This window comes from Lysinibacillus sp. BSL11 (assembly GCF_052928325.1).
The window spans coordinates 1-461,373 of record NZ_JAVGCX010000001.1; the positions used below are offsets into that span (position 1 = coordinate 1).

Below are 461,373 nucleotides of genomic sequence, written 5' to 3' on the forward strand. Positions count from 1 at the left end.
ATTCATTTTTATAATTACGATCGTTATCAGAAAAGGTTAAGCGGCTTGAGTCCGTTAGAATTCAGGACTCAAGCCGCTTAATACATTTTTTATTATTTCCACTGTCTACTTGACGGGGTGCAGTTCAATGTTGACCTGGTTGTTTTATCTATTACTTAACGTATTGTGTCTTTTTATTAATCGAAATTAAGGCTACCCCTACTACACATATAAATCCAATAAATAACAATAAAAATCCTATTGGAATAAGAAAGAATGGTTCTTCTAATGTACCATCAGGTGCTACATTACTCCCTTTCACCATAAAGATTAAAAAACTAATTACGCCTAATAAGATTGGCATTGATGCAAAAATATATTTTTTCATAACCTATTTCCTCCATTCAATGTAAAAAGGTTTAATTCCTCCACTGCATCTTTCTTCAACTTGCTGTAACAATCATAAACCCTAAATATATTCTAAGTCAATTATTTTTTATTGATAAACAATAAATTTTTATTCTAATTCAACCGATTCCAATTTGACATTTTAAAATTCTAACTATAAAATGACCATAATCTCTAGTGATAATCTGGAAGGGTGATTTGTATGAACTATGAAGATTTAATGCAATGGAAAGGTTATTTGTTTTTAGATAATATAGTAGAGCCAGGGACAAACTCTTTGAGAGTTTCTATTTCTAGAGCTTCCGTTAGCTCCGAAAGCGAGGATATAAGGTTTGAGGAATATACAATAAATGATGTCTATCCTATTGAAATTGATAAGACATTACCGGTCATACATATAGAATTCGATTCATATGTAGCCTATACTGTTTTTGACGAATCATTTCATTTTGTAAATCAAGAGGATGATTTCTTAGGTAACTCAGTACGTCTTTTTACAAAATCAACATATTTAGATTTTATAAGTAAAGGTACTATAGCTCTCGATATCTATTCCTATAAAGAGCTATTCCATTATCAGATTGTTTGTTTAGACCATATTATTGATATTGTTTCATTTGATAAACCTACTATTTTAAACAACTAAAGTTTTTAAAACAGTCAACAAAAATTGTTGTCTGTTTTTTATTTCTATCAAAACAAATGAACAATTCTATTAAGTTCTTCTTCTCTTAAATAGACAAAGTATAATCTCTCTATCTTTTGCATATTCTATTAATTAGAAAACTAAAGGAGGACCTTGTAGTGAGCAATTCAGAAATAGATAATCTCATAAAAAGGAAAATAGTTAATTCTCTTTCTACATCTCTCCTGAAAAATATCAAAACTATTAAAAATTCACTAGGCAACAGCAATGATATTATTACTCGAGAATTTTTGATTGGTAAACCGATCGAGGTCTCAATAGCTATTATTTATACGGATGGTCTAGCTGATAACACCTCAATTACGGACTTTTTATTAGAGTCTATTATTTCTGATTTTGAGGTGACGTCTGAAACTACATTACAAGATATTGCGCTACGATTAAAAACATATTGCTTGACTGTCGGAAGTATAAAAGATGTCTCAGATTTTCCTTCTCTGTTTAACGCTATTTTGAGTGGAGAAACCATCCTATTAATAAATGGACTTGCATTAGGTATTTCTACAAGTACTAGAAGTCCCAAAGAGAGAGCAATAACAGAGCCAGCCACGGAAGCTGTTATTAGGGGGCCAAGGGAGTCATTTACAGAGACATTAAGAACCAATACAGCTTTAATTCGACGCAAAATCAAAAGTCCAAATCTTTGGATAAAGTCAAGAGTGATTGGTGAATTTACTCAAACAGAAATAGCTGTTATGTATATAAACGGTATAGCGAATGAGAAGATTGTTAACGAAGTACTTCATAGATTAGATCAAATAGATATTGATGGTATTTTAGAGAGTGGTTATATTGAACAATTAATTCAAGACTCAAAGTTTAATTTATTTCCTACCGTTTATAATTCCGAACGCCCAGATGTTATAGCCGGAGAGTTATTAGAAGGCAAAATTGCGATTATAGTTGATGGCACGCCATTTGTTTTAATTGTACCTGCATTATTCACTTCTTTCTTGCAATCTGCAGAAGATTATTATCAGAATGCAATTGTTAGTTCGTTTATTCGACTTATTCGTTTTTTAGGTATTAGTCTTGCATTAGTTGCTCCTTCTCTCTATATTTCTCTAACAACTTTTCATCATGAAATGATACCCACACCGCTACTTATCAGTATATATGCACAACGAGAAGGCGTTCCTTTCCCAGCATTTATAGAAGCTTTAATTATGGAAATTGCATTTGAAATTTTAAGGGAAGCAGGTTTAAGGATGCCTAGAATGATTGGATCCGCAATCTCTATAGTCGGAACACTTATCATTGGTCAAGCAGCCGTTGAGGCAGGTATTGTTTCAGCAGCAATGGTCATTATTGTAGCCTTAACAGCCATTTGTAGTTTTCTTTTTCCAGCTTATGGTCTATCCAATTCTATCCGAATTTTACGTTTCCCGTTAATGGTGTTAGCAGCGATGTTTGGACTGTTTGGCGTTTTTGTAGGGCTTATGCTGTTGCTCATCCATTTATGTAGTTTGCGTTCATTTGGTGTTCCTTATATGAGCCCATTTGCACCTTTAATACCACAAGATCAAAAAGATGCCTTAATTATTTTTCCACGTGGGTCCTTACTTACACGTCCACGATTGATCAACCAGATTAATAATGTAAGAGGGCGTAAAAATCGGTCATAACTAACTGTTAAATGGGGTTACCTTATGAAAATGAACTTTATTATTTTTTCATTAATCTTTCTAATTTTGATTCTAAGCGGGTGTTGGAGTAAACGTGAGTTAAATGAATTAGCGCTTGTAGCAGCATTAGGTATAGATCTTGTTGATGACGAATACGTTATTTCTGCACAAGTCATTGATCCTAGTCAAGTTTCGTCAAAGCAATCTACAAGTGGCCATGCACCAGTTGTTACCTATCATGCTAAAGGAAAAACAGTGTTTGAAGCTATAAGAAAGATATTGGCATTATCTCCAAGAAAATTATATTTTGCGCATTTACAACTGGTTGTTATGGGTGAAGAATTAGCTAAAAACGGTTTACGAGATACCGTAGATTTTTTAGGAAGAGATCAAGAGATACGAAATGACTTTACGGTTATAGTATCACAGCAAGCAACTGCGAAAGATGTTTTAAACGTCTTAACTCCTATAGAAAAAATACCTGCAAATAAAATGTTAAATTCTTTAAAAGTAATGCAAGATGCATGGGGCTCTACTTTAGAAGTGGATATTGAAGATTTAGTAACAAAATTAGGCGTAAACGACCAATTTTTTGTTCTATCAGCAATTGAAGTACTAGGAGAAAAAAGCTTAGGAATTGACCAAACTAATGTAGAAAGAATTGAAACGCCAGTAAAGCTGAAGTTTACAGGGCTAGCTATTTTTAAAGAAGATAAATTACTAGGTTATCTTGATGAGTATGATAGTAAAAGTTTAAATTACTTAAACAATCAAATCAAATCAACAATTGAAATTATTAGTTGTCCTTCGAAAGGAGAATTATCAATTGAGATTACTCAATCTAAAACAAAAACAAAAGGAGTAATTATTGATGGTAAGCCTACTATTCAGATTAACATGAATGTTGTTCAAAATGTTGCCGAGGTCAATTGTGATATTGATTTAACAACATTAAAAAAGATAGATTGGATTAATAATCAATCTGAAAAACTAATTGAGAAAAATATTGAGCAATTACTGAATATTCTTCAAGTGAATTATCAAGCCGATGTGCTTGGTTTTGGAGAAATGATTCATCGTGCAGACCCTACACTTTGGGGAAAAATCAAAGATGACTGGCAAACAATCTATCCTGAGGTAGAAGTAAATGTTAAGGTTAAAGTCAATACACAAGGGCTAGGGACTATGCAAAACTCAAAAGTAAAGGAGTAAAAATTGACTATGTTTATCACCTTAGGCATATTAATCATTTCAATTGCTATTGCATTAATTGAACTGCCTAAATTAAAAAAAGGTGGTGCAAAATTAGCTGGGTTATTCTTATTTTTATTAGTCATAGGAGCAGTCTTAAACATTACTATCAGTTTAAATGTTTCAATGATTAGCCCACTGGACCCCATCATTTATATTTTTCAACCAATCAGTGACTTTTTAATGGAGAATTTGTTAAATAAAAAATAATTAATAAGAGGCATCTATTATGAAAAAACAATTGATAAGCTCCCGCCAATTCACTATAATTGTTACTCTCTATACGGTAGGTACAGGAATATTAATAATACCAGCAAGCATAGCTTCAGAAGTAAAACAAGACGCTTGGATTGTAGCCACTATAGGTACCTTATTAAGTTTATTTTTAATAAAGCTTTATATCATTTTATCAAATAAAATGGAGAACCTTTCTATTGTAGAAGTAACTGAAAAGTTCTTAGGAAACATTGTCGGTAAATTTATTTCTCTCTGTTTTGTCCTGTTAACACTACTTTCATCAGGAGAATTATTATACTTCATTGGTAATTTTCTACAAACAGAGGTGATGCCTGAAACACCGCCAGTAGTATTTACCATACTTTTCAACTTTATTATTCTATTCGCTGTGTATCAAGGTATAGAAGTGTTTGCCCGCACTTTAGAGATACTTTTTCCAATTTTTTTGTTCATCTTTATTACTTTTTTGTTCTTTGTTTCACCGCAAATTGACATTAGAAATATACAACCTATTTTTGAAGTATCAGTTCCTCCGCTAATATATAGTGTGTTGCATTTCATGGGTTTATTTTCTTTTCCATTAATTGTCCTTTTAATGATTTTTCCTTCTGCTATTAATAACCTTCAAACTGGCAAGAAGGGCTTTTATATTGGCACATTAGTGGGTGGATTTATTATAACTGCTTTTATAGCATTAACAATTTTAGTATTGGGCGTAACCAATACATCCTTAAGAACATTTCCGAGTTATACGTTAGCTCAAAAAATTTCTATTGGGGATTTTTTGCAACGCATAGAAATTATTATGGCTTTCATGTGGATGGTTACAATATTTGTAAGATCTTTTATATATTTTTATGCTTCTTTAATAGGAATAGGCCAAATGCTTAAACTAAAAGATCATAGACCTCTCATTCTACCACTTGGAATGGTTTCCATAGGTCTTTCACAAGTTGTTCATGCGAACATCATTCATTCGGATATATACAACCAGCAAACTTGGCCATTAGCTATAGGTGTTTTCGCTACTTTACTACCATTAATTTTGCTACTTGTAGCTAGGTTCAGAAGATTAAAGATCAAAAACGTTGAGATGAATGATTCTATGGATAAGGCATAACATGAAGTAATTCTAACTAAACAATTTAAGTTAGACTTCTAAAATAAACTAGCTTACGCAATATGGAACATTTTGGAGTCAACTATCGTACTAAATCATTAACCGTACACCAATCTGCGACTGAAAACTCTTATCAAAACGCTGGGACATAAGTATATTATCAAAGCGAAATTAAAAAATATCACATCAGATAAGCGCGAGAAATCAACGTTTCTAAAATTGATTTCTCACGCTTTGTAACGTTTTGACCAGTAATGTCCCGGCTTAATAAATATATTTTATTTTATTAAATCCTTCATATCCAAATCCTCAAGAATATCTTCAAGCGTTTGGCCTCCATGTTTCTCTTTTGGCCTTGGTGCATTTTCTACTTTTTCATTTACCCTTAAGTAATTGTCTACTATAATTTTCATATCTTTAGCATCGATGGCTCCATCTTGATTAATATCTGCTTTTTCTGGGCCCTTACCAGGCTTATTGATATGATTTTTCAAGAAAAAAGCATCTTGAACATCTATGACATTGTCACCATTTACATCACCAATAAATTGGTTTGACTTTTCATCATCATAAACGTTTAAATTTATAGTAAATTGGTTGTCAGCACGGAATAGCTTATCCTTCTTAACTGAATACCAGTTCACGTCTACATCGTTGCTTCCCTCTTTGAAGGTCATGAGCATTACCATCCCTAAATCATAAGGCTTCATAAACTGTGCATCAACTAATATTTGTTTAATGGAATTACCTTGATCACCAATATCTTCTCTCACAACTAAATCCTCGCTACCAATATGTCCAGCTGTTACTAGAATAATATTTTTATGCTTCCTTACAAACTTGTCCCATACTTGATCTCCATTATTGGCATCAGAAATGTATCTTCCTGGGTTATCCATATGGTCTAGCGATTGATGTTCTCCATTGTGATATAAGTAAGAGTGGGTGTTGACAATAATTTTTTTATCTTCATTATTTTTTGCTATTTGGTTAGCCCATTCTAGCACTTCATCTCGTGGGCCATATTCTAAATTAATCACCATATATTCTAGTCCATGTATATCGAAGAAAGAATACGTATTTTCCATCTGTCCTATTTCAAAAGCACCACCAAATGTAGAACTTTTTGAAAATTTTTCATAAGAGAAGTATTGATTAAAATTAGTTGTAGTACGTTTAATTTGATCGTTATAATCATGATTTCCAGGCACAAAAACATACGGCACTATACCATCTAAATAGGACATACCTTCTTGAACTGTTTGCCATTCCTTTATACTTCCTGGATTATTAACTAAATCTCCTACTTGCATTACAAGTTCTATGTTTAAATCATCTTTAGTGTCTTTAAACCAAGTCATATATTCCTTAAATTCATTTGGGAAATGTTCAACAAAATACTGCGTGTCAGGAATTACAGCAATTGAGTAGTCCCCTTTTGCAAAGTCAGGATCAATCCAGTTGCTATTCTCATTATCATACTCATGAGCATGGTTCTTCTTCTTTGAATGATCTGGATACACTCCATCTTTTCCATCATCCAATTTCCAATTACCGATTAATCCTTCTTCGTTTCCTTCCAATGCTTTATTATAATTTGCTTTAATTTCTTCTGAAGTTCTAGCAGTAGACCATAACCGAACATCCGCTATTTCACCATTAAAATTATATTCAGGCTTACCATCAGCTGTGTAACCTCTATAATCCGAGCCGATTTTAAGTTCTTCTCTAGGAGGGATACTCGGAATAGGTGTATTAATAGATTGTTCGTTAATTTTTTCCCCGTTTATATATGTCGATCCAATACCTTGCTTGTCATCCAATACCATGGCAACATGTACCCAATCACCTAAATTGACATTCACATTTGTTGAATAATCAAGTGTATGAGCGGTATGAGCTTGCCAATAAATTCTTGGATTACCGTTGCTAGTAATTTCAAAATTGAATCTGGATTTGTCTTTATAGTATTCGTGATAATAATTTCCGATGATATTCCCTACACGTTTTTCTTTTGGTGTATCTGCTGGAATTTTCACCCATGCTTCAACTGTACGAGGAGCTTCAGTAATAGGTTCGTCTGCTGCAATCTCCAAGTCACCCTTTGAAAAATCAATACCTGTTCCTTTATAAGCACTCTCTTCTGGTATTTCTATCACAGACTCTTTTTGGAACCCAAATGCCACTCCATCAATTTTTCCCGCTTTATCATAGACATTAGGACTATCATATACGGAATCATCTAACATCCAAGTATGCATTAACCCTTCTTCATTACCTTTAATGTCTGCATAAACGTTATCTTTAATCTCATCCAACGTACGAACATCGTCCCATAAACGAACTTCTGTTATTTCAGCATTCGGGTGAAACTGATCCCTAGTATCTTTACCGATACTATGATAATTTTCAAAAGCAAGATCTTCCTCTAAATCTACGTTATCAAATGAAGCTATTTCTTTTCCGTCTTGAATAAAGACTATTTTTTTATTCGCAACGTCTCTTATTATAGCAAGATGTGTCCATTCACCTGTTGTAATATCTGTTTCTACTGTTTTTTTATCAATAGTGCCAAATTGATTTATTTCATAATATCTAAGTTGATTATCAGCTGTTATTTCAATATTATATGCAGTTTTGTTTCCTGATTTAAAATTCCCAAACAATATTTGACGCTGATTTAGATTTGGTTCAAATTTCACAATCATTTCATAAGTTGATGGAACATTTTCCAATTCTTTATTCAGCTGCACTGAGTTTTTCTTTTCAGGGTCAAAGAATAGCCCTTCTAATTTACTTGTTTCAACAAGTAGCTGAGTAAGTGTTTCCCTTTCAGCCATTTGAGATTCTGCTAATACTGAGCTTTGACCTAACATTAATAGTGCTAAAGTGGACGATAATACCGCTTTTGACTTTTTCACGAAAAACTTCCTTCCTTTTAAAAGAGTTTGTGTAGTCCAAAAATTAAATCCATAATTGGTTTGAAAAAAATATATAACTTAATTTTAATTACACCTTAATTCCCACCTCCTTTATTGTTATTTCTGCTGTATAATGCAAGAATAATCTGTTTTCTGCTGTTTTACAATCTAACTAGCACTTTCTTTACATAACATTAACTTTATTCACATAGAAAACATGGAATAATTACTTTGTCCACACTTTCACATTTGCTGTATTTTGCATTTTTTAATTAAATGATTGATAATATTTAGATTAGAGCAATTATTAATTGCAAGAATAAATGGAGGTTATACAATTGTTACAAGAACATAGACATCAAAAAATAGAAATATATTTAAAACAACAGAAAGCTGTGAAAGCTACTGAACTTGCGTCATTATTAAATGTATCCATAGACACCATTCGACGAGATTTAGAAACTCTTGAAAAAAAAGGCACCATTAAACGAGTACATGGAGGAGCCATTTTGAAGCAAAATAATAAAAATGTACTTAATAAATTATTTGTTGAAAGGGAAGTAGAAAATTTAGAAAAGAAACAAGAGTTAGCGTCTGTAGCAGCTGAACTAATAGAAGAGGGACAGGCAATAGCATTAAATGGTGGAACAACTACCATTGAAATCGCCAAGGTTTTAGTAGAAAAGTTCCACCGTTTAACCATCATTACAAATGATATTCGGATTCTAAGTATTTTAGGGGCGAATAAAAATTTTAAGGTCATTCTTTCTGGTGGTTTTTACAATCCTGATGAGTATACTTTATATGGAAAGCAATGCGAGGAAGTTCTCTCAAATTTTAATATTGATACTGCATTTATAACAGTGAATGGCTTATCACTAAAAAACGGCTTAACAGATTTTAGAATCCACGAAGTAGACGTGATTAAAGCTATCCTTTCTCGATCAAATCATAAAATTGTAGTGGCGGATTCTACAAAATTTGAGACTTCATCTTATATAAACATCTGTCCTTTAAATGAAATTGATCTCATCGTATCTGATAGTTCAATTTCAGCTAAAACAATAGAGGACTATAGTAGTCATGATATAAGAATTATTTCTCCAAATTAAGGCTCTAGCGTAACCAGAAAATAGTAAAGCATGACACTTCAGATCCATACACATAAACAAAAAACATTTAATGTGTTATTGAAAAGCTCCCTATACAAATGTTAACAGCACTCCGAATGTTAGACATACTCTAACATTTGGAGTGCTTTATTTTTATGTCGCTGAATGAAGAAAAATATATTTAAGCATTGCTATCTTGGTGAATTTCGTTACCTATTTATGCGCTCATTTATTTTATCAATTAACCCAGGTAACTCATTCATTGTACGAATTGTATAATGCGCGCCAAGATCTATAAATTTTTGGGCGGTTCTTTCAATGATTTGTTCCTTTTCCTCAGAAGTCAATGCTTCATACTCTTCTTTGCTTAAACCCATTTCAGAGCTTCCAATCACTACACCGACAGCCCAAACCCCTGCATTTAATGCTTCGTTAATATCTGAAACTGTATCACCAATCTTAACAACCTGTTGTACAGACTGTAATTGAAGCTGCTCCATATTACGATAAATCATGTATGGATATGGTCTTCCTAATGAGTTAGTTGCATCAGGTGTAATATAAAAATCTGGACTATAGCCTTTTGCCTTAGCATTCGGCACAACGACATCCATCATCATTTGTGTATAACCTGTTGTCGAACCAATTTTTAGCCCTTTACTCCGCAATTGTGTAACCGCTTCTACTACGTGGTCAATCGGATCCGTAAAGGTAGCCAATGTTTTCATTAAACTTTTTTCAAATTTTACATAAAGTGCCTCTACATCCTGTTCAGTAAAGGGGCTTCCGTGTACCTCCTGCCAGAGCTGTTCAATTCTTGGCATTTGAAGCATCGTACGGATATGATCGATTTTAAGCATACCCATCGGTTTTCTTGCTTCTTCAATCGTGACTTCAACACCTGCATCGTGAAAAATTTCTACAAAAACATTGACTGGGGCCATACAGCCAAAGTCTACTGTTGTCCCTGCCCAATCCAAAATAATTCCTTCAATCGCTTTCATAGTATGTCCTCCAAATATTCTTCCCTACTAAGCCTTCGCTGGGAAGAAACGTTTTTTTAATTGTGTTGATGTAATTTCTAATAGAATCGCGATGATTAAAATAAAGTATGTAATCATCCCTGCTTCACGCAAGTCAAAATAGAAGCTTGATGCCATAAATAATTCAAAGCCAATGCCACCTGCACCTGCCGCTGCACCCATTGCAACAGCTACACCAAAATTAATCTCAAAGCGTAAAAATACCCATGATAGTAAATAGGTAAATGTCGTAGGAAGGACTGCATGAATAATGATATGCCACCAATTTGCCCCACTAGCTCGTAAAGCCTCAATAATGCCTGAATCCATTTCCTCAAAAGCCTCAGAAAATGCCTTTACTAAATATGCTACCGAATGCAGTAGCATCCCTAATACCGCGGCTTCACTCCCTAAACCAGCAGAGATTGCAAAGATCAATACCCATAAAACTGTGGGTACCGCACGAATAAATGCCATCACCATTCGTACAATTTTGGACAACCATTCATTTGATAAATTTGTAGCTGCCATTAAAGCTAACCCTAATGCAATCACTGCCCCAATAATTGTTGATAAAAAAGCAAGACCAACTGTGATGCCAATTTGGTAAAACGCTTCTCCCCAGCTAAAATGCGATAGCCCTGGTTCTAAAATCATTATTTTAATATTGCTTAACGTATCAACAATCGCTGTTTTTAGCTCAAACCCTTTATAGTTAAATATAAAGAACGCAAAAATTGTTGATAGCGTAAAAATTAGTAGCATCACACGGATATAAATATCTGCTCGTGAATATTTCCTTAATGGAATATGCCTTTTGCGAGGCGGATTATTTTCCATAGCCTGTACCATTTATAAAATCACCTTTCGCACATGATTTGAACACACATCAATAACAATAACGGCTACTACGATACAGAGCGTAATGAGTGAAATTACATTATAGTTCAGCATTTTATAATAAATATCAAACACATAGCCGATGCCAGTACCAGTTAAAATGCCTATCAATGTTGCATTACGAATATTTGTTTCAACCATGAATAAGATCCAGCTAATAACCTGCGGTAAACACTGTGGCAATACGCCCTTAAAGACGATTTGAAAATATGTTGCTCCAGTTGCTTGTAAGCCTTCAATAGACTTATCACCTGCTTCATCGATCGATTCGATAAATGCGCGTGTTAGGAAACCTGTTGAGCCTACAAATAAAGCTATAAAACCTGTCACCGAATTCTGTCCAAACGATAACAATAATACAAGCGCCCAGACAACAACTGGAATATTTCGGGAAAGCGATGCTACAAATCGAGAAACTAGCATTAACGGTTTATTGATCATCGTTTTAGAAGAGCCAAATAACCCTAAAAATAGTGCTATGATTGCACCAAACACAGTAGCAGCAATAGACGTAAAAATCGTTTCAAATAATGCTGCAAGTATAATCGGTAATTTTTCTAATGATTCACCTGTTACAAATAAATTCGATAACATCCACAATAGAGCATCTGGCAAGGTAATCATACCTTCTACAACATTAAATTGAGTGATGGCAGCAGAGCCATAGGTAAATAGTATAATGGCGATTAGAAAAAACCATATATGCCAGTTACTACGTTTCAGTTTGTTGTCAATCATGTTAGATCTCCTTATATCATGATTAAATCTTGCATGTTCGAACTATAAATATTTTGGATTTCCACATTCGTCAGTGCAGCACTGCGATTATTGAAGACAATATTGCCTTTGTTTAAGCCAATGATACGATCCGAATAATGCTGCGCAACCTCCACCTGATGTAGATTAACGACTACCGCAATTCCTAGCTCAGAGGAAATCATCTTCAAATAATCCATAATAATTTTTGAGGAGTTCGGATCCAACGAGGCAATTGGTTCATCACATAATATTAGTGAAGGCTCCTGAATAAGCGCTCGACAAATCCCAACTCGCTGTTGCTGTCCCCCACTTAATTGGTCACAACGTTTATATGCATGTTCCTCAATACCAAGCTTTTCTAAGAGGAAAAAGGCACGCTCCTTTTCCTTTTGCGTATAGCGATTAAAAATTCCCTGCAAAGTCGTTTTATAACCAAAACGACCATGCAGTACATTTTCTAAAACCGAAAGACGTGGAACTAAATTATAATGCTGAAAAATCATGCCGATTTTCGTACGTACTTTTCGTAGCTCCTTCTTATTTAGTTGACCGATATTTTGTTCATCAAATAGGATTGTTCCTTGATTAAAATTCACCATTCGATTAATACAGCGTAGTAACGTGGATTTTCCTGCACCAGAAGGACCAATAATGGAAATAAACTCTCCTGGATAAACTTCAAAGCTAATATCCTTTAATACTTTTGTTTCTTCGTTATAAAACTTCTCTACTTTATTAACCTGCAATAATGGTATCATCTCGAATATCCTCGCTTTTTAATGTCGCTAATTATTTTGTTAATTCTCGAATCGGGTTAAACCATGCATCCTCAACTTTAAGGAAACGCTCATTCTCTTCCTTTGTGAATAATGTTGCAGTCTCACTACCCTCTAAACCAAAAATCATTTCGTTATTTGCAAACTCATCCGAAGTAAATAGAGCTTGAATTGTATCAAAATCTTCTTGACCCATAGTTTCTAAATTTGCAACGAATGGTTCATTTAATACAGGCGTTACGTTCATTAATGTAAAATCCTTACCTGCTACTTTGTTAAATGGCTCTGCTGCATTTTCTTTTACTGTATAAATAGCACCTTGTCTATTTGCTTCTCCGTCTTTGAGCTCTACATACTCTTCTACACATGTATCACAGAATGCGGCTACATCTACATCACCATTTAACAAGTTCACCGCCGATCCTTGGTGAGAGTTACCAAATAATACTTGCTCAAATAATTCAGCACCTGTCATGATGCTTTCCTCAGATAAGTCTGCGTATTTATCCGTTTCTGAGAAATGCTTAATGATTGTTGAGGATGGTACTTTAAAGCCAGAGGTTGAGCTATTTGATACAAATGAAATTGATTTCCCTTCAATTGTATCTAATGAAAATTCATCATCCTTTTTGAATGCATCCTGTTCATTTACATCTACAGCTAACCAACTATAATAAATTGCATCATCTAATGTTCCAGATGCGCCAGATTGTACTGCTAACGGAATAACTGCATCATTTTTTTTCTTCGCTTCAATATAGCTGTTTGAACCCATAAAACCCATATCTGCATTGCCATTTGCAATTGTTTCAATCGCGATAGCATAGTCTGTCGTTAAGTGATGCTTCACTTCCTTACCTGTGGCTTCCTCGATTAATTCTCCTATCTCATCACGTGATGCCTTTAAATCAGAGCCTGATTCATTTGGGTACCAAACAATGTCGATTTTGTCGTCTACTTTACTTTCTGTTGTTTGTCCAGAGCATGCTGCTAAAGCGATTGATAGTGCTAAAACTGATGACATTAAAATTGTTTTCTTCATTGTTCTATACCTTCCTATTCATAGATTGAGATTAAAATATTTTTTACATCCGCTTCTGTTAAGGGGACTGGATTGTTATCCATACGACCTTTTGTAAACGCATTTTCTGCAATACGATTAATACTTTCATGTGTTCCTTTGTATTGCACAAGTCTTGTAGCAAAACCCGCTCTTTCCTGTACGCTTTCTATCCATTGTTGTATTTCTTTAAACGAACGATGACCAAATGCTTCAAGAAGTTGTTGTTTTTCAGGGATACTCTCAAAATTAATAGCTAACACTTTTGCTAATGTTAGGCTTGCTGCCACACCATGTGAAATCCCAAGCTCCATCGTTAGTGGGTAAGAAATGGAATGGCAAGCTGTTGTACGCGTATTACTAAAGGCCAAGCCTGCATACATACTTGCTAAAGCAATCTCACGTCGATATTCTATATTACTTGGTACTTCAATTAGCGGTTCTAAATATTGCATAATTCGCTGAATGGCCTCTTTTGCATAAACTCTAGAAATTTCATTCGACTTATTTGACCAATAGGCCTCTGTTGCATGACATAATGCATCCAATGTTGTCGAAACAGTAATACTAATTGGTAATGAAGTTGTTAGTGTATGGTCAATAATTGCTGCATAGGCATATAATGATGGGTTATCAATAGATAGTTTGATTCCTTGCTTTTCATACCAAATTGTTGCCCAGCATGTTAGCTCTGAGCCAGTACCAGAAGTAGTAGGAATACCAATCCAAGGTATTGTCTGCTCGTTATTCTTGTAGTTTTTTTGTTCAATAATTGTCAACAGCTGCTTAGAGTTTTCAATTTGCATACCTTTAATCGCTACTAATGATTTAGATAAATCTAATACACTCCCCCCTCCGATACCTACGATACAATCAAAATCAAAATCTTTTGTCTCATTGAACAATGCGAATAAATCATCTACAGTGGGATTTGAAATTTCAATATCTACTTGCTGCATTTCATACTGCTGTAAACATTTCCTCATTTCAGTGCATTCTGGCGATTTATTAAAATTACCCCCACGAGTAAGTAAAAGCACTTTTGTTACCTTTTGGGGCATTTCTTCAATTACTCGCTTTAAAACCTTTAATTCCCCAATATTAATTTTTACTGGATTAAAAAAAATTCCCATTAAATCACTCTTCTTCCCTCTTAATCTACTGCTTTTTGCACTTAACTTATTTATTCCTTTGCAAATCCTTGCTTACATTTGCAATATTAATCATCTTTTTGCAGTTTTTCAATCCATTCTGAAATATCTTTACATCAATTTATAAAATTTACAATACATTAATATTCCATAATCAACCTAAGTTGTTTGTAAATATGTATAATTTGGTAGGATTGAGCATAAAAGACGAATGATGCATCTTTTTGCAAGAATATATATATTATCAGATTGAAGTTTCCTCAAAAAAGCAAAAAGCCGCAAAAACATCTAAGCTTGCAGCTATTTTTACTATCTAAACTGAATTTAGAATTCTAGAGAAAAAGAGCTTCTTGTCTGGTCAAATATTTTAAAAAAACCAGTCTCAAAGTTATTTGAGTACTGGATTCTATGTTTTGTATATAACAGATGCCTCTTCAATTTTTCACTAAGCTAAAGAAGGACACTTTAATGAATAAACTAGAACAACATTTTCGTAATAATCCTAATAAGGAAATACTATCAAAGAAGTTAAAGAAGCTTTACTAGAAGGGTACTGGGTAACATCAAAAGAAAAGAACCTTCTATAAAAAATCAATTTTACAATCTTAAATGAAGTAATGACATTGCTATGTTGCTCCTGCAGCAGCTTTTTATACCATGGGTTTGTATTTTACAAGATAGATTTCTTTAAAAAAGAGGGCAGTTGCTCTTTGAAGAGACAAAACATAGCTGCAGTAAATTGATATACTCTCACCCTCTTACTATTAAAAATACGCTACTCGATGTGAGTAGCGTTACTGACCAATATGAAATCATCTCGTAAAAGGTAGCTCCTGTAAGTTCAATTATTTTTTAACAAAAATTTTAAAATATTTTTTGTAAACTCTTCATATGAAGTATTCTTTCCACGCTGGTTATACCATTTTCGAATTGTTTCTACTAACCAAAACGGCACAGAGTTCCCATCTATTACATGATAATATTGCTCGTATCCTTTTTTTAAATGCTCCCATCGATAATCATTACCCTGAAGTGTGTACTCAGAGACATCAATTATTTTTGCCCTTCCATTTTGGAGCAAAATATTTTTTAAATGAATATCACGAGGGTTAAGGCCCTTCTTCCGAACATATTCTCTTGCATCCTCCACTTCATTTATAACCTGTTTTGGAATGTGAATACCTTGTAGAATGCAATCAAAGAGCGTTTTTCCTTCTTCGTAACTTAAAACAAGGTATTCGTCATATGAAGCAAAGCATGTTGAAAAGAAAGGTGAATCTCCTAATATTTCATAAACATTTGCTTCAATTTTTACTTTGTGTACTTTGTCTTTGGCATATACTTTAAATGCATACGCTGGAGCGGAAAGAGCTTGAAAAACAGCCGCATCTGTCCCAACACCTATACACTTCAAATCATCAGCTTCACCACTTATGGTTACCGGCTCGTTATTTGGATTTGAAAAAACGTTTATTTTTGAAAGAGAATCTATAGCTTTGTCCCATTCGTTTTCCATTCCCATCTCTCCCATCATTTACATTGAAGAAAACTACACTATAATTACTTTAGTAGCGATTCTATATCGCCCTTAACCATATTCAGTTTCTTTAACTAACACCCGTCTCCATACTTTTTTCACACACTTATATCTCAAGTTTCCTACACGTTCTCTTTCATTTTAAAACGTTGGGAACTAATAGAAGTTCCTATATACATTTCTCCTTGTGGAAGTATACGGCTTCGTTAGCTACAGAAGAACCAGTTCTATCCTCTATTTACCCTTAACCATCTGCATTAAAAACTTTCAAAGAGATTTGATGTGGCTCTATTGTTAGCTTTATTATTTAATATTGTCAATTCAAGTGGTTCATTAGTTTACACACTAGAACAAATTGTTCCTTGTAGAGCGATAGCCTCTGCCATATTAGTCCAATTTTCTTTTGTCGATTTCAAACACATAATATAATCGACTGCTTCAAAACCTATTCTATTAAGCTTTGAAGCAAATTTCTCATAATGAATTATAATATAGTCTGCACCTAGCTCCCGTTGCCAAAATACATGACTCTATTCTCGAAGCTTTACCTATAACCGTTAACCCAGCCCATTTAGCTAGTTAGATAGCAATAGAACCTACTCCACCTCTTATTTTCATTTGGAAAACGATTGACATTCATTCTATCAATATTGCTTCATACGCAGTGACTCAAAAGTAGTAGAGGATTACACTCAAAAAATGAGAGAACAGTATTTAAGTAATAAAAAAAGCCAACTCATTATATATATTAAAAATGCTCAGGCTCAAATTAATGAACATCTGGTCATTTGTTCATATGGCAAATAAGTAATTCCTCTAACTTGGTTTTTAGCCCTTGACTAGCGTACCTCAAAATCGGATACCTCCCTACACTTCAATTATTTACCAATACAATATTAGGTGTTATTAGGTATACACATTCTTAAGGAGTGATGAAATGACTAAAGAAGCAGCAGAAAGGGATCATACTCAAGAAGAAATTGAAAGAATATTAATCCAAAATAATCACGAAACAGTTGGTCGTATTGCAACTGACGAAGATACTAAAGCAGAAATAATTAATTTCATACAAAAAGATATGTATTCTAACACTACTGATCAACAATTTATCGTAAGCTTACAAAAACTACTCGATCCCATTTCCAGTTGTGATGTAACAATTAATGATAGTTTCTCTGACAGTATTATTTGTACTTTTAAACCAAAAGAAAAAACTCATTACTAATGATTCAAAAATCTTAAATTAACAATTTGTACTTAAACATTTGTTGACAAAGCAATAGTTATATTATATTAAAAAAACTCATTATCGATTAAGGTAACGCGCATATGTCTTATTTGGTGACAATTTAAGTATTTTTGTTCCTTGAAGCTATTTTGTTGTACATGGATTTAGATAGATAAACAGAAAACTAACACAGCTGTCTATTTTTTGTATATACAATTATAAGTATTTCCTATAAAATTACATTAATTCATAATATTAAATAGATGGACGCTACCCTATTAATTAATCATTAATTTTTTTGAAGGAAATAACTTGTTTAAAAATTTTCGTGAAGAACTAAAAGAAGAATGGAAAAACACAACCGAGGATTTAGAAAAAAAAGTATTTAAAGTATGGCAGTTAGAGTATAAAGGGCATATCATTCGAATTGTAAATGCAATGACAGAAGAAGTTCTTTATATTAATAATGAGGTAATAGATAAAAAAAGTAGGGACAATATGTTCAAACAAGTCTACCCCTTTGTAAAATTGAAAGGTGAAATTACAGAAGCTAATGGAACCATATCTAAAGTAAAAGTAAAAATTGGTGGATTACTATGTCTAAATATTGTTGTTAAAGTAAACGGTACAACACTACTTAATGAGAAACACCAAATTTCTATCAAATAATGTTTAACTTTTAAAGTATAGGAGAGGTAAATATGAATAAATTCCGCGTAAGAAGATGGTTAAAATTGCACCCAGAACAAGAAATCATTATTACAAGTGAGCATTATAAACGTCTGGGTGATATCGGATTACTGAAAATCATTATTTTAGGTTCATATAAAGATAAAATTATTTCATATGACCCACAATTATTTGAGGTTATACAATCTAGTCTTGACTCTACTTCACTTTCAAAATTGTTTAATGACTTCACACAACATTCTAGAGAGCGTTATTTAGATAACAAGAAAAAACCAACTCATTATACATAATTAAAAATAAAACCAAGCGTCCATATTCAATAGAGGAATTGGATGAAATTTGTGTTTGGTAAGTGAATTTTGTAGAAACAAAAAATGACCAGGTACTCACAATGAACTGAACCTCGAATCGGTCCACTTTTTTTAAGTGTCCACTATTCGGGGTTCAGTTCAAAGAAAAGATATGCACCCGATTGTTGAATTAGAAAAGAATAGTGTGCAGTCTCAATATTTTAAATGAAGCAATATTATTTACATTACATTTCATTTAGTTTAACAACTTCTCCATTATTCGCCTTTACTGCATATTGACAATCTAACTTTCCGCATAATATATAGTAACCCTGCTCAAAATCATATACATAATATGGTGTCAATTCAATGAAGTCTTTTAATTTCTCAAATGCATCCTCTTTTGAAATCTTTATTTCCTCTGCTTCATCTAGTTCCATATACATTTTTAAAAACGGCTTATTATCCATGTAATTTAATACTTGATAAGTCTCTGCGTCGATGAACAGCTTCACTTTTCTTTTAAATACACGCTCTTTCTGTTCCTTTGCTTTTAATATTGCATGGATGTATCCCTTATCTCGATATAGCGACTTTAATGCCCATTTCCCCGAATCATTCGTGTATTCTTGACTTAAAAATTTTTTAATGTTACTGACACACTTTTTAATTTCTTCCTCTGTGATTGGTCGCAAATCTGGATGTGGTTCCCTCTGAAACGCTTGATCAGGTGTGACATTTTCAATGAGTGATAGTATTTTACCTTGGAAAGTTTTTTGAATATTATCATCCCATTCTATCACTTTATCCATTTGCAAAGAAAATTTATCATCTACAAAGATTTCAAAAGGTAAGGTAGAAAAACAATTATTCTTAATATAAATCTCCTCGATTGCAAATGCAGGAACGAGCTTTTTTTGTTCAATGACTGGAAACTCAACTAACTTCAATTGTTCCTTAGCTAACTTTTCTACTTGTTCAAGGGAAAGTAAATATTTTTCTTGTTTTACAAATTTATCTGATTGAAACTGTCCATATACGGAAAATAAGGTGAGCCTACCTTCTTTATCCAGTTTTAATGTAATATGACCAGACGGAGAAACTGCAACCCCATCTATAAATTCCTTGAAATGAAGCTCTCTTTCTTCTTCCTTCCATAACTCAAACTGTCTTCCGTAATTCAACCCAGTTTCCTTTTCAATCCACATGATGATTTCATGCCTGTTATTCAAATCAAATGTCATACCATCAACAATTGATATACCCTCACTAAAAATCACATGTTTAGTCTTTCTTGAATGGATGTCTATCTCAATACAAGCTGTACCTTCTGGATTATAGGTTTCATCATCCCAATTTTTAATATGATTTGGAAACCATTCCATGCTTAGACTATAAACGGTATCTTTGAAAATTGTTGTACTTCGGTTGATATCAAATGTGTGTAAATAATAAGCGTGTAAGCAGTATTTTTCTTTTGTATAATCAATTAATTCTTTTATTCTCTTATCCATCTAGATCTCCTTATATTTAAGGTATTATGAATAACATCCCCCTACTTGTCGATATTATTTCACCTTGTATGTTGGGCTAATATCATTTTACCATATCCTTCCTCAATTAAATGGCCCTATCGTAATATAAGGTTAGCTAGATTTTTCTGGCTGGCTATTTTCTTATAGGTTTTATTATTACGGTAGTCGGGGTAAAACGTCTGGCCCGCGGGACTTGATCCCGTTTAACAAACGAACTTATGATATTACAAGCAGCTTTAGGGGTTACCGACTAATTTAGTATTTTCTTAGAGGAGGAGATTTCGATAAGAATCCAGTCGTTGGTCTAGATGTTTCTAAAGGTTCAAGCCTTTTGGATAAAAGTCAGCTCTATCGTAAGAGCTTTAGTGTTAAACATACTCTAGATGGTTTTGGAGGTTTATTAGAATTTCTAGAAGAGGTTGAGTCGCAAGCATTCTACAAGAGAAGTTGAAAATGAAGCCATTTTAAAGGATATTCATCTTCTTTACCACAAGTAGAGGATATTTACGGCCATCGACGTACAACGTTGGCAATCAAACGTCTGCGAAAAGAAAGTAATCCAGGGATAGTTAACAAGAAACGTATCTATCGTTTAATGCAACTGAGCGGATTGAAATCTGTTATTCGGCGTAATCGTAAGCCTTATCGTATCACCAGCTCATCATGTGGCAGAGTATTCATTGAATCGGGCATTTACATCAGAAAAGCAAAATGACAAATGGTGTACAGATGTCACAGAGTGTAAGTATGGAAACTGAAAGAAAGCTTATTTAAGCACAATTATCGATTTATAAGATGGTTTAATTGTAAGTTATGTATTGGGTCATTCGAATAATAATTCCCTCGTTTTCAACACAATAAAAAATGCAAATGAATCATTACAGCCAGGCGAGTTGTCAAAAATACATAGTGATCGAGGTTTTCAATATACCTCGAAGGAATTTAAACGAATCGTAAACAAAGCCAATATAACACAAAGAATGTCTTGTGTTGGTCGATGTATTGAAAACGGACTGATTGAAGGATTTTGGGGTACGTTGAAGTTGAAAAGTATTATTTACATAAGTATTATTACTATGAAGCTTTAAACAAGCAATTGATGTCATTTTTATAATCATCACCGTTATCAGAAATGATTAAACGACTTGAGTCCCCTAAAATTCAGGTCTGAAGCCGCTTAATACTATTTTTATTACTTCGAGCACTTCAATTTGAGTATCTGAGCTTTGTAATTATATTTATTCTCTTATGGTTGCAAGAAAATTTATCACTTTTAAAAATTATTTCTCTTGTATCCACTAACTTTATAAGTTTAGGTTTATTTTCTCCTGTGTCAATTTCAACATACTGATAATTATTAGACACATCTATAACTAGTGCCACATGATACTCTTTATAATTTACATCGTCTAGTTCCAATCCATTATCGGAATCGTAAAATGTATCAATTTCACATATACTAGTCTTTCCATTTTCCCATGTAATTTCTAATTTCGGTTTTGGCGCACTATACTTAAGCAACTTTAAAACCGTATTTTCAATAACCATTTTCCCTACTCCTCCTCCGTTAAGGTTTTGAAGGAACAATATTAGCGCTTGTTTTACTATAGTGTATTAAGTTCAATAATGATTTGTTCAATATCCAAGTAAACACCAATGTTTTTCATTCATTTAACATTGTACAATTACCAGTATGGTTTTGTAATAAATCATCTGCATTTGTTCTAAGTATACTTTTAAAAAGTTGATATTAGATTCCCCCTTCATTTTTGACCATCATCTGAATTATAAATAATTTCTTGTTTGTAATAAATCTAATAACCCATCTGGGACTTGTGTAGATTCCTTATAAAAGAAGTAAACTGGTACACTTGGTAATGGGAACTCTTCAAAAGGAACTATATTAAATCTCCCCTCCATGCGCTCTTTCCTTACAATCATACGAGGTAAAAACGACATCCCTAAACCATCCTTTATTAGCCTTTTCACCACATAGGACTGAGAAATGGATACTTGCTTCGTTAAAACATATTTTTCTCTTAATTTACGTACTAGCTCTCCCCAAATCGTTGGATGGTGGTTCGTAAATAAAGTATACGCTTGAAATAACTCCTCATAATCAATATAAGTGCCTGTTTCATCATCATAGGCATCTAAGGGAATTACTAACTCTAATGGACTATCAATCAGCAGCTCTTGATGCCAATGTCGATAACGTGTTGGTAATAATGAAATACCAATATGAGCTTGATCCTGATTGACTAAATCCTCTATTTTAGCTGAATCCTCTACTAAAATCGATATCTCAAGTGAAGGGTTGTCATTGATAAATTGATAGATAACATGAGGCAGAATCGTTTCAACCATTAACGGGGTCATAGCAATAATGACCTTTTCTTGAATACCTTTACTTGCTAATCGAATACGTTCAATGCTTTGTTCCCACTGTCTAACCATTTGCTGTGCCTCTATTTGAAAGAGCCTTCCAGTGTCTGTTAATTGCACACGATTTTTTTCGCGCTTAAATAATTGTACATGCAGAAATTCTTCTAACTGCTGAATATGAACCGTAATACTTGGTTGAGATAAATGAAGTTGTTCCGCTGCTGTACGAAAATTACTGGTTTGGGCAGCGACGATAAAAGATTGTAACCATTTATATTCCAAAAATCTCACCTCATTGATTAATATTCTTAATTAAATTCATTAAATATATATAATTTACTAAATTATACAATAAGAATAGACTGATGATGAACTAGATTATGTATTTAAAAGGAGAGAATCATATGCCGCACATTAGATTAAGTCGTCAATTTCTGATGTTTGCTCAACAGGAATGTCAAGGCTCAAGCCCGCTGTACGAACATTTAGCAAATAAAATTGCCAATGACGAAGATTTGTTAGACATTGCCTCCTTGATCCCACAGGGTCAGCCTGCGCCCAATTTATTGTTGGCAGCAGTTCATTATTTATTAACTACATCCAATGATCCTTTGATAAATTATTATGCATCTTTCACACCTTTTCCACATCCAATACAGGAGGTGTTCCCTATTTTTAAAGCATTTGTACTGTCACATACAAATGAATTAACGACATTGTTTCAAGAAAAGCTGGTACAAACAAATGAAATTCGACGCTGTGCGTATCTTTACCCAATGATGACTGAAATCTATGCCAAACATCAACAACCATTAGCTTTTATTGAAATTGGCGCAAGTGCTGGGCTTCAGCTTGGCATGGATCACTACAATTATTGCTACAATCAGCAATTAGTTATTACTAATACGAAAAACGATAGTATGTTATTCTCGGAAAATCGTGGTGAAACTTTGCCTACCTCACTTTCTGAACCTCCTGTTGTTTGTCAAAGAATAGGGATCGATCTAAACCCGATTGACCTTGGAAATAAAAAAGAAAGTCAATGGCTTCAAGCGTTAATTTGGCCTGAACATCATGAACGTAGAATGTTATTCAATCAGGCTCTTCCCATCATCAATCAATTAGATATTCAGTTGGTAAAAGGGGATGCGATTCAACTGATTAAAGAGCTCCGTCGAACAATAGAGCAAGAGGCAATGTTAGTGATATACCATACACATGTCGCAAATCAAATACCAATTGAATTACGTCATACATTAATAGAGCAATTAAAAGAAATTAGCATGGAGCGACCTCTCTATCATTGCTATAACAATTTATTTGATACAAAACTTCATCAAGATTTTATAGATCAAGGCACTATAAAATCCATTCGTACAATGGCGCGTCCAGATGGGCATGCTCGATGGTTTGAATGGTCAAATAGCTAGCCTTGACACAAAAAGAAACGCTGTGTCAGACTACTTCACAGCGTTTCTTCTATTAATCTTTAAAAATCATATTCAGCATCTTTTTTGGCTCGAATTTCTGCAAAAGCCTCTGTAACATCACGGTATCCTCTGCTAACCGTTCTAAACGAAAAAGGACATCATCATTGACAATTTCTTTACGTAAAAAATCCTTTTCTTCTATAAATACATAGGTCGGTACGATGTGCGCTTTCATATAAGCAAGGATCGGCTTTAGTTGCTGTTCCACCATTAAATAATGCTTGGATGTACCTGCTGTAACAATAACACTGACGACTTTATCGCGGAAGGCATTGACAGGTAAAAGGTCAAAGATGTTTTTTAATGTAGCTGGTATAGATGCTTGGAATGTTGGCGTCCCAATAACGATCGCATCTGCAGCCATAATGGTTTCCGTCACATATTTTGTATCGCCTTCATAGTCAAAGTAATTACGTCCATCACTAAAAACTAGCTGATAGTCAGCAAGATCTAGTAATATTACTTCATGCTGTGGGTATTTTTCTTGTAACATCTCGACCATTTTTTGCGTAGCTGTTCTTGTTTTTGAGCCGACAATAGAACCCGCAAGTGCGACAATTTTCATAATGAGCCACTCCTTATTTTGCTGTGTGTTTTTTTATCGCTGGAATTATATCATTACCAATGATTTCTATATTTTTCATCAATTTTTCGAATGGTACGCCACCAAAATCGATTTGTGCCATAAAGCGTTGCATGCCATATAGTTCGTACTGATAAAGTAGTTTTTCAATAATTTGCTCTTTACTGCCCACCATTAAAGCATCACGTGGATCGGGCGCTTGTGCAAATTGTTGCTTTGGATAGCCCCCACCACGAATAGCTTGGAAACCACCGTTTAAATGTGGATACATGCCCTGCAATGCCTCTTTTGTTGTGTCTGCTACATAAAACAAGCTTGTTGTGGCAATAGGTAATTCATTTGGGTCAAAGCCTTTGCGCTCTGCCGCTTCGCGATAGGCATCCACTGATGGTTTAAAGTTGATAGCAGGTCCACCTAATGTTGTAAGCATCATCGGAATGCCCATATATCCTGCTTTAATGGCGCTGGCAGGTGGTCCACCCACCGCACGCCATATTGGCAACGAGCCGTTTTTTGGCTGCGGTAAAATTTGTGCATGATGGAGAGGTGCTCTAAATTGCCCTTCCCAAGTCACAAGCTCCTCGTCATTGATTTTCATAAGAAGCTCTAATTTTTCCTCAAAGATTTCTTCATAATCTTGTAAATCAACACCTAGTAAGTGATAGGCCCCTACACGTGAACCACGTCCCGCTACAATTTCTGCACGACCATCTGATAATAAATCAATTGTGGCAAAATCCTCATATACTCGTACAGGGTCTGAAACACTTAATACGGTTGCGGAGCTAGACAATTTAATGGTCGAAGTTGCTTGTGCGATAGCACCTAACACGACTGTATGTGCCTGTGTTGTAAAATAAGACTGATGACTTTCACCTATGCCAAATACATCGATTCCAGCTTGCTCTGCTAATTGACTTGCCTCGACTAGCTCTTTTAGTCGTTGTTGAGCAGAAATACGCTCGCCCGTTAGTGGATTAGGGATATGATCACCTAAAGAGTACAGTCCGAATTCGAGTCCTTGTGCTTGATCAATACGATATTTTTCCATCATGTGTTATCTCTCCTTATTCTAGCGGTTCTAAAATAGCTTCAATTTCTGAACGTCTCTCTTCTAAAAATGGTGGGAGGTCTAATTCTTTGCCAAGTTCTTCGACTGCTGAATCTACCGTAAACCCTGGCCCATCTGTCGCCATTTCAAATAAAATACCGTTACGATCTCTAAAATAAAGACTTTGGAAATAATAACGATCAACCACACCAGTACTCTCCAATCCTAGCTCCTTAATCTTGGTATCCCATTGCTGTAATTCATCAACGGTTGCAACACGTAACGCAAGATGGTGAATACTGCCTTTACCAGGTTTTTCGCTTGGTCCTTCTACTTCTTTGACAACAATCTCGCCATGCACTTCCCCTTCTATTGATTGTAGGACCATTTCCTTGTCCTTTTCTGCCATAACTGTATAGTGAAATAAATCTTGTAATAAATTGACCGTTCTTTGTAAAGATCGCACAGTGATTTCAATCGTTCCCATGCCTAAAATACGATGTTCCTCCGGTATATCATTTCCATCCCATGGTTGCCATTGAGCAGGCGTTTCTTGTCCTTGATGGTTTAACAATACCATCCGTAAACCTTCATGATCTTCAAAAAACAAAGCCTCTTTGCCTGCATAAGTAGTGATATCGCTATGTTCTACTTCTAGCTGTTGAAAGCGTTCTTTCCAATATAGTAGGCTTTCGGAGCTAGGTACAAGTAAGCCTATACGAGTAATAGCATTCGTCCCTCGCACTGTACGCCCTGCAACAGGCATTTCAAAAAATGTTAATTCTGTACCTGCTGCTCCTGTTAAGTCTCCATAAAATAAGTGATACATGGAAGGGGAGTCTTGATTCACCGTTTTTTTCACACGTCGTAACCCTAAAATGGTAGTGTAGAAGTGATTATTCTGTTTACCATTTTTCGTTAACATAGATACATGATGGTGTCCGCTTAATTTGTTCATTAATTGTTCCTCCTCATTATTTTCACTTGACTAGGCAAGTGATTTTACAAAAAAAATTACACAGGCGGCAATTTTTTTTCTCGGCTATGTTTTTCAAGCTTTGTCATCGCAATATATAAAGATTTAATTTCCTCAGCTGTTAATACTTCTTCAAAAAATGAAGACTGGAAGTGAAGTTGACTAGGTGTTGCTGCATCAATCATTTGCTCCCCTTTTGATGTCAATGAGATGGTTTTCGTCTTCCAATTTTGTTTACGCTCGATTAGTCCCTCTTTTTCCAGTCGGGCAAGCATGCGGGACATGCCACCTTGTGTTACAGTTACTTTTTCTGCTAATTGAGACTGTGTAATCGGGGCATATGTTTTGATCTGGATTAACACATCAAATTGTGCTGTCGTTAAGTCGAAACGTTTTAAAAATTCATTCGATAACTGATTACTTTGCGCTGTAAAGCGCATCATCCGAATCCATGTTAAGGTGCCTAGTGTATGATTTCTCATGACTTCACCCTCCCTTCAGTTATCACTTTACCATGCAAGTGATACTTCCGCAAGAAAAATATCTTGAATTCGAGATATTTTTCTAACATAGGGGGACTCCCTATATGATGCCAGGTGTTGTAACAGGATATAAATTGCCCTTAAGAGCAAAAGAAATTCTACCCGTTTCTTCTGATACAACCATTACAAGTGCATCACTTAGCTCACTCAATCCCAGCGCTGCACGATGTCTTGTTCCTAATTTCTTTTCCCCTGTATACCGCTCTGACAATGGCAGTACATTGGCAGCTGACTCAATTTGATTTTGATAGACAAGTACCGCTCCATCATGAAGTGGATTACCAGGGAAGAAAATCGATTCTAATAAAGAATGGGTTAAATCCGCACCAATATGAATACCAGGCTGAATTAGATTCTCTAAAGAATCCTGTCTTTGAATAACAATTAAACCACCATGCCTTCTCAAAGACATATTTTGCACACTGTGTGATAGCTCTGGATACTTTTCAGTAAACGGAGAAAGATAACAATTTAAATAGAACGTTGCAGCTTTCATTTCAATTGTCATAAACTTCTCTTTAATTTTCTCAAAATTACCGAGGAGACAATTTGCATCTGTATCCATTTCCTGCACACTCTGTTGTAAGGACATGATCACTTCGAGAAGCTCATCTTTTAAAGTTTCTTTCATTGGTGAAAAATCACAATTTGTTGGATCCATATGATATACACACCTCTTCATTTCATCACTGTTTACGATAGTTTTTCTCTCTATATGTTTTTTATTCTCTTTTAAGTAAAACGACCTCCTACTATGTTGAATAGGAAGTCGTTACATGTTGTTGCAAAAAGATGATATCAACGGCAGAAAAAGCAACTTTGCAAGGTGAGAGGTTGATTTCCGTTCCGCCAGCGTCCTTTCCAGGGGACGTCCGATGAGCCGCTTCACTGTGACGCTAAATCCCCTAGGAGTGACGCTGGCTCCACTCCAATCAACCATTCTGCAAAAGTGTCTTTTCCTCATTTTTCATACTAGCGGTAGCAATCAAAATAGCCCATGATTTGTATGATTAGAAAAAGGATAGGTTTTTATTTTCAATGTAGAGAAGTGATGAATGACAACACCAATGAGTAGTGAAGACCTTCACTTTATTTGAAAACCTTTGCTAAAAAGATTACGTTTTCTGGGTTGGAGTGGAAGGCTACTTGACTCCCGTGGGATAGCGAGACAGGCAAAACTCTAAACGGAGCGGTAGCGGAGGAAGCGATTCGGCGCTCGCCCACAGGAAAGCAAGTAGCCTGTAACGGAAACCATTTTCACCTTTCACAAAAATTCTATTGATGGTTTTGTTTTTCAACAATATGAAACGACTTCCTACTATGTTGAATAGGAAGTCGTTAATATTCTTACATATGCCCTGCCCGAATTTTTTTCACGATGCTGAAAGTCGTGTAGGCAGCAGCGGGTGCTAACACGACAATAAAAATAATCCACACAGTTAAATTATTTGTTGCTTTTAATGTTTCATAATTTGTCATGACAAAAATAATTAGACCAAATAATAGTAAATAGCTCAGCACATTTGGAAAAATGACGATTAATCGCAATAATGCTGGCGGCATCTTTTGTTGATTCATTTAAACCACACCCCTTTTTTCAATTATACGGGAATCTAGTGATTTATCGTACTATATTTTTCCTTTTATACTTTATATTTGCCTGCTGATAGTTGGAGGTTTTCCGCTGTTGTATTCAATTGGTCGATAAATGCGGTCATGTTCTCCATATTTTCCGCTTGATGTTTAGCCTTTTGAGCAACGGCATCAACACTTTGCGATGTCTGCTTAGCCAAGAGCGAAACATCTTCCATGGTAGCTGTTACTTCCTCTGTACTAGCAGCAATTTCCTCAGTGGAGCTTGATACTAAATCCACTTGTGTTGCTAAGACCTGTACATCATTATGAATTCCTTCAAACGATTGCTGTGCTTCTTGTACGATTGCACGTCCTGCATGTAAGACATCTGCTGTCGCTTGGATGGTTGCTACAATATTGGCTGTTTCCTTTTGGACATTCATCACCACCTGGGTGATTCTATCCGCCGCACTCTTAGAATCTTCAGCTAATTTACGAACTTCTTCAGCTACAACGGCAAAGCCTTTACCCGCTTCACCAGCACGCGCCGCTTCAATAGATGCATTTAATGCCAGTAAATTCGTTTGATCAGAAATTCCTGTAATCACATTGGTAAATTCCCCAATCATTGTAGATAGTTTTTCAAGCTCCTGTGTTCCAATCACCGCAAAATTCGTTTTCTCATGAATAGTCACCAGTTGCTTTTGTAAGGACTGCATAATTTGTAATCCATTATCTGCGTTTTCCTCGGTATTACGCGAAATACTAGAAATTTCTGCTATGGATTCAGAAATATATTGAATGCTGCGTGCCAATTCCTCCATTGAATGCGCACTGTCTGCCGTATTATTCTGTTGTGCAAAGGAGGCCTGCGCTACCTGACTAGATTCGCCTTGGATAATTGCGGCTGATTCAAGTGTTTCATGAGCATTTTCTTGAATGGTATAGGTAGCTTCTTTTATTTGATTGGCCCCTTGCTTGATTTCACACATAATTTGTTGGAAATTATCCATCATCCCATTAAATGATGTCACTAATTGGCCAATCTCATCTTTTGCATGGATTGGAATACGCTTGGTTAAATCTGCTTCACCTTTACTAATTTCCTCTAAGGAATTGCGCACACTTAAAATACGCGATACTTGCTTCGAAATAGACAGGCCCGTAGTGAAGAAAATCACACAGACAACAATCAATGAAGCTACAATTGTGCCTACCAAAATTTGTGAGAGAATAGCATTGGATACAATAATAGCTAAGTATGTACCGTTTGATAATGGCTTTACATATTGCGTGACACGAGTACCATCGTAGCGCCCTGAAAATTCAGTTGACTTTTGTGCTGAAAATTGGGCTGGCTCAAAACCAATATCCGCTAAATTTTGTTTTGCTGTAGCGGCAATGGTTTGACCTTTTTCATCTACAATAGCGGCGAATAATACGGTTGAGGATAAATAGTTGTCCAGTTGATCGATATAGGATTCACTGCCGATACTTGCTTCTAAATCTAGTAGCTGCTGTCCATGGCGAGCCACCTGTACAATTTGTGGAGTTGCTGGATTCCAGCTACCTACCCCGACAAATTTGAAAAATTGATCATCGACATCGCGAATTTGTGCTTTTTGGACAATTTCTTTCGCTCTTCCATCTAAGAGTTGCATATATTCGGCAGCTTGTCCGTTTGGATCAGCGCCAAAGTTAAAATCAACAGTTGGAGCTACTGATGTCACCGTTGTATTCCCTTTATCATCTGTACTCCAAATCTCATCGATGCCACCACGCTCAGCAATGGCCTTTAAATCCTCATATGTAGCACCTTTGTCAATGATGTAAGAAGCCATTACAGATTCGGCAATCATTTCTTTTTCCATAATTTCTTCTGCTTTTTCTCTAGATTGAATCGCTCCTTCCAATCCCATGACTATGGAGTTGGCGATTGCTTCTCCATTGCTTTTTTCACTTTTATATGTAGCTTGATAAACATAAATAGAAAATGCCGCTATAATGAACACCACAATGCCCATAATCTCCAGAAGCATTTTCCATTTCATTGACTTTCTCATGATGAGATCCCCCTAAAAATTACGATTATTTCCACTTCATCATACAATATCACTTCCATATATTTCATTAACAATTTATTAAATATAAAATAATAAGTTTTGAAGAAGTTCAAATTGTCATTAATTTGTAAAAATTTCGAAATAGATAAGCATGGAGGATAAAACTAACTATTTTGTACTAGTAGAAGCATGCAAAAAAGCATAATTCTCATGATTAAACAGTAATATTTAAACAAAATTATCTCCACATCTTTAGGACTATAAACTAAAAACATCTATTAAAGGAATCTCCCCTAATAGATGTTTTCCATTTAATAATTATATCAGAATAATTTATTGTGTTGCCATGTATAAACGGCTTGATCAGCTGTTAGGAATGTATTCGGAAAAATCCCCTGTGCTTCAGCTAAAAATTGAGGTAAGTCGTATGGAAGAAAACGTGCGCTTAAATGATTTAATAATAAATAGTGTGCACCAGCTTGCTGTGCGACTTTTGCAGCCTCCACATTTGTTGCATGACCGTAGCTTGCTGCTAAATCTGTTGTTGTACCATCAAAAGTTGCTTCATGCACAATGATATCAGCACCCATTGATAATTGGATTGCTTCTTCACAATATTTTGTATCGCCTAAGACCGACAATGTAAAGCCCTTTTTGGCTGGTGCCACCACGTCTTTCGCATGTACCACATCACCATTTTCAAGTACAATATCGTGGCCATCTTTTAATTGCCCTAATAAAGGTCCCTTTGGAACACCAAGTGCCTGTGCTTTGTCAATTAATAATTCACCTGGTAAATCCTTTTGTTCAATACGATACCCATAGCAAGGTACAACATGGCGTAATTCCTTAGCATGAATTGTAAAATGAGCATCCTCAAAAATAATGCCTTCTTGTACCTCTACAAAGCGTAAAGGATATGTTAAATGGGTTTTTGATAGGGCCAATGTTTGTTCAATCCACTGCTGTAAGCCAGATGGCCCGAAGATCGTTAGCGGCTCATCCCCACCTTGAAAGGAACGCGAGCTTAAAAAGCCTGGAAGTCCAAAAATATGATCTCCATGTAAATGTGTAATAAAAATTTTCTTTACTTTCCGTGGCTTTAACGACGTATGAAGGATTTGATGCTGTGTCGCCTCCCCACAGTCAAATAGCCACATTTCACTCACTTCATCTAATAGCTTTACCATCAGAGCACTTGTATTTCGTTCTTTTGAAGGCATGCCTGCGCCTGTCCCTAGAAAATGTAGCTGCAACATATGCCACCTCACTTCTTCTTTATATCGTTTTATTGTACCTTATCCATTCCCATAAGAAAAACCTTTGGTGTACAGTTTCTCCAAAGGTTTCTTGATTATTTTGGTTGCCATGAAACAAGCGCCGCATGGAAATCATGACGATAATAATAACGTCCATCCTTTTCTTCGATAAAAGGTAATAGTGATTCCTCTACATGGGCTCGCTGGAAATTCGTCGTTAATATTTTTTTACTCTGCGTTGTCACAAGCTGCTCATAGCTTTCATATTCGTAGACACGTTCGAGCGGGATAATCTGACAATCCGCGTAGATATCCATTTCATAGAGGAGATTCAAAAACTCGATATAATCTCTGCGGGGAAATTTAATGTCATAACCATACTTTTCATATAACTGTTCATAGTGTGGCTGAATGGGCCCTGTCGTCATCCCAATGATGGCACGTTTCCTCGCCAGCCGATTCATGTGATATAAAGCTGCTTTAATTTCATACATTCGGTAAAAACAATTCACGCCCAAGACGATATCATGTGGTTCAATCTCATCTTGCTCTAAACTTTCCCACTTTGCATGAATATAGGAAACGTGCTTCTCCTGCGGCATACATTGTTGTAAGTAATGCAAAATGCTTTCAGAGCTATCCACACATGTGAGCTTGCTTACTTTATCAGCTAATGGAAATGTATAATTGCCCCACCCCGGACCAATTTCTAATACAGAATGCTGAGGTTCAATTTTTTTTTGAAGCTCCTGAAAAATCAATGCAGCATAAGGATCTGTTTGTCCCACTTTTTTACGTGCCACGGATTGCGCCCAAAATTGCTCCTCTAGCTGATCATTCACCATTCGTTCAGGCATATTGCCATGCCAGTCCTTCATGCCTTCCTGCCATAATGCCTCATAGTTAATGGCTAACGGTCCTTTTCTCGTCATATAGATACCTCTAAAGATAATATTTCATATATTTTTTTCATATCAAGATTTGCTCGAACGTGGTCGGCTAACATATTATAGGCATCTTCTCTTCGTTCTGCGTCACTTTTCACATCACTTGGTAAAGCTGTTAGCCCTTTTTTCACTCGTATTTCATTGACAAGTTGACGGGTAAAGGTACGATTATGGAACAAGCCGTGGAAATACGTGCCAATCACTTGCTCATCTTGACTAACCGCACCATCTTCTCTTCCATCCTCTAACAGTAAAAACGGTGATACCGCATCACGTAAAATTTTCGTACGCCCTAGATGGATTTCATAGCCTGTCAATGTGTCCTGCCCTCTTACACCTGTCATTTGCACCGTTTTTTTATTGCCTACAAAAGTGGTTTCCATCGGTAATAGCCCAAGACCATCTGCAGATTCACCATTCCCCTCCACTGCTTCTGGATCAAGTAATGTTTCACCAAGCATTTGGAAACCGCCACAAATGCCAATAATTTTAGTACCGCACGCACGTAAATGTGTGATGGCTTGATCGAAACCCTGTGCTTTTAGCCAAGCTAAATCATCCATTGTACTTTTCGTTCCTGGCAGAATGAGTAAATCTGGTGTACCTAGTTCATTGACATGACCAATTAAACGGACACCCACCTCTGGCTCATCGAAAAATGGATCAATATCGGTGAAGTTTGAAATACGTGGTAAACGAATCATGGCTACATCTACAGCAAATTCGCCTAGCTTTGGTTTTTTAAAACGTAGTGACGATAATGCAAGTGAATCCTCTGCTTCAATATTGACATCGACATAAGGAATCACACCAAGTACCGGAATACCCGTTTCGCGCTCCACCCATGCCAAACCATCATCCAGTAATTCACGCATGCCTCTAAACTTATTGATAATTAATCCCTTAACACGTGCTCGTTCTTCCTCATCTAACAATGCCAGTGTACCAACAATCGAGGCAAAGACCCCGCCACGATCAATATCAGCAACGAGGACTACCGCTGCATCTGCTAAGTGAGCCATTCGCATATTAGCAATATCGCGATCCTTTAAGTTAATTTCTGCTGGGCTACCAGCGCCCTCTAGGACAATGACATCATATGTATGTTGTAGCGTGCGTACTGATTTTTCTACAATTGGCATCGCTTCTTGCACAAAATTATTGCGGTAGCTTTTGGCATCCATATTTAAAAAATGCTTACCATGAACGATAACCTCTGACATCATATCTTGCTTCGGTTTCAGCAAGATAGGGTTCATATCCGTCGTTGCAACAACACGAGCTGCCTCTGCCTGTACCCCTTGTGCGCGGCCGATTTCACCGCCATCCTTTGTAACAAATGAATTAAGAGCCATATTTTGTGATTTAAATGGGACTACCTTCAGTCCATCATCTGAAAATATACGACATAGTGCAGTACAAATCATACTTTTCCCAACATCGGAAGCTGTTCCTTGAATCATGATTGATTTTGCTGGCATAGTCACTCTCCTCTGTAAGTATTCTAAGGCGAAGCGCAAGTAATTCCCTGCGTTCCGCGGGTATTCTATGGCGAAGCGCGGGTATTTGCCTTCGCTCCGCGGGTATTTTTCATCCAGCAATTGTAAAGGGTTTTAAAATTCGAGCCCTTTCACCGCTGGAATCCCTTCATCATAATAATGCTTTGTCGCCTCAATGGTTGACACTAAATCAGCCATTGCTAGTAAGGCCGGATTCGCACTTCGTCCTGTGACAACCAAATGCATTGTAGAAGGGCGGTTTTGGATTGCCTCGATAACTTCTGCTAGGGGAAGGACATCATCGATTGGAAACTTGGTGATCGCTAGGGCATTGTTGAGTTCATCGAGGACCAATAAATCAATGCTGTCATCCTGTAGAGCTGCCTTCGTTTTTTTCCAAGCCTTGGCTAATGCAGCACGATGCTCCTCAGGTGTTTTTGTCCATGTAAAACCTATGCCCATTTGTTCCATTTCTACGCCTAGCTTACGAAGGGCAATTTGCTCTCCATAAGTACGTTCCGGGGATTTGATAAACTGCAGATAACGCACATTTAAGCCTCGACCAACTGCACGCAATGTAACGCCAAGAGATGCTGTCGTTTTGCCCTTACCCTCACCTGTATATACTAAAAATAAGCCTTTTCTTGCCATGCTGATAGCCTCCTTACAGCCATGTTGTCTTTTCTGCAAACGGCGTTCGTTTCTTGTCGGTTTGTTCTTGCTCCTGTGGGTAGCCAATAAATATTGTACCGACTACTTTTTGAGCGTCGCTTGCACCAATAAACGTATGCATACGAGGATCATGTACGAGGCCAACACCACGTGTACGCCAAACAAAGCCAAGACCTAGCTCCTCTGCTGTCAACCACATAGACATAATGGCACTACATACAGCAAAGACATTATCTTCTGTCGCATCTGTGTCCCCCTCTACTATGTCAGCTGTCACCACAATGGCTACAGGGGTTGTTTGTACAACCTTTAATGAACTTTCCACTAAATTTGGCTTCGTGGGGAAGCGTTCTTGTAAATAAGCACTAGCCATTTCTTCATAACGCTTCATGGCTTCATCTTGAATGACATAAAAATGCCAGGGCTCACGCATCCGGTCATTCGGTGCATAGGTTGCTGCCTGTAAAATTTGCTCAATTTTTTCTTTCTCTACTGGTTGTGTCGTGTAATTACGAATTGCTCGACGTTTTTTTAATGCTTCAATGACTGTCATAGTGCTTCCTCCTTGTGACCTTATAAGAAATGATTATGAAAAGGTAAGTCCTTGCTCTTCAAACCATTGAATTTTTTCACGTACCTTGACAACCTCGCCAACAACAATCATAGAAGGGTTATGGTACCCTTCACGCTCAATGATGCTGGCTATCTCATCTAGCGGCCCTGTAATCGTGCGTTGCTGAGCAGTTGTTCCCCACTCAATGACCGCTACTGGGGTTGTTGCCTTCCGTCCATTTTCGATTAATTTTCGAGCAATGTAGGCAATATTACCAACGCTCATATAAAAGGCAACGGTATCTATACCAGTAGCCAATGCGGGCCAATTCAAAAAATCTTGTCCTTTTTCTTCACGACCATGTCCAGTCACAAGGGCAAAGCTTGTCGCGAAGTCTCTATGTGTAACTGGAATTCCTGCGTATGCAGGAGCTGCAATTCCTGCTGTAATCCCCGGAACGATTTCATAGGCAATGCCATGATTTTTTACTATTTCAGCTTCCTCCGCGCCACGTCCAAAAACAAAGGGATCGCCACCTTTTAGGCGTGTAACAATTTTACCTTCTTGTGCTTTTTCAACGAGTAATGCATTTATTTCCTCTTGAATGAGATGATGCTTCCCAGGTAATTTGCCACAATAAACGAGCTCAGCATCCTTTTTTGCAAAATCAAGCAATTTAGGATTTACAAGACGGTCATAAGCAATTACATCAGCCTTTTGAATACATTCCAGTCCATACACAGTAATGAGCTTCGGATCGCCAGGACCTGCTCCCACGATATATACGATTCCATCCTTCATTGCGTTGCTCCCATCAATAGTTGTTGTAAATATGCTTCTCGTCGATCGATCTCACCCTGACGTGTCCATTCAAGGATGTTTGGCTCTAGCAATGCTTGTAATGCCGCACGTCTTTGTGGACCTTTATCATACTTAGCAGCAATCATTAATCGAGCTTGCTGTAAAAAGCATACATAGTCATCATAAGCATCATCAAATTGCTCTTCTAAATCTGCTTTAATCTTGCGGGCTAGACTTGGGCTTGCTCCCGATGTCGAAACAGTGACCACCAATGGACCACGGCGAACAGTAGCAGGCGTAATAAAATCACTTTCACTTTGTTTATCTGTTCGGTTGATTAATTGCCAATGCTGTGCTGCTTCTTGAACGGCTTCGTTAACTGCTGTCACATTCGTTGCAGCGATAATGAGAATGGCGTCATCTAAATCACGAGGTTCAAATTCCTTTTGCTTCCAAGTAATTTGCCCTGACTCAGCAAGTGACTGTAATGTGTCATGTAAGGTTGGACTAACAATGACGATGTTTGCCTTTGCTGGTAACAGGGTTGCTACCTTCTGCGTTGCCACGTGACCGCCGCCTACAATCACTACTGTTTTATATTCTAGATTGATATGAATAGGAAAATAATTAGTCATTACTTTTCACCTTCTTACAAGCTGTTAACCAATTGTCAACTAGCTTTGGGTTTGATACAAAATGGAAATGAGTATAGCCAGCCACTAAATTTCCTTCTTGATAGCCTTCTTTCTTTTTGCCAAAACGACCAATCGTTTCATAGGCTGCTGTATTGTGAGAACCACTATATTTGGAATAATGGAACTCATGGCCCTTCGCTTGTTCCTCAGCACCAATTAAGAAATTATCGGCTGTGCCAAAAATTTCACGATAACCAAGTGCTGCTAGTTTTGTTTGCATCGCCACTTCTCCAGGAATTACCCCTACCATGTCATAGCGGTCGCCATGGCTATTTGTAATGGCCTCTGTTAAATACATAAAGCCCCCACACTCAGCTAATGTTGGAAGACCTTTCGCAATGACTTGACGAATAGAGTCTTTAACGACTGTATTGGTAGCAAGTGACTTTGCAAATTCCTCAGGAAAGCCACCGCCAATATACAAGCCATCTGCTTCAGCTGGTACAGGCTCATTCGCAAGCGGTGAGAAAAACAGTAGTGTCGCACCTTTCGCACGTAACAAAGCCAAGTTTTCTTCATAATAAAAATTAAAAGCTGCATCTCTTGCAACCGCTATACAAATATTTCGTGAAGGCTCCTCCCTAAATAAATGACCTGATTCTTGCAAGATAGGAGCCTTTGTTAAATGTATTAATTGATCCAAATCAATCGTTTCTGCCATAAGGTTCCCTAGTTTATCAAAAAATGAATCTAGCTCTCCTCTTTCAATAGCAGGTACTAACCCTAAATGACGACTCGGGATATCGATTCCTTCCTCACGCTTTAGGTAGCCAATAACAGGAATGCCGCATTCTTGTTCAATAGCTGCCTTCGCAATTTCGTAATGACCGACACTACCAACCTGGTTCGCAATAACACCAACGATATTCGGCTTATCTGATAGTAATTGGAAGCCTTTCACAACTGCTGCTACGCTACGTGCCATGCTAGCACAATTGACAATTAAAATAACAGGACTCTCTGTCACTACGCTAATATCAGCAGCAGACCCAGCATCAGATAAAGGGCTTTTACCGTCATAAAAGCCCATCACACCTTCAATAATGGACACATCTGCATCTATACTTGCACGTGCCACAATATCACGTACTGCTTCGTGTGAAAACATCCAGCTATCAATATTACGTGATACTCTGCCCGTTACAGCTGTATGATAGGTTGGATCGATATAATCAGGACCGCATTTAAAGCCCTGCACCACGTTTCCTTTGTTTTGTAGTGCCTTCATCAGTCCAATGGTAAAAGTAGTTTTGCCTACACCACTACCCGTACCAGCTAGTACAAAGCGATTTGTTTGCATGGACTTCCTCCTTAAAATAGGTATCTAGCAACTGAAATCGTAGCATTACCCGATTTTTTCTTCTCTAATAGAAGTGATGGAACCTGTGCATAGCGCATAGCTGCTGGTTCGCTCACGCCGTATGCGCCTGTATATTGAAAGACTGTTTCAGAGGGTGATGGAAATTCAATTTCATTTAATTCATCCGGTGTATACGTAACGAACTCCCAATCATATTTCTTCGTAATTTCTAAGAAACATTGCTCATCTTTCTTCAAATCAATCGTGCATAAGGCTTTCACACTTTTTTTCGAAAGCTTTAGCTCTGCCAAGGTTTCATCGATTACTTGTTCAATTTCCTCTAAAGATGTACCACGGTTACAGCCCATTCCTAATACAATGGATTTTGGTCGATAAATAACACCGTTTTCTAGAAGAACCTCTTCTTCAGGTTCAATGATTCGATCTGTTATTAATAATGTGGCATGGGGAGTAGCTTGAATGGCTGCCTGTGTGGATGGATAGATTTTAATTTGCTCTGGCATCGGTGTATCACGCATCCACCAATCACGTTCGCCTGTTTCCTGTACAATGGCTACATGTTCCTCATTTACAACAGATGCACTAACAGGTGTCAATTTATCCGCACTATCCCATACCCAGCCAAAGCGGGCTCCAAATAAATCAACTGGAATCGTCTTTTGCACATCAGAAGCCGTTGTAATAATTGGATTTGCACCAAGTGCAGCTGCCACCTCGTGTGTGAGCTCATTGGCACCACCTAAATGCCCTGATAATACGCTAATAACATTTTCCCCTCGATCATCAATCACCACAACGCCAGGGTCTGTCTTTTTATCCTTTAAAATTGGCGCAATCATTCGTACGACTGCCCCTAGTGAAATAATTAAAATCAACCCTTTATATTGCTTAAATAGTGTTGGCAATAGCAGGCGCACTGTTCCTGTAAATAGTTGAATATGCTTTTCTTCTTCATCGCCTTGTTCAAATTTACTCATATAATATAAATCACTTGCTGCAAAGGTTTGCTGCAGACGACGTCCTATTTGGACACCATGCTTCGTAATGGCTACAACGGCATAAGGATTACGTTGATCAACCTCTGGTAACACACCCTCTTGTAACTCAATCACTTGTCTTCACACCTTTTCTAAAGCCATGTGTAAAGCTTGCATCATATAACTTCGAACGATATTGATCTTTATCATGAATGTTCGGGTCTAATGCCCAGCCCGCTAAAATCATCGCATGCTTACGAATACCATTCACACGCATCGCTTCATCTAATTCGATTAAAGTCGTTCGTACGATTTTTTGATCGGGCCATGAAGCACGTTGAATAACTGCTACAGGCGTGTCATCAGCCCAACCAGCACTTTGTAGCTCTTTAACAATTTTCTTCGTCAGCGTTGCACTAAGGAATAAGGCAATTGTACAATGGTGGCTCGCTAAATCACGCAGCTTTTCAAATTCTGGTACAGGTGTGCGCCCCTCTGCACGTGTTAGAATAAGGGTTTGGGTTAGATCAGGAATTGTTAGCTCAGCTCCGATAGCAGCGGCCGATGCAAATACAGAGCTAACTCCTGGAATGACTTCATACCCAATGCCTTCCTTTTTTAATAATGCAACTTGCTCCATAATGGCACCATACATCGCTGGGTCCCCTGTATGCATACGTGCCACTGTTTTACCAGTATTGACCCGGTCCACCATCACAGCAACCATTTCCTCCAAATGCATACCAGCTGTACGAATGACCTCCGCATCTGGCCTAGCTTTCGCAATAAGGTCCTCATTCACTAAAGAATCTGTATACATGACAACGTCCGCTGTTTGTAACATATGTAAACCTTTGACTGTAATTAAATCTGGATCACCAGGACCAGCGCCGACAATATAGATTTTCTTCATTATTTACGCACCACCATTAATGTTAAATATTCTAAATCGACACCATCCAACTCACGCACATCCCAAATGATTTCTTCATCTGATGTTACCTTTGTCACCACGGATGCTTTATCTAATAAATCTAAATCACGTAGCACTTCAAGCATTAAATCAATAACTTTCGCCACTTTAATAAAGACAACAGCATCATGCGTTTCAATCGCTTCACGCATCGCTTCGTAATTGTCATACGCAGGTATAATCGCAACACGATCATCACCATCCGCTAACGCAATACCTAAGCGCGATGCAGATCCATTAAATGAAGAAATCCCTGGTACCGTGCGAATTTCGACATCTGGATGCTTATCTTGCATTAGCTTCATCATATGAATAAACGTACTATACAATAATGGATCGCCCTCTGTAACAAAGGCTACATCTTTGCCTGCTTGTAATTTTTCGTAGACAAGTTCTACTGACTTTGTCCATTCACGTTCTAGAACAGCCTCATCTTTCGTCATTGGGAATACAAGACCAAGCATGTCTTTTTCGTCTGGATTAATATATACATCTACAATACGATGGGCATAGCTTTTACTGCCTTTTAGCTTTTTTGGGTAAGCAATAACAGGTGATTCCTGAATCACTCGAAATGCCTTTACTGTAATTAATTCTGGATCGCCAGGACCAACGCCCAAGCCATATAAAATTCCTAGATTACTCATGATTTTCTTCCTTTCGATAAGCGGAAATAATGTATATTGGATTTAATGGCACAAAGCGTGTCATATCTAAAATTGGTTTACTGCGTGCAAGCTGAGCCTGTAAAATGTCAACAGCAAAACCACAAGCTTTAAATGCCTCAACGGCTTTATATAAATTTTCAATAGTCGCCGCATTTAAGACAATGCGCCCATTTTGCTTTAAACGCTGACAGCATAATTGCAGTAACTCAACCATTTCACCACCAGTGCCACCGATGAAAATGGCATCAGGGTCTGGAAAGTTGTCTAAACCCTCTGGTGCTTTACTATGGATAGCCGTTATATCAACTCGAAACTTTTGTTGATTTTGAAGACAATTGTCTAAATCAGGGGCATTTTTTTCTACGGCAAAAACCTGTCCCTCCGGAGCAAGCTTACCTGCCTCAATGGCCATGGATCCCGTACATGTGCCAATATCCCAAATAACGCTATCCTGTTGAAGCTGCATGGCTTGCAAACTTAAAACTCGAATTTCTTTCTTCGTAATAAGTCCTTTATCTGGCTTTCGTTGTGAAAATTCTTCATCATCAATCCCAAGTGTGTAGCGTTTCGGTGCTATTGTTTGTTTTAAAATCACGACATTTAAAGGAGAAAAATGAGTAACTTCCATTTCATCGAGCGAGTACCAGCCACTTTTTTCGTTGTCGCCCTGTAAATTTTCGGCTACAAACGCACGATATTCCGTCATACCAAAATGCTTTAAATATTGAGCGAGAGCATTCGGACTATTCTCTGCATCTGTTAAAAGTGCTACTTTCTTTTTGCCATCAATTCGCTGTGCCAAGCCCTTCATTGGTCGTCCATGAATACTCGTTACGTAAGCATCCTGCCAGCTCTCTCCCATTTTCGCAAAGGCCAGCTGGACAGAACTCATATATGGATAAACCTCTATTTGTAGCTTTTTTGCTAAATAGCCTCCGATGCCATAAAATAATGGATCTCCAGATGCAAGAATCACGGTATTTCTTGTTTCTTCAGCCAATCTTTCAACAAGTGTTGAAAGACCTCCTTTTATCAGGATTTTTTCACCTCTAAAGTCTGGGAAAAAATCAAGTACTCGCTCACCACCAACAAGTACCTCACAGTCTTCAATCCACTGAAGGTATTGCGGTAATAAGCTTGCTAATCCGTTATCCCCGATCCCAATCAACTTCATCGATCGATGCAATGTCATCAGCCCTTCCTAATAATTGTCCCTGCATCGAATAGATCGATGTGGAAAGCGTTAAACCGCCCTTAATATGATGGATAGAGGAATAGCAGCAAGCCTCACATAAATGATGGAAGAACGCATCATAGCCCTTTTCCATCATCATCTCACCTACTTGTGAAGCTGTATTTGCCTCTAGAACTTGTGCTATCGTTTCTCTATCTGCCCCTATCTCCTCTGCCAGTTGTGCTAAAAAATTAAAATCGATTGCTGCACTTTTGGAATGCACCATCATGACACCTTGTGCGACTTTAGAAAATTTCCCCATCATCCCAACGAGAGAAACTTGTTTGATGCCTAAACGCTTACAATGCTTTAATGTAAAACCTACAAAGTCACCCATTTCAATAAATGCTTCTTCTGCTAGATGTGGATATTGTTTCATCGCAAACTTCTCACTTCGTCCACCTGTTGTCACTACTAAATGCTCACAGCCAGCCTCTTTCGCTACACTGATGGCTTGGACAATACTGGCCATATAAGCAGAACTCGAAAAAGGCACGACGGTTCCCCTTGTGCCTAAGATTGAGATGCCCCCAAGTATACCGAGTCGTCCATTTAACGTTTTTTTAGCAATCTCCTCTCCCTTAGGTACAGAAATCACCACATTCACGCCTCGAGTAATGTGAAATTCGTCCAACACACCTTGGATCGTGCTATAAATCATTTTACGGGGTACAGGATTAATGGCTGCCTCTCCGACAGGCACTGGCAGGCCAGGCTTTGTGACACGCCCGACGCCAATACCTCCATCTAAATGAATCCCAGGTGTATCTGCCCAGCTCACTGTGCCAACGATGAGTGCCTGATGGGTCGCATCAGGATCATCACCAGCATCTTTAATCGTTTCACAGCTGACAGCATTTTCTTCAAATATGCATTTTTCAATTGTAAAGGTTACATCTCGACCAATAGGTAAATGAATCGTGCTTGTCTCTTGCTCCTCCTTAGTAATAAGGGCAAGCAGTGCAGCCTTTGATACAGCAGTTGCACAGGCTCCCGTCGTATAACCGTGACGCATGTCCTTGGGGTCCTTTTTTGGCTTCCGCTCCATTATTTTTTCGCCTGTTCGTCCGCTAAAAGTGAGATGGCATTTAAAGCAGCAACCGTCACTGTACTACCGCCTTTACGACCAACATTTGTAATGTACGGAATCCCTTCTAGTTTAAGCAGCTCTTCTTTTGACTCAGCTGCTGACACAAAACCAACAGGCATACCGATAATTAAATCTGGTTTTGCTAGCCCTTCTTTAATTAATCGAATCAATTCCAGCAATGCAGTTGGTGCATTACCAATGGCATAAATACCACCTTCATGTAATTTTGATGCCTTTTGCATCGAAATAATGGCACGTGTTGTATTTTGTTTTTTCGCTTCTATTGACACATCTTCATCCGCAATATAGCAATGCAAATCGCCACCATGTTTTTGGAAACGCTTTTTACCAGAGCCACTTTCAATCATTTGCACATCTGCTATGACATGACGTCCTGCAAGAATAGACTTGATACCCGCTTCAATCGCACCTGGTGTAATGATGACACTACGGCCTAGCTCGAAATCAGCTGACGCATGGATAATGCGACGTACAACTTTCCATTCATCTTCTGAGAAGTCATGCTCGCCCATTTCCTCTGCAATAATAGAGAAACTGTAATCGTAAATTTTATCTGGGTCTACCGTTAATGGTTTAAAATCTGTTTTAAAATCCATGGAAAATGCCTCCTAAATTGTATGTTCAACAGCCTGTAATACTTCTTCAAATGTTGAATATTGTTGGCCGTATTGTATATTTGGTCGTGCAATAAGAATCGTTTCAATCTGGCATGCGAGAGCTGCCTCTAGCTTCTCATCAACTGAGCCCACTTTACCGCTTTCTTTGGTAATCATCAACGTCACTCCGTATTGACGAAATAGAGCTTCATTTAATTCCTTTGAAAACGGACCTTGAATAGCCACAATATCTCGCTGCGCCACGCCAAGTGCCTCACACTTTTCCATATTATCCAGTCGTGGAAGCATACGAGCGATTACTCTTGTGTTTTCTAAGCCCTGTAAAACCTTCGTAAATGTAGCGAGTGTTTTACTTCCTGTCGTTAGCATAATGACACCGCGTTTTTCTGCAGCTAGCTGAGCTGCCTCCTCATAATCCTTTACAACAGTAATCAAAGGATGGGCATAATGTTCATGAGCTCTTTCATAGCGAATATAAGGAATCTTTGCCTGCTCTGCCGCTGCCATCGCATTTTTAGAGGCTTCCTCCGCAAATGGATGAGAAGCATCTACCACCAATCGATAGCCCTGCTCGGTCATGATGGTCGCCATTTCCTCAGCGGTCAGTCTACCGATTAAATGTGGCAGGCCAACGTCAGCAAGACTAGAGGCTGCCGATTCAGTGACGACCGTAGCGGTTACTGCATAACCTGCACGTTGTAATGCTAGGGCTAGATCCCTTGCATCACTTGTCCCTGCTAACATGAAAATCATTTTACCGGCTCCTCTTCATGATGATGGTCATGGTCATGATCGTGATGGTCATGATGGTGATCGTGATGATGCGCATGTCCATGATCGTGATCGTGATGGTGATGGTGATGCGCATGTCCATGATCGTGATCATGATGGTGATGATGATGTGCATGTCCATGTACTGCCGCATAGGCACGATAATCTTCTAGATCTTGCATACCTGTTGATGTACCGTTGATTGCCTGTTCAATACGCTCTAATAAAACATTTTGTAAACGCTCATGGTAGCCAAAATAGTTAGCAATTTGTATATCACAATCTGGATAAAGTTCAGTAAACTTCTCACACATACCATGCATGCGTTCCATCAAAATGCCTGTGAATAAAAAGTATGGTAACATGATGATTTTTTTTGCACCTAGTTTGACACAACGTTCAATTCCTTCTTCAACTCGTGGATCTGTGACACCCATAAAAGCACTTTCTACGTATTTTACAGGTAGTTTTTCCCATAGAAGTCGCGTGATCTTATAAAAATCACCATTAGCAGATGGATCACTGCCACCTCGTGCAATCAATAAAATCGCTGTTTCTTCCTGCTCTTGTTCTGAATTAAAGCCAATTTCAGCTAGGCGATCTTGTAAAATGGCAAAGATTTCATCATGAATACCAATTGTTTGACCATATGTGAAGGTAATTGTTGGATAATGCTCACGCGCATGCTCGATTTCCGCTGGAATATGCAGTTTTGAATGGCCTGCATGCAGTAAAATGATTGGAATTACATGTACCTCTGTAGCTCCCTTTTTCACACAGTTTGTAATACCTTCTTCGATGTTCGGTGAAGCAAATTCAAGGAAACAAGTTTCCACTAAAAATTGTTCATCAATACGCGGTGTCATTTGTTCGATAAATGTACGAACCTCATCATTTCCTGCTGCTAAACGGCTCCCATGGCCGACAAATAAAATAGCTTTCATCTCTCTACTCCTTACTAGTCGCCGCACGGAGCTGGCTCTACTTTTATTTTGGAAGACATATCTTGATACGTAAAATGCAGTATCTTTTTCACACGTTTAAAATATTTAAATAAGCGTTCATTTGGATGAGCATTTGCTTTATATTCTTCAATAATATCTGTAATGAGTGGAATCAGCTGCTCAGGCTCCAGCCCTTCTACAACAGGCTGTGCTGCGTGAGCCGTACGACCGACTGGTTTTGCTCCAATAAAGACATCAAATTTACTTTTGCGGTAGACGATGCCAATATCATCAAATACAGCCCGATAACAGGCCATACCACAGCCATTAAAGCCGATATTTAATGTCTTCGGTAAGGACATACCGCCTAGTTTTTCTTGTAATTCCTCTGCATATGGTATCGAATCAGCCTTTTCACCGTAGCAAAAATCACAAGCCTTCAATGATAACACATCACCAATCGGGGTTAATAAAAATCCTACTTCCTGTAATTTCTCTGTGATCTGTTCAGGGGCAGTCGTTGGTATTTTCAAATGAATTTGATGATCTGGTGTGTATTCCATCGTCCCCTCCTCCCCAACAACCTCTGCTAAAGTCATCATTTGCTGGGGAGTAAAAAATTTATTGGCTACTCCAGGGCTTACTGCTAGTTCAAATATAGATTCTATTTTTTGCTGTACAAGCTTCGGTGTTACTTTGACTGCGCTTGTCCCTTTTACCATTGCGAGTGCCACTGTAGCCATTTCAAGAGCTGTTTTTTTCGGCTTTGACGTAGCGGCTATACTGGGCTTGTTAAATCGTCCCGCATTAGGGTCAGCCGTAAAGTCATTTCGCGCTGTTCCTGTCTCTTGGTTCATTGCCCAAGGTTCATTTTCTTCGCGTAAACGTTGATGAGGACGTAATGGCTGTTTTTCTTCACCTAGGGTATATTTACGTTGGTAACCGCGTGGCGTGATCATCTTATTGTCATAGAAAAATGTTGATGAATTCCCGATAATAACTGTTGTCAGCATACCAATATCATGTTCTAGCATTTCTACTAGTGTTGTCATGGTCACTTCTTGACGTTCTCGATAGGCACTTTTCACAAGCCCTACTGGTGTGTCTGGCGAACGATATTCTAAGAGAATTCGCTGAGCCTCGACAATTTGTCTTGTTCGACGACCACTTTTAGGATTGTATAAAGCAATGACAAAGTCTGCCATTGCAGCTGCCTCGACACGCTTTGCAATTAAATTCCAAGGTGTTAGATGATCACTCAAGCTGATTGTACAAGCATCGTGCATAATGGGTGCACCAAGTATGCTAGCGCATGAATTAATCGCAGAAATCCCAGGAACAATTTCTACTTCAATTCCTGTTGCTTCTGTCCAGCCTAGCTCAATTAACACCTCATATACTAATCCCGCCATACCATAGACGCCTGCATCACCACTCGAAATCACCGAGACGATGCTCCCTGCTTCTGCTTGACGAACGGCTTCCTGTGCACGCGACACTTCTTCTGTCATGCCTGTACTAACAATCGATTTTGCACTTACTAAATCTTGAATCAGCTCTACATAGGTTTTGTAGCCTATAATCATATCACTTTGTTGTAATGCCTCTACTGCACGTGTCGTAATATGCTTAAAATCTCCAGGTCCAAAGCCTACTACGAAAATTTTTCCTTTTTGCGCCATGTTGTTACCCCTCTTTCACCTTTTCGATCCCTTTAATGGCAGTTGTTTGAGCAGTACGCTGTAATGTACCTTCATGAAGTGTAAAGACATGTTCGTTGTATAAGGATTCATGATATAAATCTTGTACTAGTGTTCTAGCATGCTCTGTTGATGGCACACGATACCAGTTTCCTTGGGGGTAGGCAATTACCACACAAGCATCCTTGCATCGTCCATTACAGCGCGTTCTTGTCGTATGTATTTCTTGATCGAGTGCTTGCCGCTGTATCTCATCTCGAATGGCTAAGGTAATTTCCTCCCCATCCTTTTTCATGCAGCTACTGCCATTGCAAATAAAGAGATGTGTTTTCATCCCCTCTAAATTCCAAGTTGTCATCTTCTGTCTCCCCTCATTTGCTTTTTGGAAAAAGAAAAACCTTTACTCTATAACGAAGAGTAAAGGTTTTGTAGAAGCCAAATAAAAACGAATAGCATGAAATACAGGTACTCGCTTTCGCTTCAACTTCTCCCTCCGAAAAGTTTGCATGCACAATCAAATAAGCAGGTTTCCTGACTTAAGCTTCATTTTACTATCGCACCTTCCCAAGTTTGCACCAGTGGCTTTGCGATTTCATCAGCTATTACAGTAGCGGGGGCTGTATTGGATTTTCACCAATTTCCCTATTATCTCGAGCTATTCGAGCACTTATTGACGTTTTATATGAAATTTTTATTAGAATTTTAAATAGAAAACTGTCTTTATCATATCTTATTTTTTTAAAATTTCAATATTTCTTTAAAAATTTATGACAAATTTATCAATTTTGAATGGAACTAGGTATGAAATTTATACAATCTATATAATTTGCCCATAAATCGTTATCAGAATATTCGCCATTGACCTTTAATTATAAAAATTTATAAAAGGTATAGCATATTTATGGAAATTCATGTTACACTTTGTCGTGAAATCTCACAATTTGAATGTTTTTCGGTGCAAAGTGCTTGTCATTTTGCTTAAAAGGGAAGCCGGTTTGAGTCCGGCGCGGTCCCGCCACTGTAATAGGGAGCTTTATAGAATATGTCACTGTCCAACGGATGGGAAGACCTATAAAGCATTGAACTAGAGCCAGGAGACCTGCCGAAAAATAAGTGATCGTTTCAGCCTACGAGGATAGGTGTGCGGCTTAGCAGATGAGAATGTTATTTGCTTTTTTAGCTATGCACTTTTCCACCAGTGGAGAAGTGCTTTTTTTAATTACGCACGCAATCTTCTAAAAATCTACTAATTAGTTAGGAGGAAAGCTTTTTGAAATTTTCATGGTGGAAACTTAGTTATTTTTTACTGGCCTTTTTAATCGTGCCAAAACGTGCCTTTGCCATGCATATCATGGAAGGTTTTTTACCAATCGAATGGGCTATTTTTTGGTGGGTCATCTCTATTCCATTTATCATTCTAGGATTGCGTTCTATTCGAAAAACCGTTGATGAAAATCCTGAAACAAAAATGCTTTTGGGGCTTTCAGGAGCCTTTGCCTTTGTGCTATCCGCCTTAAAAATCCCTTCTGTTACAGGTAGCTGCTCTCACCCAACTGGTGTAGGACTTGGGACAGTACTCTTTGGCCCTCTAGCAATGAGTGTAATTGGAACAATCGTTTTATTATTTCAATCTTTATTATTAGCTCATGGAGGAATTACAACTTTAGGGGCTAATGCCTTTTCTATGGCTATTGTTGGTCCTTTTATTGCTTACTTTGTCTTTAAAGGTGCTCAAAAAGTAGGCTTGTCATTTTCACTAGCCGTATTCTTTGCAGCTATGCTTGGTGATTTAGGTACATACATTGTGACTTCTGTACAACTAGCACTAGCCTTTCCTTCAGAGGTTGGAGGCTTTATGGCATCCTTTACAAAGTTTGCAGGTATTTTTGCCTTAACTCAAATTCCTTTAGCAGTGAGTGAAGGAATTTTAACGGTCATAGTGATGAATTTCTTGAAAAAATACAATATTAGCGAACTAAAAACTTTACGTGTTTTCTCAACAAAGGAGGCACATTAACAGATGAAAAAAAATTTATTGTTATTAGCAATTGTTGTGTTATTAGCCATCATTCCCTTGTTCATACAAAAAGGTGCTGAATTTGGTGGTGCTGATGGAGAAGCAGAAGCAGCTATTGGTGAAATCAATGCGGAATATGAGCCATGGTTTGAAAGTCTATGGGAGCCACCAAGTGGTGAAATCGAAAGCTTATTATTCGTGCTACAGGCAGCTATAGGAGCTGGCTTTATTGGCTACTTCATCGGCTATATGCGTGGCAAACACAAAGAAGGTTAACCATTATGTTACTCATTGATAAGTATGCCTATCTGAATAAGCTAGCGTCCGTTCATCCGCTAGAAAAAATGATATTTTCACTTGGATTACTTCTCATAACGCTCATCATGAGAGATGAACGACTTTCACTCATTACATTTTTTGTAATGAGTGCTTTTATCATTTTAGGTGCCAAAATTCCGCTTACATACTATGGCAAACTATTATTGCTACCTGGCTTTTTCTTATTAACAAGTCTTGTATCTATTTTACTTTCTTTTACATCATCAACGAATACACTCCCTGCCCATATTTGGTCGTTTACATGGAGGAATTGGACTGTTTTTATTGGGAACGCAAGTGTGTTATCAGCGCAACAGCTGTTCTTTATTGTCCTTGGCAGCATTAGTTGTTTATACTTTTTAATTCTAACTACTTCCGTACAAGGAATATGTTATGTGCTACGACAATGGCGACTCCCCTCTTTATTAGTGGAGCTCGTCGAACTAACCTATCGTTTTATTTTTATGTTTTTAGAAAGTATGCAAAATATACATCTCGCCCAGCAAGCACGTCTCGGCTATCATTCACCGATGCAATGGCTACGCTCTGTCTCCATGCTTATTGTGGCATTATTTGTGGAAATGTTTCAACGTAGCCGGGAGCTCAACAACGCCATGCAATCACGTGGAGGCGAGGCTGTCTACTGGCAAGAGATGGGCTCTTATAGCAAGAAAAATTGGCTAGGCATGGCAGCAATTTTACTAGTCCTCATCGTATACGGAGGGTATTTCACATGACAACGTTTTATTTTAAACTCAACCAATTATCTTATGCCTATGCGGATGGTACGAAGGCGTTATCAGATATTACATTAAACATTCCAAAAGGTAAAAAAATCGCCATACTCGGGCATAATGGCGCGGGAAAATCAACCTTATTTCAGCATCTTAATGGTATTTTAAAACCTACAGCTGGGTCGATTTTATTCGAAGGCCACGGTCTGGAATATAATCGAAAAGCTTTAAAGACCCTACGCCAAAAAGTCGGCATTGTTTTTCAGAATGCAGATCATCAGCTTTTTTCAGGGACCGTCAAGCAAGATATAGCATTTGGCCCATTAAATCTCGGCTGGTCTACTGAAAAAACGGAAGAAAAAATAGCTTGGGCCGTTGCGCAAACCGAAGTGGAAGATTTGCTTGATAAACCCATTCATTTTTTAAGCGTAGGTCAGAAAAAACGTGTAGCAATGGCAGGTGTTTTAGCAATGGAGCCCTCTGTCCTTTTGTTAGACGAACCAACAGCAGGTCTTGATAATTATTATGCTACACAAGTATTACAATACTTAGCCAAATTAGAGGATGGTGAGAGAACCATTTTACTAGCAACCCATGACATACCTCTCGCTTATGAATGGGCCGATCTAATCATTGTTATGGAGGCTGGAAAAATCATTTACAACGGTGATCCAATCACCTTGTTTTATGAAGACGAATTGTTACATCGCGCGCATCTTGAACGTCCATGGATTTTTGAAATGGTCATAGCTTTGCAAAAAAAGAAGCTATTGCAGGAAAATATCAAAATCCCTCGTTCCAAGCAGGAGTTACAACAATTAATAGAACAGATTTAAAGCTTTTAACAATGCTAGGTATACGAAAAACAAGCCGTGTTTAGCTGTCCGTTTTTTCGTTATACCTACCAAAAATTAAAATAGCAAAGAAAAATTTTCCTCCATTACGAAACTTTTCTAATCTTTGTCCGTATTAATATAGTCGAGACTTAATTTATAACACCAAGGAGAGATAACAATTGAAAAGTTGGTATAAAAAATCAGTCGCTGTTGTAGCATCCGCTGCACTCATGGTTCCTGCTGCTTCTGCCTTTGCTGAGGCACCACAGCATAAAGCGAAAAACATGCTGGCAAACAGTGCAAAACAAACAGAGAAGAATGAAGAAAAATGGATGAGTAAGGATACAATTGTTATCAAGCATTCAGGTCTTGATAAAAACGTACATAAAAAAATTGGCTCCAAGGTCATCCGCTCCATTCCTTCATTAGGTTATGATGTTGTACAACTAAATAAAGGCGTATCAATCGAAAAAGCCGTCTCTTACTATTTAAAGCAAAACGGGATATCTAGTGTGTCTCCTAGCTACGTCTATCATTCTTTCAATAATGAAGCTGATCCTAAGAAACAAGAGATGTATCATTTAAACCTACTGCAAATGGATAAGGCACTAGAATTAGCAGGCAACCATGATGTCACAGTTGCTGTCATTGATTCTGGTGTAGATTTTAAACACCCCGATCTAAAGTCACAAGTACTCCCACCCTATAATGCAGCAGCACCTGCCAATACTACTTATTCAGGCGATCACGGAACACATGTGGCAGGTATTATCGCCGCAGCAAAAGATAATGGCGTAGGTGGGCACGGGGTTAATCCGAATGCAAAGTTACTGCCAATTGATGTATTTAACGGCAAAGAAGGTGCTAATGATTTCATTATTGCACAGGGTATTCTTTATGCAATTGAGCAGGGCGTTGACGTTATTAATATGAGTTTAGGAGGCTATGGTGAATCTCCCCTGATGAAGGAAGCCGTTCAGAAAGCGATTGATAGTGGTATTACAATTGTGGCAGCCGCAGGAAATGAATCGACAGATGAATATTCCTTCCCCGCTTCTTTCGAAGGTGTCATTAGTGTTGGTTCAACAAATGAACGCAACAAACTATCAAGCTACTCCAATTACGGCCCGTCTGTTGATATTGTTGCACCAGGTGAAGACATTTATAGTACCGTTCATGATGCGAAGAAAGGATCTTCTTTTGTCAAGTTTAGTGGAACATCCATGGCCTCTCCTGTCGTGGCAGGTATCGCCTCTCTTCTTAAATCAAAAAACCCATCTTTAAAACCGCATCAAATAGAAGCGATTTTAGAAATGACAGCACAAGATTTGGGCGAGAAAGGTTATGATCTTACTTATGGTCACGGATTAGTTGACCCTGTAGAAGCATTACAATTTGATTTAAATAAATTACCAAAGCATTATTCAGAGACAAAGGAAGATCGCATTCAAAACGCCAAGGTCCTTACTAAAAATAAGCTAAATACAGAACAAGGTACTTTTGAACAGCAAGACGAAAAGAAATGGTATAAAGTCGATCTTGAAGAAAATGAATATGCTCAATTGACATTAAAAGGCGCTGACAAATACGACTATGCCTTTGATTTATATTTCTACCCAAATAGCGGGATTGGTGATGTAGAGCCTATCCATGTCAACGATGTTCGCGTAGGAAAAAAAGAAGGTTATCTATTTAAAGCAGATCAAAAGGGAACGCTTGTCATTGGTGTCAAAGATCATAATGGAAGCTATAGTTTAAAAGGCAAATCTACTTACATTTTCACAGCACAAACGACGAAGGACTTACCAATTGATACAGTAGACAAGTCTACGATGGAGCCTATTAAAAAGTTCCCATATAGTACAGCAGGTAAAAACTATACATTACTGTCAAAAGATCAACAACAAGATCAAGATTACTTCACGTTCTCTGTCAAAAAACCGACGACGTTACAATTTGATCTATCGGGAATTCCAGGTGTCACTGCCTCTATGGAGCTTTATCTGAAAGATGACTTTAATCCTGTGCCACCAGAAGAAATCGATCAAGCTGAAAATGATGAAGGTGAAGAAGAAGAAGCCTATCCAATGCAGACCGCTTATGGTACTGCAAAAGGTGAACCGGTTCGTATGATTATCGATGCTGTTCCAGATCAAGAGTACGTTTTAAGTGTATCTAATGAAAGTAATAGCGAGTTTTCTATGGAGATGTTCTTTAGTGGCGGCATCGAAAAAGAAGAAACGATCAGTGAATCAATGATCCCTTACACATTAAAAGGTGAAGTAGTTTCCCTCCCACCTGATGAGGATGGTCTACCTGTAGATGAAGCCATGATCGAAGAAAATATCCCTGAGGGCCAATTACCACTTACAGAAAACAACATAAAAAAACGTAATGAAATTGACAGCTTGATGAGCATGTTAATGAATCCTACAGCTTCAGGCAATCTAGAAAATGTTGACCCTATCATTAAACAGGCAATCCGCTTTGAAATAGGCGAGGATCAAAAAGCTTATTTCCAAACAGATTATGACGAGGATTATTTCTTATTCAAAGCGAAGGAAGACGCTCTTTATAGCTTCAGCTTTATGAAAGGCATGAATCAAATGCCTGCAGGTACAGTATTTGAATATGATGAAAAAACAAAGGAATTAATTCCCGTTTCTTCCTTAACAAACGATCTTGGCATACTGGCGCTACTACTTGGTTCAGTTGGCAACGAGGACGATGCAAAGGTTATACCATTGAAAAAGGACAAAACCTACGTGGTAGCAGTTGTCAATGCTGGAGAACGATCTGCCGAGCCTTATACATTGAAAACAAAGAAAATAGGCGATATTCCAGCAGAGTACAATCCAAACAATCATGAGGAAGCAAAAGCGCTAAAAATTCAACCAGGTACTACTTATAAAGACCACCTGATTTATCAAGATGATGTAGATTATTATTACTATAAGCAACAAGGCAATGACGAGGTCATGAGTCTGCTTCTTTCTTCGGTTCCCTTTACAAATGAACAATTAGCTCAGCTACCTAAGGAACTACAAAAAGACTTAAAATTTGCAGGAGCTATCATCGAAGATACGAACGGCAATATGAAGATTGATGCCAAAGAAATGGAAACAGAAATTCCATTTGGACTAGGTGATAATATTCTTGAAATGTTACTTGGAATGATGGGTACAAACGATGTAAATACATCGTTTAAGGCGAAGAAGGATCGAGGTTATTTTATTCTAGTCAACAGCATGGGACTTGGCCAAGTATCGATTCAACCCTATTCATTAACATTGTTTGATCATAAGCTTGTGGATGAAGATGTGGATTCAAAATTAGTAAATGGAGTACCTAGCAAGCCATCTGTTCTTGTGAAAAAGGATGAGAAATGGGTTGCAACGCAATATTTAAATGCAGGTATACCATTTGGCGATAAAGACTATTTTGAATGGAATAACGACCAGAAACGCGAAGTCTTCTTCTCGCTTCAAACAGAAAAAGCGTTGGATGGTGTTATTCGAGTATTAGATGCAAATGGAAAAACCGTCAAAACATTCGATCTTTACGGAGTTGGAGACGCCGAGGTTGGTACTGTGGAGCTGGATGCGGGTAAATATTATATTGAAGTAAGTGAGTTTGATGGCAAAGCTAGCACACAACCCTATACACTTGAAATAAAATAGAAGAAATCAAACAAAATCCCTTAGATCATAACGATCTAAGGGATTTTTAGGGTATGAAAGAAGCATTCTCATCCAACGGTGAAACGCTCGCCAGTTCAGCTTACATAAAATATTTAACATAATTACAATATTCATCTTGTTTCATTTGTAGCTTTTCATAAAGCTTGCGGGCATTTACATTATCAGCCGCCGTTTGTAACGTGACATAGCGAGCAGTTTGTTGCTCACAATAATGAAATACCTTTTCCATCAATGCCTTGCCCACCCCTAGGCCTCTAGCATCTTCTGTTACATAAATATCATTTAAAATATAGGCACGCTGTAAAGCAATGGACGAAAATGTTGGATATAATTGTGTAAATCCAATCATCTTGTCATCCACCAGCGCGATAAAAATGACAGATTCTTTCAAGGCCAATCGTAATTGTAAAAATGCCTTGGCACTGCTTATATCTGACTCAATTCCATAAAATTGACGATATTCATCAAACAGTTTTGATAAGTCCTCTAGTTCATTCATTGTTGCTTGTAGTATTTCCATTCTAGTCTCCCCTTGTGTCTACCCATGATTGTCTAGCTTTATAAAACTAGTTTTTATTATATAGGAAATACTGGTATAAAGAAAAGAATACTCCTCTCAATCCAGAAAAGATTCACTTTTATTCACCTAAATAATTGGCAACCTTCTTGACGATCTGCCTCCAATTTAATTCCTTGCGGGCAAATGCTTGAAGCTGGACACAAGTATCTACCAACAATGGTTCCTGTGCTGCAACTTGTTGCAATGTCTGACTTATTGCCTCCCAATCATGTGTAGGATGGATTGTACCAAAACGCTGTTGTTGTGTAATATCAGCAGCACCATCCACATCTGTTGTCACGATATAGCAACCATTTTTAGCTGCCTCCGCAAACACATGGGCATAGCATTCGACTAAAGACGTTAAGCAAAAAATTTTAGCCTTGCGATACTCCTCCTCTAGCTTTACCTTATCAAAAATAGGTCCTACTATCGTCACTTGAGCGGCAAGTGGATGATTATCTAGCAATAGTCTCAGCTCTTCTTGAAATGAGACTGACATCGGCCCTACTAAACGAAGCTCCCAATCTGGCAGTTGTGCTGCTAAAAATGCCTTGACTGTCAAAATTGTTTGCTTCTCTGGTGCATCCAATCGCCCAACTGTTAGAATTCTATTTTCTTTCTCGTGAAACGGCACTGGCTCTGTGGGAAAATGTTCATAAAAACCATTGGGTATATGTTTAACATCTAATTGTGAAAAGTCTTTGATTACTGTTTGAATAGATATACATTCAGAGGTAAGGAGATCACAAAGCTGTAACAACTCTAAAAAATAGGGATAGGTTTTTAATCGATTTAGCCAAAATCGATTAACATCTAATTTCATATAAATTTTGCCATGTGGATTAAAGTGCTTATAGGTTTTCAAAATAGCTAAATAGGATGGATAGGGTCCAATAGCAAAGGCAATGTCGATGTCCCTTGCATGCTGGGCTAAATAGGCATTCATATTCGCCACATAATCATCTTCAAATGCTACAGACTCAAATTTCACAGTGGGAAAGACTTGTTGAAGAAGAGCTTCATTCATTTCTGTCGTGACAATAGTGACCTCATAGCCTAAATGTTCCCCCAGTAAAATAGGCACTAGACACAAATCTTTGAAAATATGGGCATCCGAAAGTTTGTAAGATTCCACGCTACAAATAAATGCTATCCTTTTTGTCATCGTATCCCTCTTTCTAAAAAAAGCGCTCTTGCTAGTTTATGAACTCTCTTGCTAAACGTGCTTATGTTAGTAAATTTTCGCCTTTCTTATGCCATATCTCTAGTAAACATAAAAATTCTATCTAAAAACGACTCTCTTAAAAACACCCTAAAATAAGCAATTGCCTACAGTAGCACTACGTCTACGCATATTGTATTAAAGGATCTACTCAGTCACATAGAACAACTCTACTAATGAACATAGAAATGGAGGGATCAGATGAAGATTAGTTTTTTATCACCTGCATTTAATAGCGAAGAATGGATCGTAACGATGCTTGATAGTATTCCTAAAGAATATGCCTATGAAATTATCGTGGTGGATGATGGCTCTACAGACAATACGCTAGCTATTTTACAGGATTATCAGAAAAACTGTGCGGCTTTAAAAATCATCGTGCACCCAACGAATTTAGGTGCAAGTGTTGCCTACAATCGATGCATTGCAGAAGCGACAGGAGATTATATAGCCATCATCGATAGTGATGACCACTATTTACCTGCTATTCGCAATGTACTTGCACAAGTGGATGGCACATTTGATATTTACTATTACAACATGATTATTAAGAATGGCTTTGCTTTTATTAAAGATGAATCCAACCGCTATTCCTTACCTGGGCAATTTAAGATCATCAGGAGAAGTTTAATTGGAGATGCGAAATTTACGATACGCAAAGATATTGCAGGAGATTGGGATTTTAATTGCGCCCTGATGGATAAAAATCCGACAAGTAAATATACTAACGAATTTGCTTATTGGTACAACTACCCTAGAGAGAACTCTGAATGTGACCTACATCAAAGAGGATTAAAATAATAGCATGCAGGAGGTGTAACGAACTATACAATGTTTACAGATAAAATATTATTGATTACTGGAGGCACGGGCTCTTTCGGGAACGCTGTATTGAAGCGATTCTTAAATACGGATATCAAGGAAATTCGGATTTTTTCAAGGGATGAAAAAAAGCAAGATGATATGCGGAAACACTATCAGCATACTAAAATCAAATTTTATATCGGAGATGTCCGCGATATCCAAAGCATTCACAATGCGATGTATAATGTTGACTATGTATTTCATGCCGCCGCTCTCAAGCAAGTTCCCTCCTGCGAATTTTTTCCCTTAGAAGCTGTGAAAACCAATATTTTAGGAACGGATCACGTACTAACAGCTGCCATTCAAGCTGGTGTTAAGAAAGTCATTTGCCTTTCAACAGATAAGGCCGCGTACCCCATCAATGCGATGGGTATATCCAAGGCAATGATGGAAAAAACGTTTATTGCGAAGTCACGAATGGTTGATCCTCACCATACCCTAATTTGTGGCACTAGATACGGCAATGTCATGGCTTCACGAGGCTCTGTTATCCCATTATTTATTGAACAAATAAAGGCTGGGAAACCTTTAACGATTACGGACCCTCATATGACACGTTTTATGATGAGCCTTGAGGAGGCGGTAGAATTGGTATTGTACGCATTCAAACATGCTCAAAACGGGGATATTATGGTGCAAAAATCACCTGCTGCCACAATAGAAAATTTAGCACAGGCTTTACTTGAGATCTTTCAAGCGAACAACGCCATGCAAATTATCGGAACACGGCACGGAGAAAAAATGTATGAAGTATTATGTACGAAGGAAGAAGCGGCAAAAGCTATTGATATGGGCCATTTCTATCGAATCCCAGCGGATAATCGGGATTTAAATTATGGAAAATATCTCGATGAGGGCTCTCCAAAAATTACATTAACGGATGAATATAACTCGAACAATACCCCACAATTAAGTGTGGCTGACATTAAAGTAAAGCTATTAACATTGCCTCTTATACAAGAAGAGCTCCTTCATTGGACAGGAGGAAAACCATGAAATTTTTAGTGCTCGGTGCTACAGGCATGGCTGGTCATACCATTGCGATCTATTTATGCGAACAAGGGCATGATGTAACAACATACTCTCGCACCCCTTTTCCCTATGGCAATAATCGAACAGGTGATGTGACAGACTCCCATTTCTTAAGGTCGCTACTACTAGACAATGAGGTAGATGTCGTCATTAATTGTATTGGTGTTTTAAACAATGCTTGTGAGGCTCATCCTGCCCAAAGTGTTTTACTGAATAGCTATTTACCGCATGCCATTGTATCTCTCCTTGAAAATCGTCACACAAAGCTTATTCATCTAAGTACCGACTGCGTATTTTCAGGCAAAAGTGCTCCCTACAATGAAAATAGTGTACTAGACGGGGAAACCTTTTATGACCGCACCAAAGGTATAGGGGAAGTGAATAACGACAAGCACCTAACATTTCGTAATTCTATAATTGGTCCTGATTTGAAAAAGGATGGCATCGGACTCTTCAATTGGTTTATGCAACAAAAAAGTCCCGTCTATGGCTATTCGGGTGCTATTTGGACGGGAGTGACAACACTTACTTTGGCTAAAGCCATTGAACGTGCTGCACAACAAGATTTAACAGGACTCTATCATCTCGTCAATACGACAAATATTTCTAAACACGATCTACTGCATCTATTTAATAAGCACTTTCTTAACAACAGTATAAAAATTCTTCCTCATCACCTTGTCCATGTCAATAAAACATTAATAAATACAAGAAATGACTTTTCATTTATTGTCCCTAGCTACGAGGAAATGATGATAGAGATGAAGGAATGGATATTGCAGCATAAAGATTTATATCCTCACTATTTTCAATGATCCATACATCAACTCCATTATGGATGACGATTCGTAATGGGGTTTCCCTACCGAATAACTGTCCCCTCAGGTAATTGACCATCCTTAATCCAATTCTCTACAAAGCGATTAAAAAATGCAGGCTGGGCTAATGAGACGCCGTGACCGATGTTCTTCAATAACACACCCTTGCTATTTGGATGACTTCGCACAAGTGCTTTAGCGGATTTTCTCATGTTGCTTTTCTCTTTTTCTCCCACAGTTATTAGGATCTTTCCCTGAGCTTTGTTAAAGTCAGCTGGGATGGAAAACGACATATTTTCTCGCAAAATTTGAATCAATGTATCTACTTTCATCGTGGCACTCTCTTGATAGTAACGCTCAAAATAATCTTCTTGAATGTACAGGGCTTTTGCTTGAAGTTTCGCAAATGTTTTATTTTTTATAAGCGGAAATGACAGCCGAATAAACGGTTGAAGCATCCTTTCTACTGTAGGAGAGGGTATCACGAGCGCACTATTGATGATCGTAAAATCGATTAAACTAGGCTGTAGACTTAGCATTTGAATAGCGATTTGCGCTCCTAAAGAGAAACCAATTACTATAACAGGCTTCCCATTGGCTTTTTTCTCAATAAGGAGAAGAAGCTCTTTCGCACTTTGTTCAATGGAAAATGGATTGTGTGTCATTAGCTCAGGTATAACACAGTGATAATGGGAAAAATGGTGAACTTGCTGATCCCACATCCACCCTCCAACGCCCCCTCCATGAATAAACATCATGAAAGGATTGTTAGCATCCCCATACTCCTTGTATTGCATAGATACACCTACTTTCATTCTATCTCATTCATGGTCATCTAAAAAATCTTTACTAAAGCTCGTTTGTGATTGATAGGAGGAACGTTTTCCTAAATCTACACCACGTTTTATAATCCCCTTGCCAAACCGTCCCTCAATTTCATCGACAAGCTTGAGAATCGGTTCATCTTTCGCATGCTCTTGAAAATCAAATATCGATAATTGCTGTGAATAATCTTTACGATCCACCACATTGGAAACCGTTACACCAAGTAATCTTACAGGAGATTCATCCCAATGCTTATCAAATAAAGTACAAGCAATGTCGTAAATTTCTTCATAACGATACAGGACATTGGACATTGTTTTCGAACGCGTATGATTATGCCAATCAGCGTCACGAATTTGAATGCTTACAGTGGAACCTGCTAAGCGCTTGGCATCAAGACGCTCCACCACTTTTTTACATAGACCTTCGATTGTTTTATGAAGTGTACGAACATCTGTTACATCTTCTGGTAATGTTGTTGAATTCCCAACGCTTTTCGTATCAAAGATTGCCTCAGGATCGACCATGCGCTGATCCACCCCATTGGCCCTTGCTCGAAGCCGTACCCCATTCTTCCCTAAAATTTGCTTCATTTTAAATTCTTCTGTCTTAGCTAAATCACCTATTGTAAAGATGCCTTGTGCATTTAATTTTTTAGCAGTACTTGCTCCAATCCCATGCATGTTGACAACCTCACGATGCCATAATTGCTGTTCAATATCCCGTATTCGTAGTACGGTAATCCCCATTGGTTTCTTCATATCAGAGGCTGTTTTCGCTAAAAATTTATTCGGTGCAATACCGATGGAACAAGGTAAATCCAGCTCAGCTAAAATGCGCGCTTGTATTTCCTGGGCAATACTTAAGGCATGCCGTTCCTTGCTTAGCTCAGTCACATCCAAGTAGCCCTCATCAATCGAAACAGGCTCTACTAATGGTGTATAGCTTCGAAGAATGGTGAACATTTCTTTAGATGCATGACGATACTTTTGAAAATCTGGAGGTAATAACAATAGCTCAGGACATTTACGCTTTGCTTCATGAACAGTCATAGTTGTATAAATGCCTAGCGCTCTTGCTTCATATGAACAAGTTACTAAAATGCCACGCCGTTCCTTTGGGTTCCCTGCAATTGCGATAGGCTTCCCCTTTAAACTTGGGTCATGTGCTTGCTCCACAGAAGCATAGAAACTGTTCATATCCACATGCAAAATAACACGCCCTTTATGTGCCATGTTCATCACCTCGTTTCTTTCTTAGCCTTATTATACGCCCCATAACCTCTAATCAACAAATGCATAATCACCATTACTTTCGAGGAGGTCCTTTAAAATAATTAACGCTTGCTCAAGTTGAGATTCTGGCGCTGCAATGGCTAAACGAACGGCATTGACAGGCTTTGTATTCCCTACGGCAAAGCGTTCCGCTGCATAGACTTGTACACCAGCTTTCGAAGCTAACAATTCAAATTGAACACCCGTAAATTTGTCAGGCAATTGGAGCCACCTAAAAATACATTCCTCATCCCCTAATATGTGATAATCCCCTAAATACTGATCGACAAGCGCATTTTGCTGCTTGGCATATGCTCGGTGTTTTTCTAATATCGTTTGGGCAACACCTTCATGGATTAATCGTGCTGCAAGCTCCAGCATGATAGGAGAAACAGAAATGTTGATATTATAGAGTGTTTCCATTATTTTTTTACGTAGCGCAGGCGGTGTCACAAGGAAGGATAATCGTAAACCAGGTGATAGTGTTTTAGATAGGCTAGCAATGTAAATAACCTTATCAGGTGCATAAGAAGCAATCGGAGCAAGCGGTTGCTCCTTGAGAAAGCTATAGATAGCATCCTCGATCACAAGCAAATCCTTCTGTCTTGCCACGTCTGCAATCATTTTTCTTGTTTCTACTGACATCGTATGAGTCGTTGGGTTATGAAAATCAGGGATCACATAGATTCCTTTGATATGCTCATTTTTACAAGCATATAGTAATCCTTCTTTTGTCATTTCACCCTGACATTGTTGGATAGCCACAAGCTGGATACCAAGCATATTTGCAGCTGTTTTAATGCCTGCATAGGTAATTGGATCTGTACCAATGCGGTCGCCTGGCTGAAATAAAGCTGCAAGGGTTCCCACAATGGCATTTTGTCCGCCTGCTCCTAGAAGAATAGGCTGGTCTGTTTGAAAATTTACTAGTTCGAGTAGCTTCATCACGGCTTCGTTTTGCCATGCATTGCCCTCAGGTCGTCCATATTGAAATAGCATGCTAAAACTAGGTTCGTTTATCATTTTCTTCATAAAGCGTGTAATATCATCATTAACAAAATTATCTGGTAAAACAGAGCCCATTTCAATGATAGGTGTGGCATGGTTGGTTGGCAGTAACATTTTATTGCTAGCCGCATCTGTTGAAACGAATGTACCGCTGCCAATCGAGGCATAAATTAATCCTTTTTGGCCACAAAGCTTAAAGGCTCTTGTAATCGTACTCAAATTCACATCTAAAAAATCAGCTAATTCACGCTGGGGTGGCAATTTTGTGCCTGGTACTAGCTTTCCATCCTTAATATCTTGTTCTAGCTGATGTGCGATGGCTATATATAACGGAGCAGAAATATTGCTAATATCCGGCTTCCAACTCATTGGATACTCGTCAAATGAATTAATAGGCATTCACTAGGCCCTTCTTTCTCTTAATTTGCATACAATAGTTTAATTGTCTTGCATACAATGATAATATTGTATGCACACGATGACAATGATATAATTTTTAAAAAATCAGAAAAAAAGGACCGATAATTATGCAATATTCTGAAAGAATCTTAAAAACACCATCCTCATTTATTCGAAATATTTTAAAAGTGACAGATGCAGAGGACGTTATTTCCTTTGCAGGCGGGCTTCCAAACCCGATTTCTTTCCCGATTGATGCATTGAGAGCATCCGTAGACCATGCTATTACAGTAAATGGCAGCCGATTATTCCAATATTCATCCACACAGGGTTATGCACCATTGCGTGAATATATTGCCGCGAAATATCAACGTCTCCATGGACTTGATGTACATGCTGACGATGTCTTTATTACTACAGGTTCACAGCAAGCGCTTGAACTAATTGGTAAAGTACTTATCAATAAAGGCGATGGCATTATCATCGAAGAGCCAGGTTACCTAGGGGCTATTCAAGCCTTTACTTTAACAGAGCCAACTTTCCATGGTGTTACGCTAGAAAATGATGGTCTTAACTTAGAAGAGTTAGAGCGTGCTCTACAACAACCAAATGTAAAATTCATTTATACGGTGCCGAACTTCCAAAACCCAACAGGACTCACATATTCGAAAGAAAAGCGTGAGCAAATTTGCGAAATAGTGGCAAAATATGATGTTGCTTTAATTGAGGATGATCCATACGGGGAGCTACGTTTCCAAGGGGAGCCACTTCCATATATCGGTGCTGGTAAATTAGAAAATAGTATTTTACTAGGTTCTTTCTCTAAAACGGTCACACCAGGCATGCGTCTTGGCTTTATTATCACAAAAAACAAAGAGCTTTTGCAGCATATTGAAACAGCGAAGCAAGCGTCTGATCTTCATACTAATATTTTTTCACAATATGTTATCTACGATTATTTAGCAAGTAATGATTATACAGAACATGTAAAGAAAATTATTGCTTTATATAAAAATCAGTCGGATGCGATGCTTGATGCGATGCAGGAGTTTTTCCCTGCCCATGTTGAATATACACGACCTGAGGGTGGCATGTTCATTTGGGCAACAATGAAGGACGGTACACCGGCCCTTGATGTATTCAATAGAGCGATGGAACAAAAGGTAGCCTTCGTGCCTGGCGATCCATTCTACACATCAAAAACGAATGTGAATACAATGCGCCTTAACTATACAAATGCAACACCTGAAGTCATCCGTGAGGGAATTAAACGTTTAGCTAGTATTTTATAAAACGAAAACGTATAAACGCTGTGAAAAGCGTTTATACGTTTTTTAATGTGGATAGTAAATAGTCATACTAAGTCGTGTTACTGTACTACCTGGATTGCTATATGTGTGTGGACGGTCAGCCTTAAATCGTATGGCATCACCACTTGTTAATCGATAATCCTGACCCTGTATATGGATGATTAATTCCCCATCAAAAACGGTTATATATTCCTCCGTTCCTTCTCGATGAGCCTCAGCATCTAACGTTCCATTTTCTTTGATTTCAATTGTATATATTTCAAAACGACTATCCTTTTGATAGGGGAAATGAGGATACACCATATATCGGCCATGATCTTCCTTCAATACTTGAATTTCTTTACCGCGAATAACCTCCGTCTCAGGTTGGGGAGGATGAATAAGCTCTGTAAACGAAACCTTTAATCCATTTGCAATTTTCCAAATCGTTGTCAAAGTTGGACTGGATTCTCCCCTCTCAATTTGACCAATCATCGTTTTACTCACGCCACTAAGCTGAGAAACCTTCTCTAAGCTTAATTTCTCCCTTTCTCGAATTGCCTTTAAATTTCTCGCAAAGACGAGATGAATTTCTTCCATCCAAAAGCCCTCCTTATATGTACAATATAACGTACGTTTTGTATAATAAAAAGATCGACGTTATACAGTCTATTTCGTGCATTATATCATACAACTTGAAAGAAGGGATTGTTTTGCCTGTATTTTCCTTTTTATTATTTATCATCATTACAAGCTTTACACCTGGCCCTAATAATTTTATGGCGATGGTTTTTGCTAAACAATATGGCTTAGCGAAAACGATTCCATTCTGTTTAGGTGTAGGGATTGGTTTTTTCATCATTATTGGTCTTAGTAGCTTTTTTAACACGATCATGTTAAACATTTTACCTGCCATTGAATTACCCCTAACCATATTTGGTGTAGGCTATATGTTGTACCTGGCTTATAAAATTTTAACAAGCAAAGAATTAGAGGATCACGACAACGAAGAAGAAAAACGAAACCTATTTTTTTTAGGAGCGTTCGTTCAATTTATTAACCCAAAAGGTATTTTATTTGGTCTTACTGTTGTCGCAACTTACATCCTACCCTACTACTCATCCTACATAAGCTATCTACTCTTCTCGTTCTTTTTAGCGCTAGTAGGGGTAATCAGTACATTTAGTTGGGCATTATGTGGCTCCGTTTTTCAAAAAGCACTACAGCAATACCGAAAACCATTTAACATGATCATGGCACTATTATTAATGTATAGTGCTGTTTCCATTGTTGTACATTAAAAAACAGCCCTCTGTCGGTAGAGGGCTGCTTTATCAGTAACTTATTTTGTATACGTTAAAACGGCATTTTTCTTGAATTTTGCTAAAGCTTCTGTTGCCTCATTTTTGCTCGCGTACTCAAAAATTCGAACGTCCTTTTTATCAAAAACTGTAATAACCCACATGTGAAAAGCTCCCTTCACTCATTATTTTTGTAATATAACAACCACCAAAATTTGTGATACGACTTATCAACTGTTTTATAACAATTCCTTACTTGATTCTTATTTTACGCTGATTTTTTCAAAAAGAAAGCTTTATGTGAAGGTCTTCACAAACTGTTCAATTTCAAAACGCTTTCATTGAACAATTTGTGAAAACCTTGATTTTATAGGTATATCCACAGCCAGTGATGTCAGGTCTATCCGTCTCTTTTCAATTTTTATCCACTACATTTCACAGCCTATCCGTCCCTTTTCACTACAGCAAAAAAACCGTACAAAAGTACGGTTTTTGCTGTAGTAGTAGATTTACATGTCATAAGTTTAACAAAATACTTCTTCTTGCTTATGTGTTAATTCAATTTCGAAGCCCAAATCCTCCAGCATGCGATAATCGCTATTCGCTTCCTGTCCAGCTGTTGTTAAATAATCCCCAACAAAAATACTATTAGCTGCATAGAGACCGAGTGGCTGAAGTGAGCCTAAATTGATTTCACGACCACCCGAAATACGGATTTCCTTTGTCGGATTGATATAGCGGAATAAAGCTAAAACCTTTAAACAATAGCGGGGATTTAAATCCTTTGTCCCTTCTAGCTTTGTGCCATCGATTGCATTTAAAAAGTTTACAGGAATAGAATCAGCGTCCAATTGATGGAGGGCGCGTGCAATATTGACGACATCCTCTTTTGTTTCCTTCATCCCAATAATGGCACCCGAGCAAGGTGAAATTCCATGCTTTTTCACGATCTCTACCGTATTGACACGATCCTCATATGTATGTGAGGTCGTGATGAAGGAATGATGACGTTCCGATGTATTTAAATTATGATTGTAACGATCCACCCCCGCTTCCTTTAGTTGCTGTGCCTGTTCTTCTTTTAGTAAGCCAAGACAGGCACAAACCTTCAAGCCATACTTTTCTTTTATTTCAGCAACCGCCTCACTCACAACATTGACATCCTTACGTGTTGGCCCACGACCACTGGCTACAATACAATACGTCCCAATCTTATTGTCAAACGCTCGTTTTGCACCTGCTAAAATTTCCTCTTTTGTAATAAATGGATATTTCTCAATAGGAGCCGTTGATTTAGAGGACTGGGAGCAATAGCCACAATCCTCCGGGCAATAACCGCTTTTGGCGTTCATAATCATATTCAATTTAACTTTTTTACCATAATAATGACGGCGAATCGTAAAAGCACCATCCATAAGCTGTAATAGCTCATCATCCTCACTATTTAATATGGCAAGTGCCTCTTCATTGCTAATGATCTTCCCAGCAATTACTTCTTGTGCTAATTGGTAATAATTCATATTACATTCTCCCCCTCTACGTGTGAAAATTTCACATTTCTTGCAGACTGAAATACTTTATACAAGCGCTCAGCTAATAGCGCTGATGTAATAGCTAAGCAAAAATCAGCGACAATACTACTTAAAAAGCCGACAACAAACACATGTGACCAGCTTGATTTCATGTCTAACCAAAAATTCAATGCTACATACAAATACGGAACAGCCACAGCATAAATGATAACTAGCCCAATAATTGTTGCTGCAATAAAATGCTTTTTCGTCGGCGTCTCAATCCTTTCGATAATGAGCCCAATCACATAGGCGGCTAGGGCAAAGCCAATCAGATAACCAAAAGTTGGCTGTAAAACATATGTGATACCACCACCCTGTGTAAAAACAGGTAAGCCTACTAAGCCCACGCCGATATAGACAAGTTGACTATAAAAACCATTCCGACTACCCAATAAACAGCCTGCTAAAAATACAAAAACAATTTGTAATGTAAACGGTACGACAGGCAATGGAATTTTAACAAAAGTTCCGATTGCTGTTAGAGCAGCGAACATGGCAATCATGACAAGCGCTAATGTCTGATGTCTCTTACCCAATCTTAGCCCCCCTTTCCTTGAAAAATTGTTCGATTGTCTCTTTCGTTGTATGAATCATAAAGGACATTTCCTCTTCAGAAATAATATAAGGTGGCATAAAATACAGAACATTGCCGAGCGGTCTGATGAGTAAGCCTTTCGTTAAAGCCCGTTGATATATTTGATAGCCGATTCGCTCCTCATTGGTGAACGCTTCTTTTGTCCACCGGTTCTTCACTAGTTCAATCGCTCCCACTAAACCAACTTGTCGGTATTCACCCACATAGGGCATATCACGAAAAGCTTCCATGGCTAACGCTCGCATGTATTGTCCCTTGTGCTGAATCAACTCCATCACTTGTTCCTCTTGAAACATCGTTAACACTTCCAATGCCACACGACAGGCCAATGTATTGCCTGAATAGCTATGCGAATGTAAAAAAGCCTTCATTGTTCCGTAATCATCATAAAAAGCGTCATAGATTTGCTCCGTCGTTAAGACAACAGATAATGGTAAATAACCACCTGTTAGCCCCTTTGATAAACACATAAAATCTGGCATGATGTCTGCCTGTTCACAGGCAAACAATGTACCGGTCCGACCAAAACCAACTGCAATTTCATCTGCAATGAGGTGCACATCATAGTGTGAGCACAATGCCCGTAAGCGCTGTAAATAGACAGGCGGGTACATTTTCATACCTGCTGCAGCCTGAATTAATGGTTCAATAATAACTGCCGTAATTTCCTCATGATGAGCTTGAAGTTGTTCCTCGACAAATTGACTACATGGTGCATTACAACTTGCTGGATCTTCCTGAAATGGGCAGCGGAAGCAATCTGGTCCTTTGGCACGAACAGTATCTAATAACAGAGGCTGGTAAACTTCATTGTAAAGCCCTACCCCTCCCACGGATAAAGCACCAATGGTTTCTCCATGATAGGCATCCGTCAAGGCGAGAAAGCGCTTTTTAGCTGGTTTCCCTGTCTGCATATGGTATTGAAAGCTCATTTTCAATGCAACTTCAATAGCAGATGAGCCATTATCGGCAAAAAAGACTTTATGTAATCCCTGTGGTGCGAGTGTTGTTAATTTTTCAGCCAACTGTATGGCTGGTTCATGTGTAAAATTAGCAAAGATCGTATGCTCTAATGTAAATGCTTGCTCACTTAAAGCTTGGCTAATACGCGGATTGGCATGTCCAAATAAATTAACCCACCAAGAAGATACAGCATCCAAATAACGCTGATCATGTTCGTCATAAAGCCACACGCCTTGTCCCTTTTTTATGACGATGGGTGGAAATGCTTCATAGTCCTTCATTTGTGAGCATGGATGCCAAACATGACGTAAATCTCTTAGCTGTAAATCAGTTAATGCTTGTTTCATAGTTAAAAAGCCTTTCAAACAGTGTGGTGTGCGTCATAGCAAAATCCATTAACTGTGACAAATTTTGTAGCTTTGGAATAATCGCATAGGGTAAGGAATGGTACTGTAAAATCGTTTGTATATTATCTTGCTCCATACTGCTGCCCGTGTCCCCGTTAAACACTATGCCAAGAACATCAACTTGACGAGCGCGCAATGCCTCTATTGTTAATAATGTGTGATTGATCGTCCCTAGGGATGTCCTTGTAACAAGCACTACTGGCAGCTTGCTACTGACGATGACATCAAGCAGCGTCTTCCCATGGGGAGCAGTAAAAGGAACAAAAAGTCCACCCGCTCCCTCACATATCAAAACATCATAGGACGCTTGTAATAATTGAATCCGCAATATTAGCTCATTGACATCAATTTGCTGCCCCTCCAGTTGCGCAGCAAAATGTGGCGATGCAGCTTCTCTAAATGAATAGCTATTGAGGTGCTCTTGTTGAAGCTTTTGTAAGGAATACTTTTCATACATGGCTGTATCATGATAATAGCCACGACCGTTTTCGTAGACCTCTCCTGTTTGCACAGGCTTGTATGGTGAAACTTTCAAGCCTTGTTTTTGTAAATGATACATCAACATGGTAGTGACAATCGTTTTTCCAACATCCGTATCTGTACCGACAACCCAAAAATGTTGCATTGTTAACCTCCCCCTCTTTTAAGTTAACCATTAACACTATTTAAGTTAACACATATATTTTTGTTTTGTAAATGCTATTTCTATATTTTTCTGAATACACTATTTTTGTTAATAAAAACAGCAAATTTTGTATTAAAATAAGAAAACGCTAAACTCCCACCCTTTATGGCAAGAATCTAGCGTTCATTGATCGTCATGATAGTAATCTCTCAAAAATGATTTCATAGTCTGTTGGTTTCCCATGTCCATTATAAGCAATCGGCAATACTTGCACTAAACGCCAACCTTGCTTCGCGTATTCTTCGATTGTTTTCCGATAGGTAGCTTCCTGAAAAAAGCTACCTAAATGTGTTTGTACAAATTTATACTCATACATTGACTCACCCCCTGTAAATCTTTACGTAACTACGGAGTCAAGGTTTCAATAATTAGTAGGTTCTCGCTTTTGAATATTATGATTATTTTAAAGGATTTTAATCTTCACTCGTAGTATTAAACTACATGGGGGTGGTAGTATGTTTGGCATTTTTAAAGAACCAGCGAAGATCATCGATACATATGAACAAGTGCATTCAATTTTAAAATCATTACTTACCTATGAACTAAAAGAATTACCAAATCGTTATGAATTTTGGTATCGTGTGGCCATCCGTCAAGAGGAGTATCGGACATTACAAGCAGAGCATCGGGCAAAAATTTCCATGACTTCTGCCGTAGGGCGTTTTCATCAAACACAATATGAAGTGATGACACAGAAATTAGCAAAGTTTGAACGCTTATCCGATATTTATAAACTATTTTGTATTGAAGAAGAACGAGAGCTATTAAACCATCGTCTCTCTTTTCATCAAGAAACGATTGCTGCCATCTATGACCATGTTCAACATAAAGAGCTTTATACGTACAGTGATAGTGTTCAACAGCAATTTTGGGAGGCCATCCGTGATGATCTACTCAATGCTATCGCACACCTAGATTAATTTTTTAGAGACTTCATTTTCTAATGGGAAATTGAAGTCTTTATTTATTTTTAGTAAACTCTCTTGATTATTTTGACCTAAAGGTTATGAGGGATTCTAAAATTATGCGAGTCCTAAATCTTCTAATTCCCAACTTAAACAAAAGTTGGTATATTTGAAATAGGAAGGTGATGGATATGCGAACGAGAAAATTTTAATAGTGGAAGATGATCTAGATATTATGGAGGTAAAGACTTTTTATACAGAGAGTGTTGCTTCAAGTCAATCAATAAAAAAATAGCCAATGTTTCTATCACAAAACATTAGCTATTTATATATAGGACACTATTCAATAATTTCAATGATGTTGGCTCATTGCCATCCCTTGCGCAAGCATTTGTCTAAATTCTTGAACCTGGTCTGCTTTAATGGCTATGTGACTATAGTGCTTCTTGATCCCTAGCATAAACGTTACTTCCACAGGCTCTTTCATTTTCAAAATAAAGTGCGGATAGGCCTCACCAAAATCACGTGCTATGAAGTCTATCGTATCTTTTGATAATTTCCCCTCTAATCGCTCCTTGTCTTCGATGATTTCAGCAATATGATCAAAACGAATTTCAGTACGTTTCATTAATCCCAGAGATAAGTACAATGTATCATTTGTGACATAAACAGGATTTAGGCGAATAGCCTGCATATCCGCAAGAAAGAAGATTACTGAATAAATATTAAAAACAAGCAACACAATGGAAAGTATCATTGACTTTTCATGTAGCCACCAGTGAATACCAATCGTTTCAATAGCAATCCCATGAATAATCATGAGCTGAAAAGCGATATAGCTAGAATTTTTATGCAAAGATAAACCTTGTCGTTCTTGTCTTTTCCAACTCGCGAAACCATAATAAAGCACTAATAAATCAGCACAGATCATCTGAATAACTGGATGCTTGGGTGCATGTTTTTCTACAGCTTTTGAAAATGAAAAGAGATCTGGTAAAGAGCTTCTCCGCACTTCCCCTAGGATTTTTGGCAGGTATCGTACAAGTGTTGCCACTAGGATAATTTCTACTAGAATAATAGACCCTTCAATCGCAAAGCCAGCCCATGTCACTGCCACATAAGGCTGAAGGTGTTCCATAGGAATGATAAAACGTGCAGCAATACAGCCAGCTGCAGCTAATAGGATGGCTTGCTTTAATGAAAATTTACCTTTATAAAGCATAAATAGCACAGGCACCACCACAATACAGTCAATTAATGAGCCCATGACAACACCATTTGTTTCGATAGGTAAAAGGGATGTGCCAAATCCTGTATTATAGAGTGTATAGTTACTCGCTAATACCACTAATAATAAGGCTAGCCAAATATTTTGCTTACTTTTTAAGACCATCATTCACAATGCCCCCTCTCTACTAATAATTTTACTTTATGCCAAATGGTTAATCTTGTATAGAATTTGAGAATAAAAGATGTTCCTAATTCCATTCACGTTCAATTATTTTTCACACTTAAAAACTTCTTACGATAAACATGTGGCGGATAGCCAGTGTATTCTTTAAACTTTTCAATATAATAACTGACAGTACTAAAGCCTGTATCAACAGCTATTTCTGTTATAGATCGCTCATTACCTTTCAATAATTCTATACTTTTGCGCAATCGATATTGGCATAAATAGGTAAACGGTGTCATGCCCACTATTTTCTTAAAAAAACGACTACATTCAGCGCGACTTATATACACATGACTAGCTAAATCTTCTAATGCTATTTTCTCCTGATAATGTGCGTGTAAAAAATCTAGCATAGCTTTTGCTCGTTCATGCTGCACAATAGTGGCAGAATCCATTATTTGTTCTGTCAATAAGGATTGGGTTAGCATGGATTCCCAAATAAATAGAAGCTCTCTCAGTACTTTTAACTCAAAAAAAGCGGTTTGCTCTCGCATTAATTCCGCAATCGTTGCTATTTTCTGTGCTAACTCTCCTGCTAGTTTGACATAAGGTATTCGATTACTTGTAATATACGGTTCTACATATTTTGAGAAAAAAATACTGCCCTCATGCCCTCCCAATAACTTTGGATCTACATTCACACAATAAACGATCGCTTGTTCAATTTGATAAGGTTTCGCTTCATGTAAGCCGGAGGCATTAATAAAGAGCCCCTCGCCTTGCTTCAATACAAAAACGTCCGTCCCCACTCGATACTGTGCACATCCATTTTTTATAAAAACAAATTGTATTTCTTTATGCCAATGGAGAGGTAGAAAATCCATACTTTCTAATCGCATAATTGTTTCATACAAGGCAACTGGAAATTCCTTCGTTCCGTGCAAGGTTAATTCTTGTAAATCCTTGGCAATTTTGATATGTGTTAACGGCATCTACAACACCTCAATATATTGATATTTTATTGGATTAAATCGATATTTATTTCCATTTCATCACTTTATAATCATCATATATTGATAGTTTAGGAGATGTAAACAGATGAATCAAATTATTCAAAATAAACGTACACTGGGCTTTCTACTAGTTATTCTTGGAGCAAGTTTCTGGGGAATCGGAGGGACCGTTGCCCAACGACTATTTCAGCAGGACAATTTAGAGGTCAGCTGGCTTGTTTCTAGTCGTTTACTTTTAGCAGGTCTGTTACTAATTGCTATTTATAAAATGACCCATCGGCATGAATCCATTTTCGTCATATGGCGCACAAAGCAAAATGCTTTTAGACAAATTTTATTTAGCTTACTCGGTATGCTTGCTGTCCAATATACCTATATGATGTCAATCGCTATTGGTAATTCAGCTGTAGCCACATTATTGCAATATTTAGCACCACTGTTTATCATGGCTTATTATTTTCTAACGAGGCAAAGTCCATTAACAAAGCAGGACGGTATAGCTGTGTCACTTACACTTGTGGGGACCTTTTTATTATTAACAAACGGTTCTTTTTCAACATTGTCCGTTCCTTTTATGGCTGTGTTGTGGGGTATCTTATCGGGTCTTTCTGTTGCATTTTATACCATTTATGCCGTCCCACTTTTACAGCAATTCCATTCATTACTAGTTGTCGGCTGGTCGATGATCATCGGTGGTATAGTAATGAGTATAGCTCACCCACCATGGGCTATCGATCTATCAGATTGGACGTTTTCAACCATTGCCTATTTTTTATTTATTGTTATTTTTGGGACAATGCTCGCTTTTTGGTTTTATATTGCTAGCTTGCACTATCTTTCACCAAAGGAGTCAAGCCTACTAGGTAGTCTTGAACCATTAATGGCTGTCATCACAAGTGTTTGGTGGTTAAAAATTGCTTTTGGCGGCTATCAGTTTATTGGTACATTGCTAATTCTTCTTATGATTTTATATCTCACAGTATTTCAGAAAAAGCAGCCTTAAGAACAGAAAATTAAGAGAGTTGTGAACTTTAATAGTTAATACCTCCTATTATCGAGATAGCAATATATGAATTTATACATAAAATTTACATATTTCATCTATCTTTTCTCCTTATTTGTCTACTATACTGAACATAATAACAGATAGAAGGAGGTATTTTATGGATAAAAAAGTTATTTTTTTCGAGGTGGAAGGCGGCACAGATAAAGGACCAGATGGCTATCGCCCAGATACAATGCCAATGGTAGAAGCACTACAGCAACGTGGACAGGATGCAGAGGTACTCTTCTTTGATATCACAAAAAAGCAGGAAATCTTTCACTACGTGAAGGAATATGGTGTTGCTTATGTATCTCGCATTAACCCAGGTAACTTGCAGCATGAGGAAGAGTACTTTGCTATGCTACGAGAGCTATGCCAAGCTGGCGTTATAGGGATGCCACATCCAGACGCCATGATTAGCTATGGTTCAAAAGACGTATTATCAAAACTGACGACAACAAATTTAGTACCTGATGATACATTTGCCTACTACACAATCGAAGCATTCAAAAAACAATTCCCTACTTCCTTAGCCTTAACAGAGCGTGTTTTGAAGCAAAATCGTGGTTCAACTGGAGAAGGTATTTGGCGTGTAAAATTAGTGGAACCGCTAGCAGAGGGTATCACTGAAGTACCACTTGATGCCCAAATCAAATGTACTGAAGCAAAAGATAATCATGTAGAATATTGGCAGCTTGGCGACTTTATGACATTTTGTGAGCAGTATATTACAGGGACGAATGGTATGTTAATCGATATGCGCTTTCTTCCAAGGATTACAGAAGGCGAAATTCGCTTATTCATGTTGCGCGATCATCCCGTACATGTCGTACATAAAAAACCAGCTGCTACCGAGGATGCCTTTAGCGCAACTCTATTCTCTGGCGCTCAATACCGCTATGACAAGCCTGAAGACTGGCAAGAGCTGGTACAAAACTTTTTAAAGCAGCTCCCTCAAATAACAAACCTACTAGGTAATTATGATTTACCGCTTATCTGGACAGCTGACTTTATGCTAGATACCAATGAAGACGGAGAGGATTGCTATATTTTAGGTGAGATGAATTGTTCTTGTGTTGGCTTTACTTCAGAACTAGCATTAGCGCATGAAGTAGCAAAAGAAATTTTAGCTTGTATAAAAGAGCATACCGAGGCTATTGCGCAATAAAAAAAGTGCGATCTTTAGGGATCGCACTTTTCATATATAAATCTTAATTCCTTGTATAAATTCATATATAAAATAACAAGCAAAACCAATCAATAAGAATCCTGCGACAATTGTAAATGTCCTAATCATCTTCCGATTCATAGCTTTACGAGTAACCGAGATAATGGTCAGCAAACCGATATCGTGGAGTAAAATTCCACTTAAAACACCAGCAGCAATAATTAAAAAGCTCGTTGACTCCCCTTGTCCATAAGATTTTGCTAGCACCACGCCAAATACGTTGACCCAAAAAACGAGATTACCAGGTGAAATGGCCACTAGTAAGCCGTTAAAATAAGAGGCAAAAAACGATTTGGTTACTTTTTCTCCTGCCAATGTAATATCATGGTCAGCGTTCTTGATAGAATCATAGCCTAACAAAAATAAAAAGCCCGCTCCAATAATCCACATAGGGAGTTGAATCATAGGCATAGCCAAGATGGAGGCTAGTCCCATATACAAAGCAAAAACCAATACAATATCAATGGTCATACCACCAAGCCCAACAGCCCAGCCGTGCATAAAACCATTTTTGAGTCCTTGCTTTGTCATTTCTACTGTAATAGCTCCTACAGGCATGGCAATGGCAAGTCCTACCAATACATACGCTACATATAAACTCAAAAAAACACTTCTTTCATGTCATCGATAAGCTTCATACGTCCGTTTATGGTTTCACTATAGCATAATTATACTTGAAAGGAAATAATTATTAAAAGTTACATGTCTTTTTACCTGTTAGAGCATTTGCTTTTTCCATTGCGCTAACAAATCTTTTGACTTCTCCAAATCCAATTTCAAGGTGACCTGCTTAGCTGTACAACGTTTTTTAGCTTTCTCCCATGCTTCTTCCAAGGCAGGTAAATAGCTTAAATTTTTTGTCGCTGCTACTAGCTGAAAAAATATATTACCTTGAATATAGTGCCAACGAGGATTCATTCCATCTAGGAGTATTGCTTCTTCAATCAGTCTTAATGCCAAATAAGGGCTACCTTCGTGACGATTTAAAAACTGTGCAAATGCTCCCCAATACAATGCCTTATTGGGCTGCAATTTGATTGCCTCCGCATATTGTACGGATGCCTTATCCTGTTCTTTTGCAAGGACATAATATTCCGCCATTGTATAATAGGCGTTAGCCTGCGCTTCTAAAGGTCCTGCTAATAATTCATCGACCACTTTACCAAATTGCTCATCATCCTGACTACCTATATAAGCTGCGAGAACATCTCGTTCTGGATACGAGCCATCTGTTCGTTCCCCATTTTGCTTTACTTTGTCGTCAGTAGGCTTAGGCATATTTGCATACCCATTTGCCTCTAGCATGGCCACATGCTGCTGAATGACTTGATAGGCCTCTTCTTCGACCGCTGTAACATTGCCCAATATTTCTTTAGCTAGTTGATAACTTTCCTTAACTTGACCACTCAAAAATAAGTCATTGACTTGTTGAACTTGCTCGTTCATTTGTTTTACCACCATTAAAATCCTCACCTTCGCAAAAGAAAAATCTTATTGCTAGTTTACCATTTAAGTAGTATAAGCAAAAGCCAACATGTCCTAATCTTTCTATTATTCTTTTAATTTAAACGCCTTTACATGCTGTTCGAGTGTGTGTGCCATGTGATTTGTTTCATTAGAGCCTTGTGCCACCTCATCAATGCTTGCAGTTGTTTGCTGCGCTGCGACAGTAATCATATTCATCGTTTCTTCTATATCACGAATAGATTCTGTTAATTGTTGAATCATTTGCACAATACGTGTAGATTTTTGGTTTTCAGCGGTCATAGCATTAGAAATGGTAATCATTTCTTCTACTGTTGCAGCCACTGCTGTCGAAATATTTCCTAAAGATTGTGCTGTTAGACGCACTGTCTCTGTTCCTTTTTCAATATATTGCGTATTATCATTCGTAGATGACATGACCTGCTGCACATGCTTCATTATATCCTGAATAAGCTGTTCAACTTGCAATACCTCTTGATTAGATTGCTCAGCAAGCTTCCGTACTTCCTCAGCAACAATAGCAAAGCCTTTACCATGCTCCCCTGCTCTAGCCGCTTCAATGGAAGCATTCAGTGCTAGCAAATTTGTTTGTGATGCGATGTTCGCAATAGACGTTGTAATGGTTTGAATTTTGGTTGCAGATGTAACCAGGTTTTCTACTGTTTGTCGTACCTCACCTGATCCGCTGTGAATTAATGCCATATCATTGCTTATATCTTTTGCTAGTCGCTCACCCTCTGTTGCTAATTCCATCGTTTGTCGAGCATTATCGGCACTGTTATTGGCATTGCTTTGAATCTTTTGAAGGTCCTGCGCTAAAGAAGTAAGAACATCTGTCGCATTTTCAGCATGGTGCATCCCTGCCGTCACGGCACTTGTTACCTCTTCGATATTATTGGCGACACCTTGAATGGTATTGCTCATATCGTTCAAGGTGGAAGCGGTTTCATCTGCGTAATTCGTTAAAGTATTAGAAGTGGATCGCATCGTCATAATCATATTTTGTAAATTAGCTGTCATTCGATTTAATGTATTGGCTAAATCCGCTACTTCATCTTTACTGTTAATTTTTGTTTCAGGTACAGCTAAATTACCATTGGCAATTTCTTTCGCCTGCTGAATCAGCACACTAATCGGTCTTACTTTACGACGGATTAAAAAGCCTGTGATGATAGAAGCAATTAGCATAGGGAAAATACTAATTAAAATCCCATTTCGTACAACATCCCATGTTCGCTCCTTCACGATATTGGCATCAAAGTCGATGACACTAATAGCAATAATCTCTTTACTGGAATCATGGTCTTTAAAAATAGGGGCATAGCCAGATAAACGGTCCATCCCTGCATAAGTATAAGGCTGTGAGTATGTTGGATGCTTATGTGTAAGCAACATATCAATAGCTTCTTTATCTAAATAAAATTGATCACCAGGGGCATAACCTTTTTCAGCCAAATGATCATCAAGCGCTAATAATGTGCCATCCAACGATAAAATATATTGTGTTTGGAAAATATCTTTATGACCTGTTGTCCAGTTCAAATCGTTCCCAATGCTTTCCTGTACAGCCTTGTCGCCTTGAATGGCCTTGTTCAATTGTTGCGGATTGATCAAACCTGTCGTAATATTGGCACAGCCATAGGCCTCAACACCAGCAGCATCATAAAGTTTATTGTAAGCAGTTATGTATGTAGCGAACGAAGTAATCCCTAGCATCACCACTAAAATACCAGCGATAATCGTCCCAAGTTGAAAAGTTAATGAATTACGTAATTTCACGATCCATCCTCTCCCCTTTCTTGTAATAATCTATGAATATTCCTTTTGTGTTTCATCATACTACAAAAAGATGTATTAAAAAAGCATCTTTAATTATTCTAGTAAGATAAAAACATTGGAAAAAGTTCTGAATTGTGCGATAATTGAAGTTAATTATCTTAAATCCTGAGCATTACCAATTCATCTAATAGGAGGGCTTGCTATGAATAAACGCTTTCATCTTATATCGATTGTTACAGGAAACTTGTTAACAATAGGGGCCATTTTTATTTATGCCATGCAAAGTCAAGTGGGAGTAGCCCTCAGTACGTATGCTCTTGTGATGGGTTTTTTTAGTACTTTGCTTGTGGTTTTCTTCTATATATGGGGGGAAGAAAAACAACAAGTATCCAATCGTTTTCTGAAATAATATGCATCATTCTCCATTACACAGATACCTGTAGCACGTTTAATGTGGTTCCTGTTCCTTCCTATAGGTAGAGGGATTTTTTTATGTAAGGTCAGTAGGAATGATTTAGTAGCAGGAATCAAATAGTCAATCGGGAGAGATAATATGTCATAACATTCATTTAGACAATTATTTACTTGATGTCGTAAAATCTAGGATGAATTGTGATGAAACTTCACCATATATTTGGGTATATACAACAGCTATTTCCCTCTATTTTTACTAAAATGACGTTGTAGATTTATTCATGATTCCCTTCTTTTCCGAGGTATTCCCCTCCATATACGTCTAATTGTTGTAGAAAAATAAAATTTTTTGTAGAAAATTTTAAAACAATGATTGAGTAGTATATCAATTTTCTGTATAATCAGCTTGTTTGACAATACTTTATATGAACTTGGGGGTAGACAATTGGGTAAAGCATTGATTATCGGAGCTGGCGGAGTTGCCAGTGTTGTGGTACACAAGTGTGTTCAAAATTCGGACGTATTTGAGGAAATTTGTATCGCAAGTAGAACTGTTTCAAAATGTGACGCTCTAAAAGAAAAACTAGACGGCGGAAAAACAAAAATTCATACTGCACAGGTAGACGCAGACAATACAGAAGAGGTTATTGAGCTTATTAAAGCTTTCGGACCAGATGTAGTGATTAACGTGGCTTTACCTTATCAGGACTTAACGATTATGGATGCTTGCTTAGCGACAGGTGTGCACTATGTGGATACTGCAAACTACGAGCCACCTGAAACGGCAAAATTTGAATATAAATGGCAATGGGCTTATAAAGAGAAGTTTGAAAAAGCTGGCTTAACTGCATTACTTGGAAGCGGTTTTGACCCAGGTGTAACAGGCGTTTTCACAGCTCATGCACAAAAACATGAATTTGATGAAATCCACTATATCGATATCGTGGATGCCAATGCGGGAGATCATGGATATCATTTCGCAACAAACTTCAACCCAGAAATTAACATTCGTGAAATTACAGCGAATGGTCGTTACTGGAAAGAAGGCGAGTGGATTGAAACTGCACCACTTGAGAAAAAAGAAGTGTATAACCTACCTGAAATCGGACCAAAAGATATTTACCTTCTATACCATGAAGAGCTTGAATCACTTGCAAAAAATATCAAAGGTTTAAAACAAATCCGCTTCTGGATGACGTTCTCTGAAAAATACTTAACACACTTAAAAGTATTAGAAAACGTAGGTATGACATCAATTGAACCAATCGAATTTGAAGGGCAAATGATTCAACCAATCCACTTCCTTAAAGCGGTATTACCAGATCCAGCTTCACTTGGACCACGTACAAAAGGTAAAACAAACATTGGTTGTATCATTCGCGGCCTAAAAGATGGCAAAGAAAAAACGTACTATGTGTACAACGTATGTGACCACGAAGAGTGCTACAACGAGGTTGGTTCACAAGCGATTTCTTACACAACTGGCGTACCAGCTATGATCGGTGCAATGCTTGTGATGAACGGTGAATGGCGTAAACCAGGTGTATGGAATGTGGAAGATTTCAATCCAGATCCATTCATGGATGCACTAAATAAATGGGGTCTACCATGGCAAGAAAGCCATAACCCAGAACTATTAGACCTTGATTTAGATGCAAAGGAATTAAGCCGATGAAACCAATTGATTTTTCAAAAGTTCCATCCCCTTCTTATGTAGTGGATGAGCGATTATTAACAAAGAATCTTGAGCTTTTAAAATCAATTCAAGATCGAACAGGCTGCCGCATTTTATTAGCCCTTAAAGGCTTCTCTATGCATTCAACATTCCCACTAGTAGGGGAATATTTAGCAGGCATTACAGCTAGCTCACTGCATGAGGGACGTCTTGGCTACGAAAAAATGGGCAAAGAAGTTCACGTTTATGCACCTGCTTATATTGAGCATGAAATGGACGAGCTTCTAGGCTATGTGGATCACATCGTATTTAACTCATTTAACCAATGGGCTCAGTTCAAGGATAAAGTGAAATCTACTGGTAAAACAATTGAATGTGGTATTCGCGTGAATCCTGAATACTCTGAAATTGAAACAGCGCTTTACGATCCTTGCTACACAAACTCTCGCCTTGGTACAACATTGGCTAACTTTGATAAATCACAGCTTGACGGTATCGATGGCTTACACTTCCATGCGATGTGTGAACAAAATTCGGATACATTAGAGCGTATTATTGAAGTAGTTGAGGAAAAATTTGGTGATGTTTTACACAAAATGAAATGGTTAAACTTCGGTGGCGGTCACCATATTACACGTGATGATTATGATGTAGAAAAACTTGTGAACATCATTAATTATATTCAAGAAAAGTATAACCTGCTTGTTTATCTTGAGCCAGGTGAAGCAGTAGCCCTTAATACAGGCTATTTAGTAGCAACGGTGCTTGATATTCAAGAAAACGGGATGGATCTTGCTATTTTAGATACATCTGCAACATGTCACATGCCTGATGTACTTGAAATGCCTTACCGTCCAATGATTATTGGTTCTGGACAAGCAGGTGAATTAGCACACACATATCGCTTAGGCGGACTAACATGTCTAGCTGGTGATGTGATTGGCGATTATTCGTTTGAACAGCCATTAAAACCAGGTGATCGTCTTGTATTCACAGATATGGCTCATTATTCTATGGTGAAAAACCATATGTTTAACGGTGTCAACTTACCATCTATCGTTTCTTATAATGATGAAGAAGGTATTAAAGTCATTCGCGAATTTAAATTCGAGGACTACAGCGGTCGACTGTCCTAATACCAATAGAAAAGCCCTTCCAGTTTAACACTGGAAGGACTTTTTTTATGGACGCATGGTCATCCAATTTTCCACATAATGAATGGCTACTCCATGAAAAGCATCGTTATTTGAAAAATGTTGCTGAACAAGTATAAGCTGTTCATTCATAAAGGCTTCTCCATTATCATAAAAAGTAATATTTTCCCCTTCCTCTGAAGCGCCTGTTTCTACACCAATTACAATTGATTTATTCACAGTGGAAGCATAAGCGATTTCATGTTCTACAATAGAGATAATATCTTTTGCAGCATCACGATAGGCCATGATCGTCACACTATCCACATGGTCAATGACCCAATCAGCTAATAACCCTTTTCCAAATTCGTTATTATACTGAACTTCATCAAACCAAAATGGCATATCTACTTCTAAAGTAAGTTGTAACTGACTTGCCTTCTCACTTGCTTTCATTATTAGTGTTTGATAGGTTTTTATCGTTTGTGCTTGATGTAAGCTCCATCCACTATTTAAATAAGGCTCTACATCAAGGTGAACCCCAGAAAATTGCTCAGATTCAGTTGAATTATCATTATATGTATGTAACCAATTAAACAATTCGTCTTGGCTTCGACTACCCTCAGCTGAAACCCAGCTTGCAGCACCATCCAATGCATAAATGCGAATACCTTTGTGAGAAGCGTTACTAATAAAACGCTTATAGTCATCGCTCCCTATGCCTTGATCGATTTGCAGATAAACTTTATTAACATCGTTATGTTCTAAAAATAATAATATTTTTTCTTGATCATCCATGATAAGGGATGTATCCCACAGCCACGTAGCCTTTTCCTGTATAGCCATTGCATCAACCTTTCCACTTGATAAAGCTAATGAACTAATCATGAGGACGATTAGTGCGGTCCATACTTTTAATTGTCTCTTCATACGAACTAACTCCATTCTACTCGCCACGGCTCCTAGAACAGAACCTGGCAACCTGACAATCATGCACTAAATTATAGTGTTTAGACTCATGGCTTGGCGCCCCTCCCTTTCGATGAAGTTTGCCTTTTTCAGTTTTTTCTTAATCATTATCATACGCGGTTAGCAATGGTTTGTCTGTAGGTAGAATGCATAATTGTCACATGTATGATCAGGTAAAAACGACAAAATACAGGTTAAATTTACTATTCAAACATAAAAAAAACGTAGAGTACTTAAGCCTCTACGTTTTCCTTTTCATTTTCAATCATTTTGTGTAAATAATTGATAATTTCCCTAATGCCCTCTAATGAATTAACCAGTATTTTAGGATCAACATATGTTATCATACGATTTTCAAGATTAGCTACCGCAGTAAAATAGCGTGTTTTACTATAATTGACTAGACCCAATTGCTGAAGTACTGATTCATCGAAATCAAGAATTTCTCGTGCTTCTGTAACAAGTAATCCATAATTAACCACATCAGTATTCAACACAATGATACGTGCGGTTGCTGTATTCGATGAACGATTGTACAGTATGCGTTCAAAATCAAGAACAGGTACAAGCTCACCGCGAATTCTTGTAAAGCCTAGAAGATAGTTAGGTAAATGAGGAATAGGTGTTACTTGCTCTAATTTTTCAATTGAAATCGCTTGCTCCACAGGCACAGCATACTCCTCTGTCCCACAAGCAAAAACGACTGCTTTGACACTTTCCATAGGGTCACATCCTTATTCGACTGTTAGTTTTTCGCCGATTCTTTGACGATTTCTACTAGTAAATCTGCTAATTTTTCAAGTTCTTCTACTGGTATTTTTTCATTTGTTGTATGGATATCCTCGTATCCAACAGATAAATTAACTGTAGGAATGCCAAAGCCTGCGATGACGTTTGCATCTGAGCCTCCACCAGAAATGCCTAGTGTCGGTGTACGATCAATATTGCGTGCAGCAGCCATAGCTACCTGAACTACTTTATCAGATTCCGTTACACGGAAGCCTGGATACATTAGCTTCACTTCTACCTCTGCACGTGCGCCTAACGAAGCAGCTACTTGTTCAAACGTATCTTGCATATGCTTTGTTTGCGCATCCAATTTAGTTTTGTCTATAGAGCGTGCTTCTGCAAGGATTGTCACTTCGTCACAAACAATATTTGTCGCTTGTCCACCTTCAAAACGCCCAATATTCGCTGTCGTTTCTTCATCTAAACGACCTAGTTTCATTTGAGCAATGCATTTTGATGCGACTGTTATGGCAGAAATACCCTTTTCAGGAGCAACCCCTGCATGTGCCGTTTTTCCAATAATCTTTGTGAAAATTTTCGCTTGGAATGGTGCTGCTGTCACGATACCACCCACTTTGCCATCGCTATCAACCGCAAATCCATATTTTGCTTTAATGTTCGCTGGATCTAACTCTTTAGCGCCAACAAGGCCACTTTCTTCACCAGCCGTAATAATAAATTCAATATCGCCATGTGCAATATTTTGCTCTTTCAAACGTTTGACCATCTCAAATAGAGCAGCTAGTCCTGCTTTATCATCGGCACCTAAAATCGTTGTACCATCTGATACGATATAGCCATCTTCACGTAAAGACGGTTTGATGCCTTTCCCTGGAACAACAGTATCCATATGAGAAGTGAAATAGATTGGCTCTACATCCAATGTGCCCTTTAATGTGGCAATAATATTACCTGCCCCATGTCCATTACGCGTATGTGCATCGTCTTGAATCACTGAAAATCCAAGTGCAGTTAACTTATCTACAAGAATTGGTGCTATTAGTTGTTCATGTTTTGTTTCTGAATCAATTTGTACGAGCTCAAAAAACTCTTCTACTAAACGACTTGTCATGTTGTAAAACTCCCTTAGTTTACGTGTATTTCCACGTTATAGTATATGTATTATTTTAGCACAACGTCAGAAGAGTTGAAATCATTGAACAATACTACCAAAATAAAAAGTCTGAGAAAAATCTCAGACTTTCCCATAGTGTTAAAGAACAAAACCATCAATAGAATTTTTTGAAAGGTGAAAATGGTTTCCGTTGCAGGCTACTTGCTTTCCTGTGGGCGAGCGCCGAGCCGCTTCCTCCGCTACCGCTCCGTGCAGGGGCTCGCCTGTCTCGCTATCCCACGGAAGTCAAGTAGCCTTCCACTCCAACCTACAAAATGTTAACTTTTTAGCAAAGGTTTTCAAATAAAGTGAAGGTTTTCACTACCCTTTTTATGGAGGGGGGTTGTAACTAATCACTTCTTCGCAATGAAATTAAGAGTCTATTCTTTCTCTAATTATACAAATAATGGGTTAATTTGATTGCTACGGCTAGCTAGTATGAAAGATAATGAAAAGACACTTTGCCACATCGTTGATTTCCGTTCCGCCAGTGTCACTTCTAGGGGATTTAGCGTCACAGATGAGACCATGGAGCAAACGTAAGTGAGTGAAGCGGCTCATCGGACGCCCCCTGAAAAGGACACTGGCGGAACGGAAATCACACCCTCACCTTGCCAAAAGGTCTTTTTCTGCTAGTGACACGATCTTTTTTCAACAACATGAAAAAGCTGAGAAAAATCTCAGACTTTCCTTAGTCATTGACAATACGCTCTTTTTCTTTTTCTAATGATTGTAGGTAGTTGACTGCTTTATTATGTTTATCCTGTAAGCGCCAAATCGTATTATGTACATCATCCTGAACACGTGAGACCTGTTCCCTTGCTGTTGAGATTTTAGAATGAACAGACCATGCTGAAAAAATATCATCAAAAAAGTAATCCGCAAACTTCACAAACCCATCTGTTTCAATATGCAACGATTTCGTAGACATTTCATGAACATCTAATAATTCATTATGAAACCGTTGTAAGGCAATTTGAGCACTGTGTAAATAGTTTTCAGACTGATCGAGCGCATCATGCTTTAAATGCGTAGCAATCAGCCCACCACCAAAAAATGTATCCCATGTGGAATACCCATTGGCCGAATGTAATGAAGCTGCTGCTTGCCCTTGCCTTGTAAGAGCTACTTCTCCCGCTTCCTCAGCCTCTTTAATTTCTCTAATGAGCTGCTTTGTTAGCATTTCCTCATGTGCTAAATGCTCTAGCCTTTCTGCTTGGGCAGCATCATGAATCTGTAAGTACTTCTTCTTTTTAAGATAGACCTGTTGAAGTGATTGCTGAAGCGCACTTTCATCAATCTGGGCTAGCTGATTCATCACTTGCACGTTGTCCTCTGCTAAATCTTTTTGCATTTTCTTTGCTTCATTTAGCTTTAATTCAAGTACTGCCGCCTTATCAATTTTTTCTGCCCTCAGTTCATCTTGTTGCCCTGTCCACGTACGAATCATATTCATGAACGAGAAACCATCCAATTTATCAAGTTTGGATCGAATTTGATGGAGTGCTGCCGTATGATTGTCTATTTCCTGTTGTGTATGTTTAATTTGCCCATCAATTAACTGATTTTGTTCGTTTAATCTAGATGCTTTTCTAAGTTGTGCATGAATCTTTTCTTGCTCTGTTTGTAATTGCTGCCATTCCATTCATCTCAACTCCTCCTATCTATCAGTACGGATGACAAACAAAAATGTTTCACTTTTTGGCAATGAAAAACCTAGCAACTTTTGAGCTGCTAGGCTTGTATTACTATTATAGAGGAATATTACCGTGCTTTTTCTCTGGACGTGTTTCATGTTTGTTTGACAGCATATCAAGTCCTTGAATCAGCTTGATACGTGTATCTCGTGGATCGATTACGTCGTCTACCATACCGCGAGATGCTGCAACATATGGGTTAGCAAATTTCTCTTTATATTCTTCGATTTTTGCTGCACGAGTTGCTTCTGGGTCATCTGATTTTGCAATTTCACGGGCAAAAATGATGTTTGCTGCGCCAGCAGCACCCATAACAGCAATTTCAGCATTTGGCCATGCAAATACAAGGTCAGCACCGATAGATTTAGAGTTTAAGGCAACGTAAGCGCCTCCATAAGCTTTACGTAAAATCACTGTAATTTTTGGAACTGTCGCTTCTGAATAAGCATACAGAATTTTCGCACCATGACGAATAATACCACCATGTTCTTGTTTAACGCCTGGGAAGAAGCCAGAAACGTCTTCAAATGTGATGATTGGGATATTGTATGCATCACAAGTACGAATGAAACGAGCTGCTTTATCAGAAGAATCGATATCTAAGCCACCAGCAAGAACTTTTGGTTGGTTACAAACAAGTCCAACTGATTCGCCAGCAATACGTGCAAAACCGACTACTACGTTTTTAGCAAACTCTGCATGTACTTCCATGAACGAACCTTCATCCACTACTTGCTCAACAACTTTACGAACATCATATGGACGTGTTGTTTCAATTGGCACTGTATCCACGATTTCTGGACGGTAGTCATCCCCTTCAGGTCTAGCTTGACGAGGTGCCTTTTCTTTATTGTTTTGTGGTAAGTAGCTTAATAGTTTTTTAATTTCATCAATCGCTGCCTCTTCAGAAGGAGCACGGAAATGAGCATTCCCACTGACCGCATTATTTACTTTTGAACCACCTAAATCTTCAGCAGAAATTTTCTCTCCTGTTACCGTTTCGATTACTTTAGGTCCCGTAATGAACATTTGAGATGTTTTATCCACCATTAGAATGAAGTCAGTAATAGCTGGAGAATAAACAGCTCCACCAGCACAAGGTCCCATAATCACAGAGATTTGTGGAATCACACCAGAATAAATGGCATTTCGGTAGAAGATATGACCATAGCCATCTAATGAAAGAACACCCTCTTGAATACGTGCACCGCCTGAGTCATTGATGCCGATAAATGGTGTACCATTTTTAGCAGCTAAATCCATCACTGTTGCCATTTTTTTCGCATGCATTTCACCAAGCGCCCCACCAAACACTGTGAAATCTTGAGAGAATAAGTATACTGGACGTCCGTTAATTTTACCGAAGCCAGTTACGACACCATCACCAGGTCCCTCCATTTTTTCCATGCCGAAGTCTACTGTACGGTGTGTAATAAATGGGTTAATTTCGAAAAATGTACCTTCGTCTAGCAACAAGTCTATACGCTCACGAGCAGTAAGTTTCCCCTTCTCATGCTGCTTATCGATGCGATCATAGCCCCCACCAAGTTCAATTACCGTTTTACGGTCATACAAGTCATTAATTTTGTCGAACATATCCATACTAATCACTTATCCCCTTTTCCACTTTTATCACATAATTCATATAACACCCCAAATGAGGATTTAGGATGCATAAACGCAACCTCTGCCCCTCCAGCACCTGGCCCTGGCTCTTCGGATAAGAGACGTACACCTTTTTCACGAAGCTCTGCCATTCGTTCACGAATTCCCGTCACACCAAACGCAACATGATGAATTCCTTCTCCACGTTTTTCAATAAAACCATGGATGGCACTTTTATCACTCATTGGTTCTAATAGCTCGATTTTCACGTTCCCTGCATCGATAAATGCCACACGAACCTGTTGAGATTCTACTTCTTCCACTTTCATCAACTTTAAGCCTAAAGTTTCTGTATAATATGTAATGCGTTCATCAAGATCGCGCACTGCAATCCCAATATGGTCTACTTTCTCCATGGTGACATCTCCTTCTGTTATGGTACATACTCTATTTTACAGATTTTTTTGTCAAAACTCTACTACTTGAGAAATTTTTCAGATTTGCTAAACTATTTATAAGAAAAGAAGGAGCGAACGAGCATATGAGTAATAAAAAATTTCAAAAAGTCGTTATTTATAGTATGATCGCAATTATGCTAATCTCATCTCTAGCATTCGGATTATCTATGATAATTTAAGGCAAAGCATGAGGCGTCCACACTACTGTGGGCGCTCTTTTTTAGCCTTTAACCCTTTAAATGACTGCTTTATTTCTAAATACCTGTCCATTTCCTCTATAAACTGATAGAGGGCTGCCTGAGCGATAAATTGCTCATGGCTTTGTGGTAAAGGAAGCTGAGAAAAATCGCGCTTAACATGTTCGAGCTTTTCACGGTAATGACTAGCCGTATTCCCCGAATGAACATGCTCACCTAGGTCTTGTAAAAAATCTGCCACAATTTCAGCCTCTTGTACTATAACAGGTAATGTCGTCACTTTGGGTAGCACTCTTTCGATAATTTCTAGCTGCTGCTCTCGCATATCGAAATATACATAGTAATCATTTTTACGTCTTGTAAAATGGTTTTGAACATCTTTAAACGCCAATGATTTAGCCTCTTCTAGTGCTTTGATTGCATCGATAATTTCTTGGCCGTTCCACAACGTATCTCCTTGCCGTAAATAGCTGGCAATTTCTAAAAAAATCTTACTGTATAGCTCCTCTATTTTGACTCTGTAGTAATTTAATTCCTTTTGAATGTCTGGCATATACATATTAATGGCAATCCCTGTTCCATAACCGATAGCCATCAACGCTAATTCATTATAAACAAGTGTCAATGAGTAACCTTCAGCAGCGTAAATATGCATAATAATTACGACACTGGAGATAAATCCATCCGCAACCTTTAAAGATACAATGGTAGGTATAAAGAATATAAGCATGCCTGCTAGTGTAAGTGGATGGTAAGCAAATAACTCAAAGCTTACAAAGGCAAAAAGCATTGCTACAATACTTGCAACCAATCGTGTATAGGCTGCATAAATGGATTTCTTTTTTGTTGGCTGCACACATAATATGGTTAGAATACCAGCAGATGCATATGAGGCTAAATCAAAATACTGTGCAATGGCAATAGCGATGGCCGCACCAATTGCTGTTTTTAAAGTTCGATAGCCGATTGAAAACTTCTTCAGGCCGACTGCCTCCCATCCTTTAGTACTCTTCACTCATTCAGCTAATTATTTAGCCAATATTACAAAAATTTTAACAATAATGAAACTATCTATACATGAGTATCAGTAGGAAGCCTACATAGATAGCATGATCTATGAGGCTTTTCTACTTGATTGAAAATTATTTTTCTTATGCAAGAATGGACTTAAAGCTCGTCACAATATTCTTCAAAGTTTGCTTGTAAATTTGTCACAACTGACATTGGGTCATGCCCTTCAATTTCATAGCGTCCTACTTCTGCGACAACTTGTCCGTCTTTTAATAGAACGAATGATGGTGATGAAGGTAAATGATCTTCTCCAAAATGGTAACGCGCTGCTGCAGTTGCTTCTTTATCTTGCCCTGCAAACACTGTTACTAAATGGTCTGGACGTTTATCATAATGAACGCATTGTGCTGCTGCTGGACGAGCGATACCACCCGCACAACCACATACTGAGTTCACCATTACTAATGTAGTACCTGGACGAGCAAACGCCTCTTCTACTGCTTCTGGTGTTGTTAATTGTTCATAACCAGCTGCCTCAATTTCAGCACGTGCTGTTTTTAAAATTTCCTGCATAAATAAATCGTAATCCATATTCATATAGCGATAGCTCCTTTCAAGTTCGCGCCAATTTAGTTATATTTCAGATAGTAGGTTTTTGACGCTTATCCATCTCTTATCATAGCAGTTTGCAAGCAATTTGTGCACCTACTTGCTCAACACATTTCAGTTGAAATTACTACGATTTCAATAAGACTCGTTTACTTGTCTTCCTGCTCCTCGCTAAATAAACGATCCACACCTTGTGTAACTGTCAACTGTCCACTTAAAATTTGACGTTCAAGCTGTTGTACTTGTGCTTTACGTTGCGGGTTTCCATAAAATAGATCAATTAAATGATCGGTAATCATCGATTGGAACCACTCTTTTGTTTGTTGTTGGCGTCGGGTAGCCCAATAGTGATTTGCTTCTACGATTTGCTTGAATTCCCCAATTGTTTCCCAAACCTTATCAAGTCCTCGTTTTTCTAATGAACTAACAGGCATGGCAGTAGACATCCAACCAGGTGTAGCTGGCTGTAAAAAGTGCAAAATTTGTTTGTACTCTGCAACCGTTTTTTTAGCTAGACGAACATTATCACCATCCGCCTTATGCACAACAATTGCATCTGCTAATTCCATGATGCCTTTTTTCATGCCCTGCAATTCATCCCCCGCTCCTGTTAAAACAAGAAGCAGGAAGAAGTCAACCATGCCACGGACATAGGTTTCACTTTGTCCAACACCAACTGTTTCAATTAAAATCACATCATAGCCTGCTGCCTCACAAACTAACATGGTTTCCCGTGTCTTTTTGTGAACACCCCCTAGGGTACCTGCTGATGGCGATGGACGCACAAATGCACTAGGCTTCTTCACGAGCTCCTCCATACGCGTTTTATCGCCAAGTATACTTCCTCCCGATAGAGAAGAACTTGGATCAATGGCAAGAACAGCAACTCGTTTCCCCATATCACAAAGCATAGTGCCGAAAGCCTCTATGAATGAGCTTTTTCCTGCCCCAGGCACACCTGTTATGCCAATTCGGATACTATTGCCTGTATGTGGAAGAAGCTCCTGCAATAGTTCCTGTGCCTGTACTTTATGGGTAGCGTTTGAACTTTCAATGAGGGTAATGGCTTTTGATAAATGTGTGCGAGAGCCCGCACGTACTTGTTGTGCAAGCTCTCCTACATTTAGAGTGTCTGCCTTTTTCTTTCGGAACTTTTTGGGTGTACCATATTGCATCCCGTCGTGAGTCGCCTCTACTCCGTCCATGACAAATAGCGCACTTTCTTCCATTCCTTTATTTTTGTCCATTATTCAGACACTTCCTCATAGCCTAAACGTTTGTAGATTTCTTCAATTATTTTTTGTGCGGATACAGGAATCACTGTACCTGGTCCGAAAATAGCTACTGCACCAGCATTATAAAGGAAATCATAATCTTGTGCTGGTATAACACCACCCACAATAATGATAATATCTTCACGACCTAGTTTTTCAAGCTCAGCTATCAATTCAGGCACCAATGTTTTATGTCCTGCTGCTAGTGAAGACACACCAATAACATGAACATCATTTTCAACAGCCATTTGAGCAGCCTCAGCAGGCGTCATAAATAATGGAGAAATATCTACGTCAAAGCCTAAATCTGCATAACCAGTTGCGACAACCTTTGCACCACGGTCATGTCCATCTTGTCCCATTTTAGCAACTAAAATACGCGGACGACGACCTTCATTTTCAAGGAATTCTTCTGTCATTTGTTTCACTTCCGCAATTTGCTCCTCATCAGAGAAGTTTGCAGAGTAAACACCAGAGATCGAACGAATGACCGCTTTATGACGACCAGAAACTGCTTCAATTGCATCAGATATTTCACCTAAAGAAGCACGAGCGCGCGCTGCATCCACTGCTACCGCTAGCAGGTTTTCTTCTCCATCTTGAGCCGCCTTTGTTAAGCGAGCTAAATGTTTTTGAACCTCCGCTTCATCACGAGCTGCCTTCATCGCTTCTAAACGTTCAATTTGTTTTTGACGAACAATTGTATTATCAATATCTAAAATATCGATTGGCTCTTCTTTTGCTAAGCGATACTTATTCACGCCAACAATCGTTTCTGTTTTAGAATCAATTTTCGCTTGACGTTTTGCTGCAGCTTCCTCAACCTTCATTTTTGGAAGTCCCGTTTCAATCGCTTTAGCCATACCACCAAGCGCTTCAATCTCTTCGATTAACGCCCAAGCAGATTTCGTAATTTCTTCTGTTAATTTCTCCACGTAGTACGAACCACCCCATGGATCAATAACTTTTGTCATCGCTGTTTCCTCTTGTAAAAATAACTGTGTATTACGCGCAATACGTGCAGAGAAATCAGTTGGAAGTGCAATCGCTTCATCCAGTGCATTCGTATGAAGGGATTGCGTATGTCCCATCGAAGAGGCATTTGCTTCGATTAATGTACGTGCAACATTGTTAAATGGATCTTGCTCAGTTAATGACCAGCCAGATGTTTGGGAATGCGTACGTAATGCTAATGTCTTTGGATTTTTCGGGTTAAATGTAGACATCATTTGTGCCCAAATACGACGTGCTGCACGCATTTTAGCAACTTCCATGTAATAGTTCATACCAATTGCCCAGAAGAACGATAGGCGAGGTGCAAAAGCATCAATATCAATACCTGCTTTTAATCCTGTTCGTACATACTCCAAGCCATCTGCTAATGTATAGGCAAGCTCAATGTCATTTGTTGCGCCTGCTTCTTGAATATGGTAACCAGAAATTGAAATAGAGTTAAATTTCGGCATATACTTCGCTGTATATTCAAAAATATCTGCGATGATTTTCATTGACATAGCTGGTGGGTAAATGTATGTATTACGCACCATGTATTCTTTTAAAATATCATTTTGAATGGTACCTGCTAATTGATCTGGCGTTACCCCTTGTTCTTCTGCTGCTACAATATAGAACGCAAGGACAGGTAATACCGCACCATTCATTGTCATTGAAACAGACATTTGGTCTAACGGGATTTGATCGAAAAGGATTTTCATATCCTCTACTGAGTCAATCGCAACCCCAGCTTTTCCTACATCCCCTGTTACACGTGGATGATCAGAGTCATAGCCTCGATGTGTTGCTAAATCAAACGCTACAGAAAGACCTTTTTGTCCCATAGCCAAATTTCGTTTGTAAAAGGCATTGGATTCTTCAGCAGTTGAGAAACCAGCGTATTGGCGAACCGTCCATGGACGTGCTACATACATAGTAGGGTATGGCCCACGTGTGTTGGGTGCAATCCCCGCCACATCATTTAGATGTTTAGCCTCTTTAATATCTTCTTTTGTGTAAATATCTTTAATTTCAATTCCCTCATTTGTCATGAACTTGTCTTCAGACGCTTGAGGTGCTTCAGCTGTTAAAACCTTTTCTATTTCTACTGCATTAAAATTTGGCTTGCTCATCGTTGGACCTCCTTCATGCTCGCAAACACGGACTGTAATTTTTCAATGATGTTTTGTCCTGCGAAAATAAAGCCGTTTAAGCCATTGGCTAACCATGCTTCTTCTTCGTCTTTAAATTTGCCTGCTACATCTACAAGCACATTCGCTGGTTTCTCAGCTAAAATGACCGATACCAATGCTTTTGTATCATCATCACTGCCTGCAATCACTATATACTTAGCCTCTGTTGCCTTCAGCCAAGCTACTGCCTCTTCTACAGTTGTCACTGGCTCACTTTTTTCTGGTACAAGCCCAACTGTGTTTAAGAAGCCCGCTACAAAATCTGCGCGTGGTTTAGAGCTTTTTAATGATCCTAATGCTAAAATACCTGTTTTCACATTTGCTGCTGTCATGTCTGCACGTAAATCCTCAAATGGAGCAGCAATACGCTTAATATCAGCAAATAATGGATTTGTATCCTGTTCAAGGATATCAGCTGGATTAGCATAAATATTCGTTCCAATTAATGATTGCTTACGTGTTTGGGCAGCTTTGATGCGCTTTTGATAGGATGCTTCCACTTCTTCTGCAAGCTTGCCAGAGGCTGTATATTCATCGATACCGCCAGCTGCTTGGATGTCTAAAAATAGTGCCCATGCTTCTTTCACAAAATCTGCTGTTAACGACTCGATAAAGTAAGAGCCCCCTGCTGGATCTTTTACTTTTAAGACATTTGTTTCTTCTCTTAAAATTAATGATACATTACGAGCGATACGAATGGATTGATCCGTAGGCTTTGTTAACACATCATGTGGATGAACCGTAAAGAGATCAGCCCCACCGATTAAACCAGAAAGCGCTTCATTTGAAGAGCGTAATAAATTTACATACACATCTAATTTAGAAAAGCTTCTTAATGATGTTTCAGCAACAGTAGGGATTTTGATATGATCTGTTACGCCATAAGCGGATGAGAACGCTTTCCAAAGTACTTTAAAAGCACGTAGCTTTGCAATCTCCGTAAAGAATTGTGTATCAATGGCAAATGATACAAAGAATTTCTTCGAGAACGCTTCAAAGCTTTCTTCTTGTTCTGCAAATTTGGCTGCTAATGCAAGTGCATAGGCTAATTCTTGTACAGCGTTAGCACCTTCATTATGATAAACTGTTGTGTCTGCACTGACTGAGCGCACGTTCGGAAATGCAGTCAAAGTGATAGGGTCTTTTGAAATAATGTAACCTTTAATGGCTTCTTGTTGATCTACTGGAATGTTGTCGAATACTGCTAATAATGGGTCTTTTGAATTTTCAATAGTAATTTTAAACGAATATTCTGAGAAATATGATGCTAATTTGACCAATACTTCTTCTGTCCAAGCAAAGCTCACTCGGCTATCAATCGTAATAACTTCATTGCCTCGAGCTAGACTATCCTCAAGCTGTGCAAAAAAAGCTTCGCTTGAATCAGCGTGAATTTGTTGTGCCACCTGAAATACTTGATCATTTTGTAGGGAACGGATTGTGGCAACTTGTAAATCAAGCTCTTCTCCAAGCTTAGCTACTAAACTTTCTTGCGTGTAAAGTGGCTGTAGTGTAACACCTTCATTTGTTTTTGTGAATAGTGACTCAAATGGTTTCCCTTTTAAAGCTTTGATTGCTGCATCTTGCCAGTCTGAATAGGCTGGTATTTCAAATTCAATATTTTTCATGTTGTTTGACATGCGGACGCTTAATCAGCTTCCCCCCTTAGTAGTTTCTATTTGTTATTCTACATGACAAATTGCGACTCGAAAAGCATAAAAAAAATCGGAAACCCTTATACAGCAGGTTTCCGACAAGTCATCAGTAGACTGACGTTGAAGATTTATTTGTATTTTCGAGTATTTCTTTTACTCTATTTAGGAATTTACCACAGACAAGTCCATCAAGCACACGATGATCTAATGATAAACATAAATTCACAATATCACGTGCAGCAAACATTCCACCTGGTAAAACAACAGGTTTTTTTACAATACTTTCCACTTGCAGGATCGCTGCTTGTGGGTAATTGATGATGCCCATTGATTGAACAGAGCCAAATGCACCTGTATTATTCACTGTAAATGTACCACCAGTAATGTCATCCATTGCTAATTTTCCTGTACGAACTTTGATAGCCAGTTCATTGATTTCTTTCGCAATTCCTTTAATGGATTTTTCATCTGCGTGTTTTATAACAGGTACAAATAAGGCATCATCCGTTGCTACTGCAATCGAAATATTGATGTCATGTTTTTGAATGATTTTATCTTCCGCCCACATCGAATTCAGCATTGGGAATTCCTTTAAAGCTTGAGCAACCGCTTTTACAAAGAAGGCGAAATATGTAAGATTAAAGCCTTCTTTTTGCTTAAATTCATTCTTTAAGCTATCACGATAAGTCACTAAATCTGTTACATCCACTTCCATCATCATCCAAGCATGCGGCGCTTCATGTACACTTTTCACCATATTATTCGCAATGGCACGACGGATCTTCGTCACTGGAATTTCGATATCTCCTGGATGAATAGGTTGTACAGGTGCAGCTGCTTTTTCCACTTGTTGCTGTGGTGCTGGAGCTGCTGATGTCGTTTGAACGGTTGGAGCTGCTTGTGCTACATCATTTGCCGTTGGGATATTACCTGTTTCAATTAGCTTTAACAGGTCTTTTCGTGTAATACGACCACCCTCGCCAGTACCTGTTACAAGGTCTAAAGCTATATCATGCTCCTGTGCAAGTCGAAGAACAGCTGGTGAATAACGTACTTTACCCGTACGTGCCTCTTTTGGTGCAGATACTGGAGCCGCTACCTGCTGTGGTGCCTCCTGTTTCTTTTGAACACCTGCATTTAAAATAGCCGTACTTACCGCTGATTTTTTTTCAGGTGGCGGTGCTGGTAATTCACCTTCTCCCGCTATTTCAATCGAGCAAACGACTGCTCCAACTGGTAATGTCTGACCTTCTTGCGCAAGAAGCTCCGTGATAACCCCTTCAAATGATGACGGGATTTCAGCATTTACTTTGTCTGTAACAACCTCTGCTAATGGATCATATTTTTTAACTGTATCTCCAGGCTTTACAAGCCATTTTTCAATTGTACCTTCTGTTACACTTTCGCCGAGCTGTGGCATTGTAATATTTTGAACCGACATCCTTTATTCCTCCCATCAATTAAGCCTAGGCGTCATTACCTGATGCAGCGCTAAAAACATTATACGTAGACAGGCATTTAGACAGATTTTGACTTTCATATGTGCAAAGTCAAAATCTGTTGTTCCGTCTGAGGCTTTTATATTTTCATTCAGCCTTGTTGTGATCTATTAGAACGCAGCAAGTTCTCGCATAGCACGTTCCACTTTATCAGGATTAATCATAAAATATTTTTCCATCGTTGGTGCATAAGGCATGGCTGGCACATCAGGTCCCGCTAGACGTTGAATTGGTGCATCAAGCTCAAATAAACAATGTTCCGCAATAATTGCAGCAACCTCACTCATGATACTACCTTCTTTATTATCCTCTGTGACAAGCAATACTTTACCTGTCTTACTTGCAGCCTCAATAATCGCTTCTTTATCCAGAGGGTAAACTGTACGCAAATCAAGGATATGAGCAGAAATACCATCCGCAGCTAGGCGTTCTGCCGCTTGTAGAGCAAAGTGGACTGCTAAACCATAGGTAATGACTGTCACGTCATCTCCTTCACGTTTTACATCTGCTTTACCAATTGGCAATGTGTAATCATCTAGTGGTACTTCCCCTTTAATTAAACGATAGGCACGTTTATGTTCGAAAAATAATACCGGATCTTCATCACGAATAGCAGCTTTCAGTAAACCTTTTGCATCATACGGTGTTGATGGAATGACAATTTTCAAACCAGGTGTACCAGCAAAAAGTGCTTCAACAGATTGTGAATGATAAAGTGCCCCGTGAATACCTCCGCCAAAAGGTGCGCGGATGACCATTGGACAAGTCCAGTCATTATTAGAACGGTAACGTATTTTGGCTGCCTCTGAGACGATTTGATTGACAGCTGGCATAATAAAATCAGCAAATTGCATTTCAGCAATCGGACGCATACCGTACATTGCAGCACCGATACCTACACCGGCTATTGCACTTTCTGCAAGAGGTGTATCAAGCACGCGGTATTCACCAAATTGATCGTATAGTCCCGTAGTGGCTTTGAATACACCGCCTTTACGACCAACGTCCTCACCTAAAATGAAAACTCGTTCGTCACGTTCCATCTCTTCTTTCATTGCTAATGTAATCGCATCAATATAAGACATTACTGCCATTACATGTCACCTCCGTCCACTGGTGCATAAACATATTTAAGTGCATGCTCTGGTTGTGCATATGGAGCCGCTTCAGCATAATCAGTTGCTTCATTTACTTCTGCCATAACACGCTCTTCGATTTCAGTACGTATCGCGTCAGTCATCACGCCAGCATCCATTAAATACTTTTCAAATAATACAATCGGATCCTTTGCTTTGCCTTCTGCAATATCTTCAGCCGTACGGTATTGACGGTCATCATCATCTGAAGAATGGGCTGTTAAACGATATGTTACCGTTTCGATTAAGCTTGGACCCTCCCCATTACGTGCACGATCTGCAGCCTCTTTTACCACTTTATATACTTGTAACGGATTTTTCCCATCCACGGTCACTCCTGGCATTCCGTAGCCAATCCCACGATCAGATACTTTTGCACAGCCAAGTTGACGCTCTACTGGCACAGAAATCGCATATTGATTGTTTTCTACCATAATAATGACTGGTAGCTTATGCACACCTGCAAAGTTCGCTCCTTCATGGAAGTCGCCTTGGTTGGATGAACCTTCACCAAGCGTAACGAAAGAAACAAAATCTTCTTTTTGTAGACGTCCTGCAAGTGCAACGCCCACTGCGTGTGGAACTTGAGTCGTAACAGGTGATGAACCTGTTAAAATACGATTTTTCTTTTGACCAAAGTGGCCTGGCATTTGACGACCCCCAGAGTTTGGATCTTCTGCTTTAGCAAACGCAGATAGCATCAGTTCTCTTGGTGTCATACCAAAATGTAAAACAACACCCATATCACGATAATAAGGTGCAATATAATCCTTACTTTTATCAAGTGCAAAGGCTGCTCCAACCTGTGCCGCCTCCTGACCTTGACAGGAAATTACAAACGGAATTTTACCAGAACGGTTTAATAACCACATACGCTCATCTAGTCTTCTAGCCATTAACATTGTTTCGAACATAGCAAGTACATCTTCATTTGACAAACCTAAATCTTCATGTTTGATTTGAACATCTTGCATACGAACACCCCTTTCGTATTATAGAGAAATAACTATCTTATCCTATATCCCCACATTTGGATATGTTAGTTATGAAATTCAGAAAATTAAAAATGGATAGCGCGATCATCCACTGCTAGAGCAGATTCCACTAACACCTCATTTAAGGATGGATGTGGATGAATTGCCTGACTAATTTCCCATGGTGTTGCATCTAACACTTTTGCTAAGGATGCTTCACCAATTAAATCGGTTACATGAGGCCCTACCATATGAATACCCAAAATATCATCTGTTTCTTCATCAGCAATAATTTTGACAAAGCCTTCTGTCTCTCCATTTACTAATGCTTTACCAATGGCCTTAAACGGGAATTTACCAATCTTTAATGAAAATCCTTGTTCTTTAGCAGCACTTTCTGTTAATCCAATGCTAGCAACCTCTGGATAGGAATAAACACATTTCGGTACTTTTAGTGCATCCAATGCCTCTGTTTTCCCTGTTGCTATATGCTCAATAGCTGAAAGCCCCTCATGAGAAGCAACATGCGCTAATTGTAAGCCACCAATCACATCTCCTATGGCATACATATGAGACTCTTTCGTTTGATAGGAACCATTCACCTTAATAAAGCCATTTTCCACTTCAATCTCTGTATTTTCTAGACCAATACCTTGCGTATTCGCCTCACGTCCTACACAAAGTAATAGTTTATCAGCCTCAAAAACTTCTTCTTTGTCATTGACTTGCGCAGAAATGAAAACGTTATCATTTTCAATTTTGAATGTATTTGTATCTAAGCGAGCATTCGTAACAATACGAACGCCTCGTTTCTCAAGTTGTTTCGTCACTTCTTTAACGATGTCCGCATCTTCAGCTGGTAAAATGGATGGACCATATTCTACCACTGTTACATATACACCAAAATCGCATAGCATAGATGCCCACTCAATTCCAATAACACCACCACCAACGATTAGCAGTGACTTTGGTAAACTTTCTAACTGTAATGCGTGGTCTGAATTCAGCACATATTGCCCATCTATCGTTAACCCTGCCATACCACGAGGCTTTGAGCCCGTTGCAATGACAACATTCGTAGGCACAAGCATTTCATTTTCATCGCCATTGGACATTTCTACAGATATTGTACCAGGCATAGGTGAGAAAATAGATGGACCCAAAATTCGCCCTGTACCATGATAAACATCTATTTTGCCTTTTTTCATCAGTGTATTCACACCCTGGCTTAATTGCTCAACGATTGCTTGTTTCCTAGCTTGAACTTTGTCAAATTGTAATGTCACACCTTCAATATCGACACCATATTCGCTAGCTGTTTTATTAGCCATACGATATACTTCGGCACTTCGGAGTAAGGCTTTACTTGGAATACAGCCTTTATGCAAGCATGTACCTCCTAAACGTTCACGCTCTACAATGGCTGTTTTTAAGCCTAGCTGAGCAGCTCGGATGGCTGCAACATATCCACCTGTACCTCCACCTAAAATGACAACATCATAATTTTGAGCCATGTTTATTCCCCCTATTGAGAAAAGTGCTAAAGGATTCTATTAAACAATAACCAAGTGATTTTTTTAACAGTCAGTGCTTGTTTTAGAAAAACTTTAGCTTCACTTCATTAAAACCCCAATTTCTTGTTGAAAATAGAAGAAGTCGACAATGCGACTTCTCTTCTTGTATCAACCGTGTAAATTAGCGACCGTGTAAAATATTTTTTTCATTTTTTAAAAATTGGCTGCGAGATTTTGCTACGCGAGCGATACGTTCCTCCGCTAAGCGGTTCGCTGCCACATATGTTGGAATGCCATCCCGTTTTGAAATAGCAAAGATTTTTTCAATACTATCATAAATGCCATCAACGCGTTTCATTGCACGTTCACGATTATAGCCATATAATTCATCCGCAACGTTAATAACACCACCAGCATTGATTACATAATCTGGTGCATAGACAATACCTAATTCATGTAGGTATTCACCATGACGTGAATCTTTTAATTGGTTATTTGCAGATCCAGCGATCACTTTCGCTTTTAATTGCGGAATTGTTTCATCATTTAAAATTGCCCCTAATGCACAAGGTGAGAAGATATCTACTTCTTGCGCATAGATTTCATCTGGTGCCACTGCAATCGCGTCGAAGTCATTAACAACACGATCAATAGCTGCCTGATTGATATCTGTTACAACAAGTTTTGCCCCTTCATTATGTAAATACTCGCAAAGCTTGTAAGCTACATTTCCTAGACCCTGTACAGAAACTTTTAATCCTTCTAGTGAGTCTGAACCGAATGCTTCTTTTGCAGCTGCCTTCATACCACGGTAAACACCATAAGCTGTTACTGGAGATGGGTTACCTGAAGAACCGAATGCAGGAGAAATTCCTGTTACATAATTTGTTTCTTCATGGATTAAATCCATATCCGATACTGTTGTACCTACATCTTCAGCTGTAATATAGCGGCCATTTAATCCTTGGATGAAACGACCTAACGCACGGAACATCTCTTCGTTTTTATCTTTAAATGGGTCACCAATAATGACCGTTTTTCCACCGCCAAGGTTTAAACCAGCTGCAGCATTTTTGTAAGTCATTCCTCGTGCTAAACGTAATGCATCTTCAATTGCATTTTCTTCCGACGCATATGTCCACATACGTGCTCCACCTAGTGCTGGTCCAAGTGTTGTATCATGGATAGCGATAACCGCTTTTAACCCTGATGCTTCATCTTGGCAAAATACCAATTGTTCGTAATCATACTTTTCCATATACTTGAAGATTTCCATGAAACTCGCCCCTTTGCTTTGGAAAGTGCATCCCCAAATGCCCATCCAATCAAGTTTTATCTAACAATCTAATCTTCATAGCGTCCTCACTCAGCAAATTCTGAGCTCCTATTCGGTAGTAGGTGTTTAGACCCTAATACTTAAAGAAGAAATTGTTTAGTAATGGATAATATTGCTCCACTTATTTTTACAATACTGACAAATTCACAATTTCGCAACTATTATTACATATTCTTATTTAAGTAAGAATTTTCTAAACATTCTGTTACAATTGCTACTTTCTGTCCTGCCACGTTATTAGCTAAAAATATTATATTGGTTTATACCCTTCCTTGACATTCCCCCATCCACAGGTAAAATTAATCATAGGAATAAGGAGGGGTATACATGGCCCGTTTAGCTGCATTTATTGTAATGCTTATTCCAGGTCTTATGGCTGCAGGTGGCATTAAATTTATGCGTGATACATTATTTGGTAAGCTCATTTCACCATTCCCATTTTTATGGCTGCAATTTGTAGTTGGTGTTATTTTCTTCGTCATAGGCTTTGGGTTTTTCGCTGGATTTTTACTGCATCGCGATCGAAAAAACGGAAAAGTAGCACCACGCTTCCAAAAAAAATAAAAAAAGCTATCCAAATAAGTCATGCAAGACTTACTGGATAGCTCTTTTTATACCCGTTGCTGAGATGTGATGACTTTATCAGGATAATCCGTAATCCAACCAATAACAGAAGGATGCGGATTGGTTAAAAATGGTTCTGTCCCATCAATAGCATAAAAACGACATGCTTTTTCACTTGTAATGCAGGCCTCCAAGTATCTTGGTTTGTAGTACCTTTTATGCATATGCACACTATCAGCCGCCTTATAATCAGTTAGAAGATCCCATTTTATTTTTTTCGTTGCAATAAGGGCCGTTTCAAATTCAGGTCTATGCTTTTTTACGATCTCTAAAAGCTCATAGTGAAAGGATGAAAAATGACTACCTTTTGGCAGAGCCAAGCCTCGAAGAAAATGAATTAGCCCACTCGTATTGTCCAAGATCGTTGATTTTAATTCAATATTTAACGGCATCTGCTGTATATTTGCCCATGCTAAAACTGCCTCAAACGCTGGCATTTTATAGGACGAAAATAGACGTCTCCAAGGCTTGCCAAGTTTAAAGCGCAGAAGCTCCTCCATCGTACAATCACTCACCAATTTATTGGTGCCTACTAACCTCGATAATTGTGGATCATGATACACTACAGGTAATCCATCTTTAGAGAAATGAATATCTAGTTCAATCCCATCAGCACCTAGTTCTAATGCCTTTTCAAAAGCTTGAAAGGTATTCTCTAATGCATAAGCAGAAGCACCTCGATGTGCAAAAACGGGGATAAAGGCTGCCTTAGACATTTAACTCACCAAATTCTAGCAGGAATTTACCATTCGTCATTTTGCTTAATAAAGATGATTTTCTGCCAATTTGAATATAAGTTCCAGGGTGGGCCTCTTTTGTCACAATAATCTCTTCTTTCCCTACATGACGCATTTCATCCATTAATAGTTTTATTTCACGATCTAACGTAATCGCTTCTGCCTTTAATTTTGTTAAGGCTTGCTTTGTTACTTCAAATGACGCTGATTGTTCTTTGGACATTTGATTGAGAAAAGGCAATAAATTTTTCATGCTATTCTCGTGTGCTGAAATCTCTGTTTGCAATTGTTTTAGCTGTGCTGCTTTTTCCTGCATCACGGTGTTATTTTCCTGCTTATTAATACTTTCTATTATTAAATCTGTTCGACGCTCTAATCGGTTTCCTGAAATGGCCGTCACAATCGTATTTTTAGCTACTGCACGTCCCCCAATAATTTTCCCTTTTCGTTCATCCACATATATCGAATGAGCAGAAAGCTGGGATCCTAGTGCATAAAAACCAATATGAATACTATTAGCTGCAAATAAATTTGCTTCATTCACATGTTTAACAAATATATTGCCACCTGCTTCTACCACTGTTGAACCAAGCCCAAAGATGCCACCACGAATATATACATCACCCTCAATGGATTTAATAAGCTTAGCACCGCTTACACCCTCAGCCCCTTCAATGGAAATATCGCCAGTCGCAATAACTGTATAGCCATTTGTTACTGTACCTTTAATACTAAGTGAACCATTAAATTCAAGGTTTCCTGTTTCTACTCCAACATCACCATTTATAGGAAGGTGCCTGTTTACACCAATCATGCCTTTGACATCATCTAAAACGCCAGCAATTTTCGAGCGAATGACGATTTTTCCGTCTTCTTCCACTTCATAGGCAGATTTTGTATCATATTTGATAGGATAATCTCGACCAGGTACAGCAGCAACTTCTTGACCTAGCACATTTTTCCCCGGTTTACCTAATGTAGCAGGGATCTTTTCACCTAGCCAAGAGCCTTCTGAAATTTCCGAAATAAAATTCATATCATAGTAATCCGCTTTACCGTCTTCACGAATGACTGGCTTTCTCTCGGGTTTAGGTAAATATGTAATTTGTGCATCTATTCCTGCTATAGGTTGCTCGCCTTGAGCAATTAAGAATGCTTTTCCTGGTTCAGCCTTCAATATATCAAAATCTAATATGCCGTGTATAATTCCATTTTCATTGAGTGTTTCTCGGATTTGTTGTGTTAATTTTTCTTTATTATTTTGAATATAATCATGCGTTTCATATATAAAAACAGAGGCTGACATCTTATCACGTGCCACTTCTGCTTCAATGTTCGGAAGCCAGCGTCCAATTTCAACAGGATTGGTATTCTGGGTTGATAACACATTTTTTAAAATTGAAAAATTAGATAATTTCAGTCGTGGATGACTACGTAGGATGCTATCAAATTCTTTTAATGGGAAACCTGCGCTAAAAGTAAGCATAAATACCTTGCCATTTTCCTCAGAAATTTCGAAGTTTTCATTTCGAACTAGAATCAAGCTACCTCCTCCTTCCCTCTATATGTAAGTATATACAATCCACTTACATTTGTTTAGAGACCATTGTCACTACCGAGAAAGAAAATAGTACCACTTAATCATTAAAATATAAGACAATATTTTATTTTTTCTAAAAAATTGTAGATATTTAATACTAATAAATTGTTTGTTTTTGAGCTTTTTTATTAAAATTACCGATAAATTCAAAGTAATTCCATCATGCTATTTTGAATAAATCATCTTCCAAGTACAGGTATCAAGGGGCGCTTCCCACTAAACTATAGGTCTTTATAGGTCTTTTTAACTAATTTCGTATTGATATTACTTTCAATTTGGAAAGTAGATCCTAGTTGTATCAATTGCTGTCGATTCATATATTGCATACTTATTTTACCATCGAATACTAAACGCACCTCAAATAGCTCTTCTGTTATCTGTGTGATTTCGAGTGAATTCATTCCCTCTAATTGGAAATTTATACTTTTTATTGTGATCACCTACTTATAAGTTTGTGAAAAGTCTCAAATTATTCAACTTTAGAATATGACTTTAAATTCACTATTCATGTATATATCGTGTATTTTTAGCTGATTTAGACGTTCTTTTAACGCTTTCAATATTAAAGATCAGCCACAGAAATTTCCACAGTATTTGTTCAAGTAACAAAAAAAGCGCCCCTTTAAACAATAAGATTTAAAAAGGCGCTATACTATGCGAAGTATAATTGCTGTATATGTTAATGATATATATCGGTACTAGCTAGCCATCATATCAATACGAATTTTGTCTGCGATCATAGCGATGAATTCGCTATTTGTTGGTTTGGATTTCAAGTGATGGACTGTATAGCCAAACATTGACGAAATGGATTCATAATTGCCACGATTCCAGGCTACCTCGATGGCGTGACGAATCGCACGTTCTACACGGGATGGTGTCGTATTAAATTTTTTGGCGATTTCTGGATATAAAATTTTTGTCACAGATCCTAATAATTCAATATCCTCAAAGACCATTTGAATGGCTTCACGCAAATAGGAGTAGCCTTTAATATGTGCAGGTACACCGATTTCTTTGATGATGGCTGTAATCGTGCTGTCTAATTGATGCTGATTTAATTTTTGAGGTACTGTCGGTTGTAATACGCTTGTCTTTTTCGGAAGTGTCGCCTTCTGTCCAGCACAATGTAAAATCTTTTGTACCAATTGGTCGAATTCAAAGGGCTTTAGCATGAAATAAGAAGCTCCTAGATCCACCGCTTGTTTCATGACATCCTCTTGGCCAAAAGCCGTTAGCATAATGACTTGAATTGATGACATTTTTTCATTTTGATACATGGACTCTAATACAGCTAAACCGTCAAGATGAGGCATTATTATATCTAGAAGTAAAATATCTGGTGTAAATTCCTCAAGCATTTGTAGACATACTTTTCCATTTGAAGCAGTTGCAATAATTTCTATTTCGGCATGTCCTTGAAAATACTGCTCCATTGTTTTTAATAACTCACGATTATCATCTGCAATCGCTACTTTTACCTTTGTCATTTTCAATTCCTCCTTCTGGACTTGCTTTGAACACCTCAAAGCGATAACCTAAACCCCTAAATGCCGTTTTTGGCACACTGTGGAATTTTCGACATTTTTGTTTTAAAAACCTTTTCTATTTCCAAAAATGAGTATGTAGTCCGATACTTTCTTTTAATATCGACAAGTTACGCTAAATGACGCGACTTGTCGAATGCTCTTATAACTTATTTTAGATAAATTTAGTAGATAAAACTACAGTTTTTTTAAATATCATGCCTTCTTCAGGAAATTATCGGAAATACATGTTGGTTTCGATGAAATAAGGGTAAAAAATCCGTGTAGTTTCCCGCGGCTTTTGTCCTGCCTGGGGAAATTTAAACGGATTTTTACCTTTCATACCTTTTTATGAAGACCTTCTTAACATTTCCGCTACTGTTAGCGCTGCACCTTTTTTCGGCTCCTCCACAAACATATGTGTCACAGCTCCGACAAAACGACCGTCTTGGATAATAGGACTGCCACTCATTCCCTGCAAAATGCCACCTGTTTTTTCAATGAGCTTCTCGTCAGATACTATAAATTCAAGGCGTTCATTTTCCACTTTGGTAATTTCTATTGAAAAGGTTTCCACCTTACTGCCTTCAATGGCTGTATAGATTTCAGCTTTCCCCGTTTTTATATCTTTTTCATGCATAATTTCTATCGCTTTGGGTAATCTTTGTTGATAACCGTCTTCCCAGCGGCCAAAAATACCATAAATAGTATTTTTATCTATACTACCTAGACGTTCTTGATGCTTTTCAATGGAGGAAATTTTATAGCCTGGTTGGCCTGGTGTGCTTTTTCGGATTTGCTGAATAGAAGCTAAAAAAATGGAGCCAGCTCTAAAAACAGGGGCTTCTTGTAGGGTTGAATCGACAATTTGATGACCTAGTGCACCGTAATTTTTTGTCTCTGGATCAATATAAGTCAGTGTTCCTACTCCATCTGTTTCATCTTTTAAAAAGGAAATGACATGCTCTGCTTCTTGGTTTTGTAATTCCAATGTAATTTGTTGGCCTTCACTATTGATCGTCCATTTCTGTTGGCCATCTTTTGCCACAGCCTGCTTGGCATCAGCAAGGGATTTTACTGGTATATCGTTTATTTTTTCAATAACTGCGCCTCCTTTCATCCACTGATTGGAAGCTAACAGTACATCGTGTGCGACAAATACATGTGACAATTGAAGTTGAATTCCAATTGCTTCGCCCATCGGTATAAGCTTTTTGGCGGCTAAAGCTTGTATAGGCATCACTAATAAAAAGATGAGCATAGGCAAAATGACTAATTGACGCCAATGACGATTCATACGACACCTCCTTTTCATTTTTGTCTTTTTACTATGTGTTGTTGTGACGTTCTTATAAGCGGTAAATATTTGCGCAAAATGAAAAAAGCCAGAAACAGCTGAAACTGTTTCTGGAATAATGGTTAACGCATTTGTTTTTTTCGTTCATCTGCCATTTTTAAAAGCTCCGTGGCATGCTGTAGTGTCAAAGCTGTAATTTCAGTTCCAGACATCATACGGCTAACTTCCTCTATACGAGCATCTTGATCAATTTCTGATAAGGAAGTAAACGTTCGATCATGTTCGACTTCTTTTTTGATGAAGTAATGATGATCAGCCATCGCTGCAACTTGAGGTAAATGTGAAATACATAAAACTTGAGAATTAACAGAAATTGCGGCAATTTTCTCTGCAATCGCTTGCGCAACACGACCACTGACACCTGTATCCACCTCATCAAATATAATGGAAGTAATTCCATTGGAAGAAGAGAAAATGGTTTTCAATGCTAGCATCATTCGTGATAATTCTCCGCCTGATGCAATTTTCGGTAAAGACTTTGGTGGCTCCCCAACGTTTGTGGAAATGTAGAAGATAATTTGATCTTTCCCATTTGCGTCGAAATAGGGTAATTCATCGAAATTGACAATAAATTTTGCTTTTTCCATATGTAATTCACGTAGCTCTGCCATAATTGCTTCACTCAATTGTTGGGCTGCAGCTTTACGTACAGTTGAAAGTTCACTAGCCAGCTCATTGAGTACAGCTTCCATCTCTAACACACGTCGTTCTTTCACCTGCAAAATCTCATCACGATTCAACAGCTCATTTAACTCGTTTTTAATTTTTTCATAATAAGCCAAGATCTCTTCCACTGTCGAACCATATTTGCGTTTTAAAGTTTGCAACAACGCTAATCGCTGCTCAACCTCGTTTAAACGCGCAGGGTCAAATTCTAATTCATCTAACACATTTTTGACCTGATAGGCTGCATCCTGTAATGCATAAAACGCAGTTGTAACTGCCTCAGATGATTCTTTGAATTGCTCATCAACCGTTGCAGCATCTTCTAAAGCACCCATTGCCGTTCCGATCCAATCAAGCCCTTTTGTTTCACCTTGAATGGCTTCATAGGCTGCACTAGAGCGTTCAAAAATTTTATTAAAATTCATCAGACGACGGCGTTCGTCTAGAAGCTCGTCTTCCTCACCTAACTTTAAATTAGCTTCGTCCAACTCTTTAATTTGAAATTGATACAAATCGATACGTTGTGCCATCAACTGCTCATCAATGGATATCGAAGCTAAGTCTTTTTTGAGCAAACGGTATTCATCGTATTGCGCTCGATAGGTTTTTTGAATCGGCGACAACTCTTCTTCTGCAAATTGATCAAGCAAATTGATGTGCTGCTTTTCATCCATTAGCTCTTGATTTTCATGTTGGCCATGAATATCAATGAGACTTGCCCCAATGTCTCTTAGTACCGATAAAGGCACAAGCTTACCATTCACTCGGCAAATACTTTTACCAGTATCATTCAAATCTCGACGTAAAATAATTGTATCTTCTTCTATTTCAATGCCTGCTTCTTCTAACTTTTTCAGAACAGGATGAACTGAACTCGAAATTTGAAATAAGCCACCCAATTCTGCTTTTCTTGCGCCATGACGAATAAATTCAGTGTTACCTCGTCCACCTGCAAGTAAATGCACCGCATCAATGATAATGGATTTTCCGGCACCTGTTTCCCCAGTGAGAACTGTTAAGCCTTCTAAAAAGCTGACAGTCAAATCCTCAATGATGGCAAAGTTTCGAATACTAAGCTCTCTTAACACAAATTGTCACCTCTAAATCAAATTAACCATTTTTTATAGCATGTCTAATAAACGATTTTTTGTATTTTCACGCTCATTTTCATTTCGACAAATAATTAAAATGGTATCATCTCCAGAAATTGTACCTAAAATTTCCGGCCAATCTAAATGGTCAAGTAAGGAAGCAATGGCATTCGCATTCCCTGGAAGAGCTTTCATGACTAAAAAATGTGATGCCCCATCAATACTTACAAAAGCATCTGCTAATGCACGATGTAATTTTTGGACTGGATTGAAACGTTGATCTGCGGGTAGGCTATATTTATAGCGCCCATCCTGTAATGGTACTTTTACTAAATGAAGCTCTTTTATATCTCGTGATACTGTAGCTTGTGTCACATTATAGCCTGCTTCTTTTAAAAAATCGACTAAATCATCTTGTGTTTCAATTTCATGATTGGCGATAATATCCCGAATCCGTATATGTCGTTGTCCTTTATTCAACGAAATCACCTCTTATAAATAATTGTATATGTGTATAATCACACTACCATTTTCCACAAAAAAGCACAAGAAAAAACACGGCTCTATAAGCGAGCACGTGTTATTTTAAAGTATTATGCGCTTCTTCAACGAGTGCATTAAAAGCTGTATATGCAGGTAGCACTTCTTGTCCAATAGGATTCACTAAATGGAATAAAAATTCAATATTCCCTTCTCCACCTGTGATTGGAGAGAACGAAGCATCTTTTACTACAAAACCAATATCAGTTGCCATTGCAGCTGTTTTTTCCAAAACTTCTAAATGTACTTTTTTATCACGCACAATTCCTTTTTTACCTACTTTATCTTTCCCAGCTTCAAACTGAGGCTTCACCAAAGCCATAACATCCCCGCCTGGCAGCAATAATGTTTTTAATACCGGTAAAATCAGTGATAACGAAATAAAGCTAACATCGATTGTTGCAAAATCAGGTAAACCTTCTGATAAATCGGCTGCCGTTGTATAGCGAAAATTCGTTTTCTCCATTACTGTCACTCGTTCATCGGAGCGAATTTTCCATGCTAATTGGTTTGAACCAACATCTAGTGCATAGCAATGTCTTGCTCCATGTTGTAAGGCACAATCTGTAAAGCCACCTGTAGAGGAGCCAATGTCAAGCATTAGCTTCCCTTCTACAGACATATCAAAAATTTGTAGCGCCTTTTCTAATTTAAGGCCTCCACGACTCACATATTTTAAATCTGAGCCCTTTACTTGTAGCGGTGCATCGACGGCAATTTTCTCGCCTGCCTTATCAATTCGTATTTCATTTGAAAAGACAAGGCCTGCCATAATGGACCGTTTTGCTTTTTCTCTTGTTTCACATAGTCCACGCTCTACAAGTAAAATATCTACTCGTTCTTTTGGTTGTTTTGTCATTATTTATTCAAACCCACTTGCTGTTTTTGTTGAAGTAATACGTGCATACGTGCAACCGTATCTTCTGCTGTCATATGAATTTCTGCGAGTAGCTGATCTACGTTGCCATGCTCAATATATTGATCTGGGATGCCCATTCGATCAACTAACGCATTTAAATAGCCGTGGTCATGAGCAAACTCTAATACACCACTACCAAACCCACCCTGTAGAACAGCTTCTTCAATTGTTAAAATCGGTTTTTGACTAGATAATATACGATGTAGCATATCCTCATCCATCGGTTTGATAAAGCGAGCATTGACCACTTCAATATCGATTCCTTGTTGCGCTAGCATTTCAGCAGCAGCCATTGCCATTGGAATCGTTGTTCCAAATGTCAAAATAGATGCGTCTTTGCCCTCACGTAAAACTTCCCAGCTACCAATTGGTAAAGCTATCAGCTCATCATCTAATGGCACACCCATTCCATTACCACGTGGATAACGAAGTGCAATTGGACCACCATCATAATCAATCGCTGTTTTTACCATATGTTGCCCTTCATTCTCATCCTTTGGCATCATGATTGTCATGTTTGGAATATGACGAAGGAAAGCAATATCAAATACACCTTGATGTGTTTCCCCATCTGCTCCCACTAAACCAGCCCGATCAATACCAATAAAGACATTTAAATTCGGGCGAGCAATATCATGCAAAACTTGGTCATATGCACGTTGCAGGAACGTAGAATAAATCGCTAAAAATGGTTTCATCTTTTGCGTAGCTAATCCTGCAGCCATCGTTGCCGCATGTTGCTCCGCAATCCCTACATCAAAGAAACGATTTGGGAAGTCCTGTTGAATACCTTGTAGCTTTGAACCTACAGGCATGGCAGGTGTAATCGTTACCACTCGCTCATTTTCATGAGCAATTTTACGAACCGTCTCAGCAATTAAACTACTCCAAGCGGGTCCAGTAGTCTCAGACTTCACAAAGGCACCATTTTCAATTTTATAAGGACCTGTTCCATGCCAATTCCCAATTGTATCATCCTCGGCTGGCTTATAGCCCTTTCCTTTTTTCGTAATCACATGAACAAGGACTGGCCCTTTTACTTTTTTCGCGTGTGATAATGTCATTTCAAGCGCTTCAAAATCATGTCCATCAATTGGACCAAGATATTTAAAACCTAGCTCCTCAAAAAACACACCGGATACTACTAAATATTTTAAGCTATCCTTTACGCGTTCAACAGTAGAGGCAAGCTTTCCACCTAATACTGGAATCTTATTAATAAGTGACTCCAGCTCTTCCTTGGCTTTTGAGTATTCCTTGGCTGTACGTAGACGACCTAAAACATTGTGTAATGCGCCAACATTTGGTGCAATCGACATTTCATTATCATTGAGGATGACAATCATATTTGTTTTTGCATGGCCAATATGATTTAATGCCTCAAGTGCCATACCCCCTGTTAAAGCCCCATCACCAATAATAGGGATAACAAAGTTGTTTTCTTTTTTTATATCACGTGCTGCTGCCATACCCATGGCTGCTGATAAAGATGTCGAGCTATGACCTGTTTCCCACTCATCATGTTCACTCTCCACGCGCTTTGGAAATCCACAAAGCCCTTTGAACTGACGTAGTGTGTCAAATTGACTCGCACGACCTGTTAAAATTTTATGCACGTAAGCTTGGTGGCCAACATCCCACAAAAACTTATCTTTAGGACTGTCAAACATTTTATGCAGCATCATCGTTAACTCAACTACGCCTAAATTCGGCCCGATATGCCCACCTGTGACAGAACATTTTTCGATTAAGAAGGTACGAATTTCTTGGGCAAGCTGCTCAAGCTCCTTCTTATTTAAGTTTTTTAAAAAGGATGGACTAGTTATTTTATTTAAATCCACCTTTCTCACACACCTTTTCAATAAAATATTCACCGCAATTGTGTTTCCACCATTATAGCAGTGTTATCAATATGCTAAAAGTACGAACACTTCATTGTTTACATATTGCAAACGTTCCCACCTATTCTAGCATATTCTTTTCCTTCAACGCCTTGATTTTCTCTTAGTTTTTACGATGAACGATATAAGCAGCAAAGTCACGTAATAGGCTGACATCTATTGGTAATTGATCGAGTGCGTTAATGGCATGTTGATAATGCTCAGCAAGCTTTTCTTTCGCTCCCTCTAGGGTTAAGAGGGCTGGATAAGTGCTTTTATCACTAGCGACATCTTTTCCAGCTGTTTTTCCTAGTTCTTCAGTCGTTCCCTCAATATCTAAAATATCGTCTTGAATTTGGAAAGCTAAACCAATATGATGCGCATATTCTTTCAATGTAGCACGGTCTTGTGCTGATACATCTGCAAGTACGGCTCCCGCTTCAATACTAAAACGCAATAAAGCACCTGTTTTATTGACATGGACTTGTTCCAATTCAGCTAAATTAAGCTGACGTTGCTCCCCTTCCATATCTAGTACTTGACCACCAACCATGCCTTCTGCACCTGCTGCAATGCTTAGCAATTGGACAAGTTCAATACGCTTTTCAGCAGAGATATCCATGCGAGCTAAAATGCCAAATGCCAGTGTGTTTAATGCATCACCAGCAAGCGTAGCCAGCGCTTCTCCATAAACTTTATGATTTGTTGGCTTGCCTCTTCTAAAATCATCATTATCCATGCTTGGTAGATCATCATGGATTAAAGAATACGTATGAATGATTTCAATGACCGAACCGACAATCAAACCGTCCTGAAGATTTTCACGGTAAAGCTCTAGTACCGCTAACACAAAAAGCGGACGAATTCGTTTACCCCCTGCCTTTAATGAATAAAGCATAGATTCCTTTAAATCTGCTGGTGCATCAATTTGTTCAACAAGCGAAAACATCGTCTCTTCAATTTGTGGTGTATTGCTTTCAATAAAGTACTTTAATGGCTCATTCATTTCCTAATTCTCTCCCTTTAGTGGATCAAATGCTGTTGTTTCACCAGTCTCTTGGACAATTGATACAAGCTGCTCCTCAGCATGTTGCAACTTACTATGGCAAAACTTTGATAGCTCCATTCCTTGCTTGTATAAATCAATCGCATTTTCCAATGGCACATCACCCTGTTCTAACTGGCGAACGATTTCTTCTAGTGCCGTCATGGCTTCTGCAAATGTTTGTTGCTTTTCAGTCACAACAATTCCCCCTCATTCTTTGGCAAGATATTCGTCACTTTAGCCACAACCTTTCCATCATGGAAGGTCAATGTCAGTTGATCTTGCTTTTGCACCTCAGTGGATGATTTGATCATTTGCTGATCTTTATATGCTACTGTAAATCCTCTTGTTAGAATAGACAGTGGATTTAAAGCTTCTAATGTTCTAACGGTTGACTCAAATTGTTGTTGCTGTTTTGCCACATAATACGTTGTAGCACGTGATAATTGTTGGATCCGCGCTTCAAGCTCTCTCTGATGAAAAGCAAGTGCCTTTTTGGGTGAATGTTGCTCCACCGTACTATGTAATTGTTGAAGTTGGGTAGCTTTTTTCATCAAGCTCATTTGCATTGCTGCCTGTAATCCTGACTCAAGCTGTGCCAATCTTTCTGTAAAAGGTCGATAAAGTCTTTCTGGCATTGACAATGGATAAGACTGTTGGAGCTTATTTAGACGTTGTCGCTCTGCCATAAGTTGCGACCTAACCATTTGATGAAGCTGTGATTTCTGCGTAAGCACTCGTTGGTAGAGATCCGCCTGATCTGGCACAGCCATCTCAGCAGCAGCTGTTGGAGTAGGTGCACGTAAATCGGCGACATAATCGGCGATCGTTGTATCTGTTTCATGGCCAACCGCACTTATAATAGGGATTCGGCTTTCAAAAATAGCTCTTGCCACAATTTCTTCATTAAAAGCCCATAAATCCTCGATGGAGCCTCCTCCTCGCCCGACAATCAACACATCACAGCTTGCCTCTTGATTAGCCCGTTGAATATTTTGCACAATATTCGGTGCAGCCTGAGCTCCTTGTACTAGGGTTGGATAAATCAAAATTTCAGCAAGTGGGTAACGCCTCTTTAAGGTTGTACAAATATCCCGTATAGCTGCACCAGTTGTTGATGTGAGCACACCAATTTTTTCAGGAAATTTTGGTATCGGTTGTTTCCACTCAGGTTTAAAAAGACCTTCTTTTTGTAATTGCTCTTTTAATTGATTGAAGGCAACAAATAAGCTACCAATGCCGTCCGGTTGCATTTCCTGTACATATAGCTGATAGGTTCCAAAGCCTTCGTAAACGTTTACATCCCCTCGGATAAATACTTGCATACCTTCCTTTGGTTCAAACGCTAATTTCGTAGCCGCTGTTTTAAACATCGTCGCAGCTATTCGGGCACCATCATCCTTTAATGTAAAGTAAATATGGCCGGATTGATGAATTTTCACATTCGATAATTCACCTTTTACATACACTTCACGCAAATGTGGATCTGCATCGAATTTTCGTTTAATATATTTTGTTAACGCCTTTACTGTTAAATAAGAAGCAGAGGACATGTTTTCGGCTCCTTTACTAAAATCAAGTTTTTCACAAAACTACACCTATCATAACATTTTTTGCAGTCGTTGACGTGCCAAAATGCAGTTTCGGTAGAAAAAATGACTGTCTTTCTTCTATCGAAAAACAACTATAACACATTCCTACACGTTCTCACTATTAGAAACCGTATATTATGACAAATAACAAACAAAGCCTCATAACTTCATACGTTATGAGACTTTATATTTTAATAGAATAGTAATAAAAGAGTTCCTACGATAAAACAATAATACGTAAAGTAGCTAAGTTTGCCACTTTTCATAATGCCCATAAACCAACGCATCGCAAAATAAGTCATAATGAGTGTTGCCAAGAAAGTGGCAGCATATGGAAGAGCTAAGGCATCTTTATTCGGCTCGTCTAAAAAATCTGTAATGCCAAGGATTACCCCACCCAAACTTACAGGAATATAAAGCATAAAGGAAAAACGTAAGGCTGTATCCTGCTTCATCCCTACTGCTATGGCGGAAATAATCGTAGCTCCTGAACGGCTAATGCCTGGTGTTAAAGCAACTGCTTGCCCCAACCCTACAATGATGGCATCTTTAGCACGTAAATCTGCATCGTTCTTCTTGCCACGCATATTACGAATTAGCCATAATGCAGTCCCTGTCACAAATAGCATGAGCGCAATCGTCGTCATACTTACGTTATCTGCAATCACATCACTTAATAACACCCCTAAAACGCCAGCAGGAATTGAACCAATGACAATGTAGAGAGCAAAGCGAAAATCCGCGTTATACCGCTTTTCTCTAGTTTTCAAGTAAAGGAAAAAATGACTGATCAGACGAACAATATCCTTACGATAAATATACATAATAGCGAGTAACGAAGCTGTATTTGTTAGGATGGCAAAAGTAAAACCCTGTTCACCTAGTCCCAGCATTTCGCTAGCAATCATTACATGTCCACTCGACGATACAGGAATTGGCTCTGTAAAGCCTTGGACAAGTCCAATAATGATATGCTTGACAATTAACATCATATCGATATTTTCCATAAAAACCTCCTCCTCAGTATGTATGTCCCAAACGTTACATTAGACGACCAAATCGAAGAAAAGTTCTGATTTACACAACAAAAAAGTCACCTCACACAATGTTGAGATGACTGTTTTCAAAAGGTTTTTTATTTTGCAAGCGTATTTTCAGCTGCTTGCACTGTGTTGAATAGTAACATCGTGATGGTCATTGGTCCTACACCACCTGGTACAGGCGTGATATGAGACGCAATTCCATCTACTTCTGCAAAGTTTACGTCACCGCATAATTTATTGTTGTCATCGCGATTAATGCCTACATCAATAACAACAGCCCCTTCTTTCACGTGCTCTTTCGTAATAAAGTTTGCACGTCCAACTGCAGCAATTAAAATATCTGCTTGTTTTGTAAATGAAGGTAAATCTGGCGTTTTAGAGTGTGTATAGGTTACCGTTGCATCCTTTTGTAGAAGTAGTTGTCCCATTGGTTTACCAACGATATGACTACGACCTACGATTACAGCATGCTTTCCTGCGATTTCAATTCCTGAATACTCAAGAAGCTTCATCACGCCAAACGGTGTACAAGGTAAAAATGTTTCTTGGCCAAGCATCATTTTTCCAACGCTTACAGGTGAGAATCCATCGACATCCTTCTCGACAGCAATCGTTGCAATGACTGTATCCTCATTAATATGTTTTGGGAGTGGTAATTGAACTAAGATACCATGAATATCCTCACGTTGATTTAAAAGCTCAATTTGTGCTAGTAATTCCTCTTGCGTTGTCTCTTCTGGTAATTTAATGAGTTCTGAAAACATACCAATCGCTTCACAAGATTTTTGTTTATTTCTCACATATGTAGCCGATGCCTGGTTGTCTCCAACTAACACAACCGCTAAACCAGGTGTCAATCCTCGTTCTTTCAAACGAATGACACGCTCTGCTACAGCATTACGAATTTCTTGACCAATCTCTTTACCATTAATAATTGCACTTGACATAAACCTTCGTTACTCCTTCCAATTCAACACATTATTCTTGTTCTGTAAATTTAGAAAGTACACCATTGACGAATTTAGATGAACTATCATCGCCAAATGTTTTACATAACTCGATTGCTTCGTTTAGTACTACTCTTTTTGGTGTTTCTGGCATGTATAACAATTCATATACAGCTAAACGTAAAACCGTTCTTTCAATTTTGGGTAGACGGGCAAGTGACCACTTTTCAAGATGCTGTTCTAATGTAGCATCGATTTCCTCCAAATGTTCAGCTGTTCCATTCACGATCTTTTCGTAGAAAGCATTGGTAGGTTGACCTTTAATATGGCCCATTGCTTCTTCAACTGTTAGATCCGTATTGTCTAGCTGAAACAAAACTTGCAACGCTTTTTCGCGTGCTTCATGTCGTTTCATGTAAAGCTCTCCTTCTTAAGTGGCATTAAGGTTTATAATAGCATAAAATCACATGAGAAACACGATTTCAAGCAAGTTTTCAATAATCTGAACCTTTTTCAAGGAACTTTTTGTTTAAGCCCACTTCTCAACGAATAGTAGTATTCAAAAATGAATGTTTCCTGTTCGTAATGGTATAATAAAGAAAAAACTTAAGAGGTGTCACAATGCAACATGAAGCTATATGTCCTAGCTGCAAAAAACATTTAAAATGGTTGACAGAGAAGAACAATATCAACAAATGAAGGAACGTAAATCTCTCCTATTTTACTAGGTGGATTGCAAGCATAAAATTCGTTTTGATGCCATTCGAAACTTTTTTAGCTTTTATTAGTGGAGGCCATTTATGAAGGAACATTATTATACGATAGGTGAGGTTGCCAAACTTTCAAACTTATCGGTTCAGACATTACGTTATTATGATCAAATTGATTTATTTAAGCCTGCTTATATCGATACCTTCACCAATTATCGATATTATAAAGGCAATCAGCTATTCTATTTAGACATTATAAAGTCCCTTAAATATATCGGCGTGACGCTCGATGATATAAAAAAAGCACTTAGATTAACCTCTGAGGAATTGCTTGATTTTTTAGCTCAGCAGGAGCTACGCATCAATGAAAAAATTTCACGTTTAAACGAAGCAAAAAATACTTTACTGAAAACAAAAAAGCAATTACAAGAGCAAATTGATATCCCAGTCTTCGGTGAGATTTATGTGCAGATAGAGGAAGCAATGCCCGTTCTTCAAGTAACCACTACTGAATTAACACCCACATCGAGCACCAGTACATACTATGCCACTTTAATTAAAATCATCGAAAAGGAAGGCAGTGTCTTAAACAGTCGTTATGGTTGTATTTATCCACTAGAGCCTTATAAAGATGTCAATGACATCATTTATGATGCTATTTTCACTCCCCTATTAACGGAGCGCACATTTTCGCAGCTTTCACCAAACATACAACAAACCATTATTCCTGGCGGTAAATATGTATGCATTGCCTTTATTTACGACCCTGATACTTATTTTTCATTTTATGAAAAATTGAGAAATCATGTATTGGCTCAGCAGGAACTATTTGAGTCGCAAGTGTATGAGCTATACATGCCCGCAACGCTCACGATGGAACAAGAAAAGAAATTTATAGTAGAATTAAAGATTAGGCAAAAACAAGAGACACAAAAATGCTCCGAAAAATTAGTGGCGCATTCGTATAACTCTCTACTAGAACTCCCAAACTGATAAAAATTTTAAAAAATAAAAACAAATCTTTTGACCCTATAGTTACTATAGGGTTTATCGTATTACATGGAAATATTCTATTCTAGTAGATTGAAAACATGTATCGCGAACAATTAGAAGGAGAAGTTTATGAGCAAGAAGCAAAATATAACCTTAGCTATTTTATTATCTAATCTTTTCATTGCCTTTTTAGGGATCGGTTTAGTCATCCCTGTTTTACCAACCATCATGAATGAACTGCATATTTCTGGTTCTGTTGTTGGTTATATGGTGGCAGCCTTTGCCATTACACAACTAATTGCATCACCAATTGCAGGTAAGCTTGTTGATACTATTGGCCGCAAAGTTATGATTGTTGCAGGTCTTTTTATTTTTGGACTTTCTGAGTTTTTATTTGGATTTGGTCGTTCTGTTGAAATTCTTTTTGTCTCTCGTATGTTAGGTGGCGTGAGTGCAGCTTTCATTATGCCAGCCGTAACCGCCTATATAGCTGATATTACGACATTGGCACAGCGCCCTAAGGCACTTGGCTATATGAGTGCAGCCATTAGCACAGGTTTTATTATCGGTCCTGGGATTGGTGGATTTTTGGCTGAAATTGGTACACGTGTCCCATTTTATGCAGCTGGGGTACTTGGTCTGTTCGCAGCTATCCTATCATTCCTGTTTTTAAAAGAGCCAGCACGTGCTACAGACAATGAAGAAGCAGCACCATCCATGTTAGGTAGTGTCAAGCGTGTGTTTAGTCCACTCTACTTCATACCATTCATTCTTATTTTCGTGTTATCATTTGGCCTCGCTGCATTCGAATCATTGTTTAGCTTGTTCGTTGATCACAAATTTGCGTTTACACCATCGGATATTGCCATAATTATTACAGGAAGTGGTATTGTAGGTGCACTAGCTCAATTAATACTATTTGATTGGCTGACAAAGAAAATGGGTGAGATTAATGTTATTCGTTACTCACTAATCCTTTCAGCAGTATTAACATTCGCCATGACGATCGTGAGTCATTATTTTGCCATCTTATTCGTTACATTCTTTATTTTCGTAGGCTTCGATTTAATTCGACCTGCTGTTACTTCGTATTTATCGAAAATTGCCGGAAATGAACAAGGATTTGTTGGTGGAATGAACTCTATGTTTACAAGTCTTGGTAATATTTTTGGCCCGATCCTAGGTGGTGTATTGTTCGATATCAATCTGAACTATCCATACTACTTTGCTACAATCGTACTGGTGCTTGGCGTCATACTTGCGTTATTCTGGAGAAAGCCAAAGCATATAGAATTATAATAATAGCGATACACATCCACACCCTAGAGAAATCCATATAAAAAGGACTGCCCTTTGATGAACGAATCATCATCGGGCAATCCTTTTCTTTTTTATTCATGCACTACTGTTTCTTCTTTTTCAAAATGAATACCTGTAATATGCACATTTACTTCTGCTGTTTCTAAAGCCGTCATATTAAAAATAGCCTGACGGATTTGCGTTTGAACTTCTTTTGCTACCTTAGGAATGGCATATCCATATTTCACAGAGCAAAATACATCAATTCCAATTTCACCAGTTTCCGTTACACCTGATTTAATGCCTTTATTGTGTACTTTTTTACCGAAACGTTCTACGACACCCGTCGCAATATTTCCACGAGTTGCAGCAATGCCTTCTACTTCATTAACAGCAATCCCAGCCACAACTTCGATCACCTCTGCCGCTACCTCAATTTTTCCAAGCTCTTCTTTACCAGAAGGTGTTGGTTGTACGAAAGATTGTCCTACTTTCTCTGCCATACAAATATCATCCTTTCCCTTACACATCTCAAACAAGTGCTGTACTTACATTTATTATACTATAAAAAGGAAGGTTTGGCTGTCGAAAGCCGTTTTAATTTAAAACCGACTTTACTGATCCGCTACATCGATTAAATAAATTCCCTTTTCAAATCCTCCACGAGCTTTTCTCTTGTGCTCACGGATCGCTTCTAGCTCCTCAATGCTTACTCCTATCACACCGATAGCCATATGAAGGAGCTCCAGTATATCTGCGAGCTCTTCAACACTTTCTTTTTTATCCTCGGCTTCGTAAAATTCTGTAGCTTCTTCTATCATTTTAGCTTTTATTGCCTTTATCAGCTCACAAGGTTCTAAAATGCGTGCATGATAGGATAAACCCTTCGCTTCCATTACTTCTAAAACTTTATCCCTCACTAGCTTATTATATATAGGCATCCATTGTTTAACTCCTTATCAGGGGGATTACTATCACTATCTTCTATTATATAGTATTCTTTCTATAATATAGAATTGATTTGAGATAAAGTAGGGGTAGAGTATGTTACAAAAATGGTTGTTTGGTATCGGTGGAGTTGTCCTCATGTTTACAATGCTTTTTTTATTTTTGGGGGATAGAGCTAGTGAAGATACAATGCTTGCGAAAAATATAATGGAAGAAGCAAATAGTGGTACAACAGTAGTTTCACTAAATAAATTAACGGATTTTGATTGGGAAAAAGCGCAAATTTTTGGACCTTATACAACGAAAGATACGATTGAAGAAACAATGGACATACAGTTTAGAGGTAGTACCAGTGGTTTAGATGTACGGGAAGATATATTCCTTCTTGTATTTGCAAAAGATGGCCATGTGATAAAAACAGCAGTGCTTTATAGAAACATAGGAGATTATACAACAAAGAATGGTATGCTAACACCCGATAACGATCTTCTATCTATAAATTAGTACTTTTCACCACTATTCTTTTACTATTGATTACTTCAATTGGTAACGGTTTAAGCTTCTATAACGATCAATTTTCTTCTATGATTGATCTTTCTACCTGCAAGTAAGTCCTCTATCTATTTATGCTTAGACATAAAAAAACCTCCTAACTAATAAAAGCTAGGAGGTTTAAACTTGCGAACGCTTACTTCACTTTTTCTGCTACGCCCAATACATCGTTCTCTTCTAGGAACTTCGTATTGAATTGCGCTGATTTGAAGACGTCATTGTTCATTAGTGCTTGGTGGAATGGAATGGTTGTATTAATTCCAGGACCAGATACTTCGAATTCACTTAAAGCGCGGTTCATTTTTGCAATCGCTTCTTCACGTGTATCCGCATGAACAATTAGTTTTGCTACCATTGAATCGTAATATGGTGGGATTGTATAGCCCGCATAGACAGCAGAATCAATACGTACACCATAGCCACCTGGTGTTATATACGTATCAACAGTTCCTGCTGAAGGCATGAAGTTTTTATAGGCATTTTCTGCATTAATACGGCATTCAATCGCCCAACCATTTAATTTTATATCATCTTGTGTGAAGGGAAGCTTCTCACCAGATGCAATTTTTAATTGTTGTTGTACAAGATCTACACCAGAAATCATTTCTGTTACTGGGTGCTCAACCTGAATACGAGTGTTCATTTCCATGAAGTAGAACTTGTCCTCTTGATAGTCATAGATAAACTCGATCGTGCCGGCACCTTCATAGTTACATGCCTGTGCCGCTTTTACTGCTGCCGCACCCATTTCAGCACGACGCTCAGAAGATAAGGCTGGAGATGGAGCTTCCTCTACTAACTTCTGCATACGACGTTGAACCGTACAGTCACGTTCGCCTAAATGTACCACGTTACCGTAGCCATCTGCTAAAACTTGGATTTCACAGTGACGGAAGTACTCGATAAATTTCTCTAAATATACGCCAGGGTTACCGAATGCTGCAGCAGCCTCTTTTTGCGTAATTTCAATACCTTTTACAAGATCTTCTTCTGTACGTGCTACACGGATCCCTTTACCGCCACCACCAGCAGTTGCTTTGATGATGACAGGGTAACCAATTTTAGCAGCCCATTCTTTACCCGTTTCGATATCTGGTACAATACCAGTACCTGGAACAAGTGGGACACCTGCTGCCTCCATTGTTGTACGTGCAACGTCCTTGATGCCCATAATTTTAATAGAATCAGAGGATGGACCGATAAATTTAATGCCAGCGTTTTCACAAGCTTCAGCAAAATCAGCGTTTTCTGATACGAAGCCATATCCTGGGTGGATGCCATCAGCACCTGTCTTTTCAGCTACACTAAGTAGCGCTGGGAAGCTAAGATAAGAATCTTTTGATAGCTTCGGTCCGATGCAATAAGCTTCGTCTGCTAACTTCACATGTAATGCGTCAGCATCTGCTTCAGAGTACACAGCAACCGATTGAATGCCTAACTCTTTACAAGCACGAATGATACGCACAGCGATTTCGCCGCGGTTTGCAATTAAAACTTTTTTCATTTGTTTTGCACTCCTTACTCAGCTTTTACAAGGAATAATGGTTGGCCGTACTCTACTAAGTCGCCATCTTTAACTAGAATTTCAACGATTTCCCCTTGCACTTCTGCTTCGATTTCGTTGAATAATTTCATTGCTTCTACGATACATACGATTGTTTCGTCCCCTACTTTGTCACCCACTTTTACGTATGCAGGAGAATCTGGGTTTGGTGCTTGATAGAAAGTACCGACCATTGGAGATACAATTTTATGTAACGATGGGTCGTTAACTGATGGTGCAGCTGGTGCTGGCGCTTCTTCTTTCGCTGGTGCAGGTGTTACTGCTGGAGCTTCTGCTGGTGCAGATTGTTGTACAACAGGGGCTACTACTTCTTTTTTAGGTGCTACAGTTTCTGTAACAACAACATTATTCTTTTTAAGTTTTACTTTTGCGCCATCTACTTCATACACAAACTCGTCAATTGAAGAAGAATCCACTAATTTGATAATTTCACGAATTTCTTGAATTTTGAACATTTCTAACTCTCCTTATGAATTAAAATCTACTACAATAACTATTCTATATTTTTTCGTATCAATTTGAAATAGTTAAATGAAAATTAAGTAAATATGAACAAAATAAAAGGCTTTCCTTTACTAAGCGAAAGCCTTTTCATGAAGCTGATATATAACAACCTTTTATAAATTAACTAAAAATTTATTTTTTTCTTTATTTTTTAATAATTATTTGCACTGAACTTGACTTGCACATCATTTGCGCCTTCCATCTCTGTTTTTACGAGATAAATAATTTCGTTTGCTTGTGCTTTTGACAATTCCTCTGCCATCACTGTCACCGACACTTTTTCTCCCTCAGCACGTACAAACGCATCAGAGTAGCCTAATGATTTTACAAGCATCTCAAGCATAGCTTCCGCTGATTCACGTTTAATCAGGCCATCCATTTCATTGTATGCCTCATTTTTTTCTTCGGCAGAATATTCTTCTGAGGCAATCTTTTGTGTTAACTGTTCACGAAGTTGGCTTCTCTCATCACTAACCTGCATACGCATTTCTTCAAATAAGTGACTTGGTGAAGATACTTCTTGTGTTATATCATTTGTTGCTTCCTGATCTGTAACACCTGTGACAGCTGTTTGTTGCAGTGTATCATCTGTAAAAATAGTAAGACCATTGAATTGCTTTGCTGGATCTACCAAATAATACACTGAAATGACTGCTACTAAACTTAATAATGTCATAAACCAAACTGTTCTTCTACGTACGCGCATTTACTTTTCCTCCTTATTTTCCATTGGAACGATAATAATTCGATGAATCGGTAATTGCATCACTTGACTGACGACAGCACGAATTTCATTTTTTACAAAGATATCGGAAGCACCCTCTGAAACAACGAGCATTCCTGTCACGTTTTTCGCGCCTTGTTCAGTCCCTCGAAAATATTGGCTGAATAGTTTATTGGCATCCTGATCATCTGTCATCTCTCCATAATAAAAGTAGACTTTAACCTCCCCAACACCTTCCATTGCCTTCAGGGTTTGCTCAAGTTTTTCTTCATTTGTGAGCGGTGAACCTTTGTCGCTTGTTGAATTCGTTTGATACATAGGTAAAATGATGAAAATTCCCACGGAGGCAGCTATCAAAATTAATACCATTAATGACGTTGTTTTTTTTCGTGTCTTTTCCACATCACTTGTACATTGCCTCCTTTCATCTTCTCTTTTTCAAGTGTATGTACGCTTGTTTCTTCCTATGAATTGATAAATGGAATCTTTAATAGCAATTGCAAAAATACTAACGTGATGACCAACTTTGTCAGTGAAATTATTTCCTTATCATCCGTTAGAAACACAAAAATCTGACAGACAAACAGCAATGCCAATAAAAGAATCAATCTATCTCCCCCCTGCCATGACTTGTACGAACACAATGAGGAAAAAACAAGAAAACATAAATGAAAAAGCAATTAAAAATGATACAGCACATAAAGTAAATAGCGATTTGCTAACTTGATCTAATAGTCTACAAATATCATCAAAGGCAATCGGTTCTAAAATAGCAGCAAGCATTTTCAAAGAATAGGCACTAACTACAAGCTGCACGGTTGGGATAAAAGACACCGTAATGACCGCAATAAAGGCGCTAATACTTGTAAGAGAAGATGTAAATTGAGTCATATGCTGAAACATCGAAAAACTATCCACAATAAAAGAACCTACAACTGGAATATTTTCTTCAATTAATTTTTTGACGGGCTCCGCTACAGCCGCATTGACACTAAATGCTGCTACACCGCTTGCGGTCATCAGTAAGACATAGCAAATAACTGAGGCCGACACGATGCTCATAATCGTAAATCGAATCAATTCAGCTATTCGAGTAAAGGATATTTCCTTAACAATCACACTGCATACATCAAAGACAATGGCCAAAAGCACGCCAGGAATAAGCCACTTACTACTGATAATGGTGAGGACTTGTACAAAAAACAGTAAAAAAGGCTGCCAGGAAGCAATTGCTGTAATACTACTGGATAATAAAAAGCTCGATGTAAGAATTGGATAAAATGCTGTAAATAGATGGGCTAGTCCTTGTGCAATTTCATCGATTAATGTAAAGGAGTTGACAACAACAGGACCGATTGTTGCTAAAACGATAAGAAAAAAAAGTATCCTTGTCCCTTTTTCAAACTCTGGTAATAGCATGTTCACAATCAAAATGATGATGACGTAGCTGCAAAGCATGAGCGTCATCTTGAGCAAGAGAAAGAATGGGTCGATTAAAAACGATAATATTTGCTCCTGCAATGGCTTCGCTCCTTAGTTTAGCCTTTTTAAAATGGCCGACACCTCCTGTAGAACAGCCAGAAATTCTTTGAACCAATACAGCAAAATCACAATTTTTACCGCAGCAAAAACGATGTTCCCGAGCACTTTATAATTATGTTCTGCCAAAAGCAATGCCACCCACTGCCCGACATAGAACATACTTGCACTGATTAAAATAGCCTTCGCATAAGGTAAAAACGCAAGTGTTTCTAACAATTGTTTGGTGAACGGCAATAAAAGTGTCGAGAACAACATGCCAAAAAGCAAAAAAGAAAACATCACACTGATTAGCGCATGGAGTGGCTGTATAACTTCTTTTATCAGCAATAATAAAAGCAGCATGACAACAGCAACGATGACAATTTCCATTCACATTACCCGGATGAGGTAAGCCATTGGAAGAAGGTTAAAATCTCATTAAAGAATAGACGTAAAAATCGAAGTAATTCTGCTGTCATATATAAGTAAGCAATGAAAAAGAGGAAAAATGAAAACTCCTTCTTCCCTGTTTGATCAAAGAAAACATGAAGAAGCGCAACGACTAGTCCCACTCCAGCAACTCTTAATACGTCTTGTAATTCCATTCCTACGCCCCCTCGTGTACAGCAATATATGTCGCTCTTCAAAAAAAAAGACCTCTATACAGATGTATAGAGATCTTCTACGATTAAAAATTATATTAGTTTGCTTACAATGTTTTTGACCGTATCCTTTTGCTGTATGAGATGACTATTTTCACCCATCCACATGGATAAGTATTCCGCATTACCTTGCTCAGCACTTTCCTTACGAATGGTAGTCGTTAGATAATTTTGTAGCGGATAGGGTGCTACTGTCGCATCCTCCATACGTTTCGTAAAATCATTTGCTAAACCTCTTGCTGGTTTACCAGTAAATGCAAGCGTAATCGTCGTTTGTTGTTCCTTTGATGCCAATACAGCATTTTTATAGAGTGGCGAAATTTCGCATTCATCTGCCACTAGTAAAGCCGTCCCAATTTGAACTACCTGTGCCCCACTTTCAAGTGCCTTTTGAATATCCTCTTTGGTCACAAGGCCTCCCGCAGCTATAATCGGAATCGCAACTTTTCCCACTACTTGTTGTAGTAAGTGATGTAATGGAATTAATTGCAAAGGGTCAGTAAAAGAGCCTCGATGACCACCAGCCTCTCCCCCTTGTAATACAACCGCATCCATTCCTGCTTGCTCCACTAGTATGGCTTCCTCTAATGTAGTTGCAGTACCAATCGTATAGACGCCATGATCTTTTAATTGTTTAAGAACTGCTGGAGATGGCAGCCCAAATGTAAATGAACAAATTGCTACCTTTTCTTCAATCACAGCTTGAACCTGTCCTGCAAAAACTTCCTTTGATGTTACGCTCTGTACAGGGGATAATCCTAATTCATCGTAAAAAGGTTGCAGTGCCATTCTGGCTTGTTGTAAAACCTCGACATCAATTTTGGGTTCTTCTTGCACAAATAAATTGACCGCAAAGGGCTTTGTCGTTAACTTCTTCACTTCTTGAATAAACTGCTTGGTTTGTTCGCCATCTAAGTAACCTGCACCAATTGAACCTAATAGCCCTGCCTCAGCACAAGCCGCCACAAATTTAGGCGATGTCACACCTGCCATTGGTGCTTGTATAATTGGATATCGCATATCAAATGTTGTTTGTAACATACCTTTCACTCCTTACTCTGATTGTAAACAATTCTACCAGTAATAACCATCTATCTGATGATAGAAATTTGATAGTACCTCAATAAAAATTAACTAGTGCTTCTATCTATTATCACATTAAATGAACGATTTGACAGTATATGTATAAGAAAAAAATAAAAACCTACTCTTTAATGAAAAGAGTAGGCTGATCATTATGCACGTGAAACGTAAGAACCTTCATCCGTGTTAATGATTAAAACGTCACCTTGGTTAACGAAGAATGGTACTTGTACGATTAGACCTGTTTCAAGAGTAGCAGGTTTTGTACCGCCAGAAGCTGTATCACCTTTGATTCCTGGTTCTGTTTCTGTTACTTCTAATTGAACAGTGTTTGGTAATTCAACACCTAACATTTCACCTTGGTAAGATTGAATATGCACTTCCATGTTTTCTTTTAGGAATTTTAATTCATACTCAATAGCAGATGAAGCTAGTTCAGTTTGCTCATATGATTCCAAGTCCATAAATACATGCTCGTCACCTTGTGCATATAAATATTGCATTTTACGATTATCGATTTGTGCCTTTTCAACTTTTTCACCAGCGCGGAATGTTTTTTCATTCACTGAGCCGTTACGTAGGTTACGTAATTTAGAACGTACGAATGCAGCACCTTTACCTGGTTTTACGTGTTGGAAATCTAACACGCGGTATAATTGGCCATCAACAATAATTGTTAGACCTGTACGGAAATCGTTTACTGAGATCATTTGTGTTCCTCCAAAGTTTATAAAATAATGAGTTCTTTTGACGAATGTGTTAGTAGTTCATTACCCGTTTCTGTGATTAAAATATCATCCTCGATACGGACACCACCGATTCCAGGTAAGTAAACACCTGGTTCAATCGTCACGGCCATACCTGGCTCTAGCACTGTATCAGAACGCATCGATAAGCCAGGGCCTTCATGTACTTCAAGACCAATACCGTGTCCTAAAGAATGACCAAATGCTTCGCCATATCCTTTTTCTTTTAAGTAGTCACGTGCAATCGCGTCCGCTTGAATGCCTGTTAATCCAGGACCCACTTTTTCAAGTGCTAACAGTTGAGAAGCAAGGACTGTATTGTACATATCTACCAATTTTTCAGATGGTTCTCCCACAGCCACAGTACGTGTGATATCCGAAATATAGCCATTATAAAGCGCACCAAAGTCTAATGTAACAAAGTCGCCTTTTTCAATCACTTTATTCGTTGCAACGCCGTGTGGTAATGCTGAACGAAGACCAGACGCAACAATCGTGTCAAACGAAGACTGAGTTGCTCCTTGTTTACGCATGAAAAATTCTAATTCATTCGAAACTTCAAGCTCGGTTTTACCAGGCTTGATGAAGCCTAAAATATGTGTAAATGCGTGATCTGCAATTTCACACGCAGCCTTAATAATATTAATCTCTTGTTCCGTCTTAATCAAGCGAATTTTTTCAATTAGCCCAGAAATCGGCACTAAATCTGCTTGAATCTTCGATTTATACAGTTCATAGGTGCCATAGCTTACAGTATCTTTCTCAAAGCCCAATAATTTGATACCCATATTATTTACTTGAGTAGCAATTTCTTCAATAATTGTGGCATCATGCTTGACAATACGGAAGTCCTGAATTTGTGCAGCAGCCTGCTCTGTATAACGGAAATCTGTAATAAATACAGCATCATTTTGAGACACAATTGCTACGCCTGCTGTCCCTGTAAAACCTGTCATATAGCGACGGTTGTACCCATTCGTAATTAAAATACCATCGATGCTTTGTTCTTGAAGTGCTTTACGTAGCTTTTGTAATTTCAACATAATCAATTCTCCCTCTCGATAAATGTACGTAGTGCCAGTTCATAGCCTTTCGTACCTAGTCCACAAATTTGACCAAGGCAGGCCGGAGCAAGATAGGAATGATGTCGGAAAGCCTCACGTTTGTGGATATTGGAAATATGTACTTCGATAACTGGCACGGAAATACCTGCTATCGCATCATGCAATGCGATGCTTGTATGGGTATATGCACCAGGATTAAAGATAATACCATCATATTTTTCGTCCTCTGCTTCATGCACCCAATCTACTAGTACCCCTTCATGATTGGATTGACGAAATTCAACTGTAGCACCTAAAGATGCCGCAAGATTTTGAACATTTTCTCGAACATCATCCAATGTTTCATGTCCATAAATATGTGGCTCTCGTTTACCAAGTCGATTTAAGTTAGGTCCATTCAAACATAATAACTTCACGCTTCTATTCGCCTCTTTCTATGTACTTGCCATTTATTTTATCATACACCATGCATTCAGCAACTAATTTCAACTAGTGGTGCCATAAATACCCCCTTAAACGAAGGGGATATTTTGTACCTTCAACTTTGTTTTTGTGCTGTATGTTCCTTTTGATGGAAATTGGCGGTTTCAAGCAAGAAACGTAATAAACAAATAACGGTCACCATAAAGGGAATTGACAGTTTTTTAAAAGACGTAAGCTGTAATGGTAAATCTAAAGCAATCCATTCCAATGTGATGGTCACCAACAGACCTAATAAAAGGGAAGAAAAGACAGCTGGAATGATATATACATAGCGCATAGTCATGTATAAAAATAAGCCGATAATAAATAGTAGAAAAATAAAAAAGGTCCATTGAAATAATTTAGAGCTTTCTTCAAACCAATTCCATTTTTTATAAAACCCTATCGGATGCCATTTAATGAGATGGAAATAATGTAAACCCTTTAAGCACAGCGCTAAAACAAGCGCATTGACAAGTGCTGTAATTGTCGCTACTTTCATCATATACCTCTCCTTTATGCACACTAATTATTTCCTAAAATGTACGTTTAGTGTAGCCATATAGAAAATTTACTATGCGTAACGGTAGAGGTTTTTCACTAAATTTAGTACAATGGTACAGTTGAAATATATAAAGAGAGTGGTGTTAGCCTTGAGCAATTCACCTGTATACGGGGGACAAGCACAATTAGAGGGTGTGATGTTCGGAGGAAAGGAACATACTGTTACAGCCATTCGTCGTAACGATGATTCCATTGATTATTATCATTTCAAAAAAGTACAAAAACCTTTTTTACAAAAGCTTAAAAAAATCCCATTTGTACGAGGCGTGGTCGCACTGATTGAATCTGCTGGCTTAGGCTCTCGTCACATGCAATTTGCTGGGGATCGTTATGATGTGGCACCTGGTGAAGAGGAAGATCATAAAGAAGAAGGCTCTAAACTTCAAATGATACTAGGCGTTGCTGTAGTAGGTATTCTTTCCTTTTTATTTGGAAAATTTGCCTTTACATTAATTCCTGTTTTTATAGCTGATTTTTTCTCAAAATGGATTGAAGGAAAAACGGGACAAATTTTACTAGAAAGCGGTATTAAACTATTATTACTGCTAGCCTATTTATATTTTATCTCGTTAACGCCCCTCATTAAACGAGTATTTCAGTACCATGGTGCAGAGCACAAGGTGATAAATTGCTATGAAGCTGGATTAGACATTACCGTAAAAAATGTTCAAGCTCAATCACGCCTACACTATCGTTGCGGTAGTAGCTTCATATTATTCACAGTGTTCGTCGGTATGTTTTTATATTTCTTTGTGCCTACAGATCCACTGTGGCTTCGTATTTTAGATCGTATCCTATTAATTCCTGTTGTTCTGGGGATCTCATTTGAAGTCTTACAAGCGACAAATGCCTGCCGTAATATTCCAGTGCTACGCTTCCTTGGCTACCCTGGCTTATGGCTCCAATTACTTACAACTCGTGAACCAAAGGACGATCAAGTAGAAGTAGCGATTGCTTCCTTTAATATGCTACGCCAAGTAGAGCAGCAACCTGAAATCGCTGCGACATTAAATCATGATTAATCAAAAAGGCAGCCCAACGTCGGAGCTGCCTTTTTTCATTTTGAACGGCCTTGCATTTTCCGTTTAAACATAAAGATGGCGAGAATTGTCATAATTACCGTATAACCAATGATGACAATAAGTGAATAAAACACATGAGCATACTCTGCATGTAGGATAGCCCTAGCTGCATCGACTGCGTGCATGAAAGGTAAAAGCTGCGCAATCTTTTGAAATGTTCCACCAATCATATCTAATTCGAACCATGTTCCACTTAACCAAGTTGTCACATTAACAAAGATGGCAAATATCCCTCCTACCTGCTTATCTGTAAATAATGTCCCAAATAATAAACCAAAACTAATATAGAGTGGTGAGATCATTAGAAGTACAAGGATTAAAAAGAGGATCGACTTACTAAATGGCAACCCTAATAACATGGCGGTAGCTAAACAAACAAAAATTTGTAGCAGGGCTATTGGTAGTAAAGGTATCATATACCCTAAAATGTAATCAGCAGCAGACAAAGGAGAAACAAAAATCCTCATTAAAAAGGATGAGCTTTTATCTTTTCCTAGTAACATTCCTGAAAACAGTGTGAGAAAAGAAAAACTAAATACAATGACGCCTGGTGCTAGATTATTCATTTCATATAAAGCAAGTGGCATATTTTTTTGCATAACAGAAAATAAGCCTAATAAAAGAATTGGTAAGCCTATACCAAATAATAAAGTGATTGGATCGCGGACAATCTCTTTATGATTCCTTGTTGCAAACGCAGCTATCCTCACAATAACACCTCCTCTGTTTTTTCCAAGAATACTTCTTCTAAAGAATGCTTGCCTGTTTCAGTGATCAATTGTTGTATCGTTCCTAGTGCACATATTTGTCCATGATGCATAATTCCTACACGATCAGCCAAAGCCTCTATCTCTTCTAAATAATGGGAGGTCAAAATAATCGTGACATGTCCTTTTAAGCGCTTCAATGTGTTCCATACATCATTCCTTGCCCGTATGTCCATCCCTAAAGTCGGTTCATCGAGGAACAATACCTTTGGGTTTGACATTAGGGCCATTGCTACACTTAAACGACGCTGGTAGCCGCCTGATAGTGTCTTAGCCTTGTCATGCTGATGTGGTGTCAGTCCGAATAAGGCCATTTTGTCATATACTTGTTGTTGTGCTTTTTCTTTTTCAAAGCCATAAATCTGACTGAATAATAATAAATTTTCATATACCGTTAAATTAGGTGCAACCGCCGTTTCCTGGGGCGAAATATTAATCACTTGTTTTACAGCCTGTGTATTTTGCACAATGCTTTTTCCATCTATTGTGGCATCCCCCTCTGTAGGTGAAAGGAGCCCACACAACATTTTGATTATGGTTGTTTTGCCAGCGCCATTTTGTCCTAAAAGAGCAAAAAGTTCACCTTGATGGATTTGTAAATTTAATTGATTAACGACTACACGCTCTTTATAAAGCTTTGTTAAATCTATTATGTTAATCATCATGCTCTTCACCTCGATTAATCAGAATCGCATTAATTTTTTCTATGTCACGCTGTGAAAATCGATATTGTAAAACCCATGTCACAATATAAGTTCCGAGAAAGCTGGCTACGAGAGAAAAAACATTCGCTATTGTTTTTGGCATCCATAGTAGCGTTACAATCGGTATCCAAATCATTGCCGTTATGAAAAAGTGGACGAAATATTGCTTCAACATTCCCCAGCTAGCCATTTCAAAAATAAGTGCTGCAAGAGCAAAGGTAATGCCTATGACACCCGTTAATAGAATTTGAGTAATAATTGCACTTATTTCATCTGTAAAGTAAGTACGAAATTCTGGCACCACCCAAACATAGTTTCCTTGCCCTATGCCCATCGAGACAAAGAATTGCACAATTTGTCCCATTACTATACCGATCAAAAATCCACCAATAATACGTGTTAAAATGTCTTTTCGCATATTTATCACCTCAGATTCCTAATTGCTTCTTTATTTTGCTTACATAACGCCTAGAAGCGTATGTTTTCGTGCCATTCTTTAATTCAACTCCGATTGTACCTGTTCTACTAATGTCCATATGCTTGATCATGTAGCGATTAACTATTTCAGCATTTGAAATACGGAGAAACATTTGAGGATTGAGCTTTTCCTCCAGCTCATAAAGACGCAAACGTACCGTATAAACACCGTGAATACTCTGGACACAAACCTTTTTTTGCTCTGTATAAATACGCACGATCTCCTTACTATCGATCAATTCAACACCTTTATGGGAGAAAGCTAATAAAGTGCTTTCCGCTGTCGTAGTAATAATTTGTATAAGATGCTCAATGTCATCAGTCATTTTATCTGTGAGAATGATTACTTTGGGTTCTTTATATGTAGGGTCAATCGATACTTCCACCTTCATATGATCACTGTCCTTTCTACGCCTCACTATAAATTTTTCCATACATGTTGTAAATGGATTATCGACAACTGGTCGTTATCAAGGAATAAGTGGTCAATTTAAAAGATTTTTTTGAACAATAAAAAAACTCCCCTCTAGATAGGCCTATCCAAGGGGTTAAACGTACAAGTTAGCTTACTTAGAATGTTTTTTTACTTACTAGCAAGGCAGTAAAAACACCCATCATATTCGGGAGCTTTTAAAATATTGGAGGTAAACTCTAATATTTTCCCAAATCAATTGCAATGATTGATTGTTTTGAGACACCAACTAATTTTGACAAATCCTTCTGCGATTTCTGCAAACATCTACAGATAAATAAACCTTGCTAAAAATGTACATAGAAAAAACGTATTTTGAATGGGTCAAAACACGTTTTTCTGTGAATTATTTACTTAGGATATTTATAATTTTCTGTTGAGCATCCACTGCCTCAGGGATCGGCATCACAACAAACACATGATTCATCTTAGGATAAACAAAGGTAGTGATCGCAACACCTTGGTCTGTTAGCTTTTCATCAAATTGTATTGCATCTGGATATAAGCTTTCGTGAGTCCCAATAAAATGAGTAATCTTGCTAATCCCTTGAAAATCACCGTAAATAGGACTAATCAATGGGTCCTTCAGAGCTTTATCAGCTGCCCATATCTTTGTTATGACTTCCATTCCTTCACTAGCTAACATGGGATCGTTTTCTTCATATTCCTGAATAAGTGGATTTTCTAAACTCATATCAACACATGCCGACAATAAAATAATATCTTGCGGCTGAGGAAGATTATCCCGCTTCAACTGTTGTATTAGACCGAGTGCTATATTTCCACCTGCTGAATCTCCTATAATGGTTAATTGATTGGAGCTTTCAATAGATACTAGAATCTCTTTATAGAAGCTGAGCATTTTTGGGTACGTATCTTGATAGTTAAAATGAGGTACTTTTGGATAGATAGGCGTAATAACTTTTGCATTTAAGGCTTGTGCCATTTTATCCATGAACAACCAGTGTAAATTTAAAGGTTGATTTGTCCAAGCTCCACCATGTATATAAAGAATCGCCATTTGTGATGAAGACTTTTGGTCATTTAAAATAAAAACCTGCATATCCTCAAATGTTTGCTCCTTCACCTCGCTTAAAAGATTGACATCCTCCCCAATCACATAGGGGTGAATATTTTCTGTTCCTCTTTGCTTAATAAATTGTTGAGCATTTTCAATACTAGAAAAGCTCTTTTTATTACTTTGTGAAAACAATAATTTTTCAAATTGCACACTCTCTACAGATCGTTCTCCATTAAAAATTTCTATACTCATGTTTTTCTCTCCTTTTATTGTTCATTCTGTTTCCAAACATGTAATGATTAATAAAGTGATGTGCCAAACCACTAAAACTGAGTATCGATGATGGTAAAATGCATTTTTTTATCGAACTTTATTTTAATTCCACATTTTGAAGAATACTCCTTCCAAAATCTATCATCAAATAAAAAGACCTTCCTGTTGTCAAAAAGCTGCCATTTTGAAACAAAATGACAGCTTTCGATTAGGTATCTATTCCATCCAACTACCGCTATATTATTGGATTTTAATTTGAGACGAGTAACTATACCTATACCCTTTTCTAACCTCTTCCACTCTGTGAATGAGGCTAATCAATTTTGTCTTGATAACATGTAGATAGTTAAGATTAATCATCCTGAAATAATTTATCTACTTCTTTTGATAAATTTCTACCTCATCTTCTGATAACGCTTGATTTTCCTCTGCATCTATTATGTGGAGTTCCATCATTCAGAGTTAGCTATACAAAAGCGACACGTATGTATTCCTCGTTCTTTAAGCTTTCAAGGTGATGCAATTCAAGGTCTTCCATCGTAATACGACGGCTTTTTAGTTTTTTATCATAATCCCCTGCCCAAAACCTAATTAATTCAGCTCCTTGCTCTGGTTGTATATGTTCCTTCAAATAACTTAAAAAATCTTCTAAAAATTGAGGACCCCAATTTCCCTCGATGCCGTATACAAAGGATTTTTCATTATAAAGCCCTAAGTCATAAGGTGGATTATTCCATTGGAATATATTTAAATTTCCAAAAGCCGATTCATCTGCTGCATGTAAAACTCGTGCATCATCATCCATCAGATGCCACGGCTGTGTTGGTGTACTCTCTGTAATTGGATATAATTTTTTTAATTCTCTTACTGTTATTTCAGCAATTCCTGTACAATCAACTGTTTGTAAAGAACTGTTCGCCACTAGGACAGAATATAACGTCATATGCTTGTCTCCTTAAGCTTTAATAAATGAAACTCAAAATATCTAAGCAAATCAATAAACTAACCTGCTCCACATACATTATAGTGAATTTAACATAAATATCCAAAAAAATCATCTCGTTCTACAAATCTAGCTAGATGATAGGCTCCCTCTATTCCCTCAAAAAAACAAGGAGTAGCAATCGAAATGATTTCTTTTTTTATTTTTCATGATTGTTTTAATAATTAAAAAATCTGATAAATTATTGAATAACACGAAAAGATTACATATTCAAATATAAGTATGGATTAAATGTATTTATTAAAGACTTGTAAAACTCTTCTATCTAAATAGGAAAATTCATTATTTTTTTGAGAGTTATTTGAGAGTTTGTTTATTTATAATAACTTTGTTAATGAATCCTCATTATAAAAAAATATAAAACGAGGCATTATCCTATTCGGAAAGGAGAAAAAGTTATGAAAAAAAGCAAAGAATTATTGATAATGACAATTTGTATGTTATTACTTAGCTTGTTTCCTGTAAATTCTGTAGGAGCAGAAGAATCACAAATTGAAGAGCCTATAGCGCCGGAAGAATCTCAACCTGAAGAGATGATAGTTCCGGAAAATGTTTCCTATGCGAGACATGAAAAAGTTGGTGATGATATCTTCCTTGGAGGAAAATATATTGAGATGGGGATTTCAAAAGGTGGTTCGTTTGGAACGGAAAGTGCAGCCCCAATAGGTTTCCATCCTACTGGACGTGAAAATTTAGGATTTACAGTAGATTCTGATGGGTTTGATAGTGGGGAAGCAATGAGTAGTGGCGATTATTTCTTACCTGGAAGTCCATACGAAGGATTTTATGTTGGTTATAAAGAAAATGATGATAGCACAAAATTATTTTTAAATGCAAATGCTTTAGGATCTATGGAGATTCTAATGAGCACTAATGAAGATTTATCGACAGAAGATAATTTAGTAGCAAAAACGAGTGGGGTAACATCTGATGGTGCATTAAAAATAGAACAAACTGTTTCATTTAAAGCAAATGATAAATTCTTTAAAGCTACAGTTAAAATGACGAATATAGCAGATAGAGAACTTTTAGATGTACGTTATATGCGTTCTGTAGATCCTGATATTGACGCGGATAAAAATGATAATTTTGATACTATCAATTCGGTTCCATTTAACTATCCGAATGATGCTAAATCTGTTGTATTATCGAAGGGTCCTATTACTGGGAATGCATTGATTTTGATGTCTACAGATTCTAAATCACGCGCATCCATTGATAGTTCCAACCCATTTGATCCAACTGCATTTAATGATGACGGTAAAGTAGCCGAAACAACAAATGATTCACAGATTAGTTTAACTTTTGCTGTTGGTAACATGAAACCTGGTGAAGCTAAAACAGTTGAGTATTTTTATAGTTTAGATAGCAATATTGAACAGACTTTAGAGGATGTTGAAAATAATTCAACGCCAACTGTAAGCAATAATGCAACATTAAGAGACTTAACAGTTAATGCTTCAACTGTAGCAGAGTTTGAATCTCAAAGGGAAATATACAACGTAGAATTACCAGCAGGTACTACTACGGTTCCAGGTGTAATGGCAACTGTCGCAGATAAGGATAAAGCGAATGCTGTTGTGACAAATGCAACAAGTTTACCAGGTACAACAACAATTGTTGTCACAGCAGAAGATGGGATTACAACAAAAACATACAAAATTAATTTTACGGTTAAAAATTTAACACCAACTTTAAGCAATAATGCAACATTAAGTAATCTAACTATTAACGCCTCATCTGTAGCAGAGTTCGAATCTCAAAAAGAAATATACAATGTTGAATTACCGTCATACACTACTATGGTTCCTAAGGTAATGGCGACTGTCGCAGATAAGGATAAAGCGAGTGCTGTTGTGACGAATGCAACAAGTTTACCAGGTACAACAACAATTGTTGTCACAGCAGAAGATGGATTTACAACAAAAACATATAAAATTAATTTTACGGTTCAAAAATCAAGTAGCAATGGTGATACATGGACGCCAAATTCTATCCCTGCAACAACTAATCCAAGCTCGACAACAACGAAAATCCAAGTAGCATTAGAAATTGATGGTAACCATCCACTTGAAAAAACAACAGTGGAAATTGAGCGCACTAAACATGCCAATGGTGAAATGACAGACTTCGTCAACTTCACACCATCGCAAGCATTAGAAACTGTAGAAAAAGCAAAACAAATTGGCAATAACATTGCACGTATCGTCATTCCTGATGTGAATGATGAGGTGGATAAAGTAACAGTAGAAATTCCAAAGCAATCTCTACAAACATTACGTGACAATGGTTTATCACTAGAAATTTCAACAGTAAATGGTCATATTGCAATTTCACATAGCTCAATGGAAGGCCTTGACGATAACTTCTACTTCCGTTTAGTACCAGTGAAGAAAGAAAGCGAGCGTCAAGCGATTGAAGAACGCGCTAAAGTAGAAAAAGTTGTCCGAGAGACACTACAAAGTAACGATTGGGGTGTGGTAGCTCGTCCAATGACAATAGAAACAAATATGCCAAGTCGTCCAGTACAAGTAACACTACCACTAAGAGATGTAAATGTACCAACAGAAGCAGCAGCACGTCAAAGATTCTTAGAGCAACTAGCCGTCTTTATTGAACACTCAGATGGTGAGAAAAAAATGGTCTTTCCTGAAGTCGTCACAATGGCAAAGGGTGAGCTTGGTCTACGCTTCACTGTAGATAAGTTCAGTACGTTTACCATTATTCAATTTGAAAAGCCAGAGGTAAGCGAGCATGATGCTTATATTAAAGGATTCCCAAACGGCACATTTGGTCCTGATAAGAATGTTACACGTGCACAAGTAGCGATCATGATGGCTCGTATTTTAGGCTATACAGAAGGACAAGCATTGAAGAAAGCACCGTTTAAGGATGTAGCCAAAAACCATAGTGCTGCAGGAGCAATTGCCTTTGTAAAAGAACAGGGCATTATGAATGGTGATAACAATGGTAACTTCCATACAAATGCCAACATCACACGTGCTGAAATGGCGGCAGTCGTAGCCAACTATAAACAGCTTTCTGTAGAAGAAGGGGCAGCGATTACATTCAAGGATACAAAAGACCACTGGGCACAATGGATTATTGAAGCAAACCGTACTGCAGGCATCATCAATGGTCTTGAGAATGGAAGCTTTGCACCAAATGCTGCTTTAACACGTGCACAAGTAGTCGTAATGATGAATCGCATGTTTGAACGTGGTCCATTAAACGGCGTCACAAAACCAAGCTTCCCAGATGTCAAAGCAACACATTGGGCATTCAAGGAAATTGAAGAAGCCGCAAACTCTCACTCTTATATAAAAGATACAGTTGGAAAAGAACAGCTTTCAGAATAGAAAAAGCCAAATACAAGAGGCTAAAAACAAAAAGAAAAAATGTTAGACCGCTTGTATTGGTAGTGACTCCTTAAAGTTAGAGTTTTATTTATGCAGCTAATTGGCTGGCATAAGTTCAGTAAAATACTGAACTCATGCCGGCCAATTTTTGTTTAATTCGATCATTATTATAGTAATCGATATACTTTTCTATTTTCTTCTTTAATGTTTTGTAGGATATTAATTCTTCTCCGTAATACATTTAGCCAAAGAATTCTCCATGGCCGCATTGTCTGCACACGTTGCTTTACGAGACATGCTTGGGAAAATCTTATTTTGCTTTAATGTTATCACCCATAAAATGATGTTGATAGTGCCACCCCTAACTTGAATGAATTGCTGCACAAGATCATTTTCATTTAGTTTATTTAATATATCTAACAACACTTCTTTTGGTTGGACTAAGCTTCCCCGTAGCTCAATAAAAGTTTCTTAATTGAAGTAATTTGCATCTAAAAAAATTCTTCTTGTTATATAGCCAATTTTAGATGTTCTGTTTGTGTTAGACATGAAAAATACCCCATTAGATAAAATATCTAAAGAGGTATTTCTTTGCAATTATCTAGATCGCAACTTTATTTCAAAGCCACAACAAATTAATTTAAAATATTATTACAGGCCACATTTCAACTGTGCGCCACAGTTTGTACATGTATTACAGCCGCCCATTTCTTCGACTGTACCTTTACGGCATACTGGGCATGTATTCCCAACGTCTGAGCCAATAACAGTTGTTGACTCTAGCGCTTGAATCGTATCTACTAATACGACTGGACGTTTTGTATGTTCTTCAACCAATTCCTCTTCAAATGAAAGTTGATCCATATCATTTTCTTCTGCTTTTAGTGTAAGTACTTGTGAATCACGGCTACCGTCAACATAGACCGTACCACCTTTAGCGCCACCTTTATATAGTCGCTCGTACACTTTCTCAACTTGCTGTACTGTATAGCCTTTTGGTGCGTTTACAGTTTTAGAAATAGAGGAATCGATCCATTTTTGAATAATACATTGCACATCAGCATGCGCTTCTGGTTTTAGCTCCATTGCTGTAACGAACCATTCTGGAAGCTCTTGCTCATTTACTTCTGGATGACGGTTCAAATATTCTTGGACAATTTCAGCTTTTACTTCAATGAATTTACCTAGACGACCAGAACGATAGTACGTGAAGGAGAAGTATGGCTCAAGACCTGTTGCTACCCCTACCATTGTTCCTGTGGACCCTGTTGGTGCAACAGTTAATAGATGTGAGTTTCGGATACCAGTCGCTAAAATTTGCTCTTTGATATGAGCAGGCATTTTTTGCATAAAGCCTGTCTCTGTGAAGGCTTTACGTAAACGAGCTGTTTCTTCGTCTGTAGCACCTACTAAGAACGGGAAGCTACCACGCTCTTTCGCAAGCTCTGTAGACGCCTCATACGCAGTTTCAGCGATTGTTTTAAAGATTTCATCGACTAACGCATTACCTGCTTCTGAACCATATTCTTTTTCACAGTAAATCAGTAAATCAGCTAAGCCCATAACGCCTAAACCAACACGACGTTCACCAAGAGCTTGTACACGATTTTCTTCTAAGAAGTAAGGTGTCGCATCAATCACATTATCCTGCATACGAACACCAACACGAACTGTTTCACGTAGTGCTTCGTAATCAACTGATTGATTTTCTTTATTCGCAAACTGTGCTAAATTCACAGCAGCTAAGTTACACACAGAATATGGTGCAAGTGGTTGCTCACCACATGGGTTCGTCGCTACAACACTTTGACCATAAGCCTTTGCATTTGTCATGTCATTGGCGTTGTCGATGAAGAAAATACCTGGCTCTGCCGAGTATGTTGCACATACATTAATTAAATTCCATAATTCTTTTGCTTTAATTGTACGGTATGTGCGGACTTTATAGCCCATTTTCTCCCATTCACGAACATCACCAACTTCATGCCATTTCGTGTTGTAAACGCTCATTTCTTCCTTTGTATATTCTTCAACGGCTGGGAAACGAAGCTCGAAGTCAGCGTCTTTTTCAACTGCTTCCATAAATTCTTTTGTTAATGTCACAGAAATGTTGGCACCTGTTAAAAACTCTGGGTTATGAACAGTGTACGTGCCACCATCACGTAATTTATTTTCAGCCTCACGAATGATAGCTGTATCAAATCCACCTAAGCCTTCAATGTTTTTATAATTCACGATGCCTTGATACATCGCTTCCTCTTGCATAGAAAGTGGCTTGAAGTTTAATTTTTCTTTGGCTAGACGGATGATTGTTTCATCCGTTGTGTTTTCGATCAGGTAACGCAGAATACGTGGATTTTGCATTTTGGAAATAATAAACTCCACAATATCTGGATGCCAATCTGCTAGCATAATCATTTGTGCCGATTTCTTACGCGGGCTCGCTACACCCACTCTCTATGTCACCATAGAAGTTGAGACCATATCTTACATCTCATTAGATGCCCTCGCACTTCGGAGTGGCTTCACTCCTACTCTACTCACTTCCGCTAACTTAGCGTGTTTTCGATGGTCGTTGAACCTTCCCCTTTAAAAGGAGCTTGGCTGCTGATTGTCTTTATCCCACTGCTATTTTCAAGCATTCACGTTTACCGTTTCCGATTACGTTGTAGCTAGCAGTGCATTTATAATGCATTTTTTAACATTTTCATGTGGTTGTATCGCATCATAAACATCCATATTTCCCACCTCGATTAAAGTGACAATATTTCCGTTAAAGAGTTCCCAGCAATTCACGAGGTTTGTTTACGCAGAAGCACCTAGATTATGCTTACCTCTGCGGCTACCACCTTGTTCGACAAGATGAGTCAGCTTCGCAATATCATCTAACCATGAGACAGAACCAGATGATTTACCGTTTACACCACGAGCTAGCGTGTTGCGTGGACGTAAAGTTGAACCATTTGTTCCTACACCGCCACCACGGCTCATAATTTCCATTACTTGCTTACGATGATCACTAATCCCTTCACGAGAGTCAGCGACAAATGGCATCACATAACAGTTAAAGAAAGTTACATCTGTTTCAGAACCAGCTCCATAAATCACTCGCCCTGCAGGGATGAATTTTAAAGAGACTAATTGCTTATAAAATTTCTCAAACCACTCTTGGCGTTTTTCTGGTGTTTTTTCAACAGCAGCAAGGCCTGTTGCATTTCGTTTTGCAATTTGTTCATAAAATATCTCAAGAGGCTTTTCTAACACGTCAATTGAACGCGTAATCACACCCGTTTCTTGCTCTTGCGGATCGTCTAATGCGCTACGATAATCTTCTTCAATCAAAATCTCTGCTGTTTTTGTAGACATATCCAATTTTTGAATTGTCCCTAAACCACGTGCAGGAAATTTCGGATCAGCTTTTACCGTTAATACAACAAAGTCGCCGGCTTTCAATGTTTTCTTTTCTGTGTCTTTAAACGAATAGCGATCGATCATGACAAGTCTCGATACACCTTTGTGTGTAATATGCATATCAGATGTTACGGGGTGTACCTGCGGGAATTGTTCAATATCTTTGTTTAACTGTTCAAATTGATTGTTTACTTCGGGTTGATGATTTGTGAGTACCATCGTTTAGCCTCCCTTGTTTTCTTCATTACAAAATAAATACACAATATCTCGTGTTGTTAAACACTACATATTGTGTATATGTCTTTAAAAAAGATACTATATATAGTTTTTTAATTCAACTCTTGCTTTTTTTAATAGATTCAGAACTACTTGTTATGACTAGGATTGAACGTTAAAAAATATTTTTTTCATACCATTTTTTACTTTTTAAAGTTCCACTCATCTGAAGCATATTTTTTTTCTTCTAAAGCTCGGACATATTCTAATTGCTCCTCAGAAAGTGTAAATGGTTTTAATTCAATTTGCAACGATTTTGCAAAGCCATCTCTAAATGCTGTCACACATTGCTCAACTGTCACTGGCTCTTTTACAAGACTGTTGATGGCAACAGCCTTTTCTGGTAGCTTTCTACGCATACGATTTTTCGCTTCTTCACTGGAGAAATTAAATACGGATAATAATTTCTCTTGATCTAAATCTAATAAAATGGCGCCATGCTGTAAAATGACACCCTTTTGACGTGTTTGAGCACTTCCAGCTATTTTTTTCCCTTCTACGACAAGTTCATACCAACTTGGTGCGTCAAAGCAAACAGCACTTTTGGGACTCTTCAGGTCCGCTCTTTTCTCCTCTGTATCAGGTACACTAAAATAGGCATCCATACCCAGGTTATGGAAACCTTGCAAGATTCCCTCACTTAACACACGATATGCCTCTGTTACAGATTCTGGCATATTCGGATAGCTTTCTGTCACAATGACACTATAAGTTAGCTCATGTTCATGTAGGACAGCTCGTCCACCGGTTGGACGACGTACAAAACCTAAGCCTTGTTCACGCACAGCATCTAAATTAATATCTCTCTTTGCTTGTTGAAAATACCCAATAGATAATGTCGCAGGCTCCCACTCGTAGAAACGAATTACTGGTGGAATTAACCCCTCACTATGCCAATCAAGTAATGCTTCATCTAGTGCCATATTAAAAGAAGGACTACATTTCCCTGAATTTAAAAAATACCAAGTTGTCATATGTTCATCTCCTACAAATATAATGATCCATCAGGCCCCACCTGTGGGTCAACTTGAACGAATATTATGCTACAATTCAAATTGCGAACAATTGCTTGTGTAACGAAAAAGGCGAATTCGCTACAACCTAGTTAATTTTATCAAACTCATTGGACTATCGCTAGCGCATCTTTTATAATAATAGAGAAGATAGAAAGGGGTAAGAAAATCTTGGACATACTTATCACAATCGGTGTCGTTTTAGTAGTCACAATTGCATATATCGGAATTAATGCACTACGACTCAAAAAAGCCGTAACCAACCTAACACAAGAGCAATTTATTGAAGGCTATCGTAAAGCGCAGCTGATCGATGTTCGTGAGCAAAAAGAATTTGATGCTGGTCACATTCTTGGTGCACGAAATGTTCCTTCGACAACACTTCGTCAACGTTATAAAGAAATCCGCCCAGATTTACCAGTATATCTATACTGTCAAAATACAGGCCGTAGCTCACGTGCTGCACTATTTCTTAAAAAACGTGGGTACAACCAAATTTACCAACTTCAAGGTGGTTTCAAAACTTGGACAGGTAAAATAAAAGCAAAAAAATATTAATGCTCTCATCAAAAAAAGTCGTCTCAAAGTACTATGAGACGACTTCTTTTTTAAAAAATTCAGAGTTTCTACTATATTATATCTATTTCGAATGATGCTGTACGAGCTTCTTGTATACGAAGTCCTTGATCATGCATTAAAATAAAAAAAGTAATGCTACAAAACGCAATATAGTCCCCTTTTTGATACCAAGTCTTCTTTAAACGAGTTTTCACTACTTGAGTCGGGTCCTCATAAAAATGAGCGCTTTCATACTCTTTTGGAGCGGCTTTCACTTCCGTCTGAGCGCTTTGACACCTTTTTGGAGCGAGTTTCTCATATGTTTGAATGCTTCGATAGCTATAACCGAGCAAGCTTCCAATAATCCACCTCATATTTAAAAACCCTTCACGAAACACTTTGTATAACCAAAAATACTATTTTTCGTTAGAGAAATGCCAGTTATGAACCCTATTCTTCTATTTTTCTGAAAATAGCTAAAATTTATTGTTGAATAATTTTAGAAGCACTGTTAGGATGTATAATATCTTACAATAATAATTGATTATAAAGTTAATAAGCTATGAATGCTATGGATCAAACTATAGCAGGAGCAGTTCTGGAGAGAGCGCACATTGCGTCGCCGAAGGGTTCACTATCTCAGGCAAAAGGACAGAGGAGTAATACAGCTTTTATAAGCGATGCTACATAAAATATTTAACCTATTTCATGTAGACATCTGCGAGTAAATGGTATTTGTTATTCTGACGTTTTTCCGAGACTAGTGTCACAACTAGTCTCTTTTTATTTTTCCAGCCATAGTTTTTTATGCATCTTTGAGGGGGATTAACGTGGAACAGCAACAATTAAAACGAGATTTAAAAAATCGCCATGTGCAGCTTATTGCCATTGGTGGAACAATTGGAACTGGTTTATTTTTAGGCTCTGGGAAAGCCATTGCCTTAGCAGGGCCTTCGATCATCCTAGCTTACTTAATTGTAGGGACAGCGCTATTTTTTGTGATGCGTGCCTTAGGTGAATTATTACTATCCAATGCAGGCTACACTTCATTTACGGATTTTGCATCCGAATACATAGGGCCTTGGGCAGGTTATGTAACAGGTTGGACATACTGGTTCTGTTGGATTATGACGGCGATGGCAGACATTATTGCGGTGGGGGTTTATACACAATATTGGTTTGATATCCCACAATGGGTGCCAGCCATTGGTTGCCTCGTATTGTTACTACTACTAAATCTATTAACTGTTAAGCTTTTTGGTGAGCTAGAATTTTGGTTCGCTATTATTAAAGTTATTACGATTGTAGCGCTTATTATTATTGGTCTTTTTATGTTAGTAACTGGCTTTCAAACTAGTTCAGGAACAGTATCAGTTGAAAATCTGTGGGCACATGGAGGCATGTTCCCAAATGGTATATACGGCTTTTTAATGGCCTTCCAAATGGTTGTCTTTGCATTTGTTGGGGTGGAATTAGTGGGGGTTTCAGCAGCTGAAACAGCAGATCCTCAAAAAAATATTCCTTCTGCCATTAATAAAATTCCATTTCGCATTTTACTTTTCTATGTAGGGGCATTATTTGTCATTTTATGCATTAACCCATGGTATGAGATGTCTGCTTCAAGCAGCCCCTTTGTCCAAGTCTTTACATTAGCAGGTATCCCGATTGCTGCTGGTATTATCAATTTTGTTGTGCTTACTTCAGCGGCTTCAGCAGGTAACAGTGGGTTATTCTCCACAAGTCGGATGCTCTATAATCTTGGTAACAATAAACAGGCATCTCCAGCATTCGCAAAACTCAACAGAAACAGTGTGCCAAGTAATGCACTCGTTATTTCCGCTATTGTTGTATCAATTGGTGCTCTGTTAAGTAAGTTGATGCCAGAGAACGCCTTTAGTGTTGTGACGACAATCAGTGCAATTTGTTTTATATGGGTGTGGAGCATTATCATCATTTCGCACATCATCTACAAACGAAAAAAACGTGATTTACATGAAGCTTCCATCTTCAAAGCACCACTGACACCTTTTATCAACTACGTTGTGCTTGCATTTTTTGCCTTTTTATTAATTGTGATGTTTATTTCTGAGGCTACGCGTACAGCACTGCTGTTAACACCAATTTGGTTTATCGCTTTATTTATTATTTATAAAATGAAAAAAAGATGACTTCAGACTAAGCGCTGAAATCATCTTTACTCATTAAAAAATCGTCATATCCCATTCTGTTGCTAGCTGTTTTAGCAACTTTACACCTGCCACACTGTTTCCTATTGGATCAATCGCTGGTCCGTAAATTCCAATACCACAGCCAGTAGGAAACGGCGAGTGCAGGCCTGCATGCCCTGGAACAGCCGCAAGAATCGCGCCTGATACACCACTTTTGGCAGGAAGGCCGATGAATGCCGCAAACTTCCCTGAGGCATTGTACATACCACATGTCACCATCAAAGCCTTTGCTAATTTTGCCACTTGTTTAGGGAATAGCTGTTTCTTTAACAGTGGGTGATAGCCATCATTCGCAATAACTAGGCCAATCATGGCTAAATCTGATACATTGACTTCAATTGCACATTGCTTCAAATAAACCTCAAGCGCCGCTTCTACTGGACAATCTAAGAACCCAGAATCCATTAAGTAGTAGGCTAATGCTCGATTACGATTAGCCGTTTGCCACTCTGACTGGAATACTTCTTCATTGATACTTAATTGCTTTCCAATGATTTGTTCTAAAAATTGTAGAATCTTAGTGACCTTCTCTTGTGGAGAATGACCAGCCAACATGGAAGATACCGTAATAGCTCCAGCATTAATCATCGGGTTAAAGGGTTTACCTGGCTGATGACTTTCTAAGCGAATAATTGAGTTAAAGGTATCTCCTGTTGGTTCAACATCTACTCTTTCTAAAACATATGGTAAGCCTCGATCCATACAGGCTAAAATAAAGGTAATGACCTTGGAAACGCTTTGAAGGGTAAATAGTTCTTCAGTATCTCCCGCTTTGATTTCATGGCCTTCAGTCCCAACAATCGCCACAGCTAATTGGTTGGGATCTTTTTGGGCTAAAGCAGGGATATAACTAGCGCATTGCCCTTCTTTGGCAGTAGCACGATACTGTGATACCCACTGTGCTAAAAGTTGATGCTGATGATTCGGTTGTGTTGACATGTTGCGTTCTCCTTTCAAAATGAGGCAAAAACAGAGCCTCCATAGTTCTCCTATGAAGACTCTATCCTGTTAGCGCTTAGGTGGCTGTGTTCCATCTGGAATTAAAGATTGATATGTTTCACCATCAAGACGTTCTTGCCATTCCTTTTTCGCTTTTTCAATATATAGAGGATTATCCAGCAACGCTAAGGCTGTACAAGCCATAATTTTAGCAGCCTGTAGCATTCCTTTATGCGCTATTGGGGTAACTCCTTGAGACACTACCTGCCATGTATGTAATGGTGTCCCTAATGCCATGCATACAGTTGTACACTGCACGGTTGGTACGTTCCAGCTAACATCTCCAACATCTGTAGAGCCACCCATAATAAATTCAGGTAGCATGCCTGGAACATGATTAGCAATCACTTTTTCTTGTAATAGCTTGGCATCTTCTTTACGCAAGCCCACTAATGAAGCTGCTTGTACTTCTGGTGTAAACGTATTGAAAATAGCCTGCGCATACTGTTCATCCTCTATTGTATAGTCTGGCATACCGATTTCAAGTATTTGTTGATACATCACATCATAAAGTGTTTTATTTGTAATAAGATTCGAAGCAGCACCTTCAAACTCAATGTCCACTGACGTCCCTGTCATCATTGTGGCACCCTTTGCAATGTTCTCAACGCGCTGATAAATTTCCTGCACTTGCTGCTTTTTAGGTGCCCTAACTAGATACGTTACCTCTGCATACGGTTGAACTACATTTGGCGAAGTCCCGCCTGAATTAGTAATGGCATAATGCACACGAGCTTCTGGAATGATGTGTTCTCGTAAGTAGTTTACCCCAACATTCATAAGCTCAACAGCATCTAAAGCACTTCGTCCAAGATGTGGTGCAGCTGCGGCATGAGCACTTTTGCCCGTAAACTTAAACGTTGCTGCATAGTTTGCTAGAGAACTACATGTCATCACAGTCGAAAACGTACCTGGATGCCAAGAGATCGCGATATCAACATCATCAAAAAGGCCAGCCTTTGCCATATAAGCTTTACCAGATCCATTCTCCTCTGCAGGACAACCGTAAAAGCGGATTGTTGCTGACTGATGATTTTGCTCTAAATAATCTTTTACAGCAACAGCAGCTGCGAGTGCGCCAGTACCTAATAAGTTATGACCACAGCCATGTCCGCTTCCACCATCCACAATAGGCTCATGTTGTGTTGCCCCACCTTTTTGACTCAAGCCTGGAAGCGCATCATATTCACCTAAAAAGGCAATAACTGGCTTGCCAGAACCATAAGTTCCAACAAGCGCTGTTTCAAGACCAGCAACACCGACTTTTGTTTTAAAACCCTCTTTTTCTAGTGCCTGTTTCATATATTCCATCGATTTCTTTTCTTGAAAATGAAGCTCGGGCACAGCCCAAATCGCATCGCTTAATGCTACTGTAGCTTGCTGTTTTGCTTCAATTAACGTTGAAATTTTTTCATGATAACTCATATTTGTCCCTCCAATTTCATTATGCTTTTAACAATGTTCCTTTTTGGTCGTTTAGTGTGACAAGCGACACAATACAGATAAGTGCAAAGCCAATTAACATCCAAAAGGCTGCATCAAAGGAGCCATTAAAGGCATCAACCATAAATCCAATTGCCATTGGTGTAACAAATCCTGCTAATTGTCCACCTGTATTGGCAATCCCCATTGCAGAACCTGTGATAGAAGAAGGTAATTTCTTGAGTACAATAACAGGTAGTAATGTAATGACAAACGCAATAAATATCGACACGACTGTTTGGTAACCAATAAATAACGTCACTGTTTTGGCAGTAAACATTAAATACAATAAAAGACCAATGACTGCGCAGGAGATGGAGCCTAACACTTTCTCCATACCTTTTGGTAACTTATCAATGATATAGCCACTACCATATACACCAATTATCGTTGTAATGGCAGGTATTGTTTGTGCCCAACCAATAGACATTAAATCCAAGCCTCGATTTTTTTGAAGATATGTTGGAATCCAAGAAACTAATCCCCAGTTCACTGCATAAATACAAAAATAAGCAATGATTAAATTCCACATTAGGGGTGTTTTCAATAATTCTTTAAAATTCACTTTGTTCGTAGTATTTTCTGTTCCAGCTATAGCTGCCTCATCTTGTGGGAGTTTAATGTATTTCCAATATAAAAAGGCAATTATTGCTCCAATTGCCCCAATAATGATAAACATCATGCGCCAGCCAATTGTTCCTAATAAATAAGCAGCTAGTAAAGGGACGATGAGTGAAACAATGCCACCAGAAGTAAGCATAATGGACATCGCTCTACCTCTTTCCTCTTTTGGAAAAATCGTAGCAATAATTTTAGAGCTTGATGGCTGAAAACCACCCTCACCAATGCCAAATAAAAAACGAATCACAATCATCGCTGTTAAGGACCACGCAATAGCTGTTAGACCCGTAAAAATAGACCACATAATAACAGCCATCAATAAAACTCGTTTTGCGCCAAATTTATCGGCCAGCCAGCCACCCGGTATTTGCATAATGGCATAGCCTAAAAAGAAAGCGCTTAAAATAATACCCGTAGAAGATGCATCCAGTTGCAAATCCCCTGTAATCGAAACCACTGCATAGTTCATAATATAGCGATCTAAATTCCCTAAAGACCAGCCTAAAAATAAAAGTGCAAGGATGACATTTCTAGATTTCTTCGTTATTTCATTTGTTGTCATTTATATCCCTCCCATATATAGAAATCCTCTCTTTATTGCCACGACTACTCTTGAATATGCTTGCCCCCTTGTCCGTAAATCCCCTTTTATATACCGACATTTTCGTTATATATTCGTATAATAATCAAAGTTCAATAAAAAGACAAGATTTTTTTGAAAATTTCTAATAGATAATCGTCTTCGTAAATCCATATTATTTACCTAAATAACCGCTGAATTTAGTGATTTATCAGTATTTAAGGCTGCAAAAAGCATAAAAAAATGTCCCACACCATTTATTGGTTTGGAACATTTCTGTAATTTTTCAGACAAGTTGATACATTTTAATAGGTCTGCCTCGAGTATGCTGCAATTCTTCCCCACAAATTCTCGCCAAATCTACATTACATAAATCTGCTACGATTCGTTGGGCATTTCTCTCGCTCATTTGCAGTTGTGTCGCTAAATCCTTTGTCGTAAAATGCTTCCAATGCATTTTTTGTACAAGTGCATGGATTTTCATATAGGTTTTAATACTAATATTCCCTTTTTTTAGTTTTTCTAAAATATAAGGGTCTTCTGCTCGGTAGGAATATGATAGCTCTTCTACATTCCCTACTGATTCAATAATGGTGCCATCATCCTGTATCATCACGATGTCAATAGCCTCATTTTTCTTCGTCTGTCTTAGTCCTCGGTGAGCATGTAACTCAGCATTGAACACTGTTTGAGCAAAGCCAATGCCTGCTGTCACCTTTGTCTCCATTTCAATCGACAACTGATACATTTTTTCCTGTAAGAATCGTATTTGCCCTTCAATCGCACCCCTTGTACTAAAGATCGTATATTTGCCATTCCCCTCTTCAATAAGAGAACCATCAATCTGTTCACAGAGCTGTAGTAGATTTTCCTTCGTACGCAATTCTAAATATTGAATACGATAGCCTTGCTTCATGCGCTCTTTTAATGAATCGAAGTCCTTAATTTCAAGCATGACTGCACCAATTTGTGTCTCTTTGTAATAGGACGTTTTGATCTTCTCTGTAAAAAGTTGAACTGTATGATAAATTTCTGTTTTTGTCGGGGAAACCCAATAAGATGGAACTCCTCGTTCCTTTAGCTCTTCATCTACAGAGGGATAACAAGTAATCGCAAAATCAATTTTGCCCGCCTGCCAAAGACTATAGTGGAAATCAAATAGCTCTTGTGGATCAATAGCGACATCAAATTCCTTTAGATACATATGATGGACATTATGCTGAATCTCTGCAAGACTTTCTGAAGCCATTTGAGAAGGCGAAGGAATAATATCGATACTAACATTTTCTATAAACTTTTTTTGCTGATAGGATTGCTCTAAAAAACCCCGATAAATAGCCGCTTCGGAAAAAATAATATGGGTCAATTTATCTTTGGATACATTCGTTTGACTGGCAAGCTTATAAGGGATGTAACCTGAAAACAACCAGAAATCGACAGCCTGATTGTGTGTCTCCACAAGATGCTTTGTTTCCGTCGCCACTTCATATATATACGGAATAAATTCCATATCCTGTTCGATTTCTCGTGCTAAGGCAATAATTCTTTCAACGGATTGAATGGGACCAACAACACCTATTTTATACATCTTTTGTTCCTACCTTCTTTGTGAAACTACAATCTTTATGTAAAAAATTTCTTCCCTTGTTGTACATAGTATAGCGGACAATCAAATTACTAGACAAATCTTATGTATAAAGAAAAGCCTCGAAAACTGTTCGAGGCCATCTGAAAGTAACAATTATTGCTCCGTTGGATACATGTTTGTATAGAGTAACTCTAATCTTTTAGAGAGCTTTCCATAGGCTGTTTGCCACGCTTTACGTGCAGCATCATTACTGCTCCCTGCTGGTTCGTATATAGCATGCACCTCTTCAACCTTCTTCAAATCACCCTCTGCTTGTGTGAGCTTCGAATAATTTTTAACAACCTTCTTATCAGCATCACTCAGAGCATCATAGGCTTTACGGATTTCACTTACTTTCTCCTGTAAACCATTGATATATTCACCTTTTACAAGAAGTGAATTGATGGATTCAATTAATGACAATGCATTTTCATTCGTTTGCTGTTGTCCTTTTTGCTTATCAATAATCAATTGTCTAGTTCCTGCATCAATCAGGCTCACTTGTTTAGATGTAAGCTTTTCATATGCCTTGATCACAGTGCTTGGATTTGAAGCAAAGGATTTCTCATAGGTCTTCATAAAGCTTTCCACTTTTTTCACGTCTGCAAGCGCAGTTTTTAAGATATCATAGTTCGTAATCAGTTTTTTCTCACTTGAACTAAGGCTACTATATTGTGTAGAAAGATTTTTAATACGTTCAATCGTTACGACATAGAGATTATTGGAAACAATTGTGGCAATATCATTATTTAGCTGTGTAATTTTCGATGCATTTTCATCTATATTTTGATTTTTTAATAAAGCTTCATATTGTTCTTTTGCTAAATGCTGCTGATTCGCAGGTAATTTCGCATAAGCTTTTTGCACTGTTTCAATTTTTTTAGCCTTTTTCGCAGCATCTGTTTCTTCTCTAGCAGTCTGTATTTTTTTATAGAAGGATTTTACACCTGTAATATCCTTATTTGCTGCTGTTAATAAATAATAATTTGTCACGTATTTTCTTGCAGCAGAAGACAATTTTTTATAGGATTCAGAAGCTGTATTAACAGCGGTTTCTAATTGATTGAATGAATATTTCGTAACATCCGCAAATTTGGCAATATCCGTCTTTAACGCCTCTGCTGCTGCTTTATCAGTAGGCACTTTACCATTGCCATCAACTGAAATCTTTGGCGTGTTTAGTAAAAATTCTTCAGCATTATATACAAGTGATTGCTGTAAATTTGTAAGATTATTATAAGCTTTTAAAGTACTTGTATAGCTTGAATTAAGTTTACTTTCCGTTACACCAGTTGTTGCAGATAACTTTTGATAGGCATCCATATCTTTAATTACTTTTTCAGCTGCTTTTAAATCTTTCTGTAAGCTAACAAGACTATCGTAGCCAATAATTTGTGCTGCCGAGGCTTTCGTTAAGCTCTTATACTCCTTGATCATTTGATTAACATTATTGACATGACTTTGCCATGAACCAGCAGACGGATTGAACGGATAAACATCATCGCTAATATAGCTATCTATAACATTATTTAAATTTATAATTTGGCTTTCTTCTGCACGTTCTGCTGTAGTCAAACGCTGGACATACACATCTGGCACTAATTTTAATTGTTTATATGTTAATTTTTCATAGGCTGTACGGATTGATTTAGCAGTCGTCACTTGTTTATTAGGCGTACTATTTGTAGCTAATTTATCAAATGATTTAATGAATTGCTCGACCTTTTTAATATCCGATTTAGCCTCAGACAAAATTGCTTGGTTTTGGACAGCAGCTCGGTAGCTTTGTGATAATTTCTCAATATCTGCTTCGATTGTCTTCACGCTTGCTTGTAAGGAATCAACATCAGAAGCTACATACTTCACAAGTGAATTCTCATAAGATAATAAATTAATAATAGCTTGATTGAGTTTTCTCACTTCTTTTATCTCTTCAAGATCATTTGGCTCGTTTAATAGATTTTTAATGCCCGTATATAGGGTCTCATCTACATCTAAGCTACGCTGTAACAGATCTAGCTTATTATAAGCATCTTCTAGTTCCTTTATTTCTTTTTCATTACTAGTCTCTATTTTGCTCCATTTTTCATTTAACTTAGTTATTAATTCAACATCAGTAAGTGCTCGCTTTAAGACATCATAATTAGACACATTACCTTTAGCTGCTGCTGATAAGGATTGATAGTTTTTTTCTAGTTCCGTAACTTTAGCACCAAATTCTGCTAAGCTTGATACATTGTATTTATTATCATTGACCAGTAAAGCTTTAATCTCTTTCGTTAAAGTATCAGTGGGTTGTTTAGAGACAGTGATGGTATCAGATAGTTTAGATTCCGCAAAGGAAAGACCCACGTTTGCTTTGACAGTGACAGCAATATTTTTAATATCCTTTTCAATGGCATCCTTCGGAATCGTATATGTACTACCTGAAGCACCCTCTATGATAGTAAAGGAGTTATCACCTAATTTATAAAACCATTGATAACTATATGTAATTTGATCACTTTGCAATTTTGCACCATTCTTATCAGTTACAGTAATACCAGCTACTTTCACTGTTTCTCCAGGTGCTACAAAACCAGCGGATTGACCTTCTAACGTCGGAATGGTGATATCGAGCTCTAATGGCTGAATAGTGCGCGGTGCACTTTTAAATTTTTTACCGTCTGTCGTAGTTGCTTCCACAAAAATGCTTTTTCCAGCTGCTTCAACAGGCACTTTTAAGGAAATAGATGTTGCTCCAGAAATGGGCTTATTTGTTGAACCCTCTTCCCCAGTAATTTCCTCTAGATAATACCATTGATAGGCATTGACGATACTATCATTTGGTAATTTTTCTACTTTTAATGTTGCGTTGACAATATTATCTCCAGTGACTGAAACTGTTTCAGCTGCACCTGCTACAGTTGGAACAATAAGTGCTACAGGAATTGCTGCTGCTGTTAAAAATAATTTTTTATTCAAATCTATTGACCTCCTCAATCCTTCTCCTGATTATATCGGTCATCTGGCCATAATTTCCTTGAAAATTAGGTAAATACTCCAAAAAGTGCATTTTTTCCTGATTTGCTATTCACCAAATGATATTTTTTTGATAACATTTTATCATTTTTGATTTATTAACTTAAATAAATAAATATATTTTCAAACAAAAGCCTTCTAACCCACATTCGTAGCCTCTACGAAGAGATTAAAAGGTGTTAAAAAAATATATGCACGTATGCTTCCGCTTCATCTGGTTATCCTCGTATCATATAAGTTGGTCGGGTCAGGGTCTTATAGGTATAGGGATTCGTATGTTGGGTTTCACTTACTTGAATACGAATCGTCATCCCTTCTCCTACTTTGCTATCTAATGCGAATTTCCCATTAAAAGCTTGAACTCGCTCCTGCATTCCTTGTATGCCCATAGAATCGGCAAGTAGAATATCATCTATATTACAACCAACACCATCATCACTATACAAAATTTGGAACCCTTCTTCGGTGCCCAATAAATGTATTTCAACTGTATTAGCATAGGAATGTTTTAACGCATTGTTTAATAGTTCTTGGAACAGTCGATAAATCATTAAATTTAAACGCTCATCCTCTAAATAGAGGCGGTCAATCGTATATATCAAAACAAAATTAGCCCGTTTATGAATTTTTTGTATTAATTTTTCAAGGGCTGCATTTAAGCCTAATGTATCTAATAGAGGTGGCTTTAAGTTTTCGCAGTAGCCCCTCAAATCATTCAGAGAGATAATCATATGTTCATGAAGCTTTGTAAGTTTAGATGGGATCTCCTCTTTTTCTTTTGTATGCATGAGGACATCCATTTCCCTTGCAATGTGCAATTGTTCTTGTAAAATCGTATCATGAAGTTCCTGTGCCAACTGATATTTTTCTTCCTCGAACCTTAGCCAGAGTAATTTATTGAGCCATGGTAGCTGTCGATTATCGGCTTCTTTCATATGCTTTAACTGATTTAAAAGCTCCTCAACCATTTTTGTGTTTTCGATAAAATTATTTAAATAGAGCAGCAATAATTCTAGCCATAGCAGTTCCTCGTCCTTGAGATAAATCGTTTTATTATGATCCACAACAAGGATTCGTTTATAGTTCACATCTTGATGAATAAAGGCAATATAGAAATGATCTGTCTTTTTAATATCTCCCAAGCCTAATCGTTCAACTAGTACCTCATCTATTTGATGCTGCGTGTATTCTTTGGATTTATTTGTTAAGGTAACTTGATGCGTTTGAAAATCATATGTGAGCACATACACACTTTCCATTTCAAGCTGAACCACAACCTCTTGTACAAATTTCTCTAATAAGTCCTCAATCTTCACCACTCTACCAATACTCTCAACGGTCGTATACAAGCGGTGGATGTAGTCGCCTTTTGTAGAAAATAAAATTTTCCGCTTACGATAATCAATCCGCTCTTTAATGTAGAACAACGCCATTAACGATAGAAAGGCAAAAAAGAAAATCTCCGTCATGTGCGAAACTGATAAATCTGCAAATAAATATAAACCGATTAACAGCCATATCGTAAAGCCAAATGAGAAATTAAAATAATAACGTAATCTAGAAATGAAATACTCCATATCAAAAATACGTTCAGTGAGTTGTGTAAAAATGAAGCTGAATGGAATTAGTAAAAGAAATATTGAACTTATATCTGCCGAAAGAATTTGATTGTGGAAAAAAATTTCTGGTAACGCATATAGAAAAAGGAATGGTATAAAAGGAATTATTATACTACTTAATAGGATTTTAAGTTCTGGAATACTATATTTAACGTAACTAAAAATCATTATACTAAGAATAGCTACTAGTAATAAAAAAAATAGACCTAAAATAATACTTGAAACTATAGAATGAATTCCGTCATAAACTATTCCGAAGATACTTAAAATAATTACAGCTATGGGAAGTATATATAACGAATTAATATTTTTTATAAACGGCCATCTTATATTTAGGAAGCCAAAATACTCTTTCAAAAACTTTAATAAAAGAACTAGACAGAGAAGCATGCTACCACGGTTTACTATAATTCCGAAAGGGTTTAATATACCTGAAGCACCTATGCTTAGATAAGCTAAAGAAACAGATAAAATAAACAAAATTAATAAGTTTATTAAGATTGTATTTTTAGGTTTCAGATACAAATAAATTGAAATTAATAGAGATAATAAATAGTAACTAGTTGGCACAAGGAGAACAGAATAGAATTGTTGAGTGATGTCAAACGGCTTTATTTTTATCTCTTTTAGTTCCCCGTTCGGTTTCATTATTGTTATTTCATTTGCCGATCTAATTACTAAATCATATTTAAGATTAGTTATTTTATCTATATTATTCCCATTTACGCTTAAAATATTATCTCCAATCTCTATTTGCTGCTTTAAAGCCCAATCTTTATAATAAGGATTCGTTATTTTCCAAACACCATTTTCCTCTTTAACCTCTATATTAATAAAAGGTTTACTATAAATGATAAATAATAAATAGAGACCTATTATTAAATATACACTTATAGTAAACCAAAACCTTTTATTGTTATTTGTTTTTAATTCCACAAACGATTTTCAAGGTTCAGTTCTTCATCAAACGAATCCAAAATTGCCTTTTGTTCTAATGCTGTTACACCAATGAGAGAAGCTTTTTTTTCTTTTAACAATGTCACTAACGTCGGATTTTGCTCTAAATATTGAATCATGTTAATCATTAAAATCGCCTCATTTCTTCATTTTTTAAGTTTATAGTCACTATTTTTTGCCAATAATTCCTCTTTATAAGGAATTATTAACCATTTATGTAACTATATTTTTATTATACTACCTCTCTCCAATAATTCAACATAATTTTCTAAAAAATTCAAAAAATAATAGATTACGTAATAATTTTGCTTTATTTTCAATTATTTTTCTCCAAAAATAGACATAGAAAACAAATGAAAAAGCTCCTTCCTTCTAGTAGGAAGAAGCTTTTCATTTGTCTCTCTTGCTAATACTGACACCCTGCTTGTAGCCATTTGCATAAATCATAAGTAATCAATGTTGCATGCTTTGGATTCATATCACCACTATCTACTGCTAAAACACGAGAATCCTCTGCCTTTATGTCCATTAAAAAGACAATTCCTCCGCTATCATCACCAATTGCAATATAGCCTTTTGCATATTCCTCCACTTCCCAAGTCTCGTTTCTTTCTAAAACTTCTTCTGTACCATAAATGAACACGCCGTTTGTAAACGATAAACCGTTACTTTCCTTTAATACAAGTGTATACGCACGAGGAAGTTGGCAATTCAGCCTATTTTCTATGTGTACAATTTGGTGATCTGTTGCTGGTGGATTTACAGTATATCTATTATGTATAGGTAACATGTCGTCACCGTCCTTTCCAACAAACTTTTTTTACGTCTGTGCTGCACAAAATTCATAAAACGCCAAGATTAAGTCATCTACCTTTTCTTTACTGACAATTTTACCTAACCATTCTTCTGGAATTTTGTCCAACTGTTTATACATACCCGCGATTGATCCTGTAATCGCCCCAACGGTGTCCGTATCTTCTCCTAAATTAACTGCTTTTAGAATCGCGTCTTTAAACGTTGTCGAATTACCTACACACCAAATGGCTGCTTCTAGTGAATGAACAATATAGCCGCTTGATTGAATCTCATCTTCAGGCGTATTTAAAAAGTTTTCATGAAAAATCCTTACGTAAGCATTTAGCTCTGCTTTCATTTCATTCTGTAAATTATTTTGCAGTAAGTCAAAGACCTCTTTTAAGGCCACTTCTAGTGAATTATTTCGGTATAAGCTTAATAATAGTTCAATGTAAATGATGGACCCTACTATGGAACGCGGGTGACCATGAGTAATCTCTGTATACTGATGAACTAATTCTTTTCTTTTAGTAAAATCTAACTCATGCATGACCATGAATACTAAAGGAGCTATCCTCATTAACGTACCATTGCCATTATCAAACTCGCCCGTTTTACCACATTGTGCTGGTGGAACACCTTTTTTATAGTTCGAAACGGCATCCGCTGTAGTAATTCCAATATCAAACATTTCGCCAAATGGTGTGAGATAGCCCTGCTCCATGTATTGTACAAATTTGTTCATTAATGTTTTGGTATCCCCATTTTCAATAATGTTCTCGACTAGGCAGAGTGTTAGAGAAGTATCGTCAGACCAAGTGCCAGGTGGCTGATTGTAAGTACCGTAGCCCATCACATCTTGCACATGGAAAGTCCCTCTTTGTTTAAACTCAACAGGTACGCCCATTAGATCACCAATAATCCCACCGTATAAAGTGTCAAACACCCGCTCCCTCAATTTTGTATCTACCATAGATACCACCCCTAACTTTTTTAAAATTTATCACAATTCAAAAACAGTACATTTAATTTTATAATAAATCAATTCCTCATTTATTATTTTTTCAATCTCTCTCCAATCTCCTCCAGCTAAACCTGAACCAATTTTAGGCATCTGTATCGATAATCTATTTTTTAATGCAAATCTCGCAACTTTTCTTAAACATAAACGAAGCACATCATAATCCATATAGGTTGTACGATCTTTGTCATTTTTCCTCACACAATGTTGTGCAAGCATATTGGCAACAAAAGTAGCTTTCAGCTGGTCTACACATACAAACTGAACTTCTCCTAACTCAAAAGTTTCTTTATCCTTAGACCATTTAACATATTCCCTTTTGGCTAAAGGGAATTGCTTTGATAAAGATAAAACAAAGCCTTCTCCCCAAATTCCTAAAATATTAACAACATGGATGATGAGTGTATGTTCTTCTAAAGGAAGAGAAGCATCGCCCTTTAAGTAGTTGATTTGAGATTTGTTAGCTACAATTCCTTCCTGCCATTTATTCTCAAAGTCTAATCGAGTAATAGGTATACTATCGCTTAAATCTAAATTATCGATATGTCCGTCATACAATAAAAATCCAATATCTTCGTTCCAATCATGCAATGATGAAGAACTATACATATCGTTGCTAATTATGTTGATCTGCCTAGTTGCAACGCCATCATCAAATTCTGTATATAATTGACCATAACCTTTTAAAAATTCAATATTATCACATTTATAGTATAATAGACTATCACCAAACTTGATATCTTCTTCCACCACTTTAACCCCCTTAATAGATCCATCCTAACCCTATCATATTTTTGTGCATAACAAGGTGAAAAGATTTTGATTAATTATACTATCGATTGTAGATAGTTAGACACTAACTCTAAGTCCATAAATCGGATCCTTTAAGATGGAAATAAATCAAGATCAGTGTCTTTTAACACCCATCTTATATACTTACCAACGAAACTTCCATCAACTTTTAATTTTGCATTACTTGGCACTTCTCTTGTAAGATACTCAGATTTATCATAATCAACTAATACATGTCTTTTCATTCATTATAATAAAGCAAAATGTTTTGGTTTACCTTTTGTACTCACAACACGCAAATTAGCTATCACATAATCCTGTAATACATTTCACTATTGAAGATTTATTTAGCTTGTAATTTAAGGTGCAAAAAAACCGCTCACATGAACGTGAACGGTTTTGTAGACTATGCTTTTTGATAACGAAGCACTGGTGTACGAGCAGCGCGTGTTTCGTCTAGACGAGATACGACTGTTGTATGAGGTGCTTCTTGAACGATTGATGGATTTTCTTCTGCTTCTTTCGCAATTTGAATCATTACATCACAGAATGCATCTAATGTTTCTTTAGATTCTGTTTCAGTTGGTTCAATCATCAACGCCTCTTCCACATTTAATGGGAAGTATGTTGTTGGTGGATGGTAGCCAAAGTCTAACAGACGTTTTGCGATATCTAATGTACGAACGCCTAGTTTCTTCTGACGACGACCTGATAAGACAAATTCATGTTTACAGTGACGGTTATATGGTAGATCGTAAAATGGCTCTAAGCGACGCATCATGTAGTTGGCGTTTAATACAGCATATTCTGTAACAGCTTTTAAGCCATCTGGACCCATTGTGCGAATGTACGTATAAGCACGAACATTGATACCAAAGTTACCATAGTAAGGTTTTACGCGACCGATTGATTGTGGACGATCGTAGTCAAAGTGGTATGTGCCTTCTTCAGTTCTTACTAATACTGGTTTTGGTAGGAATGGAATTAAATCTGCTTTTACACCTACTGGACCAGAACCAGGACCACCGCCACCATGTGGGCCTGTAAATGTTTTGTGTAGATTTAAATGCACACAGTCAAAGCCCATATCGCCAGGACGTGCTTTACTCATTACAGCATTGAGGTTCGCACCATCATAGTACACTTTACCGCCTACAGAGTGAATTAGCTCTGCCATTTCGATAATGTTTTCTTCAAATAACCCTAGTGTATTCGGGTTAGTTAACATTAGAGCTGCTGTATCAGAACCCACTACTTTACGAAGGTCTTCGATATCAACCAAGCCATTTTCATCTGATTTAACAGTGATTGTTTCAAAGCCCGCTACTGTCGCTGATGCTGGGTTTGTACCGTGAGCTGAATCAGGAACGATTACTTTGTTACGGTGACCTTCACCATTTGCTTCATGGAATGCACGAATCATCATTAACGCTGTCCATTCACCATGAGCACCTGCTGCTGGTTGTAATGTAACTTCATCCATCCCTGTAATTTCTACTAAAGAAGTTTGAAGATCATAAAGAAGCTCCATTGCCCCTTGTGCTGTTGATTCATCCTGTAATGGGTGAACATTTGCAAAGCCTGATAGACGTGCAACTGTTTCATTAATTTTCGGATTATATTTCATCGTACAAGAGCCAAGCGGATAGAAGCCAGAGTCTACTCCATGGTTTCTACGAGAAAGTGCTGTATAATGACGCATAATATCAAGCTCAGACACTTCAGGTAGTTCTGCTGCCTCTGAACGTACTAAGTTTGCAGGTAATAAATCTGCTAGGTCTACCTCAGGCACATCTAGTGCTTCTAAACTATAGCCAACGCGACCTTCTTTTGAAATTTCAAAAATGAGTGATTGATTTTCGTTATGCATTAAGAGCCCCCATTTCTGCAACAAGTGCATCAATTTCTTCTTTCGTGCGTAATTCAGTTACTGCGATTAGCACATGATTTTTAAGAGAGTCATAATTTTGACCTAAAGGATAGCCACCGATAATACCCTTTTCGATTAAACCTTTATTGATTTCCTTCACACATTTATTCGTTTTCACAACGATTTCATTGAAGTGTGCACCTTGGAATGCTACTGTAAAGCCTGCTGCTTCAAAGGCATTTTTTGCATAACGTGTTTTCGCGATGTTTTGAGTAGCCATTTCACGAATTCCTTGTTTTCCTAGAGCTGTCATCGCTACAGAAGCTGCAAGTGCAAGTAGTGCTTGGTTCGAGCAAATATTCGAAGTTGCTTTATCACGACGGATATGTTGTTCACGTGCTTGTAGTGTTAAAACATATCCCCGACGGCCTTCACCATCCACTGTTTCACCAACAAGACGTCCTGGTACCTTACGCATCAATTTTGTTGTCACTGCAAAGAAGCCACAGTGTGGGCCGCCGAAAGCTTCAGAAATACCAAATACTTGCGCATCACCTACACAAATATCAGCACCAAGCTTGCCAGGAGGCGTTAAAATTCCTAATGCCAATGGGTTAGAAGATACAACGAGTAAGCTTTTTGCAGCATGTGCAATATCCCCGATCACTTGGATATCTTCCACTTGGCCAAAGAAGTTTGGATATTGTGTAATAACAGCTGCTGTGTTGTCATCGATTAACTCTTTTAATGCATCCACATCTGTCACACCATCTTTTTGCGGAATAGTCACGATGTCAATGGATTGACCATAGGCATATGTAGCAACAACATCGCGATATTCTGGGTGCACTGCTTCTGACACTAAAATCTTCTTGCGACGCGTATGACCAGCTGCCAACATACCCGCTTCTGCCAATGCTGTACCACCGTCATACATAGAAGAGTTAGCAAGATCCATTCCCGTTAGCTCAGCAATCATCGTTTGGAATTCAAAGATGGCTTGTAGCTCACCTTGTGAAATCTCTGGCTGATATGGTGTATAAGCTGTATAGAATTCTGAACGAGAAATAACATGGTCTACAATCACTGGTTTATAGTGGTTATAAACACCTGCACCTAAAAATGATACGTTGGCATTTGTGTCTTTATTTTTAGCAGCAAGTGCCGTTAGCTCTTTTAATAAAGCAGATTCTGATTTTGCTTCTTTAATATCATAAAGGCCTTTAAAACGGACTTTCTCAGGAATATCCTCAAATAACTCATCGACTGAGGATACACCGATTACGTCTAACATTTCTTTTTGATCTTGCTCCGTCATAGGTAAATAACGATGTTTCATAAATGTAGGTCCCTCTTTTCAACTATTATTTTGAACGCTTGTAAAACGGTGTTTCTACTGTTATTACCTTTAAGTGTTTACCGCGAATTTCAATTTCTAGCTCAGTTCCGATTGTTGCGAATTGACTGTCAATTAATGCGTGACCAACATTACGTTTAGATGAAGGAAGCTGTGTACCCGTTGTCACTTCACCGATTTCTTGACCATCCTTAAACACTTTGTAGCCATGGCGTGGAATGCCTTTATCAATCATTTCAATGCCTACAAGTTTGCGTGGTAGACCATTTTCCTTTTGAGCTACTAATGCTTCATGACCAATGAAGCCTTCTTTATTTAATTTCACAGCGAAGCCAATACCAGCCTCTAGAGGAGAAATTGTTGCTGATAGCTCTTGACCATATAGTGGTAGCCCAGCTTCAAAACGAAGTGTATCACGACATCCTAGTCCAGCTGGAACAACCCCTTTTTCTTGACCTGCCTCTAAAATTTTACCCCAAAGCGCTTTGATGTCTTCTGGAGCGCCATATAATTCAAAGCCATCTTCACCTGTGTAGCCACTGCGAGAAACTAATACTTTATGTCCTGCAACCTCCACATTCTCTTGGAAGCGGAAAAATTTAATGGCACTTACATCCGCCGAAGTAAGGGATTGAAGAACCTCTTCTGCTAGTGGACCTTGAAGAGCTATTTGTGCATAGGCATCCGATTGGTTATCAATCGTCACATCATATTGATGTTGATTTTCCATCATCCAATCATAGTCTTTTTCAATGTTAGCTGCATTGACACATAATAAATAGTGATTGTCAGCTAATTTATATGTTAATAAATCATCAACAACGCCACCATCTTCGTAACACATTGCCGTGTACTGTGCTTGACCGTCAACAATTTTTGATACATCATTTGATAAAAGATTTTGTAAAAAACCTAATGCATCGGGACCAGTTACTAAAATCTCTCCCATATGTGATACATCAAATAAGCCTGCACGATTACGCACTGCATCATGTTCTTCTTTAATAGAAGAGAATTGAACAGGTAATTCCCATCCACCGAAGTCAACTGTTTTTGCACCATATTTCGCGTATTCTTCAAATAGAGGTGTACGTTTTAATTCATTCGCCATTCTTTTTTTGCCCCCTTATTGTTAGTTACATTTTTACTGGTAGTAGTTCGTCTGCTTTTTGTATTCCTACAGTCAATTACGTAAATCAGGCTATAGACATAAAAAAAGACAGACGAACCCCTTTTCGGGATTCTCTGTCCTTGCACCTGAAAGTTACACCAGACTGGCTCGCAAGCTCTACGTTGCCAATCAGTCGGCTTTCCCCTTTGGTGGCTGTTATTGTTATACTACAGCTCTCTCCAGAGTTGCGTCTTGTACGAGTCCTTTTACCTGAGAGATTCATAGCCCATTGCTACTTGCTCCTTCGGTGGCGTCTACACGCTCTCTCCCCGCACAATCATCCGCCCAAGATAAATCTTGGTACTATTTAGTATTCAATGAACATTTAGTTACTTATTTGTCTATATCCTAACATTAAATGCATTGGAAAGGCAATCATTTTTTAAAAGATAATAAAACACGAACATTAAATAAAAGAAAGTAATTCATCGTTCGTTTTTCAACCTTTTCACTTGAAATACTAAATACTCTAGAATTTGGCGAATCGTCCTACCTTCTGTCAGTACCTGAATATGACCTGCATCACGGTAAAACTTCCTTCTGTAGTGATACAGACTTTCTAGCTCCTCCTTTGTAGAACTCTGTACAATGGGTCTATTTGGATCATGCTGAACTCGTTTATAAATATCTTCAAACGACGCATCTAAAAAAAACACCAGTCCACTACGTCTCATAATTTTTCGATTTTCAGCATTGATGGCAACGCCACCACCAGTCGAAATAATACAAGCCTCGTCCCTGAAATTTTTCAAAAATTCTGTTTCTATTTCTCGAAAGTGGGCCTCACCGTATTTTTCAAAAATCTGTGGAATTGTCATCCCCTGCTGACGCACAATCTCATGATCCATATCATAATATGGCATCTTCAATAAATAGCTTAAACGTCTTCCTAATGCACTTTTTCCACTACCCATAAAACCAACTAAATATATTTTTCGCAATTCGATTCACCTTCTTATAACTACGATTCTACACTGTCTGACAAAATTTGTCCCAATAAATTTATCGTAGCTCGAACATTCAATTTTTCTAGCCCATCATATGTTCGATACTGCATTTCATAAGACATATAATACGCAAGAACAAAAGTAGTTACAAAAAATAATAATGCAATTGCGATCAAAAAAATAGCCCCTCTATCATTTTTCAATAATTGGCACATAAAAGGTTCGCTCCTTTAGAATACCACTAGCCATTTCAACAGCTATCGTCAGCTTATTTTCGGAATAGCTAAATTGACATTTATTGATTCCTATTAGTATAGGAACATGTCCACCCTTTACCTGCTCACGGATAATATTCGAGTAGCAATCAATATGATGGAGCGTATTAGCTGTTTGGAAAGTTATTCTTTTTTGATCTTCACGAATGGAAAAGGTGGAAATATCTTTTAGAGAGAGGTTCAAATCAGAAACAAATAGTTCCCACTTTGTTTGTTCATCTGTTAGCATAGTGGACTTCATTTCAGCAAACCAAAGTATTATAAGGACAAAAAAATGAGAAATAAGCACAAAAACGACTAATTGAAACATAGCTTCTATTAATGTATAGCCTTTCTCATTCATGAACTTCACCTGTCACTTGAATACATTTTTGGTGTGATCCCTGTAAATTTTGAAATTGGACACAAACTTGTTGTTCGTCAACTTTCCAATGATAAGCAACCTGTTCAATGATTCGAGAGCCCTCTGTTACTTGAATCGCATGGTACTGTTTTAAACCTTCGTATGCTGTTTCAGCTGCAATTAGCTCCATTTTTTTATTAGCAAGATTTGTTTTCATCGTATAAGTAATGGGGATTAACGAAGTACAAAGTAACATCAAAATACCCACACCTAAAATAGTTTCTACAAAAGAATAGCCTGACTCATTCAATCCTAGCTCTCCCTCGTCCTAATGTTATGATTACTTTTCTCTTGCCCTGTGGTGTTTTAAATGCCATGGTGCCTGCTGTCATCACATTGCCGCTATAGTTATAGACAAGTGTTTGAATTGAACTCTCAGCTGGCAAAAATTCAACCCCCTTTGGAAAAGAGCGTTCATATAAATGAGTATAAATATCTTTTTGAATAGTATAACGATTTGTTGAACCTTCCATTTTCAGGGCTATATATTGTCGTTGGCTCATACTCGAGGTTTGAATATATTGAATATCCAGTTGTAATTGCGTAAAAAATCGTTCTAATTCCTTGGTTTCTGCTATTTTCAATGAGAACTTACTAACAATCGCTGTTAAACTCATAACAAGAAATAAGACAACCAGCATTTCAAGAATTGTAAAACCACCGTTTTTATGAACATTCATTAGCTATCAGTACCTGTTTCCAAGTTGACATTGGCTGGGCGTACCTCTCCCTCATTAGTAATCACTATTTCTTCTTTATTTGGGCAGGTTGTTTCATTTTCCTTTAAATAGCCTTTTGCCACTAAATCATCTAAGGTAGGATAAGCCATATAATCTACACGATACGCCTCTACTTGGCCTTGTACCATGCTTATATAAGCTGTACAGCCTTTCTTATCTATTGTGGCGAAATGCTTTGTAACGTTTGGGATTGTAATTAAAATAAGGATGGATATAATTAACAGAACTATAAGCATCTCGATTAAAGTAAAACCAGCTTGTTGTTTGAGTCGTTTCATCATCTTCCTCCTAAACTAATTCAATCATGTGATAGATGGGTAATAATAAACTGATATAAGCCGCTATTATACAAGCAGCTATAAGGATAAAGAAACTAGGCTGCACAAAAGCTAATATTTTTTGTAAAAGCTGTTCCTGCTTTTCCATTAATAAATCGCTATACAATACTAATTCTTTTCCTAAATAGCCGCTGTGCTCGCCATGCTCTACGAACATTGGAAAATCTTTTTGAAAAACGGCCATCATCGTTACCGCCTGTGTCAGTGATTCTCCAAAGATGACTCTTTCTTTTATACGCTGTGAAAGAACTTGGAGAAATAGTTGTAGCTGCTGTTCCTCTAATAGCTGAAGGCTTGCTTGTAATGAAAATCCACTTTGTAGTAAGCTGCCTAAATAAGCAGCAAACTGCCTTGTCAATGCCAGCCTAAAATAGCGCTGTATAAAGGGGATTTTTAATAAAATTGTTAGTTGATGAGCAACAGCTTGTCGTTTGAGATAGAATCGAAAAATGATTAGGCTACCTATTACTATGAACATGGTCGAGATAACTACATCTGGTACATGTAATAACAGATTGGACAACGCAATACTTGTCTCTTCTGTTTCAGAGGTACGACTGACGACCATTCTTTCAATGTTCGGTAAAAAAAATGTACGAAACACAAAAAATAACAACAATAAAAAGATAATCAGTGTGACAGGGTAGATCAGCAGCTTGATTAGCTTTTTCTTAGTCTTTTCACTTACTGTTATCTGTTTAGCCACACCTTTAAATGCTTCTATCATGTGGCCATTGTTTTCCGCCACCTTAATTGCCATTAAATAATGATTCCCTAGCTGTAATGTTTCAAATATCCCTGCAACCCCTACTCCTTGTCTGAGCTTTTCATCAATTTGCTGCTGTATGTCCTCATGGGCTTCGATATGATGAGGTAGTAGCATGGAAATAGCTTGGGGAAATAAATATCCTTCCTGCATTAGTACACATAAACGATTGAAAAGCTGAGCTTGTTCCTTTACCCGCCATTTCGTAGCCCGATTATAAAAAAGAACAATTTTATCGATGTATGTTTGTAACTGCATATAGGCTCTCCACTAATTCCTTTTGCCCCATTAATGTTAAGTCATAAGGAAGTTTGTAATTTCCCTTATCCTTGATGGCGGTGATGGCTCTTGATAGATGATCGTCATGTAATATTTCATAGACAGCTCGACGTTCTCCATGTAGAGCTGAGGTCTGAACAAGCATTTGGGCAACTATACCGATAACCGTTTGACGAAGCTCCTCTATCGACACACCTAAATCCATTAAACGATAGAGACAATTAATGGAGTCTTTTGCATGAATAGTGGAGACAACTAAGTGCCCTGTTAGAGAGGCTTGGATGGCAATATTTGCTGTTTCTCTATCGCGAATTTCACCAATCATAATGACATCAGGTGAATGGCGCAAAATGGCTTTTAATCCTGCAGCATATGTAACACCTGCTCGCTCGTTGACTTGAATTTGAAGTAAATTGGCTTGGCTGTTTTCTACAGGATCTTCTAAAGAAATCACATGTCGATTCAATTCTGTGGAACAGTAATGGATTAGGGAATAAAGTGAAGTAGACTTGCCAGAACCTGTTGCTCCCGTAAAAAATAGAAGACCTTGTCGGTTTTGTACCAGCTCCATGAGTTGGTGAGCTGCGCTTTTGGAAAAGCTTAGGGAAGTTAGTGGAAATGCATGATTTTGGAGAAGTAAACGAATAATTAAGCTTTCTTTTAAAAATACAGAAGGCAGTGTGGATACTCGAAACGAATAAGAATTTTGCTCCATTGCTTTTTGAAAGGCACCGCTTTGAGGTTTACGACGCTCACTAATATCTAATTCGGCAAGAAATTTATAGTAAGAGATCATTCTTTCTGCAAGTTCATGAGGTAGCTCACCAGCGTGGAGAAGTTTATCATATTTCCGAAAATAGATCCGATACTTTATGTTTCCTGGAACTAACAATAAATCGGATGCTCCAAAATGATAGGCCTTTAGTAAAAGTTGCTCACATTTTTGTTCGACAACTGTTTCAAAACTCTGCATATATGCACCTCTCTTTTAGTTCATTCGAATATGACCGCTCTATTCGTTATTTCCTAGTATAAGGAGGAACTCGCCACGAGAAAAGCCCTTTTCAGAAAATAAAAATTTGCAAGTTAATTTTCTGCCAATAATGTTTTTTGCTATAAAAATGTGGATAAAGTGCAATTTTCCACTAAAAAAGAATATAAATGCATGAAAAAATTAATATTTATGCCGAAATGAACTGTATCTTTTTCAATAATACAATATAATAGTATCAACATGATTATTTTCCTAACACTTGGTAGACGAACAAAATTTTTATAAAAATTAAAGAGGTGAAGCTCATGATCCATCCATTAAAAATTACTAGTACACTAGCGGATGAAACAAGATACTCTATTTATGAGTACATATTGCAAGAGAAAAAAACAGTTACTGTACAACATATTGCTGATAAATTCGGTATCCATCCTAACGTTGCTCGACTTCATTTAACGAAGCTTTCAGAAATAAATATTATTACAGCTGACTATGTAAAAACAGGTAAAGGTGGCAGACCTGGACGTGTTTATAAAGCTTCAGAAAAAGGCGTATCTCTTACTTTTCCAAGACGTGAGGAAGATCGTTTATTAAAATGGACGATACAATTAATTGAAGACTTTGGTCCATCTGCATTAACAAAGTGTCAGGAAATTAGCTACCAAGACGGCTACCAGCAAATGAAAAATTATATGAATGCTGAATTGACATTAAGTAATTCTCTTTCCTTCGAAGAAAAACTTCAGCTATTAACGGACAATGCCGCATTAATTGGTTATATTCCACAAATTCAACAAACTGAGAATGGAAAAAAAGTTATCTTCTCCATCTTCAATTGTCCCTTCCAGGAGCAACTGACAGCCTATTCTGAAATTGTTTGTTTATTACATGAATCCTATTTAAAAGGGCAATTAGATGCATTGTTTACGAACAATGAATTTGTGCAAATGGAAAGTATGATACATAATTGCGATTTATGTAAATATGAAATAAACGTGACAGAAATCGATAGCTAGATTAAAAATCCATTTGTTTGTCACAAACATGGAGAAGTTCCAGTTTACAGACACCTTTCATATCATTTATAATGAGTAAGAGATTATTGTGTCGTGGGCAAAAGGAGGGGAAATTTCATGGATAATATGTATAAAGTTATGGCATTCTGGACAGGTATTTTTGCCGTTATGTTCTACCTTGGAGGTATGAACGAGGTATCGCTATTATTCTTAGGTAATACAGGTTTATTCTTATTATTAGGCTTCTTAAACCTTTCAGAACGTATGTACATGTACATTTTCGGAGCATATTTAACTGTATTCTTCGCTGGCTTCACGTACTATACAACATTCATTCACGTACCTGGTGGCGGTCATTAATACAAACAAAATCGCGTATCTCACTTTCGGTGAGATACGCTTTTTTATGTGCTAAAACAGTTTATTAGCCATATTTTAAAATCCATTTAAAAAAGGATTTGTCTCCATTTCTGCGCCTACCGTTGTATAATTACCGTGTCCAGGATAGATAATAGTATCCTCAGGTAATGTCAACAGTTTATGATGGATCGATTCCAATAAAATTTTGGTTGATCCACCTAATAGATCTGTACGTCCTACACCTTGTTCAAATAACGTATCTCCCACGATGGCAAAACCGTCATTTTCAAAGATATAGGAAATACTCCCCGGTGAATGCCCAGGTGTAAAAACTGCTTGAAACACAAAATTACTCATTTCAATTTGCTGTTCTTTTTTGATAATTGTATCTTGCGCTGGTGCAGCTACCCTATAATCTGGTAATGCAGGATATTTACTAGAGCCATTTTTCGTTGGATCTGCTAGCCAACTAACTTCCTTTTCATGAATCCATACAGGAACATCAAATACCTCACGCACTGCATCTACTGCCCCTATATGATCAAAATGGGCATGTGTTAAAAAGATAGCAAGAGGTTTTAAGCCGTTGCTACGGATTGTTTTAATTAGACGCTCCGCTTCTTCACCTGGATCAAATACGATACATTCTTTTTCTTTATTCGATACGATATAGCAATTCGTTTGGACGGGACCAAGAGAATAACTTCGTACGTTCATCATAGTTATCACCTCAATTTCCTATTATACAGGCTTTGCCACAATTTGACGATAAATGTTCATAGTTTACAGTATTTTAGTCCTCGACAAAAACAAGTAGAACGTTTACAATTAAGGAGGAATATTGTTTGCGACATTCATTTTCTGATGTCGAAAGGAGTGTCTATTTTTAATGAACTTATTAATGGTTATTTTTGGTCTAGTAGCGATTTTAGCTGTATTTGGTACATTCCAAGCAATTAAAGAAAAGAACCTTTTAAGCGTTGTTTTCAACTTATTAAGTGCTGCTGTATTCGGATGGTTCGTCATCATGACGATTGTTCACAGCGGTTACCCACCAAAATTACACTAAAATTTAGACAAAAAAAGAGCAGTCTCCTCGGAGATTGCTCTTTTTTTGTCTGTTATTACTTATTGAATTGAAGAAATCGCTTCTTGCCAATTTGTAGGACATCATTATTCATTAATACTTGTGATAAGTCATCCATCGCCATTTTTTCTCCATTCAAGGATACTCCTTTTTGCTTGATTAACCGCAAAAACTCACTCTTACTTTGAATAAAACCCATTACCACTAGTTGTGGAATGATATCCACGATTCTTTCCTTATCAATTTCCAAGAGCAGTATAGGAATGTTTTTTGGTATTTCCCTTTTTTGAAATGCTGCTTCAAAATAAGCTCTTGCTTCCTCCATTGCTGTAGATCCATGGTATAAAGCCGTTATAATTTCTGCTAATAGGAATTTCAAATCGCGGGGATTCTCTCCCTTTTGTAGTCTATCTTGAATAGCCTGCACATGTAGTGGATGCTCATCTGTTGCTAATTCGAAATATTTGATAATTAAAGTATCTGGGACTTCCATCACCTTTTTAAACATAATCTCAGGTGCTTCGTTGATGCCAATATAATTACCTAAGCTCTTACTCATTTTTTCTATGCCATCTAATCCCTCTAGCAAGGGCATAAAAATAGCAATTTGTTTTTCTAATCCCCGATGCTTTTGTAAGGTGCGTCCCATTAAAATATTGAAAGTCTGATCCGTTCCACCTAACTCTATATCTGCCACAAGCTCTACTGAATCATATGCTTGCATGAGTGGGTAGAAAAACTCATGTATACCAATTGGGATGTGCTGCTGGTAGCGTTTCTGAAAATCCTCACGCTCTAAAAGTCGAGCAACAGATGTTGTGGCTGCTAGCTTGATGACTTCTTCAAAGGACAGCTTCGCTAACCATTCACTATTAAAACGAACCGTTGTCTTGTTCGGATCTAGTACTTTAAAAATTTGCTCACAATATGTTTGGGCGTTTTTCTTCACTGTATCGTCATTTAAGGCTGTTCGCCCCTTGGCTTTACCTGTAGGATCGCCAATTCGTCCTGTAAAATCACCGATAACAATAACTGCATGATGGCCTAAATCTTGCATTTGCTTGATTTTTCGTAGAACAACCGCATGGCCTAAATGAATATCTGGTGCGGACGGATCTAGTCCTAGCTTAATCGTTAAAGGTCGCTGTTCTTTATATGATCGCTCTAATTTTTCAAGTAAATCCTGTTCGTCAACGATCTTGTTAGCACCTTTCTTGATAATCGCCATTTGCTCCTTTGGTGTTAAAAACATACGAAACATCTCCTTGTAATATTAAATATTAATATTGCAAGTTCTATAAGAGTAAATGTGGGGTACCGCTTTTGCTTAGAAGGCATAAAAAAACGCCTTTAGGAAATTCCTAAAGGACGTAGATAAACGTGTTACCACCTTTTTTCGAGAGCTATTCACATAGCCCTCCTTAACAAGTACAGCCATAGCGATACTTTTGCAATGATTACGGATGCAACCCCGTCGTAGCCTACTAAAGTTTCGGTACGCAGCTCCAAGATGTATTCACTTTAATATCCCCTTGCGCCTCTCAACAACCGGCTACTCTCTGTTAGTTCCATTAAAGTTACTCGTTCTTTTCGATGCCTTTCACTCTTATACTCCGAAATGCGAAAAACAAATCTTCGTTATGCAGATATTTACACTTATTATAATCGTATCTTTCTATTTGTCAATAAAAAGAAATGCCCAATAAAGTGTATTCACGTTGCATCATGTTGTAAAACATTGCGAAAGGTGTTTTCTTTAGCATAAGATTCACAAAAAAATATTATGAATGGTTGATTGTGACCAATTCCTTTATATCAGCAATATAAAAAGAGAGATCCCTATACGAGATCTCTCTTTGATTACTTAACTGAATCCTGCTTTAAATTACCTGTTTTTTCGTCATAGAAGCGAAGTAAGTCGCCATTAATGATGGCATCGGAATTTTCTAGCTCCATTGTGGCACGATCAGCATAAGACTGACATGGCTCACCATCTATTTCTTCGCCAGTTGCTTTGTCATAGCAAGCTTCACCAGCATAGACGTATTTATCTGTAATAAAGCGTCCATCACGGAAGACTACAAAGTCCTCATGCTCTGGAGAGAATAAATCCGCACCCATTTGCATATCTTTTGACGTTTCAACGCCAAGAAGGTGTAAGATCGTTGGACGTAAATCCATTTGTCCTGAAATCTCAGTCATTTCTTTTCCATCGCCCGCTCCTGGGATGTGAATGAATAAAGGTACTTCTTGAAGCATTGCATTATCCATTGGTGTAATTTGATCTTTTCCTAAATATTGTGCCATTGCTTTATTATGGTTCTCAGAAATACCATAGTGATCCCCATACATCACAATAATAGAATTATCATAGACACCTTGATCTTTTAACTGTTGGAAGAAGTCTTTTAATGCCTCATCCATGTAACGTACTGTTTGGAAGTAACGATTTAATGTACCTGAATTTGAATCATATTCAGGAATCATAATATCTTCTGGATCCAATGTAAATGGATAATGGTTCGTTAAAGTAATAAGTCTAGAGTAGAATGGCTGAGGCATATCTTTCATTAAAGCAGCTGATTGCTCTAAGAATGGAACATCTTTCATTCCCCAGTTTACAGCTTGCCCCTCTTCCACAGTATATGAATCTATATCGTAGAATTTATTAATTTTTAACGATTGATACATCATGTCACGATTCCAGAATGATTTATTATTAGGGTGCATGACATTTGTAAAGTATCCATTTTCTCCAAGGCGTTCAGCCATTGAATTATACGTATTTCCACCATGCGTGAAGAATACAGCACCTCGACCTAAACCAAACAATGAGTTTTCAACAATAAACTCGGAGTCAGATGTTTTTCCTAAACCTGTTTGGTGATAGAAGTTACTGAAATAATACGTATCTTTATCTTTTGTTAGAGAGTTTAAAAATGGCGTAATTTCATGACCATTCATGTCATTATTAATGACAAAGTTTTGTAATGACTCCATCGACACCACAATCAGGTTACGACCTTTATATTTCCCAAACATCTCTGGATTTACAGCAGCCTGATTAGAGCGTATATAGTTGTTCACTTCTACTAGTTCACTACCATCGGCTAACGCACGTTGTGCAGATGATTTAGATTGAATATAAATGTCATACAAGTGGTAATTGTACGTACCAATGTTTTTTACTAATAATTCGCGGTCAAAACTACGTGTTAGTAATTGTGGACGCTCCGTTTCTGCTAATCCTAAATTTAAGAATGTCATTGCTATTGCAAGCACAAAAAATGCACGACGGAATTCAATATTCACTTTAAATGCATCTTTCATTTTTGGTAAAAATTTATTCGCTAAGATTAAGATAACGACATCAACGAAATATAATACATCCCAAGGCTCAACAATGGCTGCTACTGATGTTCCTAAGTCACCAAAGTTACTTGTTTGGAATAATACTGGTAGCGTAATAAAATCATTGTAGAATCGATAGAACGCTACATTTCCGTATAAAACAATGGACAAAATAACGCTGACCGTAATCAAATAACGATTTCTAGCTTTTGCTGATTTAAAGAATAGTGATAAACCATACGTAAATAGCAAGAAGCTTAATGGATTAATAAATAAAATAAACTGTTGCATTGCATTTTCAATTTTCATTTCAAAGCTTGTGTGGTAAACAATGACCGTTTTGATCCAAGTTGCTATAATTGCTAGTATCATAAATGAATGTTTAGGCCACTTTATTGATTTCATTCCTAACATCCTCCCTACTTCCTTACAAAAAAATAATAATTTTTTACATTTTGTTACGGAAACAAAATATATCTTAATCCTTTTTTAACAGATAATCAACACATATCTCATGGAAAATTTTTTCTCTTTGCTCTTTCTATGCACCAGATATCTATATATACGTTTTGCATTGTAAAAAGTTTCGTAAAAACATAAAAACAGCGGAAACCCACTGTTTTTAAGAATATTACATACATGTTACATTAATTTTACAATACCCAATTACATTATATTTCAAACATTACTTTTTATGCTCTTCCATACGAAGTCTTGTTGTTTCTTGTCGAATAAGCAGTAGGGCCATTTGATAATCTTTTATATCTAGTACATTCGCTTTATAGAGCTCACGTATTTCATCCTCCATCAGCATCAAATCGCCAATAGGATCACGTGTATAAATATAGGTACCATATGTTTTCAAGAGTTCATAAATATCTAGCATTTTATCCATTTTCGTTCGCTCCTCGTTGTGCAACACAGTCAATACGTTTTGTAGGCGTCACAATGATATCTACTGGGCAATCATGTGCTTCAGTAGGAACACAATCAATGATTTGCTCATCAAAGAGCAACGACATCAGCTTACCCTTGTTATAGTTTAATACATAGCGGTCATAATAACCACCGCCATAGCCGATTCGATAACCGTATGGATCAAAAACAACGCCTGGTACAATAATGATATCCATCTCATTTGCGTCAACAAACTCACTTTTTGCTGGAATGGGCTCACGCAAATGCATATATACAGTTTCAAGCTGTGCAAATGAATCAATTGCATAAAATGACATTTCTCTTGTTTTCGGGTGACATTTAGGAACTGCGACCTTTTTCCCTAGTTTCCATAATTCCTCAATTAGAAGAATTGTGTCGACTTCTGGCTTATTTGAAATGGTCATACCAATTGTATTTGCTTCTATTATATATGGTTCCTGTAGCACCTTTTTTAACACAGCTAATGATTGACGATAATAATCTTCATCCGTCAAGGTTGCAAGGTCTTTGCGTACCGTGTTTCGTAAAGTTGTTTTATCCATCTAGGCTACCTCCTATATCGTAAAACGTCATATCCTCCTGGAAGTGTTACATTGAATGATTTGATAAAATGTAGAAAGCCAAAACCACTTGTGGTTTTGGCTTAATGAGCGATTACTTAGTTTCACGGTGAAGAGTGTATTTCTTCTCGCGAGAGCAATATTTTTTAAGTTCAAGACGCTCTGGATTGTTACGCTTGTTCTTTTTAGAAATGTAGTTACGTTCGCCGCAATCTGTGCAAGCTAAAGTAATATTTACGCGCATCATTAACCCTCCCACTCTATATCAAGAATTTAAATTTGAGCATGATTTATACGACTAACCTATTATAACATAAACTGAAAAAAAATCTACCTTCATTTCATATTAAGTTTGCATATGGTAAAATATCTTATAATTACATACTACATTGAGGTGAAACTATTGGATTTATCCATCGTATTAATGAGTATCGGAATTTTTCTGATCATTGTTTCGTTCTTTTTCAAAAATAGCACGAAAAAAATCGAACAAGATGTCGAAGAATTATCTATCTCCATCTTCCAAGAAACGAATAATTTAAAGCGTCGCCTTAAGATTGTGGAGGAAGAACTTTTACTAGAGCCTGAGTTCCAAGTGAAATCAAAATCAAGTATCCCTCCAAAAGGTCAAGATCCTAAAGTGCACCAAGTCATGCAGGCCGTTCAACAGGCTGCACAGGCTTCAAAAGTTGGACAAACAACAGCAGCAGCAAAACCGATTCATCAAATTATTATTAGTCAGGTACTTGAATTAAATAAACAGGGACTTTCTGTAGCAGATATTAGTATTCGCTCAAATTTAACAGAAGAGCAAGTTCGGCAAGTGATTGCAAACGGGGGGCGTTAATTAATGAATAAGTCTGCCATTCGTGCATTTGGTATAGCCATTTTTCTTGTTGGGGCATTGCTCGCACTCGCAAACCGCTTCGATGTAACTATCGGTCTTCCTACCAAGGAATTTTCCAATCAACAACAGGTTGAAGAACTACAAAACAAATTAAGTAAGGCCAATCAAGAAATTGCCTCGTTAAAGGATCAATTAAAGCAAGTACATACGACTGAAAAAACTTCTACAACAGATGCATCTGAACAAGCTGATGAAGAAACGGCTACGGATGTAACAACGATGTCTCTGCAAATCTATAGTGGCATCACACCGTATAGTGTGGCACAAAAACTTGAAGACGGTGGCATTATTACCAATAGTGTTGAAATGGAGTTACTACTCGCTAACCCTAAATATGCTAGAAGCTTACAAATCGGCTCCTATGAGGTCAATTCTTCCATGACCTTAGAAGAAATAGCTAATTTAATTACAGGCAAGAAACAATAACTTAAAAAGCTGTCGCCCATTCAGATGAGGCGACAGCTTTTTTATTAAGCTATACTTTCCAGAAAGGCTTGCATCATCATACTGCCTTCTTTTGTGCCGATTGATTCAGGATGAAACTGCAGCCCATAAAGAGGATATTCTTTATGTTGAATGGCCATAATCTCTCCGTCATCTCCCGCTGTGGCGAGTATCTTAAAATCCTTGTGTAAAGTTTGTTCTTCAATAATAAGTGAATGATATCGCATAACCTCGATATCTCCATCTAATTGGGCAAATAAACCTGTTTGCTCGTATTGTAATGGGGACAGCTTTCCATGCATAATGTTTTTGGCCTGCACAATATTTGCGCCAAAAGCCTGCCCTATAGATTGGTGCCCAAGACAGATACCTAAAATAGGGATTTTTTGATAGAGCACCTTGATGACCTCTATTGTTATACCTGCTTCATTTGGCGTTCCTGGCCCTGGTGATAAAATGATGGCTTCTGGCGATAGTTTTTGAATTTCTTCTATAGTAATGGCATCATTTCGTATGACCTTGACGCTTTTTCCAAGCATACTGATTTGTTGAAATAAATTATAGGTAAAAGAATCATAGTTATCTATTATTAAAATCATTTTTTACCTCCAATAGGGCACGTGCCTTATTCATTGTTTCTTCATATTCTGACAATGGAATCGAATCATAAACAATACCTGCTCCTGCCTGTACATGTGCCTTTTGGTCCTTAATGAGCATCGTACGAATTGCGAGGGCCAAGTCCATATCACCAGTTGTCGAAATATAGCCTACCGCTCCCGCATATACCCCACGCTTTACTGGTTCTAATTCATTAATCAATTGCATGGCACGAATTTTTGGTGCCCCTGACACTGTACCAGCAGGTAAACAAGCACGAAGTACATCCAGAACATGAAGGTCATCTCGCAATTCAGCAATCACCTCAGATACCATATGCATCACATATTTATAGCGCTCTATTTTCATGTATTTGGCTAGCTTGACGGAACCGACTTTTGCAATACGACCAAGATCATTGCGACCTAAATCCACTAACATACGGTGTTCAGCTATTTCCTTGCTATCCTCTAATAGCGCATTTGCGATTGCTTCATCCTGTTCTATTGTCGTGCCACGCGGCTTTGTACCCGCTATTGGGTTGGTTGTCACTTTTCGATTTTTTACCTTTACAAGACTTTCAGGAGATGTTCCTAAAATAACATAGTCCCCATAATCCATATAAAACATATAGGGTGACGGGTTAGACGTGCGCAATTGACGATAGAGCGAGAATGGCGAACCTGTAAATGGTGCAGAAAAACGTTGCGATAACACAATTTGGAAAATATCACCTCTCAAAATATGCTGTTTAGCACGTTCCACCAAAGCAATAAATCGTTCCTTCGAAATCATTGGCTTAAACTGTAACTCATCCACCTTTAATGCCTCAAAGGTTGTGCCTGCACAAAGCTGTTGCTCCATCGTTGTAATAGCAGCTTCCATCTCCTGTAATGAACGTCCATCCTGAAATAGATCAATCGAAGCTAGTGTAATTTCCTGTGTTAGATGATCAAAAACAATAAATGTATCATAGAAAAAAACATGAACATCAGGCATAGCTAAATCATCCTGTAAATAGTCACCTATTTGTTCTGTGTAAAATGCTGTTTCATAGCCAAAGAAACCTATAGCTCCTCCAAAGAAAGCAAAAGGATAGCTTTCTTCATGAAAGGGTATTAGTTCTTTTAATCGATCAAGCACATTGCCCCTAGCCTTGTCATTTTTTGATCCTTTTGAAAACACGAATTCTTCATTGTTTCCTTTTAGTTCAGCCACTGGATTGATAGCGATAAAGGAATATCGCCCACTTTCCTCATGTTTCGCTGAGGATTCGAACAACATTTTATGCTGCCCTTTCAGTGATTGATACACAGAGATCGGGGTCATCATATCCCCCTGTAATACTTTCATAGCATACTTTCTAAGCTCAACTGCCATACTCTCTTCTCTCCTTCTCTAAGCTCTGCTCATCTACACCTCATCTATCTTTAGCAGCAGAAATCTGCTAAAGGCTTTCTCTTCATTCAGCTAAAATATATGCTGTCTAAAGAAAAAAATATAAAAAGGCCTTTCCATCACAAAAGGACGGAAAAGCCGTGGTGCCACCTTCATTGGTCTCCTGATAAGAAAACCCTCTTTAAGCCTTATAACGTAGGCATCCGCTAATCCATACTGTTTTCAGGATTAGAGCTCCGAAGTCCATTCACTAAACATTTGTACTAGTTTTCACCAACCACTAGCTCTCTATAACAAATTGTACTAGCTACTACTCTTCATCAAAGCTGATTTCTTGGTAATATTGTAAAGCAAACTATCTTACAATTCAATTTATTTTTTATTTCGTAGACTTTCATCTTCAGGATGGCTAGCTAATGTAATCGATAGCTCCTCCATTATTTGACGAATGGCAAATAAAATATCCTGTCGTACTTCCAGCATAACAGCAGTATCATTTGTGGCAACAAAGAATCGAACAAGCACGCGATACGAATCATAATGAAACTCATCTATAAATACATGAATCATGTCTTTCTCTGTTTTAGCATGTAAATAAATTTCCTTATGAATGGCCGTTAAAGCGCTACGTATGTCTTCCTCATCATTATCAGCAGCGATATATAAAAACTGCTCACATTTCCGTTTTTCTCGCTTAGATAAATTATAAAGTGGACGGTTCACTAAATAGGAGTTCGGCACATATACAAGTCCTTTGTCTCCTGTTTGAATTAACGTACTTCTTAAATTGATATCCTCAATCGTTCCTTCAATTTTTTGATCCTCTGTCGCTATCCAATCTCCTATTTGGAATGGATTATCTAAAGCTACGGACATGCCACCAAATACATGCGCTAGTGTATCGCGAATCCCAAAGGCAATCGCCACACCCGTTAAGCCAATTCCAGTTAAAAAGCCATTCAGATTAAAATCCCAAAAGGAAGCAATCGTAAACATAGCAAAAATCATGATAAGCACTTTACCTATTCGTAGGAAAAACGGTAATAATACATTCTGATCCTCTTCGCTCGTTAATTCAAATGGTTGTTTCGTATAGAAATTCAAAACATCATAAATCCCTTTAAAAGCAAGAAACACCATAATAGACAATACAAAATTCTTTGTTGATGGATGCGTAAATAAAGGAACCTTTATTAAATAAGATAAGCTGAGCACTATGACCGTCGTCATAAAGGCATAGCCAATTGCTTTACTAAATTGAGCCAGTACATTTGCTTGGAAATTGCGCTGACGATCTTTTAAAAATAGCACGACACGATGAATAATTTTTTTGATGATGAATCGTTGAATAAGCCATCCGACTAAACAAATAATGACGGCAATTAAGCCATCTAGCCAAGTTGGGACTGTAAATTTAGGTAATAACCAATGTAATGAATCCATGTATATCTCCTTTATAACTACCTATGTATCGCCAGCAAAAAGGAGCCGACCTTCAGAAATGGTTAGCCCCTTCTTGTTATTGTATGGCATCATCTGCAAAAAAAGCCTTACTAGCAAACCAAAATTGCTGTTTATTAAAATTATGTTCATGCATGGCAATCACTGAAAATTCAGCATGATATTTTTGCTTCATTTCCTTTAGCATCGTTTTGGCTTGCTTGCCAACGAGATGCTGCCCATCAATAGGTGCTCCTTCTGTAAAAATAATGACATCTGCTTCTGTACCTAATTGATTTTCCTGTAGCAATGCTTTCACAAATTGTAAAACAGGTAAAATGGCTGCCTCTCCCTTTGCCTTATATTCGATAAAACTCTTAAAATCAGCTAAATTTAAATGCCCATTTTCAAAGCGATAGTGGACATGAATTTGCCGATCATACGGTACAATGTATAAATCACGGCCTTCCCGATGCGCACTCATAAATAACGCTAAAATCATACTTTTACAAATCTCAGAATAAGCGGCCATTCCTGTCGTTTGTTCTAAACAAATAATCATCGGGCCAGGGTCTTGTTGATTATCATGAAAAGGTACATAGTAAATATTTCCGCTTTTCGTTGTCTGTTGCTTAAGCTTTTGACGTCTAAGCTCTGACCATTTTCGTTCATAATACTGGCGTTGCTCTTTGCCGTTTGCTAAGCGTTCTGCCTTCTCAATAGCAGGAATATTCTCTTGGATTTCATGCATAATATCCGTCAATTCCAGAGCAAATGCTGCCATATTTCGTAATGGTTCACTCTTGAAAAAATAATCGATAAAATAATGTTGTTCCCCTTCACTTAACTCCTCTATATGTAGGTTTTCATAGAGAAAACGTAAATAGTCAAGTTGTTCTATTGTCAACTGCTTGTCAAATTGCTTGATGAGGGATTCAATTGCATCTTTCATATAGCAGCACCTCCTAAGCACCACATTTTTTGGATAATGTCTATAGTATAACCAAAAAATTTTTTTGACAATACAAAAACGCTCGCTATAAAGACGCTACAGCCAAAGACAATGTTGCTGCTTCAGGAGATTTTTTTCTGCAAATGAAAAAAAGAGCTAAAACGCAGCTCTTCTCTCTTAATTATTTAATTCATAATGTTTGCCCTTTACTAAGTAAAATAGATGTTCAGCAATATTTGTAGCATGATCAGCAGAACGTTCTAAATAGCGGCAAATAAATGTTAGGTGTGTAATCTGTGAAATATGGGAGGGATTTTCTACCCCAGCACGAAGTAAAAGGGTGATCGTCGCTCCGTATAAATCGTCCACGTAATCATCTAACTCTGCAATCTCTTTAGCGCGTACCGTATCTTCCTCAGTAAAGGCCTTCATGATGCTCTCTAGCATTTCTACTGTTTTATTACACATGGTTTGGAGATTTGTTATTGGGAAAATCATTGGCTCCTTACCGATTCGAATTGCTTCTTTAGCTATATTAACCGCATAGTCCCCTACTCTTTCCATATCTGAAGCTGCCTTTACAAGAACCATGAGACGGCGTAAATCTGTTGCTACTGGCTGCTGCTTGGCAATCATTAGGATCACATGGTCATTAATTTCTTCTTCAAGGCGATTAATGATTAAATCGTCTTCCAAAATTTTTAAAGCCTTTTCTAAATCCTGCTCCACCAATGCTTCAAAAGCTGTTTTTAATGCAAGGATACTGCTATTGGCAATTGCAAGAAATTGCCCCTGTACCTCTTTTAACTCTTGTTCAAAACGTTCACGTACGATCATTCATTGCTCCTCCTTAGCCGAAACGTCCCGAAATATAGTCTTCTGTACGTTGATCTGCTGGTGTTTGGAAAATAACATCCGTTTTATCGTATTCGACAACCTCTCCACTTAGGAAAAATGCTGTACGATCAGAAATACGTGCCGCTTGCTGCATATTATGTGTCACGATGACAATGGAATAGTCCTTTTTCAGTTCTTGGACCAACTCTTCCACTTTCAATGTAGAAATCGGGTCTAAGGCAGATGTTGGCTCATCCATTAAGATTACATCAGGCTCAATCGCTAAGCAACGTGCAATACAAATACGTTGTTGCTGACCACCTGATAATCCGTAGGCATTTTGATTCAAACGGTCTTTTACCTCGTCCCAAATGGCTGCCCCTCTTAATGACTTCTCCACAATTTCATCCAGAATTTTTTTATTTTTAATGCCATGAATTCTTGGTCCATAGGCAATGTTATCATAAATAGATTTTGGAAACGGGTTTGGCTTTTGGAATACCATCCCTACACGTGTTCTTAATTCTTCTACCGTATAGTTTTTATCTAAAATATTTCGCTCACGATATAAAATCTCTCCTGATGTACGTACGATTGGTACAAGTTCAACCATGCGGTTTAATGTTTTTAGATACGTAGATTTCCCACAGCCAGATGGTCCAATAATAGCCGTTACTTCATTTTCATAGATGCTTAAATTAACATCTTTTAAACCATGATGGTCACCATACCATAAGTTTAAATTGCGTGTATCATAGACAATATTTTTCGCCACATCTGCTACAGACTTAGTCGTTGCCTGATTCCGTTTGACAATTGTTTTTTCCTCTTTAAAATCTAATACCATAAGGTCACCTCATTAATAACGTTTTTGGAATTTATTTCGGATATAGATGGCGATCGAATTCATTAATAACAGCACTGTCATAAGCACTAAAATACCTGCTGCCGCTACATACTGAAAGGCTTCTTGTGGTCGTTTTGCCCAATCATAGATTTGCATTGGTAATGCTGTAAATTGACTCAGTAAACCATTCGGTAAAAACTGCAGGATAACTGGAATTCCAATTACAACTAGTGGAGCTGTTTCTCCAATGGCACGAGACAAGGCTAAAATACTTCCTGTTAAAATACCTGGAATGGCAGCTGGCAATACAACACGCAAAATCGTTTGCCATTTCGTTGCACCCATGCCATATGAAGCTTCACGTTGTTCGTTTGGCACTGCACGAATAGCCTCTTGAGCCGCTACAATGATAACCGGTAAAATTAACAAACTCATTGTAAAGCCAGCAGCTAAAATACTTTTTCCTAGATCCATCATACGTACAAAAATAGTTAATCCAAGTAATCCAAAAACAATGGAAGGAACACCTGCTAGATTCGATATATTCATGCGAATAAAGTCATTGATTTTATTTTTCTTGGCATACTCCTCTAAATAAATCGCAGTACCAACTCCTAAAATAATCGATACTGGTGCTACAACTGCCATTAACCAAAGCGAACCGATTAAAGCAGCTTTGATACCTGCCTTATCCGCAAATCGTGATGCAAAATTCGTCAAGAAATCGATGTTTAAGTAATCAATCCCCTGTGTCACAATGCGGTACAGTAAAACAGCTAAAGTAACAAGTGCAAACGTTGTAGCTAAGAAAAATAGAGTTTTCCAAACTTTATTTGCTGTAATACGCTTTGTCATTCGTTTCATGACGACTGTGTCATCCATATAGCGCATGCTAGTAAACCTCCCTGAAGCGTTTCGAAATATAGTGAGCAAGTAAATTCATTACTAGCGTAAAGATAAATAGTGTGAATCCTACTGAATAAATTGAGTAATAAATGGTTGTACCGTAACCCGCATCACCAGTTGAAACCTGTACAATGTATGCAGTCATTGTTTGAATAGAGTCTGTCACATTGAGGTCAAATTTCGGTGTTGAACCACCTGCAAGTGATACAATCATTGTTTCTCCAATTGCCCGGGAAATAGCTAACACAACTGAAGCGATAATCCCTGAAAGCGCAGCGGGTAATACCACTTTGATTGCTACTTCAAATTTCGTCGCACCTAGAGCTAAGGCTCCCTCACGCATACTATTTGGTACAGATGACATGGCATCTTCTGAAAGAGACGTAATCATTGGTAAAATCATAATCCCTACAACAATACCAGGACTTAATGCATTAAATAGTTTGAGTCCAGGTACAATTTCTTGTAAAACTGGTGTGACAAATGTTAAAGCGAAGAAGCCATAAACAATTGTTGGCACACCTGCTAATACCTCTAAAATAGGTTTCACTGTACGTCGTGTTTTCTCACTTGCATATTCACTTAAATAGATAGCTGAAGCAATTCCAAATGGTACAGCTACTACAACTGCAATAAGTGTCACTTTTAATGTACCAGCGATTAATGGCAGTATCCCAAATAACGGTTCGTTACCTGAAAACGGTAACCATTTAGTACCGAAAAGGAAATCCGTAATCGACACGCGTTTAAAGAATTCAAACGTTTCAAAAATAAGGGTGAAAACAATGCCAAATGTTGTTAATATCGAAATAATAGCTGCAGAAAATAATAGAGCTGGCATGGCTTTTTCCACTATTTTCTTTGTTTTTTGGTTGCGCGAATTTGCAATTAATTGCTGCACAGATGATGTCTTATCTTCCTTTTGAGAAACCATTGGGAGCTCCTTTCAAATAAGTGAGGGAAAGAGCATACATCTCTTTCCCTCTATGCATGTCTTCTTATTTTAAGCCTTCTAAAGTTTTTAAGCCTTCAGTATATTTTTCTTCAGGTAAACGAACATAGCCCACTGCTTCAGCCATATCGCCTGCGTTTTCAAGTGTAAATTTAATGAAGTCGTAAGCTGCTTCATTGTCCTTCATCGCACTATTTTTTACGTATGTGAATAATGGACGTGAAAGTGGTGTATATTCGCCACCTTCAATTGTTTCATTTGTTGGCTCTACGCCATTTACTTTGACAATGTTTAATTTATCTTTATTTTCAAGGTAGTAAGCATAACCGAAGAAGCCGATCGCATTTTTATCACCAGAAACACCTTGCACTAGCATATTATCATCCTCTGATAATGTTGCTGAGCTTACTAGATCTGCACCATCTAAAATCACTTCATCAAAGTAGTCGTATGTGCCTGAATCAGTACCTGGTGAATAGTAAACGATTTTTTCATCTGGCCAAGATGGATCAATATCAGACCATTTTTTCTCAGTCCCATCTTCAATCCAAATTTTTTGTAGTTGTTCGACCGTTAAGTCCTTCGCCCAATCATTTTCTGGGTTCACGACTACTGATAAACCGTCATATGCTAAAGCTAGCTCTGTAAAATCAATGCCCGCTTCTTCTAATTTCGCTTTCTCTTCATCTTTTATATTACGAGATGCATTTGAAAAGTCTGTTTCACCTGCGATGAATTTTTCAAAACCACCACCAGTACCAGAAACCCCCACTGATACTTTGACATCTGGTTGTGTACCTGCATACTCTTCAACAACTGCCTCAATGATTGGTGCTACTGTTGATGAGCCATCTCCAGCTACAGACCCTTGTAGCTTTTCATCAGCAGCTTCTTGTCCTGAGCTTGCTGGTGCGTTCGTTTCTGTATTGTTTCCGTTTTGTGCAGAATCGCTACCACATGCACCTAGCATTAATGCAGAACCCATTACCGCTGTCATCGTTAAGTACTTCCACTTTTTCATCTCATTTGCCTCCGTCATGAACTGTTTTATAGTTATTTGTCTTACAATCTTTACTATAATGACTGATTGTTGAAGTCGTATAAACGGTTCGTAAAAGAGATGTAAAGGAATGTAATGCTTTGTAAACGTTTGTAAAGATGAATTTACAATAGGGGAAACTTGCTTCCTATAGGAAAGGTGTTATAATAAGCAATTGTGTTAGGAAATATTTATTTTAATGATAAGGAGCGTTTGACCTTTGTCATGAAACATGCAAAAGTACAAAATGTCGATTATTTTAAAACATATTTATCATTAGTAATGGAACATCGGGACTACACACTTCAAGAGGCGGTTGATTTTATGCTAGCTTCTTATTTCTATAACAATATAGAGCTTTATGGGGTAAAACCAAGAGAGCAATTTGAATTAGCCATTCAGCAATTATCCGCATAAAGGCACTAAATATCTGAAAGGGGCGTTTTGCTATGCAAACGCCCCTTTCCATTACTCATGACTAGTCTTAAAAAAAGTAAAAATAAAACGGATTTGGGAAATAATTTTTCCAAATCCGTTTTGTATTAGCGCGTATCCAATACCCTTTATTCCTGCTCATTCTCTCCAATTTTTTCTTCCGTAATCGCTGGTAAAATTGGCTGTTTTACATTACTATCTGTTACTTTTTCAGCTTGATATTTAGCTTTTAATTCAAAATACTTATCTAAAGAACGTCTAGCAATGACATTATTTTGATAGTAGTGTGGAGCTAAATTTGTATTAACCCATGGGATCACAACTGCATAGGCAATTTCAGGATTTTCATATGGGGCAAAGCCAACATGCGTTAAATTAATCGTATTTGTGCCGTAATGCTCACGTAATGGACCATAATACACTACCTCTGCAGTCCCTGTTTTCCCTGCTGCTGTATATGGAGCATCGGCAAATTGTGCTCGTGCTGTACCATGTGAACCAGTATATACACGACGTAGCCCTTGCTTTACATAATCGATCTCTTCTTTAGGATTATCAATTTGATTCAAAATAGTTGGACCTACTTCGGTTACTAATTGTCCTAATTGCTTTCCATCCTGAGATGGGTCACGAACCTCTTTCACAACATGTGGCTGAATACGATAGCCACCATTGGCAACTGTCGAAATATATTGCGCAAGTTGAAGCGGTGTATACGTATCATACTGACCAATAGCCAAGTCGAGTGTTTTACCACCCATTGTAGGACCTGATGGACCACTCACTCCGCTAAATTCATTTGGTAAATCAATGCCTGTTTTCACACCTAAACCAAATTGCGCATAATTATTACGCATTTTTGAGAACGTATCGTCCTTTAAGCGTAATGGCATACCATAACTATAAGGTGTTCCATTAAGCAGCAACGCAATTTTAAACATATAGGAGTTGGAAGAACGTTCTAATGCCAACAAGTCATTCATCGGAATATATCCAGCCCTGTTAAAAATAGATGTTTTCGGATCCGTGCTAGCTAATTTAATCGGCTCGTCTCCCATTGAAGTACCCATCGAAATAACGCCCTGATTGTAGCCAGTGAGAACTGTTGCTGCTTTAACAGATGAACCTGCCTCATAAGCCGTGGTAAACGATCCATATGCATAGTCAACGACTTCATTTTGCCCTGTCTCGGGATTTTTTTCTATTTTCTTACCTACCATCGATAAAATGTCGCCTGTATTTGGATCCATCATAATTAGGAAGGCGCGATCTAATAGATAGGAGCCTGGAAGTGCTTTTAAGTTAAGCAGTTCTTCTTCTACAATCTTATCCGTTTCAGCCTGCAGCTCACTATCCAATGAAAGGATTAAGTCTTTACCTGGCTCCCCTTCATAGGTTGTAACTGTATCGACTACCTGACCTTTTTTATTGGTAATATTTTTCACAACTGTTTTTTGACCTTGTAGTAATTCTTCATATTGTGCTTCAATGTAACTTTCTCCCACACGGTCATTACGTGAGTAGTCACGTGCTAAATAGTAATTGAGCTTCTCTTTCGGTATCCCTTTTGTTGGGACCGTTGTACGTCCAAGAATAGATAAAGATGATAATTTGACACGTTTCCAGTCTGTTGTTGTATTAACACCTGGTAGTTCAGTTAAACGCTCAGATACACGAGCAAATTCATCAGCTGATACATTTTCACTTTTAATAATTTGAGGAGATAGATTATAGCCAGATACCATTTCACGATAAATCGCTAATACCTCTAAATCTGCCTCTGTTAATTGTAAAAGTTCTTCGTTTGTGATACGTTCCCGTACCAGTTTATCAATCTCTGCATTAATTTGACTTGTTGTAATATTTTCTTGTGCATTAATCTTTGCTTTTTCTGCCTCTGTAACTTTTTCATAGGCAGCATCATGATTTTGTAGTATCCAGAAATCCTGTTTATCACGCAATGTGACACGCTTTGTTGGCTGTTCAATCAATTGTGCCAGCTTTTTCGCGATATCAAGCATCTCCTCTGTTGTGGTCGTTTGCATTTTCGTATACGTTATGGCATTTTCTGGGTGATTATCTACTAAAATACGACCATAACGATCATACATGCGTCCCCTTGGTACACTTGTGTTGACAGGAACCTCTTCTGTACGCTCTAAAATACGTACATAATCTTCCCCTTTGACGATTTGCATATAGCCAAGTCTAAAAATTAACATTGAAAATACGATAAATATTGCAAAGAAAAGGATATTCATACGAAATGTTAAGTTAGAATGATGTTTTGCTTTAACACTCGCCGCGCGATTTTTTCCTGGTGCTTTGCGCATATGTATTCCCCTCCTCATCTTCTGATCATTTCAATACACGATACCTAGTATACCATTCGAAGGTATGACAGAAAAGCACGCACTTTCGATTTCTTATGTAAAACATCATTTATTTGACGGTACTTTATGGAGAAAGGTTGCCCTATTCCATGCTATCCTTTTATTTCAGCTTCATTATCCTGATATTTTTAAATTCTAACTCTTAATTTGCTGTTTTATCCAACAAAAAAAGGCTATGCCCCGTGAATGCTCACTTTAGGCACAGCCAATTATTCGTTATTATTTTGCAGCTTGGAATTTAGCTTCTACTACATCCCAGTTTACTACGTTCCAGAAAGCACCGATGTAATCTGGACGACGGTTTTGGTAGTTTAGGTAGTATGCATGTTCCCATACATCTAAGCCTAAAACTGGAGTTTTCCCTTCCATTACTGGAGAGTCTTGGTTTGGAGTAGACGTAACAGCAACTGAGTCACCATCAACGATTAACCAAGCCCAACCTGAACCAAAGCGAGTTGTAGCAGCTTTAGCAAATTCTTCTTTGAAAGCATCAAAAGAACCGAATTTAGCATCGATTGCTTTTGCTACTTCACCAACTGGTGTATTTGAACCGCCTGGAGCGATTACTTCCCAGAATAATGTATGGTTAGCATGTCCGCCACCGTTGTTGCGTACAGCAGTTTGTTTGTCAGCTGGAAGAGCATCTAGGTTTGCGATTAAGTCGTTAATGTCTTTTTCTGCAAATTCAGTACCTTCTACTGCTGCGTTTAAGTTTGTTACATAAGTATTGTGGTGTTTAGAATGGTGAATTTCCATTGTTTTTGCATCGATATGTGGTTCTAATGCGTCATAAGCGTAAGTTAATTGTGGTAATTCGTAAGCCATTGTTAAGTTCCTCCCTAAAATAAGAAATAATTAGTACATCCTTAGATTATCAAAATTGGTCAAACCATTCAACGAAAAATACTTCAATTTGAAGATTTCAGCCTTTTGACCGAAATACCGATATGTTTACTATCTTACCCTTTACTCACACTCACTAAACCTTAAAAGTGAGGCATTAAATGGCGATAAAAAATACAATAATCATAACAATTTGAATAACAGCCTTGACAACAGTAGATGTTAAAAAGCCAATTAAAGAACCGACACCACTTTTCACTGCCTCACTAAATGTACGTTTCTCAACGATTAGTTCCGCAATCACAGCCCCTAAAAATGGTCCAATTAAAATCCCTGCCACAGGGATCACAAATGGACCAATTAATAACCCGATGGTGCTCCCCCACATGCCAGCATTGGAACCACCAAACTTTTTGATACCAAACGCATTTGCCACAGTATCCGCCCCAAATAACAACACGACAAATAGTATTTCAATGACCCAAAACCACCAGCTTAGCTCTGCGAATGAGAAAAATAAGCCATAGAGCAAAAATCCACCGACTAAAAACAGTACTCCGGGAATAATTGGATACACTAAACCAATAAATGAAATAATAAAGCAGGCAATCACTAAGATCCAGCCAACAACTTCCATAAAGATTCTCTCCTTTTAACGTGCATTGCCTTTCATACGAAATAACAAAGTGAAAAGTTTCATTAATGACGAATGCCTAAAATAGAATCTGCAATATTTACTGCATGGTCTCCTATACGCTCTAAGTTGCTAACGATATCCATATAAACAATTCCTGCAGCCCCGCTACACTCATTCGTGTTTAATCGGGCAATATGCTTTTGACGTAGTTTATCTTCCATATCATCAATCAGGCTTTCTAGCTCTGTTACTTCTTGAGCTAAGCTCAGGCTAGCGGTATCTAATGCTTCTATACTTTTGCGTACTGCCTCTATGGCTAAACTAAACATACCTATTAAGTCCTGTCGCGCTGATTTACTTAAGCTTACCTCGTGGTGATCCTTGTACTGTAAAAGCTCTAAAATATTTTCAAAGTGATCCCCAATTCGTTCAAAATCCCTTACATTTGTCAATAAAGTATGATGTCTTACTGAGTCTGCACGGGAAAGAGGCTGCTTAGACACCATTACTAAATAATCAGTAATTTCATTGTCTAGATGATTAAGCCCGACTTCTAGCTGTAGCACCGTTGGAATATGCTCTACCTCTCCAGATTTCATGTATAGAAACGTTTCTTCCAACCCACGCAATGCATGTTCACCCATTCGCAATACCTCTTCTTTAGCTTGACCCAGCGCAATAGCGGGTGAGGAATCAATGAATGATGGATCTAAATGCTTAGTTGTTACATTGATATTGCCATCATGTCCCGGCAGTAGCTTTGTAACTAATGCTGCGAGTCCAGCGATAAATGGTAGTTGGATCATCATATTAAATACATTGAATGAGCCATGAGCAATGGCAATTTGCATGCGAGGCTCTAAATGAAATACGCCACTAATCCACTGTACATATTGCATAAACGGTGTGAACAATAACATAAAAATAATCGTCCCAATCACATTAAATAACACATGAGCCGCTGCTGCACGCTTAGCATAAATAGAAGCACCAAGAGAAGCTAAAACTGCTGTAATGGTCGTGCCAATATTTTCTCCAAACAAAATCGGTAAAGCACTATTTAAACCAATTAATTGTTCTGCATATAAACCTTGCAATACCCCCACCGTTGCGGTAGAGCTTTGCACCAGTAAGGTGAAAATGGTTCCTAAAAATATGCCTAATATCGGTTGGTTACTTAAATGAAGCGTTAACGATGCAAAATCTGCAAGCTGGTGTAACGCCTGCATACTAGCACTCATCAACTCTAGCCCTAAAAATAAACCGCCAAAGCCAAATAGAATCTGACCAATATGTTGATACGTTGCTTTCTTTAAGAAAAATAAACAGGCAGCCCCAATTGCCAATAAAGGGTAAAAATAGAGTCCAATATTAATACCAATAATAAATGCTGTAATCGTTGTACCAATATTTGCCCCCATAATGACGCCGATTGCTTGACGCAATGTTAAAAAACCAGCACTCACTAACCCTACAGTGATGACTGTTGTGGCAGAACTTGATTGTATGCAAATCGTTACAAATATACCAACTAGGACACCCATAATAGGGTTTGTGGTAAAGCGATTTAACCATTCACGTAACCGATCATCCGCTGATTTTTGTAGCCCATCCCCCATGAATTTAATGGAAAATAAAAAGACCCCTAGCCCACCTAAAAACTGAAAGAGAATGCTTTGCCAATCTATTGTCAATTGTTTTCGCTCCAATTCCTACATCTCTACTACCCTCGTTCTAATCATTAAATGATTCCAAACAAAAAGTAAAGAAATCCTTTAACTTCTTTACATAATGTTAACATTTTAACATCAAGACCCTCCTCATTTATACTTCTTTCATATCTTGTCCTCTTTGAACATGTTAAAATATCGATTGGAGGAGATATAGCATGAAACACTCACAGCTTTTTATTGATAGTCTTATACATCCTAAAAAACTAGCAGCCTATCGTTTATTACCTATTGGAAAGGTTATTCAATATACTTTTCTACTGATTACCATTGTTTCCGTATTCTCTTTAGGTCGTTTTGCAGCAGGTATGTCCGTTGATACATTCGATATGGACAGTTTAACTGGTTTAACAGATTACATAGAGGGCATTAAATGGCTCTTATATCCATTCACCTTCCTAATGCTTTTCGTCGTGACAACAATGCTTATTTTTGCACAAATTGCCCTTTATGCTTTAGCAGGTTTATTTATCTTGAAAGCGATGAAGCGTCGGGGTGAGTATCGCCATATCTGGAGAACAACTACCTTTGCGATCACTTGGGCTACGTTACTTTCGATGTTAGCAGACTATCTGCCCGTTAGTAGTACTGTTATCACTGTACTATCTTTATTTTTAACCATTTCTCTATTAATTGTGGCCTTTACAAAATATCCAAAACAACCAAATTTAAAATAATGTGCATGAATCCCCTCTCTTCTCAATATAGTGTAGAAAAGGAGGGGATTTTTTGCGAGCATTCATCTTAACAACTATCATTATCGTAATTGCCTTTGTCGTCAAAGTAGATTTAACAGAAGGGTCCATCCCACTTGCGGCTTTATCCACAAAGACCTCAGAAAATGGACTTTGTGAACAACAGCGTGAGCCAAATTATATTACTGTACAAACGATTGAAGGAGATACCATCCATAGTTTATTTGCTCTACACCCTGCTAAAGTTCCCATGACCTTTCCAGAACGCTTACAACTTTTTTACAACTTAAACCCACACTTACAATTACAAGCACTAGTTCCAGGTGAAAATATCAAGCTTCCTCTCTCATTTGAGCTTGAAAACAAATGCGGAAAATGAAAAGTTAGCGTTTCTTCCTTGTCCTTATTTTCTTACACTGCTAAAATAAATGACAGTGACGGCTGAAAATAGTGGCCCGAAAAGGAGAGAAAGTTAATGAGTGAAATTTGTCACCGTACAAATACACGTCCTGTACGTGTCGGTAACTTAACAATTGGTGGTAGTAATGAATTATTCATTCAAAGTATGTGTACAACCAAAACACATGATGTAGATGCAACAGTGGCAGAGATTCTTCGACTTGAAGAAGCAGGCTGTCAAATAGTTCGAGTTGCAGTTCCAGATGAGCGTGCTGCAGATGCAATTGCCGAAATCAAAAAACGTATCCATATTCCTTTAGTAGCTGATATTCATTTTGACTATAGATTAGCATTAAAAGCCATTGAAAATGGTATCGATAAAGTACGTATTAACCCAGGTAATATTGGTCGTAAAGAAAAAGTGGAGGCTGTCGTGAATGCGGCTAAAGCAAAGGGTATTCCAATTCGTATTGGTGTAAATGCCGGTTCATTAGAGCGTCATATTTTAGAAAAATACGGCTATCCAACGGCTGATGGTATGGTTGAGTCTGCTCTTCACCATATTAAAATTTTAGAAGACTTGGACTTCCACGATATTATTGTATCGATGAAGGCATCTGACGTTAATCTTGCCATTGAAGCCTATGAAAAGGCGTCTAAGGCTTTTAATTATCCGCTACATTTAGGGATTACAGAATCAGGTACACTGTTTGCTGGTACTGTAAAATCAGCGGCTGGACTTGGAGCCATCCTATCAAAAGGAATTGGTAACACATTACGTATTTCACTTTCAGCAGACCCTGTTGAGGAAATAAAAGTAGCACGTGAACTATTAAAATCCTTTGGTCTAGCTTCTAATATGGCAACATTGATCTCTTGTCCAACATGTGGACGCATTGAGATTGATTTAATTTCCATTGCGAATGAAGTAGAAGAATATATTTCTAAATTGAAGGTACCTTTAAAAGTAGCAGTATTAGGCTGTGCGGTAAACGGTCCTGGAGAAGCGCGTGAGGCAGATATCGGTATTGCTGGTGCCCGTGGTGAAGGCTTGTTATTCATGAAGGGGAAAACAGTCCGTAAAGTGCCAGAAGAAACAATGGTGGAAGAATTGAAGAAAGAAATTGATAAATTAGCAGCAGAAATGGAAGAAAAACGCGCAGCGGAAGAAGCTCAAAAAGCGAATGCCTAAGGAGGTGCTAGCATGAAGAAGCCCCGCTTTGGTATTGATATTGATGGGACTGTGACATGTCCAAGTACACTCATTCCACATATTAATAAACAGTACAATGTAAATATTACGCTGGATGATGTTTGTGAATATGATTTTTTATCTGCCTTCCCACACCCTATTGACCGAAGTGCCTTTAATACTTGGTTTAAGGAAAATGAACCTTACATGTATGAAGTCTCTGAGGTGGCAAAAGATGCAAAAAATATTCTAAGCGCTTGGAAAAATAATTTTGAGCTGTATTATATTTCTGCACGAGGTGAAAATGTAGCAGACATCACGGTCGATTGGTTTAAATCGCAAGCTATACCTTACGACCATATCGAGCTTCTCGGCAGCCATGATAAACTAGCCGCTGCAAAAAAACATAATGTAGAAGCTTTCTTTGAGGATAAGCATGATAATGCGGTGATGCTGGCAGAGGAGTTAAAAATACCTGTTGTGTTATTTGATACACCTTATAATCGTCTTGCCGTTCCTAATAATGTTGTAAGGGTTTATAACTGGCAGGAAGCGAATCAATTTATTACACACTTCTTCAAATAAGTATAAGAGCTGTACGCAAAGTTGGATGAAAATTTCACCTTGCCTACAGCTCTTTTAATTTAATATTGAAATTTAGCTAGTGCTGCCTGTAAGGAGTCCGTCATAGCTGTTAATTGTTGGGCTTTGCTATTGATGTCATGAACCGCTAAATTTTGCTGTTCCATCGTTGCCAATAGTTCCTCTGTTCCTGCTGAGGATTGTTGGCTAACAGCCGTCATATTTTCCACTGCACGTACAACCTCCTGCGTCTCCCTTTGAATGACACTGGAGGCAGCTGTCACATTATCGATTTGCGCTACTGTATCGACAATATGGCGTAAAATCGCATCAAGTGCCTGCTTATTGGCATCAATATATTGCGTATTGTTTTCCACAGCTAAGACAACACTTTGCATAGCATCACTAGCCTTTGCTGCTTCTCTAACAACCATATTAATAATGGAGGCGATTTGGCTTGTTGATTTGGCTGATTCTTCAGCAAGCTTCCGTACTTCCTCTGCCACAATTGAAAAGCCCTTGCCATGCTCACCTGCACGAGCAGCTTCTATCGCCGCATTTAATGCTAATAAATTTGTTTGACCTGCAATTGCATTAATGACTTGTAAAATACGATTAATTTCTGTTGATTGGTCGCTGAGCTGTTGGACGACCATAGCTGTCAGTGACACTTTTTCCGACATCACTTCCATCCCTTGAATAGACTGCTCTGCATGAATTAAACCTTGTTTAGAAGACGCTGTTGTAAGCTGAGAATCCTGAAGCATTTCTTCAATTGCCATTTGAATTGCTTGCAATTTCTGCTCAACCTCATGTGTAACGCCTAATGTGGTAGACGCCTGTTCGGCTTGTACGGTAGCACCTGTCGCCAACTCACTTGTTGTTGTTAACACCTGTTCGATACTGATGCTCATATCATTGGTAGAAGCACGTAATTCTCCGCTGTATAGATTCACCTGATTGGAAATATGTGTAGCCGCTTGTAACAGCTCGCGCATATTGTCTGTCATATGATTCATTGCATGTGCAAGCTCGCCAATTTCATCCTTCGAACGAACCTGTAACGGCTCCACTGCTAAATTTCCACCAGCAATGGTTTTGACCTGTTCCACTGTCTGAACCACTGGTTTGACGATCCGCTGAGCTATCCAAGTAATGGCACCAACTAATACAATAATACCAATAATAGCTAGTAATATTGATAACCACATTGCCTCACTTGCGGCTGCCATTACCTCATCAGATGGAATAATTACCTGCAATGCCCACGGTGTCGACGTTTGACCAATTTGGATAGGTGAGACAGCAATAAAGGAAGCTTCTTGTAAATAGGATGAATAATCCTCTACTAGATAGGATTTGCCCTGTTCAACAGCAGACAAAACTTTATCCGCACTTTTATATTTTTCCATTTCAGTCACTGGTCTATTGACATAATCAGGAGATGGATGGGCAACAAATGTCCCCTTATGAGATACTATGGCACTATACCCTGTATCATAGAGTACATTTTCATTATTAATGGCTACCAATGTTTCTAAGCTTATATCAATTCCAACAAGACCAACGACTTTTCCATCTATTTGAATAGGTATAGCTGTGGAAGTCATCAATACATCTTGACCATCAATTGGGTAAATTAGCGGCTCTAAAATAACCTCTTGTTTCAACGTTTTAGGTAATACATAATAATCACTAGTTTCATAGTCTTCTAGAGGAGCAAGCGTCACACCATTGTTGCTGCGTGCCCAATAGGGAAGGAAACGACCTGATGCATCATGCCCTTTCGAATTGGCAAAATGAGCATCTTGTCCATCAAAGGCATTTGGCTCCCAAATCGTCCAAACCCCTAGGAAGGTATCATTTTGTTCGAGTAATTGTTTGAGCATCTCGTTTGCTAAATCACGATCTCCCTTATGATTGGCTACCATTGTTTGAAGATTAGAGGCTACTGTCCTTGCTGTATCCATCGCATAATCAAGTTCCATTTGCATTTGATATGCACTTTCGGACGCCCGCGATTGAGCGAGCTGTCGTGCATCCTCCACTGCTAATGAATTAGTTTTTACAATATTGACACTTAAAATAATGATGAACACAATCATCATTGTAGATAACGTTGTCAGTAATATTTTATGTAGTAATTTCATATGTACCAGCTCCCGCCTATAGCAACTAAATAAATAATAGCATTTATACGTCAATAAATAACTAAATATTCAGAAAAATAATTCTTATAGAATTTAACTTACAATATAGCTGCATGTCATCCCGTTGTACATAAGATGACACGCAGCCTTAGTTCTCTACTAAAAATGGAATTTTGCTAGTGTTTGTTGTAAGGAGTTCGTCATACCAGATAAGCTTTCTGCCATATTTTTCAGCTCATGAACCGCGGTATTTTGCTGCTCCATCGTTGCTAATAGCTCCTCTGTTCCTGCTGAGGACTGCTGGCTGACAGCTGTCATATTTTCCACTGCCCGGACTACCTCTACTGTTTCCGTTTGAATTAAATGAGAGGCAGTTGTCACTTCGTCGATTTGCGCTACAGTATCAACGATATGCTGTAAGATGGCATCAAGTGCTTGTTTATTGGCATCAAGATACTGTGTGTTGGTTTGCACAGCAGCCACAACATTTTGCATGGCATCGCCTGCTTTGACAGTCTCCTTCACAACCGTATCAATAATAGCTGCTATTTGACTCGTCGATTTGGCGGACTCCTCTGCAAGTTTGCGTACTTCCTCTGCTACGACTGAGAAGCCTTTTCCATGCTCTCCTGCACGAGCAGCCTCTATCGCAGCATTAAGTGCAAGTAAATCCGTTTGACCTGCAATAGCATTTATGACTTGTAAAATACGATTAATTTCAGTCGATTGGTCACTCAGCTGCTGGACAACAGATGCTGTTAATGTGACTTGCTCCGACATCGCCTCCATGCCTTGAATCGATTGTTCCGCATGAACCAAACCTTGCTTAGATGCCTGCGTAGTCTCCTGAGAGCGATGAGTCATTTCCTTGATTGCCGCTTGAATAGCTTGCAATTTCTGCTCTACCTCTTGCGTTACACCTAGCGTTAGGGCTGCGTGCTCAGCTTGTAGGGTTGCTCCTGTCGCTAACTCACCTGTTGTCGTTAGCACTTGATCGATACTCACACTCATATTTTTTGTGGAAGACATGAGACGATCACTAAAGGTACTTGCCTGATTTGAAATTTGCGTTGCTTCCTGAATCAATGTTCGTGTATTACTTGTCATGATATTGACAGCCTTTGCTAAATGACCAAGCTCGTCCTTGCTATCCTCCGCTAATGGCTCCACTGCTAAATTTCCATCTGCAATCGCTTGCACCTGCTCCACTGTCATTACGATAGGTCGAACAATTCGACGAATAAGCCATGTTAGCACGATTATAAGATAAATAAGGCCAGCAACGCCTATGATGACCATCGTCCATGTGAGTTTTGTTGTTTGTGCTAACACTTCTTTAGTCGGTACTGTGACAAGCAATGACCACGGAGTTTCCGTTTTTCCAATATGAATGGGAGCAGTGACAATATAGCTATCCTCTTGTAAATAGCTTGAAAAATCTTGAATAACGGAAGCCTTGCCCTGCTGAATGGCTGATAGAATCTCGTTTCTATATGTATACTGTTCTTGCTCAGCAAATGGCTTTGTCACATAATCATTATTTGGATGTGTCACAAACATGCCATTATTCGAGATAATCGAACCAAAGCCACTCTCAAATAATTTTACTTGTTGGCTTAGTTGAGCGAATGTTTCTAAACTCATATCCACGGCCACGATGCCTTTAAATTCATTGTCAATCGTAACAGGCACAATGATGGACGTTAATAACACATCCTTACCCGCAATAGGATAAACAAATGGTTCCAAAATCATTTCCTGTCCTTTTTGTTTCGGTAATAGATAAAAATCAGACGTATCATAATCAACAATAGGAGAAGGAACGATACGATCACCATCGCGCGTCCAAAATGGAACATAGCGTCCTGATGCATCATGTCTTTCTGTGTTTATGTATTTTTCATCTTGCGCGTCGAAGGCATTAGGTTCCCATACAGACCAAACACCCATAAATTGCTCATTATTTTTCAAAATACGTTGGAACATAGCATCTGTTAAAGCACGATCAGCCTTTTGTTCTTCCACCATTGTAGTTAAATTAGCTGCAAGCGTACGTGCTGTATCCATAGCATAATCAAGCTGAATTTGAATCTGGTTGGCGTGATCCGATGTTTCTGCTTGTGCCATTTTTTGAGCTGTTTCTATTGTTAAATTTTTTGTTTGATAAATATTCACAACTGTTATAACTGCGAATACGACAAATACTGTCCCAATGACAGTTGCGAGAATTTTCCCCAATAAATTCATATGCATCATCCCCTTTAGATAGAAAGTAATAGATACCTAACCAATTAAGCTAATTATAGCATCAGTAACCATGAGTAAAGTATCTAAATCAAGAGGAAATATGTCTTTTTTATAGATAAAAACTCCTGTTTCCAGGAGTTTTTCAAAGTTCAGCTCGCTATATGTCAAGTATGCCTCGTAGCCAACGCTCCACAAAGTTTTCAAACGTAATTCCATAATTATCATAAACAGCATGATAAACAAAGTATGTTCCTAATCGATCAAGCATTTCATCATTAATTTTCATCACAAACCGCTCCTATTCTTTTGATTTTTTACTAAATATTCAGAATTATATATTTCTCAAATGCCGAACAATCAAGTGGAGGTCGCATCGTTGCAAAACCGTCACAAACTACCGCCTTCATGCCCTTTCTTCATATTTTTCTTTTCGTTAAGATAGTTATAACAACTTACTAGACTGGAGGGACTACTTGTGAAATGGATGACAAAAGTTGCTTGTATCACATGCATCTGCGCACTACTTTCTGGCTGTGGTGGTCGATTTTCAGAAATTAAAGATGCTGCTTCAGGCATCAATTCAGCTGCTAATTCCGCAGCTAGTGCAGTTAGCCGAGATGTCCATGCAATACGTGCACTAGACATTAACTATAAAGATACATCGTTTACGGTTAATGACCTATTTAAAACTATTTTACGTGACATACGCTGGGATTATGACCTCGAAAAAAATGAGCTACATGTGAGAGGTACTTGGCAGCCTCCGCTATTTTCTGATCAGGCGTGGAGTGACGACATGAAAGAAAAGCTTGCTGAATCAGGCTTTGTGACTGTTACCTGTAAAATAATTGACGACAAAATTGATAGCGAGCAATCGAGCATAACACTTACATATAATGAAGAAATTCTCTTACAAAAAAATGGTGAGGAAGCTCTCCATCACCTATATGATACTTATTTACTTCCGTAAACTTAGGAACGTCTCTACCATTTAATCATGGCAGAAACGTTCTTTTTTTGAAAAAAATCTTATAATTTCGAAATATCAAAGGCTATCATTTGAATAAACTAAAACCATCACGTTATAATCAAAGTATCACGTGATGGTTTGGAGGTGTTTGCATTGGGACAGAAAAATTAAAGATTGGCGAGCTTGCAGAAAAAACAGGCATTACTAAACGAACAATCGATTACTATACAAATATTGGTTTGCTAGATGCAGAACGTTCTGCAGCAAATTATCGCTACTATGACCCAGCCATGATTAAACGGCTTCAATTTATTGAACAGCGCAAACAACAGGGGCTTTCACTTGTACAAATCCAACATGAACTAAACATCACACCCTATGAAGAAATCGATGTACAGGTGCTTCGTTTAAAAATGCAAGATTTAGAGCATGATGTTACATCTCTGCTAGCACAAATGAACAAGCAAGATGATAAAAGAATTGAAACGATTAAGAAAAATGTTTCACCCGAAAGTATTGCATTAATGCAATCTTTATTATTACTCATTCATAATTAGGAGGTGACGTTCTGTTTTTACAGAACGACTATTTGGAGACCATAATAAACCTATCGATTTTTACCATTTTATTAGCTTTAACAGGCTTTTTCGTAGCAACAGAATTTGCCATTGTAAAAGTACGTTCCTCAAGACTTGACCAGCTGGTTGCAGAAGGCAATAAAAAAGCAGTTGCTGCGAAACATGTTGTTCAACACTTAGACGAATACTTATCAGCCTGTCAATTAGGGATTACTGTAACCGCTCTTGGTATCGGGATGGTTGGTGAAAAAACTTTTGAATTTATGCTTCACCCACTATTCGAAATGATCGGCATTTCTGATAAATATATGACAATCTTTACAATTGGAACAGCCTTTGCCATCGCTACGTTTTTACATGTAGTAGTCGGCGAATTAGCCCCAAAAACAGCTGCCATCCAAAAAGCTGAATCCATTACACTTCTTTTTGCAAAACCCATTATGTTTTTCTATAAGATCATGTATCCATTTATTTGGTTCTTGAACGGTTCTGCACGTGTGTTAGTTGGCTTATTCGGTATGAAACCTGCTAGCGAACATGAGCTATCTCATACAGAGGAAGAATTGCGATTATTACTGTCCGAAAGCTTTAAAAGTGGTGAAATCAATAAATCTGAGCTCAAATATGTTAATAACGTCTTTGAATTTGATGAACGTATTGCTCGTGAAATCATGGTTCCCCGAACAGAAATTGTTGGAATTGAACAAAATGAATCTTTTACAAACATTATTCATTACATCGCTGCTGAAAAATATACCCGTTACCCAATCTATGATGGGGACCGAGATAATATATTAGGTTTCATCAATGCGAAAGAACTATTAACCCATGGTCTACTTGAACAACTTACAGACGACTCATTAGTTCTAGAAGATTTCATAAATCCTGTCATTCGCGTAATTGAAACAATGCCCGTTCAAGAATTACTTGTACGTATGCAAAAGGAACGAATCCATATGGCCATCCTAATGGATGAATATGGTGGTACATCTGGTCTTGTAACAGTTGAAGATATTTTAGAAGAAATTGTTGGTGAAATTCGAGATGAGTTTGATGGTGATGAAATTGCGGATATTCGAAAAATTACAGATCATCACTATTTATTAAATGCAAAAATGCTTGTGGAAGATGTAGAAAATCTATTAAACATTACGCTGGAAGCTGAAGAAGTGGAAACATTAGGTGGTTGGTTCTTAACTGTAAATAACGGCATTAAAGCATCAAAAAATATTGAACTAGGCTCCTATATTTTTAGCATCTATGAGCAACAAGGTCATCAAATTCATTATATTGAGGTTCGTCCTCTTCGAAAAAATCTACTTCTTAAAACAGAGGTTCAATCGTAACTGTAGGAAACAGTATTCCTTATTCCATTATTAGCCATTTCACTATATAATGAATAGAGAAAAATGATTTTAGTTGTAGGGGGCCATACACATGACATTATTTAAGCTATATCATTCAGATGGTATTCACATTATTACTGATGTAAAGAAACACAAAACAAATATTGAGTTAAAAACAATCACGGGAGAAGTTCTATTTATTATCGTGGTAACAGATGAAAATTACACAGTCTACGATGATCGTTTTGCAGGAGCTTCCAAGCAATTAAATTCAGTTGAAGCTTTCGATATTGATGGGAGTTTTCGTAGTTTAGATTTCGATAATATGCGCTCACTATTTAAAGAATCTTTTACAAAGCTATTACAAGAGATTGCTGTGTGTGTCAAAAATAAAGAGGAGCTTGTGGATATTGATACACTCCGCCATAAAGTCAGCGCTCAGATTAAAGGCATCCACTTCAGAGTGATCTCGGATACGAAAAAATATGAAATCTAACATCCAACAGACTGTCCATTAGGGGCAGTCTGTTTCAATTTTACGCGATCTCAGCCACTTCCTAAGGTGAAAGAAAAACACGCTTCTTTACTTTCATGTATAATAGAACTTAACAATCTGAAAATAAGGGGTGTTAGGATGAATCGTGAACAATTAATCACACTCGTTTCAGAAAAACTGAAATTAATCCGTACAGAAAAAGCTTTCACACAGGATCAAATGAGTGATTTACTAGGATTATCAAAAAAAACACTTGTCCAAATTGAAAAGGGCCGTATACTAGCTGGCTGGACAACCACTGTTACAGTTTGCACATTGTGTCGAGACAGTACGATTTTACAGCATGAACTTGGTGGTGATCCATTAGAGGTTGTAGATTTAATCGCAAATAATGGAACATTGCAGCCAAAGGAGAAAACAATGGGTGGATACATATGGTGGAAAAACATTCAGGAGTATGGTGGTTTTCGACTACAGCAAAACGTCATCAGTCAGCATTATCGCATTTTAGACAGCAATAATTTTCGCCTCATTTCAACCTTTGATGAACAAATAGCGAAGCAAGCATGGGAAAAACTACAGATATAATTTTTAAGTCAAACAGTAGGAGCATTGCAATTTGCTTCTGCTGTTACGTTTCAAGCATTTCCCCTCCTCTCATAACTCATCTTCTCTAGACAAATGAATAAAGCTATAAAATCATCCTTCATATGATAAACATAGTAGTAGGAGAATTGTTTCTTTAAAAATTCTATGAAAAAAGCTAGGAGAAGCTAGAAAAGTCGAAACTTGTAGAATAATTCTCTATACTTAAGGGTAAAGCTGTACTATTAGAAAGGATGCTCGTACATGAACCGTATACTAGCAATTAGTGACATACATGGAGAATTAGGGCTACTGGAAGAACTATTATTAAAAGCAAACTATGACCCAATCAACGACCAGCTTTTTCTTCTTGGTGATTATATTGATAGAGGGCCCTCTTCTAGTGGTGTGTTAAATTTAGTGAGTGAACTACAGACAAAAGGTGCACGCGTTTTACTAGGCAATCATGAGGCGATCATGCTCAATGCATGTCGTTCAGGCCTTGCTAAGCCATGGAACCATTGGGTAGGACTTTGTGGTGGTGAGGCTACATTAGCAAGCTACGGTTATCAGTTGGCAGACTTTGAGGAAGCCATCCAAAGTAATACACTACCTAGCTTTATTAAAACGCTCCCTAAGCTCGAAGAACATTTACAGTTAATCGAGACATTTGAAATATATATTGAGTTAGAGGATGCTATTTTCGTCCACGGTGGCGTTGTGCCAGGTGCTGCAATAGCCGAAACTGACCCCATGCGCTTACTTTGGATTCGTGAGGAATTCCACGCAGGCTATCAAGGGGAAAAAACAATAATCTTCGGCCATACCCCTACTTATAACCTGCATCATGATCCAACTGATTATCGTGTTTATTTCGGAGAAAATAATATTATTGGCATTGACGGTGGAGCTGTGTTTGGCGGACGGTTACATGCATTCGAATGGCCTAGTCGCCAAATCATTTCTGTCGATAATAAAAAACCAACAAGTAACGAGTAAACTTGTTGGTTTTTATTTTCGTAATTGTTTTCGCACTACTTATTTTTTTCAGGGCAATTTTTGAAAAAATTAATATAACTTAAAAATAACTCCTACTAGCGAGTACACAATGACTGTTGAGAATAGTATAGTCATATGGAATAGGGAAAAAACAAACATTTTGGTAGCCCATTTCACTTGATCTGTATTACTATGATAACCGTAAATACTCATCACTAGCCAAGCAACACTTAAGATCAATGCCACAAGCATGATGCCTACACTTAGCGAGCCAAATAAAAAGCTTGATAGAATCAATAATATTAAATAGAAATTGGTTTGATAATACGTTCGACGCATCCCTTTGATAACTGGTAGCATGGGCACACTGGCTGCTTCATAGTCTACACGTTTGCGAATGGCAATAGCATAGAAATGTGGCATTTGCCAAATGACCATAACAAAAAATAAACCAAGTATCGCTGGGTGTGTAATATCTGTAGATACAGCAGACCAACCAATTAATGGTGGCACCGCACCACTAATACTACCGATTTCTGTATTATATATGGTACGACGCTTTGTCCACATTGTATAAGGGACTACATATAGGAATACACCTAATAATCCAAATGCCGCTGCTAAAGGTGACGCAAGTGCCAACACTGCTACTCCAATAATTAACATTACAACAGCTAATGATAACGTCGATTTTGCTGACATTTCACCTGTTACAGTTGGTCTGCTTTGTGTACGAGGCATAATTGCATCAATATCACGATCATAGACATTATTAAAGGCCCCTGCAGCTCCAATGACAAGGGCGGAACCGATTGTTGAAAAAATGATTTCTGGTATATTGTCTACAAACGTCATTTTATTTTTATACATGCCTAGCGTTAAACCAGCCCACATAGGTATTAAATTAGATTTGATAATCCCTGTCTTGACGGTTTGCGCTAAAATAGAAGAACGTGATGACTTCCCTCTTGTTTTTTCGGAGGATAGTGGTTTATGCTCCGTTTTCAGATTTTGTTCCATTCAGCTTAATTCCTTTTCTCCATAATTTCTACACGCTTTCATCGATAGAAAGCGACAAAATTTGCATCTAGCACATCAAATTATTATTTTACCCCTTTTAGATCTGTTCTGTCTCTCTTTTCACATAAAGTACATGTTTTTCATCTAACAAAGAACGTTCATTCACAACATCTACTATGATACCACCGACTGACGTGAATTTGAACCTTCTTGCCTCGATTCTTCCAAACACTATTGGAGAAAAATAATTTGATAATAGGTCTTATTACAGTAGGCAAAAAAACCGAGACAAATTTTTGCCTCGGATTTCCTTTTATTGAATTTCTTCCTGTAGTTGCTGTGCTAAAAATGCCACTAGATCACGAAGATTATCAGGTGTTACACCATGTCCATCTGGGTATTGTTTAAATGTCACCGTGGCACTAAATTGTTCAAAGATCTCCTTGCTTTCCATTCCCCATTGAGAAGGTATTACATAATCATAATCACCGTGCGAAATAAAAGCATGTAAATGTTCTACAGAACGAATGGCATATTCCTCCGTCACAAACTTTGGCGTATAGCCACTTAATGCAACAATACCCGTCACTAAATTCCCCATAACAAAGGCAAGTGATTGTGCTAAAACCGCACCTTGGCTAAAGCCTAAAACAAATACTTTATGTGGATCGATTTGATATTCTTCGATGGCCTCTAATATAAATCGTTGCAGTGCAACCAACACTTTATCGAAGATTGCACGATCTGGTTGCCCCACCTCTTGAATGGTAAAAAAAGCATAGCCGGGATGTTGCGTAATTGGTCCTCGTAAGCTAAATATATGACATTGCTCTTGAAAATCCTGCACTAATTGTGGTAAATCATCTTCATGGCTGCCCATGCCATGAAGCAAAAAAATAGCGGGATATTTCTTCGTAGGGTCCATATTTGTTGGTTGTGTATGGTTAAAAGTAAATGGTGTATTCATTTAATCAAATTCCTTTCGCGTGAAGCTTTGTAACAAAATTAGTGTAATTTTGTTTTATTAATTAATCCATCTGTATGGTAGGCAATGTAGCCATTGACAATTCGTATCGTTTCCTGTGGGTCTGCGTCAAAGAGTATTTTTGATTGCTCTGGCGTGGATACAAGCACGGTTAATAAATCCATGCGCATGGAATGCCCAGCAGAGCTATAGGCATAATCATAAATAATCGCTTCCTCTGTCATATCTTCCGACTCATATTGCTGATGGAATAAATCCTTTGCAGCATCCAATTGCTCTGCTACTTGTTGACGAATGCGCATCTGATGCATTAATAATTCCTCTTCAAGAGCTGATGGCTTTAGCCATTCCTTAGCTTGAAGCATTTTTAGAAATTCCTGCTCCCAAGCCTGTTCATTCTCCGTAAAATAAAGCATATTCATCATCAACATGTCCCAAAAGTCCATAGATGTTGCGGCAGATTGTCGCTGCATAGTAATTGTTTCTTTAAAATGCTCTTCCACTTTTGTAATATTCATATTGCGAACTAAATGATTACATACGTTTTCTATAAACTTATTTGCCGCTTCTTGTGCCATAAAAAATCCGTCCTTTATATCTACAAATCATTTTCTTTCTTATCATACCATGATTGTGAAATATGGCAACGAACCCCGCTCACTTGATTTCTCAGTAAAAAGGACGTCTCCATATGCATTGGAGACATCCTCGCTGTGTTGGAAAACAAAATCATCTAAAGCATTTTTTGAAAGGTGAAAAGAGATTTTCGTTACAGATTACTTCGTCACAGGTGCGCCCATGGAGCGAACGCAAGTGAGTGAAGTGGCTCATCGGACACGCTGGCGGAACGGAAATCAACCCCACGCCTTGCCAAAAGGTCTTTTTTCGCTCTTGGCATAATCTTATTTCAACAAAATAAGGATGTCTCCATATACATTGGGACATCCGCATAATATTATAAAACTATTGAAATTAGTTTTCTGTAGAAGACTCCTGAATGTTAGGAAAAAACATAGCTATCCATATTATCTACTGTATTTTGAATGGCATCTTTCAATGACCGCTGCTGTTCGCCACAAGAAGTTAGTGCATCCTCTAAAGTGATTGCTGCATTCGCCATAAATGGAGCCATTTGCAAATCCTTAGCTAATTGAATAAGTACAAGCGCTTTATTCCATTTCCAACGAGGATTTGTTGGATCTAGCTGTATCGCTTGTTCTAAATAACCGAGCGCATCAAATGGCATCCAACCAAAACGATGCATCGTCTGCCCTGTGATTCCCCAATAGACAGCCTTATTCGGATTTTCCTTTACTGCTTGTTGAAAGCAGTGAACACTCTCATTGTATTGATGTGCGAATAGGAACAGCTCTCCCTGTGTAAAAAAGGATTGTGCCTTGTCTGCAGGTGTTCCAGTTTTTGCGACTTCCTCCAATTGCTGAATACGCTTCGCAAATGACTCTTCATCTTTTATTGCCCGTATTTCTACAACTAGATCTGATTCTGGATAGCTTTCATCAGCGCGTTCCAAATGCTGTACTTCGATATGACCAGTTGGCTTTGGATAACGATCATATTCATATTCTTCTAATAATCGAATATACTTTTGTGCTAGTGCTTTGTCTGCTTCATTTGTCACCTGCTTCGCTAATTCATAGCATTTCATCAGTTCACCATTATAAAAATAATCATCCATTGACATTCATCATTCCTCCAGTGTACAACTATTCAGTATTTTTAGTATACACTACAAAAACAAATGAGACCGTATCTAAATAATTATGATACAGTCTCTTCCTTTTCTATTTATTTAACACAACCGTATTTAAGAACGTTCGTAAATCTTCTTCTTTAAGAGCTCCTACAAAGCGATTTACTTCTTTACCATCTTCGAAACGAATGAATGTTGGTGTTGCTTTAATATTATATTTTTCCCATAAATCATCGTATTCATAGACATTCAATTGAGCAATATCAACACCAAGCTCATCGGCAATTGGCATTAATACTGGTGTAAATGCTTGACAGTGTACACAGATTGGACTGAAGAAGTAAGCATTAACCGGTTCGCCCGCTTTAATTTTAGCTTCTAGTTCGTCTGGTAACATAATGTTTTGATAGTTTTCATCATCCAATTGATCAATTGTTTCTTGTTTTAGCTTTTTATCGCCATAAGGGTTATTTGCGCTTTCTAATTTACTTTTGTTTGAGACGTTGGTAAGCACAATAATTGCTGCAAATAAAACAACAATCACTGAACCAATAATTAATAATTTTTTCACTAAAGTAGTGACCTCCTTTTTTACACTAAAAGCCCTAGTTTTAGTGCATTCGCGATTGATTATAAATTGTTTTGAAAACCTAGTAAACTAATTCGCCTTTAAATGAAGATATTTCACATTTATAACATAATTTAAAGTATATTTGGGAACATACATAGTGAGAGTTCATGCAAATTTGAATGTGGGGTGATTATGATGAAAAACTCGTTCCAGCATGTTTTTCAAATTTATACAAAAGATATCCGGAATATTGTCACAAACTGGGTCGTAGCTGTCATTATAGGTGGACTAATTTTTCTTCCTTCTCTTTATGCCTGGCTAAATATTTATGCCTCCATGGACCCTTACGCCCACACCTCTAATATGAAAATCGCGATTGTCAATGAAGATACGGGAACCACTGTAAGAGATGAAGCAATAAATGTCGGGAATGAAGTAATTGAGACTTTACGTACGAATAAAAGCTTTACTTGGAAGCTCGAGACAGAGAAAAAAGCTAAGGAACAATTAAAAAATGGTGATTTCTTTGCAGTCATTATCATTCCAAATGATTTTTCGCAAAAACTAACCTCTATTCTAACCGACAAACCAACGAAGGCCCATATTGATTATTATGTAAATGAAAAAAAGAATCCTATTGCTCCTAAAATTACAAGTAAAGGCGCGAGCGTACTTACACAGCAGGTTTCGAATGAATTTGTATCCACCGTCAATGGGACACTTTTTTCTATTTTTAATACAATTGGAATTGAAATGGAACGTGACATTCCTGATTTCCGCAAATTTGAAAATTATGTTTTTACTATAGAACAGCATTTACCTGATATTAATTCATTTTTAACTCAAGCCTCTACCCAAGGAAAAGAGGCAAATCAATTACTTAATCAGGCACTGACACAAGTTCCACAGGTGGAACAACTAACAACAGATGGTTTAACTACCATTCAAAAGGGTTTACGTTTAGTGAATGAAGCAGATGCTTTATTTAATGAACTATCTCCTATCATCAAAAAGGATGTCACAACTGTTCAAAATATTGCCCAACATTTTACAGATATCATCAATAAGCTCAATCGTATAAATGTTGACCCTGCCTCTATTACACAAACAAAAGAGGCACTTAAAAATCAATTGTCAACTTCTAAAGATAGCATAACCAAGAGTATTCAAACGCTTGAGGCAATGCAAAAATTAATTCAGGCAGATGCTTCGACTCGTAAGCAATTAGAAGACTCTTTAACAACCATTATTGGTTCTTTACAGGAAAGTAATGCAGAAGCGAATCAACCAATCATCGAACAGCTTACAGCCATTCGCGGAGCCTTGGAACATCCTCCAAACTTCATTGATTCTACGTCAAATGCGCTTAGCTCATTACAACAATTACAGACTCTACATGACGATTTACTAAATAAAATAGATCAATTAAAGCCAATTGATAAAGATGTTATCAAGCAAGACATTACAGCTATTCAGCAAATCGCACAAAATGCTACAGCTAATTTACAAAAATTCTTATCCTACTATAACGAAAGTCTAGAGCCACAAATTCGATCGACCCTTACCAGTGCGAAACAAACTTTAACTAACGCTTCTACCATGCTGACAAATGTAAAACAATTCATACCTCAGGCAACAGATAAATTGACTCAGACCAAAAACACGCTAGGTACAGCAAATCAAGCTATTCAAAAAATACAAACTGAATTTCCAACTTTAAGTGCTAAAATCAAAGAATTAGCGAATAAACTACGAACTCTAGAAGAAGAAGCGGATCTAGCAGAGATTGTACAATTACTTAAAAATGATGTCAACGCCGAACGTGATTTCTTTGAGGAGCCTATTAAATTAAAGGAACATCGTGTATTCCCTATTGCGAACTATGGAACAGCCATGACACCGTTTTACACAGTACTCTCTATTTGGGTAGGCTGTTTACTGTTAATTTCATTATTGTCTGTGAATCTCCATGGAGATTCACCTTATAGTATTCGAGAAATTTACTTTGGTCGACTCTTAACATTTGCAACTTTCTCGTTTATTCAAACTCTAATTATTACCATTGGAGATATTTTCTTAGTAGACGGCTCCATTCAAGCACCTGCCTACTTTATCTTATTTGGACTTTTCATTAGTCTCGTATTTGTAACGGTTGTCTACACACTCGTTTCCGTCTTCGGTAATGTAGGAAAAGCATTAGCCATTGTGATGCTTGTGTTACAAATTGCAGGCTCTGGGGGAACCTATCCAGTCGAGTTATTGCCGAGGTTCTTCCAAATAATCAACCCTTTCTTACCTTTTACGTATGCGATTGAAATGATGCGTGAAGCTGTCGGCGGAATTATTTGGTCAACAGTCTGGATGGACCTCATTTTCCTATTAGGTTTCTGGTTCATTTTTATCCTGTTCGGATTCTTCTTAAAAAAATTATTGAGCGAGAAAATGGAACATTTCATGAACAAAACACGTGGATTAGATATATTTCACTGATTTTCAACGAGGCGTCTGTAAATGTTTATGAAAACGATGTTATAATGGAAGTATTGTAAACATGTAGGAGGCGCTATTTTTGAAGAAATCAATTACTATTTTTGTTGTATTGGCGTTACTGTTATTAAGTGCTTGTGGAGAAAATAAAAACAGTGCTGAAACCTCTCCTAAAGCAAATGACGCTTCACATGAAGGTCATGACCATGCAGAGGCATCTGTTGATATCCAAGAAGAAACGGCTTCTGCTGACGTCCTACCAACCTTTTTAGAGGGCAAGCAAGAAAATATACGCTTAGTCTATCAAATCGCTGGACAATCAACAGAGATTCTCGAATGGATGCCATGCTATTGCGGCTGTGGGGAATCTGCTGGCCATAAAAGTAATTTAAATTGCTTTATTCAGGAAAAACGTGAGGATGGTTCGATTGTTTGGGATGATCACGGGACACGTTGTTTAGTGTGCTTAGAGATTGCTGTCCAATCAGCACAACTGCACAAAGAAGGCAAGAGCTTAAAAGAAATTCGTCAGTTCATTGATGACACGTATAAAGAGGGCTATGCAAAACCAACACCAACGGACATGCCTGCATAAAAAAGCAAAGTCGCACATTCGCGACTTTGCTTTTATTGTTTTAGTTGATTTTTCTTTCGTTTACGAAGGATGATATACAGTATAACAGCAATGACAAGAATGAGCCCAACAAATTCTGCAATTAAAACATAGGATATTTCATCTTTTTTAGCTACTTTCACGTCTTCCTTATCAGCATTTTGATTTACGGCTACGACAAATTGTCCTTCTTTTGTTTCAATCGCAGCGTCTGCCTGAGAATTCGTCTCTTTCAAGTGAGCATAAAAGTCACCTTTTACAGAAGCATTTTCTAATGAATGAATCCATAATAAAGGCTCTTTTTGCTGCCAGAAATTTTTCGTTATGAACACATATTGGCCAATTGCCTCTGGTAAAAACCCTTGCGAGATAAGCTGCTCAGATGTGTGAGGAATTTTTGAGGCTTTCTTGGAAAGCCATGTTAGCTGTTCCATTTCTCCCATAAAAATGACTGCATGCCCTTGTAAAGCTTCCTCTGTCACATTCTTATCCTTCATCAGCGAGGTTTTTGCCATGTTACCATTCGTCATTAACGATTTATAAAGGGATACCATAGTTGTATCGTCAATTCCTCCATTATCAGGTATAACGATTAACGTATTTTCATGAAAAGCATTAGGATAATCACGTAATGTAAACGTTGGTTCAGCATCATCTTTTGTAATGGATAATGTGCTATTACTATCAATGTAAATCCAATAGCGTTCATTGGTTGTTTCGCAAGGATCCTCTAGTTGGAACCCTGTTACTTCAAACTGAATATCGGTCATTGACAGTTTGTTGAGCACATTTGTTTGAATCGGTATAACGGCCTCATACATATCTGTTGTAGTCTGTTCTAATTTTCGTAAATCTACTGCATGTGGAACATTATTGATATACGCGATCAATTCTAATTTTCGATCCTCATCCTCTTTACTGTCAGATATTGTTGCTGATTTTTTAACGATCAAGCGCATAATAGCTTCCTTGTTTGCCTCTAACTTTGGCAACGATACATAATAATGGGGTGTCATAGTCGCTTGGCTGGATAAAAGTCGATCCTCAAAGCCAAATTGCTTAAATGAAATCGTCGTATCAGATAACTCTTCTATTTTAGGAACATCGTTAATCGCTAGTGTATCACCAATTAATTGCTCGAATAAGCTTGCTTTGGTTAAAAAAGATAGTCGCTCCTCAATAGCTTGGCCATTTGAAGAGGTTACAGCTAAAAGAGGTACTTTTTGATTCGAATTTGTATTCTGCAGCTCCTGCATCGTAAGTGTCATGGCATCTTGCTCAACGCTAATATTTGTTAACATCTTTTTGAATAGGTTTGTACTAAATTCACTTTTTGCCCCTACAAGGATGATAGGACCTCTTATCTTATTAATAGCATCTTCACGTTCAATCTGTACATCTGTGTCACCATGTTCGGATAAGAAGGCTGCGAGCTGATATGCACTATTTAAAGTGGCCTCAGAGGTCTTCTTTGGTACAATAACCGTCGTAGCATATCCCTCATAGCCTAAAAACGCAGCAGGATAGCTATTTAATGACCAAGCATCACTTTCGTCACTAAATGCTGATATAGACGATAGTATTTCAATACGTAGCCAATTACCTGCGTTGCCAGGAGGCACACAAATTCCTTCCTTAAGAATTCCATAAAAACTAGCTGTGATTTTATGAGAACCCTTTAGCAGTGCTTCTTTTGGAAGGTTAACGGTAACAGTCTGTTTTAATGAATCTGCTTTCAATGGAACTGTTTTAATTGCTACATCATCCACTTTCACTGTGAAGGAGGATGGTGCTATAAGTAGCTCAGAATGCTGGATTTGAAATGTCACTTGCTGGTTATTGGATGGGACATCCCCGTTTAGATTGTAATAAAAATCTCTTGAAGAGGAAGGTCCCAGTAATTCGATTGGCTGTGCTAGTAAGGGCTTTTTCTGCTGTTGATTGCCTTCTATTGCAATGGTGTTGTCATCTACGGTAATGGTAGCTGCAACTGCATCGTTAGCAAAACTAATAAAACCAATACAAAATAAGCACAAATAGAAGAATTTGGTTCTCATTATTCTGCTCCTTTATCTGATTTGGAAAAGCGCTCTGTTTTATACCATTGAACTTCTTGACCAGTAAACATGCGCTTTATTTCTAATAGTAATGACCAAACAACTAGCACAATCCACATTTGAGAGTAGGTAAAATACATAAGTATGACATAGAAGAAATTTTTACGATTCATTTCTGTTTTTTCAATACTTAAGGTTATCATCACTTCACCTAGAAACAGTAAAAAGGCTAAAACCCATAAAACAAGGGCAATGTCGCCAACGGTCAGTCCAATATCATAAAATAAATTAATAATAAACAGGGCATTGGATAAAATGACGCCAAAGAAAAATAAAAAATACGTAAAAAAGAAATAAAATAAATCAAACATGATACTTTTTCTTTTTAGAGTGAAGAATTGACTTAAAAACTTTAGCACTACATATTGATTACCTCTTGCCCATCTAGTACGTTGCTTCCACCATACTTTTAAGGTTTCTGGTTCTTGCTCCCACGTAATGGCTTTTGGGAAAAAACGAATATGGTAGCCTAAATTGTAAACACGGATGGTTAGCTCTGTATCTTCAGCTAATGCTTTTACATCCCAACCGCCTAACTGCTCCAAAACTGTCCGTCGGATTGCAAAATTGGTACCAGGTATAGTTGCCACCTTAAACCATTTCCAACGCCCGCCTTGGGCCATCCACTGGAAACAAATCGTTTCTATATTAATAAAACGAGTTAACCATGTTTCTGCTGCATTAATAACGCGAAATTTCCCAACAGTGGCAGCCGCTTTTGAATCATTCATGAGACCCATTACTAAATACCAAACAGCCATCCGTTCAGGTGTATTATCAGCATCATAAACAACAACGATATCCCCTGTGGAATCAGCTAGTGCCGAATTTAGGGCAGAGGATTTACCCTTCCCTTTGTTTGGCTCTACCGTTTCAATGACACGAATAAATGGGAATTTCTCTGCGTACCGCGCTGCAATAGCACCAGTTTCATCTGAGGAATTATCATTAATAACAATTACCTCGAGTTGATCTTTCGGATAATATAGTCGTGACATGGCTCGTAGTGTCTGTTCAATCACAAGTGCTTCATTGTGCGCTGGTATAAAGACACTGACAGAGGGAACCTTGTCCATTTTTTTAGCCCAGTCATCAATTGGCTTTTCAAAAGTACGAAAGTGTAAGTAGCCACCCTCCATTAAAAACATATGATAAAGCAGCATGATCCAAATGAGGAAAAGTGATATAAAAAATAATGTATTAGCCATTTGTTTTCCTCTCCTCAAATAATCTCTTACGTAAGGTAATACGTAAACGCAAGGTACTAATAAAAAATAATGTGACAAACAGCGAAACAATCAAGACAAGCACCCATAAAATTAATTCAAATGGTCGTTCATCAAATAATATTTTTAAACGTTCGATCTTTGTAAATGCTAATTGTATTGTTTGTTCACCGTTTTCATGTTGCTTAATCGAAACATTTTTGGATGTTACTTGTTGCTTCGTCTGTCTGAGATTAAGTAGTTCAATTTGTGGATGTTCCCTTAAATAAGCGGCAAGCTCCTGAACATAGGAAGCATTAAAATAGGCAGGATATTGAATACCGATGATAGAATTAGGAACTTTTAATAAAAGGTTTATCTTTTGTTTCACCGGATAGAAAGAATATGTTTCTGTTTCTGCCATAGATCCCGCTGTAATCGGATAAATTGTATGGTTATCTTCGCTTTTTGTTATAAATAATTGCTGACTGTCCTGCTGGATACTACTGGTAAAAAGGGAACTATCCCCCTGACTTATAGTAGGATAGATTTTACGTAGCACTAAATACTCAAGGTTTTTTTCAGTTGAATTAGATGAAGAAAGGATAAATGCATAACCTTCCTTTTGTAATTTTTGTAAATAACTTAATAGTTTTTTATTTTCGTGCAAATAGTAGGATCTTTTATCACTTTCATCTACTACAATAGGTGCCACTTCAAGAGCAATCGGTAATTTTTTTGCTGAAAACTCCAGCACGAGCTTTTTTAACTTTTGCATATCTGTATTCATATTAATATCTGATAATACAATAAAAGCGGGGTGTATCTGAGGCTTTGATATTTGCAAAAGCTCCCCCATGATCGCTGGCCACTGATATTGCAATGTATCTTTATTAATAAAATCACCGATAAAAGACCAATTATTTTTTTTGACGATAAAAGGATATGTCTTATTCAAAGAGGTAGCTCTCTCTACTATTTCAAAATCCCCTGATGGTATTACACTTTTCCATTTTATGGGGTTATTTAATACTTCTCCCCCAATAGCTCGAAGTTCCACTACTGGGCCCTCCTTCCATTTTGAAAAAGGAGAAAACTGAAATACATTTTCACCAATCAAAATGGCCGACCCTGAGAATTGATCTATTGCAGACAAGGCACTTGGAGGAATTCTAGTTGGATAGTTATTCATAACAACAATGCGTTTATAAGATTGAAGCATCTGTTCGTTTACATCTTCTATTGATAAAACATCTACTGACGTAAAATTTTCAAGCATGTCTTGTAATGCCAATACATCGATATTAGGCTGCTTGGAACTAGTGACATAAATCAATGCAATGTCCTTATTTTTTTCGGATGCTAGTACAGAGTCACATATAGTGAAAGTATAAAAACAAAGCAATCCAAAGGCGATCCAAAAGCTATAATTAGAGCGCATTTGTTTTCATCTCTCTTTCCAGATCCGATAAAATTTCATCGAACGTCGACTCCGTAAGTGGAAGATACGTATAGAAACTAGTTTTATAATTTAATGTTACCCATTTTCCGTTTAACAATTGATGATTTTTTAAGGCTTGGTCTAATTTATTATAAATAATTTCCATATACTGGTCTGTTGTATCAATTAATAATAACCCAATATGATTTTCGCGAAACCGAAATTTTTTATCTGTTTGTCTAACCGTTTGATGTATCCTTTGAGAAAGTTGTTGCCATAAGTGTTGGACTTCTTTAGCCCCATAAAGCTTTTGAAATTGATCATAATTCTCAAGTTTTAAAATGATAAAGACAAAAGTGTGCTTATGCCTATCTGCTCTACGCATCTCTTCATTCACTGTTATTCGCATACGTGTTTCATTATCAAACCCTGTTTCCACATCAATTGCTACATAGTTTCTAACATCTTCTTGTAATTTTTTTATGTAGCTTGCCTGTTCTGTCATTAATTCATGCACCTTTCCTGCACAAAGTATGAGGAGTAACAGCACGATGCCATAAAGGAAAAAAAACTGCATGGAAAATGAAGGGTTTAGAAATGTCATTGTTCCAGTTATTCCCGTATAGAGTAATGTTGAACCTGTAATAAAAATAAAGACGAGACTGCTAATAAGCCCAAATACCATTCCTCTCCAAAGGGTAAGCACTATTAAAAGCATTAAAAACAAGTAAAGTAAATAACCTTCTGCATCCTGACGCAATAAAAAATAGGCAGGTATTTGTAATAGTAAGATTAGGATTGACCCATATATAAAAATTGCTTTATTTCTATTCATTGTTAATCGCATTTTCTACCTCCTTTTCTGCTAATAGTGGTAGTAAATTATCAAAACTATGCGTTGATCGTGTATTTTTTTCAACATAACCTGAAGTAGGATCTTTTAGCGATAACATTTTCTCAATGAAGATCTGTGCATTTTGCTGCTCTTCTAAAACGAGCATATATCGAGCTGCCATTGCATACACAGCAGGAGATTCATAGCTCACGGTTGGTTGATTCGTTTGTGCGTTATAACGCCCATATAATTTCCCGTCTCTTTTCAACAGATTTAACAGCCAGCGTTTAAAAGGTTCGGTATCTTCATCAATGGAAACCATATGATATGCTACATATAATTGATCAATCATGTGCAGTTCTTCATCAAATCTATAACTTTTAGAGGGAATATCATAATACTTTGGATAGAATCCTTGTTCAGTGAGAGGGGCATTTTTTAAAATAGCTAACTGATCTCGGACTTGCTGTTGAGACAACAATCCATTTTTTTCCATTATGTAAAAAGCGGAAGGCATTAGGTAACTCATTGTCAATGTATTTGCTTGTGCAAGGCTTGAAACATCTACATAATCCACAAATAATCCTTCATTCATTCCATGTATGGTCAAATTTTCGCCAATTTTTTTTCCTAGTTGGACATACGTTGATTCATGCCACTTTTCACCTGCTTCTAGTAATACACGGATGATTCGCAAATCATCAATTAGGGCATTAACTGTGGCTTTTTTTGTGCCTTCTAGTCGCCAAACAATAAAGTCGCTTTTTAAAAAGTAGGATTTCATAACATTGACCTGGTCATCGAAACGAGCTCGATCGCCTTTTTCTAATAAGTAAGCAAGCCATAGTCCTACTGATTCCGATAAAAATAAATCTTTCTGGCTTGTTAAATCTGTGCTTATTAACCCTTCATCATTCAGTAAATTTTGAATAACAAATTGTTCTGTTGGTGAAAGAGGTTCTTTTTGTAAAGCTACTTCTTTACCTGTACAACTTATTGAAATAAGAACGACACTAACTATTAACAGTAACCATCTCACATTTTTTTTCATAGTCATCATCCTAATTAAATGTTATTTACCCATTACGAATTCCCGATTTTTAATTATAGTATACAACAAATGGAATGGCTAAGTTTTTATGTGAGTAATGTCACGTATAATCTAGCCCTTAAGTAAAAAAGATGCCCAATAAAGGTCTATAGACCCATCAGACATCTATACTTTTTCAATCTAACCCAATTTCTTTGTATATATTTCTCTTGAAAACAAAATTGTTATTACAAGGAATGGAATACATATACCAATTGTTTCAATTTTATTTGGCGTTATTTAACAAGCTTCAAAATGGTTTTAAAATGCTCATGATCTGCCCGTTGTAGTAGCTCATACAAGATCATTTCGGTGCTAGTTGGGGAAATACCAAGCGCATGCATCTTTGTAAGCCCAATTTCTTTATTTGCCTTTGTTCGAGAGGATACGGCATCTACAACAACCTCTACTTCAAATCCTTGTTCTTTCAGCTGTCTAGCCGATTGGTACACACAAATATGTGTTTCGATACCTGTCACAATGAATTGAGTGCGTCCATTTTCCTTCATCGCTTCTACAAATGTCTCTTCTTGGCACGCACTAAAGGCCATTTTAGGAATCGGTTGCCCTTGTAAATGCTGAGCAATCTCAAGAGCCGTTCCGCCTAAACGACTTGGATTTTGTTCTAGCCATAAAATAGGTACTTCCAGTGCCTGCATTGCTTGTACGAGCTTTGCCACATTTTCAATTACCATTTCACTGTCATCAACAATTGTTGCTAACTTTCCTTGTACATCTACAACTACTAAACAAGCTTTCTCTACGGTAAACATCCTAAACACCTCTTTTTCTTTTCTTTATAATATTATACAAAAACCTGCTTATCTCTCGTAAAGTAATAAGGAAATTTCTCTAACAAGCGATTTTAATGTTTTTGCTTTAGCCTGTAGATTTCACACTTCTAATAAAGGAGTATTCGTAAACAAAAACACGAACATTATCATTTTTATTGCCATAAAAAATATTTAATATACGGAAAATATAACTTAATTTCAAAAATAACCTTCTTTTTGTTCGTTTTTAATGAAAAATACCTGCTTAAATGTGTACATTTTGTTGCGAGCCTGTCGCCATTCTGCTCAAATATTAAGAATTTTATTTTTTCTCTTGAAAATTAGGTTATAATCCAGTAAAGTTCTGTTATTAACCAAACAAGGAGTGTACCACTTTGACACAACGTGCATACAATTTCAACGCAGGTCCATCTGCTCTACCACAAGAAGTATTAGAAAATGCTCAACAGCAATTAGTAAACTTCCGTGATTCAGGTATGTCCATTATGGAAATGAGTCACCGAAGTGCCATTTTTGATGAAGTACATAACGAAGCCATTACTTTATTAAAAAAACTTTATGCTATTCCAGAAAACTATGAGGTACTATTCTTACAGGGTGGAGCAAGCCTTCAGTTTACAATGGTGCCCATGAACTTCTTAACAACTGAGCAAAAAGCTAGCTATGTATTATCAGGCTCATGGTCTGAGAAAGCTTTTAAGGAAGCTAAATTATTTGGGATACCTGTTGAAGCTGCAAGCACAAAAGAAAACCAATACCGCAATATTCCTGCTTTAGAAGATATTCAATTCAATGAAGATGATGCATATGTTCACATCACATCTAATAATACGATATATGGTACGCAATGGAAAAACTACCCTGATACAGGAAATGTTCCATTAGTGGCAGATATGTCAAGTGACATCCTATCTAAACCAGTTGATATTGAAAAGTTCGGAATCATCTATGCTGGTGCTCAAAAAAACCTTGGTCCTTCAGGTGTAACGGTCGTAATTATTCGCAAAGATTTACTTGAAAAAGCCAATAAAAATATTCCAACGATGCTAAAGTATACAACACATGCCGATAGTAATTCACTTTATAATACACCTCCAACATTTGGGATCTATATGCTAGGCGAGGTGTTAAAATGGGTTGAAGCTACAGGCGGCGTAGCAGAAGTTGAAAAACATAATGAATTAAAGGCAAAAGTCATTTATGATGCCATTGACAATAGTAATGGTTTCTATAAAGGCCATGCCACACCTGAAAGCCGTTCTTTAATGAACATTACATTCCGTGTTGCAGATGAGGAGCTGGAAAAACAATTCCTTGCCGAGGCAAAGGCAGCAGGTTTTGTTGGGCTAAATGGACATCGTTCTGTAGGTGGTTGTCGTGCTTCCACTTATAATGCAGTGCCCCTTGAGGCATGTGAAGCTTTACGAGATTTCATGGTAGATTTCCAACAAAAACATCAATAAACTTCTATTTAAAAGATGAATCTTTACAGAAATGTAAAGACTCATCTTTTTTTCACGCTTGTAGAAGGAAATAAGAAATCTATCCCCATACAATTAGCTTGATTAGATGTTTATAGCAATATTTCAGCTTAGGGCTTTACACATTGCAAAAGTTTTTGAGAAAAATATAGATTTTTAAGCTGCCTATCGGACATATCGCCAGCCTCTAGCTATGCACCAAACATAGATTATTACTGTAAGGGTTACCTTTACGAAAATAGAGGAAGGGAGGTCTAGACAATGGAAGATAAAAGATACATGTCACATATGAACTGGCAAGGCTGTAAATGTCCTAAAAAAGAGGAAAAATGCTGTCAACGTAAAGTTGAAAAATGTCCTTGTCAAAAAGAGGAAAAATGTACACCAAGAATGAGCAGCAACTGTAGAGGCTGTATTTGTCACCAATTAAGAAAATTAGAGCTAGCTACTACACTAGATATCTTCTTATCTGGAGGTATTAGCTTCTTAGGTGTGACTTTCATTTCCTTCGATCCAAGAAATTGCTGTGCATACTTCCTTGAGCCCGGTGCAGCAGCTGCTTCTCCTTTAATCGTAGATTGCAATAAAATTGTTGCGATTCGTCGAGTTGCAGTAGCTTAATCCTTTTAGAGGGTAGCCTTTTATAGGCACCCTCTTCTTACATAGAAAAAATAAGATGTCAACGGCAGAAAAAGCAACTTTGCAAGGCGAGGGGTTGATTTCCGTTCCGCCAGCGTCCTTTCCAGGCGGCTCGGCGCTCGCCCACAGAAAATCAAATAGCCTGCAACGGAAATCCATTTCTACCTTTCAATTGACTGTTTTGTTTTTCAACACTAAGAAACTCTATCACATTTAATGTGACAGAGTTTCATGCTTACAATTAGGACATTTACCATATATTTCAAACTTATGATTTTCAATTTCATAATCAGGCAATTTTTCACCTAACATTTCCATTGGACAAAGATTAAGCTCTTTGACGTTGCCACAGTCCATACAGATAAAATGATGGTGATGATGCGCAGATTCACAGTGCATACGGAAATTACGTTCCCCTGATAGCTCTGTTTCTTCTAATATCCCAAGTTTCACAAAAGTAGCAAGGTTACGATAAATGGTATCAAAACTCATTCCCGGAAAATCTTTTTTTAAAACATCCAATAAATCACGGGCTGTTAGATATTTATCTGTTGCTGCAAACATATCTAATATTAACTCCCGTTTATCTGTTTTTTTATAGCCATTTTCCTTTAATATTTCCCACGCTCTTGAAATATTCATTGCGCTACCTCCCCCTGCTTTGCAGCCATTTTAAATGCTACTTTCTTCCCTAGGATTACAAGTAACAAAATCAGAATAGAAGTGACAACAATCGTGCCTCCTGGCGCTAAATCCATATAAAATGCGCTAATTAGGCCAATTAGTACAGCTGTTTCTCCAAAAACAATTGCAAAAATGATGGTTTGCTTAAAGCCCTTTGCTAAGCGCATTGCGGCTGCAACAGGCAATGTCATTAGAGATGATACAAGTAAAATTCCAACTATTCGCATACTTGCCGCAATGACAAGTGCTGTCACAATCATAAATAAAAGATGAACCCAACGAGCCGGAAGTCCGCTAGCTTTTGCATATTCCTCATCAAAAGACAAAACAAATAATTCTTTAAAAAATAAAAACAAAAAGACAATCACAATGGCAGCAATGCCAATCACTACCCATAAGTCTTGACGAGATACAGCAGAAACCGAGCCGAATAAATAACTCATTAAATCTGTGCTAAAACCACTGGCAAGTGAAATAAAGATGGCGCTAATTCCAATACCACCTGACATGATGATTGGAATGGCAAGCTCCTCATAGTGCTTATACAAACGTCTTAAACGCTCAATCAAGACAGAGCCACTCACAGAGGCTAGTATTCCTAGATAAATAGGATTGAGCATTGCAAAGGCTGTTACCGATTGACTAATGTATAAGCTCCCAGCAATTCCTGCGAGTGTTACATGCGACAAAGCATCCGCAATCAAGGATAGCCTACGTACAACAATAAACACACCCAGAAGTGGCGCTAGTATGCCAATTAATAATCCAGAGAAAAAGGCATTTTGTAAAAATTCATAATGTAAAATTGCTTCAATCATGTGCCTGCTCCTTCTAGTGAATCTTTCTCACGGAATGGCCATACCAAGCGTCTAGCGCATCCTGAGAAATATTATCAAATTCATTTTTATAGCCGTGGAAGTGAATAGTTTGATTCAAACATGCTACATGGCTGATACGATTCGATACCGTATCGACATCGTGTGTGACAAGAATCATCGTAATTCCTTGTTCCCGATTTAATTTCGCCAGCATATCATAAAATGACTGCACATTCTCGTGATCAATGCCGACAGTTGGCTCATCTAAAATGAGCAGTTTGGGATCACTGACTAAAGCTCTTGCAATAAAAACACGTTGTTGTTGTCCACCAGATAGCTCTCCAATGTTGCGATTCATATAAGCATCCATGCCAACTGCCTTTAAAGCTTCTTGTACTTTGTCTTTGGCATCTCGGCCAGGTCTTTTAAAAAGCCCTAATTTTTTCGTTAATCCACTTTTCACGACCTCTTGCACGGTTGCCGGGAACCCAGAATTAAAGGCATTGGATTTTTGCGAGACATAGCCAATCCATTCACGGTGCTTAAAATTTGCACTTGGTTCACCAAATAATTTTATTTCTCCGGATAAAGGTTTCAGCAAACCTAAAATTATTTTTAGTAGTGTTGATTTTCCCGAACCATTTGGGCCGAGTAGTGCTAAAAAATCTCCCTCTTCTACACGAAAAGAAATGTTTTTTAAAACTTGCGTATAGTCATATTGAAATGACACATTTTCAATGTCAATTAGTGTTGTTTTCATGCATGATCGCTTCTTTCTAATTCAAAATCATTACGATTTACAAATTGTAAGTATAAAGGAAAGTGCAGTTTTTGTAAAGAAAAGAGGATGGATGCTTTTTCGAACAGCTGATTGCAGGCGTGTAAATGATTTCGTGAAAATAAATAAGATAAAGGAGGATTGACTTTGAGTATTCAATTTTTACAGCAATTAGCACAAAGCACGGATAAGGAAATTGTCGCGATTGCTCGTGAAGAAGGCTTTAGCATTACGACTTCTGAAGTAAAAAAACTTCGACCTTATTTGGAGCAATTCTCATTTTCTTGGCTATTTTTAGGTATTCCTAAAGATATTCTTGTTGAAGTGGAGGCCGTTTTAGGAAGAAAGCGCTCTCGTCAACTCATCGCCTTGTTTACAAAATAAAAAAAGCCCGAAATCAGAACTAGCCTGATTTCGGGTTATTGCTTTTAGCCTTTTAAAGCTTCAATATGTTCAGGCTTAAAAGTACCGTTTCGTAACATATCAATTTCCACTTTATACGGAGCTACCTTAGATTTAGCGTCACTCTTGAGAGGGACAAAGGGTGTTTCTAAAATTTTAGGAACATCCATTAATTGTGGATGGTGTACTACATAATTGAGGGCATCAAAGCCAATATGACCAAAGCCAATATTTTCGTGACGATCCTTACCTGCACCGCGCACATTTTTGGAGTCATTGATATGCAATACTTTAATGCGTTCCACGCCTATAATTTTATCAAATTCGTTTAATACACCATCAAAATCTTCCACGATATTATAGCCAGCATCATGTGTATGACAAGTATCAAAGCATACTGAAAGTCGCTCGTTATTCGTTACACCATCAATAATTTTAGCAAGTTCTTCAAAGGAACGCCCACATTCTGTCCCCTTCCCTGCCATGGTTTCTAATGCAATTTGAACGGGATAGTCCTGAGATAGTACCTCATTTAAACCTTCAATGATTTTAGCAATACCAGCATCAGCACCAGCACCTACATGGGCACCAGGGTGTAAAACAATTTGCGTTGCCTCCAGTGCCGCAGTACGTTCAATTTCCGATTGTAGAAAATCTACACCGAGACGGAATGTTTCTGGTTTTTCCGTATTGCCAATATTAATAATGTAAGGTGCATGTACAACAATATTGGTCATCCCATGCTCTTTCATATGCAGGAGTCCATTCATAATGTTCAAGTCAGCAATGGCTTTGCGACGTGTATTTTGCGGTGCTCCAGTATAAATCATAAATGTATTGGCTCCGTATGACAGTGCCTCTTTACTAGAGCCGAGTAGCATTTCTTTACCGCTCATCGAAACATGTGAGCCAAGTAACATGTAAAAGCCCCCCTTATTTTTTACCGCGTGCCTTTAAGCGACGTTCACGTTTTTTAATTTTTTCCATTTCCCACTTCATATTACGTTTATAGCCAGGTTTTACCTTTTTGGGCTTACGTACCAACGATTTTGCTTTCACATCAATTTCATTCTCTTGCTTCACACGGTTTTTACGTGCATGACGCTCTTTTAACTCTGACCATTCGCCATCTTTTACATCTTTTTGCACAAAAGGAATGCCCATTTTTTCTACGCGAACTACTGCATCCTCGTCTGATGGCTCAAATAAAGTAATGGCTGTCCCTTTATTGCCTGCACGCGCTGTTCGACCAACACGGTGAATAAAGAATTCTAAGTCCTCTGGAATCTCGTAGTTAATAACATGAGAAATGCCTTGGATATCAATACCACGAGCAGCTAAGTCAGTTGCTACAATGTATTGGTAGTCAAGATCACGGATTTGCTTCATCATTTTTTTACGATCACGTGGACTTAAATCACCGTGAATTTGGCCACAACGGATACCATGCTCATTTAAGTAGCCAGCAACGTGTTCTGCTGTCTTACGTGTGTTGGTAAAGATAACAGCTAAAAAGGGATTAATGCCCTCAATGACTTCTAATAAACGTTTATTACGCGATTTTGAACGCACTGGTACAAGGACAAAATCGATGCCTTCTGCCACTGGTCGTTTATCATTCATATGGACATGCACTGGCGCTTCCATATATTTCTTTAAAAATGGTTGAAGTTTTTCTGGAATTGTTGCAGAAAAAACATACATTTCAAGCTTTTCTGGCATCTGTGAAGCAAATCCATCAATCTCTTCAATGAAGCCCATATCAAAAGCTAGATCCGCTTCATCGACAACTAAAATTGGTGCTGTATGCACAAATAACGCTTGTGCTGAAACAAGGTCACGAATACGTCCTGGTGTTCCAACAACAATTTGTGGCTGTGTTTTTAATTTATCAATAGAGCGTTGTTTGTCCGTACCCCCAATAAATAGTTTTGCTTGAATAGCAGTTCCTTCTATTAATTGATTTAATGCATCAAAAATTTGCTGTGCTAACTCTCGTGTAGGAGAAGTAATAACGGCCTGTACTTCCTGTTTTTCTACATCAATACGTTGAACAATTGGAATTAAAAAACTATGTGTTTTCCCTGTTCCTGTATGTGCCTGTCCAATAGCACTTTTCCCTTTTAATAAAAGCGGAATAATTTCTTTTTGAATTGGTGTCGGTTCTGTAAAGCCAAGATTTGCAATGGCGTCCTGCAAAAATGGCTGAAAATTATAATCAGTATATTTTGACATCATTCGTTCCTCCTAACATCTTTTTCATTGTACCATGATTCGAACTTTAAGGTATATTTACGTTCTATTTCTTACTAGCATAAACATATTTTTAATGTTTTATTATCACCGTAACAAAGCCCTTATCAAAGGTACTTGAAATACGCAGAATATGCAATCAAAAAAGCGCTGTAACAATGTTCGAAAACGCTTGTAATATGTAAATTTTATGTCAATTTATAGGGAACTAATGATTAGCAGATTCCCCACATGTTATAATAGAGCTGTAAGATATTATGGGAGGTTGGTAGATTATGAAAGCAGCAAGATGGTATAAAGCAAAAGACATCCGTGTAGAAAACATTGAAGAACCAGTCATCGCACCTGGAAAAGTAAAAATCAAAGTACATTGGACAGGGATTTGTGGCAGTGATTTACATGAATACGCAGCTGGGCCAATCTTTATTCCAGTGGAGCAACCTCACTATGTAAGTAAAGACATAGCACCTATTGTAATGGGACATGAATTTTCAGGTGAAGTAGTTGAAATTGGCGATGGTGTTACATCTGTTAAAATTGGTGATCCTGTAGTAGTAGAACCAATCCTTGCATGTGGCGAATGTGCTGCCTGTAAAAAAGGTAAATATAATATTTGTAAACATTTAGGTTTCCATGGTCTTTCAGGCGGTGGCGGAGGATTCTCCGAATATACAATGGTAGATGAAAAAATGGTTCACAAAATGCCAGAAGGGCTTTCTTATGAGCAAGGAGCACTTGTAGAACCAGCAGCAGTCGCTTTACATGCCGTGCGTCAAAGTAAATTAAAAGCCGGTGACAAAGCTGCCGTCTTTGGAACAGGACCAATTGGGCTTCTTGTCATTGAAGCATTACGTGCAGCGGGCGCAGCAGAAATTTATGCTGTAGAGCTTTCAGCAGAGCGTGCCGCGAAAGCTTTAGAACTTGGTGCAACAGCCGTCATTAACCCTAAAGATGAAGATGCCGTTGTGCGTCTACATGAATTAACAAATGGTGGTGTAGATGTTGCCTTTGAAGTAACGGGCGTTCCTGTGGTATTACAACAAGCTATTGACTCCACAACTTTTGAAGGTGAAACAATCATCGTATCGATTTGGGAGTCTACAGCTGCTATCCAACCGAACAATATCGTTCTATCAGAGCGAACAGTCAAAGGAATTATTGCCTACCGCGATATCTTCCCAGCCGTAATGGAGCTGATGACACAAGGTTACTTCCCTGCAGACAAGCTTGTAACGAAACGAATTGCTCTTGATGAAGTGGTAACAGAAGGCTTTGAGGCATTAATGAAGGAACGTAATCATATTAAAATTCTTGTAAATTCTCAAGCATAAAATACGATCAGGTAGAGAACCAAGCATTTCTCTACCTGATTTTATGGTTATTATTGTTGTTTATTATCCATTTTTTTCATGATTGTTAAATTTGCCATTAGAACGTTCACTTTATTTTCTCCAAAGATCCCTAGTGTTCGTTTCTCCGTATTTTCTTCAATGATTTTTTCAATCTCATCTTCTGAAAGACCGCTTGCTAGGGCAATGCGCTTCACTTGAATGTTTGCAGCCTTCACACTAATATGTGGATCCAGCCCTGAGCCAGAAGCGGTCATTAAATCTGCAGGTATATCTTGGCGTTTTACTGTTGGGTTTGCTAGTAGAAACTTCTTGATATCTGCTTCAATTCGCTTCTTCAATTCTGGATTAGATGGTGCATAGTTAAAAGTTCCAGAGGTCACTCCACTATAATTTAACTGACCATTTTTGTCTGGTACCGTATCATCCTCAGTATAAACATTATAATGAATGGCTGAAACACGTCCCCAGAAATATGATGGTGCTGAAAAGGATTGACCGATCAGTTCTGAACCAACAGCTTTACCATTGATTTCTAGTAAACTACCATTTGCTTGATGATGAAGTAATCCTTGAGCTAAAGCAGTCACCGCAAACGGGTAGATTAGCCCACACAGTATAAACATTGTTATTGTAATAAGAATTGCTTGCTTTAAGTTCACAAATAGTTTCCGCATGTACCTTCCTCCTATAGCCCAAAACTACGGCAAAGTGGACCAACTAGTATGTCAATTAACTTAATCCCAATAAAAGGGGCTATAATACCACCTAAACCATAGACTAATAAATTTTTATTCAAAAGTTTTGAAGCACTCATAGGTTTATACGTTACACCCTTTATTGCAATTGGAATTAACAAGGGAATAATGACTGCATTAAAAATTAAGGCAGAAATAATCGCACTTGTTGAAGAATTAAGTTTCATTATGTTTAATGCGCTCATCTCAGGCACAGCCACCATCAACATAGCAGGTATGATGGCAAAATATTTTGCTATATCGTTAGCGATACTAAATGTTGTTAAAGCGCCACGAGTCATCAGAAGCTGCTTCCCTATCTCTACAATTTCAATAATTTTAGTTGGGTTTGAATCTAAATCAACCATGTTAGCTGCTTCTTTTGCTGCATTTGTACCTGAATTCATCGCTAGCCCGACATTGGCCTGCGCTAATGCTGGTGCATCATTTGTACCATCACCAGTCATTGCTACTACCTTCCCTTGTGCCTGTTCATCCTTAATGACTTGAATCTTATCCTCAGGTTTGCTTTCTGCGATAAAGCTATCTACCCCAGCTTCCTTTGCAATGGCTGCTGCAGTAAGTGGATTATCTCCTGTACACATAATGGTTTTAATTCCCATTTCACGAAGCTGTTCAAAACGTTCCTTTAGTCCAGCCTTGACAATATCCTTAAGATAAATAACGCCTAAAATCTTATCATTCAGTGCTACGACCAGAGGCGTCCCCCCTACTGTAGATACTTGTTGAACCAGCAACTCTAAATTTGAAGGAATACTGTACCCTGCCTTCAAACTCTCTCTTTTTATTGTATCGTAGGCACCTTTTCGAATTTTTGTGCCATCCACCCTATCCAAGCCACTCATTCGTGTTTGTGCAGTAAAGGGAATATGTTTACTTGTTTGGATAATGTTTTTTTCACCGTCCGTATTCACCCCTAATTCGCAAGCAAGCGTTAAGATAGATTTTCCCTCAGGTGTATCATCTGTTAGAGAACTAAGCCATGCAGCTTGCATTAACTCTTCCCTGACAACTCCTTTTACTGGTAGAAACTCAGCTGCCATTCGATTGCCATATGTTATCGTGCCAGTCTTATCTAAGATTAATGTATCCACATCTCCGCAGGCTTCCACCGCTCTTCCAGACATTGCGATGACGTTAAATTGTGTTACCCTATCCATACCAGCAATACCAATTGCGGATAATAATCCACCAATCGTCGTAGGAATTAAACAAACTGTAAGTGCTATTAATGTTGCGATAGAAATTGGCACATTCAAATAAATAGTCATTGGATAGAGGGACACTACCACTAACAGAAAGATAATTGTTAAACTTACTAGAAGTGTATTAAGGGCTATTTCATTTGGTGTTTTCTTACGGCTAGCCCCTTCAATTAGCGTAATCATTTTATCCAGAAATGATTCACCAGGCAATGAAGTAATTTCAATCATCAACCAATCACTCGTAACCGTTGTACCACCCGTAACGGATGAAAAATCTCCACCTCGTTCTTTTACAACAGGGGCAGATTCACCTGTTATTGCTGATTCATCCACAGTTGCAATGCCATCAATGACTTCTCCATCATTTGGAATTACCTCTCCAGCTTGAACTAATACGATATCTCCTTTTTTTAGGTCATTGGCCTGTTTAAAGATTTCCGTACCATCATGAAGCAAAACACGAGCCTGTGTCACTGTCTTTGTTTTTTTTAAAGTTTGAACTTGTGCTTTACCTCTTCCTTCTGCAATTGACTCTGCAAAATTAGCAAATAGAATTGTAACAAAAAGTAGGATAGCAACTATTCCATTGTATAATCGAGCGTGTTCTTCTACTACACTCCCAAACATATTTGGAAAAAGAACTAATAGCAGCACAAACAAAAATCCTACTTCTACAACAAACATAACAGGGTTTTTTAGCATATAAGTGGGACTAAACTTCTTTAAAGCATCTATCATGGCATTTTTCAGCATCTTACTTGTCAAAAAACTCTTTTTTACTGTTTCCATATGCTCTCTCCTCCATTAAGAATAAAGTTGTAAATGCTCTGTAATTGGACCAAGTGCTAAAGCTGGTAAAAATGTTAGCGCACCAATCATTAAAACGATAGCCACAAGTAAAAAAGTGAAAGTAGTATTATCCGTTTTTAATGTTCCTATTGAATCACTGTGCCAAAACTTTTTGGCAAGTAGAGACGCAATCGCCAGTTGAATGATTATGGTTAAATATCGTCCAAAGAACATGGCAAGTCCTGTTGTTACGTTCCAAAATGTGGAATTATCTGCTAACCCTTCAAACCCTGAGCCGTTGTTGGCAGAGGCCGAAGCAAACTCATATAAAACCTGTGATAATCCGTGTGCACCTGGATTCGTTATTCCTGCTAATCCTGTTGGTGTTACAACTGCTAGTGCTGAAAATAGCAAAATAATAGCCGGATGAATCAATATGCATAGTGCAATTAACTTCATTTCTTTCTCTTCAATCTTTTTACCTAAAAACTGAGGAGATCGCCCAATCATTAAACAGGCAATAAAAATTGTTAGTAGAACATACATCATCATGTTCATCAGGCCGACCCCTTTACCACCAAACACAACATTTAGCATCATATTAAACATCGGCACTAGACCACCAAGAGGCGTCAATGTATCGTGCATATTGTTAACAGATCCTGTTGTGAACGCGGTAGTGACAGTGGTAAATAATGCTGATTGTACTACTCCAAAACGCATTTCTTTCCCTTCCATGCTCCCTAGCTCCTGTGTTATACCGAGTTCACTTATCATTGGATTACCAGCCTTCTCTGCTATGTACACAGTCACTAATCCAAGTAGAAACAATATACTCATTGCTGCAAAAATAGCTAAACCTTGTTTTCCAAAAATAGTTTTCTTTTTTCTATAAGCGATCATCAAACTAAAGGCAACTACACAAGCGCCCGGCAATAGCATCATCGATAACATCTCCACTATATTTGAGAGAACGGTTGGATTTTCAAAAGGTGTTGTTGAATTGGCTCCGTTAAAGCCCCCACCATTCGTACCTACATGCTTAATTGATTCTAGAGAAGCGACAGGTCCAAGTGCAATATCTTGTAATTTCCCTTCGATCGTTTGTACTGTTTTATTTGCACTTAAGGTTTGTGGTGTCCCTTGAGATACTAAGATAATGGCAACAACGATGGAGATAGGCATTAAAATACGCGTAATAACACGAACAAAATCAATAAAGAAATTCCCAATAGTATCTGTTTTTGCAACAAGACGACGACAGAATGCCATACAAGCTGCATAACCCGTAGCTGCAGATGTAAACATCATGAAGATAATGACTAGCATCTGTGATAAATAGCTGAGTCCAGATTCACCACTATAATGTTGAAGGTTTGTATTCGTCATAAAAGAAATGATCGTGTTAAATGAAAGTGTAGCTTCCATACTGCTAATATTATTTGGATTTAAAAACAGTAAAGCTTGAATGCGCAACAAAATATATCCAATAAAAACCATAAATGCATTTGAAAGTATTAATGAAAGTACATATTCTTTACCATTCATATCTACTTGTTTAATGCCACACAATTTATAAATGACTGCGTCAACTTTGTCTAGAATAGGATCAAGCCATGTTTTTTGGTGTAATGTTACCCGATATAGATAATGCCCAGTTAAGATAACGAGCGGTAAATAAATAATTAATACGATGGCTATTTGCCACATAGTGCATTACCTCCTAACAGCCTTTAATAATTTTCAGGACAAAGTAATGCATGCCCTAGATAACCAAACAAGAACACAAGTACAATTCCAATAAAAATCCACATTTCTATTTCCTCCTTATTGCTCATCCACTAGTTTGAAGCACCATGTGGTTAATGACAAAAGACTTCCAAAGCTTATCAGTAGCAATACAACCATATAAAAGTCCATCAATATAATACCCCTCCTTCATTTAGGATGTTTTCATCATACTGACTTTCAAATTAATGTAGTGTTAGGAAATCTACTTTTCTATTAAGAAAGCATAAAGAAGCAAAATCTTTATACTTTCTTAATGGGCGTTAACGCTATAATACAAATGAGGTGATTGAGGATGGAAAATACACGTCCAACTCCTGAGATGTTTTTAGCAAGACTTCAACAGGAGCAACAATTTGTAGGGAATTTAAAAATCTTTCTCGGTTATGCTGCTGGAGTAGGTAAAACGTACGCAATGTTAGATGCAGCACATCAAGCTCAAAAATTAGGTAAAGATGTGGTGGTTGGCTATGTAGAACCACATCCTCGTCCAGATACGTTAGCTTTACTAGAAGGGCTTGAGCAAATTCCTACGAAAAAAATAACCTATAGAGGAAAAGCTTTTTATGAATTAGATATTGATGCCGTATTGCAGCGCAAGCCAGAAATTGTTCTTATCGATGAATTGGCACATTCCAATGTTCCAACAATGCGGCACAAGAAGCGTTTTGGAGATGTTGAAGAACTACTTTCAAAGGGGATTCATGTTTATACAACTGTAAATATTCAACATATTGAAAGCCTTCATGACTTAGTAGAAGAAATTACTGACATTAAAGTACGAGAGCGTATCCCTGATTACTTAATTGATCAAGCATCTCAAATAAAAGTTGTAGATATTGAACCAGATGAACTAATACAACGCCTACAAGAAGGTAAAGTTTACACAAAACAACAAGCGGAAAAAGCATTGCATTCTTTTTTCCGCAAACAAAATTTAGTGTCGTTACGAGAAATCGCATTACGAAGAGCAGCGGATACAATTAACTATAAACAACTAAACAACCAAGAATCTGTCAAACACCCTGTACAAATAGAAGAACACCTACTAGTTGGTATCAGTAGTTCTCCTACAAATGCAAAAGTTATTAGAACCACTGCAAGACTTGCACAAGCATTACACGGTAAATTTACTGCTCTTTATGTGCAGAACTTCCAGGAGCATGAAGGAAATAGTGCAAATTCTGAACGATTACAACAACACATTAAACTTGTTGAACAGCTTGGCGGCCATGTCGTCATTGTTCAAGAAGACGACGTAGCAGCAGCCCTTGCTAATTATGCTCAAATTAGTGGGGTCACGAAACTTGTTATCGGACGAACAAGTATGAGGAAAAAATGGTGGCGACCTAACACAAAAATAAGTGACCGCCTGAATGAATTTGTTCCGAATTTAGCCATACACATCGTACCAGATCAAGAAAATGAATCATTTTATTTTCCAAGTATCAGTAATAAATTATCATTTGAATGGCTTGATTTGTTCAAAATGTTTATCGTATTTTGCTTCATATCAGTTGTCGGCTTATATTTATATAAAATTGGTTTAAGCGAGTCAAACATCATTACAATTTACATTTTAGGGGTCCTCATCCTTGCTATTTGGTCAACTGGATCGATGATGAGTATTATTAACTCCATTATTGCTGTCTTACTTTTTAATTACTTTTTTACAGAGCCTCGATTTTCATTTGATGCTTATCATCGTGACTATCCAATGACATTTTTTATCATGTTTATTTCCGGAGTAATTACGAGTAGCTTAACAAAGAAGATAAAGGAGCAAACCATTATAGCCATTCGTAAATCTTATCGAATGGAGGTGCTCCTTGAAACAAATCGTAGGCTTCAACATGCTAAGTCTATGGAAGAAATAATAGTTGAAGGCATGTCTCAAATTGTTAAATTAGTAGAAAAGCCTGTACAATTTTTCGAAATAAATAACCAGGTAATTGAGAAATCCTCTTTCTTTCGTACTGAAACAATGTCTAGTAGTGAAAATCAAAAAATAGCTGTACTTTTCGATAATCCAAATGAATGTGGTGTTGTTAGTTGGGTGACAAATAATAGGCATGTAGCAGGTGTATCCACAGACATATTTCCTGAAGTGAACGCTTATTATATACCTGTAATCTCTAATGGAGATGTGAAGGGTGTTATAGGTATTGCCCTATCTAAAGTCTCCCCATTGCCTGCATTTGAGCGTAATATTTTGCACGCCATTATTAATGATTTTTCATTCGCCTTGGATAAATGGTATTTACAGAAACTTAATGAGGAAGTAGCGCGAGAAGCTGAAATGGAACAGATGCGAGCTAACCTTTTACGTGCAATCTCTCATGACCTTAGGACACCACTCACTGCTATCTCTGGAAATGCAGATATATTACTCAACAATGCACCACTAATACCAGAGATTGAAAAAAATAAATTATATGAAGATATTTATAAAAATTCAAAATGGCTTGTACAAATGGTTGAAAATTTACTAGCTGTATCTAAGTTAGAGGATGGGCAATTTGCGTTAGAAATGCAAATTGAACTAGTAGAAGATATTATTCAAGAGGCACTTTCCCATGTTGTTCGTCACAAAAATACACATAAAATATCTTATGAAATTAAACCTGAGTTTTTATTTGCTGTAATGGATGCTCGATTAATCATACAAGTTTTCATTAATATCATCGATAATGCATTGACTTACACCCCACCAGGCAGTGCCATTACTATTATAGTGAAAGAATCTGATGGGTTGGTAAGTTTTAGTATTTCTGATAATGGGCCTGGAATCGATGACGCTTTAAAAAGTAGCTTGTTTGAGCCATTTACAACTGGAAAAGTACAACGCAGCGATAGTAGACGAGGTCTTGGTTTAGGCTTGGCACTCTGTCAAACAATTTTAAAATTACATGGTAGCAGCATAAACGTTTCAGATAATAAACCTCAAGGAACGATTTTTAACTTTTCACTGAAAAAAGGAGTAATGAAATTTGATGAGTAAACGAATTCTTGTAGTAGAGGACGATGTAGCAATTGCCAATTTAATTAAAATGACATTAGCGACAAACCATTATGAATACGACATTGCACGTGATGGTAGTAGTGCCCTTCAAAAGGCTCTTACCATAAAACCTGACGTTTTTATTTTAGATTTAGGTCTACCAGACATAGATGGCGTAGAACTAATCACAAAAATTAGAAGCTGGAATCAAACACCAATTATCGTCGTTAGTGCTCGTGGAGAAGAACATGATAAAATTAATGCTTTGGATGCAGGTGCAGATGATTATGTAACTAAACCATTTAGTGTGGAAGAATTATTAGCAAGAATTCGGGTTGCCTTAAGAAGAATGGCCTATGAACAACCACTTGAAAAAGAGAATCCCATTTTCACAAATGGTTATCTTCAAATTAATTATGTTGATCATACAGTATTTGTAAATGGAAAAGAAATACATGTGACGCCGATTGAATATAAACTTTTAATTGTTTTATCCAAAAATGTTGGGAAAGTTCTAACACATAATTATATTTTAAAGGAAATCTGGCAAAATGCTCTTCAATCAGATGTTCCAAGTTTACGAGTATTTATGGCTACACTTCGAAAAAAAATAGAAGTTAATCCAGCACAGCCCAAACTTATTCAGACACATGTACGGATAGGCTATCGAATGCTTCGCTATCATGAAGAGGATGAATGAATTTGGAACCTAAGGTCTAGTTGTATTTGGCCTTCTACTTTACAAATTCCATATTACATTTGATTTTATTTAGCTTTATCGAACCCTCCTATTAGCCTTTGCATATCATAGCTATAGTCAGGTATGTCATCAATGAAAAACAAGTAGAAAGGAGATCATTATGGTATTTCGACCACCTTATCCATACCCAATGTATCCGGGTGGCATGAGAATGCCCATGCCCATGCAAACACCTCCACAGATGTCGCCACAGTCCTTTTTCCCGCCTGGAGGCTTCCCTGTTCAACCACGAATTCCAGGCGGCTTTCCAATGGCTAATGGAATAGGTTCATTTGGAGGGCAAATGCCGATGCCACCTGTGCAAGAAGCTTCGAAAGTCGGTTCATTTTTACAGCAAGCCAATAGTTTATTTAATACAGCCAAAACCTATACTCCTTATATCCAACAAGCTATGCCGATGGTGAAAAATATTCCATCACTCTTAAAATTGTATAAAGGATTCCAAGGACTTCCTTCCGCTGGTGGTGGAGCAACTGAAGCAGCAGGAAGCGATAGTAAGGCTGCTGGAAGTAGACGGTCATCTAGGCAAAGTGCATCATTTACGCCTCCCGAGCCACTTCCATCTAAACCACGTATTTTCCAACCACCAATGTAAATGAACGTTTCTTTGTATTCACTGTCACTGTCCGTTATAATGTAGATAGGTAAGCTTGAAAGGAGTCACAACCACCATGCAAGTATTAAAAATTAATCCACGTGGCTATTGCTACGGTGTTGTGGATGCGATGGTGATCGCTCGTAACGCCGCACTTGATAAAACATTACCAAGACCTATCTACATCTTAGGGATGATTGTGCATAATAAACACGTCACAGATGCGTTTGAAGAGGATGGTATCATCACGTTAGATGGTGATAACCGCCTAGAAATTATTGAACAAGTTGAAACAGGTACTGTCATTTTTACAGCACATGGTGTTTCACCGGAAATTCGTGAGATTGCGAAGCGAAAAGGCTTAGTGTCCATTGATGCTACATGTCCTGATGTAACAGTTACCCACGATTTAATTCGTGAAAAATCAGCAGAAGGCTATGACATTATTTATATTGGTAAAAAAGGACATCCCGAACCAGAGGGTGCTATTGGCGTTGCCCCGGATCATGTCCACTTAGTACAGTCTTCTAACGATATTGATGCTTTACAATTAACGAATGATAAATTACTTGTCACAAATCAAACGACAATGAGCCAATGGGATGTCGCCCATTTAATGGATAGTTTAAAAGAAAAATTCCCACATATTGAGGTACACAAAGAGATCTGTTTAGCTACACAAGTCCGTCAAGAGGCTGTTGCTCAGCAAGCAGGTGAAGCGGATTTACTTATTGTTGTTGGTGATCCTAAATCCAATAACTCGAACCGCTTAACACAAGTTTCTGTAGAAATTGCAGGAACACCATCCTATCGCATTGCAGATGTTTCAGAGCTAAAAGTAGAATGGTTAAAAGGTATCAACATCGTTGCTGTAACAGCAGGTGCTTCTACGCCAACGCCAATTGTAAAAGAGGTTATTAACTTCCTTGATCAATTTGATGAAAATGATCCATCTACACACGAGATTAAGCGTACAGTGACACTAGATAAAATTCTGCCAAAGATTAAGACAGCAACACCTGTTGATAAAATCATGCCTTATTAATTACTCGCAAAAAATCCTGATTGCATAATGACAATCAGGATTTTCTTTATTTACTAAAGTAATAGTTTATAGGACGCCCAATGCCACCATAATGGACATCCATTGTAATTTCCTCTTGTTTTTCAAGATAATCTAAATATCTTCTAGCTGTTACGCGGGCAATGCCAATTCCACTGGCTACTTCTTCTGCTGAAGCACCATCCACCGATTGTAAAAAGTGCACAACCTTTTCAAGTGTTGTACGATTAAAACCTTTTGGGAGATTTTTCTCGGATTTCAATGTAACAGATTGATCCAATAGGGTTTGTCCATCACGATAATGAAATAACTGATCTAATTCTCCCTGTGTGAGCTCACGTTCTGTTTGAGTTTGCTTGTTAAAGCGTAAATAATTGTCAAGTGTCCCTTTAACACGTTCAAAAGAAAAGGGCTTCATAATATAATCAAAAACACCTAGATGTAGTATCTGTTTCACTGTCTCCATATCATTTGCAGCCGTCACGGTAATAACATCTACTGGTAGATCGAGCTCACGTATTTTGCGTAAGCTTGTAATACCATCTTGCTCTGGCATAAAAATATCCATAAAAACTAAATCAGGCTTCAGAAGACAAATTTGCGTAATACCTTCTAATCCATTAGGTGCCTGTCCAACCACTTGAAAATGCTCTACCTTTTCAATAAATTGACGATTTACCTCTCGTACCATTGGATCATCCTCAATTAATAATACTCTGATCTGTGCCACTGCTAGCCCTCCATCCCATTAAGAATAATAAAAGGTGATTAAAAAACTTGTTCCTTTGTTAGGCTCAGTGATGACTTCGATGTCACCCTGTCCTTTTTCGACGATTTCCTTTATTAAAAATAACCCTATTCCACGGTAGTTTTTCTCTTTTGTAGAATAACCATTATCAAAAATGTGCTGCTTGACCTCTTCCGTCATGCCAACACCATTATCAGTTACTAATATGGCTAATACGTCATCATCTTCATCCACAGAAACATGAATCACCTTCTCCTCGACCTGTACATCCTTTAATGCATCAAATGCATTTTCTATCAAATTACCAAAGAGAATGACGAAATCATGATGATCCAAATTAGCTGGAAATGATGTTAATCGGCTTTCACGGTCAATTTCCAATCGAATTCCTTGTTCCTTCGCGTAGGAAATTTTACTGAGCAATAGCCCAGAAATATTTTCATTTTTTATTCGTTCGTTTAAAAAATTAGTGATTTCATCATGCTCTTCCTTCACTTGTGTTAAGTAAGAAAGTGCCTGTTCATGATGACCTAGCTGTAAAAGACCGGCTATCGTATGCAGTTTATTTTTATGTTCATGTGTTTGTACACGAAGGGCTTGGACAAATGCTCTAACGCCTGTTAATTCTTCTGCAAGCTTTTTCACTTCCGTACGGTCTTTAAACATGGCTACTGCCCCAACAGTTTCGCCATTAACCTGTATCGGAATTCGATTACTCATAATACTATGATTATTAATATACAGCTCACGATTAAATAACGGCTGATCCAGCTCTAAAATTTCAGGAAGTCGTGTGTCTGGCAAGACATGAAAGATTTTCTGTCCTATCAATTTAGAGGGTTTTTCATAAACGCCTAAGATATCACAGGCTTTTTCATTAAAAATCGTAATGGTCAAATCATTATCGATAGCAATGATACCTTCGTGCATGGCATTAAACGTTTCTGTACGTTCTACATACATTTTGGCAATTTCATGCGGCTCTAACCCAAACATTTGTTTTTTCATATGAAGCCCCAATGTTCGTGCTCCCCATGCACTAAATAGTAACGATAATAGAACAGTAATCATTAGTTCGGTTTGCATTGTTTGCAGTAACTCCACTACCGTAAGAACACTGTACCCTACTACCGTAACACCTATTTGTTGTCCTTCATGATTCATAATCGGAACAAACGCACGAACCATATTACCATGTTCCCCACGTGCAATCGACGTATAGTAGTGCTCTGAAAAAGCAGCGTTTAAATCGCCAGATTGTGATATTCGACCAAGTTCCTGGCTATTAGGATGAGAATATTTTCGTCGTTGCATATCAAGAACAACAATATATTTTGCCCCATTGATATCACGGATTTCTTCTACAACAGGATTAATATGCTGTACGGCATCATAGTAATTTTCACTAGCAATATATGTTTTTATTTCAGGAAGCTGTGAGACGGTTTTTGCTACAAGGAGTGCTTGATCACTTAGTTTAGTCTTTTGCTCATTCATGACAAAACCTAACAAAAAAGTACCGCCAATGCTAAAGGAAAGCATGAGAATAAAAAAAGTCAGAGACATAATTTTTCTTTGCATGGATAACTTCTGAAATTTCAACTGACCGCCTCCCTTCTACTATATTTTAGCTTACTCCATATGTTAGAATAACAAAAACATCAGAAAATACGAATTAATTGGGTGTATACAATGAAAAAATTTATTATTGGAACGATTATAACTGTGCTTGTGTTAATCCTCACTATCAGTGTTCAACAAGGATTACTATTCGCCAAGCCACTTCCCTATGATGATGAGCAAAAGGGTTTAGACACACAGATAACCATTCATTTAAGTCATGTCGTCGCTGAAAATACCCCTAAAGGTCAAGCTGCCAACAAATTTGCTGAGCTAGTAGAAGAAAAAACAAACGGGAAGGTCAAAGTACATGTCTACTCCAACTCCTCTTTATTTAATGATGAAAATGAATTTGAGGCATTGCAAAAGGGAGAAGTGGAAATGATCATCCCTACTTTTTCTAAAATGACAGCTTATGTTCCTAATTGGCAGGTGCTTGATTTACCCTTTCTATTTAATACAAATGAGCAAGTAAAGGAAGTCCTAACGGGTTCTATTGGTGAACAATTGGTCAATGAGCTAGAGCCGTTCCATATTAAAGGGCTTGGCTTTTGGTACAATGGGTTTAAGCATCTAACCTCTGTTGAGCAGCCTATTTATACATTTGAAGATTTACAGGGCTTACGAGTACGTACGATGCCAAGTAAAACATTAGAAAAGCAATTTGAACTAGTCAATGCAACACCTATACCTATTTCTTTTAGTGAGGTCTTTTCGGATTTAGAAAAGCATGCTATTGATGCACAAGAAAATACCGCTTCTAATATCTATTCAAAGGGTTTTTATAAAGTACAAAAGCATATGACTATCACCCAGCATGGGATTTTAGGCTATGCTGTATTAATGAATGAAACCTTTTGGAATTCACTACCTATCAAAATTCAGCATCAGCTGTTGGATGCTATGAAAGAAACAACCGATTGGCAATTTGAGCAGGCTGAACTTATGAATGAACAAGATATGGACAAGCTGAAACAGCTAGATGATTTTGATGTATATACAATGAGTCCTCAAGAAAGACAGCGCTTTAAGGAACAACTTGTACCTGTTTATGATTTTTATAGAGGTCATATTCAAAACGATCATGTCTTAGCAGAGATTGAAAAAATCGTTGCTCCCTAATACTTTTGTTCATTAATGAAAACATCCTTACAAAACGTAAGGATTTTTTCTTTTGTATTATAATAGATTCCAAAATATCATAACTACTATAAAACAGCTTAAAACCCTTGACATTACTAGCTTTAATCCCCCCTTCTCTCAGAATGAACAAAATGAACAATACAACCATTACGGTCATAAACACTATTGTCGGAAAATTTCAGCTATGATAACCACATGAAAGCGTTCACACAATATTCATAGATGTTGTAGGGGGAGAACTATATGCGGATAAATTTTAAAAACTTAACAGTACAAGTATTGATCGCCATTGTCCTAGGGATTATCGTCGGAGCAACATTCCCAGAATTCGGGGCAAAGCTCAAAATATTGGCGGATATATTTATTAAACTTATTAAAATGTTAATAGCACCAATTATCTTCTTAACAGTCGTAATCGGCATTGGTAGCATGGGGGATGTCAAAAAGGTTGGTAAAATTGGTGGAAAAGCTTTAATTTATTTTGAAATTGTATCAACTTTTGCCCTTGCAATTGGCTTAATCGTTGTCAATATTGTTCAACCAGGTAAAGGTTTTAATACAGATGCAGCAAGCGGCGCTGATATTTCACAATATACCGAAGCGGCATCTGCAGAACATGGTTTAGGTGCATTTATTATGCAAATTATTCCTGAAAATGTAGTTGGTGCTTTAGCAAATGGTGAATTATTACCAGTCTTGTTCTCAGCTGTTTTATTTGGACTAGCTGCTGCGGCTATTGGAGAACCAGCTAAACCTGTTATTAAATTTTTCGAGCAAGTAGCAGATATTTTCTTTAAAATCGTTAACATGGTGATGAAAATTTCACCCATTGGTGCGTTTGGTGCCATGAGTTATACAATCGGAAATTTTGGACTTAAATCATTAGGAAACTTAGGATTTTTAATGCTATCTGTTTACATTACAATGTTCATTTTTATTGTTGTGATTATTGGATTGATTACCCATTATTTTGGCTTTAGTATTTTTAAATTTATCAAGTACATTAAAGATGAAATCTTTATCGTTATCGGAACATCTTCATCTGAATCTGCATTACCTTCCATGATGCGTAAGCTTGAAAACTATGGTTGTTCAAAGCAAGTGGTAGGGCTAGTGATTCCTACAGGCTATTCATTTAACTTAGATGGAACATCCATTTACTTATCAATGGCTGCGATCTTTATTGCGCAAGCCTATGGTGTGGATTTAGATGTTTGGCATCAAATTACGTTATTAGCCATCTTAATGCTTACTTCTAAAGGGGCAGCTGGTGTAACAGGCTCTGGCTTTATTACACTTGCAGCAACATTAGCAGCATTCCCGATGATCCCAGTAGAGGGGATTGCCCTTTTAATCGGCGTAGATCGCTTCATGTCAGAAGCACGTGCTGTTACAAATCTAATTGGTAATGGTGTCGCAACAGTGGTCGTGTCAAAAATGGAAAAAGAATTTGATACAGAGCAGGAAAAGCGAGCTCTGTCTGGTCATACCCAAATATCATAAAAAGAAAAGGGCTGCTGAAAGCGAAATAATTTGCTACTTCAGCAGCCTATTCATTTATTTATAGAGAGGCATGTAAATAAAAAACACCGTAGAGCTAGTTTCTTGAAACCTCCTCGACTGCATACTCGTATAAATAATGACTGGAGGTCTCTTTATGACAACATTTACACTTACCTATCCGAAGGGCTTTAAAAGCTTTACTGATATTCCAATCGTGAATGAACACAACGAAACAGTATGTGTACTTCAAAAAATGGAACGTACCTCTGCTGGTAAAGTACTGAATGCTGTCTTGCTGGTAGCTGCACAGCAAACATTACCATTCCGTTATGAGACACGCACTACATTAGGTGCACCACTTTTTCAAGTCCAATCTACCCTGCTAACAAAAGGAGTCAGCCATCAAATTGTTATGCCTGATGGTAGCTTGATACCCATTCAACGGAAAACAGTGCAATTATTAGAATCCTCTTATTCATTCAAAATGGACGATTTAGAATTTCGTTTTGAAAAGGATTTTACCTCTACGGCTTATTTATATTGCAATGACGAAAAGATTGCGAGTGCAAGCTCTATTGAAACTGAGCTAGTACAGATAGGCATACAGTTTAAGCTTTTCCAAACGGATGATATGCGCTTTGTTGCACTCCTAGCAACTCTTTATCAAGCTCTCTTTGCAACAACTACATAGCTGCTTAAATATGTCAAAGGCATCGAACGTTAACATCTCGATGCCTTAATCCTATGTTATTTTTCTATACAGCTAATTTATTTTTTCTCGTTGGGCATTTAATATGTTAATAACATAGGAATCATTTTGTGATGCTTTTGCTTGTACAATCTTCTTGATGGCTTCTTCCATCCTTAACGCTAACTCAAGTGCCTCATGCGTAGCGCCCTTTATACTTGTTTGTATGGTAATAGTTGTTCGATTTTCAATGACTAAATATTCATATACGTCAAAAACTTCTAAGCCCGCAATTAAATCTTCCATCAAAAGGTTCATATCATCTCCCATTATCTTGTGGTTATCAAGCAAGGAGGTAAACTCCCATCTTTCAAAAACTATGGGATAGTCCTTTAGGGGAGACGTTTTTAAAGCATTTTTTGCTGTGGATTCCATATCTTTTTTGATTGACTGGAAATAGTCTTCTTCGCCTACAACTTGGATTACTAATTCCTTTTCTGCCGTCGTTTTAACGTCAATGCCGACATACTTTTCAAGTAGCTTATCCTTCAATCGAGCTAGACTCAACTCTTCATTTGTTATAAGCGATTGAGCCTCTTTATTTGCTTCTGACCTTTTCTCTCCTGCAAATTTATCAAATAGGACCAGCATAGATATAATGACTACCAACAGTCCGATGACAAGCCCAAACCGTTTACCCATTGAATCCCTCCTGATAGGAAGGTATGTCCCCTTTTACTACAATATTCGCTTTTCTAGCTTGAAACAGCTCACACTTATCCTACTAAAATGCGAAGTGTCGAATACAGTATCTCCCCTCTTCATAAGGGAAATTATATCGCTTATTTTTCCCTACATATTCCGGGACACGAAATAAATTTGCTTTGTTTTGTCCTTTCTGTGCCATGCTTCTAGAAAAGGAGTACACTTAAGAGGTAGTAATTCTATCATTATGGAGGGTTTTATATGGCATCAAAAGCAGCTGATATTAAAAATATACTGACATTAAATCTACTTGTACAAATCTTAGAGGAACGTGGCATTATGACAGATAAAGAACTAAAAGAGCGCCTCACCAATACAGTAAAACTATCTTCGATGGAGAATGATTTAAAGGAAAAAGTCCTTGAAGAAATCAAACATTAATGATTACCTCATCAAAAAACGACCGCTTTCTGAAAGCGGCCGTCTGAATCAAAGCTTTAAGTTTAGGATCGAATTGTTTTCAAAGCAGTTGACCATGGCACAAGCTGATCTAACATTTGATGAACAGAATCGGCTTGCACCTCTTTTGGTTTAAAGACAGAGCCGTTTTCAAAATCAGTAAATAATGATAATGCTGGATGCACTCGAACATCAGCAACTAGCAATTCTCCGAGAATTCCTCGTAGATGCTCTGCTGCACGCGCTCCTCCAACAGAACCATAAGAGACGATACCAGCAGCTTTATTGTTCCATTCCACTCGTAAATAATCTAATGCATTTTTTAATGCACCTGTAATGGAGTGATTGTACTCCGCAACAATAAAGACAAAGCCGTCACAAGCTGCTACTTTTTCTGACCATGTAGCTACCCCAGAAGTATCTCCACCTGGTTCCCCTAAAAATGGTAATTTAAATTCAGCGATATCAATTATTTCATATTCCGCATCACGACGTTTTTCCGCAACTTCCTTTACCCAAGTTCCAACTTGTGGGCTTACACGACCTTCTCGCGTACTTCCTAAAATAATACCGATTTTTAACATATGACGCCTCCTCTTATCATCCATTCTTGTGACTCCATCACGATTCTTCGTACGTGTTCGCCACTCGTAACCATTTTGGTCAGGGAAATATCCCTTTATTCATCACCCGAAAATTAGCTTTGAATAGTTAGAATTGAATTATCTCTAATTCAAGATTAAGGTACCATCAAGCTTTCTTACCTGTCAAATATTTAAACTAGAGGGATAAGGAGGATTATTTTATTTTAATGGGCTGCTCCAATGCCTCTAATTCCTCTTCAATAGAGGCGTATTGTCTTTCCACAATATACTTGGCATCTGACAAGGCGGCATTATAAATATAGGGGGCAATATGCTCCTTGATAAAATCTAACATACGTTCAGCTTCAAATTTACTAATGTCTTCATCACGCTCATTATAAAAAAACCGTTGGATATCAGCAAGAATCATTTCCTGCTGATCTTTAGATAAACGAATAAACAAGACACTCTCTCCACTTCTGTTAATCAATTTTTTTCATCTTATCACTGTTCATAGATTCCTTGCATTCAAAAAGGCTGAAACACTAGTACTGCTAGCGTTCAGCCTCCATCTCATTGTTTACATTCAAATGAATAGCTAGTGGATAAAAAGTTTTTCTCCTTTGCTACAATCGCTTGTCCACCATCATCTTCACATTGCTGTGTCATTGCATCGATTTTCTTATCATTGACCATATTTGTCATCACCGTCATACCAATACCAAAAACAACGATGAATAAACCAATCATGATCCATAGCTTGCCGGCTTTATTACCAGCTGGTCTTTCATTAGCCATATTTGTTCCCTCACTTATACAAATAAAAATGGTTCTGTATGGATCGTTGATTGGATGAATTCAACCAAGTATTTTTTATCTTCACATAGTTCAGCCATTTTTTTTGCTACTCCTGCAATCATTACCTTTTCTACATGATGCCCAGGATCTACTATTTGTAAATCAATGGCTTGTGCGTCCTGAGCTGTATGGAAGTACATATCGCCTGTTAAGAAAACATCAGCTCCTACACGTTTTGCCGCATAGATATATTTATTACCATCTCCACCAACAAGCGCAACCTTGCTGACCTTCGATTGTAAATCACCCACTACCCGAACAGCTGGCACATCTAGTTGCTGTTTAACGAATTCAGCAAATTGTTGTAACGTCATTTCCTTTGTTAAGTAACCTACACGCCCTAATCCCATCACATTTGTTTGCTGCTCAAGACGTATCACATCATAGGCAGGCTCCTCATAAGGATGACTAGTAAGCATGGCCTTTAACACGCGGCCTTTCATGGATTCAGGAAAAACAACTTCTACCTTTACTTCTTCCTCCACATGTAATTCGCCAACAGAGCCAACGAACGGATTAGCTCCTGCTAGTGCACGGAACCGACCTTCTCCAGTCGTTGTGTAACTACATGCTTCATAGTCGCCAATACGACCCGCCCCAGCTGTTGCAAGCGCCTCACGTAATGCTTGTGCATTAGCAGTTGGTATAAAGACTGCCAGCTTCAACAAATTCTCAGCATATGTTTCTTCTAATATTGAACGGTTTTTTAGTTGTAGGGCATCTGCTAATAAATCATTTACCCCACCTTCGGCTACATCTAAATTTGTATGAGCGGCATATACAGCAATATCGTGTTTAATCAGCTTTTCATATAAGCGCCCTGCTGGATGATCTGTGCGGATATTCGCTAGGCGTCTAAAGATTGGTGGATGATGCGCGATAATCAGCTCACAGCCTTTTTCTATTGCCTCATTTGCCACGGCTTCATTGACATCTAACGTCACCAACACTTTACTGACAGGTTTGTTTAGGGTCCCTATCGCTAGTCCAATTGGATCATTGTCCATACAAGCTAGTTTTTTCGGTGACCATGCTTCGAACACTTGAATAACTTCTTGGCCATTTACCGTTTTCATCTTACAAAACTCCTTCTACTAAATGTATCAGAGTCGTTAACTCTGCACGTTTTTCTTCAATTTCAGGTGTTTGTTCTGCTCCCTCAATGGATTGTAGTACACGTTGCCAATTGTCTTTTTCACGCAACCATTTTTTCGTAAATGCTGGTGATTTACGCAGGCTTAGCTTAGGTCCAAATAAAATCTCTGCTGTAGAGAGCTCCATTTGGCCTCTTTGTAACACAAGGATTTCATAGATTTTATCATCTTCCTCTAAAATCTCTTCATCAAGAATCGCCCATTGATGTGCTAAAGCCCACTCACGGATAACCTTGGCGTGAATATTTGGTTGTAGGATTAGACGTGTGACACCTTGAAGCTTTTCTGGATGCTTCTCTAGAATGGAAACAATTAATGGTCCACCCATGCCAGCAATTGTCACCGTATCCACATGGTCAGCTTCTTTGATCGCTGCTAAACCGTCTGCAAGGCGTACTGTAATTTTTTCTGTTAAGTTTTCCTTCTGTACTTGTCCTACCGCTGATTCATAAGGTCCTCTTACAACTTCCCCTGCTATGGCATATGAGGCAGTCCCTTTGTGAATTAAATAACATGGTAGATAGGCATGGTCACTACCAATATCCGCCATGACTGCTCCTGTAGGAACAAATTTTGCTACTGCTTCTAATCGCTTTGAAAGTTTTTGTGCGTTCATTTTTATACCGCCTATCTTCATAGAGTCCATTAATAGTATGGATGATGTCGTGAAAAAAAACAAATGGAGTTGTCTCACATTTCTATGTGGACAACCCCATCTTAATGATGCTTAAATCTAAAAAGTAGCTGTACTATTTCAGTACAGCTACTTGTCAGTTTTACTATTCTAAAGTAGAAATGTATTCAGCGATTGCTTTTGCTTCCTCTTCAGTTTTCATGTTTGGTTGCATTGGAGTACCTTCGATACCCTTTGTTAAAACTTCTACGATACGAGCTTCATCTAAGCCATGTAGGTTTGGACCCATACCACCAGTTAAATCACCACCGTGACAACCGATACAAGATTGTACTAATGCTGCTCCATCACCACCAGCATTTGCGTCTGTAGTTTCTGTAGTTTCGCCACCGCCCTCATGTTCAGCAGCAATTTCTTTCTTGTTATCTGCACCTTGTAAAGACATGAAGAAAATAAGACCAATACCAAATGCCAGAATTAAGATGTAAGGAACGACTGGATTGTTTTTCATAAGTTTCCCCTCCTCATTTTAAGTCTACTTCTATTATAATATAGAATCAGTCAACATCTAATATTGTACTTCATTAACAAAGAAACGAAAAGCCCTATTCGCTAAGTTTTCCTTTGTTTGTAACAAATTCGACATTTCTGTATCTATTGGATAAAATATGTCTTGCCAACATCCAAATTTGGTCAAATTTATCCTTTTATACAATTTCTTTTTCATTATATTTATGCTGTTATCATACCCTTTTCACTCATTCATATACCCAAAATTAAAAAATCTGTACGTTTTTAATTAGCGTACAGATTTTGAATCTCCTGAGGTAAAAACTTTAACATGATACTGACCCTATTATAGATAAATTGTCACAAATTATGGTTTTATATAAACACTAAAGTTCAATTAAGTTTCTTACCTGATATAGTAGATGGAGTCCTTTGTACATCGATACAAATAACATTTGCTAAATCAAGATAAATTTATGATATAGTACCCCACTAGTGCTATTAATCCTAAAGCACCTGAGACTGTGAAATATAGAAGTTTCATTTTAATACCTGACAAAAGCCAAATGACACAATTTGCTGCAATCAAGCAAAATAAAACTGTATTATTTCCACTAAAATATGTAGTACAAATGCGGATCGACATACTAAATAACAGGATGGCCGCTAGTACATGAAAAATGGGAGCTAGTAGATTTTTTTTTCGCGCCATTTGCCACGCAGCAATAAATAAGATGCATGCGCCTACTCCCACGATTACTGTAAAAATCAATGTTAATGATTGCATTGTAAAATAAAGTGCCAAAACAGCCATTATGGCGATACATAGACCCACTACCAATAGGATCATTTTTCTTTTTTCTGATGGCAAGACCGCTTGTTTAGGATGTTGCACTGGTTCTAACTCCTCTATATCAGCCCCCTCCGTATAAAGAGCTGCTAAAAAGTCACAATAGTGCTCAGGTAAAAGTTTATTTTGCTTCCAAAACAAAATTTCATTAAGGATTATTTTTTTGCGAGGATTTGTCATATTGTTAGCTCCAAACATTGCTTAATAATGGTTGTATTACAATTTTATCTCACACTATTTGAAAACACATCTGTATAAAGTCGCAAATCTAGCATTTCCCTCATTCTAATTATCTATGATTGCATAACATCGATAGGTGAATAGCAAGGCTAATTTCTTTTTGTTCACTTTTCAAGTCTATAAAAAAAGAGCTATACCAATTAGTCATTATCTCACTACTTGGATAGCTCCAGCTATTTTAAATTTTATTCTAAGAAGTCTTTTAAACGTTTACTACGAGAAGGATGGCGTAATTTTCTTAGTGCTTTCGCCTCTATTTGACGAATACGTTCACGCGTTACGCCAAAGACTTTTCCAACCTCTTCTAATGTACGTGTGCGACCATCGTCTAACCCAAAACGTAAACGAAGTACGTTTTCTTCACGGTCTGTTAATGTATCTAGTACATCTTCTAATTGTTCTTTTAACAGTTCATAGGCTGCATGGTCGGAAGGAGATTGTGCTTCTGAGTCCTCGATAAAGTCTCCTAAATGGGAATCATCTTCTTCTCCAATTGGTGTTTCAAGAGATACTGGTTCTTGTGCAATTTTTAATATTTCACGTACTTTTTCAGGTGTTAAATCCATTTCTTCTCCAATTTCCTCTGGAGAAGGCTCACGACCTAAATCTTGTAAAAGTTGACGTTGTACACGTATTAATTTATTAATGGTTTCGACCATATGAACAGGAATACGAATCGTACGCGCTTGGTCAGCGATTGCGCGTGTAATCGCCTGACGAATCCACCATGTAGCGTAAGTCGAGAACTTAAATCCTTTACGGTAATCGAATTTTTCAACAGCCTTAATAAGACCCATATTTCCTTCTTGAATTAAATCAAGGAATAGCATTCCACGACCAACATAGCGTTTTGCAATCGATACAACTAGACGTAAGTTCGCTTCCGCAAGGCGTTTACGTGCTTCCTCGTCCCCTTGCTCAATGCGTTCAGCAAGTGCAATTTCTTGCTCAGCAGATAATAAATCCACTCGGCCGATTTCTTTTAAATACATACGTACAGGGTCATTGATTTTAACACCTGGTGGCACACTCAAATCATTTAAGTCGAAAGTTTCTTCGTTCGCTTCTTCTTTCATTAGACTTTCTTCTTCAAATTCTTCTTTTCCAATGATTTGAATATCTTTATGCTTTTCAAGATCCTCAGCAAAATGGAAAATTTCTTCGTTTTCCAATTCATAAGGTGTTAGTTTCTCTGAAATTTCTTTCATTGAAATTTCACCCTCTGTTTTTGCTTTTTCTTGTAGGAATTTTTTTGCATCATCTAATGTAATTTCTACTTCTATCTCTTTTGAACGTTCTGACTTGTCCGCCATAAACCTTCCTCCTTCTAAACAACCGAATCGGGTTAAATCGCCGATAACGATTTTCTTAAATGAATAATCTGTTGGGCGATTTCAAGTGCACGTGCATACTCATGCATCTTCTCCGCTTCCTTTGACTCATGCATCTTTTGATAAATTTCTTGCTCAATTCTATATTTTTGAAGCTGACGGATAGAGTCCATAACCTCTGCCTCTGCTTGATCAGGATCTCGCTCAACTAAAGCCGCTTCCATGACAATTTTTCGCAATTCAGCGTCATCCAAAATTTCCACAAAACGTTGATAATCAGGATGACCATACTCCTCATAAAATCCAACTAAGCGAACAAAAACTGCCATATAGGCATCTCGTACAAATGGCTCTTTTTGCTCACTACGTAATACCCTGTCCACTACATCTATATTATGAAGCATATGAGCCAGTAATAAACGTTCGGCACGTTCAGCTGCGTCCATAGGCTTTTGTTGTTGCGTGACTGGCATTGAAGGTATCTGTGTAGGCATTTCTACTTTAGCAGAACGTACCTGATTAGCCTCCAGTTTTCGGAATTGGGCATAAATGGCTTCTTCCGAGATGTTTGTTTCATTTGATAGCTGTCGTATATACAAATCTCGTTCAACTGGTGAAGATCTTCCCACTAGCTGCTCAAGAACTTCTTGAATATATTGAAGCGTATCATTTTCAAATTGAAAGTTCTTATTGCGTCTAGCATGCATCATCATAAAAGCAATATACGCATGAGGTTTTTCCAAAATTTGTTCCTTAAATGCTTGTCCACCTAAAGTGTGAATGTATTCATCAGGATCTAATTTTTCTGGCAACACGGCAATATCGACTTTCATTCGCTCTGTATGCAGTAGCTGCGCCGCTCGTTTCGCTGCATCAAATCCAGCATTATCACCATCATAGCAAATCGTAATTTGCTCTACTAAGCGCTTTAGCTTTGTGATATGCTGATTTGTTAACGAAGTACCCATTGTCGCAACAACATTCATTACACCTACAGAGTTGGCTGCTAAAACGTCCATAAATCCTTCCATCAATACTACTTGACGATTTTTTCTGATAGAAGTTCGTGCTTTATCTAGGTTATACAGCACTTCACTTTTTTGGAAAATTGGTGATTCTGGACTATTTAAATATTTTGCTTCCTCACCATTGGATGAAAGGATACGTCCTGAGAAGGCAATAATTTTACCATTCTCATCTCGAATAGGAAACATTATACGTCCTCTAAAACGATCAAAATAACGTTCTTCTCCCTCTCTTTTGATGATTAAGCCACTTTCGGCAATTTCTTGTAAGTTATAACCTTTTCTTTCAAGCAATATTGTTAATGCATCAAAGCTTGGGAGAGACCAACCAATGTTATTAGATTCGATAAGTTCCCTTGTAAATCCTCTTTCTAGCAAATAATTTAAAGGTTCTTCACCATCCTCTGTATTCAACAGTAAATGATGAAAAAAATCTGCTGCAAAAGCGTGTGCTTCTTTCATCCTTTCTTCCGCTTTAGATATCTTTTTCGTTCCTCCAGGGAAACTTGGCTCAACATCTAAGTGTATGCCAGCACGTTCCCCAAGTTTCACAACAGCATCTGGAAAAGAAATGCCTTCAATATCCATTACAAAAGTAATGGCATTGCCGCCTGCACCACAACCAAAGCAATGAAAAATTTGCTTATCTGTAGATACAGAAAAAGACGGTGTTTGCTCTCCATGAAATGGACAGAGACCAAACCAATTTCGCCCACGCTTAGTAAGCTGCATGTATTCACTAATAACATCAACGATATCTGATTGTGTGCGAATCTGCTCAATTACTTCTTCTGGAATCTTCCCTGCCAAATCCATCACCATCTTTAATATTTGCGTTCTAGAAACACAATTCGCTATTCGTTTTAAAATTCCTTTATTTCTCGACAAAAAATTAGGATTTTTCTCTTATAAATATTTTTACCACAATTTTATTATTATAAAACAAAAATTAGTTTTTATCTATACCGTTTTTAAAATCCACTCAAAAAAACCGCCTCTGCTAACCGAGGTGGTTTAAAATTCTATCCTTATTTACAGGTCAAAATATGTTCGATAATCGTATTTGCTGTCTCTTCAACAGCTTTATTTGTCACATCGATAACTTGACAACCTATTCTACCGACAATTTTTTCAAAATGCTGAATCTCATCAAGAATTCTTTCATGCTGTGCATAGATAGCATCATCATTCAAGCCGAGAGACATTAACCTTTCTTTCCGGATTGAGTTTAACTTCTCAGGGGAAATAATTAAACCAAAGCATTTTTTAGGGTCTATCTGTAATAGCTCTTCTGGTGGTTCTACCTCTGGCACTAAAGGTACATTCGCAACTTTATATTTTTTATGGGCTAAATATTGTGATAGTGGTGTTTTAGAAGTTCTTGATACACCAACTAGTACGATATCAGCTTGTAATAGTCCTCGTGGGTCTCTACCATCATCATATTTTACCGCAAATTCAATCGCTTCAATTTTTTTGAAATAATCATCATCCAGCAGATGAACAATGCCAGGCGTTTCCAATGGATTTTCTTCCATAAAAGCTGCCATTGATTGTAAGGCCGGACCTAAAATATCCACTGCCTGAATTTTTTCTTGTTCACATAAATCATGTAATAATTTACGCATTTCTTGGCGAACCAGTGTATAAACAATAAATGCTCGCTGTTGCGAAGCAAGAAAAACAATTTTACGGATAAGCTCCTCTGATTGAATATGTGGAAATCGACGAATTACAGTATTTTCAAGACCCGGTCGGAACTGGCTAATAACCGCTTTTGCAACTTGATCACCAGTTTCACCGACAGAATCAGATACAACAAATACGCGTAATCTTTTCATGCAGCTCTCCTTCATTTAGACATTTTGTGCAAGAGATAAGAAAGCCCGTGTAATCGTTGTTTTTGTAAGACGACCAACAATCGTTAAACCACCCTCTTGCGGTTCAACTACTGGTAGTGAATCAACCTCACGTTCAATAAGTTTGTTCGCTGCAACAATTAAAGAATCTGATCTTTCACAGTACGAAATATTTGGCATACGCGTCATAATAATATGTACTGGAATTTTATTTAAATCCTGCGTACCAATACTTGTACGCAGTAAATCTTTGCGAGATAGTACGCCTGTCAAAAACTCATTCTTATCTACGACAAAGAGTGTACCAACATCTTCTGAAAACATAAAGCAAATTGCATCATAAACCGTCATTGTTTCAGGGACAACTACTGGCCCTGAATGAAAATCCTTCACTTTTAAATTGTGAATACTATCTATTAATGTAACAGATGCCTTCTTACCTGAATAAAAATAACCAACCCTTGGTCTCGCATCCAGAAATCCTGCCATTGTTAGGATTGCTAAATCCGGTCTTAGAGTTGCTCTTGTCAGATTGAGACGTTCGGCAATATGTTCCCCCGTAATAGGGCCATTTTCTTTCACAATTTGTAATATGTCTTCCTGACGTTTATTGAGTTCGATTGGACTCACCGCCTCAAATCTAATAGTGTTATACTTATGCTCAATTATTATATACTATTTTAATAATTATTGCGAATTAAAGAACTACATGCTACAATATTGACACATACGCTTGCTCTATCTGTATTTTCGAGCAAATTGCGTTATACAGGCGATGATGGGAAAAAAGTATCTGTTCCATTCTATAGCGAGTAGAAGATGGTGAAAGTCTACACAGCAACAGAGAAAAGGCACTCCCTGAGCTAACTTTTTGAAAAGAGGTTTTAAACTACTTGTTTAAAACAATCAGGGTGGAACCGCGGGTATTAGCACTCGTCCCTGGGCATACATTGTGCCCGGAGACGGGTGCTATTTTCATTTAGTTGCAACTGAATGAAAAAAACTTTGGCGTTTTTACCGCTAAAACAACGTATTAAAAAATTAAAGGAGGCTATTTTATGGCTAACAAATCAATGGAAACCATCGTATCTTTAGCGAAGCATCGAGGCTTTGTCTTCCCTGGTTCTGAAATCTACGGAGGTTTAGCAAACACTTGGGATTATGGTCCACTAGGTGTGGAATTAAAAAATAATATTAAAAAAGCATGGTGGCAAAAGTTTGTTCAGGAATCTGAATACAATGTAGGTATCGATGCTGCTATTTTGATGAATCCAAAAGCTTGGGTTGCTTCTGGTCACGTAGGAAACTTCAATGACCCAATGATCGACTGTAAATCATGTAAGGCCCGCCACCGTGCAGATAAAATTATCGAAGACGCTGCATTAGCGAAGGGCGATGAAATCATTGTTGATGGTATGACATTCGACCAAATGAAAGAAACAATGATTAAATATGACGTAGTATGCCCTGATTGCGGAAAGGCTGATTTCACAGATATTCGCCAATTCAACCTCATGTTTAAAACATTCCAGGGTGTAACGGAATCCTCTACAAATGAAATTTATTTACGTCCAGAAACGGCACAAGGTATTTTCGTGAACTTTAAAAACGTTCAACGTTCTATGCGTAAACGTACACCATTTGGTATCGCACAAATCGGTAAATCTTTCCGTAACGAAATTACACCAGGTAACTTTACATTCCGTACACGTGAATTCGAACAAATGGAGCTTGAATTCTTCTGTAAACCTGGTGAAGACCTTGAATGGCATGCATATTGGAAAGAATTCTGTAAAAATTGGTTACTAAACCTAGGCATGAAAGAAGATTCGATGCGCCTTCGTGACCATGAGGATGATGAGCTATCTCACTACTCTAACGCTACAACAGATATCGAATTCAAATTCCCATTTGGCTGGGGAGAGCTTTGGGGTGTAGCGGATCGTACAGATTACGACTTAAAACAACATATGGAGCACTCTGGTGAAGATTTCACTTACATTGATCCTGTATCAAACGAACGTTATGTTCCTTATTGTATTGAACCATCATTAGGAGCTGATCGTGTAACATTAGCTTTCCTGTGTGATGCCTATGATGAAGAGGAACTAGAAGGTGATGATAAACGTACGGTTTTACGTTTCCACCCTGCTCTGGCTCCATTTAAGGCTGCCGTGCTACCACTTTCTAAAAAATTATCTGATGAAGCTACAGATGTTTGGGCTGAACTACGTAAAGCCTTCCCTGTTGATTTTGATGAATCACAATCAATTGGTAAACGTTACCGTCGTCAAGATGAAATTGGTACACCATTCTGTATCACATATGATTTTGATTCAAAAGAGGACGGCCAAGTAACAGTACGTCATCGTGACTCTATGACACAAGTTCGTATGCCTATTGCTGAAGTAAAAGCCTATATTGAAAAACACTTACAATTCTAATCACTTTAATGCTCAAAAAAGAGGGGGTAGCCAGCAGGCAACTCCCTCTTTCTTATGCTTTATATGTTGAAAATAAGCGCTCTTGCATTTTTTCCTCGAATGAAAACTTTTTCATGCTCAAACCTATTAAGCTCACTAATAGCTCCTCAATATCCGCTAGTGAGTAATAAAGGAATGTACCTTCTCGCATTGGACGAACCCGTTTGTCAAAAGTTTGTTCATCTTCAATAAAGTAAGCGACATTGACATCACAATGTTCCATCAATTGTGTAATACGTTGATCATCACCTGGGTTTATAAAGAATGGCACAATTTTATCAATATACAAAATACTTTGAACAAGCTTAATGAAGAAATTTTCACGCAACGATGTCTCCACAACTAATATGGTCGTTTGCTCATGTTGATAATCCATATATAAAACGTTTAATTGCTCTTCTAGTAGCGTTTTTAAAATACCAATAGAATTGCGGTACTTTGTCATATCCGTTTGGATTTCTCTTGTTAGTAAACGTAAAATACGAAAGGCTGGCAGAAAAATTTTTAAGACAATTTCTTTAGGATGTAAATGGTCAATTAATTTATTAAAATGAATTCTCAGATTATTTTCGTCACAGCGGATTAATTGCTCCACAAATAAGTTGAAAATCTCTTCAAAGCTATTCGCTCGATAGTCGATCATTTTCGTAATTCTCACACTATAGTTCAAAGGTAGATTCATTGATTTTTGCTCATCTAACAATCTTACTTTTGGTAATGTAGGAAATAAATCATAAACAAGTTCTACTTGTGCACTGCGATTATCTGATAACATAACAACAGAGTTGACTGGGTAAATCCCTAAACATTCTACAAATTTATGCATAAAGCTCTCATTATATAAATGTCGATCTCTGTATAAGACGGCTAAAGCATCTGTAGCACCATAGCCAACATGATAGACTCTCTTGGATGTCATCGCTGAATATACATCAACAATTTGTAATAATTGTACACCATCACTCATATCATCCGCACAAAGTTGATTTGGATAGCCCTTTCCCGCAAAACGTTCATGATGATCTCGTGCCAAATAGGCAATGTCTTCCTCGTTATGTTCCATGAGTAGCTCGTAGCCTTTTGTTGTGTGCGTCTTTACAATATCAAACTCATCTTCAGAGAGTTTACGTTTCAGATTTAATATTTCTTGTGGTATAAAAACCTTCCCGATATCATGGAACAGGTAGCCTCTAGCTAATGTTTCAATATCTGTTAAACCTAGGTATCTAGCGAAAATTGTACCTAATACAAACACATCAAATGAATGGACAAATGAATACTCGTCCCATTCCTTTAAACGCATAAGTAGCTCATAGCGATGTTTTTTTTCCAAAATCTTTTCAAAAACACCTCTTACATAAGCCGTATCTTGTATGCTTTTAAGAATTTGTCCATAGCGTAATTCGTGCACGACATTTTCCAACGTTGTCATAAAAAGCTGACTGACTGTCTCTCTATAATCATCCACAGGATCTCTTTTTTCAATTAATGGGGCAAATAGATCTTCATATTCTCTTGTTCGTTGAGCACTTAAATCATGGACAACTCGAACTGAATCAGATGGCAAATAGACAGCTAATTCATCTACTTTACGAAGTTTAAGTAAGGCAATAATTCGCTCCGTTAAAACTAAATCCTTTTTAGCCAATAAACGATACTCTGAAAAAATATCTTCTGCTAATATATCATTTGCTTCAACTTCATGAATACTTAAGGTTACTTTTCGTAGCATATATTTTGCCACATACGCAATGTACTAAGCACTATGTGACTCCCTCCTTCTTCCATAGGACTGCGCTATTCTGATAAACGTATAACAATACGTTTTGCTGATAGAGGCTTTTATATTTCATAGGCATGTCTAAAGTGATCTAGCGTACATCAGTTTCGATGGAGATTAAACGACTTAATTATATTTAAAAAATATAATTACCATTATCTATACCATTTACAATATCATAGGTTAAAATGCCTTTTCAACTAGTATATGGGTCTCGAATGAACAGTTTCTACCACTTATATAATGAAAACTAAACAAAAATACAAATCTTTTTACCTATTAAAATACTTATAAATATAGATATAAGTATAAATATAGATAAATAAGACTTTATATTCTTCATTTAAAGACAAAAAAATAACGAATAAAATTAAATTTCTGCAATAATTTTATTTTGTAAAAATTGAAATTTATTCATTAAAAAGAAAGATAATATAGTTGCATCCTCCTATAAAATCAAAGGTATTACTTTTTATTTAAAAAGATAAAATGAAGCGAGTTTTGCGCTACGCAATTTAATTAGTTTTAACTCATCCTTTTACTTAAGGTAGCATTGATTACCAAACACGTCATGGTATGGATGAAATTCCCTCTATGCGTTGTTCCATCTTTTTGGTATAAATAAGTTATTATAGTTAGTATTAGCTGTTAAATAATGAAAAATTAACAGTCTAAAGACACATCACCTTTTAACATTCATTCGTCCGGAAGTTTGAACTGATACATAGGAGGGTCTAACCAGAAACATATATACTATAAAATTTTCTATTGTACTTTTTGGAGGAATTTAATTGCAGTCTCAACGTTTATTTCAACTAGCTATGGCTTCTGCTTTAGTAACAAATGCGATTATTATCGCACCACCCGCACATGCAGCATCATTTTTCCCTGATGTCAACCCAACCAATGAGGAAGGTAAGGCTATTATTCAATTAGCAGAGCGTGGCATTATTTCAGGCTATATGGATGGGACATTTAAACCTGCTAATCCTATTACACGTACACAGGCTGCGAAGATTTTAGCAGGTATTTTAAAGTTAGATACAGTTCACGTAAAAAATCCCCAATTCAAAGACATCAAACCTGGCGATGAAAACTACGGAGCCATTGCAGCATTAGCAAATGCTGGGATTATTAATGGTGCAAATGGTTACTACTACCCTACTCAACATATAACTCGCGAGCAAATGTCCAAAATGATTGCGAAAGGCTTTGGATTAACAAGTACGAGTAACACGCAATTACCGTTTACAGATGTTAAAAAGGGGAATGAATTTGAGCCTCATATTAAAGCATTGTTTGCAAATGGGATTACCAAAGGAACATCTGAAACGACTTTCGGCCCCAAAAGCAATGTAAAGCGCTCTCAATTGGCTGCTTTTGTTGTACGAGCTGAAAAGTTGCAAGGCAATGCAACCGTCTATGCAAATCAATTTAAGCAGGACTATATTTTTGCCTCTTATGGTGGTCTTGAGCCAGCAGAGGATATTTTCACATGGCATGAAGAGGAAGATATGACAGAGTCTATCACGATAACCCCTATAAAAGAAGGTACGGGCAAATTAGTGATTACTGGATTTACTGATGATTCAGAGGATTTTACTGACATTTTTTATTTAGTACATGTCAAAAACGTAAATGGTAAGCTGAAGGTAACGCTTGAAGAAGTAAATGAAGATGATTATATCGAAAATTTACCACTCGATTTGTCTGAGAGTAAATTACCATTCATGCCAGCAGAGGTGACGGTTCAAAACACGAATGGACAGCCACTCGCTTCAAATTTATATAACTTTAATCAACAAGATCAAACACTGTCCATCTTGCAAAATGGACAATTCATTGTTACATTTTCAAATGGGACACAACAGCAAAAGATGGCTGCAGATGTGTATTCCTATGATTTTGTTCGCAGCATTGATTTATATCATTTGACAGATGAATTAATACTAACAACGCAAGAATTACCTTTTGAACCAACACATGTAGCACTCGAAAGCTTTGGTTTTGAGCCAGTGCCTGTAAAAGCGACGATTCTTAACGGACAACTACATGTTACGCCAAAAGCTGAAGGTCTAGCGATTCTCCATTTAACAGGTAAAAATGACCAAACAGCATACATTTATATTGAAAGTAAAAAAATTGCTGGACACTGGGCCTTTTTAGTGTCGGAGGATGAGGATGAATTTTAAATAACGTGAAATGCCAGATGAACATTATGATTCATCTGGCATTTCGTCTTTCGAGCGAATTTGCAGTTCAGGGGTACGTTCTAGTTGCTCAATAAATTTTCTCGTCTTAAACCGAATACCGGTTTGTTCTTCATAGATGGTTGTTATAATTTTTTTAATGAAATATTTTGTTTCTTTTTTTAGCTCTATTTTTCCAATTTGGTCGATAGGAACAGTGTAGAACATCCTTATAAGTTTTAGCTGTGTTGGCGTTAAGCGAATGATATAGGGGTCATGCTGATAACAGCGATGGCATAAGAATCCTCCTTGAGCAAAGGAAAAAGCAAATTCCCCATCTACAGCGCCACACGCAGCACAGGCATGTAAAATAGGTTGTACACCTGTATAGGGCAACATTTTCCATTCAACAAATAGCGTAATGGCTTCAGGATCGTAGCCATCCTCAATTGCTTGTAGTGCATGTAGTAAAACATCGAATGCAAAAGGCTCTGGCTTTCCTTCTTCAACAACTCGCTCCACTAATTCCATAATATAGCTAGCATAAGCAGTAGCCATAATATCTTCACGAATATGGCGCATTGAATTTAAATGTTCTCCCTGTTGCAAAGTTCCCATGCCCGTATGATGTTGTACCATAAACATCCCATAGGTAAAGGGTTGCGTGATGGAAGCCAATCTACTAGAAGGTTTTTTTGCCCCTCTAGCCATCGTAGCCACTTTGCCAGCTTCCCGAGTTAGCAAAATAACAATCTTATTAGATTCCCCATAAGCGCGAACCTTTAATACAATCCCCTCCCATTTATGAAGCATAATCCCCCTCCTTTCTTAAAAGAACTATCCATGAAAAGAGAGCTGCCCAAAATAATTTTGGACAGCTCAAAAATAAAATGATCAATACTCCTAGATCCTTTTGCCCCTATAAGAAGAAGTTAACCTCTAAAACCGTCACGTCAAAATTTGGCGTCTATTCCTGATTCAACGGGCAATGTTCACGATCGGGACAACTCATTTGCTAAGCCAGGAAAAAACTTAATATTCATCATCACGGAATCCAAAATCGCGTAAATGTGTAGCTTTATTACGCCAATCTTTTTGCACCTTTACCCATAGCTCTAAATAAACTTTAGACCCTAGGAGCATTTCGATATCCTTTCGCGCACGTGTCCCCACTTCTTTTAGCAAGGCTCCACGTTTTCCGATAACAATCCCTTTTTGAGAATCACGCTCCACAATAATCGTAGCCGCTACATGAATTTTATCCTCATTTTCTTCATCACGACGAATTTTATCAATTACCACTGCGATAGAATGGGGAATTTCTTCACGCGTTAAATGTAGAACTTTTTCACGAATAAGTTCAGATATAATAAATCGTTCCGGATGATCTGTCACTTGATCAGCCGGGTAATACTGAGGTCCTTCTGGTAAATACTTCGCCAAGGTCACTAATAAATTTTCAACATTATTGCCTTGTAGCGCAGAAATCGGTACAATCTCCGCAAAGTCATAGCGCTCTTTATAGCTCTCAATAATTCCCATTAGTTCATCTGGATGAATGGCATCAATTTTATTGATGACCAAAAAGACAGGTGTTGGATTTCCTGCTAGCATTTCTAAAATAAATTCATCACCTTTACCGAGTTTTTGCTCAGCATTAACCATAAACATAATAACGTCCACTTCACGCAATGTGTTTTTAGAAACCTTCAGCATGAAATCGCCTAGTTTATGTTTTGGCTTGTGAATACCTGGTGTATCAATAAAAATCATTTGGCTATCATCTGTTGTCAGTACGCCTTGTACTTTATTTCGTGTTGTTTGCGGCTTATCACTCATGATCGCAATTTTTTGGCCAATGACACGATTTAAAAATGTCGATTTGCCAACGTTTGGACGACCAATGATGGAGATAAAGCCTGATTTATAGCCATTTTTAGTTTCCTGCATTCTCTAAATCCTCCGTCGTAAATGCAAACGGTAGTAATTCGCCCACTGACGTTACCGTCACATCACCTTTTAAGTTCGTTAAATAGACAGGCATAGTTGGAGCACAAAACTCCATCATGACCTGGCGACATGCTCCACATGGGGCGCATGGTCCTTCCGTATCAGCTACAATGGCAATGGCTTCGAATTCGTAAATCCCCTCCGATACTGCCTTAAAAAACGCTGTACGCTCAGCACAATTTGTCATACTATAGCCTGCATTTTCAATATTACAGCCGTGAATAACCTCTCCATCTTTTGTTAGTAGAGCTGCCCCTACTTTAAATTTTGAATAAGGAACATAGGCTTTTTCACGTGCCTTTTTTGATTCTTCTAATAATGCATGCATATCCATTGTCATCTATACTAATTCTCCCTCACATTTATGGTTTATTTTCAATTAGAAGACACTCATTTCCATTAAAACCATTTTGGCAGAAAGATGAGTAATCCGATTATAGCACTGAATAGTGCAAATACAAGCACTGCACCTGCTGCAATATCTTTTGCTTGCTTAGCAAGCGGATGTATCTCTGGGGAAGCTAAATCGACTACCCGTTCGATAGCTGTATTCATCATTTCCAGCGCAAACATCAGTGCTATTAATAGTAGCACAATATACCACTCCATACGAGATAAACCTGTCAAATAACTAGCCAGTATAACAATGATTGCACTTACTATATGTGATTTCAAATTTTGTTCTTTACTTGCAGTTATGATGCCTTCGAAAGCATAGCCAAAAGATCGCAAGTATTTTCGCAAATCCATCTAGTCTCGACCTAAGCCAAAAGTTTGTAGAATCTCATCTTGCTTTGCAAACATCACTTTCTCTTCTTCTGGCTCCATATGGTCATAACCAAGTAAATGTAAAAAACCATGTACAGCTAAAAAGCCTAATTCTCGCTCAAAGGAATGATTATATTCCTCAGCCTGCTCTTTGGCACGGTCTGTTGAAATAATAATATCACCTAATACACGTGGCATCCCTTCAAAAGTTACTTCCATTTCCCCTTCCCCTAGCTCCTCTAGCGCAAAGGAAATGACATCTGTTGGCTGGTCCTTGCCACGATATTCACGATTAATATCTTGAATTGCCTTGTTCGTTACAAACGTCACCGAAACCTCTGTTTCTGGCTCAATATTTTCTACATTCGCAGCATGCTGTAATAGCTTTTCAACTAGTTCGATATGTTGTGCTCCCACTTCATTTGTTTCATCCGTAAAATCAATTGTTAAAATCATAGATCCTCCTACTTATCTGCCTTTGGATATTCAATACGTGAATGGAATATCCCATTCAACGTTTCACAAAGTACTCTCTCTATACATTTTAACTCTTTTATTGAAATATCGCATTCATCAAACTGATTATCTTGGACGCGATCATCGATAATCGCTCGTACTAGCTTCTGAATTTTCTCTGCATTTGGTTCTTTCATAGAACGTACTGCTGCCTCGACACTATCCGCAACACTGATAACAGCTGCTTCTTTTGTTTGTGGTTTGGGCCCCGGGTATCGGAACTTTGCTTCATCAATATTTTTTCCTTCTTCCTTTGCTTTAAACAAGAAGAATTTTAACAAACTTGTGCCATGATGTTGTAAAGCGATATCAATAATCTCTTGAGGCATTTTATAACGTTTTAACATATTGGCACCATCTGTCGTATGGGCGATAATAATCTCTGCACTTGTTTCAGGTGGTAACGAATCATGCGGATTGATGCCTGACATCTGATTTTCGATGAAAAAGGAAGGTCGCTTGGTTTTACCAATGTCATGATAATAACAACCTACACGTGCTAATAAACCGTCAGCACCAATCTCTTCACACGCAGCTTCCGCTAAGTTCGCTACCATCACACTATGATGATATGTCCCTGGAGTTTCCATTAATAATTTTTTTAATAATGGATGGTTGGGATTGGATAGCTCAATTAAGCGTAAAGACGAAAGCAAGCTAAACGCCGATTCAAAGAATGGTAAAAGTCCCATCGTTAATGCCCCTGAAAGCAAGGCAGATAACATCGCTGCTATTAAGTAAAAGGCTAACTCTGGTAAACCATAGGATGATTGTGTCATTAACAAATAAAACGCTATAAATGCCATGTTTACAAGGGAAATCACACCAACCGCATGTAAAATATGTGAGCGTTTTTCCACACTACGCAAAAAGAATAGGCTTGCAAACCCTCCGAATATGATATACAGCGTAATTTCCATTTGCATAACTGAAGAATAGCCTTCTTGAAAAATTACTCCTGCTGAAGCAGCCGTCATAACTGTAATTAATACGGCTGCTCGCTCATCTGCTAGCAATCGTACAAGCATCGTAGCTAGTGCTGTCGGGAATAAAAAGGCAATCGTCACATCAAAGCCACTAGAAACTAAGCTAATAAATTTCATGAGCAAAATAGACAAGCTATAAACAATCACTGTCACTAACAGTGCATTACGTTTTTTTTGTTCGTTAGTCTCCCAACGCTCAAATAAAATATACATAAACATCATTTGCAGTAGCGTTAAAATAATAAGCCCTGCTATCGGCTTCAAGGAGGCTTTATTACTAACCATCCCTAATAGCTCTAATTGTCTAAAAGCCTCATTGTCAATAACTTGGCCTTCTTGAACAATAATCTGACCTTGTAAAATTCTTGTTGGCTCTACACTTTCTTTGGCCTGCTGTTTTCGAATCTTTGTTTGTTCTTCATTAATTGTTTCATTTTCAATAATGCTTGTACGTCCTATTAACACGACTGTATTGAATATTTTATCAGGATATCCTCGTTGTCCACGAATCTTTGTTTCAAAATCATTTTGTGCAACAAAGACGTTCTCTGGTCGGATGGATTTTTGTAAATATTCCTCTACAAATTTAGATAATTGCGTACTTGTTCTAGTTAAATCATCTTCACTTTGCACTAACAGACCTTCCAGCTGAGAATCTGTAAAAATTAACGGCATCTGGTCTTCGTCAATGGATTCAAATTTCTTTCGAAGCTGTGTAACTTGGTCTGCAATAGGAATAGGTTCCTTACTATTTGCAACATCTTTTTTCACTTCCAAAACATAATCAAATAATGATGTTACAATCGCTGCTCTTTGCTTGGCGACATCCTCCGAAAATTGATAGACTGAATCCACTGCATTGGCAGCTTTTTCTCGCTCTAGCTGAGTTTTATAAGTGTCTTCAATGGTTTTAGTAGATCGTACGGTTTCAGGCGCAAGCTGTAATGGTTTGAAATCATATGTAACTCCTTTAACATTGCCATACATGAACCCAAATTGTAGGCCACCTGTTAAAATGAGAATGATGATAAGAAAGTAGCGAAAACCGATAAGCTCTGTAAATTTTCGAAGTTGTTTCTCCATCTGGCACCTCCTCTATCTACCTACTATCATACCAATTCAACATACATTTTTCTCGAAAAATGTATAAGAAAGCAAAAAACAGCTATGCATCTTCGCATAGCTGTCACATTTTTTTCCATATTTTGATTAAATTCGTGGTTTAGGTTTTAACTATATAGATGTTTTAAACCTCGTTACCCCTATCGCTTCGCTTGCGGGGCAGACTTCAAAAACCCGTTACCCCTGTCGCTTCGCTTGCGGGGCAGACTTCAAAAACCCGTTACCCCTGTCGCTTCGCTTGCGGGGCAGACTTCAAAAACCCGTTGCCCCTGTCGCTTCGCTTGCGGGGCAGACTTCAAAAACCCGTTACCCCTGTCGCTTCGCTTGCGGGGCAGACTTTAGAATTGCTATGCAATTCTAAAGTTGCTGTTCTTCGTAGGCTTGAATGATTTTGGCTACGATTGGGTGACGTACGACATCACCTTGTTCTAGTACTTGGAAATGGATAGATTTAACATACTTTAATGTACGTTCTGCTACAATCAAGCCAGATTCTGTATTTTTGGGTAGGTCGATTTGTGTTTTATCACCTGTGATGACCATTTTAGAGCCGAAGCCTAGACGAGTTAGGAACATTTTCATTTGTTGATGTGTTGTATTTTGTGCTTCATCTAAAATAACAAAGGCATCATCTAATGTACGGCCACGCATATAGGCTAAAGGGGCGATTTCAATTGTTCCACGTTCAATTAGTCGCTGTGTTTGTTCTGAGCCGTAGATGTCGTTTAAAGCGTCGTAGAGAGGTCGTAAATATGGATCGACCTTTTCCTTTAAATCCCCTGGAAGAAAGCCTAGAGACTCTCCAGCTTCAACAGCAGGGCGAGTTAAAATAATTCTCTTTACATGGCCGTTTTTAAGTGCCTGTGTTGCCATGACTACCGCTAAATACGTTTTCCCAGTACCGGCTGGACCAATACCGAAAACAACGTCTTTATGACGGATTGCTTGTATGTATTCTCGTTGACCAATTGTTTTTGCACGAATTGACTTACCTTTCGTCGTGCGTGCTATTTCTTCATCATATAGTTCTGCAAAATACTCGATTGTTCCTTTTTGTGTCATTTCAATAGCTGTTGTAACATCACGTTGATCAATATTAATTCCTTTGCGAATGACCTTCAATAAAGCTTGCAGAAGAAATGTTGCCTGTTCCTTAGCATTTTCTTCACCCGCAAGTTGAATTTGTTCACCACGCGTAATGATATGAACATTAAGTGCTTCTTCAACTAATTTCATATTTGCATCGGAAATACCTAGTAGCATAACCGCTTCGTTTGGATTATCCACCTGTAATACAGTTAACTGTTCTGACATAATCATTCTCCTTGTAGGCCTTGTATTGGACTTGCAATGTTTTCATTGACTAAAAATAGAACTTTCCCTTCAACTGTACCATTCCCCCACTTTGCCTGTAAAAGGTTTTCTTTCTTGATGATTGTTTTTGCAGGTAACGAGCGTAATACTTTTTCATGCAATAAAGGAATAAGCAATGACTCAATTTTCGATTCATCCAAATCTACTTGCATGGTTTTCGTCTGTTGCTCCTCTACAATCGAAACATAAGGGGATAGCCAATTCGGTAAATCCTTCCTTTGTACATAATCCACCTTTTCCTGATGTATACCCTTTATCAACACTCGCCATTGCTTTTGCTGCAAGGTTTCCACGGTAATTTTTGTTGGAATTTTAAATGAACATTCAAGCCAATAATCTGCATAAACCTCTCCCTTCGCCCCTACAAAAACTTGATCTGTGCCACTTTCTAATACACCACTTACGAGGACGTCACCTTCGTAGGCTGTATCATTTACTGAAATTTTCCGCTCACCATGCTGTATATTAAAATGTGTAATGACACCACTTTTCGTTGCTACTATATGGGAGGCTAATTTATCAGTTGTTTGCTCTGTTTGTTTAGGTGATTCTTGTGGTCTCAAAATTACTCGTCCGCCATGTTTATCAATATGAACCCATGATAGCTCTCTGTGTTGCTCTAACAGCTTTTGTCGTATAACCGTATTGGAAGGTAACTTTTTTTGAGATAGAGGGGTTTCTAGTTGAAAGGTTTCATGAAAGGTCTTACCTAAACGCTGCTCTAGTTCTGGTGTCGCGGCTTCTATGTCCACTCGCCATATAACTTGTGCACAAAGAATTGGAATAGCAATCATAAAGGCTAAGCCCAATAAAGTCCAAATTTGCGCTCGAAAAACTTGAAGCTCATCTGCATAAAATACAGCCATTTTTAAGCGAAAACGTCTTCGTACACGGCGAATTTTTGGTAGATAATGCATCGTCGTTTCAAAGGAAACTTCCTGCTCACGAAAGACAACACGCTTTAATGGTACATGTTGAGCGTGCAATGCTTGAATAAAAGGATGAACATTTTCATGGCGCTTTATACGTATAATAATTGGCCGATTATTCCACATTTTAGCTCACACCCATATTCTTTGTCATTTTCATATGAAGCTCCTGTAGATTGTCAACAGTGAGATGTAGCATTTCTTCTTTGAGCGCATTGATTGTCACTGAATCCGCATTGACAGTAATATGATAATCTGCATAGACAAACGAACAGGTCGTCGCATCTGCATGAATAAAACGGTAGGGTCCAATAATTTTTAATGATTCGTATTCTAACAACTCAAGTAGTGGCGTTAATTGAAATAATTTTTTCATAAAAAATGCCTCCTTCTTCGGCAATATATGCATCGAAAAAGGAGGACATGCTAGTTATTTTCTTTTTGATTTTGGTGGCCCTAATATTTCAGCCATCACGATTGCTTGCATAAGATCATTTTTAGATTGAGGTAGTTGTAAAGTCGAATGTGAGCCAACTGACTGCACTTCCTTTTTTTCAGCAGCTAATCGTCCTCGACTTTCTCGATTAGAAGAACGGCTAGGGATATCTGCTGGAATGACAGTTGGGGCAACATAGCTTGGTATTTCTCTTTTCACTTGTTCTTCAACAAGTTTTTTAGGCTCCTCGACTTTCTCATTTTCTGGAATCCAATCTCCTATAAATTCTCGTGCAAAATCTTCAAAACTCTGTGCTTTCCCAGTACGATGTGGCGCTTTCTCCGTAACTGGAGGCTCCACAACAGTATCTTTATTAAAAGGAGGCATCTGCTTCTGAGGCTTTTTATTTTTTGATTTTCCGAAAATAGAGCTGACTATGGCAATTATGGCAAAGAGTATTAATTGTTCCATATTATTAGTTCTGCTCCTTTCCGTTATTAAGCATTAGGTTCATTTGTTTCAGGTTTATCTGTGCTCACTTTTGAAATCGAATCGCGCATCGCTGTATCCGCTTGGATATTACGATAGTTCATATAATCCATAATACCAAGATTACCGGAACGTAAGGCTTCAGCCATGGCTTGAGGTACTTCTGCCTCTGCTTCTACTACTTTCGCCTTCATCTCTTGAACACGTGCAATCATTTCTTGCTCATTTGCAACAGCCATAGCACGACGTTCCTCGGCTTTTGCTTGCGCAATGTTTTTATCTGCTTGTGCTTGTTCAATCTGTAATTCAGCACCGATATTTTTACCGATATCTACATCGGCAATATCAATGGACAAGATTTCAAAGGCTGTTCCTGAATCTAAACCTTTAGATAATACTGTTTGCGAAATCATATCTGGATTTTCTAAAACTTCTGTATGATGTGTCGCTGAACCGATAGTTGAAACGATCCCCTCACCAACACGAGCAATAACTGTTTCTTCACCAGCACCACCGACTAAACGTTCGATATTGGCACGCACGGTAATACGAGCCTTTGCTTTTACTTCAATCCCGTTCATTGCTACACCTGAAATGAAAGGTGTTTCAATAACTTTTGGATTAACGGACATTTGAACAGCTTCTAATACATCACGCCCAGCTAAATCAATTGCTGCACAACGTTCAAATGACAGTTCAATATTGGCACGATGAGCCGCAATTAAGGCATTCACTACACGGTCAACATTACCACCTGCTAAATAGTGACTCTCTAACTGATTAATCGTTACAGGTAAACCAGCTTTATGTGCTTTAATCAACGGATTAACAATTCGAGACGGGATTACACGACGTAAGCGCATCCCAATTAATGTGAAAATACTCACACGTACACCTGCTGCTAATGCAGAAATCCACAATGCTACGGGTACAAAGGTAAAGAATACCGCAAGCACAATGAATAAAATAACTAGTCCAGCAATAGGACCAATCAAAGCTAAATCAAAACCCATTTTCTATTCCTCCATCTCTTTATCTGTTTGTCTCACAACAATGCGTGAGCCTTCAACTTTAATAATTTCTACATGTTGATTGACATCGATATAGCCACCTTCTGAGACAATATCAATGCGTTCACTACCAAGTACCATTGTTCCAGATGGACGAAGTGGCGTAAGCGTTTTCCCAATTTTCCCTAACAGTTCTGTGCGATTCACATTGGATACATACCCTTCTTCTGTCGTGGTTGCATCCATTAACACAAGCCTGTTTAAGACATGCAGTTTTTTTCCGAAAAATTTCATCAGAATCACCATTCCTATCATCGCTATCACAAGCGCAATGAGAATTGCTACTATCATTTGCATCATATTTGCACCTGCCAGTATCAGACTTAGTACTATTAAGACACCACCTAAAATACCAACAATTCCACCAGGGACAAAAAACTCTGCAATTAAAAGGGCTAACCCAACAATAAATAACAATAATGTTTCATATCCCGCAAAGCCGGCCACCATATGTCCAAAGAAAAATAAACCAAGTGCTGATAAGCCCATTATACCTGGAACACCAAATCCTGGCGAATAAAGCTCCATCACAAGTCCTAAACTAGCGATAGACAATAGAATAGGTACAATGATGGGATTTGTAATAAAACGAGCTAATTTTTCAGAAAAGGTCGGTTCAATGGGAACAACATCACTACCATTTAAGTTGGTTACGTCTAAAAGCTCCTGAAAATCCTTAACCGTCCCTTCAGAATATTTAACCTTTAATGCTTCTGAGGCAGATAGGGTTAACAAATTCTTTCCGCCAGCACGGTATTCTGGTAGTTCATAGTTGGTATCTGCCATTGCTAATGCATACTTAGGGTTGCGCCCTGACGTTTCTGCTGCTGCTTTCATTTGAGCAAGCCAAGCGCTATTAGCCTTTAGGTCGGCCGCATTACCTGCTGAATCGATAACTGCCGCTGCACCGATTGTTCCATTTGGAACCATGTAGATCTCATCCGCATGTAAGGCTAAAAAAGCTCCTGCTGAGTGCGCATCCTTATTAATATAAGCAATCGTCCTTATTTGCGTTGCATCCATAAGCATGGCGATATCATTTGCCGCATTCACAAAACCGCCAGGCGTATGTATTTCTAAGATAATCGCCTCTGCATTGTTTTCTTCAGCCTCTTTAAAAGCTCGTTCTAAAAATGCATGAAGTCCTCGTTCTACTTCATTATGAATCAGAACATGATAAACCTTATTACTGGCAAAAGCCGAAGTTAATGGAAACGCTAACAAAAAAGTCATCCATATCACTAGTAAATAGCTGAGGATTTTCCGTTTTCGCATCTTTTCCCCTCCCTTCTAACATGCCTCTCCTCTGTATATACGGTCAATCATGCGAAAAGTTTCACAAATCTTAAAAATTTATTCACTTATTTATCACTCGATCTAATGCAATTAACAACAGTATGTGCAAAAAAGCCGAATGAATCAAAGTGATTTCATTCGGCTTTTTCATATGTACGTAAAGTTGAGCAATGTAAAATACCTGAAATTAATCAAAAATGTGATTAATTTCAGGTATAACTTTGTCTGCTCAGTGAATCATACAATTGCGTGTTATGAACGTAGGGATTTTTAATGGGAAATTAAATTACCACTTACGTTTACGTGCAGCTTCTGATTTCTTTTTACGTTTTACGCTAGGTTTTTCGTAGAACTCGCGCTTTCTAACTTCTTGAATTGTACCACTTTTTGATACAGTACGTTTGAAGCGGCGAAGAGCATCTTCAAGCGATTCGTTTTTGCGAACGACAGTTTTTGACATCTCTCTTTCCCTCCCTCCGAACACACGTCAATACACAATTAGGCAAATTACCTTCTGTTGTGTACTAAAAAATTATATCGTATTGTCTAATAATGGTCAATAGAAAGTATGCGAAATTATCAAGTGAATTTTTGGTTTTATTTTTGCTCGAATTATTCATACAGAAATCGCCCACAATAAAAATAATTACATTTTCCTAACAATTAAGGGGTTTACAAAAAATAGAATAAGGGCGTAGAATAATCACATTCAATTTTATCGGCCAAATCTCAACTATTTGAGAACGGAGGAACCAATCTTTTGGGGTTAATTCTGCTTTAGCAGAAGGGATGAGAAAGCTCTTTCGCCATCCTACCCGTCAGCTAACTTCGTCGGCTAAAGCGAAGGAGGTCGTTATTGACCACCATTATTAGCATGCTTTCTGTCATTTTCATGCTCTTATCGTAGGTCTTTTTATTATGCCATTTAACAAACAGTTGTTTACTATTCAGAATTGAGGAAAATAAAATGAACAATTTTAAAAAAGCATTAAACCCTCCAAAAGTTCTCGTATTGGGCTTTGCTCTCATTATTGCCATAGGGACGTTTCTTTTAACAATGCCATTTTCTACTGAGGATGGGAAGGGTTTGCCCTTTTTAGATGCTTTATTCACTGCTACATCAGCTACTTGTGTCACTGGATTAATTGTAGTTGATACAGGTGATACCTTCTCTACTTTTGGAGAAGTGGTTCTTTTATTCTTAATCCAAATTGGCGGTTTAGGATTTATGACATTTGCCACATTATTATTTTTACTACTTGGGAAGAAAATTTCATTAAAAGAAAGACTGCTGCTTAAAGAAGCATTTAATAATATCTCCATAGCTGGTCTTGTTCGATTAGTAAAAAGAATATTGCTTTTTACAGCATGTATTGAAATAATCGGTGGTCTTATTCTATCGATTCGTTTTTCTTTTGATATGCCTATTGGAAAGGCCCTTTATTTTGGATTTTTTCATGCCATATCCAACTTCAACAACGCTGGCTTCGATTTAATGGGTGGCTTTAACGGAATGACTGCCTATGTTGATGACCCCTTTGTTGTTTTCACCATCTGTGCTCTTATTACAATCGGTGGATTAGGCTTTATTGTTATGAATGAATTGTATGAATATCGTGCGACTAAAAGGCTTTCTGTCCATTCAAAAATAGTCTTAGTAACCACACTTTTGCTAACTGCTAGTGGAACCATTTTGATATTTTTGTTTGAGTATGGCAACCAAAAAACACTTGGATCATTATCCGAATGGGGTAAAGTGTTAGGTTCCCTTTACCAAGCGGTTACACCACGAACTGCTGGCTCCAATACACTGGCTATTGGAGACTTAACGCATTCTACATTATTTTTAATGATCATTTTCATGTTTATTGGGGCAGGCTCTGGGTCGACTGCTGGAGGTATTAAAATCACAACCTTTGCTGTTTTAGTGGCTACTATGTGGTCACAAATTCGAGGGAAAGAAGATGTCGTTCTCTTTAGACGCAGGATTTTAAATGAAACAATTTTAAAAGCTATGACTGTGGTCATGTGTGGTATGTTCATTGTTGTATTTGTTACCATCATCCTCAGCATAATAGAACAAAAACATAGCTTCATGATGTATTTATTTGAGGCAACATCAGCTTTTGGAACGGTCGGACTTTCAATGGGATTAACACCTGAACTTACACCAGGTGGCCGGGTTTTAATTATTTTAACTATGTTTGCGGGTAGATTAGGTCCCTTAACTATTGCCTTTGCCATTACAAAACGTCGAAAATCAGAAGCTTTCCGCCACCCAAAGGGGAATATAATGATAGGTTAGATTAGAAGAAGGAGTTGTTAATTAAATGGCTATTAAACAATACGCGGTAATCGGCTTGGGTAGATTTGGCACAAGTGTCGCCCGCAGATTACATGAAGCTGGACAGGATGTTTTAGGCATCGATATTAGTGAGGAAAGAGTTGAAGATGCAGAACCTTATGTAACCCATGCGGTAGTAGCAGATACAACTGAAGAGAAAGCTTTAACATCCATTGGCATTGGAAATTTCGATTGTGTTATCGTGGCGATCGGTAACGATATGCAATCCAGTATATTAACTGTATCGTTATTAAAAGAATTAGGGATCAAAAAAGTGATTGCAAAGGCACTTGGAAAAAGGCATGGACAAGTGTTGGATAAGGTAGGTGCTGATTGGATTATCTATCCTGAAAGAGATATGGGCGAAAGAGTAGCAAATCAGTTACTATCACCTAATATGTTAAATTATATAGAATTATCAAAAGAGTACAGTTTAGAAGAAATCATGATCCCTTCTAAAATGGCAGGATATAATCTTCGGGATCTAGATATTCGAGCTAAATATAACGTCAGTGTGATTGCGATTGTGCGCGAAGGGGAAATAATAATTTCCCCTTCTCCTGAGCAAATTATTGAAAAGGAAGATTTATTAGTAATGATTGGTCATCGAAAAGATCTTACTTTATTCTCGAATATTCAATAACCACAAAAAGGCTGTGTCAAGTTCACCTTGATACAGCCAGCCATAGTTGTCTTAGAAAACTTTCTTTTGATCTCTATCATCTTTTAAAATTTCAACAGCCTCTCTAAAGCGCTGGGAATGAACAATTTCCCGTTCACGTAAAAACTTCAAGCTATCATTTAAATCCGTGTCATCTGATAAGTCAATAATCCATTGATATGTGGCACGTGCCTTTTCTTCAGCTGCTATATCCTCATACAGATCCGCGATAGGGTCACCCTTTGCTTGAATATAGGTTGCTGTGAATGGTACACCTGAGGCGTTTTGATAGAATAGAGCCCGATCGTGATTTACATAATGATCACCCAAACCAGCTTCTTTCAGCATTTCTGGTGTTGCATCTTTTGTTAGCTTATAAATCATCGTGGCAATCATTTCTAAATGTGAAAATTCCTCTGTTGCTATATCGGTCAATAACCCTACTACTTTGTCAGGAATCGTATAACGCTGATTCATGTAGCGTAGAGCTGCTGCCAGTTCCCCATCCGCTCCTCCATATTGTTCAATTAAAAACTTTGCAAGCATTGGGTTACATGTACTAACTTTTACCGGATACTGGAGTTTCTTTTCATAATACCACAAAGATTTTTCCTCCTAGTCTTTTGTTTAGACTTGCCATGGCCATGGTGTATCAATCCAGTTAAAAGGATAATTTGAATAGCTTCTCCCAAAATTCATGAGCGGTCCATATTTTTGCTCAAAATCAATTTTAAGTTTCATACTTTTCTCTGTATTTTCATTAAATTGCTGAATGGCGTCATAATCGTGTGGATGAGTGTCTAAATAGAGGTTTAATTCAACAATGACGAAATCAATTGCTTGTATTTCTTCTAATTGCTTATAAAATTCGGGCGGCATCTTTTTAGTCATGCTTCCTCCCTCCTTTTAGGGGAAATGGGTATGGGCTAAACAACTGTGGCCATAGTGTTCCTGCTATTAGCGCTTCTCTTGCGGTTGGAAATTGTGGAAGTCCAGGTGGTTGAAAACCCATATATAGCTGTGGGGGTGTTGCATAATACTTAACTTCTATAGGCTTACAAGGATCAAAGGGGCTAATATAGGGCCTCCAAGACTTATACTGTGTAAACATGACATCCTCCTTTCTGTATTTACATTCATCAGTGGAGTATATGTGCATAGAAAATTATTATGCTGATTAAACACAAAGAAGCCATAAGCTCACGTCAATGTACACATGAGCTTATGGCTCTATAAAAAGATAAAATTAATAGTTGGAGTCGGCAATTAAACCATTCATAATAGCTACACCAGAGCTAGCCCCAATACGAGTCGCACCAGCTTCTACCATTTTTTTCATGTCCTCTAAGCTACGAACACCACCTGATGCTTTTACGCCAAGATCTGGACCTACAGTTTTACGCATAAGCGCGATATCCTCTGCTGTTGCTCCACCAGTAGAAAAACCTGTAGATGTTTTCACATAGTCAGCACCCGCCGCTACAGCTAATTCACATGCTTTCACTTTTTCCTCATCTGTTAGTAAGCATGATTCAATAATGACTTTTACAAGTGCGCTATCTTTAGCTGCTTCTACTACTGCTGCGATATCTGCTTGTACAAGCTCATAGTTTTTATCTTTTAATGCACCGATATTAATAACCATATCTACTTCTTTTGCACCGTTAGCAATGGCATCTTTTGCTTCAAATGCTTTGACTGCTGGCGTATTGGCACCAAGTGGGAAGCCGATAACCGTACAAACTAAAACGTCTGTACCCTGTAGTAATTCACTGCTACGTTTTACCCAAGTAGGATTTACACAAACAGAAGCAAAGTTAAATTGTTTAGCTTCTGCACATAATTTTTCAATTTGTTCTTTTGTTGCCTCAGCCTTTAATAATGTATGATCAATCATACGTGCAAAATTTTTTTCCATTGTTGAACGCTCCTTCATTAAACAAGATGTACGTACCTCTTCGAATCATACCACTTTTTCATGTTGGCGTCTAATATCTTTCTATTTTATTAGTTTGGCTCAATTCAATTCCTACTATGACATGGATATGCCAATTTATTCGAGTATTTCCCTCCTCCTGAAGCAACAAAAAAGGATTGCCTCCAACCGTTAGCAATCCTTTTCATATTAATTAACTGTTTCTAAAACACGAACAAATTGACCTTGTGAGTGTGGATAGCCTGCTTGTGTAATTTTTACTTTGACAAGCTGACCAATGAGACTTTCAGGCCCTTCAAACACTATTTTTAAGTAATTGTCTGTATAACCAGTTAGAAGCCCTTCTTCTTCACTGCCATCATGGACAAATTCTTCAGGAATCACTTCTAATACTTGGTCTTCAAAACGAGAGGCATATTCTTTTGCCAATTGATCATTTAAAGAAATAAGGCGATGCACACGCTCATTTTTAATATCTTCATCAATTTGATCTTCCATACGTGCAGCTGGTGTTCCTGTACGTGGAGAGAATGGGAATACGTGTAGTTCAGAGAACTTATGATCACGAATAAAGTTATACGTTTCCATAAACTCTTCCTCTGTCTCACCTGGGAAACCAACAATGACATCTGATGTGACGGCTAAATCAGGTAATGCCTCATGTAGTTTCGTTAAACGTTCACCGAAAAACTCCATTGTATATTTACGACGCATACGTTTTAAAACCGTATCAGATCCAGATTGGATAGGTATGTGTAAATGATTAACAACAATTTTAGATTCTCGAAGAACTTCAATGACTTCATCTGTCAATTGACTAGCCTCAATAGATGAAATACGAAGGCGCTTTAAGCCTTTTACATTGGCTTCTAAATCACGTAGTAGCTGTGCAAGATTATAATCTTTTAAGTCTTGTCCATAGCCACCCGTATGAATACCCGTTAAGACGATTTCTAGGTAGCCAGCGTCAACTAGTTGCTGTGCTTGATGTAATACTTCCTGTGGATCACGAGAACGCATTAAGCCGCGTGCCCATGGGATAATGCAAAAAGTACAGAAGTTGTTACAGCCTTCCTGTATTTTTAATGAAGCACGTGTACGGTCTGTAAATGCTGGTACATCTAATTCCTCATATACACGATTTTTCATAATATTACGTACGGCATTAATCGGTTGGCGTTCTGCACGATATTGCTCGATATAGCCCAACAATTTTGTACGATCCTGCGTTCCTACAACAATATCAACGCCAGGAATCGCCATAATTTCTGCCGGGGATGTCTGCGCATAGCATCCCGTTACACAAATAACCGCATCAGGATTTTGACGCACTGCACGACGAATCACCTGACGAGATTTCTTATCTCCAGTATTGGTAACTGTACAAGTATTAATGACATAGACGTCTGCTTGATGATCAAATTCTGTACGATCATAGCCCTCTTCCTTGAACAGTTGCCAGATTGCTTCTGTTTCATAATGATTTACTTTACAGCCAAGTGTGTGAAAAGCCACTTTTGACAAGGCTGAACACCTCTTTCATTCAAATTCATAGGATATGGCAGACAGTGCGTATAATGGCGCTGTTTCTGCTCGTAAAATTCTCGGTCCTAATGACATCGTTTGAGCGCCTGCTTGTAATAGCGCTTCCGACTCTTGACGAGAAATGCCCCCCTCAGGACCAAAGATAATAAGCATTGATTTCGACTTCTTATCATACACGTTTTTTAGCTTCTCCGCAAACCTTGTGCGCTTTTCAGCCTTTGCATCCTCTTCATCAGCAATAAAAACGGCATCGAAATGATCTGTTTGTTGTACTAGCTGTTTAAATGATATGGGTTCAAAAACTGTTGGAATATGCGTACGGTGAGCTTGTTCCGCAGCTTCCTTAGCAATTTTCTGTAATCTTTCTTGCTTTTTTGCTCCTTTTTTCTTGTCCCATTTTACAATGGAGCGCTCAGCTTCAAAGGGTAATAAAGCAAACATTCCTAGCTCTGTGGCTTTTTGGGTAATAAGCTCTAGCTTATCACCCTTCGGTAAACCACATGCTACAGTTACTTGAATGGGTAACTCTGGGGAAGGGATTGTTTGTCCAGTCGCTTCAATGACGACCTCATCCCCTTCAAATCCTTCAATTGTGCATATATGCGCAGTGTTTTGTGCAACAACTACAATGTTGTCGCCTTGCTTCATACGCATCACTCGTTCAATATGCCGTGCATCTTCTCCACTAATACGTGCATTTTCGATAGCTGTTTCAATAAAATAACGTTGCATGCCACACAGTCCTTTCTAGCAAGAAAGGAAAACGCCAAATCACAAGCACACGGCTCACGATTTGGCGCTTCCTCAGTCATGTTATAGTGGACGACGGGCAATAATGGCTACCCAATCTTCCATTAATAATACTTCTTCAATCACAAAGCCTGAAGCTTCTAGTGCTACTTTCACATCATCTCGTTTTGCACCGATGATGCCCGAAGTGACATATAATCCACCTGGTTTTACAATTGTATACGCGTCATCTGTGAAGGACATGATGATTTCAGCCAAAATATTAGCGACTACTACATCTGCTGGTTCTTTTACAGTATCTAATAAGTTACCATGGAACACTGCTACCTTATCTTCCACTTTATTTAATGCTACATTTTCTCGCGCTGAACGTACAGCAACCTCATCTAAATCAAGCGCATGCACACTTTTTGCACCAAGTAATGCTGCACCAATAGACAATACGCCCGATCCTGTACCGATATCAACAACTGTATCCCCTTCTTTAATGACCTTTTCAAGTCCTTGTAAACACATTACCGTTGTTGGGTGGGTACCTGTACCAAATGCCATACCAGGGTCTAATTCAATAATTAGTTCATCTGTTGAAACAGGTGTATATTCCTCCCATGTCGGTACGATAGTAAAGCGTTCAGAAATCTTAACAGGATGGTAGTATTGCTTCCAGGCAGTTGCCCAATCTTCTTCATTGACTTCGACAATGGATACCACATTTTCACCGATATCAATGTTAAAGTTCGTTAAATTTGTGATAGCTGCTTTTATTTCTTCGACTGTTTCATTTAAAAAACTAGACTCCGATAAATAAGCTTTAACAATCACGCCATCTTTCGGAAAATCATCTTCATTTAGCGCATAAATTTCACCATATTGATCTTCACGTGGCTTCGCAAACTCTGCAGAATCTTCGATGACAACACCACTTGCACCTGCTTCATGCAAAATATTCGAAATTGCTTCTACCGCATCATTTTTTGTATGAATGGATAATTCTGACCACTTCACGTAGCTCTTCAGCTCCTCTAATTATTCACCTTGGAATTTTTTCTTAATTTTGTCGAATAGTGAACTACCTTGTTCTTCAGGGATATCGCCACTGATTTCTGCAAATTCTCGTAATAATTGCTTTTGTCTTTCCGTTAATTTTTCTGGTGTCATCACTTTTACTGTCACATACTGATTACCCATACCATAACCATGAACATTTTTAACACCTTTATCTTTTAGACGGAATTGAGCACCTGACTGTGTTCCAGCCGGAATACGTAATTTTACTTTCCCATGGACTGTTGGTACTTCAATTTCATCCCCAAGTGCTGCTTGAGGGAATGTTAATTTCAACTCGAAGTAAATATCGTCTCCATCTCGTTCGAAATCCTTGTGACCTTGAACGCGGAACATAATATATAAATCCCCTGCAGGTCCACCGTTTATACCTGGTTCACCTTGACCAGATACACGAATTTGCTGTCCATCATCCACACCTGCTGGGATTGTCACTTTAATTTTCTTACGTTTTTGAACTTTTCCTTCTCCACGACAAGTCGTACATTTTTCTTTAATAATTTTACCTGTCCCATGACATGTTGAGCATGTACGACGGTTCATCATACGACCAAATGGTGTATCCACTGCTTGATTGATTTGTCCTGCACCTTTACATGTCGAACATGTTTCTGGTTGCGTGCCTGGTTTTGCTCCTGAACCGTGACATGTTTCACACGTTTCATCTTTTGGAATTTCTATTTCTGTTTCTTTTCCAAAAATAGCTTCCTCAAATTGGATGTTCATACGATATTGCAGATCATCCCCTTTACGTGGAGCATTTGGATCCTGACGGCGACCACTTCCGCCAAAGAATGAACTGAAAATATCCTCGAAGCCGCCAAAGCCGCCCCCTCCAAAGCCACCACCAAAACCAGCATTCGGATCCTCATGACCAAATTGGTCGTAGCGTGCTTTTTTCTGGTCGTCACTTAATACTTCATATGCTTCAGCGATTTCTTTGAATTTTTCATCTGCGCCTGCCTCTTTATTAAGGTCAGGGTGATATTGTTTTGATAATTTACGATATGCTTTTTTAATCTCATCTTTTGTAGCCGATTTTGTTAAACCAAGCACCTCGTAATAATCGCGTTTCTCCATGATTCACACTCCGCTCTGTTTGCATAAAATCTATTGTAACATGCAGTTGAAAAAACTGCCTCATTTTTTCGATTAAAGGTTCTATAAGTTCCAAAAATGAAGATACTCACTTCCTAGCAGCTAACGTATGCAACTAGCCTATAAATGGTGCATTTACGTGAAGTGACCTCACATCATGACAAAAGCCAAAGCCGCAAGCGGTCTTTGGCTTTTTCACTTAACTGTGTTACTTCTTATTTATCGTCTTTTACTTCTTCGAATTCAGCGTCTACAACACCGTCATCTTTTTTACCAGCGCCAGTGTCTGCACCTGCATCGCCACCTTGAGCTGCTTGAGCAGCTGCTGCCGCTTGTTCGTAAACTTTCATCACTAGTGGCTGTAATACGCCTTCTAGTTTTTCTTTCGCTGCTTTAATACCTTCTAATTCACCAGCTTCAAGCGCTTTTTTCAATTCATCACGAGCATCTTCAACAGATTTTTTCTCGTCTTCCGTAATTTGCTCACCAAGGTCAGCAATTGTTTTGTCTACTTGGAATACTAATTGGTCTGCTTCGTTACGAAGATCTGCTTCTTCTTTACGTTTAGCATCTGCTTCGGCATTAGCTTCAGCGTCTTTTACCATGCGTTCAATTTCGTCCTCTGATAAACCAGAATCAGATTGAATCACAATTGTTTGCTCTTTGTTCGTACCAAGATCTTTTGCTTTTACAGATACGATACCGTTTTTATCAATGTCGAATGTTACTTCGATTTGAGGCACACCACGTGGTGCTGGTGGAATATCTGCTAATTGGAAGCGACCTAATGTTTTATTGTCAGCTGCCATTGAGCGTTCACCTTGTAAAACATGAATATCTACTGCTGGTTGGTTATCAGCTGCTGTAGAGAAAACTTGAGATTTTGAAGTAGGAATAGTTGTGTTACGGTCGATTAATTTTGTGAACACGCCACCCATTGTTTCAATACCAAGTGAAAGAGGTGTTACGTCAAGTAATACAACGTCTTTCACATCACCTGTTAATACGCCACCTTGTACTGCAGCACCCATTGCAACAACTTCGTCAGGGTTAACACCACGGTGTGGCTCTTTCCCTGTTTCTTTACGTACTGCTTCTTGTACTGCTGGAATACGTGTAGAACCACCAACTAAAATAACTTGGTCAATTTCAGAAGTTGACAGACCTGCATCAGATAATGCTTGACGTACTGGTCCTACTGTACGATTTACTAAAGGTAAAGTAATTTCATCAAATTTTGCACGAGTTAAAGAGATTTCTAAGTGTAATGGACCTGCTTCACCAGCTGTAATGAATGGTAAAGAGATTTGAGTTGATGTTACACCAGATAAATCTTTTTTCGCTTTTTCAGCTGCATCTTTTAAACGTTGCATCGCCATTTTATCTTTTGATAAGTCAATGCCATTTTCTTTTTTGAATTCAGCTACTAGATATTCGATAATTGCGTCATCGAAGTCATCTCCACCTAGTTTGTTATCACCAGCTGTAGCTAGTACTTCAAAGACACCGTCACCTAACTCAAGGATAGACACGTCAAACGTACCGCCTCCAAGGTCAAATACTAATACTTTTTGATCTTGATCTTGTTTATCTAATCCATAAGCAAGAGCTGCAGCAGTTGGTTCGTTGATGATACGCTCTACTTCTAGACCTGCGATTTTACCAGCATCTTTAGTTGCTTGACGCTGTGCATCGTTAAAGTAAGCAGGAACTGTAATAACTGCTTTTGTCACTTTTTCCCCTAAGTAGTCTTCAGCATAGCCTTTTAAGTATTGAAGAATCATTGCTGATACTTCTTGTGGCGTGTAGTCTTTATCTTCTACTGTTACTTTTTCAGCCGTACCCATTTTTGATTTAATAGAAATGATTGTGTTAGGATTTGTTACTGATTGACGTTTCGCCACTTCACCAACTTGACGTTCACCATTTTTAAAGGCAACAACAGATGGCGTTGTACGGTTTCCTTCTGGGTTTGGAATTACTTTTGGTTCTCCACCTTCAAGTACAGAAACGCAAGAGTTTGTTGTTCCTAAGTCAATACCAATAATTTTGCTCATTAAAATTTCCTCCTATTATGTCAACGCAAGGGATGCGTTTTCTAACTAATTTTAATTGACTAAATAGTGCAAAGACTATTCGTTCACAGATACCATTGTTGGGCGTAATACACGATCCTTTAAGATATATCCTTTTTGTAGTTCGCGTAAGACGATACCCGTTTCTTTTTCACTATCTTGTTCTTGCATAACAGCTTGGTGAATTGTTGGATCAAATTGCTCACCTTCAGCTTTAATCACTTGCAGACCTTCTTTTTCTGTTGCTTCAATTAAAGAGCGATACACCATTTCAATTCCTTTAATGATCGATGCAGTCTCTTCAGAAGTTGTCTCTACTTGTAAAGCACGTTCAAAATTATCAAGGACTGGTAATAGATCAGATAGTAAGCTTTGGGCGCGATACTTTTCAGCTGCCTCACGGTCTAACTGATTACGACGGCGCATATTATCGAAGTCAGCACGTAAACGTAGGTGACGATTTTCTTCGTCAGCCAGCTTTGCTTGCAGTTCAGCCAGCTTAGCCTCATACTGTTCTTCAATTGATAACTCTACTTCTTCCTGAACTTCTGTTTGCTCTACTTCCTCAGTTGTCGTTTCAGCTTGTACATCTTCTTGTACTAAATCTTTGTTTTCCGTTGTTTCCGTCACTTGAATCCTCCTCATTCTCATTCACTACGATTCTTCATAAAGGCTTGTGTTAAATCCAAGCGCATTACGTCTAATAAAGCCACAACACGCTTATAATCCATACGTGTAGGGCCAATAATAGCAATGGCTCCCTGTTGATCATCACCAATAGAATAGGTAGTGGTAATGACACTGCAATTTTCCATTTCTAGTTGTTTATTTTCTGAGCCTATCCGAATATGAATACCTGATTCATTCGGATGGAAAAGTGACTGCACTTGGCTAGTCGTCTCCATCAAGTCCAAAATCATCCGGACTTTATTTAAGTCATGGAATTCTGGTTGGTTGAACATATTCGTTTTCCCACCATAGAAAATTTTACTTTCTGAATTATGCATTGTTGCTGTGATAAGTGCGCGAATAAAATCATCCGCTGACCGAACATGTTGCTGTAACACGGCTAGCACTTCAGCTTCAAGGCTTTTATGGAGATCTTCTAATGAAACTCCAATAAGGCGATCATTTAAGATATTCACCATTTTCTCTAAATCAGAAGCGGTAAAGTCAGGTGGTAGATTGAACATGCGGTTTTCTACATGCCCATTATTCGTCACGATAATCGCTACTGCTGTGTCGCTGGAAAGAGGGACAATTGAAAACCGTTTAACACGATGCCTTTGGACATCAGGTCCTAAAAGTATGGAAGTATACGATGTCAGCTCTGATAAAATATTGGCTGACTTTCGGATAATATGCTCTACTTCTACTAGTCGATCATTAAAAATTGATTGAATTTGTTGAATGTCCTTAGAATTAATACCTTGAGGACTCAACAAATGATCTACATAAAATCTGTAACCCTTTTCCGAAGGCACTCGACCAGAGGAGGTATGCGTTTTTTCTAAAAAGCCTAATTCCTCTAAATCCGCCATTTCGTTTCGAATAGTGGCTGGACTAAATGTAATCCCTTGTTTTTTGGAGATTTGGCGAGAACCCACCGGCTGCGCAGACACAATAAAGTCGTCTACAATGACTTGCAATATCTGTAACTGCCGATTTGTTAGCATGATTATCACCTCTGTTAGCACTCAACTAAGAGGAGTGCTAATACTATTATTAAGTTATCAAATCCCACATTTTATGTCAACGATATCGCTCAATCTTCTAGCAAAAATTGTTGAAATACTTCATTGCCCACAAAACGTCCTTTTCTCGTCAAGCGTACCCCAAGCTCATCCTGTTCTAAAAGCCCCTTTGACACTAGATCTTTTATTACCACATCATAATGGGCAGACATAGGTGTTTTAAATTTCTCTTCATATACAGAGTGCATAACACCCTCTGTTTTTCTTAGCCCTAAAAACATTTGTTCTTCTCTTTTTTCCACTTGTGATACTTCATGTGCGTGGACAATTGGTAGCTCATTTGCTTCCACAGCTTCCATATACTTTTTTAATGGACCGTGATTGGAATAGCGTATACCTGCTAAATACCCATGAGCCCCTGCGCCAAACCCCGCATATTCATCATTATCCCAATAAATCTTGTTATGCTCTGAACGATACCCAGGCTTTGCAAAATTACTAATTTCGTATTGTTGAAGCCCATGTAAGGCCATTTGTTGCATCAGCACATCATACATATCCGCTTCTAAATCTTCTGTCGGTAAATACAGTTTCCCTTTAGCGTACTGATTATAAAAAATCGTTTTGGGTTCTACAATAAGAGAATAGGCAGAGAAATGTGGCAAATCAAGAGTAAAAGCTTTGGCTAATGAATCCTTCCATTGCGCCATTGTTTGCCCAGGTAAGCCATACATTAAATCAATGCTGATATTACGGAAGCCAATTTTCCTAGCCAAGGCGATTGTTTCATAGACATGATCATTACTATGAGTGCGTCCAATCTTCTGTAGCAATACCTGGTCAAAAGATTGTACCCCCATGCTTAAACGATTGACACCACCGTCGAACAACACCTGCAATTTGGCTGCAGACAATTCATCTGGATTTGCCTCTGATGTAAATTCTGTCACACTATTCATTGGAATATACGTATGAATAGACGTTAGTAGTTTGTCCAATTGCTCAGGCGATAAAGCTGTCGGTGTTCCGCCACCAAGAAAAATCGTCTCGATGTTACGGAATTTTTCAGGATGTTTTTCTGTTGTCAGGGCCATTTCCTTTCCAAGCGCTTCTATATATTCATCCACTGGTTGATTTTTAAAATAAAATTTATTGAAATCACAATAATTACAGATTTGATGACAGAAAGGAATATGAATGTAAACACCTCGTGCCATAGCAATCCCTTCTTTCGCGTTAAGTCTTTTCCATTTCTACATTATAACGAATCGATAGAAGGAACGCTATGAAACCATTCAAGTGAGCTTACATATATTTTTCTCAAATGTTTTTCTACAAACAACAAACTAGTATGCCAAAGAAATTCCTCTAGCCTACTAGTTAACAAGTGTTTCTTACAAAGGTATTATCGAAATATATCTTATGCTTTTATCCCATTGAATAACGTCTCTATAATGAGCGTTGCTGCCGATTTTTTTGCAATAGTTCCTTCTTGAACCTGCTGCCACGTTGTAAACAGTAAAGAATAAAGTACATTCAGCATCCATTCACTATCCATATCCAGTCGCAAATAGCCTTTAGACTGCAATGATTTTATTGTGCGTCGAACAGGCTCTTTTAACTGATCCTCAGCCGCCAATAATTCTGCATTGTAATTTAAAGAGCATTCATGCGCCAAAAAATAGATTTTATCTCCTAAAGGAATCAAAGCCTCAACAAGTTCCGGAATATATGCTTCATCCTCTTCTGCCACAACTATTTGACTCATTGTTTCATCTACAACTTGGACAGCCCTAAAACTGAGTTGAAGCATCAATTGCTCTCTGTTGTCAATGTAACGGTGTAGTGTGGCAATACCTACACCAGCATAACTAGCAATATCATTTAAAGAAGCAGTTGGATTTTCCACAAGGAGTTCTGTCGCTGCATCTAAAATAGCGTTACGTCTTGCTTCTTTGGTTGCTGATCTAGAATTCTTCATCAACTATCACTTCTTTCTAATCTAAAATAAACTAGATAGTTTTTACTATCATTTGCTACAATTGTAGACCACAGAAGGCACGATTTCAACCTTCCACAAATTTCTATGAGAGATAGAAATAAGCTACTCTTGCCTGTTGAAAGAGTAGCTTTTGATGTATTAAATTATTTTATTGATCATTTTGGACCCATACATCCTTCACATACCTTCCTTCTTGTTGAAGTTGATTGATCCATACATTAGCATCTTCTTCCCCTACCCCTTTTACTCTCCTGTAGGCAAGCAGTAATGCACTCTCAACCTCTGGCGCCATTTTACTACCATCTCCACATATAAAAATTTGTCCTTCACCTTCCATCATTTGAATAATAGTAGCGGCATGTTGGGTCATTAAATGCTGGACATACGTTTTGGGTGTCCCTTCTGTACGTGAAAAAGCAGTATGGAGCGTTACAACCCCTTCTTTTTCATATTGTTCAAGCTCTTTGCGATAGATAAAATCAGTATTATCTCTACAACCAAAATATAGATGTGCTTCACCCAGTTCAATTCCTTGCTGTTTCAGTGTGGAGCGTGCTTGTAAAAAGCCTCTAAACGGAGCAATCCCAGTCCCTGGTCCCACCATTATTAACGGGGGTGTAGGATCTTTTGGAAGATGAAAGCCAGAATCATTGGCACGGATAAACATGACGATTTCATCGCCAATATGACATTGAGCTAAATAATTTGAGGCCACCCCACGATACTCTCCTTGCCCACTCCAAGCAGGTTCATGTAAAACGCCAACAGTGATACTCAGCTGTTCAGAATTCACTTGAGGTGAACTGGATATAGAATAATATCTAGGTTTTAAGGCTGGAAGTAATGCTAAAAATCTTTCGAATGGGAAAGCACAAGCTTGATACTTTTCAAGTAAATCTAGCATGGAAATTCGTTTCTTTACTATCTCCTTCTTATATGCTTCCTCCTCTAATAAAGCCTCTAGTTCACGTTTATGTGGAGGACATTCTGTAAATGCTGCAAGTTGACGGATTTGCAGTCGAGTTGCAGGGTTTTGAATGTCAACGCTGTGTGAAAGAACCTCATACAAACTAACTGGGTGACCTAATGGGAGATGAGCGTGTTCATTAATAGCAGTAATGATCACTTGATCATTATCATTAAGTCCAAAACGCCGTAGCACTCGCTGCACTGTGGTTCTATTATTCCTCGGTAATACGCCCAAATGATCCCCCTCTTGATATGTTATACCATTAGGCAAGGCTATCTCGATATGACGTGTACTACGTTTACTTTCCATACCTTGCAGTTCTTCATTTTTTACTACAGTTGCCAATGAAGCACTATGCATGAAAGCTAAAGAAGTTGTCACTTCATCGCGAATTAATTGAATCGAAATATTCTCATGTTTTGGAAGCACATTTTCATGAATCATTAAGGGGTAAATCGTTTTTAGATCCAACCATAATTGAGCCCGCCAATCTTCCCACGTTTTCTCAAAATCTCCACTCGCATCAGCCTCACCACGTTTAGAAATTTTTGTAGCTCCTTTTAAAGAGAGCTGTTCATCAAGGAGTCTTGGAATTTTTTGATACGTCGTATTCCAATTTCGATCCCCATAACCAAAAACTGCAAAGTTAATGCCTTGAAGAGCCGTTGAATCAAGTTGATCTACCCATGTGAGAAACTTACGTGCATTTCTTGGAGGCTGCCCATTATAAGAAGAACTAATAATTAATACCGCTCCTTCTTTTGGTAAATTCCCACAATAATCATCAAGGGCAGCTACTTCTCCTTGAATACCATACAAACTAGCTTCATTAGCTAATTGTTGTGCAGCACCCTTTGCTGTTCCTAAATCGGAGCCATACAACACTAATAATGGATAGTTAGATTCTAAGGCTGGATTGGTCCCTCGATAATTCGACTTCTTTTCTTTATGAGAAACAGTGCTATCGTGATTTTTCTGTTGGCCACTAGATTGCTTTATTTTGCAGTGACGTGGCTTCACTTGTATTTTAAAATCATCTGGTTTTATCGTTAATGTTTGCTGAATTTTTAATTGATAATTAGTAAAATCAATTAGGTCGAAATGTTGAAGGATCATGCCTAAAACTAATGTGGCTTCGTGTAAAGCAAATTGCATTCCAATGCAAGCACGCTGACCATTACCAAATGGTTTAAAGGCATGTAACGGTACTTTGCCCGAATCTTCAAAACGTTCAGGTCGAAATAAATTTGCATCTTCTCCCCAAGCATTTTTATCTCGATGTAGTTGGGGTAAAAGAATGTCTATATTTTCCCCTTTTCTGATTGGATACTGTCCCCCAATTACTGTGTCTTCTTTAGCATAGAGTGTAAAGCCTGGAGCAGTTGGCCATAAACGCAATGACTCATTTAAAATCATACGAATATAGGTTAACTTTAGTACTTCCTCATAATTCGGCGCATCACCAGTAATAACCTGATCCACTTCTTCATAGGCCCTTTTTAATACGTCTGGATGCTTCAACAAAAAATAAAGCGCAAAGGACAGTAGGCCACTTGTCGTTTCGTGGCCAGCTATGAGGAAGGTAATGATCTGATAACGAATATTTTCATCATCCAGCGTCTCCCCTGTTTCAGGATCTCGTTCATGCAGCATGCGGGCAAGTAAATCCACCTCATCTTGCTTTCCTCTTGCTTTACGTTCTTTAATAATGGCATCTACTAATGAAAACATTGTTTGAATATCTTCTTGAAACTGTCGTCTTTTTCCAATCATTAAAAACTCTTGGATTTTTAAGCGTGAGCTTTTCATCATCGCTTCATTTAATGCACGAACCATACTCATAATAAAAGGACTAAGTGTTTCTTTATAAAAGCTATTAAAACGATAATTAAATCCGCTTAGTCCTATGGTGTCTAACGTAAGGCGTGTCATGTCGTCTGAAACATCGATTTCTTCTTGAGGATTTAATCTGGCCCATTTTTGGATAAGTTGTGTAGCAATATCGGTCATCATATCATGATAGCCCTTCATCGCTTGCTTACTAAAAGTCGGAAGTAAAATATTGTGCGCCTTCTGCCAGTTAGGTTCAGTCGTTCTACTAGTAAATAAGCCGTCACCACTGAAAGCACGAACATTTTCAAGCTCATTATAAATTTGTTTATCAAAACGCCTAACATCACAAACTTCAGCTACTAATTCATGTCCTGAAATCACCAAACCTGAATAACCTGGTATCTCTAAACGGTAAATAGGTCCATACGCTTCAGCTAGCTTACAAAGTGAGAGTGTGGGCTGCTCTTTATCAATTAAAGGTAAATTTCCAAGTGGACCAAACATTTTAGGGCGTGGAACATATCCTGTGTTTACCATCATAAACCCCTTCTTTCTCATTTATTAAATTGATAGATTTTACTATCAATTGATAAAATAATATATCAATCATTCAATGCATTCAACATTTTATGTAATATGAAAAGGATAAAATGCCATTTTTATGAACAACCTGTGAATAGAGTTGAAAAGAGAAAGACAAAAAAGCCCGATTCCCCCCAATAGTTAAGGGAAAAATCGAGCACTTGAAATAATATACTTCATGTATAACAAACGATTCCGACGACTATGCCTAAAAGCACCAATAAATAAGGCTGTATTTTCCATCGAATTAAACACCATAAAAAGACAGCCACTATGAAAATATCTAACGTGCTGAGGATGGTTTGTGTTACAACGGGATGTACAAAAGCAGCGGCTAGAATGCCAACGACCGCCGCATTTGCGCCTGCCATCGCACCTCTAAGACGTGCAATACGGCTTAGGCTAATCCAAAATGGTAGCGCTCCAACCACTAGCAAAAACGCTGGTAAAAATATTGCGAAAGTAGCAATAATCGCTCCTGGAACGCCAGCAATGACCATACCAATATATGCAGCAAATGTAAATAAAGGTCCCGGAACTGCCTGTGTCATACCGTAGCCAGCTAAAAAATCTGAAGTACTTATTTGACCACTTTGAACAAATTGTGTTTCCAGTAAAGGTAAAACAACATGACCGCCACCGAATACTAAGGCACCTGCAAGATAAAACTTCTCCATCATGGAAATCCACTCATGCTGCCATAAGGCGGCTAATATAGGTAAACCTAGGAGCAGCATGAAAAAAAGTACTAGTAAAACAATACCCGTGGTTTTTGAAATAGGTATATGAACTAATTTTGAGGTATTACTCGCGTCACTTTTTTTCAGAAGTTGAAAGCCTAAACAAGCAGCAATCAATATTGCTACGATTTGAGCAAATGGATTTAGCCAGGTCAATACTGTTATCAATGTCAATATAGCAATCAACCAGTGCCATTTTGTCGAGAGTAATTTTTTGCTCATATCAAAAATAGCATGAGCGATAATCGCCACTGCTACTAACTTCAAACCATGAATCCAATCCATCTTAAACTCTGTATACTTGGAGAAATAGGCAAAAATTATAAGTATCAGAACAGATGGTAAGGTAAAACCAAGAAATGATAGAAAGCTTCCTAATACTCCTCCTCTAAGTAAGCCAACCCCCATCCCCACCTGACTAGATGCAGGACCAGGCAAAAATTGACTTAACATAACGAGTTGACCATAATCATGTGCAGAAAGCCATTTACGCTTCTGTACATATTCCTGTTGAAAATAACCTAGATGAGCTGTTGGGCCTCCGAATGAGGTACAGCCTAATTTTAAAGCAACAAAAAAAATCTCCCAAAGCCTTCGCAAACTCTCAACTACTTTCCATATCTTTTATTTCATTTTACACGGAAAGCAGTTTTTTTTAGATTAAGAGTTTGTAAAATTTACTTCATTATTCATCTTTCTTTATTTTAATTGCAGAACCTACTTTACTACCCTCTTTATTGATTGGAATTAAAGTGTAATTTTTTTCTGTTAGATAGAGTGCATCTACACGACTTCCCCACCTTGTACCCTCTTTATTTAATGGATAGGGTGTGGCAAAAGCCCATGATTGTCCAGATTTTGATTGGATTTTAAAGTGTAACGCATCATTGACAACACTTTCCTCAGCATGAAAATAAATGGTTGTCGAAATAGGTGTGGAGACAACTTTGTCAATGGTTATTTCCTGCTGATCAACATGCTTTACTTTTTTATCAATAGAAAAGATTTCACGATCTTGTTGTAATTGCTCTTGTGAAGCATCTACCTGAAATTCCCATGGCTTCTCAATTGGTGTTTCAACATTCCAATCTTTATAACGAATAACTAATTCTAATTGTTCATCAGTCGGAAAATCATCCATTTTAATACTATTGTATATTGTATAGACGTTGGCAGACTTTGCTATGGACTGTCCTCCATTACGAACCATATAATCTTGACCATTGACGAGAATTTGCGGAAAGAAAAATACTTGATGGTCTGGTTTAAACTCTTTTCCAGGTTCGAAAGTTGCATTCAGTAAAATTTGATTGTCATCTATAATCACTTCATTTAATGTTAACCGTCCTAAGCTATTGCTAGCTGTTTTCCCTACATCCGTTTTATAGGCTTCAAAATTCACATCCTGATCCCACCACAAATACAGCGTCGATCCACTAGCAATCATTAATAAAAGGATCACAATAATAAGCCATTTCTTACTTCTCCGATTTTCCTTATCCAAATCCACAACTCGAATCATATCATTGGACAACCGTACACCTCATTTTTTATAAAAATCATTATGGTTCATTGTAGTGCTCAATCATGCATTATATAACCTTCTATGTTGAAGATTCATTATGTATAAAAGGATATTACATCCCTTTATGTAGATGACGAACTTTATTGATTTCACGCATTAAATAGTCCACAAAGAGATCATCTCTTACTAGCCATGCTTGATTATTTCGCTTTAAAAACCACTCTGCTTCATTAAAGCCCGCAAAGGATTGTGTCAGTGGCATGTTATTTTTTTCAATTATCCAATCAACCTCATCGTTTGAATAGAGCATAAACATTTCATCTTGCTGATTTTTATAGAAAGTCCCAAACGTAGACCCTTTTATGTTATAACGATTTCTTTTTGCATCCTCTGGAATAGGCTCTATATGGAATGTTGCCACTACATACTGCTTGTAAGCTTCCTCTGTTAATGAGCAGCCAGCAGCCTTTTGATGTCCACCTCCACCATATTTGGCGGCAATAGCTGACACATCAATATGATCATGGATTGTTCGAAAGGATATCTTTTTACTGCCCATATTGATCATCGCAATATAATCAAGATGCGGATTTTCCTTTCCCAATTCATTACCAAGCTCAGAAAGATAGGATTCTGCATAGACAACCCCAGCACAGTATTCACCCAAAGTGGTTTGAATAAGCTCCCGTTTCTTACGCCGAATGTAACGTTCTGTTTTTTCTTCTTCCATGCTTAAAATTTTCTTTTCAAAATCATCGAAGTCAAAGTGATCACTTGTTTTTAAACGCTCGACCATTTTCTCTTCAAATTCTTCAATCGACACTAGAAAAAAGAGTGCATTTAATCTTTGCGCTTGTAAATTGCCGTTCTTTTCCCATTCCCATGTATCGTATTGTCTTACTAACTCTACAAATTCAGAAATGGCTTCTGTTTTTTCTAATAGTCCATGGATAACGAGGTATTGATAATATAAAGATGTAGCTGACGTTAAAAAGCCTTGCTCATCCTCAATTAATACCTTTCCCCACTCATATTGATTGAAATGAAGTGCTGTCTTATGATGATCCAACAATTGCACATTACCTGTCGCCTGATAATAATCATGAATCCTTTTTTCATTCTCTTCATTTGGAGAAAGGTCAGTAATAAACAAAAATGTTTTCTGTTGATCATTCTCCAAAAAGAATTCGATTTCGCGATCAAGTGCTGTAATGGAATTGTAGCGTATTTTCACCTTATCGTTAAAAGCAAGCTTGGCTAAAATCCCACACCCTACTCCGTCTAGATCATTATGTGATAATAATTTATACATGTTCTCACCTCCACTGTAGTATGGTTATTTTTTCAGTATTCAAACAGATAATGACGTTCAATACGTAACAACATTGATATTGTTTTCCAGATAACATACATTAAAATCATACATCTTAAGGGTGAAAGAGAGGACACAGTGAGTGAAAAGGAAACTAGTTTATAGTGGAATCGGATTTATCTGATCTTTGCATTAGCATTTTCAGCTTATTTAATAAGTCTAATGTAATGTGAGTTAAGGATTAATTCATCTACCTGTTCCGTTGTTACAACGAATTTTTCTCCCAATGTACCTCCACTCCCCCTTTTAAAATTCTCCTTCATCTGATTCACCCATTATGATTACATCCAATTGGAATTGGTCATATTGGCTTCTTGTCATAAGGAACTCAGATATATAATTTTTATTCTTTTTTATTTCTTTAAACTTATCTTCCGCTTCTTTTTTAGAATTAAAAGATAATAGAGGCTCTCTATCTGTGTCCAAATCAATATAGGTAATTACATATTCTTCATCATTAGAAGGTGTTTTCACATAAAGCCCTCCCTTTACCCTTAATGGTTTTTAACTACTTATGATTTGAAGCGGTAAGCCGTATCATGATGTTTAGAAAAATAATCAAGCATTTGACTATGACTAATATTTTCGAACACTTCTTCTTTTCCATCTTTTTCTTCTTGGATAACCACTTGATAAGACCTCACAAACTCACCAAACACTTCATTTTATTCAATAATATTACATCTACTATTAGAAAAAATTTAGTTGCTTGGAACACATTTAAAAGTTATACAAAAGCTTTACTAACTTATCGAAATCCTTATCATCAAATGTTACAAATTCTTTTTCTAATATCGACAGTGCTTGTTGTACCGCTTCATCTTCGTTAATATCTAATGTTACACCTATTTAGTAGAACAGAATATACTTCGTAGTATAAAAGAAAATAAAACAATTGGTATATTTATGGTAATTATATATTTTAAATGTTAGAATTTTCTATGAATGGTTTTTGTATATCAACCGTTCCCGAAATATTAGAAAAGAATGGGGGTCTTAAATGAAAAAATCAGTCCTACTTAGAGTATTGGCATTTATAGCCGTATTGCTTATCCTTTTTTCAGATGGGATACAAACCTATGATTTTCTTATCCTATTGTTTGCTGTTTTCTTTATAGGTACCCCGTGGTACAAATTTTTCAAAAAAAAGTAAATTTAAATTTAGGAGGAATAGTAAATGAAGAAAAAACTAATCTTTTTTGTAATGGTTATGTTTTTAGCATTTCAACCCCTATCTGTAAATTTAGGTGCTTTAGCTAAAGAAAAAAATGAAACTACTGATTGTAATAGTTGCTCACAACAAGCACCTTTGCAAATTGAAAAGAATGGTTTCCTTAATGACTCAGTAGTTGTAAATGAAGTGAAACAGGATTTAGATATTGCAGAGAATTTCACACATAGTGAATACAGTAGAGAAGACTTTGATAGGCAAAATACTGAGTATATGGATTACGGTAAAAATAAAGATGGATTAATGATTCCTTATAAAAAGAACAATGAAAGTTTTGATATTCGATTATTGACTACTTATGATAAAACCACTGGTGAAGTTGGCGAATTTATCATTATGAAATCAACTTTAGATATAGAGAATAATGAAATCAATGTTACTTATGCAACATTAAACAATGAAGACATGCTTGGTATGACTCTTGAAGTAGGTACAAATAAAGTAATTGATAAACAAGTTTATTTCGATGAAAATTCAGAAGTTTCCCTTTTATCAACTAATAGTGCTAAAGCAGGTTATTGGAGTGATTCATGGGAATGCTTAAAAAACTATTGGTATGATGCCCCTGAACTAACAAAACAAATTTGTAGTGCCGCATGTGCGTCAGTAATATTTGGTGGCAATGTTGTAGGTGCTGTTGCGTGTGCTAGTTGTTTAGGTTCTCATGTTATGGTATGTCTAATCCATTAATAGTTAATTAAAAATCCCCTTCTATGGACGTTTAAAAGGTAAACCGATAATAAAATTGTTTAATATTATTATAAAAATATAAGAGCCTTGCTACACTCTAGCGTGTAGTAAGGCTCTTTAAAGTTGTTTAATTCTTATTGAACTAAAGCACCCTGTTAGTTGAAGAACTAATTTTACGAAATAATTCCTTTATAATTGTTGTATAGTACTATATTATTCCGCATGTTCTTTCATTATTTTATCAAGTGCTTTAAGATAAGCATCTTTATTTTCCTTACTTAACTCATAAAGTGCATTATCCCAATTTTCCCCATCTACACCCGATAAATGTGGAGTACTTTTTAGTACAGCTTCTTGCATATTCGGTTTATCCTCTTTACTAGCGTCTTTAATAAGCTTTGTTGCTTTTCTTGCATCTGTAACCCCTACTTGTATGTCTTTGTGAATGTCTTTGTATTTAACAGGAACATTTATATATTCCATATTGTCTAAAATCTTATCCATCTTGATTGCTGTTTTTAAAATATCTTTTTCTTTTTCTTTTTCTTTGTCTTCCATAGCTTTCATCGAGTTTACTATGAATATCTTAAAAATATCACTCAAGCATTTGCCAACTACTCTAAGCAATCATGGAATATTGGCAAAATGGCTCAGATGAATAATCGTTTTTTAATTAGCCTAAGAAATAAGTTATTAAAATTAACACCTCTAGTAATGATTCAAAAACAAGCACATCATGTCTATAATTTTGAAACCACAAAATAAACCAACTATAACAAAACGCTTAAAATCTGCATTTTCTTTGTGCAGATTTTTTCTTTTAACTAGGCAAATAGATAAAAAGTAATAGTGCTTAAAGTTTTTCTTATAATAATATTATCGTCCTTTTTCATCTCAAGATATTTCTTTAAGAATTAAGCCGCATTAACATAGTTAGAATTTGTAAATAAAACTTAGATTTTTCAGAAATGTCTATAAATATTTTTTCAGTAAAATATAATCACCATCTCTGCTAAAATATGCTATTATACTTTTAGTATAATGTCCTATTTTTATTAAAGTAAAAATAGAGGAAATATGAACTATAAAAAGGATGATGAATATGCAAAATATCCAACAATTATTCCAGAGCGAAGATGGAAATATCCAACAAAGAGAGAATTTTTTGTCCCTATTAGAGAAAATTGTTTCCTCATTAGATGAATTAAAGAACCCAAATAAGACAACTCTTGGTCCAATGAAAGAGCGATCGGCTAATTTTTATCAAGAGCTTATGCAAGAGCATCAAGTGCCAACAACTGGGATTGGACTAGATCAAGTTGTACAAGAATTGACACATTTAATGCAAGGACACCCTTATCATACACGTAACTTTGTAACAAATGTTTTACCAATGGCAAGTATTCCTGGAGTGTTAGGACAGTTTACAAATGCGCTATTAAATGGCAATAATTTATGGGATGTTTATGGCCCTGCTGCTGCTGAGTGTGAGGTTAAAGTAGTAGCAATGATGTCTAAATTAGTGGGCTATGACTATACAAAAAGTTTTGGCTATACAACGTGGGGTGGACAAGGTGCTGTTTTCAGTGGACTTCGTCTTGCCATTGCAAAACAATTCCCTCAAGCAAAAGAAGATGGTGTTCCTACTAATTTATATTGCTTTGCTTCAGAGAATGCCCATTACAGTCTTTTAAAATCAGTAGAAGCAGTGGGTATCGGCAGTAAACATTTAGTGCGGGTAAAAGCGGGTAAAGATCATTCGATGGATGTGGAAGACTTACGTGTACGTATGACAGAAGTCATCGAAAATGGCGGTATTCCTGTTTATGTAGTAGCGACAACAGGTGCTACTGATCAATTTGGTATTGATGATATCCAAGCCATCAAAGAAGTCACAACAACCCTTGAGAAGAAATACAACTTACAACCAGTACATATTCATGCTGATTCGGCTTTAGGTGGTTTTTATGCCTTCTTCAATGATTATGATTATAATAAAAATCCACTCCAATTCGAGGCAGAGGTTTTACAAGGATTAGCACAAATCCATGAACGTATGCAACATTTAGCCATTGCGGATAGCCTATGCTTTGACTTCCAAAAGCTTGGTCAAACTCCTTATTTAACTAGTCTATTCTTAATTAAGGAAGGTAAAAGTTTACAGCTACTAGATATTGAGGACTTGGATACGCCATATGTAGGCAATCGTGGTTATGGCTCTTATCATACTGGCTATACATTAGAATGCTCTCGTATGGGTAGCTCCATTGCAATTTTTGCTGCATTGCAGGCATTCGGTAAGGAAGGCTATCAACAGCTATTAGCTAATTATGTACGTGTGAACTTAGCATTCCGTGCTCAATTAGCTGAAAAAACACCAATGCTACAGGTGGTTAATGAATCCAATATTGGGCCAGTCACAGCGTTCCGTTTATATCCAGACGGCATGAATTGGCAAGCTGAACAAGCTGGTCACTATACACAAGACCAATTAGAACACATAAACGGTATCAATGCTTCATTCTTTGAAATTATTGGAGAAGGTCGAGACGAAGTATTCTTTGGTGACACAACGCGCGTTTGCACGGTTAGTACTAGTGATACTACACAGCAAGTACCAGTTGCAGCGGCAAAGTTTTTCTCTATCTCACCTTATACAGAGACAGAACATATCTCTAATATGATTCATTTCTTACAGCAAAAGCTTAAAGTACTGGAGGCGTCACACATTGCGTATCGTCAGTAAATTTAAGAGTTCTTTACTCTACAAATATATTGCCAGTTTCACCATTCCAATAGCGATTATTTCCTTGCTCTTTAGTATTGTGTTATTTGCCGTTTCTTACCGCATTATTGACAATTTTGTTATTAAACAATTTGAATCTACTTTAGAGATTACATCGACCACGATTTTTGAAGATATTGAGAAAAATGATGTAAAAGCAGCGGATAATGGTAGCCCTGATAAATACAAAAAGCTTTTGGATCAATTGAATGCAACGGTTAAAAAATATGATATAGAAAACGCCTATGTCCTTTCTAAAGCAAACGGTAAGGAGCATATCGTCGCACTAAGTAATACCGACAATCATCAGCAAGATTATGTATTTAGTGAAAAAATGCATGAAGCCGTAGCATCTGGCAACACACAAACAAGCGATATTTACAAGGATGAGTATGGTATCCATAAATCCATTTTTATCCCATTTAAAGATACAGATATTATTTTCGGCTTAGATATGGATGCTTCCTTCATTTCTAAGCTACAAACGGAAACACTTTGGATTTGTATTATTTTAACGATTGTCTTTGTAATTTTTGGTATAATCGTTGCTTACTTTATTAGTGTGGGCATTACAAAGCCAATTAAAAAAATGACGCGCTATGTTGGTCAAGTTGCACAGGGTGATTTAGCTGTCGAACCACTTCAAATAAAAGGTTCCAATGAAATCGCCCAGCTTTCATCAGGCATTGAAAACATGACGGAAGATTTGCGTTCGTTAATTACACAAATCGCTCAAAATGCTGAACAAGTGGCCGCAATGTCGGAGGAATTAACAGCAAGCTCCGAACAGACAAGTGCATCCATTCAGCAAATTACCTCTTCTATGCAAGAGGTGGCAGCGGGTTCAGAAAAGCAAACCTCTTCGATTGAAGAAGTGGATAGTCATATTACAACCATCTCTAACAAAATGTCAGAGGTAGTGACAAGTGTAACCGATGTTACAGATAAGGCATTCCAAGCATCTGCTATATCAGAAAAGGGCAACACTACGATACAAGATGCTACTGAAAAAATGGCCGTAACATCTCAGGCTATTCAAGAGTCAGCAGCTGTAGTAGAACGTTTAAGCACATATACAAATGAAATTGGGGATATTGTGACATTGATTACCCAAATTACGGATCAAACGAATTTGCTTGCATTAAATGCTTCGATTGAGGCAGCGCGTGCAGGTGAACACGGTAAAGGCTTTGCTGTTGTGGCGGAGGAAGTCCGTAAATTAGCCGATCAATCTTTAGAGGCTACTAACAGTATCCGTACACGTATTGAAACGATTAAAGAGGAATCTGCACAAGCTGTCAAATCAATGGCTATCAGTAGCAGTAATCTTGCCGAAAGCTCAACAACATTCAATGCATCTGGCGAGGCATTTGCTGATATCTATGCCCACGTCACAGCACTTACAAAGGAAATGGACCATGTCAATAACGTGATGTCCAATATCAATGAAGGTGTTAGCAGTATCGCTAGTTCCGTTGAACAAGTGGGAGTTGTAGCTGTACAAGCTTCAGGCAATATTCAAAACGTAGCAGCTGCCTCTGAGGAGCAATCTGCAAGTATCGAAGAAATAACAGCTTCCTCTAATAACTTAGCTGAAATGGCTCAACAGCTCCGCAATATCATTCAAAAATTCCAGTTATAAAATATAAGAAATCCGCTATGCCCATTTTCGGCATAGCGGATTCTTCTTTCTAAACTCTCCTACCAAAATGGTAAAGGTTTAGGCAATAATACTTTTCACAACTTTTGAAATAACGGCACCTTCAGCCTGACCTGTCAGCAATGGTTTTGCAATTTTCATGGCCTCTCCCATGTTCATTCCTTTTCCAACACCCGCTGCCACTAATTTGTCTGCAATTTCTTCTTCTGATAATTGCTTTGGTAAAAAGGATTTCAAAAGTGTCAATTTGGCTTCCTCTTTTTCAATTAGGTCTTCTCGCCCAGCCGTTTGTGCTCCTTCTAAAGCCTGATTTGTTTGTTTGACCTCTCGATTAATAATAGCCATTTCTTCCTCAGCTGTTAAAGCCTCTCCCTTTTCTTTTTCAGCTGAATCTAATGCTGATTTTAAAAGAGATAATACACCCTTCGCTAATGTATCTTTTTCTCTCATTGCCGTTTTTAATTGTTCAAATACTTCTGTTTTTAACAATGATCTCACTCCTTCTAACCGTCTATATCAAAAAAATTATATCATAAAAATCACGAAGGATTATAGTTCGTTGCGTCTGCTAACTTTACTTTATAGTGTAATATTCCCTTTAACTCGCCTTCATAAGTAAAAATGCCTTGCTGAATTAATTGGCGTAGACGATAGTCAATCCATTCAACCTCTCTCAATTCTTCCATATGCCCCAGTACCTCTCCAATTAACCTAGCGGCAACTTGGTAATGCGTTTCCTCTTGTTCTTCCTGTAAACGTTTAGCACAGGCAATGATAAAGTCATCCTCTCTATCCTCATTATTATTGCCCCAAAGTTCATGATATTTCCATGTATGTATGCAATTGTAATAATCCATTAACAGATTTAGCCCTTCTTTGCATAGGGAGTGCCTCAATGCTTCTTTTAATGGCCTTCCTTGGAAGTGTTCATAAAAGTAAAGTAAATCCTCTGTGCTGACCTCTCCAGTCGATCTTGGATAATGATCCTCTGCTAACTGTGGTAAAGTATATAACTCATGAAATAACTGAAAAGTATCTAATACATAGATAGCATTTGTTTTCTGTTCGAGCATCCCCAAAACGAGTCGAAGTCCTATTTGCTCATGAGCATTTTGACAAGTCCAAATCATTATATCCTGATGAGGGGGGGACATTTTTAATTTTCTCTATTGCTTCCTTCATCTCCCGCTCACATATAATCAATCCATCGTCTTCTATTGTATAGCGCTGTTCCAACCATTGATAACGTGCTTCAATCCCGTCCCATGTATGTACATTTTTCAAAGGACCAACAGAAAAATTACCTGGCACAACAATGATCTCCTCGGACTTAGCATAGTCAGGATTACGAAAGGCTGCTTTCATGTTCCCCCCAGGTGAATGACCGAATACAATATGCACCGTTTGTACCTTTGAAGGATCCCGCTCCTCAGCCTGCTGTAATAAAAACTGTAACATGCTGTCTCTTGACTGTTCATTTATTAAAGTTAAAAAAGCATCGACTTCGCATCAGCTTCACTCAATCGTTGTATTGACTGTTTTAGTTGGTTGATCTTCTCCATCATCTGTACTCCTTTATTTAAAAACACCTAACCTTATCATACCTTTTTATTACCTCAAATTGCTAATTTAGTTAGTTTTATAAAATGATAGGTTATTACTATTGCTAGTGAATTCTTTAATCTAGTGGGAGGTTCACTTTTCTTACTCTTTGGAGCGGGGGCTCACTTCTTTTGAGCGGCTTTCTCACTATTTGGAGCAGGCCAATGTATGAACTATTTTCTTCAGAGCTAAAAACACTCATTTTCCTATAAAAAAACATACTACCCGTAGTAGCCCAACTACGATGGTAGTATGTTACTTAATCAACATTCGTTAAAAATATCTTTCCTTTTTTATTTCCCTCAACAGCATAAATTGCCCTATGGATATCCAATAATGGAAAATGAGCATGTACATTCATCATTTTTAAGGAGCCATCCTGTACAAGGTGTATAAGTTGTTGCATCGTTTGTTGCCATTTTTCAATTGACGTCTGATGTTGCCAATGGCGTAAATGAAACATCCTTGCCTGTACCTTTGCTTCCTTCACAATGTATGTCCAATTTACCTGAATACCCGATAAAAGACCAATAGCTAAAAATATACCCTCGGGCTTTACGCAGAAGGCAAGCTGATTGCCTGCCTCTCCACCAATCGAATCAATTGCTGCATCTGCTCCCTTACCATTTGTTAATGCCATAACCGTTTCGTAAAGTGGCATTTGAGAGGTATCAATGACAAAAGCTGCCCCAAGTTGCAGTAATTCTTCAGTATGCTGATTACTTCGTGTCACAGCAATAAGTTGATAGCCTAGCAATTTCGCAAGTTGAGCATAGAGATGTCCAATGGCAGAACCACAAGCATTTACTAATAAGACATCGTTTGATTGTAAATTAAGTACCTCTGAGCATGTTAGGAAGGCTGTAATTGGATTAATATACATTTGTGCTGCTGTAAAATCATCCATAGTGTCAGGAATAGTCACTGCAAAATCTGCTTGCGTTTTCACTACTTCCTGCCAAGTTCCCTCTCCCCGTAACGGTAATACGCGCTGACCAATAATCTTCGGTGAAATAAGCGGTCCTACATCTTCTATTATTCCTACTCCCTCATAGCCAGGTATAGTTGGTAAAGTGATTCTATGAGCATATTTCCCCCATATTGGGATTAAATCTGAGGGATTAATCGGTCTGGCTAGCATGCGAACTAGAATTTCTTTACCTTGAGGAGGCTCGATTGTTTTATTCTCTAGCCTTATTACCTCTTGCGGATTTCCAAATTCATAAATTTTTAGGCATTTTGCTTTCAACGATTCTAGCTCCTTTATTCATTCCGTATAAAACAATATCATACCAGGAGCATCTATTTCACGTTCTTTAAATCCAAGCTTCTGATAGAAAGGTTGTTTACCTTTAGCACAAAATAATTGAACCCATTTTATATTTTCTTTCTGACATTGCTCTAAAAGAGCATCCATCACCATTGTGCCAACACCTTTTCGTTGATAATCAGGGTGCACCATCACATCACAGATAAATGTTTGATAGATACCATCAGAGATAATACGTCCATAACCAATTAGATTTTCTTCATCATATATAGATGTACTGAACCAGCTATTACAAATAGCCTTGTATAATTGTTCATACGTATACAGCCCTTTTGCATTCCAACCAGTTGTTTGGTGCAATGCTTTATACGAGTCTATCGTCGGATTTGTTTCTTTGATTATATACATATAACACCCTCCTTATTTTGAATAAATATACAAAATAACATATATTTAATCAACGATAAGTTTATGATGTCAAAGTTGCAGAAGCGTTAATTGACCTTCTTCATCCATATTTAATTGTAAAGCTTCATCTATTTCAATACTAATCGGGCTGATTACTGCTTTCTTATCAGAAAAATACCAAAGACGTCCACTCGGTCCTAAAAGGATATTGGCTCCGTCTTCATAGTTCCCTAGAAAATTAAGGCTATCTAGTTGAATTTCCTTGTTAGCTATAGGATTAATAGCATACTCCTTTAACTTTTCAGCAATTGTTTGAATGTCATCTGACGTTAAATTGATTTCTCCAATATGTAACACTTGCTCTACAGAAAAATTAACCTCAGCATGTTTTGGATTTATTTCCTGTCTTGCAATAAGCTCCACTATATTGCCTTCAGGATCGTAGAAATAGCATGCATATGCTTTTAAAAATTCAAAATAGACTTCATCCTGCCCCTCTGAATCCAGCAAGCCTACATGCTCATTTGCCCAAATCTTTGCCTGTTGAAATAAGTTACTAGGAATATTTAATGCAAAATGATACTGCTTTGGCATTTTAGAAGGAATCTTCTCAAACGTCATCCTGCTTTCCCCCACGACTATTGTAAAATAATCAGCTGTTCTTTCTAACAAAGTAAAGCCTAACAGTTCAACATAAAACTGCTCCATTTTTTGCATATCATGGACATATAATTTTACCTTCGTAATCTTCATCTTTAAACACCCCTTTACACCCCCTACTATACAAGCAGCTGATAAGAATGGCTTCATGCAAAAGAATGAAGTTTACTTTCGTGCAGTTAAAGCAGCTCTCGGTCTCCCCTGCTATTTGGCTGCGATATCAAGAGGAATTCTACATCTTCTTGTGAATCGTTTCGCATTTGATGTGGTACATTTGGAGGTACTTCAATTCCCTCATGTTGCTTTAACTCAATTCTTTGGTCATTCATTTCGATTGTAGCGGTGCCTGAAAGAACAAAGAAAAACTGCTGTGCATGATGGTGATAATGATTTACCTCAGCTGTTTGAGCAGGCATCCTCTCATGTATCACACTAAGCTCCCTATTTTGTACAAGATGCCAGCCATCACACTGTGCTCCCCATTGATAGTGTTGTGCTAATGCTTTGTTAATTTTCATTATTACACTTCCTTTCCTGCTTTAGAGGAGGGATATCCATCATTCTTGTTAATTTCCCTCATTCAATAAATTCAGCTAAGCTAATTTTCCTTTTTTGAAAATCTGCACGGATATCCTGTAACTCGGCTTCTAACTTTAAGGCACCTGCTTCAACTCCCCTGTAAATTACTAGCGGGGGCTGTTCTAAAACCTTTCTCGCTTGTGAATAATCATAAGATAATAATTTTTTTAGCAACAATAATGTCTTTAGTTTATCTTCTCCTTCCCCAGTAATAGTTAATTCATAGTACGCTATAGAACTTTCTTCAGGCAACATTTCTTCTAAACCAGGTGGAATCAGTACACTTTCAAGGAACAAAATTAAATTGTCATAAGCCATTGAAAAATGCCAACTGCCTGTCCCATGAGGAGCGGTAAAAACAGCTGTATCACCTCTTGATAGATCCAGACAATAGGGATCGCCTTCATCTGTTGCGATGACTAAATAATCATGTGGCCAATCCACAATCACCTCTTCTGTCACCGGATTATAATTATAGCCCTCCTGCCCTCGTTTTAAATCTCTTGCGCTATAGATCATTAGATTAATATAATCACCTGTAGCCCATGTGACCCTTTCAACAACATAATGTCTCAAAAAATAAACATACTCTGCTGGCAATGACCACCCACCATCCACAAATTGGCTAATATCCTCTTCTGATTGATGAGAAAAAACCATGGGATAGGCTGACTCCCGCTCCTGAATCTCATCGATAAAATCACGCATTTGCTCTAATACTGCATCGAGTTTCTTTTCTATATCTTTCAATGGAATTCTCTCCTTTTAATGACCAAGTGTCTTTCTTGCATTTTAACATACCCCATTATTAACCAAATAAGGGGAACATGTTATAATCATTAAAATAGACTGATAGTAGGCATAACGTGAACAAAAATAACGGATGGGAGCGATCTGTCATGCAACATATGAATGAACAGACAATACAGCAAGCCAACACGGAATTTTTGAAAGCACTTCGCTATTTAGATTATGGTAAGGTAACACAAGGGGAAGCATGTCTCAAACAAGCCACTCATTTAGCAAATCTGCTGAATGACCATATCACATTTATTCGTGCTGCCATTTGTTATGGAGAGTTGCTATGGCACGCTGAAAAATATGATGCCTCCGATCTTTGGTTACAGCTGGCACTTGATCGATGGACTGTAGTACAGCAGGATATAAATGACTTACTAGATGTGGATGTGCAACGAGCTCGATCCCTACTAAACCACCGACGACATCCATTATAAGGAGCAAGCAATCTTGAAATTACTTATTAGACGTCCAGAACAATCGGACATCCAGACGTTACACGAATTCTTTGATCTTGTCATTCGGGATACTTATAAAAAAGAAGGAATTGCAGAGCTAGTGGACGATCAACAGCATGAATGGGAAACGAAAAAACAGTACGTAGCAATGGACTTAGAGAGCCAGGGCGAAAAAAGATTTTTCTGGTTAGCTTTGAATGAAGAAACCAATGAAATAATAGGCACTATCGAATGTGGTCAAGCCAACGAAATCATCCAACAAACGATCAAAGAGAATCTATTCAATTGTCTAGAAATCGGTACCGTTTTTGTTCATCCTGACTATCAAAATCGTGGGATTGGCACCGTGCTACTGCAAAAAATGCTCCTGACGTTAGAAAATCGAAGGGTTCCTAGTTTTTGTTTAGATAGTGGATATAAACAAGCGCAAATGGTCTGGCAGAAGAAATTTGGACAGCCTGATATTGTCCTTGAAAACTATTGGGGAACAAATAATCACCATATGATATGGAAGCGAACACTACCATTCCGATTATAGAAGGAAAAAATGCTCTATCAGATAACACAAAATCTCTATGTAAATAACAAATCATTAGTCAATAACATGCTTTATGCATACAATATAAAACACTTTCCAAAAGATTTACAGGGTCGTTATTAGGAAATATACTCAAGCTTCGTGGTTTAGGGTATGACAAATTACAATGAATACTCAGTGTGACTTCCAGCTTTCATGCGTTACCATCTGATGAAAATCATCCTAATAAAAATTTATGGGACTCTTGATTAAGTGGGATAAAACTCTAAAAAAGACTTTGGGTCAGTATGATGATTGGTAAGCAATAAAGAGATTATAAATGCTAATACTTATTATGTTTGGAGGGGAATGAAATGTTAAAATTCATTGATGATTTAGCTGGTGCGGTTTTCGATGTTTTTATGTTGTTTTGTTATTTCTTTGCAGGCGTAATAATTGTAGGAGTCCCCATTTTTTTACTAGCTAAGTTTTTCCTATTGTTTCATTAAATTTCAAACAGGTTGGTCCCACTTTGAAAGGAATCACTATAACAGTGATTCCTTTTACGATTAACGAATCGCTCCATAATAGGCAAAATATTTTTTGCTTGTTCTCTGGTACTTATGGGCGAGACAATGCTATTATTTAATAAATTTATCATAGAAACGTTTGAGCATCGTTGCCATCTGTTGTCTTGTGAGTGTATCTGTAGGGTTCATACACTTGCCATCTCCTCGTATAACTCCCTCTTCAATGGCCCATTCCCAATCTTCTTTATGTGTTGGTGATACCACAGCATTTGATTTTAATTCTGCTTTCCCAACTAACAACTCTTTCATTTCAGTAAGTTCCTGTTTTAGTTGCTTATTTTCTTTCTTTAATTCTTCATACTGAGACAATGATATTTCCTTCTTATTCGTATCTGTGAACCAGGATAAAGACTTAGATCCATTTAATTGGTTTAAATCTACAGTTCCTTTAATCCCTGCTACAATCCCTTTATCTGTGTACTGCCATAAGTCACAAGCAAAGTTTGGCTTTAGTCCAGGTGAACTAGAGCCACTATAGCGAGGAATCCACAAGAAATCATAATTTTTAACGGTATCCATCAGATAAGGTTTGAAAAAATGATGGCCTGTATATAGTCCGACTTTTACAGCCTTACTTTTTAAATAATCAATAAACACCTGTGTGCCTTGTACGATATTTTGGACACTAGCACCAAAGCTTTCTTCGATATCTACAACATAAAATAGTGGATTATAGTTTTTTGCTCTGTTATAGAAATCTTTTGCTTGTTCCAATGCCTCAGTACCATTTTTAAAGGTAACATAAATATAAACGCCAAAAGGTACCTTGTACTTAATACAAGCTTCTATATTTTGAATGTATTTACGGTCAATTGTGCTTGTACCATATTGAGTGCGGATTATAGCCAAATCAACATCTTTATAAGCTTCAGACCAATCAATATCTCCTTGATGATGTGAAATGTCTATGATATAACTCATTCAATTGTCCCCTCCCTAAAAAATAGTAAATAAATTGTGGATAGAAGCGAACCCATTGCTTCAAGCATTATTTAGAATCATTCATTAAAATAATAGTTATGTAGATTATTCTAGTCCTTATAGGTTCTTTATTTAGTGGTCAGATAATTGTTAAATAATAAACAGGGAGCACTTTTCACAGAGTGTTCGTTAGTCGAATTAGCTAAAAAATTAGCGACTTTATGTCATATATTTACTTTGTAATTAAGTGCTAATTCATCCCCAGGTAACCCTCTTATTCCCCAATTATGTTTAGGCGTTTCAAAAATTGTAATTTCAACATCTAGAGGTGAAATATTTAATTGGTTATTTATACGTTCAAATAGTAGATTTACTAATTGTTTTTTAGCTTGAATCGTTCTACCTTCAAACATACTAATTTCTATTATTGTATAGGATTCAGTTCTTTCACTTGCAAAATAAAAATCTTCTTTGTCCATAGGAAAAAAGCGATGAAATTTCTTATCTAGTGGATATTCAAGTGCGTCCACCATACAAGAATGGATAATATTCGATAATGTTTTCTTAATGGGATTTAACCTTCCCTTAACACCATAAATTTTAATTTGTCCCAACGACCTCTCACCTTTCTTGACTTACTAATCTAAACTCAAATACCAAATACTGTTCTATAACGATATTATAAAATTCTTCAACATGATCATCAAGCTAATTCCTATGATTGGTTTCATTTAAACAATCACCCAATCTATTCATGAAACAAATGTGAACTATTTAAACCAACAATCCCAAAGTAATAACTCTACTTAACTGTGACTATAATAACTGCAATACGCTGCAAGCTCAGGTAGAAACAGTTATCCAAATAGTACAAATTCTGTTGTTCCAATCTGATAAAGAAATAGATATAAAATATATTATTGTACAAATTAACGTTTGAAGTAGTGGGTGCCTATTTACTTTAAAGCTCATGAAAAGAAAGAGAGTGAGAGAAACTCAGGACATACTGTTGCTTCGTTAGTTTCTACACCTTTACATTTATATAATTGAAAAGGAAGAAACTCGAATTACCAAAAACCAGCTACTCCATTTTAAATGAGCACCTGGTCTTTATTATTCAATTTTAAAAATGACCCAAACTTTATATCTACCTTCAATACTACTTTCTGTATAAACCCTACACTCTTTTATAGAAGCTAATCTAAAAGCAAGCGAATAGGCTATTTTGTAATCTGGAGTATCATAGCCGTTATAAATTCTTCCATATATTTCATTTGCAATTGAATCTGCCCAGGTGTCAGCTTCATATAGAGTATCGAAAAGTATTTCTTCTCTGTTCCATTTAATAGTCATGTCATAAACTCCTACATAGTAATAGAAATAATCTAGATGAATGTATTGTCATAGATTTTAATTCAATATTTTATTTTTTTCAAAAAATGAAGAGATTGCAATTACAAAGGGATATTAATATAAAATTATATGAAAGTACTATAAAATTATTTCTAATATTGAGAAAAGGTGGGAGTAATATGAATTCAATATACAAATCATTAATTTTAGCGATGGTAGTAGGGTTATACGTATATATAGCCAGTAAAAGTGAAAATAGTGTGCTTCTAAATTTTGTCACACTTTATATTATAATTTCAACAGTTTATTTATTATTTAGAAAAATTGAAAAAGAGTAGGGAAAGATAACTTAATTATAAGTAGGAGATTCGAGACCTTTGAAAAGAATCACAGTAAACTATTTAAAAAGAAAGCAAGTGATAGTAGCCAAAACAAAAATGCCCTAGTACACAATAAAATCAAGTAACTGGGCATTATTATTACTAATTACTACGTTGTGTATCATTTTTTACGCCATAATTTTCTTCAATAGTTGCAAGAAAATCAGTCACTTTTAAAAATTACTTCCCCTGTTTCCTCTATCCTAATAAGTATAGGTTTATTTTCACCTGTTCCAATTTCAATATATTGACAATTAAACACATCTCTAACTAGTGCTACATGATATTCTTCATAACTACCATCGTCAAGTTCTAACCCGTTATCAGAGTCGTAGAAAGTGTCGATTTCACAAATACTAGTCTCTCCATCTTTCCACATAATTTCTAATCTCGGCTTTGATATCCCATACTCCAGCAGCTTTAAAACTGCATTATCATAAATCATTTTCCCACTTCCCCTTTTCTTAAGGTGCAGATGGAACAATATGAGCGCCTGCTTTACTATAATGTATTAAACCATTTTGAGTAGTTAAATAATGGTTCGTTTTGGAATCAAAGTAATCACCAAATTTTCTTCCGAAGTGCCTCTTTATTTACATTTATCATATTATCTTTTCCAGCATAATTTTCAATAAGCTCGCAGAAATGCTCATTATATTTTTTCTATATGTCCTAATATGTCATGTTTATTCTCTGAACACGGTGGCATGAAGGTGGAAGAAAACATTGAAGACCACCTATAACAGAGTGGTCTTAATTGGCAAATTTCTAAAAATCATTTCCATGAATAATTCTGGATTTTTATCAAATTCTTTTATTAATTTATGACTTCTTTAAAGCCTATTCGATGTATGATAAGACGATAGCCAGCGTATCCTTCTTCGTCTAGAAACTCCTCAAATTCTCCGTAGACAATTATAGGTGTATTGTTTTTATAAGCGTTCTGCATGTTTCTGATAATTTTTTCTTTCACGTCAGGGTTAGCGCTTTTAAAGTGACAATTTATAAGCTCAGAGTATTTACTTAGATAAAAAGATAGTGAGCCATCACTATGTTTTTCGAGTCCATCTGGAGGATTACCGGCTGTCCACAATAAAGTTTTACGCATTGCATAATATGCTTTCTCCATTCCTAGTTCTGTAAGCATTACATTTATATATGTATCTTGATCCTCAAAAGTAGGGTCCAGCTCTAACGTATCAAGACGTATTTCTCCTACGTTGTCATAATTTTCAAAACTAGAATCTTCTCCGTCTAAAATGTCCGACTCTTTAAGTTCTACTACAGTTGATTGATTTTCTCCGATAGCAGTATACTCAGGTGGTGGTATCATATAATCTGAGCCGCCCCGTTTCTCTATTCTTTCTTTCGCTGCCTCCAGGCTGTCCTCACTGAACATAGACTCTACCAGTTCTTGCGTATGAATTTCCTTTTCAACTTCGCCCATAGACTGTTCTTCTGTCTCTGAACTACACCCTGCAATAATTACAAATAAAAGTGCGACAATTGTTATAATAACGCTTTGTATTTTCATATTACATACTCCTCCCTCTAGTTCAATTTTGTTAGAACCCTTTTAATAATACCTCAAATAAAGTTTATTTGGATAACTATTTCCATTTATTATAAAAGCCAATTCTCCAAATTAGGTCTATTTATATTTTGTGGAAGACTATCACTTATATTTAATCAATTATAAAAAGGTACTGAACGTTTTTTATATGGGATTTCTTTTATATGAAATGCATGATTAGACTTCATATTAGACCGCTCCCCAGCCTTGCTATAGGTTTGATGGGGAAAAATTTAAGACCACCCATTTGGAGTGGTCTTTTATGGTGTATTTAATTAAAGCATTCCGCTAGTTGAATAAGTAAATCTGTTTTGCGTAGGAATTCCAATCTTTATTATCAGTATTTAATTCAATTGTAGGTATGATTGAATTTTCAGCTTGACTCCTATACTCTTGTTGCTGGTCTAATAATAATTCACACGCTAATTTCTTTTCTTGCATGGTTTTTCCTTCCCATTCATTGGGATTTCTACTACTTATTCTTTCCTCTAAATTCTCTGGTGATACAGTTAACAAAGTACATCTTGCTCCCATTCCAAATAACTGGGCTTCTAATTCCTTAATTTCATCTGATATTGAATGAGAAAATGCTACTCGATGATTTAAATGAAACCTTTCCAAAATAAAAAATAAGCCTTTTGAACGTTGAGTTTGTCCAATTTCTCTTGACCAATTATTTAACATTTTCAACATCGTGACTCTTTCTCTTAAGACTTGTAAGTGTTCCTCTCGACTTAACGACTTTAATTCACCATTTACTTTGTGTAATACTTGCGAATAATGCTCACTGAGAACTATGACACTACGTTCAGCATCATCACTTGCGTGAAGTTGATTCAACGCTTTTAAGACTGATGTTTTTCCAGCATTCGAATAGCCTTCTAAGATTATCCCTCTAAAATCACTCATTTTCTCCCCCTAATTAATGTAATCTCGATCTAAATAAGGACTGTAGAATTCGGTTGTTCAACTAACCTGCCCCGTTTACCATCCATGTACCACAAAATCAACACTACACCACAAAAAAATGTAGGATTTTTACGTTCTTACATTGGAGTTTAATAACACTTCTTTCTTTATGTATGGCTCTCTGAAAAACAAAAATAACGGTAATGCCAATGATAAACCAACTGTAAACAAAGTTAAAAGACATATCCACTTTTCTTTAATTCTATACTTTCTAGACTCATTAAACATAAAGATTATAAAAACAAAGCATGAAATAAAAAAGTCAACAGCGAAGAAGGTCGATATCGAGTTTGCAAATAATAAATCTATTAATAACCCTAAATCAAATCCGTTTTCGTTCAAGAATTGCCACAAAAAATAATACGGAAATACTGTGCCGATAATCGCAAATAACAAGTACACTTTTCTCATTTAAATTAAACTTCCCCTCTTTATGATTTTAATCATACTGCATAAAAAATTAATTTAAATACATATTTCCTTTAACCAGTTATAGAAATGTGCAGGACGCTCAATAGGAGGAGGTTTTTCTATAGATGATTGAATAGGCTTAACTTTTAAAGCCTCTACAGTCTTGTTAAATGCTCCTACGAATACTGCTATAAATGTACTAGTAATCGTTAATGTCGTAATATCACGGATGATATTAATTAAAAGTCCTTAGCATTCACGAAGACACGTACATCGTTCATTTTTATAGCTAAGATACATTTGTGAAGTTGGTCTTTCAATTCATCAACTGATGGCAATGAGTGCATGAAATCGAACTGCATCATTTGGTACTCGTTCATGTACTCCTTTTTCTTTTCAGCTTGCTAAGCTAATTTACTGCCAAGAATCATAATATTATATGCTTTTTACCTTAAAAGAACTAGATGGTTGGTTTTCAGATTGTGGAGGGCAAACCGCATCATTACTAGCTTCTTCGACTGTCTCTCGTTGGGACATAAGGATAATGCAATAAATACTAGCCCCTTTCATTAAAGAAAGCCAAAAAGAAACAAATTGAAAATCGGTTGAAGTATGGCGAATTCTATCTTAAGATCCAAATCTCGATTTTGTTTGTAAAAAGAAAACGGAGAACATTACACCCCTGCTGTTATAAAGTATCAAACAAGAGATCTAACCAAAAAACTAGGCATCGATTTCAATTATTATTCTTTACATCATACTCATGCAACGATGTTAATTGAAAGTGGACAGCCCATAAAAACTGCTCAAAAAAGATTAGGACACAGCCGATCAGCCATTACTGAAGACCGCTATGTCCATTTAACACAGAAGATGGCAAGAGATGCTACCGATATTTTTGATGCCATCGCTAAGGATTTATAAATTACTGGCACAATTTCAATGCGGTGGCAAATCGGGGCAATCTCCATCCAACTGATACAAAACTATTTGCTTAAACCCCTATAAACCCTGTTATATCAATATTATTTCGAATCATCCATCTTCAGCACAGCCATGAATGCCTCCTATAGAAATGCTGTATTCAGGCGTATCTTTTTAGATTTCTATATAACCGACAATCCTATGATATATAAGGAGTTGTCGGTTGTTTTTTTATTTAATTTTATCTAGTTGTATATTCATTTTATCTCTATTTATTTTCTACCACTGGTGGGGATATGATGGGGAAAATTTAAGACCACCAATCACGGAGTGGTCTTTTTATGGATTATTTAACTAAGCACTCCATTAACATTATAACGAATATTGGGTTCCCTTATTTAATCAATACATCTGTCAATAAAATATTAACTTTTTTCACTTTGCTTTGTTTGCCATAAATCATAAATAATAATCAATGCACCAATTGAAAATAATATAATACTTAATGTATAAGGAACCCATCCAATTATTTCATTTAGAACTGTCACAAGTTTACCAGGCGGGTCACCCCAACCCGTTAAATTAGGAATGAATAAAGCAATCGCCAGATGCATTAAACCGAATAAAAAAATACCTGAAATAAATAAAACATAACCAAATTTCTGTAAATTCTTTTTCATCTTATTCCTCCCCTTGATATTACTTATTTCAATAAGTATTCAAATTTATAAAAAAACCTTCTTGTATTAACCTGACCGTTAATTTAATAATACCTCAAAGTACTTTCATCTGGATAACTATTTCTATTTACCACTCCAGCCAATTATCTAACGATGGTTCACCATGCACCAATGATTGTGGAAGGCTATCACGCTCATTCAGCCAGTTATAGAAAGGCACTGGACGTTCTTTATATGGAGTTTCTTCTATAGATGATGAATTAGTCACCTTCTTAATAGAACGCTCTACAGCCTTATTAAACGCTCCTACAAATACGGCTCTTAAGGTGCTTGTAACTGTTAAAATACCTTCTTTAATATCCATAGCAATTTTAAATAGCACGTTCTTAGCTTTTATAAATTCATCCACAGAATTTACTTGTGAAGCTAATACAACCTTGTGCAATTCGTCTTTTAAGTTATCTGCTAATGGCAAGCTATTCATGAAATCAAATAGCATAACCTGGTACTCGTTCATGTATTCCTTATGAGCTTCTTTTTCAGTGTGAGCATTATTATATATTTCTTGTAAAGTGCTTGTTTTAAAAGATAAATGATTAAAAGATTTAGATGATTGGTTTTCTGTAAAAGTCTCGGAAACCGCGTCATTATTGATGGCCTGTGCTGTATCTCGTTGGGACACGCTCGATGGGACATAAGGTAAAATGCGATAAATACTAGCCCCTTTGATGCCGTTTAATTTAGTACTCGGTACTTTTTCGATGATGCCTAACTCTGCTAATTTCTTCATTGATCGATAAACTGTCTTTGTGCTGATCTCCAATGAAGCAGCAATAGTCGAAGCTTTTAAATGGCATACTCCAGGATACTCTAAGCTGTGTGATGCAAGTTTGAATATGATTGCTCTTTCCGATTCTGTTAAGTCGTAATAGTGAACCGCTATGTGGTCCTCCACACTCTTATCCATATCTGCTACTGAATCGAATGTTATGTATTGTGCTAGGTATTCGAATGCCATTTGTTTTTCACCTCATTTCTAAGAAAAGATTATTAAATATCATTATTTATTGATCTGAGTATAAATTATTAAATTTAATAATTCAAGTATTTAATAAAAATTATTTATTAAATTTATGGATTTGTGTATAATGAGATTTAAGAAGAATATAATTAAAGAGGTGAAATCATGGAACTAAAAGTAAAACTAAAAGAAGTGTTAATTGAACGAGGAATGTCCCAAGTGGAATTAGCAGAAAAAACAGGATTAACACGTACAGTGATCAGTGAACTTGCAACTAACAGAAGAACTTCGATTAATCGTGAACACATCACCAAAGTTCTACAAGCACTTGAAATTACAGATATGAATGAAATGTTTGAGATTAAGTAACAGATAACTAAATAAGGTTGTCTGTTTTTTTATATGTACTTTCACCACGGAATTTCCTAAAATGGAAATATAGAGGGAGGATTACATACAATGAAAAAATTAATTTTTAGTGCTGCATTAGTATTGAGTTTAGGATTAGCTGGTTGTGGAGATAGCTCTACAAGTGAAAAACCTAAAGATAATAATTCAGACACTCAGCAAGAACAGAAGGTATTAGCTAAAACAACTGAAGATGTAATTAAGTATTTCAAGGACGATAATTTAGAATTAGGTGAAGTATCTGATTTACCAAATGATGAATTTGGTAATATTCGTAAGGAAGGAAAAAGACTTTTAATTCCTTCGCTTGGAGCAGATGCAGGAGGCAGACTATTCTTATTTGATAGTGAAGAAGACTTACAAAAAGCTAAAAGTTACTATGATGAATTAGGTAACTCTGGTCCGATGTTTTATTCCCACACACACCAAAGTGGATTGTTCTTAATTCAAATGAACGGTGATATGGAGGATAATGAATTTGCTAAATATGCTGCTTCTCTAGAAAAAGCTGTAACTGGTTCTACTAGTATAGAAATATCAGAAGAAAGTAAAGCAAATAAAACTGAAAACCTAACAGATGCACAAGTCGGTGATGTAGTAAAAGATGATTTTGCAGGAACCTATACCATTTCTGATTTTTATACTGCACCAACAGATAAATACAAAAGCGCTGATGTAGAGTTCTCTATTGATCAAATCAAAACAGCTAGATTGGTTGCTGATAATCCTGATTTAATAGAAACTGCTGCTGAAACAAACGTTTTAATCTTATCCATGACTGGAGAAAATCTATCTGATGATACAGTTAGTTTCCATCCTGATACAGCAACTATGATTACTGATACTAAACGACAAATTAGGGCTAACGTTATGATTTCTCCTTTTGAATCGGAATTTATGGGAAAAGTAATACAAAAAGGTGAAGTAATATTTGACCTTGGTGAAGAAGGTTTAGAAGGTGTTAATGAATTAAAATTTGTATTTGAACCGACATCAAAAGATTCAATGAAGATTGGTGAGGATATTACTGTTGTTGTACCAATTAGTAAAAAATAGGTCACTCAAACGAGTGGCTTTTTTTATGAAAATTTTTAGCATAACAGGAAAATAAATCAACAATATCTATTTACTCAAGTATGTAGATATGCTATAATAAGAGTATAGAAAGGAGGTAATAAAAATGGAGCTTGAAAGAGTAGTAGCAATAACAGCATTCGTCAACTTAGCAATTGCAATCGTTAACTTTCAAACAGCAAAGTTAAACAACAAGAAAGCAAAAGCACTTGATGAAAAAGAAAAAGACACCACTTCAAAGAAGTAGCGTCCAACAAAGTTTAAAAATGAAGGTTAAGGCTGACCCCCTTAGCCTTCACAATAAATATAAATGATTTCTAAATGTTATACAATCAAAATGAAAAGAAGAGGTGATTTTCATGATGACTATTACTTTAATTCTTACAGTTGCAGCATTAATAATAATTGGCGCAACAGTTCTTACAATGAGAAAAAAATAAAAAACTAGGTGGTCTCATCCAATGTCAAAAAACTACTCTTTCAACAGTAAAGAAGAATTCATTAAATTAGTTCAATCAGAAATCCTAACATCATCAGAAGTATTGGAGGAATTGCAAATTTCTAGGCAATCATTAAATTCACTTGTAAAACGAGGAAAGCTAACTCCTATCAAAGAGTTACCACGGGATCGAATGTTTTTACGTGAAGATGTGGAAGCAAGAAAAGAAGCAGCGAAAGAATTACATGCTAAATACAGACCGTATGATGAATAAAAAAAGCCCAGGTACTCACGTTTGAATGAGCGCCTGGGCTTTCATGGTTTAATTTATAAACAAAATTTTTTCACATTAAATCTCCAAATTAGGCATTGTTATCCTTACAGCTAATTCTACTATTGGTTTTGAGAATGTACTTGGAATCATGGGACTTGGTAAATCTCCATCATGATTGGCAAGTCCAAAAGATGCTTCTCCTATATGAATCCAATCTATATCATCCGTACCCTCTATAAAACCTATAAAATGATAATCTGCACTATAAGTATCATATCCATCCTTATTGGGGATTGCTCTCCAAACTTCGGCTTCTTTTGTAGGATCTACTCCAAATTGTTTAAAGAAATTTAAAATTTCTGGACTAGTGAGCTGAATTTGTTTCGCGAAAAGTTGACAATCTTCACAACCACAATGAGCTTTTTCAGAAACCTTCGGAAGTGTTTTGTATAATTCTAAAGTTTTCTCTTTATCTACTTTTACAACATAATCATTTATCTTAATTTCTTCCATAATAACTCCTCTTATTTAGATTATTATTGTGGAATTAACCAAATCACATTACCTGCATCTTTATTTGAATGATCAGGAAAAGCATTGAAACTTAATAATTTTCCATCCTCTATATAGAAACGGATTTCTAATTTTTTATCTCCTTTTCCGTAATACGTTTTGATCGAGTTCCAACCATCTTTTACTACATTATCTTGATCTGATCTACGTATATCTTCTACAATATATTTTACAAGTTTGTCCATATCACCATAATCTTTGAACCGATTACCAGCATTTATATGTTTACTAACATCTACTTCTAATTTCCCGTTTCTTACATCCTTTATTTTATTACCTTTACTAGTTACTTTAACTACGTAATTAACGCCACTTCTCACTACTGAAAACGCAAGTCTAAAAAGATTGAATTGCTCTACAGAAGGATGATCATTTGAATATTGGTTTTCCAGAATTTTATTATTAAATATTGCTAAAGACTCTTCATCTGAAAGAGGGTCTTCAAAATCTCCTATTCCAAGTAAGAAATTATTAGTTAATTCATCAAAATCAGTTTCTTCGTGATTTAAAGAATCATTAGTTGGTAATTCCTGAATTTCACTAGCATTTGCAAGTGCTGGTGACATTACACTAAATACTAACATAAAGCTTAACATAAAGATAAAACCTTTAAATAGGTTATTTTTCATAATTAATTTACCTCCAAATCTTTGTTTAAACCTACTATAGTAAATTAAGTTCCCTCGAGTTATTAATATCCTATCATTGGAAACTTCCCAAATCTATTATTGAAGAACGCCATTTTTTGGCGCGGAATTTACATTAAATTTACAATAACCGCCACATCCCCCCATCAATAACGCCATTTTTTGGCGGTTCTCGATTAATTTTGCTATACTAAAGTTACATTTCCAACGTTTTGTAAACATATTATTTGACCTTAATTACATTGTAGTTACTATTCATTTTGTAATCATAAATTAACAATTTGTACTTAAATATCTGTTGACAGTAAATTGACTTTCAGATATTCCAAATATAAAAAGCCCATTACCAATTTAGGTAAAAGGCATTTGATTACACACTACGTTGTGCAATGATAATTTCTAATCCTTTTAAATCGCAATTTGTTAATGTACCAGCGTCAAACTTTTCAAGGTGTGATTTATCAATAAGCTTTTTGTCTACTGCTTGCTTTAGGTAGTCACGTACTGCAGCTTTAAGTGTTTCGTTAGTAAATTGCATTTTATCATCATCCTTTGCAATTGGTTTCGTTGTATTGCCTTCCACAATTAATTGCACTTGGTATTTGCTATTGGTTGGAACAATTACTTGTCCTTCAATTTTGTATCCCTTCGGCATAATCCAAGTTGGTTTAACTTCAAAATGAGGCCGATCAATATTCGCTGTCCAATCTCCGCCCCATGTAATACCAAGCTTTCGTGCGATAGCACCGACTCGACTTAGTGTTGTTAGATCATATAAAGACTGTGGAGGGCAAACAGCAATATCCCATGCTAATCGTGACTTGTGATTGCTATCTAATGTCCAAGTAACTATCTGCCCTGGTCGAGTTCTGCATTGTGCATATAAGTAATTCTGTCGTTCCTGTGAGCGATATGTTTCAGTGATAAAGATGTTCTTAATCTCTGCTTTAAAACACTCTTGGAATAACAAACGACAGGCAGTTTGTGCAGCTGGCAATAGTTCAGATATATCACGACATGTTGTAGTAATGCTCGTCATTTTAAATCACCCTTTGGCTCATCATATTTAAGCGCCTGCTCGCTGTCTGAAGCACCTTTTGTAGTTGGGTCGATGATAATACCAAGCAAACCTAAAATGCTTAAAACAGTCTCTGAAATGGCTGTAATTTGAGCATTGTAAATCGTAATATCGACATTAAAAATGCCTGCTATTTGATTAGCAAGCACTAGTAGTAATGCGATTAATGACACCCAAAATTGTTTATGTTGTAGACGTACTTTCCAGTTGATTTTCATATTAAATCATTCCTCCTTTTATAATAAAGGTCAACAATGCTCCCACTAGTCCACCAATAACTAATCTTAAAATCCAAGTTGTGTTGTCTTTAATTCCACCTATATCCTCGCGAATTTCTTTAATATTTGATTCAGCAACAGCTGAAGGAGCCCATACAAAAGCAGAAGCAGAGGCAATTTTAAGAAGAAAGATTTTAGAATATGAAAATGCAGGAACTGTTTTTAAACCCCAAGAAATTACTTTACATGATTATTTAGATTTTTGGATGAAGGAATATGTAGATCTCAAATTAGAACCAAATACGTACTATAACTATGAATCAACTATTAGAAACCATATTGCACCACACTTAGGAAAGTATAAAGTTAAATCACTAACTCCTCACGTGTTGCAGCAATTCATTAATTTGAAAACACGTGAAGGTTATGCTCGGCAAACATTAAGTATAATCATAGGTATTAAGCAAAGCTTTGAATCATGCAGTATACACCTACAAATACATTAAAGAAAATCCAATGCATTATGTAGAATTAATGAAGGATAAGAAACGAAAACCAACTCGCGAGGAATTAAAGATACAAACGAAGGAAAATCTAAGACTTATTAATAGCATTTTAGATGAAGAACACCCTTTTTATTTACCATTTCATATTGGGTTACATTGTGGGTTACGTGTAGGAGAAGTTTGTGGACTTGAATGGAAGCACATAAATTTTGAAGAAATGACATTGGAGGTTGAACAATAATTAGTTGGTATTAAAGATGAAAATGGGAAAGCACAATGGCAACCTAGACCTCCAAAATCAAAGGCTGGTTATAGAACAATTCCATTTGGTAATACGCTCGCAGAAATGCTCAAACGTATTAAAAAAGCACAAATAGAAAATCGTTTAAAATACGGTGAGTTTTATCAAAAGGATCCTGAACATGATTATGTATGTAAAAAAGAAAATGGCGAACATTGTACGCCAAGTGTAATTAAATATAATACTAGAAAAATAAGCGAAAAGTTAAATCTTAGTTTTAACTATCATTCCTTACGCCACACACATGCAACAACTTTAATCGAAAATGGTACACCTGTTAAAACAGTACAAAAAAGATTAGGACATAGTCGAGCTGCCGTAACAGAAGATCGCTATGTCCACCTCACTGAGAAAATGGCTAGAGATGCCGCTAACATCTTTGACTCATTTGCTCAAGATATATAAGAAAAGAATTTCTAACTTATTTTTTTATGGTGGGGAATTGGTGGGGAACCCCACCAAATTGATATAAAATCAATTATTAAAAACCCCTATAAACGCTGTTATATCAATGTTACTTCGAATCATCCATCTTCAGCACAGCCATGAATGCCTCTTGAGGGACTTCGACTGAGCCTACTTGTTTCATACGTTTTTTACCTTCTTTTTGTTTATCAAGAAGTTTTCGTTTACGAGAAATATCTCCCCCGTAACATTTCGCTAATACGTTTTTACGGATGGCTTTAATTGTTGAACGCGCCACGATTTTTTGTCCAACTGCTGCTTGAATTGGTACTTCAAATTGTTGGCGTGGGATTAATTCTTTTAATTTTTCTACGATGATTTTGCCTCGATCGTAGGCAAAGTCACGGTGTACGATAAAGCTTAGTGCATCGACTTGCTCACCATTTAATAAAATATCCATTTTCACTAATTTCGATGGCTGGTAACCAATAAGTTCATAGTCGAATGATGCATAGCCCTTTGTATTTGATTTTAAATAGTCAAAGAAATCATAGACAATTTCTGATAATGGCATTTCATAAATAATACTTACACGAGATGTATCAATATAATCCATCGTCATGAAATTACCACGCTTCATTTGACAAAGTTCCATAACCGCACCCACATAATCATTTGGTACCATGATTGTTGCTTTCACATATGGTTCCTCGACACGATCGATTTTTTGTGGGTCTGGCATAAAGGATGGATTATCGACTTTAAGCTCAGTACCATCTGTCATATGAACATTGTAAATTACGGAAGGTGCTGTTGTAATTAAGTCGATATTAAATTCACGCTCAATACGCTCCTGAATAATTTCCATATGTAGTAATCCTAAGAATCCACAGCGGAAACCAAAACCAAGTGCTTGCGATGTCTCTGGCTCATATTGTAGAGCAGAATCATTTAGCTCTAGCTTTTCTAACGCTTCACGTAAATCGTTGTATTTGGCTGTATCAATTGGATACAAACCACAGTAGACCATTGGGTTCAAACGGCGATATCCAGCTAATGGCTCAGCTGCAGGACGATTCGCATAGGTTACAGTATCCCCTACACGTGTGTCTCCTACATTTTTGATAGATGCGGTTAAATAACCTACATCACCCACTGTTAATTCAGCCTGTGGCACAACTTTTGGTGTATGTACCCCAACTTCAATAACTTCGAATTCCGCACCTGTTGCCATCATGCGAATTTTATCGCCAGGCTTGACAGTACCATTGATGACACGAATCGAAATGATAACACCTTTATAAGCATCGTAAACAGAGTCAAAAATTAAAGCTTGTAGTGGTGCATCTGGATCACCAGTTGGCGCTGGTACCTTCTCTACGATTTGCTCTAAAATATCCTCGATACCAATTCCTGCTTTTGCAGAAGCTAATACTGCTTCAGAGGCATCTAATCCAATAACGTCTTCTACTTCTTGACGTACACGTTCAGGGTCAGCTGCAGGTAAATCAATTTTATTGATTACAGGTAAAATTTCTAAGTCATTGTCAAGTGCTAAGTAAACATTTGCTAGTGTTTGTGCTTCAATCCCTTGTGCTGCGTCCACAACTAATATGGCACCCTCACAAGCAGCTAAACTACGTGATACTTCATATGTGAAATCGACGTGTCCTGGTGTGTCGATTAAATGGAATGTATACACTTCGCCGTCTTTTGCTTCGTACTTTAATTGAACTGCATTTAACTTAATTGTAATGCCTCGCTCACGCTCTAAATCCATTGAGTCGAGGAGCTGTGCCTTCATCTCACGGGAAGTTAAAGATTTTGTTTGCTCTAAAATACGGTCAGCAAGCGTTGATTTCCCATGGTCAATATGTGCAATAATAGAGAAATTTCGTATATTCTCTTGTCGTTTTAAACGTGCTTCTCGGTTCATCTTTTCCACTCCTAATTAAACTATAATGAATTATACTATGAACGTTACGCAAAGTACAACAGCAACTAGACTTGAAAGCCTATAATATCAATACTTTCAGTGTTTCACATCGTTTTTAAATTTTACAATATTAAGTATATAAATGCAGACAAATCAGCTATAGTAGTGCTCGATGTGTAGCAGTTGAAATAAAAATGCGTCTACTCGATATGAGGAGAGATTCGATGGATAAATCTTCCCTTGATCAAACGAGAAAAGCCCGCTATCTCCTAAAGATATCAACATCCATATTACTAAAAAGCGTGGACAAAACCCCATTTTTATCAACCTAAACTATGATCGTAAAAGAAAGAATGAACAACGCACCATCTTCCACACAATAGAACAAGTCAAATGTCAAGCTTACCATACAGGAGCAACAACTAATAGAAAACATATAGGTAGATTAAATAGTTCCCTTTCTAAGATATAGAAAAAGTCAGCTACGCAGAAAAAACTGTGTATACTGACTTTATTATTTTATTTGTTTAAGGATTGTTGAATGAGCTTTGTTAAAACTTCTACCCCTTTTTTCTCTAAATGTACACCGTCTGGGGCAAAGTATTCAGGGTGATTGATTGCTGCTGCATGCCAGTCAATTAGTGTTATTCGCTCATGTTCCTGTGCTTTTTGCAGTAAAGCTTCATTCACCTTTGCTTCCCATGAACGCGGCACACGTGTATTCACTAAATAAATATCGGCATTTGAAAAAGCTTCAAGGAGTGCATCCATTTGGTCAGTCGTAAAATAACCATTTGTCCCCAATTGTAGAATGACTGCATGATGAGGTTGATTAAAACTTGCATAATTTGGTGCAAGTCTTACAGCTTGTGAAACTTGACGACCTATTTTTCCATCGATTGTAATAGTCGGATACATATTATGTAAGCTCGGTGCAATATCAATCATTAGGGAATCGCCAATGGCTAGTATACCACGATAAAACTCATCCTTTTCAGGCTCAATAATGGTGTTATTTTCTTCTTGCTTAGGCGTTTCTATCTCCTGCACATCCTCTACTCCCTCATCCTTGCTTTGAGAAGGCTTGCCGTTTGAGGCTTCAGCTTGTTTGTCCTGCTTGTCATCGCCATTAATTTTTATCGTTGTTGGCAACGTTTTAGATGGGTTTTGCTGACTTTCACCCACTACACCTGTCATGCCTGTAAAAAATACAAGCAGGAAAAGTGGAACCATAACCGTTGATATTTTTCGTGGAAAAGTAAGGCTTCCCCATTTATTTTTATTACAAATCAAATATTTTTGACAATAGACTCGGAACCCTTCTTTCCGAATGGGCATTTCAATGAAGCGATAGGAGAGCTCTGCAATCATCAGGATTAGTAAAAGCTGCAGGAAGATTCGCCAATAGGAGGGATTACCAATTTCATGAATGGGTGTCCCTAAAACCATGACAGGATAATGCCATAGATAAATTCCGTAGGAACGAGAGCCTATCCAACATAATGGCTTCCATGCTAATATTTTTCCTAGTATGCTGACTGGATGAGAAATACATGCAATCAAAACGGCAGCATTCAAGCAAAATAAAAACATACCTCCTCTATAAAGAAAGGATTGATATTCATCCACATACACTATGCTTACTAAAAAAATAGTAAGTGAAATGAAACTCATAGTATTTAGTTTCTTCACATGGTTCGCTGATAATTTTTGAGAAGAAAGTCTTTTCATTGGCCAAACAAGGGCTAGCCAACAGCCTATTAATAATTCAAAACAACGTGTGTCCGTTCCATAATAGACACGACTAGGATCAGCGCCAGGCTGATAGAGTAAGGCCATTACGAATGCTGAACAAAGGGCACCACAAAAGACGATATTTGCTAGTTTATTTTGTTTTTTAACAACAAAAAGTCCAATCATTAAGAGCAATGGCCAAATCAAGTAAAATTGTTCTTCAATGGCTAATGACCATAGGTTTTTTAAAGGTGATGGAGAACCGAAACTATCAAAATAAGAGAGTTTATGAAAAATGAACCACCAATTACTTGAATAAAAAATGGAGGACAGTGCATCCCCGCGCAAAGTATGGAGAAGCTCTTTATGAAAGAGCATTGCCCAAACAAATGATGTAACAATCATAACGTAGGCCGCTGGTAGTAGCCTTCTAAATCGTCCCACCCAAAATTTCTTTAGGCTGACTGTTAATTGATTGCCCTTTAAAGGTAAGATGGTAGAGGTGATTAAATAGCCCGATAACACAAAGAAGATATCTACTCCTAAAAAGCCACCTCTAGCCCAACTAAAGTTAAAATGATAAGCAATAACTGCTAACACAGCCAATGCTCGAATCCCGTCTAGTCCAGGAATATAACGATGATTTAATGACTTGCCTGACATACTATTCCTTCCTTCAATAATCTCTCAATTTCGTTTCGGTATAATGTTTTGGTATTTTCTAGCTGTACAATGAGAAGTCGCTGTCACAACCTCTAATAACCGCCCACGGCTGATAAATGATAGTTACATCCAAATGCAACAAGGAGTAACGCTTTTTGAAGGTATTCCCTTCTGCATCAATATAAAACCTGTTGTCACGTATTAGAACCTTTTGATTGATAACCATCCCCTCTCTATTATTTTTGCTTATTCACTTATATGTTTGACGATTGAAATACGATAAAAGTTTGAGAGAAAAATGAAACGTTATCACTTTTTGTCTTCTAAAAATTCATATGTATATTTGCTATAGACTTAAAAAGGCATTCCCAAAAGTGGGATATACTTCAAAAGTATGTTTGCTTTATTTGCATATGCCTTCATTTAACGTTTTATCATGAAATTCGCGAGCCAACTTGAAAATTATAAGACAAGAATGGAGCAATGGAAAGACAATTAATGAGAATTATTTCTGGAAATTTTATTATCATACAATATTAAAAAAAGTGAGCCCACAAGAGTCCCACTTTTTAATATGATTGGTCTATTTTGTTGAATCATTGACAAATGCTTTTGATATAGCCTTACCAATTACAGCAATCGTACGATTAACCTCTTCCTCAGTATTACCAATTCCACCAATCTCAATAATCATCATTTGCTTTGCTAAATCCTGATTGTATCGCCCATCAACCCCATCACCACTTTTAGAAATAACCCCTTTAGAAATTTTTGGAACGATGGCGTTTAGTGTGGATGATAAACTTTCAGCATAGGCTGTATTCCAGCGGTAATTAGCATGCTCTGCCCCAACAACAATAGCGATTTTCGCATAATTTTCCCCATTATATGAGATCGTTGTAAGATCATGTTTTAATGAGTCACGATGTAAATCAACTATTAGGTCATAACTATTTGTCTCTAAATGCTTACTTAAATATGGCCTCATCACATTATAAGATTCATGATAGCCTTTACCCTCTTCTTGTAATTTCTTCATAATATCTACATCAAGAACATCCGTCTTTAAACCATTTACATTAAAATGATTCACAATCTTATCCTTCAGGCTCATAATATTGACCGTTTCATGAGAAGTCGCTACCTTACCACTCACTGCTTTCACCATGGGTTCATATGCTTCATGCGTATGGGTAAATAACACTAACACTTTAAATGGGTCCGGGTCTAGGGCTTGATCTGGTTCAGGTTCTTTCGTTTGTTCCAGTACACTTTGTTCAGCTAAATTGGTAGCAGCAAACACGACTTGCTTATCTTCTGATTGTTTGATCGGAGTCGATGCTTGCTTGTTGAACGGAAGTTGCCCAGCAATGACAGGTAATACGAAAAAGAACAATAATATACCAAATGACCATTGTAGTTTTTTTAGCAAAGTCACACCCTCCTCCCCATATCGTATGGAGGGGGGATGTTAATTAGAACGAAAATAAATTTCTTGTTTTACGCATAAATAAGCGTGTTTTAGAAGGACTACTCTAAGCGTTTTTTCTTCATTATTTTATAAATCACTTGCCCAATCCATAAGCATAGAAGCCACTAATTTTGCATAGCGATCAATCCAATAGTCTGCTTCTTTTGGTGTAACCATCAATTGTGTGTGGGAGCCAGCGAAGGTTTCCTCAAACAGCTGCTGCCGCTCCTCCTTCGTCCATGTCGCCCATTCTCCAAATATAGGTTGTACTAATGTCATATCCAGTTCCTTGTTGATATCTGGTTGCCATGAGGATAATGAAAGCTTGGATGACGGTTTACTGCGTTCAGCCACACGAGCAGCTATCGAACGGAGCATAGTTTCTACCGCATCTGCAATTAGGACAGGTGCATCTACTACGGTAGGGATCCCTATTGCTGTTACGGGAATGCCAAGCATCTCATAGGAAATCTCTTGCCGTTGATTACCTACTCCTGAACCTGGATGTATGCCTGTATCTGTTAATTGAATCGTTTTACAGAGTCGATTACTCGCTCTTGTAGCAAGTGCATCTACTACAATGATTAATTTCGGTTGCAGACGTTCAGCAATAGCAGCCACAAACTCACCTGTTTCGTAGCCTGTTTGTCCTGTTACACCAGGAGCATACATAACAAATTTTTCATCAATGACATCTAAACTATGCAAATGGTCAATTAAATAGGGACCTATTGCATCGGGTGTAATAGTGCGATTTCCTAAACCGACTATTAAAATTTTATCGTCTTCTTGCCAAGAAATTGCGTCATGCATTTTTTTGAAATTTACAAGCAATTCTTGTTCAAGTTGTGCAAAGCCTTCTTGATCTTCTAATGTTAGTGTCGGGACAGAAAGGGTAATATACTGCCCTTCCTTTTTACCAATTTGCTTTTCCCCTTCAGCGTCTACAAGAACATCTGTAATTTTTACTCTACCAGCATTCCGATCTTCAATTTGAATGCCACTTGATTGTTCAAGCTTTTCTTTTTGCTCTTTGGTCTGATGGACAACTACCTCTTCTGATTCATCAATTAAATCTGTTCGTTGCCAATTAAAATTTTGCATACAGTTCACCTCAAGCTGTAGTTTGTTCAAACTGTCAAGCAAATATTCTTTGCATTTATCTATTGCAATTTGGCCAAGCGTTTGTTAAAATGATTTTTGTTGTATTGACACAAGAAATCAATGAGAAGATATCATCTCGTACCTAATTTAGGAGGTGAAATATATGCCAAACATTAAATCTGCGATTAAACGCGTAAAAGTTAACGAAAAAGCTAACATTGCTAATTCTCAAGCTAAATCTGCAATGCGTACTACAGTGAAAAAAGCTGAAAACGCTGTTGCTGCTAACGCTGAAAACAAACAAGAACTTTTACAAGCAGCTTTCAAATCTTTAGATAAAGCAGCTTCAAAAGGACTTATCCACAAAAACGCGGCGGCTCGTAAAAAGTCTCGCCTTGCTAAAAAAGCGTAATTGTTTAAAGGATCAGATACTCTATTAGGAGTAGCTGATCTTTTTAATTTTATAGAGAACATAGAAAGCTGCCCTTATTGGACAGCTTTCTTTTCCTATAGTTGGCGCAATAAAAATAGCTCTAGATAGCGCTCTCGATTTCCACCAGACGATTTAAGCTGTAAATCAACCTCTGCTAATTGATATAATGCCCGGAGCAAATTTTCTTCTGAAGGCCGATGCCGTTGCTCAATCATAAGTTTGACGCGATACGGATGAATTTTTAGATTTTTAGCAATTTGTTGAGGGTGATAACCTTTTTTCAATAAATAAAAAACATTTGACATGGTACGAACATTGGATGCTAGCAAGCCCACTAACATAATAGGTTCTTGTTTTTGTCGCAATAAATCATGATAGATGGACAAGGCTCCGACAGAGTCATTTGCCAAGTATGCGTTAAGCATTTTAAAGGCATCTTGCTCTAATGTCTTTGCCACCAAATCCTCCACTAAAGAAGTTGTAATTTCGCCCCCATCACCTAAATAAAGGGTTAGCTTGTCAATTTCCATCTGTAATTGTAGCATGTTGGCTCCGACCATCGTAACAAGCAATTCAATAGCATCTTGTGTAATGCTATTACCTTGTGTTTTGACAATGCCTTGAATCCATACGGCTAAATCCTGCTCTTTTGGTGTTTCTGCTTGTACAAATAATGCATGCTCTTTCATCATTTTAGTCACTTTTTTGCGTTCATCCAATTTTTCATAAGGGGCAATAAAAACCGTTACGGAAAAATCAGAAGGATTCGACAACCATGTTTCCAATCGTTTCACATCATGATCGATTTTTTCCTTCCCTTTCTCGGTCGCCTTTAAAAACGAAGCATTTTTAGCAATAATAAGCTTACGTTCTGAGAAAAAAGGAATGGTATCTGCTTCATCCATGACCACATCTACTGGTACTTCTTCTAAATCAAATGTGGTCATCTCCAGATCTTCTTCTGGACCCATTGCCTCTTTTAAACGTTTAATGGTTTCATCTATAAAATAGCTTTCTTCACCAACAAGCAAATATACTGGTGCAAGCTCACCTTTTTTTATTGTATTCCAAACCGTTGAAATCATAATTTCCCCTCCATCTAGCAATACTATTAGTATACATGATTTCATAGTCCTTTGTGTCTTTGACCGAATTGTGTCGATTCCTTTCCAGACGGGGAAATCACCTTTTCGATATAGCTTTTATGACCATGTTGTCTTATAATAAATAACAGAATTGGAGGGATAACAATGAATCCATTTGAAGGAAAAAACATACAATGTCGACGTAACGATGCCATCGATTCTGGTGTTGGCTTCGGTGTATCATTTGGCGTTTTCACGCTTATGTTTATTATTGCAACTATAGTAGAATTTGTATCACAGTAATTGGACTTATGCAGGAAAAGGGCCTTGGTCATTGGACAAGGCCCTTTTCCTTTCCGTTAACGGACCAGCGATTATCACGAATACTTATTTCGATTGATCCATTCACCCCTGTTGTCCATGTCACTAAATGTCTACTGACAAATCGTTGTACTACTTCTTCATGTGGATGACCATAACGATTATGGAGACCTGCACTAAAAACCGTTAATTGGGGCTGTAGCAGCTCGACAAAGGCTTCTGTGCTCGATGTCTTACTCCCATGATGCCCTGCCTTTAGTAATGTGAGATTGGCCAATAAAGGTCCATAACGATTGATCAGCTGTTGTTCGCCATATTGCTCCAAATCCCCTGTAAATAACGCTGTAAACGCTTTTTGCTGCATGTACATGACAAGAGAATCATCATTTCCCTCATAAATGGCGTCATCAGGCCATAAGTAATAAAAATATGCTTCCCCTACATGCCACGAAGTCCCCTTCATTTTTTCTTTAATAGGAATATGTCGCTTATTGGCTTCTCGTAATAAATCATGCATTAAAGGCTCATACAATGAACCAGGTGTAACGTGTATTTCCTTCATGTTAATCTCTTGTAATACTTCCTCTGCTCCCTCAATATGATCTGCGTCCGCATGAGAAGCAATAAAAATATCGATAGTACGTATACCCTTGCCTTTTAAAAATGGGACGACAACTTGCTTCCCTACCTTATAAGGACTATCTGCTTTCTTCCACAATTCCTGCTCAAAGCGCAATACTCCACCTGTATCTATAACATAGACAGCCCGTCTAAAAGGCAATTCAATGATAATACTGTCTCCTTGTCCTACATTTAAAAAGGTAATCTTTGTTTCGTTATACAACATGGGTGCCAAATGAATCCAAATAGCAGGGATGACAAGGATCAAAATAGCTTTCCTGAATCGTTTTATTTCCAAATAATAGAGGCTCACTAAAACACTTAACATCGCAACGCAGCTCAGCCAAATTGATGGTTTGCCTGGTGTCCATAATTGCCAAGGAAGCTCTTGCATAGAAAGGATTATTTCGGTCAGCCATTTACGCAGTGGTTCATAGCCAGCAAATAGGACATTAGCAAGTGGTAAAGAAAGATAAGATAGTACAAAGGCTATCAAATTAAAGGGTAATATAACAAAGGAAAACAGTGGAACAAAAACAATATTGACAAAAAACGAGGATAAAGATAATTCATAAAAATGATGGAGTAATAGTGGGTAAACGAGCAGTTGGCACACGAATGTGATAAAAAAAGAACGACCTAGCCAAGTTCTTGTCTGCTTAAAAATAATACCAGAATAAAGAAGACTAACGGTTGCTAAATAGGATAGCTGGAAACCAATCTGGAAAATAACACCTGGCTCAAGCAAAACAAAGCCTATAAAGCTAATAGCTAATGCATCATCGATCGAAAGAACCCACTTAAAAAAGCGCAGTAACATCATCAACTCTACTACAGAAACAGCACGCCATACGGAAGGTGCTCCACCTGCAATAACTCCATAAATCGGTAAGAGGATCAATAGCACGACAGTAGCCATTTCCTTGCGAACTCTGATTCTCAGTAATCCTTCAAAAAAGAGCCAAGACATCAGCGCGACATGTAGCCCAGAAATCGCAAATAAATGGGTAATACCGAGCTTTTGATAGGCACGCTGCAGTTCATCCTCCATCTGATCTTGCACCCCTATTAAAAGTGCTTGAGCCTCTGCTACAAGTGATTTAGGAAAAGTTCTCTCTATATGCTTTTTCATATTGTGTCTTACTTCGGCAAGAATAGTGAAGATGGAGGTTCGTTTTCCTATATAGTTCCAATTTGCGATTTCAACGACGCCTGTTGCTCCTTTGCTCGTTAAATAGGTTGACATGGAAAAAGCATAAGCATGTGCAGCTGGAGAGGGAGTCACAAGTTCACCTTTTGCAGAATATGTCATTCCAGTTAATGAGGTGTTTTCATAAAAATTTTTCTCTTGTTCCGAAGAAAAGGTATAAACCACGTAAAGTTTTTCACCATTTGTTGTTGTAGCAAACCCACGGAGTTTTTGCCCATTTATTTTATAGTCATTTGACCAAGTTATAGGGAAGGTTGACGGTAAAGGAGAAGGTTCCGTCAGATGATTGATAGAAAGGAAAAAATAAGTTAGTAGACCACTTGTTAGTACAAAAATTGCAAGAAAACGTGACTCACCTTTTATGGTGAGCCACAGGGCTAGTAGCAATAAAAAAATGAGTAGCCATACTGATTTGTATATCGCCATAGCAGCTATCAGTACAGCAAGAGCTACCATAATCCATCTATGCTTTAAAGCTTGATGCCAAATAATGCACTCACCTTCTGTTCATATGGGAGCAATTTTTCAGCAGAAACCCCACTCTCGCGAAGCTCGTGCAGCATTTCTGTATACAAAGCTAGCTTGTCATCTCGTAAAAAATCAATTTTACGTTCATCAAAGGGTACATGAACTACTTCCACTCCAGCTTTTGCAAATAACTCCTGTGCATAGGGATTATTTTTATAATCCGTTGCATAATACACACGTTCTATGCCAGCTTGAATGATAGATTTTGTACATGGTAAACATGGGAAATGTGTTACATACAAATCAGCACCTTTTGTCGGTGTTCCATATTTAGCACATTGCAGTAAGGCATTCATTTCAGCATGCACGGTACGGACGCAATGATTATCAACCACATAGCATCCTTTTTCGATACAATGCTCGTCCCCTGTAATGGAACCGTTATAACCACCTGCAATGATGCGTTTGTCCCGTACAACAGTTGCTCCTACAGCTAGTCTTGTACATGTACTGCGTAATGCGAGTAAATGGCTTTGTGCCATAAAAAATTGATCCCAAGTAATTCGCTCCATATGACTACCTCCAAAAATTGTCTAACAAATTAACTTTCTCTTGCTTTTCTACTATAGTGTAGCCCTTTTAGAAAAGGGGCGTCAATATACCATCATGTAAAAGCATTACTTTACGGTAATTGCATCCTTTAGCTTCTCAAATGTTTTATCACCAATACCACTAACATTTTTTAAGTCATCTATGGTTTGAAACTGCCCATTTTCCTCTCGATACGTTAGGATACTTTGTGCTTTAGAAGGACCGATTCCTGGCAATGTTGCTAACGTTGCTACATCAGCTTTATTAATATTAATCTTTTGCTCCTTATTCGTCTCAGTAGGTAGCGTTAACAGAGAAGAGGCTCCTTCCTCTAGCTGTTCGCCCTTGATAGGAATATAGATTACCATTTCATCCTGTACCTTTTGGGCATGATTGATAAATTGTGTGTCAGCGTTCTCTGTATAGCCTCCAGCAAGCTGTACAACATCTTTTATACGTTGGTCTTGCTCAAGTTCATAAACGCCTGGATACATTACCGCACCCTTTATTTCCACAAATAGCTGCTGCATAACCGCTTCCTCAGCAGATTCACTCAAATTTTTTTCTTCAATAGGTTGGATTGTTTCGATGAGCTCTTCTTGGGGAGGTGAAGAGTCAGAACTCGAAAAATAGAAGTAACAAAGTCCACTGACGACTAGTATGCTGGGGAATAACATACTTTTTTTGTACTTTTGCCATAAACATTGTAGCACAGTACCATCCTTTCCTTGCGAAAGGTCATCATATGGAGTTATATATATCTTACACTATGGATGGGTGGTTGAAAATGATAAAAAATCGTCAGGAGTTTAGATTTTTTATCCTTCTATACAGGTTTTATCCGACAATTTAGCCTCTTTATCCGCCTATTCAAGTTTTCTATCCGCTACTTTAACCTTTCTATCCATCAAAAAAGCCACACTGCCAATTACACAGTGTAGCTCCCTTTTCTTTATTTCACTGCACGAATAAAAATGCGTTCACTTTCCTCATCAGGTGCCTCATCTGTAAAGTCTGCTGTAATTTCCACATGACTAAAACCGATGGCACGCAACCAAGCCATATACTGCTCGATAGTGTAAGTACGTTGCACGTGCTCCTCATCAAAGCGTTCATATAATTCACTTGCGTCATCTCGTACATAAAAGGTCATTTGATGAATAACCGAATGTTCAAAGTCGGCAGGCTCCGTATGCCATATATAACTAATGTCACCATCATCATATGTGAACGGACCATCTAAAAAAATCTCATTCATTTTAAATAACGAATGAACATCAAAAAACAGCTGACCTCCATCACGCAACGCCGTATAGATACGTTCTAATGTCGTATAAACAGAGTGCTCCTCTACCACATAATTCAAGGAATCAATTGTGATTGTGACAACATCGATTTCCTCAAAGCCATCTAGTTCGACCATAGACATACAGTATAATGGTGCATGGTAGCCTGCACCAGCAAAGCGTTCTGCGGCAATGGACAGCATCTCTTCTGATAAATCGATTCCACTGACTTGATAACCAGACTTTGCAAATAACAAGCTAAGTACACCAGTGCCACAACCAATATCCAACAGTTTTGGGTACTGGCTGCTTGGTGCATGCTGTACAACCCAATCTACATAAAGATTGTAAGGAATATCCGTTTGCAGCTCATCATAGACATGAGCAAAGCGTTCGTAACTCACTTAGGCCTCTGGCATGTCTAGTTGCGGTGCATCGCCCCAAAGACGCTCTAAATTATAATAAGCACGCTCATCCTTATGGAATACATGTGCCACAACATCGCCTAGGTCAACTAGTACCCAACGAGCTCCATCAAATCCTTCGACACGGCGAATTTCATAGCCTTGTTGTTCAGCTACATCCTGTAATTCGCGTGCAATGGCTTGCACTTGGCGATCTGAGTTACCATGAGCAATGATAAAATAATCTGCTAAAAGGGAAATTCCTTGCATATTTAAAACGACAATATCCTCACCATGTTTGTCGTCAATTGCTTTGTACGCTGCTTGTAATAAAGTTGAAGTCATCCTTCACTATCCTCTCTGTTCATCATATCATTATAACATTCTATAGATAAAGGATAAATCGGCTGCTTTGTGTCAATTAAAAATGCCAAAGTATGGCGTACACATGCACTCATCGCCTTATCCAAATTTTTTTGTGCTTTTTTGCGCAGACGATCAACTCCATCAAATCGACGGTTCGGTTCAATCATATCTGCGACAAAAATAATTTTTTCTAAACGGCTCATATTAGCCCGCCCAGTTGTATGGAAACGAATAGCATTCAACAGCTCTTCGTCTGTGATACCAAACTCACTTTGTGCTATATATGCACCTACTGGACCATGTAGTAATTCACTACCCCATCCAATCAGTCTTTCATCTAATTTTTCATCACGAACGATATTTTCCATCCACTCAATATCAGCATATTTAGCAATATCATGGAGGATAGCTGCTGTTTCAGCTTTTTTTACGTCCTCGCCATATTTATGAGCTAGGTTGATGGCCGTTTCCATCACTCCGACTGTATGAATATAACGTTTTTCAGGCATTCTTGGCTTAATCGCCGCTAAATACTGTTCGCGTTCCATAAAGACCTTCCTCTCGTATGAACGTCTCTACAGCTTCTGGTAGTAGAAATGTCACCGTTCCTCCTGTAGCCAGGCGTTCACGAATCAGTGTGGACGATAAATCGATTTGAGGTATTTCCACCATACGTATAGGGTACTCTGTTGCCGCGGCTGTCCCTGGACGCTTTACTCCGACAAACTGAACAAGTTTCACTAAATCATCTATACAATGCCATGTATGTAGCGAATCAATCATATCACCACCGATGATAAAGTAAAATTTCACATTCGGCTCTCTTATACACAATGCAGAAAGTGTCTCATAGGAATAGGATACGCCACCCTTCTCAAGCTCATACGACTCTACTGAAAAATAAGGAAATGGACGAATCGCACGTTTTACCATTTCAAGTCGCTCAACATTACTAGCATCAAAACGTGCATGCTTATGTGGTGGGATGGCATTAGGCATAAAGCGGATTTCATCAAGTTTTAGCGAATGTAAAACTTCATTTGCCATTAAAAGATGACCCATATGTGGTGGGTTAAATGTACCTCCAAGTAAACCGACCCTTTTCATCGTCTCACCTTATTTCGTTACTTTTGGTAATACAATCTTTTTATGATTGCGGGACTCTTTATATAAAACAACTGTCAGACCGATTAATTGGACAAGCTCCGCATGAGCGCCTTTGGCTAATGCTTCAGCGACTTCATGTTTATCATCTTCACAGTTATCTAAAATACGTACTTTAATCAATTCACGTACTTCTAATGCCTCGCGAATTTGCTTTGTCATTTCATCATTAACGCCACCTTTTCCCACTTGGAAAATCGGTGTTAAATGGTGTGCTTCTGCACGTAAAAAACGTTTCTGTTTACCTGTTAACATAAAAATTAGTTTCCTCCTAATTGCGCCTTCAGTTGCGCAATCATTGAATTTGTATTTGGATAGTCTCCTAACCAGTGTTCAAAAGCGATGGCTCCTTGATGGACAAACATTCCTAAGCCAGTGATAATCGTTGCTCCTTTTTCTTCAGCCGCTTGTAAAAAAGGCGTCATTAATGGATTATACACAATATCCGCAACAATTGCTTCTTTCATCAGCCGATCTAATGAAAATGGCATTGAAAAATTACCCGTGGAAAGGCCAGCTGATGTCATTTGCACAATAATGCTGAAATCAGCTAGCGTTTCTTCCGCTTGTTGTAATGAAATGGCACGTCCCATACCCATTTCATCAATAATCATTTGTGCATTCGTCACCGTACGATTGGCGATGGTTACATGACGATAGCCTTGTTGCTGCATAGCAAAGGCAATGCCTCGAGCAGCACCTCCAGCACCAACAAGTAATACAGGCTTGTCTTTATGAGAAACCCCAACGGCTTCTTCAAGTGATCGAACAAATCCAATACCATCTGTATTATAGCCTTTTAGCTTTCCTTCTGTTGTTCGTACGACTGTATTCACTGCGCCCATTTTTTGTGCCAGCTCATCTAGCTCGTCTAGATACGGAATGATTGCTGTTTTATGAGGAATGGTCACGTTCCAGCCACTTGCCCCTAATGTCTTCAAACCAGCAACAGCAGATTCTAATTGATCAGGCGTTACATGTAAAGGAATATATGTCGCATCAATTGACATGTCCTCAAACCAAGCATTGTGCATGGCAGGTGATTTTGAATGTTCAATTGGATCACCCATAACTGCAAACCATTTCTTCATTTTTAGTCCCTCTCTCTACTATGTCCTCCATTTAGATCAGCGAAGGACGAATTGAAACTTGTACACCTTTTGGTGCGTAAGCTGCTACTACTACATTCGCATGTTGAACGGTAATCCAGCCAAGCCCAGAAAATACAACATCTGTTTTCGCTTCTTTGATGGAAAATTCGTGACGAACCAATGGCGGTAACTGGTCGATAAAGTCCGCAGTTGGGGGTGCCAATAATTCTCCTTTATGCTCTTCATATAACGCATCTGCCTTCTCAAGCTTTGTACGATGAATTGGTAAATCATTTGCCACATGGATTGTAAAGGCAGAACGGTCACCCTGAATAAAATCAAATCTTGCCAATGCACCAATAAATAGAGTTTGCCCTGCATTTTGTTGATAGACTTTCGGCTTAATTTCTTTTTTCGGCATAATATATTTTAATTCACTGGAATCAATATGATGAGCCATTTGATGATGATTAATAATACCTGGCGTATCATATAATGCACTACCATCATCCAATGGAATATCAATCATGTCTAAAGTAGTACCTGGGAAGTGTGAGGTTGTAATCACTTCACCCTCACCTGTTGCCTGCTTAATAATTCGGTTAATGAACGTAGATTTCCCAACATTTGTACAGCCAACAACATATACATTTTGTCCTTTACGATATTCATCGATGGCTTCCATTGCTTCTGCCATCCCTTTGCCTTTATGGGCACTGACTAATAGGACATCGACAGGCTGTAGTCCAAGAGCCTTTGCTTCACGTTTCAGCCAGTTGATAACTTTTTTGGGCTTCACTGACTTTGGTAATAAATCAGCTTTGTTGGCAATCAATAGGACAGGATTCTTCCCTACAAAACGATGAAGCCCTGGTAGCCAGCTTCCATTAAAATCAAATATATCAACAATTTTTACGATTAAGCCTTGCTGTGTACCAAGACCATTTAAAATACGTAAAAAATCGTCATCTGTTAACGATACTGGTTGAATTTCATTGTAATTTTTCAAACGGAAGCAACGCTGGCAAATGACCACATCCTTTTCTAATGATGATGGGGGTGCATACCCAACTGCTGTTTTATCTTCTGTTTGAATTGTTGTACCACAGCCAATACAATTTGGCATTTCAATCATTCTTGTTCCTCCCAAGTTATAATTCCTTTTCGTTTCAAATCATTAAATACGCGACGTTCAATAAAACGATTCAATTTTGTTACAAGCCCATCTGATTGTGCAACAGGCTTCACGAGCACTGTGTGTAAGCCTAAGCGATTTGCTCCCATAACATCCGTAAGGAGTTGATCTCCTACCATTACTACTTCATTTGGACGCAAGCCTAGTTGAATCAGTGCATTATAAAAAGCATTACGAAGTGGCTTTTTCGCCTTGTGAATATAAGGGATACCTAACGGCTCAGCAAAATGCTTTACACGAGCTTCATTGTTGTTTGACGCAATAATAACACGAATACCTGATTCTTTCATAATGCGTAACCATATGATTAGCTCTTCTGTTGCATCTGGACGATCCCATTCAACAAGCGTATTATCTAAATCCGTAATGATTCCTCTAATCCCTAATTCCTGTAACTTTTCCGGCGTAATTTCAAAAATATTCGTCACAAATTCGTTCGGTAATAAAAAATTATACAAAATAGCGACCCCTAATCTTAACGTATTATTCGACCATTATAGCATATTTGCAAAGGCTTCACCCATTCGAATTGGGCTTCCTTTTACAACATTATCCGTAAATTTAATTGTATCCTTTTCAAACAGCATCACAACAGTAGAACCAAATGAGAAATAACCAACTTCTTGCCCTTTCTGCCATTTCGTTGTTGTATTGGTAAGCACAATGGAATTCACAAAGGTCGCACCTACTTTGATCAATGCAACATGCTGATTATTTGCTGTTTTCAGCTCAGTCACTAAACGATAATTATGAGAAATTGGTTTTTTACCGTATGTAAGACCTAACTGATTCACAGGATAAGATTTCTGACCAAGTGTATATTGTCGTAAGACTTCTCCATCTATCGGGCTATGGATACGATGGTAATCAGCCGGACTTAAATAAAAAACGATATAATGTCCGTCTGCATATTGTGCAGCTCGTTCTGTATTGCCAAGTAAATCTTGTAATGCATAAGGCTTACCCTTCACAAGAAATGTCATATCCCATTCAATACGTCCAAAGGACTCCACTTTTGCATCTACTGGGCTGGCATATACAGTTGGATTTTTTTCAATAGGGCGAGCTTCTTCAATAAGTTCTCTTGTAAAAAAATCATGTAAACACGAAAATTGTTGTTGTTTTTTTGAAACTTCTTCAAGGTTAATATCGTATAACTTCATGTAGCTTGGAATTATACGTTTACTCCACTTCGCTTTTGCAATTGTTTGCAAAAGATGGGAAGATTGCTTACCATTCGTTAGTTCTATCAAGCGTTGATATAGTTTTTCTTTCATACAGTAAAACCCCTATCCATTAATTTAGACTGTCAATTTTTTCGCATTCGAAGTATAATGGTACAATATCTTAAGTGCAAAGGAGTGATCCCCCTTGTTTTTTTATCACAAGTTGGTGGATACCACGGTTAAGAAAATGAAATCGCACGCAGCTAACTTCATAACAATTAGTAATATGTCCTTTGGAGGCGCGGCTATTATGGCCACTCTACATGAATACTATAGCTATAGTGTCTTGTTTATCTTTATAGCAGCTCTTCTTGATCGCTACGATGGTAAGGTAGCGAGAGCGCTCGGACAAGTGTCAGAATTAGGTAAACAATTAGATTCTATGAGTGATATTATATCATTTGGTGTGGCGCCTGCATTATTAATGTATGAAGTTGTTCTAGTTGATTTTGGTTTTGTCGGCATGATGATGGCCGTATTATTTATCGTCTGTGGCGCTATGCGTTTAGCTCGCTTCAATATTAGCGAAGCGAACGGTTATTTCACAGGTTTACCAATTACAGCCGCAGGTACGTTCTTAACTTTAACGTATTTCGCAGCTTATACGTTCCATCCGGCATTTTATCTTTTCCTTTTCCCCATTTTAGCTTTACTCATGATTAGTACATTTACGTTAAAAAAAGTGTAACAGCACATTTGCTGTTGCACTTTTTTCATTTCCCACTGCTTTTAAACATATACTGTCGAAAAATGGGGAAAGGATGAAATCATTCAATGAGCGGAATTTTTACATCGATGTTGCAGTTATGGCTTGAAATCCCTGCATTGCTTGGCTATTTAAAGGGGCAAACATTCCATAAACCCTTTTCAAAAGAAGAGGAAGCTGCTTGTATTGAACGATTTTTAGGTGGCGATGAGCAAGCACGTCTTGATCTAATAGAACGTAATATGAGGCTTGTCGCGCATGTCGTTAAAAAATTCCATCCAAAACATGAGCAACTCGATGATTATATTTCCATTGGAACAATTGGACTAATGAAAGCCGTTGAGAGCTATACCCCTGATAAAAAAACTCGACTTGCCACATATGCAGCTCGTTGCATTGAAAATGAGATTTTAATGCATCTACGCACCCAAAAGAAAGTGCAAAAAGACGTTTCGCTATTTGAGCCGATTGGAACTGATAAAGATGGGAACGCACTGCAAATTCGTGATTTACTTCAGTGTGATGAAGAAAGTGCCACAGAGAAGCTAGAGCATAAAGAGCATGTAGCACAACTATACCACTATTTGCATATGCTCGATGAACGTGAGCTCGAAATTGTGACACTCCGTTATGGATTAAATCAACAGGATGCACTTACGCAAAAGGAAATTGCAGCACGCTTAAATATTTCACGTAGCTATGTATCTCGCATTGAAAAACGGGCACTTATTAAACTCTATCAACTATATAAACGAGACCAAAAAACTATTGAATAATATATTGTAAAATGGTTATGAAAAAAATTCAATCCTTCAATGGCGGAAGAATATGCCTATTTTATGGCATATAAAAAGCTCCCCTGCAACATGACTATGTCGCAAGGGAGCTTTCCCGTCATACTAATGTGCTGATTCAGAGAGTTCTGCTGAAATCAACGTACCTATTAAAGTTGTAATAATGACTACACCTGCTGTTAAAAATAACATCATGAAAGCCTCCCATTCTATTATGAAGAGATTTATTAATGTCAGTGTAGCATTTGTTTTTTGTATTAACTGTGATTTTTCTCACAGAATAAACCACACATTTTGACCATTCTGTGTAGTTTATAGTGAGGAAATTGCTTTTAATACGACTTGTGTCGAATGTTTTGCAGCAACTGGTAAAAATTCATCGAAGCTAATATTCGATTCTTTACCTGCAATATCTGATAATGCACGAATGACTACAAAAGGTGTAGCAAATTGATAACAAACTTGTGCAACTGCGGCTGCTTCCATCTCTACAGCTTTCATTTGAGGGAAATGACGACGAACAGCCTCTACACGTTCAGGATCATTCATAAAAGCATCTCCAGAGCAAATTAAACCAACGCCATACTGGTGCTCTCCAACTGCCTTCACAGCCTCCTCAGCTACCTTCATCAATTTCTCATCTGATTTATAGGCTGCTGGCATACCAGCCATTTGTCCAATTTCATAGCCAAAGATTGTGACATCTACATCGTGGTGACGAACTTCATCAGAAATAACGACAGCGCCTACCTCAAGAGCTTCATCATATCCACCTGCAGAGCCTGTATTAATGACAACATCTGGTTTAAACTCATGTAAAAGAATTGTCGTAGACATAGCAGCATTTACTTTACCAATACCGCTTTTTAATAATACGACTTCCTTCCCTTCAAAAGTTCCTGTTGTATACTCACTACCCGCAATCGTTGTGCTGTGTGCATTGTCTAATGCTGCTCTTAGAAGCTCCACTTCCTCTTCCATTGCGCCAATTACTGCAATTTTCATGTACTGTTACTTCCCTTCTTTTATCAACTCTATTAAAAATAATAAAAAGAGTAATTTTCGTCAATAGGCGCCTTCTAATGTATTTAGTTGCTCTAGCTTCACAGGCTTCCAACCTTCATTATCAACCCATTCCATGCTTACACGATACATTTGAGATTTATCATTTGTAGAAACAGTAGCAATGGATGAATTAGGACCACCATTATTTTGCATACGCCAGATGATCATATTGCTTTGGTCAATACCTGTCACAGTAGATACTGTTGCTACTTTCTCAGCCCAGTCTACAGACTTGTCGTCATATGAAGACACATGCTGACCTGTTTGGGTTGTAGGTGTTGGCTGCCAATTTTTATTCGTGATAACCTTCTCAACAATAGGATTATCTGATGCTGATTCTTCTGCTGTGCCTTGTTCTTGCTGGGATGTCTCAGGTTCCGACTCTTCCTCTGAAGGTTTATCTTCTTCTACAGCGAGATCTTCTTTTTCTTCATCCGTCGGTTCTTTCTCTACTTCTTTTTCATCATCACCGCTCTGTTCTTCTTGAGCTGGATCCTCTTTCACTGCTTGATCTGCATCATCTTGCCATTTAAACACATAGGTTGCTGTGATAATAATGAGTACAACCACAACACCAATTAAAACATTCAATAGTTTATCTAGCTTTTTATTACGAGATGGCTGCAAATGACGACCACTTCGAGTTTGTCGTTCACTCATAATGTCTCCCCCTCTCTAGGCAATATTCTATCAAGTTCGACAGCACTTGCAAAATAATTCTACTCATTATTTTACTACATAGTTTTCACGCTAAAAATGGTACAAGCAGTCAGCCAAAGGCTAACTGCTTGTACATATACATATTATTTAATTGAGAGAATTTTCACTTTCATTTCGCCGCCAGGTGTTTGAACAACAACCTCTTCACCTTCAGCACGACCAAGTAGACCTTTTGCAATTGGTGATTCATTCGAAATACGGAATTCCATAGGATCTGCCTCAGCAGAACCAACAATTGTATAAGATTCTTCATCTGTTGATGGCTTACCATTGATGATTTCTACAAATGTAACCGTTTTCCCTAGTGATACTACACTGTTATCTGTCTCGTCTTCAGAAATAATCACTGCATTACGAATCATTGATTTTAATGTTGAAATACGACCTTCTAAAAAGGCTTGTTCTTCTTTTGCAGAATCGTACTCAGCGTTTTCAGAAAGATCTCCAAAATCACGTGCTATTTTAATACGTTCAACGATTTCTTTACGTGTTTCAGTTTCTAATTTTACTAATTCTTCTTCTAATTTACGTTTTCCCTCAGCTGTCATAGGGTACTGTTTTTCATTTGCCAAAGTCCTTCACTCCTTGTTTCTTCAATATAAAAACATAAAACTCGACTAAATGCATGTGAGATGCACTTAATCGAATTTTATTATTTTTAAACGTTTTCAAATTACGCTTTGACCTAATAGTATGCATGCTTTTTCAAAATATGCATGTAAATATTGTCAATACCACTCTATCTTATTACAATACGTTGTCGGTTTCAAGAATAGTTTTAATTTTCGTTACCATTAAATCAATCGCGACCTCATTATCCCCACCTTCTGGAATAATGATATCAGCATAACGTTTCGTTGGTTCAATAAATAAATTATGCATTGGTCGAACCGCTGATAAATACTGCTCAATCACCGAATCTGTTGTACGTCCACGCTCTTTAATATCACGCATAATGCGGCGAATAATACGTAAATCTGAATCTGTATCCACAAATAATTTAATATCCATTAAATCACGTAAATCAGCATCCTCTAGAACTAGAATACCTTCTAGTATAATAACATCTACTGGTTCAACATGTATAACTTCTTCTGCCCTTGTATGCTGGACGTAATCATACACAGGTTTTTGAATTGGTTGACGAACTAACAACTTTTTTATGTGCTCAATTAATAAATCATTATCGAAAGCTAACGGATGATCATAGTTAGTTCCTAAGCGTTCTTCAAATGTTAAATGACTTTGATCCTTATAATAAAAATCTTGTTCAATTACCACAACAGAATGCTCACGGAAAACATCATAAATGGCGCGCGTCACGCTCGTTTTTCCGGAGCATGAGCCACCTGCGATTCCGATGACAACAGGGCGCTTCACTGCCATTAGTTATTCTCCTTTCGCATCATGTTATGCGGCTTCAATGGTGTATCACATTTAAATTTAACAATTTGTAATGGATGACGTGCTGCATCTAGGCTATTGCCATCCTCGTCCCAAATTTCACCCATTGTTAAACGGAAATTCTCAATTTCAGGACCAAAGAATTCTACTTCGTCACCAGGTTTAAAATAATTACGCTGTTGCATTGTCACTATTTTTGTCTCTGGATCATGCTCTAAAATAAGTCCAGCAAATTCATAGGTTGTTTTACGACCATGCACACCAAACATCTGCTCCTCAAAGCCAGGTGCATCATGGAAGAATGCTTCAGCCGTATCACGGTTAGCACATTTGTCTAATTCCTCTAGCCATTCACGTTTAATGTTAAAGTTATCTGGATCTGCACAATAAGCATCAATCACTTTACGGTACACAGAAACTACTGTCGCTACATAGTGAATGGATTTCATACGACCTTCAACTTTTAACGAGTCAATACCTAGCTCAATCATATGAGGAATCGCTTCAATTAATTTTAAATCTTTTGGACTCATCGCAAATGGTGCATGGCTCTCATCGAAAAGTGCTTTTTCTTCACCATCTTCTAATTCATATAGATCATAGTCCCAACGGCATGATTGGCAGCATCCCCCTCGGTTTGAGTCACGAGCCGTCATATGATTAGAAAGAACGCAACGACCAGAGTAGGCAATACACATTGCTCCATGGACAAAGGCCTCAATTTCAATGTCGACCTTTTCTTTCATCAGCTTCATTTCTTCTCCGCCGACTTCACGTGCTAATACAACACGATGTAAACCTTCCTCTTTCCAGTACTGGACGGCCTTCCAGTTGGACAATGATTGCTGAGTAGAAAGGTGAATTTCAAGCTTAGGTGCTGCTGTACGACATGTTTCAATAATGAGCGGGTCTGCTACAATAATACCAGTTACGCCCACTGATTCAATATCCTTTAAATAACGCTCTAAGCCATCCATATTTTCATTGTGGGCAAAAATATTTGTTGTTACATATATTTTCGCACCATATTGATTGGCAAATTCTACACCTTCACGCATCTCTTCAATTGAAAAGTTATCCGCATTCGAACGTAGGCCAAACTCTCGCCCACCGATAAATACAGCATCTGCTCCGTAATGGACAGCTATTTTTAATTTCTCTAAGCTACCAGCTGGAGCAAGTAGTTCTGGTTTTTTAGTAATGACACGTTTACCGTTGACAATCTCACGGATTTTGTCATTTTGCTCTAACGCTAATGCCATGTTATTGTCCCCTCCTAGTAAACTGTTTCCTTGAAGATAAAGCCAGTATCTAATGGTCTAATAGCTGGTTGAATATCTTCAATTTTTGCTAATAAATCGTCTTTTATTTCTTCATATGCGTCTTCTGATTCGTCAAAATACGTATCGATCGCTTTTCGATAAGCTTCTGTTACCGCGACTACATAGTCTGGTGTTTGAAGTACACCTTCAATTTTCAGCGCATCGATGCCACCTTCAAATAATTCGCCTAGTTCATCAATCATACACATATCATTTGGACTGAAAATATGTGTACCATTCACATCTTCATATATTGGATATTTATTATTTCGTTCATCATCATGTAGGAACATATTACGATTTTCTTGGCGATTTTCAATAGCCATTACTTTATCTTGATATAAGAAATAATGGCCGAGTAATGGGCGTTTTGATTGGAACATACATGTCATGCCATGTACTTGTACTTCAATTTCCATTTCAGTATTTTCTTTAATCTCTAATACTTCATCAAGAGAAAGCTCACGCGCTAATACGGCACGCGTTGCACCACGTTTCCCCCAGTAATTAGCTGTAAACCAGTTTGTAGCTGTCGTTTCTGGATTCCAATGTAACGGAATCGTAACACCTTGCTCTCTGCGAATAATGAGTACCGCTGGATCACCGTAAATTAAACGGTCCACACCGATACGTTGCATTTCTTTTAAATAATCAGCAAGTGCCTCTAGTTTCTCATTATGGAAAAGTGCATTGACTGCAACATATACCTTTTTACCCGCTTCATGAATAAGCTTTGTCGCTTCTTCTACTTCTTCAACTGAGAACTCTCCTGCTAGACGTAGACCAAATTGTTGTTCACCAATAACAAAAGCATCTGCTCCAGCGGCTAAAAGTGCTTTTATATGTTCTAATGATTGTGGTGTCACAAGCAATTCTGGTTTTTTCATAGTAGTCACCTCTTCAAACATAGTAATAAACCATCACCGACTGGTAAAAAAGCACTTGTATAATCTGGGTGCTGCATAATCCAATCCGTGAAGCTTTTTAAATTGCGAATCATTGTTCGCTTACGACGTGGAACATCCTTCAACTCTAAATCAGACAAACCATGCATGTACATATTATCGATATACAATACCCCACCTGATTTTACTAAAGGTGCATACTTTTCAAAAAAGCGTTGGTATTGTCCCTTCGCAGCATCAATAAAGACCGCATCGAATGTTGTGTTAATGGCCTCGTCATCCACTTCTAAAGCGTCACCCTCAATGACCGTAATTCGATCTGATACAGTCGAACGTTTAATATAGGCTTTTGCCCTTGCTACACGATCTTGATCACGTTCAATTGTAACAATTTGGACATGAGGCAATGCCTCTGCCATACGAATAGCAGAGTAACCAATTGCTGTACCTATCTCTAAAATTTTTGACGGATTTTGAATACGCAACAGTTGATTTAATGCATCAATACCTGCTAGCTGCATGATCGGTACGTGATGCTCCTCCGCATATGCTTCCATTTCTAAAAGCAATTCATTACGTGGCTGTATAAATGATTGTATATATGCATCTGATAATTCCATTGTTTCCACCCTCATTTAAAAGGCAACGAGCGTTTGCCGTTGTCTGTACTTCATCATTTATCAACAAAAAGAAAAAGACCAAACGTGATGTCTTGGTACTTTGCCATACAAAAATGAGCAATTGCTTCGATATGCTCAAACAATTGCCACCACGCATATTTGTCCCGCATAAATGAACGGATTGATCAAAAATCACACTTTATAATAGCATGAAAATAGAAGGAAAGCTATTTTTCTTTCCTTCTATCCATCTGTTTGCTATACGATTTTTGTTCTTCCTATACGTTTACTCTTCTTTTCGTAAATATTTTTCTACCTTCTGCAAATGCTCATCATAGGTTTTCGAGAAGTGGTTGACACCCTCTTTATCTGCTAGGAAGTAGAAATAATCTGTTTGACTTGGATTTAATGATGCCTCAATCGAAGTTTTACCTGCACCCGCTATTGGACCAGGTGGTAGACCTTTATTTTTGTATGTGTTATAGGCATTATCCACTTCTAAATCCTCATATAAAACACGATCCTTGTGATCACCCAGTGCATAGAGCACGGTTGGGTCTGTTTGTAGTGGCATCCCTTCATTGATTCGATTATAGAAGACACTTGCAATAGTCTCTCGATCCGTTTGAGCAGTCGCTTCTTCTTCCAATAATGAAGCAAATGTTAACAGCTGATGTACGGACATTTGTTTTTCAGCTAATACATCACTATAGTTCTTCACCACATTGTTCATGGCTGCTATCATCTCTTCTACAATCGCTTGTAAGGATGGTTTTTCCTCATAATAAGAATACGTAGCTGGATATAAATAGCCCTCTAAGTCATAGCGAATATTGTCAGCTAAAACCGCCTCTGTAACTAGCTCAGGATAATTAGCCATCATTTGTTGAACAAATGTGTCACTCGTCACAAGATCCATAAATTCTTTTTGTGTGTACGGTGTTTTCTTTTCAATCACTTTCCCAATTTGTTCAAGTGTTAAGCCTTCTGGGACCGTCATCGTAAAGACAGGCTTACGATATACCTTCCCTGTTTTCAAGCTTTCAATAAGTTCATCAAAAGTCATTGCCTGTGTTAAATCATAATTTCCCGCTTGAAATTGTGATTCATTTTTAAATTTTGCATAGTACTTAAAAACACGTGCATCTTTTATGACACCTTTTTTCTCTAGTAGTGTTGAAATGGAGGACAAACTAGAGCCAATTGGTACTTCTACCGCAATCGTTTTCGTTGCATTAGGGTCTAGTGGTTTTAAAGCACCTTTTACATAATTGTACCCAAATAAACCAACAACGCCAATTATTAGTACGAAAACAATGGCAATAATTGCGACGATTTTTCTCACGATTTTTACCTCAGATTTTCTTTCTTGCATTTTTGAAAACATTTCTTGTTTTTTAGAACCGTTATCCACGGGTTTCCCCCCTATCACTATTCAATATCATACTAGAAATCAACTTTCACGACAAACAGAAATCGACAATTCAGGAGAAATTACATATGTAAAAAATCTGCCAACAACTTTCGTTAGCAGATTTTTGAGCATTCTAGAAATAGTTTATCCTATAAAGTGTTTAATACTTCTTCTACAAATTCCCATTCTTCATCTGACTCAATCGGGTATAATTCTTCAATCTGGCCTTCATTTCCAGCTATATATTGGGCAGCAAAAATATCACGCTCATCAATCGGTTCATCTGTTGCTGGCACATATAATACATACGATTTACCGAATTGCTCAGACGAAAACGTATGAATGACTTCGCACACTTGATCTTTTCCTTCTTCGTCTGTCACAGTAATTAGCTGTGGTTCTTCTTCAAATTCATCAAGTAATGTTAACACCACTTCATTAATCATTTCCCATTCTGCATCTGTTTCAACAGGCTGTAAATTTGTCATCTCACCTGTATTGTCATCATAATCAAAAGTCATCGCCGAAAGGTCTCCTGGAATTTCTTGACCGGTTTCATCTAGAAGGGAAAATAACACATAGGACTTGTCCTCCGCATCAAAGGTAATGACCACACGACACTGCTGTTCCTTACCATCTTTCCCAATGATCATAAATTCTTGCGTTTCTTCATTCATCCTGTTTCCTCCTTTATGACAATTTGATGTCATTTATTAAATCGTTTTTGAGGCTATACACTTTAGAATAGCTTCTCCTATTTTTGAGCAAGTTTTCCCTGTTTAGGAGCTTTTCTTCTCTACATTTGAGCAGGCTCTCGAAATTTTCGAGCGTGGCTTTGAGCGGAGCCTCCATTCATGGAGCGGTGCCACTCTAATTCTAAGCGAATCCTCTAACTTTATGAACGTTTCCCAACAATTGTGGATCAAATTCACACATCTACAATGCATTCATTCCTCCATTTAACAATCCTTCTACAATAGAAAAGCTTCAATAAAAAAGGAACAAGGACTGCAAGCTGCGATCCTTGTTCCAAGCTTTGAGTTAGAAGATTAGTCTTCGTTTTCATCCTCTAAAGCGTTTAAAACGTCCTCTACCATATCCCACTCTGCTTCAGTTTCGATTGGTGTTAATTCACCATCTTCACCATTTTCAGATGGTACAAATGAAGATACAAAGATTTCAACTGAGCCATCTTCATCTTCCTCTGCGCCTACCATTGAGTAAAACACATATGATTTGCCAAACTCTGGAGATTCATGAACGTGAATCACTTCACAAAGCTGCTCGTTTCCGTTTTCGTCAATCACTGTAATGTGTTGAACATGTAGTTCTTCTTCATGGTTATGCTCGTGTGCCATGCATAGTCACCTCATCAATTAATTTTTGCTATCTAAGTAGCCTTGTAAAATCATCACAGCTGCCATTTTATCAATGACCTGCTTGCGCTTTTTGCGACTCACGTCCGCTTCGATCAGCATACGTTCAGCAGCCATCGTCGTTAAACGTTCATCCCATAATTTGACCGGTAGTGAGAAATGCTCTTCTAATAGCTTTTTATAGTTCTCAGAAGCCTCTCCACGCGGTCCAACCGTATTATTCATGTTTTTTGGAAAACCTACAACAAATTCTGTTATAGTATATTCCTTTACTAGCTCAGCGATACGGTCAATACCGAACTCACCATTAGCCTCATCAATTTTTACGGTTTCAATACCTTGGGCGGTCCAACCAAGTGCATCACTTACAGCAACACCCACAGTTTTTGACCCAACGTCTAATCCCATAATTCTCATTTCTAGTCCTCGTTATTCTTTTTGATATAAAATTTAACAAGCTCCTCTAGAATTTCGTCACGCTCAAGCTTGCGAATTAAATTACGAGCATCCTGATGGCGAGGAATATACGCCGGATCACCAGAAAGTAAGTAACCAACAATCTGATTGATAGGGTTATATCCCTTTTCCTCTAATGAAGAATGAACTTTCAACATTACCTGCTTGACTTCCTGTTCCATTGATTCTTCTGGAAAATTAAATTTCATCGTTTGATCAAATGAACTCATGACCAGCACCTCGCTTTCAGAAATAAGGAGATGTGCAAACAAGCTCATCTCCAATTTCTCTTTATTATAACATGTTTTGGTGAATTAATTAAATGGATTTAACATAATCATACACAGAAAGTAGTGCTTCATCAAGTTTTGATGCATCTTTTGCACCTGCCATCGCCATATCCGGACGACCGCCACCTTTACCACCACATGCTTCCGCAACCATTTTCACGATATTTCCAGCATGGTAATTGCCACCAACTAATTCTTTTGATACTCCAGCACATAGCATAACCTTATCGCCATCCACTGCTCCAAGAACGATAACAGCCTTTGGCATTTTCGCCTTCAAATCATCCATCATCTGACGCAGTTGGTTATTGTCTTTTGCTTCTACCTTTGTAGAAAGAACTGTGACATCTCCAATTGTTTGTGCTGCATCAACAATTGCCCCAGCCTGAGCATTGGCAATTTTTTGAGATAATGCTTCGTTTTCACGTTGTAATTCTTTGTAGTCTGCTTGTAATGCCTGTATTTTTGTGACAATATCTTTAGCATTTGCTTTTAATAATGCTGCTGCATCATTTAATAATGCTTCTTCTTCTTTTACTGCTTCATAAGCAACTTTTCCTGTAACAGCTTCTATACGACGAGTACCTGCACCGATACCACCTTCTGAAACAATTTTAAAGAAGCCAATTTCAGAAGAGCGTTTAACATGGATACCACCACATAGCTCAATCGAATAATCTCCGATGGATACTACACGTACAACATCTCCATATTTTTCACCGAATAATGCCATAGCACCCATTGCTTTTGCTTCATCAATGCCTTTTTCTTCAATAATGACCTCTATATCATCCCACACTTTTTCATTTACAATACGTTCAATTTGTTGTAATTCTTCTTTAGTAACTTGACCAAAGTGAGAGAAATCAAAACGTAAACGGTCAGGTCCTACATATGATCCAGCTTGGTTTACATGATCACCTAGCACATCTTTTAATGCACGTTGCATAATATGTGTTGCCGTATGGTTTTTAATGATTAAATTGCGGTCATCACGATTGACCACTGCTTGCACTGCATCTTCCACATGCATTTCCCCAGATTCAACTACTACTGTATGAAGCGGTTGACCATTCGGTGCTTTTTGAACATCTTTTACGACAGCCGTAAAGCTATCATTTGAAATAGTACCACTATCGGCAATTTGGCCTCCCATTTCAGCGTAGAATGGTGTCTTTGCTAAAATAACCAATGCTTCCTGACCTTCTGAAGCGACTTTCGCAACTTGACCATTGACGATCATTGCAGCGATTTCAGTATTAACAGTTAACGTATCATAGCCAACAAATTCACTTGCAACCGTTAAGTTTGCTAATACTTCATTCTGTACTTGCATCGAATCAACATCTTGTCGTGCAGCACGCGCGCGTTCACGTTGCTCTTCCATCGCTGCCTCAAAACCTTCATGATCTACTTTCATGCCTACTTCCTCTGCATATTCTTCCGTTAGCTCGATTGGGAAACCATAAGTATCATATAAACGGAAAGCATCTGCTCCTGGGATGTAATCATGACCGACTGCTTTTTGAGATTCCACTACTTCATTAAAGATAGCTAAACCACCATCTAATGTTTCATGGAAACGAATTTCTTCATTTTTAATGACACGTTGAATAAATTCGCTTTTCTCTGTCACTTCTGGATAGAAGTCTTCCATAATTTTACCCACAGTTGGTACAAGTTCAAACATAAATGGTTTTTCAATGCCAATTTGTTTAGCATAGCGAACCGCACGACGTAGTAAACGACGTAATACATAGCCACGGCCTTCGTTTGATGGCAGGGCACCATCACCTATAGCAAATGCTACTGTACGGATATGGTCTGCAATCACTTTAAATGGTGTATTAATATCTTCTTCTGAGCCAAAGATTTCATTTAAGTCTACTTCGCCAGGTCGTTTATATTTACGGTTGGCAAATTCCTCGATTTTTTCAATGATTGGCATAAATAAATCAGTATCAAAGTTTGTTGGTACATTTTGCACGACGGACACAATACGTTCTAAGCCCATACCTGTATCAATATTTTGCTTTGGTAGTGGCGTGTAAGTGCCATCAGGATTATGGTTAAATTGAGAGAACACAAGGTTCCAAATTTCAAGGTAACGCTCATTTTCTCCTCCTGGATACATTTCAGGATCATTTTCATCTGAGCCGTATTCTACGCCGCGATCATAAAAAATCTCTGAGTTCGGACCAGATGGACCTTCTCCGATATCCCAGAAGTTCCCTTCTAAACGAATTAAACGTTCTTCTGGAATACCGATTTCCTGATGCCAAACATCATAAGCTTCCTGGTCTTCAGGGTGAATCGTGATAGATAATAATGCTGGATCAAAGCCCATCCATTTTTTATCTGTTAAAAACTCCCAAGCGTAATGAATTGCTTCTTTTTTAAAGTAGTCACCAATAGAGAAGTTTCCTAACATTTCAAAGAATGTATGGTGTCGAGCTGTTTTCCCAACGTTTTCAATATCGTTGGTACGAATCGATTTTTGTGCATTTGTAATACGTGGATTATCAGGGATAATACGGCCATCAAAATATGGTTTCAAAGTTGCAACACCTGAGTTGATCCAAAGAAGTGATGGATCATTTATTGGCACAAGTGGTGCTGAGGGCTCATGATGATGCCCCTTTTCTTTAAAAAATTCCAAATACATACGGCGAATATCTACTGCTTTCATCGGATAATTTCCTCCTATTTTATATTGTAAAATCACGATACGAGTCCTGCGATCTACCGAAGAAAATAAAAAAAGCCCTCATCCCCAAAAAGGGACGAGGACTTGTCATTAGTCTCGCGGTACCACCCTAGTTGTAAGTAAAAATCTTACTTACCTCTTTAGCACTTGTAACGTCAGTGAACGGCAGGGATTAGCTGCACTCTGGAGTAGCTTTCGGCATTTGCTGTTGTGAGGATTTTTTCAGCCTAGAAATCCCTTTCTTGTACACACACAAATACGTACTTTTTCCATCATCGTTTTTACTTTTTCTATCGAAAATTATAAAAAAAATCTATTGCGCTGTCAATTAGTACTAGTATGACTAACACTAACTAAGCAATCATTTTTTTGAAATATATCCACATACCCCATGTAAAAATAACTAAGAAGGCGCTAATTGCAATCGTTGTATAAGGGGTATCTTGATAAGGTAAAGGTACATTCATTCCAAAAAAACTAGTAATTACTGATAGTGGTAACATAATTGTCGAAATGACCGTTAATAAATTCAGCTTTTCAATGGATTTCCCACTGATAATTGAAAAATACGTATCAAGCGTGCTGTTCACTAAATCGCGATATGTCTCTGTGGAGTCGACAATACGTTCTAGATGGTCATTCAAATCTTTATAGAATGGAATATTTTCTTCTTGAATGTCAAATTTCCACTGGCCATTGATTGTAGAAAAAATTCTCCTTTGTGGCATAATGGCCTGACGAATTAAAATAATTGTCCGCTTCAACGCAAGAAATTCCTCTGTCACCACTTTTGGTTGATAGTCATAAATTTCTTCTTCTAGTTCATCTATACGTGCGCGAATTCGTTCTAATACTGGGAAGTATTCGTCTGTAATACCGTCAATAATAGTATGCAATAAAAAATCAGTACCCTTTTCTAAATATCTTGGGCTATTGACACAAACATTCTCCATTTTCCCTAGCCATTGCAACTTTTGTTTATGCACAGTCACAATATAGTTTGGTCCCATAAAAATATTTAACTCAACTGTTGTAATTTCATTGTTACTTTTCTCATTATAGATTGGTGCATGGAGCACAAAAAATTTATAATCACCATAACTATCCATTTTTGGACGTGAGCCTTCATGTAAGCAATCTTCAACTGCTAGTGGATGAAAGCCAAATACATCTGCTATATTGTTCAATTCATTATAACTATAGGCATATAAATCTACCCATAATAAATCTTCGTTATGAATAGGGAGTTTTAAATCAATCATATTGAAATCATGTTGGACTGTCTTGCTGCTGCTATTATAATAGTGGATTTTAATCATTGCATTTCACCTCATGTTTGTTATTGAGGGAAACAAAAGGTCATCCTTATCACCTTTTGTCTGCATCGGTGATCAGAAATCGATGACTTTTTATATGTTTCCGTTTGCCTAAATGATACTTATTCGGTTCAGGACTACTATCCATTTCTCATCACCTTCCTTCCATAACAAAAACACGCCTTCTACGAATGAAGGCGTGTTGAATACACATATCAAAAAATAGCAATAAAATACATTGCATGCTTGTTACCTTCAAACGTTGAGTTTTAGCACTATGCGGCATAGGAATATGTCCAGCTACGTTAAAAAACACCTTATTTCGATGATTTCTGTTGACCCATTGGCGTCTCTCGACATTTTTGGGTAGTAGCGTATCTCCAGCATAGGAGCCTCACCTAACGAAGGGAGTCTTATTTTTTTATTCCTGTAAATGATAACGGATAGTTTCACAACTGTCAAACTTTCTATCAATCATTTTTCAGAAAGTCTTCTACTCTTTGCACTAAATGCTCTCGTTGATAAGATTGATAGAGCAAGCTAGATAAACGTACAGGATCACCAAAGAAAAAGCGTTCGTACAATGTCTGTCTTGTGCCAAAACTACTCATCGTTAAATCCCAAGCTAAACGGAATTTCTTTACTCGCTCTTCTCCTTTGTCTTTGAATGATTGCAAATAATGTTCAAGATCACCGTCATCTACTGCAAATGCATGTTCAGTCGGTATAGACATCAAGCCACTTGCTCCTAGTTGCTGGATAATTTCCGTAAAAGTTGGATAAACTTTCGGGAAAATTTGAATAGCTACTTGGAGGGTTGCAAGGTCAGGTCGAATAAAGCCAAAATTATCTCTTTGTGCATCCACTTCTGATTTGATTAACAGTGCTTTCATCGTTTCTAATGGCACAATCACATCCACCACTTTTTGTTGTACATGTTGATAGTCTCCGATGTTAATAGTGTCCACTATCGATTGCACAACCCCAAGTACAAATTCGGTCTTGGCAATTTGGCGAGATAACACTTGATGTAATGTGTAAGCTTGGAAGCCACTGACATTCATAAATTGATTGGCCACTTCTATATTTTCATAGTAAAAAACACGTTCCCATGGGACAACTACATCATCAAACACAACGATTGCATCCATTTCTTCAAAACGAGCACTTAACGGATAATCAAAGGTAGAATCTCCCCCTACAAACGATTGCCGACATAAAAACTTTAAGCCTTTAGTATTACTTGGAATAGAAAAACCGAAACCTTTTCCTTCATCATAGCCATTTGTCGATAAAACAAGAAGCTCATCTGTTATGCCACCCTGTGTTGCTAGTAATCTTGCCCCTTTAATGACTAAGCCCTCACTTGTCTTCCCAATGATTTTAGCAGCAATGGTTACTTCTTCATCCTCATAGTAATAGCGTTTGCGATTTACCTGTGGTTCAATAAAGGTATGTGTCATCGTAATATCATTCTCGCGAGCATACTCATAGAACTTTAGCAAATGCTCTGGGAAACAATTTGGCTGCTCTTTTAAAAAGTCTGACGCTGATGCAAGGGCCATTAATGTTGTATTCATATAATCAGGGCTTCTCCCCATAAAGCCTTGTGAAGATAATGCCCATTCTCTTGCCGCATGGCGCCTTTTCACAAGATCTTCTTGCGTCAATACTTGAAGAAAGGACATGCCAACTTTCTGTTTGCTAGTTGGCGATTCATAGGTCATTTTTTCAAGAAGTGCCTCTTGATGTTGTAAATCAAAAAGTTTCGCTTGACTCTGAATAATTCCTTTAAAGGCAGGATGTTCTGACACCTTCCCTGTCACGATTTTCCCATCTATCGAAATATACGTTTTTAAAGCATCAATTCGTTCAATATACTGCTGCCCTGTCATTATTGGCATGCTGTCACCCCTATACATTCCCTATGTTTTTGTACTTATCTAGTATATGAAATGTCCAAATATTAGGTGACGATACATCAATTAGAAAAACCCGATTAGACAGTCTAATCGGGTATATTTATTTTAGTCATCCAAAAAATCATAGGGAGAGACATTATTCATACCAATCATTGGATGAATAAAAGGGGCTGTTTCTACTGTTAGCTTTTGTTCAATGGAAACAGGCTCCTGCGACACTTCATTTTCAACTGACATTGCCTCGACTTCCACAAGTTCTTCCTCAATTTCCATTGGGTTAAGTCTTGCACGTAAAGAGGTGAAACGCTGTAGGTCATCTGTACGTTGTAAACCATCTGCAAGTACATCTGGTTCACCACATAAAATCAAAAAGTTTTTAGCACGTGTAATACCTGTGTATAAAAGATTACGCCGTAACATTTTGGAATACCCTCTAACCACTGGCATAATGACCGTTTGAAACTCAGAGCCCTGTGATTTATGGATGGAGCAACAATAAGCTAGTGTCAATTGATTGAGATCGCTTCGTTGATAGGTCACTTCAATGCCATCAAAGGATACGATCAATAAATCTTGTTTTTCGACCGTCTCTTTCGCCTTAATAATACTAATGACCTCACCCATATCTCCATTAAAGACATTGCTTTCTGGTTGATTGACAAGCTGAAGAACTTTATCCTTTATTCGATAGGTTACATCCCCAAAGACTAGCTCTTTTCGTGTTCCAGTATCATTTGGATTAATAAGCTCTTGAATCATTTTATTTAAATTATCTATCCCAGCTGGTCCTTTATACATGGGTGCCAACACTTGGATATTACGGATTTCCTGACCCTTTGCGACAGCACTTTTGACAACCTGTGTTACAACGTTGGCAACTTGATCGGCTGAAGCCTTAATAAACGAACGATCAGAGGTTTTAGCTGTTAACTCTTTTGGAATCGTTCCTTTTTTTATTTGATGGGCAAGTTCAATAATCGTTGAGCCTTCTGCTTGTCGGTAAACATCTGTTAGTTCGACGGTTGGTAGCTGCTTGGATGCTAATAAATCCTTTAATACCTGTCCTGGACCTACTGGTGGAAGCTGATCCTGATCTCCTACAAAGACAACTTGAACATCTTCATGTAAAGCTTTTAATAATTGATGGGCAAGCCATGTATCAACCATGGACATTTCATCCACGATAATCAGCTTACCTGTCACTTCACGCTCTGTTTCTTCCTCTTTTTCTTGCCCTGTAAAACCGAGCAGTCGATGAATGGTCATCGCAGGTAGCTCTGTTGATTCGGCTAATCGTTTAGCAGCACGTCCAGTCGGCGCACAAAGAATAATCGGAAAAGGCTCCTCTTTTTGAGCATACTCTTTTGGATTTAAGGATAGGCCATGAAGCTTTGCATACACTTCTACGACTCCCCGTACAACAGTGGTTTTCCCCGTACCAGGACCACCCGTTAATATCATAACAGCTGAATTTAAAGCCTGCTCAATGGCATTCGCTTGTGTTTCTGCATAGGTAACATTGAGTAGCTCCTCTGTTTCTCCAATGGCTTTTCGAATTTCATCTTTACTAAAATGTTCAGCCTTATTATTCCGTTCGATAAGCGATAAGATTTTCGATGCAATCCCTACCTCTGAAAAATACAGTGACGGTAAATATAACCTTGTCTCTTCACCACAAATTTTGCCTTCTTCACGGAGTCCGATGCAGGCTTGAGAAATATCTTCGAATGGTATCTCCTGTCGTTGGCTTTGTTCAAGCATTTCCTTAACGAGCGGTAAAACATGTTCTGCATCTAGATAGACATGTCCATCTGATAAAGCTGCTGTATTTAAAATATGTAAAATCGCTGCTTTGACACGATCAGGATGTTTACCAGTTATACCCAATTTCGCACCTAGCTCATCAGCTCGAAAGAAACCCACCCCTTCCACATCTTCAATTAAGCGGTATGGATTTTCTGTCAGTAATTCAATGGCTTCTGTTCGATAGGTTTGATAAATTTTCATGCCAAGCTGTGGACCAAATCCCCACTCATTCAATTGAATCATGATCCGCTCTAAACCTAAGTTTTGCTCAATGGTGCGGTGAATGACTTCTTTTTTTTCAGCAGATAGACGCGGAACAGCATCGAGGGCATTAGGATCTTCTAAAATAACACGGAGTGCATTCGCACCTAGTTTTTCAACAATCGTTTCAGCTGTTTTTTTCCCGATCCCTACGAAGAGGTCACTAGATAAATAATGAATAATTCCTTGCTCAGTTGCAGGCACCTCTTTCGTAAATGTCTCAATTTGAAATTGAGCACCGTATTTAGGATGCTGTTTTAAAATACCAGTAAATCGATATTGTTCGTCCATTTGTAGTGGGGGAAAATAACCAACAACAATAATTTCTTTATCTTCATATTGCAAATTCGTCTCTTGAATTTTCACACGTACAATCGAATACATATTTTGCGCATTATGAAAGATAGAGACGATCGGACGTCCGAGTATAAAAAATTTATTGAGTTCAAATAAATCTAAATGATCTGTCATGTTCGGTCCGTCCTTTCTTATAGTTTTCAATCTTTTTATTTTACCATAGCCACATGAAAATATCGCAGACAAAAATAGATTCGCTTCGTTATTTTTACATTATTTTGACAAATGACAATTCTCTGCCTTTATCCTCCGTTCCATGCTATGATTAATATGAATTAGTTGCACGGAAGGATTGTGAAATTATTGGAATTTAGACCTTGCATCGATTTACACGATGGCAAAGTAAAACAAATTGTAGGCAGCACTTTGGGATATACAAATCAAGCAGTTGTTGAAAACTTTATTTCTCAACATGACGCTAGCTACTATGCACAAATGTTTGCCCAAGATCGTTTAACAGGTGGACACGTTATTATGCTAGGCTCTGGTAATGAAGAAGCTGCCCTATCCGCTCTAACAGCCTATCCTCAAGGCTTACAAATAGGTGGTGGCATTACGGCTGACAATGCTCAAAAGTATATTGATGCAGGTGCTTCGCATGTCATTGTCACATCCTATATTTTTCATGATGGTCAGCTCGATTTAGCACGTTTAAAGCGTTTAAATCAATTAATTGGTAAAGAACACCTTGTCATCGATCTCAGTTGTAAGATGCGTGACGGGAAGTGGTTTGTCATGACAGATAAATGGACTACATTTAGTCACTTCGAAGTCAATGCTGCGTCGATTGCCTATATTGAAGATTTTTGTGATGAGCTGTTAATACATGCTGTCGATGTTGAAGGAAAAAAGGGTGGCATGCAGGAAAGCTTGGTACAGGACTTAGCTGCTTGGACATCTATCCCAGCTACTTATGCAGGCGGCGTTCGTTCAATCGGAGACTTAGAAAGATTTAACCAATTAGCTAACGGAAAACTTCATGTAACCATTGGGAGTGCGCTCTCTATTTTTGGTGGCGATTTACCTTATACAGATGTAGTAGAATATTGTAAAAAAGGTGGGATTTTGTGAAGCTTATTTATAAAGATTATGTTTTTCCATTTCAAGAAACAAATTTAGAGAGAATTATAGATGGTAAATATTTCAAAGTGAATAAAAAAGATAATTCTCTTGCAATTCAAGTGCAACTTGACAACGAACAAATGTTATTGGAATTTTCAAAATCACTAAAGGCAACATGTGGGTTCTTACGTGATCAAGAAACTGAGCCTTATATCGGAACCTATATTGATTTACAAGTTTTCGTTGATGAGTTTAATAAGCGTTATAACTTAAATGCTGAAATTATTAGTTAAAACATGGGGACAGATGGTTCCCTTTGTTTTAACCTCAAATCCTCTTCTGCATTCTTCCTTGCCCCTATTTCTGAAACCTTTTCATTGTCATGTGAGTTATATATTGTATAGCATAACCATAGGGGGTTTACATGACAAAACTACATACTCAATATGTCCTTCCTTACTTTTTTATGCTCCCTGCTCTTCTAATAGGGATGATCACCATGATCTCCTATGGCGTAGGCTTTCATATTTGAATACAGAACTTGTTCATCTGGGTTGTTGGCATTAGTTTTTGCTATGGAATGTCAACAAAAACTACCCTAAAATTTTTAGATATTAGCCCTCTTTCTATTACAACTATTTTAATCGTTTTACTCATTATGCCCTTTTGGTTTAATGGTATAGAGGGTGTCCATCGATGGATAACTTTTGGCCCATTTAATTTTTATATAGCTAGTATTAGTTTGCCTATATTAATTGTTTATTTAGGGAAGCTTTCAATCAATAAACATTTATCATTTACGATAGGATTCATGTTCCTCATAGAAGGTATATTATTAATGCAACCTGATGCAGGACAAATCACTGCAGTTGCTTGTGCATCCACTATTATTTTATGGAGAGCTATAGAAAATTCGATTTGGAAGTACATTTCACTGCTCTTATTCGCTTTTTTGTCATCGCATCATGGATTTTTCTTGATCATTTAGCTCCAGTACCATATGTGGAGCAAATTATTTTTTTAGTGGCTGACATGGGCAGTATTTTGCTTTTTTTAGGTGTTTTAGCACTCCTATTGTTAATTTATCCATTCTTTGTCCCATGGAAAAAAGATACCTTGTCATTAGCTTTAGGCTTATATTTTCTAATGACAATCCTTGTCACGTTCGTGGGTCATTTTCCTATGCCTATTATGGGCTATGGCATTTCACCAACTATCGGCTATCTCATTGCCATCACAGCTATACAAAAAATAAAAATCGAACAAACCAAAAAAGAAAGGATTTACAAACGATGAAAACTGAACTAGAAGTAAACACTTTAAAATCATTTCAAACTGAATTAACACGCTTCTTTTTAGCTTACAAATTTGCTCTACAGGAAGTGGAAACGAAAATTAATATATTACAAGAAGAATTTAAGTTAATTCATGAATATAATCCAATTGAGCATGTATCTACACGTATAAAATCACCTAAAAGTATTTTAACGAAGATGATGAAAAAAGAGCTTTCTCCATCAATAGAGGCTGTGCGTGAAAATATCCGCGATATAGCTGGTGCTCGCATCACCTGTTCCTTCGTGGAGGATATTTACAAGGTAAGTGCCATGTTACAAGCACAGCATGACATGGAAGTTGTTGAGGTGAAGGATTATATAGCCAATCCAAAAGAAAATGGCTACCAAAGCTTACATCTCATTATTAAAATTCCTATCTTTATGTCAGACCATATGGAAAAGGTCTATACTGAGATCCAAATTCGTACAATTGCAATGGATTTCTGGGCAAGCTTAGAACACAAAATTTATTATAAGTATAACAAAGAAGTACCTGAGCATATTCGTCATGAATTAAAGGAAGCCGCCCTACAAGCAGCTGAGTTAGATCGAAAAATGGAGCGACTGAATAAGGAAATCAATATTTTAAAAGAAAATGAAGCCGAGCCTTCATTGCTAGACAGTACCCCAATCGCACATTTAGCGAAATACTTAACGGAACTACCTGGCAATAAAATAATTGATGACGTCCTATTCAAAAAGTAAATTTATTCTATGGTTTAGTCATCAAATGAAAAACCACCTCACACGCTGCTTGACCACAGAATGTGAGGTGGATTGTACTAGTTATTTGCTATTGCGCCTTCCTTGTGGATTTCGTTGCTACAAAAAAGGAGAAAATAAGTGCACCAATAGCAAAAATAAAGGTAGCTATATATACATAACTGACGCCATTGGCAATAGTGTCCTTTAAAAAGCTTACTTCTTCTAAATTAAACCCACCTTTTGCAAATTCACCATTTAATTGAATTTCACCTTTTCCTAATGAAGTCATTTTTTCACTTGTTGCTAGATTGAAAATCATACCAAATAGCGCTGCACCAATCGCTTGGCTAAATGTATTTGTAAAGGAGTTCAAACCAATTGATATACCAAGTTGCTTTGGATCAGCCACCTTTTGTATGGAAATCATTAGCATCGGCATAATAAAGCCCATCCCTAGTCCAATTAATGATGATGCGAAATAAACGCTGAAATCATTAGAACCTGAAGATAGTCTTGCCAACAATAGTGTACCCGTAACAAGTAAAATCGTACCCATTTGGATAATGCGTTTATTTGTTAAACGACCGATTAAATAACCTGCCATAATCGAGTTCACCGTCCAAAAAATAGACATTGGTGTTAATAATAAACCAGCCTGCGTTGCATTTTTGCCTAAAACACTTTGGGCAAATATGGGAATATAAACGGTCACACCAATGACAATAGACATGCCACTTAAAGTTAATGCATTAATGACCATTAGTCGTCCATTTTTAAACAGTGTTAACGGAATAATTGGCTCCTCTGCTCTCAACTCCACCCAGATAAAAATACTTAGGAATACAAGAGCAACACCATACATTAGCAGCGATTGGCCTGATAACCAAGTTTGTGTTTTACTGTTTTCGATAATAACAAACAGTAACGCAACCATGCCAATTGTAAAAAATACTGCACCTAAGTAGTCAATTTTACGCTTCACTGCCTCTAGTTGTTCTTTATAATGTTTAGCAATTAAGTAAATAGAGGCTAAACCAAACGGTACATTAATGAAGAAAATAAAGTGCCAAGATACTTGGTCAACAATAAAGCCGCCAAATAATGGACCTACTACACCAGAGACGCCCCATACCATACTTAAATAGCTTTGTCCTTTGGCACGCTCTTTTTCAGTTTTAAACAACTCACCAACCATTGTTAATGTGATGGGCAAAATTGAACCTGCGCCAATACCTTGAATTGCTCGAAAAACAATTAATTGCTCCATGGATTGAGCTAAACCACATAACATAGAACCTACTAAAAAAATAATGATACCTGTAATAATCATCCGTTTACGGCCAAATAAATCAGCTAATTTACCAAAAATAATCGCCGCTATGGCTGAAGCTAGTAAATAAGCAGAATAAATCCAGCTTATTAAGTCTACACCTAATAAATCAGCCGTAATACTCGGAATAGCAGTACTAACAATAGTTCCCTCAATTGCAGCGAGTGCTGTTACAAGTAATAGTGCTATAAATACTTTATTCATTCTGTCACCTTTTCCTTTCCTGCATGACATACATTACCAAGTTTGAACTAGAATTAAAAGAGAAAGGGATTTAATTTATAAAAAAATAAACGATGTTTTTCTGTTTTACTAGATAAAATCAATAAAAAAGCAGCAGGAATGTTAATCAACATTCACTCGCTGCTTATTATCTATCAGTTAAATCGTTGAGCAATCATATCGTAAATATAACGTGCTTGGTCATATTCAGGTTGTAAGGTAAAGGCTTGTTTCAAATGATACATGGCATCTTCTGTTTGTTCAGTGGACACGGCATATAGTACGCCTAAATTATAATGTGCATCGGCATTATTCCAATCCTGTTCAATCAAGAGATCCAGTTCCTTCTTCCCTTCATCAAACATTTCTAATGCACATAGTACTATCGCATAAGCTAAACGAATCTGTGTATCTTCTGGAGCAATCTCTACTGCACGTTGTAAATAAGGTAATGCCAATTTAGAGTTATCCATACGTTCAAAGCATTTCCCCATCATATAATAGACATCGGCACCTTCAATATGATGGTTTAGCGCTTGCTCATATAGCTTCACAGCCTCGGCATAGCGTTCAGCATTGTAATATAAATTGGCTAGACCGTAATAGGCTGTAGCTGCTGATTCATCCACAGTGATTGCCTTTTGGAAGAAACGTTCTGCACGTTCAGTATCCTCTAATACGGCTAATAAATTGCCGAAATTTACATACCCAATAGCATTTTCAGGCTCTGCCTCAATTGCTTTTGTAAATAGTTGAGCAGCATCCTCATAACGTTTTTCTTGAAATGCTTGGATGCCCTGTTCATTATAATTCATTTGTTCTTCACCTCTATGTAGCGAAAGACTGCTTTTAGGAAGCCAAGAGGCCATAAAAGCAGTCTTAACGCAATTTATCCAACATATGTTAGTTTTTCATTACTTTTAAAGACTTCATCAATCGTTCCGCCACCCATACATTCTTCTCCGTTGTATAGCACTACAGCTTGGCCAGGTGTAATTGCACGTACAGGTTCTGCAAATGTAATGTGTGCACGCCCATCTGGTAAAATTTCAACTTCTACTGGTGTATCGGTTTGACGATAACGGAATTTTGCTGTGCAAGAAAATTTCCCAGGCAATTTTTTTGTCGAAGTATAGTTCATTTTCACAGCTGTTAATGATGTTGAATACGAATATTCATTGTCAAAGCCTTGTCCGACAAGTAGAACATTACGTGCTAAATCTTTTCCTAGCACAAACCAAGGTTCACCGTCTCCACCAATACCAAGCCCGTGTCGTTGACCAAGTGTATAGTACATTAAACCATCGTGTTGGCCCATTACAACGCCATCCATTGTTTCCATTTTGCCAGGTTGAGCTGGTAAATATTGACTTAAGAACTCCTTGAAATTACGTTCACCGATAAAGCAAATGCCTGTTGAATCTTTTTTCTTGGCCGTAGCAAGGCCTGCTTCTTCTGCAATTTTTCGTACTTCTTTTTTCTCTATATCACCAATTGGGAACATTACATGCGCTAATTGCTCTTGCGATAACTGATTTAAAAAGTATGTTTGATCTTTGTTATCATCAACGCCACGTAACATTCTTACTTCACCATCACCACTACGATCAATTCGTGCATAGTGACCTGTTGCTAAATAATCAGCGCCAAGGTTCATGGCATGCTCTAAAAATGCTTTAAATTTAATTTCTTTATTGCACATAACATCAGGATTTGGTGTACGCCCTGCTTTATATTCTTCTAAAAAGTATGTGAACACTTTATCCCAATATTGTTTCTCGAAATTGACAGCATAGTATGGGATACCAATTTGATTACATACTTTTATCACATCGTCATAATCTTCCGTTGCTGTACAAACACCGTTTTCGTCCGTATCATCCCAGTTTTTCATAAAGATTCCGATTACTTCATACCCTTGTTGTTTTAACAAGTATGCCGCCACCGATGAATCTACCCCACCTGACATGCCGACAACAACTCGAATTTGAGAGGGGTCACGTGTTTCTTTCATTGTGGTCACCTTTTCTTTTATCTAATTACAGTTTATGTTTCAATATTTTAACGAAACATAACATAGGTATTTTGCAAATTATTTTTTAGCTAGTTTTTTCACGATTTGAGCCGTTTTTTCTGCTGCATCTTGAATATCCTTTTCCGTTAAACCCTGCCCAAAGCTGAATCGGATGGAATTTCGTAGCTCCTCTGCACTTTGTCCAAACATTGCTACTAACACATGTGATGGATCAATCGACCCAGCGGTACATGCAGAACCACTAGATACACAGATTCCTGCCATATCAAGATTCACTAAAAATGATTCTACTTCCATGCCCTCAAAGCTAATATTTAAAACATGTGGCAATGACTGCTCTTCATCACCATTAACATGGAATGCTAGCTTTTCCTGTGAAAAAACAGCAAGCATAATTTGCTTAAAGTGATTGTATAGTGAACGCTTTTCTTCACGCAACTCATTTGCAACTTGCACGGCAGTCGCAAAAGCTATAATGGCAGGTATATTTTCAGTACCTGCACGACGTTTTTTCTCTTGTGCGCCCCCAAGAGCGTAACTTGCTAACGGTGTTCCTGCTTTTTGATAAAGGAATCCAACACCTTTTGGACCGTTGATTTTATGAGCAGATACACTTAATAAATCCACCTGTAATTCATTTACATTAATGCACTCTAAGCCATAAGCCTGAACCGCATCTGTATGGAATATAGCACTATGCTCACGCAATAACGCGCCAATTTCAGCAATTGGCTGAATCGTTCCTACTTCATTATTTCCATACATAATTGTTACTAAAATGGTATCATCACGAAGGGCTTTTTGGACATCCTCAACCGCGACACGCCCTCTTTGATCGACAGGTAAATAGGTCACCTCAAACCCATCACGTTCAAGTTTTTCACAAGTATGTAATACTGCATGATGCTCTACTTGCGTTGTAATGATGTGTTTTCCTTCATTTGCACGGGCATAGACAGTTCCTAAAATTGCCATATTATCAGCTTCTGTGCCACCACTTGTGAAAATAATTTCCCCTGCTTGCGCACCAATTGATTTCGCCAATAGCTCACGCGCATCATCTAGATATTTCCTTGCTTCTCGACCAGCTTTATGAATACTCGATGCATTGCCAAATACCTGCTGCATAGCAGTCGTCATCGCTTCTATTACTTGGCCATTCATTGGAGATGTGGCCGCATGATCGAGATAGATATATGAATTCATGTTGAAAACTCCTTTTTAAACTCTGTGACATCCGCCAGAGGCTTTCGCTTGATTCAGTTAATGCTTGTAAAATCAATACAAGTATTCTTCACCCACTATGACAGGGAGTCTTCCGTACTTGGTGGTTCATTTTAGTACAAAAACATTTGCTGAATCGAGATAAAAGCACAAAACCCACATCACTCATCGTAAAAATAGTCATTGGGATGTGAATAGTTCACAATCTCCCAATAAGATGAAGTGAATGCAGGAGTAGCGCTTTAGCTTAAACTATTTTAAATATAGAACATGTAGCCTTCCACTACATTTTCTTCTGTATATTGTGCTAAATCTTCAATTGTTGTTGTATCTAACACATTTTTTACTGCATCACGAATACGTAGCCATAATTCACGTTGCGGTGCTTCTTCATTTTCAATACCCTCTACTGGTTGAATTGGCCCTTCTAGCACACTAATAACATGGGCTGCTGAAATTTCGCTAGGTGGATTTGCTAGCATATAACCACCATAAGCACCACGTACACTTTTTACTAAGCCTGAATTACGAAGCGGAGATACTAATTGCTCTAAATATGCCTCTGAAAGTTCCTTTTCCGCCGCAATTTTACGCAAAGGAATTGGCCCTTCCCCATAATGCTTTGCTAATTCAATCATAATTGTAAGCCCATAACGGCCCTTTGTTGAAATTTTCATTTTATCACCCTCAATTAGTCTAGTCAAAATACTACCAACAGTATATCATAATCTCCTCTTGATGAACTCGGAAATACACCTAGAAGGATATGATATACTAATTAAAGCGATTCAAAATCGTTTAAAATCCATACGAGTACTTTATTTTAGCGTAAAAAAATGTATGAAGCAAAAAATGACAATGACAGAAAGGGGAAGTTATTTTGCACAATGAACCACTCGCTTTTCGAATGCGACCTTTAACCCTTGATGAAATTGTTGGTCATCAGGATTTCATTGGTCCCAACACAGCCCTTTATAAAATGATTCAAAATGAACATGTCCCTTCCATGTTGCTATATGGAGAACCTGGAATCGGTAAAACATCCATTGCCAATGCCATTGCAGGAAGTTCCAAGCTCCCTTTCTTCGCACTTAATGCCACACGAGCTGGCAAAAAAGATGTGGAAGATATTGTACAAGAAGCCAGAATTTCAGGGAAAGTAATACTTTTCTTAGATGAAATTCACCGTTTCAATAAATTACAGCAGGATACGCTGTTACCACATGTAGAAAATGGATCAATTGTATTAATTGGTGCCACGACAGAAAATCCCTATCATGATGTTAATCCAGCGATTCGTTCACGTTGTGGAGAAATTTACCAGCTAAAACGCTTAACGAAGGAAAATTTAATCGAACTAGTTGAAAAAGCACTTGCTGATGAAAGACGGGGATTAGGTAAGTATCATTTTGCCTTAACACCATCACAAATTGAACAAATTGCAGCCGCAGCAAACGGAGATGCACGAAAGGCATTAACTTTGCTAGAATCTATTTACTATGCCAGTGACGAGGTGGATGGACAAACGGTTGCTGCCGACCATGTTATTGAACATCTCATTAGTCGAATTGGGGTGTATGGCGATAAAAAAGGATCACATTTTTATAATTTACTATCAGCCCTGCAAAAGTCTGTGCGTGGTAGTGATACTAATGCTGCTCTGTATTATCTAGCACATTTATTGGAAACAGGCGATTTAGTGGCTGTCAGCAGACGCCTACTTGTTATGGCCTATGAAGATATTGGTCTAGCTAATCCCGACGTCGGACCTCATATATTAGCTGCTATTCAAGCAGCAGAGCGACTAGGGCTACCAGAGGCACGTATCCCACTTGCCAGTGCTGTCATTGAAATGTGCCTTGCCTCAAAGTCCAACTCAGCCATTGTGGCAATTGATGCTGCTATTAAGGCTATTCATGAAGGCAAAACAGGTGATATCCCTCATCATTTGCGAGATGGTCATTACGAGGGTGCAAAAGATTTAGGACACGTCGGCTATCAATATCCTCATAACACACCGATTGGTACTTTTGGTGGTTGGGTAGACCAGCAATATTTGCCAGACGAACTTGTAGGAACTGAATTCTACAAACCTGTTATTGCTGGTGAGGAAAAGCGCATGGCTGGCATCTACGACAAACTAAAATCATTTCAAGATAAGAAATAATAAAACAAAAGCAAAGTCACTATCTTAAGTAATTGCAATGACTTTGCTTTTTATATACCAACAGGATAGGCTGCTCTAGCAATCATCCTGTAAAGCTCGGGTTATTTGTCGTATATCGTTCTTGGTAAAACAAATTTAATGGTTCAGCTAAATGTCGAAGTAATGGCAAAATGGATTCTTTCACATCTCCTTCATTTGCCTTACTATGCAAAAAAACAATCAAATTATACGACTGATACAATAAGCTCGCGAACTCTTGATTGTTTTCTCTTACCTCAAAGCGAATTGCTTTTACAGCAATTGCTTGTGCAATTTTTTGTTCTCTTGTTTCACAGGAAGGCTCCTTACTTAATGCATCATCCGACACTCTGTATAACCGTTTTAATGCGCTATATACCTCTTTATTTCCACTAAATCGATCTTTTAACCATTTCAAGACAAATTGCAAAAGAATGACTGCATAGATAAGAGAAAGACATTCATCGCCTCGTGATTTTTTTGCTAAGCGCTGGAAATATTCTGCTTGTGTGACTAGTTCAAAAAGAATTAAACGTATTGGATAAAGCATGGCATGACCGCTATTAATGTACAGCTTTTCTCGGTCTCTATACATAGCCAACCAAATATCTTTGACCAATGAAATAGATTTCCTTGTTGAGAGCGCTAATTGACATTGAATAAGCTCCTGTTCAATTGTCGGTCGGATAAGCTGTAGAAATAAAAGTTCATCTTCCTCACTAACTAATAAAAGCGGCTTTTCCAAATTCGCCAAATCTATTTCTATTCCATTTACAATCATTGCTTAGCCCCCTTCCAATAAGTTCTTACAGCGTTAAGCAGAGTGAGCACATATATTACCAATTTTCTAACTATAATTCGACAAAAAAACATAAATACCTTTCAAGATAATATGCCTTTTTACTTTCTCCACAATAAAAAAGAATCCACGCTACTAAAAAAGGCAAGTAAATCACTCTCTTTCCACATCGAACATTGTAGAAAAACTGATTTAATTCCTATTAGTTACGTAGATTCTTGACGTATAGGCTATTTTCAGAAAATAGATAGTCTATTATTGTCTAAGGTCTATGCCGGAAGTTCTTGATCCACAAATAATTTAAACTGTTGAAGACATTGCTTCACTTCACCTTTTTGTGACAGCACTTCGTTGCGTATGTTTGTTGCTTTTTCTTCATCCTCTAGCACTTCAGTTAAAAGAGCCATGATATCTTCTAATAATTGCTCATTCTCTTCCTGCTCAATACTTGGTAAGGAATAGGCTGCTATTGTTAATAAATGCTCTACTTTTTCAGGTGTTTCTTGCAAAGCATTCGAAGAATAATAGGTCGATGCAGCTAAAAAGTAGCATAATTTTGCACAACAATCGATAAATAAATGCCAATACGTATTTGCTTTCGGTAATTCCCCTGCCCGCTGATTAATATATTCCTTATAATAGGTAGTGACTTGTATATATAAAGGATTCAATTCTCTCATGGCTTTCGGATAGTTGTTGGATGTATCCAAATAGTCAAATACAATGGCATTCATTTTCTCTTGAAGTTTCACAATATCTAAATGATCACGAATTACTTGAATTTCCATTTTCCCACTCTCCCATATGTCATTTGCTGTTTAGCTTCCTGGCTATTCACTGAGTAGCACCAAGCATCCCAAACAAACAGATCGATTATCTAATGGATGATTCAAATTATAGCAATAAACCATCTGAAGTAGTGTGGACATGAAAAAAATAAGACAATTTCGTGAATTAATAGCATTTTATGTACATAAGAGGAACTATTTTGGTAAAATTATACCCTTTGTACATAATCATCAAATAAGCATTGTTCGTTTGCTCGATCAATAATTTCAATAATACTTCCATGCACATATTTTTTAATGCGCTTTTGAGGTATATAAAAATAAGCATTGTTCATAATTAACCATTCACTTAATGTTAAATCACTACCTGCTTGTTGATTCGTTAAGATTTTTTTATGTCTCAGAACATCAGCCATTTTATAAAAACCATCTGACAATTCGTAGGCTGATACATCAAAATTAAAAATGGGGCTGACAACCTGTCCAACATCAAAAATATGTATAGTTTGGTTTTCTTCATCTATAGCTAACTCTACTGTGCTAATCTCGTCGAAAAGATTTAAACCTCTATACTCCATTTGATAAATTTTTTCCATTTGTATACGCCTCCTTTTTTACAACGGTCTAATTGTAACACAGAAAAAATAGCTACCTCTAAATACAATTAAGGCAGCTACTTCTACGAAAATGAACATTTATGCTGTTTTTTGACTATTACCAAAGCATCGTATTTGGTATTAACCTTGTACGCGCGTAATTTTCACATCTTTTAGGATGGTATTGACTACCCAGCTTGCTGCAATTAAACCTGCTACAGACGGTACAAAAGCGTTAGATGAAGGTGGCATCTTTGCTTTACGAATTGCTGCATCAGGCTTTCCTACATGTTCGACAACATCTGGACGTACGACAATTGGACTTTCATCTGAAAATACAACCGTAACACCCTTATGAATTCCTTCTTTACGTAGCTTAGTACGAATGATTTTAGCCAATGGGTCTGTATGTGTTTTTGAAATATCTGCAATTTGGAAGCGAGTAGGGTCCATTTTATTTGCTGCACCCATGCTTGAAATAATAGGAATATTACGCTTTAAACATTCCTTCATTATATGAATTTTATACATCACTGTATCACTTGCATCGATCACATAATCAATGCCTTGTGCAAAAAATTCTTCATAGGTTTCTTCCGTATAAAACATGTGCATGTCAATCACTTCACATGCTGGGTTAATATCTGCAATACGCTCTTTCATGACAGCTGATTTTGATTGACCAACTGTTGATAGGTATGCCACAAGTTGTCTGTTGACATTTGTGATATCTACATTGTCCTTATCGACTAGAATAATACGGCCGATTCCGCTTCGTGCACAAGCCTCAGCAGCAAATGAACCGACACCGCCCACACCAAGAATGGCAACCGTTGTATTTTTTAATTTCTCGAGACCCTCTGTTCCTATTGCGAGCTCGTTACGTGAAAATTGATGTAACATCCTGACACTCTCCATCTATGAAATTTTATTAGTAAACCTAGTTATATACTAAGATAAAATCAAAACCTATCTTACATTTTATCATGTTATTGTTCAAGATAAAAATATAAAGAAAAAATCAAAATTGTCTACTTAAATCCTTTGAGATAATAATCCATAAAAAGATTTCATCCCTTTTAGTTCTATATATGGTAAAATAGCGCTTTAAAAATTAGTTCATTAATCAGGTAAATCTTATATAACATTATGCTCGACCACATAAAGAAAAAGAGATTGATGACTCAATCTCTTTCTCACTCTTCTTTACTTTGTAAAACCAAATGATGCCCATGGTTGAATGCATGTTAATAAAAATAGTTCTTCCTCTACAATGCTAGCTACGACATTACTCGATCCCGTATTCGGAATGTCCTTTAGCACAATCTGTAGCTCTCCCTTATAACGAACATCTAAATTATTATCAATCGTGACATCTCCTCTTTTTAATGGCCGTATATCATGCACAGGAAAATCTCCATTTTTATATTTTACACGGGATTGGGTGCTCCGAATCACGTATTCAGACACATCACCTCGATTAAAATGAGGCTCTTTATAAAGAATCGTCTCCTCTAAAATGCTCGTGTCTTCAGACTGGACAACCCTTAATTCAAGCTTATTACGATTTAATTGTCCTAATGCACGTAGTTCCTCCTCAGAAGCAAACATATTGCCAATAATACAATCGTCAATTAACCCCGTATGCCATAAATCTTTCGCCTGTACAGTGATTGGGAGATGACGGTGCTCCTCTAATGTAGGTAACCCGTGCTCTGTTTGCTCCCAAGGTCCATATTGACCATGTTGTGAGGAGATCATCGCTGCCGTTCTCACATTGTGCGCTTTAAAGTGCTGTGACGTTTGTAAAAAATGCTGACGAGATAGCCCCGTAAAGCGTTTTGGATAAAAATTATGACAGCCGATAATGTTCTCTTTATTAGGCTGATAAGAGATAATATTATCTACATACTTCGTACCATTACTAATGTTTAATTCTATTTTTAGATGACTTCCATCAAGTGACATCAACGCTTCTTCTTGACCTGAAAATCCCATATCTAAACGTATAGCTGCCAAATAATAATGTTCTTTTAAATAGCCAATATCCCTATAGGTTAAGCCTAAATCATCAAAAACACCTGGTGCAATATCAGCGGATATGTCAAAGCCGAGGCGTTGCGCAAATTCGTTGATTTGTTGTAATTTTTGACGCTCCTCACCCTGTTTTAGTGACATTAGGCATGTGAATATACGATCAAAGCCATTGTCATAAGCCAGCTGAACATAGCGCTTCATCTCATCTAGCGTACTATGCTGCGGATATAGCGAGATTCCTAATCTTTTCACTTCAACCCCTCCGTTAATTGACGCTTATACTTCCACTTTTTGTCCTCTGGATTCCACTACAGATTCCTCACTCTGTGCCGCTAAAGCAGCTTTTTGCTCATTCTGCCTTGCCATACGGTTCGCCATTGAGATAAATGGCAGATAAATACAAACAGCGATGACAATTAAAACCATACTCAAAACAGCACCACGCCAAGATTGAGTTGCTAAAAAACCATTAATAATTGGCGGTGTTGTCCAAGGCGGTGAAAAGGTAGCAGCTGGCACCCAGCCCCATTTCGTTGCAAAGAATGCAATGGTTACGTTGATCATTGGTGTCAAAATGAACGGTACAAATAAAACCGGATTTAATACAATTGGTAACCCAAAAAGTAATGGCTCATTAATATTGAAAATTCCAGGTGCTGCAGATAATTTCCCAACTGTATTATATTGCTTATTCTTTCTAGCAAATATGAAAATCGCAATAATGAGTGCTATTGTCGTGCCAGAGCCTCCCATATTAATAAAAGCATCAAAGAATGGTTTATTGACAATGTAAGGCGCAACTTTACCAGCAGAGATTGCTGCAACATTTTCGTTAATAGCTGGTAAATTAATCGTTTGCATGAAGGGTTCGATGATATTTGCTCCATGTACGCCAAGTGTCCATAAAAATGTAGGTATAAATGCCAAAATTAAAGCAGCAAGCCATGTATTTGTTAGACCCATAAATGGCTCTTGAATCGCAGAGTAGAAGGACCCGACAATATCTGGTATATCAAAACCTGCTGAAATAATGGTACGTACTAAAGCAAATATTCCAATCGTAATAATGGCAGGAAGTAACGCAGCAAATGATTTGGCAACAGCTGGTGGTACACCCGTTGGCATTTTAATTAGTAGCTTAGGATTGCCAGACAATCTACAAAACAATTCTGTAGAAAGTAGTGCAACAATCAGAGCAATAAATATACCACCTGTGCCTGTTGTTAAGCCGGTTATTCCGCCTTCCCCAAAAGTCCCAAACGTTAAGTAGCTTGATAGACTAATTACTCCAGCAGATAGACTATCTTTTTGATAACTTTTAGCAAGATGATAAGCAACAGTAAAGGCAAGTAGCAGTGAAATGATATTAAATGTAGCACTCCAAATATTACCGCCGAATTGAGTCCATGTCTCATGTTTCCAAATGGCATCGAGTGTATTTTGATAAAATTTGATAGGCAAATTGTTAAAAAGTACAGCCAAAGTTCCCACAATCGTTAAAGGCATAATCGTAATAAATCCGTCACGAATGGCAACTAAATGACGCTGATTCCCTACCCTAGCAGCAACCGGTACAAACTTTTCTTCTAAAAAATGGAACACTCACATACACTCCCTTTGCTTTTTATTTATAACATCAAAATTTGATGTTACTCCCCTTTGATTCGTTCATATAGCTCAATCATTTCCTGTGCTAAATCGCGAAAAGTAATGGCATTCATTAGATGATCCTGGGCATGAATTAATAACATTGAAACCTCTACCTTTTCTCCCCTTGCTTCTTGAGACAGTAAGCCCGTTTGAGAATGATGTGCTTCAATTAATGACTCATTCGCTAATTTGATTTTTTCTTTTGCTGCCTCAATTTGCCCCTTTTTTGCTAGCTGAATAGCTTCCATACACTCACTTTTCGTATTTCCACTATGCACAATCAGTCCCATAATGGACTCCATTAATTCTGTATCTTCCATTCCCCTTTGCCCCTTCTTTCATCCCATTAGTTGTAGAGCCTGTTTCAGGACATTTTCACCGTTCATCATGCCGTAATCCGCCATATTGATCACATCGATTGGAAAACCTTTATCCTTATATTTTGTTTCAAATGATCCTTTCAAATAACGAACCTGTGGGCCTAATAAAAGAACATCAGCCTTCTTTGACGCTAATATCTTTTCCACCTCTCCTTCCGCAATGGCGTAAATATCTGCTTCAATATTTTGCTCTTGCGCTGCTTTTTGCATCTTCGACACTAATAAACTAGTACTCATACCTGCTACACACACTAACATGATGTTTTTCATTCGATACACTCCTTTTATTTTCTTCGATTGTGTAATCGCTTACTTATTTTGAGAATAGCACCTATTGGTATATACCACAATACAAATTTTACATTAATTTTATTTACATCAAGTTATTTACAAAATTGGGCTATCTCAATTTTGTCGTGAAATTAATGATTATAATCAACTGGTATAGTCCAGAAAAAAAGCCAAAATTTTTTTAAATTTTCTTATTATTCAATACCTAGAAATACTCATAAAATGCTGGCTTTTCAGTAGGGATTGCCCATTGCCACTGTTCAATAACCTTTTCTACCGTAGGTTGATTAGCATAGACAACCGTTTCTTTGACAGAAAGATAACCTACCATCATCGCAGAAAAAAGATTAATTGGTAGTGTTAGCATATGCTTATCAGAGACTGAACTTGTCTCAATTATTGAGACCTGACCATTTTTATTTATTTGATACACGTGCTCATTCCAGAGACAAAATGGATCTTTAATACGAATAGTTAATGTTTCTTGAATATCCTTCCACGGATACTGCTGCATAAATGCATAAACATCTACTACTCTAATCATCACATCCTGTATGACTTCCCTTTTGAATTGTGGTTCCTTGAAATAAAAGCCAAAAGGATAATGATTACTAGTAACACCAGTTATGCTACTGACACTTGCTGCATGAGATGTCATATAACGCCACATAGCTTGTTCAGCTAAGAGATTTGCTACAATAAAATCCTGGATAGTAAATGTCCCATCTCGAATCGTATAACGAATATAGCCTTCTATATTATTGCCTTGAAAATAGACAGCAAAGTGACTATCTGGGCTCCTTCTTTCAAGTCTTTTCCACCATGCATCATCCCTTGCCATGCCACCATGTTGAACGATTGCCTGTGCATTATGAAAATCCTTAATCATCTGAAAGAGCGCCGGATCTAACCACTCAAAGCTCATCCTTTTCATGACGTCCACTTGTTTCCCTAGAGAGGGAAACATAGTTTGAGGAATTGTATAATGAAGCTTCTCAAAAAATAATTCCCAACCAAAATAACGATAGAAGGACACAGAGAATGGTGCTAATACTGAAATCGTTTGTCCATTGTCTCGCATTTTTTGCAGCGCTTCTGTCATAAGCCTTTTGATAATACCCTGTTGTCGATACTCAGGATACGTTGCAACAAAGCCGATGCCTCCCATTTTAAATGAAACTCCATGCACTGTAATATTTAGCGGTAATATTAATAGCTGCCCTACAATTTTTTTGTCATCATAAGCACCTAAGGTTGTGCTTTGCTCAATCCAATAATGAAAGTCCTCTCGACGAGCCCCAGAGTACTTATTTGGAAAGCAATAGTCTCTCAATCGATGAATCTGCCCATAATCATTAGGCAAGACGATGTGAATGTCCATTTAACCACCTCTTAAATTCTAAATATTCAGATAATTAATTACGAGATTCTTTTACAGTGGCGTGATCACAACCACTGCACGAATCTTTTATTCCTCTTGCCATACTTCTCCTATTGCTTTAGACAACATGACTTCAGTAATAGTTTGAAATAATGTTGCTACATCTGGCCCATCTGCTGAAATTTCCACTATACTTCCTGATTTTACACCTAGTGACATTACGCCCATAATAGACTTTAAATTAACGGATCTTTCTTCGTATATTAATTTAATATCACTTTGGAATGGTGTCACTGCAGTTACGAGTAATGCAGCCGGTCTGGCATGAATACCTTCAGTAGATGTAATTTTATACATTTTCTTCATTTACATACCCCACTCTTTCACGTAAAATTAATCCGATGTTGATATTTGGCAATCATTTTCTCATTATGTGATCCATCCGAATCAACATTATTGCTGACAAAAATAGGTAACTCTATTGAGGACTTTGCTAGTGTTTCTATGATTTCACTGAACAAAGCATTTAATAGTAATGAACCAATAACAGTAGATGCTGGCGCATACTGTAGGTCATGTATAGTTAGTACACCATCGCCAATCGGTATATGGGTATTAATCACAAAATCTACCACCTCTTCTAGCCGCAGCCCACTGTGATGACGTGTAGTCTGTTCCTTATAGTGGAGCGATTGGAGGGATAGCACAAATATCCCTGAATCCTTTGCTAATAAAGCGGCGTCAATAGGTGCTGCATTTCTCCCCGAGGTTGAAATGACGATGCAAACATCATTTTCACGAAAGTCAAACTGTTCCTTATGCTGTTCAATAATAGTTGAATCTTTCTCATTGATTGAAGAAGCGAATGCCCCAGCATGTAAAGCTAATGGTTCAATAAATATAGGACGGACGGGTACTAAACCACCTGCTCGATAAAATGCCTCTTGTGCCAATAGCTGTGAATGACCACAACCAAATAATTGAATTATCCCACCTTTTTGGAGACGTTGGACAATGATTTGAGCCATATCACTTATATGTGATGCCTCCTGTTCCTTCACAACCTGGATAAGCTTTTCTATTTCAGAAAAATATGCATGCATAAAATCACCTTTTAATTTCACTTATGAATTTATAACGATCAGCTCGATACGTACTGCGTACAAGCTCAAAGGGCTTACCATCTGATAAATAACTTGTACGTTTGATAATTAAAACTGGTGCTGTATGATTAATTTGTAGAAACTTACTATCCTCTTTCGATACGATGGCTGCCTCCATCTGTTGTACCGCATTCCCAATTTTTTGATGGAACTTTGCTTCGATTAAGGCATAAAGCGAGCCCATTATTTGCTTCTCATCCAACTCCGGATAAATTTTAACTGGGATATATGTTCTTTCGATTGCCATTGGTTGCGCATCTGCATTTCTTATGCGCACTACAAAAAACACTTCTTCGCCAGACTCTATCATTAAATCTCTTGCAATATCCACTGGTGGTATGATTTTCTCAAATCGTAATACCTTACTGCTTGGTTCCATTCCTCTTGCTCGCATATCTTCCGTGAAACTCGTTAAACCTTTTAACGGTTGCTCTAATTTTGGATTTGCAACATACGTTCCTCTCCCTTTTTCTCGATATAATAGACCACTATTAACTAGATTGGTAATGGATTGACGAACAGTCATTCTACTTACATCGAATTGTGCAGAAAGCTCTCGTTCTGATGGGATGGTCTCACCAATTCTGTATTCTTCTAAATAAATCCGTTGTTTAATAATCTCTTCTATTTGTATATAAATAGGTATATGAGAATTTTTCTCTAACAATTCTTGCACCTTCCTTATCGCCTTTATGATTTCTCAATACAACTTTACCTCGTCAGATCGGTTTTTGTATTTCGCATAATTAAACAAAGCTAAATGATATCCACTAACGACAGTGTGAAAAGGACATATTGACACAGTCGCTTGAAGTGGTGCCTTTCTCACTATCATTGTAGCATCTGAGCTCAATCGTTGTACCATTATATTGTCAAATGACTAATCACCTTCTCATAATTTTGATATAAATTGCCTTCTTTTAAGTAGGCTTCTCCTTTACTGTGTTTAGTATCAGCTACAATTAAAACGCTTTAAAAATCATTTCCATAAGTGCCTCGTATTATCTGCCTAAAGGAAGAATGCGGATATAGCTTCTCAAAAAGGTATAGTTGTCTATACCAATTATATACTGCTTCATCAGAAATAAAAAGTAATCTTTCCTATTTTCTAAACATTCGCTCCAAACACTCTACGAGTTCTTGGCTACCATGTACCTGTTGATGTAAAAAAAAGGAGCTATTGATAAGCTCCTCTCAATCCTATGTATAGGACGAATCCCAATTGTGCCGTAATGCCAAGAAACATTCGTTTTGAACCCGCAATTTGCAGGTGGGTGCCCGCTTTGCAACTTTAAACGTCCCGCTTTGTTAGGGGCATGTTTGCGACTACAAAATGAAGGCTCCCGATTCTATAATGTTCGGTCAAAACTGTGAAGTAGAGTTAGCAGTTAGACAAACACATCAGGATTCGTATTACAGTTATCATAACACCACTTTTCTGATAATTCAAACGATTTTCTCTAATAATCTATAATTTCTTAAGAAAACGCAAAAAATACCTAGATTCCCAACAGTATTTGCTAGGTAATCCAGGTATTTTGAATTATACATTATTTTCTAAATGGTTTGATAGCCAGGCTTAGTTCACTTAGTTGCTCAGGAGATACTTCGCTTGGTGCTTCTGTCATCAAGCAGCTTGCACTAGCTGTTTTAGGGAATGCGATTGTATCACGTAAATTAGTACGACCTGCTAATAGCATAACGAAGCGATCAAGACCAAAGGCAAGACCTGCATGTGGTGGTACGCCGTATTCAAATGCTTCTAATAGGAAGCCAAATTGTGCTTGTGCTTCTTCCTCTGAGAAGCCAAGTAATTCAAACATTTTCTCTTGTAGGTCACGTTCGTAAATACGTAATGAACCACCACCAAGTTCATAGCCGTTTAAAACGATATCATATGCTTGTGCACGTACTGCTGCAGGGTCTGTGTCCATTAACGCTATATCTTCATCAAACGGGCGTGTGAATGGATGGTGTGCTGCATAGTAGCGTCCATCTTCCTCAGAGTATTCGAATAATGGCCAATCAGTAATCCAAAGGAAAGCAAATTGTGATTCATCGATCAGATTTAAATCTTGTCCTAATTTTGTACGAAGAGCGCCTAAAGAAGCTGCTACAACAGCGGCTTTATCTGCTACAAATACTAGAATATCGCCAACTTCTGCTCCCATACGCTCGATTAAGGCTGCTGCTAATGCCTCATCAAAGAATTTCGCAATTGGTCCATTTAAGCCTTCTTCTGTTACCTTTAACCAGGCAAGACCTTTTGCTCCGTATATCCCAACGAATTTTGTTAACTCGTCCATGTCTTTACGAGAATATTTGTCAGCTGCACCTTTAATATTGATACTTTTCACTTGTTTTCCTTGTGCAACCGTATCAGCAAATACTTTGAAATTACAGCCTTCAAAAATATCATTTAACGCCACTAGCTCTAATCCAAAACGTACATCTGGCTTATCTGAACCATAACGATCCATTGCTTCTTGGTATTTCATGCGCTGGAAAGGTGCAGGAATGTCGATGCCTTTTACTTCTTTCATAACCTCTTGAATTAAGCGCTCGTTCATTTCTAATACTTCTTCTTGTGTTAAGAAGCTCGTTTCAATGTCCACCTGTGTAAACTCTGGTTGACGGTCAGCACGTAAATCTTCGTCACGGAAGCAACGCGCAATTTGGAAGTACTTTTCAAAACCAGCAACCATTAATAATTGCTTAAATAATTGAGGTGATTGTGGTAATGCATAAAATTCACCTTCATGTACACGTGAAGGGACTAAATAGTCTCGAGCGCCCTCTGGCGTAGATTTTGTTAAAATTGGCGTTTCAACTTCTAAGAATCCTTCATTTTGTAGGAAGTTACGAATTGTACGTGTCACATCAGAACGCATTTTGAAAGTATCGAACATTACAGGACGACGTAAGTCTAGATAACGATATTTTAAACGTAAATCTTCTGATACATCTGTACGATCTTCGATTTGGAATGGCGTTGTTTTTGCCGTATTAATCACGACTAATTTTGTTGCTTCCACTTCAATTTTACCGTTTGGTACATTCGGGTTGATTTGATCCTCTGTACGAAGGATGACTGTGCCTTCCACTTCGATCACATACTCACTACGCACTTTATCCGCTAATGCGTGTGCTTCTGCAACATCTGGACTAAACACAACTTGCGTAATACCTGTACGGTCACGCAAATCAATAAAAATTAAACCACCAAGGTCTCGACGACGCTGTACCCAACCTTTTAATACGACTTTTTCGCCTTGTAACGCTTCTGAAAGCTCGTTACTAGCATGTGTTCTTGTAGCCATTGTTAAATTCCTCCAAAATATCTTCAATTTATGTAGCATTTCACTAGGAATGCCCTCTATCTGTTTTTAAGCTTTTTGTGTTAAATAGTTCACCAGCTCTGAGAACGCCACTTTGTGCTGCTCCCCAGATTCCATATGTTTTACAGCCGCTGCTTGCTCTTCAAGTTCCGTTTCACCAAGAACAAGCGTATATTTTGCACCTAATCGATCCGCAGATTTCATTTGAGCTTTCATTTTACGGTCTAAATAATCCATCTCTGTCGCAAGTCCCTTCGCTCGGAAAGTGCTTGTCAGCTCAACAGCCTTTTGCTTCGCTTCATCGCCCATTGCAATAATGTAAACATCTAGCCCTGAAGCTGTGTCTAATTCAACACCCTCCGCTTCAAGTGCCAGCAACAAACGCTCAATACTTAATGCAAAACCTATACCTGGTACATCTGGACCGCCAATTTCTTGTACTAGTCCATTGTAGCGGCCACCACCACATAATGTTGTAATAGCCCCAAAGCCTGATGCTGTGGACATGATTTCAAAAGTTGTGTGATTATAATAATCAAGTCCTCGTACAAGATTTGGATCGACCTCATATGAAATACCCAATGTATCTAAGTACGATTTCACCTGAGCGAAATAAGCAGCCGATTCTTCTGTTAAGAAATCAGTTAACGCTGGAGCCGTTTGCATTAATGGATGTTCACGATCTACCTTACAATCTAAAATTCGCAATGGATTCTTTTGTAAACGATTTTGACAGTCTGAGCAAAATTCATGAATATGTGGCTCAAAATGCTGTAATAAAGCAGTACGATGTGTATCACGTGTTTCTTTGTCGCCAAGTGAATTAATCACTAATTTTAAATCCTTTAAGCCCGCTGATTCGTAGACGTCCATAGCAAGAGCAATAACTTCTGCATCAATCGCAGGATCTGCTGAACCAATTGCTTCTACTCCAAATTGTACAAATTGACGATAACGACCAGCCTGTTGACGCTCATAGCGGAACATTGGTCCTAAGTAAGAAAGCTTAACTGGCTGATCAGGAGCACCAAACATTTTATGCTCCACATAGGCACGTACGACACCAGCCGTATTCTCTGGACGTAGTGTTAATGAACGCCCTCCACGATCTTCAAATGTATACATTTCCTTTTGTACAACATCAGTTGTTTCCCCAACACCACGTGCAAATAGGTCCGTTTGCTCGAAAATTGGTGTACGAATTTCGTTATAGCGATAAACACGACAAATATCACGAATAATCGCTTCAACTTTTTGCCATTTTTCAGATTGACCTGGCAAAATATCTTGTGTCCCTCTTGGCACTTTAAAACTCATGTAATTCCCTCCTATATTGATTGCTTATGATAGAGCAGCTGTAGTCCCACTTTGAGCGAATGCATGCTTTGGTTGAGCAAATTTTTGTCCTGTTGGAGTGGGTTATAGCCTTTGACGAGCGCTTTTCATACTAATTGGAGCGCCTTCCCCTCTTTTATGAGCAAAAACAACAATCCCTCTAAAAAACTCATTACTGTTTTGAACAACAAAAAAGCCCTCATCCCTTGCAATAGCAAGGGACGAGAGCTGTATAAGCTTCCGCGGTTCCACCCTAGTTGACACAAATAATTACATGTGTCCTCCTCTTAATCGGATAACGGCCGATTCCGTTTTTTCCTACTAGGCACTGCTTTTCAGAAAAAAGCCTCTCAAGTGTTATTCACGTGATACATTTTTGTAGGAAAGATTGCAGCCTAAGTCTTTCCCTCTCTTTTCCAATAGTGGTATACGCTACTTGCTTGGTCATAAGCGATTAATCATTTTTCGATTACCCTTTATGTTAGTCACTAGCCAAAGCAATGTCAACTATTTTTGTATTTTTCATCAGTCTATGTTGAAAATAACTAATTCTGTTACCATTTTACCACGAATTTTATGATAAAAGCATGGTAAAATAGCACAAGGAATAGGAGGAATCTGATGAGGACAAAAATTTTACATAGTATAATCATCTTTGTACTAATGGTAACGATGGCGATGCCAAATAAGAACTTTGTTCAAAGAGCTTCCGCTGACACCAGTGATCTAAAAGTCGCTGGAACGATTCTTCATTTGCGAGAGGGTCCTGGATTGTCTTATCCCATTATTACGACTTTAGAAGAAGGTGACCCTTTAACCTCAATCGGTCGAGAAGGTGATTGGTATCAAGTCAAAGCAGGTAATTACGAGGGATGGGTTGCCTCTTGGCTGACAGCACCTACGAATGCTAAACAAGCGATCGACAAAACCGTCATTTCACAAGTGGACCGTTTAAATATTCGAACAGAACCAGATATCTCTTCAGCTGTTCTTGGTCAACTTTCTACTGGTAACCAAGCAAACCTCGTTGAAGAAAATGGAGAATGGGCAAAAATCGATTGGAATGGACTAACAGGATGGGTGTCGAAGGATTATGTCACGATCAACGATAACCCTAAAAAAGAAACGGAACCCAAAGAAAATGCTGTAGAAGTAACTACTACAACCACGGCACCCGCTAACAAAGATACAACCTTCACCATTTTAGTGGACACCCTTAATGTTCGTAAGAAGCCAGATTTGAACGCTAAAAAAATCGGCACAGTAACAAAAGGACAAGCCTTTAAAGTACTCGCACATGAGCATAATTGGGTACAAATTCAGTACAATGATAAAAAAGTAGGTTGGGTCTATAGTTTTTACGGTACATTCTCTAATAAAGTAAAAAGTACCTCAAAAACATCAACTTCCAAAGAGTTAGAGTCTGTTACGATTATCTATAATGGGACAAACCTACGAACGGATGCCTCAACAGCTGCAGAAGTAGTTGAACGTGTAGATGCTGGTGTAAATTACCCAATTGTAGGCGTTAAAAATGATTTTTATGAAATACAACTAGACGACGAAAAAACAGCTTTTGTCGCGAACTGGGTAGTCACAACAAGTTCCAATAAAGCGACAAGTCCACAGAAAGAAAAGGAAGAGCCTCGTAAAAAAGGTACTTTAACTGGATTAAAGATAGTTGTTGATGCTGGTCACGGTGGAAATGACCATGGCACAACTGGTCAACGAGGTACAGAGGAAAAGGGCATTACTTTAAAAACGGCCACTCTGCTTGCTTCCAAGTTAAGTGCTGCTGGCGCAAACGTTGTCATGACGAGAGAATCGGATGAATATGTGGCATTGCGTAAGCGTGTATCGATTGCCCATCAATATGAGGCAGATGCCTTTATTAGCCTTCATTACGATGCGACAGATGATAGCTCCATTAACGGCTTCACATCTTACTATATGAATAACAATCAAAAAGGGCTTGCTGAAGCAATTCATGATGGTCTTTCCAGTAAACTAGATTTAAGAGACCGTGGTACACAACAAGGGAATTATTTAGTATTACGAGAGAATCGTCAAAAGGCTGTCCTTATTGAGTTAGGCTTTTTAAGTAATTCCAGTGAGGAGCGCGTCATTACAACAGCTAAATTCCGTGAACAAGCGACTCTTGGTATTTATCAGGGAATTCTCAACTACTTTAATGAACAAGATGACTAAGCAAAAAAGCTGCGGATGATAACATCCACAGCTTTTTTCATATTTAAGATATTCCTAATGCTACCGCAGCAATTAGCGCCAGACAGGCGATCAATGCCCACCCAAGAATCATCTTCCAGATAAACTTAATCCACTTTTCATATGGGATACCTGCAACAGCTAAATACGCCATTAATGCAGAGGAAGTAGGAATAATAGAGTTCGTTAAGGAATCCCCATATTGGAAGGCTAAAACAGCCACTTGTCGCTCTAATCCTAATAAATCAGTGATTGGAATCATAATCGGCATTGTGGCAGCTGCCTGTCCACTACCAGATGAAATAAATAAATTCAAAAGAGCTTGGATAACTAACATGCCGATTGCACTGATAGCATGTGGCAAATGTCCAATTGTTTCTGATGCTGCATAAACGATTGTATCAATAATTTTCCCCTGCTCTAAAACAACCGTAATAGCACGGGCAAAACCTACAATTAAAGCACCAAATGTTACAGCCTTGGCTCCCTCAATAAAGGAATCAAAAATAGTAGCAGGTTTTAAACCACCAATTAATCCTGCAACTAACCCCATAATTAAAAAGGATGCAGTTAGCTGCGTTAAGAACCAGCCCCAATTAAAGACACCATAAATATTAAAGCCTATTCCACAAGCCATGACAATAAATACAAATTTATGCTTTCCCGTTAATGCAGGAATGTCAATCGCAGAAACATTGGATTTAGCTTTTTGCTCAATATCGTAAATAACACTTGCCTGTGGGTTCTTTTTCACCTTAAAAGCATAGCGAGAGACATAGTAAATAGCAAAACCTAATACAAAAACATAGACAACAGCACGGAAGCCAATACCTGAGAATAATGGCACATCAGCTAATGATTGCGCAACACCTACCGTAAAGGGATTAAGCATTCCTCCAAAAAATCCACTGGCGGCACCAAGTGTAATCATGGCTGTTCCTGTTACAGCATCAAAGCCCATCGCACGTGCAATGGCCACACCAATTGGTACGAAAATAATAGTTTCTTCCGCCATCCCCATTGTAAAACCACCAACAGAGAATAAAATCATCGATAAAGGAATCAGTAATTTCTCTCTGCCCTCTAAAGCTTTTACTCCTTTATAAACACCAGCCTCAATAGCACCTGTAGAACGAATAATACCAAATACACCACTGACTAAAAAAATGTAGAAAATAATTTGAGCCCCTTTTTCGAGGCCCATTGGAACCGCTGTGAACATTTCAAAAAAGGAAACTGGTTCACTCTCAATATGATGATAGCTTCCATCTACAACGAGCATTCGCCCTTCTTCATCCTCTACACGTTCAAACTCACCCGCTGGTATGATATAGCTTGCAATACCTGCTAAAAAAATAATAGCAAAAATAATCGTATATGTATGAGGTACTTTCAACCAGCTTTTCTTCTTTACCCTCTGTTCATTTTCCATTAAATCACGCTCCTTTTTCTGATTTAGACATTAGCAGTACATTGTCGCTATTTGTCGCTAATTGAAAATAAATATACATGAGTTTAAATTTATTGTAAAGTATTAATTTTCTATTATTTCAGAAAGTACACGCTGCCTTTCTTTATTAAACCTCTTATTCTTCTCCTATAAACACGGACACATACTCAAATAATAATGGGCATTTCCAACGTTATTTTTTGTTTTCCAAAATAATAATTTCATCTTATAGTTTCTTATTAAGGCATGAGCAATATGCGGCGGTGTTAAATGATAAAGTTGTATGGATTGTCCTTAGATGCTTTTTATTCATGAACTTCATATAGCTCCCCCATTATTAGTGGGATAATCTAAGATGAAAGACATCAAAGTTAGTAAGTAGAATTGAAAATCGAGGTTAACTATCCATAAGGAATCAAATGGACTTTCTTACATATCGTTTATATTTTTTTAAAAAAATAATATTCAAAAAGTAGCAACTGTTTTAATAGTTTTTATCTCCTCGAAATAAATTTGCTATTCAGGTATTTTTTATTGCACTTAATAAAAAAGAACCTTCTATCATTTATTATGATTTGAAGGTTCATACTTTCTCATTTTTTTGTAGTTTCCAATGTAACCCATACAACTTCCTCCATCCGAATGAAGAAAGGCGTACGATTTATCTCAAGAACCATATGGTCAGGTAGTATGGATAATAAAATACCTTGTTGAATATTTTTTTCTGTTTGCACAACTACTGCCTGACCAATCATCATGTTAAGAGTTTCGTATAAATATGGATTTGTTATACTTCTCGTCTGCGTCATGTTTAAGACACTCCTTCCTATAAAACTAACCATACTCTTTAGTATATGAAGGAATTATAGGAAATGTTCCATTATTTTGACTCTAGAAGAATTGTGACTGGACCATCATTAATTAGTGCTACATCCATCATGGCACCAAAAATACCTGTTTCCACATGTAAGCCATACTCGCGTAAAGCTTGATTAAAAGCCTCCCACAGTGGCTCAGCTGCTTCTGGTCTAGCTGCATTGATAAAACTTGGACGATTCCCTTTTTTTGCATCCCCATACAATGTAAATTGTGAGACGGATAAAATAGCGCCCCCATGCTCTAAGATCGAATGATTCATTTTTCCATCTTCATCTTCCCAGAGACGTAAATTGGCTACTTTTTTTGCTAAATAGGCAACATCCTCTTGTGTGTCTTCATGTGTGATTCCCACTAAAAGAACATAGCCATGATCAATTGCTCCTGTAACAGTTCCGTCCACTGTTACAGAGGCAGCTTTACTGCGCTGTAATACTACTTTCATGTACTAAACCCCAATTCTATATTGCCTATCCATTAGTTAATGACACGTTGCACCGAATAAATATCAGGTGTTTGTTTAATTCGCTCAACTACTTTATGCAAATGTGAAATATTTGAAATAGAAATTGTTAAATGAATTGTTGCCATTTTATCACGGTCAGCACGACCACTTACTGCTAAAATATTCGTTTTCGTTTCACTAACAATTTGCATGATTTCATTTAAAATGCCAGGTCTATCAAAGGCTGACACTTCAATATCAACAGGGTATTCCTTTTTCTCAGGAATGACACCATGCTCCCATTCCACTTCAATTAAGCGCTCCTGCTCATCCTCAATTTGAATATTTGGACAGTCCTCACGATGGACAGAAACACCTCTACCCTTCGTAATAAAACCTACAATATCATCCCCAGGAACAGGCGTACAGCAGCGAGAAAGTCGAATGAGCATATTATCAATACCCTTTACAATAACACCCGATTCCGTACGTTTTTGTGGAATTGGATTTTTCATTTTTTGTTCAATTTTCTCTAGTGCTTCTTCCTGCTCACGTTCTTTGCGACGTTTTTCAGCTAAACGATTTACGACCTGTTGCGCAGTAATACCATTCACACCAACCGCGGCATACAGATCTTCTTCATTCGTATAGTTAAATTTGTCGCATACCCGTTTTAGGTTTTCGGAGGACATCGTTTCCTTTAAATCGAAATCCTGAGCACGGATTTCTTTTTCAATCATTTCTTTACCTTTGACAATATTTTCTTCACGCAGGTGTCGTTTAAAGAATTGCTTTATCTTATTCTTCGCCTGCGAGGATTGAGCTATTTTTAGCCAATCGCGACTCGGACCAAAGGATTGTTTCGAAGTTAAAATTTCAATGATATCACCCGTTTTTAATGGCGTATCAAGCGGTACCATCTTCCCATTGATTTTCGCTCCAATCGTACGATTTCCCACTTCGGAATGAACACGGTAGGCAAAATCAATAGGAACAGAACCTGCTGGCAATTCAATGACATCGCCTTCAGGTGTAAAGACATAAACCATATCAGAAAATAAATCAAATTTTAAGGATTCCATAAATTCTTCTGCGTTGGAAGATTCATTTTGGAACTCTAAAATTTCACGGAACCACGTTAATTTTTGGTCGACATTTTGCTTTTGATGATCAACGTTTTTGCCTTCTTTATATGCCCAGTGCGCCGCAATCCCGTACTCTGCAATTTTGTGCATTTCCTTTGTACGAATCTGTACCTCCAACGGATCACCATAAGGTCCAATAACAGTCGTGTGTAGAGACTGGTACAGGTTTTGTTTTGGCATAGCAATATAGTCTTTAAAGCGTCCTGGCATTGGTTTCCAAAGTGTATGCACAATCCCTAATACGGCATAGCAATCTTTAATACTATCGACAAGAACACGAATGGCTAATAAATCATAAATTTCATTAAACTGTTTCTTTTGTAACACCATTTTTCGATAGATACTGTAAATATGTTTTGGTCGACCATAGACATCTGCGTCAATTTCAACCTCATTCAGTTGTGATTTCATCTCAGCCATCACATTTTCTAAATAAGCTTCACGTTCATCACGTTTTTTCTTCATTAGACTGACAATACGATAATATTGTTGTGGGTTTAAATAGCGCAGTGCTGTATCTTCAAGCTCCCATTTTACAGTCGAAATTCCAAGACGATGAGCAAGTGGTGCAAAAATCTCGAGCGTCTCTTTTGAAATGCGTCGTTGCTTTTCAGCAGGTAAATGCTTTAACGTACGCATATTATGAAGACGGTCTGCTAGCTTAATGAGGATGACACGAATATCTTGCGCCATAGCCACAAACATTTTCCGATGATTTTCTGCCTGCTGCGCCTCTTTTGATAAATATTTAATTTTCCCTAGCTTGGTAACACCATCAACAAGCACGGCTACCTCTTCGCCAAATTCACGTACCAAATCATCCCGTGTAAAATCCGTATCTTCGACAACATCATGTAAAAAACCTGCCGCTACAGTTTCTGGGTCCATTTGTAATTCAGCTAGAATACCTGCTACTTGTACTGGGTGAATAATATACGGTTCACCTGAGCTACGGAATTGCTCAATATGGGCATCCCTTGCTAATTCATATGCTTTTTTCACGAATGCGACATTTTCATCATTCATGTAGGATTTGACTAACTCAAAAACGTCCTCAGGAGTCAAAATTTGCTCTTTCGCCATAACATGTCCACCTTGCTCGTCAAATTTTTCAGATTAGATATAAACTTTATTGTATAAAATATAGTGGTCTATTGTAAAGAGACTGTATCATTTAGTTTAGTTAATCTCGTGAACAGTTCGAAAAATGGAAAAAATATTCTTCTTTTTAATAAAAAAGACCCTCTGCGACTTCACGTCACAAAGAGTCCTTGTTTCGACAAATTGATTAATGTAATTGATTGTAAGCTACAGCAATTTTCGCGCCGACTACTGCATTGTTTTTCACTAATGCAATGTTGGCATCAAGACTTTTACCTTCTGTTAATTCTTTAACTTTGCCAAGTAAGAATGGTGTAACGTTTTTACCTTGAATGCCATTCTCTTCTGCTTCAACTAAAGCTTTTTCAATAATGTTTGTAATAAATGCATGCTCTAATGCTTCCGCCTCAGGAATTGGATTTGCGATGACAGCGCCACCTTTTAAGCCTAATTGCCATTTCGCAGATAGCATTGCTGCAATTTCTTCTGGCGTATCTAATTGGAAGTTTACATCAAATCCACTTTGACGTGTGTAGAATGCTGGCAATTCATTCGTACCATAACCAACCACTGGCACACCTTTTGTTTCAAGATATTCTAATGTAAGACCGATGTCTAAAATAGATTTTGCACCCGCACAGATAACGGCAACATTTGTTTGTGCTAATTCTTCTAAATCAGCAGAGACATCCATTGTTGTTTCCGCACCACGGTGTACACCACCAATACCACCTGTAACAAAGATTTCAATACCGGCAAGCTCTGCACAGATCATTGTCGCTGCAACTGTTGTAGCACCTAATTTTTTCGTTGCTAGTAAGTAGCCTAAGTCACGACGTGAAGCTTTTGCAACACCTTGAGCATTACCGAACATTTCAAGCTCTTCATCTGATAGACCAATTTTAATTTTTCCATCAATTAATGCAATTGTTGCTGGGACTGCACCATTATCGCGAATAATTTGCTCAACTTCACGCGCAGTTTGCACGTTTTGTGGGTATGGCATACCGTGTGAAATAATTGTTGATTCTAATGCAACGATTGGTAGACCTTTTGCTTGTCCTGCTTTTACTTCTTCTGATAATACGATGAAATCTTTCATGTTGTTATTCCTCCATTTCATTTTTCAACAAATCTACTGATAATTCAGGTCTTACTGTATAAGGAGATGCCAATGTATTTTTTGCATTGGTTAATCCAGCATCAATACATGTCTCAAAAGATTGTCCAGTCAGCCAACTGTGTATGACAGCGCTGACAAAGGCATCTCCTGCTCCTGTCACATCTTCAATTTTGTCAATTACTTTAGCGGCAAAATGACGAGGGGCAATCGTTGTAGACTCTGCATAAACGCCCTTGCTGCCAGCCGTGATAATGACATGCTCCGCACCTAATTGTAGGAGCTGTTGTAAAGCTTTTTCATAATGGGTAGCGTTTTCAATTTTATGTCCAACAATCGTTTCCGCTTCATCTGTGTTACAAATAAACCAAGTTACGCCTTGTAATGTTTCAGGTAGTCGATTCATTTTGGGCGAAGATACTGGCACAATGACAAGTGGAATATCACGAGCAATGGCTACTTGCTGGATATACGCTACTGTTTCTTTTGGGCAGTTTAAATCCAAAATAAAACAGCCCGCGTTTACAAGCATTGTTTCATGTTTTTTCAACAAGGTAGGTAACAGAAGGTCGTAAACCTCCATATTTGCTACAGCTAGTGCTAGCTCACCTTGTTCATCCATGATGGCAGTATAAGAGCCTGTAGTAGCCTCTGCAAGCTGCTCTACATAACGTAGATTCATAAAGGATTCCGAAGCCTCTTGGATCACTTGCCAATCAGCATCCTTACCTGCCGTTGTCAGTAACGTCACTTGGTGGTTTAATCTGCCTAAGTTTTCAGCAATATTTCGACCAACACCACCTACACTAAAGGAAGAACTGGCTGGGTTAGATGTTCCAAATTGAACATTGCCCTTGACATGGAATTTGCGGTCTAAATTAGCTCCACCGATGCAAATAATTTCATTTTCTTCGGGTAATATATAAGCACGACCTACAATTTTTCCTTGCTTCGTTAAACTAGACACTAAATTAGCAAGCACAGGACGCGACAGATTCATTGCATCTGCCATTTCTTGCTGAGACATAAACGGATTCTGGCGAATTAAAGCAAGCACCGCCTGTTCTCTTTCATTCATAGCATCACCTTTTATTATATTTGTTTATATTATAAACTTTTGTTTGTGCTATGTCAAAAGATTCTTTATTAAAAAAGTTGAACCTCATCTTACCGAGGTTCAACTTATATTTGTTTATGCTGGCTGAGGTGTTTGTTTTTTAACAATGATAACGAATAAGCTGGCCATTGCACAAAACATTCCTGCAAGGAAAAAAGCCCATGTATAAGAGTTAAAAAGTTTATAAATTAGCCCTCCACCATACGCAGCAACCGCCGCTCCTGCTTGATGTGAAGCAAATATCCAGCCGTAGATAATACTGCTTTTTTGCATACCAAAAATTTGTCGTGTCATACTGATGGTTGGTGGCACTGTAGCAATCCAATCTAGTCCGTAAAAGATCGTGAAAATCGTTAATAAAACAAATGATCCTTGTGCGAGTGCGTAGGGAAGCAATAATAGAGATGCGCCTCTTAACAGGTAATACCAAAACAATAACCACCGATTATCGAAGCGATCAGATAACCAGCCAGACGCAGTTGTACCTAATAAATTAAAAATGCCCATAAAAGAAAGGAATGATGCGGCAGTGACTAAAGGAACGCCAAAGCTAATACAATAAGAAACAAAATGAGTACCAATTAATCCGCTTGTCGATAGCCCACAAATAAAAAAGCTACCTGCTAAGAGCCAAAATGCTTTAACCTTAATCGCCTCAAATAAACCTTTAAAAGCCATAGCTATTGGATTCTTCTTTTGCTGTATTGGTTGTTCCTCTATAGCCTCCTCTTGTCCATAAGGAGTTAATCCTATATCCTGAGGTCTATTTCTTATAAAAAGTGCAATCATGAAAAGCATTATGATACTAAGGAGTAGCATTAATGTGATGGCCCATCGCCAAGAATAGTGTTCAATAATGATAGCTAGAACTGGTAATAAAATTAACTGGCCCGTGGCTGTACTTGCCGTTAAAATACCAACCGCTAACCCTCTACGTTTTACAAACCAATGATTCGCCACATATGGGCTAAGGACAGTTAAAAAAAGACTTGCCCCAAGACCAATAATGCCACCCCAAATAACGATTAGCTGCCAGGATTCACTCATCAAAAATGTTAAAGTCATTCCTAATACTAAAGTTGCCATGGCACCTAGCATCATTTTCTTTAAGCCTATAACTTCAAGCAACGCAGCCATAAATGGTCCAGATATGCCATATAAAAACAAACTTACAGCAAAAGCTAATGCAATAGTTGAACGATCCCAGTGAAATTCTTTTTCAAGAGGTTCGATAAACACGCCAGATGATGACATCGTAATCCCTGCGACAATTATCGAGAAAAATGTGACGATTAAAATAAACCAACTATAATGAACACGCTTCACCTCAACACCTTCTTTTCTTTGATAGACTACAAAACATGTATATACATGTTTAAGTCTGCTTATTTCATTTATATGTATATACATGTATAATCATAGTAATCGTTCATAAAGCTGTCAAGAAGGAATTTCTAGTTATTGGGTGTATACTTATAGTTAGTAGAATCCCCTTAAAGGAGTACTGTCGATGAAGAAACAACTTAAAGATATTGATTATACACAAATTTGTGTTTGTGCAAACCTTAGAAAAAAAACAAGGGTTGTCACGCAATTATATGATAAATTGCTACAGCCTACTGGTTTAAAGGTTACACAATATTCGATGCTTGCTCATATCGACCTTCAACAAGCTGTCTCAATCAGCCGTTTAGGTGAAATTTTGCAACTCGATCAAACCACTGTAACACGTAATATTAATCTATTAAAGCAACATGGCTATGTTGAATTAAAACGAGATACAAATGATGCTCGCACAAAAAAAATTACGCTCACTGAAAAAGGATTAGAAAAGTTGCATGAAGCCGCACCTATTTGGCAAGGCATTCAAGATAGAATTATCGAGGATATTGGAACCGAAAAATACGCAGATTTCTACGATACATTGCGAACAATGCAAAAAATTATTCAAGCCTATGACGAAGTATAAAAAAAGCGCCTACAGTGTAGGGCGCTTTTTGCAATGATCTTAATATTGAATAAGTGTTTTAATATTTAAATCGCCAAGCTTTTCGCGACCATTTAATTCTTGAAGTTCGATTAGGAATGCGCAGCCTACTACCTGACCACCTAATTGTTCTACTAAACGCACTGTTGCTTCAACTGTTCCCCCAGTTGCTAGTAAATCATCACAGATTAACACCTTTTGACCAGGCTTAATCGCATCGTGATGCATTGTTAATGTATCTTTTCCATACTCTAAACCATAGTCGGCACTAATAACCTCTCGCGGTAATTTACCTGGTTTACGAACAGGTGCAAAGCCAATTTCAAGTGCATAAGCTACTGGGCAACCGATAATAAACCCACGAGCTTCAGGTCCAACTACAATTTCTGCGCCTACTTCTTTAGCATATTCTACAATTTGATCTGTTGCATATTTGTAGGCAGGCCCATTATCCATAATTGTCGTAATATCTCTGAAAGTAATGCCTTCTTTTGGCCAGTTTTCAACCGTTGTAACGTATTGCTTTAAATCCATGTTCTTGCTCCTCCTACGAAACGTTATACGTCCGTTTATGTTAATCGTTCATCAAACCAATGTTTTAATTCTATATAAGGAGCATAAACAAGCTTTTGCTCCATTTCAATCTGTTCTGAACGTTGTTTGTAAGACGGTGCCTCTGTTAGTGCTTGTTTTGGAGCATTCACGTTGACAGTCGTCAGTCCACACTCCATTTTAACAAAATCAAGCTCAAAAAACACCTGTGTCATAAATTTTAATGTATCTAATGGCCACCCCGTATGCTTCGCTAAATCTGCGATATGCATATCAAGCGGAAAGGCTGGTCGATTTTTCAAGAACTTATAATACCAAGCAAATTGCTCACGAGTAGGTAGACCACTGAAGTATTGCGAGTCAGGCATATAAAAATGAGCATAAATACGTGAAGGTGCTGTCTTCTGTAAAACGTCCTCTAGCTTTTGAACATTGTGTGGCAAGTCTAAGAGCACGATGTAATCACTTTGTTCAATATTTGAAAGGACTGGGTCAACCAGTGTAATAGGTGCACCGATTAATGATTGATAATAGGTCATCGTTTCTGGACGAAAGGCGATAAACCGAGCCACGTCCTTCGGTACCGTATTCAGCCATCGAGCTGTTTGACGGATACCACGAATATCAAATAACTGCCATTCTGTAGTTTGGACATCCTCGATCATAAATTGGGCTTTTTTACGTCCCTGCCATTCGTTAATTTGCAAATCGCCTATAAAGGAAACTTTGATGCCATACGTTAATTCATCATGTAAATGCCCTTTGTTAAAACCAACACTATCCAATTTGTCATAGCCGTTTGTTATTTCCATTTTAATATGATTCTCGCCCGCTCCAATTTTACGCATGGAGGCGATTTCTACATCCTCCAGCACATACACAGGTTTAGGAAAATCTGTGCCAAATGGTCCTAGTGTTGAAATTTCCTCAATAGCATCCGCTGAAATTTCGTCTATGCTGAGCGGTATATCAATATGCACTACAGGTGTTAATTGCTCCTCTGTTAAACAGGCTCTTGCTTGAGCATCTAGGCGAGTACGTAGTTCATCCACATGCTCTAATGATAAGGTCATACCTGCAGCCATAGGATGTCCACCAAAATGCGGTAAAATATCTCGATTTTTAGCTAGTTCATTATATAGATGAAAACCTTCAATACTTCGAGCAGATCCTTTTGCTATGCCCTTTTCGAGATCAAGTGACAGCACAATCGTTGGACGGTAATACAGTTCAACGAGACGTGATGCTACAATTCCTACAACACCTGCGTTCCAGCCCTCGCCAGCAACAACAAGAACTAAGGAATTGCCGATTTTTTCATCTGCTTCAATCAGTGCGATGGCTTCATCTGTAATACTTTTCACAATATCTTTGCGCTCGGTATTGCAGGCATTTAGCTTTTTTGCCAATGCAGTTGCTTTAGCATTATCCTCCGCCATTAATAATTCGACACCAGGAGCTGCTTCACCTAGTCGACCAACAGCATTCAATCGTGGACCAAAATAAAAGCCAATCGTTTCTTCTGTAATTTTCGTCTGCTCTGTACTGGCTATGTCACACAACGCTTGTACCCATGGGCTAAGAGAACGACGCATTTCTTGTATGCCCCGCTTCACGAGATAGCGATTTTCGTCCACCAACGGAACCAAATCTGCAACAGTGCCAATCGCCACAAATTCTATTAGATGGCTTGGTAGTTCACCATAAAGAGCATGTGCCAGCTTAAAGGCAACCCCTACTCCTGCTAGCTCGCCAAATGGATATTGCCCTTCTGGTATTCGGGGATGAAGGATAATATCTGCTGGTGGCAGCTCCTCACCTGGCTCATGGTGATCTGTCACAATGACATCCATACCAAGCTCCTTCGCTACTCGAATAGGCTCAATACCAGATATACCATTATCCACTGTAATGATTAACTGTACACCCTCTTCATAGGCCTCCCGAAATAGGGCTTCATGCGGACCATAGCCATGGATAAAACGATTCGGAATTTTAAAGGAGACGTCTGCTCCAAGATCTAGTAAAACATGTAACATAACGGTTGTGCTTGTCACACCATCGGCATCATAATCACCATACACTAAAATTTTCTCACCATTTTCTAGTGCTTGTTCAATTCGTGCTACCGCTTCAGCCATACCATGCATAAGAAATGGGTCATGGATATTTGCCTCAGTCATATTTAATAAGCTTTCTGCCTCAGCCGTTGTTTCGCAGCCTCGTGCTGCTAAAATTTTTGCTGCAATCGCAGAAAGTTGTAAGTCATTTTGTAATGCTTGTACAAGTGTTGCGTCAGGACGCTCCACCTGCCATCTTTTTTTCGATAGAATCATCTTCTCACTTCCTTACGAAAGCTATTATACCGAATTTCTATAGGTTGCGCACTATCCGTTAGATTGATAGTTTTATCCATCACTTTTTAATTTTTATCTGTCACTTTCTCATTTCTTTCATCATTTAAAAAGCCTACTCTTCTAAAGAGTAGACTTTTCTAACATACCTTTCGAGGCGGCTACTAAGGCTTCCACCGTTGCCAAATCTCCTTCGTGTAATGCTGTAACAATGGCACTACCAACAATTACACCATCTCCCAAAGCTCCCATCTTTTTCACTTGCTCAGGTGTCGAAATACCAAAGCCTGCAAGCACAGGGATTGGACTTGCTTGACGTAAGCTTGCAAAATGCTGTTCTAAATTATTGGCAAAACGCGATCTTGCTCCTGTGATCCCATTCACGGTCACTGCATAAACAAAGCCCTGACTAACTGCTGCGATACGTGCTATACGCTCTGGAGGGCTTGTTAATGAGACGAGTTGTACCATATCAATGCCATATGGATTTAGTGCCTCACGTAACAACTCGCTCTCTTCCAATGGAACATCTGGTACAATTAATCCCTTAACTCCCCCAGCTATACAGGCTTGCGCAAAAGGCTTTAAGCCATATGCTAATACTGGATTGAAATAAGTCATGACTACGATAGGCACTGTTATTTCATCTCTAAATGACGCGAGTGTTTGCAACACGCTTCTTAATGTCACACCAGCTGCGAGTGCACGTTCTCCTGCTCGTTCGATCGTTGGACCATCAGCGACAGGATCTGTAAAAGGAATCCCTACTTCAATAGCTGTTACCTCTAATTGCTGCAGTTTTAAGATAGTCGGCTTAATGGTCTCTAGCCCTCCGTCACCTGCCATGATATAAGGTATAAAAGCCTTATGACCTGCAGCTTTTGCCTGTTCGATCGCTTGCTGTATAGTTGTCATTTAACATCCCCTCCTAGTGCTGCTCGAACTGTGTGAACATCTTTATCTCCTCGACCAGATAAGCACACAACAATGATTTGATCTTTTGCCATGGTCTTTGCAAGTTTAGCCGTATAAGCAATGGCATGAGAACTTTCAAGTGCAGGCAGTATCCCTTCCGTTCGGCTTAATAATTGTAGTGCCTCCAGTGCTTCAGCATCTGTGATGGAGTCAAATTGCGCTCGACCAATATCATGTAAATAACAATGCTCTGGTCCTTTCCCTGGATAATCTAACCCAGCTGAAATAGAATGTGCTTCTTGGACAAAGCCGTTTTCGTCCTGTAATAAATACATGTAGGCGCCATGTAATACACCTAATTGTCCACCTGCGATGGCCGCAGCATGTTTCCCAGTTTCAAGACCACTTCCTGCTGCCTCAATACCGTATAAGGCAACTGATTCATCATCAACGAATGGGTGAAACATACCGATTGCATTACTGCCACCTCCAATACAGGCAACAACTGCATCTGGTAAACGCCCCTCTTTTTGCACGATTTGCTTTCTTGTTTCTAACCCAATAACACGCTGAAAGTCCCGAACAATTTTTGGAAATGGATGAGGACCTAAGGCAGAGCCTAAAATATAGTGGGTATCTTCAACATTTGTCACCCAGTAACGTAGTGCAGCGTTCACAGCATCCTTTAATGTTTTAGAACCACTTTCCACCGATTGAACCTTTGTGCCAAGCAACTCCATACGAAAGACATTTAACTGCTGACGTTTGATATCTTCTGCTCCCATAAAAACAACACATTCTAAATTTAATAATGCACATGCAGTAGCCGTTGCCACACCATGCTGACCAGCACCTGTTTCAGCAACGATTTTCTTTTTACCCATGCGTTTGGCTAGAAGAGCTTGCCCAATCGCATTATTAATTTTATGTGCACCTGTATGGTTTAAATCTTCACGCTTTAAATAAATCTTTGCTCCATCTAGCGCCTTCGTTAAATTTTCTGCGTAATAGAGCGGTGTTTCGCGGCCAACATAGTCTTCTAAATAATAGGACAGCTCCTCTGTAAATGCAGGGTCTAGTAATGCTTGCTCATAAGCAGCTTCTAATTCAAGCAAGGCTGTCATTAATGTTTCTGGCACAAACCGACCGCCAAATTGCCCAAAACGCCCTTCATTTGTCGGTACACTATTTGCGATTGATATTCCCATCATCTGCTCCCCCTCTTTACTGCCTGTAAAAAACCTTGTATTTTGGTAGAATCCTTGCTTCCATCTGTTTCCACACCACTCGAAACATCCACCATAAAAGGCCCAACATCTGTAATGGCCGCTTCAATATTGTCTACATTGAGACCACCCGCTAATAGTAATTTTTCTTTGGGAATCCCTACTTGCTCAAGGAGTGTCCAATCAAATGTGTGACCACTTCCGCCTTTAAACTCTGTACCAGGCGCGTCAAATAAATAATAATCTACCTGATAATTGGCAGCCGCTTGAACATCCTCTTTTTCTCGTATCGATAATGCCTTTATGGCGGGATAACCTTGCTCCTGAATAAATGCTGGCGTTTCCTCCCCATGATATTGCACATAATCTAAGGGCACCCGCTCTACTGCTTCCTTTAATTCGGCTGGCGTTGGATTCACAAAGACACCTATTTTTAAAACGCCTTGTGGTACATGCTTCGCTAACAGTTGGGCTTGTTCAATGGATACACGGCGTTTACTCGGTGCAAAAACAAACCCTATAGCATCTGCACCAGCATGAATAGCTGTTTTGACATGTTCTTGCTCCTGTAGACCACAAATTTTGACCTTTGTCATACCGATGCCCCCTCTTTACTTACTTGCAAATCCCGTAGTGCTTGCCCAGCATCTCCACTCCGCATTAAAGTTTCACCTACCAGGACACCACTAGCCCCCATCGAGGCTACTAGCTTCGCATTGTCTCTCGACCATATGCCGCTCTCACTAATTAATACTCGATTCTCATTAAATGGAAACACATTAGCAATTTCTCTGGTACGCTCTAGGCTTACTTCAAAGGTACGTAAATCTCGATTATTAACGCCAATTAACTTTGCATCTACTGCAAGAGCGCGTTCTAGCTCCTTACAATCGTGTACTTCCACTAAAACTTCTAGGCCTAAGCCTGTTGCATAGCTATATAAATCACGTAAGGCATCATCTGTCAAGGCTGCCACAATTAATAAGATAATGGATGCACCTGCTGCTTTGGCAAATCGGATTTGCACTCGATCAATCATAAAATCCTTACAAAGAAGTGGCGTATCTACTGCACCAGCAACTGCTGCTAAATCTTCAAAGGAGCCTTTAAAAAATTCCTTGTCTGTTAAGACCGAAATAGCTGCTGCTCCTGCTAGTTCATAGACTTGTGCTTGAGCAACTGGGTCTGCTCCGCCAGCTATTAATCCTTTCGAAGGCGAAGCACGCTTCATTTCAGCAATGACTTGCAATGTATGGGCTTGACGCAATGATTCAATGAGCGAGCGACGTGGCGTTTCTGTAAAGTTTGCTAAAGGATCTGGCTGCTCTAATAAAGCACCTACCTCAATCTTTTTTTGCTGTAAAATTTTATTGAGTATATTCATTATCCAACCTCCACTTCTTTAATTTGCATGCTAAACGTTACAACCGCCTCTAATTTTTGTTGTGCTCTCCCGCTAAAGATACTTTCCTTTGCCATGGCTACACCCTCTTTGATGGTTTCCACTAGACCATAGCCAAATAAGCCGATGCCAGCATTTAATAGAACTGTATCTAAATAAGGACTCTGTTCCCCAGCCAATATTTTTTGCATTATCACCGCATTTTCATCTGCATTGCCACCACGGATGGCCTCTAAAGGGGCCATTTGAAGACCGACATCTTCTGCGGTTAGGGAAAAGGGAATTAGATCTCCTTTATCTACTAAAACCAATGTATTTTGACCTGCTAATGAAGCCTCGTCTAAGCCTTGTGGTCCTGAGACGACAATGGCTCGCTCACGTCCAAGCATTTGTAAGACTGAGGCATATTCCATGACAAAATTCGGTCGATTAATGCCTGTAAATTGTGTGGATAATGGGACCGGATTTGTTAAAGGGCCAACAAGATTAAAGATCGTCGGTTTTCCTAATGAACGGCGAACTTCACCAATTCTCTTTAATTTCGGATGAACATTCGGTGCATAAATAAAAGCGATTCCCTCTCTCTCTAGCAAATGGGCTGTTTGTGGGATAGAAATAGCTGTATGAATACCTAGTGCCTCTAACACATCTGAGCTACCAGAGGAGGAAGAGATTTTACGGTTCCCATGCTTGGCAATTTTGACACCTGCCCCAGCTAACACGAAAGCAGAAGCTGTACTGATATTAAAAGTATGAAGACCATCTCCACCTGTACCGCAATTATCCATATAGCTACCTTCTTTTACAGCTATATCAAGAGCAAAAGATCGCATAATAGTTGCTAATGCGGCTACTTCATGTGCAGTTTCTCCCTTCGCAGCTAAAGCTGTTAAAAAGCTTGCTATTTCTTCCTTAGGAGTATCATCTTGAAATAACCATTGCGCTGCCTGTAGCATTTCTTCGTACATGAGATGTGTTCCCTGCAGTACTTTCCTTTGTAATCGTTCCATTAGTTTTACCCCCCATTGTTCACTAGTAACTGTAAAAATGCCTGTTCTTCCTCTTGCACTTGATGTAATACGTTTTGCACATTTGTATATTTGGTAACAGTTATTGTTGCTTGCAAATGCATTGTATCCTGCTTAACTACAATAGATTGACCTGTTAAGGCAAAATCCAAATGACCATTAAATCCAATAAAGCCGAGAGCACCAAAATTACCAGCTGTATGCGGAAGCTTTGGAGCTGAAAGTGGTGATATAGTTGCTGCTAAAACATCAAGGGCATGAAGCATTGGTAAAAGCTTTCCTTCCACCCTAGTCGTCATGTGCAGTGCCTTTTTGGACCGCTGGATACGTATAGCCTCCATGACCTGAACAGAATCTCGAAAACAAACCGACTGTAATTCTTGCTGAATAGCCCTAACAAGAACTGCATGTGATTGTCTAATGCCTTCATGGTTATATAATTTGCGTTCATTTTCTAGGTCTTCATTTTTTGTTTCCCCTCGCGGATATGCTCCCTCTGTAGGAGTCGCAATAACGCTTTCACCTTTTACTCGTATTAGACTTTCAGGAGAAGTACCTAATACAACATGATCCTCAAATTCTATATAATACATATAGGCTGCAGGCTTTTTTTTGCGTAGCTGTCGATACAGAGCCAACGTATCGCCTTGAAAATTTGCTACATTTAGATTCGGCAAAACCACCCTTGTTATGTCATCATGTAAGTTGGCTTGCATTGTCTGTAAAACCGTTGCAAATGATTCATTTGTTGTAGCATCAAGCGGTTGATAACGATAAGATGCTTCGTCACTGATATGCCCGTTTACTATTTGTTGAGCCAAATCTTCCAAATCAGGTTCTTGCTTTTCTGCATCTATAGTTGTATGAATCAATGTCACTTCATCTGTTTGATGATCGAATACAATAATCGTTTCATAGACATGAAAATGAGCATCAGGCAGTTCTATTTTTTTATCTACGAACATCGTTGTACCGCCAAAGCCTATATATCCAACGGCACCACCTGAAAATGGAAATTGTGTCGTATTGGAAATACGTGGCATGAGGCGTTTAAGAAGAACAAAAAGCTCCCCTTGATGCACGTATGTTTTTCCTGTTTTATAGGAAACCTCTTGGATTTCTTGACCCACACCTGTATATGTTTTTCGTGGATTAGCCCCAATAAAGGAAAACCTTCCAGCTCCTTCATGTTGAGCAGAACTTTCCAATAAAAATTTATGTTTTCCCTGTAAACGCCTAAAAATCAAAATAGGTGTTAAAGAATCGCCATTGATCGTTTTCATTTTTGTTCTTGAACTCGTTATTTGCATAGCTACTTTGCTCCTTTTTCAAAGATTCCTTTAGCTAATGTCTAGACGAATGCTGCATGAAAATAAAAAAGCCCTCTGCAAAAAGGATTATTCCTAATTGCAGAGGACGATTATGACCGCGTTGCCACCTCATATTAGAGCATATGCTCTCACTTTTGTGCTTTATGGGTATGGTAAACCATACCTTGAAAGCACCCCTATAACGTGGGGAATCACGTTCGCTTTTTTATAAGCGACTCTCATAAGTCCATTCACATAAGCTGTAAATCAGTTTACACCAGCCACTGACTCTCTTTATTACACACTTAGGCTACTACTCTTATTCAACAATTTCTCAGCTATTCTCATCTAAACTCAGCTCATCTGTTCTGCGGCTGACCTCGCTCCCGAGACCTTCTACCTTGACCGAACAAAAAGTTAGCCTTAATTCTATGCCAATCCAATACTATTGTCAATCAATTCTGACGAAAAAAGTTAAAATTCCTATTTTATCAGCAGAATCAAAAAGTAGGTATATTATCCTTCTATAAAAACTTATTGGAGAATAAGATTTCCTACGATTGAAAATTCCTTGACTATTGACCATGTAAATATATCAAGTTATAGTAATTTCAGAACATCAATTTTTTCCATATAATAAAAGAAAGTAGGAAGTTTATGTCCGTTCGCAAAAAATTAAATATAGGATTCATTTCCTTAACATGTTTACTTTTTATCTCAAGCATCGTATCATTTATTCAATTTAAAACAACACAGAATGATTTAGAAGAAGTATTGAAGCATCGGATGGTGCAAATCCAATTAACAGATAAAATCCAACAACAACTTGCGTCTCAAGGTTTATTTTTACGCTCCTATATTTTAAATAAGAAGGACGAAACAGCTAAGGCCAATTTAGAGCGCTATGAAAAGTTGTTACCTGAAACAGTTCATGAACTTTCTACTATTGTTCGATCAGATTATACAAAAAATATTATGCAGCAAATCACGGAATTGCAAAAAGAGTTACTATCAAATTCACAGAAAGCTTTACAAGCGTTTAATAGTGGCAACACCGATCTAGCACTCTCTATCATCAATAATGATGTTACAAAATACAATAAGGACATTTTTAAGTTAACAACTGAATTATTAGCTTATCACTATGAACAGCTTCAAAATGTTGACCAATCTGTTAATCAAACCGTTTCACGCGCTATTATCATTGCTATTAGCCTTCTCCTTGCAAGTATTATTATTGGTTTATATTTTATGCATATGGTCAAAGCCTCCATTGTCCTGCCCCTACGCAAGGTTATTGGAGCAGCAGATACATTAGCACAAGGTGATTTAACAATTGCTGAGCTTGACCATCAATCAAAAGATGAGATCGGTACACTTGCAAATGCAGTCAATACATTAAAACAAAATCTAGCTGGTTTAATGACTAACATACAAGATAGTGCATCCCATTTATCGGCCGTTTCAGAAGAGCTTTCTGCTAGTACTGAAGAAGTAACCGCAACTTCTGATAATATTGCTCAACGAATTCAAAATAATGTAACACATATCACTTCTTCTGCTAGTGCCTCTCAGCAAAGTGCTGTGGCAATGGATGAAACTGCATCAGGGGTCCAACGCATTGCGGAGGCGACTCAAAGTCTTCATCATAATGCAGAAAATCTGACTCAGCTTGCCCATACAGGTGGTACAACGATTGCAACAGCAAAAGAACAGATGAATATGATCGCACTAGCAACTTCTGATATTGCAACATTAACGCAAAAACTAAGTAAGCAATCAGAAGAAATTGGACAAATTACAACAGTGATTACAGCTATCTCAGCACAAACAAATTTACTGGCACTAAATGCTGCCATTGAAGCAGCAAGAGCAGGAGAACACGGGAAAGGCTTTGCAGTCGTAGCAGATGAGGTACGAAAACTTGCTGAGGAATCGAATCAATCTGCCAATCAAATCGTTGCTATTACAAAAGAAATTCTAACAGATACGCAAAATGTAGCAGCATCAGTAGACAATGGTTTAGCTTCTGTAAAGGACGGCGTAGCCAAAATTCATGAGGCTGGAGATGCTTTCTATTCCATCACCTCTGCTGTTGCTGCATTCACAGAGCAAATTGAAGAAATTTCTGCCACATCTGAAGAAATCTCTGCTAGTGCAGAGCAGGTTGCAGCTTCTGTTACGGAAATTGCCAATGTTTCTAACGAATCAGCAACGAATTCTCATATGATTGCAGAATCTGTTGACGAGCAAGTTGCGACCATGCAGCAGGTAAATACTGTCGCAGAAGAATTAAGTGAAAATGCGCAACAGCTACAAGGCTTAATCCAGCAATTTAAACTGTAAATACTATATGAAAAATCTGCTGCTTTTTTAAAAGGCAGCATTTTTTTGCATGAAAAAAGCAGAGAATAGAAAACCATACGTTTCCCATTCCCTGCTCACTATCTTATACAGTAGGTTCGTCTGTACCCCATTGTTTTTTCTCTTTTTTGTGTAGCTTTCCATCTGTTTTTTTCATTTCACGAATTTTTAATGAATACCAGATTTGAGCTGCGATACAGATTGAAGAATACATACCTGTAATCAAACCAATCAATAACGCGATAGAGAAGTTTTGAATAGATGGTGCACCAAAAATTAATAGGGCTACAACAACGATAATTACAGTTAATACTGTATTAACCGAACGACCCATTGTTTGACGTAGCGATTTATTCACGATATTCGCCAATACTTCACGGTCATTAATGGTATCATAGCGATTTAAGTTTTCCCGCATACGGTCAAAGGTAACGATCGTATCATTGATGGAATACCCAACAATTGTTAATACAGCTGCAATGAACGTAATATCTACTTCTAAACGCATGAAGCTAAAGACCGCAACGATTAAGAATACATCATGTAATAATGAAACAATTGCACCAATTCCCATGCGCCATTCAAAACGAATTGCCACATAAATGATGATCCCTATTGCTGCAAGAGATAAAGCCTTAATCGCATTTTTTACAAGCTCCTTACCAACTGTAGGCGATACGGTACTTACCGCTGGTTCATGACCATATTTTTCGCCAGCTTCTTTTTTAAATTCTATAATTTCTGCTTGTGTAAGGTCATCTTTATAGCGAATGACTGCTGTATTACTTTTATCACCAGAGAGTATGATATCCTCTGATGAAAAATCAATACTATCTAGATATTTGGATACTTCTTCTTTTGTTAATGTTTGATCAGATTCAATTTGGACACGAGTACCGCTTGAGAAATCAATACCTAGGTTGAGGCGGAAAATGCCAAGAACCACTAAACCAGCCACTAAAATGGCTAATGAGAATGTATAGAATTTCTTACGGTTATGAACAAAGTCAAATCGATCGAATTTCGTTGATAAATCTAATGTACCAATATTTTCATCTAGACTATGCTGTTTGGATTTTGCAATACCAAACCATGCTGGACTGTTGAAATAGCCACTGTTAACAAGTAGTCCTAATAGGACACGTGAGCCCCAAACTGCTGTTAAAAAGCTCAATAAAATACTAATAATTAATGTTGTAGCAAATCCTTTAACAGAGCTTGTTCCCCATTGGAACAATACTGCTGCAGCTAATAAAGTTGTCAACTGCGCATCAATAATGGCGGATAAAGATTGTTTAGACCCAATTTGGAAGGCTTGTTTAACGGAATAGCCTACTCGCAGCTCTTCACGAATACGTTCAGCCGCTAAAATATTGGCATCTACTGCCATTCCTATACCAAGAACAATGGCTGCAATACCTGGGAGCGTTAATACCGCATTAATCCAGTCAAAGACCACTAATACTAGGAAGGTGAACACAGCCAATGTAATAATGGAAATAAAGCCTGGTAAACGATAGTAGAATAGCATAAATAAGAAAATAACTACTACGCCGACAATACCAGCAAAAATCGTACTTTTCAGTGCTGCATCACCAAATTGAGCACCAACAGAAGTTGAGTAAATTTCATCAAGCTTCACTGGTAATGCCCCTGCATTTAAAATATCTGCTAAATTTTTTGTTTCTTCAACAGAGAAATTACCGCTAATCATAACATCTGTTGTATTTAATGTTTGACTAACAGTTGCTGCCGATGCATAGCGAGGCTTTGCCTTTTGTGATTCCGCTTTATAGGAATCGACTCCCTCTTCAAAGTCTAACCATACAACCAATAAATTTTGACCTGCGGGTTTTGCTGCTATTTTACTTGTTATATCAGCAAATTTTTTGGCATCTTTTAAAGTTAAGGATACAATCGGACGATTTTGTTGGTCAAAAGAGCCTTTAGCACCGTTTGCTTTCAAATCGTCTCCATCTAATAATAAATTATCATCAACATCACGGAATGTTAAATTCGCAGAAGTAGACAGTAACTTTCGTGCCGATTCCTGATCCTCAACACCAGCTAATTGCACGCGAATACGATTTTTGTCCTCAACCTGAATACTCGGTTCACTAACCCCCATCGTATTTACACGTTCACCAAGTGCAGTGGATGTTGCAGTGACAATTTCTGGTGTGATTTTTTGTCCTTCTTTTAATTCATTTACCTCGTAAAGCACTTCAAACCCGCCCTGTAAGTCAAGACCAAGCTTGATGTCCTTTAAGACGCCGTTTACAGTCGTACTAATACCTGCTGCCAATAGCACGATAATCAGTAGGAATGCAACTATACGACTTTTTAGTTTCATTAATAAATCCTCCTCGAATTGGTGTAAGGGCTGTCCTTACACGCCAAACAAGTAACTAGCAATACCTTTTGAAACGTTTAATCCTCCTTTTCATCTAGAATCGTGTTACCTGTGCTTCAAAAAGGTTGCTTTACTTAATTCAATCGTTCATAACGCGCAAGTTTATCTTAGTATTATTAGATACTAGTCTTCCAAATGTCAATAAAATCATAAGTGACTTATGTAAGTAAGAACTTATTCAAAATAAAAAAAGCGCAACACACTTATTATGAAACAGGTTGCGCTTTGTGTCAATTCAACACGTATAGGATTCTTTGAAATCTTGTAAGATTTGACACATCATTGATTACGTTCTGACTGGACCAAGCAGTAATTGTAACTCGTCTGTATTGACTTCTTCAAACCAATTATTACTTTGTAAAAACTCTACTTGATTAAATGAGACGATATCAGATGGTGATACTGAAAAAATGGTAGAAATGACTTCATGTAAACGTAGTTGCTCAATTTTCTTTTTACGCCATTTTTTTTCAATACAGTAGCGCCAGAGTTCTTCGGCTGTAATAGCATTATATTGATAATGCTGGAACTCTGCTATCTTACTATCAATTGCCGGACGAATCTGTTCAAATAGTTGCTCATATTGCATACTCATTTTGAATCATCTCCAATCAAAGTCGTAACGTAAGACATGCTTGCATACAAATAGTGTAAATGAATTTTTGCGGCTTGAGAAGGGACGGATGGCATGAGTTCTTTTGTACGAGGTACATTATTTTTAATGTTTGTGATTTTTTTATCTAAACTTTTTGGCTTCTTTTATAGAATGCAATTTATGCGGATTGCTGGTGAAGAGGCTGTCGGTATTTATATGACCGTCTATCCAGCGTTTATTTTCTTCATCTCACTCATTCAACTAGGACTACCTATCGCTGTGGCTAAAATAGTGGCTGAACTACTAGCAAAAAATAAACGTGAGAACATCTTTGGTGTCATGCGTACAGCCATTCTTTGGTCATTCATTGGCATGATCATTTTTATGCCACTCGTTGCACTAACAATACCATATATTTCAACAACTCTATTACATAATGAACAGACAACATTTACATTATGGATTGCACTCTTTGCTGTACCAGTATCAGTTGGATCTGGCTTATTACGTGCCTATTTACAAGGTGTTGCTAAGATAACACCGACAGCATGGGCACAAATGATCGAACAAATTGTACGTATTAGCTTCATTACTTTGATGCTACCCTATGTGGCTAATTACAATAATGCTGCTGTCACGGCTGCGGCGGCAATGGGCATTACACTGCTAGCCGAAGTTGTAGCATTCTTGTATTTATGGCTACACTATATCGTTTCCAAAAAGAAATTACTGACACGAAAAACTAAAATTGAAGGGTATCCTGCATCACCAATGTTGCGTATTGCCCTTCCCTCTGCAGGCAGTAAGCTTTTTGGTTCTTTCACTTGGTTTTTAGAGCCGATTATCTTTTTAAAAGCTTTGACTGTGGCCGGTTTAACCGCCTCTGCTGCCACTATTTTATATGGTGTCATCTCCGGTGTTTTGGTGCCATTACTGTTATTTCCAGCGTTTGTATCAACAGCCTTATCGATTGTGCTCATTCCAGCTGTTAGTGATGCCGTCGCTCGTCAGCACACCCCGCTATTACAGGAACGAATTTCGGTGTCCCTAAGATTGTCTTCGCTAGTGGGGTGCTTTGCTGCTACGTATTTCTTTGTTCATGGAGATGAATTAGCTATGAAGCTTTTCCATTTAGAAGAAAATCGTGGGTACGTTAAAATTTTAGCACCTATTTTTTATTTTTATTATATTCAAAGTCCTCTACACTCCATCTTACAGGCAATTGGTGAGGCAAGAGCTGCCATGATGAACTCCATCTATGGTGGGCTAGGTAAACTTTTCGTGATGTTTGTACTTGCCTCTCAACCAGGTATCCAGGAAAAAGGAGCCGTTGTAGCTATTGGCTTTGGGGTATTACTAACGTCATTCTTGCATATTGCAACAGTTAGACAACGTAAAAACCTGCGCGCTGGCTTCAGAATGTTTGTTGTGCCTTATAGTTGTTTTATTGCTGTTTGCGTCGCCCAGTATTTCCTTATTCCAATACTATCCCTACCATTTATTTTAAGTAGTGGTGTGACATTATTTTTGCTATTTACCTTTTTATTATTTACCAATCAGTTGCGTATTACAGATTTCCGTTACATTAAAAAATTGGCGAAGAAAGTCTAGGATTCCTTTAATTGAATATGCAGCTTATTGTCTTCCCAAATACAAAAAAATACTGTTTCACTGTCAGTAATATTATTTTTTGCTAGCTCATCCATTAGCCATTCCACATCTTTATGCATAGTAAATAAATGTCTTTCTTGAATATCACCGTCGATAATCAAGGGATACACAAAGGCTTTTTCATCTTTTTTATAGACAGAAAGATTGCCTGAAGGCTCTAAATACGCAAACGCTACATCTGTCACAGATGCAATTCCGTTTTCTCGTAATTGCTGACATAAATCATCTAAATTATAGCGGTGTTTTCTCATCTCGCTCTCTAAAATAACACCGTCTTTTACTAATAAAGCAGGGTCACCATCCACTAGGTCACGTATTTTTTTGAACTTTAATGACAAAAAGGCACTTAATATTTGAATAAAGAGCAAAATAATGATAGGTAGTATCGCATTAAAGAGAGGATTTTTATAATCGTCTAGCGCAAAGGCTGCTACTTCTGCAATTAATACAAATACGACCAAATCGATGACTGATAATTCACCTACTTCTCGTTTACCCATTAAACGGAAAACGATGATGATAAACACATACAAAAAGCAAGTTCTAAAAATAATATGGTAATATTCTTCCATATAAACACCCCCATACTATCAAGGTGACCTTACTTATTGTTTTTTATACAGTTTTCAAGGAATAGTCCCTACTTGTTCGTACACACTAACATAGAACTTAGATGCTTATCACAATAAACATGCAAACAAGGTGAGGACATGATAAAAAAAATAATTGTTTTCGTTTTTGTTTATATCCTTTTTCTTATTAGACCTTATCCTATTTACGGGTATCAAGAACAGGAAATACCTATTCTTATGTACCATCATTTAGAGGACAATATAAACAACACTACAGTTATTTCACCCAAAAACTTCGAAAATCAAATGAAATTACTTAAAATGGAAGGCTATCAGGCCATTTCTGCTCAGCAATTATATGATTACTTAAACGACCAAGCACCGTTACCTCAAAAGCCAGTGTTAATTACTTTTGACGATGGGTATTTTAGTAATTATGAAAAAGCTTACCCGATATTGAAAAAATATGATATGCATGCAGAAATCTTTGTGATTGCAAGCCGAATCCTAGAGATGAATGGAAACAATCACTATCCAAATGAAACTGCAAAGATGAATTGGGATCAATTAAAGGAAATGAAGGATTATATTACAATCCAGAGTCATACTTGGGACTTACATTATAAATTACCTTCAAAAAATGGTAAACTAAATGGCGCAGTATTTGGTCCTGGTATTGTGAATGGGCAACTAGAGAGTCAGGTTGAATATGAAGAAAGGGTAAGAAATGACTTTATTCATTCAAGAAAAATAATCAAAGAAAAGTTAGAATATGAACCAATAGCAATAAGCTATCCTTATGGGATTTATTCACCCTCCACCATCAAATTAGCCAAGGAAGCTGGCTTTAAAATGGCCTTTGTCATACAAAATAAACATGTGAAAAAAGGCGATTCCCTATTTACATTAAGCAGAATAACGATTAATGGCAATGATACTGGTGAGGCATTCATTCATAAATTAAAAACTGCAACTGCAAAAAACATCTAAACACAGCCATCCAATATTGTATAAAAAAGACTTACAATATAGCTATCGCCTATTGTAAGCCTTTTCTTCTTTGTTACTGATTGTCATTGACAATTCGTCCAATTGCTTGACGGTCAAATTTCACTCGTACATTGTCAGCAATTTTTAATGTCACTGCTGTGTCTTCAATTGCATCAATAACACCGTGTAAACCACCAATTGTAATGACTTTATCTCCACGTTGCAAACTACTTTGCATATTTTGTGTTTCCTGCTGTCTTTTTTTAGCTGGACGGATTAAGATAAACCACATTGCAACGAACATTAATAATATTGGTGCTAATCCTAATAATTGATCCATAATAGCATCTTGCCCCCTTTCCAAATCTCACTTTTTTAGTATAGACTATTCCACCATTAAAAAGCGATGGACAAGCCCAAAAATTTTCTCAATTACTAATATTTTTTCTATGATTGACAATATTTTGCTAGAAATATTCACTTTTTACAAAGTTTTGAATGATTTGCAAAACTATTGCTATTGATGATGGACATTAGGGAATGCCTAATGTCCTTTTTTAATTTAGCGCATGTAATGATCCTATTTGTCTAGTTTAAAAGTTTTTTGCATCTGGCCCATTAAAGCCGTATTTTTCAAAGAACTCTTCACGGAAATCACCAAGACGATCTTGACGAATTGCCTCACGCACTTGCTCCATCAATTTTAATAGGAAGTGTAGATTATGATAGGATGTTAAACGAATACCAAACGTTTCTTCCGTGCGAATAAGGTGACGAACATAGGCACGAGAATAATTTTTACATGTATAGCAGTCACAGTTCGGATCAATCGGCCCAAAGTCACGTGCATATTTTGCATTTTTCACTACTAGACGTCCTTCTGATGTCATCAGTGTTCCATTACGTGCAATACGTGTTGGCAGTACACAGTCAAACATATCAATACCGCGAATTGCCCCATCAATTAAAGAATCTGGTGAGCCAACACCCATTAAATAACGAGGTTTATTTTCAGGCATCATTGGCGTAGTAAATTCTAAAACGCGGTTCATCACATCTTTCGGTTCTCCAACGGATAATCCACCAATTGCATAGCCTGGGAAATCTAGTTCTACTAACGCTTCTGCTGAGCGGCGGCGTAAATCTTCGTACTCTCCACCTTGAATAATGCCAAATAAGCCTTGCTCCTCTGGACGCTGATGTGCTTCCTTACAGCGTTTTGCCCAACGCGTTGTACGATCAACTGATTTCAGCATATAGTCATGTGTCGCAGGATATGGTGGACATTCATCAAAGGCCATCATAATATCAGAGCCTAAATCATTTTGAATTTCCATTGCCTTTTCTGGGCTCAAAAATAATTTATCTCCATTGAGGTGATTACGGAAATGAACGCCTTCCTCTTCGATTTTTCGGAATTGACTAAGTGAAAATACTTGGAAACCACCTGAATCCGTTAAAATTGGTCGATCCCAGTTCATAAATTTATGAAGTCCGCCTGCTTCTTTGACAATATCATTACCTGGACGAAGCCATAAATGGTACGTATTAGACAGAATAATACCGGCATTCATCTCTTTTAATTCTTCTGGTGACATGGTCTTCACCGTTGCTTGTGTGCCCACCGGCATAAATGCTGGTGTTTCAAAGGAGCCGTGTGGTGTATGAACGATGCCAAGACGTGCTCCTGTTTGTTTACATGTATGAAGTAGTTCATATCGAATTGCTGGTTGTGTCATAAAATAAATAATCCTTTCTTATCTGAAGTAAAAACAGTACTCCGATTTTATCCACTATTATTTTTTGGGACGTATAAACATTGCATCACCAAAACTAAAGAAGCGATATCTTTCTTCTACAGCTTGCTGATAAGCACTTAAAATGGTCTCACGAGTGGCTAGCGTACTAACAAGCATAACTAGTGTTGATTTTGGTAAATGGAAGTTTGTGATTAACCCATCCACCACCGTAAAATTGTAGCCTGGATAGATGAAAATAGACGTCCAACCTTGTTCTGCTCGCACTTCTCCCTCATATTTAGAACCAATTGTCTCTAATGTACGAGTAGAGGTTGTCCCAACAGCTATTACCTTGCCACCGTTACGCTTTACGCGATTAATTGTATCTGCTGCTTGTTCTGTAACACTATAGAATTCCGCATGCATTTCATGGTTCTCAATCGAGTCTACACTAACGGGACGGAAAGTGCCAAGGCCTACATGTAGCGTAATAAAGACAACCTCTACGCCTTTAGCCTTCACTTGAGCTAATAGCTCCTCTGTAAAATGCAGCCCAGCTGTAGGCGCTGCAGCAGAACCACGCTCTTTGGCATAAACGGTTTGATAACGATCCTTATCCTCTAGTTTTTCACGAATATAGGGAGGTAACGGCATTTCACCAAGTTGCTCTAAAATTTCATAAAAAATACCATCATACTGAAATTCAAATGTACGTCCGCCATGTTCAAGCTCACCTGTACATGTAGCTGTTAATAAACCGTCACCAAATGTGATGACTGTTCCTACCTTTACACGCTTTGCTGGTTTTACAAGTGTTTCCCACTCATCTGTACCAGCCATTTGCTTCAGTAGCAATACTTCTATATGTGCACCTGTTTCTTCTTTTACACCCATTAAACGAGCAGGTAAAACTCTTGTATCATTTAGTACAAGACAGTCTCCAGCATGTAGCTCGTCTAATACATGAGCAAAATGGTGGTGCTCCACTTTATTTGAGCCCGGTGTCACGACCATTAATCGACTCGCTGTACGATCGACTAATGGTGTTTGGGCAATAAGCTCCTCTGGTAATTCAAAATCAAAATCTTCTACACGCATGAAAATAACTTCCTTCTTTATGTTTGTTGGGGATACTCATATCCAAAATGTTCGTAGGCTAAATGAGTCGCTACTCTTCCTCTCGGGGTACGTTGAATAAGGCCAATTTGCATCAAATAAGGCTCGTAAACATCTTCTATCGTAACCCGTTCCTCACCAATTGATGCAGCAAGAGTATCTAAGCCTACTGGGCCTCCTCGGAATCGCTCAATCATATTGGTTACAAGTTTATGGTCAATATGATCAAGCCCTCTAGGATCTACTTGTAACAGCTCTAGTGCTTGCTGTGCAAGACCCTCCGTAATCATACCATCTCCAAGCACTTGTGCATAATCTCGCACTCGTTTCAATAAACGATTGGCAATTCGAGGTGTTCCACGTGAGCGTCTCGCCATTTCCATTGCTGCTACTTGCTCTATTTCTACCTCAAATAAATGTGCACTTCTCACAACAATTTCAGCAAGTGATTGGTCATCATAATATTCTAGGCGCAGCAACACACCAAAGCGATCTCTTAGAGGAGCAGATAGGGCACCCGCTCTTGTTGTTGCACCTACAAGGGTAAAGGGAGGTAAATCAAGTCGTACAGAACGTGCTTCAGGACCTTTTCCTACCACAATATCTAAGCAGAAGTCTTCCATTGCTGGATATAGTACTTCTTCAATAGCACGGGGCAGGCGATGAATTTCATCAATAAATAAAACGTCTCCAGGCTCTAGTGAACTTAGAATAGCTGCCAAATCTCCTGGACGCTCAATCGCAGGGCCACTTGTCATGCGTACGTTAACATTCATCTCATTTGCGATGACAGCAGCTAGGGTCGTTTTACCAAGTCCTGGAGGTCCATATAACAACACATGATCTAAACTTTCTTGGCGAAGCTTTGCCGCTTCAATGAATATTTGTAAGTTTTCCTTTACTTTATGTTGCCCAATATACTGGGCTAATTTTTGAGGACGTAAAGATAACTCAAACTGCTCATCATAGCTGCCTGCTTCACTTGCCATCATACGTTCAGACATGCACCTTTCCTCCTTTCCTTATTTTAATTTTAGCAGTAGTTGCAATGCTTGTTTCATAAAGGCATCTGTCGTTTCAAGTTTATCGTTATCCTCTAGCTGTGGTTTAATTTTTTCTAGCTCTTTTTCAGAATAGCCAAGTGCCATTAAGGCAAGTAAGGCCTCTTCTAATTCGTGTTTATATGCATTCACACCAAACAAAGGTAACTCATCTTCTGCACTAGGTAACTCCAGTGTATCTAATAATGAACCAAGTTTGCCCTTCAAGTCGAGGATCATTTGACGTGCTGTTTTCTTACCAACTCCAGGGAATTTCACTAAAAACGCTTCATCCTCTCGTTCAATTGCGCTAATAACCTGTTGTGGATTACCTGTAGCTAAAATCGCTAAAGCGCCCTTTGGTCCTATTCCTGAAACTAAAATAAGCTTACGGAATAACTCACGCTGATCTAGATTAGGGAAGCCATATAAAACTTGTGCATCCTCTCGTACATGCAAATGAACATATATCTGTTGTTCAAGGGCAGATGTTCGAAAAGCAAATGGATTGGGCGTATTAAGTTGCCACCCAATCCCCTGTTGTTCCAGCACAATAAATTCAGGAGTAATACGAGTAATTTGTCCTTTTAAATAATCATACATCTATAATCCCTCACAATCATCGTCTTCGATTATAGCATATAGCGAACGAATGCTCGACAAAAAGTAGCGTCGAAACGCCGTTCGCAGACAAAAATGACCGCCAGTTGACGGTCATTTCTTGACAAATCTATCAATATCGTACCACAGTTTTGGCCAATAGGTGAGGGCTCGTTTTGTAAACGGTACTAAATAATCTAAAAATACTAGCTGTTGCTCTAGTGGTAAATCTATAGCAAACAGCCATTCTCGTAATAACTCATTCGGATATTTTAAGCGATGAAGCTTTCTTTTATCCAGTCGTTTCAGCTCAGGTAACTCTGCAAAAATCTTTCCAAGATCATAATCTACAGCAGGTAACACACGATGTAACCATAAAATATACTCGTCATCCGCTTCACCAAGGTGTGCTAAATCAAAATCAATTAAACGTAATTGTCCATCGGAGCACCATAAAAAATTATGATGAACTACATCCCCATGCAATAGCGTAATCTCTTTTTCAGGTGCATCTTCCAATGCAATCAATTGTAATGACTTATCACTATAATGCAGTATTTGATCAATTTCTTCTTTCGTTAAAAATGTTCGAAACTCATTTCTTCTACTTTTAAAACGCATATGACGCATTTGCCATTTTAAAAGCTGTGAGTAGGTATGCAAGCCTGGCATGCGCTGCCAAGCAATCTTTTTATGTGTATCATGTAAAGCGATTAATAGTCTAAGAGATTCCTTACGATCTTTTTTATGCGCAAAGTTAGCACCGTGGCTTCCTTCTTGCCACATTTGCACAATTAACTGCTCATCATCGCTCTGAACTAATGGTAGGATCAAAGAAGGTTCCATACGTCCTAATTGGCGATGAATGGTTCTTACCTTCTCTGCAATTTCCACTTGCTTTGCACGTTTGACAAAATAATTTTTCGATCGATACTTATATTTCCAAATATTTGGCTTTACTTCTTCTACAATATATGCTTTTTCACCATCGATAAGGCGTCATCCCGCCTGGGAAATAATGCGGTGACATCCAAGGACCTGTTGCTGATGGGCATGGTGGTGGCGGGCAATGACAAGGGTCCATTTGCCAATTTGGCATCATCATTGGTTGTGTGCCACAGCCACAAGATTGACCCATGTTCATATCAGGCATCATCATTGGTTGTGTGCCACAACCACAGGATTGACCCATGTTCATATCAGGCATCATCATTGGTTGTGTGCCACAACCACAGGATTGCCCCATATTCATATCAGGCATCATATCCATTTGTGGCTTCATTTGGTGATCTTGCGTATGGAAGAATGGTGATGTGGACTCTAAAAAGTCTTCCATTCCACCAACTTTATGATCTGGCATGTCATAGGACATTGGCTGCTGTGGCATCGTATAATGCTCGACCTGCGGCTGCATTGGCATCGGCCACCACATCTGATGATAGATCGGCTGATGGCAACTTGAACAATGTGGTACGGCAGGCATTTGTGGCATGATATGCATTGGTGGATGTGGTGCTGGTTGTGGCATTGGCTTCGGTTTAGCTACAGGTGGTGGTGGTGGTGGCGGTGTAGGTGCTGGCGGCGGTGGTGGCTGTATTTGTACAGGTGGTATTGTAACATTTTGCTCCATTTGTGGCATCACCAATTGCTGGTGCCAATTCATTTCCACAGGCTGCGGTACCCACATCGGCTGTTGTGGCATCTGCATTGGCATTGGCATCGGTATTGGTATCGGTATCATTTGTGGTTCTGGCATTGGCATAGGTGGTGGCGGTACAATTGGCGGTGGTGGTGGCATTGGTCGCTGTACCTCTTTTTTAGGACTTTCCTTTGGTGTCTCCTTATGCACTTGTGTTTCCTTTTTCGGCATTTCTTTATGTGAATCTCTATGCGGCTCTTTGTTTATTTTTTCAGGCAATATAATTTCCATGCCTGGAACAATATAATCTGGGTTGGCAAGATGGACATTGAGCCGCTTCAAATCTTCAAACGAAATGCCGTACTCTTTCGCAATCTTCCACAATGTATCTCCCTTTTGAACAATATGAATACGCAATTTTTTCCTCCCTTCCTCTCTACGTATCATATGTTCAATGTTTCATTTGGATACAAAAATTTCAGCAAGTTAGAAAAGCTTCATGGTACACTAATTCATAAGGAATACGGATTCCTTTATTACGAGCAGGGGTGATCTCTTATGAAAAAAATGTTAGGCGAAGAACGCCGACTGCAACTATTAGCGCAATTAAAAAAAAATAAAGCACCTATAACTGGGACAGACTTAGCTAAGTTCGCCAATGTTTCTAGACAAGTAATCGTCAATGATATGACTTTATTAAAGGCAAGAAATGAGCCTATTATTGCTACAAGCCAGGGCTATCTTTATATGCATCAAGAACAAATACAGCAAACCGTTGAACGAACATTCCCTTGCTTGCATACATCAGAGCAGACAGAAGATGAATTAATGACGATTGTAGACTGTGGCGGAACCGTCAAAAATGTCATTGTTGAACATCCGATATATGGTGAACTGACAGCCTCAATCATGGTATCCAACCGCCATGAAGTGAAACAATTTATCGAACGTGTGAATGCAACACAGGCCAATTATTTATCTGCTCTCACTGGTGGCATTCATTTACATGTCATCACAGCACCCTCTGTTGAAGTTTTAACATTAATTGAGCGAGCTTTACAAAAAAAGGGTTACTTAGTGACAGATCAATGAATAGCAAAAGCACCGTCTGAAAAATTGATTTCAAACGGTGCTTTCTGTTTTTTTATGCAGGTATTGTCTCATCAAGCGCGGGCTTCTGTCCGTAACTATCGTTCCCTTAGGCCCTATCAGGAAAGAAATCTTTGTCGTTGAGCAGGCGTAGGCAATAAGCATTCACTTTTTTTTCCAAACAAACGATAGCGTTGCTTTGCAAATAATCGATATAATGCATTGCGAATAAATGGTGGTACAAGGATGAAGGCATAGAAACAAGGCCACAATCCATCAAATTTACGGCAAATGTTTAACGCAGCAGTAGATTCAACAGACACTTTCCCTTGTTCAATAAGAATTACACTATCTATATTCTTTGGTATATGATATTGAGTGAGAAGCGATTGACCAACCTCGCTTTGCAGCGATGCAAATTGAAAATAGCCAGCTTGATCATGTTTGATGATAAACTGAACAGTGCTATCACAAAAATTACAGACACCATCGAATAAAATAATCCCACCCATCTTCTTTCCTCCTCCTTCACATTACTATGCTTCGTCTGATGTTACATAAGTAAAATAGGTACCAAGAGACTTTACTTTGCAACCTAGCGCAGCTAATTCTTCCATTGCCCCACGCATCATCGGTTCCTTTTCATCTGCTAATACATCAATCATAAAGAAATAATCACCTAATCCTGTTTTTAATGGACGTGATTCGATTTTACTTAAATTTAGCTGACGCCATGCAAAAACAGAAAGCACCTGATGTAATGCACCTGAACGATCTGTTGGTAAGGTAATCATAAATGTTGTTTTTGCTTGCCCATCTGATAGCTCTTGTGGCAATCGTTTATTTTGCTTAGACAGTACAAAGAATCTTGTATGATTAAAATGAAAATCATGGATATTCTGCTCCACTATTTCAAGACCATACTTTTCCGCTGCGGCTGCATTACCAACTGCCGCTATACACTCTTGTGGATTTTCTGATACATATTTCGCTGCTGCTGCAGTTGAAGTTGTTTGATGTAACGGTACATGACTAAAACGATAAAATAAATATTTATGACATTGAGCTAGTGCGTGTGGATGAGAATAAACACCTTCGATTGACTGCCAATCATCCTTCTGCACTTTATTGACCATTAAATGCTGCTGAATTTTCAGCAATAACTCTCCAGTTACATAAAGTGTTGCCTCATGGAATAAGTAATCTAATGTTAATGATACAGAGCCCTCTAGAGCATTTTCTAGCGGCACGACAGCTAAATCTACCTTTCCCTCTGCAACAGCCTCTATACATTCTGGAATCGTGGCACACGGTACAAGCCACTCATTTGGAAAAGTAGCTTTTGTTGCTAGGTATGTAAATGATGCTTCTGGTCCTAGATAGGCGATTCGATTTTCCCATTGTTGCTTTGTCATTGCAAATACCTCCTTTATGGCACAATAAGGAGCAGTCCCTCGTGATGAATAACGCTAGGGACAGCTCCTTATTTGAGCTTTGTTATCGTATCTTTACCCATTGGGGTTTTTCAACACGATGTTTGTCATTTTGTCAAAAATTAAAGGATTGAACACTCTCTGTGATTATAATGCTCCAGAACTAATCACTTCCGCTGACTCCACAAAATCTAAGCGTTTTAATTGCTGGATAAGATCATCAAGATCACAGGTCATGCTTGTTACATCTAATGACAATGTAACATTCGCACGTCCCTGAATAGGGATTGTTTGATGAATCGTTAAGACATTACAATGTGTAATTGTCACCGTTTCTAAAAGCTTGGCAAGTGTTCCTTTTCTATCTTGAAGCTGTAAAAAGACTGTTAAAATGCGTTCCTGCACAATTGAATGAAAAGGAAAAACCGCATCACGATATTTGTAAAACGCACTTCGCGATAAATCCACCTGCTTTACCGCATCCCAAATGGAAGATACTGAACCACTTGATAGTAAGTGTTTCGCCTCCAAAGTTTTTTGCATTGCATCCGTTAAAACATCCTCACGAACTAAATAATATCGCTGATTCGCAACATTCTTCATACGCTTCCCCCTAAAACTCATGTCTTAATCGACAAATTCAAATTCAAACTCTTGTAGGCGTACTGTATCGCCATCTTGTGCTCCACGCTCACGCAGAGCCTCGTCCACACCCATAGCACGCAATTGACGAGCAAAACGACGTATACCATCCTCACGGCTAAAGTCTGTCATTTTAAATAAACGCTCAATTGCATAACCACTAATAATAAATGTACCGTCATCGTCACGAGTGATTTCGAAATCTTCACCTTTCGCCTCATGCTTGTACATGACAGTTGCGTCTGATTGTTCCTCAACTTCATCAAACAGTGGGAATTCAGGCGTAACTTCTAAGAGATCCGCAATAGCAAACAACAGTTCTTTTAACCCTTGACGTGAGACAGCAGAAATCGGGAAAATTTGAACGTCTTCCCCTACCTTTTGGCGGAATGCTGTTAAGTTTTCCTCTGCTTCAGGCATATCCATTTTATTGGCTACGATAATCTGTGGACGCTCTGTTAAACGAAGATTATATTGTTTTAGCTCTTCATTAATTGTTAAATAATCTTCATATGGATCGCGACCTTCCATTCCTGACATATCAATCACATGGACAATAACGCGTGTACGTTCAATATGTCGTAAAAATTGGTGGCCTAATCCTACCCCTTCATGAGCCCCTTCAATCAGCCCTGGTAAATCAGCCATCGCAAAGCTTCGATGGTCATCCGTTTCAATCATGCCTAAGTTCGGTACAATTGTTGTGAAATGATAAGCACCAATTTTTGGCTTAGCCGCGGAAACAACAGATAAAAGTGTTGATTTACCAACACTTGGGAAACCAACTAACCCTACATCTGCTAAAACTTTTAACTCTAATATAACATTTAATTCTTGTCCTGGCTCACCTTTTTCAGAAAGTTCTGGCGCTGGGTTGGCAGGAGTAGCAAATCGAGAATTACCACGTCCACCGCGTCCTGCTTTTGCAATAACTGCTCGTTGCCCATGCTCGACTAAGTCAGCAATAACGGCATTTGTTTCTTCATTCATAACCACTGTACCTGGTGGTACTTTAACAATTAAATCTTCCGCATTTTTACCGTGCATGCCTTTACTCATACCATGCTCGCCACGCGGTGCTTTAAAATGACGTTTATAGCGGAAATCCATTAATGTACGTAAGCCTTCCTCTACTTCAAATACGACATTACCGCCATGTCCACCATCTCCACCAGCTGGACCACCGTTCGGTACATATTTTTCTCGACGAAAGGCAACCATACCATCTCCGCCGTCGCCACCTTTAACATAAATCTTTACGTGATCGACAAACATTTAGTTCACTCCCTATTTGCACTCAAGACATATTGCCAGCGCGTATTTGTCTGCTCAATTGTTTGAATGTCGAATTGTTTCAAACCTTTTTCGGTGAATGCATCAGCACTCCATAACCCATTTAGCGTGAATGTCACGGCAAATGTATGATCGTCAACACGTACATCAAGCGTTAGGATCTGCTCTGTAAATGGATCTAATGTATCATAAACATGCATAACTGTTTTGTTTAAATAATCTACAACTCCCTGATCAATATCAATGGTCACAGGCTTTTTTATCTCACCGCTTAGCTTCCATGCTAATGATGGGTAACGCCATCCTGCTGTTTGAAGCCATTCAATTGTTTGTGGTAATTGTAGTCGATTGAGGATAGAAAACACTCGTAATTGTTCTGAATAATGTTGAATAAGTTTTTTCGATTCCTCGATTCTACCTAAATCTAAATTCATGCGAATCAGTTGCAGTTGATTCACATAATCATGATTTGCAAAACGTAATACTTCACTAATGGTTAGTGATTGATTGTTCATCCCATTCACTCCAATAAAGTTATCCTTACTAGTATAACAAGTTTTGCTGTATTTTTCCCTTAATTCTTTAATCAATTATACCTTGGTGTCATTGCGTCCAAAATTGGCTTTTTTGAAATTTAGCCAAAAAAAGGACTGCAATAAATGCAGTCCTCCGCTTTATGTTATCTTATAAAAGATTAAGCTTCTTGTGTTGTTGGATAAACAGATACTTGTTTGCGATCGCGACCTAAACGTTCGAATTTAACAACGCCATCAACTTTAGCAAATAGTGTATCGTCACCACCACGACCTACGTTTGTACCTGGGTAAATTTTTGTACCGCGTTGACGGTAAAGAATTGAACCACCAGTTACGAATTGGCCATCAGCACGTTTTGCACCAAGTCGTTTAGACTCAGAGTCACGTCCGTTTTTAGTAGAACCTACCCCTTTTTTCGATGCAAAAAGTTGAAGGTCTAATGCTAATAATAATTTCATCGAGTTCCACCTCCTACTTGGTTGTAGTTGATTTGGATGTATTGTCCGTAATTTTGCACCATAGAATACACTTGGGCAGTCATTACTTGAACAATTAACTGTAGTTTTGCATCTACTTCAGGCTCTAAGTCTGATGGTAAATCTACCTTGAGATAGCCTCCACCTTCAGCAGCTTGTTCGATTTCTGGCTGAATTTGTAATAATGCATAAATAGCATTAACAGTACCAATCGCTATAGTTGATGCTCCTGCACATACTAAATCCTTACCAGATTCATCATAACCAGCATGTCCTGAAAATTCGAATGCTGACACATGTCTATTTTCATCGTGATGAATCGTAACTTGTATCATTCTCTATACCTCACAATTAAGCGTTGATTGCTTCAACAACTAATTTTGTGTAAGGTTGACGGTGACCTTGTTTACGACGGTAGTTCTTTTTAGCTTTCAATTTGAAAACAACGATTTTTTTCGCACGGCCTTCTTTAACAACTTTAGCTGTTACAGTAGCGCCTTCTACGAATGGAGCGCCAACTTTAACGTTTTCGCCACCTACGAATAAAACTTTATCAAAAGTTACAACCTCATCAGCTTCTACGCCTAATTTTTCAACATAGATTTCTTGACCAGCTTCTACTTTGACTTGTTTACCACCAGTTTCAATAATTGCGTACATTTTACTGCACCTCCTCTTAGACTCAGACTCGCCTGTTTCATAAGGTGATCTTACTAGACACTTAAACCTTTACAGAGCGGTTGTAGTAGCACGGGTGCTACAAACAATAACATTAAAATATTACCACACGATTTTTTTCAAGTCAATCTATTCATAACATATTTTTCAAAAGCAACTCGATATTTTCGATAACGCCATTCTTTCAACACTTGCAACCAAATGAATAAATTTATGATGGCTAAAAAAATAGATTGTGGCAAGAACTTGAAAGTGACAAGTAATAGTATAGTAGCTACGATGAATGATAACCAATAATATAGCTCTATCACGTGAGCTCTTGGATATTTTAAAAATAGGCAGGCTAACAATATCCTTCCACCATCTAACGGTATGATGGGTACAATATTTACAGCCAATAACACGAGTTGTACATTTATAAGCTTAGTAGCGAGTAAATCAGGCATAAAAAAAGCGAGGCCAATCCCAATAATCGTAGCGATTGGCCCTCCTAATGCAATCCATAGGAGTGACGAAGCTTGCACAACCGCTGGATTTTCAAATTGAATTTCTCCCCCGTATGGTGTAATTACGCAGGATTTCACCTTCACTCCACACATTACTGCCGCAACTAAGTGACCAGCCTCATGCCACAGTAATGAAAATAGAATGATCGCGTAATAGGCTAACTGGCCACTAAAAATCATGACAAATACGAGAGGGATACACAAAAGATGTAATTTAATCTTCATTTGTCTCCGTCGTTTCAAGCCATTGTACAATTTGCTCTAAATCATAATGGGCATCTCCCTTTTCGATGGACACATAAAGTTGACCCGCTTCTTTCATGCCAATTAAATCATTTGCTTGAATAGATGTGTATGGTAGTTGAGCTAAACTATCTAACATACCATAGGAAACGGTTGTACCATCTTCATAGCTGATGGTCATGGTCTTACCTGTGTATTTTGTATGGCCAGTAAAAACGACTAATCCATTCTGACCAGCATAGATAGGTAAGCCAACATCATACTGCAATAGATAGCCTTCTTTAAATACTTGGGCATTCGCAAATGTTAAAAGATCTGCTTGCCCTACATCACTAGAAACCATGATGGTCTCTTTTTCTTTTTCGAACCAGCTTTGTCCGAGCTCACTTAAATACGTTAAATCAGCAGAGGTAGTAACAAGCTTCCGAACAGGTGTATCCACTACACCCTGATCCTCTAAACGAATAACAAGCATGATCGCTGCCACAAGAAGTATCGTGACGAACCATTTCCATTTTTTAAACAAGCCCTCATCCTTTTTTCCTCACTATATGTGATTGCATGTCCAAACATGCACAACAAAAAACCTTCCCGTACTATTGCACGAAAAGGTTTTAATTTATTTTGAGAAAAGGGCTTTAAGTTTTGAAAACATCCCTCTTTGCTCATCTTGAATAGCCATTAAAGGCACTGATTCACCAAGAATACGACGGGCAATATTTCGATAGCCTAATGACGCTTTATTTGAGGGGTCCATTACAATTGGTTCACCTTTATTAGAAGATGAGATGACGCCTTCACTGTCTATAATAATGCCTAATAAATCAATAGATAAATGAGTTGTAATTTCATTGACATCCAGTGTGTCACCGCTCTTCATCATATGTTGTCGAATACGATTAATGATGAGTTTAGGTGCTGTAATCTCTTCCTGCTCCAGTAAACCAATAATACGATCTGCATCACGAACAGCAGAAATTTCAGGTGTTGTGACAACAATCGCATGATCTGCACCAGCAACAGCGTTACGGTAGCCTTGCTCAATTCCCGCTGGGCAATCGATTAATACATAATCATAGTCTCTTTTCAATTCCTCTACTAAGCTCTTCATTTGCTCAGGGGTAACAGCGTTTTTATCTGTTGTTTGAGCAGCAGGTAATAAAAATAGTTTCTCATCTACGCGTTTATCCTTAATCAATGCTTGATGAATTTTACAGCGTCCCTCCACCACATCAACTAGGTCATAAATAATACGATTTTCAAGGCCTAAAATCACATCTAAATTACGTAGGCCAATATCTGTATCCACTAAACATACTTTTTTACCTTGTAGAGCCAATGCAGTCCCAAGGTTAGCCGTTGTCGTTGTTTTACCGACACCGCCTTTACCTGAAGTTATGACGATCGCTTCTCCCACACTAGCTTCCTCCCTTAGACACATTTAACAATGGTCGAATATTTTTTAAGGCATGAATTTGATCGTACGTAATGCGTCCATCGTAGCCAATAAATGCACAAGTCATTTCTACTTGATTTATCGCTTTTACATGTTCATCTGACATTACCTGAACTTGATCGGCAATCATGATATGCGTGGCTTCAAATCGAGATGCTGCAATGATTGCTTCTTTATTACCTTGCATACCAGCATGTGCAATCCCTTTAAGTCTACCTAGGACATATACATTACCTCCAGCCTCAACACGACCGTTTGGATTGACATTTCCTATGATGGTAATATCCCCAGATGAACGCAGAATTTGTCCTGATCTGACCACTCCTATATATGTATCTTGTTGGCTTTCAAACATCTTCTGGTTGCTTTCGTGGACAGTCAGTACTTCACTTTGCACCTTTGATACAATAAGCTGCTCCGTTTCTTCTATAATTTTTATAAGTTCATTTAATTGTTCTTCAGTACAGTATCGATAGCCTAAGTATAATTGTACATCAACTTTACCATCGATACCGCCCTCTAAAACCTTATTCTTTAATTCTTCCACTAGTTCACCATACGCACATTGGTCGTCTAGGCGTAGTACAAAACCGTCCTTCGTTCCCTTCATATTAACTAACTGTTTTTTCATGAATGCCTCACCTCACGTTGTTCTTTGTTAAGAAACCTCACGTGCTCTCTGTAAGACACGCGCATTAATTAGATACTTGAAGGCCCACCCAAGAATCATTAAAAATAAAGCATTCGCAATGATTGTTGGTAGTAGTCGTGAACGTAAGAAATCCGCTAAAGGAATTGCTGTAAAATCGATTAGGAAAAAGAATTGATAGAGAATAAATTCTAAAATCGCTACTAGTACAACTGAAATTGTAGTTGTTACAACTAAGTGCTGATGTATAACTTTCACGATAGACCCTGCCAAAAAACATATAAGTGGATAAAGTACTGAATATAATCCAATAATATCAATGTAAAACACATCATACAAGACACCAAAAAAAAGTCCATACATTACCGCTCGTTGACGGCTGTAATAGATGGATATAAAAATAAGGTATAAGATTAAAAAACGCGGTACCAGAAAATAGACTTCCCCTTTAATTTCAATAGGGGAAAGCATAGCAAATTCTGGTTCTAAAAGGAATAGTAAAACCGCTACAGAGGGAATGAGAAATCGAACCATCACTCCGCCTCCTCTTCACTCGCCTCTTGCGGATTCGATAAATCCTCATTCGTTGCATTGCCATCTGAACCATCAATACTTGTGGATGTTCGCTTTGCAATCACAACATGCTCTAAAATTGAAAAATCAGCAGATGGTTTGACATACGCCATTTTTGTTAAACCATGATCATCTGTACTAACTTCCATAATTTCTCCTATCGGCACTCCCTTAGGGAAAATACCACCAAGACCTGAAGAAACTACTTGCTCGCCTTCTTTCACCTTCATGCTAGAATCGATTCGCTTCATAATGAGTTCATTACGTTCTTCATCAAAGCCCTCGATTAAACCGTATGCTTCTTTTTCTCCTAGCACCATCGCGGAAACACGATAGTTTGGATTATTTGTATTTAAAAGCTCTACCTCAGATGTGAAAGGTGTAACTAGGGTAATTTTCCCCACTAACCCTTTCGCCGTCATAACTGCCATGTTTTTTTTGACTCCATGAGAAGACCCTTTATCTAAAATAATTTTCTCTTCCCACTGGTCAGGATTTCTAGCAATCACTGTTGCTTGAATTGGATTAAATGCCTTTAAGCTCTCAGTTTTATCCAAAAGCTCTCGAAGCTTGTTATTCTCTGATTTTAAATCCGTAGCCTCAGCTTGTACAACTGCAAAATCTTCTAAGCGTGCTTTCAAACGTTTATTTTCTTCGTACGTGTTTAAGAGGGAGTCAATACTATTAAAAACACCATTAATATAATTCGCCGGCTTCGCAACGAGCGATTGTGCGAAACCGACAGTATCTTTAATAATTTGCTCTGGTAAAGTTGCATTCGTCCGATCACGTAATGAGAAGCTAATCAATGCCACAAGAAAAACCATGCCTATGAGCAGCAAAATTACTTTCTTATTGAAAAAAAAGTGTGGCATTGCCTAAACCTCCTTACCCTTTAACTTGTTGTTGACGAATTAAGTCGATATGATCTAATGCCTTACCTGTACCAATTGCTACACAGTCTAAAGGATCTTCTGCAATGAATACTGGCATATTTGTCTCTTGGCTGATTACTTTGTCTAAGTTTGTTAGCAGTGCCCCACCACCAGTTAATACAATACCGCGCTCCATTACATCAGCAGATAATTCTGGAGGTGTTTGTTCTAATGTTTTACGAACACCGTCAATAATAGAGGCAACCGCTTCACGTAAGGATTCAGAAATTTCCTGTGAAGAAATTTCGATTGTTTTCGGTAATCCTGTTAACAGGTCACGTCCTCTAATATCCATTCGTGCTTCTGGTCCTTCTGCCAATGCAGTACCAATTTCCATTTTTACGGCTTCCGCTGTACGTTCACCTATTGTTAAATTATACGTTTTACGGATATACGAAATGATGGATTGATCCATTGCATCACCACCAACACGGACAGATTCACTCGTTACAATACCACCTAAAGAAATAACGGCAACTTCTGTTGTACCTCCACCGATATCAACAACCATTGACCCTGTAGGATCCCATACAGGAAGATTTGAACCGATTGCTGCTGCAAATGGCTCTTCGATTGTGAACGCCTCTTTTGCACCTGCTTGGCGTGCAGCATCAATAACAGCACGCTGCTCCACTGAAGTAATACCATAAGGTACACAAATCATAACATTTGGTTTTTTCCAGTTGCCTCCAGAGTTTTTACATGCTTCTTTTAAATAATACTCGATCATTGCTGTTGTAATATCGAAGTCAGCAATAACGCCATCTTTCATTGGACGAATCGCTACGATTGAGCCAGGTGTTCGACCAATCATATTTTTCGCATCATTACCAACGGCAACAATATCCCCTGTTTTTGTATTTTTTGCTACAACTGAAGGTTCACGTAATACGATCCCCTTTCCTTTAATAAACACTAATGTATTCGCTGTGCCGAGGTCAATCCCGACATCTTTGCTTCCTAGTCCAAACAAATTGTGTACTCCCTTTCTATATAAGCCATACTTTCGTTGACATCCAATATATTTGACGACAATGTATAGGAAATTGAATTGTGTAAATACACAATTGACTCCTTTCAAAGTCCATAACACCTGTCAAAGTTTTTTATCTCCATCAGTTGGTAGTTTACACCTATGAAAAAACTACACACTCATTCACCTCACCACCAATTTTGATGGGAGTCCTCCCTGAATAAAGATAAAATTCATACCGTTCATTATAACGGAAAAACGCAAGAATTTGTAGTATCACATACTTCATCTCACAGAAAAGATACTATTTTAATTCCCTCTTAAACTAAAAATAGTACGTATAGATTAGCATATAATTTTTATTCCCATAAGACAATGTGTATCAGGCTACCAATTTTTGTGAAGATAATTGCTTTTCTATGAATACATTAACGTTATGTAAGAAAAAAGGTTCGCCAATATACCACAAAAAAATACAAAAAATTTTTAGGCCTGGTTATAATTAAGGCCATTTGTAATAGAGTTTTCTATACAACGAAATGGTGTAATCATAAAAAACTCTGCATATTGTATGCAGAGTTAAAAATATCCTTTTTCCTTTAAACTAATATATTGATGGTCGCCGATGATGACGTGATCTATTAACTCTATCCCTATAATATAGCCTGCTTCAACAATTCGCTTTGTTACTTCAATGTCCTCCGAGCTCGGTGTTGGCACCCCACTTGGATGGTTGTGGGCACATATAATAGAGGCGGCAGACCTTTTGACAGCTTCTCGAAATATTTCTCTAGGATGAACGATGGAGGCATTTAAACTGCCAATGAAAATCGTCTGCTTATGAATAATTTGATTTTTTATATTTAAAAAAAGCACTACAAAATGCTCCTGATTAAGCGACGTCATATCAGGCATTAAGTAAGTTGCTGCATCTTGCGGAGAACGTATCGTGAATTTCTCATCATTATGTTTTTGAGCCAGTCTTCTACCCAGTTCAATGGCAGCCATTAATTGAATGGCTTTCACCTCACCTATTCCTTTAATAGCCATCATTTCTTCGATGGTTGCGTGCTTCAAATGATGGAGTCGTTCAAAAACATTTAACACCCTATTTGCAAGAACAAGCACAGATTCTTCCTTTGTGCCTGTCCTCAATAAAATAGCGAGTAGCTCTTGATTCGATAAACTTTCAGCCCCTTGTCGTAATAGCCGTTCACGAGGGCGATCCTCTATATTGACATCACGTATCATCAAAGTTGGTAAAGCGTCTTCTAGCAAAAATATTCACTCCTTCGCAAACTGGACTATCTGTAGATCCACCAATTGCGAAAACAAAGCTGCAAGTGGTAGACCTACAACATTGTTATAATCTCCTTCAATTCGTTTAACTAATAGTGTACCAATCGTTTGAATGCCATAACCACCCGCTTTATCGAAAGGATCTCCTGTATCTACATAAGCTTCAATTAATTCCTGCGATAGACGGTGGAAAACAACTGTCGTCTCTTCCACAAAGGTCGTTTCCTTTCCATCCGGTTCGATTATAGCGACCGCAGTCATCACACTATGTTTGTTATTTGACAAACGTAATAAGTGAGAAATAGCTTCCTCACGCGTTTTGGGTTTATGTAGTAGCTCTTGATTGTAAACAACGATCGTATCTGCACCAATAATCGTGGCATTAGCTGCTTTTTTGGCTACATCACGCGTCTTCAATAAAGCTACTCCTTTTACATAATCCTGCATTGTATGAGCCTGTACACTTGTTTCTTCCACTTCACTTGTCAAGACTTCAAATGGGAGTGTTAGCATGTTAAGTAATTCCTTACGCCTAGGGGAAGCAGAAGCAAGGACAAGCTTATGATTTGTTTTTAACATTATCTGATCATTCCTCCTTATCCTTATGATACAGAAGAATGCACAATTTGAAAATTTTCAAAAAAACAAGATAATGAAGATTTCATTATAATTTATTGTTAAAACTTCACTTGAAGACACGTATTTTTAGATTGGTAATGTGCAAAAACATGCAGACGAATGATGTCGATATCGTTGGAAATAGTAGAGGCCGCTGCACCAATGGACTGCCAATCCTCAGGTAGCGTTGAGTCCTTGCCATTTTCCTTAAAATTTAATTTTGCGGCATTTTTATCTGCTAAAGCAGTTGGTAGTTCTGCCAAGGTCGGTTCTTTACAGCTTTCACCACTGACGCTAAATGCCTTTTTAAAGGTAGCGGGGTCCTGTAAAAATTTTAGCTGACTTTCCTCCGTCACCATGCTTGTCCACACATAAAACTTGTCATCAACTTGAACAATCGCGCTCTCTTTTAAGGCAGGATACTCAGCAACAAATGAACTTGCACTCTCATAGTTTGAATACACGCCAGCTTGGCTTGCATAAAACATAGATGCATTAGATGTATTGGTTGTCTCCCCGGCAGTTGGAATTGTTTCTGTTTGTGATTGATTATTTGCCACTTCACTACCATTTTTCTTTAAAGGTAATTGCGTGCTGGCTTGTAAAACGCCCAGAAAAATTGCTACACCTAATAGACCAACAAATCCACCTATAATCATTGCTCGAAATATTTGTTTTTTCATCACATGACTTACAATTTTCATTTAACTATCACCTCATCCTTCCACCTATCTATGCCAACATCATATGATATTATATGTAAATTCCAAAGGGTAAATGCGAATTTATTATTTTTTGATACGGAACTCATTGCAATCCTAAATTTGCAGCCATAAAAAAACTAGGACTCCCTATCAAGAGCCCTAGTTATTGCATTGTTTCAATCTATGACGAACCTCTGTTAATAAATATAACGATCCTGCTACAATGGTTCTCTGCTGTCTATGTGATTGTGCCTGTATAAAGGATGCATAGTCAACCAAGGTTGTTTTCGATGTTGCATGAGAAAGTTTGGCCATTTGATGGGCTGGCATTGCTCGTGAATTAGCAAAATCAACGAAGTAAAAGTCATCACTCACCTGCTCTAGAAGCCCGAGAATCTGCTGAACATCTTTATCTGCTAGTATGCCAACGACAAAGGTTATCTGCTCATTTGGATATTCACACTGAATCGTTTCTACTAATTTTTGAGCACTTGCAGGATTATGTGCACCATCCAATATAACGAAAGGCATTATTTCTTCAAAGCGTCCCAAAATAGAGGCCTTTTGCACAGCTTGACGAATAGCTGTTTGATCAATAGACACGCCTAATACTGACGCCACTTCAAAAAATGCTGTAATGGCGAGAGCCATATTGTTCCCCTGATGTGCCCCCTTCATAGCACGTTTCAGGTTCGCTATTTGGAACTGCTGTACGTCATTTATATAGCTTTCTCCATCAGTTGTCGGCTTAATGGAAAAATGCTGACCTAATGCAAATAGAGTGGCTTTTTTTTGATTGGCTACTGCCTCCACAACTCGCTTCGCCTCACCCGGCAAATCACCAATAATAACTGGACGTTGTTGTTTAATAATACCTGCTTTATGGTGTGCAATGCTTTCAAGTGTACCCCCTAAAAACTTTGTGTGTTCTAAAGCAATACTTGGGATAATAGAGACAATGGGTATTACCACATTTGTGCTATCCAATAAACCACCCATTCCCGCTTCAATCAGCGCAATATCCACCTGCCCATTGACAAAATGTAAAAATGCCGCCACCGTCAGCAATTCAAAATCGGTTAGTTTGCCACTCAGCCCAGCCTCATGCATCTGTTGAAAAACTCGATCCATTTCAGCTTCTTTAATAGGTTGACCAGCTATTTGAATTTGGTCATGAACATCAATGATACACGGTGACATAAATTTGCCCACGCGTAAGCCATGTTCTTGTGCAATTGCCTCTAGAAATGTTAACGTAGAGCCTTTGCCATTTGTGCCTGCTAAGTGGACGACACGTAAAGTTTGTTCAGGATTACCTACTAATGATAAAGCCTCTTCAATCGCTGTAAGACCTGGTTTAATTACATCATCACTTTTAACCTGCCATTTCTCTTTATAATGATCAAAGTTTGGGATCATTGTCCTTCCTCCTGTAGCCACTGTCGAGCTTGTGCTATAAAGTATAATGAGCCTGTAATGACAACAATATCCTCTTTTTGGCGTTCTTGTAATACTGTTTGAAGGCTTTTTAGCCATTCTGTATGAACCGTTTTATTTGCATGTGTCGACAACATCGCTAAGCTTTCAGCAGGCATTGCATTCGGTAGGTCTATTTGTGTAAAAGTGATCGAGGTGGCAACAGTATCCATTAGTACTATACTGTTGGCATGATCCTTGTCTGCTAATGCCGCATAAATAAAGTGATAATGGTTTCTTGGATAGACATTTTTTAGTGTTTGGATAAGAGCAGCTGTCCCCTCGGAATTATGAGCACCATCTAGCACAATTTGATTTGGCCATTGCTCAAAGCGGCCTGCCCATTGCGCGCATTGTAGACCCTGACAAATAGAATCATCAGCAATGCCAATTGCCCCCTGCTCACGTAATGTTAGCATGGCTGTGATTGCCAAACTTGCATTATTTATTTGATGTTGACCAGCCATTTTTAATGGTATATCCTTCATCAAGACAGGGGCCTTTTCATATGTAAAGTGCTGATAGTCAGCACTTTGCCAACTATTTGTCACCGTGAAGTCTTGCCCTAAAACTAAGCATGATGCATGTCGTTCCTCTGCAGTAGCTTTAATGACAGCCAATGCCTCCTCATTTTGAACACCTACAACAGCTGGTATGCCTTCTTTGATGATGCCAGCTTTTTCAGCGGCAACCTTTGCGAAGGTGTCACCTAAAAAGGCTGTATGCTCTAGCGAAATCGTTGTAATAATAGATATAAGCGGTCTTACTACGTTTGTCGCATCCAAACGTCCTCCAAGCCCTGTCTCAATAAGTGCAATATCTACTCCTTCATGTGCAAAATATTGAAACATAATCAGTGTAACTACCTCAAAAAAGCTTGGAAAATCGCCATTGTAGTGTTCTTCTATAATTTTCGCAAGTTTATTGAAATAGTAGAGAAATTGCTCATCCGAAATTTGGCGGCCGTTAATGGTCATACGTTCATTGACTCGCTCTAAATGTGGAGACGTAAATGCCCCTACAGTGTAGCCTGCATGTTGAAGCATTTCTCTTAATGCGTTCACCGTAGAACCTTTACCATTTGAACCTGCTACATGGATTACTCTTAGCTTGTTGTGAGGTTCATCTAAATGCCCTAGTACTTCTCGCATAAGAACAAGTGGCGCACGTTTATGATCAACTGCTTTTAATGTAAAAATAAATTTTGTACATTCGTTCATTGTGTTAAACAAAAGAAACACTCCTTCTTACTGCAATATCTTTATTTTAGTACAAGTAACGTTTAATAACATAGCAAAATGACAAAATACAAAAAACACGCAGCTAGCAACTGCGTGTTCGTATTAATATTATTTTAGTGTACTTTATGAGCACCTAATAAAGCACCCATATTATTTAAAATAGTTTTTGCATCACTATTTAATAAAGGATGAACATCTGGGCGTTGCACTAATTCAAAAGCGTTTTTTAACGTTCTTTTTAGCATCGATATATCAAAATCTGAGCAATACTCATTAATTTTTTGGATTGTTAATAAATCAGTCCTTGATAATTTAATGCTATCCTGCTGAGGATTACTATTTGCTAATATGTGCTTAATCAGGACACGGCCACTTGTATTCAGTAAACGATAATACTTTGCTTCGGATAATTTTAAGAGATTTGTTTCGATCAATACTCTCGCGCTTACAAAGTCTAATTCATCACATGCTTTGTTGACTTTTGTAATAATGGTTGCAATATTTCCTGACATTCTCAACACCTCCATTGGCTCTTATTTTCTTTACTAACAAAGACTGTCTATCTAAAAAACCATCCATTCTCAATTTCAGATTTGGTTTTTCACGGCTAAATAACAATGAAATTAGGTTTTGTTTCCTATAAGTTTAGTGCTGAACATCATCTATTAGACCAATTTATTTAAGATAATACTATATATTTTTACCTAATTCAATGCATATCTTTAGCTCTATATAAAAAAACAATGGATGACTTTTTCGTCATCCATTGCTTCATCTTTACATATTTTTTAATTCTTCTAAACGTTTTAAAACAACTCCATGCTTGCTTTCGTAATCTGCTAATTTCTCACGTTCTGCGTTGACTAACGCTTCCGGTGCTTTCGATACAAACTTCTCATTCGATAATTTACCTGTAACAAGCTTTACTTCTTTCGCCCATTTCTCTAATTCTTTTTCAAGACGGGCAATTTCTTCCTCTAGATTGATTAGTCCAACAAGAGGTAGGAAAACTTGTGCTCCTGTCACAACAGCCGTCATTGATTGTCCTGGAGCCTCTAAACCTTCACCAATTGTTAAAGTGTCAGGATTACAGAATTTTTCTAGATATGCTTGATTCTCTTCAAGTACAGCTGCTGTTGCTGCATCTTTCGCTGAAATAAACAACGGTACTTTTTTGCTCATTGGTGTATTTACTTCCGCACGAATATTACGTACTGAACGTATAATATCCATTAGGAGCTTCATATTATCTGCTTCATCAGCAAAATGAAGATCTGTGCGTACTGTTGGCCATGCTGCCACTGTAATAGATTCACCTTCATGTGGTAAGTGCTGCCAGATTTCTTCTGTAATGAAAGGCATAAATGGATGTAATAGACGCATTGTTTGATCTAGTACGTAAGCTAAAATAGAGCGAGTTGTCTTTTTAGCTGCTTCATCCTCACCGTAAAGAGGTAATTTTGCCATTTCAATATACCAAGAACAGAAATCATCCCAAATGAAATTGTATAGTTCACGGCCAACTTCACCGAATTCATAACGCTCTGCAAGAGAGGTAACGCGTTCAATCGTTTCATTTAAGCGCGTTAAAATCCATTTATCAGCGACTGATTTTTCACCAGTTAAATCGATCTCATCATATGTCATTCCATCCATATTCATAAGCGCAAAACGTGATGCATTCCAAATCTTATTGGCAAAGTTCCATACTGCTTCTACTTTTTCAGTTGTATAGCGTAAATCTTGACCAGGTGATGAACCAGTAGCTAAGAAGTAGCGTAATGAATCTGCACCGTATTGTTCAATGACATCCATTGGATCAACACCATTGCCAAGTGATTTACTCATTTTACGCCCTTCACCGTCACGTACTAAACCATGAATTAGCACATCTTTAAATGGACGTTGATCTGTAAACTCAAGACCCTGGAAAATCATTCGAGAAATCCAGAAGAAAATAATATCATAGCCTGTTACTAATGTATTTGTTGGATAGTAACGTTTATATTCTTCATTTGCTTCATCTGGCCAACCCATAGTAGAAAACGGCCATAGTGCTGAAGAGAACCATGTATCTAGTACATCTTCATCTTGCGTCCAGTTTTCTGCATCTGCTGGAGCTTCTTTACCTACGTATATTTCACCTGTTTCATTATGGTACCAGGCTGGGATTTGATGGCCCCACCATAATTGACGAGAAATACACCAATCGCGAATATTCTCCATCCAGCGAGAATATGTGTTTTCAAAACGAGCAGGAACAAAGTTTACTTTCCCTTCTTCGTCCTTTTGTAGCTCTAGGGAAGCATCAGCAAGTGGTTGCATTTTAACGAACCATTGTGCTGAAAGATATGGCTCAACAACAGCACCAGAACGCTCAGAGTGTCCTACTGAATGCATATGCTCTTCAATGCGAATTAACACACCTGCTTCTTGTAAATCAGCAACAATTTGCTTACGGCATTCGAAGCGATCCATTCCTTTATATTTGCCCGCAAGATCATTCATAGTACCGTCTTCATTCATTACTAGAATGCGCTCCAGATTGTGACGATTACCCACTTCAAAGTCGTTCGGATCATGGGCTGGTGTCATTTTTACAACCCCAGTACCAAATTCCATATCAACGTACTCGTCAGCAACAATTGGAATTTCGCGACCTACAATCGGTAAAATAACGTTTTTACCAATTAAGTGCTGGTAACGCTCATCGTTCGGGTGAACAGCTACCCCAGAGTCACCAAGCATTGTTTCGGGACGTGTTGTAGCAACTTCTACATAGCCTGAGCCATCAGCTAATGGATATTTCATATGATAGAAGGCACCTTGCACATCCTGATAAATTACTTCAATATCAGACAATGCTGTTTTTGCTGCTGGGTCCCAGTTGATAATACGTTCACCACGATAAATTAAGCCTTTTTCATATAACTGAACAAAAACTGTTTTTACCGCGTCTGAAAGACCTTTGTCTAATGTGAAACGTTCACGTGTATAATCTAATCCAAGACCAAGCTTTGCCCATTGATCACGAATATGTCCAGCATACTCTTCTTTCCATTCCCATGTTTTTTCAAGGAATTTTTCACGTCCTAAATCATAACGTGTAATATTATCCTCACGTAGCTTGGCTTCTACTTTTGCCTGTGTTGCAATACCCGCATGGTCCATACCTGGCAACCATAGGGCATCATAGCCTTGCATGCGTTTCATACGAATGAGGATATCTTGTAATGTTGTATCCCAAGCATGACCTAGGTGTAATTTACCTGTTACGTTCGGTGGTGGAATAACGATTGAATAGGGTTTTTTCCCACTTTCAGGCTGTGCCTCGAAAAACTTCCCTTGTAACCACCATTCATAGCGACCAGCTTCAATGGACTGTGGATCATATTTAGTTGGCATTGAAATGTTTTCTGTCATATTGACTCCTCCTATTGTTTGAAAACTGTTGGTAAAGAAATACTATTTATTTTTTTACCCAATAAAAAAACTCCTCTCGTCTAAAAGGACGAAGGAGTTTTAGTTCGCGGTACCACCTTTAATTCCAGCAGGGTTAAGATAAATGTTAAATGACTTATTTTCTCAGCCTATTCTACTGGCTCTCAATTCGGTAACGGTGTTTAACCGGCTTTAACTACTATTAGTTCACTAAAGCTGCTCAAGGGCTACCTTCAATTCCGTACAAATAGAAACTTCTCAGCTACCGTTTCCTCTCTGAAAATGTAGTCAAAATTTACTCTTCCCTATCATAGCATCTGTATTTGATTTTCCTTATTGTACCGCAGGATCGTGTCATTTTTCAAGTGATTTAGTCATCTTTTAGTAAGAGAAAAGTAAAGAGAAAAGGAAGTGACAATTCAAATGCGACGACGCAAGTATAACCCTTGGCTTTTACCACCCTGGCTACGACAAGTTCGTTTTTATTGCAGAACCATTATCGTGCCGATTTGTGCTTTTCAGTTTATCCGTGTCATTATTGTGCCAACATCAGGTGATTTAGTCTTCTTATTACTCCTGCTACTTCTCTGCTATTTACTTTTGAAAGACATCATTTGAAACACGAACTTTAAGCGGTGTATATTCTTCTGTTAGATCCCAAATCATAGAAGGCACTTCATGCCAAGTACTGGATTCACGTACAACAATATGGCTTGAGGATTCTCTTAATATAGCTTTTTGGTTAACTGTTGTAGAATTCTCTTGGCGTGAAGCTGCTGCTACTGCGGCAGGTTGTTTCACTTGAATACTTTCTTCAATTACAGCCAATGTCTCCTCTTGTTCGAAAGCATGTGTTGATAGGTGCGGATTGTCTAACACATCTTTTTCAACAACAGGTTCATATTCATTGAAAGCACTTGTGACTGTCCACTCAAGCTGACACACCTGATTTGTCAGACTAGGGCGAATATCCTTGACCATTAAATCTTTGACATCGGATTCTTTTGGTAAATCCACATGTAAAGGAACGGCATACTCAAAATAACCAGTATCTCCTTGAATATCAAGAGCATCAATTGTAATTAAATCTTCATTTTCTGCAAATGCTTGCATATCTTGAAAATCAAAGCGAACGTGTGCGGTGATATGATAGATGCCCATAAGTCGCAAAGAATCCTCTAACTGCATCGCCTGCCACTGTGGCTTAATTTGAACAGCTGCTATTTCAGTTGGGCAGCCATATCCAGGAAAACAAAATGTTTCGCGCATATTCCAAGTTTTGTGTTCGATAATAATCCCTCCCTTTGCATCATATGACGATTTGAAGGATAGTATGCGAGGATGTTGCCATTTGAACATAGTCTAAAATAGATACTACTAAAAAAATGACATGCTAGAAGTAATAGTCTAGCATGCCATTCCCATGGATGTTGGTATCATTAAACATTTACTAATTTAATTTTATTAGCCACACGATCTGTTAACATTTGTGTTGCCTTTGGTACGATCGGTTTAAAAATTGGATTTAGAACAGGGCCAGCTAACCCGCCCGCAACGACTTCTAAGAATCCTGTCATTTTAGTATTTTCAGCGTCGATACTTTCTGCGAGGAAATAGCCATTTCCTGTGAAGTTATCAGAAAGCCCCTTTAATTCAAATGTAACTTTAGATGGTGCTAACCATTCTAAGATTGTAATTTCTACTTCAACTGTTTTTTTCAAAACGCCAACATTGCCTTTAAAAGTCCAAGTGGAGTGTTTCTCATCAATCATTTCATGTGCATTATAACCAGGGACAAGCTTTGCCCATTTTTCCATATCACTAACGAAATCCCATACATGTTCAATCCCTACGGGTACTTCGACCGTGTGTGTGCCTGTTGCCATATCAATTCACTACTTTCTTTTATGAATAGCTATATTATAAACGATATCGCCCACAATTTGGCTATGCTGAAAGATGTAATTTTGACAAAAGCAGGTCCTTCATCCAGTATAGTTGAGCTTACTTACTAGTAAATATATGCTATTATTCCTTTTTGCTCATGTATTCCTCAAGCACTATAATGCTATCTGCTTAATCCATTAAAAAAGGTAATATCAACGTAGAAAAAGCAATTTTGCAAGGCGAGGGTTGTTTTTCGTTCCACCAGCGAAGCTGCTTCACTCACTGCGTTCTTGCACCTCTCCATAAAATGAATAGTGAACACATTCACTTTATGAAAACCTTTGCTATAAAGAAACATTTTTATGGGTTGGAGTGGAGGATGCTTGACTCCCATAGGATAGCTAAAGAGGTGAGGCCACAGGAGAGCAAGTAGCCTACAGAGGAAAACATTTTCACTTCCCGCAAAAATTCTAGTAATGGTTTTGTTTTTTAACAGCAGAAGAGCATGCTAGAAATAATTCTAGCATGCTCTATCAAATTAATTTTATTGCGCTAATTGCGCAAATACTTTATGGAATGCTGCCACCGTTGTCGCAATGTGCTCTTCCGTATGAGCTGTTGAGATGAATAGTCCCTCGAATTGAGAAGGAGGTAAGAAAATACCTTCCTCTGCCATTAGACGGAAATACTCAGCGAATAATTGTAAATCTGATGTTTTAGCAGAAGCAAAATCAATGACATCTTCATTCGTGAAGAAGAAGCCAATCATAGAGCCTGCACGATTAACAGTGTGCGGGATATTATATTTAGTTGCTGCTTCACGGAAACCAGCCTCAAGCTGATCTCCTAATTTTTTAAAGTAATCATACGTACCATGATCTAAACGTGATAACGTTTCATAACCGGCTGTCATCGCTAACGGATTCCCCGATAATGTTCCTGCTTGATAAATTGGTCCAGCTGGTGCTACTTGCTCCATAATTTCTTTTTTCCCAGCGAATGCACCTACAGGGAGGCCACCTCCGATTACTTTACCTAAAGTAGTCATATCAGGCGTTACCCCAAAATACCCTTGTGCACAGCCATAATCTACGCGGAAACCTGTCATGACTTCGTCAAAGATTAATAATGCACCGTGCTCTGAAGTAAGCGCACGCAAACCTTCTAGGAAACCTGGTTGTGGAGGTACAACACCCATATTTCCTGCGACTGGCTCCACAATTACTGCAGCTAACTCTGCGCCAAATTTTTCGAAAATTACTTTTGCCCCTTCTAAATCATTATAGGCAACTGTCAACGTATTGCGGGCGATATCTGCAGGTACTCCAGGGCTATCAGGTAGGCCTAATGTGGCAACACCAGAACCAGCTTTAATCAATAAGGAGTCACCGTGACCATGATAAGACCCTTCAAACTTTAAGATCTTATCACGACCTGTAACACCACGCGCTACACGTAATGCAGACATAGTAGCCTCTGTTCCTGAAGAAACAAAGCGAATCATTTCCATTCCTGGTAGACGGTCTAATACTAATTGAGCTAAGCGATTTTCAGTATAGCTTGGAGCACCGAAGGAAGAACCCTTCGCAGCTGTATCTGCAATTGCTTTCACTACCTCGGGATGTGTATGTCCTAAAATTAGCGGACCCCAAGACAATACATAATCAATATATTCATTGCCATCAATGTCTTTAATGATTGCCCCATGGCCAGATTCCATGAAAATCGGGTCCATATTTACTGATTTGAATGCACGTACTGGGCTACTTACACCACCCGGCATTAATTGAACAGCTTCAGCATAGGCTTGTTTTGATTTTTCGTAAGAACGTGTCATTTATTTCTCCTCCAACCAACGTGCAACATCTTTTGCATGATACGTAATGATTAAATCAGAGCCTGCACGTTTCATGCCTAATAATGTTTCAAGCACAACTTTTTTCTCTTCAATCCAACCATTTATAGCAGCCGCTTTAATCATTGCATATTCACCTGAAACATTATATGCAACAAGCGGTAATGGATAGTTATTTTTCATGTCTCGAATAATATCTAAATAGCTAAGGGCAGGCTTGACAATTAGGAAATCTGCGCCCTCTTCGATATCTGACTCTGCCTCACGGAATGCCTCTAGACGATTTGATGGATCCATTTGGTAGGATTTACGATCACCAAATTGCGGAGCACCATCTGCAGCATCACGGAAAGGTCCATAGTAACTGGATGCATATTTAACTGCATAGGACATAATCGGAATATGTTCAAAACCAGCTTCGTCCAGACCAGCGCGAATTGCCGTTACAAAGCCATCCATCATATTAGATGGAGCAATGATATCAGCGCCAGCTTTTGCTTGGGATATCGCCGTGCGGGCTAAAACATCTAATGAAGGATCATTCAAAATTTGATCACCCTCAATTAAGCCACAATGTCCATGATCTGTAAATTCACATAAGCATGTATCCGCGATGACTAATAACTCAGGATGACGTGTTTTAATGAGTCGAGTCGCTTCCTGCACAATGCCATGATCATGAAATGCACCCGTTCCAACCGCATCCTTTTCAGCTGGCAAGCCAAATAAAATAACCGCAGGAATACCTAATGCTACAACCTCATCCACCTCTGCCTCTAATTTATCCAATGAAAATTGAAAAACGCCAGGCATTGAATGTACTTCATTTTTAATATTTTCGCCTTCTATTACAAAAATAGGATAGATCAGGTCCTCTTTATGTAAGTATGTTTCTTTTACCATTGATCGTATCGTTGCATTGGTACGCAAACGACGGTGTCTTTGAAATTGTAGTTTTGTCATGATTTGTCCCCTACTTTCATAATTTCTTCGATGACTGCTTGCATTGTATAAACACTTGGCATAATATCCACAGTAGCACCGTATTGTTCAAGAGCTGCTTCCGTAATATGGCCAATGGCTGCAATGTGAGCTGCTTCCCAGCCAATATGTGGCACAACCTCCATTGCATAAACGTCAACTGCTGAAGGACTAGCAAAAATCACTGTAACATCTTGATGTTGCTGGATGCAATTGACAATAACAGATGTTTGATCATGTCGTTCTATCGTTTCATAGACTGTCCATTCTTTTAATTCAAAAGGCAATCCATCCTTCAGCGTACTTTTCGCCTTTTTTCCTCGAATAAACAGACATCTCGGATGATTACCCGCTACACTCGGAAATTCTTTAACGAAGATATCAGCACTAAATATGGAAGGCATAAAGCTCACTTGAAATCCTAAATTTTCCAGCGCTGTTGTTGTTTTAGTTCCAATAGAAGCTATTTTTCCTTGGAAGTGACTCGCATTAAATTGATGTCGAAGCATTTTACTAGCAAAAGCTTCTACAGCATTTTGACTAGTAAAAATCAACCAATCATATTGCTTAACGCGATTCAATAGTTCAGAATCCTCGCTATCTAATCGTTCACAAGTTTCAATTAATGGGGCTACGATGGCCTGTCCACCTAAAGCTATTATATTTTCGACAATGGTTGTTGTCTTAGATGTGCCTGTTAAAAGTATGGTTTTACCCTTGAGAGGTAAATTACTCGGCATCTTGCTCTGCCTTTACACGCTGAATTAAATCGAAAGCACCTTGTTCTGTTAAAATAGCAGCTAGCTCTTCTCCAATTTTTTGTGCATCTGTACCGACTACTGTTTCTTTATAGACAACAGATGCGTCTGGAGCAGCAACAAGGCCTGTTAATGTAATTTCTTCCCCATTTGAAGTGGCATACCCAGCAATCGGTACTTGACAACCACCATCCATTGCAGCCAAAAATGCACGTTCTGCATGTGCTTCTTGCCATGTAAATGAATCAGTCAGTTTACCTAATTCGGCTAAAAGCTCCGCATCATCGGCACGACATTCAATGCCTAGAGAGCCTTGCGCTACAGCTGGTAGACATTGTTCTACAGGTAAAAACTCAGTGACTACATCATCACTCCACCCAAGGCGTTTCAAACCAGCCGCTGCTAAAATAATGGCATCATATTCTTCTGTTTCAAGCTTAGCTAAACGTGTATCAACATTTCCACGAATCCATTTAATTTCGATATCAGGACGTACTGTTAAAAGCTGTGCACTACGACGTAAAGAACTTGTCCCAACGACTGCTCCCGCAGGAAGGTCAGCAAATTTAACATGCCCTTTCGAAATAAATGCATCACGAGCATCTTCACGTGGTGGAATACAACCAATCACTAGCCCTTCTGGCAATACAGCAGGCATATCTTTCATAGAATGAACAGCAAAGTCAATTTCTTTATCGTAAAGGGCTTGTTCAATTTCTTTTACAAACAACCCTTTCCCGCCGACTTTTGAAAGCTGTACATCTAAAATTTGGTCACCTTTTGTTACAATCTCTTTTACTTCAAATTCGAATGGTGCACCAGCCGCTTTTAATTCATTAATGAACCAATTTGTTTGCGTTAGCGCTAGTTTACTTCTCCTAGAACCTACAATAATTTTTCTCAACAGTCTCCAACCTTTCTTCTAATACCATAAATGGAATCGCGATAAACTACTCCCTAAGAAGAAGTTTACAACAACTAATAGATAGGCATAAATATGTACCCATGCATAAGTTGTACCTGTCAGCTTGCTTTTGCGATTCACATATAGGATAAAACAATACAAAATTAAAATAATGAAGGACCCTATGATTTTCGCATCGAAAATCGAAAGACTCTCTAATGTTAATAGTGCCCATTCAAACCCTAATATTAAACTTATAAATAACATCGGAATTCCAATAAAAAATGAAATATTCATCCAGCTGCTTGTCTGCTGCAAGGAAGGCAATCTAGTCCATAAATGCGACCACTTTTTCTTTTTCAGCAATCGATATAGAACGAGATACAAAATGGCAAACACAAATGTTAATGTAAACGCTGCATAAGACAATATTGCAAATGATATATGAATAAAAAGCATCTCCGAAATTAAAGTATCCCCGACAGCTCCTGTAGGACGTTTCGGCATAAAAGTAAATATACTAGCGAATAAGAATCCTAGTATATTAATAATAAACACAGGTAAATCCACCCTTGCTATGCAATGAAGGATAATGGATAACGTCACGAGTAACCAGGAATAAAAAAGTATTCCCTCAGACAAGGATAAAATCGGAAAACGCTTCGTTTCCACAAACGTTAAAATGATAATGGCACTTTGAATCATCCATACAAATGAAACAAGCCAAAAAGCAATGCGTCTTGCACGTACTTGCTTATAAAAGTAATCAGTAAAGTAAAAAACTAGACTGATCGCATACAAGACGATCATCACTTCATACAGCCTCGTCATGGTCAAATCAGCCAATAGACATCCCTTCTTTGTCGTGAAATTAATAAACTATTCTAGCATAGAAAACAAAAAAACGTTTTCGTATCCTTAGTTTACCATACAGATACGAAAACGCCTCATGTAATATCAGTAGAAAATCCAATTGCGCGTAACACCCATATACAATCACAGCTTTCTACGTGAGCGCAATAGATAATTTAGAAAGAGTACTTTGGTTCAGTAGAAGTCTGAGATACCTGTGCGCGTTCTTTGCGCTCAAGCTCTTGCTTTGTCATCTCATGAACTTCAGCTTCCACAGCATCCTCTATACCAAAAATTTGTTGGAATAAACGTAACTGTTCATTTGCTTTTGGAGAATTAGCCATTTCTTTAGCTTGCAAGATTGGCTCTTTTAACAATTGATTGATAATAGATTTTGTATGTTTGCTTAAAATTTTACGTTCACGTTCCGTTAAATCTGGCATTTTATTTTCGATACTTGTCATAGTCTCTTGTTGAATACGATTTGCCTTTTTACGTAATGCGGAGATGACTGGCACTACCCCAAGCGTTGCTACCCAGTCTTTAAATTGCACAACTTCGTCGCCAATCATATTAGTAATATCAGCAGCAGCACGTTCACGCTCTGCTAAGTTCGCTTCGACAATACCTTGTAAATCATCAATATCATATAGGAATACATTTGGTAGGTCGCCAACTCGTGGGTCAATATCACGAGGAACCGCTATATCTACCATGAATAATGGTTTTCCTTTACGTAAACGTTCCACGAATTGCATTAGCTCGTAATCAATAACATAATCAGTAGCACCTGTTGAAGTAATTAAAATATCCGCTTCTAACAAAGAACATTGTAATTCCTTCATTGATTTAGCTTCACCATGGAATTTAGCTGCTAAGCTTTCTGCTTTTTCAAATGTACGGTTAATGACAGTAACTTTCCCTACACCACTACCGTAAAGGTTCTCAATTGCAAGTTCCCCCATTTTACCTGCACCTAAAATAGCTACATGCTTGCGTTGTAATGAGCCAAAAATTTTCTTTGCTAATTCTACAGCAGCATAGGAAACGGATACCGCATTCTCACCAATCGCTGTTTCATTATGAGCACGCTTTGCAAATGTTACTGCTTGTTTAAATAGCTGATTGTATACCGTTCCTGTTGTGCCAATCTCTTGTCCACTTAAAAAGCTTTTTTTTACTTGCCCTAAAATTTGTGTTTCACCTAGAACCATTGAATCAATTCCAGCTGTCACTTTAAATAAATGTTCGATTGCCTCATCTTCTTCACGAATCGTTAAATACGAAGAAAATGTCTCCACAGGTAAATCAAACCAGTTTGCTAAAAATTGTTTCACAAAATGACGTCCAGTATGCAATTGATCCACAACAGCATATATTTCTGTACGATTACATGTCGAAACAATTACGTTCTCTAATATACTTTTTTGCTTTTGCAGCGCTTCCATTGCTTGTGGCAGTTCACTCTCAATGAATGATAACTTCTCACGTATTTCAACAGGCGCTGTTTTATAATTCAAGCCTACTACGATGGTATGCATGAATAACACCTCACACGTTCTAATTCACAAATCTCATTATAGCACAGTTCGACAAGAGTTCATCAATAATTTGTGAACATGTCATGAAGAACTGCAATTCGTCATCTACATTAGAATTATTATAAACTAAGTGTAACAAATTATACGTGTTGTTTCAAATTAAAAAACTGCCCCCATCATCGGAGGCAGTTTTCTCATTAATTTGTTATTGTAACACTCTTTATTGCAATCATATTTCCATCTTTATCGTATGCTATAAACTCAATCTCATCATTGACTTTAAAGTCCTGCATCGTTTGAACAGTTTTTGTTAACATATACACTTGATCACTACGCTTTTGCAAATCAAACTGGACATCTCCACTGATTGAATTAAAACGTACATTCATCTTCGCAACGTTTTGACAGTTACCATCAACTCGAGCACTCATTGTAATATAACCTTTTCGTAGCGAAACACTTGTCTCTTCAAATAAATCTTCTGGATTGATACAGCTCGAAGCTTGCGTTTTACATAAAATTGTATCAATTAACTTCTGGAAGACTTGATGCAATTGCATATTATCAATTGCATGGAAGTACGTTCCGCCCGTTTCTGAAGATAATTGCATTAAAGTGGCGTCATTTACTTGTGATTTTTTGCCCATACTTACTGTATATACTTTGACACCTTGCTTTTTCGCTTCATTTATAACTTTTGTCATTTTTGATTTACTTGTTTTACCATCAGAGACAACAACAATCGCTTTGGATGTTTTCGAATCATTCGAGAATTTTGTTAAAGCAATATCGATGCCTGCAAAAATATCGGTTGCACCCTTTTCTTTCGATGCTTTATAAAGATCTTTTTTCAACACATTTTCTGTTGTGCCTTCTCCAAGTACTGTTGCTTTTGTATTGGTTTCAATGACTATGTTATTTTTAGCCTTTAATTGATTGATTAGTTCAATCATTTTCTTCCCACGATAATTTGTTGGATCAACAGCTTTCATGGAAGAAGAATAATCCACTACATAGGCAATTTCTGTTGCTAAAGAACAAGAATTTATACTGAAGTATGGATTCGTGAAAATATCTTTCGTCACTGTTTTATCTTTTAAACCCTTCAAGGACGTTGCATAGCGAGGGTCTATTGGATTGACAAGTCTTGCTTCCACTTTAGATTTCCCATATATAACTGAATCAAAGTAGGCTACAGCAGTACCTGGATTTCCTGTATTATTTAATGGATCAGAAGTGTTCGTAATGAATGAAGCTGTTTTTTCTACTCCGTCATACTTAATTTTAACTGTCCCTTGATAATCTGTAATAGGCTCTCCACCAGGACGCACTAAAGTCACCATTACTTTTGTATAACGATCTTTTCCTGATGGTCTTGATGCCGCATCCGCACTTTCCTTTAGTGCCTCAACTCGTTTTTTAAAGGCCTCTACTTGTCCAAGTAATTTACCGCCTTGGTATTTTAATAATACCGTACGGTCATAGTTACTTAAGTTTGTGAAGATCGAATAAATCTTCATAACACTATCATAATGTTCTAATGTTAAATCTTTTTCGTCTGGCATTTCTTTCATAAGCTGAATAATGGCGCCGACTGGATTAATGTTCTCTACCTGTGAGGCAATATCATCGTCAATGCCCTGAATGCGATAAATAGGACGACCATCGTCAGCAATTAAATACATTATTTCCGTTTTAGCTGGCGTCGTAACAGAGTTTTCAAAACGAGTCTTTAAAAGTTCCTCAAATAAGTAAACAGAAATATTATAGTTTTCAAATTGAAGAATAGCATTTTCATAACCTAATGCCGGATATTTAGGATCAGAACCACCGTAACGCAAATAGATGTTTTGCACATTTCCTAAAACGTCTGTCACATTTGTTTGCTGCCCAATACTAAATAATTTTTTATCTGAATTAGCATTGAGAGGAACTGGGCTATAAACATCAATTAAGTTTTGCGTAAAGAACTCTGGAATATCTTCACTTTTAGGAAATTCAGGAATCACGCTACCATTATCATCTGTATTTGCTGGGTCGTATACTTGGTAATCAATACGTAATTCAGGCTGTGGTGCATAACGCACTTCTGCGTTTAGTTTCTCTCCAACAAGACACTTCATTGCTGGGTCCGTATTATTAATCAGTTCAAAAGTTATTGTATCACGTACTGATTTAGTTAGTTTTGGTGCTACCACTATAGCAGATACAGTTGAACCATCTGATTGGACAATGTCAACTGCTTCACCTGAAGTATCAACAATATTTCCGTAGGATGCCTTCACGCGGAATGAATAGGATTTATCATCAGCGATAGGATCACCATTACAAGCCTTTAAAGACACTGTAACTAGTGTTGTATCCACATTATTTGCAATTAAATCAGGCTTTTCCACCACGATACTCTGCAATGCATTATTAACATTATTTGGTCCAGTAAAATCATTTGAATTATCCTTTGGCTCTTCAAAATCAGCACTACTAGATCCCATAAAACCAGGAGGTAACGTAATACTATCATTATCACGACCAGCTGGACTACGTTTTAATCCTTGTACTGCGAAAGTGCTATTTTGAACAGCACGATAGAAAAATACAGCAACATCACCCCGTGTTAATTTTGTGGAAGGATTAAAGCTAGCAAATGTGTTTTTGCCTGTAGAACTTGTAGATAAATCATTTGAATATAAATATTGAACTGCCTGTGGCTCATCTAAATCTAAGCCTTTAAAAGCCGCGTAGATTTGGGCAAATTGGCCACGAGTTACAGCTTTTGTTCGATTCGTATTAACATGTGTACCGTTAAATGGTAAATAAAAATCACTATAGAAATTATAAGCAACACTATCTATATAAGATAAAGCATAGTTCCGATCTAGTTTGGCAAACATCAGAACAAGATCGCGATCTGTCACTTGATCATTTGGTAAAAAGTTACTTGCACTATTTAAGGACATCAGGTCATTATCGACCGCCCATGAAATAGCTTTATAATTATTGCTATTTGTTGGAACATCTCTAATTGTTGTAGCTGCTTGCGTAACAGTAGGTGTAGCTGTCATCAGTAGAAGCATGAAGCAAAGCATAGCAAGCAATGCTTTTTTTACATAGGTCATTTTTGTTCCATCCTTTCCTTAGTTAAAGAACAATATGTCATCACGATAGTTTTGTTTTAAGTCATCCTCTAAATATTTCAAGAATCGTTCTAGAACAACTGACGCCTCTGCACGCGTTAGCGGTTTATTTGGATTAAAACGACCAGCAGCATCACCAATCATTAAGCCAAGTTCATTCGCTATATAGATGCCATCTCTCGCATAATTTGGAATCTGTTTGTCATCTGTAAATTTAGTTAAGTAACCAGGATCAGGTGCTCTATTTTCTAGTCCTAAGGCACGGACAAAGATAGTTGCAGCCTGCGCTCGATTAATCGCATTATCTGGCTTAAAGTAGTCAGCTGATACACCTTTAATTATCCCTTTATTTAACGCTGATTCAATATAGCCGTAATCTTTGATAGAACGCTTCAAGTCTTTAAAAACACTTGTAGTAGGTGTCTTTTTTGATTTCTTTTCTTCAAACACACGTAAATCAACCGCTTTACCAATAGCCGTCGTAAAATCAATACGTTTCATTGGTGTATTAGGAGAAAAGAAGTTACTTGAATCTGAGTAAATACCTAAAGAATAAAGTTTTTCAATTGCTTCTTTCGCATAATGGGTTGTTAAATCTCTGAATTTAGGAATGATCAGACGTTCAATTGTCGGCATGTACTCTGTATCTAAATCAAGTGTACCCTTTTGTCCTGAAGATAGGTCGTATGTATATTCAGAAATAACATCCTTTTCACTTACGACTGCATATCCACCTTCAAAACTCCCTAAGCTACCGAGATTTTCCTCATAATTTAAAACACGTGATTTACTTGTAGATAAACGATTTTTCACATGACTTGTTTTACCATCACTATAGGAATAAACAGACTCCGTAATTTGAGTTTCTGTCGCACCCCAGAAGTTCTCATAGCCTGCATGTCGACTATCTGTTTCAATTGTTACTGTGTTTTGAACAGCATTTTTTCCTTTTCCTGTTTCAAAAGCATAGGTTTTTCTAGAAATAATATTTCCTGAGTAATAATCAGAGGCTGCACGATTATCAGTAACTGTTCCTTGTGAAAATTGATAATCGACTAAGGAATAAGTAATGGCGCCAATTGTAATTTTTTCCGTGTATTTCTTCACTTCACCATTGGATGTTTTTTGACCAAGAACTGCATAATCCACTACATCAGATTCATAGGCAATATTTCTTGTCAATGTAGCGCCATTGCTTGCTGTTAACTTCATGCTATACGTTTCAGTTAATTTACCTTTGGATTCTTTTTGTGCAATTTTAATATCTTTGCTTGTCCCTTTAAAAATAACAGGTGTCCCTGAAAGGAACACAGCTTCTTCATATGTATATTCATTTTTTACTGCACCTGTTGTTTCTAATGAAGCGGCTGATGCATTGAATGGAATAGTTGTTCCAATCAAAAAAACAGCAAGGACTAGAAACATGATTTTAGATAATTTTTTTTGCATTCGCTTTTCCTCTCTTTCACTGTGCATTTGCGTGCATAATGAAGCTTGTTTCTAATACCACTAAAAAAAATCTGCTTGTCTTGCGAATGTATACACAATTTAGCCTATTTGAAGTATCTTCCTCATCTTTAGCTTATGAAACATATTCGCATAAGACTCGCAGATTTTTTTAGTTTAATATTGCTAATCTACCAAAATAAAATGAGCTTTAACAAATCGATCTGATAATACAACTAAACGATCAGATGGCTGTAAGTCAGAAGCTTGAATCACCTTACCTGCTTTAATCAGTGTCGCTTGGTCAATATTCATATTAACCATTTCACCCGCTTCATACCAACGACCATTTTGCCATTGACTAACACTCTTGACATTAATGACTGCAGGATACGTAGATTTCACAGACTGTAGTTTACCTGCGAGCATTAGAGGGGCAACAGGTTTAGCCTTGTCTAAAATATGAAGAGCTTGTACATGGCCTTCCTTCACATAGAAATAACCATAATCTCCCTCAGATAAGTAAAGTTCAATATCTGGCATGACACTATACGTTTTATTGCCGTCATCTACCATAGCTTTCGTTGAATTACTAACCGACAGTACAGTACGATCTGCTTTCTTGAAAACATTCGATTCAATCTTCATCGCATCGTCAATTTCAATTACATATCCATCAGCTTGAGATAAGCGTCCATAATATAATTCATGACCTGCCAGATTAGGTGACATGAAGCTATCACTTGTAACTTGTACTACTTGGGCATAGTGATCACGAGTAGCCCCATCAGCCACGACAAAAGCAGTACCATATGCCATAAGACCAGTAGGTTCAATTAATCGTCCATTTCGAATTAAAATAGTCCCATTATGGAAATACATTGTTCCTGCTGTTTTCAATTTCAGTAGTTGGTAATCTGTATCAACAGACAGCATTGGTTCGTAATATGTTCTTTCATTATTTTTCAATACAACAATTTTCTCGATTACTTCCTTACCAAATTGTTTAACGGTCGCATAGTATGCTTCGCTACCTATATAATTTTTCAGCTGACCTTTCTCGATTTTCGTATTCCCAACATGGATTGGTACTTTGGATGTAAAAGGCATAGTTGAAAGATCATTTGTTGTTTGAGAGCCAAATTGCCAGTTAACAAAGGCATGCTGATTTTTCACGGTAAGCTTGTTAGCATTAGGATTGACCGCTTGTATCTCGCCTTTATATAAGTTTTCAACGAGCGTACCTGTTTCACTGATAGCTACCTTTGATATGACTGAGGAAGTTTTATTTTTGAAACTTAATTTAACTCGATCCCCAACGTATAATGCACTAATATCTGTTGCAGAAGAACCTTTTTGATAATTGGTTTCTTTGTTTAAATAATATGTCGTTTCTGCGCCAACATCTGGTTTTACCATGATAAATAAACCATTTGGATCAATACTCGTTACGACACCAGCAGTTGTTTTACCGTTACTGCTTCCTGTTGATGGTACATTTGTTTCTGTTGGTGTATGAGAGGTACCGCGAAGTTCAACAACACTTCTGAGAGAAATTTCAGCCTCGACTGCCATCCCCATCTTAAAACCCTCAATCGTTGTAGACGTATTATTAATATATAATCTAGTATTTTTATTAATATTAAACGTTACTGTTCGTCCACGATCATTTTCCAATGTAATTTTACTAAGTTGCTTTTCTATCGTACCATCTGGCTTCGTATATTCTGAAAACGTTACATCAACAAATGTCCCTGTCACTAGTTGGGCTGCTTTAGCAGATTGATTAAAGGAAAAACCAACTATCATCAGTAACGTAATCATCAGTATGTATAAATATTTTTTCAAAAAACCTGCCTCCTTACTAATTATTAGTATATCGTATTATTGGTAGTTTTTCTTATTCGAAAAGTTACATTTTAGGCCTTCTTGAATTTATTTCTAAAAACAAAAATTGAGGTAGCTTTTAACTTCAAGCTACCTTGCCTACTTCATACCTGAATATCAATTGTATGTCCGGCTGTTGGATGTGGAGCATCTAACATTTCAACTAACTGTTCTGTATTTTGCTGTTGCATTTCCATTGCCTGTTTCGTAACAGCTAAAGATACATTTTGCATAAGTGTTGTTTGGTTCATTGCCATCGATAAAGCTGCGATATCCATCTAGTCCACCTCCTATCTAATTTATCGGACAAATAGTTACATCATCAAGTATTTTCCCTAATTTTCTACACTACTCGATTGAAAATACAAAAACATCTATTGTCCTAACGCTTTAGATACAATAGATGCTTTTTACTACATTTTATTTTCGATTGTTTTCCATGCTTCCTCAAAGCCAAGTCCCGTTTCTGAAGAGAAGACAATAAGAGGATCACTTTTTTCCAACTCCAATGTCTCTTTGACAATTTTCTTATGTTTATCCCATTTACCTTTTGGAATTTTATCTGCCTTCGTTGCAATGACAATGCAAGGAATATTGTAATGCTTTAAAAAATCATACATCATACGATCATCAGCTGTTGGAGGATGTCGCAAATCTATAATTTGTACGACTGCTTTTAACTCCTGGCGTCCTGTAAAATAGCGCTCGATCATTTTTCCCCATGCCTCACGCTCTGTTTTAGAAACCTTTGCATAACCATACCCTGGAACATCTACAAAAAACAGTTGCTCTTCGATCTTATAAAAGTTAAGGGTTTGTGTTTTACCAGGCTTAGATGAAATACGTGCTAAAGCTTTACGTCCGATCATTCGATTAATGAAGGAAGACTTTCCTACATTCGAACGACCTGCTAATGCAAATTCTGGCAGTCCATCTTCTGGATATTGGTCTGGTCGTACCGCACTAATGACCATTTCGACATTATGGACTTTCATTTTTTTAAAAACCTCCGTCCAGCGCATAGGCTAATACTTCATCAGCCGATGACACTAGTTTAAATGTTAGTTGCTCACGTACACTATCTGGAATATCCTCTATATCACGTTCATTATCCTTAGGACAAATGATTGTCGTTAATCCTGCACGGTGAGCGCTTAATGTTTTTTCTTTTAAGCCGCCGATTGGCAATACACGGCCACGCAGGGTAATCTCACCTGTCATACCTACCTCGCGGCGAATCGGGCGATGTAGAATAGCCGAAACGATAGCAGTTGCCATTGTAATACCAGCTGAAGGTCCATCTTTAGGTACAGCACCCTCTGGCACATGGATATGAATATCATGTGTATCAAAAAATTCTGCATCCACATTAAGGTGTTCCATCTTCGTGCGCACATAGGATAATGCTGTTTGAGCAGATTCCTTCATTACTTCACCAAGCTTACCAGTAAGTTGTAACTTCCCTTTACCTGGTGTTAAAGAAACTTCAATTTGTAATGTATCTCCTCCAACTGTTGTATATGCAAGTCCAGTTGCGACACCCACTTGATTTTCCTTTTCAGCCTGTCCATAGCGGAAACGATGTTTACCGAGCAAATCTTGTAATGATTTTGAGCTTACCGTTACGCGTTTTTTCTCACCAGATACAATTACTTTGGCAATTTTACGGCAAAGCGTAGCGATTTGTCGTTCTAAACCGCGCACTCCTGCTTCCCGAGTATAATAACGTATAATATCAGTAACTGCTTCATCTTTGATTACCACTTGTGTTTTTTTCAAACCATGTTCTTTAAGCTGCTTTGGTATGAGATGATTTTTTGTAATTTGAGCTTTTTCTATTTCAGTATAGCCTGCAATAGAAATTACTTCCATACGATCCAATAATGGTCCTGGGATGCTACTTAAATCATTGGCAGTTGCAATAAATAACACATTAGATAGGTCATATGGTTCCTCAATATAATGATCACTAAATGTATTATTTTGTGCAGGATCTAAAACTTCAAGCATGGCTGCTGCTGGGTCACCTCTAAAATCATTCGACATTTTATCGATTTCATCTAATAAAAATACCGGATTAATGGTACCTGCTTTTTTCATTCCTTGAATAATACGTCCTGGCATTGCACCAACATACGTACGTCGATGTCCGCGAATTTCCGATTCATCTCGAACACCACCTAAAGAAATACGAATAAACTTACGATCTAAACTTTCGGCAATGGAGCGAGCTAATGATGTTTTACCAACACCTGGAGGCCCTGATAAACATAAAATAGGCCCTCGAAGTGAATTTTTCAGCTGACGTACTGCTAAATATTCTAGAACACGTTCTTTGACTTTTTCTAATCCATCATGATCACGGTTTAAAATATTTTCAGCATGGGTAATATTCATGCGATCCTCTGTAGCATTTGTCCACGGTAATGAAATAAGCCAATCAATATAATTGCGAATAACACCGCTCTCTGCACTAGCTCCAGGTATTTTTTCATAGCGATCCAATTCTTTCAGTGCTGCTTCCTTTGTTGCTTCTGGCATACCAGCTTCGTCGATACGCTTCCGTAATTCTGCAACTTCTCCAGTTTTCCCTTCGCGATCTCCCAGCTCCGTTTGGATAGCTTTCATTTGCTCACGTAAATAATATTCCTTTTGCGTACGCTCCATTGACTGCTTTACTTTGGAATTAATCTTCTTTTCTAGATCCAATACTTCCTGTTCATCATGCAAGCGAATAATTAAATGATCTAGTCGTTTTTTAACGCTTAGCATTTCTAATACTTCTTGCTTGTCGGCAATTTTAAAGGGCAAATGAGAAGCAATAATATCTGCTAAACGACCAGGTTCTTCAATATCCGTTACAGTATTGATCGTCTCTGTCGTGATTTTATTGGAAGATTTTGCATATTTTTCAAAATACGTCAACAATGTCCGCATCAACGCTTGTGTTTCTACATCTTTTTCTGTTGACTCCTCTTTAATCTCAATATCGACAACCGTATACTTCTCCAACGCACGATAGTTTTTCCACGTTGCACGAGCAACTCCTTCTACAAGGATACGTAATGTGCCATTTGGTAATTTAAGCATTTGTTTGACATAGGCAATTGTACCAACTGAATACAAATCTTGCTCTTCAGGTTGTTCATCGTGCATTTCTTTTTGTGTTACCAATAAAATCATTTGGTCCTCTAACATTGCCTGCTCAAGTGCCGCTACAGAACGATTTCTACCCACATCAATATGTAACACCATCGATGGGAATACTAAAAGTCCACGCAAAGGCAATAATGGTACATTTGTTGTTTTTTGTATTGTCACCATGCGGGCATTCACCTCCGTCAAAATTTTCATGTTAACATCCCGCGCTACTAGTATGTGTTTAAAAAGTTGATTCACACTAGATATTGAAGCGAGCCAAAAATTTCTTCAAGTTACAGCTGCTTTATGTAGGAATGAATAAAAAGCTGACTGTCGATATGTGCGAATATTGCACAATCGAAGTCAGCTAATTACTCTCTATCTCACAACGGTAGACAGCCACGTCTATTCATTATGCTGAAGTTTTAGTGTCGCTACCTTCATCGAGTTCAGTGCCATCTTCAAGAAGCAATTTCGGTTTTTCTTTATCCGTAATTGTTTTTGCTGTAATGATACATTTTTTTACGTCTTCACGTGAAGGTAATTCGTACATTACATCAAGCATTGTTGACTCAATAATTGAACGAAGACCACGCGCACCTGTTTTACGTTCAATTGCTTCCTTAGCAATTGCCACAAGAGCATCTTCATCAAATTCAAGCTCAACGCCATCTAATTCAAGCATTTTTTGATATTGCTTGGCTAGTGCATTTTTCGGCTCTGTTAAAATTTGTACTAGTGCTGCTTCATTTAATTGCTCCAGACTCGCAAGTACAGGTAATCGACCAATGAACTCTGGTATTAAACCAAATTTCAATAAATCCTCCGGAATCAGCTTGGACATGATAGAACCTTCATCTACATCTACTTTATTAGGATCTGAACCGAATCCTATTACTTTTTCACCCTGACGTCGTTTAATAATGGTTTCAATACCATCAAATGCACCGCCAACAATGAAAAGAATATTGGTTGTATCGATCTGTAAAAATTCTTGATGAGGATGTTTTCGTCCTCCTTGTGGTGGAACACTTGCAACTGTTCCTTCAAGAATTTTCAGGAGTGCCTGCTGAACACCTTCGCCGGAAACATCTCGTGTAATAGATGGATTTTCCGACTTACGTGCAACCTTGTCAATTTCATCAATATAGATAATCCCTTTTTCAGCGCGTTCGATATCATAATCAGCTGATTGGATTAACTTTAATAAAATATTTTCAACGTCCTCACCAACATAACCTGCTTCAGTTAAAGAGGTAGCATCCGCAATTGCGAATGGAACATTTAAAATACGTGCTAACGTTTGAGCTAATAAAGTTTTACCGCTACCAGTTGGGCCGATTAACACAATGTTCGATTTTGCTAATTCAATATCATCAATTTTACTATTCGTATTGATACGTTTATAGTGATTGTAAACTGCGACTGCCAATGCTTTTTTAGCACGCTCTTGTCCAATTACATACTCATCTAAAATCGTTAAGATTTCTTTTGGTTTTGGAATATCTTGGAATTCAATTTCCTCTTCTACACCTAGTTCCTCTACAACGATCTCTGAACAAAGCTCGATACATTCATCACAAATATAAACACCTGGACCTGCAACTAATTTACGCACTTGTTCTTGTGGTTTTCCACAAAATGAGCATTTTAAATTGCCTTTTTCATCATTAAATTTGAACAATATGTTTCACCCCTATTCAAGCAACAATCTTACAAGATTATTGAACCTTTATCAAATAAATTGTCTGCATCATTTACGCCTCAGTAATTATGCATGTGTAGATTATAACGCATCGACATGTACTTTACTTCAATTGTCTTTCGAAGCATGCTATAGGAACCTACTTACTTCGCCACCTTATACTGCTATAAAGTTACATTTATTCACTTCCGACACACTACAAACTACTGAATCTCTATTTATAAATCTACTACATTCATCAACCAAGGGTATATCACTCAAAAAATAAATTTTATTTAGTTAGAACCTTTCTGAATGAAGTTAAGTTTAGCATCGAATCAATTTCGCCTTGACTCTAATAGCGCTAGGACTTCAATCAAAATCCTTGACGCCTGCCAGCAGGCACTATCTTCATCCAGTCGTGGTTTAAACACACACTAAAAGGTTAAAAGGTTTACAGCTCGCCATCTATGTGAGATGGGAGTTTTTTGTACCTGACATTATACTTTGGATACAAAAACATCTGCTGAATGAAGATAAAAACTAAAACAATACTATGTATAAGTGAAGTATAAAGTGAATTAATGTTAAGGGGACTGATTTCTAAGAGTTTATGTGATAAAACAAGGCACGGATGAATGCCGTACCTTGTTTTTTTGGGCTATCTAATTACACAAAATCTTATTCAGTAATTTTAGCGTTTTCTACTAAAAATTCAACTGTTTTTTGGATTTTGATGTCGTTTTCAAGTACTGCTGTTCCACCTAAAGCACTTGTGATTTGATCTTTAGTCATGTTAAATTGAGCAGCCATTTTTTCTAATTCTGCTTCAATATCAGCTTCAGATGCTTCAATTTTTTCTGCTTCAGCAATTGCTTCAAGTGTTAATGATACACGCACACGGCTTTCAGCTTCTTCTTTCATTTGGCCACGTAAGTCTTCTTCTGATTGACCAGAGAATTGGTAGTAAAGGTCTAGGTTCATACCTTGCATTTGTAAACGTTGACCAAATTCTTGTAACATACGATCAGTTTCAGAGTTGATCATACCTGCTGGTACTTCAAAATCAGCATTTTCAGCTGCTTTTTCTACAAGCTCATCACGAAGAGCTGCATCTGATTCTGTTTCCTTTTGAGCTGCAGTTTGTTCTTTAATTTTAGCGCGTAAAGCTTCAACGCTTTCAACTTCTGGATCTAATTCTTTTGCAAATTCATCATTTAACTCAGGAAGAACTTTTGTTTTAACTTCTTTCACTGTTACTTTGAAAGTAGCTTCTTTACCAGCTAATTCAGCTGCATGATATTCTTCTGGGAATGTAACAACAACATCTTTAGATTCGCCAGCTTTAACACCAACTAGTTGCTCTTCAAAACCTGGAATAAATGAACCTGAACCGATTTCTAGTGGATAGTCTTCACCTTTACCACCTTCAAAAGCTTCTTCACCAACGAAACCTTCGAAGTCGATCACAGCTGTATCACCTTCTACGATTGCTTCGTCTTCTTTGATTTCAAGCTCTGCTTTACGAGCTAATTGATCTTGAATTTGTGCATCTACTTCTTCATCCGTTACTTCTACTGGAAGTTTAGATACTTCTAGACCTTTATAGTCTCCTAGCTTTGGTTCCGGTTTCACTGTTACTTGTGCAGTGAATGTGAAATCTTGGCCGTGTACAAAGTTTTCTGTACCAGCGATTTCTGGGTAATCAACTGGCATAATTCCAGCTTCATCAATTGCTTTTGCATAAGATTCAGGAACGATGATTTCTAATGCATCTTGGTATAGAGA

The 461,373-nt window shown here is 37.7% G+C and carries 455 protein-coding genes, 1 other RNA gene, 4 pseudogenes, 7 riboswitches and 7 other annotated features (1 of these 474 only partly in view); of the genes and pseudogenes, 101 read left to right on the forward strand and 359 right to left on the reverse strand.

Going from position 1 to position 461,373, the window contains the following annotated elements; all coding sequences use genetic code 11:
• The gene (locus RCJ95_RS00005) at positions 1 to 81 is read left to right on the forward strand and encodes an IS3 family transposase (protein WP_446721857.1); all 81 of its coding nucleotides are present in this window, start codon (positions 1 to 3) and stop codon (positions 79 to 81) included.
• Positions 82 to 151: 70 nt separating this feature from the next.
• Here RCJ95_RS00005 and RCJ95_RS00010 read toward each other — a convergent pair whose 3' ends face one another.
• Complete coding sequence (locus tag RCJ95_RS00010; protein WP_369578975.1) at positions 152 to 367, reverse strand: DUF3955 domain-containing protein; 216 nt, start codon at positions 365 to 367, stop codon at positions 152 to 154.
• Between the two features lie 222 nt (positions 368 to 589).
• Here RCJ95_RS00010 and RCJ95_RS00015 point away from each other — a divergent pair, with 222 nt between their 5' ends.
• The 5 genes from RCJ95_RS00015 (at position 590) to RCJ95_RS00035 (ending at position 5,326) form a co-directional block, all read left to right on the forward strand.
• Positions 590 to 1,033, forward strand: a complete 444-nt coding sequence (locus RCJ95_RS00015) for a hypothetical protein (RefSeq protein ID WP_446721756.1) — start codon at positions 590 to 592, stop codon at positions 1,031 to 1,033.
• A gap of 158 nt (positions 1,034 to 1,191) precedes the next feature.
• A complete protein-coding gene (locus RCJ95_RS00020; RefSeq protein ID WP_446721757.1) occupies positions 1,192 to 2,718 on the forward strand; it encodes a spore germination protein in 1,527 nt (508 codons plus the stop codon).
• Positions 2,719 to 2,742: 24 nt separating this feature from the next.
• Positions 2,743 to 3,930 carry a Ger(x)C family spore germination protein gene (locus RCJ95_RS00025; protein ID WP_446721758.1) on the forward strand — a complete coding sequence of 396 codons (1,188 nt, stop codon included), beginning with the start codon at positions 2,743 to 2,745 and terminating at the stop codon, positions 3,928 to 3,930.
• Positions 3,931 to 3,939: 9 nt separating this feature from the next.
• A complete protein-coding gene (locus tag RCJ95_RS00030; RefSeq protein WP_446721759.1) occupies positions 3,940 to 4,179 on the forward strand; it encodes a hypothetical protein in 240 nt (79 codons plus the stop codon).
• Positions 4,180 to 4,198: 19 nt separating this feature from the next.
• Positions 4,199 to 5,326: a GerAB/ArcD/ProY family transporter gene (locus RCJ95_RS00035; RefSeq protein ID WP_257522463.1), complete on the forward strand. Its 1,128-nt coding sequence runs from the start codon at positions 4,199 to 4,201 to the stop codon at positions 5,324 to 5,326.
• A 278-nt stretch (positions 5,327 to 5,604) separates the two neighbouring features.
• On the opposite strand, the gene RCJ95_RS00040 is transcribed toward RCJ95_RS00035, so the two are convergent.
• Complete coding sequence (locus RCJ95_RS00040) at positions 5,605 to 8,247, reverse strand: LamG-like jellyroll fold domain-containing protein (RefSeq protein WP_446721760.1); 2,643 nt, start codon at positions 8,245 to 8,247, stop codon at positions 5,605 to 5,607.
• 338 nt (positions 8,248 to 8,585) lie between these two features.
• Here RCJ95_RS00040 and RCJ95_RS00045 point away from each other — a divergent pair, with 338 nt between their 5' ends.
• Entirely contained in the window at positions 8,586 to 9,359 is a 774-nt protein-coding gene (locus RCJ95_RS00045; RefSeq protein ID WP_446721761.1) for a DeoR/GlpR family DNA-binding transcription regulator, read from the forward strand.
• A 209-nt stretch (positions 9,360 to 9,568) separates the two neighbouring features.
• Here RCJ95_RS00045 and phnX read toward each other — a convergent pair whose 3' ends face one another.
• The 7 genes from phnX to RCJ95_RS00080 form a co-directional block, all read right to left on the reverse strand.
• Positions 9,569 to 10,363, reverse strand: a complete 795-nt coding sequence (gene phnX / locus RCJ95_RS00050) for a phosphonoacetaldehyde hydrolase (RefSeq protein WP_202341140.1) — start codon at positions 10,361 to 10,363, stop codon at positions 9,569 to 9,571.
• Between the two features lie 27 nt (positions 10,364 to 10,390).
• The gene (locus RCJ95_RS00055) at positions 10,391 to 11,233 is read right to left on the reverse strand and encodes a PhnE/PtxC family ABC transporter permease (protein WP_446721762.1); all 843 of its coding nucleotides are present in this window, start codon (positions 11,231 to 11,233) and stop codon (positions 10,391 to 10,393) included.
• Positions 11,234 to 12,019 carry a PhnE/PtxC family ABC transporter permease gene (locus RCJ95_RS00060; protein WP_274769475.1) on the reverse strand — a complete coding sequence of 262 codons (786 nt, stop codon included), beginning with the start codon at positions 12,017 to 12,019 and terminating at the stop codon, positions 11,234 to 11,236.
• An 11-nt stretch (positions 12,020 to 12,030) separates the two neighbouring features.
• Positions 12,031 to 12,795: a phosphonate ABC transporter ATP-binding protein gene (gene phnC / locus RCJ95_RS00065; RefSeq protein ID WP_202341406.1), complete on the reverse strand. Its 765-nt coding sequence runs from the start codon at positions 12,793 to 12,795 to the stop codon at positions 12,031 to 12,033.
• Between the two features lie 34 nt (positions 12,796 to 12,829).
• On the reverse strand, positions 12,830 to 13,858 hold the full coding sequence (locus RCJ95_RS00070; RefSeq protein ID WP_257522467.1) for a PhnD/SsuA/transferrin family substrate-binding protein: 1,029 nt from the start codon (positions 13,856 to 13,858) through the stop codon (positions 12,830 to 12,832).
• A 14-nt stretch (positions 13,859 to 13,872) separates the two neighbouring features.
• Positions 13,873 to 15,009 carry a phosphonoacetaldehyde reductase gene (locus tag RCJ95_RS00075; protein WP_446721763.1) on the reverse strand — a complete coding sequence of 379 codons (1,137 nt, stop codon included), beginning with the start codon at positions 15,007 to 15,009 and terminating at the stop codon, positions 13,873 to 13,875.
• A gap of 859 nt (positions 15,010 to 15,868) precedes the next feature.
• Positions 15,869 to 16,543: a serine/threonine protein kinase gene (locus tag RCJ95_RS00080; protein ID WP_446721764.1), complete on the reverse strand. Its 675-nt coding sequence runs from the start codon at positions 16,541 to 16,543 to the stop codon at positions 15,869 to 15,871.
• 958 nt (positions 16,544 to 17,501) lie between these two features.
• Here RCJ95_RS00080 and RCJ95_RS00085 point away from each other — a divergent pair.
• The 3 genes from RCJ95_RS00085 (at position 17,502) to RCJ95_RS00095 (ending at position 18,772) form a co-directional block, all read left to right on the forward strand.
• On the forward strand, positions 17,502 to 17,789 hold the full coding sequence (locus RCJ95_RS00085; RefSeq protein ID WP_274769479.1) for a hypothetical protein: 288 nt from the start codon (positions 17,502 to 17,504) through the stop codon (positions 17,787 to 17,789).
• Between the two features lie 315 nt (positions 17,790 to 18,104).
• Positions 18,105 to 18,461 carry a hypothetical protein gene (locus tag RCJ95_RS00090; RefSeq protein ID WP_446721765.1) on the forward strand — a complete coding sequence of 119 codons (357 nt, stop codon included), beginning with the start codon at positions 18,105 to 18,107 and terminating at the stop codon, positions 18,459 to 18,461.
• A 32-nt stretch (positions 18,462 to 18,493) separates the two neighbouring features.
• On the forward strand, positions 18,494 to 18,772 hold the full coding sequence (locus tag RCJ95_RS00095; RefSeq protein WP_221680234.1) for a hypothetical protein: 279 nt from the start codon (positions 18,494 to 18,496) through the stop codon (positions 18,770 to 18,772).
• Positions 18,773 to 19,017: 245 nt separating this feature from the next.
• Here RCJ95_RS00095 and RCJ95_RS00100 read toward each other — a convergent pair whose 3' ends face one another.
• Entirely contained in the window at positions 19,018 to 20,286 is a 1,269-nt protein-coding gene (locus RCJ95_RS00100) for a hypothetical protein (RefSeq protein WP_320938763.1), read from the reverse strand.
• A gap of 523 nt (positions 20,287 to 20,809) precedes the next feature.
• On the opposite strand from RCJ95_RS00100, the gene RCJ95_RS00105 reads away from it, so the two are divergent.
• Positions 20,810 to 21,022, forward strand: coding sequence for an IS3 family transposase (locus tag RCJ95_RS00105; RefSeq protein ID WP_369354207.1), 213 nt, complete (start codon positions 20,810 to 20,812; stop codon positions 21,020 to 21,022).
• 88 nt (positions 21,023 to 21,110) lie between these two features.
• Positions 21,111 to 21,395, forward strand: a complete 285-nt coding sequence (locus tag RCJ95_RS00110; RefSeq protein ID WP_369354206.1) for a DDE-type integrase/transposase/recombinase — start codon at positions 21,111 to 21,113, stop codon at positions 21,393 to 21,395.
• A 118-nt stretch (positions 21,396 to 21,513) separates the two neighbouring features.
• On the opposite strand, the gene RCJ95_RS00115 is transcribed toward RCJ95_RS00110, so the two are convergent.
• Both RCJ95_RS00115 and RCJ95_RS00120 read right to left on the reverse strand, forming a co-directional pair.
• Positions 21,514 to 21,855, reverse strand: a complete 342-nt coding sequence (locus RCJ95_RS00115) for a hypothetical protein (RefSeq protein WP_446721766.1) — start codon at positions 21,853 to 21,855, stop codon at positions 21,514 to 21,516.
• 237 nt (positions 21,856 to 22,092) lie between these two features.
• Positions 22,093 to 22,974, reverse strand: a complete 882-nt coding sequence (locus RCJ95_RS00120; protein ID WP_221680230.1) for a LysR family transcriptional regulator — start codon at positions 22,972 to 22,974, stop codon at positions 22,093 to 22,095.
• A gap of 122 nt (positions 22,975 to 23,096) precedes the next feature.
• Between RCJ95_RS00120 and RCJ95_RS00125 the strand changes: the two genes are divergently transcribed.
• Positions 23,097 to 24,122 carry a DUF2332 domain-containing protein gene (locus RCJ95_RS00125; RefSeq protein WP_446721767.1) on the forward strand — a complete coding sequence of 342 codons (1,026 nt, stop codon included), beginning with the start codon at positions 23,097 to 23,099 and terminating at the stop codon, positions 24,120 to 24,122.
• A gap of 59 nt (positions 24,123 to 24,181) precedes the next feature.
• Here the strand turns inward: RCJ95_RS00125 and RCJ95_RS00130 are convergent.
• From RCJ95_RS00130 to RCJ95_RS00250, 25 genes and pseudogenes are all read right to left on the reverse strand, one after another.
• Positions 24,182 to 24,747 (reverse strand): annotated as a pseudogene (locus RCJ95_RS00130) (NADPH-dependent FMN reductase).
• A gap of 13 nt (positions 24,748 to 24,760) precedes the next feature.
• Positions 24,761 to 25,816 (reverse strand): LLM class flavin-dependent oxidoreductase, encoded by a 1,056-nt coding sequence (locus tag RCJ95_RS00135; protein WP_446721858.1) that lies wholly within the window; start codon positions 25,814 to 25,816, stop codon positions 24,761 to 24,763.
• Positions 25,817 to 25,832: 16 nt separating this feature from the next.
• The gene (locus RCJ95_RS00140; RefSeq protein ID WP_446721768.1) at positions 25,833 to 26,774 is read right to left on the reverse strand and encodes a ring-cleaving dioxygenase; all 942 of its coding nucleotides are present in this window, start codon (positions 26,772 to 26,774) and stop codon (positions 25,833 to 25,835) included.
• A 56-nt stretch (positions 26,775 to 26,830) separates the two neighbouring features.
• Entirely contained in the window at positions 26,831 to 27,274 is a 444-nt protein-coding gene (locus RCJ95_RS00145) for a MarR family winged helix-turn-helix transcriptional regulator (RefSeq protein ID WP_221680226.1), read from the reverse strand.
• A 100-nt stretch (positions 27,275 to 27,374) separates the two neighbouring features.
• On the reverse strand, positions 27,375 to 27,995 hold the full coding sequence (gene cdaS / locus RCJ95_RS00150) for a sporulation-specific diadenylate cyclase CdaS (protein ID WP_004231336.1): 621 nt from the start codon (positions 27,993 to 27,995) through the stop codon (positions 27,375 to 27,377).
• Between the two features lie 686 nt (positions 27,996 to 28,681).
• A complete protein-coding gene (locus RCJ95_RS00155; protein ID WP_009370265.1) occupies positions 28,682 to 28,912 on the reverse strand; it encodes a hypothetical protein in 231 nt (76 codons plus the stop codon).
• Positions 28,913 to 28,977: 65 nt separating this feature from the next.
• On the reverse strand, positions 28,978 to 30,972 hold the full coding sequence (locus RCJ95_RS00160) for a methyl-accepting chemotaxis protein (protein ID WP_337976996.1): 1,995 nt from the start codon (positions 30,970 to 30,972) through the stop codon (positions 28,978 to 28,980).
• A gap of 323 nt (positions 30,973 to 31,295) precedes the next feature.
• Positions 31,296 to 32,228: a ribonuclease Z gene (gene rnz / locus RCJ95_RS00165; RefSeq protein ID WP_446721769.1), complete on the reverse strand. Its 933-nt coding sequence runs from the start codon at positions 32,226 to 32,228 to the stop codon at positions 31,296 to 31,298.
• A 98-nt stretch (positions 32,229 to 32,326) separates the two neighbouring features.
• Complete coding sequence (locus RCJ95_RS00170; RefSeq protein WP_221680223.1) at positions 32,327 to 33,163, reverse strand: class I SAM-dependent methyltransferase; 837 nt, start codon at positions 33,161 to 33,163, stop codon at positions 32,327 to 32,329.
• Positions 33,160 to 34,659: a cobyric acid synthase gene (locus RCJ95_RS00175; RefSeq protein ID WP_221680222.1), complete on the reverse strand. Its 1,500-nt coding sequence runs from the start codon at positions 34,657 to 34,659 to the stop codon at positions 33,160 to 33,162. Before RCJ95_RS00175 ends, RCJ95_RS00170 begins: the two co-directional genes overlap by 4 nt.
• Before the next feature lie 132 nt (positions 34,660 to 34,791).
• Positions 34,792 to 35,328 (reverse strand): cob(I)yrinic acid a,c-diamide adenosyltransferase, encoded by a 537-nt coding sequence (locus RCJ95_RS00180; RefSeq protein ID WP_446721770.1) that lies wholly within the window; start codon positions 35,326 to 35,328, stop codon positions 34,792 to 34,794.
• A gap of 13 nt (positions 35,329 to 35,341) precedes the next feature.
• Complete coding sequence (locus RCJ95_RS00185) at positions 35,342 to 35,902, reverse strand: nitroreductase family protein (protein WP_048392353.1); 561 nt, start codon at positions 35,900 to 35,902, stop codon at positions 35,342 to 35,344.
• A 33-nt stretch (positions 35,903 to 35,935) separates the two neighbouring features.
• The gene (cobA, locus tag RCJ95_RS00190) at positions 35,936 to 36,703 is read right to left on the reverse strand and encodes a uroporphyrinogen-III C-methyltransferase (RefSeq protein WP_221680220.1); all 768 of its coding nucleotides are present in this window, start codon (positions 36,701 to 36,703) and stop codon (positions 35,936 to 35,938) included.
• Positions 36,700 to 37,338 carry a precorrin-2 dehydrogenase/sirohydrochlorin ferrochelatase family protein gene (locus tag RCJ95_RS00195; protein ID WP_320938890.1) on the reverse strand — a complete coding sequence of 213 codons (639 nt, stop codon included), beginning with the start codon at positions 37,336 to 37,338 and terminating at the stop codon, positions 36,700 to 36,702. Before RCJ95_RS00195 ends, cobA begins: the two co-directional genes overlap by 4 nt.
• Positions 37,331 to 38,698: a cobyrinate a,c-diamide synthase gene (locus tag RCJ95_RS00200; protein ID WP_313149862.1), complete on the reverse strand. Its 1,368-nt coding sequence runs from the start codon at positions 38,696 to 38,698 to the stop codon at positions 37,331 to 37,333. Before RCJ95_RS00200 ends, RCJ95_RS00195 begins: the two co-directional genes overlap by 8 nt.
• Positions 38,699 to 38,709: 11 nt before the next feature.
• Positions 38,710 to 39,831 carry a cobalt-precorrin 5A hydrolase gene (locus RCJ95_RS00205; RefSeq protein ID WP_221680217.1) on the reverse strand — a complete coding sequence of 374 codons (1,122 nt, stop codon included), beginning with the start codon at positions 39,829 to 39,831 and terminating at the stop codon, positions 38,710 to 38,712.
• The gene (cobM, locus tag RCJ95_RS00210) at positions 39,824 to 40,609 is read right to left on the reverse strand and encodes a precorrin-4 C(11)-methyltransferase (protein WP_257522479.1); all 786 of its coding nucleotides are present in this window, start codon (positions 40,607 to 40,609) and stop codon (positions 39,824 to 39,826) included. Before cobM ends, RCJ95_RS00205 begins: the two co-directional genes overlap by 8 nt.
• Positions 40,609 to 41,316 carry a precorrin-2 C(20)-methyltransferase gene (cobI, locus tag RCJ95_RS00215; protein ID WP_221680215.1) on the reverse strand — a complete coding sequence of 236 codons (708 nt, stop codon included), beginning with the start codon at positions 41,314 to 41,316 and terminating at the stop codon, positions 40,609 to 40,611. Before cobI ends, cobM begins: the two co-directional genes overlap by 1 nt.
• Positions 41,309 to 42,529 carry a precorrin-6y C5,15-methyltransferase (decarboxylating) subunit CbiE gene (gene cbiE / locus RCJ95_RS00220; RefSeq protein ID WP_257522480.1) on the reverse strand — a complete coding sequence of 407 codons (1,221 nt, stop codon included), beginning with the start codon at positions 42,527 to 42,529 and terminating at the stop codon, positions 41,309 to 41,311. Before cbiE ends, cobI begins: the two co-directional genes overlap by 8 nt.
• Positions 42,486 to 43,619 (reverse strand): cobalt-precorrin-5B (C(1))-methyltransferase, encoded by a 1,134-nt coding sequence (locus RCJ95_RS00225; protein WP_313149864.1) that lies wholly within the window; start codon positions 43,617 to 43,619, stop codon positions 42,486 to 42,488. The genes cbiE and RCJ95_RS00225 overlap by 44 nt, the downstream gene beginning before the upstream one ends.
• Entirely contained in the window at positions 43,619 to 44,278 is a 660-nt protein-coding gene (locus RCJ95_RS00230) for a precorrin-8X methylmutase (protein ID WP_004231303.1), read from the reverse strand. Before RCJ95_RS00230 ends, RCJ95_RS00225 begins: the two co-directional genes overlap by 1 nt.
• Positions 44,279 to 44,290: 12 nt before the next feature.
• Entirely contained in the window at positions 44,291 to 45,052 is a 762-nt protein-coding gene (gene cobK / locus RCJ95_RS00235) for a precorrin-6A reductase (RefSeq protein ID WP_221680212.1), read from the reverse strand.
• Entirely contained in the window at positions 45,049 to 46,014 is a 966-nt protein-coding gene (locus RCJ95_RS00240; RefSeq protein WP_446721771.1) for a sirohydrochlorin chelatase, read from the reverse strand. The genes cobK and RCJ95_RS00240 overlap by 4 nt, the downstream gene beginning before the upstream one ends.
• Positions 46,015 to 46,028: 14 nt before the next feature.
• Positions 46,029 to 47,696 (reverse strand): precorrin-3B C(17)-methyltransferase, encoded by a 1,668-nt coding sequence (gene cobJ / locus RCJ95_RS00245; RefSeq protein WP_446721772.1) that lies wholly within the window; start codon positions 47,694 to 47,696, stop codon positions 46,029 to 46,031.
• Positions 47,697 to 47,700: 4 nt separating this feature from the next.
• Positions 47,701 to 48,072, reverse strand: coding sequence for a (2Fe-2S) ferredoxin domain-containing protein (locus RCJ95_RS00250; protein WP_274769501.1), 372 nt, complete (start codon positions 48,070 to 48,072; stop codon positions 47,701 to 47,703).
• 146 nt (positions 48,073 to 48,218) lie between these two features.
• Positions 48,219 to 48,400, reverse strand: a riboswitch (cobalamin riboswitch).
• 250 nt (positions 48,401 to 48,650) lie between these two features.
• Positions 48,651 to 48,835: riboswitch (cobalamin riboswitch) on the forward strand.
• Between the two features lie 149 nt (positions 48,836 to 48,984).
• Between RCJ95_RS00250 and RCJ95_RS00255 the strand changes: the two genes are divergently transcribed.
• From RCJ95_RS00255 to RCJ95_RS00275, 5 genes are all read left to right on the forward strand, one after another.
• Complete coding sequence (locus RCJ95_RS00255; protein ID WP_004231293.1) at positions 48,985 to 49,731, forward strand: energy-coupling factor ABC transporter permease; 747 nt, start codon at positions 48,985 to 48,987, stop codon at positions 49,729 to 49,731.
• Between the two features lie 3 nt (positions 49,732 to 49,734).
• Entirely contained in the window at positions 49,735 to 50,007 is a 273-nt protein-coding gene (locus tag RCJ95_RS00260) for an energy-coupling factor ABC transporter substrate-binding protein (RefSeq protein ID WP_009370241.1), read from the forward strand.
• A gap of 5 nt (positions 50,008 to 50,012) precedes the next feature.
• Positions 50,013 to 50,786 carry a cobalt ECF transporter T component CbiQ gene (gene cbiQ / locus RCJ95_RS00265; RefSeq protein ID WP_320940172.1) on the forward strand — a complete coding sequence of 258 codons (774 nt, stop codon included), beginning with the start codon at positions 50,013 to 50,015 and terminating at the stop codon, positions 50,784 to 50,786.
• A complete protein-coding gene (locus tag RCJ95_RS00270; protein ID WP_274769506.1) occupies positions 50,783 to 51,619 on the forward strand; it encodes an energy-coupling factor ABC transporter ATP-binding protein in 837 nt (278 codons plus the stop codon). The genes cbiQ and RCJ95_RS00270 overlap by 4 nt, the downstream gene beginning before the upstream one ends.
• A 179-nt stretch (positions 51,620 to 51,798) precedes the next feature.
• Positions 51,799 to 55,299, forward strand: coding sequence for a S8 family serine peptidase (locus RCJ95_RS00275; RefSeq protein WP_446721773.1), 3,501 nt, complete (start codon positions 51,799 to 51,801; stop codon positions 55,297 to 55,299).
• Positions 55,300 to 55,399: 100 nt separating this feature from the next.
• Here RCJ95_RS00275 and RCJ95_RS00280 read toward each other — a convergent pair whose 3' ends face one another.
• Together RCJ95_RS00280 and RCJ95_RS00285 are read right to left on the reverse strand one after the other, a co-directional pair.
• Positions 55,400 to 55,840, reverse strand: a complete 441-nt coding sequence (locus RCJ95_RS00280; RefSeq protein ID WP_312129080.1) for a GNAT family N-acetyltransferase — start codon at positions 55,838 to 55,840, stop codon at positions 55,400 to 55,402.
• Between the two features lie 118 nt (positions 55,841 to 55,958).
• Positions 55,959 to 57,047 (reverse strand): glycosyltransferase, encoded by a 1,089-nt coding sequence (locus tag RCJ95_RS00285; RefSeq protein ID WP_312129079.1) that lies wholly within the window; start codon positions 57,045 to 57,047, stop codon positions 55,959 to 55,961.
• A 258-nt stretch (positions 57,048 to 57,305) separates the two neighbouring features.
• On the opposite strand from RCJ95_RS00285, the gene RCJ95_RS00290 reads away from it, so the two are divergent.
• Genes RCJ95_RS00290 through RCJ95_RS00300 form a run of 3 tightly spaced genes read left to right on the forward strand, consistent with a single transcriptional unit; the run spans position 57,306 to position 59,815 of the window.
• Entirely contained in the window at positions 57,306 to 57,905 is a 600-nt protein-coding gene (locus tag RCJ95_RS00290; RefSeq protein WP_016993848.1) for a glycosyltransferase family 2 protein, read from the forward strand.
• A gap of 30 nt (positions 57,906 to 57,935) precedes the next feature.
• On the forward strand, positions 57,936 to 58,964 hold the full coding sequence (locus RCJ95_RS00295) for a polysaccharide biosynthesis protein (RefSeq protein ID WP_446721774.1): 1,029 nt from the start codon (positions 57,936 to 57,938) through the stop codon (positions 58,962 to 58,964).
• Positions 58,961 to 59,815 carry an SDR family oxidoreductase gene (locus tag RCJ95_RS00300; protein WP_446721775.1) on the forward strand — a complete coding sequence of 285 codons (855 nt, stop codon included), beginning with the start codon at positions 58,961 to 58,963 and terminating at the stop codon, positions 59,813 to 59,815. The genes RCJ95_RS00295 and RCJ95_RS00300 overlap by 4 nt, the downstream gene beginning before the upstream one ends.
• 47 nt (positions 59,816 to 59,862) lie before the next feature.
• Here RCJ95_RS00300 and RCJ95_RS00305 read toward each other — a convergent pair whose 3' ends face one another.
• Genes RCJ95_RS00305 through RCJ95_RS00315 form a run of 3 tightly spaced genes read right to left on the reverse strand, consistent with a single transcriptional unit; the run spans position 59,863 to position 63,324 of the window.
• Entirely contained in the window at positions 59,863 to 60,615 is a 753-nt protein-coding gene (locus RCJ95_RS00305) for an alpha/beta fold hydrolase (protein WP_112118346.1), read from the reverse strand.
• A 24-nt stretch (positions 60,616 to 60,639) separates the two neighbouring features.
• Positions 60,640 to 61,878 (reverse strand): DNA polymerase IV, encoded by a 1,239-nt coding sequence (locus tag RCJ95_RS00310; RefSeq protein WP_004231271.1) that lies wholly within the window; start codon positions 61,876 to 61,878, stop codon positions 60,640 to 60,642.
• 48 nt (positions 61,879 to 61,926) lie between these two features.
• On the reverse strand, positions 61,927 to 63,324 hold the full coding sequence (locus tag RCJ95_RS00315; RefSeq protein ID WP_004231269.1) for an aminotransferase-like domain-containing protein: 1,398 nt from the start codon (positions 63,322 to 63,324) through the stop codon (positions 61,927 to 61,929).
• A 128-nt stretch (positions 63,325 to 63,452) separates the two neighbouring features.
• On the opposite strand from RCJ95_RS00315, the gene RCJ95_RS00320 reads away from it, so the two are divergent.
• Positions 63,453 to 64,616, forward strand: a complete 1,164-nt coding sequence (locus RCJ95_RS00320) for an aminotransferase-like domain-containing protein (RefSeq protein WP_313149869.1) — start codon at positions 63,453 to 63,455, stop codon at positions 64,614 to 64,616.
• A 42-nt stretch (positions 64,617 to 64,658) separates the two neighbouring features.
• Here RCJ95_RS00320 and RCJ95_RS00325 read toward each other — a convergent pair whose 3' ends face one another.
• Entirely contained in the window at positions 64,659 to 65,213 is a 555-nt protein-coding gene (locus RCJ95_RS00325) for a helix-turn-helix domain-containing protein (RefSeq protein WP_054549190.1), read from the reverse strand.
• Positions 65,214 to 65,326: 113 nt separating this feature from the next.
• On the opposite strand from RCJ95_RS00325, the gene RCJ95_RS00330 reads away from it, so the two are divergent.
• Complete coding sequence (locus RCJ95_RS00330; protein WP_066036232.1) at positions 65,327 to 65,914, forward strand: LysE family transporter; 588 nt, start codon at positions 65,327 to 65,329, stop codon at positions 65,912 to 65,914.
• Between the two features lie 41 nt (positions 65,915 to 65,955).
• Here the strand turns inward: RCJ95_RS00330 and RCJ95_RS00335 are convergent, their stop codons facing one another.
• The 6 genes from RCJ95_RS00335 to RCJ95_RS00360 form a co-directional block, all read right to left on the reverse strand.
• Entirely contained in the window at positions 65,956 to 66,078 is a 123-nt protein-coding gene (locus RCJ95_RS00335; protein ID WP_004231260.1) for a hypothetical protein, read from the reverse strand.
• A 360-nt stretch (positions 66,079 to 66,438) separates the two neighbouring features.
• Positions 66,439 to 67,434: a biotin synthase BioB gene (bioB, locus tag RCJ95_RS00340; RefSeq protein ID WP_048392330.1), complete on the reverse strand. Its 996-nt coding sequence runs from the start codon at positions 67,432 to 67,434 to the stop codon at positions 66,439 to 66,441.
• Complete coding sequence (locus RCJ95_RS00345; protein WP_274769522.1) at positions 67,431 to 68,024, reverse strand: biotin transporter BioY; 594 nt, start codon at positions 68,022 to 68,024, stop codon at positions 67,431 to 67,433. The genes bioB and RCJ95_RS00345 overlap by 4 nt, the downstream gene beginning before the upstream one ends.
• Positions 68,017 to 69,393, reverse strand: a complete 1,377-nt coding sequence (gene bioA, locus RCJ95_RS00350) for an adenosylmethionine--8-amino-7-oxononanoate transaminase (RefSeq protein ID WP_337976985.1) — start codon at positions 69,391 to 69,393, stop codon at positions 68,017 to 68,019. The genes RCJ95_RS00345 and bioA overlap by 8 nt, the downstream gene beginning before the upstream one ends.
• Positions 69,374 to 70,078: a dethiobiotin synthase gene (bioD, locus tag RCJ95_RS00355; protein WP_337976984.1), complete on the reverse strand. Its 705-nt coding sequence runs from the start codon at positions 70,076 to 70,078 to the stop codon at positions 69,374 to 69,376. The genes bioA and bioD overlap by 20 nt, the downstream gene beginning before the upstream one ends.
• A 193-nt stretch (positions 70,079 to 70,271) precedes the next feature.
• Entirely contained in the window at positions 70,272 to 70,454 is a 183-nt protein-coding gene (locus tag RCJ95_RS00360) for a DUF4177 domain-containing protein (RefSeq protein ID WP_221680194.1), read from the reverse strand.
• Between the two features lie 139 nt (positions 70,455 to 70,593).
• Here RCJ95_RS00360 and RCJ95_RS00365 point away from each other — a divergent pair, with 139 nt between their 5' ends.
• On the forward strand, positions 70,594 to 71,058 hold the full coding sequence (locus RCJ95_RS00365) for a hypothetical protein (RefSeq protein WP_221680193.1): 465 nt from the start codon (positions 70,594 to 70,596) through the stop codon (positions 71,056 to 71,058).
• 337 nt (positions 71,059 to 71,395) lie between these two features.
• Here the strand turns inward: RCJ95_RS00365 and RCJ95_RS00370 are convergent, their stop codons facing one another.
• Both RCJ95_RS00370 and RCJ95_RS00375 read right to left on the reverse strand, forming a co-directional pair.
• Entirely contained in the window at positions 71,396 to 72,439 is a 1,044-nt protein-coding gene (locus RCJ95_RS00370; RefSeq protein WP_337976983.1) for a beta-carotene 15,15'-monooxygenase, read from the reverse strand.
• A 98-nt stretch (positions 72,440 to 72,537) separates the two neighbouring features.
• The gene (locus RCJ95_RS00375; RefSeq protein WP_337976982.1) at positions 72,538 to 73,431 is read right to left on the reverse strand and encodes an AraC family transcriptional regulator; all 894 of its coding nucleotides are present in this window, start codon (positions 73,429 to 73,431) and stop codon (positions 72,538 to 72,540) included.
• Between the two features lie 106 nt (positions 73,432 to 73,537).
• Between RCJ95_RS00375 and RCJ95_RS00380 the strand changes: the two genes are divergently transcribed.
• Both RCJ95_RS00380 and RCJ95_RS00385 read left to right on the forward strand, forming a co-directional pair.
• Positions 73,538 to 74,455 carry a DMT family transporter gene (locus RCJ95_RS00380; protein ID WP_312129067.1) on the forward strand — a complete coding sequence of 306 codons (918 nt, stop codon included), beginning with the start codon at positions 73,538 to 73,540 and terminating at the stop codon, positions 74,453 to 74,455.
• A 160-nt stretch (positions 74,456 to 74,615) separates the two neighbouring features.
• A complete protein-coding gene (locus tag RCJ95_RS00385; protein WP_446721776.1) occupies positions 74,616 to 75,665 on the forward strand; it encodes a Cj0069 family protein in 1,050 nt (349 codons plus the stop codon).
• Positions 75,666 to 75,695: 30 nt separating this feature from the next.
• On the opposite strand, the gene RCJ95_RS00390 is transcribed toward RCJ95_RS00385, so the two are convergent.
• The 3 genes from RCJ95_RS00390 to RCJ95_RS00400 all read right to left on the reverse strand — a co-directional run bounded on the left by RCJ95_RS00390 (position 75,696) and on the right by RCJ95_RS00400 (position 78,989).
• Entirely contained in the window at positions 75,696 to 76,328 is a 633-nt protein-coding gene (locus RCJ95_RS00390; RefSeq protein ID WP_004231229.1) for a LysE family translocator, read from the reverse strand.
• Between the two features lie 114 nt (positions 76,329 to 76,442).
• The gene (locus RCJ95_RS00395; protein WP_446721777.1) at positions 76,443 to 77,171 is read right to left on the reverse strand and encodes a tetratricopeptide repeat protein; all 729 of its coding nucleotides are present in this window, start codon (positions 77,169 to 77,171) and stop codon (positions 76,443 to 76,445) included.
• A gap of 105 nt (positions 77,172 to 77,276) precedes the next feature.
• A complete protein-coding gene (locus tag RCJ95_RS00400; RefSeq protein ID WP_446721778.1) occupies positions 77,277 to 78,989 on the reverse strand; it encodes a methyl-accepting chemotaxis protein in 1,713 nt (570 codons plus the stop codon).
• 202 nt (positions 78,990 to 79,191) lie between these two features.
• Between RCJ95_RS00400 and RCJ95_RS00405 the strand changes: the two genes are divergently transcribed.
• From RCJ95_RS00405 to nspC, 3 genes are all read left to right on the forward strand, one after another.
• Positions 79,192 to 79,398 carry a hypothetical protein gene (locus RCJ95_RS00405; protein WP_257520132.1) on the forward strand — a complete coding sequence of 69 codons (207 nt, stop codon included), beginning with the start codon at positions 79,192 to 79,194 and terminating at the stop codon, positions 79,396 to 79,398.
• 450 nt (positions 79,399 to 79,848) lie between these two features.
• A complete protein-coding gene (locus tag RCJ95_RS00410) occupies positions 79,849 to 81,078 on the forward strand; it encodes a saccharopine dehydrogenase family protein (RefSeq protein ID WP_048392314.1) in 1,230 nt (409 codons plus the stop codon).
• Positions 81,075 to 82,214 carry a carboxynorspermidine decarboxylase gene (gene nspC / locus RCJ95_RS00415; protein WP_446721779.1) on the forward strand — a complete coding sequence of 380 codons (1,140 nt, stop codon included), beginning with the start codon at positions 81,075 to 81,077 and terminating at the stop codon, positions 82,212 to 82,214. The genes RCJ95_RS00410 and nspC overlap by 4 nt, the downstream gene beginning before the upstream one ends.
• Before the next feature lie 45 nt (positions 82,215 to 82,259).
• Here the strand turns inward: nspC and RCJ95_RS00420 are convergent, their stop codons facing one another.
• From RCJ95_RS00420 to mce, 6 genes are all read right to left on the reverse strand, one after another.
• Complete coding sequence (locus tag RCJ95_RS00420; protein ID WP_312129061.1) at positions 82,260 to 83,141, reverse strand: amidase; 882 nt, start codon at positions 83,139 to 83,141, stop codon at positions 82,260 to 82,262.
• Between the two features lie 43 nt (positions 83,142 to 83,184).
• Positions 83,185 to 83,275: riboswitch (cyclic di-GMP riboswitch) on the reverse strand.
• A 138-nt stretch (positions 83,276 to 83,413) separates the two neighbouring features.
• The gene (locus RCJ95_RS00425; protein ID WP_257520135.1) at positions 83,414 to 83,902 is read right to left on the reverse strand and encodes a chemotaxis protein CheW; all 489 of its coding nucleotides are present in this window, start codon (positions 83,900 to 83,902) and stop codon (positions 83,414 to 83,416) included.
• Positions 83,903 to 83,925: 23 nt separating this feature from the next.
• Positions 83,926 to 85,041 (reverse strand): M20/M25/M40 family metallo-hydrolase, encoded by a 1,116-nt coding sequence (locus RCJ95_RS00430; protein ID WP_257520136.1) that lies wholly within the window; start codon positions 85,039 to 85,041, stop codon positions 83,926 to 83,928.
• A gap of 733 nt (positions 85,042 to 85,774) precedes the next feature.
• Positions 85,775 to 86,728: a hypothetical protein gene (locus RCJ95_RS00435; protein ID WP_446721780.1), complete on the reverse strand. Its 954-nt coding sequence runs from the start codon at positions 86,726 to 86,728 to the stop codon at positions 85,775 to 85,777.
• Positions 86,729 to 86,834: 106 nt separating this feature from the next.
• Positions 86,835 to 88,382, reverse strand: a complete 1,548-nt coding sequence (locus tag RCJ95_RS00440; protein ID WP_009370220.1) for an acyl-CoA carboxylase subunit beta — start codon at positions 88,380 to 88,382, stop codon at positions 86,835 to 86,837.
• Positions 88,383 to 88,387: 5 nt separating this feature from the next.
• Positions 88,388 to 88,801, reverse strand: a complete 414-nt coding sequence (gene mce, locus RCJ95_RS00445; protein WP_004231207.1) for a methylmalonyl-CoA epimerase — start codon at positions 88,799 to 88,801, stop codon at positions 88,388 to 88,390.
• Positions 88,802 to 88,926: 125 nt separating this feature from the next.
• Here mce and prli42 point away from each other — a divergent pair, with 125 nt between their 5' ends.
• The gene (prli42, locus tag RCJ95_RS00450; protein WP_009370219.1) at positions 88,927 to 89,022 is read left to right on the forward strand and encodes a stressosome-associated protein Prli42; all 96 of its coding nucleotides are present in this window, start codon (positions 88,927 to 88,929) and stop codon (positions 89,020 to 89,022) included.
• Between the two features lie 22 nt (positions 89,023 to 89,044).
• On the opposite strand, the gene RCJ95_RS00455 is transcribed toward prli42, so the two are convergent.
• The 10 genes from RCJ95_RS00455 to RCJ95_RS00500 form a co-directional block, all read right to left on the reverse strand.
• Positions 89,045 to 90,055 (reverse strand): aromatic acid exporter family protein, encoded by a 1,011-nt coding sequence (locus RCJ95_RS00455; RefSeq protein ID WP_009370217.1) that lies wholly within the window; start codon positions 90,053 to 90,055, stop codon positions 89,045 to 89,047.
• 152 nt (positions 90,056 to 90,207) lie between these two features.
• Complete coding sequence (locus tag RCJ95_RS00460) at positions 90,208 to 90,648, reverse strand: BrxA/BrxB family bacilliredoxin (protein ID WP_004231203.1); 441 nt, start codon at positions 90,646 to 90,648, stop codon at positions 90,208 to 90,210.
• 161 nt (positions 90,649 to 90,809) lie between these two features.
• Positions 90,810 to 91,907 (reverse strand): methylmalonyl Co-A mutase-associated GTPase MeaB, encoded by a 1,098-nt coding sequence (meaB, locus tag RCJ95_RS00465; protein ID WP_274769541.1) that lies wholly within the window; start codon positions 91,905 to 91,907, stop codon positions 90,810 to 90,812.
• Positions 91,907 to 94,060: a methylmalonyl-CoA mutase gene (gene scpA / locus RCJ95_RS00470; protein WP_004231201.1), complete on the reverse strand. Its 2,154-nt coding sequence runs from the start codon at positions 94,058 to 94,060 to the stop codon at positions 91,907 to 91,909. Before scpA ends, meaB begins: the two co-directional genes overlap by 1 nt.
• Positions 94,057 to 95,760, reverse strand: coding sequence for a methylmalonyl-CoA mutase family protein (locus RCJ95_RS00475; protein WP_446721781.1), 1,704 nt, complete (start codon positions 95,758 to 95,760; stop codon positions 94,057 to 94,059). Before RCJ95_RS00475 ends, scpA begins: the two co-directional genes overlap by 4 nt.
• A gap of 121 nt (positions 95,761 to 95,881) precedes the next feature.
• On the reverse strand, positions 95,882 to 97,216 hold the full coding sequence (locus RCJ95_RS00480; protein WP_274769544.1) for a dihydrolipoamide acetyltransferase family protein: 1,335 nt from the start codon (positions 97,214 to 97,216) through the stop codon (positions 95,882 to 95,884).
• A 168-nt stretch (positions 97,217 to 97,384) separates the two neighbouring features.
• Positions 97,385 to 98,368, reverse strand: coding sequence for an alpha-ketoacid dehydrogenase subunit beta (locus RCJ95_RS00485; protein WP_016993882.1), 984 nt, complete (start codon positions 98,366 to 98,368; stop codon positions 97,385 to 97,387).
• Positions 98,368 to 99,384, reverse strand: a complete 1,017-nt coding sequence (locus RCJ95_RS00490) for a thiamine pyrophosphate-dependent dehydrogenase E1 component subunit alpha (RefSeq protein ID WP_004231196.1) — start codon at positions 99,382 to 99,384, stop codon at positions 98,368 to 98,370. The genes RCJ95_RS00485 and RCJ95_RS00490 overlap by 1 nt, the downstream gene beginning before the upstream one ends.
• Before the next feature lie 86 nt (positions 99,385 to 99,470).
• Positions 99,471 to 100,898, reverse strand: coding sequence for a dihydrolipoyl dehydrogenase (lpdA, locus tag RCJ95_RS00495; protein WP_221680174.1), 1,428 nt, complete (start codon positions 100,896 to 100,898; stop codon positions 99,471 to 99,473).
• Positions 100,899 to 101,079: 181 nt separating this feature from the next.
• Positions 101,080 to 102,174, reverse strand: a complete 1,095-nt coding sequence (locus tag RCJ95_RS00500; protein WP_446721782.1) for a Leu/Phe/Val dehydrogenase — start codon at positions 102,172 to 102,174, stop codon at positions 101,080 to 101,082.
• Between the two features lie 387 nt (positions 102,175 to 102,561).
• Between RCJ95_RS00500 and RCJ95_RS00505 the strand changes: the two genes are divergently transcribed.
• Positions 102,562 to 102,798 carry a DUF2627 domain-containing protein gene (locus RCJ95_RS00505; protein ID WP_004231186.1) on the forward strand — a complete coding sequence of 79 codons (237 nt, stop codon included), beginning with the start codon at positions 102,562 to 102,564 and terminating at the stop codon, positions 102,796 to 102,798.
• Positions 102,799 to 102,845: 47 nt separating this feature from the next.
• On the opposite strand, the gene RCJ95_RS00510 is transcribed toward RCJ95_RS00505, so the two are convergent.
• From RCJ95_RS00510 to nusB, 15 genes are all read right to left on the reverse strand, one after another.
• Positions 102,846 to 103,574 carry a glycerophosphodiester phosphodiesterase gene (locus RCJ95_RS00510; RefSeq protein ID WP_221680173.1) on the reverse strand — a complete coding sequence of 243 codons (729 nt, stop codon included), beginning with the start codon at positions 103,572 to 103,574 and terminating at the stop codon, positions 102,846 to 102,848.
• On the reverse strand, positions 103,567 to 105,138 hold the full coding sequence (locus RCJ95_RS00515; protein ID WP_048392301.1) for a DUF342 domain-containing protein: 1,572 nt from the start codon (positions 105,136 to 105,138) through the stop codon (positions 103,567 to 103,569). Before RCJ95_RS00515 ends, RCJ95_RS00510 begins: the two co-directional genes overlap by 8 nt.
• 278 nt (positions 105,139 to 105,416) lie before the next feature.
• Positions 105,417 to 105,596: a hypothetical protein gene (locus tag RCJ95_RS00520; protein ID WP_446721783.1), complete on the reverse strand. Its 180-nt coding sequence runs from the start codon at positions 105,594 to 105,596 to the stop codon at positions 105,417 to 105,419.
• 297 nt (positions 105,597 to 105,893) lie between these two features.
• Positions 105,894 to 106,685, reverse strand: a complete 792-nt coding sequence (gene spo0A / locus RCJ95_RS00525) for a sporulation transcription factor Spo0A (protein WP_016993890.1) — start codon at positions 106,683 to 106,685, stop codon at positions 105,894 to 105,896.
• A gap of 385 nt (positions 106,686 to 107,070) precedes the next feature.
• Positions 107,071 to 108,018, reverse strand: a complete 948-nt coding sequence (locus RCJ95_RS00530) for a SpoIVB peptidase S55 domain-containing protein (RefSeq protein WP_009370207.1) — start codon at positions 108,016 to 108,018, stop codon at positions 107,071 to 107,073.
• A 122-nt stretch (positions 108,019 to 108,140) separates the two neighbouring features.
• The gene (gene recN, locus RCJ95_RS00535; RefSeq protein ID WP_257520148.1) at positions 108,141 to 109,832 is read right to left on the reverse strand and encodes a DNA repair protein RecN; all 1,692 of its coding nucleotides are present in this window, start codon (positions 109,830 to 109,832) and stop codon (positions 108,141 to 108,143) included.
• Positions 109,833 to 109,865: 33 nt separating this feature from the next.
• A complete protein-coding gene (ahrC, locus tag RCJ95_RS00540) occupies positions 109,866 to 110,315 on the reverse strand; it encodes a transcriptional regulator AhrC/ArgR (RefSeq protein WP_004231170.1) in 450 nt (149 codons plus the stop codon).
• Between the two features lie 100 nt (positions 110,316 to 110,415).
• Positions 110,416 to 111,234: a TlyA family RNA methyltransferase gene (locus RCJ95_RS00545; RefSeq protein ID WP_221680170.1), complete on the reverse strand. Its 819-nt coding sequence runs from the start codon at positions 111,232 to 111,234 to the stop codon at positions 110,416 to 110,418.
• Complete coding sequence (gene dxs / locus RCJ95_RS00550) at positions 111,234 to 113,135, reverse strand: 1-deoxy-D-xylulose-5-phosphate synthase (RefSeq protein WP_263081993.1); 1,902 nt, start codon at positions 113,133 to 113,135, stop codon at positions 111,234 to 111,236. Before dxs ends, RCJ95_RS00545 begins: the two co-directional genes overlap by 1 nt.
• A gap of 163 nt (positions 113,136 to 113,298) precedes the next feature.
• Positions 113,299 to 114,180, reverse strand: a complete 882-nt coding sequence (locus RCJ95_RS00555; protein WP_221680168.1) for a polyprenyl synthetase family protein — start codon at positions 114,178 to 114,180, stop codon at positions 113,299 to 113,301.
• A gap of 3 nt (positions 114,181 to 114,183) precedes the next feature.
• The gene (xseB, locus tag RCJ95_RS00560) at positions 114,184 to 114,417 is read right to left on the reverse strand and encodes an exodeoxyribonuclease VII small subunit (protein ID WP_008179899.1); all 234 of its coding nucleotides are present in this window, start codon (positions 114,415 to 114,417) and stop codon (positions 114,184 to 114,186) included.
• Positions 114,414 to 115,772 carry an exodeoxyribonuclease VII large subunit gene (gene xseA / locus RCJ95_RS00565; protein ID WP_446721784.1) on the reverse strand — a complete coding sequence of 453 codons (1,359 nt, stop codon included), beginning with the start codon at positions 115,770 to 115,772 and terminating at the stop codon, positions 114,414 to 114,416. Before xseA ends, xseB begins: the two co-directional genes overlap by 4 nt.
• A gap of 230 nt (positions 115,773 to 116,002) precedes the next feature.
• The gene (locus tag RCJ95_RS00570) at positions 116,003 to 116,818 is read right to left on the reverse strand and encodes an undecaprenyl-diphosphate phosphatase (protein WP_274769559.1); all 816 of its coding nucleotides are present in this window, start codon (positions 116,816 to 116,818) and stop codon (positions 116,003 to 116,005) included.
• Between the two features lie 128 nt (positions 116,819 to 116,946).
• A complete protein-coding gene (gene folD, locus RCJ95_RS00575) occupies positions 116,947 to 117,801 on the reverse strand; it encodes a bifunctional methylenetetrahydrofolate dehydrogenase/methenyltetrahydrofolate cyclohydrolase FolD (protein ID WP_221680165.1) in 855 nt (284 codons plus the stop codon).
• Between the two features lie 31 nt (positions 117,802 to 117,832).
• Positions 117,833 to 118,216 (reverse strand): transcription antitermination factor NusB, encoded by a 384-nt coding sequence (nusB, locus tag RCJ95_RS00580; protein WP_004231146.1) that lies wholly within the window; start codon positions 118,214 to 118,216, stop codon positions 117,833 to 117,835.
• 385 nt (positions 118,217 to 118,601) lie between these two features.
• On the opposite strand from nusB, the gene RCJ95_RS00585 reads away from it, so the two are divergent.
• Both RCJ95_RS00585 and RCJ95_RS00590 read left to right on the forward strand, forming a co-directional pair.
• Complete coding sequence (locus RCJ95_RS00585) at positions 118,602 to 119,504, forward strand: MerR family transcriptional regulator (protein ID WP_004231145.1); 903 nt, start codon at positions 118,602 to 118,604, stop codon at positions 119,502 to 119,504.
• A 129-nt stretch (positions 119,505 to 119,633) separates the two neighbouring features.
• The gene (locus RCJ95_RS00590; RefSeq protein ID WP_274769563.1) at positions 119,634 to 120,803 is read left to right on the forward strand and encodes an MFS transporter; all 1,170 of its coding nucleotides are present in this window, start codon (positions 119,634 to 119,636) and stop codon (positions 120,801 to 120,803) included.
• A 92-nt stretch (positions 120,804 to 120,895) separates the two neighbouring features.
• On the opposite strand, the gene RCJ95_RS00595 is transcribed toward RCJ95_RS00590, so the two are convergent.
• Together RCJ95_RS00595 and RCJ95_RS00600 are read right to left on the reverse strand one after the other, a co-directional pair.
• Entirely contained in the window at positions 120,896 to 121,306 is a 411-nt protein-coding gene (locus RCJ95_RS00595) for an Asp23/Gls24 family envelope stress response protein (RefSeq protein ID WP_446721785.1), read from the reverse strand.
• 111 nt (positions 121,307 to 121,417) lie between these two features.
• On the reverse strand, positions 121,418 to 121,744 hold the full coding sequence (locus tag RCJ95_RS00600; protein ID WP_274769566.1) for a nucleoside triphosphate pyrophosphohydrolase: 327 nt from the start codon (positions 121,742 to 121,744) through the stop codon (positions 121,418 to 121,420).
• A gap of 103 nt (positions 121,745 to 121,847) precedes the next feature.
• Between RCJ95_RS00600 and RCJ95_RS00605 the strand changes: the two genes are divergently transcribed.
• A complete protein-coding gene (locus RCJ95_RS00605) occupies positions 121,848 to 122,255 on the forward strand; it encodes a hypothetical protein (protein WP_274769567.1) in 408 nt (135 codons plus the stop codon).
• 184 nt (positions 122,256 to 122,439) lie between these two features.
• On the opposite strand, the gene accC is transcribed toward RCJ95_RS00605, so the two are convergent.
• The 13 genes from accC to RCJ95_RS00670 form a co-directional block, all read right to left on the reverse strand.
• On the reverse strand, positions 122,440 to 123,807 hold the full coding sequence (gene accC / locus RCJ95_RS00610; protein ID WP_004231135.1) for an acetyl-CoA carboxylase biotin carboxylase subunit: 1,368 nt from the start codon (positions 123,805 to 123,807) through the stop codon (positions 122,440 to 122,442).
• Between the two features lie 14 nt (positions 123,808 to 123,821).
• On the reverse strand, positions 123,822 to 124,322 hold the full coding sequence (accB, locus tag RCJ95_RS00615; RefSeq protein WP_221680161.1) for an acetyl-CoA carboxylase biotin carboxyl carrier protein: 501 nt from the start codon (positions 124,320 to 124,322) through the stop codon (positions 123,822 to 123,824).
• Positions 124,323 to 124,522: 200 nt separating this feature from the next.
• Positions 124,523 to 125,077 carry a SpoIIIAH-like family protein gene (locus RCJ95_RS00620; RefSeq protein WP_004231131.1) on the reverse strand — a complete coding sequence of 185 codons (555 nt, stop codon included), beginning with the start codon at positions 125,075 to 125,077 and terminating at the stop codon, positions 124,523 to 124,525.
• A complete protein-coding gene (locus tag RCJ95_RS00625) occupies positions 125,078 to 125,497 on the reverse strand; it encodes a hypothetical protein (protein WP_004231129.1) in 420 nt (139 codons plus the stop codon).
• A gap of 62 nt (positions 125,498 to 125,559) precedes the next feature.
• The gene (locus tag RCJ95_RS00630; RefSeq protein WP_004231124.1) at positions 125,560 to 125,703 is read right to left on the reverse strand and encodes a hypothetical protein; all 144 of its coding nucleotides are present in this window, start codon (positions 125,701 to 125,703) and stop codon (positions 125,560 to 125,562) included.
• Between the two features lies 1 nt (position 125,704).
• The gene (locus RCJ95_RS00635; protein WP_004231121.1) at positions 125,705 to 126,616 is read right to left on the reverse strand and encodes a stage III sporulation protein AE; all 912 of its coding nucleotides are present in this window, start codon (positions 126,614 to 126,616) and stop codon (positions 125,705 to 125,707) included.
• Between the two features lie 12 nt (positions 126,617 to 126,628).
• Positions 126,629 to 127,006: a hypothetical protein gene (locus tag RCJ95_RS00640; RefSeq protein ID WP_221680159.1), complete on the reverse strand. Its 378-nt coding sequence runs from the start codon at positions 127,004 to 127,006 to the stop codon at positions 126,629 to 126,631.
• A gap of 5 nt (positions 127,007 to 127,011) precedes the next feature.
• Entirely contained in the window at positions 127,012 to 127,221 is a 210-nt protein-coding gene (locus tag RCJ95_RS00645) for a hypothetical protein (RefSeq protein WP_012295089.1), read from the reverse strand.
• A 90-nt stretch (positions 127,222 to 127,311) separates the two neighbouring features.
• Positions 127,312 to 128,319 (reverse strand): NAD(P)H-dependent flavin oxidoreductase, encoded by a 1,008-nt coding sequence (locus RCJ95_RS00650; protein ID WP_446721786.1) that lies wholly within the window; start codon positions 128,317 to 128,319, stop codon positions 127,312 to 127,314.
• Between the two features lie 194 nt (positions 128,320 to 128,513).
• Positions 128,514 to 129,071, reverse strand: coding sequence for an elongation factor P (efp, locus tag RCJ95_RS00655; protein WP_004231115.1), 558 nt, complete (start codon positions 129,069 to 129,071; stop codon positions 128,514 to 128,516).
• A gap of 17 nt (positions 129,072 to 129,088) precedes the next feature.
• Positions 129,089 to 130,150 carry a M24 family metallopeptidase gene (locus RCJ95_RS00660; protein ID WP_257520156.1) on the reverse strand — a complete coding sequence of 354 codons (1,062 nt, stop codon included), beginning with the start codon at positions 130,148 to 130,150 and terminating at the stop codon, positions 129,089 to 129,091.
• 2 nt (positions 130,151 to 130,152) lie between these two features.
• Entirely contained in the window at positions 130,153 to 130,587 is a 435-nt protein-coding gene (gene aroQ, locus RCJ95_RS00665) for a type II 3-dehydroquinate dehydratase (protein WP_004231111.1), read from the reverse strand.
• 122 nt (positions 130,588 to 130,709) lie between these two features.
• Positions 130,710 to 131,135: a hypothetical protein gene (locus RCJ95_RS00670; protein WP_004231110.1), complete on the reverse strand. Its 426-nt coding sequence runs from the start codon at positions 131,133 to 131,135 to the stop codon at positions 130,710 to 130,712.
• Between the two features lie 112 nt (positions 131,136 to 131,247).
• Here RCJ95_RS00670 and RCJ95_RS00675 point away from each other — a divergent pair, with 112 nt between their 5' ends.
• Entirely contained in the window at positions 131,248 to 132,219 is a 972-nt protein-coding gene (locus RCJ95_RS00675) for a DUF1385 domain-containing protein (RefSeq protein WP_050779473.1), read from the forward strand.
• Positions 132,220 to 132,254: 35 nt separating this feature from the next.
• Here the strand turns inward: RCJ95_RS00675 and RCJ95_RS00680 are convergent, their stop codons facing one another.
• The 6 genes from RCJ95_RS00680 to RCJ95_RS00705 all read right to left on the reverse strand — a co-directional run bounded on the left by RCJ95_RS00680 (position 132,255) and on the right by RCJ95_RS00705 (position 136,936).
• Positions 132,255 to 132,989: an ABC transporter permease gene (locus RCJ95_RS00680; RefSeq protein ID WP_446721787.1), complete on the reverse strand. Its 735-nt coding sequence runs from the start codon at positions 132,987 to 132,989 to the stop codon at positions 132,255 to 132,257.
• Positions 132,986 to 133,711 (reverse strand): ABC transporter ATP-binding protein, encoded by a 726-nt coding sequence (locus RCJ95_RS00685; protein WP_274769579.1) that lies wholly within the window; start codon positions 133,709 to 133,711, stop codon positions 132,986 to 132,988. Before RCJ95_RS00685 ends, RCJ95_RS00680 begins: the two co-directional genes overlap by 4 nt.
• Positions 133,701 to 134,168, reverse strand: a complete 468-nt coding sequence (locus tag RCJ95_RS00690) for a DUF3021 domain-containing protein (protein WP_446721788.1) — start codon at positions 134,166 to 134,168, stop codon at positions 133,701 to 133,703. The genes RCJ95_RS00685 and RCJ95_RS00690 overlap by 11 nt, the downstream gene beginning before the upstream one ends.
• Positions 134,169 to 134,178: 10 nt before the next feature.
• On the reverse strand, positions 134,179 to 134,619 hold the full coding sequence (locus RCJ95_RS00695) for a LytTR family DNA-binding domain-containing protein (RefSeq protein WP_221680417.1): 441 nt from the start codon (positions 134,617 to 134,619) through the stop codon (positions 134,179 to 134,181).
• Positions 134,620 to 135,045: 426 nt separating this feature from the next.
• Positions 135,046 to 135,972 carry an alpha/beta hydrolase fold domain-containing protein gene (locus RCJ95_RS00700; protein ID WP_446721789.1) on the reverse strand — a complete coding sequence of 309 codons (927 nt, stop codon included), beginning with the start codon at positions 135,970 to 135,972 and terminating at the stop codon, positions 135,046 to 135,048.
• 487 nt (positions 135,973 to 136,459) lie between these two features.
• Positions 136,460 to 136,936 carry a hypothetical protein gene (locus RCJ95_RS00705; RefSeq protein ID WP_221680150.1) on the reverse strand — a complete coding sequence of 159 codons (477 nt, stop codon included), beginning with the start codon at positions 136,934 to 136,936 and terminating at the stop codon, positions 136,460 to 136,462.
• Positions 136,937 to 137,394: 458 nt separating this feature from the next.
• Here RCJ95_RS00705 and RCJ95_RS00710 point away from each other — a divergent pair, with 458 nt between their 5' ends.
• Entirely contained in the window at positions 137,395 to 140,355 is a 2,961-nt protein-coding gene (locus tag RCJ95_RS00710) for an S-layer homology domain-containing protein (RefSeq protein ID WP_369578949.1), read from the forward strand.
• 115 nt (positions 140,356 to 140,470) lie between these two features.
• On the opposite strand, the gene RCJ95_RS00715 is transcribed toward RCJ95_RS00710, so the two are convergent.
• From RCJ95_RS00715 to RCJ95_RS00730, 4 genes and pseudogenes are all read right to left on the reverse strand, one after another.
• Positions 140,471 to 140,596 (reverse strand): IS3 family transposase, encoded by a 126-nt coding sequence (locus RCJ95_RS00715; RefSeq protein WP_081456929.1) that lies wholly within the window; start codon positions 140,594 to 140,596, stop codon positions 140,471 to 140,473.
• Positions 140,597 to 141,006: 410 nt separating this feature from the next.
• Positions 141,007 to 142,779: pseudogene (locus tag RCJ95_RS00720) on the reverse strand (vitamin B12-dependent ribonucleotide reductase); the annotation flags it as partial.
• A 408-nt stretch (positions 142,780 to 143,187) separates the two neighbouring features.
• Positions 143,188 to 143,985: pseudogene (locus tag RCJ95_RS00725) on the reverse strand (ribonucleotide reductase N-terminal alpha domain-containing protein); the annotation flags it as partial.
• Between the two features lie 200 nt (positions 143,986 to 144,185).
• Positions 144,186 to 144,965: a lipoate--protein ligase family protein gene (locus RCJ95_RS00730; RefSeq protein WP_004231074.1), complete on the reverse strand. Its 780-nt coding sequence runs from the start codon at positions 144,963 to 144,965 to the stop codon at positions 144,186 to 144,188.
• A gap of 261 nt (positions 144,966 to 145,226) precedes the next feature.
• On the opposite strand from RCJ95_RS00730, the gene RCJ95_RS00735 reads away from it, so the two are divergent.
• Positions 145,227 to 145,613 carry a rhodanese-like domain-containing protein gene (locus RCJ95_RS00735; RefSeq protein WP_004231073.1) on the forward strand — a complete coding sequence of 129 codons (387 nt, stop codon included), beginning with the start codon at positions 145,227 to 145,229 and terminating at the stop codon, positions 145,611 to 145,613.
• Positions 145,614 to 145,684: 71 nt separating this feature from the next.
• Here the strand turns inward: RCJ95_RS00735 and RCJ95_RS00740 are convergent, their stop codons facing one another.
• Positions 145,685 to 145,987, reverse strand: a complete 303-nt coding sequence (locus RCJ95_RS00740) for a hypothetical protein (RefSeq protein ID WP_320939445.1) — start codon at positions 145,985 to 145,987, stop codon at positions 145,685 to 145,687.
• Positions 145,988 to 146,201: 214 nt separating this feature from the next.
• Positions 146,202 to 146,278, forward strand: a riboswitch (glycine riboswitch).
• A gap of 165 nt (positions 146,279 to 146,443) precedes the next feature.
• Here RCJ95_RS00740 and RCJ95_RS00745 point away from each other — a divergent pair.
• Positions 146,444 to 147,781: an amino acid permease gene (locus tag RCJ95_RS00745; protein ID WP_221680147.1), complete on the forward strand. Its 1,338-nt coding sequence runs from the start codon at positions 146,444 to 146,446 to the stop codon at positions 147,779 to 147,781.
• 33 nt (positions 147,782 to 147,814) lie between these two features.
• Here RCJ95_RS00745 and RCJ95_RS00750 read toward each other — a convergent pair whose 3' ends face one another.
• The 21 genes from RCJ95_RS00750 to comGA all read right to left on the reverse strand — a co-directional run bounded on the left by RCJ95_RS00750 (position 147,815) and on the right by comGA (position 170,474).
• The gene (locus tag RCJ95_RS00750; protein WP_009370192.1) at positions 147,815 to 148,780 is read right to left on the reverse strand and encodes a glutaminase; all 966 of its coding nucleotides are present in this window, start codon (positions 148,778 to 148,780) and stop codon (positions 147,815 to 147,817) included.
• A gap of 69 nt (positions 148,781 to 148,849) precedes the next feature.
• The gene (locus RCJ95_RS00755) at positions 148,850 to 150,265 is read right to left on the reverse strand and encodes a M20 family metallopeptidase (protein ID WP_446721790.1); all 1,416 of its coding nucleotides are present in this window, start codon (positions 150,263 to 150,265) and stop codon (positions 148,850 to 148,852) included.
• Positions 150,266 to 150,284: 19 nt separating this feature from the next.
• The gene (locus RCJ95_RS00760) at positions 150,285 to 151,505 is read right to left on the reverse strand and encodes an MFS transporter (RefSeq protein WP_221680145.1); all 1,221 of its coding nucleotides are present in this window, start codon (positions 151,503 to 151,505) and stop codon (positions 150,285 to 150,287) included.
• A gap of 304 nt (positions 151,506 to 151,809) precedes the next feature.
• Positions 151,810 to 153,111: a hypothetical protein gene (locus RCJ95_RS00765; protein ID WP_221680144.1), complete on the reverse strand. Its 1,302-nt coding sequence runs from the start codon at positions 153,109 to 153,111 to the stop codon at positions 151,810 to 151,812.
• A 153-nt stretch (positions 153,112 to 153,264) separates the two neighbouring features.
• Positions 153,265 to 156,114 (reverse strand): hypothetical protein, encoded by a 2,850-nt coding sequence (locus RCJ95_RS00770; protein ID WP_369578943.1) that lies wholly within the window; start codon positions 156,112 to 156,114, stop codon positions 153,265 to 153,267.
• 275 nt (positions 156,115 to 156,389) lie between these two features.
• The gene (locus RCJ95_RS00775) at positions 156,390 to 158,726 is read right to left on the reverse strand and encodes a sensor histidine kinase (RefSeq protein ID WP_446721791.1); all 2,337 of its coding nucleotides are present in this window, start codon (positions 158,724 to 158,726) and stop codon (positions 156,390 to 156,392) included.
• The gene (comX, locus tag RCJ95_RS00780; protein WP_004231062.1) at positions 158,717 to 158,875 is read right to left on the reverse strand and encodes a competence pheromone ComX; all 159 of its coding nucleotides are present in this window, start codon (positions 158,873 to 158,875) and stop codon (positions 158,717 to 158,719) included. The genes RCJ95_RS00775 and comX overlap by 10 nt, the downstream gene beginning before the upstream one ends.
• 278 nt (positions 158,876 to 159,153) lie before the next feature.
• Positions 159,154 to 159,537, reverse strand: a complete 384-nt coding sequence (locus tag RCJ95_RS00785) for an SMI1/KNR4 family protein (protein ID WP_446721792.1) — start codon at positions 159,535 to 159,537, stop codon at positions 159,154 to 159,156.
• 30 nt (positions 159,538 to 159,567) lie between these two features.
• Positions 159,568 to 160,515 carry an ADP-ribosylglycohydrolase family protein gene (locus RCJ95_RS00790; RefSeq protein WP_257520164.1) on the reverse strand — a complete coding sequence of 316 codons (948 nt, stop codon included), beginning with the start codon at positions 160,513 to 160,515 and terminating at the stop codon, positions 159,568 to 159,570.
• A 30-nt stretch (positions 160,516 to 160,545) separates the two neighbouring features.
• A complete protein-coding gene (locus RCJ95_RS00795) occupies positions 160,546 to 161,313 on the reverse strand; it encodes a macro domain-containing protein (RefSeq protein ID WP_446721793.1) in 768 nt (255 codons plus the stop codon).
• Positions 161,314 to 161,761: 448 nt separating this feature from the next.
• A complete protein-coding gene (gene gcvPB, locus RCJ95_RS00800) occupies positions 161,762 to 163,225 on the reverse strand; it encodes an aminomethyl-transferring glycine dehydrogenase subunit GcvPB (protein WP_048392265.1) in 1,464 nt (487 codons plus the stop codon).
• A complete protein-coding gene (gcvPA, locus tag RCJ95_RS00805) occupies positions 163,218 to 164,564 on the reverse strand; it encodes an aminomethyl-transferring glycine dehydrogenase subunit GcvPA (protein ID WP_221680138.1) in 1,347 nt (448 codons plus the stop codon). The genes gcvPB and gcvPA overlap by 8 nt, the downstream gene beginning before the upstream one ends.
• Before the next feature lie 25 nt (positions 164,565 to 164,589).
• Positions 164,590 to 165,693, reverse strand: a complete 1,104-nt coding sequence (gcvT, locus tag RCJ95_RS00810) for a glycine cleavage system aminomethyltransferase GcvT (RefSeq protein WP_337976968.1) — start codon at positions 165,691 to 165,693, stop codon at positions 164,590 to 164,592.
• A 248-nt stretch (positions 165,694 to 165,941) separates the two neighbouring features.
• Positions 165,942 to 166,034, reverse strand: a riboswitch (glycine riboswitch).
• 144 nt (positions 166,035 to 166,178) lie between these two features.
• The gene (locus RCJ95_RS00815; RefSeq protein ID WP_004231053.1) at positions 166,179 to 166,694 is read right to left on the reverse strand and encodes a shikimate kinase; all 516 of its coding nucleotides are present in this window, start codon (positions 166,692 to 166,694) and stop codon (positions 166,179 to 166,181) included.
• Between the two features lie 20 nt (positions 166,695 to 166,714).
• Entirely contained in the window at positions 166,715 to 166,876 is a 162-nt protein-coding gene (locus RCJ95_RS00820) for a hypothetical protein (RefSeq protein WP_225340350.1), read from the reverse strand.
• 16 nt (positions 166,877 to 166,892) lie between these two features.
• Complete coding sequence (gene comGF / locus RCJ95_RS00825; RefSeq protein WP_221680137.1) at positions 166,893 to 167,318, reverse strand: competence type IV pilus minor pilin ComGF; 426 nt, start codon at positions 167,316 to 167,318, stop codon at positions 166,893 to 166,895.
• A complete protein-coding gene (locus RCJ95_RS00830; RefSeq protein WP_446721794.1) occupies positions 167,311 to 167,628 on the reverse strand; it encodes a hypothetical protein in 318 nt (105 codons plus the stop codon). The genes comGF and RCJ95_RS00830 overlap by 8 nt, the downstream gene beginning before the upstream one ends.
• The gene (gene comGD, locus RCJ95_RS00835; RefSeq protein WP_221680135.1) at positions 167,621 to 168,058 is read right to left on the reverse strand and encodes a competence type IV pilus minor pilin ComGD; all 438 of its coding nucleotides are present in this window, start codon (positions 168,056 to 168,058) and stop codon (positions 167,621 to 167,623) included. Before comGD ends, RCJ95_RS00830 begins: the two co-directional genes overlap by 8 nt.
• The gene (comGC, locus tag RCJ95_RS00840; protein WP_004231042.1) at positions 168,058 to 168,396 is read right to left on the reverse strand and encodes a competence type IV pilus major pilin ComGC; all 339 of its coding nucleotides are present in this window, start codon (positions 168,394 to 168,396) and stop codon (positions 168,058 to 168,060) included. Before comGC ends, comGD begins: the two co-directional genes overlap by 1 nt.
• Before the next feature lie 10 nt (positions 168,397 to 168,406).
• On the reverse strand, positions 168,407 to 169,480 hold the full coding sequence (gene comGB, locus RCJ95_RS00845; RefSeq protein ID WP_446721795.1) for a competence type IV pilus assembly protein ComGB: 1,074 nt from the start codon (positions 169,478 to 169,480) through the stop codon (positions 168,407 to 168,409).
• Entirely contained in the window at positions 169,455 to 170,474 is a 1,020-nt protein-coding gene (gene comGA / locus RCJ95_RS00850; RefSeq protein WP_369578935.1) for a competence type IV pilus ATPase ComGA, read from the reverse strand. The genes comGB and comGA overlap by 26 nt, the downstream gene beginning before the upstream one ends.
• Before the next feature lie 326 nt (positions 170,475 to 170,800).
• On the opposite strand from comGA, the gene RCJ95_RS00855 reads away from it, so the two are divergent.
• Both RCJ95_RS00855 and RCJ95_RS00860 read left to right on the forward strand, forming a co-directional pair.
• The gene (locus RCJ95_RS00855; protein ID WP_446721796.1) at positions 170,801 to 171,511 is read left to right on the forward strand and encodes a helix-turn-helix transcriptional regulator; all 711 of its coding nucleotides are present in this window, start codon (positions 170,801 to 170,803) and stop codon (positions 171,509 to 171,511) included.
• A gap of 117 nt (positions 171,512 to 171,628) precedes the next feature.
• Positions 171,629 to 171,871, forward strand: a complete 243-nt coding sequence (locus tag RCJ95_RS00860; protein ID WP_004231035.1) for a DUF2626 family protein — start codon at positions 171,629 to 171,631, stop codon at positions 171,869 to 171,871.
• 75 nt (positions 171,872 to 171,946) lie between these two features.
• Here RCJ95_RS00860 and RCJ95_RS00865 read toward each other — a convergent pair whose 3' ends face one another.
• Complete coding sequence (locus RCJ95_RS00865) at positions 171,947 to 172,591, reverse strand: MBL fold metallo-hydrolase (RefSeq protein ID WP_009370182.1); 645 nt, start codon at positions 172,589 to 172,591, stop codon at positions 171,947 to 171,949.
• A gap of 169 nt (positions 172,592 to 172,760) precedes the next feature.
• Here RCJ95_RS00865 and RCJ95_RS00870 point away from each other — a divergent pair, with 169 nt between their 5' ends.
• The gene (locus RCJ95_RS00870; RefSeq protein ID WP_004231029.1) at positions 172,761 to 172,940 is read left to right on the forward strand and encodes a DUF2759 domain-containing protein; all 180 of its coding nucleotides are present in this window, start codon (positions 172,761 to 172,763) and stop codon (positions 172,938 to 172,940) included.
• A 55-nt stretch (positions 172,941 to 172,995) separates the two neighbouring features.
• Here the strand turns inward: RCJ95_RS00870 and tyrS are convergent, their stop codons facing one another.
• The 5 genes from tyrS to rpmG form a co-directional block, all read right to left on the reverse strand.
• Positions 172,996 to 174,210 (reverse strand): tyrosine--tRNA ligase, encoded by a 1,215-nt coding sequence (gene tyrS, locus RCJ95_RS00875; protein ID WP_221680131.1) that lies wholly within the window; start codon positions 174,208 to 174,210, stop codon positions 172,996 to 172,998.
• A 109-nt stretch (positions 174,211 to 174,319) separates the two neighbouring features.
• Positions 174,320 to 174,561, reverse strand: a binding site (T-box leader).
• 257 nt (positions 174,562 to 174,818) lie between these two features.
• Entirely contained in the window at positions 174,819 to 176,714 is a 1,896-nt protein-coding gene (locus RCJ95_RS00880) for an LTA synthase family protein (protein WP_004231024.1), read from the reverse strand.
• A gap of 280 nt (positions 176,715 to 176,994) precedes the next feature.
• Positions 176,995 to 177,204 carry a YqgQ family protein gene (locus RCJ95_RS00885; protein WP_004231021.1) on the reverse strand — a complete coding sequence of 70 codons (210 nt, stop codon included), beginning with the start codon at positions 177,202 to 177,204 and terminating at the stop codon, positions 176,995 to 176,997.
• Positions 177,197 to 177,790, reverse strand: a complete 594-nt coding sequence (locus RCJ95_RS00890; protein WP_221680130.1) for a 5-formyltetrahydrofolate cyclo-ligase — start codon at positions 177,788 to 177,790, stop codon at positions 177,197 to 177,199. The genes RCJ95_RS00885 and RCJ95_RS00890 overlap by 8 nt, the downstream gene beginning before the upstream one ends.
• Positions 177,791 to 177,902: 112 nt before the next feature.
• Complete coding sequence (gene rpmG / locus RCJ95_RS00895; protein ID WP_008408521.1) at positions 177,903 to 178,052, reverse strand: 50S ribosomal protein L33; 150 nt, start codon at positions 178,050 to 178,052, stop codon at positions 177,903 to 177,905.
• A 150-nt stretch (positions 178,053 to 178,202) separates the two neighbouring features.
• On the opposite strand from rpmG, the gene RCJ95_RS00900 reads away from it, so the two are divergent.
• On the forward strand, positions 178,203 to 178,655 hold the full coding sequence (locus RCJ95_RS00900) for a hypothetical protein (protein ID WP_263082506.1): 453 nt from the start codon (positions 178,203 to 178,205) through the stop codon (positions 178,653 to 178,655).
• Between the two features lie 3 nt (positions 178,656 to 178,658).
• Positions 178,659 to 179,141 (forward strand): hypothetical protein, encoded by a 483-nt coding sequence (locus RCJ95_RS00905; protein ID WP_446721797.1) that lies wholly within the window; start codon positions 178,659 to 178,661, stop codon positions 179,139 to 179,141.
• 44 nt (positions 179,142 to 179,185) lie between these two features.
• Here RCJ95_RS00905 and RCJ95_RS00910 read toward each other — a convergent pair whose 3' ends face one another.
• The 9 genes from RCJ95_RS00910 to RCJ95_RS00950 all read right to left on the reverse strand — a co-directional run bounded on the left by RCJ95_RS00910 (position 179,186) and on the right by RCJ95_RS00950 (position 188,112).
• Entirely contained in the window at positions 179,186 to 179,758 is a 573-nt protein-coding gene (locus RCJ95_RS00910; RefSeq protein ID WP_221680127.1) for an anthranilate synthase component II, read from the reverse strand.
• A complete protein-coding gene (trpE, locus tag RCJ95_RS00915; protein ID WP_257520172.1) occupies positions 179,739 to 181,139 on the reverse strand; it encodes an anthranilate synthase component I in 1,401 nt (466 codons plus the stop codon). Before trpE ends, RCJ95_RS00910 begins: the two co-directional genes overlap by 20 nt.
• Positions 181,140 to 181,279: 140 nt before the next feature.
• Positions 181,280 to 181,490: a binding site (T-box leader), on the reverse strand.
• Positions 181,491 to 181,529: 39 nt separating this feature from the next.
• Positions 181,530 to 182,600 (reverse strand): mechanosensitive ion channel family protein, encoded by a 1,071-nt coding sequence (locus tag RCJ95_RS00920; RefSeq protein WP_221680125.1) that lies wholly within the window; start codon positions 182,598 to 182,600, stop codon positions 181,530 to 181,532.
• Positions 182,601 to 182,676: 76 nt separating this feature from the next.
• The gene (locus RCJ95_RS00925) at positions 182,677 to 183,549 is read right to left on the reverse strand and encodes a hypothetical protein (RefSeq protein ID WP_446721798.1); all 873 of its coding nucleotides are present in this window, start codon (positions 183,547 to 183,549) and stop codon (positions 182,677 to 182,679) included.
• Positions 183,550 to 183,726: 177 nt separating this feature from the next.
• Positions 183,727 to 184,386 carry a phosphate signaling complex protein PhoU gene (gene phoU / locus RCJ95_RS00930; protein WP_004231007.1) on the reverse strand — a complete coding sequence of 220 codons (660 nt, stop codon included), beginning with the start codon at positions 184,384 to 184,386 and terminating at the stop codon, positions 183,727 to 183,729.
• A 13-nt stretch (positions 184,387 to 184,399) separates the two neighbouring features.
• Positions 184,400 to 185,233, reverse strand: a complete 834-nt coding sequence (pstB, locus tag RCJ95_RS00935; RefSeq protein ID WP_004231006.1) for a phosphate ABC transporter ATP-binding protein PstB — start codon at positions 185,231 to 185,233, stop codon at positions 184,400 to 184,402.
• 12 nt (positions 185,234 to 185,245) lie between these two features.
• Complete coding sequence (pstA, locus tag RCJ95_RS00940; RefSeq protein WP_221680123.1) at positions 185,246 to 186,124, reverse strand: phosphate ABC transporter permease PstA; 879 nt, start codon at positions 186,122 to 186,124, stop codon at positions 185,246 to 185,248.
• Position 186,125: 1 nt separating this feature from the next.
• Positions 186,126 to 187,073 (reverse strand): phosphate ABC transporter permease subunit PstC, encoded by a 948-nt coding sequence (gene pstC, locus RCJ95_RS00945; RefSeq protein ID WP_004231004.1) that lies wholly within the window; start codon positions 187,071 to 187,073, stop codon positions 186,126 to 186,128.
• 64 nt (positions 187,074 to 187,137) lie between these two features.
• Positions 187,138 to 188,112, reverse strand: a complete 975-nt coding sequence (locus RCJ95_RS00950; RefSeq protein WP_225340358.1) for a PstS family phosphate ABC transporter substrate-binding protein — start codon at positions 188,110 to 188,112, stop codon at positions 187,138 to 187,140.
• 243 nt (positions 188,113 to 188,355) lie between these two features.
• Between RCJ95_RS00950 and RCJ95_RS00955 the strand changes: the two genes are divergently transcribed.
• A complete protein-coding gene (locus RCJ95_RS00955; RefSeq protein WP_221680121.1) occupies positions 188,356 to 188,547 on the forward strand; it encodes a hypothetical protein in 192 nt (63 codons plus the stop codon).
• A gap of 146 nt (positions 188,548 to 188,693) precedes the next feature.
• On the opposite strand, the gene RCJ95_RS00960 is transcribed toward RCJ95_RS00955, so the two are convergent.
• The 4 genes from RCJ95_RS00960 to RCJ95_RS00975 form a co-directional block, all read right to left on the reverse strand.
• The gene (locus tag RCJ95_RS00960; protein ID WP_221680120.1) at positions 188,694 to 190,898 is read right to left on the reverse strand and encodes a peptidoglycan D,D-transpeptidase FtsI family protein; all 2,205 of its coding nucleotides are present in this window, start codon (positions 190,896 to 190,898) and stop codon (positions 188,694 to 188,696) included.
• A gap of 279 nt (positions 190,899 to 191,177) precedes the next feature.
• Positions 191,178 to 191,783, reverse strand: a complete 606-nt coding sequence (locus RCJ95_RS00965) for a superoxide dismutase (RefSeq protein WP_016995356.1) — start codon at positions 191,781 to 191,783, stop codon at positions 191,178 to 191,180.
• Between the two features lie 175 nt (positions 191,784 to 191,958).
• The gene (locus RCJ95_RS00970) at positions 191,959 to 192,438 is read right to left on the reverse strand and encodes a DUF456 domain-containing protein (protein WP_004230999.1); all 480 of its coding nucleotides are present in this window, start codon (positions 192,436 to 192,438) and stop codon (positions 191,959 to 191,961) included.
• A gap of 62 nt (positions 192,439 to 192,500) precedes the next feature.
• Complete coding sequence (locus RCJ95_RS00975; protein ID WP_221680119.1) at positions 192,501 to 194,132, reverse strand: Na/Pi cotransporter family protein; 1,632 nt, start codon at positions 194,130 to 194,132, stop codon at positions 192,501 to 192,503.
• A 194-nt stretch (positions 194,133 to 194,326) separates the two neighbouring features.
• Between RCJ95_RS00975 and RCJ95_RS00980 the strand changes: the two genes are divergently transcribed.
• The 4 genes from RCJ95_RS00980 to RCJ95_RS00995 all read left to right on the forward strand — a co-directional run bounded on the left by RCJ95_RS00980 (position 194,327) and on the right by RCJ95_RS00995 (position 197,039).
• On the forward strand, positions 194,327 to 194,845 hold the full coding sequence (locus tag RCJ95_RS00980) for a DUF1189 family protein (protein ID WP_221680118.1): 519 nt from the start codon (positions 194,327 to 194,329) through the stop codon (positions 194,843 to 194,845).
• A 52-nt stretch (positions 194,846 to 194,897) separates the two neighbouring features.
• On the forward strand, positions 194,898 to 195,242 hold the full coding sequence (locus tag RCJ95_RS00985; protein WP_221680117.1) for a hypothetical protein: 345 nt from the start codon (positions 194,898 to 194,900) through the stop codon (positions 195,240 to 195,242).
• Positions 195,243 to 195,338: 96 nt separating this feature from the next.
• Positions 195,339 to 196,454: a flavodoxin-dependent (E)-4-hydroxy-3-methylbut-2-enyl-diphosphate synthase gene (gene ispG, locus RCJ95_RS00990; RefSeq protein ID WP_221680116.1), complete on the forward strand. Its 1,116-nt coding sequence runs from the start codon at positions 195,339 to 195,341 to the stop codon at positions 196,452 to 196,454.
• A gap of 12 nt (positions 196,455 to 196,466) precedes the next feature.
• Complete coding sequence (locus tag RCJ95_RS00995; protein WP_221680115.1) at positions 196,467 to 197,039, forward strand: 5' nucleotidase, NT5C type; 573 nt, start codon at positions 196,467 to 196,469, stop codon at positions 197,037 to 197,039.
• Between the two features lie 59 nt (positions 197,040 to 197,098).
• Here RCJ95_RS00995 and RCJ95_RS01000 read toward each other — a convergent pair whose 3' ends face one another.
• The 3 genes from RCJ95_RS01000 to RCJ95_RS01010 form a co-directional block, all read right to left on the reverse strand.
• Complete coding sequence (locus RCJ95_RS01000; RefSeq protein WP_337976959.1) at positions 197,099 to 199,186, reverse strand: methyl-accepting chemotaxis protein; 2,088 nt, start codon at positions 199,184 to 199,186, stop codon at positions 197,099 to 197,101.
• A 159-nt stretch (positions 199,187 to 199,345) separates the two neighbouring features.
• Positions 199,346 to 201,433: a methyl-accepting chemotaxis protein gene (locus RCJ95_RS01005; protein ID WP_313149893.1), complete on the reverse strand. Its 2,088-nt coding sequence runs from the start codon at positions 201,431 to 201,433 to the stop codon at positions 199,346 to 199,348.
• 157 nt (positions 201,434 to 201,590) lie between these two features.
• A complete protein-coding gene (locus tag RCJ95_RS01010; RefSeq protein ID WP_004227289.1) occupies positions 201,591 to 201,719 on the reverse strand; it encodes a hypothetical protein in 129 nt (42 codons plus the stop codon).
• 198 nt (positions 201,720 to 201,917) lie between these two features.
• Between RCJ95_RS01010 and RCJ95_RS01015 the strand changes: the two genes are divergently transcribed.
• The 6 genes from RCJ95_RS01015 (at position 201,918) to RCJ95_RS01040 (ending at position 206,407) form a co-directional block, all read left to right on the forward strand.
• Positions 201,918 to 202,403, forward strand: a complete 486-nt coding sequence (locus RCJ95_RS01015; protein WP_446721859.1) for a hypothetical protein — start codon at positions 201,918 to 201,920, stop codon at positions 202,401 to 202,403.
• A gap of 215 nt (positions 202,404 to 202,618) precedes the next feature.
• Positions 202,619 to 202,960, forward strand: coding sequence for a MerR family transcriptional regulator (locus RCJ95_RS01020; RefSeq protein WP_036218600.1), 342 nt, complete (start codon positions 202,619 to 202,621; stop codon positions 202,958 to 202,960).
• Positions 202,961 to 202,992: 32 nt separating this feature from the next.
• Positions 202,993 to 204,327, forward strand: a complete 1,335-nt coding sequence (locus tag RCJ95_RS01025) for a hemolysin family protein (protein WP_221680111.1) — start codon at positions 202,993 to 202,995, stop codon at positions 204,325 to 204,327.
• Positions 204,328 to 204,418: 91 nt separating this feature from the next.
• Positions 204,419 to 204,823, forward strand: a complete 405-nt coding sequence (locus RCJ95_RS01030) for a hypothetical protein (protein WP_004227282.1) — start codon at positions 204,419 to 204,421, stop codon at positions 204,821 to 204,823.
• A 138-nt stretch (positions 204,824 to 204,961) separates the two neighbouring features.
• Positions 204,962 to 205,411 (forward strand): helix-turn-helix transcriptional regulator, encoded by a 450-nt coding sequence (locus RCJ95_RS01035; RefSeq protein WP_009370152.1) that lies wholly within the window; start codon positions 204,962 to 204,964, stop codon positions 205,409 to 205,411.
• Positions 205,412 to 205,672: 261 nt separating this feature from the next.
• Complete coding sequence (locus tag RCJ95_RS01040) at positions 205,673 to 206,407, forward strand: metallophosphoesterase (RefSeq protein WP_221680110.1); 735 nt, start codon at positions 205,673 to 205,675, stop codon at positions 206,405 to 206,407.
• Positions 206,408 to 206,476: 69 nt separating this feature from the next.
• Here the strand turns inward: RCJ95_RS01040 and cyoE are convergent, their stop codons facing one another.
• The 5 genes from cyoE to RCJ95_RS01065 all read right to left on the reverse strand — a co-directional run bounded on the left by cyoE (position 206,477) and on the right by RCJ95_RS01065 (position 210,694).
• Positions 206,477 to 207,427, reverse strand: coding sequence for a heme o synthase (gene cyoE, locus RCJ95_RS01045; RefSeq protein WP_131520585.1), 951 nt, complete (start codon positions 207,425 to 207,427; stop codon positions 206,477 to 206,479).
• Positions 207,428 to 207,740: 313 nt separating this feature from the next.
• Positions 207,741 to 208,394 carry an alpha/beta hydrolase gene (locus RCJ95_RS01050; RefSeq protein ID WP_446721799.1) on the reverse strand — a complete coding sequence of 218 codons (654 nt, stop codon included), beginning with the start codon at positions 208,392 to 208,394 and terminating at the stop codon, positions 207,741 to 207,743.
• 38 nt (positions 208,395 to 208,432) lie between these two features.
• Entirely contained in the window at positions 208,433 to 208,990 is a 558-nt protein-coding gene (locus RCJ95_RS01055; protein WP_221680108.1) for a hypothetical protein, read from the reverse strand.
• 422 nt (positions 208,991 to 209,412) lie between these two features.
• The gene (locus RCJ95_RS01060) at positions 209,413 to 210,114 is read right to left on the reverse strand and encodes a tetratricopeptide repeat protein (protein ID WP_257520179.1); all 702 of its coding nucleotides are present in this window, start codon (positions 210,112 to 210,114) and stop codon (positions 209,413 to 209,415) included.
• A 100-nt stretch (positions 210,115 to 210,214) separates the two neighbouring features.
• Entirely contained in the window at positions 210,215 to 210,694 is a 480-nt protein-coding gene (locus RCJ95_RS01065; RefSeq protein WP_004227263.1) for a thioredoxin family protein, read from the reverse strand.
• A gap of 195 nt (positions 210,695 to 210,889) precedes the next feature.
• Between RCJ95_RS01065 and RCJ95_RS01070 the strand changes: the two genes are divergently transcribed.
• Together RCJ95_RS01070 and RCJ95_RS01075 are read left to right on the forward strand one after the other, a co-directional pair.
• On the forward strand, positions 210,890 to 213,184 hold the full coding sequence (locus RCJ95_RS01070; RefSeq protein WP_312128460.1) for a YhgE/Pip domain-containing protein: 2,295 nt from the start codon (positions 210,890 to 210,892) through the stop codon (positions 213,182 to 213,184).
• A 79-nt stretch (positions 213,185 to 213,263) separates the two neighbouring features.
• On the forward strand, positions 213,264 to 213,776 hold the full coding sequence (locus RCJ95_RS01075; RefSeq protein ID WP_004227258.1) for a PCYCGC motif-containing (lipo)protein: 513 nt from the start codon (positions 213,264 to 213,266) through the stop codon (positions 213,774 to 213,776).
• Between the two features lie 32 nt (positions 213,777 to 213,808).
• Here RCJ95_RS01075 and RCJ95_RS01080 read toward each other — a convergent pair whose 3' ends face one another.
• From RCJ95_RS01080 to RCJ95_RS01105, 6 genes are all read right to left on the reverse strand, one after another.
• A complete protein-coding gene (locus RCJ95_RS01080; protein WP_221680105.1) occupies positions 213,809 to 215,851 on the reverse strand; it encodes a cellulose biosynthesis cyclic di-GMP-binding regulatory protein BcsB in 2,043 nt (680 codons plus the stop codon).
• Positions 215,851 to 217,119 (reverse strand): glycosyltransferase family 2 protein, encoded by a 1,269-nt coding sequence (locus RCJ95_RS01085; protein WP_221680104.1) that lies wholly within the window; start codon positions 217,117 to 217,119, stop codon positions 215,851 to 215,853. Before RCJ95_RS01085 ends, RCJ95_RS01080 begins: the two co-directional genes overlap by 1 nt.
• On the reverse strand, positions 217,112 to 218,557 hold the full coding sequence (locus tag RCJ95_RS01090; protein WP_369354034.1) for a DUF2334 domain-containing protein: 1,446 nt from the start codon (positions 218,555 to 218,557) through the stop codon (positions 217,112 to 217,114). The genes RCJ95_RS01085 and RCJ95_RS01090 overlap by 8 nt, the downstream gene beginning before the upstream one ends.
• Positions 218,547 to 219,404, reverse strand: coding sequence for a diguanylate cyclase domain-containing protein (locus tag RCJ95_RS01095; RefSeq protein ID WP_369354033.1), 858 nt, complete (start codon positions 219,402 to 219,404; stop codon positions 218,547 to 218,549). Before RCJ95_RS01095 ends, RCJ95_RS01090 begins: the two co-directional genes overlap by 11 nt.
• Positions 219,385 to 220,443 (reverse strand): glycosyl hydrolase family 8, encoded by a 1,059-nt coding sequence (locus tag RCJ95_RS01100; RefSeq protein ID WP_255600728.1) that lies wholly within the window; start codon positions 220,441 to 220,443, stop codon positions 219,385 to 219,387. The genes RCJ95_RS01095 and RCJ95_RS01100 overlap by 20 nt, the downstream gene beginning before the upstream one ends.
• Before the next feature lie 275 nt (positions 220,444 to 220,718).
• Entirely contained in the window at positions 220,719 to 221,255 is a 537-nt protein-coding gene (locus RCJ95_RS01105; RefSeq protein WP_337976954.1) for a hydrolase, read from the reverse strand.
• Between the two features lie 395 nt (positions 221,256 to 221,650).
• Between RCJ95_RS01105 and serC the strand changes: the two genes are divergently transcribed.
• Positions 221,651 to 222,739: a 3-phosphoserine/phosphohydroxythreonine transaminase gene (gene serC / locus RCJ95_RS01110; RefSeq protein ID WP_446721800.1), complete on the forward strand. Its 1,089-nt coding sequence runs from the start codon at positions 221,651 to 221,653 to the stop codon at positions 222,737 to 222,739.
• 279 nt (positions 222,740 to 223,018) lie between these two features.
• Positions 223,019 to 223,378 (forward strand): hypothetical protein, encoded by a 360-nt coding sequence (locus tag RCJ95_RS01115; protein ID WP_004227250.1) that lies wholly within the window; start codon positions 223,019 to 223,021, stop codon positions 223,376 to 223,378.
• A 231-nt stretch (positions 223,379 to 223,609) separates the two neighbouring features.
• Here the strand turns inward: RCJ95_RS01115 and RCJ95_RS01120 are convergent, their stop codons facing one another.
• From RCJ95_RS01120 to RCJ95_RS01130, 3 genes are read right to left on the reverse strand one after another with little or no spacing between them, the layout of a single operon-like run.
• Complete coding sequence (locus RCJ95_RS01120; protein ID WP_446721801.1) at positions 223,610 to 224,038, reverse strand: Fur family transcriptional regulator; 429 nt, start codon at positions 224,036 to 224,038, stop codon at positions 223,610 to 223,612.
• The gene (locus tag RCJ95_RS01125) at positions 224,035 to 224,898 is read right to left on the reverse strand and encodes a metal ABC transporter permease (RefSeq protein ID WP_221680098.1); all 864 of its coding nucleotides are present in this window, start codon (positions 224,896 to 224,898) and stop codon (positions 224,035 to 224,037) included. The genes RCJ95_RS01120 and RCJ95_RS01125 overlap by 4 nt, the downstream gene beginning before the upstream one ends.
• 13 nt (positions 224,899 to 224,911) lie before the next feature.
• Complete coding sequence (locus RCJ95_RS01130; protein ID WP_004227240.1) at positions 224,912 to 225,658, reverse strand: metal ABC transporter ATP-binding protein; 747 nt, start codon at positions 225,656 to 225,658, stop codon at positions 224,912 to 224,914.
• Between the two features lie 165 nt (positions 225,659 to 225,823).
• Between RCJ95_RS01130 and RCJ95_RS01135 the strand changes: the two genes are divergently transcribed.
• The gene (locus RCJ95_RS01135) at positions 225,824 to 226,060 is read left to right on the forward strand and encodes a Nif11 family protein (RefSeq protein ID WP_004227236.1); all 237 of its coding nucleotides are present in this window, start codon (positions 225,824 to 225,826) and stop codon (positions 226,058 to 226,060) included.
• A 44-nt stretch (positions 226,061 to 226,104) separates the two neighbouring features.
• Here RCJ95_RS01135 and RCJ95_RS01140 read toward each other — a convergent pair whose 3' ends face one another.
• Together RCJ95_RS01140 and RCJ95_RS01145 are read right to left on the reverse strand one after the other, a co-directional pair.
• The gene (locus RCJ95_RS01140) at positions 226,105 to 226,998 is read right to left on the reverse strand and encodes a deoxyribonuclease IV (protein WP_221680096.1); all 894 of its coding nucleotides are present in this window, start codon (positions 226,996 to 226,998) and stop codon (positions 226,105 to 226,107) included.
• 13 nt (positions 226,999 to 227,011) lie between these two features.
• Positions 227,012 to 228,313 carry a DEAD/DEAH box helicase gene (locus tag RCJ95_RS01145; protein ID WP_004227232.1) on the reverse strand — a complete coding sequence of 434 codons (1,302 nt, stop codon included), beginning with the start codon at positions 228,311 to 228,313 and terminating at the stop codon, positions 227,012 to 227,014.
• A 293-nt stretch (positions 228,314 to 228,606) separates the two neighbouring features.
• Here RCJ95_RS01145 and RCJ95_RS01150 point away from each other — a divergent pair, with 293 nt between their 5' ends.
• On the forward strand, positions 228,607 to 229,662 hold the full coding sequence (locus tag RCJ95_RS01150) for a 2,3-butanediol dehydrogenase (protein WP_257520184.1): 1,056 nt from the start codon (positions 228,607 to 228,609) through the stop codon (positions 229,660 to 229,662).
• Positions 229,663 to 229,712: 50 nt separating this feature from the next.
• Here the strand turns inward: RCJ95_RS01150 and kdpC are convergent, their stop codons facing one another.
• Genes kdpC through kdpA form a run of 3 tightly spaced genes read right to left on the reverse strand, consistent with a single transcriptional unit; the run spans position 229,713 to position 234,142 of the window.
• Positions 229,713 to 230,357, reverse strand: coding sequence for a potassium-transporting ATPase subunit KdpC (gene kdpC / locus RCJ95_RS01155; RefSeq protein WP_257520185.1), 645 nt, complete (start codon positions 230,355 to 230,357; stop codon positions 229,713 to 229,715).
• 11 nt (positions 230,358 to 230,368) lie between these two features.
• The gene (kdpB, locus tag RCJ95_RS01160; RefSeq protein ID WP_312128457.1) at positions 230,369 to 232,432 is read right to left on the reverse strand and encodes a potassium-transporting ATPase subunit KdpB; all 2,064 of its coding nucleotides are present in this window, start codon (positions 232,430 to 232,432) and stop codon (positions 230,369 to 230,371) included.
• Between the two features lie 15 nt (positions 232,433 to 232,447).
• Entirely contained in the window at positions 232,448 to 234,142 is a 1,695-nt protein-coding gene (gene kdpA / locus RCJ95_RS01165) for a potassium-transporting ATPase subunit KdpA (protein ID WP_446721802.1), read from the reverse strand.
• A gap of 373 nt (positions 234,143 to 234,515) precedes the next feature.
• Here kdpA and RCJ95_RS01170 point away from each other — a divergent pair, with 373 nt between their 5' ends.
• The 4 genes from RCJ95_RS01170 to RCJ95_RS01185 all read left to right on the forward strand — a co-directional run bounded on the left by RCJ95_RS01170 (position 234,516) and on the right by RCJ95_RS01185 (position 239,621).
• Complete coding sequence (locus tag RCJ95_RS01170; RefSeq protein WP_369578919.1) at positions 234,516 to 237,221, forward strand: DUF4118 domain-containing protein; 2,706 nt, start codon at positions 234,516 to 234,518, stop codon at positions 237,219 to 237,221.
• Positions 237,214 to 237,921: a response regulator transcription factor gene (locus RCJ95_RS01175; protein ID WP_009370132.1), complete on the forward strand. Its 708-nt coding sequence runs from the start codon at positions 237,214 to 237,216 to the stop codon at positions 237,919 to 237,921. The genes RCJ95_RS01170 and RCJ95_RS01175 overlap by 8 nt, the downstream gene beginning before the upstream one ends.
• A gap of 160 nt (positions 237,922 to 238,081) precedes the next feature.
• Entirely contained in the window at positions 238,082 to 238,576 is a 495-nt protein-coding gene (vrrA, locus tag RCJ95_RS01180; protein ID WP_004227219.1) for a VrrA/YqfQ family protein, read from the forward strand.
• 76 nt (positions 238,577 to 238,652) lie between these two features.
• Positions 238,653 to 239,621, forward strand: a complete 969-nt coding sequence (locus RCJ95_RS01185; protein ID WP_004227216.1) for a 4-hydroxy-3-methylbut-2-enyl diphosphate reductase — start codon at positions 238,653 to 238,655, stop codon at positions 239,619 to 239,621.
• A 46-nt stretch (positions 239,622 to 239,667) separates the two neighbouring features.
• Here the strand turns inward: RCJ95_RS01185 and RCJ95_RS01190 are convergent, their stop codons facing one another.
• Both RCJ95_RS01190 and RCJ95_RS01195 read right to left on the reverse strand, forming a co-directional pair.
• Positions 239,668 to 240,369 (reverse strand): response regulator, encoded by a 702-nt coding sequence (locus tag RCJ95_RS01190; RefSeq protein WP_221680090.1) that lies wholly within the window; start codon positions 240,367 to 240,369, stop codon positions 239,668 to 239,670.
• An 18-nt stretch (positions 240,370 to 240,387) separates the two neighbouring features.
• Positions 240,388 to 241,968 carry an ATP-binding protein gene (locus RCJ95_RS01195; RefSeq protein WP_423203067.1) on the reverse strand — a complete coding sequence of 527 codons (1,581 nt, stop codon included), beginning with the start codon at positions 241,966 to 241,968 and terminating at the stop codon, positions 240,388 to 240,390.
• 111 nt (positions 241,969 to 242,079) lie between these two features.
• On the opposite strand from RCJ95_RS01195, the gene RCJ95_RS01200 reads away from it, so the two are divergent.
• The 3 genes from RCJ95_RS01200 to RCJ95_RS01210 all read left to right on the forward strand — a co-directional run bounded on the left by RCJ95_RS01200 (position 242,080) and on the right by RCJ95_RS01210 (position 245,344).
• Positions 242,080 to 243,129 carry a TRAP transporter substrate-binding protein gene (locus RCJ95_RS01200; protein ID WP_221680089.1) on the forward strand — a complete coding sequence of 350 codons (1,050 nt, stop codon included), beginning with the start codon at positions 242,080 to 242,082 and terminating at the stop codon, positions 243,127 to 243,129.
• 264 nt (positions 243,130 to 243,393) lie between these two features.
• Positions 243,394 to 244,653: a dicarboxylate/amino acid:cation symporter gene (locus RCJ95_RS01205; RefSeq protein WP_446721803.1), complete on the forward strand. Its 1,260-nt coding sequence runs from the start codon at positions 243,394 to 243,396 to the stop codon at positions 244,651 to 244,653.
• Positions 244,654 to 244,807: 154 nt separating this feature from the next.
• On the forward strand, positions 244,808 to 245,344 hold the full coding sequence (locus RCJ95_RS01210; RefSeq protein ID WP_446721804.1) for a tubby C-terminal domain-like protein: 537 nt from the start codon (positions 244,808 to 244,810) through the stop codon (positions 245,342 to 245,344).
• 72 nt (positions 245,345 to 245,416) lie between these two features.
• Here the strand turns inward: RCJ95_RS01210 and RCJ95_RS01215 are convergent, their stop codons facing one another.
• Entirely contained in the window at positions 245,417 to 246,043 is a 627-nt protein-coding gene (locus tag RCJ95_RS01215) for a hypothetical protein (protein WP_446721805.1), read from the reverse strand.
• 264 nt (positions 246,044 to 246,307) lie between these two features.
• Here RCJ95_RS01215 and RCJ95_RS01220 point away from each other — a divergent pair, with 264 nt between their 5' ends.
• On the forward strand, positions 246,308 to 246,487 hold the full coding sequence (locus RCJ95_RS01220) for a hypothetical protein (RefSeq protein WP_054550103.1): 180 nt from the start codon (positions 246,308 to 246,310) through the stop codon (positions 246,485 to 246,487).
• A 62-nt stretch (positions 246,488 to 246,549) separates the two neighbouring features.
• Here RCJ95_RS01220 and RCJ95_RS01225 read toward each other — a convergent pair whose 3' ends face one another.
• The 11 genes from RCJ95_RS01225 to RCJ95_RS01275 all read right to left on the reverse strand — a co-directional run bounded on the left by RCJ95_RS01225 (position 246,550) and on the right by RCJ95_RS01275 (position 256,180).
• Positions 246,550 to 247,089, reverse strand: a complete 540-nt coding sequence (locus tag RCJ95_RS01225) for an NADPH-dependent FMN reductase (RefSeq protein ID WP_009370126.1) — start codon at positions 247,087 to 247,089, stop codon at positions 246,550 to 246,552.
• 214 nt (positions 247,090 to 247,303) lie between these two features.
• Positions 247,304 to 247,552, reverse strand: coding sequence for a DUF2164 domain-containing protein (locus RCJ95_RS01230; RefSeq protein WP_446721806.1), 249 nt, complete (start codon positions 247,550 to 247,552; stop codon positions 247,304 to 247,306).
• Between the two features lie 110 nt (positions 247,553 to 247,662).
• Positions 247,663 to 247,887, reverse strand: coding sequence for a hypothetical protein (locus RCJ95_RS01235; protein ID WP_048392200.1), 225 nt, complete (start codon positions 247,885 to 247,887; stop codon positions 247,663 to 247,665).
• A gap of 14 nt (positions 247,888 to 247,901) precedes the next feature.
• Positions 247,902 to 249,023 (reverse strand): Nif3-like dinuclear metal center hexameric protein, encoded by a 1,122-nt coding sequence (locus RCJ95_RS01240; protein ID WP_446721807.1) that lies wholly within the window; start codon positions 249,021 to 249,023, stop codon positions 247,902 to 247,904.
• Between the two features lies 1 nt (position 249,024).
• Positions 249,025 to 249,717, reverse strand: a complete 693-nt coding sequence (locus RCJ95_RS01245; protein ID WP_446721808.1) for a tRNA (adenine(22)-N(1))-methyltransferase — start codon at positions 249,715 to 249,717, stop codon at positions 249,025 to 249,027.
• A 163-nt stretch (positions 249,718 to 249,880) separates the two neighbouring features.
• Complete coding sequence (locus RCJ95_RS01250) at positions 249,881 to 250,246, reverse strand: c-type cytochrome (RefSeq protein WP_004227169.1); 366 nt, start codon at positions 250,244 to 250,246, stop codon at positions 249,881 to 249,883.
• 462 nt (positions 250,247 to 250,708) lie between these two features.
• The gene (locus RCJ95_RS01255; RefSeq protein ID WP_281216142.1) at positions 250,709 to 251,275 is read right to left on the reverse strand and encodes a hypothetical protein; all 567 of its coding nucleotides are present in this window, start codon (positions 251,273 to 251,275) and stop codon (positions 250,709 to 250,711) included.
• Positions 251,276 to 251,520: 245 nt separating this feature from the next.
• On the reverse strand, positions 251,521 to 252,648 hold the full coding sequence (gene rpoD / locus RCJ95_RS01260; RefSeq protein WP_004227165.1) for an RNA polymerase sigma factor RpoD: 1,128 nt from the start codon (positions 252,646 to 252,648) through the stop codon (positions 251,521 to 251,523).
• Positions 252,649 to 252,680: 32 nt separating this feature from the next.
• Complete coding sequence (dnaG, locus tag RCJ95_RS01265) at positions 252,681 to 254,513, reverse strand: DNA primase (protein WP_312128481.1); 1,833 nt, start codon at positions 254,511 to 254,513, stop codon at positions 252,681 to 252,683.
• Between the two features lie 206 nt (positions 254,514 to 254,719).
• Entirely contained in the window at positions 254,720 to 255,532 is an 813-nt protein-coding gene (locus RCJ95_RS01270; RefSeq protein ID WP_004227157.1) for a pyruvate, water dikinase regulatory protein, read from the reverse strand.
• A 15-nt stretch (positions 255,533 to 255,547) separates the two neighbouring features.
• Positions 255,548 to 256,180 (reverse strand): helix-turn-helix transcriptional regulator, encoded by a 633-nt coding sequence (locus tag RCJ95_RS01275; protein ID WP_004227151.1) that lies wholly within the window; start codon positions 256,178 to 256,180, stop codon positions 255,548 to 255,550.
• Positions 256,181 to 256,608: 428 nt separating this feature from the next.
• Between RCJ95_RS01275 and RCJ95_RS01280 the strand changes: the two genes are divergently transcribed.
• Positions 256,609 to 257,994: a glycine--tRNA ligase gene (locus RCJ95_RS01280; protein ID WP_004227145.1), complete on the forward strand. Its 1,386-nt coding sequence runs from the start codon at positions 256,609 to 256,611 to the stop codon at positions 257,992 to 257,994.
• A 52-nt stretch (positions 257,995 to 258,046) separates the two neighbouring features.
• Here the strand turns inward: RCJ95_RS01280 and RCJ95_RS01285 are convergent, their stop codons facing one another.
• Positions 258,047 to 259,765: an HD-GYP domain-containing protein gene (locus tag RCJ95_RS01285; protein WP_257520194.1), complete on the reverse strand. Its 1,719-nt coding sequence runs from the start codon at positions 259,763 to 259,765 to the stop codon at positions 258,047 to 258,049.
• An 839-nt stretch (positions 259,766 to 260,604) separates the two neighbouring features.
• Here RCJ95_RS01285 and RCJ95_RS01290 point away from each other — a divergent pair.
• Positions 260,605 to 262,005, forward strand: coding sequence for an S-layer homology domain-containing protein (locus RCJ95_RS01290; protein ID WP_446721809.1), 1,401 nt, complete (start codon positions 260,605 to 260,607; stop codon positions 262,003 to 262,005).
• Between the two features lie 24 nt (positions 262,006 to 262,029).
• Here the strand turns inward: RCJ95_RS01290 and recO are convergent, their stop codons facing one another.
• The 13 genes from recO to rpsU all read right to left on the reverse strand — a co-directional run bounded on the left by recO (position 262,030) and on the right by rpsU (position 273,458).
• Positions 262,030 to 262,815 (reverse strand): DNA repair protein RecO, encoded by a 786-nt coding sequence (recO, locus tag RCJ95_RS01295; RefSeq protein WP_257520196.1) that lies wholly within the window; start codon positions 262,813 to 262,815, stop codon positions 262,030 to 262,032.
• A gap of 219 nt (positions 262,816 to 263,034) precedes the next feature.
• Positions 263,035 to 263,952 carry a GTPase Era gene (era, locus tag RCJ95_RS01300; protein ID WP_004227129.1) on the reverse strand — a complete coding sequence of 306 codons (918 nt, stop codon included), beginning with the start codon at positions 263,950 to 263,952 and terminating at the stop codon, positions 263,035 to 263,037.
• Positions 263,939 to 264,352, reverse strand: a complete 414-nt coding sequence (locus RCJ95_RS01305; protein WP_221680080.1) for a cytidine deaminase — start codon at positions 264,350 to 264,352, stop codon at positions 263,939 to 263,941. Before RCJ95_RS01305 ends, era begins: the two co-directional genes overlap by 14 nt.
• Positions 264,353 to 264,411: 59 nt before the next feature.
• Positions 264,412 to 264,762, reverse strand: a complete 351-nt coding sequence (locus tag RCJ95_RS01310; protein ID WP_221680079.1) for a diacylglycerol kinase family protein — start codon at positions 264,760 to 264,762, stop codon at positions 264,412 to 264,414.
• Positions 264,763 to 265,236 (reverse strand): rRNA maturation RNase YbeY, encoded by a 474-nt coding sequence (gene ybeY, locus RCJ95_RS01315; RefSeq protein WP_446721810.1) that lies wholly within the window; start codon positions 265,234 to 265,236, stop codon positions 264,763 to 264,765.
• A gap of 8 nt (positions 265,237 to 265,244) precedes the next feature.
• A complete protein-coding gene (locus RCJ95_RS01320) occupies positions 265,245 to 267,365 on the reverse strand; it encodes an HD family phosphohydrolase (RefSeq protein ID WP_221680078.1) in 2,121 nt (706 codons plus the stop codon).
• 396 nt (positions 267,366 to 267,761) lie between these two features.
• The gene (locus tag RCJ95_RS01325; RefSeq protein WP_004227104.1) at positions 267,762 to 268,718 is read right to left on the reverse strand and encodes a PhoH family protein; all 957 of its coding nucleotides are present in this window, start codon (positions 268,716 to 268,718) and stop codon (positions 267,762 to 267,764) included.
• Positions 268,719 to 268,720: 2 nt separating this feature from the next.
• Positions 268,721 to 269,833 (reverse strand): sporulation protein YqfD, encoded by a 1,113-nt coding sequence (locus RCJ95_RS01330; protein WP_221680077.1) that lies wholly within the window; start codon positions 269,831 to 269,833, stop codon positions 268,721 to 268,723.
• A 1-nt stretch (position 269,834) separates the two neighbouring features.
• Positions 269,835 to 270,083, reverse strand: coding sequence for a hypothetical protein (locus tag RCJ95_RS01335; RefSeq protein WP_221680076.1), 249 nt, complete (start codon positions 270,081 to 270,083; stop codon positions 269,835 to 269,837).
• A 54-nt stretch (positions 270,084 to 270,137) separates the two neighbouring features.
• Entirely contained in the window at positions 270,138 to 270,614 is a 477-nt protein-coding gene (locus RCJ95_RS01340; protein ID WP_257520199.1) for a hypothetical protein, read from the reverse strand.
• 26 nt (positions 270,615 to 270,640) lie between these two features.
• Complete coding sequence (floA, locus tag RCJ95_RS01345; RefSeq protein ID WP_004227087.1) at positions 270,641 to 271,645, reverse strand: flotillin-like protein FloA; 1,005 nt, start codon at positions 271,643 to 271,645, stop codon at positions 270,641 to 270,643.
• A 3-nt stretch (positions 271,646 to 271,648) separates the two neighbouring features.
• Positions 271,649 to 272,977, reverse strand: a complete 1,329-nt coding sequence (locus RCJ95_RS01350) for an NfeD family protein (protein ID WP_221680074.1) — start codon at positions 272,975 to 272,977, stop codon at positions 271,649 to 271,651.
• Between the two features lie 307 nt (positions 272,978 to 273,284).
• The gene (rpsU, locus tag RCJ95_RS01355) at positions 273,285 to 273,458 is read right to left on the reverse strand and encodes a 30S ribosomal protein S21 (RefSeq protein ID WP_004227078.1); all 174 of its coding nucleotides are present in this window, start codon (positions 273,456 to 273,458) and stop codon (positions 273,285 to 273,287) included.
• 250 nt (positions 273,459 to 273,708) lie between these two features.
• Positions 273,709 to 273,850, forward strand: a riboswitch (cyclic di-AMP (ydaO/yuaA leader).
• A gap of 115 nt (positions 273,851 to 273,965) precedes the next feature.
• Here rpsU and RCJ95_RS01360 point away from each other — a divergent pair.
• Complete coding sequence (locus tag RCJ95_RS01360; protein ID WP_312128443.1) at positions 273,966 to 275,303, forward strand: TrkH family potassium uptake protein; 1,338 nt, start codon at positions 273,966 to 273,968, stop codon at positions 275,301 to 275,303.
• 25 nt (positions 275,304 to 275,328) lie between these two features.
• Positions 275,329 to 275,985, forward strand: coding sequence for a potassium channel family protein (locus RCJ95_RS01365; protein ID WP_221680071.1), 657 nt, complete (start codon positions 275,329 to 275,331; stop codon positions 275,983 to 275,985).
• A 51-nt stretch (positions 275,986 to 276,036) separates the two neighbouring features.
• Here RCJ95_RS01365 and RCJ95_RS01370 read toward each other — a convergent pair whose 3' ends face one another.
• The 18 genes from RCJ95_RS01370 to RCJ95_RS01455 form a co-directional block, all read right to left on the reverse strand.
• The gene (locus RCJ95_RS01370; RefSeq protein ID WP_004227065.1) at positions 276,037 to 276,606 is read right to left on the reverse strand and encodes a manganese catalase family protein; all 570 of its coding nucleotides are present in this window, start codon (positions 276,604 to 276,606) and stop codon (positions 276,037 to 276,039) included.
• A gap of 24 nt (positions 276,607 to 276,630) precedes the next feature.
• Entirely contained in the window at positions 276,631 to 276,894 is a 264-nt protein-coding gene (locus tag RCJ95_RS01375) for a spore coat protein CotJB (RefSeq protein ID WP_016994107.1), read from the reverse strand.
• Positions 276,887 to 277,114, reverse strand: a complete 228-nt coding sequence (locus RCJ95_RS01380; RefSeq protein WP_221680069.1) for a spore coat associated protein CotJA — start codon at positions 277,112 to 277,114, stop codon at positions 276,887 to 276,889. The genes RCJ95_RS01375 and RCJ95_RS01380 overlap by 8 nt, the downstream gene beginning before the upstream one ends.
• Positions 277,115 to 277,249: 135 nt before the next feature.
• On the reverse strand, positions 277,250 to 277,921 hold the full coding sequence (gene deoC, locus RCJ95_RS01385; protein WP_009373827.1) for a deoxyribose-phosphate aldolase: 672 nt from the start codon (positions 277,919 to 277,921) through the stop codon (positions 277,250 to 277,252).
• 207 nt (positions 277,922 to 278,128) lie between these two features.
• Positions 278,129 to 279,463 (reverse strand): tRNA (N(6)-L-threonylcarbamoyladenosine(37)-C(2))-methylthiotransferase MtaB, encoded by a 1,335-nt coding sequence (gene mtaB, locus RCJ95_RS01390; RefSeq protein ID WP_004227055.1) that lies wholly within the window; start codon positions 279,461 to 279,463, stop codon positions 278,129 to 278,131.
• A 15-nt stretch (positions 279,464 to 279,478) separates the two neighbouring features.
• On the reverse strand, positions 279,479 to 280,216 hold the full coding sequence (locus tag RCJ95_RS01395) for a 16S rRNA (uracil(1498)-N(3))-methyltransferase (RefSeq protein ID WP_221680067.1): 738 nt from the start codon (positions 280,214 to 280,216) through the stop codon (positions 279,479 to 279,481).
• Between the two features lie 81 nt (positions 280,217 to 280,297).
• Complete coding sequence (gene prmA, locus RCJ95_RS01400) at positions 280,298 to 281,239, reverse strand: 50S ribosomal protein L11 methyltransferase (RefSeq protein ID WP_004227050.1); 942 nt, start codon at positions 281,237 to 281,239, stop codon at positions 280,298 to 280,300.
• Positions 281,240 to 281,260: 21 nt separating this feature from the next.
• Positions 281,261 to 282,379 carry a molecular chaperone DnaJ gene (gene dnaJ / locus RCJ95_RS01405; protein WP_221680065.1) on the reverse strand — a complete coding sequence of 373 codons (1,119 nt, stop codon included), beginning with the start codon at positions 282,377 to 282,379 and terminating at the stop codon, positions 281,261 to 281,263.
• A gap of 233 nt (positions 282,380 to 282,612) precedes the next feature.
• Positions 282,613 to 284,454 (reverse strand): molecular chaperone DnaK, encoded by a 1,842-nt coding sequence (dnaK, locus tag RCJ95_RS01410; protein WP_221680063.1) that lies wholly within the window; start codon positions 284,452 to 284,454, stop codon positions 282,613 to 282,615.
• Between the two features lie 75 nt (positions 284,455 to 284,529).
• The gene (grpE, locus tag RCJ95_RS01415) at positions 284,530 to 285,102 is read right to left on the reverse strand and encodes a nucleotide exchange factor GrpE (protein WP_004227038.1); all 573 of its coding nucleotides are present in this window, start codon (positions 285,100 to 285,102) and stop codon (positions 284,530 to 284,532) included.
• A gap of 17 nt (positions 285,103 to 285,119) precedes the next feature.
• On the reverse strand, positions 285,120 to 286,148 hold the full coding sequence (hrcA, locus tag RCJ95_RS01420) for a heat-inducible transcriptional repressor HrcA (protein ID WP_004227036.1): 1,029 nt from the start codon (positions 286,146 to 286,148) through the stop codon (positions 285,120 to 285,122).
• 89 nt (positions 286,149 to 286,237) lie between these two features.
• On the reverse strand, positions 286,238 to 287,383 hold the full coding sequence (gene hemW / locus RCJ95_RS01425) for a radical SAM family heme chaperone HemW (protein WP_312128441.1): 1,146 nt from the start codon (positions 287,381 to 287,383) through the stop codon (positions 286,238 to 286,240).
• A 203-nt stretch (positions 287,384 to 287,586) separates the two neighbouring features.
• The gene (locus tag RCJ95_RS01430; protein ID WP_221680060.1) at positions 287,587 to 288,147 is read right to left on the reverse strand and encodes a TetR/AcrR family transcriptional regulator; all 561 of its coding nucleotides are present in this window, start codon (positions 288,145 to 288,147) and stop codon (positions 287,587 to 287,589) included.
• A gap of 169 nt (positions 288,148 to 288,316) precedes the next feature.
• Positions 288,317 to 291,508, reverse strand: a complete 3,192-nt coding sequence (locus RCJ95_RS01435; protein WP_337976945.1) for a bifunctional cytochrome P450/NADPH--P450 reductase — start codon at positions 291,506 to 291,508, stop codon at positions 288,317 to 288,319.
• A 221-nt stretch (positions 291,509 to 291,729) separates the two neighbouring features.
• Positions 291,730 to 292,893 (reverse strand): chromate efflux transporter, encoded by a 1,164-nt coding sequence (chrA, locus tag RCJ95_RS01440; protein ID WP_257520204.1) that lies wholly within the window; start codon positions 292,891 to 292,893, stop codon positions 291,730 to 291,732.
• 85 nt (positions 292,894 to 292,978) lie between these two features.
• Positions 292,979 to 293,827 carry a DUF4179 domain-containing protein gene (locus RCJ95_RS01445; RefSeq protein ID WP_257520205.1) on the reverse strand — a complete coding sequence of 283 codons (849 nt, stop codon included), beginning with the start codon at positions 293,825 to 293,827 and terminating at the stop codon, positions 292,979 to 292,981.
• 103 nt (positions 293,828 to 293,930) lie between these two features.
• The gene (locus RCJ95_RS01450; protein ID WP_446721811.1) at positions 293,931 to 295,130 is read right to left on the reverse strand and encodes a DHH family phosphoesterase; all 1,200 of its coding nucleotides are present in this window, start codon (positions 295,128 to 295,130) and stop codon (positions 293,931 to 293,933) included.
• 306 nt (positions 295,131 to 295,436) lie between these two features.
• Positions 295,437 to 295,664: a hypothetical protein gene (locus tag RCJ95_RS01455; RefSeq protein ID WP_009373817.1), complete on the reverse strand. Its 228-nt coding sequence runs from the start codon at positions 295,662 to 295,664 to the stop codon at positions 295,437 to 295,439.
• A 703-nt stretch (positions 295,665 to 296,367) separates the two neighbouring features.
• On the opposite strand from RCJ95_RS01455, the gene RCJ95_RS01460 reads away from it, so the two are divergent.
• Positions 296,368 to 297,111 carry a hypothetical protein gene (locus RCJ95_RS01460; protein ID WP_446721812.1) on the forward strand — a complete coding sequence of 248 codons (744 nt, stop codon included), beginning with the start codon at positions 296,368 to 296,370 and terminating at the stop codon, positions 297,109 to 297,111.
• A 213-nt stretch (positions 297,112 to 297,324) separates the two neighbouring features.
• Here RCJ95_RS01460 and RCJ95_RS01465 read toward each other — a convergent pair.
• Positions 297,325 to 297,660: pseudogene (locus RCJ95_RS01465) on the reverse strand (hypothetical protein); the annotation flags it as partial.
• 553 nt (positions 297,661 to 298,213) lie between these two features.
• Between RCJ95_RS01465 and RCJ95_RS01470 the strand changes: the two are divergent.
• Positions 298,214 to 299,857 (forward strand): pyridoxal phosphate-dependent decarboxylase family protein, encoded by a 1,644-nt coding sequence (locus RCJ95_RS01470; RefSeq protein ID WP_446721813.1) that lies wholly within the window; start codon positions 298,214 to 298,216, stop codon positions 299,855 to 299,857.
• Positions 299,841 to 301,538 (forward strand): methyl-accepting chemotaxis protein, encoded by a 1,698-nt coding sequence (locus tag RCJ95_RS01475; protein WP_312128433.1) that lies wholly within the window; start codon positions 299,841 to 299,843, stop codon positions 301,536 to 301,538. The genes RCJ95_RS01470 and RCJ95_RS01475 overlap by 17 nt, the downstream gene beginning before the upstream one ends.
• Before the next feature lie 78 nt (positions 301,539 to 301,616).
• Here RCJ95_RS01475 and RCJ95_RS01480 read toward each other — a convergent pair whose 3' ends face one another.
• The 8 genes from RCJ95_RS01480 to RCJ95_RS01515 form a co-directional block, all read right to left on the reverse strand.
• Entirely contained in the window at positions 301,617 to 302,045 is a 429-nt protein-coding gene (locus tag RCJ95_RS01480; protein WP_202341256.1) for a GatB/YqeY domain-containing protein, read from the reverse strand.
• A gap of 50 nt (positions 302,046 to 302,095) precedes the next feature.
• Entirely contained in the window at positions 302,096 to 302,686 is a 591-nt protein-coding gene (locus tag RCJ95_RS01485) for a DUF3658 domain-containing protein (RefSeq protein ID WP_446721814.1), read from the reverse strand.
• Positions 302,658 to 303,014 (reverse strand): DUF1835 domain-containing protein, encoded by a 357-nt coding sequence (locus tag RCJ95_RS01490; RefSeq protein WP_255600690.1) that lies wholly within the window; start codon positions 303,012 to 303,014, stop codon positions 302,658 to 302,660. The genes RCJ95_RS01485 and RCJ95_RS01490 overlap by 29 nt, the downstream gene beginning before the upstream one ends.
• A gap of 403 nt (positions 303,015 to 303,417) precedes the next feature.
• On the reverse strand, positions 303,418 to 304,407 hold the full coding sequence (locus tag RCJ95_RS01495) for a zinc-dependent alcohol dehydrogenase family protein (protein ID WP_446721815.1): 990 nt from the start codon (positions 304,405 to 304,407) through the stop codon (positions 303,418 to 303,420).
• Between the two features lie 18 nt (positions 304,408 to 304,425).
• A complete protein-coding gene (locus tag RCJ95_RS01500; RefSeq protein WP_446721816.1) occupies positions 304,426 to 304,836 on the reverse strand; it encodes a GNAT family N-acetyltransferase in 411 nt (136 codons plus the stop codon).
• 69 nt (positions 304,837 to 304,905) lie between these two features.
• A complete protein-coding gene (locus RCJ95_RS01505; protein WP_274769679.1) occupies positions 304,906 to 305,589 on the reverse strand; it encodes a VOC family protein in 684 nt (227 codons plus the stop codon).
• A gap of 86 nt (positions 305,590 to 305,675) precedes the next feature.
• Positions 305,676 to 306,014, reverse strand: coding sequence for a cupin domain-containing protein (locus tag RCJ95_RS01510; protein ID WP_313149913.1), 339 nt, complete (start codon positions 306,012 to 306,014; stop codon positions 305,676 to 305,678).
• A 58-nt stretch (positions 306,015 to 306,072) separates the two neighbouring features.
• Positions 306,073 to 306,825, reverse strand: coding sequence for an SMI1/KNR4 family protein (locus tag RCJ95_RS01515; RefSeq protein WP_313149914.1), 753 nt, complete (start codon positions 306,823 to 306,825; stop codon positions 306,073 to 306,075).
• Positions 306,826 to 306,974: 149 nt separating this feature from the next.
• On the opposite strand from RCJ95_RS01515, the gene RCJ95_RS01520 reads away from it, so the two are divergent.
• The 3 genes from RCJ95_RS01520 (at position 306,975) to RCJ95_RS01530 (ending at position 308,357) form a co-directional block, all read left to right on the forward strand.
• The gene (locus RCJ95_RS01520) at positions 306,975 to 307,310 is read left to right on the forward strand and encodes a hypothetical protein (RefSeq protein WP_446721817.1); all 336 of its coding nucleotides are present in this window, start codon (positions 306,975 to 306,977) and stop codon (positions 307,308 to 307,310) included.
• 13 nt (positions 307,311 to 307,323) lie between these two features.
• On the forward strand, positions 307,324 to 307,869 hold the full coding sequence (locus RCJ95_RS01525; protein WP_255600686.1) for a GNAT family N-acetyltransferase: 546 nt from the start codon (positions 307,324 to 307,326) through the stop codon (positions 307,867 to 307,869).
• A gap of 353 nt (positions 307,870 to 308,222) precedes the next feature.
• Positions 308,223 to 308,357 (forward strand): hypothetical protein, encoded by a 135-nt coding sequence (locus RCJ95_RS01530; RefSeq protein ID WP_004226973.1) that lies wholly within the window; start codon positions 308,223 to 308,225, stop codon positions 308,355 to 308,357.
• A 132-nt stretch (positions 308,358 to 308,489) separates the two neighbouring features.
• Here RCJ95_RS01530 and RCJ95_RS01535 read toward each other — a convergent pair whose 3' ends face one another.
• The 8 genes from RCJ95_RS01535 to RCJ95_RS01570 all read right to left on the reverse strand — a co-directional run bounded on the left by RCJ95_RS01535 (position 308,490) and on the right by RCJ95_RS01570 (position 314,045).
• Positions 308,490 to 309,359, reverse strand: coding sequence for a GH25 family lysozyme (locus tag RCJ95_RS01535; protein ID WP_263082129.1), 870 nt, complete (start codon positions 309,357 to 309,359; stop codon positions 308,490 to 308,492).
• A gap of 224 nt (positions 309,360 to 309,583) precedes the next feature.
• Complete coding sequence (locus RCJ95_RS01540) at positions 309,584 to 309,973, reverse strand: tautomerase family protein (protein WP_446721818.1); 390 nt, start codon at positions 309,971 to 309,973, stop codon at positions 309,584 to 309,586.
• Between the two features lie 499 nt (positions 309,974 to 310,472).
• On the reverse strand, positions 310,473 to 310,712 hold the full coding sequence (locus RCJ95_RS01545; protein WP_446721819.1) for a hypothetical protein: 240 nt from the start codon (positions 310,710 to 310,712) through the stop codon (positions 310,473 to 310,475).
• Between the two features lie 543 nt (positions 310,713 to 311,255).
• Positions 311,256 to 311,537 (reverse strand): hypothetical protein, encoded by a 282-nt coding sequence (locus tag RCJ95_RS01550; RefSeq protein WP_202341260.1) that lies wholly within the window; start codon positions 311,535 to 311,537, stop codon positions 311,256 to 311,258.
• A 19-nt stretch (positions 311,538 to 311,556) separates the two neighbouring features.
• Positions 311,557 to 311,685: a polymorphic toxin type 50 domain-containing protein gene (locus tag RCJ95_RS01555; RefSeq protein ID WP_369579339.1), complete on the reverse strand. Its 129-nt coding sequence runs from the start codon at positions 311,683 to 311,685 to the stop codon at positions 311,557 to 311,559.
• Positions 311,686 to 311,909: 224 nt separating this feature from the next.
• Positions 311,910 to 312,626, reverse strand: a complete 717-nt coding sequence (locus RCJ95_RS01560; protein ID WP_313149917.1) for a hypothetical protein — start codon at positions 312,624 to 312,626, stop codon at positions 311,910 to 311,912.
• Positions 312,627 to 312,953: 327 nt separating this feature from the next.
• Complete coding sequence (locus RCJ95_RS01565; protein WP_446721820.1) at positions 312,954 to 313,574, reverse strand: hypothetical protein; 621 nt, start codon at positions 313,572 to 313,574, stop codon at positions 312,954 to 312,956.
• A gap of 129 nt (positions 313,575 to 313,703) precedes the next feature.
• A complete protein-coding gene (locus RCJ95_RS01570) occupies positions 313,704 to 314,045 on the reverse strand; it encodes a DUF2834 domain-containing protein (RefSeq protein WP_320940454.1) in 342 nt (113 codons plus the stop codon).
• Between the two features lie 690 nt (positions 314,046 to 314,735).
• Between RCJ95_RS01570 and RCJ95_RS01575 the strand changes: the two genes are divergently transcribed.
• On the forward strand, positions 314,736 to 314,969 hold the full coding sequence (locus tag RCJ95_RS01575; RefSeq protein WP_221680412.1) for a tyrosine-type recombinase/integrase: 234 nt from the start codon (positions 314,736 to 314,738) through the stop codon (positions 314,967 to 314,969).
• 425 nt (positions 314,970 to 315,394) lie between these two features.
• Here the strand turns inward: RCJ95_RS01575 and RCJ95_RS01580 are convergent, their stop codons facing one another.
• Positions 315,395 to 315,649 (reverse strand): hypothetical protein, encoded by a 255-nt coding sequence (locus tag RCJ95_RS01580; RefSeq protein WP_221680038.1) that lies wholly within the window; start codon positions 315,647 to 315,649, stop codon positions 315,395 to 315,397.
• 127 nt (positions 315,650 to 315,776) lie between these two features.
• Positions 315,777 to 316,667, reverse strand: coding sequence for a helix-turn-helix domain-containing protein (locus RCJ95_RS01585; RefSeq protein ID WP_221680029.1), 891 nt, complete (start codon positions 316,665 to 316,667; stop codon positions 315,777 to 315,779).
• 168 nt (positions 316,668 to 316,835) lie between these two features.
• On the opposite strand from RCJ95_RS01585, the gene RCJ95_RS01590 reads away from it, so the two are divergent.
• The 4 genes from RCJ95_RS01590 to RCJ95_RS01605 all read left to right on the forward strand — a co-directional run bounded on the left by RCJ95_RS01590 (position 316,836) and on the right by RCJ95_RS01605 (position 318,865).
• Positions 316,836 to 317,039 (forward strand): helix-turn-helix domain-containing protein, encoded by a 204-nt coding sequence (locus RCJ95_RS01590; protein WP_221680027.1) that lies wholly within the window; start codon positions 316,836 to 316,838, stop codon positions 317,037 to 317,039.
• A 90-nt stretch (positions 317,040 to 317,129) separates the two neighbouring features.
• The gene (locus RCJ95_RS01595) at positions 317,130 to 318,134 is read left to right on the forward strand and encodes a hypothetical protein (protein ID WP_221680025.1); all 1,005 of its coding nucleotides are present in this window, start codon (positions 317,130 to 317,132) and stop codon (positions 318,132 to 318,134) included.
• A 124-nt stretch (positions 318,135 to 318,258) separates the two neighbouring features.
• A complete protein-coding gene (locus RCJ95_RS01600) occupies positions 318,259 to 318,399 on the forward strand; it encodes a hypothetical protein (RefSeq protein ID WP_221679201.1) in 141 nt (46 codons plus the stop codon).
• Positions 318,400 to 318,613: 214 nt separating this feature from the next.
• Positions 318,614 to 318,865: a helix-turn-helix transcriptional regulator gene (locus RCJ95_RS01605; RefSeq protein WP_112118147.1), complete on the forward strand. Its 252-nt coding sequence runs from the start codon at positions 318,614 to 318,616 to the stop codon at positions 318,863 to 318,865.
• Between the two features lie 75 nt (positions 318,866 to 318,940).
• On the opposite strand, the gene RCJ95_RS01610 is transcribed toward RCJ95_RS01605, so the two are convergent.
• From RCJ95_RS01610 to RCJ95_RS01630, 5 genes are all read right to left on the reverse strand, one after another.
• A complete protein-coding gene (locus tag RCJ95_RS01610) occupies positions 318,941 to 319,378 on the reverse strand; it encodes a hypothetical protein (protein WP_221680023.1) in 438 nt (145 codons plus the stop codon).
• Between the two features lie 23 nt (positions 319,379 to 319,401).
• On the reverse strand, positions 319,402 to 320,067 hold the full coding sequence (locus tag RCJ95_RS01615; RefSeq protein ID WP_255600678.1) for a hypothetical protein: 666 nt from the start codon (positions 320,065 to 320,067) through the stop codon (positions 319,402 to 319,404).
• 388 nt (positions 320,068 to 320,455) lie between these two features.
• Positions 320,456 to 321,124 (reverse strand): M15 family metallopeptidase, encoded by a 669-nt coding sequence (locus tag RCJ95_RS01620; protein WP_446721821.1) that lies wholly within the window; start codon positions 321,122 to 321,124, stop codon positions 320,456 to 320,458.
• Positions 321,121 to 321,381 (reverse strand): phage holin, encoded by a 261-nt coding sequence (locus RCJ95_RS01625; protein WP_004226918.1) that lies wholly within the window; start codon positions 321,379 to 321,381, stop codon positions 321,121 to 321,123. The genes RCJ95_RS01620 and RCJ95_RS01625 overlap by 4 nt, the downstream gene beginning before the upstream one ends.
• A gap of 1 nt (position 321,382) precedes the next feature.
• Positions 321,383 to 321,559 carry a hemolysin XhlA family protein gene (locus RCJ95_RS01630; protein ID WP_257522540.1) on the reverse strand — a complete coding sequence of 59 codons (177 nt, stop codon included), beginning with the start codon at positions 321,557 to 321,559 and terminating at the stop codon, positions 321,383 to 321,385.
• Here RCJ95_RS01630 and RCJ95_RS01635 point away from each other — a divergent pair.
• The 3 genes from RCJ95_RS01635 (at position 321,474) to RCJ95_RS01645 (ending at position 322,593) form a co-directional block, all read left to right on the forward strand.
• Positions 321,474 to 321,887: an N-terminal phage integrase SAM-like domain-containing protein gene (locus RCJ95_RS01635; protein WP_257522541.1), complete on the forward strand. Its 414-nt coding sequence runs from the start codon at positions 321,474 to 321,476 to the stop codon at positions 321,885 to 321,887. The two genes, RCJ95_RS01630 and RCJ95_RS01635, sit on opposite strands and share 86 nt — an antisense overlap.
• A 10-nt stretch (positions 321,888 to 321,897) precedes the next feature.
• Positions 321,898 to 322,128 carry a hypothetical protein gene (locus RCJ95_RS01640; protein ID WP_221680019.1) on the forward strand — a complete coding sequence of 77 codons (231 nt, stop codon included), beginning with the start codon at positions 321,898 to 321,900 and terminating at the stop codon, positions 322,126 to 322,128.
• Positions 322,129 to 322,206: 78 nt separating this feature from the next.
• Positions 322,207 to 322,593 (forward strand): tyrosine-type recombinase/integrase, encoded by a 387-nt coding sequence (locus RCJ95_RS01645; protein ID WP_369354203.1) that lies wholly within the window; start codon positions 322,207 to 322,209, stop codon positions 322,591 to 322,593.
• 109 nt (positions 322,594 to 322,702) lie between these two features.
• Here the strand turns inward: RCJ95_RS01645 and lepA are convergent, their stop codons facing one another.
• From lepA to gpr, 4 genes are all read right to left on the reverse strand, one after another.
• The gene (lepA, locus tag RCJ95_RS01650) at positions 322,703 to 324,529 is read right to left on the reverse strand and encodes a translation elongation factor 4 (RefSeq protein ID WP_004226914.1); all 1,827 of its coding nucleotides are present in this window, start codon (positions 324,527 to 324,529) and stop codon (positions 322,703 to 322,705) included.
• A 519-nt stretch (positions 324,530 to 325,048) separates the two neighbouring features.
• The gene (locus tag RCJ95_RS01655; protein WP_446721822.1) at positions 325,049 to 326,926 is read right to left on the reverse strand and encodes an acyltransferase family protein; all 1,878 of its coding nucleotides are present in this window, start codon (positions 326,924 to 326,926) and stop codon (positions 325,049 to 325,051) included.
• 583 nt (positions 326,927 to 327,509) lie between these two features.
• Entirely contained in the window at positions 327,510 to 328,364 is an 855-nt protein-coding gene (spoIIP, locus tag RCJ95_RS01660) for a stage II sporulation protein P (RefSeq protein WP_312128417.1), read from the reverse strand.
• Positions 328,365 to 328,484: 120 nt separating this feature from the next.
• On the reverse strand, positions 328,485 to 329,501 hold the full coding sequence (gpr, locus tag RCJ95_RS01665) for a GPR endopeptidase (RefSeq protein WP_221680011.1): 1,017 nt from the start codon (positions 329,499 to 329,501) through the stop codon (positions 328,485 to 328,487).
• 163 nt (positions 329,502 to 329,664) lie between these two features.
• Here gpr and rpsT point away from each other — a divergent pair, with 163 nt between their 5' ends.
• On the forward strand, positions 329,665 to 329,913 hold the full coding sequence (rpsT, locus tag RCJ95_RS01670; RefSeq protein WP_004226906.1) for a 30S ribosomal protein S20: 249 nt from the start codon (positions 329,665 to 329,667) through the stop codon (positions 329,911 to 329,913).
• Positions 329,914 to 330,008: 95 nt separating this feature from the next.
• Here rpsT and holA read toward each other — a convergent pair whose 3' ends face one another.
• The gene (gene holA / locus RCJ95_RS01675) at positions 330,009 to 331,019 is read right to left on the reverse strand and encodes a DNA polymerase III subunit delta (RefSeq protein ID WP_446721823.1); all 1,011 of its coding nucleotides are present in this window, start codon (positions 331,017 to 331,019) and stop codon (positions 330,009 to 330,011) included.
• A 165-nt stretch (positions 331,020 to 331,184) separates the two neighbouring features.
• Here holA and RCJ95_RS01680 point away from each other — a divergent pair, with 165 nt between their 5' ends.
• Positions 331,185 to 331,322: a YqzM family protein gene (locus tag RCJ95_RS01680; RefSeq protein WP_004226902.1), complete on the forward strand. Its 138-nt coding sequence runs from the start codon at positions 331,185 to 331,187 to the stop codon at positions 331,320 to 331,322.
• Between the two features lie 28 nt (positions 331,323 to 331,350).
• Here RCJ95_RS01680 and RCJ95_RS01685 read toward each other — a convergent pair whose 3' ends face one another.
• The 12 genes from RCJ95_RS01685 to RCJ95_RS01740 all read right to left on the reverse strand — a co-directional run bounded on the left by RCJ95_RS01685 (position 331,351) and on the right by RCJ95_RS01740 (position 341,013).
• Positions 331,351 to 333,627, reverse strand: a complete 2,277-nt coding sequence (locus RCJ95_RS01685) for a DNA internalization-related competence protein ComEC/Rec2 (protein ID WP_446721824.1) — start codon at positions 333,625 to 333,627, stop codon at positions 331,351 to 331,353.
• Between the two features lie 14 nt (positions 333,628 to 333,641).
• Positions 333,642 to 334,211, reverse strand: coding sequence for a ComE operon protein 2 (locus tag RCJ95_RS01690; RefSeq protein ID WP_004226897.1), 570 nt, complete (start codon positions 334,209 to 334,211; stop codon positions 333,642 to 333,644).
• 105 nt (positions 334,212 to 334,316) lie between these two features.
• Complete coding sequence (locus RCJ95_RS01695) at positions 334,317 to 334,943, reverse strand: helix-hairpin-helix domain-containing protein (protein WP_257520226.1); 627 nt, start codon at positions 334,941 to 334,943, stop codon at positions 334,317 to 334,319.
• Between the two features lie 239 nt (positions 334,944 to 335,182).
• Entirely contained in the window at positions 335,183 to 335,920 is a 738-nt protein-coding gene (locus RCJ95_RS01700) for a class I SAM-dependent DNA methyltransferase (RefSeq protein ID WP_221680003.1), read from the reverse strand.
• The gene (rsfS, locus tag RCJ95_RS01705; RefSeq protein WP_004226890.1) at positions 335,921 to 336,265 is read right to left on the reverse strand and encodes a ribosome silencing factor; all 345 of its coding nucleotides are present in this window, start codon (positions 336,263 to 336,265) and stop codon (positions 335,921 to 335,923) included. It lies immediately after the preceding gene.
• Positions 336,262 to 336,834 (reverse strand): bis(5'-nucleosyl)-tetraphosphatase (symmetrical) YqeK, encoded by a 573-nt coding sequence (gene yqeK, locus RCJ95_RS01710; RefSeq protein ID WP_048392153.1) that lies wholly within the window; start codon positions 336,832 to 336,834, stop codon positions 336,262 to 336,264. The genes rsfS and yqeK overlap by 4 nt, the downstream gene beginning before the upstream one ends.
• Positions 336,803 to 337,393: a nicotinate-nucleotide adenylyltransferase gene (locus RCJ95_RS01715; RefSeq protein ID WP_446721825.1), complete on the reverse strand. Its 591-nt coding sequence runs from the start codon at positions 337,391 to 337,393 to the stop codon at positions 336,803 to 336,805. The genes yqeK and RCJ95_RS01715 overlap by 32 nt, the downstream gene beginning before the upstream one ends.
• A gap of 9 nt (positions 337,394 to 337,402) precedes the next feature.
• Positions 337,403 to 337,705: a ribosome assembly RNA-binding protein YhbY gene (yhbY, locus tag RCJ95_RS01720; RefSeq protein ID WP_004226882.1), complete on the reverse strand. Its 303-nt coding sequence runs from the start codon at positions 337,703 to 337,705 to the stop codon at positions 337,403 to 337,405.
• 5 nt (positions 337,706 to 337,710) lie between these two features.
• Positions 337,711 to 338,541, reverse strand: a complete 831-nt coding sequence (gene aroE / locus RCJ95_RS01725) for a shikimate dehydrogenase (RefSeq protein WP_320939695.1) — start codon at positions 338,539 to 338,541, stop codon at positions 337,711 to 337,713.
• Between the two features lie 31 nt (positions 338,542 to 338,572).
• Positions 338,573 to 339,676: a ribosome biogenesis GTPase YqeH gene (gene yqeH, locus RCJ95_RS01730; protein WP_004226877.1), complete on the reverse strand. Its 1,104-nt coding sequence runs from the start codon at positions 339,674 to 339,676 to the stop codon at positions 338,573 to 338,575.
• Positions 339,673 to 340,194: a YqeG family HAD IIIA-type phosphatase gene (locus RCJ95_RS01735; protein WP_058844216.1), complete on the reverse strand. Its 522-nt coding sequence runs from the start codon at positions 340,192 to 340,194 to the stop codon at positions 339,673 to 339,675. The genes yqeH and RCJ95_RS01735 overlap by 4 nt, the downstream gene beginning before the upstream one ends.
• 36 nt (positions 340,195 to 340,230) lie before the next feature.
• A complete protein-coding gene (locus RCJ95_RS01740; RefSeq protein ID WP_221679993.1) occupies positions 340,231 to 341,013 on the reverse strand; it encodes a phosphatidylserine decarboxylase in 783 nt (260 codons plus the stop codon).
• Between the two features lie 136 nt (positions 341,014 to 341,149).
• On the opposite strand from RCJ95_RS01740, the gene pssA reads away from it, so the two are divergent.
• Together pssA and sigK are read left to right on the forward strand one after the other, a co-directional pair.
• Complete coding sequence (pssA, locus tag RCJ95_RS01745) at positions 341,150 to 341,650, forward strand: CDP-diacylglycerol--serine O-phosphatidyltransferase (RefSeq protein ID WP_048392670.1); 501 nt, start codon at positions 341,150 to 341,152, stop codon at positions 341,648 to 341,650.
• A gap of 86 nt (positions 341,651 to 341,736) precedes the next feature.
• Positions 341,737 to 342,444 (forward strand): RNA polymerase sporulation sigma factor SigK, encoded by a 708-nt coding sequence (gene sigK, locus RCJ95_RS01750; protein WP_004226867.1) that lies wholly within the window; start codon positions 341,737 to 341,739, stop codon positions 342,442 to 342,444.
• Positions 342,445 to 342,774: 330 nt separating this feature from the next.
• Here sigK and mtnN read toward each other — a convergent pair whose 3' ends face one another.
• The 16 genes from mtnN to recD2 form a co-directional block, all read right to left on the reverse strand.
• Positions 342,775 to 343,467 (reverse strand): 5'-methylthioadenosine/S-adenosylhomocysteine nucleosidase, encoded by a 693-nt coding sequence (gene mtnN / locus RCJ95_RS01755; protein ID WP_257520228.1) that lies wholly within the window; start codon positions 343,465 to 343,467, stop codon positions 342,775 to 342,777.
• A 60-nt stretch (positions 343,468 to 343,527) separates the two neighbouring features.
• Positions 343,528 to 344,187, reverse strand: coding sequence for a YrrS family protein (locus RCJ95_RS01760; RefSeq protein WP_221679989.1), 660 nt, complete (start codon positions 344,185 to 344,187; stop codon positions 343,528 to 343,530).
• Positions 344,188 to 344,330: 143 nt separating this feature from the next.
• Complete coding sequence (gene greA / locus RCJ95_RS01765) at positions 344,331 to 344,819, reverse strand: transcription elongation factor GreA (protein WP_004226860.1); 489 nt, start codon at positions 344,817 to 344,819, stop codon at positions 344,331 to 344,333.
• A gap of 175 nt (positions 344,820 to 344,994) precedes the next feature.
• Positions 344,995 to 345,633 (reverse strand): uridine kinase, encoded by a 639-nt coding sequence (gene udk, locus RCJ95_RS01770; protein WP_221679987.1) that lies wholly within the window; start codon positions 345,631 to 345,633, stop codon positions 344,995 to 344,997.
• Entirely contained in the window at positions 345,633 to 346,913 is a 1,281-nt protein-coding gene (locus RCJ95_RS01775; protein ID WP_004226855.1) for a peptidase U32 family protein, read from the reverse strand. The genes udk and RCJ95_RS01775 overlap by 1 nt, the downstream gene beginning before the upstream one ends.
• A 14-nt stretch (positions 346,914 to 346,927) precedes the next feature.
• On the reverse strand, positions 346,928 to 347,860 hold the full coding sequence (locus RCJ95_RS01780; protein WP_009373774.1) for a peptidase U32 family protein: 933 nt from the start codon (positions 347,858 to 347,860) through the stop codon (positions 346,928 to 346,930).
• Positions 347,861 to 347,865: 5 nt separating this feature from the next.
• Positions 347,866 to 348,498, reverse strand: coding sequence for an O-methyltransferase (locus RCJ95_RS01785; RefSeq protein ID WP_257520230.1), 633 nt, complete (start codon positions 348,496 to 348,498; stop codon positions 347,866 to 347,868).
• Between the two features lie 286 nt (positions 348,499 to 348,784).
• The gene (mltG, locus tag RCJ95_RS01790) at positions 348,785 to 349,912 is read right to left on the reverse strand and encodes an endolytic transglycosylase MltG (protein WP_009373773.1); all 1,128 of its coding nucleotides are present in this window, start codon (positions 349,910 to 349,912) and stop codon (positions 348,785 to 348,787) included.
• Between the two features lie 149 nt (positions 349,913 to 350,061).
• Positions 350,062 to 350,589, reverse strand: a complete 528-nt coding sequence (locus RCJ95_RS01795; RefSeq protein ID WP_004226844.1) for a DUF1292 domain-containing protein — start codon at positions 350,587 to 350,589, stop codon at positions 350,062 to 350,064.
• Positions 350,590 to 350,961: 372 nt separating this feature from the next.
• Positions 350,962 to 351,270: a DUF1292 domain-containing protein gene (locus RCJ95_RS01800; protein WP_004226842.1), complete on the reverse strand. Its 309-nt coding sequence runs from the start codon at positions 351,268 to 351,270 to the stop codon at positions 350,962 to 350,964.
• 18 nt (positions 351,271 to 351,288) lie between these two features.
• Entirely contained in the window at positions 351,289 to 351,705 is a 417-nt protein-coding gene (gene ruvX / locus RCJ95_RS01805) for a Holliday junction resolvase RuvX (RefSeq protein ID WP_004226840.1), read from the reverse strand.
• A 2-nt stretch (positions 351,706 to 351,707) separates the two neighbouring features.
• A complete protein-coding gene (locus RCJ95_RS01810) occupies positions 351,708 to 351,974 on the reverse strand; it encodes an IreB family regulatory phosphoprotein (RefSeq protein ID WP_004226839.1) in 267 nt (88 codons plus the stop codon).
• An 88-nt stretch (positions 351,975 to 352,062) separates the two neighbouring features.
• Positions 352,063 to 354,723 (reverse strand): alanine--tRNA ligase, encoded by a 2,661-nt coding sequence (gene alaS, locus RCJ95_RS01815; RefSeq protein WP_274769729.1) that lies wholly within the window; start codon positions 354,721 to 354,723, stop codon positions 352,063 to 352,065.
• A gap of 87 nt (positions 354,724 to 354,810) precedes the next feature.
• Positions 354,811 to 355,026, reverse strand: a binding site (T-box leader).
• A 68-nt stretch (positions 355,027 to 355,094) separates the two neighbouring features.
• Positions 355,095 to 356,060 (reverse strand): magnesium/cobalt transporter CorA, encoded by a 966-nt coding sequence (corA, locus tag RCJ95_RS01820; RefSeq protein ID WP_221679980.1) that lies wholly within the window; start codon positions 356,058 to 356,060, stop codon positions 355,095 to 355,097.
• A 244-nt stretch (positions 356,061 to 356,304) separates the two neighbouring features.
• A riboswitch (M-box (ykoK) riboswitch) is annotated at positions 356,305 to 356,470 on the reverse strand.
• A 57-nt stretch (positions 356,471 to 356,527) separates the two neighbouring features.
• Positions 356,528 to 357,961, reverse strand: a complete 1,434-nt coding sequence (gene hpaB, locus RCJ95_RS01825) for a 4-hydroxyphenylacetate 3-monooxygenase, oxygenase component (RefSeq protein ID WP_221679979.1) — start codon at positions 357,959 to 357,961, stop codon at positions 356,528 to 356,530.
• A 123-nt stretch (positions 357,962 to 358,084) separates the two neighbouring features.
• Positions 358,085 to 360,517: an SF1B family DNA helicase RecD2 gene (recD2, locus tag RCJ95_RS01830; protein ID WP_446721826.1), complete on the reverse strand. Its 2,433-nt coding sequence runs from the start codon at positions 360,515 to 360,517 to the stop codon at positions 358,085 to 358,087.
• Between the two features lie 189 nt (positions 360,518 to 360,706).
• Between recD2 and hisA the strand changes: the two genes are divergently transcribed.
• From hisA to RCJ95_RS01850, 4 genes are all read left to right on the forward strand, one after another.
• On the forward strand, positions 360,707 to 361,474 hold the full coding sequence (gene hisA, locus RCJ95_RS01835; protein ID WP_446721827.1) for a phosphoribosylformimino-5-aminoimidazole carboxamide ribotide isomerase: 768 nt from the start codon (positions 360,707 to 360,709) through the stop codon (positions 361,472 to 361,474).
• Positions 361,471 to 361,758: a hypothetical protein gene (locus RCJ95_RS01840; RefSeq protein WP_202341276.1), complete on the forward strand. Its 288-nt coding sequence runs from the start codon at positions 361,471 to 361,473 to the stop codon at positions 361,756 to 361,758. The genes hisA and RCJ95_RS01840 overlap by 4 nt, the downstream gene beginning before the upstream one ends.
• A 625-nt stretch (positions 361,759 to 362,383) precedes the next feature.
• Positions 362,384 to 362,761 (forward strand): hypothetical protein, encoded by a 378-nt coding sequence (locus tag RCJ95_RS01845; RefSeq protein WP_446721828.1) that lies wholly within the window; start codon positions 362,384 to 362,386, stop codon positions 362,759 to 362,761.
• Positions 362,758 to 363,507 carry a GTP pyrophosphokinase gene (locus RCJ95_RS01850; protein ID WP_446721829.1) on the forward strand — a complete coding sequence of 250 codons (750 nt, stop codon included), beginning with the start codon at positions 362,758 to 362,760 and terminating at the stop codon, positions 363,505 to 363,507. The genes RCJ95_RS01845 and RCJ95_RS01850 overlap by 4 nt, the downstream gene beginning before the upstream one ends.
• An 88-nt stretch (positions 363,508 to 363,595) precedes the next feature.
• Here the strand turns inward: RCJ95_RS01850 and RCJ95_RS01855 are convergent, their stop codons facing one another.
• The 5 genes from RCJ95_RS01855 to cymR all read right to left on the reverse strand — a co-directional run bounded on the left by RCJ95_RS01855 (position 363,596) and on the right by cymR (position 368,995).
• Positions 363,596 to 365,041: an MDR family MFS transporter gene (locus RCJ95_RS01855; protein ID WP_337976925.1), complete on the reverse strand. Its 1,446-nt coding sequence runs from the start codon at positions 365,039 to 365,041 to the stop codon at positions 363,596 to 363,598.
• 173 nt (positions 365,042 to 365,214) lie between these two features.
• Positions 365,215 to 365,874 (reverse strand): tetratricopeptide repeat protein, encoded by a 660-nt coding sequence (locus tag RCJ95_RS01860; protein ID WP_221679973.1) that lies wholly within the window; start codon positions 365,872 to 365,874, stop codon positions 365,215 to 365,217.
• A 74-nt stretch (positions 365,875 to 365,948) separates the two neighbouring features.
• Positions 365,949 to 367,073: a tRNA 2-thiouridine(34) synthase MnmA gene (gene mnmA / locus RCJ95_RS01865; RefSeq protein WP_048392132.1), complete on the reverse strand. Its 1,125-nt coding sequence runs from the start codon at positions 367,071 to 367,073 to the stop codon at positions 365,949 to 365,951.
• A gap of 78 nt (positions 367,074 to 367,151) precedes the next feature.
• Positions 367,152 to 368,300 (reverse strand): cysteine desulfurase family protein, encoded by a 1,149-nt coding sequence (locus tag RCJ95_RS01870; protein ID WP_221679971.1) that lies wholly within the window; start codon positions 368,298 to 368,300, stop codon positions 367,152 to 367,154.
• Positions 368,301 to 368,575: 275 nt separating this feature from the next.
• Positions 368,576 to 368,995: a cysteine metabolism transcriptional regulator CymR gene (gene cymR / locus RCJ95_RS01875; RefSeq protein WP_004226809.1), complete on the reverse strand. Its 420-nt coding sequence runs from the start codon at positions 368,993 to 368,995 to the stop codon at positions 368,576 to 368,578.
• A gap of 203 nt (positions 368,996 to 369,198) precedes the next feature.
• Here cymR and RCJ95_RS01880 point away from each other — a divergent pair, with 203 nt between their 5' ends.
• Complete coding sequence (locus RCJ95_RS01880) at positions 369,199 to 370,485, forward strand: replication-associated recombination protein A (RefSeq protein ID WP_257520239.1); 1,287 nt, start codon at positions 369,199 to 369,201, stop codon at positions 370,483 to 370,485.
• A gap of 82 nt (positions 370,486 to 370,567) precedes the next feature.
• Here RCJ95_RS01880 and RCJ95_RS01885 read toward each other — a convergent pair whose 3' ends face one another.
• The 15 genes from RCJ95_RS01885 to hisS all read right to left on the reverse strand — a co-directional run bounded on the left by RCJ95_RS01885 (position 370,568) and on the right by hisS (position 384,243).
• The gene (locus RCJ95_RS01885) at positions 370,568 to 371,284 is read right to left on the reverse strand and encodes a hypothetical protein (protein WP_221679968.1); all 717 of its coding nucleotides are present in this window, start codon (positions 371,282 to 371,284) and stop codon (positions 370,568 to 370,570) included.
• 287 nt (positions 371,285 to 371,571) lie between these two features.
• Entirely contained in the window at positions 371,572 to 372,090 is a 519-nt protein-coding gene (locus RCJ95_RS01890; RefSeq protein WP_221679967.1) for a hypothetical protein, read from the reverse strand.
• 209 nt (positions 372,091 to 372,299) lie between these two features.
• Positions 372,300 to 372,686 (reverse strand): hypothetical protein, encoded by a 387-nt coding sequence (locus tag RCJ95_RS01895; RefSeq protein WP_257520241.1) that lies wholly within the window; start codon positions 372,684 to 372,686, stop codon positions 372,300 to 372,302.
• A 141-nt stretch (positions 372,687 to 372,827) separates the two neighbouring features.
• Entirely contained in the window at positions 372,828 to 373,589 is a 762-nt protein-coding gene (locus RCJ95_RS01900) for a tRNA threonylcarbamoyladenosine dehydratase (RefSeq protein WP_048392126.1), read from the reverse strand.
• A gap of 303 nt (positions 373,590 to 373,892) precedes the next feature.
• Positions 373,893 to 374,975 (reverse strand): DUF871 domain-containing protein, encoded by a 1,083-nt coding sequence (locus RCJ95_RS01905; RefSeq protein ID WP_446721830.1) that lies wholly within the window; start codon positions 374,973 to 374,975, stop codon positions 373,893 to 373,895.
• A gap of 24 nt (positions 374,976 to 374,999) precedes the next feature.
• A complete protein-coding gene (locus RCJ95_RS01910; RefSeq protein WP_446721831.1) occupies positions 375,000 to 376,325 on the reverse strand; it encodes a PTS sugar transporter subunit IIC in 1,326 nt (441 codons plus the stop codon).
• A 47-nt stretch (positions 376,326 to 376,372) separates the two neighbouring features.
• Positions 376,373 to 376,693, reverse strand: a complete 321-nt coding sequence (locus RCJ95_RS01915) for a PTS lactose/cellobiose transporter subunit IIA (RefSeq protein ID WP_221679959.1) — start codon at positions 376,691 to 376,693, stop codon at positions 376,373 to 376,375.
• 18 nt (positions 376,694 to 376,711) lie between these two features.
• Positions 376,712 to 377,023, reverse strand: a complete 312-nt coding sequence (locus RCJ95_RS01920) for a PTS sugar transporter subunit IIB (RefSeq protein ID WP_320939883.1) — start codon at positions 377,021 to 377,023, stop codon at positions 376,712 to 376,714.
• A gap of 226 nt (positions 377,024 to 377,249) precedes the next feature.
• The gene (locus RCJ95_RS01925) at positions 377,250 to 378,425 is read right to left on the reverse strand and encodes a GNAT family N-acetyltransferase (RefSeq protein ID WP_369353998.1); all 1,176 of its coding nucleotides are present in this window, start codon (positions 378,423 to 378,425) and stop codon (positions 377,250 to 377,252) included.
• A gap of 87 nt (positions 378,426 to 378,512) precedes the next feature.
• On the reverse strand, positions 378,513 to 378,791 hold the full coding sequence (locus tag RCJ95_RS01930) for an HPr family phosphocarrier protein (protein ID WP_221679953.1): 279 nt from the start codon (positions 378,789 to 378,791) through the stop codon (positions 378,513 to 378,515).
• Positions 378,792 to 378,808: 17 nt separating this feature from the next.
• Positions 378,809 to 379,528: a sugar isomerase domain-containing protein gene (locus RCJ95_RS01935; protein WP_221679952.1), complete on the reverse strand. Its 720-nt coding sequence runs from the start codon at positions 379,526 to 379,528 to the stop codon at positions 378,809 to 378,811.
• Between the two features lie 4 nt (positions 379,529 to 379,532).
• Positions 379,533 to 380,255 carry a GntR family transcriptional regulator gene (locus tag RCJ95_RS01940; RefSeq protein WP_221679950.1) on the reverse strand — a complete coding sequence of 241 codons (723 nt, stop codon included), beginning with the start codon at positions 380,253 to 380,255 and terminating at the stop codon, positions 379,533 to 379,535.
• Between the two features lie 544 nt (positions 380,256 to 380,799).
• Positions 380,800 to 380,999: non-coding RNA, 6S RNA (gene ssrS / locus RCJ95_RS01945), on the reverse strand.
• A gap of 139 nt (positions 381,000 to 381,138) precedes the next feature.
• Positions 381,139 to 382,908 (reverse strand): aspartate--tRNA ligase, encoded by a 1,770-nt coding sequence (gene aspS / locus RCJ95_RS01950; protein WP_257520245.1) that lies wholly within the window; start codon positions 382,906 to 382,908, stop codon positions 381,139 to 381,141.
• Positions 382,909 to 382,974: 66 nt separating this feature from the next.
• Positions 382,975 to 384,243, reverse strand: coding sequence for a histidine--tRNA ligase (gene hisS / locus RCJ95_RS01955; protein WP_054550047.1), 1,269 nt, complete (start codon positions 384,241 to 384,243; stop codon positions 382,975 to 382,977).
• A gap of 232 nt (positions 384,244 to 384,475) precedes the next feature.
• Positions 384,476 to 384,718, reverse strand: a binding site (T-box leader).
• A gap of 164 nt (positions 384,719 to 384,882) precedes the next feature.
• On the opposite strand from hisS, the gene RCJ95_RS01960 reads away from it, so the two are divergent.
• Positions 384,883 to 386,469, forward strand: coding sequence for an SH3 domain-containing protein (locus RCJ95_RS01960; protein WP_257520246.1), 1,587 nt, complete (start codon positions 384,883 to 384,885; stop codon positions 386,467 to 386,469).
• 43 nt (positions 386,470 to 386,512) lie between these two features.
• Here the strand turns inward: RCJ95_RS01960 and RCJ95_RS01965 are convergent, their stop codons facing one another.
• From RCJ95_RS01965 to RCJ95_RS01995, 7 genes are all read right to left on the reverse strand, one after another.
• Positions 386,513 to 387,919: a YfcC family protein gene (locus RCJ95_RS01965; RefSeq protein WP_446721832.1), complete on the reverse strand. Its 1,407-nt coding sequence runs from the start codon at positions 387,917 to 387,919 to the stop codon at positions 386,513 to 386,515.
• Positions 387,920 to 388,530: 611 nt separating this feature from the next.
• Complete coding sequence (locus RCJ95_RS01970; protein WP_446721833.1) at positions 388,531 to 388,746, reverse strand: DUF2642 domain-containing protein; 216 nt, start codon at positions 388,744 to 388,746, stop codon at positions 388,531 to 388,533.
• Positions 388,747 to 388,817: 71 nt separating this feature from the next.
• On the reverse strand, positions 388,818 to 389,258 hold the full coding sequence (gene dtd / locus RCJ95_RS01975) for a D-aminoacyl-tRNA deacylase (protein ID WP_221679941.1): 441 nt from the start codon (positions 389,256 to 389,258) through the stop codon (positions 388,818 to 388,820).
• Positions 389,259 to 389,290: 32 nt separating this feature from the next.
• Positions 389,291 to 391,486, reverse strand: coding sequence for a RelA/SpoT family protein (locus RCJ95_RS01980; RefSeq protein WP_048392114.1), 2,196 nt, complete (start codon positions 391,484 to 391,486; stop codon positions 389,291 to 389,293).
• A 205-nt stretch (positions 391,487 to 391,691) separates the two neighbouring features.
• Positions 391,692 to 392,606 (reverse strand): pseudouridine-5'-phosphate glycosidase, encoded by a 915-nt coding sequence (locus RCJ95_RS01985; protein ID WP_257520248.1) that lies wholly within the window; start codon positions 392,604 to 392,606, stop codon positions 391,692 to 391,694.
• A gap of 4 nt (positions 392,607 to 392,610) precedes the next feature.
• A complete protein-coding gene (locus tag RCJ95_RS01990; RefSeq protein WP_446721834.1) occupies positions 392,611 to 393,702 on the reverse strand; it encodes a carbohydrate kinase in 1,092 nt (363 codons plus the stop codon).
• A gap of 114 nt (positions 393,703 to 393,816) precedes the next feature.
• On the reverse strand, positions 393,817 to 395,067 hold the full coding sequence (locus RCJ95_RS01995) for an MFS transporter (RefSeq protein ID WP_446721835.1): 1,251 nt from the start codon (positions 395,065 to 395,067) through the stop codon (positions 393,817 to 393,819).
• 184 nt (positions 395,068 to 395,251) lie between these two features.
• Between RCJ95_RS01995 and RCJ95_RS02000 the strand changes: the two genes are divergently transcribed.
• Entirely contained in the window at positions 395,252 to 395,710 is a 459-nt protein-coding gene (locus tag RCJ95_RS02000; RefSeq protein WP_221679937.1) for a MarR family winged helix-turn-helix transcriptional regulator, read from the forward strand.
• Positions 395,711 to 395,749: 39 nt separating this feature from the next.
• Here RCJ95_RS02000 and RCJ95_RS02005 read toward each other — a convergent pair whose 3' ends face one another.
• The 8 genes from RCJ95_RS02005 to RCJ95_RS02040 all read right to left on the reverse strand — a co-directional run bounded on the left by RCJ95_RS02005 (position 395,750) and on the right by RCJ95_RS02040 (position 404,515).
• Positions 395,750 to 396,262: an adenine phosphoribosyltransferase gene (locus tag RCJ95_RS02005; protein ID WP_221679935.1), complete on the reverse strand. Its 513-nt coding sequence runs from the start codon at positions 396,260 to 396,262 to the stop codon at positions 395,750 to 395,752.
• A 35-nt stretch (positions 396,263 to 396,297) separates the two neighbouring features.
• Positions 396,298 to 398,616, reverse strand: a complete 2,319-nt coding sequence (gene recJ / locus RCJ95_RS02010) for a single-stranded-DNA-specific exonuclease RecJ (protein WP_446721836.1) — start codon at positions 398,614 to 398,616, stop codon at positions 396,298 to 396,300.
• Positions 398,617 to 398,757: 141 nt separating this feature from the next.
• Positions 398,758 to 399,549, reverse strand: coding sequence for a tryptophan synthase subunit alpha (gene trpA / locus RCJ95_RS02015; protein WP_221679931.1), 792 nt, complete (start codon positions 399,547 to 399,549; stop codon positions 398,758 to 398,760).
• On the reverse strand, positions 399,546 to 400,757 hold the full coding sequence (trpB, locus tag RCJ95_RS02020) for a tryptophan synthase subunit beta (protein ID WP_221679929.1): 1,212 nt from the start codon (positions 400,755 to 400,757) through the stop codon (positions 399,546 to 399,548). Before trpB ends, trpA begins: the two co-directional genes overlap by 4 nt.
• Positions 400,757 to 401,371, reverse strand: coding sequence for a phosphoribosylanthranilate isomerase (locus RCJ95_RS02025; RefSeq protein ID WP_221679927.1), 615 nt, complete (start codon positions 401,369 to 401,371; stop codon positions 400,757 to 400,759). Before RCJ95_RS02025 ends, trpB begins: the two co-directional genes overlap by 1 nt.
• The gene (trpC, locus tag RCJ95_RS02030) at positions 401,368 to 402,159 is read right to left on the reverse strand and encodes an indole-3-glycerol phosphate synthase TrpC (RefSeq protein ID WP_221679925.1); all 792 of its coding nucleotides are present in this window, start codon (positions 402,157 to 402,159) and stop codon (positions 401,368 to 401,370) included. Before trpC ends, RCJ95_RS02025 begins: the two co-directional genes overlap by 4 nt.
• Positions 402,159 to 403,187 carry an anthranilate phosphoribosyltransferase gene (gene trpD, locus RCJ95_RS02035; protein WP_221679923.1) on the reverse strand — a complete coding sequence of 343 codons (1,029 nt, stop codon included), beginning with the start codon at positions 403,185 to 403,187 and terminating at the stop codon, positions 402,159 to 402,161. Before trpD ends, trpC begins: the two co-directional genes overlap by 1 nt.
• A gap of 5 nt (positions 403,188 to 403,192) precedes the next feature.
• On the reverse strand, positions 403,193 to 404,515 hold the full coding sequence (locus RCJ95_RS02040) for a chorismate-binding protein (protein WP_446721837.1): 1,323 nt from the start codon (positions 404,513 to 404,515) through the stop codon (positions 403,193 to 403,195).
• A gap of 99 nt (positions 404,516 to 404,614) precedes the next feature.
• Positions 404,615 to 404,851 (reverse strand) — a binding site (T-box leader).
• Between the two features lie 321 nt (positions 404,852 to 405,172).
• On the opposite strand from RCJ95_RS02040, the gene RCJ95_RS02045 reads away from it, so the two are divergent.
• On the forward strand, positions 405,173 to 406,861 hold the full coding sequence (locus RCJ95_RS02045) for a methyl-accepting chemotaxis protein (RefSeq protein WP_221679919.1): 1,689 nt from the start codon (positions 405,173 to 405,175) through the stop codon (positions 406,859 to 406,861).
• Positions 406,862 to 406,964: 103 nt separating this feature from the next.
• Here RCJ95_RS02045 and secDF read toward each other — a convergent pair whose 3' ends face one another.
• Both secDF and RCJ95_RS02055 read right to left on the reverse strand, forming a co-directional pair.
• Positions 406,965 to 409,232 (reverse strand): protein translocase subunit SecDF, encoded by a 2,268-nt coding sequence (gene secDF, locus RCJ95_RS02050; RefSeq protein WP_221679917.1) that lies wholly within the window; start codon positions 409,230 to 409,232, stop codon positions 406,965 to 406,967.
• Between the two features lie 346 nt (positions 409,233 to 409,578).
• Entirely contained in the window at positions 409,579 to 409,887 is a 309-nt protein-coding gene (locus RCJ95_RS02055; protein ID WP_221679915.1) for a post-transcriptional regulator, read from the reverse strand.
• Positions 409,888 to 409,980: 93 nt separating this feature from the next.
• Between RCJ95_RS02055 and RCJ95_RS02060 the strand changes: the two genes are divergently transcribed.
• Positions 409,981 to 411,498: a putative polysaccharide biosynthesis protein gene (locus RCJ95_RS02060; RefSeq protein ID WP_048395180.1), complete on the forward strand. Its 1,518-nt coding sequence runs from the start codon at positions 409,981 to 409,983 to the stop codon at positions 411,496 to 411,498.
• Here RCJ95_RS02060 and RCJ95_RS02065 read toward each other — a convergent pair.
• Complete coding sequence (locus RCJ95_RS02065; protein ID WP_221679913.1) at positions 411,495 to 412,130, reverse strand: DUF421 domain-containing protein; 636 nt, start codon at positions 412,128 to 412,130, stop codon at positions 411,495 to 411,497. The two genes, RCJ95_RS02060 and RCJ95_RS02065, sit on opposite strands and share 4 nt — an antisense overlap.
• 138 nt (positions 412,131 to 412,268) lie before the next feature.
• On the opposite strand from RCJ95_RS02065, the gene RCJ95_RS02070 reads away from it, so the two are divergent.
• Entirely contained in the window at positions 412,269 to 413,120 is an 852-nt protein-coding gene (locus RCJ95_RS02070; protein WP_221679911.1) for a polysaccharide deacetylase family protein, read from the forward strand.
• Between the two features lie 73 nt (positions 413,121 to 413,193).
• Here the strand turns inward: RCJ95_RS02070 and yajC are convergent, their stop codons facing one another.
• The 7 genes from yajC to RCJ95_RS02105 all read right to left on the reverse strand — a co-directional run bounded on the left by yajC (position 413,194) and on the right by RCJ95_RS02105 (position 419,671).
• Entirely contained in the window at positions 413,194 to 413,460 is a 267-nt protein-coding gene (gene yajC, locus RCJ95_RS02075; RefSeq protein ID WP_004226696.1) for a preprotein translocase subunit YajC, read from the reverse strand.
• A gap of 253 nt (positions 413,461 to 413,713) precedes the next feature.
• Positions 413,714 to 414,859, reverse strand: a complete 1,146-nt coding sequence (gene tgt, locus RCJ95_RS02080; RefSeq protein WP_016991901.1) for a tRNA guanosine(34) transglycosylase Tgt — start codon at positions 414,857 to 414,859, stop codon at positions 413,714 to 413,716.
• Between the two features lie 57 nt (positions 414,860 to 414,916).
• Positions 414,917 to 415,957 carry a tRNA preQ1(34) S-adenosylmethionine ribosyltransferase-isomerase QueA gene (gene queA / locus RCJ95_RS02085; RefSeq protein WP_221679909.1) on the reverse strand — a complete coding sequence of 347 codons (1,041 nt, stop codon included), beginning with the start codon at positions 415,955 to 415,957 and terminating at the stop codon, positions 414,917 to 414,919.
• 17 nt (positions 415,958 to 415,974) lie between these two features.
• Entirely contained in the window at positions 415,975 to 416,979 is a 1,005-nt protein-coding gene (ruvB, locus tag RCJ95_RS02090; RefSeq protein ID WP_221679907.1) for a Holliday junction branch migration DNA helicase RuvB, read from the reverse strand.
• Positions 416,980 to 416,997: 18 nt separating this feature from the next.
• A complete protein-coding gene (ruvA, locus tag RCJ95_RS02095; RefSeq protein ID WP_004226690.1) occupies positions 416,998 to 417,618 on the reverse strand; it encodes a Holliday junction branch migration protein RuvA in 621 nt (206 codons plus the stop codon).
• A gap of 111 nt (positions 417,619 to 417,729) precedes the next feature.
• Entirely contained in the window at positions 417,730 to 418,608 is an 879-nt protein-coding gene (locus RCJ95_RS02100) for a phosphotransferase (protein WP_313150612.1), read from the reverse strand.
• Positions 418,598 to 419,671, reverse strand: a complete 1,074-nt coding sequence (locus tag RCJ95_RS02105) for a LysM peptidoglycan-binding domain-containing protein (protein ID WP_221679905.1) — start codon at positions 419,669 to 419,671, stop codon at positions 418,598 to 418,600. Before RCJ95_RS02105 ends, RCJ95_RS02100 begins: the two co-directional genes overlap by 11 nt.
• A gap of 141 nt (positions 419,672 to 419,812) precedes the next feature.
• On the opposite strand from RCJ95_RS02105, the gene RCJ95_RS02110 reads away from it, so the two are divergent.
• Positions 419,813 to 420,346, forward strand: coding sequence for a transcription repressor NadR (locus RCJ95_RS02110; protein WP_036075810.1), 534 nt, complete (start codon positions 419,813 to 419,815; stop codon positions 420,344 to 420,346).
• A gap of 116 nt (positions 420,347 to 420,462) precedes the next feature.
• Here RCJ95_RS02110 and RCJ95_RS02115 read toward each other — a convergent pair whose 3' ends face one another.
• The 38 genes from RCJ95_RS02115 to tig form a co-directional block, all read right to left on the reverse strand.
• Positions 420,463 to 420,855, reverse strand: a complete 393-nt coding sequence (locus tag RCJ95_RS02115; protein WP_004226682.1) for a thiol-disulfide oxidoreductase DCC family protein — start codon at positions 420,853 to 420,855, stop codon at positions 420,463 to 420,465.
• Between the two features lie 24 nt (positions 420,856 to 420,879).
• The gene (gene pheA, locus RCJ95_RS02120; protein WP_446721838.1) at positions 420,880 to 421,758 is read right to left on the reverse strand and encodes a prephenate dehydratase; all 879 of its coding nucleotides are present in this window, start codon (positions 421,756 to 421,758) and stop codon (positions 420,880 to 420,882) included.
• 165 nt (positions 421,759 to 421,923) lie between these two features.
• A complete protein-coding gene (locus RCJ95_RS02125) occupies positions 421,924 to 422,379 on the reverse strand; it encodes an ACT domain-containing protein (protein WP_004226679.1) in 456 nt (151 codons plus the stop codon).
• A 24-nt stretch (positions 422,380 to 422,403) separates the two neighbouring features.
• Positions 422,404 to 423,693 (reverse strand): GTPase ObgE, encoded by a 1,290-nt coding sequence (gene obgE / locus RCJ95_RS02130; RefSeq protein WP_446721839.1) that lies wholly within the window; start codon positions 423,691 to 423,693, stop codon positions 422,404 to 422,406.
• 5 nt (positions 423,694 to 423,698) lie between these two features.
• A complete protein-coding gene (locus RCJ95_RS02135) occupies positions 423,699 to 424,226 on the reverse strand; it encodes a Spo0B domain-containing protein (RefSeq protein ID WP_257520264.1) in 528 nt (175 codons plus the stop codon).
• Between the two features lie 179 nt (positions 424,227 to 424,405).
• Entirely contained in the window at positions 424,406 to 424,705 is a 300-nt protein-coding gene (rpmA, locus tag RCJ95_RS02140) for a 50S ribosomal protein L27 (RefSeq protein ID WP_016991892.1), read from the reverse strand.
• Positions 424,702 to 425,058 (reverse strand): ribosomal-processing cysteine protease Prp, encoded by a 357-nt coding sequence (locus RCJ95_RS02145; RefSeq protein WP_004226670.1) that lies wholly within the window; start codon positions 425,056 to 425,058, stop codon positions 424,702 to 424,704. The genes rpmA and RCJ95_RS02145 overlap by 4 nt, the downstream gene beginning before the upstream one ends.
• Before the next feature lie 16 nt (positions 425,059 to 425,074).
• Positions 425,075 to 425,383, reverse strand: a complete 309-nt coding sequence (rplU, locus tag RCJ95_RS02150) for a 50S ribosomal protein L21 (protein ID WP_004226667.1) — start codon at positions 425,381 to 425,383, stop codon at positions 425,075 to 425,077.
• A 14-nt stretch (positions 425,384 to 425,397) separates the two neighbouring features.
• Positions 425,398 to 425,475 (reverse strand) — a sequence feature (ribosomal protein L21 leader region).
• A gap of 45 nt (positions 425,476 to 425,520) precedes the next feature.
• Complete coding sequence (locus RCJ95_RS02155; RefSeq protein WP_221679899.1) at positions 425,521 to 426,132, reverse strand: stage IV sporulation protein FB; 612 nt, start codon at positions 426,130 to 426,132, stop codon at positions 425,521 to 425,523.
• Entirely contained in the window at positions 426,122 to 426,676 is a 555-nt protein-coding gene (locus RCJ95_RS02160; RefSeq protein ID WP_016991889.1) for a peptidoglycan DD-metalloendopeptidase family protein, read from the reverse strand. The genes RCJ95_RS02155 and RCJ95_RS02160 overlap by 11 nt, the downstream gene beginning before the upstream one ends.
• A 93-nt stretch (positions 426,677 to 426,769) precedes the next feature.
• Complete coding sequence (minD, locus tag RCJ95_RS02165; RefSeq protein WP_004226660.1) at positions 426,770 to 427,567, reverse strand: septum site-determining protein MinD; 798 nt, start codon at positions 427,565 to 427,567, stop codon at positions 426,770 to 426,772.
• A 1-nt stretch (position 427,568) separates the two neighbouring features.
• Positions 427,569 to 428,237: a septum site-determining protein MinC gene (minC, locus tag RCJ95_RS02170; protein WP_004226657.1), complete on the reverse strand. Its 669-nt coding sequence runs from the start codon at positions 428,235 to 428,237 to the stop codon at positions 427,569 to 427,571.
• 27 nt (positions 428,238 to 428,264) lie between these two features.
• Complete coding sequence (mreD, locus tag RCJ95_RS02175) at positions 428,265 to 428,789, reverse strand: rod shape-determining protein MreD (RefSeq protein WP_004226656.1); 525 nt, start codon at positions 428,787 to 428,789, stop codon at positions 428,265 to 428,267.
• On the reverse strand, positions 428,789 to 429,703 hold the full coding sequence (mreC, locus tag RCJ95_RS02180; RefSeq protein WP_004226655.1) for a rod shape-determining protein MreC: 915 nt from the start codon (positions 429,701 to 429,703) through the stop codon (positions 428,789 to 428,791). Before mreC ends, mreD begins: the two co-directional genes overlap by 1 nt.
• Positions 429,704 to 429,716: 13 nt before the next feature.
• Positions 429,717 to 430,736, reverse strand: a complete 1,020-nt coding sequence (locus RCJ95_RS02185; RefSeq protein ID WP_004226654.1) for a rod shape-determining protein — start codon at positions 430,734 to 430,736, stop codon at positions 429,717 to 429,719.
• Positions 430,737 to 431,315: 579 nt separating this feature from the next.
• Positions 431,316 to 431,987, reverse strand: a complete 672-nt coding sequence (radC, locus tag RCJ95_RS02190) for a RadC family protein (RefSeq protein WP_192807141.1) — start codon at positions 431,985 to 431,987, stop codon at positions 431,316 to 431,318.
• 33 nt (positions 431,988 to 432,020) lie between these two features.
• Positions 432,021 to 432,614, reverse strand: a complete 594-nt coding sequence (locus RCJ95_RS02195; RefSeq protein WP_446721840.1) for a Maf family protein — start codon at positions 432,612 to 432,614, stop codon at positions 432,021 to 432,023.
• A 98-nt stretch (positions 432,615 to 432,712) separates the two neighbouring features.
• Positions 432,713 to 433,357 (reverse strand): hypothetical protein, encoded by a 645-nt coding sequence (locus RCJ95_RS02200; protein WP_221680886.1) that lies wholly within the window; start codon positions 433,355 to 433,357, stop codon positions 432,713 to 432,715.
• Positions 433,358 to 433,516: 159 nt separating this feature from the next.
• Positions 433,517 to 434,776, reverse strand: coding sequence for a bifunctional folylpolyglutamate synthase/dihydrofolate synthase (locus RCJ95_RS02205; protein ID WP_257520267.1), 1,260 nt, complete (start codon positions 434,774 to 434,776; stop codon positions 433,517 to 433,519).
• The gene (locus RCJ95_RS02210) at positions 434,773 to 436,053 is read right to left on the reverse strand and encodes a bifunctional folylpolyglutamate synthase/dihydrofolate synthase (protein WP_446721860.1); all 1,281 of its coding nucleotides are present in this window, start codon (positions 436,051 to 436,053) and stop codon (positions 434,773 to 434,775) included. The genes RCJ95_RS02205 and RCJ95_RS02210 overlap by 4 nt, the downstream gene beginning before the upstream one ends.
• Positions 436,054 to 436,187: 134 nt before the next feature.
• Positions 436,188 to 436,586: a hypothetical protein gene (locus RCJ95_RS02215; protein WP_016991882.1), complete on the reverse strand. Its 399-nt coding sequence runs from the start codon at positions 436,584 to 436,586 to the stop codon at positions 436,188 to 436,190.
• A gap of 265 nt (positions 436,587 to 436,851) precedes the next feature.
• Positions 436,852 to 439,497 (reverse strand): valine--tRNA ligase, encoded by a 2,646-nt coding sequence (locus RCJ95_RS02220; protein ID WP_446721841.1) that lies wholly within the window; start codon positions 439,495 to 439,497, stop codon positions 436,852 to 436,854.
• Positions 439,498 to 439,578: 81 nt separating this feature from the next.
• Positions 439,579 to 439,836 (reverse strand) — a binding site (T-box leader).
• A 273-nt stretch (positions 439,837 to 440,109) separates the two neighbouring features.
• Positions 440,110 to 440,874 (reverse strand): valyl-tRNA synthetase, encoded by a 765-nt coding sequence (locus RCJ95_RS02225; RefSeq protein ID WP_255601109.1) that lies wholly within the window; start codon positions 440,872 to 440,874, stop codon positions 440,110 to 440,112.
• Positions 440,875 to 440,954: 80 nt separating this feature from the next.
• Positions 440,955 to 441,401: a CoxG family protein gene (locus RCJ95_RS02230; protein ID WP_221680889.1), complete on the reverse strand. Its 447-nt coding sequence runs from the start codon at positions 441,399 to 441,401 to the stop codon at positions 440,955 to 440,957.
• A gap of 545 nt (positions 441,402 to 441,946) precedes the next feature.
• Positions 441,947 to 443,239, reverse strand: a complete 1,293-nt coding sequence (gene hemL, locus RCJ95_RS02235; protein ID WP_054550021.1) for a glutamate-1-semialdehyde 2,1-aminomutase — start codon at positions 443,237 to 443,239, stop codon at positions 441,947 to 441,949.
• Positions 443,240 to 444,220, reverse strand: a complete 981-nt coding sequence (hemB, locus tag RCJ95_RS02240) for a porphobilinogen synthase (RefSeq protein WP_446721842.1) — start codon at positions 444,218 to 444,220, stop codon at positions 443,240 to 443,242.
• Positions 444,217 to 444,978: a uroporphyrinogen-III synthase gene (locus RCJ95_RS02245; RefSeq protein WP_446721843.1), complete on the reverse strand. Its 762-nt coding sequence runs from the start codon at positions 444,976 to 444,978 to the stop codon at positions 444,217 to 444,219. The genes hemB and RCJ95_RS02245 overlap by 4 nt, the downstream gene beginning before the upstream one ends.
• Positions 444,968 to 445,900 carry a hydroxymethylbilane synthase gene (gene hemC, locus RCJ95_RS02250; RefSeq protein WP_221680891.1) on the reverse strand — a complete coding sequence of 311 codons (933 nt, stop codon included), beginning with the start codon at positions 445,898 to 445,900 and terminating at the stop codon, positions 444,968 to 444,970. The genes RCJ95_RS02245 and hemC overlap by 11 nt, the downstream gene beginning before the upstream one ends.
• An 18-nt stretch (positions 445,901 to 445,918) precedes the next feature.
• Complete coding sequence (locus RCJ95_RS02255) at positions 445,919 to 446,746, reverse strand: cytochrome C assembly family protein (RefSeq protein ID WP_004226624.1); 828 nt, start codon at positions 446,744 to 446,746, stop codon at positions 445,919 to 445,921.
• Positions 446,747 to 446,928: 182 nt separating this feature from the next.
• Positions 446,929 to 448,293 (reverse strand): glutamyl-tRNA reductase, encoded by a 1,365-nt coding sequence (hemA, locus tag RCJ95_RS02260; RefSeq protein WP_221680893.1) that lies wholly within the window; start codon positions 448,291 to 448,293, stop codon positions 446,929 to 446,931.
• Between the two features lie 197 nt (positions 448,294 to 448,490).
• Positions 448,491 to 451,409, reverse strand: coding sequence for a vWA domain-containing protein (locus tag RCJ95_RS02265; RefSeq protein WP_446721844.1), 2,919 nt, complete (start codon positions 451,407 to 451,409; stop codon positions 448,491 to 448,493).
• An 18-nt stretch (positions 451,410 to 451,427) separates the two neighbouring features.
• Positions 451,428 to 452,876, reverse strand: a complete 1,449-nt coding sequence (locus tag RCJ95_RS02270) for an S-layer homology domain-containing protein (protein WP_004226619.1) — start codon at positions 452,874 to 452,876, stop codon at positions 451,428 to 451,430.
• Between the two features lie 183 nt (positions 452,877 to 453,059).
• Positions 453,060 to 454,721: an epsilon-toxin family protein gene (locus RCJ95_RS02275; RefSeq protein WP_257520272.1), complete on the reverse strand. Its 1,662-nt coding sequence runs from the start codon at positions 454,719 to 454,721 to the stop codon at positions 453,060 to 453,062.
• A 143-nt stretch (positions 454,722 to 454,864) separates the two neighbouring features.
• Complete coding sequence (locus RCJ95_RS02280; protein ID WP_004226614.1) at positions 454,865 to 455,038, reverse strand: YjfB family protein; 174 nt, start codon at positions 455,036 to 455,038, stop codon at positions 454,865 to 454,867.
• Positions 455,039 to 455,173: 135 nt separating this feature from the next.
• Positions 455,174 to 455,755 carry a ribosome biogenesis GTP-binding protein YihA/YsxC gene (gene yihA / locus RCJ95_RS02285; protein WP_004226613.1) on the reverse strand — a complete coding sequence of 194 codons (582 nt, stop codon included), beginning with the start codon at positions 455,753 to 455,755 and terminating at the stop codon, positions 455,174 to 455,176.
• 4 nt (positions 455,756 to 455,759) lie between these two features.
• Positions 455,760 to 458,084 carry an endopeptidase La gene (lon, locus tag RCJ95_RS02290; protein ID WP_257522542.1) on the reverse strand — a complete coding sequence of 775 codons (2,325 nt, stop codon included), beginning with the start codon at positions 458,082 to 458,084 and terminating at the stop codon, positions 455,760 to 455,762.
• A 229-nt stretch (positions 458,085 to 458,313) separates the two neighbouring features.
• The gene (gene clpX, locus RCJ95_RS02295) at positions 458,314 to 459,585 is read right to left on the reverse strand and encodes an ATP-dependent protease ATP-binding subunit ClpX (RefSeq protein WP_036075657.1); all 1,272 of its coding nucleotides are present in this window, start codon (positions 459,583 to 459,585) and stop codon (positions 458,314 to 458,316) included.
• 681 nt (positions 459,586 to 460,266) lie between these two features.
• On the reverse strand, positions 460,267 to 461,373 hold the 3' portion of the coding sequence (gene tig, locus RCJ95_RS02300) for a trigger factor (protein WP_221680897.1). The gene runs 183 nt beyond the window's last position; 1,107 of the gene's 1,290 nt are visible here — the last part of the coding sequence; the start codon falls outside the window, past its right edge; its stop codon occupies positions 460,267 to 460,269.

Excerpts from the sequence above, each read along its gene's own strand:
- RCJ95_RS00010 (WP_369578975.1), bottom strand. The coding sequence starts at position 367 with ATGAAAAAATATATTTTTGCATCAATGCCAATCTTATTAGGCGTAATT.
- RCJ95_RS00015 (WP_446721756.1), top strand. The coding sequence starts at position 590 with ATGAACTATGAAGATTTAATGCAATGGAAAGGTTATTTGTTTTTAGAT.
- RCJ95_RS00025 (WP_446721758.1), top strand. The coding sequence starts at position 2,743 with ATGAAAATGAACTTTATTATTTTTTCATTAATCTTTCTAATTTTGATT.
- RCJ95_RS00030 (WP_446721759.1), top strand. The coding sequence starts at position 3,940 with ATGTTTATCACCTTAGGCATATTAATCATTTCAATTGCTATTGCATTA.
- RCJ95_RS00035 (WP_257522463.1), top strand. The coding sequence starts at position 4,199 with ATGAAAAAACAATTGATAAGCTCCCGCCAATTCACTATAATTGTTACT.
- phnX (WP_202341140.1), bottom strand. The coding sequence starts at position 10,363 with ATGAAAGCGATTGAAGGAATTATTTTGGATTGGGCAGGGACAACAGTA.
- RCJ95_RS00055 (WP_446721762.1), bottom strand. The coding sequence starts at position 11,233 with ATGGTACAGGCTATGGAAAATAATCCGCCTCGCAAAAGGCATATTCCA.
- RCJ95_RS00060 (WP_274769475.1), bottom strand. The coding sequence starts at position 12,019 with ATGATTGACAACAAACTGAAACGTAGTAACTGGCATATATGGTTTTTT.
- RCJ95_RS00070 (WP_257522467.1), bottom strand. The coding sequence starts at position 13,858 with ATGAAGAAAACAATTTTAATGTCATCAGTTTTAGCACTATCAATCGCT.
- RCJ95_RS00075 (WP_446721763.1), bottom strand. The coding sequence starts at position 15,009 with ATGGGAATTTTTTTTAATCCAGTAAAAATTAATATTGGGGAATTAAAG.
- RCJ95_RS00080 (WP_446721764.1), bottom strand. The coding sequence starts at position 16,543 with ATGGAAAACGAATGGGACAAAGCTATAGATTCTCTTTCAAAAATAAAC.
- RCJ95_RS00085 (WP_274769479.1), top strand. The coding sequence starts at position 17,502 with ATGACTAAAGAAGCAGCAGAAAGGGATCATACTCAAGAAGAAATTGAA.
- RCJ95_RS00095 (WP_221680234.1), top strand. The coding sequence starts at position 18,494 with ATGAATAAATTCCGCGTAAGAAGATGGTTAAAATTGCACCCAGAACAA.
- RCJ95_RS00100 (WP_320938763.1), bottom strand. The coding sequence starts at position 20,286 with ATGGATAAGAGAATAAAAGAATTAATTGATTATACAAAAGAAAAATAC.
- RCJ95_RS00115 (WP_446721766.1), bottom strand. The coding sequence starts at position 21,855 with ATGGTTATTGAAAATACGGTTTTAAAGTTGCTTAAGTATAGTGCGCCA.
- RCJ95_RS00125 (WP_446721767.1), top strand. The coding sequence starts at position 23,097 with ATGCCGCACATTAGATTAAGTCGTCAATTTCTGATGTTTGCTCAACAG.
- RCJ95_RS00135 (WP_446721858.1), bottom strand. The coding sequence starts at position 25,816 with ATGGAAAAATATCGTATTGATCAAGCACAAGGACTCGAATTCGGACTG.
- RCJ95_RS00140 (WP_446721768.1), bottom strand. The coding sequence starts at position 26,774 with ATGAACAAATTAAGCGGACACCATCATGTATCTATGTTAACGAAAAAT.
- RCJ95_RS00145 (WP_221680226.1), bottom strand. The coding sequence starts at position 27,274 with ATGAGAAATCATACACTAGGCACCTTAACATGGATTCGGATGATGCGC.
- cdaS (WP_004231336.1), bottom strand. The coding sequence starts at position 27,995 with ATGGATCCAACAAATTGTGATTTTTCACCAATGAAAGAAACTTTAAAA.
- RCJ95_RS00155 (WP_009370265.1), bottom strand. The coding sequence starts at position 28,912 with ATGAATCAACAAAAGATGCCGCCAGCATTATTGCGATTAATCGTCATT.
- RCJ95_RS00160 (WP_337976996.1), bottom strand. The coding sequence starts at position 30,972 with ATGAGAAAGTCAATGAAATGGAAAATGCTTCTGGAGATTATGGGCATT.
- RCJ95_RS00170 (WP_221680223.1), bottom strand. The coding sequence starts at position 33,163 with ATGACGAGAAAAGGACCGTTAGCCATTAACTATGAGGCATTATGGCAG.
- RCJ95_RS00175 (WP_221680222.1), bottom strand. The coding sequence starts at position 34,659 with ATGCCAGCAAAATCAATCATGATTCAAGGAACAGCTTCCGATGTTGGG.
- RCJ95_RS00180 (WP_446721770.1), bottom strand. The coding sequence starts at position 35,328 with ATGGCAAGAAAAGGCTTATTTTTAGTATATACAGGTGAGGGTAAGGGC.
- RCJ95_RS00185 (WP_048392353.1), bottom strand. The coding sequence starts at position 35,902 with ATGACAGTCATTGAAGCATTAAAAAAACGTCGAGCAATTCGTAATTAC.
- cobA (WP_221680220.1), bottom strand. The coding sequence starts at position 36,703 with ATGAAGGATGGAATCGTATATATCGTGGGAGCAGGTCCTGGCGATCCG.
- RCJ95_RS00195 (WP_320938890.1), bottom strand. The coding sequence starts at position 37,338 with ATGACTAATTATTTTCCTATTCATATCAATCTAGAATATAAAACAGTA.
- RCJ95_RS00200 (WP_313149862.1), bottom strand. The coding sequence starts at position 38,698 with ATGCAAACAAATCGCTTTGTACTAGCTGGTACGGGTAGTGGTGTAGGC.
- cobM (WP_257522479.1), bottom strand. The coding sequence starts at position 40,609 with ATGAAGAAAATCTATATTGTCGGCGCTGGTCCTGGTGATCCAGATTTA.
- cobI (WP_221680215.1), bottom strand. The coding sequence starts at position 41,316 with ATGAGTAATCTAGGAATTTTATATGGCTTGGGCGTTGGTCCTGGCGAT.
- cbiE (WP_257522480.1), bottom strand. The coding sequence starts at position 42,529 with ATGACATTGCATCGATCGATGAAGTTGATTGGGATCGGGGATAACGGA.
- RCJ95_RS00225 (WP_313149864.1), bottom strand. The coding sequence starts at position 43,619 with ATGGAGCGGAAGCCAAAAAAGGACCCCAAGGACATGCGTCACGGTTAT.
- RCJ95_RS00230 (WP_004231303.1), bottom strand. The coding sequence starts at position 44,278 with ATGGATTTTAAAACAGATTTTAAACCATTAACGGTAGACCCAGATAAA.
- cobK (WP_221680212.1), bottom strand. The coding sequence starts at position 45,052 with ATGATTTTCATGTTAGCAGGGACAAGTGATGCAAGGGATCTAGCCCTA.
- RCJ95_RS00240 (WP_446721771.1), bottom strand. The coding sequence starts at position 46,014 with ATGAAAGCTATTTTATTTGTCGGCCATGGGAGCCGTTTAGCAGCAGGA.
- cobJ (WP_446721772.1), bottom strand. The coding sequence starts at position 47,696 with ATGGCGCAAAAAGGAAAAATTTTCGTAGTAGGCTTTGGACCTGGAGAT.
- RCJ95_RS00250 (WP_274769501.1), bottom strand. The coding sequence starts at position 48,072 with ATGACAACTTGGAATTTAGAGGGGATGAAAACACATCTCTTTATTTGC.
- RCJ95_RS00260 (WP_009370241.1), top strand. The coding sequence starts at position 49,735 with ATGAAAAAAAATTTATTGTTATTAGCAATTGTTGTGTTATTAGCCATC.
- cbiQ (WP_320940172.1), top strand. The coding sequence starts at position 50,013 with ATGTTACTCATTGATAAGTATGCCTATCTGAATAAGCTAGCGTCCGTT.
- RCJ95_RS00270 (WP_274769506.1), top strand. The coding sequence starts at position 50,783 with ATGACAACGTTTTATTTTAAACTCAACCAATTATCTTATGCCTATGCG.
- RCJ95_RS00280 (WP_312129080.1), bottom strand. The coding sequence starts at position 55,840 with ATGGAAATACTACAAGCAACAATGAATGAACTAGAGGACTTATCAAAA.
- RCJ95_RS00285 (WP_312129079.1), bottom strand. The coding sequence starts at position 57,047 with ATGACAAAAAGGATAGCATTTATTTGTAGCGTGGAATCTTACAAACTT.
- RCJ95_RS00290 (WP_016993848.1), top strand. The coding sequence starts at position 57,306 with ATGAAGATTAGTTTTTTATCACCTGCATTTAATAGCGAAGAATGGATC.
- RCJ95_RS00295 (WP_446721774.1), top strand. The coding sequence starts at position 57,936 with ATGTTTACAGATAAAATATTATTGATTACTGGAGGCACGGGCTCTTTC.
- RCJ95_RS00300 (WP_446721775.1), top strand. The coding sequence starts at position 58,961 with ATGAAATTTTTAGTGCTCGGTGCTACAGGCATGGCTGGTCATACCATT.
- RCJ95_RS00305 (WP_112118346.1), bottom strand. The coding sequence starts at position 60,615 with ATGCAATACAAGGAGTATGGGGATGCTAACAATCCTTTCATGATGTTT.
- RCJ95_RS00310 (WP_004231271.1), bottom strand. The coding sequence starts at position 61,878 with ATGGCACATAAAGGGCGTGTTATTTTGCATGTGGATATGAACAGTTTC.
- RCJ95_RS00315 (WP_004231269.1), bottom strand. The coding sequence starts at position 63,324 with ATGCCTATTAATTCATTTGACGAGTATCCAATGAGTTGGAAGCCGGAT.
- RCJ95_RS00320 (WP_313149869.1), top strand. The coding sequence starts at position 63,453 with ATGCAATATTCTGAAAGAATCTTAAAAACACCATCCTCATTTATTCGA.
- RCJ95_RS00325 (WP_054549190.1), bottom strand. The coding sequence starts at position 65,213 with ATGGAAGAAATTCATCTCGTCTTTGCGAGAAATTTAAAGGCAATTCGA.
- RCJ95_RS00335 (WP_004231260.1), bottom strand. The coding sequence starts at position 66,078 with ATGTGGGTTATTACAGTTTTTGATAAAAAGGACGTTCGAATTTTTGAG.
- bioB (WP_048392330.1), bottom strand. The coding sequence starts at position 67,434 with ATGAATTATTACCAATTAGCACAAGAAGTAATTGCTGGGAAGATCATT.
- bioA (WP_337976985.1), bottom strand. The coding sequence starts at position 69,393 with ATGAAACAAGCATTAACTGATTTACAGCTAAGAGATTTACGTCATGTT.
- bioD (WP_337976984.1), bottom strand. The coding sequence starts at position 70,078 with ATGCAACATTTTTGGGTTGTCGGTACAGATACGGATGTTGGAAAAACG.
- RCJ95_RS00360 (WP_221680194.1), bottom strand. The coding sequence starts at position 70,454 with ATGTATGAGTATAAATTTGTACAAACACATTTAGGTAGCTTTTTTCAG.
- RCJ95_RS00365 (WP_221680193.1), top strand. The coding sequence starts at position 70,594 with ATGTTTGGCATTTTTAAAGAACCAGCGAAGATCATCGATACATATGAA.
- RCJ95_RS00370 (WP_337976983.1), bottom strand. The coding sequence starts at position 72,439 with ATGATGGTCTTAAAAAGTAAGCAAAATATTTGGCTAGCCTTATTATTA.
- RCJ95_RS00375 (WP_337976982.1), bottom strand. The coding sequence starts at position 73,431 with ATGCCGTTAACACATATCAAAATTGCCAAGGATTTACAAGAATTAACC.
- RCJ95_RS00380 (WP_312129067.1), top strand. The coding sequence starts at position 73,538 with ATGAATCAAATTATTCAAAATAAACGTACACTGGGCTTTCTACTAGTT.
- RCJ95_RS00385 (WP_446721776.1), top strand. The coding sequence starts at position 74,616 with ATGGATAAAAAAGTTATTTTTTTCGAGGTGGAAGGCGGCACAGATAAA.
- RCJ95_RS00395 (WP_446721777.1), bottom strand. The coding sequence starts at position 77,171 with ATGAACGAGCAAGTTCAACAAGTCAATGACTTATTTTTGAGTGGTCAA.
- RCJ95_RS00405 (WP_257520132.1), top strand. The coding sequence starts at position 79,192 with ATGAATAAACGCTTTCATCTTATATCGATTGTTACAGGAAACTTGTTA.
- nspC (WP_446721779.1), top strand. The coding sequence starts at position 81,075 with ATGAAACCAATTGATTTTTCAAAAGTTCCATCCCCTTCTTATGTAGTG.
- RCJ95_RS00420 (WP_312129061.1), bottom strand. The coding sequence starts at position 83,141 with ATGAAGAGACAATTAAAAGTATGGACCGCACTAATCGTCCTCATGATT.
- RCJ95_RS00425 (WP_257520135.1), bottom strand. The coding sequence starts at position 83,902 with ATGGAAAGTGTCAAAGCAGTCGTTTTTGCTTGTGGGACAGAGGAGTAT.
- RCJ95_RS00430 (WP_257520136.1), bottom strand. The coding sequence starts at position 85,041 with ATGACAAGTCGTTTAGTAGAAGAGTTTTTTGAGCTCGTACAAATTGAT.
- RCJ95_RS00435 (WP_446721780.1), bottom strand. The coding sequence starts at position 86,728 with ATGGAATGGCAGCAATTACAAACAGAGCAAGAAAAGATTCATGCACAA.
- RCJ95_RS00440 (WP_009370220.1), bottom strand. The coding sequence starts at position 88,382 with ATGGATATGTTCGACAAAATTAATGACTTGTATGACCGTAAAACGGTA.
- mce (WP_004231207.1), bottom strand. The coding sequence starts at position 88,801 with ATGGAGAAAGTAGACCATATTGGGATTGCAGTGCGCGATCTTGATGAA.
- prli42 (WP_009370219.1), top strand. The coding sequence starts at position 88,927 with ATGAGTAATAAAAAATTTCAAAAAGTCGTTATTTATAGTATGATCGCA.
- RCJ95_RS00460 (WP_004231203.1), bottom strand. The coding sequence starts at position 90,648 with ATGAATATGGATTACGATTTATTTATGCAGGAAATTTTAAAAACAGCA.
- meaB (WP_274769541.1), bottom strand. The coding sequence starts at position 91,907 with ATGGACAAAAATAAAGGAATGGAAGAAAGTGCGCTATTTGTCATGGAC.
- scpA (WP_004231201.1), bottom strand. The coding sequence starts at position 94,060 with ATGAGCAAGCCAAATTTTAATGCAGTAGAAATAGAAAAGGTTTTAACA.
- RCJ95_RS00475 (WP_446721781.1), bottom strand. The coding sequence starts at position 95,760 with ATGTCAAACAACATGAAAAATATTGAATTTGAAATACCAGCCTATTCA.
- RCJ95_RS00480 (WP_274769544.1), bottom strand. The coding sequence starts at position 97,216 with ATGTCGGTTCAAAATATTACAATGCCACAGCTCGGCGAAAGTGTAACA.
- RCJ95_RS00485 (WP_016993882.1), bottom strand. The coding sequence starts at position 98,368 with ATGGCAGTAATGTCTTATATTGATGCGATTACATTAGCAATGAAAGAA.
- RCJ95_RS00490 (WP_004231196.1), bottom strand. The coding sequence starts at position 99,384 with ATGCAAGATGTTCAAATCAAACATGAAGATTTAGGTTTGTCAAATGAA.
- lpdA (WP_221680174.1), bottom strand. The coding sequence starts at position 100,898 with ATGGCTCAAAATTATGATGTTGTCATTTTAGGTGGAGGTACAGGTGGA.
- RCJ95_RS00500 (WP_446721782.1), bottom strand. The coding sequence starts at position 102,174 with ATGGAAATCTTCAAGTATATGGAAAAGTATGATTACGAACAATTGGTA.
- RCJ95_RS00505 (WP_004231186.1), top strand. The coding sequence starts at position 102,562 with ATGGCCCGTTTAGCTGCATTTATTGTAATGCTTATTCCAGGTCTTATG.
- RCJ95_RS00510 (WP_221680173.1), bottom strand. The coding sequence starts at position 103,574 with ATGTCTAAGGCAGCCTTTATCCCCGTTTTTGCACATCGAGGTGCTTCT.
- RCJ95_RS00520 (WP_446721783.1), bottom strand. The coding sequence starts at position 105,596 with ATGAATTCACTCGAAATCACACAGATAACAGAAGAGCTATTTGAGGTG.
- spo0A (WP_016993890.1), bottom strand. The coding sequence starts at position 106,685 with ATGACAAAGGTAAAAGTAGCGATTGCAGATGATAATCGTGAGTTATTA.
- RCJ95_RS00530 (WP_009370207.1), bottom strand. The coding sequence starts at position 108,018 with ATGAATCGTCATTGGCGTCAATTAGTCATTTTGCCTATGCTCATCTTT.
- RCJ95_RS00545 (WP_221680170.1), bottom strand. The coding sequence starts at position 111,234 with ATGACAAAACAACCAAAAGAACGAGTAGATATTTTACTTGTAGAGCGT.
- RCJ95_RS00555 (WP_221680168.1), bottom strand. The coding sequence starts at position 114,180 with ATGAATGAGCCATTAAAGTACTTTATTGAAAGCAATACACCACAAATT.
- xseA (WP_446721784.1), bottom strand. The coding sequence starts at position 115,772 with ATGTCCTCTGCTTCTTATTTAACAGTAAAGGCGTTAACAAAATATATT.
- RCJ95_RS00570 (WP_274769559.1), bottom strand. The coding sequence starts at position 116,818 with ATGGAAAATATCGATATGATGTTAATTGTCAAGCATATCATTATTGGA.
- folD (WP_221680165.1), bottom strand. The coding sequence starts at position 117,801 with ATGTCAAGTGCAATTATTAATGGTAAAGAGATTGGTCAAGAAATTCGT.
- nusB (WP_004231146.1), bottom strand. The coding sequence starts at position 118,216 with ATGAAACGACATGAAGCACGCGAAAAAGCGTTGCAAGTTTTGTTTCAG.
- RCJ95_RS00585 (WP_004231145.1), top strand. The coding sequence starts at position 118,602 with ATGAAGGAACATTATTATACGATAGGTGAGGTTGCCAAACTTTCAAAC.
- RCJ95_RS00590 (WP_274769563.1), top strand. The coding sequence starts at position 119,634 with ATGAGCAAGAAGCAAAATATAACCTTAGCTATTTTATTATCTAATCTT.
- RCJ95_RS00595 (WP_446721785.1), bottom strand. The coding sequence starts at position 121,306 with ATGGCAGAGAAAGTAGGACAATCTTTCGTACAACCAACACCTTCTGGT.
- RCJ95_RS00600 (WP_274769566.1), bottom strand. The coding sequence starts at position 121,744 with ATGCCTATATATAATAAGCTAGTGAGGGATAAAGTTTTAGAAGTAATG.
- RCJ95_RS00605 (WP_274769567.1), top strand. The coding sequence starts at position 121,848 with ATGTTACAAAAATGGTTGTTTGGTATCGGTGGAGTTGTCCTCATGTTT.
- accC (WP_004231135.1), bottom strand. The coding sequence starts at position 123,807 with ATGAAAAAAGTTTTAATTGCAAACCGCGGCGAAATCGCTGTGCGTATC.
- accB (WP_221680161.1), bottom strand. The coding sequence starts at position 124,322 with ATGTTCAAAATTCAAGAAATTCGTGAAATTATCAAATTAGTGGATTCT.
- RCJ95_RS00620 (WP_004231131.1), bottom strand. The coding sequence starts at position 125,077 with ATGCGCGTACGTAGAAGAACAGTTTGGTTTATGACATTATTAAGTTTA.
- RCJ95_RS00640 (WP_221680159.1), bottom strand. The coding sequence starts at position 127,006 with ATGGAAATTGTCATCGTTGCTGTTGTCATGCTGCTTTTATTATTGCTG.
- RCJ95_RS00645 (WP_012295089.1), bottom strand. The coding sequence starts at position 127,221 with ATGGAATTACAAGACGTATTAAGAGTTGCTGGAGTGGGACTAGTCGTT.
- RCJ95_RS00650 (WP_446721786.1), bottom strand. The coding sequence starts at position 128,319 with ATGTTACAAACAACATTTGATATGCGATATCCAATTATACAAGCACCA.
- efp (WP_004231115.1), bottom strand. The coding sequence starts at position 129,071 with ATGATCTCAGTAAACGATTTCCGTACAGGTCTAACAATTATTGTTGAT.
- RCJ95_RS00660 (WP_257520156.1), bottom strand. The coding sequence starts at position 130,150 with ATGTTGAAATTACAAAAGCTACGTAAAGCACTTCAAGAACAAAGCATC.
- RCJ95_RS00670 (WP_004231110.1), bottom strand. The coding sequence starts at position 131,135 with ATGAAAGTAGCGACAATTACAGCACTTGTCAATGCGCTTGTTTTAGCG.
- RCJ95_RS00675 (WP_050779473.1), top strand. The coding sequence starts at position 131,248 with ATGGTACAGTTGAAATATATAAAGAGAGTGGTGTTAGCCTTGAGCAAT.
- RCJ95_RS00685 (WP_274769579.1), bottom strand. The coding sequence starts at position 133,711 with ATGATGATTAACATAATAGATTTAACAAAGCTTTATAAAGAGCGTGTA.
- RCJ95_RS00690 (WP_446721788.1), bottom strand. The coding sequence starts at position 134,168 with ATGCGAAAAGACATTTTAACACGTATTATTGGTGGATTTTTGATCGGT.
- RCJ95_RS00695 (WP_221680417.1), bottom strand. The coding sequence starts at position 134,619 with ATGAAGGTGGAAGTATCGATTGACCCTACATATAAAGAACCCAAAGTA.
- RCJ95_RS00700 (WP_446721789.1), bottom strand. The coding sequence starts at position 135,972 with ATGAGTATAGAAATTTTTAATGGAGAACGATCTGTAGAGAGTGTGCAA.
- RCJ95_RS00705 (WP_221680150.1), bottom strand. The coding sequence starts at position 136,936 with ATGACGTTATATTCTGTCCTAGTGGCGAACAGTTCTTTACAAACAGTT.
- RCJ95_RS00710 (WP_369578949.1), top strand. The coding sequence starts at position 137,395 with ATGAAAAAAAGCAAAGAATTATTGATAATGACAATTTGTATGTTATTA.
- RCJ95_RS00715 (WP_081456929.1), bottom strand. The coding sequence starts at position 140,596 with ATGTATTACGGAGAAGAATTAATATCCTACAAAACATTAAAGAAGAAA.
- RCJ95_RS00730 (WP_004231074.1), bottom strand. The coding sequence starts at position 144,965 with ATGGCACTAGATGAAGCATTACTTGATTGGCATAGTGAGGGGTTAATT.
- RCJ95_RS00740 (WP_320939445.1), bottom strand. The coding sequence starts at position 145,987 with ATGAGGTGGATTATTGGAAGCTTGCTCGGTTATAGCTATCGAAGCATT.
- RCJ95_RS00750 (WP_009370192.1), bottom strand. The coding sequence starts at position 148,780 with ATGTCAACACAACCGAATCATCAGCATCAACTTTTAGCACAGTGGGTA.
- RCJ95_RS00755 (WP_446721790.1), bottom strand. The coding sequence starts at position 150,265 with ATGAGTTATCATGAAAAAATTTCAACGTTAATTGAAGCAAAACAGCAA.
- RCJ95_RS00760 (WP_221680145.1), bottom strand. The coding sequence starts at position 151,505 with ATGACAACAAATGAAATAACGAAGAAATCTAGAAATGTCATCCTTGCA.
- RCJ95_RS00765 (WP_221680144.1), bottom strand. The coding sequence starts at position 153,111 with ATGTATAAAATAGGTGTTGTTGGTCCCATTCAATCCGTTGAAAGAATT.
- comX (WP_004231062.1), bottom strand. The coding sequence starts at position 158,875 with ATGATTAACATGATTCAATATTTAGAGCAAAATCCGACGTTAGTGACA.
- RCJ95_RS00785 (WP_446721792.1), bottom strand. The coding sequence starts at position 159,537 with ATGTTACCTATACATAATAGATATACTGTAAATCCACCAGCAACAGAT.
- RCJ95_RS00790 (WP_257520164.1), bottom strand. The coding sequence starts at position 160,515 with ATGGTAGATACAAAATTGAGGGAGCGGGTGTTTGACACTTTATACGGT.
- gcvPB (WP_048392265.1), bottom strand. The coding sequence starts at position 163,225 with ATGCATAACGAAAATCAATCACTCATTTTTGAAATTTCAAAAGAAGGT.
- gcvPA (WP_221680138.1), bottom strand. The coding sequence starts at position 164,564 with ATGAAACATCGTTATTTACCTATGACGGAGCAAGATCAAAAAGAAATG.
- gcvT (WP_337976968.1), bottom strand. The coding sequence starts at position 165,693 with ATGGCGAATGAATTAAAACGTACACCTCTATTTGAAGAATACGCGAAA.
- comGF (WP_221680137.1), bottom strand. The coding sequence starts at position 167,318 with ATGAATGAGAAAGGCTATACATTAATAGAAGCTATGTTTCAATTAGTC.
- comGD (WP_221680135.1), bottom strand. The coding sequence starts at position 168,058 with ATGAATGTTCATAAAAACGGTGGTTTTACAATTCTTGAAATGCTGGTT.
- comGC (WP_004231042.1), bottom strand. The coding sequence starts at position 168,396 with ATGAAACGACTCAAACAACAAGCTGGTTTTACTTTAATCGAGATGCTT.
- comGB (WP_446721795.1), bottom strand. The coding sequence starts at position 169,480 with ATGCAGTTACAAACATACATCGATAAAATTGTTCTTTTTTATAATCGG.
- comGA (WP_369578935.1), bottom strand. The coding sequence starts at position 170,474 with ATGCAGAGTTTTGAAACAGTTGTCGAACAAAAATGTGAGCAACTTTTA.
- RCJ95_RS00855 (WP_446721796.1), top strand. The coding sequence starts at position 170,801 with ATGATCCATCCATTAAAAATTACTAGTACACTAGCGGATGAAACAAGA.
- RCJ95_RS00860 (WP_004231035.1), top strand. The coding sequence starts at position 171,629 with ATGGATAATATGTATAAAGTTATGGCATTCTGGACAGGTATTTTTGCC.
- RCJ95_RS00865 (WP_009370182.1), bottom strand. The coding sequence starts at position 172,591 with ATGATGAACGTACGAAGTTATTCTCTTGGTCCCGTCCAAACGAATTGC.
- RCJ95_RS00870 (WP_004231029.1), top strand. The coding sequence starts at position 172,761 with ATGAACTTATTAATGGTTATTTTTGGTCTAGTAGCGATTTTAGCTGTA.
- tyrS (WP_221680131.1), bottom strand. The coding sequence starts at position 174,210 with ATGTTTTTAACACCAAAGGAGCAAATGGCGATTATCAAGAAAGGTGCT.
- RCJ95_RS00880 (WP_004231024.1), bottom strand. The coding sequence starts at position 176,714 with ATGAAATCAATAAAGTGGCCTAAACATTCATTTATGATACTAGCAATT.
- RCJ95_RS00885 (WP_004231021.1), bottom strand. The coding sequence starts at position 177,204 with ATGGATAAAATGCTAGATATTTATGAACTCTTGAAAACATATGGTACC.
- RCJ95_RS00890 (WP_221680130.1), bottom strand. The coding sequence starts at position 177,790 with ATGGATAAAACAACTTTACGAAACACGGTACGCAAAGACCTTGCAACC.
- rpmG (WP_008408521.1), bottom strand. The coding sequence starts at position 178,052 with ATGCGCGTAAATATTACTTTAGCTTGCACAGATTGCGGCGAACGTAAC.
- RCJ95_RS00905 (WP_446721797.1), top strand. The coding sequence starts at position 178,659 with ATGAATAAGTCTGCCATTCGTGCATTTGGTATAGCCATTTTTCTTGTT.
- RCJ95_RS00910 (WP_221680127.1), bottom strand. The coding sequence starts at position 179,758 with ATGATTTTAATAATAGATAACTATGATTCTTTTACCTATAATTTATTT.
- trpE (WP_257520172.1), bottom strand. The coding sequence starts at position 181,139 with ATGGCAGTTGAGCTTAGAAAGTATGCTATGAAAGTATTACAGGGGGAT.
- RCJ95_RS00920 (WP_221680125.1), bottom strand. The coding sequence starts at position 182,600 with ATGGATTCATTACATTGGTTATTACCTAAATTTACAGTCCCAACTTGG.
- RCJ95_RS00925 (WP_446721798.1), bottom strand. The coding sequence starts at position 183,549 with ATGAAAGATGCAATTGAATCCCTCATCAAGCAATTTGACAAGCAGTTG.
- phoU (WP_004231007.1), bottom strand. The coding sequence starts at position 184,386 with ATGATCGTACGTGAACGTTTTGAACAAGAGTTAAAAGAGGTACAGGGG.
- pstB (WP_004231006.1), bottom strand. The coding sequence starts at position 185,233 with ATGGTATTAGATTTTAAAGAGGAAAAAACAATTGTCAAACGGAATCAG.
- pstA (WP_221680123.1), bottom strand. The coding sequence starts at position 186,124 with ATGCGCTATATGGATGACACAGTCGTCATGAAACGAATGACAAAGCGT.
- pstC (WP_004231004.1), bottom strand. The coding sequence starts at position 187,073 with ATGGTTTCTCAAAAGGAAGATAAGACATCATCTGTGCAGCAATTAATT.
- RCJ95_RS00950 (WP_225340358.1), bottom strand. The coding sequence starts at position 188,112 with ATGAAAAAGTGGAAGTACTTAACGATGACAGCGGTAATGGGTTCTGCA.
- RCJ95_RS00955 (WP_221680121.1), top strand. The coding sequence starts at position 188,356 with ATGAAACATGCAAAAGTACAAAATGTCGATTATTTTAAAACATATTTA.
- RCJ95_RS00960 (WP_221680120.1), bottom strand. The coding sequence starts at position 190,898 with ATGCGCAAAGCACCAGGAAAAAATCGCGCGGCGAGTGTTAAAGCAAAA.
- RCJ95_RS00965 (WP_016995356.1), bottom strand. The coding sequence starts at position 191,783 with ATGGCTTACGAATTACCACAATTAACTTACGCTTATGACGCATTAGAA.
- RCJ95_RS00970 (WP_004230999.1), bottom strand. The coding sequence starts at position 192,438 with ATGGAAGTTGTTGGCTGGATCTTAGTGATTGCCTGCTTTATTATTTCA.
- RCJ95_RS00980 (WP_221680118.1), top strand. The coding sequence starts at position 194,327 with ATGAAACACTCACAGCTTTTTATTGATAGTCTTATACATCCTAAAAAA.
- ispG (WP_221680116.1), top strand. The coding sequence starts at position 195,339 with ATGAGTGAAATTTGTCACCGTACAAATACACGTCCTGTACGTGTCGGT.
- RCJ95_RS00995 (WP_221680115.1), top strand. The coding sequence starts at position 196,467 with ATGAAGAAGCCCCGCTTTGGTATTGATATTGATGGGACTGTGACATGT.
- RCJ95_RS01000 (WP_337976959.1), bottom strand. The coding sequence starts at position 199,186 with ATGAAATTACTACATAAAATATTACTGACAACGTTATCTACAATGATG.
- RCJ95_RS01005 (WP_313149893.1), bottom strand. The coding sequence starts at position 201,433 with ATGAATTTATTGGGGAAAATTCTCGCAACTGTCATTGGGACAGTATTT.
- RCJ95_RS01010 (WP_004227289.1), bottom strand. The coding sequence starts at position 201,719 with ATGAAAATTAATGATGAAATGCTTGATCGATTAGGAACATACTTTGTT.
- RCJ95_RS01015 (WP_446721859.1), top strand. The coding sequence starts at position 201,918 with ATGACAAAAGTTGCTTGTATCACATGCATCTGCGCACTACTTTCTGGC.
- RCJ95_RS01030 (WP_004227282.1), top strand. The coding sequence starts at position 204,419 with ATGACATTATTTAAGCTATATCATTCAGATGGTATTCACATTATTACT.
- RCJ95_RS01035 (WP_009370152.1), top strand. The coding sequence starts at position 204,962 with ATGAATCGTGAACAATTAATCACACTCGTTTCAGAAAAACTGAAATTA.
- RCJ95_RS01040 (WP_221680110.1), top strand. The coding sequence starts at position 205,673 with ATGAACCGTATACTAGCAATTAGTGACATACATGGAGAATTAGGGCTA.
- cyoE (WP_131520585.1), bottom strand. The coding sequence starts at position 207,427 with ATGGAACAAAATCTGAAAACGGAGCATAAACCACTATCCTCCGAAAAA.
- RCJ95_RS01050 (WP_446721799.1), bottom strand. The coding sequence starts at position 208,394 with ATGAATACACCATTTACTTTTAACCATACACAACCAACAAATATGGAC.
- RCJ95_RS01055 (WP_221680108.1), bottom strand. The coding sequence starts at position 208,990 with ATGGCACAAGAAGCGGCAAATAAGTTTATAGAAAACGTATGTAATCAT.
- RCJ95_RS01060 (WP_257520179.1), bottom strand. The coding sequence starts at position 210,114 with ATGTCAATGGATGATTATTTTTATAATGGTGAACTGATGAAATGCTAT.
- RCJ95_RS01070 (WP_312128460.1), top strand. The coding sequence starts at position 210,890 with ATGAAAAACTCGTTCCAGCATGTTTTTCAAATTTATACAAAAGATATC.
- RCJ95_RS01080 (WP_221680105.1), bottom strand. The coding sequence starts at position 215,851 with ATGAGAACCAAATTCTTCTATTTGTGCTTATTTTGTATTGGTTTTATT.
- RCJ95_RS01085 (WP_221680104.1), bottom strand. The coding sequence starts at position 217,119 with ATGGCTAATACATTATTTTTTATATCACTTTTCCTCATTTGGATCATG.
- RCJ95_RS01090 (WP_369354034.1), bottom strand. The coding sequence starts at position 218,557 with ATGCGCTCTAATTATAGCTTTTGGATCGCCTTTGGATTGCTTTGTTTT.
- RCJ95_RS01095 (WP_369354033.1), bottom strand. The coding sequence starts at position 219,404 with ATGCGATTAACAATGAATAGAAATAAAGCAATTTTTATATATGGGTCA.
- RCJ95_RS01100 (WP_255600728.1), bottom strand. The coding sequence starts at position 220,443 with ATGAAAAAAAATGTGAGATGGTTACTGTTAATAGTTAGTGTCGTTCTT.
- RCJ95_RS01105 (WP_337976954.1), bottom strand. The coding sequence starts at position 221,255 with ATGTTTACCGTAGAGAAAGCTTGTTTAGTAGTTGTAGATGTACAAGGA.
- RCJ95_RS01115 (WP_004227250.1), top strand. The coding sequence starts at position 223,019 with ATGGAAGATAAAAGATACATGTCACATATGAACTGGCAAGGCTGTAAA.
- RCJ95_RS01120 (WP_446721801.1), bottom strand. The coding sequence starts at position 224,038 with ATGAATATTTCAAGAGCGTGGGAAATATTAAAGGAAAATGGCTATAAA.
- RCJ95_RS01125 (WP_221680098.1), bottom strand. The coding sequence starts at position 224,898 with ATGATTGAAGCAATTTTACATTATGAATTTTTACAAAATGCCTTTTTC.
- RCJ95_RS01130 (WP_004227240.1), bottom strand. The coding sequence starts at position 225,658 with ATGAAAACAACACTAATTGACATTGAAAATGTGTCATTTCAATATGAC.
- RCJ95_RS01140 (WP_221680096.1), bottom strand. The coding sequence starts at position 226,998 with ATGTTACTTGGCTCACATGTTTCGATGAGCGGTAAAGAAATGCTACTC.
- RCJ95_RS01145 (WP_004227232.1), bottom strand. The coding sequence starts at position 228,313 with ATGTCAAAATATACTGATTATAATTTTCAGCCATTTTTGCAGGACGCC.
- RCJ95_RS01150 (WP_257520184.1), top strand. The coding sequence starts at position 228,607 with ATGAAAGCAGCAAGATGGTATAAAGCAAAAGACATCCGTGTAGAAAAC.
- kdpC (WP_257520185.1), bottom strand. The coding sequence starts at position 230,357 with ATGCGGAAACTATTTGTGAACTTAAAGCAAGCAATTCTTATTACAATA.
- kdpB (WP_312128457.1), bottom strand. The coding sequence starts at position 232,432 with ATGGAAACAGTAAAAAAGAGTTTTTTGACAAGTAAGATGCTGAAAAAT.
- kdpA (WP_446721802.1), bottom strand. The coding sequence starts at position 234,142 with ATGTGGCAAATAGCCATCGTATTAATTATTTATTTACCGCTCGTTATC.
- RCJ95_RS01170 (WP_369578919.1), top strand. The coding sequence starts at position 234,516 with ATGGAAAATACACGTCCAACTCCTGAGATGTTTTTAGCAAGACTTCAA.
- RCJ95_RS01175 (WP_009370132.1), top strand. The coding sequence starts at position 237,214 with ATGAGTAAACGAATTCTTGTAGTAGAGGACGATGTAGCAATTGCCAAT.
- vrrA (WP_004227219.1), top strand. The coding sequence starts at position 238,082 with ATGGTATTTCGACCACCTTATCCATACCCAATGTATCCGGGTGGCATG.
- RCJ95_RS01185 (WP_004227216.1), top strand. The coding sequence starts at position 238,653 with ATGCAAGTATTAAAAATTAATCCACGTGGCTATTGCTACGGTGTTGTG.
- RCJ95_RS01195 (WP_423203067.1), bottom strand. The coding sequence starts at position 241,968 with ATGCAAAGAAAAATTATGTCTCTGACTTTTTTTATTCTCATGCTTTCC.
- RCJ95_RS01200 (WP_221680089.1), top strand. The coding sequence starts at position 242,080 with ATGAAAAAATTTATTATTGGAACGATTATAACTGTGCTTGTGTTAATC.
- RCJ95_RS01205 (WP_446721803.1), top strand. The coding sequence starts at position 243,394 with ATGCGGATAAATTTTAAAAACTTAACAGTACAAGTATTGATCGCCATT.
- RCJ95_RS01210 (WP_446721804.1), top strand. The coding sequence starts at position 244,808 with ATGACAACATTTACACTTACCTATCCGAAGGGCTTTAAAAGCTTTACT.
- RCJ95_RS01215 (WP_446721805.1), bottom strand. The coding sequence starts at position 246,043 with ATGGGTAAACGGTTTGGGCTTGTCATCGGACTGTTGGTAGTCATTATA.
- RCJ95_RS01220 (WP_054550103.1), top strand. The coding sequence starts at position 246,308 with ATGGCATCAAAAGCAGCTGATATTAAAAATATACTGACATTAAATCTA.
- RCJ95_RS01225 (WP_009370126.1), bottom strand. The coding sequence starts at position 247,089 with ATGTTAAAAATCGGTATTATTTTAGGAAGTACGCGAGAAGGTCGTGTA.
- RCJ95_RS01235 (WP_048392200.1), bottom strand. The coding sequence starts at position 247,887 with ATGGCTAATGAAAGACCAGCTGGTAATAAAGCCGGCAAGCTATGGATC.
- RCJ95_RS01240 (WP_446721807.1), bottom strand. The coding sequence starts at position 249,023 with ATGAAAACGGTAAATGGCCAAGAAGTTATTCAAGTGTTCGAAGCATGG.
- RCJ95_RS01245 (WP_446721808.1), bottom strand. The coding sequence starts at position 249,717 with ATGAACGCACAAAAACTTTCAAAGCGATTAGAAGCAGTAGCAAAATTT.
- RCJ95_RS01250 (WP_004227169.1), bottom strand. The coding sequence starts at position 250,246 with ATGAAAAACAATCCAGTCGTTCCTTACATCTTAATTCTGGCATTTGGT.
- RCJ95_RS01255 (WP_281216142.1), bottom strand. The coding sequence starts at position 251,275 with ATGACAAATCCTCGCAAAAAAATAATCCTTAATGAAATTTTGTTTTGG.
- rpoD (WP_004227165.1), bottom strand. The coding sequence starts at position 252,648 with ATGGCGGACAAGTCAGAACGTTCAAAAGAGATAGAAGTAGAAATTACA.
- dnaG (WP_312128481.1), bottom strand. The coding sequence starts at position 254,513 with ATGGTGATGGATTTGGCAGGGAAGATTCCAGAAGAAGTAATTGAGCAG.
- RCJ95_RS01270 (WP_004227157.1), bottom strand. The coding sequence starts at position 255,532 with ATGAAAAGATTACGCGTATTTGTTGTATCTGATTCTGTCGGTGAAACT.
- RCJ95_RS01280 (WP_004227145.1), top strand. The coding sequence starts at position 256,609 with ATGGCTAACAAATCAATGGAAACCATCGTATCTTTAGCGAAGCATCGA.
- RCJ95_RS01285 (WP_257520194.1), bottom strand. The coding sequence starts at position 259,765 with ATGCTACGAAAAGTAACCTTAAGTATTCATGAAGTTGAAGCAAATGAT.
- recO (WP_257520196.1), bottom strand. The coding sequence starts at position 262,815 with ATGCTTCATAAATGGGAGGGGATTGTATTAAAGGTTCGCGCTTATGGG.
- era (WP_004227129.1), bottom strand. The coding sequence starts at position 263,952 with ATGCAGGAAACTAAAAATGGCTATAAATCAGGCTTTATCTCCATCATT.
- RCJ95_RS01305 (WP_221680080.1), bottom strand. The coding sequence starts at position 264,352 with ATGACAATGGATATGCATGCATTATTAGAAGAATCAAAAAAGGCACGT.
- RCJ95_RS01310 (WP_221680079.1), bottom strand. The coding sequence starts at position 264,762 with ATGGATTTGCGAAAATACTTGCGATCTTTTGGCTATGCTTTCGAAGGC.
- ybeY (WP_446721810.1), bottom strand. The coding sequence starts at position 265,236 with ATGATTTTAACAATTGATTTTACGGATGAAACAAATGAAGTGGGAGCA.
- RCJ95_RS01320 (WP_221680078.1), bottom strand. The coding sequence starts at position 267,365 with ATGGAGAAACAACTTCGAAAATTTACAGAGCTTATCGGTTTTCGCTAC.
- RCJ95_RS01325 (WP_004227104.1), bottom strand. The coding sequence starts at position 268,718 with ATGTCAGAACAGTTAACTGTATTACAGGTGGATAATCCAAACGAAGCG.
- RCJ95_RS01330 (WP_221680077.1), bottom strand. The coding sequence starts at position 269,833 with ATGTGGAATAATCGGCCAATTATTATACGTATAAAGCGCCATGAAAAT.
- RCJ95_RS01335 (WP_221680076.1), bottom strand. The coding sequence starts at position 270,083 with ATGAAAAAATTATTTCAATTAACGCCACTACTTGAGTTGTTAGAATAC.
- RCJ95_RS01340 (WP_257520199.1), bottom strand. The coding sequence starts at position 270,614 with ATGGAACAATTAATACTCTTTGCCATAATTGCCATAGTCAGCTCTATT.
- floA (WP_004227087.1), bottom strand. The coding sequence starts at position 271,645 with ATGGGTTTTGATTTAGCTTTGATTGGTCCTATTGCTGGACTAGTTATT.
- RCJ95_RS01350 (WP_221680074.1), bottom strand. The coding sequence starts at position 272,977 with ATGCGAAAACGGAAAATCCTCAGCTATTTACTAGTGATATGGATGACT.
- rpsU (WP_004227078.1), bottom strand. The coding sequence starts at position 273,458 with ATGTCAAAAACTGTCGTTCGCAAAAACGAATCGCTTGAAGATGCTCTT.
- RCJ95_RS01360 (WP_312128443.1), top strand. The coding sequence starts at position 273,966 with ATGAACAATTTTAAAAAAGCATTAAACCCTCCAAAAGTTCTCGTATTG.
- RCJ95_RS01365 (WP_221680071.1), top strand. The coding sequence starts at position 275,329 with ATGGCTATTAAACAATACGCGGTAATCGGCTTGGGTAGATTTGGCACA.
- RCJ95_RS01375 (WP_016994107.1), bottom strand. The coding sequence starts at position 276,894 with ATGACTAAAAAGATGCCGCCCGAATTTTATAAGCAATTAGAAGAAATA.
- RCJ95_RS01380 (WP_221680069.1), bottom strand. The coding sequence starts at position 277,114 with ATGTTTACACAGTATAAGTCTTGGAGGCCCTATATTAGCCCCTTTGAT.
- deoC (WP_009373827.1), bottom strand. The coding sequence starts at position 277,921 with ATGGAAAAAAATTTTGCACGTATGATTGATCATACATTATTAAAGGCT.
- RCJ95_RS01395 (WP_221680067.1), bottom strand. The coding sequence starts at position 280,216 with ATGCAACGTTATTTTATTGAAACAGCTATCGAAAATGCACGTATTAGT.
- dnaJ (WP_221680065.1), bottom strand. The coding sequence starts at position 282,379 with ATGGAGAAACGCGATTATTACGAGGTGCTTGGTTTAACAAAATCGGCT.
- dnaK (WP_221680063.1), bottom strand. The coding sequence starts at position 284,454 with ATGAGCAAAATTATTGGTATTGACTTAGGAACAACAAACTCTTGCGTT.
- hrcA (WP_004227036.1), bottom strand. The coding sequence starts at position 286,148 with ATGCTAACAAATCGGCAGTTACAGATATTGCAAGTCATTGTAGACGAC.
- hemW (WP_312128441.1), bottom strand. The coding sequence starts at position 287,383 with ATGGCACGAGGTGTTTACATTCATATTCCTTTCTGTCATCAAATCTGT.
- RCJ95_RS01430 (WP_221680060.1), bottom strand. The coding sequence starts at position 288,147 with ATGAAGAATTCTAGATCAGCAACCAAAGAAGCAAGACGTAACGCTATT.
- RCJ95_RS01435 (WP_337976945.1), bottom strand. The coding sequence starts at position 291,508 with ATGGTAAACACAGGATATGTTCCACGCCCTAAAATGTTTGGTCCACTT.
- RCJ95_RS01450 (WP_446721811.1), bottom strand. The coding sequence starts at position 295,130 with ATGTATAAATTATTATCACATAATGATCTAGACGGAGTAGGGTGTGGG.
- RCJ95_RS01460 (WP_446721812.1), top strand. The coding sequence starts at position 296,368 with ATGAAGAAAAAACTAATCTTTTTTGTAATGGTTATGTTTTTAGCATTT.
- RCJ95_RS01470 (WP_446721813.1), top strand. The coding sequence starts at position 298,214 with ATGCAAAATATCCAACAATTATTCCAGAGCGAAGATGGAAATATCCAA.
- RCJ95_RS01485 (WP_446721814.1), bottom strand. The coding sequence starts at position 302,686 with ATGATTTGGACTTGTCAAAATGCTCATGAGCAAATAGGACTTCGACTC.
- RCJ95_RS01490 (WP_255600690.1), bottom strand. The coding sequence starts at position 303,014 with ATGTTACAGTTTTTATTACAGCAGGCTGAGGAGCGGGATCCTTCAAAG.
- RCJ95_RS01500 (WP_446721816.1), bottom strand. The coding sequence starts at position 304,836 with ATGTATATAATCAAAGAAACAAATCCGACGATAGACTCGTATAAAGCA.
- RCJ95_RS01505 (WP_274769679.1), bottom strand. The coding sequence starts at position 305,589 with ATGAAGATTACGAAGGTAAAATTATATGTCCATGATATGCAAAAAATG.
- RCJ95_RS01510 (WP_313149913.1), bottom strand. The coding sequence starts at position 306,014 with ATGAAAATTAACAAAGCATTAGCACAACACTATCAATGGGGAGCACAG.
- RCJ95_RS01520 (WP_446721817.1), top strand. The coding sequence starts at position 306,975 with ATGCAACATATGAATGAACAGACAATACAGCAAGCCAACACGGAATTT.
- RCJ95_RS01530 (WP_004226973.1), top strand. The coding sequence starts at position 308,223 with ATGTTAAAATTCATTGATGATTTAGCTGGTGCGGTTTTCGATGTTTTT.
- RCJ95_RS01535 (WP_263082129.1), bottom strand. The coding sequence starts at position 309,359 with ATGAGTTATATCATAGACATTTCACATCATCAAGGAGATATTGATTGG.
- RCJ95_RS01545 (WP_446721819.1), bottom strand. The coding sequence starts at position 310,712 with ATGACTATTAAATGGAACAGAGAAGAAATACTTTTCGATACTCTATAT.
- RCJ95_RS01550 (WP_202341260.1), bottom strand. The coding sequence starts at position 311,537 with ATGATTTATGATAATGCAGTTTTAAAGCTGCTGGAGTATGGGATATCA.
- RCJ95_RS01560 (WP_313149917.1), bottom strand. The coding sequence starts at position 312,626 with ATGAAAATACAAAGCGTTATTATAACAATTGTCGCACTTTTATTTGTA.
- RCJ95_RS01565 (WP_446721820.1), bottom strand. The coding sequence starts at position 313,574 with ATGAGTGATTTTAGAGGGATAATCTTAGAAGGCTATTCGAATGCTGGA.
- RCJ95_RS01570 (WP_320940454.1), bottom strand. The coding sequence starts at position 314,045 with ATGAGAAAAGTGTACTTGTTATTTGCGATTATCGGCACAGTATTTCCG.
- RCJ95_RS01580 (WP_221680038.1), bottom strand. The coding sequence starts at position 315,649 with ATGAAAAAGAATTTACAGAAATTTGGTTATGTTTTATTTATTTCAGGT.
- RCJ95_RS01585 (WP_221680029.1), bottom strand. The coding sequence starts at position 316,667 with ATGGCATTCGAATACCTAGCACAATACATAACATTCGATTCAGTAGCA.
- RCJ95_RS01590 (WP_221680027.1), top strand. The coding sequence starts at position 316,836 with ATGGAACTAAAAGTAAAACTAAAAGAAGTGTTAATTGAACGAGGAATG.
- RCJ95_RS01595 (WP_221680025.1), top strand. The coding sequence starts at position 317,130 with ATGAAAAAATTAATTTTTAGTGCTGCATTAGTATTGAGTTTAGGATTA.
- RCJ95_RS01600 (WP_221679201.1), top strand. The coding sequence starts at position 318,259 with ATGGAGCTTGAAAGAGTAGTAGCAATAACAGCATTCGTCAACTTAGCA.
- RCJ95_RS01605 (WP_112118147.1), top strand. The coding sequence starts at position 318,614 with ATGTCAAAAAACTACTCTTTCAACAGTAAAGAAGAATTCATTAAATTA.
- RCJ95_RS01610 (WP_221680023.1), bottom strand. The coding sequence starts at position 319,378 with ATGGAAGAAATTAAGATAAATGATTATGTTGTAAAAGTAGATAAAGAG.
- RCJ95_RS01615 (WP_255600678.1), bottom strand. The coding sequence starts at position 320,067 with ATGAAAAATAACCTATTTAAAGGTTTTATCTTTATGTTAAGCTTTATG.
- RCJ95_RS01620 (WP_446721821.1), bottom strand. The coding sequence starts at position 321,124 with ATGACGAGCATTACTACAACATGTCGTGATATATCTGAACTATTGCCA.
- RCJ95_RS01625 (WP_004226918.1), bottom strand. The coding sequence starts at position 321,381 with ATGAAAATCAACTGGAAAGTACGTCTACAACATAAACAATTTTGGGTG.
- RCJ95_RS01640 (WP_221680019.1), top strand. The coding sequence starts at position 321,898 with ATGCATTATGTAGAATTAATGAAGGATAAGAAACGAAAACCAACTCGC.
- lepA (WP_004226914.1), bottom strand. The coding sequence starts at position 324,529 with ATGAACCGAGAAGCACGTTTAAAACGACAAGAGAATATACGAAATTTC.
- RCJ95_RS01655 (WP_446721822.1), bottom strand. The coding sequence starts at position 326,926 with ATGTCAGGCAAGTCATTAAATCATCGTTATATTCCTGGACTAGACGGG.
- gpr (WP_221680011.1), bottom strand. The coding sequence starts at position 329,501 with ATGCAAAATTTTAATTGGCAACGAACAGATTTAATTGATGAATCAGAA.
- rpsT (WP_004226906.1), top strand. The coding sequence starts at position 329,665 with ATGCCAAACATTAAATCTGCGATTAAACGCGTAAAAGTTAACGAAAAA.
- holA (WP_446721823.1), bottom strand. The coding sequence starts at position 331,019 with ATGATTTCAACGGTTTGGAATACAATAAAAAAAGGTGAGCTTGCACCA.
- RCJ95_RS01680 (WP_004226902.1), top strand. The coding sequence starts at position 331,185 with ATGAATCCATTTGAAGGAAAAAACATACAATGTCGACGTAACGATGCC.
- RCJ95_RS01685 (WP_446721824.1), bottom strand. The coding sequence starts at position 333,627 with ATGGTAGCTCTTGCTGTACTGATAGCTGCTATGGCGATATACAAATCA.
- RCJ95_RS01690 (WP_004226897.1), bottom strand. The coding sequence starts at position 334,211 with ATGGAGCGAATTACTTGGGATCAATTTTTTATGGCACAAAGCCATTTA.
- rsfS (WP_004226890.1), bottom strand. The coding sequence starts at position 336,265 with ATGACTTCAACTTTATTACAAGCAGCGTACAAAGCAATTGACGACAAA.
- yqeK (WP_048392153.1), bottom strand. The coding sequence starts at position 336,834 with ATGGAACGCGAACAGTATTTAGCGGCGATTAAGCCAAGAATGCCTGAA.
- RCJ95_RS01715 (WP_446721825.1), bottom strand. The coding sequence starts at position 337,393 with ATGAAAAGGGTCGGTTTACTTGGAGGTACATTTAACCCACCACATATG.
- yhbY (WP_004226882.1), bottom strand. The coding sequence starts at position 337,705 with ATGTTAACAGGTAAACAGAAACGTTTTTTACGTGCAGAAGCACACCAT.
- aroE (WP_320939695.1), bottom strand. The coding sequence starts at position 338,541 with ATGAAGAAATGGTTTGCAGTTATGGGTGATCCAATTGAACATTCAAAA.
- yqeH (WP_004226877.1), bottom strand. The coding sequence starts at position 339,676 with ATGATTGAAATGCCAAATTGTATTGGCTGTGGTACAACAATTCAAACA.
- RCJ95_RS01740 (WP_221679993.1), bottom strand. The coding sequence starts at position 341,013 with ATGAAAGAAAAACTATATCAACGCTTGATAGAACTAACGAATGGTAAG.
- pssA (WP_048392670.1), top strand. The coding sequence starts at position 341,150 with ATGAAATCGCACGCAGCTAACTTCATAACAATTAGTAATATGTCCTTT.
- sigK (WP_004226867.1), top strand. The coding sequence starts at position 341,737 with ATGAGCGGAATTTTTACATCGATGTTGCAGTTATGGCTTGAAATCCCT.
- mtnN (WP_257520228.1), bottom strand. The coding sequence starts at position 343,467 with ATGAAAATTGCAGTAATTGGCGCAATGGAAGAGGAAGTGGAGCTTCTA.
- RCJ95_RS01760 (WP_221679989.1), bottom strand. The coding sequence starts at position 344,187 with ATGAGTGAACGACAAACTCGAAGTGGTCGTCATTTGCAGCCATCTCGT.
- udk (WP_221679987.1), bottom strand. The coding sequence starts at position 345,633 with ATGGCAGTGAAGCGCCCTGTTGTCATCGGAATCGCAGGTGGCTCATGC.
- RCJ95_RS01775 (WP_004226855.1), bottom strand. The coding sequence starts at position 346,913 with ATGGCATTAGCGTTAGAGCAAAATGACAAAATCCGTGAGATTGTCAAC.
- RCJ95_RS01780 (WP_009373774.1), bottom strand. The coding sequence starts at position 347,860 with ATGAAAAAACCAGAATTGCTTGTGACACCACAATCATTAGAACATATA.
- RCJ95_RS01785 (WP_257520230.1), bottom strand. The coding sequence starts at position 348,498 with ATGGAATTATCAGATGCATATATACAATCATTTATACAGCCACGTAAT.
- RCJ95_RS01795 (WP_004226844.1), bottom strand. The coding sequence starts at position 350,589 with ATGAATGAAGAAACGCAAGAATTTATGATCATTGGGAAAGATGGTAAG.
- RCJ95_RS01800 (WP_004226842.1), bottom strand. The coding sequence starts at position 351,270 with ATGGCACACGAGCATAACCATGAAGAAGAACTACATGTTCAACACATT.
- ruvX (WP_004226840.1), bottom strand. The coding sequence starts at position 351,705 with ATGAGAATTATGGGATTAGACGTTGGGTCAAAAACTGTGGGTGTTGCT.
- RCJ95_RS01810 (WP_004226839.1), bottom strand. The coding sequence starts at position 351,974 with ATGAGTTCATTTGATCAAACGATGAAATTTAATTTTCCAGAAGAATCA.
- alaS (WP_274769729.1), bottom strand. The coding sequence starts at position 354,723 with ATGAAAGCAGTAGATATTCGCCGTATGTATTTGGAATTTTTTAAAGAA.
- corA (WP_221679980.1), bottom strand. The coding sequence starts at position 356,060 with ATGATTAAAATCCACTATTATAATAGCAGCAGCAAGACAGTCCAACAT.
- hpaB (WP_221679979.1), bottom strand. The coding sequence starts at position 357,961 with ATGCCAATAATGACAGGGCAGCAGTATATTGAACGAATTGATGCTTTA.
- recD2 (WP_446721826.1), bottom strand. The coding sequence starts at position 360,517 with ATGACAGATCATTTAGATTTATTTGAACTCAATAAATTTTTTATACTC.
- RCJ95_RS01850 (WP_446721829.1), top strand. The coding sequence starts at position 362,758 with ATGAAAACTGAACTAGAAGTAAACACTTTAAAATCATTTCAAACTGAA.
- RCJ95_RS01855 (WP_337976925.1), bottom strand. The coding sequence starts at position 365,041 with ATGAATAAAGTATTTATAGCACTATTACTTGTAACAGCACTCGCTGCA.
- RCJ95_RS01860 (WP_221679973.1), bottom strand. The coding sequence starts at position 365,874 with ATGAATTATAATGAACAGGGCATCCAAGCATTTCAAGAAAAACGTTAT.
- mnmA (WP_048392132.1), bottom strand. The coding sequence starts at position 367,073 with ATGAAAGAAACACGTGACCCCTCTCAAATTCGAGTTGTTGTCGGCATG.
- RCJ95_RS01870 (WP_221679971.1), bottom strand. The coding sequence starts at position 368,300 with ATGAATTCATATATCTATCTCGATCATGCGGCCACATCTCCAATGAAT.
- cymR (WP_004226809.1), bottom strand. The coding sequence starts at position 368,995 with ATGAAAATTTCAACAAAGGGCCGTTATGGGCTTACAATTATGATTGAA.
- RCJ95_RS01885 (WP_221679968.1), bottom strand. The coding sequence starts at position 371,284 with ATGATTGTAAATGGAATAGAAATAGATTTGGCGAATTTGGAAAAGCCG.
- RCJ95_RS01890 (WP_221679967.1), bottom strand. The coding sequence starts at position 372,090 with ATGGAAATTCAAGTAATTCGTGATCATTTAGATATTGTGAAACTTCAA.
- RCJ95_RS01895 (WP_257520241.1), bottom strand. The coding sequence starts at position 372,686 with ATGGAAAAAATTTATCAAATGGAGTATAGAGGTTTAAATCTTTTCGAC.
- RCJ95_RS01900 (WP_048392126.1), bottom strand. The coding sequence starts at position 373,589 with ATGTTACATCAATTTTCACGTAACGAGCTCGCAATAGGAACAGAGGGT.
- RCJ95_RS01915 (WP_221679959.1), bottom strand. The coding sequence starts at position 376,693 with ATGGAAGATACAGAATTAATGGAGTCCATTATGGGACTGATTGTGCAT.
- RCJ95_RS01920 (WP_320939883.1), bottom strand. The coding sequence starts at position 377,023 with ATGAAAAACATCATGTTAGTGTGTGTAGCAGGTATGAGTACTAGTTTA.
- RCJ95_RS01925 (WP_369353998.1), bottom strand. The coding sequence starts at position 378,425 with ATGGACATTCACATCGTCTTGCCTAATGATTATGGGCAGATTCATCGA.
- RCJ95_RS01930 (WP_221679953.1), bottom strand. The coding sequence starts at position 378,791 with ATGAAGAAAATGTATAAAATTACATCTACTGAAGGTATTCATGCCAGA.
- RCJ95_RS01935 (WP_221679952.1), bottom strand. The coding sequence starts at position 379,528 with ATGCATGCATATTTTTCTGAAATAGAAAAGCTTATCCAGGTTGTGAAG.
- aspS (WP_257520245.1), bottom strand. The coding sequence starts at position 382,908 with ATGGCTACAAGAACACATGCTAGTAACGAGCTTTCAGAAGCGTTACAA.
- hisS (WP_054550047.1), bottom strand. The coding sequence starts at position 384,243 with ATGAGTTTTAAAGTGCCAAGAGGGACACAAGATATTTTGCCAGGTCAA.
- RCJ95_RS01960 (WP_257520246.1), top strand. The coding sequence starts at position 384,883 with ATGAGGACAAAAATTTTACATAGTATAATCATCTTTGTACTAATGGTA.
- RCJ95_RS01965 (WP_446721832.1), bottom strand. The coding sequence starts at position 387,919 with ATGGAAAATGAACAGAGGGTAAAGAAGAAAAGCTGGTTGAAAGTACCT.
- RCJ95_RS01970 (WP_446721833.1), bottom strand. The coding sequence starts at position 388,746 with ATGACGCAGACGAGAAGTATAACAAATCCATATTTATACGAAACTCTT.
- dtd (WP_221679941.1), bottom strand. The coding sequence starts at position 389,258 with ATGAAAGTAGTATTACAGCGCAGTAAAGCTGCCTCTGTAACAGTGGAC.
- RCJ95_RS01980 (WP_048392114.1), bottom strand. The coding sequence starts at position 391,486 with ATGGCGAAAGAGCAAATTTTGACTCCTGAGGACGTTTTTGAGTTAGTC.
- RCJ95_RS01985 (WP_257520248.1), bottom strand. The coding sequence starts at position 392,606 with ATGAAAGATTTCATCGTATTATCAGAAGAAGTAAAAGCAGGACAAGCA.
- RCJ95_RS01990 (WP_446721834.1), bottom strand. The coding sequence starts at position 393,702 with ATGAATGAAAGAGAACAGGCGGTGCTTGCTTTAATTCGCCAGAATCCG.
- RCJ95_RS02000 (WP_221679937.1), top strand. The coding sequence starts at position 395,252 with ATGAAGAAACAACTTAAAGATATTGATTATACACAAATTTGTGTTTGT.
- RCJ95_RS02005 (WP_221679935.1), bottom strand. The coding sequence starts at position 396,262 with ATGGATTTAAAGCAATACGTTACAACGGTTGAAAACTGGCCAAAAGAA.
- recJ (WP_446721836.1), bottom strand. The coding sequence starts at position 398,616 with ATGATTCTATCGAAAAAAAGATGGCAGGTGGAGCGTCCTGACGCAACA.
- trpA (WP_221679931.1), bottom strand. The coding sequence starts at position 399,549 with ATGACAACTATACAGCAAGCGATCGAACAGGCAAAAGCTGCAGGTCAT.
- trpB (WP_221679929.1), bottom strand. The coding sequence starts at position 400,757 with ATGGGAATATCAATCGCAAATAGTGTACCGACAAATGAAGGGCGTTTT.
- RCJ95_RS02025 (WP_221679927.1), bottom strand. The coding sequence starts at position 401,371 with ATGACAAAGGTCAAAATTTGTGGTCTACAGGAGCAAGAACATGTCAAA.
- trpC (WP_221679925.1), bottom strand. The coding sequence starts at position 402,159 with ATGAATATACTCAATAAAATTTTACAGCAAAAAAAGATTGAGGTAGGT.
- trpD (WP_221679923.1), bottom strand. The coding sequence starts at position 403,187 with ATGGAACGATTACAAAGGAAAGTACTGCAGGGAACACATCTCATGTAC.
- RCJ95_RS02040 (WP_446721837.1), bottom strand. The coding sequence starts at position 404,515 with ATGCAAATAACGAGTTCAAGAACAAAAATGAAAACGATCAATGGCGAT.
- RCJ95_RS02045 (WP_221679919.1), top strand. The coding sequence starts at position 405,173 with ATGTCCGTTCGCAAAAAATTAAATATAGGATTCATTTCCTTAACATGT.
- secDF (WP_221679917.1), bottom strand. The coding sequence starts at position 409,232 with ATGAAACTAAAAAGTCGTATAGTTGCATTCCTACTGATTATCGTGCTA.
- RCJ95_RS02055 (WP_221679915.1), bottom strand. The coding sequence starts at position 409,887 with ATGAGTATGCAATATGAGCAACTATTTGAACAGATTCGTCCGGCAATT.
- RCJ95_RS02060 (WP_048395180.1), top strand. The coding sequence starts at position 409,981 with ATGAGTTCTTTTGTACGAGGTACATTATTTTTAATGTTTGTGATTTTT.
- RCJ95_RS02065 (WP_221679913.1), bottom strand. The coding sequence starts at position 412,130 with ATGGAAGAATATTACCATATTATTTTTAGAACTTGCTTTTTGTATGTG.
- RCJ95_RS02070 (WP_221679911.1), top strand. The coding sequence starts at position 412,269 with ATGATAAAAAAAATAATTGTTTTCGTTTTTGTTTATATCCTTTTTCTT.
- yajC (WP_004226696.1), bottom strand. The coding sequence starts at position 413,460 with ATGGATCAATTATTAGGATTAGCACCAATATTATTAATGTTCGTTGCA.
- tgt (WP_016991901.1), bottom strand. The coding sequence starts at position 414,859 with ATGACACAACCAGCAATTCGATATGAACTACTTCATACATGTAAACAA.
- queA (WP_221679909.1), bottom strand. The coding sequence starts at position 415,957 with ATGCGTGTAGAAGATTTTGATTTTGAATTACCAGAGGAGCTTATTGCC.
- ruvB (WP_221679907.1), bottom strand. The coding sequence starts at position 416,979 with ATGTCTGAACGTATGATGGCAAGTGAAGCAGGCAGCTATGATGAGCAG.
- ruvA (WP_004226690.1), bottom strand. The coding sequence starts at position 417,618 with ATGTATGATTATTTAAAAGGACAAATTACTCGTATTACTCCTGAATTT.
- RCJ95_RS02110 (WP_036075810.1), top strand. The coding sequence starts at position 419,813 with ATGAAAAAAATGTTAGGCGAAGAACGCCGACTGCAACTATTAGCGCAA.
- RCJ95_RS02115 (WP_004226682.1), bottom strand. The coding sequence starts at position 420,855 with ATGGGTGGGATTATTTTATTCGATGGTGTCTGTAATTTTTGTGATAGC.
- pheA (WP_446721838.1), bottom strand. The coding sequence starts at position 421,758 with ATGACAAAGCAACAATGGGAAAATCGAATCGCCTATCTAGGACCAGAA.
- RCJ95_RS02125 (WP_004226679.1), bottom strand. The coding sequence starts at position 422,379 with ATGAAGAATGTTGCGAATCAGCGATATTATTTAGTTCGTGAGGATGTT.
- obgE (WP_446721839.1), bottom strand. The coding sequence starts at position 423,693 with ATGTTTGTCGATCACGTAAAGATTTATGTTAAAGGTGGCGACGGCGGA.
- RCJ95_RS02135 (WP_257520264.1), bottom strand. The coding sequence starts at position 424,226 with ATGAACAATCAATCACTAACCATTAGTGAAGTATTACGTTTTGCAAAT.
- rpmA (WP_016991892.1), bottom strand. The coding sequence starts at position 424,705 with ATGAAATTATTATTAGCATTAGACCTTCAACTTTTTGCATCGAAAAAA.
- RCJ95_RS02145 (WP_004226670.1), bottom strand. The coding sequence starts at position 425,058 with ATGATACAAGTTACGATTCATCACGATGAAAATAGACATGTGTCAGCA.
- rplU (WP_004226667.1), bottom strand. The coding sequence starts at position 425,383 with ATGTACGCAATTATTGAAACTGGTGGTAAACAAGTCAAAGTAGAAGCT.
- RCJ95_RS02155 (WP_221679899.1), bottom strand. The coding sequence starts at position 426,132 with ATGAAGATTAAATTACATCTTTTGTGTATCCCTCTCGTATTTGTCATG.
- minC (WP_004226657.1), bottom strand. The coding sequence starts at position 428,237 with ATGAAAAAACAGTTAGTTAATATGAAGGGAACGAAGGACGGTTTTGTA.
- mreD (WP_004226656.1), bottom strand. The coding sequence starts at position 428,789 with ATGGTTCGATTTCTCATTCCCTCTGTAGCGGTTTTACTATTCCTTTTA.
- mreC (WP_004226655.1), bottom strand. The coding sequence starts at position 429,703 with ATGCCACACTTTTTTTTCAATAAGAAAGTAATTTTGCTGCTCATAGGC.
- radC (WP_192807141.1), bottom strand. The coding sequence starts at position 431,987 with ATGATACGTGATGTCAATATAGAGGATCGCCCTCGTGAACGGCTATTA.
- RCJ95_RS02195 (WP_446721840.1), bottom strand. The coding sequence starts at position 432,614 with ATGTTAAAAACAAATCATAAGCTTGTCCTTGCTTCTGCTTCCCCTAGG.
- RCJ95_RS02200 (WP_221680886.1), bottom strand. The coding sequence starts at position 433,357 with ATGAAAATTGTAAGTCATGTGATGAAAAAACAAATATTTCGAGCAATG.
- RCJ95_RS02205 (WP_257520267.1), bottom strand. The coding sequence starts at position 434,776 with ATGATCCCAAACTTTGATCATTATAAAGAGAAATGGCAGGTTAAAAGT.
- RCJ95_RS02210 (WP_446721860.1), bottom strand. The coding sequence starts at position 436,053 with ATGAACGAATGTACAAAATTTATTTTTACATTAAAAGCAGTTGATCAT.
- RCJ95_RS02215 (WP_016991882.1), bottom strand. The coding sequence starts at position 436,586 with ATGTCAGGAAATATTGCAACCATTATTACAAAAGTCAACAAAGCATGT.
- RCJ95_RS02220 (WP_446721841.1), bottom strand. The coding sequence starts at position 439,497 with ATGACAGAAAACATTTCAATGCCAACTAAATATGATCCACAGTCCATT.
- RCJ95_RS02225 (WP_255601109.1), bottom strand. The coding sequence starts at position 440,874 with ATGTTCAAATGGCAACATCCTCGCATACTATCCTTCAAATCGTCATAT.
- RCJ95_RS02230 (WP_221680889.1), bottom strand. The coding sequence starts at position 441,401 with ATGGCAACAGGCACACACACGGTCGAAGTACCCGTAGGGATTGAACAT.
- hemL (WP_054550021.1), bottom strand. The coding sequence starts at position 443,239 with ATGACACGTTCTTACGAAAAATCAAAACAAGCCTATGCTGAAGCTGTT.
- hemB (WP_446721842.1), bottom strand. The coding sequence starts at position 444,220 with ATGACAAAACTACAATTTCAAAGACACCGTCGTTTGCGTACCAATGCA.
- RCJ95_RS02245 (WP_446721843.1), bottom strand. The coding sequence starts at position 444,978 with ATGCCGAGTAATTTACCTCTCAAGGGTAAAACCATACTTTTAACAGGC.
- hemA (WP_221680893.1), bottom strand. The coding sequence starts at position 448,293 with ATGCATACCATCGTAGTAGGCTTGAATTATAAAACAGCGCCTGTTGAA.
- RCJ95_RS02265 (WP_446721844.1), bottom strand. The coding sequence starts at position 451,409 with ATGACCTATGTAAAAAAAGCATTGCTTGCTATGCTTTGCTTCATGCTT.
- RCJ95_RS02270 (WP_004226619.1), bottom strand. The coding sequence starts at position 452,876 with ATGCAAAAAAAATTATCTAAAATCATGTTTCTAGTCCTTGCTGTTTTT.
- RCJ95_RS02280 (WP_004226614.1), bottom strand. The coding sequence starts at position 455,038 with ATGGATATCGCAGCTTTATCGATGGCAATGAACCAAACAACACTTATG.
- yihA (WP_004226613.1), bottom strand. The coding sequence starts at position 455,755 with ATGAAAGTCCATAATGTCGAAATGGTCATTAGTGCGGTACGACCAGAC.
- lon (WP_257522542.1), bottom strand. The coding sequence starts at position 458,084 with ATGGTGACAATACAAAAAACAACAAATGTACCATTATTGCCTTTGCGT.